This window comes from Streptomyces sp. Y2F8-2, assembly GCF_014905555.1.
Taxonomy (GTDB): domain Bacteria; phylum Actinomycetota; class Actinomycetes; order Streptomycetales; family Streptomycetaceae; genus Streptomyces; species Streptomyces cynarae.
Map to the genome: position 1 here is coordinate 57,672 of NZ_BNGS01000002.1, position 452,649 is coordinate 510,320.

Consider the following 452,649-nt stretch of genomic DNA (forward strand, 5'->3'; position numbering starts at 1 on the left):
GACGCCGGGCGCCCCTACCGGCTGAACCCCGCTGTGGCGCTGCGTCCCGAACCCTTCGGGGCGCTCGCCTACCACTTCGGCAACCGCCGGCTGTCGTTCCTGAAGGCTCCGGAACTCGTCGAGCTGGTCCGGGGCCTCGACCGGCACGCCAGCGTCGGGGACGCCCTCTCGGGCGTTCCCGACGCCCGCCGCAGTGCCTTCCTTCGGGCGCTGGCCGCCCTGGCCGCCGCCGACATGATCATTCCCCAACGCAGTGACATCGGAGCGCGGTGATGACCACCCTTCACGATCCCCCGCACACAGCCGGCCCTGTGCCCGCCCTCGTCGAGCAGTTCAAGGGCGGCCTGCGCGCCCCGATCTGCCTGACCTGGGAGTGGACGTACGCCTGCAACCTGTCCTGCGCGCACTGCCTCTCCTCGTCCGGGCGGCGCGACCCGTCGGAACTGTCCACGGACGAGATCAAGGGCGTCATCGACGAGCTCCAGCGGATGCAGGTGTTCTATGTCAACGTCGGCGGTGGCGAGCCGACCGTCCGCCCCGACTTCTGGGAGCTGCTGGACTACGCGATCGACCACCAGGTCGGCGTGAAGTTCTCGACCAACGGGCTGCGGATCACCCCCGACCGGGCGCGGCGGCTCGCGGCCACCGACTACGTGGACGTCCAGATCTCCCTGGACGGCGCCACGCGGGAGATCAACGACGCGGTACGCGGCCCGGGGTCGTACGACATGGCCGTACGGGCCATGGAGAACCTCGCCGCCGCGGGCTTCCGCGACTTCAAGATCTCAGTGGTGATGACCCGTCAGAATGTCTCGCAGCTCGACGACTTCGCAGCGATCGCCGACCGCTACGGCGCCCAGCTGCGGATCACCCGGCTGCGACCGTCCGGCCGGGGAGCCGACGTGTGGGACGAGCTGCACCCGACCGCCGAGCAGCAGCGCGAGATCTACGCCTGGCTGGTCGGCCACGGCGAGCGGGTGCTCACCGGGGACTCGTTCTTCCACCTCAACGCGCTCGGCTCGGAGCCGATCCCGGGACTCAACCTGTGCGGGGCAGGACGGGTGGTGTGCCTGATCGACCCGGTGGGTGACGTGTACGCCTGCCCGTTCGCCATCCACGACGCGTTCAAGGCGGGCAACGTCCGCTCCGCAGGCGGCTTCGAGCAGGTGTGGCGGGAGTCGGAGCTTTTCGCCGAGCTGCGCCGGCCCTCGACCGGAGGAGCCTGCTCGGGCTGCCCGGCGTACGACACCTGCCAGGGCGGCTGCATGGCCGCGAAGTTCTTCACGGGCCTCCCGCTGGACGGACCCGACCCCGAATGCGTCAAGGGCCACGGCGCCGCCGCGCTCTCGGCGGTGGACCGGGACGCGCTCCCGCGCCAGGGCAACGACCACTCGCACCGCACCGTGGCCCTGGGCATGCCCGCCGTACGCACCAGCCGCCCGGACCGCTTCTGCGACGAGAGTCCGCTGGCCGGGATGCCGTCGAGCCCGCCCGCGTGACGCCGAAGGCGACCCCCAACAGACAGAAGGAGAAGGTTGATGAGCGGGTGGTTCGAGACGGTGGCCGAGGCCCAGCGCAGGGCCGGCAAGCGGCTGCCGAAGTCCGTCTACAGTGCGCTGCTCGCCGGTTCCGAGAAGGGCACGTCCTACGACGACAACACCAAGGCGTTCGCGGAGCTGGGCTTCGCCCCGCACGTGGCCGGCCTGTCGGCCAAGCGGGACCAGTCGACGACGGTCCTGGGCCAGCAGATCTCACTGCCGGTGATCATCTCCCCGACCGGGGTGCAGGCAGTGCACCCCGACGGCGAGGTGGCCGTCGCCCGCGCCGCTGCGGCCCGGGGTACGGCGATGGGGCTCAGCTCGTTCGCGAGCAAGCCGCTCAAGGAGGTCGTGGCGGCCAATCCGCAGACGTTCTTCCAGATGTACTGGATGGGCTCGAAGGACGCGATGCTGCAACGCATCGAGCATGCGTACACCTACGGGGCGAAGGCGCTGATCGTCACCCTCGACTGGTCCTTCTCGCACGGCCGTGACTGGGGCAGCCCCAGGATTCCCGAACGGCTGAACCTCAAGGCGATGGCGCGCTTCGCACCGGAGGCGCTGGCTCGACCGCGCTGGCTGCTGGACTTCCTCAGGTCCCGCGGCCTCCCCGACCTCACGGCACCGAACCTCGCCGACCCGGGCGGGGACGCTCCGACCTTTTTCGGTGCCTACGGCGAGTGGATGCAGACCCCGCCCCCGTCCTGGGAGGACGTGCGCTGGCTGCGCGAGCAGTGGGACGGGCCGTTCCTGCTCAAGGGCATCTGCCGGGTGGACGACGCCAGGCGGGCCGTCGACTCCGGAGTCACCGCGATCTCGGTGTCCAACCACGGCGGCAACAACCTCGACGGCACCCCGGCACCGATCCGCGCGCTGCCGGCCGTTGCCGAAGCGGTCGGTGACCAGGTCGAGATCCTGCTGGACAGCGGCATCCGCCGGGGCAGCGACGTGGTCAAGGCACTCGCGCTGGGCGCGCGGGCCGTGATGATCGGCCGCGCCTATCTGTGGGGCCTGGCCGCGGGCGGGCAGACCGGTGTGGAGAACGTGCTCGACATCCTGCGCGGCGGCATCGACTCCGCCCTGCTGGGCCTCGGGCGCTCGTCCATCCACGAACTCACCCCCGACGACGTCGTGATCCCGCGCGGATTCACCCGCACTCTGGGCGCGGTCTGAGATGACGGCCGAGCCCGCTCCGGCCGCGAGGGCATGGTCGCGGCGCACGACGACGACCCGGCTCGTCGACCTGACCTGGCCGGACCTGACGGACCGCCGCCCCCTGGTGCTCCTGCCCCTGGGCTCCTGCGAGCAGCACGGCCCGCATCTCCCGCTGGACACCGACACCTCGGTGGCCTCCGCGGTCGCCGAGCGGGCCGCCGTCCGGCTGCGCGGCCACCTGGACGTGCTGGTCGCGCCCGCACAACCGTATGCGGCCAGCGGAGAGCACGAGGGGTTCCCCGGCACCGTGTCCGCCGGCCACACCGCGCTGCACCTGCTCGTCACGGAGATCGGCCGCTCGATGCTGCGCTGGGCCGGACGCCTGCTGGTGGTGAACGGGCACGGCGGCAACCTGGCCAGTCTGGCAGAGGCGGTCACCGGCCTGCGGGGCGAGCGACGGGACGTGGCCTGGTGGCCGTGCGTGCCGAAGAACTCCGACGCCCATGCCGGCCGTGCCGAGACCTCCATGATGCTGCGGCTGCGGCACGCGGCCGTGCGCAGCGAGCAGGCCGTGGCCGGGCCGACCGACCCCGTGCACCTGCTGATGGACCGGCTGGTCTCCGAGTCCGTCCGTGGGGTCAGCCCCTCCGGCGTCCTGGGTGATCCCGCCGGGGCCTGCGCGAGCGAGGGCGAACAGCTCCTCGACCGCATGGCCGAGCGCCTCGCCTCCGACGTGCGCGCCTGGCGGGTCTCCGGACAGGGCCGGCTCGGCCTGCCCGCGCAGCAGCCGGTCATCGCACGCGCGGGAGCCGGGCGATGACCGGCCGGCGGGTCGCCGTGGTCACCGGCGGAGCCCGGGGCATCGGGGCCGCGACCGTACGGCGTCTGGCCCGCGCCGGCTGGGCCGTGGTCGCCGTGGACCGCTGCGCCGACGACCCCGACGTGCCCTATCCGCTGGCCGAGCCGGGCGAGCTGGACGCCCTGGCGAGGGAGTTCCCCGACGTCCGTACCGTCCGCGCGGACGTCCGGGACGCGGCCGCGCTGCGGGCCGCCGTGGAGCTTGCCGAGCGCGAGTTCGGCGGGCTCGATGCCGCCGTGGCTGCGGCCGCCGTCATGCTCGGCGGCGGCCCGGTGTGGGAGCAGACCGAGGCACAGTGGCGCACGCTGCTCGACGTGGACGTGATGGGCGTGGCTCACCTCGCGCGCGCCGCCGTACCCGCCCTGCTGCGTCGGCCGCAGCCCCGCACCGGCCGGTTCGTCGCCCTCGCCTCGGCCGCCGCGCACCGCGGGCTGTGGGGACTCGGTGCCTACTGCGCCGCCAAGCACGCCGTGGTCGGCCTGGTCCGTGGCCTCGCCTGTGACCTGAGGGACACCGGCGTGAACGCGGTCGCCGTGTCCCCCGGCTCCACCCGCACGGACATGCTGCGGGCCACGGCCGACCTCTACCAGCTCGACGAGGTCGACAAGCTCGCCGAACAGCAGCTCACCGGACGCCCGCTGGAACCCGATGAGGTGGCCGCCGTGGTGGCCTGGGCCTGCTCGGCCGACTCCCTCGCCGTCACCGGATCCGTCCTCCACGCCGACGGGGGGTTCACGGCATGACACTCGTACGCTCGCGTCCGCCGTCCCCGCCCGGCATCAGGCTGCCCTCGCCGACGGACGTGACGCTGCCCAGCGGGTTCACGGTCGAACTGGCCGCCGGTACACATCGGTCACGGGACGGACGGCTGCTGGCCGGTGGTTCGCCGCTGAGGCTGGTGAGGCTGACTGCACGGGCGGCCCGGCTACTGGAGGGTGGCTGTTTCACCGTGTCGGACGCCATGAGCGCCACGCTCGCCCGGCGGCTCCTGGACGCCGGCGTCGTGCATCCGCGTCCGGCCCCGACACCGGTGCGCGACACGACGATCGTGATACCCACCCGTGACCGGGCCGACCAGTTGGAGCGGCTGCTGAGTGCCCTGCGCACCGATCCGCCGACCTCGAACCTGCCGGTGCTGGTCGTGGACGACGGCTCGGAGGACCAGGCATCGCTGGCCGAGGTGGCCTGCCGGTACGGGGCCCGGTTGCTGGTCCACCCGTACAACCGCGGCCCCGCGGCGGCCCGCAACACCGGACTGCGCCACGCCCGTACCGCGTACGTGGCGTTCTGCGACTCCGACGTGGTACCCGAACCCGGCTGGCTCGGACCCCTGCTGGCGCAGTTCTCCGACCCGGCCGTGGCGCTCGCCGCACCCCGTGTGGTCGCGCAGCCCGTCCGCGCGCCGGGGCTCCTGGACCGGTACGAGCAGGTCCGCTCGCCCTTGGACATGGGAGAGCGGGAGGGGCCGGTCGTGCCGGTGTCGGCGCTGTCGTACGTGCCCAGCGCAACCATCGTGGTGCGCCGGTCGGCCGTGGGCGCGGGCTTCGACGAAGGCATGCGAGTGGGCGAGGACGTCGACCTGTGCATGCGGCTGCACGAGGCCGGCTGGCGGCTGCGGTACGTTCCCTCCGCACGCGTCGGCCACCGACACCGCACGCGTCTGCGCAGCTGGCTCGCCCAACGGGCCGGCTACGGCACGGGCGCCGCCGACCTGGCGCTACGGCATCCAGGCCAGGTGCCGCCGCTCTACGCCGCGCCCTGGTCGCTGGCCGCCTGCGCCCTGCTGCTGCGCGCCAGGCCGGGCCCGGCGGCCCTGGCCGCAGTGCTCACCGGTGTGACCGCGGTACGCGTGGCGCGGCGCATGCCCGACGCCGACCACCCGGCCCGCGCCGGAGCCCTGCTCTCGCTCGCCGCGCTGCGCGGCACCGCCGAGCAGCTGCTGCGCTGCGCCACCCGGCACCACTGGCCCCTCGCGGTCACCGCGGCCGCCGTGAGCCGCCGTGCGCGGTACGCGCTGATCGTCGCGGCGCTCGCCGAGGGGCTCGCGGACCACCGCCGCTCGGGCACCTCGCTCCCGCCCCTCGCACACGTGGCCGTCCGGCGTCTGGACGACCTCGCCTACGGCTGGGGCGTCTGGCAGGGCGCCGTACGCCGCAGGACCGCCGCACCGCTCACACCCCGTCTCGCCCTGCGCGTGGTGAGCCGCTGGACGGGAGCGCGACCGTAGACCCCTCGTCGAACTCCCGCCCGCCAACCTCGCGCCAACCCTTCCCGGCCACCGTGTCCATCCGGTGACAGCCCCAGGATCGGCTGATCCGGCCCACACCCGCACCCACTGGAGGATCCCGTATGCCCCCGCGCTCTGACCACGACGCTCAGCCCGACCGCGAGGCGTTCTGGGAGGAACAGGCCCAGAGGCTGCACTGGGAGACGGGGTGGAGCCAGGTACTGGACTGGTCGGACGCACCGTTCGCCCGCTGGTTCGCCGGCGGACGGCTGAACGTGGCCTACAACTGCGTCGACCGGCACGTCGAGGCCGGCCACGGCGAGCAGGTCGCCTTCCACTGGGAGGGTGAACCCGGCGACACCCGCACCATCACCTACGCCGACCTCAGGCGCGAGGTCTGCAAGACGGCCAACGCCCTGCTCTCCCTCGGCCTGAGGGCCGGGGACCGGGTCGCGATCCAGCTGCCGATGATCCCCGAGGCGGTGTTCGCCATGCTGGCCTGCGCCCGGCTCGGGCTGCCGCACAGTGTGGTGTTCGGGGGGTTCTCCCCGGCCGCCCTGCAGTCGCGGATCGAGGACGCCGGCGCCAGGCTGCTGATCACCTCGGACGGCCAGTACCGCCGGGGCAGGGCGGAGCCGATGAAGGCCAACACCGATGAGGCGACCCGGAACACGCCCGGCATCGAACACGTCCTGGTGGTCCGCCGTACCGGCACCGACGTGCCCTGGACCGACGGCCGCGACCTGTGGTGGCACGAGCTGGTGGACCCACAGTCCGACCAGCACCGGCCGGAGGCCTTCGACTCCGAGCACCCGCTGTTCATCCTCTACACCTCGGGGACGACCGGGCGGCCGAAGGGCATCCTGCACACCTCCGGCGGCTACCTCGCCCAGGCCGCCTACACCCACCGCACCGTCTTCGGCCTCGACCCCGACACCGACGTCTACTGGTGCACCGCCGACATCGGCTGGATCACCGGACACTCCTACATCGTGTACGGGCCGCTCGCCAATCGCACCACGTCGGTGATGTACGAGGGAACGCCCAACACCCCCCACGAAGGACGGCACTTCGAGATCATCGAAAGGTACGGCGTCTCCGTCTACTACACCGCCCCCACGCTCATCCGCACCTTCATGAAGTGGGGAGAGCACATCCCCGCACGCTACGACCTGTCCTCGATCGGCGTGCTCGGCAGCGTCGGCGAACCGATCAATCCGGAGGCCTGGCGCTGGTACCGGGAACACATCGGGGGCAATCGGGCGCCCGTCGTCGACACCTGGTGGCAAACCGAGACCGGCGCAATCATGATCGCCCCACTGCCCGACGGATCGCCCGGCAAACCCGGCTCCGCCCAAAGGCCGCTGCCCGGAATCTCCGCCAAGGTGGTCGACGACCGGGGCGAGGAGGTCGGCAAGGGCGCAAGCGGCTACCTGGTGCTCGACCAGCCGTGGCCGTCCATGCTGCGCGGCGTCTGGGGCGACGAGGAACGGTACCGGGAGACGTACTGGGCCCGTTTCGCGGACCGCGGCTACTACTTCGCGGGCGACGGCGCCCGCTACGACGACGACGGCGACATCTGGCTCCTGGGCCGGGTCGACGACGTCATGAACGTCTCCGGGCACCGGATCTCCACCGCCGAGGTCGAGTCGGCCCTCGTCTCGCACCCGGCAGTGGCCGAGGCCGCCGTGGTCGGCGCGTCGGACGCGACGACCGGCCAGGCGATCGTCGCCTTCGTCATCCTGCGCGCCGAGGCCGGACCGGACCCGGACGGCGTCGTCACGGCACTGCGCGAACACGTGGCCCAGGAGATCGGCCCCATCGCCAAGCCCCGCCGGATTCTGGTCGTCCCCGAGCTGCCCAAGACCCGCTCCGGGAAGATCATGCGGCGGCTGCTGCGCGACGTCGCCGAGAACCGGGAGGTCGGAGACGTCACCACACTCGCCGACGCCTCCGTGATGGAACAGATCAACGCCGGATTCGGCGACGGATCCCGCCAGACCGGGTGACCGGATCAGAAAGCACGTCAGGGAAGGGGGACACCGGGATGGGACGCGAAAGCCTGCTGCCGGGCCGGGTCGTGCTCCTCACCGGGGAGGGACAACTCGCAGCGGCGATGGTGCGGTGTCTGCGGTCGCACGGTGCCACGGTGGCGCTGGCGGCCCCCGACGGCGAGCTCGCCCGCCTCGCGGAAACCCCGGAGCTCCCGGATCTCTCTGTGCCGTGGGGTCGGTACGACCTCGCCGCGCCCGGTCGGGCGGTCGACGCGGTCATCGACCGTTTCGGCCGACTCGACCACGTGGTGAGTGTGATCGGGGCCCGTCCCCACCCAGGGCCGCTGATGGAACTGGACCCCTTGGCGCTGCGCGGTGTGCTCGACAGGGCACTCGTGCTGCCGCTGGCCTGTGTGCAGCGTGCCTACTGGCGCTGGATGGCCGCACACGGCGGTTCGGTGGTCCACGTGGTCGTGCCCGAGGCAGGGCGCGGCGGCCCACAGGACGCGGCCCTGTCCGGCCTCACCGGACTGACCGAGTGGCTCGCCGCCGAACTGGCGCCCCGGGTCGATGTCCACACCGTCGTGCCGAGCCCGTCGCTGACCCCGGCCGACTATCAGGCGATGCTCGCCGACCTGCTCGGCGACCTGCTGACACGCCGGACGAACCCGGCGCACGGGCCCGTTCTGGTGTTGAACGAGGAATGCCCCTGCCCGCAACGGGCCGCCTGACGGCGTCCAGGACACCGGAAGGCACACGGCAGCCGCACGACGGCCTCCATATACGACAGCTTCCGTACGACGGCTTGATTCGACTGAAGGGAACACAGCCACTGATGCGACTCGTCCTCATCGGTCCTCCGGGAGCAGGCAAGGGCACCCAGGCGGCCATACTCAGCGAGAGGCTCGGCGTGCCTCACATCTCCACCGGAGACCTGTTCCGAGACCACGTGACGCGCCGCACGCCGCTCGGGACGGACGCCCAGCGGTACCTCGACACCGGCGAACTCGTGCCCGACCACGTCACCAGCGGGATGGTCCGGGAACGGCTCGCGCGCCCGGACGCCCGCAACGGATTCCTGCTCGACGGCTTCCCCCGCACCGTGCCCCAGGCCCGAGAACTCGCCGCCATGCTGGCGGCGGTCGACGCCACTTTGGACGCGGTGCTGGAGTTCACGGCGCCTGAACAGGTCGTGGTGGCACGGCTCCTGAAACGTGGCCGGCCGGACGACACCGAGGACGTCATCCGGCACCGCCAGAACGTCTACCGAAGGCAGACGGCGCCTCTCATGGCCCACTACGCGGACATCCTCCTGACGGTCCGCGCCACAGGACCGGTCGAGGACATCACGGCGCGGGCGATGGCACAGCTGTCGGACGTCGCGCGTGGCGCTGCGTGATCAACGGTCCACCACTCACCGCTGCCGAGGCTGACGACGCCGTCCAGGAGGCATCGCTGCGGCCGACCCGCACCGATGCGAACACCATCGGCTCCGTTGGCCCGGCTCCCCGTCGTCGTGGCCCGCGTCCGCCCGGACAGCCACGACTGGTCCCGGATCACAGGTTCACCGTGGCGTGACGTTTGACGGCCAGGGCGATGCCGGGGTGGGACTGCTCATTCACCAGCCCGCCTCACTCCCCCGGCCCATGGCTGTGAGCGTGTCCGTGCGGATGAGGGTGGCTGTGGCTGTGGCCGGATGTTCCGGTGGGAGCGGGCAGTGTGTCGCCGACGCGCAACGGGGCTGCTTCGTAGTTGCCTTCGTGAGCGACGATCGGCCGCCGGTCGCCGGCGAGTTCCGGGTGCTTGTCCTCCAGCTTCTGCCGGGCCTCGGCCGTTCGCCGCAGGGCGGTGATGTAGTCACGGTCGCCGTGGTAGGTCCCCTTCCAGGTCTGCGGCATCCGCTCCGGCGGCGGTGGCACGGTGGCGGCGCCGCCGATCGCGAAACTGCTGGGGATCTTGCGGGTCTCGCCGCCGCATTCCGGGCAGCTCGGCAGTGGCGCGGTGAACGACTGGATGACTTCGAAGCGGTGTCCGGTCGCGCAGGCGAGTTCGTAGATGGCCATCGTGCCTTCCTTAAGGTGCGGGGGGTGTCTCCCGTGTCGTGGCCCACACCGCCCATGCGGGCGGGAATGCCGTTGTCGCGCATCAGCTGCGCGATGGCGGTCTGCGGATGCCGGGCGGGGTTGCCGGGGACGCTCCATCTGCGGGGCGAGGAGCTCCTCGGCGGACCCGGGTCCGGCGGGAACGTCGGTGGTCACGCGCATCCCTCCTGGGGATCGGCTCGGTCCCGGCGGCGCAGCCGGACGCTGCTGGGACGCCGCCGGGCCGGCCCGGGCGATCAGACGTAGAAGCCGTTGGGGGCGAGCCGCATCGAGCGCAACTGCTCGGCGTCGTGGCCGAAGACGACGGTGGCGTCCGACTTCTCGGCGATGCCGCGGATCTTCTCCACCGATCCGTACCAGGCGGACAGGTCGTTGACGACGGCGGCGGGGACGGCCGGCGGGCCGTAGGAGTCGCCCATATAGACGGCGTCCGACGTGAAGAGCATCGTCCCGGTCTCCGGCAGGTCGACCTTCATGGCCATGGTGCCGGGGGTGTGCCCGGGGGCCTCGATGAGGGTGACACCGGGCAGGATCTCCGTGTCGCCGCTGACGGTGTCGAAGTCCCAGGCGGCGTAGTCCGCTTTGAGGTGTGCACCGTTGAAGGCGCCTTCGAAGCCGAAGGCGAACTCCTTCTCCCTCTCGTGGCACACCAGCCTCGCGCCGGTGCCGGCGAACATGCCGATGTTCCCGGCGTGGTCGAAGTGCAGGTGGGACAGGACCAGGTGGTCGATGTCCTGCGGCTCCACGCCGATCTGGCCGAGCCGCGCGTCGAGATACTCCTCGTCGCTCACCTGGTCGTAGGGGAAGAACTCCTGCAGGCCGGTGGGAGCCCAGCGGGTCTGCCAGTCTCGGGGACAGCTGGTGTCCCACAGCAGAGTCCCCTCGGGGGTCTCCACGAGCACGCAGTGGGTCGTGCAGGGGTACCACTCGGCGGGCCGCTCGCGCTCGGTGTGCGCACGCAGCGTACGGCCGGGCTTGAGCAGCAGCCACGTCAGGTCGCAGCTCATCGCTCCGCAGCTCAGTACGTGGACTCTGTTTGCGGTCATGGAGCTTCACCTCCGGTCCGGGACGGCCGCAGACCGAAGCCCGGCCAGTCATCGATGAATTCGTCGGTAGGGACTTGAAGGACTTCAAGGACTTCGTGGAGTGCCATGTCGTAGACCTTTTGGCACCGAATGTGCGTGGAAGAGAAGGTGGATGAGTGCATGGCGGTCAGCCGTCGGCGTCGTGATCGGAATGCAGGTCGCGCCCCCGGGTCTCCCGGACGATCAGCGCGCAGACCAACCCGACCAAGCCCGCTCCCGCCCAGATGGAGGCGATCGGCCAGGAGGCACCGTCGGCGGCACTGACCAGTGCACCCGCCGCGAGCGGCACGAACCCTGCCACGACACCGCCGAGCTGGTAGCCGATCGACGTGCCGGTGTACCGGACGTTCGCGGAGAACAGTTCGGCGTACAGCGCCGCTGTGGGCCCGTACATCCCCGCGTGCGCCACGGCAAGCGCGAGCAGTATGGCCAGCCAGGTGAGCCCCGTCTGCCCGGCCGCCAGCAGCCGGAAGAACGGGACGGCGAGCAGGGCCGTGAACCCGGTGGCGGCCAGGAACACGGGGCGCCGGCCCAGTCTGTCCGACAGCGCGCCGAAGCAGGGCACCGTCAGCCCCTCGACCACGGCCGCGATGAGCATCCCCGTCAGGAGCACGCTCCGCGACAGGCCGAGGTGGGAGGAGCCGTACGACAGCACGAAAACCGAGACGATGTAGAAGGGGACGCCGGCCGAGACGTACATGCCGACGGTGAGGGCGATCGCCCTCCAGTGGCGGCGGAACGCCTCCACAGCCGGCATCTTGCGTGCCCGCCCCGACTCCTTGACCCGGACGAACGTCTGTGTCTCGGTGATGCGCGACCGGAGGAACAGCCCCACCGCGATCAATACGACGCTGAGCAGGAACGGGACTCGCCAGCCCCAGGCAAGGAGGTCGTCGTCGGGCAGCGTGGAGACCACCGCGAACACGGTCGACGACAGCACCAGCCCCAGGGGTACACCCATCTGCGGCAGACTCCCATAGAGGCCTCGCCGGTTGACCGGCGCCGATTCCACGACCATGGTCACGGCGCCGCCCCACTCGCCGCCGACGGCGAAACCCTGGAGGAAGCGCAGCGTGACGAGCAGGATCGGCGCCCAGATCCCGATGACCTGGTAGCCCGGCAGCAGGCCGACGACTACGGTCGCCGCACCCATCAGGAACAGCGTGAGCATGAGCGCGTTCTTGCGCCCCACGCGGTCCCCGAAGTGACCGAAGATGACTCCGCCGAGCGGGCGGGCCACGAAGCCCACGGCGAAGGTCCCGAACGCGGCCAGAGTGCCGGCCGCCGGTGAGAACTTGGGAAAGAACTCCGTTCCGAAGACCAGGGCCGCAGCGAGGCCGTAGATGTAGAAGTCGTACCACTCGATCGTGGTGCCGATCATGCCGGCCAGCGCGGTTCTGCGGGTGGCGGCCAAGGGCGCCTCGGGGCGTCTTTCGGTTGCGTCGTCTGTGACGTGAAGATGGCTCATGCGGGTTCGTGGCTCTCGTCGTCGGGAGTCGGGTGAACCGTCTGACAGGGTCAGAGGGTTGGTACGAGGCCGCCGTCACACCGGACGGCGGTGCCCGTGATGTATGCGGCCCGGGTGCTGCACAGGAAGGCGGCGACGGCGCCGAACTCGTCGGGTTCCCCGTAGCGCCCGGCCGGGATCGCGGCCTTGGAGGCTGCCTCGGCCTCGCTCAGTGACTGGCCGGTGCGCCGGGCGGTGGCCTCGTCCACCTGCCGGGCCCGGGGGGTGGCGATGCGCCCGGGGAGCAGGGAGTTGACCGTCACGCCTTGTGCGGCGACCTCGGCGGCAAGGGTTTTCAGGTACCCGGCGAGCGCCGCCCGGCCGAGGTTGGACAGCGAAAGGTTCGGCAGGGGCGCCTGCACGCTCGTCGAGCTGATGCTCAGGATGCGGCCCCACCCCTTGTCGAGCATCGCCGGAAGGACGCCCTGCACCAGGATCTGCTGCGGTGTGACCAGCGTGGCGATGGCCTGCTCGATCCCGGCGGTGTCGATGGCGCGGGCCGGCCCCGGGGCGGGTCCCGGTCCGTTGAGGACGAGGATGTCGAGGTCACCGACGGCCTCGCGGGCAGCCGTGAGGAGTTGCTCCGCACCGCCGTCCGCCACCAGGTCGCAGCCCACGCCGATCGCGTTGGGCAGTTCACCGGCCACCTCCTTGGCCCGGTCGCCCGACCGTCCCGTGACCACGACGGTGACGCCTTCTTCCGCCAGGGCCCGGGCGGTCGCCCTGCCCAGCCCGGACGTGGACGCGCAGACGAGAGCGGTTTTCCCTGCCAGACCGAGTTGCACAGCACCCTCCATTGTCTGAAATTTAAGACGCTGTCTTAAATACGATCCAGATGGTGCCTGCGCCGCAAGCCGCACGTCAAGGCTTGACGCCCGCCGAGTCAGGAGTGAGACTCCGATTTCTCAGACAGCGTCCAATATCTCGTCGTTCGTCGAACAACTGACTCGTCGTTCACCGAACGGCCATCGGTACCCGCACATCGAGAGGCACGACAGTGACCGTCACCCAGTCCCCAGCGGCATCCGCAGCCCGGAAGCGTCCTCGCGTCGCACGACAGCGTCCCCGGTGGACAGAGCTCCGAGACGTCCTGCAGCTGCGCCGGCCGACCCTCAACCCGGTCGAGCGGCGGCTGGGAGCCGCGCTGAGCATCGACGATCTGCGCGAGGTGGCGGTACGCACGACTCCGCGTGCGGTGTTCGACTACGTCGACGGCGCGGCCGACGCGGAGGTGACCGCACGGCGGAACCGGGCGGCGTTCGCGGCGGTCGAGCTTGTGCCGGAGTACCTGTCGCCGGTCGACCACCCGGACCTGTCCACGCGCGTGTTCGGCCGGGAGATCTCGATGCCGCTGATCTTCGCGCCGACCGGCTACACACGGATGATGCACCACGAGGGCGAGACGGCGGTCGCTCGCGTGGCCGCCCGCCACGGGCTGCCCTACACCCTTTCCACGGTGGGAACGTCGACCGTCGAGGACATCGCCGCGGCGGCTCCTGACGGTGAGCACTGGTTCCAGCTCTACCTGACCCGCAACGAGCGCCTCAACGCGGAACTGCTCGACCGCGCCCAGGCGGCCGGGTTCACCACGGTGGTGCTGACCGTCGACACACCCGTGGCGGCCCGGCACCTCAAGGACATCCGCAACGGCCTCACGATCCCGCCCTCGCTCACCCTGCGGACTCTGTTCGGCATGGCCCGCTACCCGTCCTGGGCGCTGAACAAGCTGACCACGGCCCCGATCACCTTCGCGTCGCTGAGCAGCATGACCAGCGGCGCGATCGACGCGGTGCGGGTCGCCGACGTCGTGTTCGAACCGACGCTGAACTACGGGCATCTGGCCTGGCTGCGCGCCAACTGGCCACACCGGTTGCTGGTCAAGGGGATCCTCAGCGCGCGCGACGCCCGCCGCGCCGTCGAGGCGGGCGCGGACGGCGTGATCGTGTCCAACCACGGCGGACGGCAACTCGACCGCACGCCGGCCACCCTCACGGTGCTGCCCGAGATCCGCGAAGAGCTCGGTCCCGACGCCACGGTGATCCTCGACAGCGGCGTCAGGCACGGTCAGGACATCCTCACTGCGGTGGCACTCGGGGCGGATGCGGTCATGATCGGCCGTGCCTACCTCTACGGCCTGATGGCCGGCGGTGAGCGGGGCGTGGAACGCGCCGTGACGATCCTGCGCGAGGAGTACTCACGCAGCCTGCAACTGCTGGGCCTGAACTCGAGCGCCGCGATCGCGCGGCATCACGTACGCATGCGGTAGCGGTCCAGGGACGGGAAAGGGCCCGCTTCCCCAGGGGAAGCGGGCCCTTTGCCACGTGCGCGGCCCGGCCTCAGGATGCGCGCTGGGGAATCCCCAGTGGGTTCGCGTCGCGCAGGGCCGGCGGCAGCAGGTGCTGCGGCACGTTCTGATAGGCGACCGGCCGCAGGAACCGGGAGATGGCCTCGGTCCCCACCGAGGTCGTGGCCGGTGCCGTGGAGGCCGGGTAGGGGCCGCCGTGCTGCTGCGCACAGGTGACCGAGACACCGGTGGGCCACTGGTTCCACAGCACGCGTCCGGCCTTGGCGGCCAGGAGCCTGATCAACTCCGCCGCGATGGTGTCGTCGTCCTCACCCTGGACGGAGGCGGTCAGCTGACCGTCGATGACCTTCGCCACCGTCAGCAGTTCGCTCTCCTCCGCGTACTCGACGACCAGCGCGGCCGGCCCGAACACCTCCCGGACGAGCGACTCCGGGTCCCGGAGCAGCTCTGCCGAGGTCGTGCACAGCAGCGTCGGCGACGGATCGGCGGCGGTGTGATCCCCGCTCACCAGGACGCGCACCCCGGCTGTGTCCCGCAACTCCTGCACGGCACCGGCGTAGGAGGTGCGGATGCGATCGTTGAGCAGAGTCAACGGCTTGCTCGGGACAGCGTCGGGAAGCCGGTCCACGAGTTGGGCCGATGCCGGGACCAGCAGGATGCCGGGCTTCGTGCAGAACTGTCCGGCGCCGAGCGTGAACGACCCGACGAACTCCGAAACGATCGCGGGGCCGCGCCGCTCGGCGGCGGCCTTCGTCACGAAGACCGGGTTGACGCTGCCGAGCTCACCGAAGAACGGTATGGGCTCCGGACGGCCTGTGGCGAGGTCGAAAAGCGCTCGGCCCGCCTCGATCGAACCGGTGAACGCGCCTGCCTTCACCCGCGGGTCCGCTATGGCGGCCCGCCCGGCCTCGGTCCCGAAAATGACGTCGAAGAGGCCCTCGGGCGCGTCGGCGGACCGTAGCGCGTCGTGCACCACCTCTGCCGTGGCGGCCGACAGCCTGGGATGGCCGGAGTGGGCCTTGACCACGACCGAGCAGCCCGCTGCGAGCGCCGAGGCGGTGTCCCCGCCGGCCACGCTGAACGCGAACGGGAAGTTGCTCGCGGCGAAAACGACGACCGGACCGAGAGGCTCGAGCACCCGGCGCAGGTCGGGTCGCGGGCCCATCGGCCACGACGGGTCGGCATGGTCGATCGTCGCCCCGAGGTACTCCCCCCGCGTCACCACCTGGGCGAACAACCGCAGTTGGAACACGGTGCGGACCATCTCGTTGCGCAGCCGGGCCTGCCCGAGGGACGTCTCCTCGTCCGCGATCGCCACGAGCTTCGGCGCGGCCTCCTCGAGCGCGGACGCAATGGCCTGGAGAAGCGGGGCGCGGTCGGCCGACTGGAGGCGGCTCCACTGCTCGAACGCGCCTGCGGCAGCGTCGAGTTTGTGCGTCAGCGCCTGCGGTTGCGTGGCATCGGTCATCAAGCGCGCTCCTTGGTGTGTCTTAAATTTAAGACAGAGTCTTGTTGTCAAGACACCGTCGCACGCATCGGCGTCCCCGTCAACGTCCTTGACGGCGACTGAGACGGGCTCACATACTCAACCGGTAAGACAACGTCTGAAGTTTCGTACATAGTGAGGCGTGGCTCAATGAAGGCAGCAGTACTGCACCGGCCTGGTACGCCGTTGACCGTCGAGGAGGTTGGTCTCGACGACCCCGGACCGGGCGAAGTGACCATCCGCGTGCTCGCTGCCGGGGTGTGCCACAGCGACCTGCACTACATGAACGGCGACCTCAAAGCCCGCCTGCCCGCGGTGCTCGGACACGAAGGGGCCGGCATCGTCGAGCGTGTCGGGGAAGGCGTGACCCGGGTCCGCCCCGGCGACACCGTCATCACGTTGTGGCGCCCGCGGTGCGGCGACTGCCGGTTCTGCACGACCGGTCGCCCCGCGCTGTGCGCACTGGGCCGCGTACAGGCGGCCTCCGGCGGCCTGCTCGACGGGACGTCGCGGCTGAACCTGAACGGCGAGAAGATCCACCACCTCATGGGGGTCTCCTGCTTCGCCGAGCGATGCGTCGTCTCGGACCGGTCGGTGGTCGTGATCGATCCGGACACCCCGCCGGAGATCGCGGCGGTCACCGGATGCGCCGTGGTGACCGGCGCAGGCACAGCGCTGAACGTCATGAAGGACGCCACCGGAGAGGGCGTCGTGGTCATCGGCGCCGGTGGCGTCGGGCTGAGCGCGGTGATGGGCCTGCGGCTCATAGGCGCCGATCCGATCGTCGCGGTCGACACAGTGGACGCCAAGCTGGACAAGGCACGCGAACTCGGCGCCACCCATGCGGTCAACGTGCGCACGCACGACCTCGCCGAGGCGCTCACCAGGATCTCACCGAAGGCGATGACCTGGGCGCTGGACGCCGTCGGCGCGCCACAGACCCTCACGCAGGCGTTCGATGTCGTGGGCACCGGCGGGACCGTGGTGGCCGTCGGCCTCGGCAAGGTGGGCGCCACCGTCCCGGTGCCCGTCAATCCCCTGGTTCAGCAGGAGAAGCGACTGGTCGGCAGCCTCTACGGCTCGGCCAACACGCCGGTCGACATCCCGAAGCTGCTCGATCTGTTCAAGGCCGGGCGCCTGCCGCTCGACAGGCTGCTCGGCGAACAGTACGAACTGTCGGCGATCAACGAGGCGTACGCCGCGCTGTCGCAGGGTGCCACCGGCCGCGCGGTGATCGTCCCCAGTGGGAAGCGGTGAGAGTCCACCGCTTCACGCGGCGGCCGGCGCCCCCAGGAGGTGCGACATCTTCCTCGCCCCGTCCAGGACGAGCTCGATACAGCGCTGCTTCTGGGTATCGCTCCACCGCAGGATGGGCACCGAGATGCTCATGGCTGCCACGCACTTCCCGAGGCGGTCGTACACCGGAGCGGCGACGCAGGCCACATGGTCGTTGGACTCGCAGTTCTCCTCGGCCCAGCCGCGCTCGCGCGCCGCATCCAGGTCGGCCAGCAGCCGCTTGCGGGTGCTGATGCTGTTCGGCGTCATCTTCTGCAGTGCGGCGTTGTTCGGGAACAACGCTGCAAGCTCGGCTGTCGGCAGGGCGCTCAGGAGGACCTTCCCTCCTGCGGTGCAGGATGCCGGCAGCCGGCTGCCCACCTGCGACACGAGACGGATCGGGTGCGTGCTGTCGATGCGCACGATGAACACGGCGGAGGCGGCGTCGCGCACGACGACCTGGACGGTCTCGCCGCAGGCGGCCGCCACCTCGGCCGCGCACTCCCGGCCCACCGTGGCGAGGTCGAGACCGCGCTCGTACGCCGCCCCGAGCGGCAGGACCTTGACGCCCAGGGTGACGCGCCCGGTGTCCCCCGACAGGTCGAGGTAGCCGCGATCGACCAGTGTGTTGACGAGCTCGTGCGTGGTGGCGCGCGGCAGGCCGAGCCGCTGTGTGATCTCGGGGACCCGCAGCCCCTGATCCTCGTCGATGAGCAGTTCGAGGATGTCCAGGCCCCGGCGAAGAGCCGGAGCGGTCAGGCGCGCCATGAGTTCCTCCCGGAGCAAGTGTCGGACACCGTCCAAAGTATCGGACATCCTGCCATGAGGAGAGACAGGTGAAGAAAGAGATGATCCAGGAACTGGCCCAGCTATTGTGGCAAGCAGCACAGGGTGGCACACCGGCCGACCCCGCAACGGCCGATCAGCTCGATGACCTGGAACTGGCCTACACGGTCGAGAACGCCACCAGAGAGCTGGCGCTCGCGGCCGGTGACGAGGTGATCGGGTACAAGATCGGACTCACCTCGCAGCCCGCGCGGGATGCGTTCGGCGCCGGCCAACCGACCGCCGGCCACCTGCTCGCCAGCAGGCTGCTCGAGGACGGCCGGCCGCTCATCACCGCAGGGTTGTTCGAGCCCAAGGTGGAGGTGGAGATCGCCTTCATCCTGGGCGAGGCGCTGTCCGGCGTGGACGTGACCGCCCTGGACGTCTACAACGCCACCGCCGCGGTCGCCCCGGCCTTCGAGATCGTCGACAGCAGGTGGTGCGGCGGTGCACGGACGCTCCCCATGCTTGTCGCCGACAACACCAACGCGGCGCGTGCCGTGCTGGGGCCCCGGGTGACGCCGCCGCCGGCGGGCCTGTCGAAGATCACGGCCACGCTGCTGACCGGCTCCCGGACGGTGTCGGGCAGCGCAACCGCCGTCATGGGCGATCCGGCCGCAGCGGTCGCGTGGCTGGCAGGTCACCTGCTACGCAGGGGAGCGCGGCTGGAGGCCGGGGACATCATCCTGAGCGGCACCTTGTGCGCCCCGACAGCGATCAGTGCCGACGACCGCCTGGTTGCCGACCTCGGCGAGCTGGGCCGGGTCGCCGTTGACGTCGGCTGACCACCCATGCCTCAGCTGGCGCGTTCGGTGCTTCGGAAGCGGGCGGGACCGAGGGCTGCTCTTCGGGACGACCGTAGGGTCAGGACCTGGTGCTGCCCAGAGCGAACCTTGGTCGCGGAGGTGAACGGTTTGGTGCGCGGCGTGACGCAGGGCCCGAGGAGTCGAAGCCATCTGGTCGTGGTTGCCGGAGCCGCGCCGGGCCGGGACGACGGGCAGCGGGCGGAGCCTGCAAGGCCCCGCCCCGTGCGGCCGGTTGACGCGGTCGGGCCTCATCCGAGCCCGGACGGGGCCCTTGCGCATCCCGTGTCCGTGTTCACGCGTCGAGTGTCTTCTTCAGTGCGGCCAGCCCCTCGGTGTAGATGCCGTGGAACAGGGCGATCGCTTCCTCTTCGCTTGTCCCTGCCGGTGTGAAGGTGCCGGACCACTCGACTCGGGACTGGGAGTCGGCCACCTCGTGCACGGTGAGGGTGGAGCGGTAGCCGGTGACGGGGAAGGGGGCCTGCAGGATGGAGTAGGTGTAGCTGCGGGCGTCGTTGTCGAACTTCTCGAGGCGTTCGACGATGACGCCGCCCTCGTCGTTGGCGAGACTGCGGACGCGGCCGCCCTCGCCGAGCTCGCTCTTGGGGATGTAGGGCAGCCAGTCGGGCAGGGAGTCGAAGCCGCCGATCAGCTGCCAGACGCGCTCGGCGGGCACGGGAATGTCGATGGTTGCGGTCGTAGTTGCCACGGTCGTCTCCTTGAAGCGTGGGTGCAGGTCAGGCGCTGGGTACGGGGGCGTCCTGAGCGATCAGCCCTTCCGTGCGCAGAGCCGTCCAGAAGGCCGCCGGGATTTCCTCGCCGAGCGCGGCGACGTCCTCGGCGATGCGGCTCGGCCGTGAGGCGCCGGGGATGGCCGCAGCGACCGCGGGGTGAGCAAGGGAGAACTGCAGTGCTGCGGCCTTGATGCCGACGCCGTACTGCTCTGCGAGGGCCTTGATGCGCTCCACCTTGGCGATGACCTGGGCCGGGGCCTTCTGGTACTCGAAGTGCTGTCCTCCGGCCAGGACGCCGGAGCTGTATGGTCCCCCGACGACGACGTCGACATTCTGGGCCTTCGCGGCCGGCAGCAGCCGCTGCAGGGCGCGCTCGTGGTCGAGCAGTGTGTAGCGGCCGGCGAGGAGGAACGCGTCCGGCTTCGGCTCGTCGAGGTCCAGCGTCAGCTCCAGGGGCTCGACCCGGTTGACACCGAGGCCCCAGGCCTTGATGACGCCTTCGTCGCGCAGCCCCTGCAGAACCCGGAATGCGCCGGTGCGGGCCGTCTCGTAGGCGGCGAGCCACTCGTCGCCGTAGAAGTCCTGTGCGACGTCGTGTACCCACACGATGTCGAGGCGGTCTGTCTTCAGCCGCTTGAGGCTGTCCTCGATGGAGCGCAGCGTCGCGTCCGCCGAGTAGTCGTTGACGATCTTGTTGGGGCGTCCGTGTTCGAACAGTCCGCCCTTCTCGCCGAGGTCCCGGGCGGACGGATCCTCGATCTCGTCGAGGATGACGCGGCCGACCTTCGTGCTCAGGACGAACTCGTCGCGGGGGCGGTCTGCCAGCGCTTCTCCCAGCCGGATCTCGGACAGGCCCGCGCCGTAGAAGGGTGCGGTGTCGAAGTAGCGGATGCCGTTGTCCCAGGCGGCGTCCACGGTGGCCGCGGCCTCCTCGTCGGGTATGGCCCGGAACATGTTGCCCAGCGGTGCGGTGCCGAAGCCCAGGCGGCCGGGCAGGAAGGACTTGATGGACATGGTGAAGATCCTTCTGTACGAATGGCGACGGATGTGTTCTTCGCGCCTTTTGGTGCGGTCCGTCGGCCTGACGCGTTCGAGGCTAGGATCTAGACTTGAGACTGTCCAAGACTTACTTGGACATACTTGAGTCCTTAGAGGTCTTACATGCTTGACCTGCGGCAACTCCGCTACTTCGTGGCCGTCGCCGAGACGGAGCACGTCGGCCAAGCCGCCGAGCGGCTGCACATCTCCCAGTCGCCGCTGAGCCGGCAGATCGCTCAACTCGAGCAGAACCTCGGCCTCACCCTGTTCGAACGCGGCCAGCAAAGAATCCGGCTGACCCGGGACGGCAAGGTCTTCCTGGCCGAGGCCCGCGCACTGCTGCGGCATGCGGATCGCCTGGAGAACCTGGGCCGTCGGCTGGGCCGCGGAGAAGAGGGTGGCCTGTGCATCGGCTACGTGGCGGACGCCATGCACACCGGCATCCTGCCCGGCGCTCTACGCGCTGTGCACAGCGAACGCCCCGGCGTTCACATCGCTCTGTACAACCTTCCGCCGGCCGAGCAGTTCGAAGGCCTGCGGCAGCGCAGCCTTGACATCGCGCTCGTCCATGAACCTCCGTCCACGGATGACCCTGACCTACTGGCCGCGCCCCTGCTCCAGGACCCGCTGCTGCTCGTTCTGCCCGCCGGTCATCCACTGGCCGACCAGGAAACAGTGACCCCCGGAGACCTCGACGGTCAGCCGTGGATCGCCGTCGAGAACGCTCAGGACCCCGCCTGGCGCGACACGTTCGTCGCCTCGTGCACGGCGGCCGGCTTCACACCTGACATCCGCCTCGACGCCGCCGAGCCGCTGACCGCGCTCGGCCTGGTCGCTTCTGGGCTGGGACTCGCCCTCGTACAAAAGAGCATGGTCCGCGCCACCACCGAGGACGTCGCGGTGCGCGAGCTCCCCTGGCACGACACATGCGTCCAGTTGTGGGCCGCGTGGCACCGAGTCGACCTGCGGCCCCTGGTGACCTCGTTCCGCGCCATCGTCCTGCGCACAAGCAGCAGCGCCTGAACCGCCCTGCTGCGGCCATGGCCCTGCCCAGCCTCTCGTCGCGAGCGCGACGAGAGCTGCAGAGCATCCGGTACGCGATCCGCCTCGCCGAGGCGTGAGAGGAGCCCGACCGTGTCCGAGGACCTGAGCGCGGTTGCACGTTTCCTGTACGAGGCGGGAACGCTGAAGAACACCGCACGCACCGGGTGGTGGATGGTCGGCGTACAGCACCCCGAATCGGTCGCTGAACACTCGTGGCGCACGTGCGGCCGTTCGGCGGCGTGGCTCTGGCGGCGGCGCTGAGGCAGCTGCGGACGGTCGTCCGCACCGTCGGCGGAAGCGGCTTGGGCCCCTCGGCAGGCCACAGTCACCATGGCCGTTCATGGCGTACGGCTTTCAATGGCGGTCAGGACGCGGCGGCGTTCGCGGTGTGGCACGACTCGCAGGAGACGCGCACCGGGGACGTGAACCACCTCGGCAAGAAGTACCTCTATTGGCAGACCGTCCTGCCGCTGATCAGGCCGATCCTCGCGACGGTGGTCGTGTTCCGGACGCTGTCGAAGTGCGGCAACCGAGTGCCGGCCGCACGCGCCTACGCGGCGAGCAAGGGCGGGGTTGAGCAATCTTCTGCGGTCACGTTCGGGCTTCCATCTTGCGGATGACCGAGAGTGATTCAGTGGTCTGCCGGAGGCCTGTTCTCTGTCCTCCGGCAGACGATGACTCATGTCCTCAGCCGTCCAGGGCCCCGGTCACGGCGTCGACCATGGCAGAGGGCTGTTCCATGTGGACCATGTGCCCTGCATTGTCGACATAGGTGACCTGGGCGCGGCCTTCCAGTGCAGCTGCGTTGGCGGCCGGCAGTACCCGGTCCGCGCGGCCCCACACCACTGTTACCGGGCCCGCAAATTTCTGAAGCAGGCCGGCGGCGTCGATTCCCGGACGGTCGCCATCGAGAAGCGTGCCGAGCAGGCTGTCGAGCGCCTGCTGCACGCCGTCGAGCCGCTTGAACTTCATCAGGTCGTCGGCGAGCTGGCGAGTGACTTGCCCCGGGTCGGCGAACAGGTGGATCAGGTGCGGCTTGAGTTCCCGCCGTGACGAGGCGGAGGCGAATCCGCGCAGGTAGTCGGCGTTGATGGCGTCACCGTAGCCGGCAGGTGCGACGAGGGTCAGCGACGCGATCTTGCCGGGTTCGCGGGCGGCGGCGGCGGTTGCCACGGCACCGCCGAGTGAGTGCCCGACCAAGTGGACGTGTTCGATGCCCTGCTGTTCGAGGAAGCCGAGCAGCGCGCCGGCGAGGGTGTCGAGGGAACCGTCGCCGACGTCCTTGGTGGAGTCGCCGTGTCCGGGCAGGTCGATCGCGTGGACGGTCGCGCGGGTCGACAGCGGCTCCTGCACGAAGAGCCAGGAGTTCTTGTCGCCGCCGTAACCGTGTACGAGCAGCACGGTCTCCTCTGCGGTGCCGAGGGTCGCGTAGGAGAGGGTACGGCCGTCCACCTGCACTGTCCCGAGGGCGGGTCCGGCGACCTCGTCGACCGCGCCGGAGTCCAGTTCCTCCCGCGCAGCGCGGGCGGCCTCGTCGATCAGTTCCTCCGGCACGTCGGCCGGAGCGATCAGCGCGATCGTGCCGCCGACGGGAACGTCCTCGTTCGTCTCGGCGATGATCCGCCGCACGACACCCTCCCCCGACGACTCCAGCGCCCCGGTGATCTTGTCGGTGTCGATGTCGGCCAGGTCGTCGCCTTCGGCCACCTCGTCGCCCTCGGCCACGAACCAGGCGGTGATCTTGCCGCTTTTCATCGACAGGCCCCACTTGGGCATGGTGACCTTCGTGATGGTGTCTTCGGTGCTCACAGGATCCGTCACTTCTTCCAGTCCATGGTCTTCTTGACGGCGTTGGCCACCTTCTGCGCGTCCGGGATGTAGAGCTGCTCCAGGGTCTGCGCAAAGGGCACCGGAGTGTGCGGAGCGGTGACCATCTCGATCGGCGCCCGCAAGGCGCCGAACGCCTCTTGCGCCATCAGCGCCGAGATGTCGGTGGCCATGCTGCAACGTGGGTTGGCCTCGTCGACCACGACGAGCCGACCGGTGTTCTCGACGCTCTCGAGGATCGTGTCGCTGTCGAGGGGACTGGTGGTGCGCGGGTCGATGATCTCCGCCTGGACGCCCTGCCGGGCCAGCTCGGCCGCCGCCTCCTCGGCCACCGAGACCATGCGACCGAGGGCGACGATGGTGACGTCGTCGCCGTCGCGGACCACGTTGGCCTCGCCGAACGGGATGGTGTAACTGTCCTCGGGCACCTCGCCGGTCATGTCGTAGAGCGCCTTGTGCTCGCAGAAGATGACCGGGTCGTTGTCCCGGATGGCCTGGATGAGCAGGCCCTTGGCCTCGTACGGGCTGGAGGGCAGGACGACCTTGAGGCCCGGGATGTGGGTGAAGACCGGGTACAGGCACTGGGAGTGCTGTGCGGCGGCGTTGAGGCCGGCTCCGTACATGGTCCGCACCACCACCGGTGTGACGGCCTTGCCGCCGAACATGTAGCGGAACTTGGCGGCCTGGTTGAAGATCTGGTCGAAACAGACGCCCATGAAGTCGATGAACATCAGCTCGGCCACCGGGCGCAGGCCACGTGTCGCGGCGCCGACCGCGGCGCCCACGAACGCCGATTCCGAGATAGGCGTGTCCAGCACCCTTCCCGGGAACTGCTCGTACAGCCCCTTGGTCACGCCGAGGACACCGCCCCATGCGTCGTCCTCGCCGGGACTGCCTGCGCCGCCCGCGTTGTCCTCGCCCATGACGATGACGGACGGGTCGCGCTCCATCTCCTGCCTGAGCGCTTCGTTGACCGCCTCGCGATAGCTGATCGTGCGTGCCATGACCGTGCTCCTGGAAGTGTTCGGGGTCAGTAGGTGACGTAGACGTCGGTGGTGAGGTCTTCGGCGCTCGGCGTCGGGGCCTGCTTGGCCTCCGCCACCGCGGCCTCGATGAGACCGGCCACTTCCCCGTCGACACCGTCCAGTGCGGCCGCGTCGAGCTGACCGGAAGCAGTGACACGCTCACGGAACTGCTTGAGGCAGTCCAGTGACGCGCGAGCCCTCGCCACCTCGTCGGCGCGATAGGTCTGCTGGTCGCCCTCGAAGTGGCCGTAGTACCGGGTGAACTTGACCTCGATCAGGGTGGGCCCTCCGCCTTCGCGGGCCCGCTCGATCGCCTCACCCGCGGCCTCGTACACCGCGAAGAAGTCGAAGCCGTCCACGATCACGCCCGGCATGCCGAATCCGGCGGCGCGGTCGGCGATGTTGTCGCAGGCCACCGACCAGGTGGCCGCCGTGGCCTCTGCGTAGCCGTTGTTCTCCGCCACGAAGATCGCGGGCAGGTTCCACACCGAGGCGAGGTTGAGCGCTTCCAGGGTGGTCCCCTGATTGCTCGCCCCGTCACCGAAGAACGCCACGCCGACGCCACCGGTCCCCTGCTGCTTGGCTGCCAGAGCGGTGCCGCAGATCAGGGGCGGACCGCCGCCGACGATGCCGTTCGCGCCGAGCATGCCCTTGGACAGGTCAGCGATGTGCATCGAGCCGCCCTTGCCCCGGCAGGACCCCGTGACGCGACCGTAGATCTCGGCCATCATCTCCTTGACGTCCACGCCCTTGGCGATGCAGTGCCCGTGGCCGCGGTGCGTGCTGGCGATCGAGTCGCGCTCGTCGAGGTGGGCACACACCGCGGTGGCCGAGGCTTCCTCGCCCGCGTACAGGTGCACGAACCCCGGTATCTCGCCAGTGGCGAACTCGACGTGCAGCCGCTCCTCGAACTCGCGGATGGTGCGCATGGTGCGATACGCCTCCAGCAGTGCCTTCTCGTCGAGCCCCGACGTGGTGCGGGCCGGTTGAGTGGGTGTCATCGTTGACGGTCCTTTCTTCAAGGGCTCTTGTCGGTCTGGTCGTCCTCAGACCGCGGTGCGATCGCTACGGAAGAGGCCGGCTCGTGCCGCCTGGCTCATCACGGCGGTGACGTCGACACAGAGCGGCCCGTTCTCCCTGAGCCGCACCGTGGCACCCGTCGTGCCTGCCAGTTCCAGTTCGCGCTCGCCGTCGAAGGCCACCACGCCGCGGGTGGTGCCGATCTCCACCTGCTCGCCGGTGCGCAGGGGCCGCCAGGCAGTCACTCCGACGGGAAGCACCAGGCCCGGGGCGATCGGCGCGTTGACCACGGTGGGTGCTTGCTCCACCGGGCACAGACGCACCGCGACGCCCTCGGGCTTGTCCCGCGGGCTGGGGCAGAGCAGGCCCGCGATGGAGGACAGGCCGGTCGCGTCCGGCTCGGCGAAGGTGCAGTACAACTCGGTGAGGGCATCGGGATGCCATAGTGCGCGGGAGCCGACGTAGGGCGCTGTGGACACCACGACGTCGACCAGTCCAAGCTCGGTCCGCTCCCCGGTGCGTACCTCCAGTGCGTGAGCCCGGCCGGCGGCGATGCCTCGGTCGACGGCGCCGGTGGCCACCAGTCCGGCCGCCAGGCCGGCGACTGTGGCCTCACGCATCTGCGGGAAGGCGTTGTTGGTACCGGTGGACAGTGACAACAACGGCACGTCGCACCCGGGGCCGGCGAGCAATGCCGCAGTGGCCACGCGTGCGGTTCCGTCGCCACCGAGGCAGATGATCACCTTCGCACCGGCCTCGACCATGCGGCGGACCGCGTTGGCCGTGTCCTGGGCGCTGTCGGTGATGGCATCGTCATCGACGAAGCGGACCTGCGGCCATGGCGTCTTGTTCGCCGACCGGTTCCGCACGGCCCTCAATACGGCCGTGGAGATCCCTCCGAGATCGACGGATACCAGCACCGTCTCGACGCCGACCGCGCCCAGCGCCGTGAGCATGCGCTGCACCATGTTGGCCTTCTCAGATGTCGGGAAAACCGATGCGCCGGATACAAGCCGCCGGATGTCCCGGCCGGAGGCAGGGTTGGCCACAATGCCCACCGCAGTCATGCCGCAGGGCCCCTTCACGATCCGATGTGTGACCGGCGTCCTCCGGCCACGGGGGTCATGGGACTGCGAAAACGGCTCAGCGGGACAGGGTTGCAGGAAATTGCACGCAGCGGTGGATGCAACCGGGTGCAACGCCTTGTGCGTGCGGCGTGGTGATCGCACCTTGGGTCGATGACAAGTGTGCAACCGGACGGACGACGGCTCCTGCGGTTGGAAGTCCGCAACAGCGCCGTCCCGATCGAGCGGAAACCTTCCTGGATCAGGACCCGCATACGGACAGGGCCGGAATTCACTGAGCTGCAGGAGCTCGTGCGCCGCGAGAGACTGCATACCGTGTGCGAAGAGGCGGCCTGCCCGAACATCTTCGAGTGCTGGGAAGACCGGGAGGCCACCTTCCTGATCGGCGGGGACCGGTGCACCCGCCGGTGCGATTTCTGCCAGATCGACACGGGGAAGCCGGCCGAGCCGGACGCTGCGGAGCCGCTGCGCGTCGCCGAGTCGGTAAGCGTCATGAAACTCCGGTACGCCACCGTCACCGGCGTGGCGCGGGACGACCTGCCTGATGGCGGTGCGTGGTTGTACGCGGAGACGGTGCGGCAGATCCACCAACACAACCCGGGCACCGCGGTCGAGGTGCTGATCCCGGACTTCAACGGTGCGGCGGATCTCCTCGACGAGGTATTCGGCGCATGTCCGGAGGTCCTGGCGCACAACGTGGAGACGGTGCCGAGGATCTTCCGACGAATCCGTCCCGGTTTCGACTACCGGCGCTCGCTCGGCGTGCTGGCCCGGGCACGGGAGGCCGGGCTGATGACCAAATCGAACCTGATCCTGGGACTCGGTGAAACCGGCGAAGAGGTGGTGGAAACGCTGCTCGACCTTCACGCGGCGGGATGCCGGCTGCTGACCATCACCCAGTACCTGCGGCCGTCGGTGCGGCACCACCCGGTCGCGCGGTGGGTACCGCCGGAGGAGTTCGACCAACTCCGCGACCGTGCACGTGAGATCGGGTTCGCGGGGGTGATGGCCGGCCCGCTGGTGCGCTCCTCCTACCGGGCCGGACGGCTCTACCAGCAGGCGCAGGAAGCCAGACAAGGAGAAGCGAAGTGACCACTGCCGACCTGGTGATCCTCGGTGGCGGATCAGGCGGCTATGCCGCGGCCTTCCGGGCGGCGGAGCTGGGCCAGTCCGTGACACTCATCGAAAAGGAGAAGCTCGGCGGTACCTGCCTGCACCGCGGCTGCATCCCCACCAAGGCGCTCCTGCATGCGGCGGAGGTCGCCGACACCGCGCGCGCAGGAGGGCAGTTCGGCGTGAGGGCCGCCTTCGAAGGGATCGACCTCGCGAGAGTCCACGCATACAAGGACTCGGTCGTCTCCCGCCTCTACAAGGGTTTGCAGGGCTTGGCCGAGGCCCACGGGGTCACCGTGATCGAGGGGCGTGGCACCTTCGTCGGCGGCACCACCGTCGACGTCGAGGGCACCCGCTACACCGGCCGGAACCTCGTCCTCGCCACCGGCTCCTACTCCAAGTCCCTGCCCGACCTCGAGCTGGGCGGAAGGATCATCACCAGCGAGGACGCACTACGGCTGGACCACATCCCTGAGAAGGTCGTCGTGCTCGGCGGCGGCGTCATCGGCGTGGAATTCGCCAGCGTCTGGGCGTCCTTCGGTGCCGAAGTGACCATCGTCGAGGCGCTGCCGCGCCTCCTGCCCGCCGAGGACGAGTTCTGCTCCAAGCAACTGGAGCGCGCCTTGCGTCGCCGCAGGATTCGCTTCAAGACCGGGGTGAAGTTCACCGGCGCCCGACAGGACGAGCGCGGCGTGAGCGTCGCACTGGAATCCGGTGACACGCTCGAATCTGACGTTCTGCTGGTGGCTGTGGGCCGCGGCCCGAACACCGCCGGCCACGGCTACGAGGAGTCCGGGTTGAAACTGGAGCGCGGATTCGTCGCCACCGACGAACGCCTGCGAACCAACCTGCCTGACGTGTACGCCGTGGGTGACATTGTGGCGGGCCCCCAACTGGCACACCGCGGCTTCGCGCAAGGCGTGTTCGTGGCCGAAACGATCGCTGGGCTGAGCCCACCTCCCATCGACGAGGCCGGCATCCCGCGGGTGACGTTCTCGCATCCGGAGGTCGCCTCGGTGGGGCTGACCGAGGCGGCCGCCAACGAGAAGTACAAAACCGGTGTCGCGACCCTCACCTACGACCTCGCGGGCAACGGCAAGAGCCAAATCCTCAGGACTTCGGGGGCGGTCAAGCTGGTCAAAGCGCCCGACGGACGCGTGGTCGGCCTGCACATGGTCGGCGATCGTGTCGGGGAGCTGATCGGCGAGGCCCAGCTGATCTACAACCTGGAACTCCTGCCCGAACAGATCGCGCCGCTCATCCACGCGCACCCGACCCAGTCCGAGGCGCTGGGCGAAGCGCACCTCGCACTTGCCGGAAAGCCGCTGCACGCACACAGCTGACCGGTGGTCCACTTCTGCCGGGGAGAGAGGGGCCGGACGTCGCGTCCGGCCCCCGTTGCAACTGTCGCCGCCCCCGTCGTGGCTAGTTCAGCCGGCTCGTCCGGCCCCTCCCGAGAGGCGATGGGCTCGTGGCCGGCGCGGTCGCGTCCTCGCCGGTGAGCAGGTGGGAGCGATCCCGGGCGGCACGACTTGGGCAACAGCAGGCTGGTGGCAATCAGCGTGCGGACCGTGGACATGGCCGGCAGGTGCGCACCGTTCCAGCCGGTGGATGGGCGAGGATGCCGAGCCGTCGGCTACGAGCACCGTGGATCGGCGCGCAACGGCCGACCTGGCGGTGCGAGGCGGCGACCACATGCTCGATCGATATCACCGTGCTCGGGCTCCCGCTGCCCAGTGCCGGCTACAGCGCGTCAGTGTCCAAGTGCGGCTCGTCCCACCTGCCGCCGGGCGAGAAGTCCACCTGTCTCGTACGCCGCTGCACCACCCGCCCGCCGCGCGACCACAGGATCGAGCCGGATTGGCCGGCGATGGCGGCAACGCAGCCAGCGTCGTCGACCGTGGGCGCGCTGTCCTGAGCTGGGCGAGTGGTGCGCAGCGACCGCATCGGCAACTGGAGTCGCTATGCGCCGGCGTCCTCGGTGACGGTCAGCTGGACACCGTCGGCGAGGCGGTAGGGCCGGGTCGCCACAATCCCTCCAAGCTGGCGGCGAAGACGCGACACCTCGGCCCGCACCGAAACAAGGTGACCTGCATCGCCGAACAATGCCTGACTGAGAGCTTCCGCGGACATGCCGGCGGGACCCGCACGGTGCAGGAGCGCAAGTATTTCGGCATGCCGTTTCGTGATGAGCCGGCGCCATCCCGTGTCACCCGCGTGCACCTGGAGCAACGGGGAACTGGACAGGTCGAGTTCGAGCAGCACCTCCCGCCCGCGGGTGAATGGCCGGACGAGCCAGCCGTTCGGTAGACGCTCGGGCACGCATGCGCCGAAACCGGGCACAGCAAGGGCCTGTCTGGCAGCTGGTGCGGCAATCCGTGCGCCCACGGCGACGCCAGAGCTGTGTGCAACCCACCCATGGTCGTCGACCACAAGCGCCGGACCCGAAGTGGCGGCCAGAAGCGGTTCGGCCGACTGCCGAAGCCGCTCAAGACGCTCCTGGTGACACCGCCATACCTGAGCCTCCATGAGACGACGCCCGGTCTCGGCCAACGCGCCGATCGCCGGGTGCAGCGTGAGGGCAGGACCGCTGATATCGACGATGCCCAGCAGATCCCCGGTGCGAGGATCGTGGACCGGGCAGGCGGTGCAGTACCACGCGTGCTGGTCCTGCTCGAAGTGTTCACCGGAGAGCAGCTCCACCGGCGCGGCCTCGGCAAGCGCGGTGCCGATCGCATTGGTGCCCACCTGTGCCTCCGTCCAGACCGCGCCTTCGGTGAAACCGAGCGTGTCGGCACGGCGCCGCACCGATGACGCACCCGCTCGCCAGAGGATGACGCCGTCCGCGTCCGCGACCACCAGCAGCATGTGGGAGGCGTCCGGATTTGCTTCGAATATCTGTATGAATTCTTGGACAGCGCTCCGCATGGGTGATGCGTATCGCCGGCGCGCGATCTCTTCCTCCGTCACGGAAACGCGCGGGTTCCCGCCCCGCACCGCCAGTCCCATCCGCAGCATGCGCGTCCAGGACCGGGATACGAGGGGACGTGGCGCCAGTGGTGGGCGGCTTCCGCCGATGACAGCTTCATGCATCCGGACCAGGTCCCGGGCGTAATCGGGCAAGCTTCGGCCCGCAGGGATCGCACTGTGCACGCTCACGACCGCACCTCCCGCATCTTCGCGCCGCCCGGGAGCGTATCCCCACAGTGAACCGAGCGCTACTGACGTGCAACAAACTCCATGCAATGCCGTGCAACCCTGTCGAGCCCGTCCGGTGGAGTCGTGTAATCAGCGCGACTGCCCGGTGATCCGCGACTCTGCGAGGTCGCTCGCAGAGGATTCCGGTGGTCCCTGCAAGAAGGTGCGCTCCGCAGAGAGCACTGCACCCGCGCACTGTCTGCAGCGGGCGCAAGGGCTCTCCTTACTTCCTCGGGCGGGAATTTGCGGTGCGCCGGATTCTTCCTCCAGAGAAAGCTCGGTGCGACCCATGTCCGAGACGCTTCCCTCCAGACGAGCCGTGAGTTGGCTGATGCACGGCATCGGCAATCTGATCGTCGTGCTTGTTGTCACGTTCGGCGGCTGGTACCTGATCGCCGACCCGCGTGTGAGCCCGTTCGAGCTCTACCCGCTGCCCTTTGATGCCGCCTTGTTCTGGGCGTTGTTGTTCGTCGTCTGGTCCGGATTCAACCTCGAGTTCTTCGGATTCGACCGACTCCGCCAGCCGCTCAGGGGAGCAGTGATAACGGCATCAACCGCGGTGTTCGCGGTCGGGGTCACCTACGCGTTCCCAGTGGGTTACGGGCACCTCAATGCCGACTTCATGGCCTGGATCATTGTGGCTGTCATCGTGACCGGATTGACGATGGAGAACTGGCCCTGGCGCCAGGCGACCGGCCGCGGACGTACCGCGCTCGGCAATAAACCCACGAATCTCGGCCTCGCCGCCAACCTGACAGTGCGCGCCGTTGTCACCTTGACCCTGGGGATCTTGGCCTTTATCGCCTACTACAGGTTCGCGGCCGGCACGCTGCTGCACGAACCGGTTGTAGCCGGAAACCTGTACGGCAATGCGCTTGGGTTCATGGACTGGTTCGCCCTCGTAACCCTGCTGTACGTTGTCGGATTCGGCTCCTATGGCCTGCCGAAGCCGGCCGATAAAACGGCTGCCGAGCCAAAGGCCGCCCCCCGTCATGCCGCTGCAGAATCCACGCGCCAGCAAGGGAGCTGAGAATGAAGGCAGCACGTTTCTACGGTCCGGGCGATATCCGGATCGACGATGTCGCAGAACCAGCGACACGCCCGGGCACCGTCAAGGTCGAGGTCGAATGGTGCGGTATCTGCGGCACCGACCTCCACGAGTATCTCGAAGGGCCCATCTTCGCGCCGGCCAAAGGGGCGCCACACCCCCTCACGGGCGAGACCGTACCCATCACTCTCGGTCACGAGTTCGCGGGAGTGGTGCGGGAACTGGGTGACGGTGTCGATGACCTGCGCATAGGCGACCGGGTCGTCGTCGAGCCCTATCTCGTGTGCGGTCGGTGCGACCCCTGTCTGCGCGGCATGTACAACGTCTGCCAGTCGCTGGGATTCGTCGGCCTCTCCGGCGGAGGAGGCGGCTTCTCGCAATTCGTCGTCGCAGAGCGGCGCTGGATCCATCCGCTCGGCGACCTCGGCACGGACGTGGGGGCGCTCATCGAGCCACTCGCGGTCGCCTACCACGCCGTACGGCTGTCCGGCGCCAAGTCCGGCGACACTGCCATCGTGTTCGGTGCGGGACCGATCGGTCTGGTGACCACGGCTGTTCTGCGCGCGGTCGGCACCGAGTCGATCATCGTCGTGGAGCCGGCGGACGTACGCAAGGCCAAAGCAGTCGTGGCCGGCGCTGACCACATACTCGATCCGACCACTACGGACATCGCCACGGCGGTGTCGGAACTGACCAAGGGCCGCAACGCCGACGTGACCTTCGAATGCGCCGGCATCGACGCAGTACTGAAGTCCGCGATCCTTTCCACGCGCGCGGGCGGCACCTGCGTGAATGTCGCCATCTGGGGACACGAGGCCAAGGTCGCACTGAACGATCTGGTGTTCCGCGAGGTCAAGGTGCTCGGCAGCCTCGCTTACGCCAATGACCACCCGGCGACCATTGCGATGGTCGAGAGCGGCCGGGTAGACCCGTACCAGTTCATCACCGGCCGAATCGGTCTTGACGACATCGTCACGAGGGGCTTCGACGAACTGGTGAACAACAAGGAAGAGAACGTCAAGATCCTGGTGCGCCCGCAGTGAGGGCGCGCGGATCAGCGGGTTTGCCATGCACCTGCCATCGAGCTCTCTAGGGAGTGACCACGTTCATCGCCCTTCGCAGGCCGGCACAGCGGACGCGGACGGGTGGGGGCAGGTGGCCTCCCCGGCCAGAACTGGCCGGGGAGCCGCTATCCTCCCGTGGCACTTCTGAGTCCCGAAACGTATGCCGTGTCCAAGCAAACGGACTCCGAAAGAACCCGCGGGACAACCGGCGGAAGGAGCAGGTCAAGACCGCATGAGCCAAGGGGGCAGTCGACGCCTCCGAAGAGCTCCACATGAGCCCGACACAAACCCCTACGGCTTCTCGCTGTGAAGACGCAGGCCAGCGCGTTGCCTACCCGGAGCTCGCCATGACCCTCGGCGGGTCGCACGCGGCGACTGCAAGCAAAATGCCTGGTCAACGCACTGACCAGGCATTCCAAGGTGTGTGTCCGAGGGGCGAGTTGACGGCTGACGATACGAGCGTGGTGGCTCAAGGAAAGCTCAGGGTGCGTGATACGCCGAGTGGCCGCAGCCTGGCTCCGACAGCGAGCGCGGCAGAAGACCCGGGCGCCCGCTCGGCAAGGGCTTCCTGACGGGCCGCTTCTCCTCCTTCGACGACCTTCCGCAGGACGATTTCCGCCGCGGTCCAACTCGTCCTGCTCTCGCGGAGGGGTCATGGGCCGATGCGGCCACGGGCCACCGTCGCCCTGCGCACGGGCGAGGTCCGTCGACTGACCGCACCCGGCCTCGAAGCGCCTGACCCGGAGGACACGGAATGGCTCTCCGCGATCACCGACAGGTGAGGCCGTAGCCAGGAAAGGCAATGCGCCGCCGGAGATTCAGGTCGCATGGGCACAGTGTCTGAGCCGCCGCTGACGCGCATGCCGTGCTCGCCCTTTCGAGCGCCCGCAGACGGATCAGCCCTTCAGGGCGGCGCTGACAGCAGCACTTCGGGCCGGCAACGGCGCCCTCTGCGATCAGTTGATCTGTCTCCGTCCCAAGGCCGGTATCGGCGAGGACATCATCCTGCGCGTCTTCGACGCCATCGCCTGGACGCATCAAGGACAACGGCGTCAGACCTCGACGAGCTGAACCGTAGTGCCGTCCGGTCCTCTCGCGCGGCGGATCCGTGGGACCGGTGATCCCGCTGGGGCCCAGGCTCTGCTGGCGGATCGGGCGCAGGGGGGACATGTATCGGCATGGGGCCGGCCCCGCTCGGCTCGCTGCTCGACGGATTCCTCGTGGAGGCGTGGCGATTGCGCACCAGCCTGCTGGTGACGGCCGCGGGCACGAAGGTTGTCCCCAGTGCTGGTGGCCCTTTCCACACTCGCACGCCTGGGACGGGCACTTCGAAGCGAACTCAAGGACAACGGTTCGATTTCTGTACGCGCCAGGGGCTGACACCGGGGTCCTGGTGCGCGATAACGTGCGCGTTCGGCCCGATCATCGCACTGTCCGGGGACTGTTATGCCTGATCCTTCCATGTCGCCGGACGACCGGCCGACGTCGCCCGTGAACTCCCGTGTGACGGCCGAGTCGCGAGCCGGGGCCTTGAGGCGGCGTCTGGTGCTGTCGTCCGTGCTGCCGCCGGGCGTGGTCGCCGTGGCCGGTGCGGTGGCCACCGCCCTGGCCCGCGATGGCCACCTGGGCGGGGCGGACCAGGGCGTGGTGTTCGGCGGCGTGGTGCTCGTCGGCACCATGGCGGCCGGGATCGCCGGCATAAGGGCTTCGGCGGAGGCACGAGCAGTCACCAAACACTGGGCGGAGCTGTCCCGCGAGGCCGACCGGAACCGTGCCGAGCTGGCCGAGCTGACCCGTACCATTGCCGAGGGCAGGGCCGAACTGGAGTCGTTGTGCCGCCGGTTGCGGGACGGGGAGCGGCCCGCGCGGCGCCGGCCGGAACTGCCGCCGCAGACCGGCCCGGACGAGCTCTCCCGCCTCGGGTTCGAGATCGCCGCGGCCCGGCAGGACGCGGAGGCAGCCCTGTTGGAGACCGCCGCCGGCGCGGTCGGTGCGGAACACAACGCCCGGCTGGAGCAGTTCGAGGTGTTCGCCAACCTGGCACGCCGCCTGGAGTCCCTGGTGCACCGAGAGATCGGCCTGCTGGACGACCTGGAGAACGAGGTCGAGGACCCCGACCTGCTCAAAGGGCTGTTCCGGGTGGACCACCTGTCCACCCGGATCCGCCGCTACGCCGAGAACCTGGCCGTGCTCGGCGGCGCGAACACCCACCGCCAGTGGACCCGCCCCGTCGGCCTGACCGACGTGCTGCGTTCCGCCGTCGCCGAGATCGACCAGTACGCCCGGGTCAAGCTGGTCCCGCCCATCGATGGAACCGTCAGCGGCCACGCCGTGGTCGACGTCGTCCATCTGCTGGCCGAGCTGCTGGAGAACGCGACGGTCTTCTCGCCGCCCCAGACCACCGTGCACGTGCGGGTGGAGCCCGTCGCCGCGGGGGTGGCGATCGAGGTCGAGGACCGGGGTCTGGGCATGTCCCCGGCCGAGCGCAATCAGATGAACACCGTTTTGAGTGCACCCGACAAGGTCGCCCTCGGCGAGCTGCTGCAAGACGGCCGGATCGGCCTGTACGTGGTCTCCGTCCTGGCTCAGCGGCACGACATCGCCGTGCAATTGCTGAGCAACGTCTACGGGGGCACTCAGGCCGTCATGGTGCTGCCCAGCGCACTGCTCGGCTCGCAGTCGGCGGTTCCCGCGCCCGCGCACCACACCGTCCCGACCCCTGACGCGGGGCCGCACGACCCGGTGGAACCCGAGGCGGCGGACCTCCGGGCAACAGTGGAGGTCGTTGCGGATCCGCACGTGTCCGATTCCGAACCCCAGCCCGCCTCGGTGCCCTCCGACGGCGCGGACGACCGTCCGCAGCTGCCTCAGCGCCGCCGCCAGAGCCACGCCGCCGAACGGCCGCACGCGGCCCCCAGCACCGGTGTCTCCGAGGACATCGCACACGACCCGGGCCTGATGGCCGCGTTCCAGACCGGAATGCGCAGGGCCGAGGAAGCGGAGACGCCCTGACAGCCGAGCCGACCTGAAGGCCCGGGCCCCGTCCAGCAAGCTGTTTCCTTCCGTAGAAGAGGAGTTACACGATCGTGGCGAGCGAAGACCTTTCCTGGCTGTTGACGGGTCTGGTGAACCGGGTGCCGCACACCCGAAGCGCCCTGTTGCTGTCCTCGGACGGGCTGGTGAAGGCAGCGGAGGGGCTTGACGAGGACGCCGCGGACCGGTTGGCCGCCCTCGCCAGTGGGCTGTACTCGTTGGCGCGCAGCGCGGGCCGGCACTTCGACGACGGCGGGGACGTACGACAGATCGTGACGGAGCTCAGCACCTCGCTGCTGTTCGTCTCGTCCGCCGGGCACGGCGCGGTGCTGGCAGTGCTGGCCGGACGCGAGGCCGACGCGGCGGTGCTGGGCTACGAGATGGGGATGATGGTCAAGAGCGTGCGCCCTCACCTGGCCACACCGCCCCGGCACCCGGTGGGGTGACCGATGACGCCGGTCCTCCCGGACGGACCGCTGGTCGACGAAGCGGCCGGGCGGCTGGTCCGTCCCTACACGGTGAGCGACGGCCGGACCAGGGCCACGTCCCACTTCACGCTGGTGACCATGGTGCGGGCCACTGGCGCCCAGACACAGGGCGCCTTCGGCCTGGAGCATGCGCAGGTGCTGGCGCTGTGCGAGCGGCCGGTGAGCGTCGCCGAGGTCGCGGCCCGGATGCAGGTGCCCGCCGCCGTGGTCAAGGTGTTGCTTTCCGATCTGGCCGAGGGAGGCGCGGTGGTCGCAGGCGATGCGCACCCGGCGTCCCAGGGCCACGACGCACGACCTGATCGAGACCTCCTGGAAGCGGTACGCGATGGCCTCCTCAAACGACTGTGACCCGCTGCCGGCCGAAGTCCTGCCAGTGGGCATCAAGGTGCTGATCGCCGGCGGGTTCGGCGTGGGAAAGACCACCTTCGTCAACGCGCTCAGCGAGATCGAGCCGCTGAGCACCGAGGAGATGCTGACCGCCGTCAGCGCGGCCACGGACCGGCTGGACGGAGTGGAGAACAAGGCCACCACCACGGTGGCCCTGGACTTCGGCCGTATCACGCTCAGTCCGTCCCATGTCCTGTACTTGTTCGGCACGCCCGGACAGGAGCGCTTCTTGTTCATGTGGGACGAACTCTCCGAGGGAGCGCTCGGGGCGGTGGTTCTCGCCGACACCCGCAGGCTGGAGCACTCCTTCGCGGCGGTGGACTTCTTCGAGCGGCGCGGCATGCCCTTCGTCGTCGCCGTCAACGAGTTCGACGGGGCCCACCGCTACTGCGGGGAGGAAGTGCGGACCGCGCTCGACCTCAGTCAGGAGGTGCCGGTGGTGCTGTGCGACGCCCGCGTCCAGAGCTCGGGCATCCGCGTGCTGCTCGAACTGATTCAGCATCTGCTCACGACAAGGAGTTCCCATGGCACCGACACCGACCAACCCCTCCTCCGGGCCTGAGTCCGGGATCGCCCTGCGCCACCTGCTCCTCCCCCCGGAGGACCCACAGGTGCGTGCCCGATCCGAGCGGCTGCGCGAGCTGGGCATCGATGCCCGTCCCGATGCCGAACTCGACGCCTTCGCACGGGAACTGGCACACCGTACCGGCGGCTGCTACGCCGGGGTCAACTTCTTCCTCGACGCCGACCGCCAGTACTTCGCAGGCTTGTACAGCGCCGCGCAGGACACCACGGTCCACGTGGGACCGCCGTTGCTGGAGGATCCGGTGCCCGGCCGCGTCATGCCCCGCGACATCGACATGGGCATCTGCCCGCACGTGGTCAAGCGCCGCCGGGCACTGGTGCTGGAGGACATCCGGGACTTCCCGCGGTTCGCCGGTAACCCGGTGGTCGACGCGATCGGCGTCCAGTCCTACCTGGGCGCACCGCTGATAGACAGCACCGGCGTGGTGCTCGGCACGATCTGCGTGGTCGACCAGGACCCACAGCCGTGGGGGCGCAAGGGGCTGGAAACCATCAAGGCCATGGCTGCCGAACTCGTCGAGCGGCTGGAGGAGTCGGCGCACCGTCGCAGCTGACCGGCGCTGTCGGACTCGCACGCGGCCGCCCCGGAGTGTCCCCGGCGCGGCCGTCCAGCACCCGACCGCGGCTCCCGCACCCCGACTCTGCCCATGAGTCAGTCGCAGCAGCACGATCAATCATGCTCCCGCGGTTCTCGGCATTCACGGCAGAGCACCACTCCAGTGGACCGACGGCGAAGCCAGTCACTGTGTCGCTGCACGCCCTTGAGCACTCCGTCCGCGAGAGCGCCGACCGTCTCGGCATCGCGCCGGCGGCAGTACCTGTGGGCATGCCGGGTCGCAGAGGGCGAGTCCCGGCGCAGCCGGTGCCCGTCAGCCTTGGCCGACGTCCTCGGATGCCGCCCGGGCGATGGTGTCCGCCACCGTTGTGCATGCGAGTCGGGCCACGGAGCGCAGTTCGGCGTCCGAGGTGCCGGCACGGCTCAGTACGGCCAGCGACTGGTTGATGGCGACGACGAACGTGGCGAGCTCGTCGAGCGTCCGGCTGTCGGCCGAGGAGTCCGCCAGTGCCGCACGTACCCGTTGGCGCTGTACGTCGAGCAGGCCACGCACCTGCATGCCGTTCTCCTCCTTCAACGTCAGTAGCTGCGCGGCGGACTGGGCGATGAGGCACCCCACGGGGACCGACGGGTCGGCGATACGGTTGAGGACGACGTCGAAGAATGCCTCGACGGCCCGCACCGGGTCACCGGGGTGCGCCGCGAGTGCCTGCTCATACTGCGCGCCGTAGATCGACGCGTAGCGGTCCAGGCACTTGCCGAACAGGGCCTCCTTGTTGCCGAAGGTGCCGTAGAGGGACCCGCGCCCGAGGCCGGTGGCCGCACCGAGGGCATCGAGTGAGGCGTCCGGGTACCCGCGCTGCCAGAACACCCGCATGGCCTGGTCCAGGGCCGCGCTGATGTCGAACTGCTTCCGGCCGGACACAGCGTCCACCTCCTCCTGTGCGTCCCTGCTGTGATCCTACTCGCATCTTGGATCGATCGGTCAACGTATCTTTGACCGATCGATCCAAGATGGTTAGCGTGAAGGCCCTCGGTTTTCGCACCCGAAAGGCCGCACCATGACCGACCACATCGCGTCAGACGTCCGCGTACGGGCTGTTCCACCTGCCGGCGGGCGCCGATCGCGCGCCGGGTTCTGGCTCGTAGCCGCTGTGTACGCCGTGGTCATGCTGGGCGGGACGCTGCCGATTCCGCTGTATGTGCTCTGGGCGCCGCAGATGGGCTTCGGGCCCTCACCACCACGCTGGTCTTCGCCGTCTGCGCCGTGGGGACCGCGCTCGCGCTGATGGTGTTCGCGTCGCTGTCCGACCGTGTGGGCCGCCGTCCTCTCCTGGCCGCCGCTGTACTCGCCGCGGCCACGAGCACAGCGCTGTTCCTCCTGGCGCACGATGTCGGAACCCTGCTGGCAGCACGGTTCCTGTGCGGCCTGGGCACCGGTGTCTTCACCGCCACAGGGACCGCGGCACTGGGCGAGCTGGCCGGAGTCGAGCGCACCCGACTGGTGTCGACCGTCTCCACGGCGGCGAACATGGGCGGGCTGGGGCTGGGCACCATTGTCGCGGGCCTGTTCGCGCAATACGGGGCGAACCCCACGCACCTGGTGTTCTGGGCTTACCTCGCCGGCCTGGTCCCAGCGTTTGTGGCCGTCATCGTCACCCCGGAGACCGTCACGTCCCGGCAGCGGTCATTGCGACGACCCTCGCGAGCACACTCAGCCGCCCGGCCACCACCATCGCCTGAGCGGCCGCCGCACCGAGTGGCTCGGTGGCCCGCGCCCTCCATGACGGGCTCCGAATGGATACCCAGGGCGAGTCAATAATGGCGCTGAACATCACAAATATTCGATTTGCCCGGAACTCGTGCACACAGGCGCCGCTCTCGTCGTGTCCACCGCGCTCGCGGGCCCCACCCCGGCCGACATACCGAACCAGTACACCCGATATCGATGGAGGAAAACCATGACTGACACGGCAACCGCCGCCCGCGTCCCCGACAACCCGGTCCGCGACCTGCCCCTGCTCGACCTGGCCGGCTTCACCCACCGCTGGGTCGACGCGGGCGGTGTCCGCCTTCATGCGGTCGAGGGCGGTCAGCCGAACGGCCCAGCCGTCGTGCTGCTCGCTGGATTCCCGCAGACCTGGTGGGCGTGGCGAAAGGTGATGCCCGGCCTGGCCGACCGGTTCCACGTCATCGCGATCGACCTGCCGGGCCAAGGCCACTCCGAACGCCCGGACGGCAGCTACGACACGCACACGGTCGCCGCGTACGTCCACGCCGCGGTGCAAGCGCTCGGAGTGTCGACATACTGGCTGGCCGCCCACGACATCGGCGCCTGGGTCGCCTTCTCCCTCGCCCTCAACTTCGAGAGCCGGCTTCGCGGGGTCGCTCTGCTCGACGCCGGTATCCCGGGCATCACCCTCCCCGACACCATCCCGACTGACCCCGAGGTGGCGTGGAAGACGTGGCACTTCGCATTCCATCTCGTACCCGACCTGCCCGAAACACTGCTCACAGGCCGTGAACGCGAGTACGTCGGCTGGTTCCTGAAGGTCAAGACCCTCGCCTCCGACACCTTCGACGACGCCGAGATCGAGCAGTACGCCGCGGCCATCACCGCTGACGGCGGACTCCGCGCTTCCCTGGCCTACTACCGGGACGCCGCTGAATCGGCGCGGAAGAACCACGAGGCCCTTGAACAGCACCACCTGACGGTGCCGGTTCTCGGGATTTCCAGCAGCCACGGTTCCATCCCCGACATGGCAGCTTCCATCCGGCCATGGGCCGACAACACCACCGGGATCGTCGTGCCGGACGCAGGCCACTTCATCCCGGACGAACAACCCGACGCCGTCGCTGCCGCTCTGGCCGGCTTCATCGCTGAAAGCGATTGACCCCGGCCACACCCACCCGCCCGCCAGGCGACCGGCTTGTGCCGGCTCACAGCGTTGTTCCAGCTCACCGCGAACTCGCCGAACGCACCTCGCCTCCGTGGGCGACGACGCATCCGGCGTCGGCAAAGCGGACGAGATCCTGGTCCGCACCGGCCGGACGATGGTGCCCACCCCGCACGCCATGAAAATCCGCGCCCAGGTGCACGACCTCGTTCACCAGGCCAAGCAACTCCTGAGTCCGGAAAGGGAACTGGACCTGGCCACGCTGAGTCGGACCTTCACCCTCCGCTGGCACGACGCACTGGCCACGGCGTGCGGCCCCGCCCTGCTCGCCGCGGTCCACCGCCAGGCCCCGGGCGTACGGCTGCGCCTGATGGCCGAACCCGGCTCCGAAACCCCGAGTTGAGGCGCGGCGAGGTCGACCTGGTATCGAGCTCCACGCAGCCGGAGATGTCCGACCTCCGCCACCAGCTCATCGGCGAGGACCGCCTCGTCGCGGCGGTCCGCCCCTGCCACCCGCTGACCGACGGGCCCCTCGCCGCCCAGCGCTACGCCGCGGCCGAGCACATCACCGTCTCCCGGCGCGGCCGCCTGCGCGACCCCGTCGACGACGTCCTCACCGCCCTCGGACTCCAACGCCAGGTCATCGCCTCGGCACCGAGCTCGGCAATAGCCCTCCAACTCGTCCTCGACGCCGACCTCGTCGTCACCGTCCCCGAAGCCGCCACAACCCCCGCTCTGCTGCGGCTCGGTCTGCAGGCGCTCCCCCTCCCCTTCCCCATGCCACCGATTCCCCTGCACCTGAGCCGGCACCAGCGCCACGCCCACGACCCCGCCCACACCTGGCTGCGCACCCAGGCACATGCAGCACTGCAGACCGTGTTCCGTCAGCCGGACCCCGCCTTCTGATCGAGGCATAGGCATCAGGCACCGTACTTGGCCGGCCTCGAGGCCCCGCCCGTATCCGTATCCCGCGCGCACACCCTGGGGGATGAGGTGTCACCGCGATAGACGATGACGACTGCCGCCAGGCCGATGGCCAGGCCGAGAGTGGTCTGCGGACCGAACGGTTCGCCGAACATGAGGGCTCCCCAGACTGCGGTGACCGGAGCCATGTGGAACATGAGCGTATTGACCTTGGTAACGCCAGAGCGCCTGAGGATGAGCCAGTACAGCCCGTAGCCGCCGAGGGTCGACAACACTACGAGCCAGGTGATCGCGGCCCAGAACGAGAGCTCAGCGGGCGGCTTCGCGGCTCCGGCACTCACGGCAACGGCCGCGAAGATGACTGCACTGGTGGCGCAGTGGACGGTCATCGACACCGCGGGCGCGACCCGCGCGCGGGAGCGGCTTTCGAGGAAGGTCGCCGCTATCAGCGAGAACATGCCGAGGAAGGGGATGAGATAGGCCCACCAGGCCGCATCGGTGCCGGCCGCAGCATCGGCCATGGTGACGATGGCGACGCCGCTCGCCCCCAGGCACAAGCCGAGCCACTGCTTGCGCGAGACGTACTGACGCAACAACGGCCCGGCGAGTGCTCCGGCGACGAGGGGCTGGACGCCGTCGATCAGGGCCGTGGTGCCGCTGGAGACCCCGAGTTGGATCGCGTAGTAAACGGTGAGCAGATAGCCGCTCTGCGACAGCACGCCGATCACGGCCTGCCGGGCGACATCCCGCACCGCGAGGCCCCGCCATGGCGTTCTGGAGACGGCGGCAATGACGATCAGGACGACGGCCAGCGGCAGGAACCGCCACATCAGGATGGTGACCGCAGACGCACTGCCCGCGGCGAGCTTGGCCCCGATGAACCCGGAACTCCAGCAGAGCACGAAGGCGATCGAGAGCAGGAAGTTCACGCCCCACCTTCCACTAAACAGATCGGTATACTCACCCAGTCACTATACAGATCGGTATACTGTTGAGGTATGGGCACTACCGAGAGTCCGCGGCGGGTCACGATGACACCTGCCGCACGGCGCGTCCTGGACGCCGCCGCGAGGCTGTTCTACGAGCGCGGCATCCATGCCGTCGGGGTGGACCTGATCGCCGCCGCGGCCGGGGTGACGAAGAAGACCCTCTACGACCGGTTCGGCTCCAAGGAGCAAATCGTCGTGGAGTACCTCGCGGACCGTGATGAACGCTGGCGGGTCTTCCTCGCCCAGCGCCTCGACGCCGCACAGCCGGCCTCGGCAGCCCGCATCCTGGCCGTCTTCGATGCGTCACGCGCATGGTCGGCGAAGAACAGTTCAAGGGGGTGCAGCATGGTCAACGCTCACGCCGAGATCAGCGATCCGTCCCACCCGGCATACCCGATCATCACCGGGCAAAAGCTGTGGATGCTCGCCCTGTTCACCGACCTCGCCAGGGACATCACCCCGGAGGGGGCCTCCCAGCTGGGCCGGACACTCATGCTGCTTCACGAGGGAGCGCTCGTCGCCCACGGCCTGAACATCTTCGCGGACCCCATCACCCATGCCCGTGAACAGGCGCAAGCAATCCTGGCCGCCACTGGGGACTCCGCGGCGAAGCGGTGAAGCAACATCTCGCTTCTGCGAACCGGAAGTAGGGAGGATCTCTACGCTGATCGAGCTGAAAACTTTGAGTTCGCCATAGACCCACCAAGGCGTCCTGACGGCCGCAAGCCGATCGGATGCCAAAGGAGGTGGAGCGGGACGTCGCTGTCATGGCCGGCGAGCCGGCCGGGCGTCCAGGCCTGGCAAGCCGGAGACGCGGTGCGGGGGCTCATGCCCCACTTCGCCTTCGGTTTCCTCGCCGACTACGTCTCCGTCCCCCAGGAGCGGCCGGCCCGGGCGCCGAAAACCTGAGCCTCCTCGAAGCCGCAGCTCTTCCCGTGTCGGGCACCACCGCACTGACCGCGCTCACGGACAAGGCGCAACTCGCCCCGGTGAGCGTCCAGATCCATGGTGCGACCGGAGACGTCGGCAGCATCGCAGTACAGCTGGGCAAGGCTTACCGCCCGGCGGGCCTGAGCCGGGAGCGTCACCCAGGTCCGTCATTACCGTACGCAGGCACCTGTCCCTGCCGCCGTTGATATTGAGCCGGGTCGCCGGTTCACCCGGGATTGCTGCCGCGGCCGGGACCCCGCAACGAGATTCACCTTGCGACCACTTCCCTCAGCCACCTTGCCGAACGCGGACGGACCCCCGCCGACTGCACCCGAGCCGATGTCGATACCTGGTACGCGGGCGGCTACACATCCCGGCGCCTCACTCATGCCCTCCTGCGGTGGGCGATGCGGTCCAAGCACATGCCGAAGCAGCCCGAACCAGGGTTTTCACGCGGGACACCCTCGCGAGGCACTGGCGGCGGCCCTGCACGAACGTCTGCCGTTCGACGAGGCACGGCCCGCGGAATGCCGCGTGTATGTCGCTTTCGCCCCCGCGCCGCCCACTCGCCCGAACTCGCGGCCGTACAGCGGGAGACGCCGGCTTCGATCCGTTCGGAACTGCTGGAGGCGCTGACCACAGTTCGCTGCCTGCTTCACCAACTCGGAGCGGAACTGAACGCGACTCCGCAATAGCCCTATGCCCCGCACGGGTCGGCCGGCGTCGTTCCCTCAGGCCTGAGTGAGCGGTTCGGTCGGTGACACGGTACAGAGCGCGGCACGCCAGGTTCTTGTGACGGATTGGGCCCGCACTGCGTTACGGGCCAAAGCCCTCGTATCCGGACGCCCCCGGCACGGATCCAGCGCTCGCCGCCGGGCCAGCGATCCAATTGTGTGAACAAGCAACCGCACCGTAGGAACTTGAGACGACGCACTCAGGGTGAGTCGCTCCTGGCGCACCCGCAAATTAGCCACCAGTGCTTGGAGGCTGGTCAAAGTCCCCTCGTCACCACGCCCTGCGGCTCGCCGTTGACCGTTACGGCCGGATCGGCCTCCACCATCCGCACAGACATGTCGATCGGTGCGGGGCGGGCGTTGGCTGATTCGGCTGCCGAGAAGTGTCGGACGTTGGAGGAGCCGTCGGCGAACGGGCGGACGGTGTGGGCCAAGAGGCGGGTCAGTTCGTCGTCGAGGCCGTGCTGCAGAGGGGTGCCGTCGGGGCCGAAAGAATCGATCTCGCGCTCGGCGAGCTGCTTGCCGGTAGCCGCGTGGGTGGCGGTGAAGCGCAGGATGCCGCTTTCGTTGTAGCGGAACTTGATCTCGATCTGGTTCCGGCGGATGTCCTGTTCGCGGGTCGGGAGATCTACCTCGATGTTGGCCAGGGGGAAGGCACGGTCGCTGTCGGCCGGGTAGCCGACCTCGCCCTCGATCACCGGCACGCGCACAGAGGAAGCGCCCGGCGTGTCCGGGTAGAAGTTGGCCGAACCCTCCGCGGGCAGGGTGGCGTTGCGTCGGATGATGGCGCGGAAGCCCTTCTGTTCGCCCGCGCTCACGGCCGTGCCCAGGTCGTAGCTGGTCACCAGGGAGAAGTCGCTGTCGTCACCGAGTTCACCGTCGAGGGAGGCCGCGTAGATGGCTGCACCTCGGGCGACGGCGGTCATGGGCCGGCAGAGGCCGCTGTCGACGATGCGGTCGTGGCCGAGGAGCTCACCCAGGGCGTGACGCACCTGCGGGATCTGCGAGGTGCCGCCGATCATCAGGACGGAGTCGATGTCGTCCGGGGTGATGGCCAGGTCTTCCAGGGCCTGCTGGACCGGCTCCAGAGCGCGGGTGATGAGCGGGGTGATCGCCTCGGTGTACTCGGCCGCGGTGATCCTGACCTCACGCCTCGAGATCGAGGGTGCGAGGCCGACCGGGAGGTCGAAGAAGAGCGCGCCGTCCGTCGGCACGGATGACAGGGCGATCTTCGTCAGTTCGACCGACCGGCGCCACCGACGCCGTTCGGCTTTCGTGAGCTGGTCCGCAGTCAGGCCGATCTTCTGCTGGATCAGCCGGGCCAGAGCGTTGTCGAACTCCAGGCCTCCGAGAGCGGTGATGCCGCGCGAGGTCTGCTCCTCGAAGAGGCCGTCGTCGTATTCGAGGACGGTGACGTCGATGGTGCCGCCGCCCCAGTCGAAGACGAGGAAACGACCTGGGATCGGCACATCTCGGACGTACGAGATCGCAGCCGCGGTGGGCTCGTTGAGCAGGGCCCGGACCCTCACCCCGCCAAGTGCGGCCGCGGCACGAGTACGGTAGCGGGCGCCGCCCGTGGCTTTGGCGGGGACGGTGACAACCGCGTCGGAGAGGTCTAGCAGCTGAGCGGAGACGCCTTCCTTCATCCGGCTGAAGAGGGCGGCGGCCGCGACCGTGCTGTGGAACTTCTCCGATCCCACCCAGACGTGGTGTTCCTCGAGCTGGGCAGCGACCTCGAGGCCGTCGACGTCGCCGTCCTTCTCGGCACCGGAGCGGGTGCCGAGCATGCGCTTCACGGCGTCGAGCGGTTCGCTGGTGCCGGTCTTCGCCTCCCAGCCGAAGCAGAGGGTGCGCTGGAGGTCGCGGACGGACAGCACAGAGGGGAAGAGCTGCTCGAACTCCGACATCTGCCACTGGGCGGGCACGTTGTCGCCGTCGACCGGCAGCACTTCGGTGGTGTGCCCGTTCCAGTGGGCCACCACGGAGTTGCTGGTGCCGAAGTCGATACCGAAAGTCATCGCTTTCCCCTTTGCGTCATGCCAAGTCGCCCGCTCACCGCAGCACGCAACGTCTGCCTGTAGGTCAGCGCTGGAGCCGGGTCCTCCACGCCTGTCGCGGTACTGGGATCGGCAGTCCCCGGCGCAGGTGCTTCCTGCCCGGCAACGGCCCGCAGCCAGCCGCGTTCGACGAGCTTCCCGGACTCCTTGTCGACGTAGGCCGGCACGACGAATTCGAAGGCGACCGGACCTTGCTCCATCACACCGGGATGTTCCTCCACAACGTTGAAGAGTGATCGATCGCCGGCATCGTCAATGATCTGCAGTCCGGCCTTCGCCGCCTCGTGGCTGATGCGGGTCACCACTGCTGTCAGCTTCTTCGCCTCCAGCGCCTGCCGATGCAAGACGGCCAGCTGGGCCAAGTGCATCTGGCGCGTGCGGATGCTTTCCAGCACCCCCTTGCGTACCGCTTCGGTGAACTGGGGAAGCACTCGGCGCATCAGCTCGGCCCGGAAGGCCGAGATCAGATCGGCCTCGGTCTCCTTGTCGGCCAAAGCTGCGCCCAGTTTCTCCGTCGCCTCCTCCAACTCCTGCTCCACCACGGGCAGAAGCGTCTCGTTGACCGACTTCAGGATTGCGGCCGCGTCCAAAGTCCCCGCAGTGAACTCCGGGATGCCGCTGTCGGCGTGCCTCCAGGGCCTCTTCTCCGCGGCCCTGGCCTCGCCGAGGCTTCGTACGCTCCCGTCCGTCGATTCATGTTCCGACTTCCGCTGAACGTCGTCACGGCGGCCAGAACCGCTATCGCCTTTACCGGCTCCGTTGCTCACGATGTGCTGCTCTCTGAGTTTTCAAGGGCTGCTAGGTCTTCAGCAGCCGCGGAAAGGCGTTCTGTCGCCCTGGTGATTATTTCTCGGGCCGCCTCGGTACGGGACCACGCGCGGTCGCTGTCCGTGGGCGGCTCGGTGAGCCTCTGCAGAGGCTCGGGCGGGAGTTCCAGCCGGTGGCTCGTGCCGGTGGGGTCCCTCCAGCGGTGGGGGGCGAGCGGGACGGCGAGCCAGGGTATTTTCTGCTGCTCCCGCTCGGCCTTCTCGATCATGTCCTTGGCGCGGTTGATCCGGGCGCGGCCGCTGTCGTCGAGTTCCTTCCTCAGGGCCCGCCAGGCCTTCTTCCAGTCGTCCGCCCCGTCGGGCACGCCGAGCACCAGATAGGGGTTGAGCGGCTGGTCCCGTTCTCCAACGGCCCGGCCCTCCAGGAAACTGTGATTCCTCCGCAGCATGGCCATGGCGCCTCCGCCGAGCTGGTCCCGCACCGGGGGACGGCCTTCGGCGTCCTGCTCTAGGAGTTTGAGGGACTCCGTCATCTCCTGCCCGGCGCGCAGGTAGGCCTGGATGTTCTGGGCTTCCCAGCGCACCGGCTGCGAGTGGTGCCGGAGCCTTGCGGCCATGGTGAGAGCCGCCTTCCTCCGCTGCTCCGCCGTCTCGTCGTCCCCGCGGAAGAGGGCACGGTGCATCTGCCGCACGGCCCTGATCAGGGTCCGCACGCCGATCCAGCCGTTGAACTTCTTGTTGGTCGCGCTGCGCACGCTGGAGTGAATTCGCTCCAGGAGAACCCACAGTCGCTCGTCGGCGACGAGGTCGTCCGGGACCTCTCCGGTCCGCCGCACCTCGTGCAGGGCGTCAAGGAGCTTCTGTGTCGGCGGAAGGAGGTCGGTCCACTCCTCTGCGATGGCCTTGGCGTCGTTGGCCTGCAGCCTCACCAGCAGGCGCCAGTCCTGCGGCCAGTCACGGCCGGGTTCCGTTCCTGGGCCGGCCTCCCGGCGCTCCCGTTCCAGGGGCCAGGCCAACAGGTCCATCTCCTCGTCGGTGAGGGACGCAGGGTCCAGGCGGGCGCGGAAGTAGGCGGCACGGGAGGTGCCGTCGTGCTCGGGGACCGCGCCGATCCACTCCTCGTCGATGTAGTCGTCGAGAAGCGGCCGGGGAAGCTTCGCCAGGAGCGCCCTCTGCCGAGGGGCCGGCAGGTTGGTCTCCATCAGGCGACGGTCGTCCTGGTAGATCTGCCACATGCTGCCCGGCTCCCCCAGGAGCGGCAACGGCTTGTCCTCCAGCAGGGCGCGGGCGCGGTCATTGAGCCCGCCGTTGAAGATGTCCAGCCCGTGGTCCTGTGCCATGACGAGCAGGGAGACGCCCTTGACCGGGTCGTCCTGCCGGGACGCTGCATCGGCCGCGGCCCGGGCCAGCTTCTGCGCGGAGAGCGTTCCGGTCTCCGGCTTCAGCGCGTCGGGCAGCACGAGTTCGGCGAAGGAGCGAGCGCGCTCCCAGGCATGCCGGTCGGCAAATCCTTCGGGGACCGGCTGAGGCGTGACCGGTTCCGGCTCCGGCTGCTTCTGTGGCGGAACGGCCGGAGCAGGGCTGTCGGCGGCTTCCGCACCCTGCGTAGCTTTCCCAACGGTCCGGCCCTCGGCGCGGGCCTGACGGAGGGCGAGGCGGCGGGTGATCTCGCGCTGCCGCAGCTCCTCCAGGCGGACCTGCTCGTCCTGGCCCGCTCCCGGCGGGATTCCTGCCGTCATCAGAGCTCCTCCGCGAAGATGTGCACCTGCTCGATCACCGCTGCCGGGGTCCGGTCCAGGCTGTAGGAGTCGGCGAAGGCGATCCTGGTGGCCAGGCCATCGGCACGGACCTCGTTACGCAGGGCCCGCAGACGTTCGTTCCCGCACTCGTGGGTGGCGGACTCAAGGGGATGCTTGACGGCGACCGCGACGGGCTCGCCGGTGAAGTCCGAGGTGAAGAGCGCCACCGGCCCGGCGGCGGTCTCCTTGAGGCTGACGGTGGGCTCCTCGTCCGCCCAGCCCTTCAGCAGGATGGCGTGCTCGTTCGGATCGATCTGCAGTTTCCGGCCGCGCAGGGCGTCGGTCAGGTCGCGGGCGAGCCGCCAGTCGTACAGCGGGTGGAGGCGCATGTTGGAGTAGTCGCGCAGGCAGGCGTAGCAGGAGCTGCGGCAGTTCTGTGCATGATGGTCGGCCTCCAGGTCGTGCAGGTAGCGGTCGACCGCCTGGAGGAACTCCTCGATGTGTTCCTCCGAACCGAGGTAGGTGCTGAAGCCTGCGCCGTTGTCGAGGCTGTCGGCAAGGTAGGCCATGACGGGAGCGGCCACCGGCGCGTCCGAGCCGTGGATGCCGCTGAGGAGTTCCTCCGGCTGCACGTCCAGGTGCGGGGCGGCGGCACGGCGCAGCAGGGCCGCCAGCGAGTACCAGGCGGCGCGCCGGCCATGGTAGGCCTCGGGGAAGCCGTCGGTCTGCTGGGATTTCGAGATGTCGAAGCGGAGACCCCGGCTCGTGTCGAGGGCGCCCTTGGCCCCGATGAAGAGCATGTCGGTGTGCTGGGTGGCGCCGAGGGCGATCTCCAGGTCGGCTTCCGCCTTGGGGTGGTCCAGTGCGACGTATCCGCCCCACGGGCCGGTGTTCTTGACGAACCGGAAGAGCTTTCCGGCGTTGGTGTTGACGATGTAGCGGTCGCCGCTGCCGGTGTGGACGACCATCCAGTCGTCGGCGGCACGGTGGATGCGCGGGGCGGTCTTGCCCAGGTCGGTGGCGGTCCGTGCGCTGGTGGCGTTGGAGCCGAGCTCCCGGGAGCCGTCGTAGTCCCGTGCTTCGCGGGCGGCCCGAAAGCCTGCGGGCTCACGGAAGGGGACGGCCCTGTAGTACTTGCTCTCCGCGCCGCAGGCGGGGCAGGTGCCGGCGCTCCCGGTTTCCGGGTCGACGACGGCCTGCGGGTCCACGTGGGAGCAGATCCGGCACATGGCGACCAACTGTTCGGGGCCGAACGGGTCCTCGGCGGCTTGTACTCCGCGACCGCTCGGGACGAGGGAGACCACTCCCATGGAGCGGAGCAGACGGCCGTCCTGCGGGGTTTCGCTGCCCGGTGCGAACTTGCTGAGGGCGACGGCCAGGTCGCGGTTGACGGAGTCGGCCGGCGGCCAGGGGAAGGTCTTCTGCGGGATGCTCCGGTAGAGGAGGCGGGAGCGGGTGGGGAAGCCGAACATGGGCAGGAGACCCGCCTCTGCCAGACGCTGGCTGAGATCGGGGTGGCCGACCGTCCGGGCTGCCACCTCGTCGACCTGGCCGAGGAGTTCGTCGATGGCGGCCACCGGATCGATGGCGGCGATGCTCTCCGGTGTTCCGGCCTGGAGGGCGGCGGCAGCGGCTTTGATGCGGTCCGGGTGCTCGGCGATCCAGCGGTGGACGGCACCGCGATGCATCGGCCAGTCGGCGGCGAGGCCGAACTGTCCGTGGACGTTGGTCGTCATGTCCGGCCCCTTTCGGCGGTCCTGCGGCTGCTGGGGCTCGAAGGCCTGGCGCAGGACCTCTCCCAGCAGGACCCGCCGGAAGACGGAGACCATGCCGAGGACCAGGTAGGGCGGCGGAGTCGGGTCGTTGGTGATGGCTTCCGGGCGGGCGAAGTAGTGCTCGTCGTGACTGCGGCCGCGGCAGACGGTGAGGGCCACGGCGACCGGGCTGTTGCGTCGGCCCGCGCGCCCCACCCGTTGCTGGTAGTTGAAGCGGGTGGGCGGCATGTTGGCCATGATCACGGTATTGAGGGGACCGATGTCCACACCGGCCTCCATGGTCGTGGTCACGGAGAGCAGTTCCAGGCCGTCCGCCTGCGGGACGTCGTTGTCGCCGAGGAAGACGTCCTGGAAGAGGCTCTGCCGCCGCTGGGCCTCCAGCCGGTCCGTCTGGCCGGTCAGTTCCGCGGTGCGCAGGGGGAAGTCACCGGTGCGGTGGGCGGCCTTCCACGCGTAGTAGTCGTCTTCGAGGACTCCGCTGTACTGCTGGGGCACGGCGGGCAGCGGGGTCAGGCACTTGGTGCACAGCCCCGCGCCCGGGTGAAGGTGCGGCCGGTGGCAGGAGCGGCACGTCCAGGTCTTGTTCTCGCCGGGGCGGAGCGCCACCTTCTCCGGCTTGATGACGTAGTCGACGACGGCGTCCTTCCAGACGCCGAGCACCCGGTCCTGGATCGTCTGCGCATCGGTGCCCTGGCGTTCGGCGATCTGCTTCCAGAAACGCTTCAGAGGCGCAGGCGGCCTCTGCAGGGAGGCACGCATCCGGGTGAAGCGCCGCATCAGGCCGAGAATCCGCAGACTGGCACGTGCCACGGCCTGATCGCCGTCCGGGCCGGTCTCCAGAGGCGAGCGGTCGTCGCGCAGGCAGAGCCAGCCGAGTCCGAGCGACTCGAAGTCACGGCCGCCGCCGGAGAAGAGGCTGCCGATGGTCTCGAGGCGGAGGCGGGAGCGGATGCGGTTGAGCAGTTCCTCCTGTGCCTGGGTCTCCACCACCGCTTCGCGGTCCCGCTCCCAGTTGTAGAGCGCGGTCCAGGGCTGTCCGGCCGACGTCTGCTGGAGCGAGGCCGCGGGACCGGCGGGGTTGGTGCCGTACTTCAGCAGCATGTCTTCGAGGTCGGAGGCGAGGCCGTCCAGGGAGGGCAGTTCGGAGAACTTGCGCTCCAGGTCGGGCAGGAGTTCCGGTTCCGCGTCGAGGTCGTCGGCAAGGATCGCCTTCAGGCGCCCCCAGTCCGCCGGGTTGCGGTCCCGCAGTCGTTCCATGGCGGAACGGGCACCGGCACGGTCGACGGCTGCCCCGGCGTAGTGGGCCTTCACCAGCTGAAGGTCTCCGAACGGATCCCCCTGGCTCCCGACGGCCTCGGCGCTGAGCAGGCGGAGAAGGTCCTGGTAGTGGCGCAGGGCAAGACCGCTGGCGAGCTCGGAGGCGTCGTCACGGCTGTCGGAGAAGGCGATCGCCTTGCGCCGGCCGTCGGGAAGGTGGCCGAGGGCTTCGGTCACCAACACCTGGTTGATCTTGTAGAAACCGGTGCGCATCCGCCGGACCGGCGCGTTGCGCAGCCGGTCGGGAGACTCCAGCGGGATGAAACGGCCGTCCCTGTCGTACTTGATCTCCCAGTCGTCGCCGCAGGCGGGGCAGCGGGTGGGGAAGGCCTGCAGCCGGGCAGGGTCGTAGGCCGGCTTCTTGCCCTCCTTGTCCAGGGGCACGGAGATGTGGAACGACCATCCAGTGTGCTGGACGTCCCGGTTCTCCAGGCGGCCGGTGACGGGCTGGTAGGCGCTGCGGCGGAACTCGAACTCGACCTGCGGGCCGCCGTCGGACAGGCCCGCGTGCCAGCCGGGGTCGTCGAGGCCGAGGCCCTTGGTGCGCGGCCAGTACACGACGTAGTTCGCCGCCGTAGGTGCGCCACTGGCCTCGTCGGGGAGGAGGTCAAGATCCGGGAAGTCGGTGTGGAGGGCACCGGTGAACTTGCGCCGCTGGGTGTCCTTGGGGCTCGCGTATCCGCCGAGCATGAGGTCGCCGCAGGCCTGGCAGGACAGAAGCTCCAGTACGCGGGCGCCGCAGGTGCAGCGGGAGGTGGGCTCGGCGAAGAGCCGGCCGACCCGGCGTTCGAGGCCGTGCTCCACGGGAATGTCGGGGCAGTTCGGGTCGGAGCAGGCCCAGATGCCCTCGATGTTCCGGAAGAAGAAGTGGGCGCGGAGCTGGGGAAGTTCGGGGTCCTGTGCGGAGCCGAGTATGCGCAGCACCCCGTGGAGAGCGTCCTGGCGCTGTTCCTCGGCGACGTCCGGGAAGAGGTTCTTTGCCAGTTCGGGGGCGGGCAGAGCACGAGGCTTGCCGCCTGGAGTGAGTGCGCGCTGGAGCGTCGGGCCGAGGCCGGTCTCCCGGGCCAAGGCGATGGCTTCGTCCTGGGTGACGGGGGCTTTCGCGGCCTTCGCGAGGCGTTCGGCGTGTGCGGCCAGGTCGCCCGCTCCGTGGATCTCCTTCGCCTTTCCGAGAATGATCACGCGCCGGGAGCCGGGCAGGGCGAAGAACCCGTCGAGGAACTCGTCGTCCCGGCCGGCCTCCAGGGAGGCGGAGGCGGCGAGCACACGCAGCTTCTCGGGGCACTTGTCGAGGCCGAGACGGTGGCGGAGGTTGCGAAACAGGTAGGCCACCTCGGTGCCGGCCGTGCCGCGGTACATGTGGAGCTCGTCGAGGATCAGGGTGAAGCGGGCGTCCGGGGTCTCCTCCAGCCACTTCCTCGTGGCGCGGAAGATGTGCTCCTCCTGCTTCCGGAGCAGCATGATGTTCAGCATCGAGTAGTTGGTGACCATGATGTCCGGCGGCGCGGCCTGCATGTCCCAGCGGACGTGCATCTCCGCTCCGCCAAGGCGCGGGATGAAGGGCCGCAGTTCCTCGTCGAGCTTCGCGTCGGCCTTGCGCTGCCGTTCCTGGACCTCCCGCAGGTACTGCCGGAGACGGAAGTTGGCCGGCCCGGAATCGCGGCTGCCGGACACGGGGGTGGCTCCCGTGTACAAGCGCGTTCACGGAAGCGACGGCGGATACGACACCGGATGCGACGGGGCGAACGCCAATCGAGCGGTTTGTAGCGACATGGCCGGTGCCCCCACTATCTCTGCGTATGAGGATGGCGTCGAGACCGGACGCGGAGGGTTCAAACATGATGAAGCCCCGGTTCCTGGTGGGGAAGCGGGGCTTCATCTGCTGTCAGGGGACTTGAGGCGTCAGCCTCCGAACGGAATGCGATCGTCGAAGTCTACGTCGTCAGGGAAGTTCGGTGGCGTCCATCCTCGGGAATGGGCCAACTCCAGCAGTTCGTCAGGGACCTCTGCCTGATACTTCTCGACGTAGTAGGGGTATGAGCTTGGCCAGAACCACACGCCATCCGTCTGCAGGCTGAGTGCGCCGATCAGTGGCTTGTTCGGGTCGATCTCGTCGTACACTCCGCTTCCGGAGACGGCGATATGATGCGCGTCCCGGAGGTATTTGCTGATCTTTTCGGTGGACCCTGAGAATTTCCCGCGCGAGTCGGCGATTGTCGGCTGATCGGGTTCGCCGACCTCAGTATCGCTGTAGAAGCCGACCGGCTTGAGTTTTTCTGTCACTTATTTCCTCCCGGTTCAAAAATGCGCCACTCGCCGGTCTTTCCGTACTGCTTGTCGGAAACCCTGAGTCGACCATTGGGCCAAGCCCACACTTTCTCAGTGGGTGCCATAACCCTGACTCCCAGTGCGTTCGATAGGTTCTGTGCGGCTGTGGCGTCGCACGCGCCAGTGTTGCAGGAAAGAAGCCGGATGGCTCCACCATCCCAGTTGGGATCCTGCCTGACGAGATTGGCCAGCGTGCGGTGGCTGATGTTTGTCCCTTTCTCCCAGGCGTCGATGGTGGGGCCGAAGTCAGTCTTCGAGCCGTGAATGATCACATCGTAGTAACCCTCTTTGGATAGAGCTTTGGAGGCGTTCAGGCCGAACGTGTCACCGGTGGCAGTCAGGTTGACCCCCTTGCCGCCAGCTGCGGCGAGAGACGTCTGGCTTCCTGCCGCGCCGCCTGCGAGGACTTCCGCCGCTGCCTCGGAACAGGCGATTACTGCGGCGAGGCAGGAAGTGACGCCCTCAGCGGCTACAGGAGCGGCGGCGACAGCCGCAGCGACACCGACGACAACGCCCAGGACCACCTTTTGCCAGGTGGCGAGTTTGCCGTGGTCGGGCATGTCATGGGCGTCTGCGTCGTAGTTGGGGTTGGTTCCCATGGCCCAGCAGCTACGGCACGGGCCTTGCTCCTTCGGTTTGGGCTTGGGGCCTTGCTTGAAGACCACCCGTACCGTTTTTACTGAAGCGCCCCTAGAACTGACCGTGGTGACTGTGGTGGTCAACGTGCCGGAGCCGACGCCTTCGATGGTGGTGTCTGTTGTGTAGGTGGCGGTGGAGTGGTAGACCCACCCACTGGTGCTGGGGGTGAACCAGGCGCGGTAGCTGCCACCGTGGCCGTCGCTGCAGCCCTGTTCACAGTCGGTGAGGGGGCGCAGGCCGGTGGGGTCGCTCTTGGTGACCGGGGTGTTGTTGGCGTAGGCGTAGCCGTTGAGGGATTCGTGGTCGTCGGCGGCGAAGACCGGGTCGACGGAGAGGAATCGGCCGATGGTGGGGTCGTATTCCCGGGCGCCGATGTGTGTCAGCCCGGTGGTGGTGTCAGCGGGTTTGCCGAGGAATCCCTTGTCGTCGGGCCAAGCGGCCGGTGTGTTTCCGCGGGTTTCGCCGAATGGTTTGGTGTAGCGGCGGGTGATCTGCTGGGTTGCCGCGTCGACAACCATTGTGGCGGTGCCATGGCGGTCGTCCACGAGCCAGTACAGGCCGGTGTTCGTGCGCAGTGCTGTGCCGTCGCCAGCGCTGTAGTAGCGCTGTGCGGTGAACTTCTTGGCCGTCGGGTCGTAGTGGAGTTCCTGTCCTGGCAGGTACAGGACGGTTTCGGCGGGGCCTTGGCGGATGAGGAGGTCGCCGTTGGCGTCGTAGAGGTAGTTGGTGCTCTTGCCGGCCTCCGTGAGGGTGGCCAGGTCTCCTTCGGTGTTCCAGACGAGGGTCTGGTCGCCGGATGTGCCGGGGCGGCGGGTGGTGTTGCCGCGTTCGTCGTATCCGTAGCTGGTAGTCGTACCCCCGGTGGTGGCGGAGGTCAGTGTGTGCGGCTGGCCGCCGCCGTTTGCATCGACGGGCGGGTACTTGTAGCTGGTCTTCGTGTCGCCGCCGGCCGAGTGCGCTGTCTGCGTGTCCCGCATTCCTCCTGTGGTGTACGTCCAGGAGGTCCAGTACGGGGCCGGGCCGCCGAGGGCGGTGGCGGAGCGTGCGGCGGTGCAGTCACTGCTTGCAGGGGTCCAGGCGTCGGTCAGGCGCTGGTGGCCGTCGTAGGCGAAGCACTGGGTGTCGGGCGTGCCTGCCTTCTGCTTGATCGACAGCACGTTGCCGCCGTCGTCGTAGGTGTAGTCGACGTCGCTGGTGTAGCCGGTGTTCGTCTGGTCTAGCGTGTGGCTGTTGAGCAGGCGGCGAGTGCCGTCCTCATAGCGGCTTGACACTTGGAGCTGTTTGGCCGTTGTGGAAGTGCCCAGCGTGGTCAGCTGCGGCTCCCCGTACTGGGTGTAGCCGACGCTGCGGATGTAGTCGGTGTTGCCGCCCACGGTGTTGACCAGGCCGAGGTCGTTGTAGGTGTAGGCGACCGTTTCGACGGGCAGGCCGCCCGCTGCCGGCAGGACCCTGTTGTTGACCGTGCCGTCCAGGTTGTAGGCCGTGGTGGTGGTGAAGGTCTGTGGCGCTCCCGCCTGCACCAGCGGATCGGAGGCGGCCAGGACGGTCTTGCTGCCGGTGGGCTGGTAGAGGTTGTCGTACCCGGTGACCTGGCTGGCGTAGATGCGGCCCGTGGTACCGCCGACGTAGCGGATGGAAGCCGTGGGCTGGCCCTTGGCAAGGGTGTCGTAGGTGAACTTGGTCAGCTGGTGGGCGCTGTCCTTGACTCCGTCCCAGGTCCCGGTCTTCCGGCCGAGTTCGTCGTATTCGGTGATGAGGGTCTTGGACGTGCCGTCCTTCAGCTTGACGGTGCTGGTCAGCGGCTGGTCCGCGTCGTCATACGTGAGAGAGGTCGTGCCCTTGTCCGGATCGGTGCTCTCGATCTCGCGGCCGCGGATGTCGTACTTGTGGCTCCACACCGCACCGTCGGGTCCCGTCACGCTAGCGACCTGGCCGCCTGGGGTGTAGGTGTACGTGGTGCGGGTGTAGTCGCTTCCGGTCGGGTTCGGTCCGGCGTACTCGCGGCGTTCGGTGACTCGGCCGCGGGCGTCCTTGATGGTCAGCGTGCCGGAGCCGCCCTTGGCCGCCGTGACCGCAACCTGGTCGCCCTGGTCGTTGGTCTTGGTGCGCCACCGTTCCTGGCCGTAGACGCGGAAGATGGAGTCCGTGGCGCGGCCGGCGCCGTCGTAGACGGTCTCGGTCGATGCGGGCACGGAGCCGGGCAGGGTGTTGGCCAGTGCTCCGGTGGGGCTGTTGTTGTCGTAGACCTGCTCGTTCTTGAGGTAGGCCAGGCCCCGGTCGTCATACAGGGTCTCGGAGATCGTGCGGCCACCGCCTGGTGCCGGAACTTGCTTCTGCCGTTCCCGCAGCAGCGCGTCGTAGATCTCGTAGGACGTGTTGTACGTCTTGCCGTCGGCACGCAGTGTGTCGGTACGGACCCAGGGTGCCGCAGCCTTGGTGAGGCTGTAGGTGTAGACGAGGCTGGCCGGGTCGCTCAGGGCGCGTGAGCGGTTGGGTTTCCAGATCTTCGTGACCCGGCCGAGGGCGTCGAATTGCCACTCGGTGACCTTGCCGTTGGCGTCGGTCTGCTTGGTGACCTGGCCCCAGGCGGGATCCACGTCCTTGGTGACGGTGTAGCCCTTGGGATCGGTGACGACGCTCTGGGTGAGCGGGCCGTAGCCGGTGTCGTCCGGGACGTAGGTCGTCTTGGTCGACCGGTTCAGGGCATCCGTGGTGGTCGCAGGGCGGCCGAGGCCGTCGTAGGTGGAAGTGGAGACCTTCTGGTAGACGGGCTGGTTCTGGTTGTCGTAGCCGGAGATCCGGTAGGAGGAGGTGGTGTCGCCCTTGGTGGGGGCGGTGCCGACGGCCTGGTTGTCGTAGCCGGTGGTGACGTCGGAGATGGTGTCGTCCGGCAGCTTGGGCGTGCTCGAGCAGCCGACCGCGTAGGTCTCGACGCGGGAGGAGAACTGCACCAGCCAGTCCGTGGTGTTGCGGACATAGGTTTTTCTGACGCAGGTCTCGTCGCCGGTCTTGGCGGTGTCGCCCTGGTCGTCCACCGTCAGCGGCATGCCATAGGTGGTGTCGTAGGTCGTGGTGGTCTTGGTGCTGCGGGTGCCGATGGAGGTCTTGGTCCGGTTCGTGACCGTGGCCGGCTGCATGAACCACGACTCGGTGGTGCCCCAGTCGTACTTGTGGCTGCCGGTGCGATAGGACCACGGCGTGTTGATCGTGCCGCTGACCTCTTCCGCGCTGTTGTAGGCAGTGGTTTCGCGGACGAATCCTGCGTACTGGCGGTCGTCGTCGATGCTGGTGCCGGTGGAGTCGGTGACCTTCTCGACGCGGCGGGTGCCGTCCTTTTGCTTGTCGCCGTTCAGGCCCCGCATGTACAGGTTGACGATCTTGCTGATGGGGCCGGTGCCGTCACCGGTGGTGGTGGTGACCTTCGGATAGCCGCGCCACTGGTTCCACGTGCGGTACTTGGCTTTGGTCAGGCCGTCGTCGTCGGCGTAGCCCCAGCCGGCACCACCGGTGTAGTCGTAGCGGGTCTCCTTGGTGTCGCTGCCGTAGGGATCCTCCTCAAACACGGAGGTGACGAGGTACTTGTGGAACCAGTCGAGTTCCGGGGTCGCCCCGGACTGGGACCAGTAGACGGGGAAGCAGCGCAGCGTGTTGTCGTCCTCCGAGGACGGCATGGTAGTGCCGCGGATGCACTGAGGGTCGGAGTAGTTCACGGTGAGGACGGCACCGGCCTCGCTGGTGATCTTGCGGACGCGCCACTTGATGTAGCGGAGGCTGTCTCCGCCGCCTTCGACGTGGTTGGGCATCTGGATGCCGTCGAAGGTGACGGCATCCAGGCTGGCGTCGGTGCTGCCCGCTTTGCCGGTGTTCTGGATCGACTTAAGCCACAGGCTCGGCGAGGCGGCGTCCCCCGAGTCGGGGAAGCTGTGCTCGAGGTGCCAGTTGTCGACATTGCGGCGCGTGGTGCCCGAGCCGGTCCACACCGAGGTGGTGACGTCGGTCAGCATGTAGCGGGTGAAGAAGGACGGGCCGATCTTCCCGGTGCAGGCTTTGCCGTCGGCGCAGATCAGGTCGAACGGCACGTCCGGCCAGTTCTGCTTGGTGTCCGAGGTCAGGCTGGAGCAGTCGCTGGCGACGCAGCGCTGCGCGTAGTCGAAGGTGACCTGCTGGGCGGCGGGCTTGGTGTAGACGCTGGTGGCGCGCAGCCCATAGTCGATGCGCTTGAGGTAGCCGGCTCGGACGTAGCTGGTGGCGGGGTCGTCGACGCCGTTCTTGGCGTAGTTGTTGGTCTCTTTGCCGTACCAGTAGCTCATGGCGTTGCCGTGGGTGTCGACGACGTAGTCGAGGTTCCACTTCCATGCCTGGTTGCAGCTGGAGGAGGCGAAGGTGGTGTCGTGGCAGGGTTCGCCGGCGTCGTCACCGAAGACGGGTACGGTCCAGGTGGAGTTGGTGACGGGGTCGTCCGGGTCGGTGCCGTGGTCGCTCCAGCCGGGCAGGCGGTGTTTGCCGAAGTAGTACTGGGTGCCGTCGGTGGTGGTGACCTTCCAGTACTCGCCGTTGTCGTCGCCGTTGCTGGTGTTGCCGGTCAGGTGCTCGACCTTGGTGGCGTCGTCGTTTTTCAGCCGCCAGGTGCCTCCGGCCGCCTGGGACTTCTCGGCGCTGTCGCAGGCCGCTGTGGTGTCGCAGTCGTTGACGAGTTCGGCGGCTTTGCCGTTGAGGACGAGAGTGGCGTTGGCGTACTTCCAGCACAGGTCGCCCTTGCCGTCGTTGCCGTCGTCCTTGCAGGAGCCGTACTTGCGCTCGATGTAGGACTCGGTGAGGCCGAAGCCTTCACCGACGACGGAGGACTGGTTGTTCTCCGAGGAGGTGCGCCCGTCCACTGAGCCGGAGCTGTAGGAGACGGCCAGGTTCGGGGCCGGTCCGGCGGTGGCCGGCGGGACGCGCAGCGGGTAGCTCCAGCCGAACTCTCCGGTGCTGCCGCCTGCTTCCCAGGTTGCCGACGGGCCGAGGGGGCTGGCGCTGAAGTCGCCGCTGGGTCCGGAGGAGTCCGCGGTGGCGGCCAGCAGCATCGGCGTCTTGGTGCTCATGCCCGAGGTGGGCAAGGTGACGGTGACCGTCTTGGCGGCCGGGTCGTTGTGGGAGGCCAAGGGCGTCTGCTTACGGCAGGCCGCCTTGTTGGGCGTGGTCAGCGCGCACTGGGGAAGCTGCATGAAGCGCAGGCGGGATCCGTAGGAGCCGCCGTAGGCGTCTGCGAAGGACGCGTAGTTGAGGCTGAAGCGCCACTTGCCGCGGGGGGCCTCGTCCGGCGCCAGTGCGAGGATCGTCCCGGTGACCTTGGCCTTGTCGGCGGCTTGATGCCCATACACGTGCACCTGTACTGCGGTGCTGCTCTGCTCCTCAGCCTTCGTCACGGCGCGCTTGCCCGAGGTGTCCGGTGCGATGGTGACGGGCAGGCTGCCGACCTGTGCCGTTGCGGGCTTCCCGTCCGACAGGCTGAGACGTGTGCTGGCGGCCGCGGGCCAGTGCACCTTGGCCAGACGCTGCGTGGTGGTCTTGGCCGCTGCGGCAGCCTTGTCGGCCGTCGGGTGTTGCTTCGCCTTGAACGGCAGGACCTTGTTGACCTTCGGCTTCGGCGGCGCCGGAAACGTGTTACCGCTCGCCTGCGCTGTGGCGGGCAGGGCAGATCCCGAGGGGATCGCTATCTGCGGAATGAGGGCCAGGCTGACGGAGAGTGCTCCGCGGGCCAGCCAGCGGCGAAGGACAGCTCTGGGCCGCCTGCCGCGCGATGCGGGATTCACGGTAGTGGATTCCTTGCCTGATGGCGGATGGGACCCCTGCCACGGGCAGGGAGGCTTAAGGGGAGCAGCGGGCAGCCGGAATACGCTTGTTCCGGCTGCCCGGTGCTGTTGAGACGGCTACTGTTCGGAGCCGTACAGGTTGCCGATCTGGGTGGCGCTCATGGCGCCTGCCCACACCCGCACGTTCGCGATGTGGCCGGGGAAGTAGCGGGTCACGGCGCCGTCGATCTTGGCGCGGCCCACCTCGAACTGGCCGCTGCCCTGCCACGGAGCGGTGTAGGCGACCCCGTGATCGCCGTCGATCTGCTGGGTGTCGACGTACAGGAACAGGGCACCGCGCGGGCTGTCGTCCGTTGCGTCCCCGCCGGCCTGCTGGGCGTCGTAGACGACCGTCAACCGTACCCAGGTGTCCTTCGCCGCGACCTCGGACTGGGCGCGCGTCCAGGTGGCGCCGGAGGCATCCTTGTTCGGGCGTCCGAAGTGCCACTTACCCAGGGATGAGCCTGCGGGCTGCTCGTACCACACGCCCCACGAGGACTGCGTAGCGCCGGGCTGTCCGAACACCTGCACCTGGTAGCTCTTGGAGGTGTCCGCGAGCTTGCTGCCGTCCAGTCGGACCCAGGCGGTTGCGGTGAAGGAGCCGGTGTCATCGACTATCGGGCCCCCGGTGGAGGCGTATCCGCTGGTGCCGTTCAGAGCCATCACCTGGCGGGTGGGCAGGCCAAGGTCCGGATTGCCGAGGGTGTCCGGGTCAGTGGCCAGGGTGGCGCCGTTGAGCGTCATGGTGCGGCCGTAGCCGGAGTTGTCGCTGATCGTGGTGCCGGAGGCCTTGGTGGCGTCCCAGTCCCCCAGCATGGCCACCGTCGGGTCACCGGCGGTGCCGTCGCTGGAGTCCTCGTCCTCCAGTACCGCGTCCTGGATCACCTCGGTGTCCGCGAGGGCGCGCGACCAGACGTGGACTTCGTCGATGCGTCCGTTGAAGTATTCGCGGAAGGCGGCGATGTAGTGCAGCCGGCCGACCTGCAGTGCGCCGGTGGCATTCCACGGCGTGCTGAAGGGCACTGGGCTGCCCTGCGGACGTCCATTGACGTAGAGCTGGATGGTGCCCGCTGCCGCGTCATACACGCCAGCCAGGTGAGTCCACACATTCAGTGTGGGGGGCGTGGCCGAGATGGAACGGGTGATGGCCGGGTCGGCGACATCACTGTTGTGACGGTTGAAGATCCACGCTTTGTAGGCGGAGGAATAGTAGAGCTGGAAGCCGGATCCGTTCGTGCCGGCCTGCGACAGGATGGTGTAGTTGCGGGAGGCGTCCTCCAGGCGCACCCAGGCCGACACTGAGAAGCTCTTGGTGGTGTCGAGCACCGGACCGGATGTCGCAGCGTATCCGGTGGTGCCGTCCAGCTTCAGGGAATGTGTCCCGGCTCGCGCAAGGGGCGAGTACGAGAACGTGCCTGTGGGAGTGAGTGGGTGGGCTGTCGCCGTAGTGGTGTCGGCGCCGTTGCTGTCCAGGTGCCAGATGCCCGTGGGGAGCTCGGCTCCCTTGACGTTGAAGCTGTAGTAGCCGGTCAGTGAGCTGTGTCCCGCGTCGTCGAATCCCCAGACCTGGATCGTGTTCTCGCCCGCCTGGTTGGGAGTGATGGTCCGGTCCAGTGAGGCGCCCTTGGCGACCTTGATCGGATCGGAGATCTTGCCGCTGTTCAGCTTCCACTTGTACGACGTCACGTCCGACTGCAGACCGGCTGTCTTCGGATCGGCGTCGCCGGGCGTGAAGGTGAACACCCCGCTCTCCCCCACTCCCCCGGATGCCGGATTGCTGTCAGCAGGCTTGTACTTTCCGTCCTTGCTGGAAACCACCGGTGGCGGCGGGCTGTCCGTGTCGACACGGAAGTAGCACCAGGACGACCACGCCGACGTCAGTGTGCCCGTCGCGCCCCGATCCGTCTTGTAGTAGGCCTGGGTCCGGGCATGCATGCGGTAGTCGGTCTGCGCTGCCAGGGTGCCGGTGGTGGCGTCCCGCTTGGCGTTGTCGGCCACCCACTCGCTTGTGGGCGAGTCCGCGCTCCACACCTTGGCCGAGCCGTCGGCCTTCCATACCTCGAACTGGGCCCGCAACTGGGCATTGGCACCGTCGGCCGACCGCACGGTCGCGAACATCTTCGGTGTGGTGTCGCTGGTGGCGAACGGCTGAGTGGAGGCGTTGCAGACCGAACCCGTGGTGCCCTGCTGCACACCGACCGGCGTCGGAACGCTGGGCTGGGAGATGTAGGTGACCGACAGCTTGGCGTCGTCGCGGAAGCGCGCCCATGATGCGGTGGAGCTTTCGTCGTGGGCGGTCAGCGAGAACGTGATCTGCGACTTCTGCTTCTCCACGTAGTCCCGCACCGTGGGGGTCAGGTTCTCGTCGGTCTCCGAGCCGACGTTGTCACTGAAGCGCACCCAGTTCGCCGGCTGGGACGGACTGCACAGGGTACCGCGACCATAGGCGACATACCGGTCCCCCATGAGATCAACAGCCTTGGGCCTGGTAGACCACGTGGTGCTCGAGGAAATGTCCCTGTCCACGAGACTCAAGTCGTACGGGTGCGTGTCACAGGTGAACGTCCAGGTCTGGTAGGCCTCGAAGGTGACGTCCAGAACCTTCTTCCCATACAGCGACGTCAGCGGGTACTCGTAGTAGAGGCGCTGCGTGTAGGGCGAGTACGAGCACAGGTAACCGGCGTAGTTGGCGCAGTAGCCGGTGCCCTTGTCGCCGCTCCACTCCCAGAACCGGTCACCGTCCGACGACAGCGCCGTCCAGTCGTTGTGGACCACGCCCTTGACGGGAGGGTCGATGTAGACGGGGTAAGCGGTGTCCTTGCCACGCAGCAACTGCAGATCGGGGACGAGCTTGAGCTTGTCACCGGTGACGGCGACGTCGACATCGGCAATCTTGTCTCCGGCGCCGGGACCCCGGGACGGATCATCCGAGCCACCGTCATCGGCTCCGGAACCTTCTTGAGCACTCAAGGCGGCCTGCCGCACCACGCCGCCTTGAGCACTCACGCCCGCGCTGTCGCCGGTGGAGTCCCACATCTGCCCGCCGGGGCTCTCGAACACCTTGGCACCGTTGCCGTCCACGGCCGCCAGCCCGCCGTCCCGACCCGGCTCAATCCGCACGCCCTGCCCAGCCACGGCCATCTCAAGGTGTTCCAGCTCAGGATTGGAAGCAGCCTGCGCGTCCTTGACGATCAGCACCTGCGTGAAGCCGGTCCTAACCGCAGTCACCTTGAGGTCAACACCCGGAAGCACATCCGGGTAGGTGGCGGAACTCCCGGAGACTTCCGGCTTCGGCAGCACTGAAGGCCACGCCAAAGACAACGACTTGCCGTCCTTGGTGAGGGTCACCAGGTGCTTCTGGCCACCCCCGGAGAACGCAACATTCGTTGTCGTCGCCTTGGCATGGATACTGCCATCGGCCGATGGCTCCAACGTCGTGTCAATCGCCGTCCAGGAACCGTCATCCCGGCGAACACGTACCGGAACAGCGCTCGTTTCCTGGGTGAACGTTCCGTCAGGATTGGCGAACACCTGCGAGGTTTCAGTGCGCTGAGCCGCAACCTCCACCTGCTCGCCCGACGCCGCCGCAGCCGTTGACGCCTGAACTTCCGGACTCTCCGACTGCGCCCCCTCGGACGCGACCGTCTGCCGTGCTGCCGCCAGAGCCGGATCTGCGACAGACAGTCCTGTGGCAACTGACGCCAAAACCAAGACCGCACACCACCTGCGACGCAGACGGTGCCTCCCCCACCCCTTCACAAGCCCCCCAAGAAAAAACATGGTTTACCCATAGGTCGGTCAAGTGTTCTGGCGAGCACATGCCAAGTCAACTGTGATCGAGGTCACTTAACACAAAGATCGCTGCAGGCCAGACGCTATGAATCCCATAAGAATGTGGTGCAAATGACCTGGCTTTGCCGACCTGGCGCGACCGAAAGAAGTAGGGTTTTGTGCCAGTTGCTGCGGCCGGCCCCATGAGGCTCAGGCCCCGAGGCAGGCTCTCGAAGCCGTCCGGAGCGGGAATGGCGCGACCGGCCGCCGACCGAGCGGAAGATGCGCCAGCAGCACCTGGGGGAGGAGATCGAGGACATCTTCCGCCGCTTTGGGGGCACCTACGGCTCGCCGAAGGTGTTCATCGAGCTGGTGCGCCGGGGCTGGCGGATGTCGGTGAACACTGTCGCGAAACTGATGGCCGAACTCGGGCTGGCGGGCCGGAAGGTCAAGCGCCGCCGGTCGCTGACCGGGCCGGGCACGCGGCCGGCCGCCCCGGACTTCGTCCGCCGGGACTTCACCGCCGAGGAACCGGACCTCATCTGGACAGGCGACATGACCAGTCGGCTGCTCGGCTACGCGATGGGCGCACGGCACGACGCCGAGCTGGTGGTGGCCTCACTCAACATGGCCGCGGCCACCCGCGACGGCGACGTCCGCGGCGTGATCACGCTAACCGACAGGCGCAGCGAATACTGTTCCCGGAAGTACAAGCGGGCCTGCCGCAAGCTGGGCATCGTGCAGTCGATGGGCGGAGTCGGATCCTGCTTCGACGCCGCGAGCGAGGCGTTCAACAGCGTGCTCAAGGTCGAGTACGTCCACCGGCGCACCTTCCGCACCCGCACCGAAGCCCGCATCAAGATCGCCGCCTTGATCACCGACTTCTACAACACCAGGCGGCTACACAACGTGTGCGGGTTCAAGAGCCCGATCGACTACGAACGCGAGTACTGAGCCACCCTCGCCGAGGGACTGGCCGCATAGATCGTCTCCACGCCAGGAGGGGATTGACAGGTGATCGAACTCACGTCTATCGAACGGATCTTTGCTTCGGCTTTGCGTGACTCACAGTCGTCAATCACCAACCGACGGCTAGAGTCGAATGCCCGGGCAGTCGACGGAGGGGAAGACGCCAACTCATGGGCGGCAAGGACGAGATACTCGACATCAAGGTCGACGACATCAAGACGGCGGCGCCCGCCTTCCACCGCGAAAGCGTCGCCCTCGCACACGCGCTGACCACGCTGAAGCAGGGCCTGGCCGCGGCAGGCGCCCCATGGGGCGACGACGAGCAGGGACAGAAGTTCCACACGGCCTACGACCCGCACGTCACACGCATCGAGCACTCCACGCAGATCCTCGTCGACGGCCTGGCCAGTATTCACGCGGGCCTGGCCGACATGGCCGACAAACACATCGACAACGAGGAACGCATCCGGGGCATGTTCGGCCACCACGCCACGGGTGACGGCACGTGAGCGTCGCGGACAAGGCCCGCAAGGTCGTCCAGGACCTGACGGGCATGTGGTGGCCGGACGCCGACGAGGACGGACTGCGGGACGCGGCGCGGGCATGGCGGTCGTTCGCCGACGACGTCGAGGACATCACGGCTGCCGCGAACAAGGCCGCCCGTGGGCTGATCGAGGACAACAAGGGCGAGTCGATCGACGCCTTCGATGCGTTCTGGCGCCGCTACTACGACGGCGGCCGGGGCTGGCTCAAGGACCTGGCGGATGCCGCCCGGGACATGGCCAAGGCGCTGGACTCCTATGCGGATGCGGTGCACGGTGCGAAGAAGCACCTCGAGCACGAGCTGGAGATCGTCGGCGCGACGCTGGTTGCGGGCACCGCGCTGGCGGTCTTCACCGCCGGTATGTCCGAGGGCGCTGCGGTGGCTGCGGCGGCGGGCGTGACCGAACTCGCCGCCTCTTTGGGCGTGGCGGTGACCGAGGAGGTCGCCGCCATCGCCGGCACCACCCTGGCCACGGCCGCCTTCGGCGGGGTGGAGTCCATCACGGTGGACCTGGCCGTCGCCCAGCCCACCGCCATGGCCCTGGGTGAGCAGACGACCGGCATCAACCTTGACGAGGCCCGGCAAGCAGGGGTCTACGGCGCACTCCTGGGCGGCGCCCTCGGGGGAGGAGGATCAGCAGTCCGCGCCGCACGCGACGCAGGCGGCTGGACCGAACTGCTCGGCGGCGTCCGCATGCCCTCATTCGGTCCCGAGCTGGCGGTACCCGGAGGCACGCCTACGAGTCTCGAAGACCTCGGACTGCTCATCAAGGGCGACGGCGAGCCCAACGCCTGGCCGCGCAGCAAACGCAAGGGCCGCGTGAACCCCCGGTACCGGGCGGATCTGGCCGGCGACGAAGGAAAGGGAACCCCCAAGTCCCATTCCCACACGCTGGAGAGGCACGTCGAAAAGACCGACGAGGAGCTGCGAGCCCGCCTGCGGAAGGATAAGAAGATCTCCGGTAGCTCCAGCTTTGTCAGTCCGGAAGCAGCGCAGGACCTTACAGACCGAGCGATGATTGAGCGGCAGCATGATGTGAGGCGCTGGCTGGAGAACACGAAGAAGTCGGAGCTCGAGCTTGAGGTCGACTTCGGTGACGAAGTCACCGGCCGTAGGCTGTCCCGGGAAGATTTCATCCGAGGCACCGGGCCGCACGATGTACACAAGGTCTTCCTGCTCCTGCGTCGTGATCCCAACATGCCGAGCGGTTACCGTATCCACACCTCCTACCCCAAAGCCTGAGCGCAAGGACCAACCGTGACATACCCCGAGGGTTTCCTGGACAGGGAAGAGCGATTCCCTGCACTCCACGAACTGCTCAATTCCTACGCCGACGCGGGTTACTCCTTCACGGACACTCCGGAAAAGCCCGGCGTGGCGCTCCAGGCGTATGTACGGCAGGTGATGCGGACGTCTGGAACCTTGGATTCGGTCATCGCGGAGATCGACGATCTCTTGCAGGTCGGCCTGTTCAACGAGGAGATCGCCGACGACGTCGACCTACTCCCCCACATCAACCCCCCGGCCGGACACACGGTGGAGCAGTGCCTGGCAACCATCCGATCCCATCTCGACCGAATCAGGAACGGCGGCGCCTATGAGAAGTCGCCGGTTCCGCGGACGGGTTGGGAATGGAAGAAACAGTTCCCTGAGATCTGGATGCTGCTCGGCGCCCGCTTCAACCAGGAGTTCTCCCGCTTCTACGCGTCCCACCGCGAAGCGCTCGACGATCACTTGTCACTCAACGATGAAGAGTCGCTGACCGAACTCGTCAAGGAACTTGAATACGTTCTCTCTGCGATCGAATCCGATGCCGAGTTGGAGCAGGTGGCGGATATTCTCGGACTCCAGGTGTACCCCCCCGAGGGCCTAACACTGCGCCAGTGGCTTACCGAAATGCAGGGCATTATCAAGGACCGTATTCGCACTGACGCCTCGTGAGAAGAGACCGGTCAGCGCTCGGCACGTCTGCTCAGGAAATCTACTCGCCTCGGCACCTTGGCGGTTTCTTCTGTCACCTCGCGCCGCACACCTCGCGACAAGGTCACCTGAGCATCCCATGCCCGTAGTCGTGGATCAGCGGAACGCCATCCGCCCGGCTCCGACTGAACAACGCTCTACGGGACAGAATCGGGGGACGAGTTGGGTCTACCGCTTGTTTTGGGCCTGGGTCCTGGGGGCGATCAGGGCTCGAGTGGCGGGCTCGGGTGCCAGGCTGAGGTCGGCGAGGTGCCGCTCAAGGCGGGTGTAGGTGTGCCGGGCGGCGTCGTGGCGGCCTTCGGCTTGGTAGAGGCGGATGGCGTGCTGAGCAAGTCGTTCGTGGTCGGGATGAAGCGTGGCCAAGTGTTCGACAAGCTTCAGAACCTCATCTCGTTCCCGCTCCGTGGCACTGGCTCGTTCGGCCTGGCGAGCCAGGCGCAGGGTGGCGTCGGTCGCCTGGATGGCGAGGTGTTCACGGATGGTGTCGGCCCATAGGTAGTCGCTTCCTTGGGCGAAGGGTCCGCGGTAGTGGGCCAGGGCAGCGCGTACAGCGGACAGATCAACTTGCGTCTCAGACCTGCTGGAGGTGGAGAAGGCTACTTTCAGGCAGCGGGTGAAGTCGGCGAGGTCGGGGTGGAGTTTGTGGAGTTCTCCTTGGAGGAGGATGAATTCTTGGGCGGTGATTCCGGTGGCGGTGCGCAGGGCGCGGCGTACGGCGCGGCGTAGGTTTTTCAGCGCGTTTTGGTCGCTGCCTGAGGCCAGCTGGAGCTTGTCGGCGATGTCGGAGGCGAGGAGGCCGGTGGGGTGCGCGGCGAGCAGGGCGAGGAATTCGTGGACTTCGCTGCGCAGGTTGGTGCCGATGAGGTCGGGGTTGCCTCGGGCGTAGAGGGTGATGGGCCCCAGCGCGTGGAGCCGTACGGGCTTGCTCTGCGTCGGGCCGGACCTATCCACCCGGTGGGGCCGAGCGGGCAGGTCATCGGGTACGGGCTCCGCGGGCGGATCGGGGTGCTTGCTGTTGGCGGGCTGGCTGGGGATGGGAAGGATCCGCAGGCGGGGCCGCTGGCCGTGGGCGGTGAGCAGGACGTCGGTCATGCCAGCGGACTTCGGCCCGCCTCGGAGAGCCGACGCAGCCGACCAGCAAGTTCCTCTCGAACCGGCCCTTGGGTGCTCGCCGGACGCCGGTTGTGCTCGTGCACGGCGCGTTGCACCGCTTCCAACTCCTGCAGAATTTGCGCGGCCTCCGGCACCGTGCCCGCGTCCGCGCCGTGCAGCCGCTCGATCAGGCGGGACAGCGGATCCGTGTCGGCCATCGGCGCGCGCAAGCCGGTGATCAGGAACTTCTCGCGCACAAGCGCGCCGAGCAGTGTGCCGATGTTCTGCGGCTCGGTTCGGGGAAAGGAGGCGGCCAACTGCTCTGCAAGGGCGGCGAAGTGGACCGGCCCGCGCGCGAGGTCCTCGATCACGCGGACCGCGGTGGTGCGCCGGACGGTGGCGCCCATCGGTCCGCCATGCGGGACGTGCAGGCGTCCACCGCGGCGCGCAGCCAGGTTGTTCAGGACGACATCCAGGCGCTCCAGCAGCGCGGGACACGCCTCCAAGCGGACGATGACGTCGTCCAGCCACTCGGTGTCCACCCGCGCCACGGCCCGGTGTGCGACTCCCCATCTCGCGTACGGCGTGGAACCCACGCGGACCGGTGCCACCCCCGCGAAGAGGCCGAACGGGGTCGGTCGCCCGGTGGCACGCAGTACGTAGCGGACGGCGGCCATGGCCGCACGCCGGACCTGCTTGGGCCGAGCCGGCTGCCCGGCGCAGATCACGTCGACCCGCGCGGCAAGATCGCCGCTCGCCTGCCGAACGGCATCGGCGAACCGCGCGTCGGCCCACACCTGCTTCAGCCACCTGCCGCACCCGTCCGTGTCGGACGGATTAGGCCACCATCCAGGCAGACTCGTCAGCGGCATCGCGGCGGCCCGGAGCAGAGCCGCGCCCGTGTGCTGGTAGAGCGTACGGCGCTGCCGATTGCGGGATTGGAGTGTTCAGGCCGGTAGACCTTGGCGAAGTGGTAGCTCACTCGGCCCCCTGGCCGTCCAGCCAGCGATCCAGGTCGGCGGGGCGGCATCGAAGCGACTGCCCTACCTTCCGGAACGGGATCTGTTCGGCCTTCCAGTTCCCGTACACCCAGGAACGGGGCTTATTCAGATAGTCGGCCACGTCGTCCACGGTCATCAATCTACTCATTCACCACTTCCCTTTGGCCTGCGCGCTCTCCGTCGTAACTGTTCAGTCCTGCTCAGCCAGGAGTTCGGCGAAGCTGCGGATCTTCACTCCGTGCTCGGCCGCACGAGCCTCCATGCGGGCGGCGAGGAAGGCGAACAGATCATCGATCTCGAAGCAGTCGGTGATTGCCTGGCCGCTCGTGGTCTCGTCAGCGTGCATCGTTGCGCTCCCTTGTTCGCCGGTGGGCGGCGCTTCCGCCCGTTGCTGTCTGTCCTACTTCCAGAAGTACGCTCATCCACCCGCACTGTCAAACCTAGGTGTGACCACCCGGGGTGGTGTACGGTGTGGCCGTGACTGAACACATCGAGATCACGCAGGACGTAGGACCGTGGCGCGTGCTCATGCGCTGGGCCGCCAACGCCGACCCGGCCAGCGGACCCACACGCGTACTGATCACCCCACACCCGGACGCTGACCCCGCCACCACACAGGGCGGCCTCGCCTCCACGGTGCTGCGACAGATCGACTTCAAGAAGGCAGGAGACCAGTTCCGCGCCGCCCGGCCGGCCGCCCCTGAGCAGCAGGTCACGCAGGACACCGAAGCAGAGGCGCTGCGTTGGCTGCTCGGCACGGAAGGCATCTCGGATGCCTACCTGGCGTTCCTCGCCGAGTCCTACGTTCGGGCCGTTGCACGGGCCGTGCCCAACGTCACGGCGCACCTGGCCGAACTAACCCACAAGCGTCCCGAGACGATCCGAGGCCACCTGAAAGAGGCCCGGAAACGGGACCTGCTGACCACCGTGCCTGGCAAGGCCGGAGGGCAGCTCACCGCCAAGGCGAGGGAGATCACGACAGGCGAATACCTCGACAAGATCACCGATCACCTCATGGGTAACGACTAGGAAGGAATCGCACTCACGTGGCAAAGCGCGGTAACGGTCTCGGGGGGACTCCAGTGGAGATCCCGCGCAAGGGCAGACCGAACACCTGGGGTGTGCGCACCCCGCTCCACTTCGACAAGGCGCAGGGCAAGAAGATCCGTTACTGGATCGGTCGGGACTATCCGACCAAGACCGCAGCAGAGAAGGCGCTGCGGGAGTGGCACAGCAACTACGAGGCGGGCAAGATCGCGGCCCGCTCTGACATGAAGCTGGGTGACTGGCTCGACAAGTGGCTGTCGAATCTCAGGAAGGAGGGAACGACCGTGGCCGGATACGAGACGAAGATCCGTCTGCACATCAAGCCGCACATCGGCAGCGTCAAGCTGTGTGAGGTCACCGACGACACGCTTGATGATCTGTACCGGCTGCTGGAGACGACCCCGTGCCCGACCAACAAGGGCAAGCCGCTCGGCGCGAAGAGCGTCCGGCACATTCACAACATCCTGTCCGGCGCTCTCGGGGCTGCTGTGCCCAAGCTGATTCCCGCCAACCCGGCGGCATCGGCTCACCCGCCCACAGCGCGGGAGATACGGGCGCAGGAGCAGAAGTACGCCACCGTGGACGACGGTCAGACGGCCCGCTTCTTGGCAGCCGTATGGGAGCCGTGCGGGAACCGCGCCTGTGACGGTGGCCTGACCCATCACTGTCTTCGTGATGCTCCGCTGTGGACCGTCTACGCCGCAACCGGCGTGCGGCGCAGTGAGGCACTGGGGATGAAGTGGTCTCTGATCCACTGGGAAGAGGGAGCCATCGAACTGGGCTGGGTCGTGGTCGAAGAGGGCAACACCTACCGCCTCCGGAAGCTGACCAAGGACGGTGACGACAACGCGCTGATCTACGTGGACCAGAGCGTCATGAACGTTCTGAAGTGGCAGAAGGAGCGGCAGGACGCCGAGCGTGCACGTCTCGGCTCCGCCTGGGTCGATCATGACCTTGTGTTCGCCCGGGACGGCTTCAAGCTCTACCGGGGCGAGGCAGGGGGCCCGCAGGACCCGGAGAAGGTGTCTGCACGGTGGCGCACCCTGCACACCCGCCTGCACCTGCCGGAGGACTTCCGGATTCACGACTGGAGGCACAGCAAGGTCACGAACGATCCGGAGGCCGGAGAGAACCCGGTAGAGGTCTCCGCCAACGTCCGGCACCACTCGCCGGGCTACACCATGGCCCGGTACGGCCACTCTCGTAAGGACGGAGCGCGCCGACTGGCCGCCTCCGGTGCGGGCCGACTCGGCCTGTCATCCCTGGTCTGACCTGGGGAATCGACAGGCTGTTGGTCACGTGGTTGGTCACGCCACAGTCTGAGAAACAGAAAAACCCCAGATCAACTGGGGTCTCTGCTGGTGTCCGAGGGGGGACTTGAACCCCCACGCCCGATAAAGGGCACTAGCACCTCAAGCTAGCGCGTCTGCCATTCCGCCACCCGGACGAGGTGTCCGCCGCCTTACCGGAGCTGTTCCCCGCGGCGACAGGGACAACAATACCAAGGTTTCGGAGTGCCCTTCACCTGCGTTTCCCCGCGGCCGGCGTCGCCCGCTCCCCGTGCCGACGGCAACGGGTGCCGCGGTGGGAAGCTCGTCGCCGCCGGGATCAACCGCATCCGGCTCGATCTGCCGCTGTCCACCCGCAGGGTGTCGCCCACCGGCCGGCCGACGAGGTGATCGCCGGGTGGCGTCCGTCGCGTGCGGACGCCACCCGGGCGTCCGTCACGGCATGAGCTGGTACTCGGGGAAGTTGCCCGGCAGCCGCTCCCCCGCAGGGCCCTGGGTCACCGCGCGGACCAGGAGGTCGCCGCCCACGAACGCGCCGCGCCAGGACGCGCCGAAGCCGCCGAACAGCTCGTCGCGGTCACCGCGGGAGCGGGGCTTGCCGTGGCCGGTCTTGAAGGCGCGGATCTGCGGGGCCAGCCGGTCGAAGGTCGCCCGGTCGTCGGTGGAGAGCGTGGCGACCAGGGCGCCGTTGGACGCGTTCATCGCGGCCAGCAGCTCCGCCTCCGTGTCGACCAGGACGATCGTGTCGACCGGGCCGAACGGCTCCGCGTGGTGCAGCGGTGAGGAACGGGGCGGGTTGAGCAGCGTCACCGGCTGGACGTAGGCCGAGGTGTCCTGGCCGGGCAGGAAGCGCGCGTCGGCCGCCTCGCCGCGGTGCAGCGGGATCGCGCCGCGGTCGATCGCCTCGGCGACCTGGTCGGTCAGCTCCTTGGCCTTGGCGGCGTTGATCAAAGGGCCGAAGTCCAGCTCGGGGTAGGGGTCGCCGGGGTGCTCGACCGCGAGCGGGTGGCCGACCCGGAGTGTGCGGACGGCCGGCAAGTAGGCCGCGAGGAAGGAGTCGAACAGGTCACGCTGGACGACGAAGCGGGGGTACGCCGTGCAGCGCTGCTTGCCGTAGTCGAAGAGTTTGGGGATGACGGCCGTGAGCGCGTCCCAGTCCGAGTAGTTCCAGATGCCCCAGGTGTTGAGTCCCTCCTGTTCCAGGATGTGCCGCTTGCCGAGGTCGGCGACGGCCGTGGCCACCGCGGCGCCCGTGTCCCGGCCGCCGACGAAGGAGACGCAGCCGATCTCGGGCGCCCGCACCAGCGCCTCCGACAGCTCGCCCCCGCTGCCGCTGACGAGGGTGACGGGGAGCCCCTCACGCGCGGCGAGCGCGCAGGCCAGGGTGAGGCAGGCGACACCGCCGTCGGTCGGGGTCTTGGCGATGACCGCGTTGCCCGCCAGGGCCTGTACCAGCATCGCGTGGACGAGCACGCTCATCGGATAGTTCCAGCTCGCGATGTTGGAGACCGGGCCGTCCAGCGGAGCCCGGTCGTCGATCATCTCTTCGATTCCGTCGACGTACCAGCGCACGCCGTCGATGGCCCGGTCCACATCGGCCTGCGCGAGCCGCCACGGCTTGCCGATCTCCCAGACGAGGAGGAGGGCGAGCAGTTCCCGGTGTTCGGTCAGGGCGTCGAGGGTGGCGGCGATCCGGGCCCGGCGTTCGGGCAGGGGCGTGTGCCGCCAGGCGCGGTGCTGGTCCAGCGCCGCGCGCACGGCGCGCCGGGCGGTGTCCCGGCCGACGCGTGGCGGGCCCGCGATGGGACTGCCGTCGACGGGGCTGGTGGCGGGCAGGGCCCGGCCGTCCGGCTGCCAGGTGGAGTTCCAGAGGTTGAGGACACGGTCGTCCCGGAACGCCTCGGGGGCGACGGCGAGAGCGCGCCGCCAGGCGTCGGACCAGGACGTGCCGGATTTGAGGGTGAAGGTGGGTGCCATGAATGAGCTCCGCTCTCGGTGCACGGGCGAGAGGAACAGGGCGCGTCCCGCGCACGGCTCGCACTGCCGTGCGCGGGACGTGGTACGTCGTGCGTCCTTCGTCGTTCGGGGGAGCCGGTGACGCCGCGTGTCGCGCGACGGTCACCTTCCGTCCACTATGGGTGAGGTCACGCCTGGTCTGCCAGTGCGCCGAGTGCCAGTCGTGCCGTTTCGGCCGGTGTGCCGCCCACTTTCACGCCGACCGCCTCCAGCGCCTCCCGCTTCGCGCGGGCGGTGCCGGACGAGCCGGAGACGATGGCGCCGGCGTGTCCCATGGTCCTGCCCTCGGGCGCGGTGAAGCCGGCGACGTAGCCGACCACGGGCTTGGTGACGTGGTCGCGGATGTAGGCGGCGGCCCGCTCCTCCGCGTCGCCGCCGATCTCACCGATCATCACGATCAGCTCGGTGTCGGGGTCGGCCTCGAAGGCGGCCAGGCAGTCGATGTGGCTGGTGCCGACGACGGGGTCGCCGCCGATGCCGACGCATGTGGAGAAGCCGATGTCCCTCAGCTCGTACATGAGCTGGTAGGTGAGCGTGCCGGACTTGGAGACCAGGCCGATCCGGCCGGGCTTGGTGATGTCGGCGGGGATGATGCCCGCGTTGGACTGTCCCGGGGTGATCAGACCGGGGCAGTTGGGGCCGACGATCCGGGTGCCCCTGGACTTCGCGTACGAGGTGAAGGCGACGGAGTCGTGGACGGGGATGCCCTCGGTGATGACCACCGCGAGGCCGATGCCGGCGTCCGCGGCCTCCAGGACGGCCGCCTTGGCGAACGCGGGCGGGACGAAGACCACGGTGACGTCGGCCCCGGTGGCGTCCATGCCCGCGCGGACGGAGCCGAAGACGGGGACGGCACTGGGGGCACCTCCCAGGCCGTCAAGGCTCTGGGGGATGTCGAAGTCGACACTGTGGCCCGCCTTGCGCGGGTTGACGCCGCCGACGACGTTCGTGCCGGCCGCGAGCATGCGGCGGGTGTGCTTCATGCCCTCGCCGCCGGTCATGCCCTGGACGAGGACCTTGCTGTCCTTGGTCAGGAAGATCGCCATGTCCGGTCTCCTCAGGCTGTCCGGGCGAGTTGGGCGGCACGGCGGGCGGCGCCGTCCATGGTGGTGGCCTGCTGCACCAGGGGATGCGCGCGCTCGTCGAGGATCGCGCGGCCCCGAGCCGCGTTGTTGCCGTCGAGGCGCACGACCAGCGGCCTGGTCAGCTCCACCGTGTCCAGGGCCCGCACGATGCCCTCGGCGACCGTGTCGCATGCGGTGATCCCGCCGAAGACGTTGACGAGGACCGACTTGACGGCCGGGTCGGACAGGATGACGGACAGCCCGTCGGCCATGATCCGGGCGGAGGCTCCGCCGCCGATGTCGAGGAAGTCGGCGGGGCGCGCGCCGCAGCCGGCGACCACGTCGAGCGTCGACATGACGAGGCCCGCGCCGTTGCCGATGACGCCGACCTCGCCGCCCAGCTTGACGTAGTTCAGGCCCCGCGCCGCGGCGGCCGCCTCCAGGGGGTCGTGGTGCTCGGCCTTCTCGGAGCCCCAACGCTCCTGGCGGAAGCGGGCGTTGTCGTCGAGGGTGACCTTGCCGTCGAGAGCGACGATCCGGCCCTGCCGGGTACGCACGAGGGGGTTGACCTCGACGAGGAGGGCATCCTCACGGACGAGCACCTGCCAGAGCCGTACGAGGACGTCGACGCTCTGCTGCGGCAGCCCGGCCGCACGGGCGATCTCGGCCGCCTTCGCGGAGGTGACACCCTCGGCCGGGTCGACGGGCACGCGCACCACCGCCTCGGGCCTGGTCGCGGCGACCTCCTCGATCTCCGTGCCGCCTTCCGCGGAGGCGATGGCGAGGAAACGGCCGGCCGCGCGGTCGAGGACGTAGGAGACGTAGAACTCCGCCTCGACGTCGACGGGTTCGGCGAGCATCACGGCGCCCACCGTGTGTCCCTTGATGTCCGTGCCGAGGATCCGGCGTGCCGTCAGTTCCGCCTCCGCGGGGTCCGCAGCGAGCCTCACCCCGCCCGCCTTGCCGCGCCCGCCCGTCTTCACCTGCGCCTTGACGACGGCCCGTCCGCCCAGCCTGCGGGCGATCTCACGCGCCTCCTCGGGCGAGTCCGTGACCTCGGCCCTCGGCACCACGATGCCGTGGTCCTCGAAGAGTTGCCTTGCCTGGTGTTCGTACAGGTCCATCCCGGCTCCTGTCTGCCAAGTCGTCTGGAGGCGTCCCCCAGACCCCCGAAAAGTGCCGCACGCCCCCTGGACACCACCCATCGGATGCGGGATAACAAGCTTCATACAGTATTCGTCGACTGTATGCAATGTACCGCGTGAGCCGCTCCAAACCCCTACGAAGGGACAGGACTTCGCCATGCCCGACGACACCCAGGACGTCATCTCCGGTGGTCATCTCGTAGCCAAGGCGCTGAAGGCCGAGGGCGTCGACCGCATCTACACCCTGTGCGGCGGCCACATCATCGACATCTACGACGGCTGCGTCGACGAGGGCATAGAAGTCGTCGACGTACGCCACGAGCAGGTCGCCGCCCACGCGGCCGACGGCTACGCACGCATCACCGGAAAGCCCGGCTGCGCCGTCGTCACGGCGGGTCCCGGTACGACCGACGCCGTCACCGGTGTCGCCAACGCCTTCCGCGCCGAGTCACCGATGCTGCTGATCGGCGGTCAGGGAGCGCTGACGCAGCACAAGATGGGGTCCCTGCAGGACCTGCCGCACGTCGACATGATGGCGCCCATCACCAAGTTCGCGGCGACCGTCCCGGACACGGCGCGCGCTGCGGACATGGTGTCGATGGCGTTCCGCGAGTGCTACCACGGTGCGCCCGGCCCTTCCTTCCTGGAGATCCCGCGCGACGTCCTCGACGCCGAGGTCCCGCTCGGCAAGGCCCGCGTCCCGGAGGCAGGCCGCTACCGCGCCTCGACCCGCTCGGCCGGCGATCCGGAGGCGATCGAAAAACTCGCCGACCTGCTCGTGCACGCCGAGAAGCCGGCGATCCTGCTGGGCAGCCAGGTGTGGACGACCCGCGGCACCGAGGCCGCCGTCGAGCTGGTGCGCACCCTGAACATCCCCGCGTACATGAACGGCGCCGGCCGCGGCACCCTCCCGCCCGGCGACCCGCACCACTTCCAGCTCTCGCGGCGCTACGCCTTCTCGAACGCCGACGTCATCGTGATCGTCGGCACGCCGTTCGACTTCCGCATGGGCTACGGCAAGCGGCTCTCCCCCGACGCGACCGTCGTCCAGATCGACCTCGACTACCGGACCGTCGGCAAGAACCGCGACATCGACCTCGGCATCGTCGGCGACGCGGGACTGGTCCTGAAGTCGGTCACCGAGGCGGCGTCGGGGCACGCTTCTAATGGATACAGGAACGGCGGCGCCGCCCAGCGCAAGGCGTGGGTCGACGAGCTGCGTGCCGCCGAGCAGGCCGCGATCGAGAAGCGGCTGCCGCACCTGAAGTCGGACGCCTCGCCGATCCATCCGTACCGTCTGGTCAGCGAGATCAACGACTTCCTCACCGAGGACTCCGTCTACATCGGCGACGGCGGCGACATCGTCACCTTCTCCGGTCAGGTCGTCCAGCCCAAGTCGCCCGGGCACTGGATGGACCCGGGCCCGCTCGGCACGCTCGGCGTCGGCATCCCCTTCGTGCTCGCGGCCAAGCAGGCCCGGCCCGACAAGGAGGTCGTCGCCCTCTTCGGGGACGGCGCCTTCTCGCTGACCGGCTGGGACTTCGAGACCCTGGTCCGCTACGACCTTCCCTTCGTCGGCATCGTCGGCAACAACTCCTCGATGAACCAGATCCGTTACGGCCAGGCCGCCAAGTACGGCATGGAACGCGAACGGGTCGGCAACACGCTCGGCGACGTGCACTACGACAAGTTCGCCCAGATGCTGGGCGGTTACGGCGAGGAGGTCCGCGACCCCGCCGACATCGGCGCCGCGCTGCGGCGCGCCCGCGAGTCCGGGAAGCCCTCGCTGATCAACGTCTGGGTCGACCCGGACGCGTACGCCCCCGGAACCATGAACCAGACCATGTACAAGTGAGGAGCGCTTGGCATGACACACACCCCGACCAAGGCTCTCGACGGCATCCGCGTCCTGGACATGACGCACGTCCAGTCCGGGCCCTCCGCGACCCAGTTGCTCGCCTGGCTCGGAGCCGACGTGATCAAGCTGGAGGCGCCGACCGGTGACATCACGCGGGGGCAGCTGCGCGACATCCCGGACGTCGACTCCCTCTACTTCACGATGCTCAACTGCAACAAGCGAAGCATCACCCTCAACACCAAGACCGAACGCGGCAAGGAGATCCTCACCGAGCTGATCCGGCGCTCGGACGTCATGGTCGAGAACTTCGGACCGGGCGCGGTCGACCGGATGGGCTTCACCTGGGACCGCATCCAGGAGATCAATCCACGGATCGTCTATGCCTCCATCAAGGGGTTCGGCGACGGCCCCTACACCAACTTCAAGGCGTACGAGGTCGTCGCGCAGGCCATGGGCGGGTCGATGTCGACCACCGGCTTCGAGGACGGGCCGCCGCTCGCGACGGGGGCACAGATCGGGGACTCGGGGACGGGTGTGCACGCAGTGGCGGGGATTCTCGCGGCGCTGTTCCAGCGGGAGAAGACCGGGCGTGGGCAGCGGGTGAACGTGGCCATGCAGCACGCTGTGCTCAACCTCTGCCGGGTGAAGTTGCGCGACCAGCAGCGCCTGGCCCACGGCCCGCTCGCTGAATACCCCAACGAGGACTTCGGCACGGAAGTTCCCCGCTCGGGAAACGCGTCCGGCGGCGGCCAGCCCGGCTGGGCGGTCAAGTGCGCGCCGGGCGGCCCGAACGACTACGTGTACGTCATCGTGCAGCCCGTCGGCTGGAAGCCGATCAGCGAACTCATCGGTCGGCCGGAACTCGCGGACGACCCCGAGTGGGCGACGCCCCAGGCCCGGCTGCCGAAGCTGAACAAGATGTTCCAGCTGATCGAGGAGTGGTCCTCGACGCTGCCCAAATGGGAGGTCCTGGAGCGGCTGAACGCGCACAACATCCCGTGCGGGCCGATCCTGTCGACCAAGGAGATCATCGAGGACGAGTCGCTGGCCGCCAACGAGATGGTGGTGCGCGTCCCGCACCCGGAGCGCGGCGAGTTCGTGACCGTGGGCAGCCCGTTGAAGCTGTCCGACTCCCCCGTCGAGGTGAGCAGTTCACCACTGCTGGGCGAGCACAACGAAGAGGTCTACATCGGCGAACTGGGCCTCGGGGACGAGGAGCTGCGCCTGCTCAAGTCGAACGGAGTGATCTGACGTGATGGCCGAAGACCGGGCACTGAGGGTGCGGTCGCTCCTGGACGCCGTGCGGGCGGAGGGACGGACCGCGCTCACCGCACCCGAGGGCAAGGTGATCGCCGACGCGTACGGGATCGCCGTACCGGGCGAGGAACTGGCGAGGGACGTCGACGAGGCGGTGGCGTACGCGGCGCGCTTCGGCGGGCCCGTCGTGTTGAAGATCGTCTCGCCGGACATCCTGCACAAGACCGACGCCGGCGGTGTGGTCGTCGGCGTGGAGGGCGCGGCGGACGTACGCGCCGCCTTCCACCGGATCGTCGAGAACGCCCGCGCGTACGCCCCGGACGCCCGCATCGAGGGCGTACAGGTGCAGGAACTGCTCCCCGAGGGGCAGGAGGTGATCGTCGGGGCGGTCACCGATCCGACGTTCGGGAAGGTCGTGGCCTTCGGGCTCGGCGGGGTGCTCGTCGAGGTCCTCAAGGACGTCACGTTCCGGCTGGCGCCCGTGGACGGCGACGAGGCGCTGTCCATGCTCGACTCGATCCGCTCGGCGGAGATCCTGCGCGGGGTGCGCGGCCGGCCGGGCGTGGACCGGTGGGCGGTCGCCGAGCAGATCCGCCGGGTCTCCCGGCTCGTCGCGGACTTCCCGGAGATCGCCGAGGTGGACCTCAACCCGGTGATCGCCACCCCGGACGGCGCGGTGGCGGCGGACATCCGCGTGATCCTTTCGGACGCGCCCGTGAAGGAGCGCCGGCGCTACACCCGCGAGGAAATCCTCGCCTCCATGCGCCGGTTGATGCAGCCGTCCGCCGTCGCCGTGATCGGCGCCTCGAACGAGCACGGCAAGATCGGCAATTCGGTGATGCGCAACCTCGTCGACGGCGGCTTCTCCGGAGAGATCCACCCGGTGAACCCCAAGGCCGATGACATCCTGGGCCGCAAGGCGTACAAAAGTGTCGCCGACGTTCCCGGTGAGGTGGATGTGGCGGTCTTCGCGATCCCCGCCAAGTTGGTGGCCTCGGCCCTGGAGGAGGTGGGACGCAAGAGGATCCCCAACGCCGTACTGATCCCCTCCGGGTTCGCGGAGACCGGTGAGCACGTGCTCCAGGCCGAGATCGTGGCGATCGCCGAGCGGTACGGCATCCGGCTGCTCGGACCGAACATCTACGGCTACTACTCGACGTGGCAGGACCTGTGCGCCACGTTCTGCACGCCGTACGACGTCAAGGGCGGCGTCGCGCTGACCTCGCAGTCCGGTGGCATCGGGATGGCCATCCTGGGCTTCGCCCGCACCACCAGGACCGGTGTGTCCGCGATCGTGGGCCTCGGAAACAAGTCGGACCTCGACGAGGACGACCTGCTGACCTGGTTCGGCGAGGACCCGCACACCGAGTGCATCGCGATGCACCTGGAGGACCTCAAGGACGGGCGCGCCTTCGTGGAGGCGGCGCGGGCGACCGTCCCGAAGAAGCCGGTCGTGGTCCTGAAGGCGGGGCGCACGGCGGCCGGTGCCAGGGCCGCCGGCTCGCACACCGGGGCGCTGGCGGGCGACGACGCCGTGTACGACGACATCCTGCGGCAGGCCGGTGTCATCCGGGCGCCCGGGCTGAACGACATGCTGGAGTACGCGCGCGCGTTGCCGGTGCTGCCCACCCCCAAGGGCGACAACGTCGTGATCATCACGGGCGCCGGCGGCAGCGGCGTCCTGCTGTCCGACGCGGTCACCGACAACGGTCTGTCCCTGATGGAGATCCCGCCGGACCTGGACGAGGCCTTCAGGAAGTTCATCCCGCCCTTCGGTGCGGCGGGCAACCCGGTCGACATCACCGGCGGTGAGCCGCCGTCGACCTATGAGGCGACGATCCGGCTGGGGCTTGAAGACCCGCGGATCCACGCGCTGGTGCTGGGCTACTGGCACACCATCGTCACTCCCCCGATGGTCTTCGCGGAGCTCACCGCGCGCGTGGTGGCCGAATTCAGGGAGCGCGGCATCGACAAGCCGGTGGTGGCGTCGCTCGCCGGTGACGTCGAGGTCGAGGACGCCTGCCAGTACCTGTTCGAGCGCGGGGTCGTGGCGTACCCGTACACGACCGAGAAGCCGGTGGCCGTGCTCGGCGCGAAGTACCGGTGGGCGCGGGCGGCCGGACTGTTGGGGGGCGGTTCATGAGGTGAGTGAACCGCGGGGCGACCGACGGTGCGCGTCGGCCGCCCCGGGACCCGTGCGCGCACGAAAGGCATTGGACAGGGGGCGCTGGCCAGAACTTTCGACGCAAGAGGTGCACGAGATGACATCCACCCAACATCCGACGTCCGTCACCTGCAGGGAGGCGACGGACGGCAACAGCCGCGCAGACCGGATCGGCGCGTCGGACGCCGGCCTTCCGGAGCGGCAGGACTCTCCGGCGGCCCGGCGGTCCTTCGGGATCGCCCTCAAGGCGCTGCTGCGCACACACCGCTGCGGGCGCCGCGGCAGGCGGGTCACCGCCACCGCGATACCGGCCCGCTTCCTGAAGACACCGGGCAGGCCCAGCGTCCGGCGCATCGTCCCCAACCCGCACCCGCTCGGCGAGGAGATGGCGTGACATGACGGCAGACCCCATGGCAACGAACAGTTCGTCGGCCGGATCCGGCACCGCGCACCACCCCTACCGGGAGGTGACCGATGCGCATGGCCGGGTCTACCGTGTCGGCGAGACGGACCGGGACATACTCGGTCACTCGCGCAAGCTCATGGTGTACCTCCCGTGGATCTCCATGATGGCCATCAGCGTCTCCGAGTACGCGTACGGCTCCGCGGAGGACACCCTTTCCACAGCCCACGGCTGGACGCAGAGCAACACCTTCTGGATCCTCAGCGTCTGGGTCTTCTTCCAGGCGGGCATCGCCTTTCCGGCCGGCTGGCTGCGCGAACGGGGCCTCCTCACCGCCCGCAGGGCCATGTACACCGGCTCGGCGATGTGCCTCCTCGGCTTCCTGGCACTGTCGCACTTGGACGACGTGCTGCTGGCCGTCCTCGGCTTCGGCGTCGTGGGCGGCATCGGCTCCGGGCTGATCTACGCGACGTGCATCAACATGGTCGGCAAGTGGTTCCCGGAGCGGCGTGGCGCGAAGACGGGCTTCGTCAACGGTGGCTTCGCCTACGGCTCGCTGCCGTTCATCTTCATCTTCAACTACGCCTTCGACACCGGCAACTACAACGAGGTGCTGGACCTCATCGGCGTCTACGTGCTGATCGTGGTCGCCTGCTGTGCCTGGTTCTTCCAAGACCCACCGAAGAACTGGTGGCCGGCCGACGTCGACCCGCTGTCGCACTCCGGCAGCATCAGGAGCGCCACGAGCCTCGCCAAGAACCCCCCGGCGGTGCGTCAGTACACACCCAGGGAGGCCATCAGGACCGGCATGCTGCCGCTGATGTGGGTGACCGTCGTGATGACCGCCGGAGTCTCGATCTTCGGGATCTCCTTCCAGGTCGGCTTCGCCAAGGAGATCGGCTTCGGACCGCTGGTCGCGGCCTCGTCGATGGGCGTCATGGCCGTCATCAACGGTGTCGGCCGCGCGGTGGTGGGCTGGCTGTCCGACGTGTGGGGCCGCAAGACGTCCCTGGTCTTCGTGATCGTGGTGCTCGGGCTCGCCCAGTTCGGCGTCATCTGGGCCGGCGACACGAAGAACGAGTGGCTGTTCCTGTTCTTCGCCTTCCTCTCCGGCTTCGGTGGCGGCGCGTTCTACCCCATGTTCGCCGCCCTGACGCCGGACTACTTCGGCGAGAACTACAACGCCACCAACTACGGGCTCGTCTACAGCGGCAAGCTGGTCAGCGGCCTGTTCGGCGGCGGTCTCGGCTCGATGGTGGTGGGTGCCTGGGGCTACAACGGCGCCTATGCGCTGGCCGGCGGCGTCTCCATGGTCGCGGCGGCACTGGCGCTGTTGTTGCGGCAGCCCGGGCGAGGCGACACGGCCGCGGGCACTCCCGCACCACAGGCTGCGGGGTGACGGCACCGTCCAGGCCCGAAGTGGGGCGATGGGTTCGGACCCACCGCCCCACGTGCGGCGACCGGCGCCGTGGCCGGCCCGCACGCGCTGGTGCCGCAACGGGCCAGGTGTGGTGACCCGCAGGGTTGTTCACGCAGGTCAGGACACCTGGGTCTTGCGTAGGTCGCCCGTGTCCTTCGCGATCCCCGCGAAGAGTTCGGCCGCGTGCGCCATCAGCATGCGCTGCTCGCCGGCATCGAGGAGCGGATCGTTGCCCAGGGCCGCGACCTTGCGGGCGAACTCGGCGCGTGCCGAGAGCCCCTCCTCGGTCAGGGCCGTGCCGAACGCGGCGTTGCGGGCCAGCGCCAGGCTCCCCCGGTGGTCCGTGGTGCGCTGCCGGGGCCGGGGGAGGCCGCCGTTCGCTTCCTGGGAGGCGGCGCAGGCGGTGGTCGGCAGGATCACCGACAGGTAGTGGAAGACGGTCTGCAGATCCAGGTACTGCGGCCCGTCCGGAATGCCCTCCTCCAGGAGCCGCAGCAGGCTCCCGGTGAACCCGGTGTGCCGGTCCGTCAGGTCGTAGAGGGCGGGTGTCGTCCTGCCGGTCGCGCACAGGACGTGCACGTCGCCCGCGCTCGGGTCGTCCAGAGCTCGGCTGGCGAAGCAGCAGTCGAGCATGACGACGGCCTGCTTGGGCCGCAGGTAGCGCAGCCGGCTGAAGACGGCGCTGATCGGCAGCCCCGTGCGCACGGCTTCGTTTCGCTCGTCTATCGACCCGACCAGCGCCAGGAACAGCTCCGTGCGTCCGCTGCCGTCCCCGGCGAGGGACGCCTGCATGCCGTGTCCCACGAAGTAGAAGAGCACGACGTCCGGCTTCTCCCCCGCGATGCGGTCGAGCGCGCCGAGGACTTCATCGATGCTCTTGGGGTTGCCGACCGACAGCACGCGCTCCTCGGCGAACAGGCCCTGGGGTCCGGTCAGCGCCCGCCCGAGGTCCTCGATGCTGGACGCCGCCTGCGGAATCCCAGGCAGGTTGCTGGGATGCACCTGCTCGGACGTGCCCACCAGTACCGCCCACGAGTTCTCCCGGTCGATCAGACGCGTAGGCCACGACAGGCTCATCCGGTCTCTCCTCACATCGCGCAGTCCCGCAGGATCTTTGCCTTGATCCGCGGGACGTCCTGCTCGGACCGTGCCGTGGCGGTGATCTCGACCCCGTTGGGACACGTCACCTTGACCGGCACGCTCCGGCTCTTCACCCGGTACAGCAGCCAGTTGCAGTACGCGGTCAGGGCGGCAGCCAGCACCTGTCCGGACTCGGCGTAGACACGGAGCGCCTCGTCGAACGCTCCCTGGCGCCCCGGAACAGGCGGACGGGACAGCTTGGTGATCTCCGCGCGCGCCAGGTTCTCCGTGTCGTCGAACCAGGCCGCGAGGCTCTGTGTGTGTCCCGCCACCGTCTGCTCGTCCCCATCGAAGCCGAAGATCATATGAGACACCGTGGACCTCCCCCTGCGACCGGCTGAATCGTGACCCGCGTGGCACCTTTCCGACAGCGACACATCCAGACACATACCTCAACTGTGCCTGGACCGGCTCTAGTTGAGGCAATGTCGTCAAACGTCGACGGGACTCAGAGAGTAGCCTGCCCGCGGAGCGTTGACCATACGACGACGCTGGGGTGCGACGAACAGGGAGACCCTCCCCGTCCGGTTGCGGGAAGGGCCTCCTCGGGTGGTGCTACCTGCGGCGCAGGGCGGCCAGGTTTTCGTAGCCGATGCGTGCGTGCCGCAGCGACTGGGCGGGGTCGGTGGTGCTGGGGGCGTTGTCCTGCTCGACCATCGGGTTGTGGTAGTTGCGGTGGCCGACCCGGGAGAAGAACGTCGTGTAGTCGATGACGCCGGTGCCGAACGGGACCATGTCGTAGCCCATGCCGTTGCCGGTGTTGACGACGCCGTCCTTGGCGTGGAAGAGCGGGTAACGCTTGTTGTACCGCTCGACCAGGCCGGCCGGGTCGAAGATCCTCTCCTGCGTGGAGCCGTCGTGGGCGGTGTAGGTGCGGAACTTGTACTGGGCGACGTGCGCCCAGAAGACGTCCATCTCCAGCCAGATCAGCTGCGGGTCGGTGATGGTGAGGAAGTACTCGAGCTTGCGGATGCCGGAGCTGCGGGTGGGGCGGCCCTGGGCGTCGAGCGGACCGCCGTCGAGCAGGAAGCCGTAGGCGGCGTCGTGGTTGTGGGTGTACAGCTTGATGCCGGCGCTGCGGGCGATCTCACCGAGGGTGTGCCACTTGTCGGCGGCTACGTCCCAGTCGGCCTTGTAGGAGCTGCTGGTCGGGTCGCCGCCGGTGCCCATATGGGCCATGCCGAGGATGTTGGCGATCTCCAGGTGCTTCTTGAAGGTGTCGACGTCGGCGGTGGTCAGCGGCCAGGACGGGGGTATGAAACCGTGGTTGCCCTGGGCGCGCAGCCCGTAGTCGTCGAGCCAGCCGCGCAGCAGCTTGGCGCCCGCGACGGATTCAAGGCCGGCCCCGCCGGGGGCGTTGGCGTGCTGGCCGTAGCCGGCGAACTCGACCTGTCGGTAGCCGAAGCGGGCGAGCTGCTCGAACACGGCGCGGAAACCGGAGGGCAGGGGGGTCGAGAGGGGGTCGCGGCCGATGGCGTCGCGGACGGTGTAGAGGATGATGCCGCGTCTGTCGGCGGGGACGAGCGCATGCCCGGGGGCGGTGGCCTCGGCGGAGTCGGCATCCCCGGCGGCGTGCACGGGGGCCGCTCCGAAGACGGGGGCGGCGATCGCGCCCGCCGCGACGGCGGTGCAGGTGCTGAGGAAGCGGCGGCGGTCGATGCCGAGGGTGCGACGCAGGGCGTCGTCGGTGGTGTGGGTGTCGTTCACGGGTGCCTCTTTCCGGACTGGCCGTCATGGAGACCGGCGAGTGTCAGCAGCAGTGACTTCACATCGGTGGCCGCGACGCGGTCACCGACGGCACGGGGGGTGGAGCAGATGAGGAGCGGACCGTCGTCGTCGCTCGCGGGGAGGCGGCCGTGGCTGCCGCGAACAGGTGACGGGTCGAGGGGCACGACCGCCATGCGGTAGCGCATGCCGAGTTTCTTGCGCGCAAGGGCCGTGGCCGCTCTGACCTTGACGTAGGGGTCGAGGGGGTCCATGAAGAGTTCGGCCGGGTCGTAGCCGGGTTTGCGGTGGATGTCGACGAGCCGCGCGAAGTCGGGCGCACGGGCGTCGTCGAGCCAGTAGTAGTACGTGAACCAGGCGTCCGGCTCCGCGACGGCGACGAGTTCGCCGGAGCGCGGGTGGTCGAGGTGATGGGTCTTCTTGCCCTCGTCGTCCAGGAGTTGCTCGATGCCGGGCAGGCCGGTGAGGGCGGCCCGGGTGACGTCGAGGTCCTCGGGGCGGCGCACATAGACGTGGGCGATCTGGTGGTCGGCGACCGCGAACGCTCGTGAGGCCATCGGATCGAGGTACTCCATGCCGTCCTGCGTGTGCACCTCGAGCAGTCCGGCATGGCGCAGGGCGCGGTTGATGTCGACGGGACGGTTCACGCGGGTGATGCCGTACTCGGACAGCGCCACGACGGTACGGCCCTCGGCGCGGGCGTCGTCCAGCAGCGGCGCCAGCGCGGCGTCCAGGTCCGCGGCAGCCTTCGCCGAGCGCGGGTCGTCGGGGCCGAAGCGCTGCAGGTCGTAGTCGAGGTGCGGGAGGTAGCAGAGCGCCAGGTCGGGATGCCGGGTACGCAGGATGTGGCGGGTCGCGTCGATGATCCACTGGCTGGAGACCAGGTCGGCGCCCGGCCCCCAGAAGTGGAAGAGGGGGAACGTGCCCAGCTTCGCGGTGAGTTCGTCGTGCAGGGCCGGGGGCCTGGTGTAGCAGTCGGGTTCCTTGCGGCCGTCGGAGTAGTAGACGGGACGAGGCGTGACGGTGATGTCGGTGTCGGCGCCCATGGCGTACCACCAGCAGATATTGGCGACCGTGTAGCCGGGGTGGGCGCGGCGGGCGGCGTCCCACAGCCTGTCGCCGGCGACGAGGCCGTTGTGCTGTCGCCACAGCAGGACGTCGCCGAGTTCGCGGAAGTACCAGCCGTTGCCGACGATGCCGTGCTCGGACGGCAGGGCGCCGGTCAGGAAGGTGGACTGGGCGGCGCAGGTGACGGCGGGCAGGACGGTGCCGAGCGGTGCGCGGGAGCCGGACCGGGCGAGCGCCTGGAGGCGGGGCATGTGGTCGAGGAGACGGGGGGTGAGGCCGACGACGTCCAGGACGAGGAGTGGGGTGGGGCCGGTGCCGGTCGGGGCGCTCATGGAAGCTCCTTCAGGCCGAGGTCCGTCAGCAGGTCGCGGGCCAGCGTGAGTTCGGCGGCGATGCCGTCGGCGAGCTGGGCGCGGGCGCGGGGCCGCAGCTCCGGCGGGAGGGCCTGCCAGGTGTACGTCTCGACCTCGAGGTGGCGGGTGAGCGGGTGCGGTCCGCCGACGAGCCGGGTCAGGGCGGCACGGAGGACGGGGAGTGTGGAGGTGAGGGGCGCGGCGGGTGTCGCGTGCAGCGGGACGTGGAAGTGGGCGCGCCAGGGCGCGGTGTCGGGAAGGGTGTCGCCCTTCAGCGCCTGCGGGAGGTCGTCGGTGCCGCGCAGGCCCGCGGCGGTGAGGGTGCGGGTCTGGTGCAGGAAGCGGGGTTCGGCGAAGGCGGCGAGCGCCTCGCGGACCTCCGGCAGGTGGGGGTGTTCGGCGTGCAGTGCGGCTGAGAGTTGCGATTTGACGACGGGGACGCGGGCTCGGGTGAGCGTGTCCAGGGCGGTGTGCGGGTCTTCGAAGGAGGTGGCGAGGTGGCAGGTGTCGAGGCAGATGCCGATGCGGTCGTGGGCGATCGCGGTCAGGGGGGCGATGGCGTCGCCGGTGGTCTCGACGGTGCAGCCGGGTTCCGGCTCCAGGCCGACGCGGATGGAGCGGCCGGTCAGCTCCGCGAGGGCGTCGAGGCGTGCGGCGAGGGAGCGAAGGGCGGTGCGGGCCCCCTCGGCGCGCTCGGCGTCATGGGCGGTGCGCCAGGCGAGGGGCAGGGTGGAGATGCTGCCCTCGGTGACGTCGTCCGGGAGCAGGACGGCGAGGACGCGGGCCAGGGCGGTGGTGTGGTCGAGGCGTTCCGGGTCGGCCCAGTCCGGCTTGTAGACGCGGTACTTGACCTCCTCGGCGCCGAAGCCTTCATACGGGAAGCCGTTGAGGGTGACGACCTCGAGGCCACGGCGGTCGAGTTCGGCACGCAGGCCGCGCAGGGCGGACGGATCGGTGACGAGGGTGCGGGCGGCGTCCCCGGCGAGCCACAGGCCGATGCCGAGGCGGTCACGGCCGAGGCGGCGGCGCACGGGCTCGCAGTGGTCGCGGAGCTGGGCGATGACACCGTCGAGGGTTTCGGCCGGGTGGACGTTGGTGCAGTAGGCGAGGTGGACGGTGGAGCCGTCGGGGTGCCGGAAACGCATCGCTCACTCCCCGCCGCGCAGCACGGAGTTGCCCTCGTGCGTGGGCGCGGTGGCGGCCACGTCGAGGGTGAGGCGGCCGCTGAGCCCGTAGAACGCGACGGGGTTGCGCCACAGCACCAGGTCCACGTCGTCCTCGGTGAATCCCTCGGCGAGCATCGCGTCGGCGACCTTGCGGGTCTTCAGCGGGTCGCTCCTGCCCCAGTCGGCGGCGGAGTTCACCAGGACCCGCTCGGGCCCGTACGCGCGCAGGATCGCGACCATCCGCCGCTCGTCCATCTTGGTGTCGGGATAGACGGAGAACCCCAGCCAGCAGCCGCCGGCCTTGGCCTCCTTGACGGTGGTCTCGTTGAGGTGGTCGACCAGGACCCGGTCCGGCGGGAGCGCGGACTCCCGGACGACGTCGAGGGTGCGGCGCAGCCCGGCGAGCTTGTCACGGTGCGGGGTGTGGACGAGCGCCGGCAGTTCATGGTCGGCGGCGAGCTGGAGCTGGGCGGCGAGGGCGGTGTCCTCGGCGGGGGTCATGGAGTCGTAGCCGATCTCCCCGACGGCGACGACCTGGTCCTTGACGAGATACCGGGGCAGTTCGTCGAGGACGGGGAGGCAGCGGGGGTCGTTCGCCTCCTTGGGGTTGAGAGCGAGGGTGCAGTGGTGGGCGATGCCGTACTGGGCGGCGCGGAAGGGCTCCCAGCCGAGGAGGGAGTCGAAGTAGTCGAGGAAGGAGGCGGGAGAGGTGCGGGGCTGGCCGAGCCAGAAGGAGGGCTCGACGACGGCGCGGACGCCCGCGGCGTACATGGCCTCGTAGTCGTCGGTCGTCCTGGACGTCATGTGGATGTGGGGGTCGAAGATGCGCATCAGGACTCCTTGCCGTGGGGGGCGTCCGTGGAGTGCGGCGCGGGCGCCGGTTCGGTGAGGGCCAGCACGCGGTACAGGTCGTCGGGCACGGGACGGCCCGCGGCGGTGCGTTCCGCGGCGTAGTCGCCGAGCATGCGGGCCAGTTCGGTGTCGCCGCGGGCGCGCCCGGGCAGGCCGGCCACGCAGTCCACGCCGACCCCGGTGAACAGGCACTTCAGGACCGCCTGCCGCCACAGGTGGGGGCTGAGGTGCCGGGCGGCGTAGGGGCCGACGGCGGCGGCGAGGAGCCGGGTGTCGTTGGTGCGCAGCGCGTCCTCGACGAGTGGCAGTCCTTCCGGGCCCGGCAGGAGGTGGGGCAGAGCGTGCAGGACGGCGCGGCGTTCGTCGGCGGTGCCCTGGTGGTAGACGCGGGTGAGCCCGTCCGCGTCGGGGTGCGCCGCGTGCAGGATGAGGACGCGGGCGGCGTCGGCGTGGGCGGTGCCGCACCGGCGGCCGGCCTCGGCGAGGCGCAACTCCCACACGGAGATGGGCCCGTGGGTGCCGGGCTGGGCGGCCGCCTCGTCGAGGGCCTGGTCGAGCCAGGCGCGGGCCGCCGCGGGGAGCCGGGCGTCGAGGTGGGCGCGCAACTCGGCCGGTGGGGTGAGGGCGAGCCCGGTGCCGATCGTGGGGGTGGGCTGCGTGGCCTGCGGGTGGCTCATGCGGTGCTCCCTTCGGGGATGGCGGAGGGCTCGCCGGCAGGTGGTGCGGGGGGCGGGGCGTCCGGTGGGAGCCGCCGCCCGGTGGAGGAGGCCGCCGCGGTGCGGAGGAAGGGGAGGGAGATCGCGGCGAAGTGGGGTCCGGCGTGGGAATGACGGGGCAGTTCGACGACGGTCAGGCCCCGGTAGGCGGCGGCGGACAGAGCACCGAGGACGGCCGGGACGTCGAGGTCGCCCTCTCCGAAGGGCAGGTGTTCGTGGACGCCGCGGCGCATGTCCTCGATCTGGACGTGGCGCAGCCAGGGCGCGGCGGCGCGTACGCAGTCGGCGGGAGAGAGGGGTTCGAGGCACAGGCAGTGGCCGAGGTCGAGGGTGAGGCCGAGGTGTTCGGGGTCGCCGAGGGCGTGGCGCAGGCGGTGGAAGTCGGCGAGGGTGGCGAGGAGGTGTCCGGGTTCGGGTTCGACGGCGAGGGGGACACCGGCGGCGGTGGCGGCCTCCAGGACGGGGGTGAGGGCGGTGGCCAGCCGTGTCCACGCCGTGTCGTCGTCGGTTCCGGCGGGGGTGACGCCGCTGAAGCAGTGCACGGCGTGCGCGCCGAGGTCGGCCGCGACGCCGACGGCCCGGGTCAGCAGGTCGATGCGGCGGGCGCGGTCGTCCGGGTCCGGGTCCAGCAGAGAGGGGCCGTGTTTGCGGCGCGGGTCGAGCACATAGCGGGCGCCCGTCTCGACGGTGACCTCCAGGCCGAGCGCGTCCAGCCGGTGGGCGACCCGGCGGGTGCGGGCGGCGAGGTCGGGGGCGAGCGGGTCGAGGTGCATGTGGTCGAGGGTCAGTCCGACGCCGTCGTAGCCGAGGTCGGAGAGCAGGGCGAGTGCGTCGTCGAGGCGGAGGTCGGCGAGGCCGTTGGTGCCGTAGCCGAAGCGGAGCGGCGTGCCGCCGGGGGCCGCGGCGGACGCCGGGGTGCTCGGGGAGGGCAGCACGCTCATGTGACGCTCACCTTCCTCGCGAACCTGGCCGCCGACGGGGCCAGGGCCGCGGTCAGCAGGGCCGTGACCGGGGCGCCGGAGCGGGCGGACAGCGCGGCCTGGAGCGGGATCGTGGCGCGGATGCCGCCGCCGACGGCGCGTTGGGTGAGCGGGGGTGACGGGTTGAGGGCGGCGTGGAGGTAGGGGCGGGCGGCGGTCGCGGCGTAGACGGCGGCGAGCGCTCCCCGCAGGGTGTCGGCTGCGGTGCGGGAGTGGGCCGGGCGCGCGGCGGTGGCCGGCCGGGTGCGCCCCCGGGTCAGCGATCGGGCCAGAACCCCCGTCGTGGCCAGCGCGGCCAGAGCGGGCAAGGGCGAGCCGCCGCTGGTTTCCCGGCGGGACACGGTGGTGAGTGCCAGGGTGTGGCCGGCGAGGAGGGCGGCCGGGCGCAGGGCCGGGCGGATGCGGCCCGTGGTGGCCGCGGCGCCCAGGAGCAGGTCCAGGCCGCGGGCCGCCGCCATCGCGGCCGGGCCCGCCGGGGTGCGTTTCAGGGCCAGGTCGTACGCCCAGACGGTCGCCGCCAGGGGGGCCGCCACGGTGAGTGCGGGGCGGCCGGAGCGGGCCGCGAGGGCCAGCCCGGCCGTCGTGAAGGCGCAGGCCGCCGTGAGAGCGGCGGTGGGGCGGATCCGGCCGGAGGGCAGGGGGCGGTGCGGGCGTTCCACGGCGTCCTCGGCGCGGTCGGCCCAGTCGTTGAGGGCCATGCCCGCCTCGTAGAGGCACAGGGAGGAGCCGATGGCCAGCAGTGTGCTGCGGCTGGGACGGGCGCGGACGGCGGCCGCGCCGGCCAGCGCGTCACCGGGGACGGTGAACAGCGCGGGGAGGCGCAGCAGTTCGGCCCAGGCACGTGGGCCTCCGCGGTCCCCGGTGCTCCCGCTCATCGGGCCTCCCCCGCCCGCTGCCCAGCGGGTGCCTGCCGCAGTCGCCGCGCGAAGTCCGTCAGTGCCGCGTACTGCTCCCCGAGCGCCGACGGCCCGTCCCCGACCGGGTCCTTGAAGTAGAAGCCCAGGTCGGTGAGCGGGCCGGACAGGCCGGTCTCGTGGGCGCGCAGTGTCAGCCGGGCCAGGTCCAGGACCAGCGGGGCGGCCAGTGCCGAGTCGCAGCCCTGCCAGATGGTCTGCAGCACCATGCGCGCGCCGAGGAAGCCGTCGAAGGCGACGTGGTCCCAGGCGGTCTTCCAGTCGCCGAGGGCGGGCACGTCGTCGATGTGGACCTCGCCCTCGACCCCCGCGCCGAGGGTGTCGGCGAGGACCCGCTCCTTGCCGGCGTTCTTCGCGGCTGCCGCGGCCGGGTCGGCCAGGGACGCGCCGTCTCCGCCTCCGAGCAGGTTGGTCCCGGACCAGGCCCGCACCGTGAGGGCACGCTGCGCGAACATCGGGCCCAGCACCGACCGCAGCAGGGTCTGCCCCGTCTTGCCGTCCCGGCCCGCGTGGGGCAGACCGCTCGCCGCAGCCGGCGACGCCAGCGCCGGGTGGTGCAGGCCCGTGGACGGGGTGAAGTTCACATACGGGCAGCCCGCGCGCAGGGCCGCCGCCGCGTACAGCGAGCTGGGCGGAAGACGGTCGCCGGTGGCCGGAGGCTCGGTGGACGCCACGTTCACCACCACCGCACTCGCGAGCCCCCGGCGTCGTACGAAGTCCTGGATGTCGGCGGCGAAGGCGTCGATCTGCTGTTCCTCGTCCCGGGTGTCCCCGGGCAGGGGGCCGCCCGGTCTGATCTCCCGGTCGGCGGCGGCGAGTTCGGCCGCGACGGCGGAGGGCAGACCGGGTGGCAGTACGCCGCCCGCGGCGAGGGCTTCCGCGCGTTTGGGCAGGGGGCAGTCCACCGTGTCGTGACCGCCGAATACCAGGGACGACAGGGCCACAAGGCCGCTGTCCGCGAAGACGGGGGTCTCGGTGACCATGCCCGTGGGCGGGTGCAGGCCCGCGGTCACGGCGGCGCAACCCGCGACGACGGTCGTGGCGACGGAACCGCGGGCGCCGATCAGCCACACCCCGAGAGGGGCTCGGGCAGGGGATGCGGACATGGGCAGGCAGCCTCCTTGTCGTACGGGGAACCTCAACGGGGACGGGAGGAAAGCGGCGGGCGGGAGTCCGGCGTCCCCCGCCCGCCGCCGCTCACTTGCCCTTGACGGGCAGCTCCTTGATCCGGATGTCACGGAAGGACACCTGGTCGCCGGCACCGTGGTTCTGGATGCCGATGTGTCCGTCGGTGAGGCTCCGGGCCGGATCGGTGTTGGTGAAGTCGTTGATCTTCACGCCGTTGAGCCAGACGCGCAGGCGTTCGCCCTCCACGCGGATCTCGTACGTGTTCCACTCCCCCGGCGGGTTCAGCGCACGGTCGCGCTTCTTCAGGTCGGCGGACTGGAAGCCGTAGACGGACCCCGTGGTCTTCTCGGGCACGTCCGTGGCGTCGATCTGGACCTCGTAGCCGTTGTTCACGGCCGACCACGGGTCGTCCGAGGGCGGGAAGCCCACGAACACACCGGAGTTGTCGTCGCCGGCCGTCTTCCAGTCGAGCTTCAGCGAGTACGAGGAGAAGCCCGACGCGGCGTACCACAGCAGGCCCATGCCGCCCTGCGACGTCAGGGTGCCGTCGGCGTCCAGGGTGAAGGAGCCCGGGCCCGCTTGTTTCCAGCCTTCGAGCGAGGTGCCGTCGAAGAGCGGACGGTAGCCGTTCTCCGGGCGGCAGTCCGCCTGGGCGTCGCCCACGGCCCACCGGATGCCGCCCAGCAGGTGCCGGCGGAAGGCGGGGTCGGCGTAGGACTCCTTGGTGTGGCCGCCACCGGTGTAGAAGGCGCGGCCGCCCTGGTAGTTCTGGCACCAGGCGATCGGGTGGTCGCCGTTCATGGTGCCGCCGGTGTACGAGGACTCGTCGAGCGAGGCGAGGACGTGGGCCCTCTCCCGGGGATTCGAGCGGTAGTTGTACCACTCGTCGGTGCGTTGCCAGGTCCGGCCGAGCTCCGAGGTCGCCGGATGGGCGCGGTCCTCGACGTTCACCGTGGCCGGCTGGATCGCCGGGTGCGACTGGAAGTAGGCGCCGGCGAGGCCGCCGTAGAACGCCCAGTCGTACTCGGTGTCGGCGGCCGCGTGGATGCCCACATAGCCGCCGCCCCGGCGGATGTAGTCCTCGAAGGCGCTCTGCTGGGCGGAGTCCAGCACGTCCCCCGTCGTGGACAGGAACACGACGGCGTCGTACCGCCGCAGGTTCGACGGGGTGAAGGCGCCGGCGTCCTCCGTCGCGTCGACCGTGAAGCCGCCCGTCTCGCCGAGCTGCTTCACCGCCGCGATGCCGTCCGGGATCGAGTCGTGCCGGAAGCCGGCCGTCTTGGAGAAGACCAGCACCCGTGTGCCGTCCTCGGAGTGCGGGGCCGCGGGCTGGGTGACACCGCCGAGGAGCAGGGCGGCGCCCAGCGCGGCCGTCGTCAGCCGTCCGGTCGTGTGCATGCCGTCCTCCTCTCAGCCGGTCGTGAAGGTGAAGTCGTCCACGTCGAACAGGGCGCCGGAACCGGTGCTCCCCTTGAAGACCAGGTAGAGCGTGGTCGTGCCCCTCGGCGCGCGGGACAGGCCCGCGCTGACGTCCTGGAAGTTCTCCCAGCCGCCCGTGACCGGCACGGTCGCCTTGCCGAGCAGGGTGCCCGTCGCCGAGCCCGCGCGGACCTCGAGGGTGCCGCCCGCGCCACCGGAGGCGATGCGCGCCGTGATCTTCTTGGCGTCGCTCAGCACGTACGGCGTGAAGGAGATCCAGTCGCCGTTGTCGATGTCGCCGACCGTCCTGCCGCCGTGCGCGGTGTCCTTGGCGATCACCGAGACACCGGAAGAGGTGCTGAAGTGCTCGGCCTGGCGGTGCCGGGGCTGGGTGACGTTCCGGTCGTGCGAGGTGAGGGGGGCCTGGCCGCCGCCTCCGCCGTCGGTGTACTCGGCGTCGAAGACGCCGAAGATGTTGGCGTCGTCGTCATGGCCGCCGTCCGCGCTGGTCTGGATGGTGCCGGAGCAGCCGTTGGCCGAGGTGAGCGGGTGGCCGTGGGAGTCGTGGCCGAGGACGAAGGTGACCTTGACCTTCGAGCAGTCGACGGCCGCGCCGTCCTCCGGGTCGGTGACCTTCACCTTGAAGGGGATGGCGTCCCCGAAGCTGAACAGCTGTCCGTCCTGCGGGAGCTCGAGCACCACCTTGGGCGCGGTGTTGCCGACGACGATCTGCACGCTCGCGCTGCCGGTGCGCCCGGAGGGGTCCTTGGCGGTCAGCGTGGCCGTGTAGGTGCCGTTCTTCTTGTACTTGTGGGTCGGGTCGGCCGCCGTCGAGGTGGTCCCGTCGCCGAAGTCCCAGCTGTAGGTGAGCGCGTCGCCGTCCTGGTCGCCGGTGCCCGCGGAGGAGAACGTCACCTTCAGCGGCGCCTGCCCGGAGGTGCGGTCGGCCGCGGCCTGGGCGACCGGCGAGTGGCCGTCGGTGGCGTTCTCGATGCGGTACAGGGCCGAGTGCTCGTCGCCGCCGAACCAGGCGGTGCCGTAGTCGAGGACGTACAGGGCGCCGTCGGGCCCGAACGCCATGTCCATGATCTGGGTGCCGGACCAGGGGAAGGGGTTGATGGACTGCACGGTGCCGTCGGCGTCGGTCACGATCCGCTTGATCCAGCGGCGGCCGAACTCGCCCGCGAAGAAGTTGCCGTCATACGCCTGCGGGAACTTCACCGGCGAGTCGAGCGCCGGGTCGTAGTGGTAGACCGGGCCGCCCATCGGGGACTCGGAGCCGTCGCCGAACTCGGGCACGGACGGGCCGTTGTAGGGGATCCAGGCGGGCTGGGCCGGCGGCAGGTCGGTCAGGCCGGTGTTGTGCGGCGAAGTGTTCTTCGGTGCGGCGCAGTCGAAGCGCGCGCCCGACGCCTTCGTCGCGAAGTCGTAGTCCACATAGGCGTCGTTGGCGCCGGTGCAGTACGGCCAGCCGAAGTTGCCGGGGCCGGTGACGCGGGCGAACTCGACCTGGCCGGCGGGGCCGCGGTTCGGGTCGGCGGCTCCGGCGTCGGGGCCGTAGTCGCCGACGTAGAGGATGCCGGTCTGCTTGTCGACGCTGAAGCGGAACGGGTTGCGGAAGCCCATCGCGTAGATCTCGGGCCGTGTCCTGTCCGTGCCGGGCGGGAAGAGGTTGCCGTCGGGTATCGCGTACGAGCCGTCCGCGTTCACCTTGATGCGCAGGATCTTGCCGCGAAGGTCGTTGGTGTTGCCGGCCGAGCGCTGCGCGTCGAAGGCCGGGTTGCGGTCGGAGCGTTCGTCGATGGGGGTGAAGCCGTCCGACTGGAAGGGGTTGGTGTCGTCACCGGTCGACAGGTACAGGTTCCCGGCGGCGTCGAAGTCGATGTCACCGCCGACATGGCAGCAGATGCCGCGGGAGGCGGGCACGTCGAGAATCTTCTTCTCGCTCGCCGCATCCAGTGTCCCGTCGGTCTTCAGGACGAACCGGGAGAGCCGGTTGACGCCGTCGAAGGGCGCGAAGTCGGCCGGGGTGCCGGTCTCGGGTGCGTCGCCCGCCGGGGTGTTCAGCGGGGGCGCGTAGTAGAGGTAGATGAAGCGGTTGGTGGTGAAGTCCGGGTCGACGCCGACGCCTTGGAGGCCTTCCTCGTCGTGCGAGTAGACGTCGAGCTTGCCGGCCAGACGGGTGTTGCCCGCCGCGTCGGTGATGCGGAGTTCGCCGTCGCGGGAGGTGTGGAGGACGGAGCGGTCCGGGAGGACGGCGAGCGACATGGGCTCGCCGACCTCGGCCTCGCCCTTGGCGAGGGTGACCTGCTGGAAGTCCTCCGCCGCCGCGGTCCCCGTGTCGGAGACGGCTGCGCCGGCCTGGGGGGCGACGAAGGTGAGGGACACGCCTGCCAGCAGTGCGCCGCCGAGCAGGGCGACGGCTTTGCGCAGGGACGGGCGTCGTCTGTGGGCGGTGACTCTGCCGGTGCGGGTGGTGCGGTCGTTCCCGTGCACGAATGCCTCCAGAATGGGGCCGGTTGTACGGGCGGGTGCGGTACGCCGGGATGCGCCGTCATCCCGGAGAGCTTGATGGGAGCTGATCAGTTGCCGAACGCCGCGTCGAACGAGGCCGACGGCGGCTCGAAGTCGTACGCCTTCAGCCGGTTCAGGGCCTCGGGGGCGCCCTGGAGCCGGTCCATGCCGGCGTCCTCCCACTCCACGGAGACGGGCCCCTGGTAGTCGATGGAGCGCAGCATCCGGAAGACGTCCTCCCAGGGGACGTCGCCGTGCCCGGCGGAGACGAAGTCCCAGCCGCGGCGGGGGTCGCCCCAGGGCAGGTGGGAGCCGAGGCGGCCGTTGCGCCCGTCGAGGCGCTTGCGGGCCTCCTTGCAGTCGACGTGGTAGATCCGGTCGCGGAAGTCCCACAGGAAGCCGACCGGGTCGAGGTCCTGCCACACGAAGTGGGAGGGGTCGAAGTTCAGGCCGAAGGCCGGTCGGTGGTCGACGGCGGCCAGGGCGCGCTGGGTGGTCCAGTAGTCGTAGGCGATCTCGCTCGGGTGGACCTCGTGCGCGAACCGGACGCCCTCTGCGTCGAAGACGTCGAGGATCGGGTTCCACCGCTCGGCGAAGTCCTCGTAGCCGCGTTCGATCATCGACTCGGGGGCCGGCGGGAACATGGCGACCAGGTGCCAGATGGCGGAGCCGGTGAAGCCGATGACGGTGTCGACGCCGAAGGCGGCAGCGGCGCGCGCGGTGTCCGCGATCTCCGCGGCGGCCCGCCGGCGTACTCCCTCGGGCTCGCCGTCGCCCCAGATGCGGGCGGGCAGGATGGCCCGGTGCCGTTCGTCGATGATGGCGTCGCACACCGCCTGGCCGACGAGGTGGTTGGAGATCGCCCAGCACTTCAGGCCGTACTTGTCGAGGAGCTGGTGGCGGGAGTCGACGTACGACGGGTCGGCGAGGGCCTTGTCGACCTCGAAGTGGTCGCCCCAACATGCGAGTTCGAGTCCGTCGTAGCCGAAGTCGCGGGCGAGTCGGCAGACCTCCTCCAGGGGCAGGTCGGCCCACTGGCCGGTGAACAGGGTGAAGGTGCGCGGCATACGGCAGTCCCCCTCAGTCCGCTATGGGCGTGTAGACGGAGTTCTTCTCGGCGCTCTCCTCCACCGCGGCGAGGACCCGCTGGACCTGCAGCCCGTCGGTGAAGGAGGGGTCGGGCGTGGTGCCCTCGGCGATCGCGTGGACGAGGTCGCGGGCCTGGTGGACGAAGGTGTGCTCGTAGCCGAGGCCGTGGCCCGGCGGCCACCAGGCGTCCAGGTAGGGGTGGTCGGGTTCGGTGACCAGGATGCGGCGGAAGCCGGCGTGCGCCTCGGGTTCGGTGGCGTCGTGGTACGACAGTTCGTTGAGCCGCTCCAGGTCGAAGGCGAGGGAGCCGCGCTCGCCGTTGAGTTCGATGCGCAGGGCGTTCTTGCGGCCGGTGGCGTACCGGGTGGCCTCGAAGGAGGCGAGGGCGCCGGAGGCGAAGCGGCCGGTGAACAGGGCAGCGTCGTCCACGGTCACCTCGCCGGTGACGTCGGCCGATGCGGCGCTGAGCCCGCTGGTCGGGCCGTGGGGCAACGGCCGTTGCCGGACGAAGGTCTCGGTGAGCGCGGACACTCCGGCCAGGCGCTCCCCCGCGAGGTACTGGGCGAGGTCGACGATGTGCGCACCGAGGTCGCCGAGCGAGCCGGAGCCGGCCGATTCCTTGCGCAGCCGCCAGGTCAGCGGGAAGGAAGGGTCGACCAGCCAGTCCTGGAGGTACGACACCCGCACGTGCCGCAGGGTGCCGATCCGGCCCTCGGCGACCATGCGGCGGGCGAGCGCGGTGGCGGGGACGCGGCGGTAGTTGAAGCCGACCATCGCGCGCTGACCGCGTGCGTGGGCCGCTTCGGCCGCCGTGGCCATCGCCTCGGCCTCCTCGACGGTGTTCGCGAGGGGCTTCTCGCACAGCACGTGCTTGCCCGCCGCGAGCGCGGCCAGCGCGATCTCGGCGTGGCTGTCCCCCGGGGTGCAGATGTCGACGAGGTCGATGTCGTCCCGGGCGATCAGCGCCCGCCAGTCGGTCTCGGCCGCCGCCCAGCCGTGCCGGTCGGCCGCCGCGCGCACGGCGGCCGGGTCGCGGCCGCAGATCGCGGCCATCACCGGGCGCAGGGGAAGGTCGAAGACACGGCCCACGGTGCGCCAGCCCTGGGAGTGGGCGGCGCCCATGAAGGCGTAGCCGACCATGCCGACGCGCAGGGGCGGTTTCCCGGCGCCGGTTCCGGAAGGTGGCGGCGTCTCGCTCTCCGCGCCTTCTGACTGCTGCGGCTGTCCCATACGGAAGGTCCTCCTCGTCCTGGTGGTGGTGCGCCGTGGGGGGTGCGGGTGGAGCGTCACCTGAAGCCGGTGGGCATGTAGCGGTCGACGTTGTCCTTGTCGACGACGGCCGAGTAGAGCGTGATGGAGGCCGGGATCTCGTACTCGGCGAGGCCGCCGACGCCCTTGCCCTGGCCGAGGGCGCGGGCGAGGTCGATCGCGGACGCGGCCATGGTCGGCGGGTACAGGACGGTCGCCTTCAGCACGCTGTTGTCCTGCTTGATGGCCTGGAACGCGGACAGCGCCCCGGCGCCGCCGACCATCAGGAAGTCGTCGCGCCCGGCCTGCTGGATGGCGCGCAGGGCGCCCACGCCCTGGTCGTCGTCGTGATTCCAGAGAGCATCGAACTTCGGCTGCGCCTGGAGCAGTTGGGCCATCTTGGCCTGCCCCGACTCGACCGTGAAGTCGGCTGCCTGGCGGGCGACCTTCTTGATGTTCGGGTAGTTCTTCAGGGCGTCGTCGAAGCCCTGGGTGCGCTGTTTGGTCAGTTCCAGGTTGTCGAGTCCGGCGAGCTCGATGACGCGGGCGTTCGCCTTGCCCTTGAGCTTCTCGCCGATGTAGTGGCCGGCGTTGAGGCCCATGCCGTAGTTGTCACCGCCGATCCAGCAGCGGTAGGCCTGCGGGGTGTTGAAGACGCGGTCGAGGTTGACGACGGGGATGCCCGCGCGCATCGCCTTCAGCCCGACCTGGGTGAGTGCCTTGCCGTCGGCGGGCAGCACCACCAGCACGTCGACCTTCTTGTTGATCAGCGTCTCGATCTGGCCGATCTGCGCGGCCGTGTCGTTGGAGCCCTCGGTGATCTCCAGCGTCACATCGGAGTACTTCCCGGCGCGGCTCTTGGCGTTGTCGTTGATGGCGTTGAGCCAGCCGTGGTCGGCCTGCGGGCCGGCGAAGCCGATGGTGACGTGCTTGCCGGGCTTGTCGCCGGCGGCCGGCTGGTCGTTCGCGGCGGGCTTGTCGTCCTTGACCTCGTTACTCGTGCAACCTGCGAGGAAGGCACCGGCGGAGACGGCGGCGCTCCCGAAGAGCAGTCCTCTGCGACTGGTGAGTGGCGACATGGCGGTGAACCCTTTCCTCAGGTCGTGCTCGCGGTACGGCGCTGGACCAGCACGGCGGCGACGATGATCGCGCCCTTGGCGATCTGCTGGACGTCGCTCTGCAGGTTGTTCAGGGCGAAGATGTCGGTGATCGTGGTGAAGACCAGGACGCCGAGCACGGAGCCGGTGATGGTGCCCCGGCCGCCGGTGAGCAGGGTGCCGCCGATGATCGCGGCGGCGATGGCGTCGAGTTCGTACAGGTTGCCGTTGGTGTTCTGGCCCGAGCCGGACAGGATGACCAGCAGGAACGCGGCGATGCCGCAGCACAGCCCCGACAGCAGGTAGAGGTACAGCCGCTGGCGGCGTACGTCGATGCCGGCGAGGCGGGCCGCCTCCGCGTTGCCGCCGACGGCGACGGTGCGGCGGCCGAAGGTGGTGCGGTTGAGCAGCAGCCAGCCGATGACGGTGACGACCGCGAAGACCAGGACGAGCGGGGGGATGCCGAGCACGTAGGAGTCGCGTTCGCCGAGCTTGAGGATGCCGTCGACGGTGACGATCTGCGTCCTGCCGTCGGTGATCTGCAGGGCGAGGCCGCGTGCGGAGGCCAGCATGGCGAGCGTCGCGATGAACGGGACCATGCCGCCGTAGGCGATGAGCAGGCCGTTGACCAGTCCGCAGCCCACGCCGACGACGACCGCGGTGAAGAGGATGCCCGCGAAGCCGTACTCCTGGGTGGCGACTGTGGTCGCCCACACCGAGGCCAGCGCGACGATCGCGCCGACGGACAGGTCGATGCCGCCGGAGGTGATGACGAAGGTCATGCCGACGGTGACGACGCCGATCACGGAGGCCTGGGTGAGGACGAGCTGGAGGTTGCGGGTGTCGAGGAACTCGTCCGGTTTGGTGATCCCGCCGATGAGGACGAGTGCGGCGAGCACGCCGAGGAGGGACAGGGTGCGGACGTCGGTGCGGGCCACCAGAACGCGCCAGACCGGGAGTTCGGCCGCGGGCACCTTGTCGGCGGTGTCCCGAGGCGGGGAGACGGGCTGCGTCATGACACCGGGCTTCCTTCCATGACGAGGTCGAGTACGCGGTGTTCGTCCAGCTCACGGGCTGGCGCGGTATGGACGACGCGGCCCTCGCGCAGGACCAGGACGCGGTCGGCGAGGCCGAGCACCTCGGGCACCTCGCTGGAGACCAGCAGCACCGCGAGGCCCTCGTCGGCCAGGCGCCGGACGACCGCGTACAGCTCGGCGCGGGCGCCGACGTCGACGCCTCGGGTCGGTTCGTCGAGCAGCAGCACGCGGCAGCCGCGCAGCAGCCAGCGGGCGAGGACGGCTTTCTGCTGGTTCCCGCCGGAGAGGGTGCGGATCGGCACGGCCGGGTTGTCGGGCCGCAGGGACAGCTCGCGGGTCGTCGCGCGCGCCGCGCCCCGTTCCGCGCCCCGGTCGATCCAGCCGCCGCGCGAGAAGCGGGACAGGGAAGAGATCGAGACGTTGCGGGTGACGGACTCGAGCATCAGCAGGGCCTGCGCCTTGCGTTCCTCGGGTGCGAGGCCCAGCCCGGCGCGCACCGCGGCGCGCACGCTGCCCGGGCGCAACGGGCGCCCGTCGACGAGGACTTGTCCCGCGGTGGGCCTGCGGGCTCCGTAGAGGGTCTCCAGGATCTCGGAGCGCCCGGAACCGACGAGCCCGGCCAGGCCGACGATCTCCCCGGCGCGCACCTCGAGGTCGAGCGGCTCGAACTCGCCCTGCCGGGCCAGGCCCCGGACCTCCAGCACGGGTGTGCCGTGCGGCGGGGACGCGGGCCGCTCGGGGAAGACGTACTCGACGTTGCGTCCCGTCATCAGGGCGACGACGTCGTGGGTCGGTGTGGTCTTCGCCGGCAGTCCGCCCGCGACGGCCCGCCCGTCCTTGAGCACGGTCACCCGGTCGCCGATGCGGCGGATCTCCTCCAGGCGGTGCGAGATGTAGACGACGGCGACTCCGTCGGCGGTGAGATCGCCGACGATGCGGAACAGGTTGTCGACCTCGTCCGGGTCGAGCGCGGCGGACGGCTCGTCCATCACGATGAGCCGTACGTCGTGGGAGAGCGCCCGCGCCATGGACACGATCTGCTGCTGGGCCGCCGACAGCTCGCCCACGAGGCGGGAGGGGTCGATCTCCGGGTGCCCGAGTCGTCGCAGCAGCCGCGCCGTCGACGTCCGCGCTGTGTTTCGCCGTACGACGAAGCCGGCGGCCGTGGGTTCGTGGCCCAGGTGGACGTTCTCGGCCACCGACAGGTGCTCCACCAGGTCGAGTTCCTGGTAGATGGTGGCGATGCCCAGGCGCATGGCCGCGATCGGCGAGCGCAGCGTGACGGGTTCCCCGCGCCAGTGGATGGTGCCGGTGTCGGGCTGGTGGGCGCCGGCGAGGACCTTGATGAGGGTGGACTTCCCGGCCCCGTTCTGGCCGAGCAGGCAGTGCACTTCACCGGCCTGGACGTCGAGGTCGACGCCGTCGAGGGCCCGGACCCCGGGGAACGACTTGGTGATGCCGGACATGCTGAGCAGCGGTGGTTCTGGTGCCATGTGGGTTCCCCTCGGCGGGCGTGCGGGCCGGTGTCAGGGCGTGCCGCCTGCGCTGGGCAGGCGGTTTCAGGGCAGGGCAGGGCAGAGCAGGGCGCTGTGCTGGAGTTCCGTACGTGCGGCGGTTGCTTACGCGGGTGAGAACAGGTGGTCGCTGATGAGGCGGGCCGCGCCGATGACACCGGCGTTCTGGCCCAACTCGCCGAGGACGATGGGAAGATTGCCGGTCGCGAGCGGCAGCGACTGGCGGTAGACCTGGGTGCGGATCGCGGCGAGCAGGGTGTGGCCGAGGCCGGTCACCCCGCCGCCGATCACCACGAGGCCGGGGTTGAAGAAGCTGACCAGGCCGGCGATGACCTGGCCGGTACGGGTGCCGCCCTCCCGGATGAGGTCGAGGGAGGTGGCGTCGCCCGCGGCTGCCGCGGCGGCGACGTCGGCAGCGGTGAGCGTGCCGTTCGTCTCCAGGCGGGAGGCGAGTTCGGCCGAGAGTCCCTGGTGGGCGGCCTCCAGCGCGTCACGGGCGAGTGCCGCGCCGCTGAAGTGGGCCTCCAGGCAGCCCCGGTTGCCACAGGCGCACGGGCGTCCTTCGGGCACGGCCTGGATGTGCCCGATGTCCCCCGCGCTGCCCGTCGTGCCCCGGTAGACCTCACCGCCGACCACGATGCCGCAGCCGATGCCGGTGCCGATCTTGACGCAGAGGAAGTCGCCCACGGTGCGGGCGACGCCCGCGTGCTGCTCCCCCATCGCCATCAGGTTCACGTCGTTGTCGACCATGACCGGGCAGCCGAGTTCCTGGCTGAGGGCCTCCCGCACCGGGAAGCCGTCCCAGCCGGGCATGATCGGGGGTGCCACGGGGACGCCCTCGGGGAAGCGGACCGGTCCCGGGACGCCGATGCCGGCACCGTCGAAGCCCTCCGCCAGGCCGGATGTCTTCAACTTCGCGGCCATGGCAAGGACTTGCTCGAAGACCGCGACGGGGCCCTCGCGCACGTCCATGGGCTGGTTGAGGTGGCCGAGCACTTCCAGTTCGGCGTTGGTGACCGCGACGTCGACCGAGGTCGCGCCGATGTCGACGCCCAGGAAGCGGAGGTTCGGAGCGAGACGGACGTTGTGCGAGCGGCGGCCGCCCCGGGAGGCGGCGAGACCGTCGGCGACGACCAGTCCCGTCTCCAGGAGCCGGTCGACCTCAACGGCCAGCTTGGACCGCGAGAGGTCCACCTGGTCGCCGAGCTGAGCGCGGGAGTTGGGGCCGCCGTCGCGCAGCAGCTTCAGCAGCCGGGCCTGATGGGCGTTGGCGGGTCGAGCCGTCATCCGTCTCACGAGCCCCTCCCCGCCTCAATCGGCCTGTGCGCGCCGGTTTCCGGCCACTTCTGTGGCTTGCTTTCGGAGGGAACGTAGCAGCGACTGCCGGGACTGGGAAGAAGTTGCGCAGAGATTACCGCCAACTTTCTCCACTCGCAGGACAAAGACCCAGGATGCGCAGACGGCGCACTGGCGCCGTCGCGCACCGGCCCGCAGGATGAGCACGCACCACGTCGGGGCCGGGCCGTCCGTGGCCCGGCAAGGGAGAGGGGGACCGTGTGATTCTGGTGACGGGTGCCACGGGGAACGTGGGTGCCGAACTCGTCCGCGTCCTGGCGGAGTCGGGGCAGCCGGTGCGGGCACTGAGCCGCGCCGGCCGGTCGGAGGGCCTGCCGCCGGGGGTGACGGCCGTGGCAGGCGACCTGAACCGGCCGGAGACGGTGCGGGAAGCGCTCGACGGTGTACGGGCGATGTTCCTGATGCCGGGCTACGGGGGTCAGCGGCAGATCCTGGCGGATGCGCGGGCGGCAGGGGTGGAGCGGGTCGCCCTGCTGTCCGGGAGGTCGGCGGGCACGGGCGACACCGGCAACGCGGTTGCCGGCTACCTGATCCAGGCCGAGACGGCGGTGCGGGAGTCCGGGCTGGCGTGGACGTCGCTGCGGTGCACGAGCTTCATGTCCAACGCGTTGCAGCTGGCGGACCAGATCCGCAAGGGCGACACCGTGCGGGTGCCGTTCCCGGACACGTACACGACCGACATCGATCCGTACGACATCGCGCGGGTCGCCGCGCGCGCCCTGCTGTCGGACGAGTGGGCGGGCCGATCTCTCGAAGTGACGGGCCCCGAAGCGCTGTTGCCCGCCGATCGTGTGCGCATCCTGGGCGAGGCGCTCGGCCGGGACCTGCGGGCCGTCGGCCTCACGAACGAGGAGGCGCGCACCGAGCTGGAGTCCCGCATGCCCAAGCCGTACGTCGACGCCTTCTTCAGCTTCTTCGTGGACGGCACCCTGGACGAGTCACAGGTGCTGCCGACGGTGCGGGAGGTGACGGGCCGGGAGCCGCGCACGTTCCGGGAGTGGGCTCGGGCGCACGCGGACGCTTTCTGACGGGTGTTACTCGGTGGGGCGGACGACGCAGAGGCCGGCAGCGCCGGACTACGACCTCGGTCGCTCGTGGTACGACCGCCGCGTGTGCTCGGTGTGTTCGCGCATGAGGTGGGTGGCTCGCTGTTCGTCGCGGGCCGCGATCGCCGCGATCAGCTCGCGGTGTTCGATCCACGACTGCCGGCCGCGCTGCCGGGCGACCGGCGTGTAGTACCAGCGCACCCGGCGGTCGACCTGCCCCGCCAGTTCCGCGAGGACCGCGTTGCCCGCCAGCTCCATCACCTTCGCGTGGAAGCGGGCGTTGAGCGCGACCGCCCCGTCCACGTCGTCCTGCGCCACGGCCCGCTCGCCCTCGGCACACAGCTCCTCCAGAACCGCGACACCGGCGCTGTCCGCGTTCGCGGCGGCGAGCCGCGCGGCCTCCGCCTCCAGCAGCGTACGGACGGTGAGGAGCTGGTCGGCCTCCGCCTCCGTGGGCTCGTGCACGAACGCCCCCTGGGCGGGCCGCAGATCGACCCACCCCTCGGTGTTCAGCCGCTGCAGCGCCTCGCGCACCGGCTGCCGGGAGACCCCGAGGTGCCCGGCGAGCTCACTCTCGACGAGGTGCTGGCCCGGCTGGAGGGCACGCGTGGTGATGAGTTCGAGCAGCGCCTCGTAGACACGGTCGCGCAACGGGCCCGGCCGCTCCAGCCTGGGCACCGCTCCCTGCGGCAGTCCTGTCGACAACATCGCGGTCCCCCTCCAGGGCAACGGCGGCGCGGTAGCCGGAAAGCCAGTATGAATTGTCTTTCGTCTACAGTCTACCGGCACACAAGGGCCGGCCCCGCGGGAAGTCGGCTACGCCACACGGCCGTCCGGCTGACGGACGACGACCCACGAACGGCCGCTCACGGGCAGCGAATCACCTGTCCCGCGTACGAGAGGTTCCCGCCGAACCCGAACAGCAGCACGGGTTCACCGCTCGAGATCTCCCCGCGCTCCACGAGCTTCGACAGGGCGAGCGGGATGCTCGCCGCCGAGGTGTTCCCCGACTCTGTGACGTCGCGCGCGACGACCGCGTTCACGGCGCCCAGCTTCTCCGCGAGCGGTTCGATGATGCGCAGGTTGGCCTGGTGCAGCACGACCGCGGCGAGCTCCTCGGGCGCGATCCCGGCCCGCTCGCACACCCGGCGCGCGATGGGCGGCAGTTGGGTCGTCGCCCACCGGTACACGCTCTGCCCTTCCTGCGCGAACCGAGCGGGCGTGCCCTCGATCCGGACCGCGTGCCCCATCTCGGGCACCGAGCCCCACAGCACGGGCCCGATCCCGGGCTCCTCACCGGCGGGGCACGCCTCGACCACGGCGGCTCCCGCACCGTCCCCGACCAGCACGCATGTCGTACGGTCCGTCCAGTCCGTGACATCGGACATCTTCTCGGCGCCGATGACGAGTGCCCTGCTCGCCGCGCCCGCACGCACGGCGTGGTCGGCGGTGGCGAGCGCGTGGGTGAAACCGGCGCAGACGACGTTGACGTCCATCGCTGCGGGCTGCGGCATGCCGAGCCGGGCCGCGACGCGGGCCGCCGTGTTCGGCGAGCGGTCGACGGCGGTGCAGGTGGCGACCAGGACGAGGTCGATGTCGCCGGGCGCCAGGCCGGCCGCCGCCAGCGCCTTGGCGGCGGCGTGCGCGGCGAGCTCGTCGACGGGCTCGTCGGCTCCGGCGATGTGGCGCGTGCGGATGCCCACCCGGGTCCTGATCCACTCGTCGCTGGTGTCGACCATGCCCGCCAGGTCCTCGTTGGTGAGCACCTCGGCGGGCTGATAGTGGCCGACGGCGGTGATGCGTGAGCCGTTCATGGGTGGTTCCCCTCGTTGCCGTGGGTGTCGGGATCCACCAGTCTGATCAGTGACTCACGGGTAGGGCGGCAGGTGAAACGACAGGAATGGGGCGCCCGGCTTGTCGGCTTCCCGCAGTTCTTCGGACGCCCGAGGATGTGCCTCGCAGTGTCACCCGGTGAAGAGCTGCTTGGCCTTCAGGACGAGCTCGTACAGGCCGTAGCCCAGCGGCGCCCCCACCCACACCCAGGCGAGGGCGATCAGGGGGATGGGGGTCCCCCCGCTCGAGCGAAGCCGAGAGTGGGGGAGGTCAGGCGGGCTGCTCTCGGCGGCCATCGGCGGCCTCCTTCGGTACGGGGACGTGGTGGCGGGGGTGGACCGGCCGGACCAGCTCGTTGGCGGCGAAGCCGATGACGAGCAGCCCGATCATGATCATGAAGGACAGGCCGTAGAGGGACGACCCGTGCTTTCCGGCTTCCTTCTGGTGGTCGGCGATCCAGTTGACGATCAGCGGCCCGAGGACCCCTGCGGTCGACCATGCGGTGAGCAGCCGGCCGTGGATCGCACCGACCTGGTACGCGCCGAACAGGTCCTTCAGATAGGCGGGGACGGTCGCGAAGCCGCCGCCGTAGAAGGAGAGGATCACCAGCGCACAGAGAATGAACAGGGGCTTGGAGGAGTCGCCGAACAACGCGATGAGCAGGTACATGATCGCACCGGCGCCCAGGTAGACGCGGTAGACGTTCTTGCGTCCGATCAGGTCGGAGGCAGACGACCAGCCGATCCGGCCCGCCATGTTGGCCGCCGACAGCAGGGCGACGAAGCCGGCCGCCGCGGAGGCCGACACCGGGGTGGAGGTGTCCGCGAAGAAGTCCGTGATCATGGGCGCGGCCTTCTCGAGGATGCCGATGCCGGCGGTCACGTTCATGCAGAGCACGGTCCACAGGCACCAGAACTGCGGGGTGCGCACGGCGCTCCGGGCGGAGACCTGCACCCCTTCGAAGGCGCTCGGACCGGCGGCCGTGCCTCCGTGGTCCTCGCTGCGCGGCACCCGTACCAGCAGGACGCCGAGCGACATGAAGACGGCGTACGACAGCCCGTGCACCAGGAAGGCGAGCGCGATCCCGGAGTGGTCTGAGCCGAAGGACTGGAGCATCTGCGCCGACCAGGGCGAGGCGATGAGCGCGCCGCCGCCGAAGCCCATGATGGCGATGCCGGTGGCCATGCCGGGCCGGTCCGGGAACCACTTGATCAGGGTGGAGACGGGTGAGATGTAACCGATGCCGAGGCCGATGCCGCCGACGAACCCGTAGCCGAGGACGATCAGCCAGTACTGCTGTGTCTGCGCGCCCAGCGCGGAGATCAGGAAGCCGGTCGAGAAGCAGACCAGGGCGACGGTCATGGCCCAGCGCGGGCCGTTGCGTTCGACGAGCGTGCCGCCGAACGCGGCCGACAGCCCGAGCATCACGATGGCGAGCTGGAAGGGCAGCGCGCTCTGGGTGCCGCTGAGGTGCAGGGCGGATTCGAGCGGCGGCTTGAACACGCTCCAGGCGTAGGCCTGGCCGATGGACAGGTGGACGGAGAGGGCGGCGGGCGGCACCAGCCAGCGGCTCCATCCCGGGGGTGCGACAGGAGGGCTCATGATCCCGAACAGTAGGAAGGCGGACGGGAGTTGAGAACCCTGCGGGTCGACCGTATGCGGTGAGCGGTATCCAGGATGCGCCGAACGGTCGTGCCGCCCGGTTTCCGGGCTGCGCGGACCCTTGCCGAGCCAACTTCCATACTGTAGACAATATTTCGTCGACATCCCGTATCGACCCTCTTCGGCAGTTCCAGCCACCTCCGCGGTACCCCCTCGACCGAACGGAGTGTTCCTGTGAAAGTCGCAGTTCTCGGCGCCGGTGCCATCGGCGCCTACGTCGGCGCCGCGCTGCACCGTGCGGGCGCCGATGTGCACCTCATCGCCCGTGGACCGCATCTGGCGGCCATGAGGCGGCACGGAGTGCGGGTGCGCAGCCCGCGCGGCGACTTCACCGCGCACGCCCACGCCACCGACGACCCTGCCGAGATCGGCCCGGTCGACTATGTGTTCCTTGGGCTGAAGGCCAACTCGTACGCTGCGTGCGGGCCGCTGATCGAGCCTCTCCTGCACAGCACGACGGCGGTCGTGGCCGCCCAGAACGGAATCCCCTGGTGGTACTTCCACCGCCACGGCGGCCCCTACGACGGCCGTCGCCTCGAGAGCGTGGACCCCGACGGCGCGGTCAGTGCGGTGCTCGCGCCGGAACGGGCCATCGGCTGCGTGGTGTACGCGGCGACAGAGCTCGAAGGCCCCGGTGTCGTGCGGCACTTGGAAGGCACCCGGTTCTCCGTCGGCGAGCCGGACCGCGGCATCTCCGAGCGCTGTCTGGCCTTCGGTGAGGCGATGCGGGCGGGCGGCCTGAAGTGCCCGGTCGAGCCTGACCTGCGCAGCGACATCTGGGTCAAGCTGCTCGGCAACATCTCCTTCAACCCGATCAGCGCGCTGGCCCGCGCCACCATGCGGCAGATGTGCCTGCACGGCGGCACCCGCAGGGTCATCGAGATCATGATGCGGGAGACGCTCACGGTCGCCGAGGCCCTCGGCTGCACGGTCGGCGTCTCCATCGAACGGCGCCTCGCGGGCGCCGAACGGGTCGGCGACCACCGCACCTCCACGCTCCAGGACCTGGAGCGCGGCAAGCCGCTCGAACTCGACGTACTCCTCGCGGCCGTCGTCGAGCTGGCGGAGATCACCGGCGTCGAGGTGCCCACCCTGCGCACCGTGCACGCCATCTCGGACCTGCTCGCGCTGAGGAGCGCCGCATGAGGAAACGCGAACCGAAGACCTACACCCGGCTCACCCACCCGCTCGTCCGAGACTCCCGGGACGAGCCCTTCCGCCCGGCGACGTGGGAGGAGGCGCTGGACCGCACCGCCCGGGGCCTCACCCGCAACCGCGGCGCGTTCGGCATGTTCTCCTGCGCCCGTGCGACCAACGAGATGAACTACGTGGCGCAGAAGTTCGCCCGGGTGGTGATGGGCACCAACAACGTCGACTCCTGCAACCGCACCTGCCACGCCCCGAGCGTCGCGGGCCTGTCGGCGGCGTTCGGCTCGGGCGGCGGGACGTCGTCGTACGAGGAGGTCGAGCACACCGACGTCATCGTGATGTGGGGCTCCAACGCCCGCTTCGCGCACCCGATCTTCTTCCAGCACGTGCTGAAGGGCATCAGGAACGGCGCGCGCATGTACGCCGTCGACCCGCGCCGCACGTCCACCGCCGAGTGGGCGGAGAGCTGGCTCGGTCTCAACGTCGGCACGGACATCCCGATGGCGCACGCGATCGGCCGCGAGATCATCCACGCGGGCCTGGTCAACGAGGCGTTCGTGGAGCGGGCCACCACCGGCTTCGAGGAGTACAAGGCGCTGGTCGAGCCGTGGACGCTGTCGCTCGCCGAGAAGGTGACGGGCGTACCGTCCCGCGCCATCCGCGAGCTGGCCCACGCCTACGCCCGCGCCGAGCGCGCCCAGCTGTGCTGGACCCTCGGCATCACCGAGCACCACAACGGCACCGACAACGTCCGCGCCCTGATCAACCTGTCTCTGCTCACCGGTCACGTGGGCCGCTACGGCTCCGGGCTGCAACCCCTGCGCGGCCAGAACAACGTCCAGGGCGGCGGCGACATGGGGGCGATCCCGAACCGTCTGCCCGGCTTCCAGGACATCCTCGACCCCGAGGCGCGCCACCGGTTCGAGTCCGCCTGGGACACCGTCATCCAGCCGCACTACGGGCTGAACCTGACGGAGATGTTCGAGGCGATGGAGGAGGGCTCGCTCCGGGCGGTCTACTGCATCGGGGAGAACCCGGCGCAGTCGGAGGCGGACAGCGAACAGGCCGTGCGGCGGCTGCGGCAGCTCGACTTCCTCGTCGTGCAGGACATCTTCCTGACGAAGACCGCCGAGCTGGCGGACGTGGTGCTGCCGGCGACGGCCGGCTGGGCGGAGACCGAGGGCACGACGACCAACAGCGAGCGCCGGGTGCAGCGGGTACGGCGTGCGGTCACGCCGCCCGGTGAGGCGCGCGAGGACATCGACATCCTCTGCGACCTGGCGGCACGCCTGGGCCACGAGTGGAAGTACGCCGACGCGCAGGCCGTGTGGAACGAGCTGCGGTCGGTGTCGCCGGACCACTACGGGATGACGTACGCGCGCCTGGAGGAACACCAGGGCATCCAGTGGCCGTGTCCGAGCACGGACCGGCTCGAACCCACCTACCTGCACGGTCGGTTGTGGGAGACGGACCCGGAAAGGCGCGGCACGCCCGCCCCGTTCGGGATCGTCCGGCACGACCCGCCCGTCGACCTCACCGACGAGCAGTACCCGATCCGGCTGACCACCGGGCGGCGGCTCGACTCGTACAACACCGGGGTGCAGAGCGGCGGTTACGCCTCTCCGCTCCGGCGCGGCGAGTACGTGGAGCTGTGCCCGGAGGACGCCGAGCGCTACGGGGTCGTCGTCGGCGAGGAGGTGCGGGTGACCTCGCGGCGCGGGTCCGTGGTCGCCCCGGTGTGGGTCGACACCGGCCTCAGGCCCGGGCTCGCCTTCATGACGATGCACTTCCCCGACGAGGTGGACACCAACCAGCTGACGATCGAGGCGAACTGCCCGATCGCGGGCACGGCGGAGTTCAAGGCGTCGGCGATCCGGATCGAGAAGCTGCCCGTCGCGACCATCGTGAGGTGACGCAAGTGGACCTGCACTTCGGCGACAGCAAGCCGACGGACGAGGAACGGGCGGCCGTCGACGCCCTGTTGGGCCCGCCGGAGTCCTCGTGGGAGGGCGCCGACCGTACGGACGCCGACCTGAGGTGGGCCCGCGGCGGCCGCGCGGCCCGGGACCGCCGCGACCTGCTGTTGCCGGGGCTGCACGCGCTCAACGACCGGGTCGGCTGGATCAGCGAGGGCGGCCTCGACTACCTGTGCCGGCGGCTGACCGTGCCGCCGGCCGAGGCGTATGGCGTGGCGACGTTCTACGCGATGTTCTCGGTCGGGCCCCGCCCGGCGACCGTGCTGCACGTCTGCACGGACCTGGCCTGCACGGCTGCCGGGGCGGGCGAGGTGTGCGCCGGTGCCGAGGCTCGGCTCGGCCCGGGCAGCGGGGTGAGCGTCGAGCGCAGCCCGTGCCTGGGCCTGTGCGAACGCGCCCCGGCGGCACTCGCGATCAGGGCGGGCGACCCGGTGCGTACGGCGGTGTCGGCGCCGGGGACGGTGGAGGGGGCCGTCCTCGCCGCCACCGCGCCCGACTCGGCACCGGAGGAGCCGGAGGCGGCGATGGCGGTGCCCCAGGTCGGAGACCCGTCGTTGAGGCTGCTGCACCGGGTCGGCGTCGTCGATCCGTCCTCCCTGGACGACTATCGCGCCCACGGCGGCTACACGGCCCTGCGCCGGGCGTTCGAGCTCGGCCCGGCCGGGGTGATCCGCGAGGTCACCGATTCCGGTCTTCTGGGACGTGGCGGCGCCGCCTTCCCCACCGGCCGCAAGTGGCAGGCCACCGCATCCCAGCCCGACCACCCGCACTACCTGGTGTGCAACGCCGACGAATCCGAGCCGGGCACCTTCAAGGACCGCGTGCTGATGGAGGGCGACCCGTACGCGCTCGTCGAGGCGATGACGGTCGCGGGGTACGCGGTTGGAGCGCACCGGGGCTATCTGTATCTGCGCGGCGAGTACCCGCGGGCGCTGCGCCGCCTGGAGCACGCCCTGGCGCAGGCACGCGCGCGGGGCCTGCTCGGTGACGACGTCCTCGGCCAGGGATACGCCTTCGACATCGAGATCCGGCGGGGGGCGGGCGCCTACATCTGCGGGGAGGAGACGGCCCTGTTCAACTCCATCGAGGGGTACCGGGGCGAGCCGCGCTCCAAGCCGCCGTTCCCCGTGGAGAAGGGCCTGTTCGGCAAGCCGACGGTGGAGAACAACGTCGAGACCCTGGTCAATGTGCTGCCGATCCTCACGATGGGCGCGTCCGCGTACGCGGCGATCGGCACGGAGACGTCCACAGGGCCGAAGCTGTTCTGCGTGTCGGGCAGTGTGGAGCGGCCGGGCGTCTACGAGCTTCCGTTCGGCGCCACGCTCGGCGAACTGCTGACGCTCGCGGGTGCGCGGGAGCGGCTGCGCGCGGTGCTGCTGGGCGGTGCGGCCGGCGGTTTCGTACGCCCCGACGAGCTGGACATCCCGCTCACCTTCGAAGGCACGCGGGAGGCGGGCACGACGCTCGGCTCGGGCGTCGTCATGGCCTTCGACGCCACGGTTCCCCTTCCTCGGCTGCTGCTGCGCATCGCGCAGTTCTTCCGCGAGGAGTCGTGCGGGCAGTGCGTGCCGTGCCGGGTGGGGACCGTGCGCCAGCAGGAGGCGCTCCAGCGGATCGTGGAGCGTACGGGCGCCGACGCCGCCGACGACATCGCCCTGCTCCGGGAGGTGGGCCGCGCGATGCGGGACGCCTCGATCTGCGGTCTCGGGCAGACCGCGTGGAACGCCGTGGAATCCGCCATCGACCGTCTGGGGGCGTACGCATGACCGCGATACCGCTGGGGGTGCCGCGCAGGCTCGTCGAGTTCACCCTCGACGGGCAGGAGGTCAGGGTGCTCGAGGGCTCGACGATCCTGGACGCGTGCCGTGCCGCCGGGAAGGACGTGCCGACCCTCTGCCAGGGCGACACGCTCACCCCGAAGAACGCCTGCCGCGTCTGCGTGGTCGAGGTGGAGGGGTCGAGGACCCTCGTCCCGGCCTGCTCACGGAAGGCCGAGCCGGGCATGGAGGTGCGGACCGGCACCGAGCGCACCCGGCACAGCCGGAAGGTCGTGCTGGAACTGCTCGCGTCCTCGGTGGACCTGTCCACCACACCCGGGGCCGCCGAGTGGATCAAGGAGTACGAGGCGAAGCCGGACCGCTTCGGCCCGGACGCGGCCCGCGTGGACGAGCAGCCGAGGATCGACAACGACCTGTACGTGCGCGACTACGACAAGTGCATCCTCTGTTACAAGTGCGTCGACGCGTGCGGCGAGCAGTGGCAGAACACCTTCGCCATCTCCGTCGCCGGGCGCGGCTTCGACGCCCGGATCGCCGTGGAACACGACGCGCCGCTGACCGACTCGGCGTGCGTGTACTGCGGCAACTGCATCGAGGTGTGCCCGACGGGCGCGCTGTCGTTCAGGTCGGAGTTCGACATGCGCGCGGCGGGTACCTGGGACGAGTCGGCGCAGACCCGGACCACCACGGTCTGCGCCTACTGCGGTGTGGGCTGCAACCTCACGCTGCACGTGCAGGACAATGAGATCGTGAAGGTCACCTCCCCGCACGACAACCCGGTGACCCACGGCAACCTCTGCATCAAGGGCCGTTTCGGCTACCAGCACGTACAGAACCGGGGCTGATCAGGACATGGGACGAGTCACGGAACGACGCAAGGTGATCCGCATCCGCGACGGGGCGGTCTCGTCCCGCCCGGACACACTGGTGGCCGAGGAACCGCTGGAGATCCGGCTCAACGGGAAGCCGCTGGCGATCACCATGCGCACACCCGGCGACGACTTCGCGCTCGCCGCCGGGTTCCTGGTCAGCGAGGGCGTGCTGGGCGATCACCGTGACCTGCAGAACATCGTCTACTGCGCGGGCGCCACCGTGGACGGTTCCAACACCTACAACGTGGTGGACGTGAAGACCGCGCCCGGTGTCGCGATCCCGGACATCACGCTGGAACGCAACGTCTACACCACCTCCTCCTGCGGCCTGTGCGGCAAGGCCAGCCTGGACGCGGTCCGTACGACGGCGCGCTGGCCGATCGCGGACACGCCCCGGGTGCGGGTGGAGCCGGAACTGCTGGCGGGCCTCCCGGACCGGCTGCGCGCGGCCCAGCGGGTCTTCGACCGGACCGGGGGCCTGCACGCCGCGGCCCTGTTCGCCGAGGACGGCGAGCTGCTCGACGTACGGGAGGACGTGGGCCGGCACAACGCGGTGGACAAACTGGTCGGCCGCGCCCTGCAGAACGGGGACCTGCCGCTGTCCCGCGCGATCCTGCTGGTGTCGGGCCGGGCCTCCTTCGAGCTGGCGCAGAAGGCCGTGATGGCGGGCATCCCGGTCCTCGCCGCCGTGTCGGCGCCCTCCTCGCTGGCCGTGGACCTGGCCGCGGAGACCGGGCTGACCCTGGTGGGCTTCCTGCGGGGCAGCTCCATGAACGTGTACGCGGGCGAGGACCGCATCGCCCTGCGGGCCACGGCCGCCCAGGGCTGACCGCCTCCCCGCGACACGGCGGCGGGGACCCCGGCCGGCGGGGAGCGCCCCCTGCGCCGCCGGGGCCCGCTGTACCCTCGCTATCTGATGCGCTGCGGCTACAGCACGGGCTCGGTGGTGGTCGTGGACGGCGGCGGGCTGCTCGTCTGAGAGCCCGGGGCACCGGCTCCGACGTGTCAACCGGTCGTGAGCCGCACCTGCGAGGCGGCCACGACCGATCCCAGGCGCGGGAAGTCCAGCCCGACCGACGCCCGGTGCTCGGCGGCGGTGAAGGCGGCCATGGCGTCCTCGACGAAGAGGAGGTCGTAACCGAGGTCGGCGGCGGCGCGGGCGGTGGACTCCACGCCGAGGTTGGTGGCGATGCCGCCGAACACCAGGGTGGTGACGCCGCGTTCGCGCAGGCGCTCGTCCAGGCCCGTGCCCTGGAAGCCGCCGATCGTCCGCTTCACCACCTCGAGGTCGCCGTCCCGGAGCAGACCGGCCACCAGGCCGCTGCCGGGCGGCTGTTCGGCGACGCCGAGGCGCTCGACGCGGATGAGGACGACGGGAGCGCCGGCCGAGCGGAAGGCGTCCGCCAGCCCCTCGGCCGTGGCGAGGACGTCCGTGCCCTTGCGTGGCTCCAGAGGCAGGGCGACGATGCGGTCCATCAGGTCGACGAGCACGAGGGCCGTGCGCGCCGGATCGAGTGCGTCAGGTGCGGTCATGACGGAACGTTAGCCGTCGTCAGCCGTCCGTACCGGAAATACGGATCAACAGATCCATGAACCGATCGCGTTCGTTGGCGGAGAGCGGGGCGAGCAGTGTGTCGTTCGCCTCGCGGGCCGCCTTTTCGCAGCGCTTCAGCAGCCGGGCGCCCTCCTCGGTGAGCGACACCGCGTTCTTGCGGCGGTCCCTGGGGTCGGGCTCGCGGAGGACGAGACCCGCCGCCTGCAGGTCGTTGAGGATGCCGACCAGGTCCTTCGGGTCGAGCGCGATACCGCGGCCGAGGTCGGCCTGGGCGACCGGGGCGAGGTCGCGGACGGCGGAGAGCACCACGTGGTGCCACATCTTCATGCCCTCGGCGGCGAGGGCGTCGGCCACCAGGGCGCGACCGCGGGCGGCGGCACGGCCGAGGAGCCAGCTCGGCAGGGAGCGGATCGCGGGAAGGGGAGCCTCGGCCATGGCCGCAGCTTAGCGAAAAAATCGTTGGGAGTCCCCACGAGTTTGCGATACCGTTGGGACTCCCAACGATCCTGGAGGTGCGATGCGTCGCGTCCGGTACGAGTCCACCGGCGGCCCCCTGTTCCTGGAGGAGGCACCCGTCCCGGAGGCGGGCCCCGGCGAACTGCTCGTGCGCTGCGAGGCCGTCGGGGTCACGCTGCCCGTCGTGCGCAAGGTCACCGAGGCCGCCGAGCCGATTGCGCTCGGCGGTGAGATCGCCGGCGAGGTGGTCTCGGTGGGCGCGGGCGTCACCCGCTTCCGGGCCGGCGACCGGGTGACGGGACTGTGCTTCGGGCACGGTTATGCCGACTTCGCCGTCCTGCACGAGGCCATGGCCTCTCCGGTCCCCGGTACGGCGAGCGCCGTCGACGCCGTCGCGCTGGTCCGCAGCGGGCTGGTCGCGCTCGGCGCGCTGCAGGCGGCACGCCCCGAGCCGGGCGAGTCGGCCCTGGTCACGGCGGCGGCGAGCGGTGTCGGCCATCTCGCCGTGCAGTTGGCCCGGGTGCACGGGGCGTCCCGTGTCGTGGGCGCCGTGTCCGGCGCCGGCAAGGCGGAGCTCGTGCGTGCGCTCGGCGCCGACGAGGTGGTCGTCTACGACGCCCCGGAGTGGGGTGATCCCGTCGACTACGTCCTCGACGCGGTGGGCGGCGACCTGCTCGGCCCGGCCGTCGCCGCGCTCGCGCCGGGCGGCCGGCTCGTCGCGTACAGCTCGGGCGGCGGCACCGTTCAGGCGTACGACCTGCTGGTGGGCGCCAAGTCCGTGATCGGCTTCCAGATGGCGCGGATCGCCCGCGGGAAGCCGGAGCTGTACGAGCGGTGGCGGCAGGAGCTGTGGCGGCTGTTCGGCGAGGGCGCGCTGAAGCCCGTCGTGCACGCCGAGTTCCCGCTGGAGGAGGCGGCGAAGGCGCACGCGGTCATCGAGTCGCGCGGCAACCTCGGCAAGGTCGTGCTGCGCCCCTGAGCCGCCAACGGCCGTCCGACGGCGGTCCGGACGTCAGCCGGCCAGCCCCGGACCACCGCGTCCCGGGCACCAACGGCCTCACGACCACCGTGTCCCGGGCACCAAGGGCCTCACGACCACCGTGCCCCGGGCACCAACGGCCTCACCACGGTCCGCGCGGGCGAACCTCAGCCGGAACGTGTCCCCGTACGGACCGCGGTGCGTGACGCCGCGGCGGGCTCCGGGCCGACCGCCGGGCTGTCGGCGTCGTGGGCCCGGCGCTTGGCGATCACCGCGCAGACCATCAGCTGCATCTGGTGGAAGAGCATCAGCGGGAGCACGGCGAGGGAGGCCTGTGCGCCGAACAGGACGCTCGCCATGGGCAGCCCGGAGGCGAGGGACTTCTTCGACCCGGCGAACTGGATCGCGATCCGGTCCTCCCGGCCGAAGCCGAGGGCACGGCCGCCGTACCAGGTCAGCGCCAGCATCACGGCGAGCATCGCGGCCTCGACGACGAGCAGGCCGCCGAGCCGGAGCGGGCTCACCTGGTGCCAGATGCCGCGCACCATGCCCTCGCTGAACGCGGTGTAGACGACCAGCAGGATCGAGCCGCGGTCGACGAGCCCGAGCACCTTCTTGTGCCGGGTGACGAACCCGCCCTCCCGTCGCCCACCACCGAACTGCTCGACGCTCCCCCAGAGCTTGACGCCTGGGGGGACCCCCATCGCGCGGCCCCTTCTGACTCCGCAGCGCCGCAGGGCCTGTCCCGCGAGGAACGGCACCAGCAGCTGCAACACGATCTGGACGAGCGAGTCCGCCGAGAATCCGCCGCCGCTGTCGCCCAGCAGGGCCGCCGCGAGCAGCGGGGTGATGACGATGCCGACGAGGGAGGAGAAGGAGCCCGCGCAGATCGCGGCGGGCACGTTGCCGCGGGCGATCGAGGTGAAGGCGATCGACGACTGGATGGTCGAGGGGACGAGGGTGAGGAAGAGCAGCCCCGTGTAGAGGTTGTGCGTCAGGAACACCGGCACCAGGCCGCGGGCCGCCAGACCCAGCAGCGGGAAGATCACGAAGGTGCAGGCGAGCACGGTGACGTGGAGCCGCCAGTGCCGGAGCCCCTCCAGCGCCTCACGGGTGGAGAGCCGGGCCCCGTACAGGAAGAAGAGGAAGGCGATCGCGGCCGTGGAGGCACCGGAGGTGACGCTCGCGGCCGTGCCCCGCGCCGGAACGAGGGCGGCGAGCCCCACGGTCCCCAGCAACAGGAGGATGTACGGGTCGACGGGCATCCGACGCGGCCATCGCAGGCGTTTCACAGTGCTCCACTACTTCGCTGACGTCCGGTGCAGGGGCACGATCGTGCCCGGTGCGGGGGCACGGTCGTGCCCTCTCCATGGTCCTCCACCGCCTCGTGATCGGGAATCCCGCATACTGCTCTGACTGTCATCACGAATCACGATAAGCTGCGGGAGCCATGTACGACCCCTCCCACCTCCGTACCTTCCTCGCCGTGGCCCAGACGCTGAGTTTCACGCAGGCCGCCCGGCGGCTGGGGCTGCGCCAGTCCACGGTGAGCCAGCACGTGCGGCGGCTGGAGGACGCGACCGGGCGACCGCTCTTCCTGCGGGACACGCATTCCGTGGAGCTGACCGAGGACGGCGAGGCGATGCTGGGCTTCGCTCGGCGGATCCTGGAGGTGCACGAGCAGGCGACGGCGTTCTTCACCGGGACCCGGCCGCGCGGCCGGCTGCGGTTCGGCGCCTCCGAGGACTTCGTCCTCACCCGGCTGCCGGAGATCCTGGAGGGCTTCCGGTACGAGCACCCCGAGGTGGATCTGGAGCTGACGGTCGAGCTGTCGGGCACGCTGCACGAACGGCTGGCGGCGGGCCGGCTCGACCTGGTGCTGGCCAAGCGGCGCCCCGAGGACCCGCGCGGCGAACTGGTCCGCCACGACAAGCTGGTGTGGATCGGCGCGGAGCGGCTGCGTCTGGACCCCGACCGCCCGGTTCCGCTGATCGTCTACCCGCCGCCGGGCATCACCCGCGCCCGCGCACTTCAGGCCCTGGAGAAACAGGGCCGGCCCTGGCGCATCACATGCACCAGCGGCAGTCTCAACGGCCTGATCGCGGCGGCCCGCGCCGGCCTCGGCGTGATGGCCCACTCCCGGGGCCTCATCCCTCCGGGCCTGGTCAGGATCCCCGAGCGTGCGGGCCTGCCGGACCTGGGTGAGGTCGACTTCGTCCTGGTGCACCAAGAGCGACAAGGCCCCGCCCACAGCGCGGCCCAGGCGCTGGCGTCCACGATCCTGGCGGGCGGCGACCGGCTGCACCGGCGATAGTCACCGCACCGGCCGCGGATACGTGAGCTGCTTGACCCTGCGCAGGAACGGCGTCACCTCCACGTGCCGGACACCGTCGAGGTGCCCCAGGGGCCCGCTGAGATACGCATAGAGGTCCGCCGTGCTCCTCGCCAGGGCGCTCGCCACGATGTTCGAGGGGCCCGCCGTCGCGGAGGCGTGGGCGATCCGGTCGTGGCCGGCGAGCGCCTCGCCGACGGAGTGCAGGGCGGCGGGGGCGGTCGTGATCCACAGCATTGCGGCGACGGGGAACCCCAAGAGCTCGTTGTCGAACTCCGCGTCGATGTATACGGCGCCGGAGGCGATCAGGGACGTCAGGCGGCGCTTGACGGCGGACTCCGAGCGACCGGTGGCACGCTGCAGTTCCGGGTGGCCTGCGCGCCCGTCCCGCTCGAGGACGGCCAGCAGGGGCTCGTCCTCCGGGTCGATGCGGGCCGGTCCCGGGACGGGCACCGGACGGGGGCGGAGGGCGGCGATCTGGTCGGTGCTCAGGGCGCCGAACTTGCGCACCCAGCCGTGGACGCCGCCGTAGAACCGGTGGAGCACCTGGTGGGCGCGGATCTCCAGCACGCTGGGGGTGCGGGGCAGCTTGCCGAGCAGCAGGTCGTCGTGGTCGCCCTGGCTGCGCGGCCGGGTCAGACAGAGCACCTCGGTACCGCCGGAGATGAGCCCGACCCAGTTGGTGTCGGGGCGCTTGGCGAGCGCGTCGCCTATGGCCACCGCGCTGTCGGGCGTGCACCGGACCCGCAGCATCCACTGGTCGTGGCCGAGCCGGTGGGCGTCGCGGATCGCCACGACCCGCAGCCCGCCCTCCGCGCACAGCCGCCGGTAGCGGCGCGCGACGGTCTGGTCGGAGACGTCGAGGACGGCTGCGATCCGGCTGAAGGAGGCGCGGCCGTCGATCTCCAGCGCCGACAGCAATTGCAGATCGAGCGCATCGAAGGTGTCGGATTCCATCCGCATCATGGCTTCCCCCGTCGGATTCCGGCGCCCGGACGCCGATGACCCCGTGATCGGCCGCGCCCGCGCCCATCGTACGAACGTCTCGCACACATCGGACAGAAAGCAGGGGGACATGCGTACATGGGGGCCGCTCACGGCGGTGTGCCTGGGCACGTTCATGTTGTTGCTGGACGTGACGATCGTGGTCGTCGCGCTTCCGGACATGGCGCGGTCGTTGCACACGTCGCTGAGCGATCTGCAGTGGGTGGTCGACGGGTACGCGCTCGCGCTGGCCGCCCTTCTGCTGGGAATGGGGGCCGCCGCCGACCTTCTGGGACGTCGCCGGGTGCACGTCGTGGGTGTGGTGCTGTTCGCGGCCGCGTCGCTGCTGTGCGGGCTCGCCTCCGGGCCGGTGGCACTGGTGGCGGCGCGTGCGGTGCAGGGCGTGGGAGCGGCGGCGATGTTCGCGACGACCCTGCCGTTGCTCGGCTCGGTCTACCAGGGGCGGCAGCGGTCTGCGGCGCTCGGGGTGTGGGGCGCGGTCAGCGGTGCCGCAGCGGCGGTCGGGCCGGTGCTCGGCGGGGTGCTCACCGAGGGCCCGGGCTGGCGGTGGATCTTCTTCGTGAATCTGCCGGTGAGCGTGCTCGCGGTGGCGCTGACCCTGCGCGTGGTGCCGGAGTCGCGGGGTCCGCGCGGAATGAACGTCGACTGGGCGGGCACGGTCGCCTTCGCCGCCTTCGCGGGCGGCACCACGTACGCGGTGGTGCGGGCCGGGGAGGACGGCTGGACCTCCTCGCCGGCGCTCGGGGCGTTCGCGTCGGCCGCGCTGGCGCTGGTGTGCTTCGTGCTGGTGGAGCGGCGGGTGGCGCATCCGCTGCTCGACCTGTCGCTGCTGCGCAAGCCGGCGTTCGTGGGCGTGATGGTGGGGGCGTTCGCCTTCAACGGGGTGGCGTTCGGTGTGACGCCGTACGTCTCGATCTGGATGCAGACGCTGCTCGGGATGAGTCCGGTGCGCGGCGGGCTCACCCTGCTGCCGCTGACGGTCGCCGCCATGGTGGTCGCGGTCCTGGTCGGGCGGCTGCTGCACGGGGCGCCGGCGCGGCTGACCATCGGGGGCGGTCTGCTGCTGACGGCGGCGGGGTGTCTGTGCCAGGCCGTTCTGGACGCGGGCTCCGGCTGGACGGTGCTGGTGCCGGGGTTCGTCCTGGTGGGCGTGGGCACCGGGTTCGTCTCACCCACCGTCGCCGGGGCCGCGCTGGCCGCGGTGCCGCCCGAGCGCGCGGGCATGGCGGGGGGCGCGGTGAACACCGTCCGCCAGCTCGGGTACGCGCTGGGGGTCGCCGTCTTCGGTACCGTCCTGACCTCGCGGATGGGCGACACGCTGCCGCACGTCGCGGCCCACACCCTGGCGGGCGGCGGAGCCGGGGCTCTGCGCGGCACGTTCTCCGGACACGCCCTGCGCACCGCCTTCGCCTCCGGACTCGACGCGGCGCTGGTGACGGCCGGCGTGGTGGGGCTGGTCGCGGGGGCGGCCGTGCTGGTTCTGGTGCGGCAGCCGCAGGACCGAGTGACAGGATCCGCGCCGCGGACGCTGAAGAAGACAGTGGTACGGCAGGGGTGACCGCCGGGGGCGGTGGCCGGCGGAAGGCACCGGCCACCGCTCCGCCCTACTCACCGGTAGGGCGTGCGGCGCGGTAATCGCCCCGTACAGATTCCGTGGAGATTACGGCACCGGAACTTACGCCGCCGTAAGGGATTCTGTCCGCCCCTTCCCTTTGTGCTCGCATTTTCCACGGCTGACCTGTGCGTTTATGAGGAGTTCCGGGGTTCCCAGCCCTCTCCCGCCCGGCCCCGGGGTGGGGTAGCTTTCACGGCGCTGTGCGGAGCGCCACCAGTGAGCCTGACCGGCTGGAGCACCCCGCAGGCGAACCAAGGAGCCGGGAGCGGGGATTGCGCGAGTTCACCAACCCTCCGTTGGCGTCGGCGCCGCCGGTGGGCGGCCTGGCCGATGTCGTCTTCGAGTATGCCCAGGAAGATCCGCTCCGTGTCGCCCTCGGCCGCAAGGACGAGCAGGGCCGGTGGCGCGATGTGACCGCCGCGGAGTTCCGTGACGAGGTGATGGCGCTCGCCAAGGGGCTGCTGGCCCAGGGCGTCCGCTTCGGGGACCGCGTCGCGATCATGTGCCGCACGCGCTACGAGTGGACGCTCTTCGACTTCGCGCTGTGGACGATCGGCGCCCAGGTCGTCCCTGTCTATCCCACCTCGTCGGCCGAGCAGGTCTTCTGGATGCTGCACGACGCGCAGGTGGTGGCCGCGATGGTGGAGCACGAGGACCACGCGATGACCGTCGCCACGGTCATCGACCGGCTTCCGCAGCTGCGCCGGCTGTGGCAGCTCGACGCGGGCGCCGTGCAGGAGCTGTACGACGCGGGCGCGCCCATCGAGGACGAGGTGGTGCACCGGCATCGGCAGGCCGTCACACCGGAGACGGTGGCCACCGTCATCTACACCTCCGGCACCACCGGCCGCCCCAAGGGCTGTGTCCTCTCGCACGGCAACTTCATGTTCGAGGCCGACACGGTCATCGAGCGCTGGGAACCGGTGTTCCACTCCAAGCGGGGCGACGAGGCGGCGACCCTGCTGTTCCTGCCGCTGGCGCACGTCTTCGGGCGGATGGTGGAGGTCGCGGCCATCCGCGGCCGGGTCAAGTTCGGCCACCAGCCGCAGCTGAACGCGGCGGCGCTGCTGCCCGATCTCGCCGCGTTCAGACCGACGTTCTTCCTCGCCGTGCCGTACATCTTCGAGAAGGTGTTCAACGCGGCCCGCCGCAAGGCCGAGAAGGAAGGGCGCTCCGGGCCGTTCGAGAAGGCGGTCGAGGTCGCCGTGAAGTACGCGGACGCGATGGAGGCCAAGGCGTGGGGCACCGGCCCCGGTCCGTCGGCGGGCCTGCGCATGCAGCACCAGTTCTTCGACAAGGTCGTGTACGCCAAGATCCGCGCCGCGATGGGCGGCCGGGTACGGCACGCGATGTCCGGCGGCTCGGCGATGGACCGCCGGCTCGGCCTGTTCTTCGCGGGCGCCGGCGTGCACATCTACGAGGGCTACGGGTTGACGGAGTCGACGGCTGCGGCGACCGCCAACCCGCCCGAGCGCACCCGCTACGGCACGGTCGGCCAGGCGATCCCCGGCACCACCGTGCACATCGCGGACGACGGCGAGATCTGGCTGCGCGGCGCCCATGTCTTCCAGGGCTACCTCAACAACCCCAAGGCGACCGACCAGACCCTCCACGACGGCTGGCTCGCCACCGGCGACCTGGGCTCACTCGACGAGGACGGCTATCTCACGATCACGGGGCGCAAGAAGGAGATCCTGGTGACCTCCGGCGGCAAGAGCGTCTCCCCCGGGCTGCTCGAGGAGCGCGTACGGGACCACCCGCTGGTCGCGCAGTGCATCGTCGTCGGCAACGACCGCCCCTATGTCGCCGCGCTCGTCACACTGGACTCGGAGGCCGTGGAGCACTGGCTGCAGATGCAGGGCAAGCCGAAGCTGTCCCCGGCCCAGATGGTGCGGGACCCGGACCTGGAGACGGAGGTGCGGCGCGCGGTGGTCGCCGCGAACACGCTGGTCTCGCAGGCCGAGTCGATCCGTACGTTCCGCATCCTCGCCCACCAGTTCACCGAGGAGCACGGGCTCCTCACGCCGTCGCTGAAGCTCAAGCGCAAGGCCATCGAGAACGCGTACGCGAGCGAGGTCGAGGCCCTGTACCGGACCTGAACCCGGCGCAGCGCCCCTGCCCCTCGGGCCGGCTCGACCGTCCCCCCTTCGCGGGTGGCGTGTGGACGTTCCGATCCATGTCCGGCGGGGGTTCTCCAGGCCACCGCCGTCAAGCCAGTTGGTAGCCGCGGAGGTTGGTGAGCAGGAGGTAGGTGTCCCGCAGGGACCCGGAGGTGTCGCCCAGGGAGCGGTAGATGCCCCACTTGGGCCGCACCCGGTCGGCGAGGAAGGTGTCGACGCCTGTCTTCGACTTGTCGACGACAGTGGTCGAGCCGCTCTTGAGGATCCAGCGGACCGAGCCCGACGAGCCGTCGCCGACCTTGATCTGGAAGTCCACGTCGGTCCATTTGTCGTGCAGCGGCTCCAGGTCGGTCCGGCCGACCAGGATGTCGTCGATCGCCAGCTTGAGCTCGATGGTCTGCACGCCGTTCACGCGCCGCAGCGACTGCACGACGATCGGGGAGGTGCCGGTGCCGGGCTGCTTCATCTGCATGATGTGGGTGAAGGTGGTGGTCGCCTTCAGGGAGCTGGGGATGTACATCGAGTACGTGATCCGCCAGGTCTGTCTCTCGGTCCACTTGAGGTAACTGCTGCTGCTCGTGCGGAGCCCGGTGACCTCCTGGCGCTGCCGGTCGGTCGATGTGTCGCGGTCGGCCGTGTGCATGTTGAAGCGCCAGTTGTCGCCGGTGGCGAAGATGTGCGGGTGCCCGGCCGGGTGGGAGTCCGCGCGGTCGTCCTCGACGGTCTCGAAGGCGCCGAGGCCGTCGTCCCTCGCCGAGGGGGACCACTTCAACTGCCAGGAGGCCGCTCGCGCCGTGGCCGTCGGCAGACCGACCGCCGCGGCCGCCGTGCCGCCGAGGGCCGCGCTCAGCAGGGTTCTTCTGGTGGGGTTCATGACTGTTCACCTCGCTGCGAAGGGATGTGCCGTCCCGAGCTGCTCGTTCGTGATCGGAAGGCGCCCAGGCCGTGGAGGTCGTCGGTGGCCCGGGTGCGGGTGACGTGGTACGCGCGTGGTGGCGGTGCGAGTGCGGTACGGCTCGGCGGCCTCCCGGCCGCGGAGCCGTACCGTCCAACTCCCGTGCGGTTGCGCGGAGTTGTCCTTCGCGGGTCGCCGCGCCCTGGCGCCCCGGTCAGTCGAGGGCGCCTGCCGGGACCCTTTCCTCCGATGTCTCCCGAGAGCCTTGCCCCGGCGGACAGGCTCTGTACGCCTTCTCGTTCATGTGTGCGTACCTGCTTTCCAGCGAATGGGGGTCGGTGAGCCCAGGCAGGGCGGCCAGGCAGGCGCGTGGTTCACATGGATGTACCAGGTTCAGCACTGAGTTCGGTGCCGCGATACAGAGTTGCGGGATGGCGTGGCCCGGTCAATGGTCCGGACCGATGAGGTCGGATCCATTTCCGGCCAATGTGCGGTTGTCGTCGAGACGTGACGGGGAACCCGCCGGTCAGGAATGCACGTAAGGTGGTGATCGTTGACGATAGGAGCACCACCCGACGACTGAAGGATCGAGAGCTCGTGAGCAGCAAGGTCCCCCCGATCATCCTGAACAACGGCGTCGAGATGCCCCAGCTGGGCTTCGGCGTCTGGCAGGTGCCGGACGACGAGGCGGAGCGCGCGGTCACCACCGCCCTGGAGGCCGGATACCGCAGCATCGACACTGCGGCGATCTACGGCAACGAGGAGGGCGTCGGCAAGGCTGTCGCCGCGTCCGCCATCCCCCGCGAGGACCTCTTCGTCACCACCAAGCTCTGGAACAGCGACCAGGGGTACGACGCGACGCTGCGCGCCTTCGACACGTCGCTGGAGAAGCTCGGCCTGGAGTACGTGGACCTGTACCTGATCCACTGGCCGCTGCCGTCCCGGGGTACGTTCGTCGAGACGTACAAGGCCTTCGAGAAGCTCCACGCGGACGGTCGTGCCCGGGCGATCGGCGTCTCCAACTTCCTTCCGGAGCACCTCGAGACGCTGATCGAGGCCACCTCCGTCACCCCGGCGGTCAACCAGATCGAGCTGCACCCGCACCTGCAGCAGCACGCCGCCCGTGAGTACCACGCGGAGCAGGGCATCGCGACCGAGGCCTGGTCGCCGCTCGGCCAGGGCAAGGGCCTTCTCGAGGTGCCGGCGATCGTCGCCATCGCACAGAAGCACGGCCGCACCCCGGCCCAGATCGTGCTGCGTTGGCACGTGCAGCTCGGCAACATCGTGATTCCGAAGTCCGTGACCCCGGCCCGGATCAGGGAGAACATCGAGGTCTTCGACTTCTCGCTGGACACCGAGGACATGGCGGCGATCAGCGCGCTGAACGAGGACCGCCGCCTCGGCCCGAACCCGGCGACGTTCGACATGGGCTGACCGAAGGCTGGACGACGCGCCCCGGAGCCGCCGCGACGGCGACTCCGGGGCGCGTCGCTGTCTGCCGAAGGCAGTGAGGGCGAGAAGACAGGGGGCTTGACGCGGGCATGCCGACGGGTCCACCTTGTACCGCACCGGTAAGGAAACTTTCCTAACAGAAGGGTCCCCCACAGTGCGCACTCGACCACTGACCCTCGCCGCGGCCGCCGGCGCCGCACTCCTCGCCACCGCCGTCCTCCCCGCGAACGCCTCCGGAGCCACCCCCAAGTCCGCGGAGGAGGGCTCGGTCAGCGCGGCCGAGCTCCTCGCCAAGGTGACGTCCTGTTCGCAGATATCGAACGGCAAGTACAAGACCGACGACGAGACCTCGGCCACCGTCCCCGTGTGCGGCAAGAACGGCGCGGTGTTCTGGAAGGCCGACATGGACGTCGACTGCGACGGCCAGGTCACCGGCAAGTGCAACGGCGACACCGACCCCTGGTTCCAGGACGACACCGCGTTCCACCAGTCCGACGGCAAGCCGCTGCGCGCCGACTCGCTGCCGTACGTCGTCGTGCCGAGCGCCAGCAGCATCTGGAAGTACTCCAGCTCCGGCATCAAGGGCGGCGGCGTTGTCGCCGTGATCTACAACAACAAGGTCGAATACGCGGTCGTCGGCGACACCGGACCCACGAAGATCATCGGCGAGGCGTCCTACGCCACCGCGAAGGCGCTCGGCATCGACCCCGACCCGGCGACCGGTGGCGCCGACTCCGGCGTGACGTACATCCTGTTCAAGAACTCCCAGGTATCACCGATCGAGAGCCACAGCGCGGCGGTGTCCCTCGGTGAGTCGCTGGCCAAGCAGTTCATTCGCAACAACTGAGCCCGTGATGCCGGGCGCCCGCCACAGGGCGCCCGGCATACGTCCGTCGGGCCGGCCGATCGGTCGTGGAGCGCTCTGAGGGTCAAGCCTTGACGGCCGTGTGCATCGTGTGCGCCTGCAACACATAGACATCGGGGCGGTGGTACAGGCTCGACTTGTCGTCCGGGTCCAGGAGGCGGTCCAGGGTCGCGCGGTCCGTCGCGTCCAGGCCGTGCGCGAGCTTGTCGCGACGGCGCTGGAACTCGGCGACGACACAGCTGCGGGCCTCGTCGGAGAGCGGGGCGGACAGCTCGAACAGGAAGGTGCGGGTTGCCGGTACGCGCAGCCCGACGGAGGTCATGAGCGCGGCCCAGTCCTCGGTCTCCGCGACCGCGCCGGGCAGCTCCTCGCGCATCGCGGTGAACCGCTCGGTCTCCACCGCGTCCAGCCGGGCCTCCAGACCCGGGCGTCCGATGCCGATGTCACGGGGGAGCCAGCGCGGGGGCAGGCCGCCCTCCAGCAGGGCCAGGACCCCGCCGGGAGCGAGACGATCCGCGAAAGCGGCGAGTGCCGCGCGCTGGTCACCGAGGTGGTGCAGGCTGCGACTCGCCCACAGCAGGTCCGCCGGGTACTCCAACTCATCGAGGGCACCGGGGAGTTCACCGGCCAGAGTGGTGAAGCGGTCGGCCAGCCCCAGCCGGGCGGCCCGCATACGGGCGCGTTCCAGCAGCGGCTCGGAGCCGTCGGCCGCCACGACCCGGGCGTCCGGGAATGCCTCGGCGAGGACACAGGTGACGGCTCCCGGTCCGCTGCCGGCGTCGACGATCAGCCCCGGCCGGGCACCGCGCTCTCCCAGCCAGCCCGCGATCCGCCGGTACATGGGGGTGAGCAGTTCGGCCTGCGACTCCAGCAGCGGGGCCATCGTGGCCCAGTCCACGTCGGCGTGCTCGTGATGGTCGTGGTGCTCATGCGCCATGGTGGTCGCCCTCTCTTCTCGGTGCCGTCAGCCTGCGCCGACGCACCGTGAGGGGGCCACTTCTGTTGCCGGTACGGCAAAAACGGGGTGCGCCACCACCGGCCGGTCGCCGACGATGCCCCCATGGACGACCGGATGGTGCAGCGGTTCATCGAGGACGGGTTCGTCAAGATCGAGGGAGCCGCGTGTCCATGCTGGAGATCGCCCCACAGGTCGTCGAGGCCTCCGCGCACCGTCCGCTCGCTCACGCCACCGGCAGCCCCGGCGACGTCTACCTCTGCCACCCGTTCCTGGTGCACGCGGCCCAGCCGAACCACGGCACCCGTCCCCGCTTCATGGCCCAGCCGCCGCTGGTACCGGCCCTCCCCTACGAGCTTCAGCGGCCGGACGGCGACTACTCACCGGTCGAGTCCGCGATCCGCCGGGGCCTGGCCCGGGAGGGCTGACCCCGGCGGATCACCTGGGCGTCACCGCGTCACGGCAGAGGCGGGTAGGCGTTCTGCATCAGCTGCTGGAACTGGGCCGAGAACCAGTGCCCGGACAGCGGCGCGTTCGGCAGGGCGCCCGACATGTTGTTGTTGTTCCGCGGGTTGCCCGTGTACGTCGGGTCGCACATCCGGTCGAAGCCCTTGCCCTCGTCGTTCGGGATGGCGGAGCTGGAGCCGTCGGACTGGCCGGGCGGCTTGATCCACACGTAGGCGTCGATGCCGGCGGCCGGGGCCGCGGTGGGCCGCTGACCGAGTCCGGCGCCGCTCTGGTTGCACCAGTTGCCGACGTGGATGCGCCGGTCGATGCGGCCGCCGTTGACGTAGTCGTCGACGGAGGTCATCGGGCCGGGACCGGTGGGCCGGGCCGAGCCGCCCCAGCCGTTGCGCGAGGTGTCGATCAGCATGCCCAGACCGGAGTTGAACCCGGCTGCGACCAGCTTGTCCCGCAGCCCGAGCGCGTACGACTGCTCGTCCACGTACTGGTTCCAGTCGACCCACTTCGACTGGCGCACGGTCTGACCGTTCACCGTGTCGGTGACCTTGAAGTTCGGCTCCGTGGTGGGGCCGTAATTGGCGGTGTTGACGATGAACCCGGCCACGTCGTCCACACTGGCGCCGTTGGTCGTGGCGACCTTGGTGAACTCCTGCACGGCCGGGCCGAGGTTGCTGTCCCAGCCGAGCCAGCCGTGGTGGCCGGCGTCGATGTAGTTGTAGACGTTCGGGATGGCGCCCAGCTTGCCCAGGGCGTAGGAGACGCCCTTCTCGTAGTTGCCGTTGCTCTTCATGGTCACGCAGGCGTCGGTGGTGGTGTTGGTGCCGCCGGCGTTGGTGACCAGGTTGGGCAGCGAGTCGGGCTCGATGACGTTGACGATCCGCAGGCCCGCGTACTTCGGGTCGGAGAGGATCGAGGCGATCGGGTCGATGTACTGGGACTTGTACTTGTCGATGTCGTTCGGCCCGAGTTCGCCGTTGGAGGCAAGGGCGGCACAGTCACGGCCGGGCAGGTCGTAGATGACCAACTCGACGACCAACTCGCCGGAGCCCTTCTGCTTCAGAGCCTCGTCGAGGTGGGCGCGCAGGCCCATGCCGCCGCCCGTACCGTTGATCGTGGCGATCCGGTCCAGCCAGACGGCGGTGGGCTGGTTGGCGATACGGCTGCCGCCCGGCTCGGCGGCGGCGTGGGCCGACCATTCGGGGTCCACGTACCCCTTGGCCCCCACATAGGGGTTGTCCACGCGGCTGCCGGTGTTGCCGGTGCCTCCGCCACCGGTGCCGCCCCCGCCGCCCGAACCACTGCCGTCGTCGACGTTGCAGGTGACCCCGTCGAGCGTGAAGGTGGCCGGTACCGCGTTCGTGCCGCTGTAGGAGGCGTTGAAGCCGAAGCTGACCGAACCGCCGGTCCCCAGCGCGCCGTTGTAGCTCTCGTTGGCGGCGGTGACGGCGGCCCCGCTCTGGCTGATCTGCGCGTTCCAGCCGCTGGTGACCTTCTGGTTGCCGGCGTAGGACCACTTCACCGACCAACTCGACTTGGCCGCCGAGTTGTTGGTGATGGTGACCGCGGCCGTGAAGCCGGTGTCCCACTGGTTCTGCACCTTGTAGTCGACGGTGCAGGGGACCGCGGCGTGCGCGGGGGTGGAGACGACCGCGGTGCCGGTCGCGCCCGCGACGAGGGCCAGGGCGGCCAGTAACGATGTTCTGGTACGACTCATGAGTGCGGGTTCCTTCCGGGTGTGCGGAGTCACGGGTTGACGGCGCGCAGGTGGTCGCGCAGCCCGATGCCGTACGACGTGGGCGTTCCGTCGTAGTCGGAGATCAGGGACGGCCCCAAGGAGCAGTCCCAGGTGTTCCAGGTCCAGCCGAGGTAGGACAGGTCCCGGTCGTCGAACCACTTCATGACCCGGTCGACGAACCCGTGTGAGCAGGTGTTCTCCCCGATCTCCCCTGCCACCAGCGGCACCTGGGCCGCGACCGGGGCGAGCGTGGAGTTCCAGCAGCTCTCGCTCGCGCAGGTGTTGAAGTTGTAGACGTGGTAGGCCGCGACGAGATTGCCCGCCGGGTCGCTGGGCCTGTACGTCAGCCACTGGCTCAGGTCGTTGGAGTACGCGAGCCCGCCCGCCAGGATCACGTTCTTGGCGCCGGTGGAACGCACCGCGTCGACCAGATCCTGCATGCCGGCGACCTCGTAGGGGATACCGGGGCAGGTGCCGCCGTCCTTCCAGCACTTCCAGGCGTCCGTGACGCCGGAGGTCGCCCGGTCCGGATACGGCTCGTTGAACAGGTCGAACGCCACCGCCTGGTCGTCCTTGAACGTCCCGGCGACCGACGACCAGAAGGAGGGGGTGTACTGCGCGTCCGGCATCGGCTTCTGGCAGGTGGCGTGCACGTCGGAGCAGCCCGCCGAGTTGCCGGTGTACTGGCCGTGGGTCCAGTGCAGCTCGACGATCGGCGTCATGCCGTGCGCCTCGACGCGGGCCACCAGGTCCTTGACGGCCTTGATGTAGTCGGCGCCCGCGTACTCCGGCTTTACGTTGGAAAGACCCAGCCAGCACTCCTCGTTGAGCGGGATGCGGACCGCGTTCGCCTTCCAGTCGGCGATCGCCTTGATCGCCGCGTCGTCCACCGGGCCGTCGAAGATGCCGTAGCCCTGGACGCACATGAACTCGCCGCCGGACCGGTTCACGCCGAGCAGGCGACGGGCCTTGCCGGCGGCGTCCACGAGCTTGTTGCCCACGACGCGCAGGGCCGGGGCCGAGCCGCTCGCCGGGGGCTCGGTCGGGGGCGGCGTGGGCGTCGGTTCGGCGTCGACGTTGCAGGTCGTCCCGTTGAGCTTGAACACCGTCGGGACGGCGTTGCTCCCCGACCAGGAGGCGAGGAACCCGGCGCTGACGCTCGCGCCGGTGGCCGGCGAGCCGTTCCAGCTCTCGTTGGTCGCGGTCACCGTCGTACCGGACTGGGACCACTTGGCGTTCCAGCCCTGGCTGACCTTCTGACCGCCCGCGAAGTCGAAGGTGAGCGTCCAACCACTCACAGCCGCACGGTTGTTGGTGATCCTGACGGCACCTTGGAAGCCGCTGTCCCACTGGCTCGTGACGGAGTACTCCACCGTGCACGCGGGTGCGGCGCCCGAGGCCGTGACCACCGGGACGACCACGCTGCCGACGACGACCGCGCCGGCCACGAGTAAGAGCGCTGAACGAGGGGGGTGTCGCATGAGCGAGTCCTTGCAGCTCGGGCGCGCCCGTGACGGACGCGTCGACTGATGGAGTCGCTCCCACTGGTGCCGGTGAAGGTAGCGCCAAGTGACGGCAAAGAACAGAGGAGTCGCTGACTTTCCTTCAGCGGACCGTGTCGAATCTTTTCGACTCTTCAAGCACCTTGACCCCTCTTGACCCTCTCCCCAATATGGGAGCGCTCCCACTGGTTCAAGGCTTGTTGCTCCTCCCCCCCCCACCTCTGCTCCGAGCCGCAAGGAGGAACCAGCACATGGTCCAAAGACCGAGACGCCGCGTGGCGCGGCGGCTCTGGACCGCCGCCGGGGCGGCCCTCGCACTCCCCCTGACGATGCTCGCGAACGGCACGACTCCCGCCCATGCGGCGGCAGTCCAGTGCAGCATCGACTACAAGACCAACGACTGGGGCTCCGGCTTCACAGCGGACCTCACGATCACCAACCGGGGCACCGACGCCGTCAACGGCTGGACGCTGACGTACGACTACACAGGCAACCAGACGCTGAGCAACGGCTGGAGCGGCACCTGGTCCCAGTCCGGCAAGTCGATCACGGTGAAGAACGCCTCCTGGAACGGCACGATCGCCGCCGGGGCCGCCGTGAACACGGGCGCCCAGTTCACGTACAGCGGCACGAACGCCGCGCCGACGAACTTCGCCGTCAACGGCACCACCTGCGCGGGCGCGCACCAGCCGCCGGTCACCGTGCTGACCAGCCCGGCCGCCGGCGCGGTCTACACCCAGGGCGACGCGATTCCGCTCGCCGCGACGGCGGCCGCCGCCGACAACGCGACGATCAGCAAGGTCGAGTTCTACGACGACACGACGCTGCTGGGCACCGACACGAGCGCGCCCTACTCGCTCTCGGTCTCAAGCTTGACCGTGGGCAGTCATTCCTTGGTGGCGAAGGCGTACGACGGTCTCGGCGCGTCGGCGGAGTCCACGCCGGTCGGCATCACAGTCGCCTCGGGTCCCGCCGTGGTGGCCTCGCCGACCCAGCTCGGCGTCCAGCAGGGCAAGACGGGTGCCTTCGGCGTCACGCTGTCGAAGCAGCCGAGCGCGAACGTGACGGTGTCGGTCGCCCGCACGGACGGCAACACCGGCCTGTCCGTCACCGGCGGCTCCTCGCTCACCTTCACGCCGTCCAACTGGAACACGGCCCAGACGGTGACCGTCACGGCGGACGCCTCCGGTACCGGATCGGCCACCTTCACGGCCTCCGCGACCGGCTACACCAAGGCCACGGTGACCGTCACGGAGCTGGCGGCCACGAAGGCGTACGACGCCCGTTTCCTGGACCTCTACGGCAAGATCACCAACCCGGCGAACGGCTACTTCTCCCCCGAGGGCATCCCGTACCACTCGGTGGAGACGCTGATCGTCGAGGCGCCGGACCAGGGCCATGAGACGACGTCGGAGGCGTACAGCTATCTGCTGTGGCTGCAGGCCATGTACGGGAAGGTGACGGGCGACTGGTCGAAGTTCAACGGCGCCTGGGGTCTGATGGAGAAGTACATGATCCCGACCCACACCGACCAGCCGACCACCTCCTTCTACAACGCCTCCAAGCCCGCGACCTACGCGCCCGAGCTGGACACCCCGAACGAGTACCCGGCGAAGCTCGACACGTCCGTCCCGGTCGGCTCGGACCCGATCGCGGGCGAGCTGAAGAGCGCGTACGGCACGGACGACGTCTACGGCATGCACTGGCTGCAGGACGTCGACAACGTCTACGGGTACGGCAACGAGCCCGGCAAGTGCGAGGCGGGCCCGACGGCCACCGGACCGTCGTACATCAACACCTTCCAGCGCGGTCCGCAGGAGTCGGTGTGGGAGACGGTGCCGCAGCCGACCTGCGACTCATTCAAGTACGGCGGCAAGAACGGCTATCTGGACCTGTTCACCGGCGACTCGTCGTACGCCAAGCAGTGGAAGTTCACCGACGCTCCGGACGCCGACGCGCGCGCCGTGCAGGCTGCGTACTGGGCGGACGTGTGGGCCAAGCAGCAGGGCAAGGGCGGTGACGTCTCCGCGACCGTGGGCAAGGCCGCGAAGATGGGCGACTACCTGCGCTACGCGATGTACGACAAGTACTTCAAGAAGATCGGCAACTGCGTGGGCGCCTCGTCCTGCCCGGCGGGCACCGGCAAGGACGCCTCGCACTACCTGCTGTCCTGGTACTACGCCTGGGGCGGCGCCCTGGACACCTCCGCGGGCTGGGCCTGGCGCATCGGCTCCAGCCACGTCCACGGCGGCTACCAGAACCCGCTCGCCGCGTACGCGCTCAGCTCCTACGCCGACCTGAAGCCCAAGTCGGCGACGGGCGCCTCGGACTGGTCCAAGTCGCTGCAGCGGCAGCTGGAGTTCTACCAGTGGCTGCAGTCGTCCGAGGGTGCCATCGCGGGCGGCGCGACCAACAGCTGGCAGGGCCGGTACGCGACGCCGCCGGCCGACACCTCCACCTTCTACGGCATGTACTACGACTGGCAGCCGGTCTACCACGACCCGCCGTCCAACCAGTGGTTCGGCTTCCAGGCCTGGTCGATGGAGCGGGTCGCGGAGTACTACCAGCAGACGGGGAACACCACGGCGAAGGCGGTCCTCGACAAGTGGGTGAAGTGGGCGCTGTCCAAGACCACGGTCAACCCGGACGGCACCTACCGGATCCCCTCCACGCTCCAGTGGTCGGGCCGGCCCGACACCTGGAACCCGTCGAGCCCGGGCTCCAACTCCGGGCTGCACGTCACCGTCGCGGACTACACCGACGACGTGGGTGTGGCAGCCGCGTACGCGAAGACCCTGACGTACTACGCGGCCAAGTCCGGTGACGCGACGGCGAAGTCCACGGCCAAGGCGCTGCTGGACGGCATGTGGAGCAACTACCAGGACAGCCTGGGCATCGCCGTCCCGGAGACCCGCACGGACTACAGCCGGTTCGGCGACTCGGTGTACGTGCCGAACGGCTGGAGCGGCACGATGCCGAACGGCGACGCGATCAACTCCTCGTCCACTTTCACCTCGCTGAGGTCCTTCTACAAGAACGACCCGGCCTGGTCGAAGATCGAGGCCTACCTGAAGGGCGGTGCCGCGCCCTCGTTCACGTACCACCGGTTCTGGGCCCAGGCGGACATCGCCCTCGCCATGGGCTCGTACGCGGAGCTCCTCGAATAGCCCCGCCAAGCGCTCCGTGCGAAGGGCGGTGGTTCGGCTGCGGGCCGTCCGTGGCTGGTCGCGCCCCTGAAGGGGCGCGGCGGTTCACCGCGCTTCGCCGGAACCGCTTGGAAGCTCCGCGTGCGCGGCCTCGTCACCTGACGACGAGGCCACCCGGCCGGGCGGCCCTCACCCGCACTGGAGGCCGCCCGGCCTTCAAACCGGGTGACCAGGCCTGCACGGTGAGCTGATGGATGGGTGGGTGCGTGCCGGGCGCACGGCACGCACCCACCCACCCATCAGCGTGACCATGCGCACGCCGGACGGTTATGCCGGTCATGGAAGCTTCTCGTCCCCGCAGGTCCGCCGCCCTCGGCGCCGTCACCTCACTCCTGCTCCTCGTCGTCACCGTCCTGGCCGGGTCCCCCGCCACCGCCGCCCGTCACGCGGTCCCTTCGGCGGACCCCGCGGCGATCCGCGCATGGAACGCCATCGCCGCGGACACCATCGCCACCAACCTCGGCCCCACGCGCCCATCGGGGCAGGCGGTCGTCTGGCACGGGTTCGTCTCGGCCGCCGTCTACAACGCCGTGGTGGGCATCCAGGGCGACTACGCCCCGTACAAGTGGCAGGAACGCGGCCCCTCCACCGCATCGCCCGAGGCGGCGGCCGTGGCCGCGGCGCACCGCGTCCTGCTCACCTACTTCCCCGCGTCCCGGGCCGGGCTCGACGCCGCCTACGCCGACTGGCTCGCCGGGATTCCCGACGGCACGGCGAAGACACAGGGCGTGGACTTCGGAGAGCGCGCCGCCGACCGCCTCATCACCCTGCGCGAAGGCGACGGCCGCAACGCGCCCGTGCAGTTCACCACCCCGCCGGCGCCCGGTGTCTGGCGGCCCACCCCGCCCGGCCATCTGCCCTTCATCGACCCCTGGCTCGGCAGGCTGCGCCCGATGCTGCTGCTCTCCCCGGACCAGTTCCGTCCCGGTCCGCCCCCCGCCCTGCACTCGGCGCGCTATGCCCAGGACCTGAACGAGGTGAAGAGCATGGGCGCGAAGACCGGCTCGCCCCGCACCGCGCTCCAGACCGAGACGGCCCTGTTCTTCGGGGGCAGTCTGGTGACACAGATCCAGGCGGCGCTCAGGGACTACACCGACCGGCACCACCTGGGCATCGCCGAGACGGCGCGCGTGTTCGCCGCGGCGAACACGTCGGCGACCGATGCCGTCATCACCGCCTGGGACGCCAAGCTCCGGTACGGGCGCTGGCGGCCCATCACCGCCGTCCAACTGGCCGACACCGACGGCAACCCCGCGACCCAGGCCGACCCGCAGTGGCAGCCGCTGCTCCTCACGCCACCGCACCCGGACTACCTCAGCGGTCACACCACGGTCACCGGTGCGGTGACCCGGACCCTCAGCGGAATCCTCGGCACGACACGGCTGGACCTGAACATCCCGTCCGAGATCACCGGCACCACCCGGCACTACGCATACGCCGACCAGCTCGACCAGGACATGATCGACGCACGTGTGTGGGCCGGAATCCACTTCCGCTCGGCGGACGTGGCCGGGGCCCAGGCCGGCAAGCGGATCGGCACCTGGGCGCTGACCCACTATTTCCAGCCGCTGCGCCCATGACCCGGGGGGGCTCGTGCCGTACCAGCACGCGCCCCCGGAAGCGCCAGGGCACGCCGCCGAGGTCACAACCAGCCCCCGCACCCCGGCTTCTCCATCGGCAGCAGCATGCCCACTCCGCCCCGACCCACCGTCTACACACCCTGAGCCGGCGACGGCTCGTACCTCCGCACCAGCTCGGACACCGTCCGGGCGATCCGCCGGCGCAACTCCTCGGGTTCCAGGACCTCGATGTCCGCGCCCAGGCTCAGGAACTCGCCGTGCGCGTGCTCGACGGACTCGATCGGTACGGTGGCCAGAGTCCAACCGTCGGCCGTCTTCCGGCCGTTGGCTTCGACCGCCCTTGCCGCCGATCCGGTGAGCCGCGCACCCGGGGCCAGCCGGACGACCGCCTCGCCGCGGTACAGCCGGTCGTGGAAATCCCGTTGGTACGCCGCCCAGTAGGTGGCCAGATCGAAGTCGTCGGGGACGGTGAACTCCTCGTCGCTCGAACTGAGTTCGAGGATCTGGTCGACGCGGAAGGTGCGCGGTCCCGGCCCGGCGACCACGTACCAGCGCCCCGCCTTCAGCACGAGTCCGTACGGCTCCAGACGGCGCTCCACATCGGTGGGCTCGCGCCAGCGCCGGTACAGGACGTGCAGCACGCGGCTGTTCCAGACGGCGGCCGCGACGGCGGGCAGAAACGGGGCGTCGTCGGCGTCCGCGTACCAGCCGGGGGCGTCCAGGTGGAAGCGGCCGCTGATCCGGTCGGCGTGCACGCGCAGTTCGGGCGGCAGTGCGGCGCGGACCTTGAGCTGGGCTGCGGCGAGGACGGAGCCCAGTCCCAGTGCGGCGGCCGGCCCTGGGGCGCCGGACAGGAACAGGGCTTCGGCCTCGCCCGCGGTCAGTCCGGTGAGCCGGGTGCGGTAGCCGTCGAGCAGCCGGTAGCCGCCCGCGTGCCCGGCGTCGCCGTAGAGCGGGACGCCCGCGGCGTGCAGCGCCTCGACGTCCCGGTAGACGGTGCGCACCGAGACCTCCAGCTCCTCGGCGAGCTGGGCGGCGGTCATCCGGCCGCGGGTCTGGAGCAGCAGCAGGATGGAGACGAGCCGACTGGACTTCACTGACACAGTGTGTCACCGAAGACGAAAGAGGAACGGTCACCGCAGCAAGGGGCTGTGGGGCCGGTGACGCATCCATGCGCGGCACCGGCTCTCCGACGTGTTCGCCTGGTTCTGCGTATGGTCTTCACTGACACAAGATGTCAGGGAACCGGCCTTAGCGTCCCTGGCATGGCCTTCAGGGAGAAACTCCTCACCGTGCCGCCGCCGATCGAGGTGGCGGGCCGTTGGATCAAGCGCTACCACGTCACCGCCGACCCGGCCGGCATCGCGCCGGACGTCGAGAAGGCGGCGTACGCGATGCTGCCCCAGTTGCTGCCCGAGCCGGACGCCACGCCGCCCGCGACGTTCGTCGTGCTGCACCGGGGCGACGACGACGGCGCCTATCTGAACGCGTACAGCTGGGTGTGGGACAACGTCCTGCACTTCCGTGGCGCGGCGGCCGGCCAGCCTGTGCTCGGCTGCCCGGACCGGGACGCCGCTCACTTCGTCCTGACCGAGCGGCCGTGGATCGGCTGCGTCTGGGAACTGCCGCCGGTTCTGCACGAACGGGACGCCTGGGTACGGCATCTGCTCGCACCCGAGGTCCCCGACCTCAACGCCTACCTGACCGATTCGCTGCCCGAGGGCACGACAGGAGACCGCTGATGAGCAGCCCGCACGACTTCGACTTCCTCCACGGCGAGTGGCAGGTCCTCAACCGCCGCCGGACCGACTTCCTCGACCCCGGCAGCCACTGGGAGGAGTTCACGGCGACGAGCCGTTGCCGGCCGCTGTTCGACGGGGCGGCGAACATCGACGAGATCGACATGCCGCACCTGGGGTCGAAGGGGCTCACCCTGAGGCTGTTCGACCGGGAGACCGAGCAGTGGTCGCTGAACTGGTCCTCCAGCACCAGCGGAAAGCTGTTCCCGCCCGTGATCGGGCAGTTCGACGGCGACCGGGGCGAGTTCCACGGCGACGACACATACGACGGCAAGGACGTGCGGGTCCGGTTCGTGTGGTCGGGGATCTCGCCCACCGCCGCCCGCTGGGAGCAGGCGTTCTCGGTGGACGGCGGGGAGACCTGGGTGACCAACTGGGTCATGGAGTTCAGCAGGCCCGTCTGAGGCCACCAGGTCCCCTCGTTCAGACCCCGGCCTTGCGGAACGCCCGCAGGGTGAACACCGGGTCGGGACGCGGCCGGTCCTGGTCCGGGAGTGCCGCGAGTTCGCCGGCGATCCGTTCGGTGAGCGGGTCGCCGGGGGCCAGGGTGACGAACCAGCCGCGGCGCAGGTCCGCCAGGGTGCGGCGGGGGCTGCGGCCCTGGCCGGTCCCGGCGAAGCGGGCCCCGCCGGCCGGGACCAGGCCGCAGGCGGCGGCGTGCGCCGCGACCGCTTCGGCGGCGTCTTCCGCGGGCCGGCGCGGGCGGGGGGCGAGCACGGCGTCGATGTCGCTGCCCACATCGTGGGAGGCGGCCTTGTCGACGGTGGTGACATGGACACCGCCCGGCCGCAGCACCCGGGCGCACTCGGCCAGCACGCTTCGCACCGCGTCGGGACCGTCCAGGAGATGCAGCAGCCACACGCTGGTGACCGCGTCGAACGCCCCGTCCGCGAACGGCAGTCGGCGGCTGTCGGCGAGGACGACGGCACCGGGCAACCGGCCGGCGGCCCGGCACGCCATCCCGTACGCCAGGTCCGCGCCCACGACCCGCAGCCCGGGCCGCGCGGCCGCGAGCCGCCGCGTGACGATGCCCGTGCCGCAGGCCACGTCGAGCAGTCGGCCGGCGCCCTCGGGTACCAGTGAGAGCACGGCGTCGGCCGCCGCGGCGGCCCGGGGTTCGCCGCCGCGCAGGGCGTCGTACTCCGCGGCTTCCTTCTCGTAGTCCAGCACGTGCGGGGACCGCTCAGTGCGCGCCGTGACCGGGTGCCAGTTCCTCGACCCTGCGGGCCAGTTCGAAGTCCAGGTCGGTGACGGCGCCGCCCGCGCTGTGCGTGTTCACCGTCAGGGAGACGGTGTTGTAGCCGAGGGTGAGGTCGGAGTGGTGGTCCAGCTCCTCCTGCACCTGGGCGATGTGCACGACCATCGCGGTCGCCGCGAAGTGCGTGCCGAGCCGGTAGGAGCGGGCGATCCGGTCGCCCTCGAGGGACCAGCCGGGCAGCTCCGCCAGCCGGTCCTCGATCTCCTTCTGCGACAGTGGTTCGACGGGCATGACCTGGCTCCTTCCGTACGACCGACGCGGGGACGGCCCCACCCTGTCACATCCCCTTCGTCCGGCCCCGTACGCGCGGCCGTGGCCCTCAGGTGTGCCACGGGCTCTCAGCGTCCTGCGCACTCCGCGGCGAAGTCGTCCGCCAGGACCGTCGTCTCGGCCCGTCCCTCGACGCGCTCCAGCCACTCGTGCGGCAGCCCGTGGTCGCCGTGGCGGGCGCCGAGGAGATTGCCGCAGATCGCGCCGGTGGAGTCGCTGTCGCCGGAGTGGTTGACGGACAGCAGCAGGGCCTGCCGGACGTCGGGCTCGACGAGGGCGCAGTACACGGCGATGGCCAGGGCCTCCTCGCCGATCCAGCCCCCACCGAGCGTCTGCACCTTCTCCGCGGTCGGCGCGCCCTCGCCGGCCAGGTCGAGGGCGCGCCGCAGTGCGGCCGTGGTCTCCTCGTGGCCGGGGTGGCGGGCGAGCAGGCGCAGGGCGCGCAGTACGGAGCCCTCCAGGGAGTCGCCCTCCACCAGGTACGCGACCATCGCGGCGAAGGCGCCCGCGGAGTAGTAACCGGTGGGGTGGCCGTGGGTGGTCTGGGCGCACAACGCGGCCATCAGGAACGCGGTGTCGCCGGGCACCCGGGCGAGACCGAACGGCGCCGAGCGCATGACCGCGCCACAGCCCTTGGAGTCGGAGTTGACCGGGCCGGGGCGGCCCAGTGCGGCGCCGGGATCGGGCACGAAGTCCTGGGCGAGACCGGAGAGGCAGGCGTTGCCGGGGGCGCGGCGCGCGTACAGCCACCCCTGTGCGGCGAGTCCGGCGGCGCCGGCGGGCGGGCCGGGCAGGCGCTGGGTGTCGAGCCAGCGGCCGTAGGCGTCCCGTACCAGCCGGGGCCAGCCGCCGCCGATGCCCTTGTGGCGCTCGCGCTCGTGCGCCTGCCGCAGGCCCTCCACCGTGAACAGGGTCATCTGCGTGTCGTCGGTGACGCGGCCCACGGCACCCTGCCCGTCGGGTACGAGACCGGTGACGCCCTTCGCGCCGTGCGTGGCGCGGATTCGGTCCAGGGAGGCGAACTCGACCGGGTACCCGAGGGCGTCGCCGATCGCGCCGCCGAGGAGGGATCCTCGCACCCTGGCCCGGTAGATCGCGGTCGCCTCCCAGGACGGGGTCAGCCGGTCGTCCATGCACCACTCCTCGACTACGGTCATCGGTATGACCATTGTCGCGTCCTCACCCGCCGCCCCTTCCCCCGCCCCCTCGGAGCAGGGGATCGGTCCGCTGCTGCGCGGGTGGCGGGAGCGGCGGCGGGTCAGTCAGCTGGAACTGGCGCTGCGGGCGGGCTCGTCGGCGCGGCACATCAGCTTCGTCGAGACGGGCCGGTCGCGGCCCAGCGAGGAGATGGTGCTGCGGCTCGCCGAACATCTGGAGGTGCCGGTGCGGGAACGCAACGCGCTGCTGCTGGCGGCGGGTTACGCCCCGCACTACCCGGAGACACCGCTGGACGACCCGTCGATGGAGGCGCTGCGGGCGGGTGTGGAGCGGCTGTTGCAGGGCTACGAGCCCTATCCGGCGCTGGTGGTGGACGCGACGTACGAGGTGGTGGCGGCGAACCGGGGGATCGCGATGTTCCTGGAGGGCGTCCCGGACCACCTGCTCGCCCCGCCCTTGAACGCCATGCGTCTGACGCTGCATCCGGAGGGCCTGGCGCCGCGCATCCGCAACCTGGCCGAGTGGCGGGGCCACCTGCTCGCGCAGATGGAGCGCCAGATCGCGCTGCAGCGCTCGCCGACTCTGCGCGCGCTGTACGAGGAGGTGGCGGCGTACCCGGTCCCGGACCGGAGCGAGCCCGCGTCCGGACCGGGCGAGGAGGCCGAGGAGGTCCCGTACTTCGCGCTGCCGATGCGGATCGAACACGAGGGCCGCGTGCTGTCCTTCGTGTCGTCCATCTCCACCTTCAACACCCCGATGGACGTGACGGTCGCGGAACTGGCCATCGAGACGTTCCTGCCTGCGGATCCGGCGACGGTGAAGTACCTCCAGTCGCGAGGAACATGACGGCTCGTCGGTAAGCGGCGATACGCCGCCGTCTGTGCACTCGAGTGTTCTCCGACCCCGTGAGACTCGGGGAGAATCCGCCCCACCTGTGGGTGATCATGGACGAGACGGTGCTGCGGCGCCCGGTCAGCATCCGCTCCCAGGTGATGCGCGACCAGCTCGACCGCCTCCTGGAGGCCTCCGAGAACCCGGCGATCACGCTGCAGGTGGCCGAGTACGCCTCCGGCCCCCACCCGGGGACGTACACGCCGTTCGTGCTGTTCCGCTTCGCGGAGCCGGAGCTGCCCGACATGGTCTACAGCGAGTACCTGACCGGCGCCCTCTACCTCGACTCGCGCACCGAGGTGGCCCTGCACCTGGAGGTCCTGGACCACATGTCGGCGCAGGCGGCCTCCGTGACGCGCACGCGGGAGATCCTGCGGGAGTACCGCGACAGGTTCTGATCCGGCACCGCCCGAGGCGGCACCGCCCCGCCCGGCAGCCCGGTCACGGCAGTTCCTCCGCCCACATGTCCAGCAGGTCCGCGTCCGAGTCGGGCGCGGACCGCGCGGAGGTCCCGCCGGCTCCGGGGAGCGCCTGCTCGGCCCAGATGACCTTGCCCTGGGGCGTGTAGCGGGTGCCCCAGCGCTCGGCCATCCGCGACACCAGGAACAGGCCCCGGCCTCCCTCGTCGGTCGTCGCCGCGTACCGCAGGTGCGGTGAGGTGCTGCTGCCGTCGGCCACCTCGCAGACCAGCGTCCTGTCGTCGAGGATCAGCCGCACACGGATCGGCGGGGAGCCGTAGCGGATGGCGTTGGTGACGAGTTCGCTCAGGACGAGTTCCATGCCGAAGCCGAGTTCGGCAAGGCCCCACTCGTCGAGCTTGCGGGACAGGGCGACGCGCATCCCGGCGACGGCGGACGGGTCGGGCGGCACGTCCCAGTCGGCGATCCGGTCGGCCGGCAGCACCCGGGTACGGGCGATGAGCAGAGCGACGTCGTCCTTGGGCCGTCCGGGCAGCAGCTGGTCCAGCACGGCCTGGCAGCTCTCCTCGGGCGAGCGCCCGGGGTGGCCGGCGAGCACGGCGCCCAGCATCTCCATGCCCACGTCCAGGTCGCGGGTGCGGTCCTCGATGAGGCCGTCGGTGTAGAGCACGATCTGGGTGCCCTCGGGGAGTTCCAGCTCGGCCGTCTGGAAGGGCATGCTGCCGAGGCCGAGCGGCGGTCCGGCCGGCAGTTCGGGGAAGGTGACGCCACCGTCGGGGTGCACCAGCGCGGGCGCCAGGTGTCCGGCGCGTGCCATGGCGACGCGGCGCGCGACGGGGTCGTAGACGGCGTACAGGCAGGTGGCGCCCACGATGCCCGCGGCCGTCTCGCTGCCCGCCTCGTCCTGGTCGATGCGGCCGACCAGGTCGTCGAGATGGCTGAGCAGCTCGTCGGGCGGCAGGTCGAGGGAGGAGAAGTTGTGCACCGCGGTCCGCAGCCGTCCCATCGTCGCGGCGGCGTGCAGTCCGTGACCGACCACGTCGCCGACGACCAGCGCCACCCGGCTCCCGGGCAGCGGGATCACGTCGAACCAGTCTCCGCTCACGCCGGACTGGGCGGGCACGTAGCGGTAACCGACCTCGAGGGCGCTCTGCTCGGGCAGGGCCCTCGGCAGCAGGCTCCGCTGCAGGGTGACCGCCAGGGTGTGCTCGCGGGTGTAGCGGCGGGCGTTGTCGATGCTGACCGCGGCGCGGGCCACCAGCTCCTCCGCCAGTGACAGGTCCTCCTCGTCGAAGGGCTTCTGCTGGGTGGAGCGCCAGAAGTTGGCCATGCCGAGCACGACACCGCGCGCCCGGATCGGGGCGGCGATGAGGGAGTGGATGCCGTAGTCCACGACCTCCCTGGTGCGCTCCGGGTCCTGCGCGTGCCAGCCCGCGGCGGTCGCCAGGTCGGTCACCAGCTCTGCGCGGCCGGTGCCGAAGCCGCGTGCCTGGGGCGTGGAGGGCACGAAGTCGAGCAGTCGGCCCCTCTCGTAGAGCGGGTGGTCGTCCCGGACGCCGCGCACGGCGGTGCGGCGCAGGTCCGTGGCCGTGGTGCCGGGCTCCTCGCCGTGCAGCACGGCGTCGGCCAGGTCCACGGTGACGAAGTCGGCGAAGCGGGGGACGGCGACCTGGGCCAGCTCGTCGGCGGTGCGGACCACGTCGAGTGTGGTGCCGACGCCCAGTCCGGCGTCGTAGAGAAGCTTCAGCCGCTCCCGCGCGACCTCCGCCCTGCCGGACACCGCCTGAAGCTCGGTGGAGTCGCGCAGGGTCACCACCGTGCCCTTCGGGCCTCCGTCACGGTCCGTGGGCCGCTGGTTGACCGCCAGCAGCCGTTCCCCCGCGAAGACCACCTCGTCGGTCGCCTCGCGCCCGGAGACCAGCAGCGCCACCGTCGTGGGGTCGAGGGCCGCCAGGTCCGACACGCGCTGTCCCTCGGCGTCCAGGGGCAGCCCCAGCAGCCGCCTGGCCTCGTCATTGGCCAGCAGCAGCCGCCCGTCGCCCCCGATGATGAGGACTCCTTCGCGCACCGAGTGCAGCACCGCGTCGTGGTGCTCGTACATGCGGGTCATCTCGTCCGGGGCCAGGCTGTGGGTCTGCCGTCGCAGCCGCCTGCCGACCAGTGCCGTGCCCCCGGTGGTCACCAGGAGCGCGCCGGCTCCGGCGCCGAAGATGATCGGGAGTTGCCGGTCCACCTCGTTGGTCACGTTCTTGACCTTCAGACCGGCGGAGACGAGGGCCACCACCTTGCCCCGGGGATCGTCGACGGGAACGGTGGCCTGGACTTCCTCGCCGAGCGGGCCGTGGACGCTCTCGGTGTAGACCTTCCCGTCGAGCGACGGGCCGATCGTGCCCACGAACCGGTGGCCGATCCTGCTCGGCAGGGGGTGGGTGTAGCGGATGCCCTTGGTGTCCATGACCACGATGAAGTCGACACCGGCCGACTTGCGCCCCTTCTCGGTGAGGGGCTGGAGCACCTTCGTCGGATCGGGAGTGCGCAGCGCCTGCAGGATGCCCGGAGAGTGCGCGAAGGTCTGCGCGACGGCTATGGAGCGGCGCTTGGCCTCGGAGCCGGTGTCCCGCTTCGACTGCAGCACCAGGGCGACCACGGCGCAGACCACGAGCAGCACGACCAGCGCCACCTGCAGGACGAATACCTGTCCGGCGACGCTTCGTGGGCTTTTGCCGATCAAGGACCGCATCGATATGCGCCGAAATCGAGCGGTTCTGCTCGCCATGCGACATTTCTAGCACAGCGTTCCCTGCGGTCCGCCGGGCCGACGGGTTCGCGCCAGATCCTAGGCCGCCGTCCAGGGGCCGCGCGGCCCGGCCGCCGGGTGCCCCGTCGGGCTCGTAAGGCCGCGCCCACCTGTGCAAACGCCGGCCCGCCGGGAGATCTCCAGTGCTGTCGGGCCCTCCCCGGATCAGCGCGCGCTCCCCACGAAATCCCCACACCGGTCCGTCCGGAAGATCCTCGCCGCGGACCCGGCCGTACGGCACGGACGGCACGCGAAACCGCCGGTGCGGCAGGTCGCCGGGAGCCGGGCGGGGACTCTCAGGCAGCGCCCCCCTTGGTGTCCCTGTCCTCGTCGACGATCTCCGCGTCCACCACGCCCTCTTCGTCCTGCGGTGCCGTGTGCTGCCGGGTGCCTTCCGCCGACGTCTGCTGGGACTGGGCGTACATCGCCTGGCCCATCTTCTGGCTGACCGTGGCGAGCTTGTCCACTCCGGCCCGCAGTGCAGCCGTGTCGGCGCTCTCCTTGAGCAGGTCCTTCAGCTCGGCGACCGCCGCGGTCACCTCGCCCTTCGTGTCCGCCGGCACCCGCTCCCCGTTCTCCCGCAGGAAATTCTCGGTCTGGTAGACGAGCTGCTCCGCCTGGTTGCGCGCCTCCGCCGCCTCCCGGCGCCTGCGGTCCTCCTCGGCGTACTGCTCCGCGTCCCGCATCATCCGGTCGATCTCGTCCTTGGGGAGCGCCGAGCCGCCGGTCACCGTCATCTTCTGTTCCCGGCCCGTCGCCAGGTCCTTCGCGGAGACGTGCATGATCCCGTTGGCGTCGATGTCGAAGGTCACCTCGATCTGCGGCACCCCGCGCGGCGCCGGCGGCAGGCCGGTCAGGTCGAAGACGCCGAGCTTCTTGTTGTATGCGGCGATCTCCCGCTCACCCTGGTAGACCTGGATGCCGACCGAGGGCTGGTTGTCCTCGGCGGTGGAGAAGATCTCCGAACGCTTCGTGGGGATCGTCGTGTTGCGTTCGATCAGCTTCGTCATGATGCCGCCCTTGGTCTCGATGCCGAGGGACAGCGGGGTCACGTCGAGCAGCAGCACGTCCTTGACGTCGCCGCGCAGGACACCGGCCTGGAGGGCCGCGCCGACGGCCACGACCTCGTCCGGGTTGACGCCCTTGTGCGGGTCCTTGCCGGTGAGTTCCCGCACCAGGTCGGTGACCGCGGGCATCCGGGTGGAGCCGCCGACGAGGATCACATGGTCGATCGCGGAGAGCTCCACGCCCGCGTCCCGGACCGCCTGGTGGAAGGGCGTCCGGCAGCGGTCCAGCAGCTCGGCCGTCAGCTCCTGGAACTGGGCGCGGGTCAGCCTCTCCTCCAGGTGCAGCGGACCCTCGGCGGAGGCGGTGATGTAGGGCAGGTTGACGGTCGTCTCGGTGGAGCTGGACAGCTCGATCTTGGCCTTCTCCGCGGCCTCCCGCAGCCGCTGAAGCGCCATCTTGTCGGCGCCGAGGTCGATGCCGTACTGGCTCTTGAACCGCTGCACCAGATGGTCGACGACCCGCTGGTCCCAGTCGTCGCCGCCGAGGTGGGTGTCCCCGTTGGTGGCCTTGACCTCGATCACTCCGTCGCCGATCTCCAGCAGGGAGACGTCGAAGGTGCCGCCGCCGAGGTCGAAGACGAGGACGGTCTGCTCCTCGCCGCGGTCGAGCCCGTACGCGAGGGCCGCCGCCGTCGGCTCGTTGATGATCCGCAGGACCTTCAGCCCCGCGATCTCCCCGGCCTCCTTGGTGGCCTGCCGCTGGGCGTCGTCGAAGTAGGCGGGCACGGTGATCACGGCGTCCGTGACGTCCTCGCCCAGATACGCCTCGGCGTCCCGCTTCAGCTTCTGCAGGACGCGTGCGGACAGCTCCTGCGCCCGGAAGCGGGTGCCGTCCACGGAACCCTGCTCCGGGAAACGCCAGTGCGCGTCGCCCATGTGCCGCTTCACCGAGCGCGCGGTGCGCTCCACGTTCGTCACGGCCTGGCGCTTGGCGACCTCGCCGACGAGCACCTCGCCGTTCTTGGCGAAGGCCACCACCGACGGTGTGGTCCGCGCGCCCTCGGCGTTGCTGATGACGGTGGGCTCACCACCCTCGAGGACGGCCACCACCGAGTTCGTCGTCCCCAGATCGATCCCGACCGCACGTGTCATCGCCGTCCCCTTCCGCCCGGGCGCTTCCCGCTCTCCATCACAAATCTTGAGTGGCCCCGTGTCAACGTGCGCGACGGGGGGCTCCCGATGCGATGCCGGGTACCCGGAAACGACGGTGCCGCGCCCCCTCGGGGGGAAGCGCGGCACCTTCGGGAACGTGGGGCTCAGGCGAGCTTGGCGTCCAGCGTGATCGTCGTGCCGGCCAGCGCCTGGCTGACCGGGCAGTTCTTCTTGGCGTCCTCGGCGGCGGCGACGAACGCGTCGTTGTCGATACCGGGGACGGTGCCCTCGACGGTGAGGTGGATGCCCGTGATGCCCTCACCCGGCTGGAAGGTGACGTCGGCCTTCGTCTCGAGCTTGGTGGGCGGGGTGCCGGCGCCGGCCAGGCCGTGCGACAGCGCCATGGAGAAGCAGCTGGAGTGGGCGGCGGCGATCAGCTCCTCGGGGCTGGTCCTGCCGTTCGCGTCCTGGGAGCGCGAGGCCCACGTGACCGGCTGCTGGGCGATGCCGGAGGAGTCGAAGGTGACGACGCCGTTGCCCTCGAGCAGGTTGCCTTCCCAGACGGTGTGAGCGGTGCGCGTGGTTGCCACGGTTCTTCCTTTCGATGGGGTCCCGATGCCGGGTTCCGTGGCTCCCATCCGATCACACCCGGACGCGCCACACCCGACGGAGGGGCGGTGACGTGCCGCGTGGGGCATGTGAATCCCCTGACGGGGGTCAGCCCGAGGCCGTACAGTCCATGACATGCTCGAGCTCTTCCAAGTCCTCGGGGGAATCGCGGGATTTGGTGGGGTCGCACTCGGCGTCCTGTATCTGCTCTACCGGGACTTCGTGCGCGACATCATCCGCACCAAGATGTTCCGGACGCTCACCTCGGCACAGGCGACCGCACTCTTCGGAGCGGTCGTCGTCCTCGCGTTCGCGGTCGCGATCCTCGGGATCTTCGCCACGCTCGCCGAGAGCAAGGGGGTCCAGCAGTTCGTCGTGCTGGTGGGCATGCTCCTGCTGTTCCTGCTGGCCGTGTTGTTCGTCGGTGTGCGGATCATCACCGGCCCACGCTCCCGCCCCCGGCAGGATCGCGAGCCGACGCAGGCGGAACGCTCACTGGCGACGGTCCGCAGGTACGTGACGCTCAACGAGCCGGACAAGGCGGAGCAAGCCCTGGAGACCTCGCACGTGGACCAGGAGACCCCGGACTTCTGGTACTGGAAGTCCCGGATCGCCTTGGCCCGCTCGAACCTCGATGCCGCCACCGGCTACGTCGAAGAGGCGCTGAAGCTGGATCTCCGTGACCCCTACGCTCTCGCGCTCAAGATCGCGCTTCTGCTGCTCGCCAACGACCCGGCCAAGCGTGACCGGGCGGCGCTGCTGGCGGAGCGGAGCGGCGGGCTCGACCCTGAACTCGACGCGTGGCTGCGGCGGTTGCGGCCCGAGGGGATGTTCGACGAAGGAGTGCGGACACGGAGCCAGTTGGAGGCCCGGTGTCCGCTGCCCACACGGAGTACGGAGAATGCACATGCCGAGTGACCAGCGCAACGCGGCGTCCGGGCCGCCGGCCGTCGTCTACGTCGGTACGGCCGCCACCGGCGCCGGGGAAGGCGGCACGGGGGACCGGTTGGTGGCCGAGGCACACCGCCGGGCGCTCGACCTGGGCCTGTCCCCGCTGAAGCGGGTGGCGCGTACCGCGAGCGAGGCGGACGCGCTGCTCGCGGCGCATCCGGATGCCGTGATCGTGGCCCACCCCGGCGACGAACCGCTCTCGGCGCGGCCGGAAGCCGGTGGCGCGCTGTGGAACTTCCTGCACATCGGGGCCGTACTGCGCCCGTGCACGCCCGGAGGAGAGGACGGCTCGGAACCGGCGGCGTCGCCGCCTGTCCGCGGCAGGGAGGCGTTCCTGGTGGTCGAGCTGACGGGCCAGGTCGGCCCCGGCTCGGACCGCCTTCGGGTGCGCGAGGCGGAGTGCCGGGCCTTTGCGGAGGCGCTCGGTTTACGGGTCATGGATGTCCTCATGGGTGACCGTGTCGCACGGGCCGGGGGCAGAGCCGCTGTTGTCGGCCTGTACAGGGAACAACTGACCGTCATCGTCCACCCGGACGTCACCGTTCCCCGCTCTGACGCCCCGGACGCCTTGCTGATGAGGTGGTTGCGGCAGGGGCGGGTGATCCACTCGGGGCGGTGGGTCAACGGGTTTTCCCGGGGGCAGGCAGACGCCGTCGTGCACCACTTGCGCGCTGTCCGAAGGCACCAGGACACCGTAGGGGCGGCCGCACCGGCGAGCGACGGGCCTCACATCGACTTCACTGTCCGCGAAGAGATGGCGCTAGGTCTCGGTGACCTCTACGCGGCCGACTCCGGCTGGGCCGGCGTGGTGAGCGGGGTGGTCCAGGCGGGCTCCCACAACTCCGTGACCTGGGGCGGCGGCCGGGCGAACCCGCCCCGCCCTCCCCGCGACACCAGCCGCCCCCTCCCCCACGACGGCCTCTACATCCGCCGTAACAACGCTTTTGGCACCCGCTCCGCGCTCGGGGCGAAGGATCTCATCGAGCAGGGCGTCATCATCGGGCAGGACCAGATCCGGTTCGACGACTTCGTGGCCGCGCGGACCGATCAGGTGCCCGGCCCGCGCCCCGGGGAGGCCGTCGGTGTGAGCCATGGACTTGCCGCCGTCCACAGCGAGTTCAAGGCGAACGAGGCCACGACCCACTTCGTGGAGATCACGCTCAAAGCCGGCGAGACAGCTCCCGAGGACGCTCCGGTCGCCGAACCGCTCCCGGTGAACTTCGTCTTCGTCGTGGACACCAGTTACTCGATGCGAGGGCAGAAGCTGGACACGGTCAAGTCCGCCCTCCAGACGCTCTACGACACCCTGCGCCCCGCGGACTGCCTGGGCATCATCACCTTCGACCACAGCGTGCGCACCGTCCTGCCCGCCGCTGCCAAGAAGGACCTGAGCGCCGACCGTTTCGCGGAGGTGGTCTCGGGACTGACCGCCGACGGCGGGACCGACATCAACCTCGGCGTCCAGTACGGCATCGACGAAATCGGCCGGCACGCGCAGTCCGGGCGCACCCTCAACTGTCTCTACGTCTTCTCCGACGGCGACCCCACGTCCGGCGAACGGGACTGGATCCGGATCCGTGCGAACATCGCGGCCAAGCTGCGCGGCGACCTCACCCTCTCCTGCTTCGGTTTCGGCTCCGACGCACGCATGCCCGAACTGGCGGCGCTGGCGGGGCTGGCCGGCGGCCACTCGACGTTCGTGACGCGCCCGGAGCAGGTGGGTACCGATCTGCTCGGCGACCTGGCCAGACGCGACCATCTGGCCGCCATCGACATCCAGCTCAAGCTCGACATCGACCCCGAGGTGGAGATCCGGCACCTGTACGGACACGACCTCGTCACCGATCTCCGGGCACGCGCCGCCGTCCTCCGCGAGGCGGAGCAGGCGGGCGTGCGGGCACGCACGGACTACGGAACCGAAGCCCTGCCCGACATCATCACCGAGGAGAAGGGCATCCGGATCTTCGCACCCGACCTCGCCTTCGGTGAGACGTACTGGGTCGTCCTCGAGGTCAGGGTGCCGCCGGGCCGTGACCCGGAGGGACTGGGCACTGCCACCGTGCAGTACGTGGACACCGTGGCCCGCGCGAGCCGCCGCCACGAGATCGACCTGTCCAAGGCGCCGACGCTGGCGGAAGAGATCGTCACGGTGCATGCGATCGGCCTGTGGACGAGTGAGGTCACCTTCTACGCGCTGGACGACCTGTACGACCGGGACAGGGAGGCGGCGAAGAACCGGCTGACCCAGCACATCGAGATCCTCAAGGCAGCGCACAGCCGTCTGCCCGCCGATGAGTTCCGCGACGACCAGGTGACCCTGCAGAAACTGATCACGCTGGCCGGCACGCTCGGCACCATGGTTTCGTTCAGCGACGCCTCCCACGGCCCGCACTTCGCCACCACGGTACGGGCGATGAACGACTTCGGCAGGGTGCGGTCGGGGTTCTGGCAGCAGTACTGACCCGGTCAGGCCGCGCGTTCGTCCGTCTCCTCGGCGCCGGTCAGCGGCACTTGGGGGCCGTCGCACTCGTACAGCCAGCGGCGGAAGACCTGGTGGACCTGCTCGGCCCCGCCAAGTTCGGCGCCCTCCTCCGCCGGGGCGGACAGGTCCACCGGCCACAGCAGGAAGGGCCGGCCCTGGGCGCCGCCGAGCCCGCCGTGCGAACCGATCTGCTCCTCGAACGCCAGGACTTCGCCCTCGTCCGGGTCGTACCAGGAGTTGACCATGATGTCGGGGGCGTGCGGGAAGGAGTGCGTGCGGCGCACGGCGTCGGCGGCACCCGGCCCGAAGCCGGCGAGCGGGCCGGTCTCGTCGGCGAGCCGGTCCACCGGGATCTCGGCGCCGAACGCGCCCAGCACCACCCCGCCGTGCTCCTCGCTGCGGACCAGGAGGAAACCGACGCCGGGATGGTTGGCGAGCGTCGACAGCAGCGCGGGGTGCCGGCGGTCGATCTCCTCCTTGCTCATCCGGTGCGGCACGTCGGGGAAGGAGACGAGCCCGAGGTTCCCGGAGGCGAGCACGATGGGCTCCGAGTCCCGGCGGGCGGCCCCGTGGTGCTCGGCCTTCTCCTCGACGGGCCGGCGCAGCGCGGCGCGTACGGCGGCACGCGCCTCCGCCCCGCTGTGGGTGTGCTCCACCTTGCGCGGCACATGCAGCCCGCAGCCGGCCCGCACCAGGTCGGCGAGGCTGAGCCCGTACCGGGTGCGGAAGGTCTCGCCCGGGCTCTGTCCGTGGTCGGACAGGACGACGATCCGGTAGGGGCGCGGGGCGTGCTCGGCGACCTGGACGAGCAGCGCGAGGGAGCGGTCGAGCCGGTGCAGGACCTGCTCGGCGTCGCGGCTGTGCGGCCCCGAGTGGTGGGCCACCTCGTCGTAGGCCACCAGGTCCGCGTAGACGGCGCTGCGCCCGGCGAGCATGTCGCCGATCACCGCGGCGACGACCACGTCCCGTTCGACGACGGTGGCGAAGGCGCGCACGAAGGGGTACAGGCCGCCGCGGCCCACACGCGGCCGCTGTCGCCTCAGCCGGGCCCGGGTGGACTGGCCGATCTCGCGGGCGACCTCGGCGGCGAACGACATGGCGGTGCGGACGGCGTTGGCCGGGTCGCTGAAGTACGCGAAGTAGCCGGCGCGTGAGCGGTTCTCCCTGCCTCGCCGGGCGGACACGGACAGCACCAGGGCGAGCTGGTCGGCACCACCGCTGAACAGGTTGCCGCGGCTCGCGCCGTCGACGGTGAGCAGACCGCCGTCGCCGGTCCGCTCGACGGCGCGGCGCTGGAGTTCCGCGGCGCTCGTCGGACGGTTGCACACGACGACCTCGCGGGTCTCCTTCTCGTACCAGCGGAACGCGGGGACGTCGTGGTTGGAGCCGTGCAGGATGCCCAGCTGGCTGGCGCCGGTCTGGCTGGACCAGTCGGTGCGCCAGGCGGTGAGCCGGTGGCTGGGGCCGCCGTCGCGCGGGACGAGCCAGGAGGCGACGGTCGGCATCAGACCCTTGGCCACGGCCGCGCGCAGCACGTCGTGTCCGACGCCGTCGAGCTGGACGAAGACCACGCCCGGGGTGACACGGCCGGAGCGACCGTCGCCGCGTCTGCGGCGGCGGTCGGCGAGCCGGTACAGCCTTCTGCGGTACGCGTCGTCGTCCCGTACGGCGAGGGCGGCACCGGTGGCCGAGGCGACGGCGGACATCGCCGCGGCGACCACGACCGCGGTCTCGGGGGCGGCCTCGGCGTCGCCGGAGGGGTTGACGCGGAGGGCGACGAGCAGGAGGGAGCCGTTGAGGAAGAAGACGAGCAGGCCGAGGACGAGGGCGGGGACGAGCAGCAGGAGCCGTACCAGCAGGGGCCACACCAGGGACGACAGCAGACCGAAGACACCGGCGCCGACGGCGGCCGTGACGGCTATGCGGGTCGCGCTGTCGCCGCCGGGGGACTGCAGCCGGAAGTCGGGCAGGACGGCGGCGAGGACGAGCACGGTGCCGGTGGAGGCGGCCCACACGGCGACACTGCGCCCCACACCGCTGAGCAGCTTCCGCCAACGCCCGTGCCCCACGCCCAGCTCACCTCACGTCATGGCCCTGCCGCCCTCTCGGATGCGCCCCCACCTTGTCACAACGCCGGGAGCCCCCCGTCAGCGACCGTCGTACCCGGCCGTCGGCAGCGACAGGCGGCGGTGGATCCGGGCCTTCATCCCGGCGTCGTACGACGGTTCCGCGCGGCCGACCGTCTCGACGCGGACGCCTCGCCGGGCGCACTCCGCGGTGAACTCGTCCACCGAGGTCAGGGCACGCTCCAGGACACGGCGGCTGGGGGCCACGAACAGGTCGACCAGACCCGCCTCCACATCCGTCCACAACGCGCAGTGGTCGGGGCGCAGGCCGCGGACGAGGAGTTCCCGCGTCACCACGTAACCGCGCTCCGCCGCCCATCGCGCGCACATCGCGTGCTGGCTGCGGGAGTCGACGAGGAAGGGTTCCGCGTCCAGTTCCTCGAGCGGCGTCAGGCTGGCGATCGCCGTGACCCGGACCGTGCCCGGCCGGCCGCGGGCGTCGCGCGCGCCGGCGGTGCCGTGCGCCTCTCCCATGGGGTCCCCCCTCGCCTCAGGGTTTCCCCGCCGACCCTACCCCTGCCCGTAGGCTCGGGGGGAGTCGCGCGAAGGAGGCAATGGAGTGCCGGTGGAGGTCACGTGGTGGGGTCACGCCACCTGCACGGTCGAGGACTCCGGCGTACGGGTGCTCACCGATCCCCTGTTCGCGCGCCGCCTCGCGCATCTGCGGCGGCGCCGGGGCGCCCCGCCGCCGCCCGAGGCCGCGGTGGCGGACGTGACGCTGGTGTCGCATCTGCACGCCGACCATCTGCACGTGCCGTCGCTGGCCCGGCTGGCCCCGGGCACCCGGGTGCTGGTGCCGCGCGGCGCCGCCGCCCAGGTGCCGGGGCTGCGCAGGCTGGGCCGGCTGCGGCTCACGGAGGTGGCGCCCGGGGACCGGGTGCGGGTCGGTGACCTGGTCGTACGGGTGGTGCCCGCTCGGCACGACGGTCGGCGGCTGCCGGTGGGGCCGCACCGCTCCCCCGCGCTCGGGTTCGTCGTCGAGGGGGAGGCGCGGACGTACTTCGCCGGGGACACCGGTCTGTTCCCGTCGATGGCCGAAGAGGTCGGGCCGGTCGACGTGGCGCTGCTGCCGGTCGGCGGCTGGGGACCGTACCTCGGCGAGGGGCACCTGGACGCGGGGCGCGCGGCGCAGGCGCTGGCCCGGCTGATGCCGCGCAGCGCGGTGCCGGTGCACTACGGCACGTACTGGCCGATCGGGATGGACGCCGTGCGCCCCCACGAGTTCCACGCGCCGGGCGCCGAGTTCGCCCGCCTCGCCGCGCGGTACGCGCCGGACGTCAGGGTGCACCTGTTGTCCCACGGTGAGAGCGTCCGCCCGGAGGTCGCCCGGTGATGAACCTCGCCGCCGCGACCACCCTCGTGCCCACGGAGTCCACCCAACAGGCCGTCGGATACCCGTCGTTGTTCCTGCTGGTGCTGATCGGGGCGCTGGTGCCGGTCGTGCCGACAGGGGCGCTGGTCAGTTCCGCGGCGGTCGTGGCCTTCCACCGGACCGCGCCCTTCCCGCTCGCGCTGGTCTTCGGCGTCGCGGCGCTCGCGGCCTTCCTCGGGGACGTCGCGCTGTACTGGCTCGGGCGGCGCGGCATGCGGTCGAAGAACGGTTCCCGCTGGCTGGAGAACCTCCGCGGCCGCGCCCCCGAGGACCGGCTCGCCCAGGCGCAGGAGAAGCTGAACGAGCACGGGATCGCGGTGCTCACCCTCTCCCGGCTGGTCCCGGCGGGCCGCATTCCGGTGATGCTCGCCTGCCTGCTGGCCCGTATGCCGCTGCGGGATTTCGCCCGCGGCGACGCCCCGGCCTGCCTCGCCTGGACCGCGACGTACCAGCTGATCGGCATCGTCGGCGGCTCGCTGTTCCCGAAGCCGTGGGAGGGCGTGGTGGCGGCGATCGTGCTGACGGTCGTGATCAGCACGGCACCCGGCCTGTGGCGCCGGATGCGCAGGGCCGCCACCTCGTAAGTTCCGGGCTCCGGCTCACTGAAGGACCCGTGACGCCCCCACCGGCAGGTCCCACAGGTCCTCGCGGGCCAGCCCGGCCTTCTCCCAGGCCGCCCGCACCCGGGTCAGCGGTTCCAGGACCGGCTCCGCCGACAGCACGAACGTGGCCCAGTGCATGGGCGCCATCCGCCGTGCGCCCAGGTCGAGCGTCGCGCGGACCGCCTCCTCCGGGTCGCAGTGGACGTCGCTGAGCCACCAGCGCGGGTCGTAGGCGCCGATCGGCATGAGGGCCAGGTCGATCCCCGGATAGCGCTGCCCGATCCGCTCGAACCAGTGCCCGTACCCGGTGTCGCCCGCGAAGTAGACCCGCTGCCCGTCGGGCGCCGTCAGCACCCAGCCGCCCCACAGCGAACGGCACGTGTCGGTCAGGGTGCGCTTGGACCAGTGGTGGGCGGGCACGAAGTCGAAGCGGACGCCCTTGACCTCGGCGGCCTCCCACCAGTCCAGCTCGGTGACACAACGGAACCGCCGGCGGCGGAACCACGCGGCGAGCCCGGCCGGTACGAGCACCGGGGTGTCGCGCGGAAGGCGGCGCAGCGTCGGGGCGTCGAGGTGGTCGTAGTGGTTGTGGCTGATGACGACCGCGTCGACGCGCGGCAGGGCGTCCCAGTCGATGCCGACGGGCGTGATCCGGGCGGGTGTGCCGAGGATGCGCCGGGACCAGACGGGGTCGGTCAGGACCGTCAGCCCGCCGATCCGCACCACCCAACTGGCGTGGCCCGCCCAGGAGACGGCGACCGTGCGCGCGTCGACCCGCGGCAGCGGGCCCGGCTCGTACGGCAGCCGGGGAATGTCCTTCAGGCCCTCGGGGGCGGGCCGCACCGCACCCTCGCGGGCGAAGCGGGCCATGGCCTTCAGGCCGGGCAGCGGTGTGGTCAGCCGGTCGATGAAGGAGCGCGGCCAGATACGGCGCTCTCCGAGGGGGCGGGGCGCTGCGAGCGGCGGCGCCACCAGCGGCGGGGGGTCCTGACTCAGCAGGGGCGTGGACGCGGGCGCACCGGTGTCCCGGTGTGCCGCAACGGTGCTCGTGGTCGACTCGGACTGCTGCGTCATCGAGGAGGCTCCCATCGCTGAGCGTCGTCGCGGAGATCGGCGAAGACCGATCCCACATGGGTCAACGCGCGTTGTACGTGTGGCAGTTCCAGCGGCTCCGGTGAGGTGAGGCACTGCGCCCGTTCCGCGGCGGTCGCGCCGAGGAGGGGTCCGGTGGACAGACGGACGCGGAGCGCCGCCAGGTCGTCCCCGAAGCGGTGGCCGCCGGGCGCGGGCATGCCGAGCCCGGCGGTGAGGAGGTCCTCGAGTTCCTGCGCGTCGCCGACACCGCGCGCGTCGAGCGCGGAGCGAAGCGGCTCCAGGTCGGCGTAGAGGTGGCGGCCGGCCTGCGGGGGCAGGACGAGGGCGCCCGCCGCGACGACGGCCCGGCGCACGGCGTCGGCCACGCGCGCGTGGAGAGCGGTGCCGGCGGTGAGGCGCTGGGTGACGTCATCGGGCTCGTCGAGGGCGTACGCGGCCGCTGCGGCGACCGGGTCGGCGATCCGGGCGCCGAGCGCGGTGAGCACGTCCAGGGCGCGGGCGCGCAGTCCGGCGCCGTCGGGGGTGGCCGGGAAGCGGGCGACGGCCGCGGGCCAGCCGGGCGGCAGGAAGGGCCCGGCGAGGTCGGTGACGACGGTGACCCGGTCCGGCAGCATCTCGGCGGGGCTGAGCAGCACGGTGTCGTGCGGCCGGTGCACGGTGTCGCGCCAGGTCTCGTCGCTGACCAGGTGCAGCCCTTCCCCGGCGGCGGCCTCGACGGTCTCGTGCACGAGTTCGGGCGGGGCGACGGTGGCGGTGGGGTCGTCGGCGACGGCGAGCACGAGAAGGCGGGGGTCGCCGCCCTCCGCGCGGATCCTGCGGACGGTTTCCAGGAGGGCGTACGGGTCGGGGACGCCGCCGCACTCCATGGGTGTCGGCACATGGAACACGGACCGCCCCAGCGCCCGGACCTGGGGCGCCCACCAGGCCGGGCAGGGCCTCGGGACGAGGACGTCGCCGCCGAGCGCGGCGGTGACGGCGACGAAGATTGCGGGGGCGCCGGGGGCGGCGGCGACGTCGTCGGGCTCGGCGGGCAGTCCGCGCCGGGCGAAGTAGCCGCAGGCGGCGTCGAGGAGGGCAGGCAGACGGGAGGGGCCGGAGTCGTCGTGGTCGGCGGCCTCGGCGAGCGCCGCGGACAGGCCCGGCAGGAGGGGCAGTCCCTGCTCGGGGAGGGGCGGTCCGTAACGGACGGGGCCGTGCCCCTCCGGATCCGTCCGCCGCATGCGTGCCTCCGCGCAGTCCCTGGTGCCGTGGCCGGTCCCCCCTGCTCCGGCTCGCTGCACGCCCTCGACCCGTGGCCGCTGCCCGCTGTCGTACTCCTGTTCCTCTACGGTGTCGAAGACGCCCTCGGGCTCTGAGTACCCCGGGTTCGGGCCGGTCATGGGCGTCCGGCCGGGTTGCCCGGATCACAGGGTCAGACGTTCGGATCTCGGGTGCGGGTTCAGGCGTGGCCGGAGCGTCCGCGTCCCCAGAGCCGGTGGACCGCGGCACCGAGGGCGCCCGCGATCAGGAGGCCTCCGGCGGCCAGGGTGGGCACGGAGCCGGTGAAGGCGCCGCCTTCCCCGGCGTGCACGCCGTGCTGGGCGCCGACGGGAGGCTGTGCCGCGCTCTGCTTCCCCTGGTCGCCCTGCTGCTTGCCCGTGGCTTGCTTGCCCTGGCTGTCCCCCTGCGCCTTGCCCTGCCCGTCGCTCTGCTGCTTGCCCTGGCTGTCGCCTTGCTGCTTGCCGGACACCTGGGACTGGCCGTCCCCCTGTTGCTTGCCCTGACCGTCCCCCTGTTGCTTGGACTGGCCGTCCCCCTGCTGCTTGGACTGGCCGTCACTCAGCTTGCCCTGGCCCTCGTCCTGCTTGCCCTGGCCGTCGCCCTGTTGCTTGCTCTGACCGTCCCCTTGCTGCTTCGTGGACCCCTCGGACTGCCTGTCGCCCTGTTGCTTGCTCTGACCGTCGCAACCGTCGCCCTGCTGCTTGCCGGATCCCTGGGACTGCCCGTCCCCCTGCTGCTTGCCGGATCCCTGGGACTGACCGTCCCCCCGCTGCTTGCCCTGGCCCTCCCCTTGCTGCTTGGACTGCCCCTCCTCCCGCTGCTTTTCCGACTGCTGCGTCTGCCCCTCCCCCTGCTGCTTTTCCGACTGCTGCGTCTGCCCCTCCTCCTGCTGCTTGCCGCCCGGCGGGGCGTCACCGTCGTGGTGGTGGCCGTGGCCCTCCCGGTACACGGTGAACGAGACGGTCCACGGCCTTTCACGGCCGCCCGGGCCCCCCGGGCACCGTCCGTCGACACCCCACGACGCCTCGCGGCCGGCCAGGTGGGCGACGGCGTTCACGCTCCCGCCGACGGGGACGCGGGCCGTGCCGCGGTAGCGGACGCCACCCCGGCGCTCGGCCCAGTCATCGTCGTCGTCGCGGTGGACCCGGTGCAGCCGCACCCTGCCCCCCTCGAAGGCCTGGGAGGCGCCCTCGATGGCGTCGGGCAGTCCGGCGCCGACCGCGTCGCAGGACACCGAGACGGTGACGGTGTCCCCGGGCGCGACGGAGCGCGGGGTGATGTCGGCGGACGAATCGGCGGACGCGCTCGGGACGACGGCGCCCAGGGCGGCGCCGGCCACAGCGGCGGCGGACAGGACTCGGGCAGTGCAGCGCATGGGGCGGGCTCCTTCGGCCGGGTTCCTCCATGACAGCCCGGTCGGCCGTGGCCCGCGCGCGGCCGTGCCCCATTCGCGCGACCGGCACCGCCGTGCGGGTGACGTCAGGCCGCGCACGGAGGGCTCAGCCGGCCAGCGAGAGAAGCTCCCGCTCCAGGCCGCGGCCCCGCTTGTCCACGACGCCGGCGGCGACGTCGGCGAGTTTGCGGTTGGCGCCCTGGGAGATGCGGCGCAGTACCTGGAAGGCCGTCTCGGCGTCGCAGCCGAGGACGTGCATCACGATCCCGCACGCCTGGTCGACGACGGGCCGGGAGCGCAGGGCGGCGCCGAGCTGGTCGAGTTCCGTGAGGGCGGCACGGTAGGAGCGGTCGCGCACCAGACAGCCCACGGCGAGGTCGCCGAGCACCCGGGCGGGGCCGTGCGGGGCGCCCTTCAGGGTCCCGGGCCGGAAGCTGTAGAGGCTGAGCGTGACGACCAGCCCCGACCGCCGGAACGGGATCGTGACGCTGGACCGTACGCCTGCGTCCAGGGCGAGCGCGCGGTACTCCGGCCAGCGCTCCTCGCGCAGCAGGTCGAAGGCCTCGACGGGCTCGCCCGACTCCACGGCCGCGGGGATCGGCCCGTCGCCGCTGCGGAGCTGGACGGTGACGAGCGGGGCGAGATCGGGATGGGTGACGGCGGCGGACCGGTCCGTGCCGCCCTCGACACCGCCTTCCAGGACAGTGGTGCTGGCGCCGCAGCAGCCGGGGGTGCACCGAGCGACCTGTTCGACGAGGTCCGACAGCCGGCGCCCCGGGAGGGCGGACTCGGGGGATTCGGCCGCCAGGCGGTAACCCCCCGGGTGGTCATCGAGTTGTCCGGTCTCCGGCATACCTCACCTCCTCTTCGGGCGGCTGCCCGCTCACCCCGGTGGAAAACGGCGTCCGTGACGACGTGGCCGGTTCCGTGCGCGCGTCCTCGGGAAGCAGTCCGTACGGGTTAGGTTCGTCGCATGGCGCAGACGGACGAATTCGGTGAAGAGCTGGCGGATTTCGTCCGCCGGGTGGCGGAACTCAAGGCGGCCCGTGCCATACCCGCGGACGACCTGCCCTCGGTGCTCGACGCGGCGATCTTCGAACTCGACCATGTGGCGGGTCGGTTGTGGCCGTGGTACCAGCGGCTGTCCGCGGGCGCCGGGGCCGCCCCGGCCGGTTCCGGTGAGCGCCAGGAGCAGCAGCTGCTGAAGACCCTCTTCCAGCGGCTTCCGGTGCCGGTCGCGCTGGTGGACCGCGAGACGGTGGTGCGGCGGCTGAACTTCGCGGCCATCTCCTTCACCGGGGCCCGCGCGGGCTATGCGACGGGCCGCCCGCTGACCGGGCTTCTGGCGCATGCCGACCGGGCGGCGTTCCGTTCGCAGACGGCCGCGGTGGCGCGCGGCGAGGGCGACCGCAGCATGACGGTACGTCTGCCGCAGCATCCGTCGGTGCCGGTACGGGCGACGCTGGTCGCGGTGCGGCCGAGCGGTGAGCCGCGCACGGCGGTCATGGTGGTGCTGCAGCCCGCGGACACCCGGGTGCCGGCCGGTGAACACACCCCGCCCGGCGGCGTCCCGGACCTGACGGAGACCACGCGGCACGCGGCGCTGATGGACCTGCTGGACGCGATGACAAGTGCACTGCTCACCGCGCCGGCCGGGGCAGTCCTGGAGCGGGCGGCCCGGGTGTTGCACGGCCGTTTCGCGGACTGGGTGGTGGCGGACGCGGGAGACGGGCGCCTGACCCGTACGGCGGTACTGGGACCGCCCGGTGAGGACGTGGACGCGCTGGTCGCGCAGGACCCCGCCGGGTGCCCCCTCGTCGTCGAGGCGGCGCGTGGCGGGTCCTCGGTCCTGCGGGTGCGGCCGGAGGACCCGGAGGCGTTCGGGCGGGACGCCTCGGGTGCCCCCGTCCTCATCCGCGCGAACGTGACGTCCCTGCTGTGCGTGCCGCTCACCGACGGGGGCACCGTGCGGGGCGTGCTCACGCTGTTCCGCAGCGGGGCCCGGCCGGCGTTCTCGATGGCGGAGGCGCAGGCGATGGACATGATGTCCCGTCACATGGCGCTGGCCCTGCGGGCCGTCGGTTAGACGGCGTCCCGCATCACCTGCTCGCGCAGCCGGGAGCAGCAGCGGCTGATCAGGCGGGAGACGTGCATCTGGGAGATGCCGAGCTGCTCGGCGATGCTGCTCTGGGTCATGTCGTCGAAGAAGCGCATGTACAGGATGGCGCGTTCGCGCTCCGGGAGCGCCTTGAGACGGGGCTTGACGGCCTCGCGGTCCACGACGGTGTCGAGCGCGGGGTCGGGCGAGCCGAGCGAGTCGCCGAGCGAGTACCCGTCCTCGCTGCCGGGCAGTTCGGCGTCCAGGGAGAGCGCCGTGAAGCTCTCCAGGGCCTCGAGGCCGGCCAGGACGTCCTCCTCGCTCATGTTGGCGTGCTCGGCGATCTCGGCGACGGTGGGCCTGCGGCCCGAGACGGTCTGCGACAGGTCCTGGACGGCGAAGCGGACCCGGTTGCGCAGGTCCTGGACGCGGCGGGGCACGTGCAGGGTCCACATGTGGTCGCGGAAGTGCCGCTTGATCTCACCGGTGACGGTGGGGACGGCATAGCTCTCGAAGGCGTGCCCGCGCTCGGGGTCGTACCGGTCCACGGCCTTGACCAGGCCGAGGAACGCCACCTGGCGCAGGTCCTCGAAGCTCTCCCCGCGGCTGCGGAAGCGGCCCGCGAGCCGTTCGGCCATGGGCAGCCAGGCCTCGACGATCTCGTCGCGGAGCGCGTCGCGCTGGGGGCCCGGGGGGAGCGAAGCGAGCCTGCGGAAGGCCTCCGTGGTGTCGGGGGCGTCGTCATGGGGGTGGTGCTTCACGCTAGCTCGGTTCTGCATGGTGCGTCGCAACTCCCTTGCTGGTGCCTTGCTGGTGCCTTGGGTGGACGGTCACCGTGGGAGGGGGCGGCGGGTGCGACAGGGCACACCGTGGCGTGATCCACCGCTCCCACGGACGTGCCTCCTGTCCGAAGCACTGAGTCGCGCCTGCCCGGGCTCATTCGCCGCAAACACGGGTCTTCAGAAAGTCTTCGGCCCGGTCCCGGCGCTGCGGACGACGCATCACGCGGGAGCTCGTCGCCTCCGCCGGGCCAGGAGGCTCGCACGCCGGCGCCCCGTTCGGCTCGCAGGCGGGCCCCCGCCCCCGCGTCCCGACACCTCACGGGCGTCCCCATGGCCCGCGGGCTCACCGTTGGGCGGCAGGTTTTCCCCGCATCGGCCGGGTGACTCGACAGGTGCGATCCGTACGCACCCTCTTCCCATGGGAGGTTCCCGATGGCCACCAAGGTCGCCGACCACGTCCTGGCGCGCTTGCGCGAATGGGACGTGGAGCATGTCTTCGGCTACCCCGGCGACGGCATCAACGGGCTGCTCGCCGCCTGGGGCCGCGCCGAGGACCGGCCACGGTTCCTGCAGGCGCGGCACGAGGAGATGGCCGCGTTCGAGGCGGTCGGCTACGCCAAGTTCAGCGGCCGTCTCGGTGTGTGTGCGGCCACCTCGGGACCCGGCGCGATCCACCTGCTCAACGGCCTGTACGACGCCAAGCTCGACCACGTGCCCGTGCTCGCCTTGGTCGGCCAGACGCACCGCACGGCGATGGGCGGCTCCTACCAGCAGGAAGTCGACCTGCACACCCTCTTCAAGGACGTGGCATCGGACTTCGTGGAGACCGTGATGGTCCCCGAACAGCTGCCGAACGTCCTCGACCGCGCGATCCGCACCGCGTATGCGCGCCGCGCCCCCACGGCCCTGATCATCCCCGGTGACGTGCAGGAACTGGACTACTCGCCGCCGACGCACGAGTTCAAGATGGTCCCCTCGAGCCTCGGCCGCGGCGCCTGGACGGCGGTCCCCTCGCAGGAGTCCCTGGAGAGGGCCGCGGAGGTCCTCAACGCCGGCGACAAGGTGGCCATCCTGATCGGCCAGGGCGCGGCCGGCGCGGTGACCGAGGTGCAGCAGATCGCCGAGCTGCTGGGCGCCGGCGTGGCGAAGGCGCTGCTCGGCAAGGACGTGCTCAGCGACGAGCTGCCGTACGTCACCGGCTCGATCGGTCTGCTGGGCACCCGCCCGTCGTACGAGCTGATGCGCGACTGCGACACCCTGCTCACCATCGGCTCCTCGTTCCCGTACACGCAGTTCATGCCGGAATTCGGCAAGGCGCGGGCCGTGCAGATCGACATCGACCCGCACATGATCGGCATGCGCTACCCGTACGAGGTGAACCTCGTCGGCGACGCCAGGGCGACCCTGCAGCGCCTGATCCCGCTGCTGGACAAGGACCGCGGCCGCGAGTGGTTCGAGACCGTGTGCGCGAACGTGTCCCGCTGGCACGAGGTCATGCAGAAGCGGGCGGAGCTGTCCGCGGACCCGATCAACCCGGAGTACGTGGCCCGCGCCCTGGACCCGATGCTGCCGCACAACGCGATCATCACCTCCGACTCGGGTTCGGTTGCGAACTGGTATGCACGGCACCTGACGATGCGGCCCGGTATGCGCGGGTCGCTGTCCGGGACGCTGGCGACGATGGGCAGCGGGGTCCCGTACGCGATCGGCGCGAAATTCGCCCATCCGGACCGGCCGGTGATCGCGCTGGTCGGTGACGGCGCGATGCAGATGAACGGCCTCGCGGAGATGATCACGGCGGCGAAGTACAAGGACCGCTGGGAGGACCCGCGGCTGGTGGTGGGCGTGTGGAACAACCATGACCTCAACCAGGTGACGTGGGAGATGCGAGCGATGGAGGGCGCCCCCTCGTTCATGCCGTCACAGGAGATCCCCGACGTGCAGTACGCCGCCTTCGCGCGCTCCCTGGGTCTGACCGGCGTCCGGGTGGAGAAGCCGGAGGACGTGGAGGCGGGCTGGCGCGCGGGGCTGGAGGCGGACGGCCCGGCGGTCGTCGAGTTCCTGACCGACCCGGCGGTGCCGCCGATCCCGCCGCACGCCTCCTGGGAGCAGATGCAGGCAACGGCGGCCTCGATCCTGAAGGGCGACGCGGACCGCGCCGGGATGATCCGCCAGGGGTTCAAGGCGAAGGTGCAGGAGTTCCTGCCCGGACGCGGCAACAAGGAGTCGTGAGGAGCCGTATCGAGACCCGGACACGGCCGAAAGCGGACGATCGCCGGCGGGGCGGCCGTGTCGACCGGCGCCCCTCGGGTACGCGGGGGCCACGCGACATATGGAGGGACTCATGCAGCGAGGCAGCGACCGGCTGAACGTCCACCGGGACGACGAGATGAAGCACGAACTCCAGGGGCTGCTGCGCTCGGGCCACCCGACGCGGACCGAGGAGTGGCACGACCCCGAGCCGACCGCCGACGACGACCCGGCGGTGTGGGCCGGTCCGGTGATTCCGGGCGGCGCGCGGTCCGTGGCCGATGTGCGCTTCGAGCTGGCACGGATCCTGGGGCGTACGGCGTTCCCGGGCCGCCCGCCCGAGCTGATCGACGCCCTGCGCCGCCACCACGCCCCGGACGCGCTGGTCGCCCCCCTGGAGCGGCTGCCGCGCTCCTCGCGCTACGCCAACGCGCAGGAGCTCGCCGAGGCGATCGTGGGCGGCGAAGGGGCGGGCCGGAGCGCATAGGCGTCCGACGCGCGGGTACTGCGGGCGTCGTCCCGCCGACACACCCCACCCCTGCCGGCCGGGGGAAGCAGGAAAGGACAGCAGGCCATGGCTGATTTCGTCAGGGAGGTCATGACGCCGGGCGTCGTGGCGGTCCTCCCGGACGCCTCACTCGTGGAGGCGGCGCAGCTGATGCGTGCCGAGGACATCGGGGACGTCCTGGTCGCCGAGGACGGGCGCGTCGTCGGTGTGCTCACGGACCGTGACATCGCGCTGCGGGCCGTCGCGGACGGAGCGGACCCGCTGACCGTGAGCGCCCGTGCGGTGTGCACCCCCGACCCGGTGGTGGTCGGCCCCGACGATCCCGTGTCCACGGCCGTGGACCTGATGCGAGGGCACGCCGTCCGCCGGCTGCCGGTCGTCGAGGACGGCCGGCCGGTGGGCATGGTGAGCCTGGGCGACCTGGCCGTCGCGCAGGACCCGACGTCGGCGCTCGCGGACATCAGCCAGGCCGAGCCCGGAGGCGGGCGCGGCGGGGTGCCCGCGTGATCCGCCGACGCCGGGCCGACCGGGTCAGTGCGTACGGCGCCACCGTGGACGTCGGCGACGCGACGACCCGCTACCTGTTGTACGGGCTGCTGCCGTTCTGGTTCGCGCCGGGCCTGGCCGACTGGCTGATGCACCGGCGCACCGGGATCGAGGACACGTCCGGCACGAAGGAGTCGTTGATCCACGCGCTGATGATGACCGAGGTGGGCGTGCCCATCGCGCTCACGCTGCGCTACGAGGTCAACCCGCTGCTTCTGTGTGTGCAGTTGGCCGGGACCGCGGTGCACGAGGCGACCGCGCTGTGGGACGTCCGCACCGCCGAGGACAGCGACCGTGAGGTCAAGCCCGTGGAGCAGCACATCCACAGCTTCCTGGAGTCGCTGCCGTTCGCGGCGCTCGCCGCGCTCGGGTGTCTGCACGCCGACCAGGTGCGGTCGCTGCTGCGCGGCGGCCGGGGCGACCCGCGCGCCTGGCGGCTGGTGCGGCGGCGCCGGCCGCTGCCACGGGGCTATGTCATGGGCATCGCGGCGGCGATCGGCGCGTGTGTGGCGCTGCCCTACGGCGAGGAATTGCTGCGCTGTGTCCGGGCCGGACGGCGCCGGGCGCGCGACGGCAAGGCACAGGAGGAGGCGGGCGACGAGGCCGTGTGGCAGCCGCAGGACCAGGCCGTGTGACAGCACAGGCAGAGGAAGGACTTGGACATCATGCGTATCGCGTTCCTGACCGCGCCCGAGGGCGTGGAGCAGGTGGAACTCACCGAGCCGTGGCAGGCGGTGAAGGACGCCGGCCACCAGCCGGTCCTGGTGTCGACGAAGCCGGGACAGGTGCAGGCGTTCAACCACCTGGACAAGGCGGACACCTTCCCGGTGGAGGCGGTGGTCGGTGAGGTGCCGGCCGAGTCCTTCGACGGGCTGGTGCTGCCGGGTGGGGTGGCGAACCCCGACTTCCTGCGGATGGACGAGCAGGCGGTGGCGTTCGTCCGCGCGTTCTTCGACCAGGGGCGGCCGGTCGCCGCGATCTGCCACGGCCCGTGGACGCTGATCGATGCCGATGTCGTACGGGGCCGCACCCTGACGTCGTGGCCGAGCCTGAAGACGGACATCCGCAACGCGGGCGGCACCTGGGTCGACGAGCAGGTGCACATCGACCGCGACGGCAACCTGCTGATCACCAGCCGGAAGCCGGACGATCTGAAGGCGTTCGACGAGGCGATCGTGACGGAGTTCGCCGGCCAGAACACCTGAACGCTTGAACACCTGAACCACTGGAACAACCCATAACCATCGCCCGACCGGCGGTACACGCGGAAAGGACCCGCCCCGCAGCCCCGATGGGGGCCGCGGGGCGGGTCCTCGCGCAGGCGGTCAGCGGGTCGGTTCGGCTTCCTGGGGTTCTTCACAGGTGCCGCGCTCCCGGGCGCCGTCGCGGGTGCGGCCGGCCGCGGTCGGGCGGCGCGGGTGGCGGCGGAGGTATTCGCCCTCCAGTTGCGCCATCCGGTCGTTGTGCGCGCGCAGCGCGTCGTTCGAGCCGTAGAGCAGCGTGTCGTGGCGCGTGCGGTGGATCGTCTCCAGCTCTTTCATGAGCTGCTGGTCGGTCAGCCGGCCCGGGTCGACTCCGGTCATAGGTGGTACCCCGCTCGTCGTGTTCGTCGGTGCGGTCCGGGTACCCGCCCGGAAAAGCAATACCCCGAGCGGCATCCGGGAGGGAGCCATGGATCTCGCCTTTCTCCATCCACTGTACGAACATCCCGGTCCCTGGGCCTCCGTATACGTCGACACCTCGCGGCACACGGAGTCCACGCCTCACGAACGCTCCCTGACCGCTCAGTCCCTGTATCGGGAGCTCGTCGAGCAGGGCGCGGACGAGCCGACGTGCCGGGCCGTGCAGTCCGCGGTCGAGGACCTGGCCCACTCACCCGAGCCGCATGGCAGGGCCCTGTTCGCCCGTGCGGGCGAGGTGGCCCTCGATCCGCCGCTCGCCGCGCCGCCGCAGGGCTCCTCCGCGCTGTGGGCCACGCTGCCGCACACGGCGCCGCTGCTGGAGCTCGCGAACGAGGAACCGGTGTGCGTGGTGGCGTACATCGACCGCAAGGGCGCCGAGTTCGAGCTGCGGGGTGCCCTGGGCAGCCGGGAGGCCGGGTCGGTGACCGGGAAGCAGCATCCGCTGCACCGTACGAGCAGCGCCGACTGGTCGGTGCGCCACTTCCAGCTGCGCGTGGAGAACACCTGGGAGCACAACGCGGCGGAGATCGCGGACGCGCTCGCCGTGTGCCAGGAGGAGACCGGCGCCGACCTGGTGGTCCTGGTCGGCGAGGAGCGCGAACGGCGCGCGGTGCACGAGCGGCTGCCGCGCCGGCTCCAGGACCAGGTGGCCGAGACGACGCACGGCGCGGGCAGCCGGCTGCTGGACGAGGAGGTGGAGCGGATCCGCACCGAGCATGTGCAGCGCCGCGCCGAGCAGGAGCTGGAACGCTTCCTGGCCGCCCGGGCGCCGGACGAGGAGGGTCGTGCGGGCGCGGTCGAGGGCGTGCCGGCGGTGATCGAGGCGGCACGCGAACACCGTATCGACGAACTCCTGATCAATCCGGAGGGCCCGGACACCCGCCGAGAGGTGTGGATCGGCGAGGACCCGGACCAGGTCGCGGTCCGTCGCACGGACCTCAAGGCGGTGGGCGAGCGGCACGCCTGGCCGGCCCGCGCAGACGACGCGCTGCTGCGTTCCGCGGTGGAGACGGGCGCGGCGGCCGTCTCGCTGACGGCCGCCAGGAGCCAGGAGGGCCCGGTGGGCGGAGTGGGCGCACTGCTGCGCTGGGCGTAGCCGGCGCGCCTGGCGCAGGCCCGGGGCGCCGGGCCTGCGGCTAGCGTGCGCGCTCCACTCTGCGTTCGTCCCACACCGGCTCCGAGGTCTCCCGGACCCGGCCGTCCGCGCCGAAGACCAGGTAGCGGTCGAAGGAGCGGGCGAACCAGCGGTCGTGGGTGACGGCGAGGACCGTGCCCTCGAAGCTGTCGAGCCCCTCCTGGAGCGCCTCGGCGGACTCCAGGTCGAGGTTGTCGGTCGGCTCGTCGAGCAGCAGCGCGGTCGCCCCCTCGAGTTCCAGCAGCAGGATCTGGAACCGGGCCTGCTGGCCTCCGGAGAGCCGGTCGAAGTCCTGCTCGGCCTGGCCCGTCAGCTCGTAGCGCCGCAGCCGGGACATGGCGGCGCCGCGGTCCTGGGCGTGCTCCTTCCAGAGGATGTCGAGGAGCGTGCGGCCCTGGAGCTCCGGATGGGCGTGGGTCTGGGCGAAGTGGCCCGGTACGACCCGCGCGCCGAGCTTCCACTGCCCGGTGTGGGCGACGTCGTCACCGGCGAGGAGACGCAGGAAGTGCGACTTGCCGGAGCCGTTGGAGCCGAGGACGGCGACCCGTTCGCCGTAGAAGACCTCGAGGTCGAACGGTTTCATCAGCCCGGTCAGTTCGAGCCCCTGACAGGTCACGGCCCGTACGCCGGTACGGCCGCCCTTGAGCCGCATGGTGATGTTCTGTTCGCGCGGCGGCTCCGGCGGCGGGCCGGCCTCCTCGAACTTCCTCAGCCGGGTCTGGGCGGCCTGGTAACGGGACGCCAGCTCGTGGCTGACGGTGGCCGCCTGGCGGAGGTTCAGCACCAGCTTCTTCAGCTGGGCGTGCTTCTCGTCCCAGCGGCGGCGCAGCTCCTCGAAGCGGGCGAACCGCTCGCGGCGGGCCTCGTGGTAGGTGGCGAAGCTGCCGCCGTGCACCCAGGCGTCGGCGCCCGCCGGGCCGGGCTCCACGGTGACGATCTTCTCGGCGGCGCGGGCGAGGAGTTCGCGGTCGTGGGAGACGAACAGGACCGTCTTGCGGGTCTCGGCCAGCCGTTCCTCGAGCCACCGCTTGCCTGGTACGTCGAGGTAGTTGTCGGGCTCGTCGAGGAGCAGGACCTCGTCGCCGCCGCGCAGCAGGGCCTCCAGGACGAGCCGCTTCTGCTCGCCGCCGGAGAGGGTGCGCACCTGGCGCCACTGGGCCCTGTCGTAGGGGACGCCGAGTGCGGCGGTGGTGCAGATGTCCCACAGGGTCTCGGCGTCGTAGCCGCCGGCCTCGCCCCAGTCGGCGAGCGCCTGCGCGTAGCGGAGCTGGGCGGCCTCGTCGTCGACGGTCATGATGGCGTGCTCGGCGGCGTCGACGGCGCGGGCCGCTTCGCGGATGCGGGGCGGGGCGACCGAGACGAGGAGGTCGCGTACGGTCGTGTCGTCGCGGACGGAACCGACGAACTGCCGCATGACGCCGAGGCCGCCGGAGACGGTGACCGTGCCGGCGTGGGGTTTCAGCTCGCCGGAGAGCAGGCGCAACAAGGTGGTCTTGCCTGCGCCGTTGGGGCCGACGAGGGCGACGACGCTGCCGTCGCCGACGCGGAAGGACACGTCGCCGAGCAGGGTCCTCCCGTCGGGGAGGTGGTACTCGAGGTGCGCGGCTTCAAGGTGTCCCATGGGGCGCATTGTGAGCGGCCGCGCCGAAGCCGGGCAAAGGGTTTTCGCCCCCGCCGCCCCTACCCGTCCCGTCCCTGAGGGCTGCCGCCCCAGACCCCCGCTGTCGGCCGACGGCCTCGTCCTCGAACTCCCCCAAGCTCTTCGAGCAGGGGTACCCCGGGACGGGCTGAATGATGCCGACCCGGCGCTGACACAGCAGCCCCTCCGGCGGAAATCCAGCCCCTCCGGCGTTCGAGGAGCGGGCGGGCCGGGGGCCGGCCCGCGAAGGGGTCCAGGGGCGGAACCCCAGCCGGGCCCAGGGACCGAGCCCCAGCCGGGCCCACGGACCGAGCCCCAGCCGGGCCCAGGGACCGAGCCCCAGCCGGGCCCACGGACCGAGCCCCAGCCGGGCCCACGGACCGAGCCCCAGCCGGGTCCAGGGGCGGACCCCCTGGGGGTGAACGGGTAAGGGCGGCGGGGGCGAAAAGCGTTCGTCGGGGTACCCGCAGGGCCATGAGCGCTGATGTCGACCTCACCACCCAGCCACCCGGCCCCCACCCCCTCCGCGACCGCCTCCTCGGCCTCGACTGCCGGCTGTTCGAGTCCGTCGCCGCCCGCCACTGGCCCGGTGCCGACCCCCTGCTCCCCCGCCTGAGCCGGGCCGCCAACCACGGTGTGCTGTGGTTCGCCACCGCCGCCGCCCTCGCCGCCACCCGTAGCCCCCGGGCCCGCCGCGCGGCCGCCCGCGGTGTCGCCTCCCTCGCGCTCGCCTCCGCCACCATCAACACCCTCGGCAAGCGGTCGGTCCGCCGCCCCCGTCCCGTCCTCGATCCGGTCCCGGCCGTGCGCCGCCTCAAGCGGCAGCCGATCACGACCTCCTTCCCGTCCGGTCACTCCGCCTCGGCCGCCGCCTTCGCCACCGGTGTCGCCCTGGAGTCGCGTGGCTGGGGTGCCGCCGTGGCGCCGCTCGCCACCGCCGTCGCCGTCTCCCGTGTCTACACCGGCGTCCACTTCCCCAGCGACGTCCTCGCGGGCGCGGCCCTGGGTGTGGGCGCCGCCTACGCCGTACGGGGTCTCGTCCCGACCCGCGATCTGCTGCCGCCGCCCGACCGCCGGCGCTCCGTCGAGGCCGCCGCCTCGCCGGAACCCCTCGCGCCCGCGCTCGGCGACGGCACGGGGCTCGTGGTCGTCGTGAACAAGGGCGCGGCGACCTGGGACCGGGTACGGGCCCTCACGGACGCGCTCCCCGGCGCGGAGACCGTGGAGTGCGAACCGCCCGAGGTTCGCACCGAGTTGGAGAAGGCGGCCGCCCGTGCCCGCGTCCTCGGTGTGTGCGGCGGCGACGGCACCGTGAACACGGCGGCCGGCGTGGCCCTGCGCCACGGCCTCCCGCTCGCCGTGCTCCCCGGCGGCACCCTCAACCACTTCGCGCTGGACCTCGGCGTGGAGGACCCCCGTGACCTGGTGGGCGCTCTCACGCGGGGCGACGCCGTCCGGGTCGACGTGGGCCGGTTCACCTCGGGTGAGACCCAGGGCTGCTTCCTCAACACCTGCAGCCTCGGCGTGTACCCGGAGCTGGTGCGCGAGCGGGAACGCTGGTCCCCCCGGATCGGCGGCTGGCCGGCCGGTGTGCTCGCCGCCTGGCGCGTCCTGCGGGCCGACCGCCACCCCCTGGCCGTACGTGTCGGCGACCGAACCCACCCGCTGTGGCTGCTGTTCGCGGGCAACGGCACCTACCACCGCATGGGCCTGGTGCCCGGCCGCCGCCACGACCTGGCCGACGGGCTGCTCGACGTACGGGTCGTGCACGGCGGGCGCCGGCCCGCCGCCCGTCTGCTGGCGGCCGCGTTCGCGGGCCCGCTGTCGCACTCGCCGTTCCACGCTGCCCTACGGGTCCGGCGACTGCACCTGGACGGAGTCGCCCCCGGCACCCTCCTCGCCCACGACGGCGAGGTCACCGCCGTCCAGGGCGAGGTGACCCTGGAGGCCCTGCCCGAGGCGCTGACCGTCTACCGGCCGCTGCCCGCCGACTGACCCCTGTGCCGCCGGTGTTGAGGGCTCCCGGCGCCCACCGCGCCCTGCCACGGTCAGTCCACATCGTAAGATGGCTGTCTCATTATTCGGCGAGATCGCTTACCGTGACACGTACCGCCCGCGGCGACGCCCGGGTCCGTACGAGGGGAAGAGGATCGTCATGCCGAAGGAGACGGCCGTCTACACGCACGGCCACCACGAGTCCGTGCTGCGCTCGCACACCTGGCGGACCGCCGCCAACTCCGCGGCGTACCTCCTCGGGTCGCTGAAGCCGCACATGAGGATCCTGGACATCGGCTGCGGGCCGGGCACGATCACCGCGGACCTGGCCGCCCTGGTCCCCGACGGTCATGTCACCGGCGTCGACCGCGCCCCGGAGATCCTGGACCAGGCCCGGGCGACGGCCGACGCCCGCGGGGTCACCAACGTGGACTTCGCGGTCGCGGACGTGCATGCGCTGGACTACCCGGACGACACGTTCTGCGTGGTCCACGCCCACCAGGTGCTCCAGCATGTGGGTGACCCGGTGCAGGCACTGCGCGAGATGCACCGGGTCACCCGGCCGGGCGGTTTCATCGCCGCGCGCGACGCCGACTACGGCGCCATGACCTGGTACCCGGCGTCCAGGGGTCTGGAGGACTGGCTGGACCTGTACGAGCGGGTCGCCCGCGCCAACGGCGGCGAGCCCGACGCGGGGCGGCGCCTGAAGTCCTGGGCGCTGCGGGCGGGCATCAGGGACGTCACCGCCACCTCCGGCACCTGGACCTTCGCCACCGCCGAGGAGCGGGCCTGGTGGAGCGGACTGTGGGCGGACCGCACGCTCGCCTCGGCGTACGCCGACCGGGCGACGGATGGCGGCCATGCGACCGCTGAAGACCTGAGTGCCGTTTCGGCGGCCTGGCGGGAATGGGGCCGGCACGAGGACGGATGGTTCTCGGTGCTGCACGGAGAAATTCTCTGCCGAAAAGAGGCCTGATTCCCGCCGTTCGGGAAACTTGGACAGCAGGAGGTGTGACTATGGTTCCGATCCTGCTCGTTCTCCTTCTGGCCGTGATTCTCTTCGGCGTCGGATTCGCCGTGAAGGCACTGTGGTGGATCGCCCTCGCGGTGCTGGTCGTCTGGCTCGTGGGCTTCCTGGCCCGCGGCACTACGGCGGCCGGCGGACGCGGCCGATGGTATCGCTGGTGAATCGGCGGTGCCCGGGCGGTGATACGCCCGGGCACCCGATTCCCGTGATCCTTCGGCGATCACTCCCGCGGCAGCAACGATCCGAGCGGCCCGAGGTCCAGATTCAGGTCCTCGGGCCGCAGTCCGTAGCGCTCCCGGAGCTGAGCCATACGGTCCTCGAGCAGCATCAGGGTGAGCCCGATGCGCTCCTCCTGGTCCTCGGTGAGCTCGCCGGTGTCGAACCTGCGCAGCGCCTGCCGCTCCATGAGCTGGCGCAGCAGCTCCACGACGGTCAGCACGAGCTTGACCAGGTCACGCTCCACGGTGTCGGGTTCCAGGTCGAGTCGGTTGCGTCCGTCGCTCATGTCACCGCTCCTCCGGCCAGGGGGCCGGCACCTGGGCGCCGACCGAGCTGATCAGCGCGTTGAGGTCGATGCGGACGAGGTCGACGTCCGCGATGCGCAGGGTGAGGTCGCCGGTGATGACGACGCCCCCGGCCAGCAGCCGGTCGAGCAGGTCCACCAGGGCGACCTGACGGTGTTGAAGTCCGTCGACGGTCACGGCCCCTCCCGCCCTTCGACCCCGCTGAACGAGTACGCCGCCCAGGGGCCGGTGAGTTCGACCCGCACTCCGGTAATTCCGCTTTTCTCCTGCTCCACTTTTGTCACGAACGCCTCGGACCCGGAACGCGGCACAAGATAGGCGGCGTTGAGCACATTGCGACCGGAGGAACCGGAGAGCGCAGGATTCTGCGGGGCGTGCAGCCGGAAATCCTCGGCCCAGCCGGAAAGATTCTCGTGCAGTTGGCGCGCGAACCGTTCGGTGTTCTCCTGCATTTCCTGGTGGGCCTGCCGGCGCACACGGCGCTGGCGCAGGTAGTCGCGGCCGGAGACCGGTTTCCGCGGCGGCTGGGAGGCATTGCCCGCCCCTTCCGCCCCTCCCGGACTTTCCGTTCCCGGCGTCTGTCCTTGCGTCTGTCCCTGCGTTTGCGTGGGGTCCGTCTCCGCGTACACCTTGACTCCCCATTCGACCCGGCCGTCCAGACGGTCGAGGGCGCGGTGGAAGTCGTCCGCGCGCTCCTGGAGCATCGCGCGCACGCCGCTGTCGTCACGGAACACCGTGGCGAGCCGCAGCGGCAGGGGCGTGGTGGCGGCGGTGAGCGCGTCCACGACGCCCTGGTGGGCGCGGGCGGTGGCGGCCAGCCAGTCCAGGTCCTCCAGACGGGCGCGCAGCGGCTCCTCCGCGAAGTCCCGCTCCGGGACCGTGCTGACGACGGCGACCAGGCCGTCGTGCGCCAACTGCCTGGGCGGCACGCCCGCGACGCCCGCCGGGCCGTCCTCGAGCGCCGCGTGAAAGGGGCGGCAGACGGCGTACACGTACCGCAGTCCGTTCACGATGCCTCCTTCTCGCCGCGCGCGCCTTCCAGTTCGGCCAACCGGTCGCGCAGTTCGGCGTTCTCCCGGGCCAGTTCGTTCTGGCGGGCGCGGGACGAGAGCGCCGGGTCGGTCTCCCACCAGTCGATGCCCATCTCCTTCGCCCGGTCGACGGAGGCGACGACGAGGCGGAGCTTGATGGTGAGCAGTTCGATGTCGAGCAGGTTGATCCGGATGTCGCCGGCGATCACCACGCCCTTGTCGAGGACGCGTTCGAGGATGTCGGCGAGGTTGGCTCCGCTGCCGGCGCCGTACGGCTCGGGAAACCGGCCGGGCGTCGTCATCGACGGCCCCCGCGCGCGACGTCCCCGGGCTCCTCGTCCGCGTACTCGTCGCCCTCCGCGTCCTCGTACCCTTCCACGTCCGCGTCCTCGTAGGATCCTTCCTCCGGGTCCGCGTCCTCGTAGGATCCTTCCTCCGGGTCCGCGTCGGGTCCTTCTTCCTCCTCCGCGTACCCCTCCGGCTCCTCCTCGTCCGCGTAGGGCTCCTCGCCCTCTTCGTCCTCTCCGCCCTCCAACTCGGCGCTCTCGTCCTCGTCGCGGGGTTCCTCGTCGCGGGGTTCCTCGGCCTCCTCGTCCGCCACCGCGTCCTCGTGGCTGCGGACCACCTCGCCGTCACGGATCTCGCCGCGCCAGCCGTCCTCCGCCTCACCCTTCAAGGTGATGAACCGGGCGAAGTTCTTCAGATCCAGCCTGACCCGGCGGCCCTGCGCCCGCCACAGATTGCCGGTCTTCTCGAACAGGCCGCTCGGGTAGTACTCCATGACCAGCAGGACCCGGGTGAGGTTCTCGCCCAGGGGGTGGAAGGTCACGACGCCCTTCGCGGTGCCCTTGGCGCCCTCCGACGTCCACTGGATGCGCCGGTCGGCGAGCTGCTCGGTGGTGTGCGCCTTCCAGCTGCGGTTGGACCAGAAGATTTTCGCCTGCCAGTCGGAGTGGGTGTCGTCGGCGCTGTCGGCGCTCTTGACGCCCTTGGCGAAGGTGGAGAAGTCCTGGTACTGCGTCCACTGGTCGTAGGCGGTGCGCAGCGGCACGCCGACGTCGACGGATTCCATGATGACGGTGGGCTTCTTGCCGCCCCCGCCCTTCTTCCTGCCCTTGCCGCCCCCTAGGTTGCTGACGGCTTCCTTCACGTTGTCCTTGGCGCGGGAGGCGCCGAGTTCCAGGGCGGAGCGCAGCGGTCCCTTGCCCTCGGCCAGCTTGCGGCCGCCGTCGAGCGCCAGCTTGGCGAAGCCGGGGCTGTTGCCTTCGGCGATGTCGTTGAGCTTGACGGTGGTCTCGCCGAGCTTGCGGCCGAGGCCGGTGAGCAGCTTCGTGGCCCGCGCGGCGAGGTACTCCTGGGCCTCGGCCTTCAGCCGGTCCGCGGCCTCGCCGCGGGCGAGGTGCGTCAAGGGGTTGTCCGTGGCCGCGCCCGTGGCCTTGCCGGCCGCGGAGGTGGCCGATCCGAGGGTGTCGGTCATCGGTCGTCACCGCCCTTCGAGGAGCCCGCGCCGCGGGCGCCGGCGGTCTTCTTCGCGGCCGTCCTGCGGGCCGCGCCGGCCGAGCCGCCCACCGCCTTCTTCGCGGGGGCCGTCTTCTTCGCCGCGGCCTTCTTCGCCGGGGCCTTCTTCGCTGCGGTCTTCTTCGCCGCGGTCTTCTTCGCCGGGGCCTTCTCGGCCGCCTTCCTGCCGGACGGCTCCTCCCGCCGGCTCTCGCGGTCGCTCTCACCGCGCGGCGGGCGGTCGCCTCCGTCCCGTTCGGTGCGGTTGCCGTCCTCCCGCTCATCGCGGTCGTCGTCCCGCGCCGCGCGGTCGTCGTCCTCGTCCCGGTCCTCGCCGGAGCCGCCCTCGGGCAGCTCGTCGCGCATCCGGGCGGTACGGTCGTGCAGCCGGTCGGCGAGCGCGTTCATCTGCCGCTCGACCATGGCCCCGGTGGCGGCCTTGCCGACGCCTCGCAGTTCCTGGCGCAACTGGTCGCCGATCTCCTTGAACTGCGGAGCGTTCATGAGCTGCTGGTTCACCGCGTTCGCGAGCGTCCGCGGGCTGAGGTTGAGCTTCTTGCCCGCCACCAGGGAGCCGACCGCGAGCGCCATTTTCAGCTTCTTGGTGCGTCCCAGAAAGTATCCGGCCCCTACGGCGAGGCCCAGTGCGGTTCGGTTCATGTCACGTCCCGTTGCCTGTGGTGTCGCCGGAGCGCAGCGCGATCTCCAGCCGGTCGAGCAGTTCGTCCTCGCGCCGGTCGAACTCCTCCTCAGTGATCTCGCCCGCCCCCAGTTGCTCCTCGAGGCGGGCGAGTTCGGCCCTCACGGCGGCGGGGTCGTAGTAGATCCGTTCCGCCTCACGGAGCACCTGTCTGATGGCCCAGGCGCTGCCGCGCACGGGGGCGAACGGCAGCATCAGCACCTCACCGATCAGTCCCACGGTGTTCTCCTTCCGCTCGGGCCGAAGGCCCCGCTAATGAGCGCCGGCGTCGATGCCCGCGGTGGTCCCCGCCGGCTCGGCGGGCCCCGGCTCGACGAAGCTGTACGGCGGCAGCGGCCCGTTGACGCGCACGTCGAGGTGCGGGTGCGCCTTGCGGAGCTGTTCGACGGCGGCCAGGAACGAGTCCGCCGTCTCACGCGCCACCAGGAACGACACGTTGGCGAGCCAGCCGGTGGACTCGGGGCCCACGCTGACGGCCTCGGCGGCCGGCTCCAGGGCACGCTGGAGCTCCCTGGCGTCCTCGGCCTCGCGGCTCTGCACCGCGGCCGCCACCATCTCGCCGAGCTTGAGCTTCTCCTCGTAGCTTCCGCCGCCCGCCTTGCGGTTGGCTTCCGCCAGAGATCGGACCTCGGGGTTCTCGGCCATCACGTGGTGCAGGACAGCCTCCTCGTCGTGGCTGGCCTTGATGTTGTACTCGACCTTGCCGTCGAGGGTGCCGAGCCGCTCCCGGTAGTGTTCGGCGCGCTCTTCGAGGACGCCGGTGACGGCGTCGTCGTCCGGAGCGAGGCTGCCGAACCGCATGGGCAGGATCGGCCCGCCCGCGGCGGCCTCGCTCAGCACGTTCTGGTGGGCGAGCAGGTCACGGCGCTTCGGACGCAGCCCTTCGGGGGCGTCGCTGACGATCGCCGCCAGTTCGCCCCGCTTCAGGATGCGCACCGTCCGGGCCGGATCGCCGACGCCGCCCATGCCGTCGGGGAGCGAGGGGTGGTCGGCCGCGGCGATGCCGTAGACGTACGTGCTCACTCCTGCTCCTCCTTCTTCTCGCGCGAGGCCGTCGACTTACGGGTGCGCCGGCTCGGTTCGGCCTGGGCCTCCCCGCGGGCCTGCCGGAAGGCGTCGGATATGGTCTCGGCGGCGCCGGACAGCGCGCCCTTGGACTTGCCGCGCGCGCCGGACTCGGTCATCTCCCCGACCAGGTCGGGCAGTCCGGGGTCCTTGCGCGGACCGGCCTCCAGGTCGAGACGGTTGCACGCCTCGGCGAAGCGCAGATAGGTGTCGACGCTGGCGACGACGACCCTTACGTCGATCTTCAGGATCTCGATGCCGACGAGGGAGACGCGCACGAACGCGTCGATGACGAGCCCTCGGTCGAGGACGAGTTCCAGGACGTCGTACAGGCCGCTGGAGCCGCCTCCGGATGTCTGTTGTGCCGGGACAACGGTCATGCCGACCGGCCCTCCTTGTCTGTGTGTCGGTGCGTGCGGCGGGCTAGCTGCCGCCGCCCCTGCGTGTGTCGGCCCTCCCGCGCTCGTAGCGGCGAACCTTCCGGTATCCCGTGAGCTCGCCGTCGGCGGACACGTCCACCGAGTAGCTTGCGAGCAGACTCATGGTGTCGGGGACCCGGGCGAGTTCGAGGACCTCGATTTCGAGCGTCCAGCCGTCCTCGGTGGGTTCGAAGGACGACACCGACTCGGCGGCCAGTCCGGTGAGCTCCGTGAACTGGGCGCGCGCGTGGCGCAGCACCTCCATGGGGCTCGGCCGGCCGTTCGCCCGGTCGCTGTTCTCGGGGGAGTTCCGTGAATGTGTACGTGATGTGTTCGACATGGCCACCTCCACCACCGGGTGGCCACAAGGGCGTTGGCCAAACCTTCGGATGTCCGAGGGCTTCGACCGGGCTTCAACCGCGCAGGTCGTCGAGTCGCCGCCGGGCACGTGCGAGGGAACGCCCCCGGGGCGGCACGTCCGCCCAGGGGTCGGTGCGGGCCTGGTCCAGCGCGTCGGCGACGGTCCAGCGGCGGGCGTTCAGAGCCGGGTCGTCCAACTGGCCCCAGGACAGCGGCGTGGCGACCGGTGCGCCCGGCAGCGCCCGTACGGTGAAGGGGGCGACCGCGGTCTGCGCGTACGCGTTGCGCTGCACGTCGAGGTAGAGGCGGTCGCCGCGGTCCTTCTTGCGGGCGGCGGTGGTGAGCAGGTCGGGGTGGGCGGCGGCGAGGACGTCGGCGATGTCCCTCGCGAACCGCCGTGCCTCGTCGAAGTCGTGGTCGCCACTGATGGGGACGACGACGTGCAGGCCCCGCGAACCGGTGGTCATCAGGCCGGACGGCAGCCGCAGTTCGTCCAGCAGCTCCCCCACCAGCCGGGCGGCTGCGCGTACCTGGCCGAAGTCGCCGTCCGCCGGGTCGAGGTCGAGGATGATCCGGTCGGGCCGCTGGAGCCGGTCGGCGCGGGAGAGCCAGCGGTGCAGGGTGAGGCAGGCCTGGTCGGCGAGGTAGAGGAGGGTGGCGGTGTCGTCGCAGACGGTGTGGCAGACGGTGCCGCCCTCCTTGGGGAGTTCGACGCGGTGGATCCACTCCGGGTAGTGCTCCGGGGTGTTCTTCTGCATGAAGCGGGGCCCGTCCACGCCGTCCGGGTGCCGCTCCAGCATCAGGGGCCGGCCACGCAGGTGCGGCAGCATGAAGGGGGCGACGGAGCGGTAGTACGCCACGAGGTCGGCCTTGGTGTACTCCTTGCCGCCCCCATCCCCGTCCCCGGCGCCGGGGAAGAGCACCTTGTCCGGCCGGTGTACCTCGACCGTGCGGCGGCCGGCCCGCACGGTCCGCGTGCTGCTCATGTCGCTCCCCCCGCTCACGGCACCACGGCGTGCTCCACCAGCAGCCGGGCCGAGGCTGCGATCGACTCGGCGTCGATGCCGGCGGCGTGCAGCTGCTCCTCGGGGGTCGCCGAGCCCGGCATCGTACGGACGGCGAGGCGCACCAGACGCGGTACGGGCCGCCCGTCGAGGAAGGCGTCGAGGACCGCGTCGCCGAGGCCGCCCTCCTCGCGGTGGTCCTCCACGGTGAGCAGGCAACCGGTGCGGTCGGCGGCCTCGCGCAGAGTCTCGCGGTCGACGGGCTTGACCGAGTAGAGGTCGATGACCCGTACGCGGACGCCCTGGCGGGCGAGGGCGTCGGCGGCCTTCAGCGCCTCGTGGACGGTGACCCCGGCGGCGACGATGGTGAGCCGGTCCTCATGGGAGGCGCGCAGCACCTTGCTGCCGCCGATCGGGAACTCCTCGGTGGGCCCGTAGATGACCGGTGTCTTCCCGCGCGAGGTGCGCAGGTAGCGGATGCCCTCAAGGCCGGCCATCGAGGCGACGAGCCGGGCGGTCTGGTTGGCGTCGCACGGGTACAGCACGGTCGAGTCGTACACCGAGCGGAACATCGCCAGGTCTTCGAGACCCATCTGGGAGGGGCCGTCCTGGCCGATGGCGCAGCCGGCGTGTGAGCCGACGAGGTTGATGCCGGAGCCGCTGATCGAGGCCATGCGCACGAAGTCGTGGGCGCGGGTGAGGAACGCGGCGAACGTGGAGGCGTACGGCACCCAGCCGCGCGCGGCCATGCCGACGGCGGCGCCGACCATGAGCTGTTCGGCGATGTAGCACTCGAAGTAGCGCTCGGGGTGTTCCTTGCCGAAGTACTCGGACCGGGTGGAGTCGCCGACCTCGCCGTCGAGGGCGACGACGTCGCCGCGGGCGTTGCCGAGCGCGGCGAGCGCCTGGCCGTAGGCGTCGCGGGTGGCGACCTCGTCCCCGATGTCGTAGCGCGGCAGCTCGAGGTGGCCGCCCTGCACGGCGTGCAGCATGCGGGCGGCCGGGGGCGCCTGGACCTCGACGTGGAGGTCGCGGAGGCCGCCGAGTTCCGCGATCGCCTCGTCTGCGTCCGGCAGCGGCTTGCCGTGCTGGCCCTCGCGGTCCTGGACGGCGGTGACGCCCTTGCCCTTGAGCGTGCGGGCGAGGATCGCGGTGGGCTGCCCGGTGGTGGACTCGGCCTCGGCGAAGGCCCGGTCGATCGCCTCGACGTCGTGGCCGTCGACCTCGACGGTGTGCCAGTCGAAGGCCTTGAAGCGGCGTGCGTAGGCGTCCAGGTCGTGGCCGTGGCGGGTGGGTCCGCGCTGGCCGAGCCGGTTGACGTCGACGATGGTGATCAGGTTGTCGAGGTGCTCGTGTCCGGCGTGCTCGGCGGCCTCCCACACGGAGCCCTCGGCGAGTTCGCTGTCGCCGCACAGCACCCACACCCGGTAGCCGGTGCGGTCGAGGCGCTGCCCGGCGAGCGCGATGCCGACCCCCACGGGCAGGCCCTGGCCGAGCGAGCCGGTGGCGGTCTCCACCCAGGGCAGCCGGCGGGGCGTGGGGTGCCCCTCCAGACGGCTGCCCAGCTTGCGGAAGGTGAGCAGCTCTGTCTCGTTGATCGCGCCGGCGGCCTTGTAGGCGGCGTAGAGGAGGGGCGAGGCATGCCCCTTGGAGAGGATCAGCCGGTCGTTCCCGGCGTGGGCGGGCCGTTCGAAGTCGTAGCGCAGGTGGTGGGCCAGCAGGACGGCCATCAGGTCCGCCGCGGACATCGAGGAGGTGGGGTGCCCGGACCCGGCCGCGGCGGAGGCACGGACGCTGTCGACGCGGAGCTGCTGGGCGAGCTCGTGCAGATGACGGGGGTTCATGTCTGTTCCTCCTTGCCGGACGTGTTGTTGCCGCCCGGCACGCGGGCCAGTTCGGGCGAGGACGACTCCAGCGGCACGGACCACGAGCGCACCAGCCCCAGCTGGACGGCCTGGCGCGGCAGGAGGGCGTCCAGCAGCCAGTCAGCGGCGACCCGGATGCGGTTGCCGGGCATCGCGGCGAGGTGGTAGCCGTGCGTGACGGCGGAGGCGAGCGGCCCCGACAGCGGCACGCCGAGCGGGGCGGCGGCGGCCTGCGGGCCACCGAGGTCCACGACGAAGCCCAGGTCGCGGTGGCGGTAGGCGCGCCGGGAGCCGATGCCGAGGGAGGCGGCGACGTTGCGCGCGCAGACCTTGCCGTGCCGCCAGGCGTGCTGCGCCGTCATGGGCGTGTACTGGCCGGGGTTCTCCAGGTCGGGTACGGCGGCCGCGTCACCGCAGGCGAACACCTCGGGATGGCCGGGCACCTGCAGGTAGGGGTCGACGAGCAGCCGGCCGCGCTCCAGGGGCTTGCCGAGGCCCTCCACGAACGGGTCGGGGCGGACGCCGACGCACCACACCAGCGTGCGGGTGTCGACGAACTCCCCGTCGGTCAGCAGCACTCCGTCGTGCGTGGCCTCCTTCACGGAGGTTCCCATCCGCACGTCGACACCGCGCCGCCTGAGAACACGGTCCGCGGTGCGGGAGAGCCGCTCGTCCATCTCCGGCAGCACGCGCGGTGCGATGTCCAGCAGCATCCAGCGCGGCTTGATGCCCTGGCGCAGCGGCTGCTTGCGCACGAGCGCGTCGGTGTACCGCTTGCCCTGGGCGGCGACTTCGGTTCCGGTGTATCCCGCGCCGACCACCACGAAGGTGCAGCGCGCGGCGCAGGTCTTGGGGTCGTCGGACGTGGCGGCCAGCTCGATCTGGCGGGTCACGTGGTCGCGCAGGTACAGCGCCTCCGGCATGCCACGGAAGCCGTGCGCGTGCTCGGAGACGCCGGGGATCGGCAGCAGCTTGTTGACACTGCCGACGGCGAGGACGAGCCGGTCGTAGCCGAGGGTGCCGCCGTTGCCCTCCGGGTCGGTGTAGTGCACGGTGCGGGCGTCGAGGTCGACACCGTCGGCCTCGCCGAGCACCAGGCGGACGTTGCGCAGGGTGCCGGAGAGCGAGACGGCGACCCGGCGCGGTTCCAGGATGCCGGTGGCCACCTGTGGCAGCAGCGGCAGGTACAGAAAGTAGTCCGTCGGGTTGAGCAGAGTGATGTCGGCCCGGTGCCGGGTCAGCCGGGCCAGGGTGCGGGCGGTCCGGTACCCGGCGAATCCGGCACCGACGATCAGGATGCGGGGTCGACTCACGATGCGCCTCCGGCGTTCTCGCGCGTACGTCGTCTGCCTGGCGGACGCACGGATGCGCCACCCGTGCGAGACCTTCCGCGTCCCCCGGGTCAGGGCGCCCAAACGCCGCCGGGCGGGCGTTTCGTCCATGTCCCGCACGGTTACCCGGCCGGTGACCGACGCGGTACCCCCTCCCCGGAGGTTCACCCATGACCGAGTACGGCTACTTCCTCTCGTGCGAGGAGTTCGGCCCCGCGGATCTGATCGAACAGGCGAGGATGGCCGAGCAGGCCGGTTTCCAGCGACTGTGGATCTCGGACCACTACCACCCGTGGAACGACGCACAGGGCCAGAGCCCGTTCGTGTGGTCGGTGATCGGTGCGCTCTCGGAGGCGGTGTCGCTGCCCGTAGAGACCGCGGTGACCTGTCCGACCGTGCGGATGCACCCGGCGGTGGTGGCGCAGGCCGCCGCGACCAGCGCGGTGATGACCGGCGGGCGGTTCCGCCTCGGCGTGGGCACGGGTGAGGCGCTGAACGAGCACATCCTCGGCGATCCGTGGCCGCCCACGACCGTGCGCCTGGAGATGCTGGAAGAGGCGATCCAGATCATGCGCCGCCTGTTCACCGGCGAGCAGGTCACCCACTACGGCACCCACTACAAGGTGGAGAACGCCCGCCTGTACACGATCCCCGACGGGCCGATCCCGATCGACATCTCCGGTTTCGGGCCCGAGGCGACGGCCCTGGCGGCGCGCATCGGCGACGGCTACATCACGATGATGCCCGAGGAGTCGATGGTGACGCAGTTCCGCAAGGGCGGGGGCGGCACCAAGCCGGTGAGCGGAGGCGCCAAGGTCTGCTACGGCACGGACCGCGAGGAGTGCGTGCGGACGGTCCGCGAGCTGTGGTCCAACGAGCTGCTTCCCGGCGAGATGGGGCAGGTGCTGCCGACGCCGAGGCACTTCGAGCAGCTGATGCCGCTGGTCTCGGAGGACATGGTGCGGGAGAACCGCGTGTGCGGCGACGATGTGGACGAGCACGTGTCCGCCCTCACCGCGTTCGTGGACGCGGGCTTCGACGTGGTCTACGTCAACCAGATCGGCCCGGACCAGCGCGGCTTCTTCGACTTCTACCGGACGAAGGTGCTGCCGCAGCTGCCGCGGTGACGCGGTGGACACGAGCGAACCCCGGGGTACATACAGCCCCGGGGTTCGCTCGTGTCCATGCGCTCAGCCACGGCGGCGCAGGCCGGCCGCCGTGACCGCGGCACCCAGGCCCCCGGCAAGGACGCCCGCACCGATGCGCGTCCGGTTGCGGGACAGCCACTCCTCCACGCTGTCCGGGCGGGACTCCGCGTCGAAGCGGCCGTGGGCACCGTAGTCGTGGCCGTGGGGTCCGTCCGCCGGCGACCACAGGTTGCCCGCGGTGCCGTGCTGCCCCTCGTCGCGCTGCGAGTCGAACCCGGTACGGGCGAGGTAGCGGTCCAGCAGTCCCGGGAACACGGCGTTGGCGATGATCGTGGCCGCCGTGGACCCGCCCACCCAGTACTCCCGGCGCCGCGGGTGCCCGGCCGCGTGGACGATCGCGCGCGCGGCGACCTCCGGCTGGTAGACCGGCGCCACCGGCCGCGCCCGGCCCGGCATCCGGCTGAGCACCCAGTCGAACTGCGGGGTGTTGAGCGCCGGCATCTGCACCATCGTCGTGCGCACCTTCGAGCCGTCGTGCAGCAGTTCGCAGCGCAGCGACTCGTTGAAGCCCTGGATCGCGTGTTTGGCCCCGCAGTACGCCGACTGCAGCGGGATGCCCCGGTAGGCCAGCGCGGAGCCGACCTGGACGATCGTGCCGTGGTCCGCGGGCAGCATGTGACGCAGCGCGGCCCGGGTGCCGAACACATAGCCCAGGTACGTCACTTCGGTGACCCTGCGGAACTCGTCCGGAGCGACGTCCGTGAACCGCGCGAAGACACCGGCGAACGCGTTGTTGACCCAGACGTCGATCCGTCCGAACTCCTCTACGACCTGTTCCGCCGCGTCCTCGACCGCCCGTGCGTCCGACACGTCGACGGGGACGACGAGCGCCTCACCCCCGGCGCGCCGCACCTCGTCCGCGGCCGCGGCGAGGCCCTCGCGTCCCCGGGCGAGCAGAGCGACCCGGTCGCCCCGCTCGGCGAAGGCGACGGCCGTGGCTCGGCCCACGCCGCCGCTGGCCCCGGTCACCACGACTGCCCTGCGGCGCTTCGGCAGGGCTCCCGACCATGCCCTGGCCACGGCGGCTCACCGGGCCCGGTGCTGCGGCGTCCCGGGGTCCGCTCCAGGACCCGCGGTACCCGGCGCGGCCGGATCGGTGACGCCCGGCGTGGGCGGGGTGTGCGGCATCGGCGGGTACGGCGTCCCGAGCCCGCTCTGCGGGGCGGCGGGCGGCGTACCGCCAAGGCCGTGGGCGGCGTGGTGCGACGCGGCTCCGTGCCCGCCTGTGCGAGCGGCGCCGCGCAGCAGGTAGGCGGCCACGCCGAGCACCGCCGCCGTGATCAGCGCGGCGGCCCAGCCCGGCAGGGCCAGGGCCAGCGCCAGACCGAGGGCGAGCGCCACCCCGGCGCCCGCGTACAGTCCGGTGGCGCCCGAGGCCGCGTAGAGCGCGGCCGTGCGGCGCTGCTTGCGGGTCTGCTCGCGCAACTCCTCGCGCACGGCTTCCCGGGCCACCTGCGCCAGCTCGTCGACCAGATGCTTGTCCAGATGTTCCAGGTGATCCAAGCGGTTCATGTCCGCCGGGTACCCGTGCCCGCGCACGCGTAACGGCAGGTGCGCGCCCGGATCGGGGTGAAACGATCTCCCTCCCGGCCGGCCGCAACTAGGCTCGTCGGCATGGAGATTCTGGGAGCCACGCTGCGGATCTGCGTCGACGACCTGGAGGCTTCGGTCCCCTTCTACGAGAGACTGGCGGGCAGCCGCGCGCTCCGCTTCGAACGCGGCGGTGTCTCGGTCGCCGCGGTCGGCTGTTTCCTGCTGATGAGCGGGCCGGAGTCCGAGCTGGAGATCCTGCGCAAGGTGGCGGCGACGATCGCGGTGGAGGACGTCGAGGAGGCCCACCGGGTGCTGAGCGACCTCGGCGCGCGTATCATCGCCGGCCCGGTGCCGACGCCGGTCGGCCGCAACCTGATCGCCGTGCATCCGGACGGTTCCGTGTACGAGTACGTGGACCGCCGCCGGGCGGAATGACGCACTCCACTGTCGTAAAGGCATCGAAACGGCCGGGAAACAACGCGGCGGGACTCTTCCGTGCAACAGCACTGCCCCGCTCGTCGGGGAGGTGACGCGAGCTCGCGGAAGAGGGAAGGTTCATGACGGACATCGTCGACAGGCAGACGCCGCCGGACACCACGAGCCGGACGTACAACGGCTGGACGCGGAACGACACGCTCGAGGACTACTCGCTGCGGTACGCGCCGAAGTCCTTCCGCCGCTGGACGCCGTACGTGGTGGCCACCACGGCCCTGGGCGGCATCGCCTACCTCGCGGACTTCGCCATCGGCGGGTCGATCGCGATCTCCAACGGCTTCTCCAGCGCCATGGTGGCGATCCTGACCGCGGCGGTGGTCATCTTCCTCACCGGCATCCCGGTCTCGTACTACTCGGCGAAGTACTCCATCGACATGGACCTGCTGACCCGGGGCGCCGGCTTCGGCTATCTGGGCTCGACCCTGACCTCGGTCATCTACGCCAGCTTCACCTTCATCTTCTTCGCCCTCGAGGGCTCGATCATGGCGCAGGCCCTGGAACTCGGGCTGCACATACCGCTCGCGGTCGGCTACATCATCTGCTCCCTGGTCATCCTGCCGCTGGTGATCTACGGCATGACCGCGCTGTCGAAGATGCAGGTGTGGACCCAACCGATCTGGCTGGTGCTGATGGTCGCGCCGTTCGTGTCCATCGCGATCCAGGAGCCGGGGAAGTTCTCGGAGTTCACCCACTTCGCGGGCAACTCGCCCACCGGGTCGAGCATCAGCATGCTCGGTGTCGGCGCGGGCGCCGGCGTGGCGCTGTCGCTGATCGCGCAGATCGGTGAGCAGGTCGACTATCTGCGCTTCATGCCGGACAAGACGCCCGAGAACGCCAGGCAGTGGTGGGGCGCGGTGCTGTCCGCCGGTCCGGGCTGGGTGGTGCTGGGCGCGGCGAAGCAGATCGGCGGGGCGTTCCTGGCCTTCTACATCGCCGGCAGCGTGGGGCTCGCGAAGGCGAACGAGCCCATCCAGCAGTACGTGCACGGGTTCAGGACGTTCGCGGCGCCGGTCGCCCTGGGGCTGGCGACGTTCTTCGTGATCCTCTCCCAGATCAAGATCAACTCGACGAACGCGTACTCCGGTTCGCTGTCCTGGTCGAACTTCTTCTCCCGGCTGACCCATCGTCACCCCGGGCGCGTCGTCTACATCTTCCTCAACGTCGGCATCGCGCTCGCGCTGATGGAAGGCGGTGTGTTCGGGTTCCTCAACACGGTGCTGGGCTTCTACTCGAACGTCGCCATCGCGTGGATCGGCGCGGTCGTGGCCGACCTGGTGATCAACAAGCCGCTGGGGCTCAGCCCGTCGTACATCGAGTTCAAGCGGGCGCACCTGTACAACTTCAACCCGGTCGGCTTCGGCTCGATGCTGATCGCCTCCGCGGTGTCCATCGCCGCGTACTTCGAGGCGTTCGGCGCCTACGGCAAGGCGTACTCCCCGTTCATCGCCCTGTTCCTGGCCATGGTGCTCTCGCCGCTGTTCGCGGTGGCGACCAAGGGCAGGTACTACATCGCCCGCGTCGACGCCCTCGACGAGCCGCTGCTCGACGAGCGGGGGTTGCCCTCGGCGGCGACGCTGACCTGCTCGGTGTGCGCGGACACCTTCGAGCGCCCCGACATGGCGGGCTGCCCGTTCCACTCCGGCGCGGTCTGCTCGCTGTGCTGCAGCCTGGAGAAGGACTGCCACGACGCCTGCAAGAGCGGCAGGCGCAGCGGACCGGTGAGCATCGCTACGCCCACCGTACGCTCGGTGGACTGACGGCCGTACGGCGCGCGGGCCGAGGACGGCCGTACCGGGGCCGCACGGGGGCCGTCACCGCTCAGGCACCGCTCAGGTGCGGACCATCTCGGCGGTGACGGCCCAGCGCTCGTGGTCCCGCCACGCCCCGTCGACGAAGATCATGTCGGGTGAGAAGCCCTCCAGGCGGAAGCCACAGCGTCGGGCGAGGGAGATCGAGGCGGTGTTGCGGGGCTGCGCGTTGATCTCCAGGCGGTGCAGCCCCAGCGGCCCGAACGCGTACCGCACCACGAGGTTCAGCGCCTCCGTCATCAGCCCGCGCCCGGCGGCGTGCGCGAAGGCGCCGTAGCCGAGCGCCCCGCTCTGGAAGCCGCCCCGGACGATGTTGTTGATGTTGATGTACCCGGCGATGGCCCCGGTCTCCCTCTCGCACACCAGGAACCCCGCCCTCGTCGGGTCGTCGATCAGCCGCCCCGCGTAGGCGGCGTACGCCTCGGGGGTGGTCGGCGGGAACAACCACGGGTGGTGCAGTTCCCTGCTCTCCCGCGCCCGGGCGGTGAACTCGGCCGCGTCGTCGCGGGTGAAGGGGCGTATGCCCACGCGGGGGCCCTCGGCGAGGTATTCACGGGTGTCGGACACGGCGACACCGTACGTGATCCGCCGTCACCGGCGTCGGCTGACGAGAAGTGCGCCGCACAGTGCCCCGATTACCCCCGTACCGAGCAGCGCCAGCCACAGCGGCATCGTCACCAGCGGCACGAACAGCCGGATCCTGGTGCGCTGGGTGTTCTCGAAGACGAAGACCAGCACGAGCGCGGCCAGCACCAGGACGGCGACCGTGCGCGGTGTGAAGCCCTGCCGCCGGCGTGCCCCGCCGCTCGTCGTGGCTTCGCGGTGGGTCTTCGGGCTCATGCGCCCAGGATGGACGGCACGGCGTGACGCCGCCCGCCGGGTGGAGCGGACGGGTGACCCGAGGCGTGCCTCCCCGTCATGCCAGCGCCGGGACCTCCAGCGTGAGCGTCCCGGTGTCCGCGTCCAGTTCCGCGGCCACACCGAGCGGCATCGTCAGAGCTCCCTCGCCGTGACCGAACCCGAACCGCTCCACGACCGGTATCCCGAGCCCGCCGAGCCGGTCGGTGAGGACGGCACGCAACAGCTCGTACGGGCCGCACTCCTCCCAGGAGCCGAGCGCGATCCCGGTGACCTCCTCGAGCCGGCCCGAGCGCAGGAGCTGGGTGAGGAGCCGGTCGACGCGGTAGGCCTCCTCGCCGATGTCCTCGAGCAGCAGCAGCCCGCCCGTCTCGCCGGAGCGGGCGTGTGGCGTGCCCAGTTCGGCCGCGATCAGGGCCAGGCATCCGCCGGAGGTGACGCCGCGGGCGCGGCCGGGCACGAGCGCGGTGCCGGAGGAGGTGATGGTCGTCACGGACTCCGGCTCGAAGAGGGTGGCCCGCAGGTGGTCCTGCGTGCGCGTGTTCTTGAGGAAGCCGGCGGCCGCCACCATCGGCCCGTGCAGCGTCACCAGGCCGAGGCGGGCCGCGAACGCCTCGTGCAGCGCGGTGATGTCGCTGAAGCCGACCAGCACCTTCGGCCCGGCGGCGCGCAGCGCCTCCCAGTCGAGCAGGTCCATCATGCGCTGCGCCCCGTACCCGCCGCGGGCGCACAGCACCGCGGACACCTGCGGGTCGCACCAGGCGGCCTGGAAGTCGGCGGCGCGGTCGGCGTCCGTGCCCGCGAGGTAGGGGAACTCGGGGTGCCGGTCGAGCACGTGCGGGGCCACGACCGGGTCCAGGTCCCAGCCGCGCAGGATGTCGAGACCGGCGGCGAGCCGCTCCTCGATCACGGGCCCGCTGGGCGCGACGACGGCCACGCGGGCGCCGGGGGCGAGTCTGGGCGGCCTGATCAGGTGGGTCACTCGGTGAGCTCCAGGGTGGGGATGCCGGGCGGGTTCAGCCCGAAGACCTGCGCGTACAGGGACAGCTCGGCCTCCAGTGCACGCACCATGGTCTCAGCCCGCCGAAAGCCGTGCCCCTCGCCCTCGAAGGCTAGGTAGGCGTGCGGGATCCGCCGCCCCCGGAGCCGGGCCAGGAACCGCTCGCACTGCGCGGGCGGGCAGATCGGGTCCTCGAGCCCCTGCAGGAGCAGGAAGGGGACGGTGATCCGGTCGGCGTGCTCCACGGGCGACCGCTCGGTGTACCGCCCGGGCACCTCGGCATACGGCCCCACCAGCGTCTCAAGGTACTGCGACTCGAAGTCGTGGGTCCCCCCGGAGCCCCAGCTCGCCAGGTCCAGGACCGGGTAGACGATCGTGCCGCAGGCGTACACGTCGGTCGACGTCAGGGACGCGGCCGCCGTCCAGCCGCCGGCGCTGCCGCCGCGCACGGCGAGCCGGTTGCGGTCGGCGGTGCCCTCGTCGGCGAGGGCGAGCGCGACGGCCGCGCAGTCCTCGACGTCGACGACGCCCCACTGTCCGCGCAGCCGGTCGCGGTACGCGCGTCCGTAACCGGTGGAGCCGCCGTAGTTCACCTCGGCGACGCCGATGCCGCGCGAGGTGAAGTAGGCGATCTCCAGATCGAGGACGAGGGGGGCGCGGCTGGTCGGCCCGCCGTGCGCCCAGACGACGTACGGCGGCGGTGCGCCCTCGGGCGCGACGCACCCGGGGTGGCGCGGCGGATGGATGTGCGCGTGGACCTCGCGGCCTCCGGGTCCGGTGAAGGTGCGGATCCGGGGATCGGGGTAGAAGGCGGGGTCGACGGGGTCCTCGTGCGCGGCGCCGATCACGCGGGCGTGGCCGGTGGCGGCGTCCAGTTCGACGACCTCGTACGCGGTGCGCGGGCCGGCGCCGACGGCGACGACTCGGCTGCCGTGCACGGCGAGCGTGGCGGCGAACTCGGTCCAGGGGCCGGCCACGTCGACGACCTCGCCGCCGACCGGGTCGAGGATCCCGAGCCGGCCCGCTCCCCTGCCGTGCACCACGGCGATGGTCCCGTCGTCCAGGGGCGCGAACCACTGCAGTCCGACCTTCCACAGCGGCCCGCCGAACTCCTCCTCGCGGGGGCACAGCGGCGTGCCGTCCCGGTAGAGGTTCCACCAGCCGGTGCGGTCGCTCACGTACAGCAGGGAGCCGTCGGGTGCCCACTCGGCCTGGGCGATGGACTCCTCGGGGCCGCCGGCGACCGCACGCGGCTCCCGGAGCGTCCCCTCACCGGTGACCTCGGCGACGAGCAGCTCGGTGCCGTCCCAGGGCATGCGGGGATGGTCCCAGGCGAGCCAGGCCGCGCGGCGCCCGTCCGGCGAGAGTCGGGGGCCGGTGACGAACCGGTGGCGCGCGTCGGTGAGTTCGCGGACGCCGTCCCGGTCCTCGGCCGCCGAGCCGTCCAGCGGTACGGCGACCGGCATCCGCCGCACGTCGGTGGGCCCGTCACCGGTGAACTCCTCCAGCACACACCACACTTCGCCACGTTCCAGGTGCAGCCGGGGGTCGACCCAGCGCAGTCCGCCGCCCACCGGCGACAGCGGGGTGAGCGGACGCGGTCGGCTGCCCGGCGCCGTGGGCTCGTAGGCGTACAGCCGCTGGTCCGCGAAGTGCACGAACACCACCAGCGGCCCCTCGGGGCGCATCGCTCCGGCCCAGGGCCGGCCGCCGTACTCCATGACCCGGCTGCGCACGTTCCACGGCGGGGGCAGGACCGACACCTCCCGGCCGTCCGTCGTGCGCCTGACCAGGGTGCGCCGGCCGCCCTCGGCGGGGCGGGGCTCGGTCCACCACGCCTCCTCGCCCACGAAGCCCACCGCCTCCGGCTGCCCGCCGTGCGCGGCGGCGAGCGCCGCGTCGACGGGCGAGGGCCATGCCCCGTACGGCAGGGTCCGCACCATCTCCCCACCCCCCTAGGCCGTGCGCAGAAAGTGGTCGAGGACGCGGACGCCGAAGTGCAGCGCCTCCACGGGCACGCGTTCGTCGACGCCGTGGAACATCGCCTGGTAGTCGTAGCCCTCGGGAAGCTTCAGCGGCGTGAACCCGTAGCCGGTGATGCCAAGGCGCGAGAACTGCTTGGCGTCCGTGCCGCCCGGCATGCAGAAAGGCACGACGTGCCCCTCGGGCGCGAACTCCTCGACGGCGGCCCGCATCCGCGCGAACGTCGGCGAGTCCACGGGCGCCTGGAGGGCGACCTCCCGGTGGTGGAACTCCCAGTCCACGTCCGGCCCGGTGAGTTCGTCCAGCGTCGTACGGAACTCGTCCTCGGTGCCGGGCAGATAGCGTCCGTCGACGTGGGCGACGGCCTCGCCCGGGATCACATTGATCTTGTAACCGGCGCTCAGCATGGTCGGGTTGGTGCTGTTGCGGATCGTCGCCTCGACGAGCGCGGCGGCCGGGCCGAGCTTCTTCAGCAGGCCGTCCACGTCGTCGAGGTCGGTCTCGAGGCCGTACAGGGCGGCGAGTTCGGTGAGCGCGGCGCGCACCGTGGGGGTGAGCCGGAGCGGCCATTCGTGGGCGCCGATGCGGGTCACCGCGGCGGCGAGCCTGGTGACCGCGTTGCTGCGGTTGACCTTGGAGCCGTGGCCCGCCCGGCCGCGCGCGGTCAGCTTCAGCCATCCGGTGCCGCGCTCACCGGCCGCGATCGGGTAGATCTGCCGTCCGTCGCCGTCGTGGAAGGTGAACGCCCCCGACTCGCTGACGCCTTCCGTGCATCCCTCGAAGAGGTCCGGGTGCCGGTCCGCGAGGAATCCGGAGCCGTCCTCGGCGCTGGCCTCCTCGTCGGCGGTGAAGGCGATGACGAGGTCGCGCCGGGGCCTGGTGCCCGAGCGCGCCCAGTGCCGTACGACGGCGAGGATCATCGCGTCCATGTTCTTCATGTCGACCGCGCCCCGGCCCCACACGACGCCGTCGCGCACCTCGCCGGAGAACGGGTGCACGCTCCAGTCCGCAGCCTCGGCGGGCACCACGTCGAGATGGCCGTGGACGAGCAGGGCGTCGGCGGACGGGTCGGTGCCCTCGATGCGTGCGACGACGTTCGTCCGGCCCGAAGTGCGCTCCAGGAGCACGGGCTCCAGGCCGGCCTCGGCCAGGCGCTCGGCCGCGTACTCGGCGGCGGGCCGCTCACGGCAGTCGCCGCCGCCGCGGTTGGTGGTGTCGATGCGGATCAGGTCGGACGTGAACCGCACGACCTCGTCGAGTGCCTGCCGGTCAGCCATACTGTTCCTCCACCGCGGCCGAGACGATCGTGGTGACGGCCTTGAACGTCCGGATCCCCTCGTACATGGTCGCGCTCGTGTACGCCACCTTCCGCTCGCCGATGCGGTCCACTCCCGGTACTACGGTGGCGCCCATCGCCAGATGCTCGGCGTCGAACTCGAGCGCGATGGTGAACGGCCCTCGGTGCGCCGGCTCGTGACGCACCGCCAGGGCGGCCGCTTCCTTGGCCGCGGAGCGGATGTCGGCGGCGGTCCTGGCCGGGGTGCGGCACACCGCCGCGTACCGTGACACATGGTCCTTGACGGCCACCTTGAGCGCCTCGGGCGCGTACCCGAGCGCGTCCTCGCAGGCCACGTCGTCGCCGGTGACGAGGACGACGGGCACGCCGTACTCGGCGACGACGTGCGCGTTCAGCATGCCCTCGCTGGCGCGGACGTCGTTGAGCCACACGCCCGTGATGGAGTTGGCGAGGTAGGTGTGCGCCAGCACCCCCTCCATACCGGCCCCCGCGTGGTAGCCGACGAACGCGATGCCGTCCACGTCGCCGTGCTGCACGCCCTCCACCATCGAGAGGGACTTGTGCCGCCCGGTGAGCATCTGCGCCCTGTCGTCGAGCTGTTCGAGGAGTAGATTGCGCATGGTCGAGTGCGCCTCGTTGATGAGCACCTCGTCGGCGCCGCCGTCGAGGAAGCCGAGCACCGCGGCGTTCACGTCGGAGGTGAACATCGACCGGCACCGTTCCCACTGCGGCGTCCCGGGAATCACATCGGCCGGCCAGGTCACACCGGTGGCGCCTTCCATGTCGGCGCTGATGAGGATCTTCATGCCGAACCTTCCCGGCGCTGCTCGGAGGCTTGTCGTCCGGCTGATGACGGCAGTGTGGTCCGGCGCGCGGCAGTAACGGAGATCTCCATGCTCCGTCACGTTACGCGTCGGGGAGGAAGGGGGCTACGAAAGCGAGAGGACCGACTGAGCCGTTCGGCGCCCTCGTCCGTGCCCTCGAAGCCTCCGCCCCTGCGGGGACCTCGCGGAGTCGACGGGACCGGTCTGCTCCGATCCCTCGACGGGCCGGTCTGCTCCGGTCCTCCACGGGACCGGTCTGCTCCGGTCCTCCACGGGACCGGTCTGCTCCGGTCCTCGGCAGAACCGGAGCAGGCCGATCGCCACGACGAAAAGCGGGCGACCGGCGTGCCCACCACCGTTCGGTCCACGCCGCGAGCACGAGTCCCGGCAACAGGCCCCGCTGCCGCTCGGTCTCCAGGAACGGTTCGCACGACCCGCACAGTGACCAATGGCGCGTGACCGGTCCCCCGACCGGTCACGCGCCGACTCGACGATCCCGCGACGCCCGGCCGCTCAGCGGTAGAGCGCCGGACGCTCGATCAGTTGCACCTCCGTGCGGCGCCCCTCCGCCTGCGCGCGCACGCCCGCCTCGCAGACGGCTGCCGCCGCGTAGCCGTCCCAGACGCTCGGGCCGGTGACCTCGCCGCGCCGGGTGGCGTCGACCCAGGCCTGCACCTCACGGTCGTAGGCCTCGGCGAAGCGCTCCACGAAGTCCGGCGCGATGGTGCCGCCCCAGCGGCCCGCCATGTTGGTGACCATGGCGTGCCCGTCGCCGATCCGGGCGGTGCCCGACTCGCAGACCACCTCGGCCTGCACCTGGTAGCCGAAGCCGCAGTTGACGAAGATCTCGACGTCGACGAGCGCGCCGCCGTCGGTCTCGAAGACGACGAACTGCGGGTCCGACAGGCCCTCGGGGACGTTCCCCGACGGTGCCGGGCGCAGCACCGTCACCGCCGTGATCTCCTGACCGAGCAGCCAGCGGGTGACGTCCATCTCGTGCACGACGGAGTCGTTGATGAGCATGGCGTCGGTGAAGCCGGGCGGGCTGCCCGCGTTGCGGTGCCGGTTGTGCAGCATCAGCGGCCGGCCGAGCTGGCCGCTGTCCAGCAGCGCCTTCAGCTTGATGTACTCGGCGTCGTAGCGCCGCATGAAGCCGACCTGGACGCGCCGGTGACCCAGCTTCTGCTCGGCCTGCAGGATCCGCAGCGCGGAGGCCGCGTCGGGGGTGAGGGGCTTCTCGCACAGCACCGGCAGGTCGTGCTCGAAGGCGGTGAGCAGTGCGGCCTCGTGTGCGGGGCCGGGCGAGGCGATCAGTACGGCGTCGACGTCGGCGGCGGCCATCGCGGCGGCCGGTTCGGTGTAGGCGGTGCAGCCCTCGACGCCCGCGGCGACGGACTTGGCCCGTTCCGCGTCGACGTCGACGACGGCGGCCACCCGAGCCCCGCTGATCACCTCGTCGATGCGGCGGACGTGGTCGGCGCCCATCCGCCCGGTTCCGATGACGGCGACTCCGAGCGTTCCACGCTGAGTCATGGTGGTTGGTGGTCCCTTCGGAAGGTCAGGCGCCGCAGGAGCGGAGGAACTTGCGGGTGCGCACGGCGATGGGCAGCGGCTTGTCCGGCTCGCAGGGGTACATGTCCTGCTCGACGATGGCGAACAGGTCGACGCCCAGGCCCTGCGCGGCGGCCAGGACCGGCTCCAGCGCCGGCACGCCGGCCGGGGGCTCGCACATCACACCGCGCTGCACCGCGGGCCCGAACGGCACCCCGTTGCTGACGACGTCGGCGAGGATCTCCGGGTCCACCTGCTTGAGGTGCAGATAGCCGATGCGCTCGCCGTAGGTCTCGATCAGCTTGACGCTGTCGCCGCCGCAGTAGGCGTAGTGCCCGGTGTCCAGGCAGAGGTTGACGAGGTCGGAGTCGGTGGAGTCGAGGAAGCGCGCGACGTGCTCCTCGGTGTCGATGTGGGTGTCGGCGTGCGGGTGGACGACGATGTCGAGGCCGTAGGTCTCCTTGACCTCGTGGCCGAGCCGCTCCATGCCCTTGGTCAGGTGCGCCCACTGCTCGCCGGTGAGCTCGGAGGGCTCGAGGATCTCGGCGGTCTTGTCGTCCCGCCAGAAGGAGGGGATGACCACGAGGTGCTTCGCGCCCATGGCCTGGGTGAGGGCCGCGACCTGGCTGACGTGCTCCCAGGTGGACTCCCACACGGACGGTCCGCGGTGCAGGGAGGTGAAGACCGTGCCGGCCGACACCTTCAGGTTCCGCTTGTTCACCTCGTCGGTGAGCCGTGCCGGGTCGGTGGGCAGGTAGCCGTAGGGGCCGAGCTCGATCCAGGAGTAGCCGGCCTCGGACACCTCGTCCAGGAAGCGTTCCCAGGGCACCTGCTGCGGGTCGTCGGGGAACCAGACGCCCCAGGAGTCCGGGGCGGAGCCCACCCGGATGCGGTCCAGGGAGGGGACGGTGGTCATGTCAGGAGTTCCCTTCGGGTGATGCCGCCACGGGTGCCTGGAGGTCCTCCGCTTCCGGGAGCCCCTCGACGTCGACGCCGCTGACCTGCGCCAGCTCGTGCTTGAGTGCGGCCAGTTCGGCGCCACCGGCCATGTGGTTGGTGAGTTCCTCGAGGCTGACCTCGCTGCGCGAGGCCGAGAGTTCGAGGGTGCCCAGGCGCAGCACGCTGAAGTGATCGCCGACCATGTAGGCGTGGTGCGGGTTGTGGGTGATGAAGATGACGCCGAGGCCGCGGTCGCGGGCGGCTGCGACGTACTTCAGCACCACTCCGGACTGCTTGACGCCGAGTGCGGCGGTGGGCTCGTCCAGGATGAGGACGCGGGCGCCGAAGTAGACGGCGCGGGCGATGGCGACGCACTGGCGCTGACCGCCGGACAGGGTGCCGATGGGCTGCTCGAGGTCGTCCAGGACGATGCCCATGTTCCGCAGCTCTTCGTCCGCGGTCTTCTTCATACGGGCGATGTCGAGGCGGCGGAAGGGCCAGGGGCCCTTGGTCATCTCGGAGCCGAGGAAGAAGTTGCGCCACACCGGCATCAGCGGCACGGTCGCGAGGTCCTGGTAGACGGTGGCGATGCCCTTGTCGAGGGCGTCACGCGGGGTGGTGAACCTCACCGGCTCGCCGTCGACGAGGAACTCGCCCTCGGTGTGCTGGTGAAGCCCGGAGACGATCTTGATGAGGGTGGACTTGCCGGCGCCGTTGTCGCCGAGGACGCAGGTGACCCTGCCGGGGTGGACGGCGAGGTCGACGCCGTGCAGGGCCCGGATGTTGCCGTACGCCTTGCCGGCACCGCGCAGTTCCACGATGGGCGCCCGGTCCGCCGGGGTGGCCGTGCCGTTGTTCTGGTCGAGGTCAGCGGTCGTCATGGTGGTCACCTCCGGGTCGCGGACTTCTGGACCCACAGATTGATGAGCGTGGCGCCGAGGAGCATCACGCCGAGGAAGGCCTTGAACCAGTCAGGGTTCCAGCCGGCGTAGACGATGCCCTGGCTGACCATGCCGAACATGAAGGCACCGAAGACGGGACCGATCGCCGAACCGTAGCCGCCGGTGAGCAGGCAGCCGCCGATGACCGCCGCCGCGATGTAGATCAGCTCCTGGCCGACGCCCTCGCCGGACTGGACGGTGTTGAAGGCGAACAGCTGGTGCATGCCGACGAACCAGGCGCCGAAGCCGACCAGCATGAACAGCGAGATCTTGGTGAACTTCACCGGCACACCGACGGCCCGTGCGCTGTCCTTGTTGCCGCCGACCGCGAAGATCCAGTTGCCGTACTTGGTGCGCAGCAGCACCCAGGTCGCCAGGGCCGCGAAGAACAGCCACCACAGGACGGTGATCTTGAACTGGACGCCGCCGACGGTGAAGCTCGACGAGAAGACCGCCTTGGCCTGGTTGAAGCCGTCCATGTCGCTGATGTCGTCGGTCGCCACGTTGCCGGTGACGAGCTTGGTGACGGCCAGGTTGATGCCCTGCAGGCCGAGGAAGGTGCCGAGGGTGACCAGGAAGCTGGGCAGTCCGGTGCGCACCATCATCCAGCCGTTGAACGCGCCGATCGCGAGCGAGACCACGAGGGCGACGACCACGCCGACCCAGACGTTCATCGTGAGCTGGAAGCTGACCATGCTCGCGGTCAGCGCCGAGGTGATCACCGCGACACCGGCCGAGAGGTCGAACTCGCCGCCGATCATCAGCAGGGCCACGGGCAGCGCCATGATCCCGATGGTGGACGACTGGTAGAGGACGGTGGCCATGGCGCTGCCCGTGCGGAAGGTGGGGGCCATGGCGAAGAAGAAGACGAACACGGCGACGGCGCCGAGGAAGACGCCGACCTCCGGCCGGGCGAGCAGTCGCACCACGAGGGAGCGCTGCGCGGTCCGGCCGTCGCGTTCCTTGGGGCCGGAGGCCGGCGGTGAGGCCACCGCCGGCACAGCCTGCTGAGTCATGGGATCACCTCGTGCCGTTGGCGGCGAACGTCGCGATCGTGTCGACGTTGGACTTGTCGACGAAGGCCGGGCCGGTCAGCACCGGCTGCTCACCGCCGCCGCTGTAGTTGCCGTTGTTCTTGTAGAGCCACAGGGAGTCGATCGCCAGGTAGCCCTGCAGGTAGGGCTGCTGGTCGACGGCGAACTGGATGTCGCCCTTCTTGATGGCGTTGGTCAGGTCCTTGTTCAAGTCGAACGTGGCGACCTTCGCCTTGCTGCCGGCGTCGGAGACCGACTGCACGGCGGTCAGTGCGTACGGCGCGCCCAGCGTGGCCACGTAGTCGATGGAGCTGTCCTGCTTGAGCTTCGCGCTGATCGTCGACTTCACGGACGGCATGTCGGTGCCGTTGACGTACAGGATCTGCGTCTTGCCGGTGAACGTCTTCTTGAGCCCGTCACAGCGCTGGGTGAGACCGACGTTCCCCTGCTCCTGGATCACGCACACGGTGTTCTTGGCGCCCAGCTCGTTGAGCCGCTTGCCGAACGCCTCGCCCGCGACCGTCTCGTCCTGCCCGAAGAACTCCATCAGGCCCAGCTTCTTCCAGTCGCTCACACCGGAGTTCAGGCCGACCACGGGTATCTTCGCCTGGGTGGCCTTGCTGATGACGTCCTTCATCGCGTCCGGCTTGGCGAGGGTGACCGCGATGCCGTCGACCTTCTGGTCGATCGCGTTCTGCACCAGGTTGGCCTGGTTGCCCGCGTTGGGGTCGCTGGAGTAGACGAGCTTGATGTTGTCCTTGGCCGCCGCAGCCTCGGCTCCCTTGCGGACGATGTCCCAGAAGGTGTCGCCCGGCGCCTGGTGGGTCACCAGCGCTACCGTCATACGAGGAGTGCTGGCCTTGCCGGCGGAGACGTCGGAGCCGGCGTCCTCCGCCTTCTTCCCGCCCGAGCTGCTGGAGCAGCCGGCGACGAGCAGCGCGGAGGCGGCGGCCAGCGCGAGGACTGGGGCGACTCTGTGGGAGCGGCGAGGGTGAAACGTGCGGTCCATCTTTACCTGCACCTCACTGTGCGACCGGGGGAAGGGGAGGATCGGCGCCGCTCGGGACCCTGGCCGGGGCCCGGACGGACGTCCGGGGTCGTCTGCCGGTGAACCGGCGGTTTCGCTGGCACGGGATACAAACCCCTGTCGCACCCACCTGTCAATACTTTGTTAAGACATCATTTCAGAAGCAGGTCCGAATGTAAGTACAAAGTCTTGACAGGGACTCCTCCCGCGGCCTACACCTGTGAGGCACCCGGAGCCGGATGCCCACCTTCCCGGCGCCCGGTCGCCCGCACCCCCGCATGAGGAGCGTCGCACATGCCTGAGCCCGCCGAACATTTCGATCTCATCACCATGGGCCGCATCGGGGTCGATCTCTACCCGCTGCAGACCGGTGTGCCGCTCCCCCAGGTCGAGACCTTCGGAAAGTTCCTCGGCGGCTCGGCGGCGAACGTCGCGGTGGCCGCGGCGCGTCTCGGCCGCAACACGGCGGTGATCACCCGGACCGGGAACGACCCCTTCGGCACCTATCTGCACCAGCAGTTGAAGGAGTTCGGCGTCGACGACCGGTTCGTCACACCGGTGGACGCCTACCCGACCCCGATCACCTTCTGCGAGATCTTCCCGCCGGACGACTTCCCCCTGTACTTCTACCGCCGCCCCAAGGCCCCCGACCTGGAGATCCACACCGACGAGCTGGACTTCTTCGCCATCCGCTCGGCCCGGATCTTCTGGATCACCGGAACCGGCCTCAGCGAGGAGCCCAGCCGCTCGGCCACGCTCGCCGCCCTCAAGGCCCGCGACAAGGCCGGCATCACGGTGTTCGACCTGGACTGGCGCCCCATGTTCTGGCAGGACCCCGACACCGCGCGCCCGTACTACCGCGAAGCGCTGCGCCACGCCACCGTGGCCGTCGGCAACCTCGACGAGTGCGAGATCGCCACCGGCGTACGCGAACCGCGGGCCTGCGCCGAGGCGCTGCTGGAGGCAGGTGTGGAGCTCGCGGTCGTCAAACAGGGCCCCAAGGGCGTGCTCGCTGTGCACCGCGACGGGACGACGGCCGAGGTGCCGCCCGTGCCGGTGGAGGTCGTCAACGGACTCGGCGCCGGGGACGCCTTCGGCGGCTCCCTGTGCCACGGGCTGCTCGCCGCCTGGCCGCTGGAGAAGACCATGCGGTACGCCAACGCGGCCGGTGCGCTCGTCGCCTCCCGCCTCGCCTGCTCCTCCGCGATGCCGACCGAGTCGGAGGTCGCCGACCTCGTCGCCCGCGGCTGACCGCCGCCTCGAGGCCTCTCGCACGCGGCCCCACGGCCGCCACCCCTGAACGGAGCCTGTCTTGAGCATCAGCATCCCCGACCTCGCCACGGTGCGCGCCCGGCGCCCGGAGGCGATCGCCGAGGCCGCCGCCCGCCGTGTCCGCCGCCCGCTCATCGGCGACAGCGGCCGCCTCATGATCGTGGCCGCCGACCACCCGGCCCGTGGCGCCCTCGGCGTCGGCGATCGCCACCTGGCCATGGCCAACCGTGCCGACCTGCTGGAGCGCCTGTGCATCGCGCTGTCCCGGCCCGGCGTGGACGGGGTGCTGGCCACCGCGGACATCCTGGAGGACCTCCTGCTCCTCGGCGTCCTGGACGACAAGGTCGTGATGGGCTCCATGAACCGCGGCGGCCTCGCGGGCGCGTCCTTCGAGATGGACGACCGCTTCACCGGGCACCGCGCCGAGGACATCGAACGGCTCCGCTTCGACGCGGGCAAGCTGTTGCTGCGCATCGACTACGACGACCCGGGCTCCCTGAAGACCCTGGAGTCCACGGCCAGAGCCGTGGACGACATGGCCGCGCGCCGGCTGCCGCTGTTCATCGAGCCGTTCATATCCCGGCGTGTCGACGGCCGGGTGCGCAACGACCTGAGCGCCGAGGCCGTCACCCGGTCCATCGCCATCGCCTCCGGCCTCGGCGGCACCTCCGCCTACACCTGGCTGAAACTGCCCGTCACCGACGACCCCGACGACATGGCCGAGGCGCTGGAGGCCTCGACGCTGCCCGCCGTGCTCCTCGGCGGCGAGGTCGGCAAGGACCAGGAGGGCGCCTACGAGAAGTGGCGCAAGGCGCTGCGCCTGCCCACCGTGCAGGGGATGGTCGTCGGCCGGTCCCTGCTGTACCCCGCGGAGGGCAGCGTGGAGACCGCGGTGGACACCGCGGTCGGACTGCTGTGACACCGCCCCGAGCCCCCCGCCCGAACGCCACGACGCCATGAACGTCCCGACGCCATGAACGTCCCGAACGCCACGAAGAAGGGCATCATGACCACCGCGCACCACCTCCCCGCGGGCAGGGCCGCAAGCGGCGCCCACGCGGTCGACGTCACCCCCGAGTCGGCCGGCTGGGGCTACTCCAGCCTGAAGGTGCTCGAACTGCCGTCCGGCGGCTGGCACTCCTTCGACACCGGCGACAGCGAGTGGATCGTGCTCCCGCTGTCGGGCTCCTGCACCGTCGCCGTGGGCGGTGACACGTTTCGACTGCACGGCCGCGAGAGCGTGTTCAGCGGTGTCAGCGACTTCGCGTACGTGCCGCGCGACGCCCAGGTCTCGATCGCGTCCCGCGACGGCGGCCGCTTCGCGCTCACCGGTGCCCGCTGCGAGCGCCGGCTGCCCGCCCGCTACGCGCCCGCCTCCTCCGTCCCGGTCGAGCTGCGCGGCACCGGCAACTGCTCCCGCCAGGTCAACAACTTCGGCGCGGCCGGCGTGTTCGAGTGCGACAAGCTGATCGCCGTCGAGGTGATCACGCCGGGCGGCAACTGGTCGTCCTTCCCGCCGCACAAGCACGACGAGCACCGGCCCGGCGAGGAGTCCGAGCTGGAGGAGATCTACTACTTCGAGTTCGCCGCCCACGAGGGCACACCCGGACTCGGCTACCAGCGGGTCTCCCCCTCCGGCCACGGCACCGGCACGGACGTGCTGGCGGAGGTGCGCGACGGTGACGTCGTGCTCATCCCGGACGGCTGGCACGGACCGTCCATGGCCGTACCCGGCCACGACATGTACTACCTCAACGTCATGGCGGGCCCCGACCCCGGCCGCGCCTGGCTGATCTGCGACCACCCCGACCACGCGTGGATCCGCGACACCTGGCCGGCCCAGCCGGTCGACCCCCGTCTCCCCCTCTACACGGCACCGGAGAAGCCCTGATGAGCAGCACTACCCGCCGTCTGACCGTCGCCCAGGCGCTGGTGCGGTTCCTGTCCGCGCAGTACACCGAGCGCGACGGCGTACGTCACCGCCTGATCGCCGGCACCTGGGGCATCTTCGGCCACGGCAACGTCGCCGGCATCGGCCAGGCGCTGCTCGAGGCCGGCGAGGGCACCATGCCCTTCCACCAGGGCCGCAACGAACAGGCCATGGTGCACGCCGCCGTGGGCTACGCCCGCCAGCTCAACCGGCTCTCCGCGCAGGCGGTCACCACCTCCATCGGCCCGGGCGCCACCAACCTGGTCACCGGCGCCGCGCTGGCCACGATCAACCGCCTGCCGGTGCTGCTGCTGCCCGGCGACTACTTCGCCACCCGCGCCGCCGACCCGCTGCTCCAGCAGCTGGAGCACCCGGTGGAGGCCGATGTGTCGGTCAACGACACGCTGCGCCCGGTCTCCCGCTACTTCGACCGGATCACCCGCCCGGAGATGCTGATCCCGTCCGCGCTGAACGCCATGCGGATCCTCGCCGACCCGGCGGAGACCGGCGCGGTCACCCTGGCCATGCCGCAGGACGTGCAGGCGGAAGGCTTCGACTGGCCGGAGGAGTTCTTCGCCGAGCGCGTGTGGCACGTACGCCGCCCGGCCCCCGACCCGTCGGAGCTGGCGGAGGCGGTGCGCGCGATCCGTGAAGCCGAGCGCCCGCTGATCGTGGCGGGCGGCGGCGTCCACCACAGCGAGGCCGAGGAAGCCCTCAGGGCGCTGGTCGCCGCGACCGGCATCCCGGTCGCCTCCACCCAGGCCGGCAAGGGCTCACTGCGCCACGACCACCCCGCCGACCTGGGCGGGATCGGCCACACCGGCACGGCGGTCTGCGACGACATCGCCCGCACCGCCGATCTGGTCATCGGCGTGGGCACCCGCTACAGCGACTTCACCACCGCGTCGAACACGCTGTTCCAGAACCCCGGTGTGCGGTTCGTGAACCTCAACATCACGGCCTTCGACGCCCACAAGCTCTCGGCCCTCACCCTGGTCGCGGACGCCCGGGCGGGCCTCACCGCGCTCGCCGAGGGCCTGGCAGGCCACCGGGTGAGCGAGGCGTACGAGGCCGAGTACCGGGCGGGCAAGGAGCGCTGGGAGCAGGTCGTCGAGGCGGCCTACCGGGCGGACGACGAGAGCTCCGTGCCGACCCAGACCCAGGTCCTCGGTGCCCTGGATGCGGTCGTGGGCGACGACGACGTGGTGATCAACGCGGCCGGCTCGCTCCCCGGCGACCTGCACAAGCTGTGGCGGGCCCGCTCGCCGCGCCAGTACCACCTGGAGTACGGCTACTCCTGCATGGGCTACGAGATCCCGGCCGGCATCGGCGTCCAGCAGGCCGCGCCCGGCACGGCGGTGTGGTCGCTCGTCGGCGACGGCACCTACCTGATGATGCCGACGGAGATCGTCACCGCGGTCCAGGAGGGCCTGCCGGTCAACCTGGTCCTGATCCAGAACCACGGCTACGCCTCCATCGGTGGCCTGTCGGAGGAGACCGGCGGCGAGCGGTTCGGCACCGCCTACCGCTACCGGGCCGCCGACGGCACCTTCACCGGGGCCCCGCTCCCGGTGGACCTGGCCGCCAACGCCGCCAGCCTCGGCATGGACGTGCTGCGCGCCAAGACCGTACGGGAACTGCGCGACGCGCTGGCCGCGGCGCGCGCCTCCGACCGGCCGACCTGCGTGTACGTCGAGACCGACCCGACGCCCACCGCTCCGCCCGCCGAGGCCTGGTGGGACGTGCCGGTCGCCGAGGTCGCCACCCGCGAGGCCGCCGTGTCCGCCCGCGAGCGCTACGACCGGCACGCCGCCGACCGCCGACGCCACCTCTGACTCCCCGCTGAACGAAAGGTCCCACACCGCACCATGAAGACCATCACCCACTGGATCGGCGGCAAGCCCGTCGAGGGCACCTCGGGGCGCTTCGGCCCGGTCTACAACCCGGCCACCGGCGCCCAGGAGAAGCAGATCGCGTTCGCCACGGTCGATGAGGTCGACGCCGCGGTCGCCACCGCCAAGGCCGCGTTCGAGAGCTGGGGACAGAGCTCGCTCGCCAAGCGCACGGCGATCCTCTTCAAGTTCCGCGAGCTGCTGGACGCGCACCGCGACGAGGTCGCCGAGTTGATCACCGCGGAGCACGGCAAGGTCCACTCCGACGCGCTCGGCGAGGTCGCGCGCGGCATGGAGATCGTGGAGCTGGCCTGCGGCATCTCCGAGAAGCTGAAGGGCGAGCTGTCCACCCAGGTCTCCACCCGGGTCGACGTCGCCTCGATCCGCCAGCCGCTCGGCGTGGTCGCCGGCATCACGCCGTTCAACTTCCCGGCGATGGTCCCGATGTGGATGTTCCCGATCGCCATCGCGACCGGCAACACCTTCGTGCTCAAGCCGAGCGAGAAGGACCCGTCGGCCTCCTACCGCCTCGCCGAGCTGCTCGCCGAGGCGGGCCTGCCGGACGGCGTGTTCAACATCGTCCAGGGCGACAAGGTGGCCGTCGACCGGCTCCTGGAGCACCCGGACGTCGCCGCGGTCTCGTTCGTCGGCTCCACCCCGATCGCCAAGTACATCCAGCTCAAGGCGGTCGAGCACGACAAGCGCGTGCAGGCCCTCGGCGGCGCCAAGAACCACATGCTGGTCCTGCCGGACGCCGACCTGGACTTCGCCGCCGACCAGGCGATCAACGCGGCGTACGGCTCGGCGGGCGAGCGCTGCATGGCCGTGTCCGTGGTCGTGGCGGTGGGCGACACCGGTGACGAGCTGGTGGCGAAGATCGCCGAGCGCGCGAAGAACCTGCGCATCGGCCCCGGCAACGACCCGGCCTCGGAGATGGGACCGCTGATCACGCGCGAGCACCGCGACAAGGTGGCGTCGTATGTGACGAGCGCGGCTGAGCAGGGCGCCGAGGTCGTGGTCGACGGCACGGGCTACTCGGTCGAGGGCCACGAGAACGGCTTCTTCATCGGTGTCTCGCTGCTCGACAAGGTGCCGGCGACGGCGGACGCGTACAAGGACGAGATCTTCGGCCCCGTCCTGTGCGTGGTGCGTGCGGAGACGTACGACGACGCGATCAAGCTGGTCAACAGCTCCCGCTGGGGCAACGGCACCGCGATCTTCACCCGGGACGGCGGCGCGGCCCGCCGCTTCCAGCTTGAGGTGCAGGCGGGCATGGTCGGCGTCAATGTGCCGATCCCGGTGCCCGTCGGCTACCACTCCTTCGGAGGCTGGAAGGACTCGCTCTTCGGCGACCTCCACATCTACGGCAATGACGGCGTCGCCTTCTACACCCAGGGCAAGGTGATCACCACGCGCTGGCCCGACCCGGCCGACGGCGGCATCAACCTCGGGTTCCCCAGCAACTCCTGATGAGAGCGGCGGCCGGTGCGGGAGCGGGCGTGTGGCCTCCCGCACCGGCCGCGCTCTCCCTGATTGTCAGGACAAGATGATGACAAGTGTTCCGGTCAACCAGTCGGCCGCATATTCTCCCCCTGTGACCCCTTCCACGCCCGACGCCCTCGATTTCGCCCTGGACCGCAGCAGCCCGGTCCCGCTCTACTACCAGCTGGCGCAACAGCTGGAGGCGGCGATCGAGCACGGGGTGCTGGGCCCGGGCAGCCTGCTGGGCAACGAGATCGAGCTCGCCGGGCGGCTCGGCCTGTCCCGGCCCACGGTGCGCCAGGCCATCCAGTCGCTGGTCGACAAGGGCCTGCTGGTCCGCCGCCGGGGCGTGGGCACACAGGTGGTGCACAGCCAGGTCAAGCGCCCCCTGGAGCTGAGCAGCCTCTACGACGACCTGGAGTCCGCGGGACAGAAGCCGGCGACCCAGGTGCTGCGCAACGAGGTGGTGCGGGCATCCGCCGAGGTCGCGGCCGCGCTGGGGATCGCCGAGGGCGGCGAGGTGCACCACCTGGAGCGCCTGCGACTCGCCCACGGGGAGCCGATGGCGTTCCTGTCCAACTACGTGCCGGCGGGCCTGCTGGACCTCGACACCGAACGGCTCCAGGCCACGGGCCTGTACCGGATGCTGCGGGGCGTCGGCATCACCCTGCACAGCGCCCGGCAGACCGTCGGCGCCCGCTGCGCCACCGCCGAGGAGGCCGAGCGGCTGGGCGAACCGGAGGGCGCGGCCCTGCTGACCATGCAGCGCACGGCGTACGACGACACCGGCCGCGCCGTCGAGTACGGCACCCACATCTACCGCGCCTCGCGCTACTCCTTCGACTTCCAGCTGCTGGTGCGGCCCTGACCGGCCGGGCTCACGCCAGGTCCACCCAGCCGCGCCGCTCGGCCGAGCGGCTCATGGCGTCCAGGGCGGCGGCGCTGTGCACGGCGTCCTCGAGGGTCGGGCCGTGGGCGGTGCCTTCCGCGACGGAGCGCAGGAAGTGGTACGCCTCGATGACCTTGAGGTCGTCGTAGCCCATGCCGTTGGCCGAGCCGGGCTGGAAGGCGCCGTACTCGCCGTGCCCGGGGCCGACGTAGAGGGTGCTGACGGGCTGGTCCTGGTAGGCCGTACCGCGGCTGACGCCGAGTTCGCCCATGCGGCGGAAGTCCCAGAAGAGGGCGCCCTTGGTGCCGTGGACCTCGAAGCCGTAGTTGTTCTGTTCCCCGACCGAGACCCGGCTCGCCTCCAGGACGCCGCGGGCGCCGGAGGCGAAGCGCAGCAGGCAGCCCACGTAGTCCTCGTTCTCCACGGGGCCCGGCTCGCCGCCGGTCGCTCGGGTGTGGCCGGCGGTGGCTCCGGTGGGGCGGGCGCGTTCGGGGATGAAGACGGCCGTGTCGGCGGCCAGTGACTCGATCTCGCCGAGCAGGAAGCGCGCCAGGTCCACGCCGTGCGAGGCGAGGTCGCCGAGGACTCCGCTGCCACCGCGCTCCCGCTCGTACCGCCAGGTGAGGGCGCCCTCGGGGTGGGCGGCGTAGTCGCTGAAGAGGCGGATGCGGACGTGGGTCACGGTGCCGATCTCACCGGAGGCGATCAGTTCGCGGGCGGTGGCGACAGCGGGCGCGCCCCGGTAGTTGAAGCCGACCGTGCCCTGCACACCGGCCTTGGCGACGGCGCCCGCGACCGCGCGGGCGTCCTCGGCGGTCAGGCCGACCGGCTTCTCGATCCAGATGTGCTTGCCCGCCTCGGCCATGGCGACGCCGATCTCGCGGTGCAGGAAGTTCGGGGCGGCGATGCTCACCGCCCGCACCCGTGGATCGGCGGCGATCTCACGCCAGTCGCGGACCGCGGCGGCGAAGCCGTACTGAGCGGCGGCCTCCTCCGCCCGGCCTGGAACTTCGTCGGCGACGGCGACCAGTTCGGGGCGCAGGGGCAGCTGCGGGAAGTGGTGCGGCAGGCGGACGTACGCCTGGGTGTGCACCCGCCCCATCCAGCCGAATCCCACGACGGCGACGCCGAGCGTACTCACCATGACTGCCCCTCTTTGGACCGTTCCAGAACGTGCGCGGCCCACACTGGAGGGCAGGACCCCACTTGTCAATCCCTTTGACAAGCGCGTCCACCGTATGGAACGGTCCAGACATGAGACCGCCGACGATCCGCGATGTGGCCGAACGGGCCGGAGTGTCGAAGTCGCTGGTCTCCCTGGTGCTGCGCGGTTCCGACCAGGTGCGCCCGGAGAAGCGGCGGGCGGTGCTGGCCGCCGTCGAGGAGCTGGGGTACCGGCCCAACGCCGCCGCACGCAGCCTCAGCGAGCGCCGCACCCGCACGGTCGGCGTCCTGCTCAACGACATGCGCAACCCCTGGTTCGTGGAGCTTCTCGACGGCTTGAACTCCCGGCTGCACGACGCCGGTCTGCGCATGCTGCTGGCCGACGGCCACCTCAACCGGCGCCTCGGCGAGGACCTGACCCGCACCTTCACGGACCTGCGGGTCGACGGACTGATCGCCGTCGGCACCCTGCCGCCCTCCGAGGCACTGCGCCAGGCCGCCGCCCGGGTCCCCACCGTCGTCGCCGGGGCCCGCGAGCCGGAACTGCCCGCCGTCGACATCGTCGCGAACGACGACGAGCACGGCGCCCGCCTCGCCACCGAGCACCTCATCGGTCTCGGCCACCGTCGCATCGCCCACATCGCCGGGCAGGGAGTGGTCGGCGCACTGCGCCGACGCAGTTTCGAGACCGTGATGCGGGAGCACGGCCTCGAGGACTCGGCCATCGTGGAACAGGGCGACCTCACGGAGGAGGGCGGCTACCGGGCCGCGGTCCGCCTGCTCAGCGCCCGCCCACGGCCCACGGCCGTCTTCGCATTCAACGACATCGCCTGTGTCGGCGCCCTCTCGGCGGCGGAGGAGCTGGGGCTGCGGGTGCCACGCGACCTGTCCCTCGTCGGCTACGACAACACGTACCTCTCGCGCCTGCGGCACCTGTGGCTCACCACGGTGGACAACGGCAGCCACGACGTGGGCCGCCGCGCCGCCGGGCGCCTCCTGGAGCGCATCGCCGACCCTGCCCGCCCGGCGGAACTCGTCCTGACGACACCGGCGCTGGAGGTGAGGGGGACGACGAGCGGGCCATCGTCCTGACACATGGCTTGCGGACCGCGGCGGCCGGTCAGCGTCGCGCAGCGCGCGGCAGCGTCAGTTCGAACCAGACCGTCTTTCCCGCGCTCGTCCGGCTGGTCCCCCACTCGCGGGCCAGCGTGCTCACCACGCGCAGGCCGCGACCGGACTCGTCACCGGGTCCGGCGCTGAGCAGCGTGGGCAGGGTGTGGTCGTCGTCGTCCACCTCGCACAGCAGGGTGTCGCCGCGCACGAGCCGCAGTTCGACGGGGCGGCCGTGGGAGTGCCGTACGGCGTTGGTGACCAGTTCGCTGACCATCGACTCGGCGTTGTGGGCGAGCGCGTCGAGCCCCCACTCGTGGAGCTGTTCACGGACCACCGCGCGGGCCCGGCCCACCTCGACGGGGTCCAGGGAGAACCGCCATACGGCGACGTCCTCGGGTCCGATGCCGGCCAGCCGGGCCATGAGCAGCGCCACGTCGTCCTTGCGGCCGCCGCACGTGTTGAGGGCACGGATGATCGTGTCGCAGGCGTCGTCCATGGAGGCCGCCGGGTGCGCGGCGGACTCGCACAGCGTGGCGAGCCCGACACCGATGTCCTCGCCGCGCACCTCGACCAGTCCGTCGGTGCACATCACCAGCCGGTCGCCGGGCGACACCGGCACCCGTACCGACTCGAACGGCACCCCGCCGACGCCGATCGGCGCACCCGTGGGCAGGTCGAGCAGTTCACTGCGCCCGTCCTCCGCGCGGACGATCACCGGTGGGATGTGGCCGGCGTTGGCCAGGTGCAGTTCGCTTGCGATCGGGTCGTAGACGGCGTACAGGCAGGTCGCGAGGTAGGTGTCGCCGAGCCGCTGGGCGAGGTCGTCGAGGTTGCGCAGCAGTTGGGCGGGCGGCAGGTCGAGCGCGGCCATGGTCTGCACGGCCGTACGCAACTGGCCCATCATGGCTGCGGAGTTGAGCCCGTGGCCCATGACGTCGCCGACGACGAGGGCGGTGCGGGCGCCGGGCAGTTTCACGGAGTCGAACCAGTCGCCGCCGACGCGTCCGAGCAGGGTGCCCGGCAGGTAGCGGGTGGCGATGTCGCAGCCCGTCATGCGCGGTGCGATGTGCGGCAGCATGCTGTCCTGGAGGGTCTCCGCGACGTTCTCCTGGTACGTGTACATGCGCGCGTTGTCCAGCACGAGGGCCGCACGGGCGGCGAGTTCGGCACCCGTGACACGGTCCATGTCGTTGAACTCGGGACGCTCCGGATGGCGCATCAGCGCCATGAAACCGAGGACCACCTGGCGTGCTTTCAGGGGCACGATCAGCATGGAACGGTGAGTGATGAGGGGCCGGATGTCACGCTTGTCGAACTGGGAGGCGATGGCGTGCCCCATCTCCTCGCTGATGCGCGGGATGACGACGGGCTCTCCGGTGGTCATGCACTGGAAGAAGGGCGTCTGAGCCGGGAACGGCATGGCCTCGCCGACCGGCACGACGTCTTCCCAGCGGCCCGGCTCGTCGGTGTGTTCGAGGGCGACCCGGTGCCACATGGTGGTGGTGTCGGGCACGCCGTCGGGGAACCCCTCGCCGGCGACGACCTGTTCGCGCAGATACGTGCAGGCCACGTCCGTGAACCGGGGCACCACGGCCTTGCTGACCTCGATGATGGTCTGCGCCAGGTCGAGGGAGGTGCCGATCTTGCCGCTGACCTCGTTGAGGAACTCCAGCCGCTCGCGCACCGCGGCGTACTCGAGGTCCTCGCCCTCGTCCTGAACGTCCTGCGGCACCGGCCGCCCGGCCGCCACGGCGCGCGCCGCCCGCTCCCGGCGCGCCCTGCGCTCCGCGCGCCGGGGCACGCCCCAGTCAGGGGTTACGGGCACCCGGTCGTTCTGGCTGAACTCCAGGATCGGATAGCCCAGTTCGAGGACCTGCGAGACGATGCGGGCGCTGTCGCCCACGCTCATGCTGGGCAGGATCTCCGGCAGCCTGCGGGCGAGTTCCTCCGCGCCGGGGAAGTCGGTGTGCAGGGCGAAACCGGGCGCGATGCGCTCGACCGCCATGCCGTCGTCCTGGTGATGCAGCGCGCCCGCGTCTGCGGCCAGCACCAGCAGCCGTTCCGGGCCCGGACCCACCAGGGGGTACGCCCACCACAGCACGTCCACGCGCTCGGTGTCGGGCACGGAGAGCCGGGCGCGCCCCGCGGCCGGGTACGACAGCCGCCCGTCGAGCGAGGACTCCAGGCCGGGGCCGAGTCCGTCGTACGCCACGTAGGCCCCGTAGGGCCCGGTGTCCTCGCCTCCGGGCAGGGCGCCGGAGACGGGCAGCAGATCGACGGCGGGCCGGCCGAGCGCGTCCTCCCTGGGGATGCCGAACAACCTTCGCGCACCCCGGCTCCAGTGCGAGACCAGCCCCTCGCGGTCCACCACGATCACGGCCAGCGGGATACGGCCGGCCGTGGCGTACTCCACCGCGCCGTGCCCGGCCGAGGCGCCCGTCTCGGTGCCATGGTCCATGGCCCAGGCCCTTTCTCCGCGCTTGCAAGATCTGTGCCGCCACCAACACGGTAGGGCCCCGACTGGTTGGGATGTGCAGCATTACGCGAATTGGTCCCATGGGGGCGCGGAGGCGCGCCTGAAGGGGCGCGGAGCGGTGGCATTCTGCGCTCCGCCGCGCCGGCGCGACCAGCCACGAACAGCCCGCGGCCGACAGACCTGTGAGCCGCCGGCCCCTCAGTCCTCATGCCCCAACTGCAGGTCTCGCTCGGTCCGACCGCCCCCGGCGACCTGCAACACCGTGGCCACCGGCGGGTACCCGGCCGCGATCACCGTGTACTCCCCCGACGACAGATCGACGAATCGATAGGTCCCGTCGGCCCCGGTGGTCAGCGTGTCGACGACGTTGCCCGCGGCGTCCAGCAGTGTCACCCGCGCGTCCTCGACCGGCCGTCCGTCCCCCGCACGGACAGTGCCCCGCAGCACCGCGCCGCCCGCGAGTTCGACGTCCTGTCGGGTCTCGCGCGAGGCTTGCACGGTGACGGGGAGCGCGGCCGGGCGGAATGCGGGGGCGCTGGCGGCGAGGGTGTACTCACCGGCCACCAACTCGGTGATGACGTAGCTTCCCTCGCGCCCGCTGCGGGTGGTCGCGACCACCTCTCCGTGCACGTTGGTGAGCGTGACGGCGGCGTCGCGCACCGGGGTGCCGTCGGCCGTGACCACGCTGCCCGCCAGCCGGCCCGCGCCGCCGAGCACGACGTCCAGTTCGACCGGCCGCTCCCCGACGGTCACCGAGACGGCCTGCGGCTGGTGGCCGCCGGCCGCGGCGATGAGGACGTAGGACCCGGAGCCGGGTGTGGACAGCGCGTACCGCCCGTCCTCGCCGCTCGCGCCCCGCCCGATCTGCACGCCCGCGACGTCGATGAGGGTGAGCGCCGCGCGGGGGACGACGGTGCCGTCGGGGTGCTGGACCGTGCCGCACACGGGCACGCCGGCGGCGTACGGCGCGCGCGCCTGCGGGACCTGGGCGGAGGGCGGGCAGTCGGCTGGGGCGTTGTGGGACACCAGTGGTTTCTCCTTGAGGAAGAAGGCGATGAGCAGGCCGAGGACGATGACCGGGACGAGGTAGAGAAAGATCCGCGGCATGGCCTCGGCGTACGCCTCGATGTACACGTTCCGCAGCGTCGGCGGCAGTGCGTGGACGAGTTGCGGCGTGATGGACTCGGGGTCGGGCAGACGGGCGCCCGCGCTCGCCGGGAGGCGTTCGCGCAGGGCGTCCGAGAGCCGGTGGGCGAACAGGGTCCCGAAGACGGCGGCGCCGACGCTGCCGCCGATCTGCCGGAAGTAGTTGTTGGCGCTGGTCGCGGTGCCGAGGTCGGCCGGGCGGACGGAGTTCTGCACGGCGAGGATCAGCACCGGCATCACCAAGCCGATACCTGCGCCGAGGACGGCCATCCAGACGCTGTACTCCAGCCGGGGCGTGTCCACGTCGAGCCTGGACAGCAGCCACATGCCGATCGCGGCGAGGACGCTGCCGAGGAGCGGGAAGGCTTTGTAGCGGCCGGTGTGGCTGATGAGCTGGCCGCTGATGATCGAGGCGCCGACGATTCCGGCCATCATCGGCAGCATCAGCAGCCCGGACTCGGTGGCGCTCGCCCCGTCGACCATCTGCAGGAAGGTGGGCAGGTAGCTGGCGGCGCCGAACAGGGCGACGCCGATGACGAGACCCACGAGGGCGGTGACGTTGAAGACGGGGTCCCTCAGCAGCCGCAGCGGGATGAGGGGTTCGACGGCGAACCGCTCGACGACCAGGAAGAGGACGCACCCGAGGGCCGCACCCGCGCCGAGGCCCAGGATGACCCGCGAGCCCCAGGCGTACTCGGTGCCGCCCCAACTGGTCAGCAGCACCAGGCAGGTCGACGTCGCGGCCAGCAGCAGGGTGCCGAGGACGTCGAGGCGGGCCTTGACGGTGGGTCTCGGCAGTTTCAGCACGGCCGTGACGACGGCGAAGGTGACCAGGCCGAAGGGCACGTTGACGTAGAAGCACCAGCGCCACGAGAGATGGTCCGTGAAGTAGCCGCCCAGCAGGGGCCCGGCGACGGAGGCGAGACCGAAGGCGGCGCCGATGATGCCCATGTAGCGGCCGCGTTCGCGGGGCGGGACGATGTCCGCGATGATCGCCTGCACACCGATCATGAGGCCGCCGGCGCCGATGCCCTGGATCGCGCGGAAGGCGATCAGCTGGTCCATGGTCGACGCCCGGCCTGCGAGCGCCGAGCCGACGACGAAGACGCCGATCGCGAACTGGAAGACGCCCTTGCGGCCGAAGAGGTCACCGCACTTGCCGTAGACCGGAAGGCCGACGGTGGAGGTCAGCAGGTAGGCGGTGATCGCCCAGGACATCCGGTCCAGGCCGTGCAGCTCGCCGACGACCTTGGGGAGCGCGGTGGCCACGATCATCTGGTCGAGGGCGGCGAGCAGCAGTGCGAGCATGAGCCCGACGAACACCAGCCGGATCCGGCGGGGGCCGAGCTCCACGGGCGGTTCGGGCGGCTCGACGCCGACCGGCTCCCTGTGCGCGTCCGGGACCACGGACAGCACGGCCCGCTCGTCGTCCACGTCCACCGCAGTCGTCCCGCCCACCTGGCGCTCCCCTCGTCGCGTCCGCGCCGCCCATTTCTCGCATTGCGCGACAACAAGGATCAAGCGCGACGAGTCGCCCGTGAAACGGGCCGCGGAAGGTATGCGCCGGTCGGAGCGCTACGGCGCACCACCGCGCCCCGGGGAAAACCACTCGAAACGGTGAGCGCGAGAATCAGCCCGTCGACTGACGGCGCGCGCCCCGGGGAGCGGAACACCAGTTCCGAGCCCCCGGAGCGCACAGGGAGTCATGGCGGTGCGAACGGGCTCCCGCCGCTCGCGCCCGATGCCGTACGCCCCGTCACTTCTCCACGTCGGCGGCGAGCTTCGCGAGGATCGCGTCGTAGATCCGGGCGAGGCCCTTGGGCGCGAAGGTCTTCTCGAAGAAGCCGCCGATGCCGCCGGCACCCTTCCAGGTCGTGGTCACGACGACCCGGGACCTGCCCTCGCCGGCCGGGGTGACCCGCCAGGTGGTGACCATGGAGGAGTTGCGGTCCTTCTCGACGAGTTCGCCGTCGGTCGGCTCGCTGACCTCCAGCAGGCAGTCACGGACGCGCTTGCTGGTGGCCTGGAGCTTCCAGTGCACGAGGGTGCCCTCGCCGTCGCCGCCCTCGCGCACCTCGTACTCGCTGAACTGCTCGGGCAGCAGCCGCGCGCGGGTGCCGCTGTAGTCGGCGAGCGCGTCGAACACCGTCTCCGCGTCCGCCGCGATGGTCCGCTCCGTGGTGGCCTCGACCTGCGCCATGACCTTCCTCTTCCTGTACGTGTGATGGGGTGTGCGCCATCCCATCACACCCGGGGCGTCGCCCCGGACCGCACCCGTGCCGTCAACTGCCGCTCATCCTCTGCGGACACCGACAGGCGCTCTTCGAAGAACGCGAGCGCGCGCAGGTGGTACGCGCGCGCCGCCCAGCCCAGGCTGATGTTGTGGCCCGCCGCAGGCTGGCGTTCGACGCGGACCACCGGCGCCGCCGTGAGGCGCGCGGTGAGGTCGGCGAGGTCCCGTTCTCCGTGCAGCCACCACGCCTCGTGCTCGGCGAAGGTCAGCCTCACCGGGATCCGGACCCGCGGCGCCAGGTCCTCGAACAGCGCGGGCCAGTGGGCGACTTCGGCGGCCTCACGGGCCGGCATGGGTGCGATGAGCGAGCCGATCGAGCGGATCGTCCCCGGCGGATACAGCCACAGGGGACCCCAGTTGCGCCCCCGGTGCGCGCCGCGCCCGATCTCGAGCAGTTCGGCGGGCTCGACGCCGTAGCGGTGGCCGCAGCCGGATACGTCCAGTGCGAGCAGCCCGTCGGCGCGCGCGGCCGTCACGAGGGCGAGTTTGCCGCCGTAGGAGTGCGCGAGCAGGAAGAAGCCCGCTCCGGTGGCGTGCCGCGCCGCGAACGCCTCCAGGGCGGCCTGGAGCACCTCGGCCTGCTCGGCGAGGGTCTGCCCGTCGGGCAGCCGGCCGGCGGACAGCCCGTAGCCGGGCCGGTCCACCGCGAGCACCGTGAAGCCGAGGCGCGCTCCGAGGGTGAGGAGGGACAGGTCGGGGTGGGCCTGCCCGTCGAAGTAGCCCGCCGTCATGCCGCCGCCGTGCAGGGCGACCACGGTGGCGCGCGGCGCGCCGTCCGGCACCTCGGCGAGCAGGCAGGACAGCGTGATGCCCGCGGCTTCCAGGGTGAGATGACGTACGCCCTCGGAGGGGCTCCCCGGCGGTCTCGACTGCTGCATCCCTCTGTTATGACGCAGACAGGGCCGCGGGGGTGAGGGGCGCGCCGACATGGCACGCGCCGACGCGCGACTGCCCGCCCCGGAAAGCCGCAGGTCGGGGGCGACCTTCCCTTAATTCGAACCTGCGACCGAATCCACATCGCGATCAAGGGAACGTGTGTTCTATTCTGTGGCGCAGTGCTATCGAGGAGGCGCCCATGCGCTGGGATCATCTGGCCGAGAACCCCGCCGCGGCCCGGGGCGCCGCGCTGTTCGACGCCGACGCGGTGACCACCCGCACCTTCGACACCCCGGAATTCCGCGGCATCACCTTCCACGAGGTGCGGGGGCGTTCGATCGTGAACCGGGTGCCGGGCGCCTCCCGCATGCCCTTCGAGTGGACGGTCAACCCCTACCGGGGGTGCACACACGCGTGCGTGTACTGCTTCGCCCGCAAGACGCACAGCTACCTCGACCTCGACACGGGGCTCGGCTTCGACACCCAGATCGTGGTGAAGGTCAACGCCCCCGAACTGCTGCGCGCCCACCTCGGCTCCCCCCGCTGGCGCGGCGAGCACATCGCGATGGGAACCAACGTCGACTGCTACCAGCGGGCCGAGGGCCGCTACCGGTTGATGCCGGGCATCATCGCGGCACTACGCGACCACGCGAACCCCTTCTCCATCCTCACCAAGGGCACCCTGATCCTGCGCGACCTCGACCTGCTGAAGCAGGCCGCCGAGGTCACCGACGTCGGCATCTCCGTCTCCGTCGGCTTCACCGACCAGGAGCTGTGGCGCACCGTCGAACCGGGCACCCCCGCCCCGGAGCGCCGGCTGGACGTCGTGCGCACGCTCGGCGAGCACGGCATCGGCTGCGGTGTCCTGATGGCCCCCGTGATCCCCTTCCTCAGCGACCACCCGGCCCAGCTCCGCGCCACCGTACGGGCGATCGCCGCCTCCGGGGCGACCTCGGTGACCCCGCTGGTGCTGCATCTGCGTCCGGGCGCGCGCGAATGGTTCATGGCCTGGCTGGAGCGCCGGCATCCGTACCTCGTACGCCGTTACGAACGGCTGTACGCGGACGGCGCCTACGCCCCGAAGTGGTACCAGCGCCGGATCACCGGCCAGGTGCACGAACTGGCCCAGGAGTACGGCATCGGCCCGACGCGCCCCGGGATGCCACGCAGGATCCGCCGATCCGAGCCCGAACCCGTCGCGGCGGAACCCACGGCGACCGGACCGACACAGCTCTCGCTCCTGTGAGCGACGCGGATACGAGCGGCCCCTGTGGGTGCAGTGAGGCCGGCCACACCCAAGAGCGCTTTGTCGAGCTCACGTGGATCGACCAGCGCACCCTTCAGCGCATCGAGCGCGACGCGAGCGACCCCGGTGAGGCCACCTGCTCCACATCTTGACGCCCTCGGGATGCGCGTCTCCGTCCTCGTCGACTCGGGAAATCCCACCCGTCCACCACTGGCGAAGCGAACGGGCGGGGCCGTATACGGGAGCGCCATCGGCGAGCGTGGACCACCGGCGTGCCGATGTGACCCGGCTTGTGCGCATCGATCGTGCGGGCCTCAGCCGACGTGAACCCGGCCCGGGCGAGCAGACGTTCCCAGACGGCCGGCCGGTAGCAAGACGATGGTCTCGATCACCCTGCGAGGCCAAGGGCTCCTCCGCGCCGGGATGCGCAGAGGATCGAGACGGCCGTCTGCTCGCGGTCATCCGAGAACCTGACCCGAACTTGCGGGTCACCGTGCCCGCTTGACCTGCGCGGACCCGTGGGCCAGCTCTCCTCGAGCAGGCGTGCGCAGCGTCCGTATGCTCCGCGCATGAAATTCTTCCGGCCGCGCGGCCGAATCGACGCCGGGCAGAGGACGAGATCGCCCTTGGCACCGGTCATGGCCCTGTACGAAGCCGGGCGCTATGCCGAGGCGGAGGCCGAGGCCCGCGCCGTGGCCGCGGCCCGATCCCGGCCGCGCGACGACCCGCACGCGCCGCTGGCGCTGAGCATCGCCGCTCTCGCGGCGAGCGGCCAGGGCCACCACGCCGAGGCCCTCGCCACATACGACGCAGTTCTGCCGGTCTTCGGCAGGGTCTTCGGCGCCGAACACCCGCTGACCCTGAAACTGCGCTCGGACCGCGCCCAGACGGCGCTGAGCGCGCTTGACCAGCACGCCGAATGCGAGGCAGAGTGCGCGGCCGTTGCCCGGGCCGCGACCCGCGGCACGGGGCCGGAGATGCCGCTCATAGCGGCGGCCGCCCAGAACGGACTGATCTACGCCCTCAACGCACAGGGCCGCCACCCGGAGGCTGAAGCGCTCGCCCGCGAGGCGCTCACCGCCCCTCGCATACCGGACCGGTTCACCCTGGTCCTGCGGCTCGGCCTGGCCCGCAGCCTCAACGGGCAGGCCCGCCACGAGGAGGCTCTCGCCGAGGCGGAGCGCGCCGACGAGCTGCATCGCAGCCTGCCCGAGGGGCAGCGCCGGCCGGAAACCGGCGCCGTCGAACTGGCCGCGGCCACCGCCCTCCTGGGGCTGGGGCGCGGTACCGAGGCCCGCACCCGGGCCGCGGCTGCGCACGACGCCTGCCTGGCCGCCTTCGGCCGGGACCACCGCCGCACCGCGGAGGCGCGAGCGCTGCTCGACCGCATCATCAACGGCGCTTGACCGAACGCGCCACGCCGGCTCAGACGGAGCTGGGGGCGCGTTGGTAGGCGCCGCGGTCAGCGTCCGCCAGGTGTGCCAAGCACACAGTGTGGCCAGGGACATGGAGGCCACGGCAACCGAGCGGATCGGTGTCCGAAGGGTGCGCGCGCCACCCACGAGCAGATGACGGCGACGGTGGCCCTGGCGAGTTTTTCGGGGCCTGTTCCCGGCGCCGTGTGGCGCCGGGAACGGGCCCGTACGACGTGCGTCACGTCAGTGCAGGTTCTGCACCGCCGGGTCGGTGAAGCCGACGGCGAAGACCGTGCGCAGGGACGAGGTCGTCGAGCCGTTGTAGCCGTAGCAGGCGTCCAGCGTGCTCGTCGGCGTGTGCTCGTCGTACCTCGGGTCGCTCGGGCTGTAGCAGATGCCCTCGGTCAGCCCCCACAGCTCGTCGACCTGGGTCGCGTCGAGCTTCGGCCAGTAGCTCAGGGCCTGCGGCGGCCCGGCCGCCCAGTTGCCGCCGGCCGCGCAGGTCGTCCCGGCCCGGGTGTCGCCGATCCACGTGTGGGAGTACACGCCGGGCTGGGTGCCGCAGCCCTTGTGGAAGGCGAAGTTCAGCACGCCCTGGTCGTCGGTCCAGGTCATGCCGCCCTGCAGGCCCCGGTAGCGGGAGGCCGCGTAGGCGTCCTGGATGACGGTCTTGCCACTGGACATGTTGAGCAGCCCCGGGTAGGTCGAGGAGCTCGTCGGGTTGAGCTGGTAGCGCACCACGCGGCCGCCGTCGACGCCGCCGTACCACTCGCCGGTGACCAGCTTGTACGGGCTGCCGCCGGTCTTGTCGAGGGAGAGCCAGGAGTAGCAGAGGTGGTCGGGGTCAAGGGTGCCGGCGTTCGCGTCGGAGTCGCACGCGGTGGGTGTGCCCGACTGCTGGTAGTAGTGCACCTCGGGCAGCACGTACGGGTAGCCGCACGCGCTGGAGCGGCCGCCGTTGATGCCGTAGGTGCTGACGCCGGAGCCGTAGTCGTCGACCTTGGCGAGCTTGTTGATGTCGAACACCCGGATGCCGTGTGCGGTGTCCGTGACGTAGATGTAGTTCGAGTACCAGACGATGCCACCGCCATGGCCCGTGACGAACTTGAAGTTCGACGCGCTCGACGAGGTGCTGGTCGGCTCGGCGAGCAGGACGTGGCGGTACTTGCCGGTGTCGCGGTCGATGAAGGTGAGCTTCAGCAGGTTGTCCGTCTTGCAGCCGCTGGAGGTCTCCCCGGACAGCGTCTCGTAGTGCCAGGAGACCGCGGCGACGTGGTCTCCCTGGATCGCTCCGTCGCTGCCGTCGGCCGTACCGGTGGTGCTCAGGCCCTGCGGGTACCAGTGCTGGGTGGTGTCGTCGCCGTGCGCCGACGACCAGCACCAGGCGACCTTGGTGGTCACCGGCGGCAGCGCCTTGGTCTCGTTGCCCGAGCAGGTTCGCATCGAGCGCAGGTTCAGCCAGGAGTCGGTGGCACCCGACGAGTTCGTGGTGTAGTTCGTGGTGATGACGTCCGTCAGACTGGCGTGGTCCGTCAGGTAGTTGTTGTAGAGGTTGTTCGTCGCAGCGACGTAACTGGTGTCCGTCATCTTGAACTGGTCGCCGCTGAGCGTCAGCTGCGTCACCGTGGGTGTGTCCGCCGCCGTCGCGGGCTGTCCCGCCAGCCCGGCGAACAGGGCGGCCGCGGCCGCGACCACGGCCAGCCGCCTGAATCTTCCTATGGGCGCCACGCGCACCTTCCATGAAGCGAACCGAGGCATGTCTCGTCTGGGGCATGCCAACCTGCAGAGCGCATAGAGCATAGGCGAGGCGTGCGGAAGAGCACGGCACGCAGGGGGCGTTCGACCCGGAATCGGTGGTGGGCCACGGGGCCCCCGGTATGGCCTGTTTGACACTCGTTGCACTCACATCACTTCCCCTATACCTCGTCATGACCAATGACCAGAAGGGGGAACACTCATGAAATCGATCAATACGACTGGAAGAGTCGGCAGGATCCGCGCGGCGACGGCCGCACTGGCGGCGACGGGCGCACTGTTGGCGGGCGGAACCGTCACAGCTCGGGCAGCGGATCAGAGCGCCACAGCGACCTGCTCCTACCCCTACGTCTGCTTCATCAAGAACGGAACCGTCATCGGCCGGTTCAAGGACGTGACGTCGGGCTGGCAGGCCCTGCCGTCGAAGCCGAGTGCACCGCTCAGCGTGGTGAACACCCGGCACGACGACGTGGCGTACATCCGCTGGGTGGGCGGCACCACCGCGTGCCTCCCGCCGCAGAGCACGTTCAGCGTCTCCGGCGGACAGCTCGACGCCGTGCGCATTTCCAGCTCGGCGACCTGCTGACGGACGTGGGGCCCAGGGCAGCATGCCGTCTGCCCTGGGTCCTTGGCGGTCGGGTGAGCTGCCGGGTCGGCCCGAGCCTGTGCCGGGGGGACCCCACGGTGACCGGCCCGCTGCAGCTGTCGCTCCTGTGATCGACGCGCATACGAGCGGCTTGCACGGCCCAATCGGGTCAACCGCAGCCTGAACAGCGCTCTTCCGGACGGTCTTTCCGAGACGATGCGGCGAGGACCCGGCACTCGCGGTCCGAACCCCTCCGTCCTGGGAGGTCCGACATGACACACCGCGCAGCCGTGCTGTGCGGCGCCGCCCTGGTGGTGGCCGGGATGCTCACCACGGTCCCGGCCGACGCGAGCACACCGCGCACCACGGACACCGCACCGGCGGCGCCCCTCACCTGGAAGAAGTGCGGCACCACCAAGTATCCGACGCTCCAGTGCGCGACCGTCACGGTGCCGCTGGACCACGCCACCCCGCGCGGACAGCAGATCACACTGGCGCTGTCCCGCGTTCCGCACACCGCGAAGACGTATCAGGGACCGCTGCTGGTCAACCCCGGCGGGCCCGGAGGCAGCGGTCTGACCCTCGCCGGATACGTCGCCTCCTCGCTGCCCAAGACGGTGGCGGCGCAGTACGACGTCATCGGCTTCGACCCGCGGGGCGTGGGAAAGAGCAAGCCGGCCCTGAACTGCACGCCCGGCTACTTCACCCCGGTCCGCCCGGACGCGATTCCCCTCACCCCTTCCCGGGAGAAGGTGAACCTGGCCCGCGTCGCCTCCTTCGCCCGTGCGTGCGCCACCAAGTACGCGGACGTGCTGCCGTACATGGACACGGTGAGCACCGCGCGCGACCTGGACGCGATCCGGCAGGCCCTGGGGGCCGAGAAGATCAGCTACTTCGGCTACTCGTACGGGACCTACCTGGGCGCCGTCTACGCGAAGCTCTTCCCCCAGCGGGTGCGCCGTCTGGTGCTCGACTCCATTGTCGACCCCGAGGGGGTGTGGTACGAGAACAACATCCGGCAGGACTACGCCTTCAACGACCGTCACCGGGCGTTCCTGGCGTGGGTGGCGCGACACGACGCGGTGTACGGGCTCGGCACCGATCCGGTCGTCGTCGAGGTCAAGTGGAAGGCGATGCGGGCGGCGCTGGCCTTGAATCCGGCCGAGAAGAAGGTGGGTGCCTCGGAGTTGGAGGACACCTTCATGCCGGGCGGCTACTACAACGGCTACTGGCCGCACCTCGCCGAGGCGTTCGCGGCCTATGTGAACGACAAGGACCCCCGTCCGCTGGTCGAGGCGTACAAACGCTTCGGCGCGGTCAACGCCTCCGGGGACAACAACTACTCCGTCTACGCCGCGGTGCAGTGCCGTGACGCCTCCTGGCCGCGCGACTGGTCGCGGTGGGGCGCGGACACATGGGCGGTGTACGCCAAGGCGCCGTTCATGACCTGGAGCAACGCCTGGTACAACGCGCCGTGCGCGTTCTGGCCGACGGGATCGCTGCGGCCGGTGGACGTGTCCAACGACACGCTGCCGCCGGCGCTGCTGTTCCAGGCGACCGACGACGCCGCGACGCCGTACCAGGGCGGGATGACGGTGCATCACCTGCTGCACGACTCCAGCCTGGTGGTCGAACAGGGCGGCGGCAACCACGGCGTCACCCTGAGCGGGAACGCCTGCCTCGACAGATATCTGGCGGCTTACCTCGCCGACGGTACGGTGCCGCGCGGCACCGGCGACATCGACGCGGTGTGCCAGAAGCTCCCCGATCCCAAGCCGCTGACCGGCAAGTCCGCGTTCCCGGAGGCGTCCGGCGCGGGGCACGGTTCGACGCTGCACGGGCTGCTGGGCTTCCGCGGCTGAGCGGCCGGGGGGACGGCGCCCGTCGGGGACGTCGAAGGTCACTGTCACACCCGTGGTCCACCATGGGACCCATGAGCGAGCTGACCAGGATTCCCGCCCCCGACGGGGTCGCCCCCGCGGCCCCCTACTCCCACGTCGTCATGGGCACCGGCCGCTTCGTCGCGATCTCCGGCCAACTCGCCCTGGACGAGGGCGGCAAGCCCGTCGGCGAGGGCGACCCGGCGGCACAGGCCCGGCAGGTGTTCGAGAACCTGCGCCGCTGCCTGGCGGCCGCCGGAGCCACCTTCGACGACGTCGTCAAACTCACCTGTTTCGTCACCGACATGGCGTACATGCCTGCGATCCGCGAGGCCCGCGCCGCGCACATACCCGACGACCGGCTGCCCGCGTCGTCGGCGGTGCAGGTGGCGGCCCTGGTGCGCCCGGAGTTCCTGATGGAGATCGAGGCGTACGCGATCGTGCCGGATCGATCCGTGGCTCGGTGATCCCGCGCGGTGGTCACCGCCCGCCGGGGATGCGGGCCAGTGCGCGGACCGCCGCCTCCGCCAGGGCCGGATGGGCGAGCGCCTCGTTCAGAACGGGCCTGGCGCGGGGGTCGCCGAGTGCGCCCAGCCCCTCCACACAGGCGAGCGCCACCTTGCGGTAGGGATCGTGCGGGTGGAGCCGGCGCTGCAACGTGGTGATCAGCGCGGGCACGGCCTCGGGGGCGCCCAGTTCGACGAGCAGGCGTACGGGGTGGAGGGCGTAGGCGACGCGCAGCTCGTTGGTGGCGAGGGCGGCCGCCGCGCGGGCGGTGCGCGGGTCGCCGAGCCGGGCCAGGGCGTGGGCAGCCGAGGCGCAACGCTGCGGGTCGCGGTGGTTGAGCAGCAGGACCAGCGTCTCGAAGGACCGCCGGTCGCCCGCGACGCCGAGCCGGAAGGCGGCCAGTTCCCGGGCCCACAACGGCTGCCCCGGCTCGGTCAGCACGGCGGCCAGCTCGTCCTGATCACCGGTCGCCACCAGCCGCTCGCAGGCCGGGGACCCGCCGCTCTCGGCCCGCACACGCTCCGTGAGTGATCGCAACGCTTCGTCCATGCTCCCGAGCCTAGGGGCGCGGCCGGGGCGGCGGGACCCAGATCACAAACCTGAGGGCTGGCGCGCTCGTTACCCGCGGGTTAAGCTCAGACGAGCGAGTTACCCACTCGCGAGACTCGCGGCGGCCTGGTGACGCAGCCGTCGTGAGTGCTGGTCGGTTCGGTACATCACGTACCTCAGTACGACCCGGCTCCGGGACAGGGCCGGTCGGTATCGCCGTTGGCGGGCGTGTGCACGTCCGTGACACGGCTCCGGGCGTGTGCGCTCGTCAGCCCGGCAAGCACCCGCACTCTCCGCCCTGCGGTGCGCCCTCGGCGCACCCAGGCGCGCTCCCTCAGTCGTCACCCTCATCTGGAGTCCCGCGATGGCCACTCCCTTCTCCGACACCCCCCTGTCCCCGCTCAAGACCGTTGCCGTCGTCGGCCTCGGCACCATGGGCACCGGCATCGCCGAGGTGCTCACCCGGGCCGGCCGCGAGGTCGTCGGCATCGACATCGACGAGGCCGCAGCCTCGAAGGCCGTCGCCACCCTGGAGACCGCCACCGCCCGCGCCGTCAGCCGCGGCCGCATGACCGAGCGGGAACGCGAGGACGCCCTCACCCGCTTCCGCACCTTCACCGACCTGCGGGCCGCCGCCGACGCCGACCTGGTGATCGAGGTGGTCCCGGAGTCGTACGAGATCAAGCAGCAGGTCATCCGCGCCCTCGACGACATCGTGCGCCCGGACACCATCCTCGCCACCGGCACCAACGCCCTCTCCGTGACCCGGCTCGCCGCCGACTCGGCCCGCCCCGAGCGCGTCCTCGGGCTGCACTTCTTCAACCCGGCCCCGGCGATGCGGCTGGTGGAGATCGTCTCGTCCGTGCTGACCGCGCCCGCGGTCGTCACCGCGGTCACCAACCTCGCCCTCGACCTCGGCAAGGAGCCCGTCGCGGTGGGCGACCGGCCCGGTTTCGTCGCCGACGGCCTGCTGTTCGGCTACCTGAACCAGGCTGCCGCGATGTACGAGTCCAAGTACGCCTCGCGCGAGGACATCGACGCCGCGATGAAGCTGGGCTGCGGGCTGCCCATGGGCCCGCTCGCCCTGCTCGACCTGATCGGCATCGACACCGCCCGCACGGTCCTGGAGGCCATGTACGCCGCCTCCCACGACCGTCTGCACGCGCCCGCGCCGATCCTCAAGCAGCTCAGCGAGGCGGGCCTGACCGGCCGCAAGGCCGGACGCGGCTTCTACACCTACGAGGCGCCGAACAGCCCGGTCGTCGTCCGGGACGCGCTGACCCCGCTGGAGGGCGACTCACTCGTCCCGGGTCGCACGGTGCGCTCGGTCGGTGTCGCGGGCTCTGGCACCATGGCGTCCGGGATCGCCGAGGTCTTCGCCAAGGCCGGGTACGAGGTCGTGCTCGCGGCCCGCACCGAGGAGAAGGCCCAGGCCGCGAAGGCCCGCATCGGCAAGTCGCTGGCGCGCTCGGTCGACAAGGGCCGGATGACCACGGAGGCGGCCGCGCAGACGCTGGACCGGATCCGGCCGACGGGCTCCTACGACGACTTCGCGGACGTCGACCTGGCCCTGGAGGCCGTCGCCGAGGACCTGGAGGTCAAGCGGCAGCTGTTCGCCACGTTCGACAAGGTCTGCAAGCCGGGCGCGATCCTCGCCACCACCACCTCCTCGCTGCCCGTCGTCGCCTGCGCCCGCGCCACCTCGCGCCCGCAGGACGTGATCGGCATGCACTTCTTCAACCCGGCGCCGGCCATGAAGCTGGTCGAGGTCGTCCGCACGGTGCTGACGGCGGAAGACGTCCACGCGACAGTGCGCGCGCTGTGCGGCTCGATCAGGAAGCACCCCGTCGACTGCGGCGACCGCGCCGGATTCATCGTCAACGCGCTGCTGTTCCCGTATCTGAACAACGCCGTGAAGATGGTGCAGGAGCACTACGCGTCCCTCGACGACATCGACGCGGCGATGAAGCTGGGCGGCGGCTATCCGATGGGCCCGTTCGAACTGCTGGACGTGGTCGGACTGGACGTCTCGCTCGCCATCGAGAAGGTGCTGCACCGGGAGTTCCGCGACCCCGGCCTGGCCCCCGCGCCGCTTCTGGAACACCTGGTGGCCGCGGGCTGCCTCGGCCGCAAGACCGGCCGCGGCTTCCGCGAATATGCCAAGCGCTGACCGGCGCGGCGACCGGCTCCACGGCGGCGCCGACTGGGGCGGACTGCTCGACCCGACCGGTCACCCCCCGCCCGCGCGGGGCGGGGGGAACCCGGGGCATGCGCACCATCCTGCGCAGATGCAGTACGTTCGGGTCATGTCCCAGCCCGCCAAGTCCTCACGTACACCAGCTACGCCCGACGCGCCGGAGAGTGCCGCAGGCTCTCGCGCCGCCGCCCAGCGGCTCAAGATGCGCCGGGAACTGGCGGCCGCGGCGATGGAGCTGTTCGCCACCAAGGGGTACGAAGCGACCACCGTCGACGAGATCGCGGCAGCCGCGGGGGTCGCCCGGCGCACCTTCTTCCGCCACTTCCGCTCCAAGGAAGAGGCGATCTTCCCGGACCACGACGACACCCTGATCCGGGCGGAGGCGGTGCTCAACGCCGCGCCCGCGCACGAGCACCCGCTCGACACCGTGTGCCGCGGCATCAAGGAAGTCATGAAGATGTACGCGGCCCGGCCGGAGATCTCCGTGCAGCGCTACAAGCTGACGCGCGAGGTGCCGACGCTGCGCGAGGCGGAGATCGCCTCGGTCGCCCGCTACGAGCGCCTCTTCACCCGCTACCTCCTCGGCCACTTCGACGAGCACGCGCACGACGACGACGCGAACGACGACCCGCTGCTCGCCGAGGTCGCCGCCTCAGCGGTGGTCACCGCGCACAACCACGTCCTGCGGCGCTGGCTGCGGGCGGGCGGCCAGGGAGACGTGGAGGCGCAGCTGGACCACGCCTTCGCAATCGTCCGCAAGACGTTCGGAACGGGGATCGGGGCCGGGCGGGACACCGCGCCCCGGACGGCGAAGGCCTCGGCGACCACGCACGGGGAGGTGTTGGTCACGGTGGCCAGGACGGACGCGCCCCTGGACGAGGTCATGCGCACCATCGAGCAGGCGCTCAAGGAGCGCTCGTAACCCCAGCCCGGTCCATGGGTCGGCCGCGGCGCCCGACCGCGACGCCGGCCGCGGCGCGGGGAACGGCTCGGAGCGCAGCGGGCCACCGGCTCCGGGTCCGCTCCCCCGGTCACCGTCTGCACCACCGGGCGCCCTGTCGCCAAGAGGGCCCGGCACGTCGTGCCCTGCGGTGGACGTCAGGAGCCACTGGGCACGCGCCCATCCACTCCTTCTCCTTCCCGTCCCGCGGGCTGCCCCCCAGACCCCGGCAGTCCGCCTGGCGGCCTCGTCCTCGAACTGCGGGGCCCGGCCCCTGGGCTGCGTCCGGGCCGGGCCCCGCAAGCGGCGCACGGGCACGCAGTCCCCTCCGGGGCCCGGGGAGGCGCCGGCGATCCCAGCAGGCCCGGCTGCCTGGCCTGCTGGCCTGCTGGCCTGCCTGCTGCCTTCTGTGACAAGGGCCTCCGCAGCGTCTACTCAGCGGTAGCTTTGATCGATCATCGCTCATTTGTTACGTAAAGATTTCATCTGAGTGGACTTTCTGGCACCCAGTGCCTTGCGAGGTGACACGGGGTGCCATACGGTGATGGTGTCCGGGCGGCCGGCGTGCAGAGACCTTTCGTACGCCGGCTGTCCCCGCAAGCCCTTCGGCGAGCGCGCCCGGACGCCTGCGTCACAGGCAACTTCCGCGCCACAAAGCGCTGCCCAGCACCACCTCCGCCGAACCGACGGCACCCCTCTCACCAACAGCAGCACACCGACGTAACCCTCAGCGTCTCCCCTCAAGACGCCATTCGCCGGAGGCAACCGTGAAGGACATCCTGGACGCCATTCAGTCGGGGACCGCCACGTCCGCCGACTTCGCCGCCCTCCCCCTCCCCGAGTCCTACCGCGCGGTCACCGTGCACAAGGACGAGACGGAGATGTTCGCGGGCATGCCCACCCGCGACAAGGACCCCCGCAAGTCACTGCACGTGGACGAGGTCCCGCTGCCCGAGCTCGGCCCGGGCGAGGCCCTGGTGGCCGTCATGGCCTCCTCGGTCAACTACAACTCGGTGTGGACCTCGATCTTCGAGCCCCTGTCGACGTTCGGCTTCCTCGAGCGCTACGGCAAGCTCTCGCCGCTGACCAAGCGGCACGACCTGCCGTACCACATCATCGGCTCCGACCTCGCGGGCGTCGTCCTGCGCACCGGCCCCGGCGTGAACGCCTGGAAGCCCGGTGACGAGGTCGTCGCGCACTGCCTGAGCGTCGAGCTGGAGTCGCCCGACGGGCACGACGACACCATGCTCGACCCCGAGCAGCGCATCTGGGGCTTCGAGACGAACTTCGGCGGTCTGGCAGAGATCGCCCTGGTCAAGTCCAACCAGCTGATGCCGAAGCCGGACCACCTGAGCTGGGAGGAGGCCGCGGCCCCGGGCCTGGTGAACTCCACCGCCTACCGGCAGCTGGTCTCCCGCAACGGCGCCCAGATGAAGCAGGGCGACAACGTCCTGATCTGGGGCGCGAGCGGCGGCCTCGGCTCGTACGCCACGCAGTTCGCGCTCGCGGGCGGCGCCACCCCGATCTGCGTCGTCTCCTCGCCGCAGAAGGCGGAGATCTGCCGCAAGATGGGCGCCGAGCTGATCATCGACCGCAACGCCGAGGACTACCGGTTCTGGAAGGACGAGAACACCCAGGACCCCAAGGAGTGGAAGCGCTTCGGCAAGCGCATCCGTGAGCTGACCGGCGGCGAGGACGTCGACATCGTCTTCGAGCACCCCGGCCGCGAGACCTTCGGCGCCTCGGTGTACGTCACCCGCAAGGGCGGCACGATCGTCACCTGCGCCTCCACGTCCGGCTACATGCACCAGTACGACAACCGCTACCTGTGGATGTCGCTGAAGCGCATCGTCGGCTCGCACTTCGCGAACTACCGTGAGGCGTACGAGGCCAACCGGCTCATCGCCAAGGGCAAGATCCACCCGACGCTGTCGAAGGTGTACTCCCTGGAGGACACCGGTCAGGCCGCCTACGACGTGCACCGCAACCTCCACCAGGGCAAGGTCGGCGTCCTGTGCCTGGCGCCCGAGGAGGGCCTGGGCGTGCGCGACCACGAGATGCGCGCCAAGCACATCGACGCCATCAACCGCTTCCGGAACGTCTGAGGCGACGGAGGTCACAGATGACTGAGCGTCAGCCCTCCGGGACGGGGAGGGAGACCGCGCCTGCGACCACGGGCGTGGAGCGCCCTCTGCCGCAGGCGCAAAAAGAAAGGGACCGGCCGTGGCTCATGCGGACCTACGCCGGTCACTCCACGGCCGAGGCGTCCAACGAGCTGTACCGGCGCAACCTCGCCAAGGGGCAGACGGGTCTGTCGGTGGCGTTCGACCTGCCGACGCAGACCGGCTACGACCCCGACCACATCCTCGCCCGCGGCGAGGTCGGCCGGGTCGGGGTTCCCGTCTCGCACCTCGGTGACATGCGCCGGCTGTTCCAGGACATCCCCCTGGAGCAGATGAACACCTCGATGACCATCAACGCCACGGCCATGTGGCTGCTGGCGCTCTACCAGGTCGTCGCGGAGGAGCAGGGCGCGGACATCACCAAGCTCCAGGGGACGACCCAGAACGACATCGTCAAGGAGTACCTGTCCCGCGGGACGCACGTCTTCCCGCCGGGACCGTCCCTCCGCCTGACGACGGACATGATCGCGTACACGGTCTCCCACATCCCGAAGTGGAACCCGATCAACATCTGCAGCTACCACCTGCAGGAGGCGGGCGCCACGCCGGTCCAGGAGATCGCGTACGCGATGTCCACCGCGATCGCCGTCCTCGACGCGGTGCGCGACAGCGGTCAGGTGCCGCAGGAGCGCATGGGCGACGTCGTCGGCCGTATCTCCTTCTTCGTGAACGCGGGCGTCCGCTTCATCGAGGAGATGTGCAAGATGCGGGCGTTCGGCCGCATCTGGGACAGGATCACGCGCGAGCGGTACGGCATCGAGAACCCCAAGCACCGCCGCTTCCGCTACGGCGTCCAGGTCAACTCGCTCGGACTGACCGAGGCGCAGCCGGAGAACAACGTCCAGCGGATCGTGCTGGAGATGCTGGCCGTCACCCTCTCCAAGGACGCACGCGCGCGTGCCGTGCAGCTTCCCGCCTGGAACGAGGCGCTGGGCCTGCCCCGCCCCTGGGACCAGCAGTGGTCGCTGCGCATCCAGCAGGTGCTGGCGTACGAGAGCGACCTGCTGGAGTACGACGACATCTTCGAGGGCTCGAAGGTGATCGAGGCGAAGGTGGACGAGCTGGTCGAGGCGGCGCTCGCCGAGATCGAGCACATCCAGGAGATGGGCGGCGCGATGGCGGCCGTCGAGTCCGGTTACCTCAAGTCGCAGCTGGTCGCCTCGCACGCGGCACGCAGGGCCCGTATCGAGTCGGGCCAGGAGAAGATCGTCGGCGTCAACATATTCGAGGGGACCGAGCCGAACCCGCTGACGGCCGACCTGGACACCGCGATCCAGACGGTCGACCCGGCGGTGGAGGCCCGCGTCATCGAGTCCCTCCAGCGCTGGCGCGACACCCGCTACCAGCCGCCCTTCAACCACCCGCGCCCCTGCAAGGCGCTGGAGCGGCTGAAGGAGGCCGCCAAGGGCACCGAGAACCTCATGGAGGCCACCCTGGAGTGCGCCCGCGCCGGGGTCACGACCGGCGAGTGGGCCGGGGCCCTGCGCGAGGTGTTCGGCGAGTTCCGCGCCCCGACCGGCGTGTCGTCCGCGCCCGTCGCGGTGGCTCCCGAGGAGGGCACCAAGCTGGCGGAGGTCCGCCGCAGGGTGGACGCCACCGCCCGCGACCTGGGCGTCGGCAAGCTCCGCTTCCTGGTGGGCAAGCCGGGCCTGGACGGTCACTCCAACGGCGCCGAGCAGATCGCCGTGCGGGCCCGTGACGCCGGGTTCGAGGTGGTCTACCAGGGCATCCGGCTCACCCCCGAGCAGATCGTGGACGCGGCCCTCGCCGAGGACGTGCACGCGGTCGGCCTGTCCATCCTGTCCGGATCGCACGCCCAGCTGGTGCCCGACGTGCTGGAGCGGCTGCGCGAGGCCGGCGCGGCCGACATCCCGGTGATCGCCGGCGGGATCATCCCGAACGGCGACGCCGAGCAGCTCAGGGCCGCTGGAGTGGCCGCGGTCTTCACCCCGAAGGACTTCGACATCACCGGGATCATCGGCCGTATCGTCGACGAGATCCGGAAAGCGAACAAGCTCGACCCCCTGGAGGTCCCCGCATGACCACGCCCGCCCCGCAGGTCAACCGCCTTCGTCCGCGGCGCTCCTGCCTGGCCGTACCGGGCTCGAACCCCCGCTTCCTGGAGAAGGCGCAGGGCCTCCCCGCGGACCAGGTGTTCCTGGACCTGGAGGACGCGTGCGCGCCGCTCGCCAAGCCGGAGGCGCGGCACACCATCGTCAAGTTCCTCAACGAGGGCGACTGGACGGGTAAGACCAGGGTGGTCCGGGTCAACGACTGGACGACCGAGTGGACGTACCGTGACGTCGTGACCGTGGTCGAGGGCGCGGGGCCCAACCTCGACTGCATCATGCTGCCGAAGGTGCAGAACGCCGAGCAGGTCGTCGCCCTTGACCTGCTGCTGACGCAGATCGAGAAGACGATGGGCTTCGAGGTCGGCCGCATCGGCATCGAGGCGCAGATCGAGAACGCCCAGGGCCTCAACAACGTCAACGCGATCGCGCAGGCCTCCCCGCGTATCGAGACCATCATCTTCGGCCCGGCCGACTTCATGGCGTCGATCAACATGAAGTCGCTGGTCGTGGGCGAGCAGCCGCCCGGCTACCCGGCGGACGCCTACCACTACATCCTGATGAAGATCCTGATGGCCGCCCGCGCCAACAACCTCCAGGCGATCGACGGCCCCTACCTCCAGATCCGCAACGTCGACGGCTTCCGTGAGGTCGCCGGCCGCGCCGCCGCACTCGGCTTCGACGGCAAGTGGGTGCTCCACCCGGGTCAGGTGGACGCCGCCAACGAGGTGTTCTCGCCGTCCCAGGAGGACTACGACCACGCCGAGCTGATCCTGGACGCGTACGAGTACTACACGTCGGAGGCGGGCGGCAAGAAGGGCTCCGCGATGCTCGGCGACGAGATGATCGACGAGGCCAGCCGCAAGATGGCCCTGGTCGTCGCGGGCAAGGGACGCGCCGCCGGCATGCAGCGCACCAGCAAGTTCGAGATTCCGGAGGCGTGAGCGGCATGCAGTTCGGACGGACCTACGAGGAGTTCGAGGTCGGGGCGACGTACAAGCACTGGCCGGGCAAGACGGTCACGGAGTACGACGACCACCTGTTCTGTCTCCTCACCATGAACCACCACCCGCTCCACATGGACACGAACTATGCGGAGAAGACGACGGACTTCGGCAGGAACGTCGTCGTGGGCAACTACATCTACTCGCTGCTGCTCGGCATGTCCGTCCCGGACATCTCCGGCAAGGCGATCGCCAACCTGGAGATCGAGTCCCTCAAGCACGTGGCGCCGACCTTCCACGGCGACACGATCTACGGGGAGACGACCGTGCTCGACAAGTGGCCCTCGAAGTCGAAGAACGACCGCGGCATCGTGCACGTCGAGACCAAGGGCTACAAGCAGGACGGCACCCTCGTGTGCGTGTTCCGCCGCAAGGTGATGGTGCCGACCGAGACGTACCTCAAGGAGCGCGGCGGCGAGCAGCCGGGCCGCCCGGAACTGCTGGACATTTCAAAGCGTGAGCAGGAGAAGTAGGCCATGACCCGACTCGCCCAGACCGCCGGTCTGACGGACGTCCAGCAGGAGATCATCTCCACCGTCCGGGACTTTGTCGACAAAGAGATCATCCCGGTCGCGACCGAGCTGGAGCACCGCGACGAGTACCCGCAGCAGATCGTCGACGGCCTCAAGGAGCTGGGGCTGTTCGGTCTGATGATCCCCGAGGAGTACGGGGGTCTGGGCGAGTCGCTCCTGACCTACGCGCTGTGCGTGGAGGAGATCGCCCGCGGCTGGATGTCGGTGTCCGGCATCATCAACACGCACTTCATCGTGGCGTACATGCTCAAGCAGCACGGCACGCAGGAGCAGAAGGACTACTTCCTGCCGAAGATGGCGCTCGGCGAGATCCGGGGCGCCTTCTCCATGTCGGAGCCGGGGCTGGGCTCCGATGTGTCCGCGATCACGTCGAAGGCGGTGAAGGACGGCGACGAGTACGTCCTGACCGGCCAGAAGATGTGGCTGACCAACGGCGGCACCTCCTCGCTCGTCGCCGTCCTCGTGCGAAGTGACGAAGGACACCCCGAGGGAACCGCGCCCCACAAGTCGATGACGACCTTCCTGGTGGAGAAGGAGCCCGGCTTCGGCGAGGTCCGCCCCGGCCTCACCATCCCCGGGAAGATCGACAAGATGGGCTACAAGGGGGTCGACACCACCGAGCTCATCATGGACGGCCTGCGGATTCCGGCCAATCGGGTGCTCGGCGGGGTCACCGGCCGGGGCTTCTACCAGATGATGGACGGCGTCGAGGTCGGCCGGGTGAACGTCGCGGCCCGTGGCTGCGGGGTCGCTCAGCGTGCCTTCGAGCTCGGCGTGTCGTACGCCCAGCAGCGGCACACCTTCGGCAAGCCGATCGCCCAGCACCAGGCCATCCAGTTCAAACTGGCGGAAATGGCCACCAAGGTCGAGGCGGCGCATGCCATGATGGTGAACGCGGCACGCAAAAAGGACTCCGGTGAACGAAACGACCTCGAGGCAGGGATGGCGAAGTACCTCGCCTCCGAGTACTGCAAGGAGGTCGTGGAGGACGCCTTCCGGATCCACGGCGGCTACGGCTTCTCCAAGGAGTACGAGATCGAGCGCCTCTACCGCGAGGCCCCGATGCTGCTGATCGGTGAAGGTACCGCCGAAATCCAGAAAATGATCATCGGTCGCCGACTGCTCGAAGAGTATCGACTCCAGGGTTAGATATGCCGATACGGGGTGTTTTCTTCGCGAAGAAGATCACACCCCGTCAACACTCTTCGGCCGTCGACTCGGCCTTCTGGCTTGCCCAGTTGTGGTCCGCGACCGGTACGATCGGCCGGAAAGCCGCCGTCCCCCGTTGAAGCGCGGCATCACTCGCTACGAAGGTCATCCATGCCCCACAGCCAAACCTCTGCACCACGCGGCCGGGTCCGCCTCGCGCGCGGAGCATCGCCGTGGCTTCTCCCGACCGTTGCCACCGCAGCCCTCAGCCTGGCCCGCGCGCGCCGCTCCGGCGCCGCGAAGGCCGTGGCCGTGCCCGCCACCGCACTCGCGGCGGGCATGCTGTGGTTCTTCCGCGACCCGGAGCGCGAGATCACCCAGGGCCGGGTCATCTCGCCCGCCGACGGTGTGGTGCAGAGCATCATGCCGTGGAAGGACGGCCGCACCCGCGTCGCGATCTTCATGAGCCCCCTGAACGTCCACGTCAACCGTGCGCCGCTGGCCGGCACGGTGACGTCGGTCGAGCACATTCCGGGCGGTTTCGTTCCCGCTTTCAACAAGGAGAGCGAGAACAACGAGCGCGTCGTCTGGCACTTCGACACCGAACTCGGTGACATCGAGATGATCCAGATCGCCGGCGCGGTGGCCCGCCGCATCGTCCCCTACGTCCCCCAGGGCACGAAGGTGGAGCAGGGCGACCGTATCGGCCTGATCCGTTTCGGCTCGCGTGTCGACATCTACCTCCCCGAGGGTGTCGAGATCGCGGTGGAGGTCGGCCAGAAGACCGTGGCTGGGGTGACGCGCCTTGACCGTGATTGATCCCGATACCCAGTCCGGCTGGGTGCCGGAGGCCGCCGAGGTGGACGACGAGGAGGAGATGCCTCTCTCGCTCCGCCTCTCAATAGCGGACACGCTCACCCTCGGCAACGCCACGTGCGGGTTCATGGCGGTGTACTTCACCACCACCGGCATCCTCATCCCGCACCTGACGGGCAACGACGAGTCGGCGGGCATGGCGCGGCACAGCGCGGCCACGGCGGTCATCCTGATGCTGTGCGCGGCGGTCTTCGACCTGTTCGACGGCCTGGTGGCGAGGAAGCTGCGGTCGTCGCCGATGGGCGCCGAGCTGGACAACCTCTCGGACCTGATCAGCTTCGGCCTGGCGCCGGCGTACTTCGTGCTGGTCTACGGCATGGTGGCGGACGACGCGCACCAGAGGGTGGCGGCGGTCGGTGCGATCGTGGTGCTGCTGGCGGTGGTGCTCCGCCTTGCGCGCTTCTCGTGCGTGACGATGAAGGACGGGATGTTCCAGGGGATGCCGTCGCCGTTCGGCGCGCTGACGGTCGTCTCGATCGTCCTGCTGGAGCTGCCGTTCTTCGCCACGCTGCTGGCGATCCTGGGGACGGCGTGGCTGATGGTGAGCCGGGTGGAGTACCCGAAGCCGCGGGGTCGGCTCGCGGTGGCGATGCTGTCGTGGATCGTCCTGTCGATGGGGCTGCTGGCGGCGTGGGCCTTCGACGCGCCGAGCGGTCAGCTGCTGCTTCAGACGGGCTGCGCGCTGCAGCTGGTCATGGGCGCGGTGATCCCGCTGTTCGCCACGGCTCGCCGGGTGAACAACTTCCGTGGCAATCGCCGGGAGGCGCGGGCGGCGCAGTTGCCGTAGCGCGCGACGCTGCGCTGTGCTGCGCTTCGGCGGAGGGCCCCGAACCGGGTTGGGTTCGGGGCCCTCCGCTTTGCCCGGGGCGCACGTGGGGTTGTCTCGCCCCCGCCGCCCCTACCCTTCCCGTCCCTGGGGGCTGCCGCCCCCAGACCCCCGCTTCGGCCTTGACGGCCTCGTCCTCAAACGCCGGACGGGCTGAGAATTCAGCCCCTCCGGCGTTTGAGGAGCGGGGGCCCGGGGGCTGGCCCCCGGATGGGGTCTGGGGCGAAGCCCCAGCGGGATGCGGGGGCGGAGCCCGGCGAGGGGTGCAGGGGACGCAGTCCCGGCCGCGGCCCGAGGCAGGAGGCCCCGCCAGCGGTGCACGGGACGCAGTCCCCGCCGGGGCCCGAGGCAGGAGGCCCCGCCAGCGGTGCACGGGACGCAGTCCCCGCCGGGGCCCGAGGCCGGAGGCCCCGCCAGCGGTGCACGGGACGCAGTCCCCGCCGGGGCCCGGGGGCGGAGGCCCTGGTGGGGTTGAAGGGGCGGAGTCCCTGGAGGTGGGACGGGTAGGGGCGGCGGGGGCGAAACCCGCTCCGGCTCAGCCCAGGTGGTCCCGCGCGATCCGTTCCGCCACCCGCTCCAGGATGGGCCCCGCGTCCGCGATGCACCGCGCCACGTCCGGCTCCGCCTCCGTCAGCGGGTAGGCCCGCCCGATGCCCGCCCTCTTCAGCGCCTCCGGCGGCAGGGCCAGGCGGCCGCAGACCGCCACGACCTCCTTGCCCGCCGCGCGCGCCGCCGCCGCGACCCCGGCCGGGGCCTTCCCGTGCAGCGTCTGCTCGTCCAGCGAGCCCTCGCCCGTGATCACCAGCGAGGCCCGCTCGAGCGCCGGTGCGAAGCCCAGGACGTCCAGCATCACCTCGATGCCGGGGCGGAACCGCGCCCCGAGGAGCAGGGCCCCGTACCCGATGCCGCCCGCGGCCCCGGCCCCCGGCGCCACCGCGTACTCCGCGGCCCGCGCCCCGATCGCCTCCTCCAGCACCTTCGCGCAGTGCGCGAGCGCCGCGTCCAGCGTCTCCACGTCGTCCGGCGAAGCCCCCTTCTGCGGTCCGTACACCGCCGGGGCGCCCTTCGGCCCCGTCAGCGGGTTGTCCACATCGCTCGCGAGGATCAGGTCGACCGAGGCCAGCCGCGGGTCCAGGCCCGACAGGTCGGCACGGGCCAGCTCCGCCAGTCCCCCGCCCCCGGGCGCCACCGGCTCCCCCTCCGCGTCCAGGAACCGCGCCCCGAGCGCGGTCAGCATCCCCGCGCCCCCGTCCGTCGTCGCGCTCCCGCCGACCCCGAACACGATCGTCCGCGCCCCCGCGTCCAGCGCGGCCCGCAGCAGCTCACCGGACCCGTACGTCGACGCCGTCAGCGGCGCGAAGACCCCGGCGGGCAGCCGCTGCAGCCCGCTCGCCTCCGCCATCTCCACGACCGCCGTGTCGCCGCGCAGCGCGAACGCCGCCGTCACCTCGTGCCCGAGCGGCCCCGCGACCCGCACCTCACGTCGTTCGAACCCGGCCGCGACCGCCGCGGCCACCGTCCCGTCGCCCCCGTCGGCCACGGGCAGCGCCTCCACCTCGAGGTCCGGCACGACTCTGCGCAGCCCCGTGGCCACCCGCTCCGCGACCTGGACGGCCGTCAGCGACCCCTTGAACTTGTCCGCGGCGATGAGCACCCGCCGTGCCGTTCGCGTGTCGTTCACTGCAGCGTCCGCCACCTGCAATCCCCTCGCTCTCCGGGCCCCGCGCACATCGAACACGGCAGGGCAGTCGCGCCGCTGTGACCCTAACCGCACCGCACCTGCGCCGTCATGCCCCGTCCGGCCCCCGGAATCCGCGCGAGCGCCCCGGGAATCGGGTAGACCTTCAGCCATGACCGCCATGACCCCTGTGGGCACCGATCTCGCGGACCGCGTCCTCGGCGGCTGGCTGGGCCGGATCGCCGGCAACATGCTCGGCAAGCCGGTCGAGCGGGGCGATGTGTGGACGCGGGAGCGCATCGACCGCTATCTGCGGCAGGCCTCGGCGCTGCCGCTCACCGACTACCTGCCCGAGCCCGCCACCGAGAGCGACGCCTTCGACCTGCGCCCCGAGTGGCGTCAGTGCGTGCGCGGCCGCATCCACGGCAGCTGCCGCGACGACGACGTCGACTACGCCCTCCTGGGCCTGGACCTGCTGGAGACGCACGGCTTCGGCTTCAGCACCGAGCAGGTCGGCGACCAGTGGCTGCTCAGGCTGCCGTATCTGCAGACGTTCACGGCCGAGCGGGCCGCCTACCGCAATCTCGCGGGCGGCCTCAAACCCCCGCTGACGGCCACCTACGACAACCCCTACCAGGAGTGGATCGGCGCCCTGATCCGCGCCGACGTCTACGGCTGGACCTGCCCGGGCGTCCCGCGCCGCGCCGCCTCGCTGGCCCGCCGGGACGCGGTCCTGTCCCACACCGGGAACGGGGTGTACGGGGCGATGTGGGCGGCCGCGCTGATCTCGGCGGCGTTCACCGCGCCCACCGTCCGGCACGCGCTCGACACCGCGCTGACGGTGATCCCCGCGAGCAGCCGCCTCGCCCGCACCGTACGCCGGGTGATCTCGCTCCACGAGACCCGGCTGAGCTGGGAGGAGACGCTGGACGCGGTCTCGGAGGAGACCGCCGGGCTCGGCTGGATCCACACCGTTCCGAACGCGGGTGTCATCACGGCCGGGCTGTTGTACGGCGACGGCGACTTCACCCGCACGATCGCGCTGACCGTGCGCGGCGGCCTGGACACCGACTCCAACGGCGCGACCGCAGGCTCGGTCGCGGGCGTCCTCGCCGGCGCGGAAGCGATCCCCGCGCGGTGGAAGGACCCCCTGGAGGACACGGTCCACAGCGCCGTCTTCGGCTTCGACGGTGTCCGCATCAGCGAGCTGGCGGAACGGACCCTGCGGCTCGCGGAAGCCGAGGCGGCCTGAGCGAGCCGGAGCCCGTCCGAAAAATGTTCGACTTCCGCGCGACGGACGGCCCCTACCTCCCCGTAGAGCAGACGAAGGCACCACCCGTACCGCCCCGCACCACCGCCCTTCGTCCGACTCGCGAACCCTCGAGGTACTTGTGGCTCTCTTCTCCGTGCTCCGTCGTCACCGCCACCCGCGGTCGCGGTGGTCTGTCACCGTGGGGTTGATGGCTCTCGTGGCCGGCGCCCTGCCCGGTGTGTCGGCCGACGCCGCCACTCCAGCCGCCGGATCGGTCACCGACACCGCGCCCACCACCACATGGAGCGGCGGACCCTTCGCCGTCCCGAACGTCTCCGGCACCACGGGCACCGTCAGCTGCGGCGACCCGCAGCTGTGCGACGACTACGCGCTGAAGGTGACGGTGCCCACCGGCTACGACACCGGTCACAGCCTGCGCATCGACGTCAAGTGGCCCGACAGCGCCGCCGACTTCGACCTGTACGTCCTCGACCCGAACGGTCACGTCGTGGCCGCCTCGGCCTCCAGCAGCGACCCCGAGACCGTGCTGCTCCCGGCGGTGACGGCGTCGTACACCGTGCGCGTGGTGCCGTACGCACCGCTCGGCGACAGCTTCACCGGCACCGCGAGCCTGGTCACCGACCCGGCCGATCCGCCGCCGAGTACGGCGACCCCGCCGACGTACGCCGACTCCTCGGCACCGGACGGCATCGCGGACGCGCACAACGCCGGTGAACCCTCGATCGGTGTGGACCGCGCGACCGGGGCCGCGATGTTCCAGGCCTACACCTCGACACTCAAGGTCACCTACGACGGCGCGGGCACCGCCACCTGGCAGGACAAGAGCGCCGACGCGGCGGACGGCTGCCCCCAGGGCAGCCTCACCAGCCTCGACCCGATCCTGTTCACCGACCCGGCCACCCATCGCACCTTCGAGTCGCAGCTCGCCGGGAAGACCGCCCTGACCTGCTACACCGACGACGACGGCGAGACGTGGACACCGACGGGCGGCTCCGGCATCAACTCCGGGGTGGACCACCAGACCATCGGCGGCGGACCCTTCGCCGCGGGCGGTCCCGGCGCGCTCACGTCGTACCCCGACGCCGTCTACTACTGCTCCCAGGACATCGCCGACGCCTCCTGCGCGGTCAGCCGGGACGGCGGTCTGACGTACGGGCCGGCCGTCCCGATGTACTCACTGCTGGACTGCGGCGGACTGCACGGACACGTGAAGGTCGCCCCGGACGGCACGGTCTACGTGCCCAACAAGGGCTGCGGCGGCAACCAGGCCGTGGCCGTGTCCGAGGACAACGGGCTGACGTGGACCGTCCGCAAGAACCCCTCCAGCACCCCCGGTGACTCCGACCCGAGCGTGGGGGTCGGCGCCGGCGGGACCGTCTACATGGGCTACCAGAACAGCGACGGCACCGCGCGGATCGCCGTCAGCCACGACAAGGGCAGGACGTGGCTGTACGACCAGAACGTCGGCGCGGCCCTCGGCATCAAGAACATCGTCTTCCCGGCCGTGACCGCGGGTGACGACAACCGCGCCGCCTTCGCCTTCCTCGGCACCACGACCGGGGGGAACTACCAGGACTCCGCCGGCTTCAAGGGCGTCTGGCACCTGTACGTGGCCACCACCTATGACGGCGGCCGGTCCTGGGTCACCGCCGACGCCACCCCCACCGACCCGGTCCAGAAGGGGTCCATCTGCACCGGCGGCACCACCTGCGGCCAGGACCGCAACCTCCTGGACTTCATCGACGTCACCCTCGACGCCCAGGGCCGCGTCCTCGTCGCCTACGCCGACGGCTGCACCGGCGCCTGCGCCACCGGGGGCGCGCAGAACTACGACGCGCTGGCCTCCATCGCCCGCCAGTCCTCCGGCAACACGCTGTACGGCGTGTACGACGCCGTGGTCGCCGGCAAGCACAAGAAGACCAAGGGAGGCCGATAAGTGAAGCCGTTCCCGCCCACCGCCGCGCTGGCCGGCTGCGTCCTCGCTCTGGCGGCCGTCACCGGCTGCTCGGCTGCGAGTGAGCCATCAGAGCGGCCGGCCGTGGAGGCAGCCGCCGCATCGGCGCCCGGCGGCTGCCCCACCGCCGCCTCACTTCCGCTGCCCAAGGAGTTTCCCGCCGACCTGCCGGTGCCCGAGGGCGCGGTCGTGACCTCGGTGGAGCACCGCACCGGCGACCGGCTGGTCGTGTCCACCGTCGTCCGCGGCGGTTTCGACTCCGCACTCACCTTCCTGCAGAAGCGGCTCCCCAAGGCGGGATACGCGCTGAAGGAGGGCGAGGTGGAGGAGGACGACGCCGAGTCGAACTTCTCCTCCCGGACGGTGGAGGGCCGCTGGACTCTTCGGACGATGCCCGACTGTGCGGGAGGTGTGTACCTGACGTACCTGACGTCCGCCGTCTCCTGACCGGGCAGTGGTTACCCTTCCTGGATGACGACTCCGGACTTCGCCGCGTACATCGCCTCCCTCCCCCGTGTCCTGTCGGGCGCGGCCGCCCTCTTCCGCGACGCGGGGGGCCGGGTGCTGCTCGTCGAGCCCAACTACCGTGAGGGCTGGGCGCTCCCGGGCGGCACGATCGAGTCGGACGACGGCGAGACCCCGCGTCAGGGTGCACGCCGGGAGACGCTGGAGGAGATCGGTCTCGACCGCGAGCTGGGCCGGCTGCTCGCGGTCGACTGGGTGCACGGGACGGGACGCCCGCCCCTGGTCGCCTACCTGTACGACGGCGGGGTCCTCGGCGAGGACGACCTCAAGGCGATCCGGCTGCAGGAGGAGGAGCTGCTGTCCTGGCGCCTGGTGCCCCGCGAGGAGCTCACCGACTACCTGCCGGGCGCCCTCGGCCGCCGCGTGCTCGCCGCCCTCGACGTGCTGGCGGACGGCGCGGGCACGGCGGAGCTGGAGAACGGCCACCGGGTCGGCTGACCCGGCCCGAGCACAGACAGGGACATATTCATATAAAGATCACATTAAAGGATGATCCACCAAAAATAATGGCGTGTCCTACTTTCTGCTGATCTGCTCGACATTACGCTCCCGCTGGTGATCACCAACGTGGAGAGGAAATGCCGTGCCCCTTGATCCCGAGCACAGTCAGCGATCGGCGGCGAAGTCCGAGCCCGCGCGCTTGAAGTCCCCTGTCGGCAGGCGCCTGGGACGGCTGGGGACCGCCGTCGTGACCGGGTGCCTGCTCGCCGGGCTGAGCCCGGTGGCCGCCGGCGCACAGCCCGCGGCCACCGCGGCGCAGAACCATGACGACGACCCGACGCGGTACTGGGACAGCGTCCTGCTGCAGACCTTCCGTGACGCCCGGGGCATGGACGCCTCACCGGGAAGGCTCACCCGGGCCGCCGCGATGGTGCACGCGGCGATCTACAACGCGGAGAGCGCTTACCAGTACACGTACGGAACCATGAGGTACCAGCCGTACCTCAACCGGCCGCTCAGGTATGCGGATGGGCCGCGGCGGCGTCCGGACGAGGAGGAGCGGCTGATCGACCGCACGGCGTACCGGATGATCTCGCAGCTCTTCCCGGGCGACCAGGCCTACATCGACGCCCGGTTCACCGCCCGGACCGGCTCCGCGCCCGGCTCGTTCGACGTGCTCGACCGCCTTGTGGTCGACCCGGTGGTGAGGCAGATCGACGAAGCCCGCGCAGGCGACGGCTCGGAGAACACAGCGGTCTACAACGGCGACACCACCACGCCCGGAGCCTGGCGACCGACCGGTGGCAGCTGCCGGCAGGCGAGCGACGCGGTCACCCCCTACTGGGGCATGGTCAGGCCGTTCGTGCTCCGGCGGGGCTCGCAGTTCCGGCCTGCCGCCCTGGGTGCCACCTACGCCGATGTGCTGGCCCGCCCGGACTACCCGGCGCAGGTCGAGGAGGTACGACGGCTCGGTGCCGTGGACTCCACCGAGCGCACCCCCGACCAGACGGCCGCCGCCTGGTTCTGGGCCAACGACCTGGACGGCACCTACAAACCCCCGGGCCAGCTGCTCGAGCTGACCGGGATCGTCGCCGGAAAGCTCCGGCTCGGCACGTACGAGACCAGCCGCTTGTACGCGCTGGTGTCGCTGGCGATGGCGGATGCCATGATCGCGGTGTGGGACACCAAGTACGACACCCCGATCAGGCTGTGGCGGCCGGTGACCGCGATCCACGCCCTGGGTGGCGCGAACACGACCTGGCAGCCTCTCAGCGCCGACCGCTCGGGGGCGCCGTTCACGCCGTGCTTCCCCTCCTGGACGTCCGGGCACGCCGGCCTCGCGGCTGCGTGGGCGGGAGCCATGCGGCACTTCTTCGGCCGTGACAACGTCTCGTTCACCGCGCACACCGAGGACCCGCACGCACTCACGGTGAACCGCTCGTTCACCGGCTTCGGCCAGGCCGCCCGGGAGGAGGCGCTGAGCCGGCTCTGGCTGGGAGTGCACTACCGCTGGGACCTCACCGACGGGCTGGCGGTAGGTAGCGATGTCGCCGACTACCTGGTCACCCACACGATGCTGCCGACGAGCCCCGGCCGTCCGCCACGACGGTGAGCGGCACACACCCCTCTGCGCGAGAGCTTCGGATATCCGTTCGTCCGGAGCGGGTGGGCGCCCTACTCTCGGGTCCATGGACAAGCCCCTCGTCGCCGTCCTCAGCGGCGCCGGTATCTCCACAGACTCCGGTATCCCCGACTACCGCGGACCGAACGGGCTGTGGCGACGGGACCCCGAGGCCGAGAAGCTCGTGACGTACCAGTACTACATGGGCGATCCGGAGATCCGGCGGCGCTCGTGGCGGATGCGGCGGCAGAACCAGGCCCTGAACGCCGAGCCGAACGCCGCGCACCGGGCCGTGGCCGAGCTGGAGCGGTCCGGGGTGCCCGTGCGGGTGATCACGCAGAACGTGGACGGGCTGCACCAACTCGCCGGGATGCCCGCCCGCAAGGTGCTCGAACTGCACGGCACCGCCCGCAGCGTGGTCTGCACGCGGTGCCGCGCACGCGGCCCGATGGAGGACGCGCTGGCCCGGCTCGACGCCGGGGAGGACGACCCGCCGTGCCTGGAGTGCGGCGGGATCCTGAAGTCGGCGACCGTGATGTTCGGTGAGCGGCTGGACCCGGAGGTGCTGGGCGAGGCCGTCGCGATCACCAAGGCGTGCACGGTGTTCATCGCGGTCGGCAGCAGCCTCCAGGTGGAACCCGCCGCCGGCCTCGCGGGCCTGGCCGCCGACCACGGCGCACGGCTGATCATCGTCAACGCCGAGCCGACGCCGTACGACGACCGCGCCGACGAGGTCATCCGCGAGCCGATCGGCACCGCGCTCCCCAAGCTGCTGGGCTTGTTCAGTGAACAGTGGGGCGCCGCTCCGGAGTGAGGCTGCCGAGGGTGCCCCCCGGCTGCACCGTGGAGGGGTCGGTGCCGGTCTGCTCGCCGGTGGGCGGATCGGCTGCCGTGATCCGGTTGGTGCAGGGGGTGGGGGTTGCCGAGGAGGGTCGCGTCGGGACGGGGGTCAGGGGTGTGCAGACCGGGGTGGCGAGTCCGATGAGTTCCACCAGCCCTGTGCCGCCGGTGGGTGGGAGGATGTGCGACCAGTTGTTGGCCAGCCAGACGTTGCCGGACTGATCGATCTGCACTGCGGTGAGGTGCTGGATCGCCTTGTTCTTGAAGCCCTGCGGGGGTGACAGGATGGTGCCGGTGGTGCTGCCGGGCGGACAGGCACTGGTGGTGGCGCCGCACAGCGTCCACACCCCCGGGGTGAGGAAGCCGGCGACCCACACCCGGTCGGATCCGTCGACGGCCACCGACCAGGGAAGAGTCGTCTCGGGCAGTTTGTACACGCCTGCGACGCTCCCGTTCGGCGCGAGTTGGGTGACCGCGTTGCTCAAGTAGCTGTTGAGCCAGGCGTTGTTCTTGGAGTCGATGGCGATGCCCAGGGGCCACTTGAATGAGCCGCTCTCGATGGGCGAGTTCGCCGTGGGCTTGAAGTCAGGCCCGATCACGGTGACGCTGCCGCCGAACTTGCCGATGAGAGGCGCCAGGGGGGTGTTCACGAGCTGGGCGCCGCCGAGGCCGGCATTGCTGACCCAGGCCCGCCCGAAGCCGTCGATCTGAACGGCGAAGGGATGGTTGAGTCCGCCGCCGGTGACCTTGATCGCCTTGGACGGGTCACCGTGCGGGTAGACGACCACGTCGCCCAGGCCAGGGGCGGTTGCCAGGCCGTAGTTGTTCGCGATCCACACATTGCCCCGCTGGTCCACCGCGATTCCCTGCGGGTGGACGAGACCGCCGTTCCTCCAGCCCTCGGGAGGCGACAGCGGTGTGCCGGTGGCCGAGTAATGCGCCACCGAGTTGCCCCCATAGCTGCTCATCCAGACGGTGCCGTCGGGGGCGACGGCGGCACCCCAGTCACCGCCCTTCATGCCGCCCCCTTGGATCGGGCTGCCCAGGATCGGGCGACCCGTTGGGTCGAGCACGCTGACATAGGGGCTCGCCTTCCGGGTGCCGGGCAGCCAGTTGTTGGACGTCCAGACGTTGCCCTTGGCGTCGAAGGCGATGCGACCGGGGGCGTACAGGTCGGGCTGGGTGTAACGCAGCGCGAGTATCCAGGCCGTGGGCGGCGCGGTGAGCGCCGGGGCGTAGTGGTTCGAGGTACGCGCCAGGTCGTAGAGCCCCGCCGGGGACAGTGTGGGGTTGCGGACCAGGTTCAGCACCGCCTGTGCGGTGTCCCGGGGAGCAATGCCGCCGGGGGGTGTCGCCAGCCGGAGCAGGCTCTCGCACCGCGTCGTGTCCGACACGCAGAGGGAGACCAGGTTGGCGAGCGTGTTGAGAGTGGCGAGGGTTTCGTTGGTGGTGCCGTTGTCGGCGTCCGTGACCACCCCGCCGGGCTTGCCGGTGACCGGGTCGACGAGGTTGAACGTTGTCGCCGCGGCGTTCTGCAGCCCTGGGCTTGGCCCGTCGATACCGTGTGGCCCGGTGAACTGGGCCAGGGCGTAGGTGGCGGCGACGGTGGTGAGTTCGTTGACCCGTACCTGGCTCGCCGTCCGTGCGGGAGCCCCGCCGCCCTCCCCGACCGCTACCACGGAGCGCAGTCGCAGTCGCCGGGCATCGGCCGGTGTGGCCTCCACGTACAGCACCCCGGCAGCGGGCCGAGCGTACGGGATCTCGAAGGAACCGGCGGCGTCGGTCGTCGCACGGCCCAACTCCCTGACCCCTGAGCGGGAGCCGGCGAAGAGTGTGACCTGGGCGCCCTGAAGCGGCTTGCCCGCGCCTGTGACGGTGCCGTGCAGCGGGCCGGACCCGGCACTCGGCGCCGCTGCCGGGACGTTCGCCGCGCCCAGAACCATGGCCGCCGAGGCTGCTGCAGCGGCAGAAGCCCACAGCGCCTGCCCCTTCCTCCTTCGTCTCCGGAAGCGAGCAGCGGACGCCGACCTGCGGACGGACATGCCAGAAGAGCTCATCGCTGGTGAACCTTTCACTGGAGTGGTCGGCTCGGGTCACTGGAGTGGTCGGCTCGGGCGGCCGGGCGAGGGGCATGGCCACGTCCGCGAAGCTCCTCCCGAGGCCGCCTTCAAGGCCGGCCCTCCGCCACCTTCCGAGGCGGGCGCGGACACGTCGGGTACGGGGCGGGCCCACCGCTGCGGCTACCCGGCTGCGGTTTTCCCGGCCCTCGGAAGTGTGCGGTCGACCTCTGGCACCCTGAGAGCGAACCAGCCGACTCTGAGCCCGAACAGCCAGACCACACCGAGGTACAGTCCCTGGCCGACCTGGCGCATCTCGTCGCGTACCCCGCGGGCGACAAGGGACATTCTGGAGTAGTCGATGACGATGCACTCCTGCTCGTCCATCAGGCTCGGCCCCTTGTAGACCTGGGCCACGACGGCGAGCACATCGAACGGGGTCATCCGGTTACTCAGATAGCCCTCGGCGACGAAGACCTTGCCTCGCCACACGGCCGTGCGCACCAGCCAGGCGAGGGGACGTGCGAGCCAACTGCCTCCCCACCGCACGATGCCGGTGCCCTGCAACGGACCCTTGGGAATGTCACCCGCCGGGCTCGCACCGAACACTTCCACGAGGCGGTCGTCACCCGCGTCGAGCAGATCACTCTCAGTGAGTGCCACCATGATCCTCCTCGCGGTTGCAAGAACCGATGTGTGTGCCGAACCGTGCCGCATGCCCCAGGCGTGAAGCCGGTGTTCGTGCGGCGCAGGCTGCGGTGCACAGGTCCGGGTGAGGTCACGACAAGGCCGAGCCCGAGTCGGGATGCCGGTGGGCGACCCCACCGAGCTCTACGCCCACACACCGTGGGTTCGCTATACGAGCTTGGACGCAGTCGGCTGCGCACCACCATCGCTGCTAGGCCAACGGGGGTAGCGGATCTGCCGACGCCCTCGGCGTCCCGGCTGCAAGCAGGATGTGTCACCTCCAGGCCCAGCCCGCCGCCGCCCTCGCCGGCCTGGCCGCCGACCACGGCGCCCGGCTGGTCATCGTCAACGCCGAGCCGACGCCGTACGACGACCGGGCCGACGAGGTCGTACGGGAGCCGATCGGCACCGCGCTGCCCGCTCTGCTGCACCGTCTCCGGGAGGGGTAGGCAGCCCTAGAACAACGCCGATCCCCGTTCGAACTCCAGCAGTCGGCGCTTGCGGTCCAGTCCGCCGCCGTAGCCCGTCAGGCCGCCGCTCGCACCGATGACCCGGTGGCAGGGGACGATGATGCCGATGGGGTTCCTGCCGTTGGCCAGGCCCACCGCGCGGGAGGCACCGGGCTTGCCGAGGGCGTCGGCCAGTTGGCCGTAGGAGCGCGTCTCGCCGTAGGGGATGCGGCGCAGCTGCTCCCAGACGCCGCGCTGGAACGGGGTGCCGTTCAGGCGCAGTTCGAGGGTGAACTCCTTCAAGTCGCCCGCGAAGTAGGCCTCCAGCTGCTCCTCCGCCTCGGCGAAGGCGCCCTCCCCCCGCTCTCCGAAGGTCTCCTCCGATGGGCGATGGCGCTGGTCGGTCATGTAGAGGCCGCACAGGACGCCGTCGTCGGCGACCAGGGTGAGGGGGCCGTAGGGGCTGTCGATGATCGTGTGCTGCTTCACTGTGTGTCCTTATACCGGAAGGAAGTTGATCGGGTGGCTGTCCGTCGCCCACAGGTACTGGACCGCGTACGCCCGCCACGGCCGCCAGGCCGCCGCGCGTGCGGTGAGTGCCGCCGGGGTCGACGGCAGGCCGAGTTCCTGCGCGGCGCGCCTGATGCCGAGGTCGGTGGGCAGGAAGGCGTCGGGGTCGCCGAGGGCGCGCATGGCGATCACGTCGACCGTCCAGGGGCCGAAGCCGGGGAGTGCGAGCAGCCGGGCGCGGGTTTCCTCCCAGTCGCTCTCGACGCCCAGGTGGATGGATCGCTCGGCGAGTTGACGGACGAGGGTCGTGAAGGTCGTCCGGCGGGTGCGGGGCATCGCCAGCGACTCGGGGTCGAGTGCGGCGAGGGCCTCCGGCGCCGGGAAGAGGTGGGTGAGGCCGCCTTCGGGGTCCTCGACGGCCTCGCCGTGCGCGGTGACCAGGCGGGCCGCGTGGGTGCGTGCGGCCGCCGTGGAGACCTGCTGGCCGAGGACGGCCCGCAGGGCGAACTCGGCCTCGTCGACGGTGCGCGGCACCCGGCGGCCGGGGGCCTTGTCGACGAGGGGTGCCAGCACCGGGTCCGTGCGCAGCTGGTCGTCGACGGCGACCGGGTCGGCGTCCAGGTCGAGCATGCGGCGGCAGCGGCTGATGGCGACGGCCAGGTCGCGCATGTCGCTGAGGCTGAGGCGGCAGGCGATGTGGTCGGGCCGCGGGTTCAGCGCCACGATGCCGTGTCCGTACGGCAGCCGGAGCGTGCGCCGGTACGCGCCCTCGCGCCACTCCTCCACGCCGGGTACGGCGGTGGCGGCGAGGTGGCCGAAGAGGTTGTCGGGATTGAGCGGGGCGCGGAACGGCAGCCTGAGGCTGAGGACGCCCGGTGCGGCCACCGTCCGCCGGGGCAGACGGGCGCGCAGCTCGCTCGGGGAGAGCGCGAAGACCTCGCGGACGGTGTCGTTGAAGGTGCGGATCGAGGAGAACCCGGCCGCGAACGCGATGTCCGCCATCGGCAGCCCGGTCGTCTCGATGAGCAGCCGGGCGGTCTGGGCGCGCTGCGCCCGGGCGAGCGCGAGCGGGCCGGCGCCGAGCTCGGCGAGGAGCTGGCGCTCGATCTGGCGGGTGCTGTAGCCGAGGCGGGCGGCGAGGCCGGGCACGCCCTCGCGGTCCACGACGCCGTCGCCGATCAGCCGCATGGCGCGGGCGACGAGGTCGGCGCGCTGGTTCCACTCGGGGGATCCGGGGCTGGTGTCCGGGCGGCACCGCTTGCAGGCCCGGAACCCGGCCTGCTGGCAGGCGGCGGCGCTCGGGTAGAACGTCATGTTCTCCGGTTTGGGCGGTACCGCCGGGCAGCTGGGGCGGCAGTAGATCCGCGTGGTCAGGACCGCTGTGTAGAACCAGCCGTCGAAGCGCGCGTCCTTGGACTGGACGGCGCGCACACAGCGCTCCCGGTCGGTGTGCATCGCGTTCCGCATGCCTCAAGCATCGGGCACCGCAGTGCGCCGGGCTGGCGGAAATCCGACATGTGGTTGGAGCGACCTGCCGTTACCCCGATCGCCGGTGCCGTTGCTGCCGCCGCTGCCGCTTCCGCGATCGTGTCGAGGCCGCCCCGCAGAGCGCCGGCAGGAGGCTTTTGTGTCAGTGGGGGCGCTCGGGGTGGCGTCCGGGCGGCTGCGAAGGCTGCGGCAAGGGGGGCGAAGGTTTCACCGGACGGGTCTGCGCGGCGTCGCCGGCCACGGTCAGCGGCTCCCCGTAGTGCCTGATCCGGACCGATTCCCCCTTCACGAGCGTGTACGTGGCCCGGGAGTCGGTGATCTCCACCCGGAGGCACTGGCCGCGAACGTGGACCGAGAAGGCCAGCCGACTGAGACTGTCGGGCAGCCGGGGCGCGAAGTACAGGGTTCCGGAGTGGTGGCGCATGCCGCCGAAGCCGGCGACCAGCGCGATCCAGGAGCCCGCCAGGGCCGCGATGTGGAGGCCGTCGCGGGTGTTGTTCTCCAGGTCGTCCAAGTCCATCAGCGCCGCCTCGCCGAGGTAGTCGTAGGCCAGGCGCAGGTGGCCGACCTCGGCTGCGATGACGGCCTGCACGCTCGCCGACAAGGAGGAGTCACGGACGGTGAGCGGTTCGTAGTAGGCGAAGTTCCGTGCCTTCTCGCCCTCGTCGAAGGCGTCGCCGCGCAGGTACATCGCCAGCACGAGGTCCGCCTGTTTGACCACCTGCTTCCGGTAGAGCTGGAGGTACGGGTGGTGCAGCAGCAGCGGGTAGTCCTCCGGCCGGGTGCGGGAGAAGTCCCAGATCTGGTGGCGGGTGAAGTCCGCGGACTGCTCGTGGATGCCGAGGGCGCTGTTGTAGGGGACGGTCATCGCCTTGGCGGCGGTGCGCCATGCGGCCGTCTCGTCCTCGGTCACGCCGAGCGCGGCGGCCTGCTCGGGGTGGCGTTCGGCGGCATCGGCGGCGGCACGCAGGTTCTCCTGGGCCATGAGATTGGTGTAGGTGTTGTCGTCCGCGACCGCGCTGTACTCGTCGGGGCCGGTGACGCCGTCGATGTGGAAGCCGCCCTGGGAGTCGTGGTGACCGAGGGAGCGCCACAACCGGGCGGTCTCCACCAGGAGTTCCACACCGGTGTCTCGTTCGAAGTCCTCGTCGCCGGAGACCGAGACGTAGCGCAGGACGGCATGGGCGATGTCGGCGTTGATGTGGAAGGCCGCGGCGCCGGCCGGCCAGTAACCGGAACATTCCGCGCCGTCGATGGTGCGCCATGGGAAGGCCGCCCCCTCGAGGCCCAGTTGCCGGGCGCGGGCGCGGGCCGCGGGCAGGGTGTCCTGGCGCCAGCGCAGCGCCGCGGTGACGCTGCGCGGGTGGGCGAAGATGAGCACCGGCAGAACGTAGGTCTCCGTGTCCCAGAAGGCATGCCCGTCATAGCCGGAACCCGTCAGGCCCTTGGCGGGGATGGCCCGCTGCTCGGCCCGGGCGGCGGCCTGCAGCACATGGAAGAGCGCGAAGCGGACGGCCTGCTGGATCTCCGCGTCGCCGTCGACCTCCACGTCGGCGTGGGCCCAGAAGTCGTCCAGCACGGCGCGCTGCTCGTCGGCCAGGCCGTGCCAGCCCGTGCTGCGCGCCTCGGCGAGCGCGGCCTCCGCCTGGTCCCTCAGGGACGGCAGTGAGCGCAGCGAGGACCAGGCGTAGGAGACCAACTTCTCCAGGCGGAGTTTCTCGCCCGGTCTGAGGTCGGCGATGACGGTGAACCGGGCGACGTCGTGCGCGCTCTCTCCGGCCGTCTGCGTGGATGCCGGCCCTTGCACGAGGTGGTCGGCGGCGGCCGCGACCCGCAGTCCGCTGCGCTCGGTGCGGTGGATCAGGCGCAGCCGGGCCCCTTCGGCGTGGTGCTCCTCGGGCCGTAGCGGGGATTCCAGGGCGGCGGCGACCCGCGGATCGTCGCTGGGCTGCGGCATCGGCTCATTGGCGACGAGTTCGGACTGGATGACGACGCGCACCTCGTCGTCCAGCGGCTCCACCTCGTAGGCGATCGCGGCCACGGCCCGGTGGGTGAAGGACACCAGGCGGGTGGAGCGTACGCGGACGGCCTTTCCCACCGGCGAGACCCACTCGCAGACGCGGTGCAGTACGCCGGCCCGCAGATCGAGGACCCGTTCGTGCGAGAGGAGACGCCCGTAGCGCAGGTCGACCTGCTCGTCGTCGACGAGGAGGCGGATGAGCTTGCCGTCGGTGACGTTGATGACCGTCTGGCCGGACTCCGGGAAGCCGTATCCGGCCTCGGCGTAGGGCAGCGGGTGCACTTCGTGGACGCCGTTGAGGTAGCAGCCGGGCAGACCGTGCGGCTCCCCCTCCTCGAGGTTGCCTCGCCAGCCGATGTGTCCGTTGGACAGGGCGAAGACCGATTCGCTCTGTGCCAGGACGTCCAGGTCGAGCCCGCTCTCGCGGATGCACCAGGGATCGGTCCCATAAGCGGGATGGGTGATCACGGTGCACCCTCCGAGGGATGTGTCCGGAATGCCTCGTATGCCATGCTTTCTATCTGCCCGCTCAGGAGTCACTCCATCCCCAAGGGCCCCGGAAAGGACAGCGCGGCCTCGACGGGGCTCGCCCGGAACGAGCGGTCGATCAGGGGAGCTGCGCCGCGAACGCCTCGTACGCCCGCTCGTCGAAGAGGACGAACCTGACCTGCTCGACGGCCGTCTTCGTGGCCCTGACCGTCTCCACCGCGATGCGGGCGGCGTCGTCGATCGGCCACCCGTAGATGCCGGCGGACACGGCGGGGAACGCCACCGTGCGTGCGCCGAGTTCGTCGGCGACGCGCAGCGACTCCCGGTAGCAGGAGGCCAGCAGCTCCGACCGGTCCTCCTGGGGGTTGAAGCGGGGACCGACCGTGTGGATCACCCAGCGTGCGTCCAGTTCGCCCGCCGTGGTGGCGACCGCCTTGCCCGTGGCCAGTCCCTTGCCGTACCTCGAGGCGCGCAGTGCGCGGCACTCCTCGAGGATCGCGGGGCCACCCCGCCGGTGGATCGCGCCGTCCACCCCTCCCCCGCCGAGCAGCGACGAATTGGCCGCGTTGACGATCGCGTCGGCGCTCTGCCGGGTGATGTCGCCCTTGACCAGCGTGATGGCGGTCATCGCTGCCTCAGCCTCCGCCAGACCGCCTTCGCCGCGTTGTGTCCCGACATGCCGTGCACGCCCGGGCCCGGCGGGGTGGCCGAGGAGCAGATGAAGACGGCCGGGTGCGGGGTGCTGTACGGGGACAGGGACACCTTGGGGCGCAGCAGGAGCTGGAGGCCGGACGCCGCGCCGGAGGCGATGTCGCCGCCGACGTAGTTGGCGTTGCGTGCGGCCAGTTCGGGCGGGCCGGCGGTGGCGCGGGCGAGTACGCGGTCGCGGAACCCCGGGGCGTAGCGCTCCAGTTGGCGTTCCATGGCGTCGGTGAGGTCCCCGCGCCAGCCGTTGGGCACATGGCCGTAGACCCAGAAGACCTGCTTGCCCGCCGGGGCCCGGGTGGGGTCGGCGACGCCGGGCTGCACGGCGATGAGGAACGGCCGGTCCGGCGCGCGGCCCTCCCGGGACGCGGCGCGCAGGGCGGTGCCGATCTCCGCGCTGTCGGCGCCGATCTGCACGGTGCCGGCGACGCGCGGCTCCTTCGCGGTCCACGGGACCGGGCCGTCCAGCGCGTAGTCGATCTTGAAGACGCCGGCGCCGTAGCGGTAGCCGTCGTAGTAGCGTCCGAGGCCGGCGATACGGGCCAGCGCGGTGGGCGAGGTGTCGAAGACGTACGCGCGCGCCGGGGGCAGGTCGTCGAGGCGCTTGACCTCGTAGTCGGTGTGGACGGTGCCGCCCAGGTCCTTCAGGTACGCGGCGAGGGCGTCGGAGATCGACTGGGAGCCGCCGCGGGCGACCGGCCAGCCGCGGGCGTGCGCGGCGAGGGCGAAGACCAGTCCGATCGCGCCGGTGGCGAACCCGTCGAGCGGGGCGATCACGTGGGCGACGAGCCCGGCGAACAGGGTCTTCGCGCGCTCGTCGTGGAAGCGGCGCATCAGCCAGGTGGACGGGGGCAGCCCCACGATGCCGAAGCGGGCGAGGGTGACCGGGTCCCGGGGCAGCGCGGTCCGGGGCAGGGACATGAAGTCCCGGGCCAGGGTGTCCCAGCGGCTCAGGAACGGCGCGACGAGCCGTCGGTACGCTCCCGCGTCGCGCGGGCCGAACGAGGCGGCCGTCTCGGCCACGGACCGGGACAGCACGGCGGCCGTGCCGTCGGGGAAGGGGTGCGCCATCGGCAGTTCGGCGTGCAGCCACTGAAGGCCGTACCGCTCGAGGGGCATGGCACGGAACGCGGGCGAGTTGATGCCGAGGGGGTGAGCGGCCGAGCACGGGTCGTGCAGGAAACCGGGCAGCGTCAGCTCTTCGGTGCGGGCGCCGCCGCCGACGGTGTCGCGCGCCTCGAAGACGGCCACGGAGAAACCGCGACGCGCCAGCTCCACGGCAGCCGTCAGCCCATTGGGCCCCGCCCCCACCACGACCGCATCGAGCATCGACGGCACCTTCGGACTCCTTCGTCAGCCGACGGCCACAGGAGATCAGGATATGCCGGAGGTCTGACACGCCTCGGGTACATGGGAAGGTCAGGCGGCGCCGGACAGCAGCTCCACGACCCGGCGCGCCGTGGCCTCGTCCCGTGCCGCGGTGAACGGCAGCGCGTTGCCGCCGGTGATCCGGAACGGTTCGCCCGTCAGGGTGAGCGTTGCGCCGCCCGCCTCCTCGACCAGCAGCAGCCCGGCCGCGTGATCCCACGCCGCTTCCCAGGAGAAAGCGGTGCCGTCGAGGACACCCTGGGCGATGTTGAGGTACTCGAGGCCCGCCGAGCCGCACGGGCGCGGGCGGACGCCGTCCGTCCACAGTCCGAGCAGCGCGCGCTTCTCCTCGTCCGTGGTGTAGTCGGGGTGCGACGTGGCCACCTCCAGGTCGCGGCCCGCCGCGGGAGAGCCCGCTCGCAGGCGCTCGCCGTCGAGGAACGCGCCCTTCCCCCGCACCGCCGTGGCAAGCCGGTCCAGGGCCGGGGCGTACGTCCACGAGGCGCGTACGACACCGCCCTGGGCGAGCGCGACCAGCGTGCAGAACCCCGGGTCGCCGTGCACGAACTGGCGGGTGCCGTCGACCGGGTCGACGATCCAGACGGGGGCCTCGCCCCGGATGGCCTCGTACGTCACCGGGTTGGCGTGCACCGCCTCCTCGCCCACCACGACCGAGCCGGGCAGCAGCCTCGGGAGCACCTCGGTGAGGTGGGCCTCGGCGTTGCGGTCGGCGTCCGTGACCAGGTCGTGCGGTCCGGTCTTCTCGTCGATCTCGTGCGCGGCGAGCCGGCAGAAGCGGGGCATGATCTCGCCGGCGGCCGCCTTGCGCACGGCCTCCTCGACGTCTGCCGTGCCGTGTGCGAGAAACTCGTCGATGGTTTCGTAGTCGTCGATCATGCCCTCAATGAGAGCACGCGTCACTGACAATCCTCACCGGCCCGGTGTACTCCGGCTGGAATCGGTATGAATTCGGCGCTTCTCAGAATTTCGGCGCTTCACCCCTGGTCGGCCGGTTCAGCGACCCACCGCGTACCCCTGCATGCCCCGCGGATTGGCCGCGGCCGAGAGCACGCCTGTCTCCGGGTCCCGGGCGACCGCGCACAGCCGCCCCTCCGACCAGGCCTCGCCGACGGTGACGTCATGGCCGCGCCGGCGCAGCTCCGCGACGACCTCCGGGTCCATGCGGGACTCGACGGTGACGCTGCCGGGGCGCATGCCGCGCGGGTAGAAGGAGCCGGGGAAGCTGTCGTTGTGCCAGTTCGGGGCGTCGATGGCACCTTGCAGGTCGAGGCTGCCGCGGATGTGCGGGCGCAGGGCGGCCGCCAGGAAGAAGTGGAGCTGCCACTGGTCCTGCTGGTCGCCGCCGGGCGTGCCGAACGCCAGCACCGGCACCCCGTCGCGCAGGGCGATCGAGGGGGTGAGGGTGGTACGGGGGCGGCGCCCGGGCGTGAGGGAGTTCGGCAGGCCCTCGTCGAGCCAGGTCATCTGCAGCCGGGTGCCGAGCGGGAAGCCCAGCTCGGGCACGACCGGGTTGGACTGGAGCCAGCCGCCGCTGGGCGTGGCCGCGATCATGTTGCCCCAGCGGTCGACGACGTCGAGGTGGCAGGTGTCGCCACGGGTGGCGCCGTCGGCGGTGACGTCCGGCTCACCGGGCACGGGCGAGGTCGGGCGCTTCGCCACGGTCGGTTCGCCGACGCCCATGGGGTCGAAGCCCGGATCGTCGGCGGCCACCACGCGCGCGTACTCGCTCAGGCGCGGCCCGCGGCTTCCGGGGGCGCCGGGGCGCAGCTCGTACGACGCCTTGTCGCCGATCAGGGCGCGCCGCTCGGCGTTGTAGGCGTCCGACAGCAGGTCACCGAGCGGGACCTCGGCCGCGTCGCCGTACCAGGCCTCGCGGTCGGCCATGGCGAGCTTGCAGCCCTCGATCAGCAGGTGGACGTAGTCCGCGGAGCCGTACCGGGGCAGCTCGGGCGGGAGCAGGGCGAGCTGCTGGAGGAGGACGGGGCCCTGGCTCCAGGGGCCCGCCTTGCACACGGTCCAGCCGTTCCAGTCGTAGGTCGCCGGGGACTCGTAGGCGGCCGACCAGGAGGTCAGGTCGTCGGCCGTCAGGGTGCCGCGGTGGCGTTCGCCGCTGGTGTCCAGGGTGGGCCGCTCCGCCTGCCGCACCAGGGCCTCGGCGATGAACCCGGAGCGCCAGACCCCGCGGGCGGCCTCGATCTGCGCCTCCCGGTCGCCGGTCTTCGCCACCTCGGCGAGCAGCCGCTTCCAGGTGGCGGCCAGCGCGGGGTTGCGCAGCGGCTCGCCGGGGCGCGGCGGCCTCCCGCCGGGCAGGTACACCTCGGCCGAGGACGTCCACTCGGTCTCGAACAGCTTTCGCACGGTCTCGACCGTCTGGCCGACGCGCTCCACGGGTGGGTGCCCGTGCTCGGCGTAGCCGATGGCGTACTTCAGGACGTCGGCGAGAGACCTGGTGCCGTGGTCGCGCAGCAGCAGCATCCAGGCGTCGAAGGCTCCCGGGACGGCGGCGGCGAGGGGCCCGGTGCCGGGGACGAGATCCAGACCGAGTGCCCTGTAGTGCGCGATGGTGGCCCCGGCGGGCGCGACGCCCTGACCGCACAGCACCCGCACCTCCCCGCCCGCCGGGGCGAGCAGGATCGGGACCTCACCGGCGGGACCGTTGAGGTGCGGTTCCACGACGTGCAGCACGAACGCGCCCGCCACGGCCGCGTCGAACGCGTTGCCGCCGTCCTCCAGTACGGCCATCGCCGACTGGGAGGCCAGCCAGTGGGTGGAGGACACCATGCCGAACGTGCCCTGGAGGGTGGGGCGTGTGGTGAACATATGGCCTCTCAGCTTGCTGTCGATGCGCATCGGTCGGTCCCGTGAGCGCTCGGGACACTTACCCGCGGCCCACAGCGACCGACACATGGGGCCCCGCGAACCCGTGCTACGCGCGGCGACAGCAATCGGATTGCCCTCTCCGTTCTTCTTCTCCCAACAACAACGCCGCGGCCGACCCCACACCGGCACCGCAGGGCCGACCCGCCGCCCGGCGTGACGCGGCACGTCCCTGCCCCCTGTCGCAACGCCTCCACCGCGTTTCCCGGTGTGACCGACGGGGACCCGGTCGGCATGGTGTCCCTCGCGGCGGAGCAGCGCATCCACCTGCCGGCCTTGGAGGCAGGATGGCTGACGCAGACCTTCGTGCACTGGCCCTTCCGCCCCGACCAGGTGCAGCGCCTGTTGCCGGAGGGCCTGACCGTGGACGAGTACGAGGGCGCGGCCTGGGTCAGTTTCACGCCGTTCCTGATGGCCGACGTACGGCCTGCGGTCCTGCCCGGCGCGACGCCCGGCCTCCCCACGTTTCCGGAGACCAACCTGCGCACCTATGTCCGGGGCCCCGACGGGCGCGACGGGCTGTGGTTCCTGTCCATCGAGGTGGGCAACCCCCTCATGCTGGCGGCCCGCGCCGTGGGCGCACCGTACAACCCCGGCCGGCTGAGTCTGTCCCATGACGGAGACGTGGTGCGCTACTCGGGTGCACGCCGGGGCGGCTCACCCTCGTACGAGGTGGCCGTGCGGCCCGGCCGCCCGCTGACGCCGACGCAGCGGGACATCTGGCTGACCTCACGGTGGCGCGCGTACACACGACGGCTGGGGATGCTCTGGGAAACGCCCGTCGAGCACGAGCCCTGGCCACTGCGCGCCGCGGTCCTCGAGCACTTCGAGGAGACCGTGACCCGGGCCGCCGGACTTCCCCCACCCGAGGCCGAGCCAGTGGTGCACTTCTCCGAGGGGGTACGCCGGGTGCGCATGGGCGCCTCCCGCCCGCTGTCGCCCTCACGCCCGGCCCACTGACGCGGCCTTGCGGGTCCCGCCCACGGCAGCGGCCGCCCCGTTCGTCCGTTTGTGTCCGCGTGGAGCCCTGCCGGGCGGGTACTCGGCGGCCATGAACCAGATGAACCGGGACAGCGGAACAGGGGGGACGCGGAACCGTCAGTACGGTTCTTCCGACCCCGAGCCGTCGCAGACCCCCGGGGTGGAGCCGGGCGGGGTGCCTCCGGGAGAGACCCCGCCGGGTGAGAGCAGCACTGCGGAGGCCACTCATCGGGACGACTACGACCGGACGCGGGGCTGGGCGAAGGGACCGCTGATCGCCATCATCGCGCTGGTGGTGCTGGTGGCCGGGTTCTTCCTCGCGTACGCGATATCGCTGATGCGGTGAGCGCGCCCCCGGCGGCCGGGCGGTCCGGCGGTCCGGCGGTCCGGCGGTCGTTCGTAAGCGGGGACGGTGGCAATCCGGCCGCCCGGGGTCCCGTCTCGGGGGAGGACGTCCATCGGCAGCCGCGCGGTCCGGCCGGACCCGGCGCGGAGCCGGTACGGGCCCGCGCGGGTCCGCACGGCTCCGCAGCACGGGTCCGGCATCGGGTCCGGTAGGGGTCCCGCTTCGGGCATAAGGGGACACACGGTCCTGTCGGCGGTCAGCCTGCGTCACCCCGTGGGTACGGAGCGAGTTGGCCCCTTCCGCCTCACAGGCAGTCATGTGAAACTGTGGTCCCAGTCCGCAGTGTGGACCACCCTCCGCACCGTCCGTCCCCCACCGAGAAGTGCGCCCGTGCGTGATCTTCCCCTGCCGCTCGCCCTCACGGCGCGGCTGAGCCCGGTCCTCGTGCTCGCCTGTGCGGGCTGGGCGCTGACCTCCGGTCCGGCCGCCTCCTCGGCCACCGAGCACAAGTCGGCCCAGCGGAGCCAGGACGCCCAGAGCCCCCAGGACGCGGGGACCGCCTCCGCTCCCGGCCGGTCGGCCGCGGCGAAGACGTACACCACCGCACCCGCACCGTGCGCTGCTCTGGCCGGGAAGACGATCACGTCGCTGGTCCCGGGCGCCAAGACGGCGGGCAAGGAGATCCCCTCCACGGACCGGTCGGTCCGCCGCACCTGCTCCTGGAACGCGCTCAAGGGCTACGACTACCGCTGGCTCGACGTCACCTTCGAGATCATGGACTCGCAGGCGCAGGCGCAGAAGTCGTACACCGAGCGGACCACGGAGAAGAGCGGCGGCGGCGCGGTCCCCGGTCTCGGCGACGCCGCCTACTCGGTCGTGAACCTCACCACCGAGGACAAGCAGCAGACCCGTGAGGGCCTGGTCCTGGTCCGCGTGTCCAACGCGCTGGTCTCCGTGGACTACAACGGCAGCGACTTCGAGACGAAGAAGGCGCCCGGTACGGACGAGATCAACAAGGGGGCCATCAAGGCCGCCAGGGAGGCGGTGGCCGCGCTGGGGAACGGTCAGCAGAAGAGCTGACCGTCCCCCGTGGCCCGGCCGGTGGTCACACCGTGGCGTTGTCCCGGCCTCGCGCGAGCATCAGCAGCAGGTACAGCACCATCGACGTGCCGAGACCGACCGCCCAGCCGTAGTCGGCGAGCGGCTTCAGGGCGGGGACGGGGCGGCCGTCGATCAGCGGATGGAAGTCCGCGCCGCCGATCGCCAGCACCCCGCCGACGACGAAGGCCAGCACGGCCCGCCAGTTCCAGCCGCCCCCGTACCAGTAGCGGCCGCCTGAGCGGTACAGGTCGGTGAGGTCGAGCCGGGTGCGGCGCAGGATCCAGTAGTCGGCGATGAGGATGCCGGCCACCGTGCCGAGCAGGCCGCCGACCAGGCCGAGCCAGGTGAAGATGTAGCCCTGCGGGTCGGAGTACAGCTTCCACGGGAAGATCAGCACCGCGAGGACCGAGGTGATCAGCGCACCGGTGCGGAAACTCACCTTCCGCGGCGCGATGTTGGAGAAGTCGAACGCCGGGGAGACCAGGTTGGCCGCGATGTTCACCGACAGGGTCGCCACCAGTACGGTCACCAGGGCGTAGAGCAACCCGACCACGTTGTCCGTCTTCGCCGCCAGCTGCACCGGGTCCCAGACCGGCTTGCCGTACACCGCCTGCGAACCCGAGGTGACCAGCACCGACAGGAACGCGAACAGCGTCATGGTGGTCGGCAGGCCGAGCGTCTGGCCCCACGTCTGGGCCTTCTGGCTGCGGCCGTACCGGGTGAAGTCCGGGATGTTCAGCGACAGCGTGGACCAGAAGCCGATCATGCCCATGAGGGAGGGCGCGAACAGCTTCCAGAAGTCCGCTCCCCAGCCCAGCTTGGAGGGTTGGTCGAACAGCGGGCCGAAGCCGCCCGCCTTGCTGCTCATCCACCACAGCATCACCAGGGCGCCGACGATCACGAAGGGCGCCGCCCAGTTCTCGAAGCGGCGGATCGTCTCCATGCCCCGGTAGATGATGGCGACCTGGAGCGCCCAGAAGAGCGCGAACGACAGCCACATGGTCCAGGCGTAGCCGCCGACGTGGGAGGCGTTCGACCAGCTGTCGCCGATGAGCTTCCCGGCGAGGAAGTAGATCGCCTCGCCGCCGATCCAGGTCTGGATGCCGAACCAGCCGCACGCCACCAACGCTCGCACGACCGCGGGGAGGTTGGCGCCGCGCACGCCGAAGGAGGCCCGGGCGAAGACCGGGAAGGGGATGCCGTACTTGGGTCCCGCGTGCCCGGTGAGCAGCATCGGGACCAGCACGATCACATTGGCCAGGGCGATGGTGAACACCGCCTGCTTCCAGTCCATGCCGACCGCGATCAGGCCGGAGGCCAGGGTCCAGGACGCCGTGTTGTGGGCCATGCCGACCCACAGCGCGGAGAAGTTGTACGTGGTCCAGGTGCGCTTGGCGACGGGGACCGGCAGCAGGTCCTCGTTGGCGTACGCACCGCTCGGCTGCGGGGAGCCCGGGGCGATCTCCACGCGCCCGTCGGGGAGGGTGACTTGGGCGGACGGCGGTATGGCCGTGGGAGCGGTGTCGGTCATGGGGCAGGCCAATCAGGAGGTGGGACGGGAGAGGCCGTGCGGGTGCGGCGCCGATGGGGGGTGCGCCCGGTGGACGGATCGACCGGAGCGTCCTGGGCCCCCTTCCCGGGAGAGCGGGAAGGGGACGAGCGGGGAGAGGAAGGGTCCGGGGACCCGGTGGGGATCAGCCGTTGACGGCCGGGATGACCTGGCTCCCGTACGCGTCGATGACGGCTTCCTGTGCGTCGTGCATGTCGTAGACGGCGAACTGGTCGACGCCCAGCTCGCGCAGTGCCTTCAGCTTCTCGATGTGCTTCTCGACCGGGCCGATGACGCAGAACCGGTCGACGATCTCGTCGGGCACGAACTGGGTGTCGGGGTTTCCGCTGCGCCCGTGGTGGGCGTAGTCGTAACTTTGGCGGGCCTTGATGTAGTCGGTGAGCTCCTCGGGGACGGCGGAGGAGTGCTCGCCGTACTTGGCGACGAGGTCGGCTACGTGGTTGCCGACCATGCCGCCGAACCAGCGGCACTGCTCACGGGCGTGCGCCAGCGCCTCGGGCGAGTCGTCCTCGGTGACGTAGGCGGGGGCGGCGACGCAGATCCTCACCTCGGACGGGTCGCGCCCGGCGGCAGCGGCCGCGTCCTTGACCGCCTTGACCATGTACTCGGTCAGATACAGGTCGGCCAGCTGGAGGATGAACCCGTCGGCCTCCTCTCCGGTCATCTTGAGGGCCTTGGGGCCGTACGCCGCCATCCACACGGGAAGCCTGGCGCCCGGCTTGATCCAGGGGAACTTGACGACGGTGCCGCCGCCGAGGTCGGCCTCCTCTCCGCTGCCCAGCGCCCGGATGACCTTCATGGCCTCGCTGATGCGGGCCAGGGTGTTGGGTTTGCGGCCCGCGACGCGCATCGCCGAGTCGCCGCGGCCGATGCCGCAGATCGTGCGGTTGCCGAACATGTCGTTGAGGGTGGCGAACGTGGAGGCGGTGACCTCCCAGGTGCGGGTGCCCGGGTTCGTCACCATCGGGCCGACCGTCAGCTTCTGCGTATGGGCCAGGATCTGGCTGTAGATCACGAACGGCTCCTGCCACAGCACGGCGGAGTCGAAGGTCCAGCCGTAGCGGAAGCCGTTGCGCTCGGCTCTCTTCATCAGGCTGACGACCCGCGAGGCCGGCGGGTCGGTCTGCAGGACGAGTCCGAAGTCCATGGGGCGCCACTCCTAGTTGAGGTACTGACAGGTGGAGCGGGGGGTGTAGACGCCGTGTCCCGCGCGTCCGGTGAACTCCCGCTCGGTGATGACGGGTTCGCCGCGTGAGAGGACGGTCTCGACCCGGCCGGTGGTGCGCTTGCCCTCGTACGCCGAGTAGTCGACGTTCATGTGGTGCGTCTCGGCGGACATGACCTGCTCGGCGTGCGGGTCGTAGATCACGACGTCGGCGTCCGCGCCGGGGGCGATGGTGCCCTTCTTCGGGTAGAGGCCGAACATCCGGGCGGGGGTGGCGCAGGCGATCTCGATCCAGCGGCGGCGTGAGATGTGCCCGTCGACGACGGCCTGGTGCAGCAGGTCCATGCGGTTCTCGACGCCCGGGAGGCCGTTGGGGATCTTCGAGAAGTCGCCCCTGCCCAGCTCCTTCTGGCCCACGAAGCAGAAGGGGCAGTGGTCGGTGGAAACCACCTGGAGGTCGTTGGTGCGCAGACCCTTCCACAAGGCCGCCTGGTGCTCCTTGGGCCGCAGCGGGGTCGAGCACACGTACTTCGCGCCCTCGAAGTCGGGCTCGGCGAGGTTGTCCGTGGACAGGAACAGGTACTGCGGGCAGGTCTCGCCGAAGACGTTCAGTCCCTCGTCCCGGGCGCGGGCCAGCTCGGCGACCGCCTCCATAGCCGAGACGTGCACCACGTACAGCGGGGCCCCGGCGACCTGGGCGAGCTTGATGGCGCGGTGGGTGGCCTCGGCCTCCAGCAGGGCCTTGCGGACCTCGCCGTGGTACCTCGGATCCGTCTCGCCGCGGGCCAGCGCCTGCTCCACCAGCACGTCGATCGCGATGCCGTTCTCGGCGTGCATCATGATCAGCCCGCCGTTCTCGGCGGAGCGCTGCATGGCGCGCAGGATCTGGCCGTCGTCCGAGTAGAACACTCCTGGATAGGCCATGAACTGCTTGAACGAGGTCACGCCCTCCTCGACCAGGAGATCCATCTCCTTGAGCGTCTCCTGGTTCACATCGGAGACGATCATGTGGAAGCCGTAGTCGACGGCGCAGTTGCCCTCGGCCTTGGCGTGCCAGGCGTCGAGCCCCTCGCGCAGCGAGTGGCCCACGCTCTGCACCGCGAAGTCGATGATCGTGGTCGTTCCGCCCCAGGCGGCGGCCCGGGTGCCGGTCTCGAAGGTGTCGGAGGCGAAGGTGCCGCCGAACGGCAACTCCATGTGGGTGTGGGCGTCGACACCGCCCGGGATCACGTACTTGCCGGTGGCGTCGATGGTCTGCTCGGCCGTGAAGGCCTCGGCGGCCGGGGTGCCGGACGCGGCGAGGGCGGCGATGCGGCCGTCCTCGATCAGGACGTCGGCGTGGATCTCGTCGGACGCGGTGATGACGAGGCCACCGCGGATGACGGTACGAGTCATGCTCACCCTCCGGGCGTTGACGGCGGTCGTGAAAAGTGCCGGTTGTCTGTGGCTTGTCGCGCAGTTCCCCGCGCCCCTGAAAGGGGCGCGGGGTACCTGCCCCCCTTTACGGCGCCGTCAGCGGGCCGTACGCGTCGGGACGGCGGTCCCGGTAGAACTGCCAGCGGTCGCGGACTTCGCGCAGCTTGGCCAGGTCCAGGTCGCGGACGACCAGTTCGGTCTCCTTGTCGCTGGCCACCTCGCCGACGAACTGGGCCTCCGGGTCCACGAAGTACGAGGTCCCGTAGAAGTCGTTGTCGCCGAGCTCCTCGGTACCGACCCGGTTGATCGCGCCGACGAAGTACTCGTTGGCGACGGCCGCCGCCGGCTGCTCCAGCTGCCACAGGTAGGCGGACAGACCCCGCGAGGTGGCCGACGGGTTGAAGACGATCTCGGCGCCCTCCAGACCCAGCGCGCGCCAGCCCTCCGGGAAGTGGCGGTCGTAGCAGATGTAGACGCCGATCCTGCCGACGGCGGTCTCGAAGACCGGCCAGCCGACGTTCCCGGGACGGAAGTAGAACTTCTCCCAGAAGCCCTTGACCTGCGGGATGTGGTGCTTGCGGTACTTGCCGAGGTACGAGCCGTCCGCATCGATCACCGCTGCGGTGTTGTACAGGACCCCGGGCTGCTCCTCCTCGTACATGGGCAGGACGAGGACGATGCCCAGCTCCTCGGCGAGGGCCTGGAAGCGCTTGACGATCGGGCCGTCCGGGATCCGCTCGGCGTACTCGTAGAACGCGGGGTCCTGGACCTGGCAGAAGTACGGCCCGTAGAACAGCTCCTGGAAGCACAGGACCTGGGCACCTTGCGCGGCCGCGTCGCGGGCCGCCTGCTCGTGGACCTGGATCATCGATTCCTTGTCGCCCGTCCAGGCGGTCTGGAAGACGGCTGCACGGATCACTCTGCTCATCGGGACCTCCGGTCGCTCGGTGTGCTGAGAGCGTAGGAAGCCTGCGGGCCGGGTTTGAGTTGCACCGTGTCACGTCTGCGGGCGTCCGGCGTTGCACCGTGTCATACCGGCCCGTGCACACCTGTTTCCCGCTCATTTCCATGGCGTCTCACTCTTGTTGGGCGTCGTGCGCGAGGAGCGCGATGTGTACCGAGGCAGCCTGTTCGAAGTCGTCGAGGTCGACCCCGAGGCGGCCCTGTATGGCCTCCAGCCTGCGGTAGAGGGCAGGTCGGCTGACGTGGTGGAGCTGGGCGGTGCGGGACTTGTTGCGGCCGGTGGCGAGGTAGGTGCGCAGCACCGGCAGCAACTCCTGTTCGGCGTCGCGCCCGCACAGCAGCCCGTCCAGCTCCCGCTCGGCGAAGGCCTGCACGTGCGGGTCGTCGCGCAGCAGCCGGATCAGGCCGCGCAGATGGACGTCCCTGAGGCGTACGACGGGCGGGAGGTCCTGCGCGGCGGAGTGGCCGGCCACGGCGTCCGCGACGTGCTGGGCCTCGCGCAGTCCGGCGGGCACGTCCTCCCAGGCGGTGCGCGGGTCGGCGGCGGCGATGGCCGTCCCGCGCAGCGCCGGGGACTCCGTGCGCAGCCGGGTGGCGAAGTGCGCGGTCAGCGCTTCCGCGTCCTGGTCGCGGGCGAGGCTGAGCAGTACGGCGGTGGCCCCGTCGGCCAGCTCGGCGGCGAGCCCGGGCAGGCCCAGCAGCCGCAGGACGCGATCGAGCTGTGCGGGATCGCCGTCGCGTACGACCAGGGGGACGAAGGTGCGGCGGTTGACGGGCAGCCCGGCCGCCCGCGCCCGGGGCAGCAGCCGGCCGGCCGGGACGGCCCCGGAGACCAGGTCGGTCAGCAGGCTCTGCGCGGACTGCTCCTCCCAGGTGTGCACGGAGCCGTGGAGCATCCGGTGCAGGACCAGGGCCTCGGCGGCGCGCTCGGCGAGCAGGCGCCCGATGGGGCTGTCCCCGCGGTAGCCGCACAGCACGATCCGGCCCCAGCGCTCGCCGCGCCCGCCCAGCTCGGCGCGGACCCAGCCGTCGCCCTCGCTGCCGCCCGCCTGCCGTGCGATGCGCTCCCAGTCGCGCAGCACGTCGTCGACCGCGGGCCGCTCCCCCGCCGTGGCGAGCACACGGTGGGCGAGGTTGGTGAGGACGACGGGGCAGCCCGCGTGCACGGCGATCTCGTCGAGCAGCCGCTGCAGCGGGGCCCCCGTGGTGATGAGCCCGGTCAGGGCCGTGCGGACGGACTCCGACAGGCTCACCGCCGCGAACTTGCGCCGCACGAGGCGGGACTGGACCTCCTCGGTCAGTTCGGCGAACGGGAAGGGCCGGTGCAGGACCACCATGGGCAGCCCGCAGCGCTCGGCGGCCCGGCGCATCACGTCCGGGGGCGCCGGGAAGGCCCGGCCGAGTCCGAGGACGACGGCCGCGGCCTCCGCGCGGTGCAGGGACCGGATGTACTCGGCCTGCTTCTCCACGTCACCGGCGAGCAGCACCCCCGTGGTGAGGACCATCTCGCCGCCGCTGAGCATCACCCCGACGTCGGGCGCCTCCGCGACGTGCACCCAGCGCACCGGCCGGTCCAGGTGCCCGGCGCCGGCCACCACCTCGGGCTCTCCGGCGAGCACCCGGTCCAGGGTGAGGACCTGGCGTACCGACAGGGCGGGTTCCAAGGCGGTGCGCATGGCGTCACTTCCCCTTTTTTGTGGCTCGCTTCGCCTCCGGGGCGCTGGATGCCGGTGTCGAGAGACCGACCGCGCTCAGCCCTTCGGGCCTCCGCGCTCCCCCGAGCTCTCGGCTTCGCTCGGGTTAGGGGAACCCCCATGCCCTCTCGACACCGGCGCGCCCCTTCGGCTCACTCGCCCGTTCACTTGCTGCCTGCTACTGGACATCCCTCAGGGCCTGCTCGAGGATCGCGGCGCCCTCCTCGGCCTCCGCCACGGTGAGCGAGAGCGGCGGGGCGATGCGCAGCACGCTGGTGTTGTGCCCGCCGCCCTTGCCGATCAGCAGTCCGCCGTCGCGGGCCGCCTCGAGCACGGCGGCCGCGGCGTCCGGGTCGGCCTCGTCGGTGCCGGGCCGCACCAGCTCGACGCCGATCATCAGGCCGCGCCCGCGCACCTCCCGTACGCCCGGAAGCTGGGCGCCGACCGCCCGCAGCCGCTCCATGAGCAGTCCGCCGACGCGCCGGGCGTTGCCCTGGAGGTCGTGCTCCAGCAGGTACGTCAGGTTGGCGAGCCCGGCCGCCATCGTGATCTGCGTGCCGCCGAAGGTCGAGATGCTGTTGGCGTCGAGGCAGTTCATGATCTCGGCGCGGGCGACGACGCCGCCGATGGACATGCCGTTGCCGATGCCCTTGGCGAAGGTGAGGATGTCCGGCGGACCGCTCCGGCCGTGCGCCTGCCAGCCCCAGAAGTTGTCACCGGTGCGGCCCCAGCCGGTCTGCACCTCGTCCGCGATCCACAGGATGCCGTGCTCCTGGAGCACGTCGCGGAAGGCCGCGTAGAGCCCGTCGGGCGGCGAGGTGAAGCCGCCGACGCCCTGGATCGGCTCGGCGATCAGCGCGGCGGGCGGGCGGGTGTGCCCGAGGAGGTCCCTCAGGTCCTCGACGCAGGCCGCGATGAAGTCGGCGTCGCTCAGGTGGGCGAACGGGCCGCGGGTGCGGACCCCGCCGTGGACGTAGAGCGTCTGGAGCGGGGAGAGGGAGGTCGGGGACCAGCCGCGGTTGCCGGTGATGCCGATCGCGCTGAACGAGCGGCCGTGGTAGCTGTTGCGCATCGCCAGGATCTGGTTGCTGCGCCGGTACGTCGTGGCGAGCAGCAGCGCGGTGTCGTTGGCCTCGGTGCCGGAGGTGGTGAAGAAGACGCGGGCGTCCGGGATGCCGCTCAGCCGGGCGATGCGCTCGGCGAGTTCGACCATCGGCCGGTTGAGGTAGAGCGTGGACGAGTGGATGATCCGCCCGGCCTGCTCGCTGACCGCCTTGGTCACCTCGGGCAGCGCGTGCACGGTCATCGTGGTCAGGATGCCGCCGAAGAAGTCCAGGTACTTCTTCCCGTCGGCGTCCCAGACGTGCCGGCCCTCGCCGTGGGTGATCTCCAGGGGGTCCTTGTAGTAGAGGGCCAGCCACTCGGGCAGGACGGCCTTGTGGCGGTCGTACAGGTCACTCACGGCTTCACCAGTCCTTCGTACGCGTCGGGGCGGCGGTCGCGGTAGAACGCCCACTGCTGCCGCACTTCTTCGATGAGGTCGAAGTCGAGGTCCCGCACGACGAGCTCCTCCTCCTTGTCGCTCGCGACCTCGCCCACAAACTGCCCACGGGGATCGACGAAGTAGCTCGTCCCGTAGAAGTCGTTGTCGCCGTACTCCTCACGGCCCACCCGGTTGATCGCGGCGACGAAGTACTCGTTGGCGACGGCCGCCGCGGGCTGCTCGAGCTGCCAGAGGTAGGAGGACAGTCCGCGGTGGGTGGCGGAGGGGTTGTAGACGAGTTGGGCGCCGTTCAGGCCGAGCTGCCGCCAGCCCTCCGGGAAGTGGCGGTCGTAGCAGATGTAGACGCCGACCTTGCCGACCGCGGTGTCGAAGACGGGCCAGCCGAGGTTGCCGGGTTTGAAGTAGTACTTCTCCCAGAAGCCCTTGACCTGGGGGATGTGGTGCTTGCGGTACTTGCCGAGGTAGGTGCCGTCGGCGTCGATCACGGCGGCGGTGTTGTAGTAGAAGCCGGACTGCTCGACCTCGAACACGGGGGCGACGATCACCATGCCGGTCTCGCGCGCGAGGGTCTGCATACGGCGCACCGTCGGCCCGTCCGGCACCGGCTCGGCCCAGCGGTAGTGCTCGGGCTCCTGGACCTGGCAGAAGTAGGGGGCGTTGAAGACTTCCTGGAAGCCGATGACCTTCGCGCCCTGCCGGGCCGCCTCACGGGCGTGCTCCACATGCTTGGCGATCATGGATTCGGTGTCACCGGTCCAGGTCGCCTGGACCAGTGCGGCGCGTACGACGTGGGCCATGGTGCCGCTCCTTTGCCTGATGGTCCGCGAGGGACGTCAGAGAGCCTCTACGCCCGTAGAGCGGGGCTGTAGAGGGTCGAACGTAAGCCTCCGCGGCGGCCTTGCCAAGCCCATCGTCGTGAACCCGCTGAGTCGATCACGTTTCGCACTCCTGCGGGTGAGTGGTCGCACGGAAGCCGGGCCGGTCAGGCGGTGAATCCGGCGACCCGCAGAGCGTGGACGAGGTCCCAGTGCCGCTCGGCGGAGACACCCCGGGCGGCCTCCAGCAGCAACGGTACGAGCAGCTGGGGCTCGGCGGCGACACTGCGGGCGGCCTCCTGAGGCGTACGCACGCGTACGTACGCGTCGAGGAGGGCGCCGACCTCGCGGTGCCGGCCGTCGGCGTGGAGCCCGAGGACGGCCTCGCCGATCTCCTTCGCGGGCCGTGCGACGCCCTGCCGCAGCATCTCCTCGCCGTCCGTGCCGCGGCCGGCCGCGGTGAGGGCGTCCGCGGCGGCGACGAGGCGGTCGGCGGGCAGCGAGGCGGCCTCCCACAGCAGGGTGGCCCAGTCGGCGCCGAGGCCCGCACGGTGCAGTTCGGCGGCCAGCAGGGGGTAGCGGTCGGCGGGCCAGTGGGCGGCCTCGACGAGCAGCGCGTGCGCCTCGCCGCTGCGGCCCTCGGCGCGCAGCCGGACGAGCGCGGCGACGGTGTCGGCGGTGAGCTGCCGGCCGGCCTCGTCGAGGGGCTGGGTACGCGACTGAGGGGCCTCGGGCGTCTCGGCGCCGGCGGCCCCGGCGAACCGGGCGCCACGGGGGACCCGACGCCCCGGCGCGGGGGCCGCCACGGGCGGAACGGCACCTGTGGGCGGCTCCTGCACGTCCATCATTCCGGCGAAACGGGCACTGCCGCGCGGGCGGCGTTTGGAGCGCTGTTCGGCGGGGGCGGCCGCGGGGGCGGGCCCGGACTCGCGGGTCACGGGTTCCCGGGACGGGCCGACCGGCCCCTCGGAACCGGGTCCGGGGGCGTCCTGGCCCCGGACCCGGCGCCAGACGGAAGCGTCGTCGGCCGGTCCCGTGTCCGGGGTCTCCGAGCCGCCGTGCGGCCGTCCGGACGCCGGGTTCGGGCGGCCGCCGCGAGGCCGTTCGGACGGCGCGTCCGGGGCCTGCGGCCACCCCTCGCCGCGCGCCCGGGCCACCTCCGCCGGCCGGCTCTCCGCGTGGCCGCCCGGCGGGGCCGCTGTTCCCCCGCCGGCCGTCTCCTCGGACGCGCGGGCCTCCGTGGATGCTTCCCCCAGGCGGAACACGTCCCCCGCCCGGGCCGCCCCGGAAGATCGCGCACCCTGTGCGGGCAGGGCGCGGTGATCGAGGGCCTCCATCCGGCGACGCAGCTCCGCACAGCGGGCCGCGGCGCGGTCGTGGTCGTCCCGCGCCCAGGCCAGGTCGATCCGGAGCGACGCGGCCTCCTCCCGGGTGGCGGCGGACCCCAGCCTGCGCGTGAGGGCCGCCCTGCGCTCCGCCGCGAAGCGCTTCTCCCGCAGCATCATGTCCAGCCGGTCACCGAGCGCCTTCCGGGCGCCCGGCCGGGCGTCGTACGCGGCGAGTGAGGCACCGTGCAGCGCCCGCGCCCGCTCGGCCTCCGGCGCCGCGACCGCGGGCCCGTATGCGGCGGCGAGGTCCTGCAGCAGCGCCTCCACCACGTCCCAGGGCGGCACCTCCCGGCCCTCCAGGCAGGCCCGCATGCCGTCGGGGTCGCGCTGCCAGAAGACTCCGCACCAGCCGCCGCCCTGGTCGAGCCGCGCCAGCAGCCCGTTCAGGTAGCTCGCGTACTCCCGCACGGCTCCCGGGAGTTGATCCACCGCCATCGCCCAGCTCCCGCCCCGAGTGGAGTCCTCCGGTCCGGTAGAAAACACCAGTCGTGTTACGGAAGGGCTACAGGCGGTTTTCAGAGGGGACGCAGTGCGCTCCGCGGGGACCTTCGGACCCTGTGCGCGCCCCGCCGCGCCGACGCCGCACCCGAGGGTCGGCCACTCGCCCGCCCGAGGGCGTCCGTCCTGCTGAACATGCCCTGGAACAACGATCGTGCGATGGTGTTCTAAGCGTCAGGGCACGCACCGCACGTGCACGCACGCAGCGCAGACGGGAGCGCACGCAGCGCAGGTGCGCGCACGCACCACAGGTGCAAACGCACGCACCGCAGGTGTAACTCGGACAACCCCGGGCACCCGCGACGGACCGGCATGTACATCAGCGGAACGGAAGGCCATGACCAGCGGATTCACGGGTCCGCAGGGCTACGGCTCGGACCCCTTCGCAGAGTTCTTCGCACGTATCTTCGGTGGGCAGCGTCCCGGTCCCCGGCAGATCGACCTGGGGCGGCTCCTGAGCGAGCCGGCCCGTCAACTGGTCGCCGGTGCCGCGCGCTACGCCGCCGAGCACGGCAGTCGCGACCTGGACACCCAGCATCTGCTGCGCGCCGCGCTCGCCACCGAACCGACCCGGAGTCTGCTCAGCCGCGCCGGGGCGGACCCCGACTCGCTGGCCTCTGAGATCGACGAACGCTCCGGCCCGGTCCAGCAGAGTTCGGGCGACGCGCCGCCGCCCACCTCGCTCTCCCTGACGCCCGCCGTCAAGCGCGCCCTGCTGGACGCCCACGAACTGGCCCGGGCCAGCGGCACCGGCTACATCGGCCCCGAGCACGTGCTCAGCGCGCTCGCCGCGAACCCCGACTCGGCCGCCGGGCACATCCTCCACTCCCACCGCTTCACCCCCTCTCCCCTGCCCCCGGAGGCAGGGGACCACGTGGCGCAGCGCCCGGAACGGCCGCGCCCCACGTCGACGCCGACCCTGGACAAGTACGGTCGCGATCTCACCGACCTCGCGCGGCAGGGCCGTATCGACCCGGTGATCGGGCGGGAGGAGGAGATCGAGCAGACCATCGAGGTGCTCTCCCGCCGCGGCAAGAACAACCCGGTGCTCATCGGTGACGCGGGCGTCGGCAAGACCGCCATCGTCGAAGGGCTCGCGCAGCGCATCGCCGACGGCGACGTGCCCGACGTCCTGCTCAGCCGCCGGGTCATCTCCCTGGACCTGACCGGCGTGGTGGCCGGCACCCGCTACCGGGGCGACTTCGAGGAGCGGCTGAACAACATCGTCGGCGAGATCCGCGCGCACTCGGAAGAGCTGATCGTCTTCATCGACGAGCTGCACACCGTGGTCGGCGCCGGTGGCGGCGGTGCGGAGGGCGGCTCCATGGACGCGGGCAACATCCTCAAGCCCGCCCTGGCCCGCGGCGAACTGCACGTGGTGGGCGCCACCACGCTGGAGGAGTACCGCCGGATCGAGAAGGACGCGGCGCTGGCGCGCCGGTTCCAGCCGATCCTGGTGCCCGAGCCGTCCGTGCAGGACGCCATCGAGATCCTGCGCGGGCTGCGCGACCGCTACGAGGCCCACCACCAGGTCCGCTACACCGACGAGGCGCTGGTCGCCGCCGTGGAGCTGTCCGACCGCTATCTCACCGACCGGCACCTGCCGGACAAGGCGATCGACCTGATCGACCAGGCGGGCGCCCGGGTGCGGCTGCGGGCCAAGACCAAGGGCACGGACGTACGGGCCCTGGAACGGGAGGTCGAGCGGCTGACCCGGGACAAGGACCAGGCGGTGGCCGACGAACAGTACGAGCAGGCCACGCGGCTGCGCGACCGCATCGTCGAGCTGAAGCAGCGGATCGAGGAGGCGAGCGGCGAGTCCGAGGCCGACGAGGGGCAGCACCTGGAGGTCACCACGGAGGCCATTGCCGAGGTGGTGTCCCGGCAGACCGGCATCCCGGTGAGCCGGCTCACCGAGGAGGAGAAGGAACGGCTGCTCGGCCTCGAGGAGCACCTGCACCAGCGGGTCGTCGGGCAGGACGAGGCGGTCGCCGTGGTCGCCGACGCGGTGCTGCGCTCGCGGGCCGGGCTGTCCAGTCCCGACCGGCCGATCGGCAGCTTCCTGTTCCTCGGCCCCACCGGTGTCGGCAAGACGGAGCTGGCGCGGGCGCTCGCGGAGGCGCTGTTCGGCAGCGAGGAGCGCATGGTCCGGCTCGACATGAGCGAGTACCAGGAGCGGCACACCGTCAGCCGGCTGGTGGGCGCCCCGCCCGGGTACGTGGGCCACGAGGAGGCCGGGCAGCTCACCGAGGTCGTACGGCGCCACCCGTACTCGCTGCTGCTGCTCGACGAGGTGGAGAAGGCTCACCCGGACGTCTTCAACATCCTGCTGCAGGTCCTCGACGACGGGCGGCTGACCGACTCCCAGGGCCGGACCGTGGATTTCACGAACACGGTCATCGTGATGACGAGCAACCTGGGTTCGGAGGCGATCACCCGGCGCGGCGCGGGCATCGGGTTCGGTGCGGGCGGTACCGAGGCGGACGAGGACGCGCGGCGGGAGCAGATCCTGCGCCCGCTGCGCCAGCACTTCAGGCCGGAGTTCCTCAACCGCATCGACGAGATCGTCGTCTTCCGCCAGCTGACGCCCGAGCAACTGCGGCAGATCACCGACCTGCTGCTGGACAAGACGCGGCGGCAACTGCGCGCCCAGGACATCGACGTGGCGTTCAGCGAGCGGGCCGTGCAGTGGCTGGCGCAGCGCGGCTACCAGCCGGAGTACGGCGCACGCCCGCTGCGCCGCACGATCCAGCGGGAGCTGGACAACCGGCTCTCCCGTCTGCTCCTGGACGGCCGGATCGAACGCGGCAGCCGGGTCGAGGTCGACGTGGAGGACGACCGACTCGCCTTCCACCCGCGACCGCGGGCCTCGGCGCGGGCCTCCGCCGACGGGGATCCGGGCGGCGGTGCGGCCCGCGCCCCGGAAGGCGGGACCGCACTCTGGTGAGGGTGAACCTCGGGTGAACCTCCCGGCGGCCGTCAGGGCTCCGGGGTCACCACCATCGCCGAGCCGCCGCCGCGTCGCACCTTCTCGGCGGCGGCCAGCCACTTGCCCCCGGGCAGGCGCTGCACGCCCGTCGCCGCGCCGATCTCGGGGTTCAGCGTGAAGGAGTGCCCGATGGCCTCCAGTTGGGCACGCAGAGAGCTGTTGTAGAGGGCGGGTTCGAGTTCCGTCTTCGCCGCGTTGCGCTGGCTGGCGCGCGGCGCGGCGATCGCGTCGACCAGCGGCAGGTGCCGGTCCAGGAACTCGGTGAGGGTCTGCAGCACGGTCGTGATGATGGTCGCGCCGCCGGGCGAACCGAGCGCGACGACCGGGCGGCCCTGCTTGTCGAGCACGATGGTCGGGGAGATCGAGGAGCGCGGACGCTTGCCCGGGCCCGGCAGGTTCGGGTCGTGCACGGCCGGGTTGGCGGGCGTGAAGGAGAAGTCCGTGAGCTCGTTGTTGAGCAGGAAGCCGCGGTGCGGGACGGTGATGCCGCTGCCGCCGGTCTGCTCGATGGTGAGGGTGTAGGAGACGACGTTGCCCCACTTGTCGGCGACCGTGAGGTGCGTGGTGTTCTCGCCCTCGTACGTCGTCGGGGCCGCCGTACCGCCGGTCGTGCAGGGCGCCGGGTGGCGCGGGTCTCCCGGCGCGAGCGGGCTGGTGAGCACCGCGTCGTCCTTGATCAGGCATGCGCGAGAGTCGGCGTACTTCTGCGACAGCAGGTCCTTGGTCGGCACGTCCTCGAAGGCGGGGTCGCCGACCCAGCGACCGCGGTCGGCGAACGCGATACGGCTGGCCTCGATGAAGTGGTGCAGGTACTGCACCTCGCTCGCCTTCGAAAGGTCCGTCCTCTGAAGGATGTTGAGTGCCTCGCCGACGGTCGTGCCGCCGGAGGACGAGGGCGCGATGGAGTAGACGTCCAGGCCGCGGTAGGACGTCTTCGTGGGCGCCTGGAGCTTGGCGCCGTAGGCCGCGAGGTCCTTCTCGGACAGCTTGCCCGGGCGGGCGTTCCAGCCCGAGGCCGGGTCCACCGGGGGCTTGTCGACCGTGGCGACGATGTCCTTGCCGAGGTCGCCGTGGTAGATCGCGCCTATGCCCTTGCGGCCCAGCTCCTCGTAGGTGCGGGCGAGGTCGGGGTTCTTGAAGGTGGAGCCCACGACGGGGAGTCGGCCGCCCGGCAGGAACAGCTCGGCGGTGTCCGGGAAGTACCGGAAGCGGGTCTCGTTGGACGCCGTCTGGGAGCGGAAGGTGTCGTCGACGGTGAAGCCGTCGCGGGCGATCCGCTCGGCCGGCTTCAGCACCGTATCCAGCCGCTTGGTGCCCCACTCGTCCAGCGCCTTCTGCCAGGTGGCGGGCGTGCCGGGGGTGCCGACGCTCAGACCGCTGCTGACGGCGTCGGCGAAGGCGAGCGGCTTGCCGTTCTCCACGAACAGGTTGGAGTCGGCGGTCAGCGGTGCCGTCTCACGACCGTCGATGGTGTGCACCGTGCGGGACTTGGCGTCGTAGTAGACGAAGTAGCCGCCTCCGCCGACGCCCGCGGAGTACGGCTCGGTGACGCCGAGCGCGGCGGCGGTGGCGACGGCCGCGTCGACCGCGTTGCCGCCCTTCTTGAGGACCTCGATGCCGGCGGCGGACGCGTCGGCGTCCACACTGGCCACGGCTCCGCCATAGCCCACGGCCACGGGCACTTTCGCCGGGGTCGATTTCTCCGGCGCCGTGGCGGCGTGCGGTGGTGCTGCCGCTCCCACCGACACCAGGGCGGCCGAGACCGCCGAGACCGCCAGTTTCCGCGCGACAGGGCGACGCATTCGTACCTCCAGTGGCGTGCGTCCACGCAGGGTAACCACATTGCCATGGCCCCGTCAGCACCGCCTCGACCAGTGGTCCGAATGGGGGACTAACATGCGCGGCCATGAACGACGACGTGCGCAACATCGTCCTCGGGGTGATAGCCGCCGGTATCAGCGCCTCGCTCGGCTGGCTCGCCCGTACGTACCTGTGGAGGCGCAAGCTGCGGCGCAAGCAGGCGTTCTTCGGGCTGCCGGACCACTCCGAGTCGCTGCTGGTGGTCAACCGCGCGGCAGGTGGACCAGAGCTGTCGGTGAAGCGCTACGACGTGTTCGCCCTGCTCGAACTCTCCGCTCTGATCAAGGACTGCCACGCGCGCGCCCAGGTCTTGGCGCACGACGCCACTCAGCAGGGCTTCGGCGAACGGACGGAGTTCTGCGTCGGCGGCCCCTACTCCAACCGCCGGATGGCGGCCCACCTTTCGTCACTGCTACCGGGTGTGCGGGTCAACACGGACCCCGAACCGGCGGCGGAACGGGGCACGTTCAGGATCGGCGGGGAGCACTACCGCATGGAGCGCGGCCGCAGCGAGTACGTCCTGCTCGCCCGGCTCACCGCGGACGGGCAGGAGGACTCCCGCCCGGTGTTCCTCTTCTGCGGTCAGCGGGCCGTCGACAACCAGGCCGCCACCCGCTATCTCGCCCGTCACCACGAGCGGCTGCACCGCAAGTACGGCACCGGATCCTTCGTGCTGCTGCTGAGGGTGGTCAATTCCCAGGCGTACGGCCCGGATGTGGTCGAGCTGGTCGCGGACGTGACGCGGGCGGCACGGACGCCGCTGCCCGAGCCGGCCTCGGCCGACACGACCGCTTAGCCGTTCAACAAACGTTACTGGTACGTAACTTACCGACGGGTTACTTGCGGTAAGGGCGCGCGGTTACCGTCGGGTCACTTTGCACTGACACGAGTGAAGGAGTGACCCATGGGACACGGTCGCACCCGTCTGCGCACCGCCGCCGCAGGAGCCTTGTCGGCGGCGCTGGTCGCCGGCACCGTCGTCGGCCTCGCGCCCGCCGCCCAGGCCGGCAGCGTCCGCTTCGTCGACATCTCCGGCGACGGCGGCACCGTACTGAAGGCGAACGTCGTCACGCCGGCCGGCGCCGACGGCTCGCGCCGCTACCCGCTCATCGTGCTGCCCACGAGCTGGGGCCTGCCGCAGGTGGAGTACCTGACGCAGGCCCAGAAGCTCGCGGACACCGGCTATGTGGTGCTCACCTACAACGTGCGCGGCTTCTGGCAGTCCGGCGGACAGATAGAAGTGGCCGGTCCGCCGGACATAGCGGACGCCTCCAAGGTCATCGACTGGGCCCTCGCGCACACCCCGGCCGATCCGGCGCACATCGGCATGGCCGGGGTGTCGTACGGCGCCGGGATCAGCCTGCTGGCCGCCGCGCACGACAAGCGCATCAAGGCGGTGGCGGCCCTCAGCGGCTGGGCGGATCTCATCGACTCGATCTACTCGGGCCGCACCCAGCATGTGCAGGCGGCGGCCGTCCTGGACGGCGCGGCCACACTCACCGGCCGGGAGAGCCCCGAACTGCGCGAGATCTTCGACAATCTGTACTCCTCGAACCTGTCGAAGGAGCAGCAGATGATCGACTGGGGGCGGAAACGTTCCCCCGCGACCTATGTCGACCAGCTGAACAAGAACGGCGCGGCCGTCATGCTCGCCAACGCCTGGGGCGACACGGTCTTCCCGGTCAACCAGTACGCCGACTTCTACGAGAAGCTGACCGTGCCCAAGCGGCTCGAACTACGCCCCGGCGACCACGCGACCGCCGAACTGACCGGCCTGTTCGGGCTGCCCAACGACGTCTGGACGGACACCGAACGCTGGCTGGACCACTATCTCAAGGGCGTCGACAACGGCATCGACCGTGAGCAGCCGGTCCAGTTGGAGTCCCGTAGCGCGGGGGGATACGAGGGCTACCCGGACTGGAAGTCGATCGCCGCGACCCGCCGGAAGATCGCGCTCGCCGGCTCCACCACCATCCACGCCAACGTCGACTCCGGCGCCGACGGCGGGATCGTCTTCCTCTCCAGCATCCTCGACCAGGTGGGCCGGCTCCCGCCGGTCGCGTCGATCCCGCTGCTTCCGCGCCGCTGGGCCGCCGTGTGGCGGTCCGAGAAGTACACCAGCGCCCAGCACGTGCGCGGCACGGCGAAGCTGCACACCACGCTCACGCCCACCAAGGAGAGCGGAACCCTCGTCGCCTACCTGTACGACGTGGGCCCGCTCGGCCTCGGCAAGCTGGTCAGCAACGCGCCGTACACCTGGCACGGGCGAACGCCCGGCACGCCGTTCGGCGTCGACCTGGAGCTGTTCTCCACGGCCTACGACGTCCCGGCCGGGCACCGCCTCGCGCTGGTCGTCGACACGGTCGACCCGCTGTACATCGAGCACAACCCGTCCGGCGCACAGCTGACCTTCTCCTCGCCCGCGAACGACCCGTCCTACGTGTCGATTCCGCTGCGCGAGCAGTGATCTTCGGCTGCCGCCTTCCGGGCCCGGCCCTCTGAGCTGCTGCTCCCCTTCCCCTCGCGGTCGACGGACCGCGAGGGGATCCCCACGGCCGCCAACACCACGGGGATGAACGGCACATCGTAGTCGAGACCCGGGCCGGCGCATCCGGCAGGCATCAGAGTGGCACCCGGTGCCGGTCCACACCGTCACCGGTGTCGAACAGCCGGTCACCGCGACGAGGTGGCCCCCGCCGCGTTTGGCGCCCGGAGGGCCGGGAACTCCGGAATTAGGATTTATCGGGCGTAACTCAATGGGTCACGTCCCGACGGCAGCCAGCGTCGGGAGGCGTCATGGTCATCCTGGGGATCATTCTCCTCATCATCGGATTCGTCGCGCACATCGCCATCCTCTGGACGATCGGGATCATCCTCGTCGTCATCGGAGCCGTGCTGTGGCTGCTCGGCTCTCTCGGGCACGCGGTCTTCGGGCGAAGGCACTATTGGTAGCGCCGGTGTGTTGTCGGGGCGCCGCCACCACCGGTGGCATGCGGCAGGCCCCGCCGTCCGCACGGACGGCGGGGCCGCGTCGTCCGCACGGACGGCGGGGCCGCGTCGTCAGGGAGCGGCCCTGGTGCCGGACTGGGTCGGGCCGCCCTGCCGGGGAATCCTCGGCCGGGGTGCGACGGTCCGCGTGGGGTCGGCCGCCTCCCGCAGGACCTCCGACCGACCGCGCGCCCAGGCCAGCAGTCCCGGGTCCTCCAGCGTGTCCACCCACAGGTCGGCCAGGGCCACGGCCTCCCCGCCGGGCCTCCGCCCCACTCCGACGGCCCGCAGGCCCGCCGCGCCGGCGGCCCTCAGTCCGTTGACCGAGTCCTCGACGGCCAGGGCTCTGCCGCACTCCACGCCCAGGCGCCGCGCGGCCTCGGCGTAGGTGTCGGGGTGCGGTTTGGGGCGTACGCCCTCGCCCGGTACGACGATGTGCCGGAAGTGGTGCCGCAGTCCCACGGACTCCAGGGAGAACTCCACCACGTCTGCGGGGCAGTTGCTGGCCACGGCCAGCGGTAACGCCCGGCTCAGGTGCGTCACCAGGGCCCGCGCCCCGGGCATCGGCACGGGATCCCCGGCGACGAGAGCGCGGAACGCCGCCAGGAGTTGCCGGGTCATCTCCTCGGCTCTGTCGGGTCTGCCGACGAGGCGGGCCATGAGGGCGCCGCACTCGGTGTAGTGCAGGCCCTTGCTGCGGTGCGTGAACTCCGCGTCGGGTACGACGCCGTGGCCGCGCAGGACCGTCTCGCGCGCTTGCTGCCAGTGCCGTTCGGAGTCCACCAGGGTGCCGTCGCAATCGAAGACGACGGCCGCTGGAGTCCAGTCGAAAATACGATGGGTTGTCATGTGTGTGCCGTTCTTGGCGCAGGACGGAACGGCCGGAAGGCGGCACGATCCGCCGGTGGGAATGCCGGTGTGCGCCTGCTGCGCTTTCTTCGCTTTGGGAAAGCGTCGAGAAAGCGGGACACCGCAGGCCGAGATGACTGGTTCACGCATGCATGGGTCACACATCGCGGTCTGCGGTGGTCCTGACCACATCCGGAACCAGAAACATAATGAACGCTACGCTCTTTGGAGCAGTCGTGAAGATTTGCCACCGCAATACCCACGTGTGGGTGACGCCTCATCGATAACGCAGCACACCCTCGGCCGTACGCTCACCGCCCTGCCGAATACAGAAGAAGCCGGTACGGCCGTACGGGAAGCAGTGAATGACCGCGGGCGGGGCGTGTTCGGTGAACTTCAGGGCCGTCATACGACCGGAAACCGGGCGGAGCAGAAGTCCTCCGCTGTGCAGGGCGATGGCCTGTCGCGCCGCCTCCAGCAGGGCCATCCCGGGCACATGGTCGGTGCCGTGGTCGAAATAGTAGGGGTGGCGTGGATCGGCCGGGTCCACCAGGATGTCGCCCTCCTGACGGGAGATGAGGACGTCGGCCCTCGACTCGAGCCCGAGGACGGCCGGTTGCGGCCGGGGGCGCCCGCTCGGCGCCGGGGCCGCCGTAGCGGACTCGGAGCGGATTTCCGCGTACCGCCGGCGGCCGAGAATCCGTGCCCCGCCCGCCGCGTGTGCGAACGTGCGACCTCCGGCGAGGAATTCCGCCCGCATGCGCAGCGCCGTCAGCCCCTTCCCGCTGCGGCCGGTACGGAGGTCACCGACCGACACCCGGCAGGTGACCTCGCTGGCGCCGTGCGGTGCCGTGGGTTCCGCGGTCGTGTCGAGCCGGAAGGAGACGTCGTCGATCAGGAAGCGCGCCGTGACCGGCACGCCGAAGTGGCGCAGCGGAACGCAGATGCCGAGCTGGCGCAGGGTCTCGACGAGCATCCAGGGGCTGTGCCGGTCGTCACGACCGCGGGGGAACGTGGGGTGCGAGCGTGTCCACGCGGCGGCGGCGCAGAAGGTGAGCGGCCCGCATGAGCGGACGTCGGTCAGCAGCACCTCGGCCACCGAGATCCGGTGCACCGCCTCGCGTTCGACGGTCCTGGACCAGCTCAAGGACGAACAACAGAAGCGGGAATCCATGAAAAAAGCTAATAAGACTATTGCTGCTTTCGCATGCGCGGCTCTCCTGACTTTCCGGCGGGACGGCTACATTCCTCCTCGCGACCCATCGACGGACAGGGGCAACGGCGTGCAGGATCGGGCGGAAGAAACCCGCAAAGCCGTATTACTGGCCGCGGCTCACCTGTTCTTCGAACGTGGGTACGTGGCGACCAGTATCAGTGACATCAGCGAACGGTCCGGCCGCACCAGCGGAGCCATCTACTTCCACTACACCAACAAGGAACAACTCGCCCTTGCCGTGGTGAAGGCACACTTCGCGACCTGGCCGGCCATGATCGCGCGCCATGAGGCCGCCGCGGAACCAGCCCTGGAGAAGCTCGTCGGCCTCAGCTTCGCGGTCGCGCGGGCCTTCCGTGACGACGTCCTCGTCCGCGCGGGCGCCCGGCTGTGGGCCGAGCGGAAGTCCATCGACGTCGAGATGCCTCCGCCCTTCGTGGACTGGATCGCCACGGTCGAGCGGATGCTCACCCAGGCACGCGCCGACGGGGACCTCGCGCCCGGGGCGGATCCCAGCCGCGACGCCCCCACCCTGGTCGCCGCGTTCTTCGGGCTGCACACGCTCTCCGACGCCCTCGACGACCGCCTGCTGATCGAGGACCGCCTGAGAGACCTGTGGCTGCTGCTCCTTCCGGGCCTCCAGGCCGAGCCCGCGCCACGGACGCTGCTGGCCACGGTGGGCGCCCAGGCGGCCGCCGACGTCTCCGGTTAGGGCCTGCCCTTCGGATCAGGTCGGCCGCAAGGAGCAGTTCCTTTCCGCCCTAGAGCTCCGCCACCTCGGCATACACCTGGGACAGCTCTGGGGCGCCCGTGGATGCCCAGGTGTGGCCGTCGGTGACCACGTCGATCTCGCGGCCCGAGGCCAGCCGGACGACGGGGTGGCCGTTGGGCCAGATCTCCCACGCGGCACCGGGGACCGTGCGCACGATGACCGTGCCCAGGTAGAGCCCCGCGTCGTTCCCGAGCCAGGGCAGGACCTCCTCGTCGTCGCGCCAGCGTGGCAGGAGCTGGTCGAGCGCCTCCAACGAGGCGGTGGAGTCGTCGAGTTCGACGCCCGCCTGCTCGGCGTGGGAACGCAGCAGCTCGCATTCGGACAGGAGTCCGGTGACAGCGTCCGCGTCGGCGTCACCGTCGGAGAACACCGCGACGCCCAAGGCGGGACCGCGTTTCTTGCGCCAGTTGCCCAGGAAGGAGATGTTCATACGCCCAGCGTGACACCGGCGCGCTCCGAGACACCACAGGCGCGCAGAGGCCGCCGTCACGCCCCTGGCGGCTACGGCTCCAGGTCCACCACCACCGGCGCGTGGTCCGAGGCGCCCTTGCCCTTGCGCTCCTCGCGGTCCACATAGGCGTCCTTGACCGCCTTCGCGAACGGCTTGTTGCCGTACACCAGGTCGATGCGCATACCGCGGTTCTTGGGGAAGCACAGCTGGCGGTAGTCCCAGTACGTGAACGGGTGCTCGTACTTCAGCGGGCGCGGCACCACGTCCTCCAGGCCCGCCTCGCGCAGGGAGGCCAGGGCCGCGCGCTCGGCCGGGGTGACATGGGTCGAGCCCTCGAAGGCCGCGATGTCGTAGACGTCGTCGTCCGTCGGCGCCACGTTGTAGTCGCCGAGCACCGCGAACGGGCGGCTGCCCGCGGCGTCGCCCGCGACGGCCGCCTTCAGCGCCTCGAACCACTGCAGCTTGTACGCGTAGTGCGGGTGGTCCACCTCGCGGCCGTTCGGCACGTACACCGACCAGACCCGGACCGGGCCGCAGGTCGCGGAGACGGCACGGGGCTCCTCGACGCCGTCGTAGCCGGGGTCGCCGGGCAGGCCCTTGACCACGTCCTCCAGGCCGACGCGGGAGAGCACCGCGACGCCGTTCCACCGGCCGTCCGCATGGACCGCAGCCTCGTAGCCCAGCTCGCGCAGCTGGTCGTACGGGAACTGCTCCTCGGCGATCTTGGCTTCCTGGAGGCAGAGCACGTCCGTGCCGCTGCTCTCCAGCCAGGCCAGGAGCCTCGGGAGGCGGGCGGTGATCGAGTTCACGTTCCAGGTCGCGATGCGCATGCCTCACAACCTACCCGGCGGGTACGACAACCGGCCCCCGCCCTGTCTCCCGAGGCTTCCGCCCGCCTCAGACCTCCGCCGACGCGCCCGGCGTCAGCCTCAGGTGCTCGGCTCCGCCCAGGGCGCCGATCTGGTTGTCGTAGATCGGACGGGCCAGGTCGGTCAGGAGCGCGTCGTGGATGTCGTACGCGCGCTGCGGCTTGACCTCACGGACGTACTCGATCACCTCGGCGATCTTGTTCCAGGGCGCCATCACCGGGAGCATCAGCGTCTCGACGGGGTGGTCGGGGACGGTGAGGGCGTCGCCGGGGTGGAAGACCTGGCCGCCGTCGATCAGATAGCCGACGTTCGTGATGCGCGGGATGTCCGGGTGGATCACGGCGTGCAGTTCGCCGTGCACCTGGACGTCGAAGCCCGCGGCGGTGAAGGTGTCACCGTGGCCGACGGTGTGCACACGGCCCGGGAAGGCCGCCGAGATCTGCTCGGCGACCGACTTCAGGGTCCAGATCTCGGCGCCCGGGTTGGCCTCCATGCCGGCCCGCAGCCGGTCCTCGTTGAAGTGGTCGAGGTGCTCGTGCGTGACCAGGATGGCGTCCGCGCCGACCGCGGCGTCCTCCTCGCTGAACGTCCCGGGGTCGATGACGAGCGTCCGCCCGTCCTTCTCGAGACGGATGCAGGCGTGCGACTTCTTCGTGAGCTTCATGGTTCCATCCTGCCCTCGCCCCCGAGGGCGTGGGTCTGCGAAGGATGGTGTTCCTGGTACCCGGCTGGTGATCACTCCTGCGGGGTCGTCTCCTCCTGGATGACCTGCTGCGCCACCTTGAAGGCACTGTTCGCGGCCGGTACGCCGCAGTAGACCGCGGCCTGGAGCAGCACTTCCCCGATCTCGGCGGGGGTCAGGCCGTTGCGCAGGGCCGCCCGGGTGTGCGCGGCGAGCTCGTCCAGGTGGCCGCCCGCGACCAGCGCGGTGAGGGTGACACAGCTGCGGGTGCGCCGGTCGAGGCCGGGCCGGTTCCAGATCTCGCCCCACGCGTAGCGGGTGAGGAACTCCTGGAAGTCGCCGGAGAAGTCGTCCGCCGAGGCCAGGGCCCGGTCGACGTGCGCGTCGCCGAGCACCTCGCGGCGGATCTTGATCCCGGTGTCGTACGGATCGGGCCGGGCCGAGGGCTGGGGCGGGGCCGCGGCCGGGGCGATCTCGGCCACGGGGGCCACCGGCGGCGGCGCGACCGGCACCGGCTTCACCGGGGGCGTCGCGATCGCCGCCATCTGACCGGTGGTCGCGTCGAAGGCGGGCTGCCACGCGGTCACGAAGTGGTGGACGAGCAGGTCGGTGACCGCCGCGGGCTGTTCCACGGGCACCAGGTGGGAGGCGCCGGGGACGACCGCGAGCCGGGCGTCCGGGATCCCGGCGACCAGGGTGCGCGCCTCGGCGGGTCCGGTGACCTGGTCCTCGGATCCGACGAGGACGAGGGTGGGCACGCCGATACGGCCGAGCTCGGCGCGTACGTCGAAGGCGGCGAGCGCCTCGCAGGACGCGATGTAGCAGCCGGGGTCGGTGGTGCGGACCATCTGCACGGCCCACTCGGTGATCGCGGGCTGCGCTGCGGCGAACCCTCCGGTGAACCAGCGCTCCGGGGACGTGCGGGCGATCGGGTCGAGTCCGTTCGTCCGCACGATCACACCGCGCTGGCGGAACTCGTCCGCCGTGCCGAAACGGGGCGAGGCGGCGATCAGCACGAGCGAGGCGAGGCGCTCGGGGTGGCGCAGGGCCAGTTCGATGCCCACGGCGCCGCCGAGGGCGCAGCCCGCGTAGCCGAAGCGCTGCACACCCAGCGCGTCCAGGGTGGCGAGCAGGCGGGTGGTGAGGTCGGCGACGGAACCCGCCGGGTGGGCGGGTGCGCCGCCGTGACCGGGCAGGTCGAAGCGGAAGACGCGCCACTGCTTGGCGAGCTCCGGAACCTGCCGGTCCCACATGTGCCATGTGGTACCCAGTGAGGGACCCAAGATCAGGACCGGAGCGTCTTCTGGCCCGTCAAAGCGGTATTGCAGGGTGTTCGGGGGTGTCTCACTCACGCCCCAGACCCTCTCACGTCTCACGGACGCCCCTATAACGGGGGATCGATGGATACCGCTCTGACCAGGTTGAAGACCTCTCGGGCGGCATATCGCTTGAGGCATCGGATGATCTCGCGTCGGGTCTTGCCTTCCTGGGTGCGGCGTTCGTAGTACGCCTGGGTGCGGGGGTCGTGGCGCAGCCGGGTGAACACGATGCGGTGCAGGGCCGCGTTCGCCCGGCGGTCGCCGCCGTGGTTGAGCCGGCGCGTGCTCCGCCGGCCGGAGGAGTACTCGATGGGGCTGACTCCGCAAAGGGCAGCAAAGGACGCCTCAGTGTTCAGTCGCTCGGGATTGTCTCCCATGGTGATCAGGAGAGTGACGGCGCTGTCCGGGCCGATGCCCACTGGCGCGAGCAGTTGCGGGGCGTGGCGTTCGACGAGCCGGGTCAGGCGCTGGTTCAGCTCGTCGATCTGAGCGGTGAGCTGCTCGATGCGCTCGGCGAGCATGCGCAACGTCAGGTGGGTGGCTTGGGTCACCGCGTCCTCGTCTTCCCCACCGTCGGGTGGGCCGAGGCGTGCGCAGGTGCGGAACAGCTCGCGGTTGCCCAGGCTGGACAGTCGTTCCCGCAGGGCGGGATCGGCGATGACCAGGACGGCCTTGAGCTGGTTGATCGCCTGGGTACGGGCCTTGACCGCGGAGTCCTTGGCGAGCTTGAAGATCCGGGCGCTGTGCACCGGACCGTCGCCGGACTTGGCCCGGGCCCGGGTGCGGCCACTGAACACGGCCCGCGCGGCGGCCTGCGCGTCGAGCGAATCCGACTTCCCCAGCAGCCGGCGGGCCGAGCGGTCGGGGCGGTTCACTTCGTACACCTCGACCTGCTGCGCTAGCAGGTAGCGGGACAGGCCCGCGCCGAAGGTGCCGGTGCCCTCCACACCGGCCCGACGCACCGTCCCCCGCTTGCGGGCCCAGACGAGCAGCCGGCGGTAGCCGGCCGCCGTCGCCGGAAAGGACTCGGTACCCAGAACCTTCCCCAGCGAGGACACCACGGCGGCGACATGGACCTCGCCGTGCGTGTCCACGCCCAGGACGACCTCACCCCGAACAGGAGGATCCGCGCTGGAGGAGGTGCTGTGCTGTCTGGTCGTCATGGTGTTTGGCCTCCCGCGTGGTGACCTGCTGGGCGGATGGCACCGGCCCGCTCGGGCGGTCTGAACCGTGATGGCGCCTGGAACTCGGCAAGGCCCCTATTGGGACACGCCCTGTGGCTCGGTGACAGCAGAAGCCAGCCCGCAACGACGGTCGACAAGCCTGTGACTGGACACTTCGGTCAAAGATCTCAAGAGTCAGACCCCCGTCCGGGACGGCATCGCGCAACCGTCCCATCGATCCCGGCGTATCGGCACCTACCGACCACAGCCGGATGGCTTCGCCCGAACCAATGCCCAACCTGGCCGGAGCAGGCTGAGAATGAGTTGACTCCCCGCCCACTCGCGACCGGCAATGACGGACAGCCTGTGACCCGCCTTACTGGTCGCCCTCCATCAGCCATCGCACGAACGGCTTCGAGCCCTCATTCTGGTGCACGGTTGTCCGCAAGTCATGGAGCGGGCTGCCAAAGAGACGGCCTAGCAACTCGGCAAGAGCACCGGCGAGTGCTGGGCGGCGGCCAAGAGCGGCCGGTGTCGGCCGGTCAGTCGGGAACAGGCGCTGGATGCCCAGCGGCAGAACGTGGCGCCGTGCATCCACTGCGGACCGGATACGGAACTCGGCCTACTCGAGTAACGGGGAACCAGCAGCACCGCACGAAGGGGCGCCCGCGTGGAAGGCATGGCGCATGTGGGCGCTGCCGGACCCGATGCTCGCGGCCCCCGTCTCCGACCCGGCGCCGCCCGATGGGTGGGCCGCCGAGGAGAAGTGGGACGGTTCTCCAGACACCTCGTGATGTCTCATTCGCGTTGGCACCGTTCAGCTAGGTCACGACTGGTCCTTCGTGCGTGCGGCTGAGGCTTGCCCGGTGTCTGCGCCGGTGCTGACGTGCCGCTGGGTCTCCTGGGGGCCGTGCCAGTCCAGGCAGACGGCGGTGGCATCGTCTCCGAGCCGGCCGTCGGCGGCGTCCCGGACCGCGGACGTCAGCGACAGTGCGGTCTCCCTCGGGTGCAAATTCCGGGTGCGCGCCAGCAGGGCGGGCAGGTCGACCTTCTCTCCGTGACGTTCGAGCATGCCGTCGGTGAACATGAGCAGACGGTCACCGGGCCGCAGGTCGAGGTCCTGCACACGGTACGGGTGGGGAGTCAGCTCAGACAGCCCGAAGGGATGGTCCACCTCGCAGGTGATCGTCTCCACAGCCCCGTCGCGCATGCGCAGCGGCCAGGGATGACCGGCGTTGACGAATTGGGCCCGCCCGGTATGGAGATTGATGCGCAGGAGCTGCCCGGTGGCATGACCGTGGCCGTGTTCGATCAGTGCCTGGTCTGCCCGGTGGGCCTGTTCGCCCAGGCCAGTGCCCGCACGGCGGGCACCGCGCAGGGCGCCCACCAGGACCGTGGCGGCCAGGGCGGAATCCATGTCGTGGCCCATGGGATCGGTCACCGACACGTGCAAGGTGTCGCGGTCCACGGTGTAGTCGAAGGTGTCGCCGCTGAGGTCCTCGGAGGGCTCCAGGTTCCCGCACAGGGTGAACTGTGCGGCCTCGCACGACAGCGACAGGGGCAGCAGCTGGTACTGGATTTCAGCTGCCAGGGTGGCCGGCTTGGAGCGTTTGCCCCAGGTGTAGAGATCGGTGAAGCGGCCGTTGGCGATCACGATGTAGGCCAGGATGTGGGCGGCTTCCCCGACTGCGTCGAGCACGTCCTCGCCAGGGCCGGTCGGCAGGAGCAGTTCCAGCAGCCCGATCGCATCCCCGCGGTTGGTGACGGGCACGATCACCCGCTGTCCCTCGCCGGTCGCGTCCTGATACAGGCGCTGGGTACGGATCACCTCCTCGTAGACGCTGCCGAACAGGGGAATCCGCTCGGCCTGCCGCCCACCCTGAGTGGGAGCGGTGGACAGCCGAGCCACCGCCTTCCCCGTCAGGTCCACGATGAGGAAAGAGACCTTCGTGGCCTCGAAACGCCGCCGCAGGTCCTCCGCGATCACGTCGACGGCGTCCGCCGGCGCCGCTGTCTCCGCTGCCGTCAGCAATCGGGTGAGCCCACTCTGTCGACCACTCACGACCGCAGTCCCTTCCACAGCCCCCCACCAGCTTGGTAATCGCCGCAGTGAGCGTCAATCCGTGAACAATCACGCTCCGGCATTCGCCCGCGGACGCGGCCGCCACGGCTGCTCTGTACAAAAGCGGCTCGACGGGCCCATGTCTTAGGAGACACGCCAGAGTCTGGATAACGATGGCTGGAGAGCGCTGCTCTCTCTGGATGCCGGGCGTTTGGTGTTGCGCTCGCGCAGGGACAGGAACCTCGCACCCTCCTTCCCCGAGGTTCGTTCCGGGCACGGTCCAGCTGCCGACGCGACGGCCCTGGACGGCGAGCTGGTCGTACGGGAAATCCAGCAGGCTCGCCTTCGAGCGACTCCAGGGTCGCCTCCAGCGGCGCGGTGCCGGCGCTGCCCGGCTCGCCGAGCAGTGGCCCGCCCACTTCGTCGCCTTCGACTTGTTGCGCCCGGCGGGCACCGACACGACCAGATGGCCGTACGCGGGCGCCGCAGGGCTGCTCTGGAACGCCTCTTTGCCGAACAGAACCTCACCGCGCCGTGGGCGCTGTGCCCGTCGTTCCCGCTGACCTGGGGATTCACGAAACTGCGGACAGAGCCCTGAAAACGGCCAGGGCTACTTGTCGCCCGAGCCGGACGGGAGCCGACCCGCAGGTCCACCGCGGCCCGGTCCGTGAGGCGGGGAGCAAGGCTGCGGCTCAACCGGGCGAGGGCCTCGTCCACCTCCAGAGTCTGACCGAGCACGTCACGTCGGGACCAGCCGTCCGTCACCACGCAGGCACCTGTCGTCGTCCCCGCGTGCCGCACGCCTCTCGGCCGGCGCCCACAACAGCGGGCAGCGCTCCCGCGGGATGAGGGCACCTCCCGGGTCACGATGGCACAGATCGTGCGTGGAACTCCCCGTCGCCACCCGCCACACCAACGGCGGGGCCATGGGCGCCATCGCGGGGCGCCGTCACTGCGGTCACGTCAGCGGCTCCCCCGGCTCGTTGGCTGAACCGGAGGAGCCTGAGTCGAGCCGGCCCCATGGATGCGCTGCTGAACGCGGCCCACCTCCGGGTCCCCCTCCCGAGTCCCCCGCACCCGAATGCCTGCCGCGATGTCCGACAGGCGCTCAATCGGAGCCGCGACCGGTCGTGCGCAGAACCCCGGGAGGAGGGGATGCTCTGGGACGCCACGATCAGGACGTCTTTTTCCGGCTGCGGTTGATGCACTCCGAACGCACGGCCGTCCGCGTCGGCACCGGAGAGCCTCGAACCGACTCTGAAGACGGTCAGCCGAGCCAGGACGACACCACCCGGCCTCGTGATCCTGCCCCGGCGTCTGGTGGTCGAGCAGTCCTTCGCCCGATCAGGCGCGCCCGCAGGCACCGCGACCATGGACGGAACATCCCTCGATCCGAGCGGTACTGATCGTCGCAGGGCAGGGCCCACCGTCATGGCCGAGTTGAACCCTGAGTGAGCTCCGCTCCAACGGCCGCTGCGCGCCGTGGAACGGGATGCACGAAAACGGCAACCTGGGGTAATAGTCGAACTGTCGTCCTCGCAATTCCGTACGGCACCGGCGACCCGGACGGGAAACCCGAGGTCTGGGATGTGACCATGATGGAAGACTCTTCGAACGGCACCCCGATGCGGCTCGAGGGGCACTTGGTTCCGGCACGGACACCGCTCCTGAACAAGATCAGCGAGTTGCAGACGGAAATCGGTCAGCTGCAGGAGGCCGTCGTCTCCCACACCGTGGTGGACCAAGCGATCGGTGTGGTCATCACCCTCGGTGGCCTGCGTCCCGAGCAGGGCTTCCAACTGCTACGAGAGGTCTCACAGCACACCAATACAAAACTGCGGCAGGTCTCCGAACTGATCGTGGAGTGGGTACACAGCGAACAGCTGCCCGATGAGATCCGCACCTCCCTGGACAAGGCACTGGCCACCGCACGGTCCATCTGAACGCAGCACAGCTCTGCCGCCCGCGTTCCGAGCCGGACGGCAGGGCGGGCGGACGAGTTGAATGCCAGCTCACTTCCGAACCCGCACGCGACGCGACCTCCGCTCAACGCGTCCCGGAACCCATCTGACCAAAACGTCGCACGCCAGACTTACCGGCGGTCGCTGATGACGCACGCTCCGGAGCACTCGCCGGCGTGCCCGCAAGGGCCCCACGATCACGGAGTCTCCCCCGAGTCGCGCGAACGGTTGCGTGGTTGCCGTGTGCAGCGGATCGGACGCCTCCTGCGCGGCCGGCAGCCGCCCGGCCGACAACAGGAGCGGGCCGGCGCCGCGAAGCACCCGGGACAGCGGGCCCGTCGCCGTCTCCGGCACCGGCGGCAACGGTCCCGTCAGGCCGGTCAGGGCCGCGTCGGGGTCAAACAGACCCGCTCGGCGGCGCCGTCCTCGTCCACCAGACCGGCCGCGGACCAGTCGGCCAGTCCCGGCGCCAGCACGCGGCACACCCGTCTGAGCCCCTCGACCGCGTCCAGCGTGCTCGACAGCGCCGCCGCGCTCCGGGTGGCGAACGCCAGCCGGTCGAGCGCCGCTCGCAGCGCCGCGTCCGCGTCATCCTCGTCCATGGCGACCACCTGCCCGCCTGGGGGCTCTACGGCCGCTTCCGCCCTGGGAAACCAGCTTGCCGAACGACGGTTCGCGGGGCCTGTGCCCGCGCCGCCGCTCATGCCGCGTCGCGCCAGGCGGCGATACCGGTCACCGTGACCGCGACGGTGACCGGCTCCGCGGCACCGTGGGTGGCGAGGTGGGTGACGAGGGCGGCTGTCACCCGGGCGTGGACGATTCGGGCGATGTCCAGCGCCCGCCGACCCTCCGTCAGGACGCAGCGCACCTCGATGTGCCATCCCGAACCGTCCGGCGCCCGGTCGGCGCGTACGCCGGCCTCAGGTGGCGTGGTGTCCGCCCGGGTGGGCGCGGCGGCTGCCGCGAGGCGCCGGGCGAGGCGGGGCTGCAGGGCTGCCACGCCAGGAACCGCGAGGGCTGCCTCGGCCGCGACGCCGGGGAGCGCGGTGGTGCCGGTGGCGGTCATCATGCGCCACCGCCCGTCGGGAGGCGGGGACCGAGGGTCGGTCCCGGTTCCAGTACGTCGGCCACGGTGATGTCGACGGCTGTCACCGTGAGCCCCAGGTCCTGTCCGGCCGAGTGGAGGACCGATCGGCGTACCTGGTGGACCCGGTCGGGCAGCGGGCGGTCGAGGGCGGCGGCCAGGGTCATGGTCACCCGCACGTCGGTGCCGTTGCCCTCGGGTACGAGCCGGCAGGTCGCGGCCCTGGCACCGGGGACCGTGTCCGCGGCCCGCCTCAGCACCTTGGCCGCGGCGCTCTCGGCGATCCGCAGGTCCCGGTCGGGGTCGGCCAGGGGCAGCAGCCGCCCGAACCGGACCTCTGCCCTGACGACGTCCATGACCCGGTCGGCGAGTGCGTGCAGGCCCGGAGGGTCCTCGTCGCGCAGCGTCCGGGCGGCCGCGTTCACCGTGGCCAGTCCCTCGACCGCCTCTCGGCAGTATGGACAGGACACCGGGTGCGGGTCCGCGGCCGGTGGTGCGTCCCGCGCCTGTTCCCAGACCCGGCTGAGCAGGCGGCCGCAGGGCAGTACCTCATCGCCTGCGATCGGGGGCACGTCGGCGGCGGCCCAGCCGTTGCGGGGCCCGCCGGCTCCGGGCGGTTCGGGAGGCCGCGTGTGCGGGTCGTCTAGCGCCATGAGCCCATCGCCTCCTGCAGGGATCGGCGTGCCCTGAACAGTCTGCCGCGTACCGTCTGCTCGTCGGTACGCGTCACGTGCGCTATCTCCTTGTAGGGCAGGCCCTGCACCTCCCTCAGGATCCAGCAGACCCGCTGTCCGGCGTCCAGCTCGGCGAGCGCGCGGAACAGGGCGGCCATGGCCGCGTCCTCCTCGGCGGTCCGGGCGGGCTGGCTCCACGCGTCGCCCGCCGCGGGTTCGGCGACGGTGTCCAGGGAAAGAGGCGGCGGCCGTCGGTGGCACATGGTCTGGCAGCGGTTGACGGTGATCCGGTACATCCAGGTGTGGAACTCCGCCCTGTGGCGGTATTCCGGCAGGTGGCGCCAGGCGCTGACGAAGGCGTCCTGAACGGCCTCCTCGGCGTCCTGGGGGTTGCCCAGCATGCAACGGGCCAGGGTCAGCAGGGACCGGCTGTGCCGCTGGACGAGAACGGCGAAGGAGTCCTCGTCTCCCTCGGCCGCCCGTACCGCCAGCAGGCGGTCGGGCAGGTCGCACCCCAGTCGTGGGGAAGCAGTGCGTTCGATCATGACGCTCCCACGCAGGCTCGGAACGATCGTGTACCCCTGATACGAGTTGTGACGCACATCACATGCCAGACGCGTGAGGATTGTGCCGCCCGGTATGTCCAACGTTCGACGGGCACCATTCCGGTGTCCGGCCGACCGATCGAGGCGACCGCCATGACGGACAACATCACCAGCGTCGGCGGGGGCAGCCGGCCCGAAGCGGGCGTGAGCGCGCTCAAGGGCCGCACCGGGGCCGGGGCTCCGGCCGAGACACGGGGCAGGACCACCATCGCGGACGGTGTGGTGGCCAAGATCGCGGGCATGGCCGCCCGCGAGGTACCGGGCATCCACAGCCTGGGCGCGGGGATGGCCCGCGCCTTCGGCACCATGCGCGAACGCGTCCCCGGCGCAGGCGGAGGCGGAGCGGTCACCCGCGGCGTCAAGGTCGAGGTCGGGGAACGGCAGGCCGCGGTGGACCTGGACGTCGTCGTCGAGTACGGCGTCTCCATCGTCGACGTCGCGGGCGGCGTACGCACCAATGTCATCAGCGCCGTGGAGCGGATGACGGGCCTGGAGGTCGTCGAGGTGAACATCGCCGTCGACGACGTCCACCTGCCCGACGACGAGGAGGAACAGACCGGACCGGACGAGGGCCGCGTGAGGTGACCGCTGCCGGGAGCACCGCCGTGTCCTCGGGCACGAGCGGATGATCACGGCGGGAGGGACACTCGCGAGACGGGTGAGTGCGAGATGAACACAGCAACGACGGGACTCGCGGCCGGTATGGCCCTCGGCTTCGCCGGCTACTTCGGCGGCTTCTGGGCGTTTCTGCTGGTGCTGGTCCTGGGCGCGGCGGGGCTGATCGTCGGCCTCGTCGTACAGGGCGACCTGGACCTCCGGACACGGAGGCAGCGGTGAAGACCCGGCCCGGTTCCCCCGGTGAGGGGTCGGGCCCGCCGGCGCCGGCCGCCGGGCTGCCGCCCCCGGCCGAGCGGGGCGCCACCGTCATCCCGGACAGGGTGGTCGCCCGTATCGCCGCGCAGGCCGCGCGCGCGGCGCAGGCGCGGCGCGCCGCGGTACCGCCCGATCGGGGCGGACCTGCGGCACCCCACGCCTCCGCCGCCGTCCGTACCGGATCGGTGCGCCTGCATCTGACCATGGACCTGCCCTACCCCACCGACATCCCGCGTGTCTGCGAGCGGATCCAGCGGGACGTCGCCGAACGGGTCGCCCAGCTGACCGGGCTGCGAGTGGGAGAGGTCCTCCTCACCGTCCGGCGGCTGGTGACCGCCACCGACTCGAGCCGGGGGCGGGTCCGGTGAGCGGCCGGGCGGCCCGGGTCACCGGGCACGCCGTGCAGGAAGGGCGATCGTGATGACATCCGGTCCACGTCCCCCGGGCCGCGGCTCCGCGTCGTCCGGGCACCGTGCCGCAGTGCCGCTGACGAAGGAGCCCGATCCTCCCGAACGCGACATGTCCACCTCGGACCTCACAGCCGGTGAGCGCGAAGGAGGGCACCGAACCCGTCGCAAGTGGTCGGCGCGCAGCGTCACGGCGGCGCTGGTCGCCGCGGTGATCCTCGTGGCCGCGGTCGCGGCGCTCGTCGACGTCGTCGCCGTACGGGCGGGACGTCCGGCGGCGGCCTGGCGACGGCATCTGGCCGACGAACTGGCAACCCGCCCGGTGGACGACGTGTGGATGCTGACGGGAGCCGCCGTGGCCGCCGCCGTCGGCGTCTGGCTGATCGTCCTGGCCCTCACCCCCGGTCAGCGCCGTTGGCTGCCCCTGCGCTCACCCGCCGGCTGCCCGCGCTTGCGGGCCTTTGTGGACCGCGACGGAGCCGCCGTCCTGCTGCGCGACGCCGCCATGCGGGTCCCCGGAGTCGGCGCGGCGCACGTCCGGGTGGGCCGCCACCGCATCAAAGCCCGCGCGGAGGTCCGCTTCCGCGAGCCCCGACAGGTGAAGGACGACCTCACCGCCGTCCTCGACGAGGAGCGCGACCGGCTCGCCCTCGCCCGTCCTCCCCGCATCGCCGTACGGACGCGGCGACGCACCCGTTGACCCAAACCCGGAGCACCGGAGCCCGCCATGACGCCGCGATCCGCTCTCAACCGCACGCTGCTGGCCCTCGCCGGGCTGGTTTTCCTCGGCGGCGGACTGCTCATCCTGTTCGCCGGGCTCGATCTCTACCGGCGGCACGATCTGGCCCTGCCCGCCGGCTGGCCCCTGACCACCCCGGCCGACGTCCTGCTCGGCTCCGCCGACCGGGCCCGCTGGAGCAGCCAGGGCTGGTGGTGGTGGCCCGCGGTCATCGCCGCCCTCGTCCTCACCGCCCTGCTCGCCCTGTGGTGGCTGCTCGCCCAGCTGAGCCGACACCGCCCCGGCTCACTGCCCGTCGGCGGCACACCCCCGCAGGAAGGCGTCGAACTGCGCGACCGCGCACTCAGCGAAGCGATCGCGAACGAAGCCGGTGCCCTGCCAAGGGTAGGCCATGCGGCCGTAGTCATCACCGGCCGACCGGGCCGCCACCGCACCCGCATCGACCTGACCCTCACCCCCGAGGGCACGCCCGGCGCCACTCTCGGTGCGCTGTGCGAAGGCCCGCTCGGCACCGCGCGTCGGTCCACCGGCCTCATCGACATGCCCGCCGAGGTCCGGCTACAGGTCAGCCGCCACGGACCACACCGCGTGGAGTAAGGAGGAGATCGGCCGTTCCCGCCGACGCCCTTGCGGCCCACCGCGGTTCGCGGGCGCGCCGGCACCACTCCCCGAAGGAGACATCATGATCATCCTGGGCGTCATTCTGCTCGTCGTCGGCTTCCTCACCGGCCTGTCCATCCTGTGGACCATCGGGATCATCCTGCTGGTCGTCGGAGCCATCCTGTGGATCCTCGGCGCGATGGGACACGCCGTCGCCGGTCGACGCCACTACTGGTAGGCGGGATCATTGCCCTGCAGGGCAGTGATCCAGGCTGCGGGCAGGCCGGCAGACGGCGCGGACCCCACCAAGATGTTCGCGGCGGCGGACGACGACGGCGGAGAGGTCGAGCCGGCGGAGGCCGCCGCCGGTGCCGGCCAGCCGCCGCGGCTCGGACGCGGGGCGCCCGGTGGCCGTTGTGCCGGTCCTCGCCGCACGAGCGCACGGCCGACTCGTTGGGGAGTCGGTGGATCGGCCCCCACGGTCCGGGCGGAAGTTCCCCACCGCGTCGGCCGGTGAGTCTCCGTCGGGAGTTCGTATGCACGGCACCTTCGTGAGGATCCGCCCGAACGTCCCCCGGGGCCACGGCGATGACGGGTGGTGAGCGGCAAGGACCCGCGGAAGGCTCCACCCGGTCGGAGCACTTCGGGGAGGAGTTTCTGGGAGTCCTGCTGGACCAGGGGCACGAGTTGCCGCCGCACCAGCTCGGTCCGCTCGTCGCACGGCAGATCGGCATGCTCGACGGCCGCGAGACCTCGCTCTTCCTGCAGGACTACGGCCAGGTGTGGCTCGTCCCCCTGCCGGGCGACGGGCTGGCAGCCGGGGAACCGCAGCCGATCGACGGCTCCGACGCCGGACGCGCCTTCCGGGAAGCGCGTCCCGTCGAGGTTTCGCAGGCCGACGGTGTGCGGGTCTACCTTCCCCTGCTGGACGGTGGAGACCAGGTGGGAGTGATGGCCGTCACCCTGGACCACCTCCAGGACGACGAGCGACGGCTGCTGCGCAGGCTCGCCTCACTCGTGGCCGACATGCTGGTGACCAAGCACGGTTACACCGATCTGTTCTTCCGGCTGCGGCGCAGAGAACCGATGAGTGTGGCGGCGGAGATCCAGTGGTCGCTGCTGCCACCGCTGGCGATGTCCACGCCCCGGGTCGAGCTGGCCGGGATGCTGGAACCCGCCTACGACGTGGCCGGCGACAGCTTCGACTACGCCCTCAACGGCGATGTCCTGCATGTGGCCATGGTCGACGCGATGGGCCACGGACTGGACGCCGCCACGATGGCCACGGTGGTCATCGGAGCCTACCGGCATGCCCGGCGCATCAGCGTCGGCCTGTCGGAGATCTATACGTTCATGGACCGGGCCGTCGCCGAGCAGTTCGGCCCCGACCACTTCGTGACCGCTCAGATGATGCGGCTCAACACGGCCACGGGCAGGCTTCAGTGGGTCAACGCCGGACATCCCGCTCCTCTGTTGATCCGTGGACACCGTGTCGTACGACGGCTGCAGGGCCCGACGACGCTGCCCGTCGGCTTCGGCGGTCACGAGCCCCGGATCAGTGAAGTGGCTCTCATCCCCGGCGACCGGATCCTGTGCTTCACCGACGGACTGATAGAGGAGCGCGATGTCGGCGGTGAGGAATTCAGTGAGGAGCAGCTCATCGGGTGGGTGAACCGCCTTGAGCCCACGGCGCAGCAGATCCGGACGGTGGCGCGCTCCCTCTCCCACACGCTGCAACGGGCGCGGGGCGGGATCACGACGGACGATGCGACGCTCCTGCTGATCGAATGGCGCGGGAGCGCCACCGACGACCTCGCCCTCCCGGAGTGAGCCGGCCTCCCGCCCCCAGGGAAAGGCCGACGGCACGCAGCCTTTCCCCCACTGCCGATCTCTCACACTCCTGCTGCCGCGGTGGGCACGTGACGGGTGACCGGTCCGTCAGGAGTGCGTGAGGCGGGGGTGGGGGCGTCGTGTCCGCCTTCGGAGTCCCAGACCGCCTCCCGAAGCGAGTCCGAGTAGGCCGCTGCCTCTGCCGCGGCCCGGAAACGTTCGGCCTCACGGATCAGGCCGCTCGCCGGAAGGCTCCGCAACGGGTCGGTGGCCGTGGCCATGAGCCGGGCTGCGGTGGCCGGGGCTGTCTCCGGTGGGATCACCAGCAGGTCCCAGCGGCCGAAGGTGTGGGACAGCAGCAACAGCTTGTGCGGGTCCTGCCCGGCGTTGGACCAGCCGACGCGCACCATGTGGCCGTGCGCGGGCACTTCACCCGGGATGACCGGCCACAACGTGCGGCTCACCGCTATCCGGGTGATCCGCCCCCACAGCGGGTCGAGACATTCGACGAGCGCCGGGAGCTCCTCCGTCAGGTTGCGCGAACGGGGCCACCAGGCACCGTCGATCAGGGCCGGAGGGGCGCCGGCCCGCGCCAGCGTCAGTCGGAGCGGTGACGAAGAAGGGGCCCGGTCTCCGACTGCGGGTGTGAACGGAATGGTCGCGGTCATGACGCGGACCCAACCCCGGGCCGGTCACGGCCGGCCCGGTTGCCATGAATCGCCGAGAACGACCCGGCGTGGAAGCCGGTGTACGAGATGCTCTCGGTAATCACCAGGATACTCCTCGCCGAGGCCCGGCGGACTGGCGGGGAGTGACGGGCTGAACGGAACGACACACGTCACAGAGCCAGGGGAGTGCTGGGCCGGGGCATGCGGGCCGTCGGGCGTGAGACCGGTCCGGGAGCCGGCATACGAAGGGCCCCGGCGCCCTCGGCCCACTGCCGCCGGTATCGACAGCCGCTTCACCGAATGCGGCGGCGTCTCCACAACCGCCCCGGCGTGTGCGGAGTACCGTGGACAGCACCGAGGGCATTTCGCACACCGGCTTCCACGCCGGGTCGTTCTCGGCGAGAGACGAAACCCGGGGCGCCGCCAAGGCGGCCCGGAGACGGGTCCGCATCATGTCGGCGACCTTGCACCAACTCCTGCCACACCACGAGCCCGTCGCAGCCCCGGCCGCGCGTCTCGCGCTGAAGACCGACGGCCCGTCGCGCGGCCTCCTGGACGGTGCCTGGTGGCCCCGCTCCCGGGACCTGCTGAGCGAGCTGCCCGCGCTGACCGATGTGCTGGACCCTCTGTGGGGCCGCATCACCCGCATCGCCGTCAACCCGACGTACTGGCCGGTCATCCCGCACGAGATCCCCGTGGGCGGTCATGTCGTCAAGGCCGGATGGTTCACCCCGGAGATCGACCCGCACAAGCTGCTGCTGCTCTCCTACGGCACCGGCCGCTGGGACCTGCTGGTCATCCCGCCCGAGACCGAGACGGAGTCGGCGGCCCGCCTGATGGCGGCCGCGTCCGACTACGACGGCCCACCGCTGACCGCAAGCGCTCTCATCGCCGCGGACGAGACCCGGCACGCCGTCTCCGCCGCCGACCGGCCACTCGAACCGGACGAGGCAGGGAAGCACGAGGAGGACGGCCCCGCCTCAGCGGCCGTTCCGGCACGGACGGATCGCGCCAGTCGCCTGGTCATCGGCATGTGAGACGGCCGCCACGACCGGTGCCTTCACGGGTTTCGGACCTGCCTCACGAGCCGGCGCAGGCACATGCAGGGGTCTCGACCGGCGAGTCTCCGCCCCACGTGGTCCTCGTCCCGAGGAGCAGTACATGCAAGCCCTGATCGTTCTCATCGTCGTGATCGGTCTTCTGGCCGTCCTGGCCCTCGCCCTGTCCGTGAAGGTCGTCAAGCAGTACGAGAAGGGAGTGCTGTTCCGCTTCGGCCGACTCGCCGGAACACGCTCCCCGGGACTGCGGTTCATCATCCCGTTCGTCGACGCCCTGTACCGGGTGTCGCTGCGGGTCGTCACCATGCCGATCCAGTCCCAGGGCATCATCACCCGGGACAACGTGAGCGTGGACGTGTCGGCGGTCGCCTACTTCCGGGTCGTCGACGCCGTGAAGTCGGTCGTCGCCGTGGAGAACGTCAACGCGGCGATCAACCAGATCGCCCAGACCACCCTGCGGAAGGTCGTCGGCCGGCACACGCTCGACGAGACGCTGTCGGAGACGGACCGTATCAACCTGGACATCCGCCAGATCCTGGACGTCACCACCGTCGACTGGGGTGTGCAGGTCACCCTGGTCGAGCTCAAGGACATCCAGCTGCCCGACACCATGAAGCGCGCCATGGCCCGCCAGGCCGAGGCCGAGCGGGAGAAGCGAGCGAAGATCATCAACGCGGAGGGTGAGTCCCTGGCCGCAGCCGCGCTCGGCGACGCCTCGGACACCATGATGGCCCACCCCCTGGCGCTTCAACTGCGCAATCTCCAGAGCCTGGTGGAGATCGGTGTCGACCAGAACACCACCGTCGTCTTCCCGGCCCCCCTCATGAGCACGATCGGCGAGCTCGGCTCCTTCCTCGCCCGGGAAACCGCTGCCGCCGCACCCGCCGCGGCAGCGCCACCGGCCGGCACCGGCCGCACCCACACGTCCCTCAGCCCGGCAGGCAGCGCGCCCGGCACCGCGGCGTGAAGCCGACTACGGCCCGAGCGATCCGTGGCACCAGGGAGGATTCGTGACCGTCGCCTGTCGCGCGCATCCTCCGGGCACCGGCTGATGATGGGGGTACGGCCGAACACGCGGAGCTGATCATGACGGGTTGGCGGGTCAGGGACTACACCCAGGACGATCTCGAAGCGGTGATCCGTGTCGACATGCAGAGCGGCACGACCGAGGAGCCGCCGCTCTTCCCACTCTCGGACGCCGTGACGGCCCTCCAGACCCGCCACCCGGCCGTGGTGGCCACGGCCGACGACGTGCTGATCGGCGCCGCGGTAAGCAGGGTGGAGGGCGAACGGGCATGGATCCTGCGCATCTGCATGGCGCCCACCTGGCGGCAGCGCGGGCTGGGCAGTGCCCTGATCACCGCCCTTGAGCAACGCGTCTTCGCCGCCGGCGTCCGCGCGGTGCACGCCGCCCTGCCCGAGGGCGAGACCGGTGCCACCGCCCTGCGCAATTGCGACTTCGGCGCCCGCCCCGGGCTGGTCTTCTTCGAGAAACGCGGACCGGTGACCCCGCAGTCGGCCGGCACGCTGTCCTCGCTCGGAGCGGAGCTGCCGCCAGGGGGGCTCTGGCAGAAGGTCGCGGGCATGCAACGGGAGAAGCAGCTCATCGAGCGGCGCCTGGTCCTGCCGCTGGCCCATCCCGAACTGGCCGCCCAGCACGGAGTGGAACCGCCACGGGCGGTGATGCTGTTCGGCCCGCCCGGGACCGGCAAGAGCACGTTCGCGCACGCGATCGCCAGCCGCCTGGGATGGCCCTTCCTAGAGCTGTTCCCCGCCCGTCTGGCCGCCGAGTACGGCCTGGCGACCGGGCTGAACCGGCGCTTCGACGAGATCGCCCGGCTCGACCACGTCCTCGTCTTCATCGACGAGGTCGAGGAGGTCGCCGGCGAACGCGGCGGCGCGGACGCGACCGCCGTCGGCGTCGTCAACGAACTGCTCAAGGCGATCGTCCGGTTCCGAAGCCAGGACGGACGGCTGCTCGTCTGCGCCACGAACAACGTGACCACGCTCGACTCCGCGTTCCTGCGGCACGGCCGCTTCGACTACGTGCTGCCGATCGGCCCTCCCGACCACACCGCCAGGACCGCACTGTGGGAGAGCTACCTGGCCCGAGCGGGCACGCGGGCCGACAGCGCGGTACTCGCGTCCGCCAGTGAGGGGTTCACCCCCGCCGACATCGCCCACGCGGCGCGTACCGTCTCCCAGGCCCAGTTCGAGCGCACCTTCGACACCGGAACCCGGACCACCCCCACCACCGACGACTACCTGGACACGATCTGCGACACCAAGCCCACGGTCAGCGCTGCCATGGCCCGGGAATTCGCCCAGCAGACGGAGGAGTTCGCCCGCATCTAGCGTCCAGGCCGGGTGGGGAGTCGATCTGCGACGGACGTGTCAGGCCGGCGTAGGTGGCGTGTCGCTGCCCGTTTCGATGAGGATCTGCCTGGCCTCGGTGACGTTTTCGGCCCGTACGGCCCTGGCCATCGCGGCGCGTGCCGCGTCGGGCGACGTGTCCGGAGGAACCAGCAACAGAGAGAAAAGGTCCCCTTCGCCTCGGGTGATGAGGACGGTGTCGTCACCGACCGGGAAGGAGTCGATGTGCACGACCCGGTCGTCGACCATCACCCGGGTCGGCAGTTCGTCCCAGGCGCTGCCGTCCAGACCGACCCGGGTGACAGGCCCGAGATGCTCGGTCAACGCGGAGATCAGCGAGGGAAGCTCGGCACCGATGTCCCGGGACCGCGGCCACCATGCGCCGTCCAGGATTCCCTCGCGTGCGTGGGTGGTCTCCAGTCGCAGCAGGGCCGTTCCGGGTTTCACCGACCGGTGCACGGCGTCCGGCAGGAGCCTGGGGAAGTCGGGGGTGTCTGAGCCTGCCATGGTGTCCGCCCGTCCGCAGAGAGCAGTGCGACCGCACGGCGTGCGACCACGATACGACCCTGCTACCTCACGGTACTCCGCACGACGCGCCCGCGAGCGCTTCGCCGCAGGCGCGGTTGCGGAAACAGGCAACGGCTCCGGCGTATACCCGCCGGAGCCGCCCTTCCGGGTCATTGCACGTGAGCGTGCGCCGACCCGCTTTCCAGGTTACGTCAAAGGGACTAATCCGCCATAAGCAATCCTTGCGAGGGTTCACTTCGGTCCGAGAAGCCGACGCGGCGGTTCAGCCACGCCCTTCCTCTTCCGTCTCCATCTGCCGGATCCCCTGGTGCGTCAGCGTGATCATCCCGGGCGTGTTGCCCCTCTCCCAGTCCACGACGACCCAGCCTTCACCTGCCAGGTACATACAGGCAGCGGCCATGTCCTGCTCAGGGATACCCAGGTCCGTGCGGAGCTTCGCCCCATCGACACCCAGGAGGCGATTGCCCTCGGCGGCCTGGTACAGAGCCTGCATGATCCTCTCGCGGTACGTCTTCCGGTCCCGCAACATCGCCATGACGCGCCTTCCTCTACTGCCCACGGTCGGGCCGAAGCCGATGTCATCCGCGGTCGCCGTCGCGGTGGGGCGCGTCGGAACGGTCGCATCCACCGACCGACGGTGTCTCCGGGGCCGACGCCCGATCCCCGGCAGAACATCGCTGTAGTGGAAGGCAGCGATCCGTTCGGCGTGCTGGCCGTTGAGCCGGTGGATCAGAACGACTCCGACGGCGATCAGGACGAGCAGCACGGCCACGGCGATGACGAGCATGGGATCTCACCTCCGCCGACCGGCGGGCGAAGGCCCTGCCGAGCCGATGGGCCGGGGCAGGGACGACGGTCGACCTGCTCCGCCGTCGGCCTCCCAGGCTTCTTCCCTGTTTCGTGCATCGATCCTGTCTGCTGCTTGCTCCCGGGCCGAGGCATCGACGCCGTCGCCGACCATCAACTGCGCGGCGGCATCCGCACCGGTTTCCGGCGGAATCACCAGCACGTCCCGGCGGCCGTCAGCGGAGAAAAGAGTGAGTCTGTGGGGATCCTGCTCCTCGGTGGACCAGCCCACCTGCACGGTGCGCCCGGCGTAGGACACCCAGTGCGGCAGGACGGGCCAGTAGGCCGGGTGCACGGTGACACCCGTGATACGACCCCAGAGATCGCCCAATGCGGCCGTCAACGACGGCAGCTCACGGGTGAAGGCACGGGAGCGAGGCCACCACATACCGTCCAGCCCGCCCGGCGCGGGCGTCAGGGACAGCCGGGCCGGCTGCGGCGGCGCACATCTGATCGATGTCGTACGGTCAATGGTCACAGCCATGGCGCGGACCTGTCCCCGGGCTCGTGGGTGCGGCCCGGCGCTGTCGATCACCGGGAACGGCACCCGCGTCGGAGCCGGTGCGCGAAGAACTCCCGGTGTCTTCAACACTACTCCGCTAACCGGTCCGAAAAGCCCGGGATGACCAGGCAGTTTCCTACCTTCAGGACCTGGTCGCTGGTGCCGATGCCGGTCAGAGCCAGTCCTTGCGCTTGAACGTCAGATACAGCAATGCGGACAGGATCACGATGACTGCGGCGGAGGTGATGAATCCCGACTCGCGGCCGAAACCGGGATAGGGGAGGTTCTGGCCGTAGTAGCCGGTGATCGCGGTGGGTACGGCGATGATCGCGGCCCAGCTCGTCACCTTCTTCATGATCAGGTTCATGCGATTGGCCTGGACCGAGAGGTTCGTCTCCATGACCGAGGCCACCAGGTCCCGCAGCGATTCCGTCCACTCGGTGGCACGCAGCACGTGGTCGTAGACGTCCTGGTAGTACGGGGCGAGAGGGTCGTTGATCAGGTGCAGGCCGGGGCGCATGAGGGTGTTGACCACCTCACGCATCGGGAGCACGACGCGGCGCAGCTGGACGAGCGACTTACGCAGTGCGAAAACCCGGCGCTGCACGGCTTCGATCTCACGGCGCCCGGCCGCGAAGAGCAGACCCTCCAGCTCCTCGACGCTGTCGTCCAACTGCTGGACCGCGGCGAAGTGTCCGTCCACGAGATGGTCGAGCAGACCGTGCAGCAGGAATCCGACGCCGTGGTCGGCCAGGTCCGGGCTCTCGTCCCAGCGGGCGACGACGTCCTCGATGTCGAGGCCGTCGTCCTTGCGGACGGTGATCATGGCCTGACTGGTGAGGAATACGGCGATCTCGCTGTACGTCAGTTCCGCACCGTCCGGGCTGACGGTCACGGCGTAGGCGCTGAGGAACTCGTGGGTGCGATAGCGGTCGAGTTTCGGCCGCTGTCCATGGTGAGCGGCATCCTCCAGAGCCAGTTCGTGGATGCCGAACTCCTGACCGAGCATGGTGAGTTCAGCGGCTCCGGGCCGGTGCAGGTCCAGCCACAGGACCGACGCCGGATCAGCGAGATGCGCAGAGACGTCACTGGCGGGAAAGCCCTCCAGGACCAGAGTGCCGTCGTGATACAGCCGGGTACGCGTCACCATGGCCCGAGGCTAGTGTCTTATACCCCTGTCATGCCGCTTCGCCCCGATTGCCAGCGCGGCAGGTTCATCGACAGCAGCCACCCTCCGTGGGGGCCTTACGTCAAAGCCCGCGACATCCGGAGCTCCGACCGACGAGCATCGGGTGCCGGTCCGAAGGCAGGGATGTGGGTACCCGGCCGCCGCATCGCATCCGGCGTACACCGCACGACCGGATGCGGCCCGTCAGCCGGGAAGGACACTCCGAGACCATGACCACGCATACCCCGCGCCGTCGCCCGCCTCCCCCCGCAGGTGGCAGTGATTTCGCCCGCCTGTCGAAGAAGATCGCCGAGGCCGGCCTGATGAACCGGCGCCCCGGCCACTACACCGTCCGGTCCATCGTCGTGGCCGTCGCCTACGCCGGGGGCTGGAGCGCGTTCGTCGTCATCGGCGCCGGGTGGTGGACCCTGGCGCTCGCCGCGTTCCTCGCCGTGATGTTCGGGCAGGTGGCTCTGCTCGCCCACGACGTCGCGCACCGCCAGGTCTTCCGCCGGCGCCGGCCCAGCGAAACGGCCGGCCGCATCGCCGGGGCCGCGATCGGGATGGGCTACGGATGGTGGCAGGACAAACACACCCGCCACCACGCCAACCCCAACCACGAGGACCTCGACCCCGACATCGCCCCGGACCTGCTGGTGTGGTCCCAGGACCAGGCCCGCGCCGCGACCGGACTGCCGAGGATCATCGGCCGTCGGCAGGCGTTCCTCTTCTTTCCCCTGCTCCTGCTCGAAGGGGTCAACCTTCATGTCTCCAGCGCGCGAGCACTGGGCAACCGCGCCCTGAAGAACCGCGCCCTGGACGGCACGCTGCTCTACGGGCACACCGCCGCCTACCTGACCGCAGTGTTCATCGTCCTCCCACCCGGCATGGCGATCGCGTTCCTGGCCGTCCACCAGTGCCTGTTCGGCCTGTACCTCGGTTGTCTGTTCGCCCCCAACCACAAGGGCATGCCGATCCTGACCGGCAAGGACCGCCCCGACTTCCTGCGCCGCCAGGTCCTCACCGCACGCAACGTACGCGGCAGTTGGTTCACCGACCTCGCCCTGGGCGGCCTGAACCACCAGATCGAACACCACCTGTTCCCCAGCATGCCCAGCCCGCACCTGCGCAGGGCCCGGCCCATCGTCCGCCGCTACTGCCAGGACTTGGGAGTCGACTATCTGGAAACCGGACTGATCGCCTCCTACCGGCAAGCACTCGCCAGCCTCCACCGAGCAGGAGCGCCACTGCGGCGAGCCCGTATCAGCAGCGCCCGAGCATGACGCACCGGCGCCGACGGTAGATGATCTCGCCGCCCTGTCTGAACCAGGAGGCAGTCCCGTCGAACCGCTTGCGTGAGTCGGCAGCTGTAACGCATCCAGATGCCCTTGCCGTACTCCAGCGCCTTGTCCCGGTGCCCGGCTGAAGTGATCCGGTGAGACCCAGCGGCTGGAACAGCCCCGTCGGCTTCCCGGCGCGGCTGCGTCGTCTTACGGCTCCCCTCCCAGATGGGCGCAATCGCAAATCCAGCGTCCCGCGAGCATCGCAGGAGCGCGCACTGTGTGCGGAGCCGAACGCGGTCATGCGCGCAAGCACAGTCGAGATCACAGCGAAGCGCCGCCGGAGCGCTCCGGCGGGGCTTCGTCTCATGGCTCCGAGCAGAAGCCCCGTCGGGGGATGGTTCCCGGAAGGGCTTCACTGCTTCGCCCTCTCTCACGCCGCTGTCACGAACTGAGCGGACACCCGCGAACCATAGGGATCTGACCTGCAATTTTATGCGCGCCCCGGAGCGGCTGGACACCCATGGACGATCGTTACGACCTGTGCCAGGTGGTACCCAGTGAGGGTCCCAGGATCAGGACGGGAGCCTCTTCTGGCCCGTCAAAGCGGTATTGCAGGGTGTTCGACGGTGTCTCACTCACGCCCCAGACCCTCTCACGTCTCACGAAATCTCACACGGCCGGGGGAACCCGGCGGCTGCGGGCTCTCACAGCACGACACGCCGGCACCGCCGGAACCCTCGTGGGTCCGAGTACGAGTTCTCCCGCGCGTACGTGCGACCGATGCGAGAGGGCGTCCTCCTGGCTCCGCACCCTCCCCAGTCCCTGCGCCGCAGAGCTTGCGTCTTCGGCACGGCTTCGCGCTCACCGCAGGCACCCACGTGATCCTCGACAACGCGCACCACAAGATCCCTCGCCCGCTACGCGCTCAACCCCGAGGTCCCCACGCGCCTCGCCGCACAGGTCTTCGCCCACCTGACCGAACCGGACCTGGTGTTCTTCCTGGATATCGGCGCCCGCGAAGCCCTCGCCCGCAAGGGCTCCTTCACCTCCCTGGAAACCGGCCACTCCGGCGGCGGCGACGAGGACTAACGGCGGCCACGTACCCGACGCCCTGGCGGCGTACATGGCCCAGCCGCACTGGCCGTACCTGGGGTCACGCGTCGCCCAGGCGGCGCCGGTCCTCTTCGTCCCATTTCCGGGTGTCGCGGGGCTCGGTGTAGGGCTCGGTGTCGGTCGGCAGGCCGCCCGCGATGGCCCGTTGGCGTACGGTCTCCGCGTCGAACTCCAGGCCCAGCAGGACGGCGAGGTTGGTGATCCACAGCCACACGAGAAAGACGATGACGCCGGCCATGGTGCCGTAGGTCTTGTTGTAGGAGGCGAAATTGGCGACGTAGAACGCGAAGGCTCCGGAGGCGATCATCCAGATCACCAGGGCGAGGAAGCTGCCCGGGGTGATCCACCGAAACCCCTTCACCCTCGCGTTCGGGCTCGCCCAGTACAGGATCGCGATCATGACGGTGACCAGGACGACCAGGACGGGCCACTTGGCGATCGACCACACCGTGATCGCCGTGTGCCCAAGGCCCAGCACCGTGCCGGCCCGCTGGGCCAGGGGACCGCTGAACACCACCAGCAGCGCGCTGACCACGGCCAGCACCAGCAGCACAAGCGTCACCCCGACACGTATCGGAAGGATCTTCCACACCGGGCGGCCCTCCGGCATGTCGTAGACGGCGTTCGCCGCCCGGATGAACGCCGCCACATAGCCCGACGCGGACCACACCGCCAGCACGAGACCGACCAGCGCCATGATCGACCCGATGCCGGCGTGGTTCTGCAACTGCTGAACCGCGCCCGTGATGATGGTGCGCGCGGAACCGGGAGCGAGGTGCTTGAGGTTGGCCAGCACCGCGGACGTGGTCGACTTGCCGGTGATGCCCAGCAGTGACACCAGCACCAGCAGTGCCGGGAACAGCGCCAGCACGGCGTAGTACGTCAGGGCCGCCGCGCGGTCGGTCAGTTCGTCGTCCTTGAACTCCCGCAAAGCGCCCTTGAGTACAGCGCCCCAGGCCCGCTTGGGCAGCTTCGTCGGCGCGTCCGGTGCCCGACGCTCCACCTCGGGCCCGGGCCCGACCTCCTCGGGCGTCGGCGCCTCACGTCCCTGCGCCTCGCCGCTGCCGGGGTGCGCTTTCCGTCCTGGAAGATGCAGCCTCGCCATATACGCCGGGTAACCCTCACAGCCCCGCCTACGCACCAGACGCGCCTCAGTGCAGCGTCAGAGCACGGCGTGGCGGACGGCGGCGTAGCAGTCGATGATCTCGTCGCGGGCCGCGACCTGCATCGTGGCGCAGCAAAGGCGCGGCCATCCCGCGGTGGGAGGAATGCCCTGCTGCGCGGGCCGCGCTCCCGGGTCACCGCCCACTGGCGCGCCGACTTTCACGTGATCCTTACACGCGTCCGTGGGCGATGCGGTTGACGCGGGCACCCGGTGGGGGTCGCTTGCCGAGGAAGGGACGTGTCGTTGTGATCGTCATAGCGGTCTCGGTGCTGCCCACGCTGGGTTTGTTGCTGTTGGTCATGGATCGTGTCGAGGACTGGCTGTCCGGGCCATCCTCCATCCCGGGCCACGCCCGCAGGCGGCGCCATCTGCGGCTGATTCCTGGTGGGGCGCAGGAATCGGGCTCCCCGTCGAGGGCCGTTTCGAACGAGCGGCGGCCGGAGGCTGCCTGAAGCCGCGTGGACCGCGGAGGAGTCCCGCACCAGCGCGTACCACTCGGTGCTGTCGAAGACCACAGCCCCGCACAGGTCGCAGACCTCAGGTTCGGCTTGTTCGTCGCCGCCGGCCTCCGGCTCGCCGTTCTTCCTCACTGGCTGCCTGCCTCACCGGCCGCTGGTGGAAGGTGTTCTCCGGCCGCCTCGAGCACCATCGGTGCCACCATCGACGGGTCGCCGCCGGCCACCCACCGGAAGCGGGCCACCATCATCACCTCGTCGACGCTCGCCCGCACGAACCCGTCCACGATGCCCAGGCCGCCAGGGCGTTCGCGGAACACGGCCTCACTCATACACCCAGTGCCCCATGTCTTCCCTCCTGCGGGAACCAACGAGATCTGCGCTGATCAGTCAGGCATGAGGTTGTGGATACGCCCGAGTGGTGCAGTGGGGGCTGCATCAGAGCGCGGGCGCAGCCCCCACCTGGAGGAGAGGCAGGGCCTCGCCTCCTTCAACGATCACATCACCGGGATGAAACGGCAGCTTCAACCTGCTCCTACGGGCTGGCGCAGAACCGCGGGCGTGCGAGCGCGGGGTCGGCCGGGTCCGGCGGGCGCCGGGTGAGATGACGATCACCTATCGGGAAGGACAGCATCACGCGGATGCCGCACTACCGAAAGCTGACGGGCCGACCCCGCCAGGAACCATGCTGCTGCATCAATGAAGCTGTTGCAACTTCTTCGCAATAAGTGCGTAGGCTGTGCTCGAACGATCACCCGAGTGGAAAGGGGACGTGCCTGATGGGCACCTACGCGCTTCCCGACCTGCCCTACGACTACGCCGCGCTCGAGCCGGCCATCACCGGGCAGATCCTGGAGCTGCACCACGCCAGGCACCACGCCGCCTACGTCAAGGGAGCGAACGACACCCTGGAGCAGATCGCCGAGGCCCGCGAGAAGGACCAGCTCGCTCCCACGCAGCTGGTGGGGCTGGAGAAGACCTTCGCGTTCAACCTGTCCGGGCACGTGCTCCACTCGATCTTCTGGCAGAACCTCTCCCCGGACGGCGGCGACCGCCCCGACGGACCGCTGGCCGATGCGATCGACGAACACTTCGGCGGCTTCGAGCAGTTCAAGAAGCAGCTCACCACGGCGACCGCCTCCGTGCAGGGCTCGGGCTGGGGTGTGCTCGCGTGGGAGCCGCTCGGGCGTCGTCTGATCGTGGAGCAGGTCTACGACCACCACGGCAACGTCGGCCAGGGAACCACCCCGCTGCTGGTCTTCGACGCCTGGGAGCACGCCTACTACCTGCAGTACAAGAACGTCCGCCCCGACTACGTCACCAAGCTGTGGGACCTGGTCAACTGGGAAGACGTCGCTGCCCGTTACGCGGCAGCAACAGGCGCCTGACCGACACCGGCACCTTTCACCCGGCGGGCCGGGAAGCCATCGACGCTTCCCGGCCCGCCCGGTCGTTTCCGCAGCCGTCCAGCACCAACTCGATCGCGCAGATCAAGAGAGCTTCTGCCCGCGAAGCGAGCGCAGCGCGCGTCCGGCGGGGTGCGTCAGAAGCTGAGCGCGTCCCGCAGAGTGGGGCGGCAGTCGATGATCTCGTCGACGCCGACGATCTGCAGGGTGCGCAGGACGGCTGGGGCGGGTGCGGCCAGTCGCAGTCAGCCCCCTGCCGCGGTGACGGCTTGGTGGGCGGCGATGAGGATGTTGATGCCGCTGGAGTCCATGAAGGCAACTTGCCGCATGTCGGCCACGATGCGGGGCCGGACGATGCCGGAGACGTCCAGGGCCTTACGGAGCGCCTCGCCGGTATCGTGGTCGATTTCACCGGCCAGTGTCAGTACGCGGATGCCGTCGGTGGAGGTGGGCACGACCGACAGCTCGCCGGTCGACGGTGTTTCAGTGTCCGGTATTCGCCCTTCGCCCATGTGGGTGATACTGGCACACCAAGATTTTGGCCCGTAGTGCTGCCCTGCACGGTGGGGGCGATGCCCATGCGCTGGATGAGGGCCAGTACAGGGACGCGGGGCGTGCACCGTGCAGGTGCTGGTACGAGCGGGGGTGGCAACGGGTCTGGGCCAGTGCGGGTTGGATGTGCCGTCGGCACGAGTGGACGATCGAGTGGGGGCGTGTGTGACCCGCCGGCCCCGCCTGACATCGCCCCGCTCGGCTGCCCGCCCCGGTCACCTCCTGCGACCGAGGGCAGCGTGGACTTCGGCCAGGGTTGTCTCAGGCACATCGGCGCCCTGCGCCTGCTTGATGATCTGCTCAGCGATCGAGGACAGCTTGGTGTTGGTGTGCTGTGAGACCTCTCGCAGCACTGTGAATCCGTCCTCGGGACTGATCCTCGCCATCGTCACGAGGACCCCGATGGCCTGATCGACAACCGCGTGCGAGGCGACCGCTCGCTGCAGCTGCTCATTTTCCGCCCGCAGCCGCTCGACCTCCTGCACGAGGCTGTCGACGCGGGGGCCGGCGCTGGGATCTCGGCCAGGGAGCGCGGGAGAGGCCATGCGTATCACCGGAGGTGTCAGCGGAGCGGGGACGCATGTCCTTTTGCCCGGCCCCCTTCTCCACATACCTGTGCTGCACAGCACACGGCTGGAAAGAGCTGAGCTCTCCGAGCCGGGACTCGGAGAGCTCAGCGGGCCTTCCCCTTCCGCTCCTCACATGCGGCGGGTAGCCCCATGGCCAGCTGTCGCACCGCCGTGATCAGGCCGCGTCGAGGTATCGCGGTGACCGATCAGCCGGATTACGTGGCTGATTCGTGCCGTGGCCCGGACGCAGATGGGCCCGGGCGCGACGGGCCGCCCGCGGCCTGCCCGCCTGTCGCTACGGCGCAAGGCGGCGGAGTGCCAAGGGGTCGTCCAGGCGTCGGGGGCGTCGAGGAGGCGGATGCCGAATTTCGGGGCGCCGACGGGCTGGGGATGGATGGAGAGGCGTACCGCGCGGGGGTGGTGTTCGGCGATCAGGGTGCCCCAGGCGCGGGTGCGCTGGATGACGCCGTAAGCCCGTTGCCGACATGCGCGTTGGAGGGCGGAGCGGGTGCCGGTCCAGTCGGCGGTGTCCTCGACGAGGAAACGGGTGATGCCCCGGTAGAGGGCCAGGGCAGTCCCCTGCGGCCACCCACCGTTCCGTCCGTTCCGTCCGGACGCCGGAGTGCCGCAACCCCATCCCACGGAGGTGGATCAGCATGACCGACACCAGCGGGCTGGAACCCGTCGCCACGTTCTGCGGCAACTGCAACTGCGGCTGTCCCCAGCTGTTCGTGACTTGACCAAATCATCTGCCGACCGACCGCGTCACGCCCAGGTCTCGGCCGGCAAGAGGCGGCCGTGATCCGCTTGCCACCGGTGCGCAGTGAACAGCGAAGCTCCGGCACACGGTCATCACGATCTCCAGCACCGTCCCGGTCAGGGCCGTCGGGTCGTTGCGTCCAGGCGGACGACGACCATGGCGATGTCGTCGCCTGCGCCGCTGGTGAGGTCCAGGCCGGCCAGGAGGGCGTCCGCGAGGTGTTCCGGGCCGAACCCGGTGCAGGTGGCGAGCATAACGATCAGACGGGTCAGGCCGGCGTCGATGTCTTCACCGCGGCGTTCGATCAGGCCGTCGGTGTAGAGGATGAGGGTGTCGCCCGGGGTGTAGGTCTTGTTGGCCTGGGGGCGGGGGAGGTGTTCGGGGCGGGCGCCCAGTGGTGGGTCGGTGGCCTGGTCGAGCAGGTCGCAGGCGCCGTTGGGGTGCAGCAGGACGGGCGGGGGGTGGCCGGCGCTGCTGTAGATGAGCAGGTGGCTGTGGCAGTCGACGAGGACCTGGACGGCGGTGGCGGCCAGGGCTCCCTCGACCGAGCGGGCGTACAGGCCCAGGACCTCCAGGGCTTGGGCGGGGCCGTGGACGGTGCGGGTGGCGGCGCTCAGCGCGCTGCGGAGCCTGCCCATGACGGTGGCAGCCGTCAGCCCGTGGCCGACCACGTCGCCGACCGCGACGGCGAAGCGGTCGCGGGGCAGGTCGACCGTGTCGTACCAGTCGCCGCACACGTTCAGTGCTCCGACCGCGGGCAGGTAGCGCACGGCGATGTCCGGGTGCCGGGCCAGGTCCGGGGTGTGGAGCATGGTTTCCTGCAGGGCGACGGCGATGCGCCGTTCACGGGCGTGCGCCTGTTGCAGTTCCTCGTTGAGCTGTTGCAGCTGCCGTGCCCGGGCGTACAGCTCGGCTTCCATGGCCGCTTCCCGGCCGGGGCTGACCGATGGCAGATCCTCCGTGCGGCGGGCGCGGACGACGTCGGTCATGTCCTCGGACCGGTGGAGGATCCAGACGACCTTTGCGTCCGGGCCGAGGATGGGCACGTTGATCGCGGTCAACCACCGCTCCTTGAACACCTCGGGGTTGCCGACGACAGGGATGTCGTACCTCTGCAGCGCCATGTGATCGGTCTGGCCCGAGGCCAGAACCCGGTGCAGCGAGGCTTTCAGCGTCTCCATCCCGTCGGCCTCCGGGTCGGCGGGGTTGTCCGGGAAGACGTCGAAGAGGTACTGCCCGACCAGCTCGGCCCGACTCCGCCCGGTCCCCTCGCAGAAGGCCGGGTTGGCAGCGGCGATCACCAGGTCCGTGCCCAGCATCAGGCACGGGCTCGGAAGGACGGAGAACACCGCCGTGTAGTCGATCTCCGGTGCCGTCACACGTATGTCCCTGCGAGTTGCACCCCCTCCTCTTCAATCTACGAAAGGCCCAGTTGCCGCGCCTGCCGAGGCAGCGGGGGTGGCGGCTGCGGACCCCCGTCCGGCGTGCGCCGGACGGGGCCCTTCTCGCTGTGTGGTGTCCCTGGCCCAGCGGCCGTTGTGGGCCGAGCGGCTGCGCAGCGCACCGAGGAGGCCCACCGAGAGCGACACCGCGATGGGGTCCGGGAGTGCGGGCCGCGGAAGGAGCACAGGCCGCCATCCGTGGACCCGGCCGCGCGATTCAGCGCGGTCGGCCGTAGCCTTCCGCCATGACTGAGACCCTGACGCCGACTCCCGATGATGCCTTCGAGATGCTGCTGGCAGGCAACCACCGGTTCGTCACCGGCTCGCCCGAGCACCCCAACCAGGACGCCGCACGCCGCGCCGAGACCGCCCCGGCTCAGAATCCCTTCGCGGTGCTGTTCGGCTGCTCCGATTCCCGGCTGGCCGCCGAGATCATCTTCGACCGGGGGCTCGGGGATCTGTTCGTGGTGCGTAACGCCGGGCATGTCGTCGGCGCGGAGGCGTTGGGAAGTATCGAGTACGGCGTGAGTGTGCTGGACTGCCCGCTGGTCGTGGTGCTGGGGCATGACTCGTGCGGGGCCGTCGCAGCTGCCCGGGCCGCCGCCGACGGCGGCCGAGTGCCCGCCGGCTTCGTCCGTGACGTCGTCGAGCGGGTGACCCCGAGTGTGCTGGCGGCCCGTGCGGCCGGACGCGAGCAGCCCGAGGAGATCCTGGCCGAGCACGTAAGGCTCACCGTCGATCTGCTGCTGGAACGCTCCCGCGTGCTGGCCGAGCGAGTGGCCGCCGGCCGACTTGCCGTGGTGGGGCTGTCCTACCGCCTGGCCGACGGCAGTGCACAACTGGTCGCCTCCCACGGCCTGAGCAGGGCTGCCGCCCCCATGCGGTGAAACCCGCTGTCGGCCACCCCGGTGATCAGTGCTGCTGGAGGCCGGGGACCGAGGAGGGCCGGGGCCCCGCGGCGCGACGGAGCCGGTTGGCGATCGCCAGTCCCAGCCCTTCCTCCGCCGGCAGGGACGCGACGATGAGGTCGCACCCCTGCTGGTCGAGTTCGCGCAGGAACCCGTACAGGCTGCGCGCGTAGGCGGCCATGGAAGCGGGGACCGTCACCACGGCGTGCGCCTTCACCGGGGCGTGGGTGAAGGCGAGGGGAAGAAGAACGCCCACCTGGTGCCCCTGCTCCTGGGCGAGCTCCGCTTCGGCGACGACCTTCTCGGGCTCGACGAGGACGACCCGTGCACGCGGCGCGTAGTGCGACGGATGCTGGCCCGGCACCCGGACACGGCTCGTCGAGGGGACCGCGAGCGGGTGCCCGAGCACCGCTTCGAGATCCTCGCGTGTCACTCCGCCAGGCCGAAGGATGCTCGGAATCTCGCCCGTGGCGTCGACGATGGTCGACTCGACGCCGACCTTGCAGGGGCCGCCGTCCAGCACAAAGTCGACCGCCTCGCCGAGCTCCGCACGGACGTGGTCGGCGGTGGTGGGGCTGACCTGGCCGAAGCGGTTGGCGGACGGGGCCGTGACACCGCCGCCGAAGGCCGACAGCAGCGCGAGGGCAGCAGGGTGGTCGGGCACCCGCACGGCCACCGTCTCCAAGCCACCCGTCGCTTCGAGGGGCACCCGACGACCGCGCCGCAACACCAGCGTGAGCGGCCCCGGCCAGAAGCGTTCGGCCAGCAGCCGCGCCGCCGAGGGCACGCCCTGGACCCAGTCGTCCAGCTGCTCCGCGCCGCCGATGTGGACGATCAGCGGGTGGGAGGGCGGACGCCCTTTGACCTGGAAGATGCGCGCAACAGCGGAGGGGTCCTCGGCGTTGGCCCCCAGACCGTAGACGGTCTCGGTCGGGAGGGCTACCAGGCCGCCGGCGCGAAGCACCTCAGCCGCCTTCTCGATGTCACTGGTACTTGCCGTCACGCCGGCAATACTCCCACTGTTCCGCTCCCCCCATTTCCGTGGAGGCCACTCCACGCTCATGGAGCGACGCCCCATCGGGCGGCATCACGGGCAACGCGATCGGCGGCGTACTCCGTTCCGGCGACGAAGCACATCATGGGGCCGAACATCGGGGCGGCCAGCGCACCAGCGACGTACAGACCAGGCACGGATGTTTCGAACGTCCTGGTCAGCTGAGGGGCCTTGGAGCCGGGCACACAGACGACGCGCCGCCGTAGCGTGAGGGCGAGAAACGCAAGCGCGCCGATGTCGAGGCGGTGGGCATTCCGTAGGACAGCGCCACGCTCGCCTGCGAAAATTCCTCCAGGTCAGCCCGCTCACCCGGTCGAAGAGCGAACGGTGACGTGGCGCAATGAAGTCGACGTACTCCTGCACAGAGTCCATGCGACCCAAGTGGTCCTCCCGCGAACACCGCTGCTGCGGGCTCGGCCCCTCGAGCCCGACCGTCGCGGCTTCATGGCAGGGCAGGGCCGTGCGGCACCAGCGGCCTGCTCCCGACCGTCAGGCGGCTGACCAAGGCAGATGGAGAACGGGGACGGGAGTATCTAGGGTCGGCACGTGGCTTTCATCATGGTGTGCGAAGACGACGCGGCGGTCCGCGGCGTCCTCAAGCGCGCCCTGGAGCACGACGGCCACACCGTCTCCGTCGCCGCCACGGCCGACAGTCTGCTGCGGCAGCTCGCACCGGCGCCCCATCTGGTCGTCCTGGATCTCGGGCTCCCGGACGCCGACGGCCGCGACGTCTGCCTGGCCCTGCGGGCTCGCGGCGTCGACGCGCCGGTGTTGATGCTCACCGCCTTGGACGGCCTGCACCACAAGGTGGGCGGTTTCGAGGCCGGCGCCGACGACTACATGACCAAACCCTTCGACGTCCCGGAACTGCTGGTCCGCGTCCGGGCGCTGCTGCGCCGGGCCACCGTGGCGCCCGCACCGCGCGAGGTCGTCCTCGATCCGGCGAAGCACGTGGTGACCTACGATTCGGTGAGCATGAGCCTGACCCCGACCGAGTTCCGGCTGCTGGGCCGCCTGATCGCCTCGCAGGGCGACGCGGTACGCCGCCACGCCCTCATCGCTGCCGGCTGGCCGCACGGAGCGCAGGTCAGCGACAACACCCTCGACTCCTTCGTGCGCCGGCTGCGGACCAAGCTCGGTCCGCTGGGTGTGGCCGATCGTCTGGCGACTGTCCGCGGCGTGGGCTACCGATGGCAGTGACGGGGTTCCGCAAGCGGGTCGTCGCGCTTACTGTGCTGATCGCCACCGCCGTGGTCGCGATACTGGTCGTGGTCTCGCACGTGCTGCTGAGCCGGGTGACGGACGCCGACGCGCACGATCTGGCGCGTACCCGCGCCGAGGCGGTCACGGCGAACGTCACCGCCGTGGGCGGCCGTGTCGTGCTGACGGAGAACAGCAGCGAGGCGCTGGACGAGGTCGCCTGGGTGTACGCCGACGGCCGCCTGATCGATGGGAACGTGCCGGCAAACATGGTCGAGCGCGTCGAGGCGCTGGCAGGCTCACGGCGATCGCAGACCGTCGCCGTCGGCCACTACCTCCTGTACGCGCGGAAGGTCCCGCTCGACGGCCACCACGTCATGGTGATCGTCCGGGTGGACCTCACGCCGTATGAGACATCCGAGCAGCACAGCCTGACCTTGTCGCTGATACTGGGCGGCCTCACGATCCTCCTCGCCGGCGGTGTCGCGCACCTCGTGGTGCGCCGCGCGCTGCGGGTCGTGCACGAGATGGCCGCCCTCGCCGACGACTGGGGCCATCACGAACCCGGACGCCGCTTCGACCTCGGAGTCCCCCGCGACGAGTTCGGGGAACTGGGGCGGACCCTGGACCACCTCCTGGAGCGCGTCGACAACGCGCTGGCGGACGAGCGTCGGCTCACCGATGAGATCGCCCACGAGCTGCGGACACCGCTCACGGTCCTGCAAGGCGAGGCACAGCTGGCACAGCTGTCCGGCGAGCCGGTGGCGCCGGAGGCGGTGCTGAGCGAGGTCGAACGGCTCAACGCGGCGATCACGACGATTCTGCGCGCCGCGCGCGCACGGACAGACGCCGGGACCCGGTGCGATCTGCGCTCCGCCGCGCGGCAGGCGATCGCCGGCCGCGCGGTCGAGGTCGCCTTTCCCGCGAAGGTCGAGGTCGCCGTGGCGGCCGATGTCGCCGTGTCGCTGCTGTCGCCCCTACTGGAGAACGGGCTGCGGCATGCGCGGTCGCGTGTGTGGATCACCGCGCGCAACCAGGGCGAGGCCATCGTGGTCGATGTCCTGGACGACGGCCCCGGGTTCGATCCCGCGGAGGTCGACCGGGTCTTCGAAGCGGGTGTGACCGGCGGCGGCGGGTACGGACTGGGGCTGCCGGTGGTCCGGCGCATCGCCACCTCGGCCGGTGTGGAGGTCCGCGCGATCGCGGACGGCCGCGGTCACGTCGAGGTGACGCTCCCGGGCGCGCGTGCGGCCACGTAGTCAGGTTGTGTGCAGGTTCCCCGCGCAAACCTCCCCGCATGACAACGACAACCGAAACACGCACGCGCAACGGGCGGCTCCTGCTCAACAAGGTCCCCGAGGTCACCATCTGGTTCTGGGTGATCAAAGTCCTGTGCACGACGGTCGGTGAGAGCTTCGCCGACTGGATCAACATGAAGCTTGGCGTCGGCCTGGTGAACACTGCCTGGATCTTCACCGCGGTGTTCGTGGTGGTCCTGGCCGTCCAGCTGCGGCTGAAGCGGTACGTCCCCTTCCCCTACTGGCTGACCGTGGTCGTTGTCAGCGTCACGGGCACCTTGTACACCGACATCCTGACCGACCAGCTGAACGTGCCGCTGTGGATCAGTTCCGCGGTCTTCTCGGTGCTGCTCGCAGTGGTCTTCGGCGTGTGGTGGGCGCGTGAGCGCACGCTGTCGATCCACTCGGTCACGACGCTGCCGCGTGAGTCGTTCTACTGGCTCGCCGTTCTCGTCACCTTCGCGCTCGGCACCGCGACCGGCGACTGGACTCTGGAGCTGACCGGCTGGAGCCCGGGCATCTCCGTGTTGCTGCCGCTCGGCCTCATCGCGGCGATCACGGCGCTGTGGAGGTTCGGCGCGAACCCGGTGCTGTCCTTCTGGCTCGCCTACATCCTGACCCGCCCGCTGGGCGCGAACATCGGCGACTGGCTCGCCTCCCCCAAGGTCGCCCAGAACCCGGGCGACCCGACCGGTCTCGCGCTGGGCACGTTCACCACCAGCCTGATCTTCCTCGGCCTGATCCTGGCGACGGTGGTCTACCTGACGGTGACGCGCTCGGACGTGACCGAGACCCACGAGGCGACCCACGCCGCACCGGCCACCAGCAACCCGCGCAGGGAGCGCACCGCGCTGGCCGGCTTCGGACTGCTGGCCGTCGCCACCGCGGGCCTGCTGGTCTGGGCCCACGGCCAGCCCCACGTCGGCCCGGCGCCGGAGGAGGACAACACCTCCGCCGTCCGGATGGCTCCCGGCCAGGCGGTGAAGAAGTTCCCGCCCGCCAAGGTCGCCGCACTGAAGACCCTCGCCTCCACCTCGCTCAAGGACGCACGCTCGGGGAACGAGACCGGGGCACACGCGGCCGCCCAGTCGCTGCGTGACCTGTGGGACGCCGACCAGGCGTCGTTGCAGCCGCTGGACCAGACCGGCTGGACCTCCATCGACGCCCAGATGGACAAGGTGCTCAAGACGTTCGGCATCGATCACTCGAACCCGCCGATGTCTCCTGCGCAGCAGGAGAAGGAACTGAACGCCCTCCTGACGGACATGGGCTGACAGACCGCACAGCGCCCGGCCGGCCCACCCGGCCGACGGGCTCAGTGTGCCGAGGCGGCGCGGAGAACCGCGCTTCCTCGGCACACGCCGGCGATCCACGGACACCGCAATGCGGCCGGGGCCGCCTGCGACAGCCCGGGCATGTCCGCAGACTCCCGTGGGGCGGTCGCTGACCGGATGGCGTCGGCCGAATGAGTGCAGACCCTACTGCGGGCACGGGCGCGGGCCGGTCAACTCCTCGTCCCGGCCCCATCGCTCCGACCGGCCTCGGCAGGCCCAACGGCACTGGCGCCTTCTGACGGCGGCGCCCTTTGACCGACAGGGGCTGGGCCCGCGTCGCACTACTGCGGCGCGCCCAGCCCTTGTCTCGTCTCAGTCCCCCAGCCGATCGAAAACGACACGTTCCATGCCGTGCCCGGCCGACCGGCCGGATGCGCAACATGCTCAGCACACTGGCGTCGATCCCGGTGTCCGTCGGCTCCGCCCCGATGGCGTACTTCCAGTCGATCGCCTGCGTCGGCATCCCCGCGGCCTGCCAGTCGGTCCGCTCCTCGGCGAAATGCAGAAGAAGCGTGGCCTTGGCCAGCGCACCGTCCGTGAAGATTAGCGCGAGCATTCCCTCTCGTACGTTGCGATTCAGTCGAATGACAAATCGCCGTCCACGCTCCACGGCCGACATCACCTAGAAATCCGGCCGGGTCGGGCTCCGTGGTTCCGCTTCCGCGATCGAGTAGCTCGGCGCGGGCGAGTCGGCGCGCTGCCGGCAGGCTGGGCGCACCGTGTTCGCTAGCGTCGACCCATGTTGCATACGAGATTCACCGAAATGTTCGGTATCACCTACCCGGTGATGGTGGCCCCGATGGCACTGCACAGCGGCGGAACACTCGCCGCCGCTGTCTCTGCGGCCGGCGGGCTCGGCTCCTTCGGGGGTACACATCCCTGGAAAGGGCCGGACTGGATCCATGCGGAAATCGCAACCATCCGCGCTACGACCCACCTCCCTTTCGGAGTCGGCTTCATCACGCCGTTCCTCCCCTTCACCGAACCGCATTTCGAGGCCGCTCTGGAAGAGCGACCAGAGGTCATCGCGCTGTCGTTCGCGGACCCGCAGCCGTGGCTTGCTCGTGCCAAGGCCGTTGGAGCGCGGGTGATGTGCCAAGTACAGAACTACGATGACGCGCAGGCGGCCGTCGCCGCCGGTGCCGATGTCCTCGTGGCGCAGGGTACGGAGGCCGGTGGCCATACCGGGAGGATGGGCCTTCTGCCGTTCCTGGCCGGGATCGTGAGGCGTTACCCCGATGTTCCGGTGCTGGCCGCAGGAGGAATTGGCGATGGCCGAACACTGGCGGCCGTCCTCACCGCCGGGGCGGACGGCGCGTGGCTGGGCACGGCGTTTCTCGCCACGCCCGAAGCGATCGAGGTACACGATGCCCACAAGCGCCTGATCGTGGAGAGTGACGGCAGTGACACCGTATGGACACGGACCTACGACATCGTGTCGGGGCTGCCGTGGCCGGAGACCATCGGTGAACGAGTTCGCCGCAATCGGTTCACCGATGAATGGTCAGAGCGCGAGGCGGCTCTGCGGGACCGCAAGGAGGAATTCGCGCCTCCCAAGAATGTCAGTCCCGTGGAGGGCCCGCCCAACCCTGACACGAGCGCGATTCTCTATGGCCAGTCGGCGATCTTCGTCAATGCCGTCCGTCCCGCCGCAGAAGTGCTCCGGACGATCGGTGACGAGGCCGAGGCGATCCTGGCCTCACGGCCTCGATCTCTGCTGAGCTGACGAGCAACCCCGCTCGTGCTGGGACGCCGAAGCTCGAGGGCCCGTTCGTGAACGCCTGAGTCACCGTCGACAGGAAGGCGGTTCCGGATGGTCGCTGGGAGCTGCTGACGCCGGCTGCTCTGTCATTCTCGTGATGTTTCCGAGGCGTGCTCGGTGATGGCCTCGAAGAGGAGGAGGCCCTGATCCACCAGTTCCTCCCTGGAGATGCCCAGCTCTCCGTTGAACCAGCTCAGCAGCATCTCGCTGACGGCCCCCACGACGGCCACGGACAGGGTGGCGGGGTCCATCCGAGGATCGTGAAGCCCTTCCCTCAAGAGGGAGTCCACGAGGCCGCTCATGCGCTGCAGGCCCAGACGCCGTTCGTGTGCTGTGAGAGGACCGGCTCCCAGGGATTCCGTGAGTTTGACGCGCCCTTTTCTCGGTTCTTCCACAGAGAGCGCGACGATGGCGTCGATCACGTTTCGAGCCCGGTCGCGCAGCGGCTGGTCTGTGGCGATCACGCCGGCGCACCGGGTGATCTGCTCCTCGTAGATGTCCCTCATGAGCGCCGCCATGAGATCGTCGAGGGATGTGAAGCTCTCCGCGAAGTACCTGTCCTTCAGTCCGGCGTGGCGGAGTACCGCACGGATGGAGGTGTGGGCATATCCGCGGCTGGAGAAGAGTTCCAGACCGCTTTCCATGAGGCGCCGACGGCGGAGCGAAGCGCGCTCTTCCGCCGTGACTCCGCCATATGTCCTCACGATGTGCCACCTCCTTGAGGCGTACTGCTCATGGTGCGATGTCATGCACCGGGGGCCGGCCTGCCGCCACTATGCTCAGGGGCCTCCTGTGAGGTCTTGAGCCGGCTGCCTGACTTCCCCCATAGGCCGACGGCCATGTCTATGGCCATTTCGCCAATATTTTTCCCATCTGGTGACAGATTACCCCAGATGGGTGTAACGTCGAATTTATTCAGTTGTGAATCATGAAAGCGCTCCCCAAGGCCGGCACCAGGCGCAAGGGGCGTCGCAGACGTGGCCCACCCGCCGATTCGACGCGCCGGGCCACCGCGCAGGAAAACCATGACCGTCAGCGGCCTGCGTACCGCGCTGAGCACCCTCGTGCCCGCTGGTCATCCACCTGTCGAACACCACGGAGTGTCGTGGTCCCATGGCATGCCGTGGGGAGAGTTCACCATGGATCCCAACCATCTGTTCATCGGAGGACGCTGGGTGCACACGTCCAGCGACCGTGTCATCGACGTCGCATCCGCGAGCACCGGCGATCATCTCGGTGCCGTACCGGACGGTTCCCAGGACGACATCGACCGAGCGGTCGGAGCCGCTCGTGCCGCATTCGACGCACCGGCCGGCTGGGCCTCCTGGGGCCCTGAACATCGCGCGGCCGCCATGATCCGTCTCGCGGACGCGCTCGAGGCGAGGAAGGAGGCGACGTCCACCGCCGTCAGCGCGCAGAACGGCATGCCGATCACTGTCGCCCGGTCCTTCGAAGGTGTGGTGCCGTCAGCCCTGCTGCGCTACTACGCGGGTCTGGCCGACAGCATGACGTCCGAGGAACTGCGCACCGGACTGCCCCGTGGCACCACCCTGGTCCGCCGGGAACCCGCAGGCGTCGTAGCCGCCATCATGACCTGGAACTTCCCTCAGACCATCGCCTTCTTCAAGATGGCCCCGGCTCTGGCGGCCGGTTGCGCGCTCGTCCTCAAGCCGGCTCCGGAGACGGTCCTCGACTCGGTGCTGCTGGCGGAGGCCGTCGAGGAAGCGGGCATTCCCGACGGCGTGATCAACATCGTTCCGGGCGGCCGCGACATCGGCGCCTATCTGGTCTCCCATCCTGACATCGACAAGGTGTCGTTCACCGGATCCACCAGAGCGGGACGCCAAGTCGCCGCCGCATGCGCCGAATTGCTGCGACCGGTGACCCTGGAACTGGGAGGCAAGTCCGCCGCCGTCGTCCTCGACGACGCCGACCTCACCGCGACCGCAGAGCAGTTCTTCATGGCCAGTCTGCTGAACAACGGTCAGACCTGTTACGCCAGTACCAGGATCCTGGCCCCCCGCAGCAGGTATCGGGAAGTGGTCGAGTTCTGTACGGCGATGGCCCGTGACGCCGTCGTCGGTGACGCACTCGACCCCGGCACCCAGATCGGCCCGCTCGTCAGCCAGCGTCAGCGCGAACGGGTCCTGGGTTACATCAAGACCGGCCTCAACGAAGGGGCTCGGCTGACCACCGGAGGGGGCCGGCCACCCGGCCTCGATCGGGGCTGGTTCGTCGAACCCACCGTATTCACCGACGTCGAGAACTCGTCGACCATCGCGCAGGAGGAAATCTTCGGCCCGGTCCTCACGATCACGCCCTACGACGGCGAGGACGATGCGGTCCGCCTGGCGAACGAGTCGGCCTACGGCCTCGCCGGCACCGTCTGGACCACGGACCTGGACCACGGTGCCCAGGTGGCCCGCCGTCTGCGGACCGGCACCGTCGGGCTCAACGGTTATCTGCCCGACCTGACCTCCCCCTACGGAGGCAGGAAGGCCAGTGGCCTCGGCACCGAACTGGGGCCCGAGGGGCTTCACGCATACCAACAACTCCAGTCGATCTACCACCCCTGATGCGACAGCCGGCGCCCGTCGCCCAACTCGGGCGAGTCCAGCGACGGCCGCTCGCCGGGCGAGGGAATCAGCATGACTTCCACCGGAACCGAAGGATTCGACTACGTCATCGTGGGCGCCGGCAGCGCCGGTTGCGTACTCGCGGACCGCCTGAGCCGCGACGACCGCGTCCGCGTGCTGCTCCTCGAAGCGGGCGGCCCTGACACCGACGAACTCATCCACATCCCAGCCGCACTCGGAATGCTCTTCGGATCGCACACCGACTGGAGCTACCGGACGGTCGAGCAGCCCCAGCAGGGCCGCGCCTTCTCCTGGCCCCGGGGCAAGACACTGGGCGGCTCATCATCCACCAACGTCATGATCTACACCCGGGGCAACCGGCACGACTACGACAGCTGGCGTGACGAGCACGGTGCGAAAGGCTGGGGCTACGACGACGTCCTGCCCTATTTCGTGAAGTCCGAGTCCAACCGCCGCCTCGGCGAGCCCTACCACGGTTCGGACGGACCCCTGCACGTCGAGGACCGCACCTACACCCACGAACTCTCACAATCCTGGCTGGACGCCGCTGTGGAATGGGGGTTGGACCGCAACGACGACTTCGCGGGTGCATCCCCTGTCGGTGCCGGCCCGTACCAGGTGACATGCCATCACGGGCGGCGATGGTCCACGGCCGACGCCTATCTGCGCCCGGCCCTCGGCCGACCCAATCTCACGGTACGCACCAGCGCCCTGGCAACAAGGATCACACTCAACGGATCACGCGCGGCCGGCATCACCTATCTCCGGGACGGACAGGAGCGGACGGCCCACGCCGACAGGGAGATACTGCTCTGCGGTGGATCCATCAACTCGCCCCAGCTGCTGCTTCTGTCGGGCATGGGCGATCCCGATGAGCTGCACGATGTGGGGATAGATGTCCGAGTCCCCCTGCCCGGGGTCGGGCGTAACCTCCAGGACCATTTGATGGCTCCCATCGTGTGGGAGACCCAGAACTCCACCGATGTCGTGCGGGATTTGCTCACCCCGGACAACCTCGACCGGTGGCGCACGCACGGCGACGGGCCCTTCGCCTCCAACTACGGCGAGGTCGGCGCGTTCCTCAACGTCACGGGCGGCCGCAGCAGCCGTCCTGACGTCCAGTTGGTGGGAGGGGCCACGGCACTCATTCTCAGCGGTGAGGAAAGACCTGACCGGCCGGTGTTCACGATGAACTGCGTCCCCCTGCACCCGCGGACTCGCGGCACCGTCCGTCTCGCGTCGCCTGATCCGCAGACCCCTCCGCTGATCGATCCCCGGTACTTCGACGTGCCCGCGGATGCGTCGGTCATGGTCGCGGGACTCAGAGCGGTCATGGGCATCGCCCACCGCGCACCGTTCGCCGACTACCTGGGGCGGTCGTACCTGCCCGCCAGTGACGACCTCGACCGTCTGGACGACGCGGCTCTCGAAGAGCACGTCCGCAGATGGAGTGCCACGGCGTATCACCCGGTGGGAACCTGCGCCATGGGAACGGGAGACAACTCCGTCGTCAATTCGGATCTGGAGGTCCACGGAGTCGAGCGACTCCGAGTCGTCGACGCCTCCGTCATGCCGACTGTCATCAGTGGAAACACGAACGCACCCACGGTCATGATCGCCGAAAAGGCTGCCGAGCGGATCGGGCGGCGACCTCACTGAACTTGACGTATGAGGAGCCCCGGAGTCCGCCCGCGCCTTGGTGGACACACTGGTCACGGCACGCCCCTGAGCGGGCCCTCGATGTGATAGCGGCTCTGGGACACGACGGCTTGGCGGATCTTGGTGGTGAAGTCGGCGGTACGGGCGATCCGGTCCACGCCGCCGGCCTTGCGGTAGCCGGCCGCCGTGGCGGAAAACATGGTGGTTCGCCTCCCGCGTGGTGACGTCCTGGGTGGATGGCACCGGCCTGCTCGGGCGGTCTGGAACCGTGATGGCGCCTGATACTCGGCCAAGGCCCCTATCGCAACCTGGCTTTGACGCGCTGACACTGTGTTGACTACTCGCCCATTCGTGAGCGGCATTGACGAACGGCTAGTGGCCCTGCGGAGCATCACCGCGGGCGCGGGGTCGACTCGCCCGCCCCGACGCCTGGCTGCGTCGCGTCGGAATTTCCCCGACCTGAAATGAACAACGACCCTGGCCGACCGGAGTTCCACGAACCGCAAGGTAGTCCTCGGCCCGACTCCGCCACCGCGTTATCCCTGTCGACGGTCGAACCGCCGCAGTCCACCTCCGTCCGGAACAGCCCTGTCACCTGCCTGGCGCCGCCGTACCGGCAGTTCCGCGCACTGTTCCTGCCAATGGCTCGTTGGGACGCACGAGACACCGATCGGCTCTGGCCCGCTGACCACTGCGGCCGATGGTAAGGGCCCGGCGTCCCGAAGCCGGGATGCCGGGCCCTTACCGAGGCGCGCGATCAGGCGGGGCGGATGTTCTCCGCCTGCGGGCCCTTCTGGCCCTGTGTGACGTCGAATTCGACCTTCTGGCCCTCCTGCAGCTCGCGGTAGCCCTGGCTGGCGATGTTGGAGTAGTGGGCGAAGACGTCGGGGCCGCCGCCCTCCTGCTCGATGAAGCCGAAGCCCTTCTCGCTGTTGAACCACTTCACTGTGCCCTTGGCCATGACTGTCTCCTTTGAGGGAAACCGGGCACGCACCCTGCGCGCCCGGGAGGTGATCGCCCTGGTCCGGAGAGGCGCTGAACAGCAAGAACGCCCGTGATGGCGATCACGGGCGAACGGAACTTCGGAACCACGACTGCTGATCACAACGCTATAACGGCATGATGGAAGCCGCCAGCGGAAACGCGCCAACATCCGGCCCGGAACGAAGGGCCGGATCGCCCATGAGGCTCGGCCGATGGTGATCAAGCGGTTTCGCGCCCTTCTTCTGCACAAGGCGGCGAGGCATGGCCTCCCTGCCGCCGACTGTTTTCCGGGTGGGCCTCACCGATCATGCGTGACCGGCCCTTCCCCATACGAACGCGGATCAGGTCGCCTGGGCCATGCGCTGCCAGGCGGCGAGCTTGGCCACGTCGACACCTTCGCGCTCAAGGTGATCGAAGACAACCGCCGGCGTGATCCGATCATGCCGGGGCACCCACTGCGGGTGCCCCGGCTCCGTCGGGAAAAGGAGATCGCACAGGCAACGGATCACCCGTCCCGCTCTCCGGGTACCGTCAGGGTATGAGTCATCCGCACCCCGAACTGAAAGCCGCCCCGCCCCTTCCCGAAGGAGGGCTGCGGGTCATCGCCCTGGGCGGCCTGGGTGAGATCGGCCGCAACATGACCGTCTTCGAGCACGCGGGCAAGCTGCTCATCGTCGACTGCGGCGTGCTGTTCCCCGAGGAGACCCAGCCCGGTGTCGACGTGATCCTGCCGGACTTCACCTCGATCCGGGACCGGCTGGACGACGTCGTGGCCGTGGTACTCACCCACGGCCACGAGGACCACATCGGCGGCGTGCCGTACCTGCTGCGCGAGCGGTCCGACATTCCCGTCGTCGGCTCGAAGCTGACGCTGGCGTTCCTGGAGGCCAAGCTCAAGGAACACGGCATCCGGCCGCGCACGGTGCGGGTGCGGGAGGGCGACCGGCGCGGCCTTGGACCCTTCGACTGCGAGTTCGTGGCGGTCAACCACTCCATCCCCGACAGCCTCGCGGTCGCGATCCGCACCCGGGCCGGGATGGTGCTGCACACCGGCGACTTCAAGATGGACCAGTTCCCTCTCGACGACCGCATCACCGATCTGCGCGCCTTCGCCCGCCTCGGCGAGGAGGGCGTGGACCTGTTCCTCACCGACTCCACCAACGCCGAAGTACCCGGCTTCACCACCTCCGAGCGAGAGCTGAACCCGGCGATCGAGCAGGTGATGCGCACCGCGCCGCGCCGGGTCATCGTCTCCAGCTTCGCCAGCCACGTGCACCGCATCCAGCAGGTCCTGGACGCCGCGCACCAGCACGGCCGCAAGGTCGCTTTCGTCGGCCGGTCGATGGTCCGCAACATGGGCATCGCCCGTGACCTGGGCTATCTGAAGGTCCCCTCCGGTCTGGTCGTGAGCACGAAGGAGCTGGAGAAGCTCCCGGACCACAAGATCACTCTGGTGTGCACCGGGTCCCAGGGCGAACCGATGGCCGCGCTGTCACGGATGGCCAACCGCGACCACATGATCCGCATCGGCAAGGGCGACACCGTCCTGCTCGCCAGTTCCCTCATCCCCGGCAACGAGAACGCCATCTACCGGGTGATCAACGGACTCACCCGGTGGGGCGCCCACGTGGTCCACAAGGGCAACGCCAAGGTGCACGTCTCGGGGCATGCCAGCGCCGGCGAACTCGTCTACTGCTACAACATCGTCAAGCCCCGCAATGTCATGCCCGTGCACGGCGAATGGCGTCACCTGCGGGCCAACGCCGACCTCGCCATCCGTACCGGTGTCGACCCCGACCGGGTCGTCATCGCCGAGGACGGCGTCGTCGTCGACCTGATCGACGGACGCGCATCCATCACCGGCAAGGTCCCCGCCGGCAACGTCTACGTGGACGGCATGGAAGTCGGCGGCGCCACCGAAGCGTCCCTCAAGGACCGCCTCACCCTCGCCGCCGAAGGCGTGGTCACGGTCGTGGCGATCGTCGACGCGGACACCGGCGCCCTCGCCGAGGCCCCCGACTTCCTGGCCCGCGGCTTTGTCCACGACGACACCACCTTCGAGCCGGTCATCCCCGTCATCGAGAAGACCCTGGCCACCGCAGCCGAGGAAGGCGTCGGGGACGCGCACCAACTCGAACAACTCCTCGCCCGCGCCGTGGCGAACTGGGCGTTCCGCACCCACCGCCGCAAGCCCCTCATCATCCCCGTCATCATCGACGCCTGAGCCATTGCATCGGCAGCACCGTCCCCGCGCGCTGAGCCCGCCTGAGCTGCGAAACGGCGGTGCGGTCCCTCACGGCCTCGTCCGTCGGCAGTGCATCGGTTGCCTCGGGTTCGGGCGTTCTGATCAGGTTGATGTCTGCGGCTGAGGCTTGCCGCCCTCGGCGCGCAGTTGCTCGTTGATGCGCTGCGCCTCTTCGAGCTGGTCTTCGAGGATGACGATGCGGCAGGCGGCCTCTATGGCGGTGCCCTGGTCGACGAGTTCGCGGGCGCGGGCGGCGATGCGCAGCTGGTACCGGGAGTAGCGGCGATGGCCGCCATCCGAGCGCAGCGGAGTGATCAAGCGGTGTTCACCGAGAGCACGGAGGAAGGCAGGGGTGGTGCCGAGCATCTCGGCGGCCCGGCCCATGGTGTAGGCGGGGTAGTCGTCATCGTCGAGAGGGCCGACGGGACGGGAACCGGCAGGCGGCATAGACCTCTTCTTTCGGGGACGCGTCGGGGGGCCCGGGTGCCAGTACGGCACCCGGGCCCCGAGCTTTCAACACCATCTACCGGCGCACTGCGCCGGCCTTCTTTTTCCGCAGGTGCCGCCCGGGAGGGCGGGGTTGCGGGGATCGCGAATGCGTGACCGGGGACCACCTTCCAATCCGGGGTCTTGCGGTACCCGGGCGGACTCCCTCGCCCGGGCGATCCTGATGGCGTTCTGCTCCTTACCTTTCGATTACGCGGATACCGCGGGTACTGCTCACAGCCCTGCTGGGGCCGTGTCCTTCTGGTCTACCTGCACAGCAGTTCGTGTCTGCTGCGCCCACTTCGACTTCTGGGTACGACGACAACGCTAACCCTGTGACGGAGGAATGTCTACTGTTGCCATGACAGTTTTTCTCCATGGAGTGTGCGTCTGCTTCTACCGCAGGTACATCAGGAAGAGTGCTCACTCGAATGGCGGTCCCCGCTTCCCGTACAGCAGTCCTCGGTGGGACCGGCCCGGTTCTCGCCCACGCTGAACGGCGTGCCAAGCCGCGTACGTCCGCCGCCACGACCCCGCTCCGAGGCCCAGATCAGGACCGCTCTCCGACTGGAGATCCTGCGAGAGGGACGGTGCTGGACCTCGACGGCGTCACGATCGTGGGCTCCAGCGGCGTCAACACTCTCCTCATCACCCACCGAATCACGCGAAGCGCCGGGGGCCGGCTACGACCGGCAGCACCCAGTGCCTCCGTCGCACACCTCTTCCAGATCGTCGGCCTCGGGTGAGGGAGAGGCCGCCGGCGCAGGCGTTCCCCTGCCAGAGGGCAAAGACGACGGCACACACGGAGCGCCGCCATGCACGCGAAGCCGGTGTCCTGCGAACCGGCACACCGCGTCATTCCGAAGGAATGCGAAACTCGAATTCGGGACGGTCCCACAGGACGGCGGGCGGGTTCGCGAGCACGGTCCCGATCCGCACTGCACCGACGCGGTGGTAGAAGTCCTCGGCGGGGAGATGCGACACGACCTTGACGCGGTCGAGCCCGGCGGCACGGGCCTCGGATTGCATGTGCGCGACGAGCAGTCGTCCAATACCCCGCCCTTGCACTTCGTCGGCGACGAACAGCAGGTCGAGCTCCGGTGGAGCGAGGACGAGCGAGTAGAACCCGAGGACCCGGCCTCCATGCTCGTCGGCGCCGACGGCCACAAAGGCGCGGTGGGCCTCGATGTAATCAGGCCCGACCCGGTAGCCCGCGACTGCGGCTGCGTACTTACCCGCGTAGGCGCCTGAGCCACGCACGAGCCGCGTGAGCCGCTTGGCATCCCGCGCAACGGCCCTCCGTATCGTGATCGGCTGGCTGATCGGGGAAGTGCGTGAACTCATCGGGAGAGTATTTCGCACCGGGGCGTGCCGTCGTGCGGCGGGTCGGCTGCTCAGGCAGGATTCCTGCACCGCTCCCGGGAACCGCCTGCCCAGGCCCCGATCGACCAAGTCACTCTCACTGCAGCCGGATCGGCCGCCCGCCGACAGACAGCGACTGAGACGCCCGAACCGCTGCGGAGGAGCCGGAGAACGGGGTGGTACGCAGTGAGGGACCCAGCATCAGGACGGGAGCCTCTTCTGGCCCGTCGAAGCGGTATTGCAGGGTGTTCGACGGTGTCTCACTCACGCCTCAGACCCTCTCACGTATCACGACCGCGCCTGTGACGGGGGCATGACTCCATGGCCCTGACCAGGTGGAAGACCTCCCGGGCAGCGTAGCGTTCGGGGCATCGGACGCTGTGGCGGAGAGGCCGCCGCCACAGCGGGGGCTATGGCTTCGTGTCGTCGACCTTGAGCTTTTCTCCGGTGTTGGAGACGTAGACGACCAGGAGCCTGGCCCGTTCGGTCGGGCTGGTGTTCTCGGTGAGGACGTGGTGGGCGCCCGGCTGCTCGACCCAGTTCTCGCCCTGGTGGTAGGTGCTGACGGGCTTGCCCTCGAGCCGGCTGCGCAGGGTGCCTTCGAGGACGTAGGCGTAGACGAACGCCTGGCCGTGCCGGTGCGGCATCGCGCGAGCGTTGGGCGGGAAGTCGACGATCATCGAGGTGAACGTCTTGCCCTTCACATTCGGAAGTGCTTGCTGGAACAGCGGCTCGAGGGTTTCGGTGGGGCGCGTCGATGCCATGGCCGCTGGCGATGCCACGGCCGCGGTCGGCCTCTTGGCGTGGGCGGGCCGGTTCGAGGTCGAGCACGCCGTGGCCGCGGCCAGCGTGGCGACGGCCAGCAAGCCGCCGGCGATCCGCATTTCGATCATGATCGGGCTCCTGTTCGGTCTTCCGTGACGCGGATGATCGTCTTGCCCGGGGTGCGCTCGCCGGGGGCGAACGCGGCGGGTGCTTCGGCGAGCGGCCGCACAGCACCGACGACCGGCTTGAGCCGGCCGTCCCTCAACCGCGCGGCGAGATCGGTGAGCCGGGCGCGGTCGGGTTCGACGACGAAGAAGATGGCCCGCCCGTCCTTGGGCTGGACCGTGGGCGGCATGGTGATGGTGACGAGCGTGCCACCGGGGCGGACCAGGGCGGCCGAGCGGTCGAGGATGTCGCCGCCGATCACGTCGAACACGACGTCGGCCTCGCCGGCGTCCTCCAGCTTCTCGGTCTGCAGGTCGATGAAGGTGTCGACGCCCAGGGCGAGCGCCCTGTCCCGGGCGGCGGACCGGCCGGTGCCGATGACGCGGGCGCCGGCCTCGCGGGCGAGCTGCACCGCGATCGAGCCGACGCCGCCCGCGGCGCCGTGGATCAGGACGGTCTGGCCTGTGGCGAGACGGCCGTGGTCGAACAGGCCCTGCCAGGCGGTGAGCCCTGAGATCGGCAGTGCGGCTGCCACGGTGTGGTCGATGTCGGCCGGCAGCGGGGCCAGGTTGCGGGCCTCAACCGCGGTGTACTCGGCGAGGCTGCCGTTGCGGGTCCAGTCGGTCAGGCCGAACACCCGCTGTCCGACGCTCAGGCCGGTGGTGCCGTACCCCAGCTCCACGACGACACCCGAGAGCTCATGCCCGGGCACGCTCGGCGTCCGGTCGCGGCCGGCGCGATCGGTCCACGTGGCGGGCCAGTCCAGCTCTCCTGGAGTGAAGCCCGCGGCGTGCACCCGCACGATGACGTCGTTCTCGGCCGCATGGGGGTGGGGCATGTCCGTCAGGGACATCCCGCCGAGACCGGCGTTACGGTCTCGGACTGTGATGGCTTGCATACAGGTCCTTACTGGGAGGGGCGACTCGAGCGCGCAGCCCGTCACACACAGGGCTCACAGCAGCTCGTCATCGGGAAGACGCGGCAGGGAGATGTATGCCGTTTCGCATGATCGATTTCACCTGCTCGCGTATTCCTCCGTCGCCCGTGCGCGTTCTCGTCAGGGCGGCGAGGTAGCCCGTCCGGGTGTGACAGCTCGGAGGACGGTGCGTCCGTCTTCCACACTGCCGACCACCCGGTGTCCGGCGCCGCCTCGGTCCGGCCATGAGTCACCTGAATCCGGACAGACGGCCGGCAGGGGTGTGAGCACCCGCCCGTGGGCGAACGAGCACCCCGCCTCCTTCGAGGACCTCGCAAGCCACGGCGGCCAGGTCAGCGCCGCTTGGTTCGCCGTGAACGGCAGGCCGCTCCATCCCCGAGAAGGTCCTCGCCAGGATGGACCAGGACTACGCCCAGGGCACCGACTGATCCCAGGACGCCCTGTCAGCCCTCCCCCGGCGCCCCGAGTCCGGTCAGGGCGCCGACCGGGTCCGGGTCCGGGGTGCCCCGGGGCCACCAGTCGTCGCGGCCCGGTTCCGACTCGTACGCGTACCACAGGCCGTCCTGGCCGAGACGGAGCTGGACATGGCCGTCGGGGTGGGTGAGGCGGTTGCGCCACGGGCGGAAGGCGGGCAGGTCCGCGGCCAGGAGCAGGGGGCGGGCACGGTCGAAGCGGCCGGCCGGAGGGTCCCAGGGCTCCTCCAGTACGGCGAGGGCTTCCCTTCCGCCCTGGCGCCAGGCGGCGACCGCCCGCGCCAGGTCGGCCGGTGTCCGCCCGGTGGCGGCGGCCAGCGACGCGTACAGGGCCCGGCTTCCGGCGGTGAGGCCCGAGCCGGGGCGGGCGGCCGCGAGCCGTACCGCGTCCTGCCAGAGCGTCAGTTCCGCGACCGGGTCGTGCCCGGTGGTCAGCAGGGCGTGCGCGCGGGCGGCGGCGTCCGTGGCGAGTTGGTCCAGCGCGAACGAGTCGGGGCCGCCCGGGGCGTCCGGGTAGACCGGTGGCTGCTCGGGATGGGCGGGCGGGGGCAGGGGCGCGGGGAGCGGCGGCCGGGTGTGGCGGGCCAGGGCGTCCCGGGCACGTATGCCGGGGGCGGGGGCGGGCTTGCGGTCCCGGTCGGCCCGGGCCGCGCGGGCCGCGTTGCGCCGCGACAGGGCGTCGAGCAGGTCGCGCTCGCCACGGCCGCGCAGCAGGAGCAGGACGAAGGGGTCGCGGTCGAGCAGGTGTGCGGTCTGGTAGCAGACGGCGGCCGCGTGCTTGCAGGGGTGGCCGAAGTCGGGGCAGCTGCAGTGGGGTTCGAGATCGCCGGCGCCGGGGAGCAGGCGGACCCCGCACTCGGCGAGGGACTGCGGCATCTGCTTGTCCAGCAGCGCGGCGATGTGCGCGGGCCGCTCGGCGGCGGCGTCCAGGAAGAGGTCCCACTCCTCGTCGGAGAACGTCCTGAGCCGCACCTGCACGCGGTACGGCCGGGGCCGGCTGCCTTGCACGTATGCCACCACGAGCCCCGGGGTGACGGTGATGGCGTCGACGTTCCCCCGCCCCGCGTACGCCCTCCCCCGCGCCAGGCGTGCCGCGTCGAGTGCCCCTTCCTCCAGCGCGGACACCCAGGCGTTGCCCCACCACGTCTCGGCGAAGCGGTCGCGGTCACGCACCGCACGGGCGGGGAGCGCCTCGAACGTGCGCCGCAGCTCGCCGTCACGGCCGGGGGCGGCCATGGACCGGGGGTAGCGGGGGCTGACCGGGGGTTCGGCGGACAGCGCACCGGGGGGCCTCGCGGACGGTTCGGGTGTGCCCTGTCGCGGCCGTGTGGGCGGGCCGGGTGTCACGTGCGGGGACGGCGAGGGCGTCCCGCGCCGCTCGCCGGGCTCCCGCGCGACGGACGCGCTCCCGCTCCGCGGTGCCGCCGACGCCGGCAGTTCGAAGGCACCGGCGAGGAGCGCACGTACCTCCCGCGCCTGGCGGCCGCCCGCCGCAGGACGAGTGCTGCGGCGGCCCCTAGCACCCGTCGTCCTCGGTGCGGCGACGGCTCCTCGTGGGGCGGGGGTCTCCTCGGTGCCGGACGGCTCGGCGGCGCCCTCCCGGGAGTGGGCCGGCCCCGGGCTGCCGGATCGGCGCCCTGCCTCGGCCGCCGTGGCGCGGCTCTCCGTGCGTTCCCGTTCCGCCTCCTTCCGTGCCGTCCGCAACGCCTCGCGCGCGATGTCGCCGGGCCGTGTGGCGGACGCGGTCTCCCGCCCAGGGGCCGGTGGAGCTGCGGCCGGTGGCGCTGCGGCCGGTGACGCTGCGGCCTCCGGCGCTGCCGCCGGTTCTCCCTCCTTCGGCTGCTCCCCCGGCTCGTCCGCCCGCCGGGTACTCCGACGCTCCGCGTTCGCCCGCCGCAGCGCCGCGCGCGCCGCATCGCCCGGCCGGGGGGTCGCCGGCTTCGCCTCCGGCCCGGGGAGGGCGACGTCCGCTCCCCCGGCAGAAGGCTCGGCTCCGGCAGAACGCTCGGCCCCGGCGGGAGGCTCCGCGCCCTCCGCCTCACCGTCGAGCCGCTCGCGCTCCCGTGCCGCGCGCAGCGCACGGCGGGCCGCGTCGGCGGGGCGCGTCGCGTCGTCGCCGCTCGGTTCCCCGCCCGCCCAGGGGCGTTCCTGCGCCGCCCCGTTCATGCCGTCCTCCTCAGCGACACCAGGTCCGCGAGCTCGCGGTCCGTCAGTTCCGTGAGGGCCGACTCGCCCGAGCCCAGGATGGCGTCCGCCAGCGCGCGCTTGGCCTGGAGCATCTCCGCGATGCGGTCCTCGACGGTGCCCTCCGTGATCAGACGGTGGACCTGGACCGGCTGGGTCTGGCCGATGCGGTAGGCGCGGTCCGTGGCCTGTTCCTCCACCGCCGGGTTCCACCAGCGGTCGAAGTGGACGACATGGCCAGCGCGCGTGAGGTTCAGGCCGGTGCCCGCCGCCTTGAGGGAGAGCACCAGGACCGGGGTCGCGCCGCTCTGGAAGCGGTCCACCATCCGCTCGCGGTCGGGCACCGGCGTGCCTCCGTGCAGCAGGTCGACGGGCACCGCGCGGGAGGTCAGGTGCGTGGTGATCAGGCGGGCCATGCCCACGTACTGGGTGAAGACCAGCGCCGAGCCGTCCTCGGACAGCAGTGTGTCCACCAGTTCGTCCAGCAGGGCGAGTTTGCCGGATCTGGCGATGAGGCCCGTGGCGGTCCCCGCGTCCTCCTTCAAGTAGAGGGCGGGGTGGTTGCAGATCTGCTTGAGCGCGCTCAGGAGCTTGAGGACCAGGCCCCGCCGTGCGATGCCCTCCGCGGTCTCGATCGCCAGCATCGACTCCCGCACGACCGCCTCGTAGAGCGCGGCCTGCTCGCGGGTGAGCGGGACCGGGTGGTCCGTCTCGGTCTTCGGCGGAAGCTCGGGAACGATGCCGGGGTCGGACTTCTTGCGCCGCAGCAGGAAGGGGCGGACCAGGCGGGCCAGCCGCTCCACCGCCTGAGGGTCCTCACCGGTCTCCACCGCCCGCGCGTGCCGGGCGCGGAAGGACTTCAGGGGGCCGAGCAGTCCGGGGGTCGTCCAGTCCAGCAGGGCCCACAGTTCGGAGAGGTTGTTCTCCACAGGTGTGCCGGTGAGGGCGACGCGGGCCGGGGACGGGATGGTGCGCAGTGCCTTCGCCGTGGCGGAGTAAGGGTTCTTGACGTGCTGTGCCTCGTCGGCGACGACCAGGCCCCAGGTCTGTTCTGCCAGCCGGGGTGCCGCCGTCCGCATCGTGCCGTACGTGGTCAGGACGAATCCGCCGTCCATGTCGTCCAGGGTCCGCTCCGGGCCGTGGAAGCGGCGGACGGGGACTCCGGGCGCGAACCGGGTGATCTCCCGCTGCCAGTTGCCGAGCAGGGACGCCGGGCAGACCACCAGCGTGGGCTCGCGGCGCGCCCGGCGCAGATGCAGCGCGATGACGGTGACCGTCTTGCCGAGCCCCATGTCGTCGGCGAGGCAGCCGCCGAGGCCGAGGGAGGTCATGAGGTCCAGCCAGGCCAGGCCGCGCAGTTGGTAGTCCCGGAGCCGGGCGGTGAGGCCCGGGGGCGGATCCACCGGGCCGATTCCGGCCGTCAGCCGGTCCCGCAGGGCGGCCAGCGCGCCGGTCGGCACCGCTTCCACCGTCTCGCCGTCGACGTCCGCGGTGCCGGTGAGGGCGACGGCGAGCGCGTCCACCGGGTCGAGCAGACCCAACTCCCGCTTGCGGGCCTTGCGGACGAGCGCCGGGTCGACCAGCACCCACCGGTCGCGCAGCCGGACGACCGGGCGGTGGGCCTCCGCGAGGGCGTCCATCTCGGCCTCGCTGAGCGGATCAACGCCGAGCGCCAACTGCCAGCGGAACCGCAGCAGTTCCTCGCTCTCCATGAAGCCGGTGCCGTCGGTCGCCGAGCCGGGCGCCGGGCGTACGACCGCCGTCGCGGTCAGGTCGTGTGCCAGGTCCCGGGGCCAGTGCACCGCGACGCCGGCCGCGCCCAGCCGGGTGGCGGCGACGCCCAGCAGGTCGCTCACCTCGTCCTCGGACAACGCCAGGACGTTCGGCACCTCCTGTTCGGCGAGCCGGTCCAGCGGGGGCCAGACCCGGGCCGCGCGGCGGACCGCGAGGGCCGCGTCCACGCGCGCGCGGGGGCCGAAGGCGGCGTCCGCCTCACCGGCCCACAGTGCGGCGGCGTCCACGACCAGCGTCGGGTCGGCGAGGCTGTGCACCTGCACGACCGCCGCCCCGGCGCGGCCCGCTCCCTCGCCGCCGTCGAACAGGTCGTACGCCGACAGGTCCAGGCGCAGCGAGATCCGCACGCCCGCGTCCATGCCCGCGGCGACCTCGGCGGCCCACTCGTGTGCATCGGGCAGCGGCTGCGGCTCCTGGGCGGCGAACGGCCGGCCCGCGGTGTGGGCGGCGGCCGGGGTGCGCGGCAGGGTGTCCGCGACCGCGTCCAGGAAGGACCGGACGAGGGCCTCGGGCTCGGGCAGCAGCAGGGGGCCCTTGGCGGGGAGCGGGACGGCATGGCCTTCGTACGGCAGGGCGGCGGCAATGGCCCTGAGGTGGGTGATGTCGTCCGGCTCCAGGGGTCCGGCCCGCCACGCGTCGTGTCCGTCCGCGGTGAGCCCGGGCAGCAGCCGGCCGCGAGCGACGAGCCGCAGGGCGTGCAGGGCGGCCGCGCCCCAGCAGGCGGTCGCGGGGTGGGCGGCGGGGGCGCGGCGGGCTCGCGCGAGCAGCGGCAGGGCCTCGGTGAGGGGCAGGGGCACGGCGGGCACGGTGCTCCTGCGTGCTCCGGATCCGTGCGGCCGGACGACCGTCAGGTCCTCGGTGCCGTCCGACGGCAGCGGGCCGCCGTCCGGGTCCCAGAAGGCCACCCGGCTCCGGCGGGGCAGCGGCGCGGGCAGGAAGACCGCGGCCAGGCTCTCCCATGCGGGCGCCCGCCCGGGCGCGGCCGCCTCGGCCACCTGCTCCGCCATACGTCCGGTCACCTCCCGCCGCTCGTTCGTGTCAGTCGTCTTCGACTCTACGGGCGGGGTCCGACAATCGGCTCCGGCCGCGGACCGGGCCCTGCGGGGGCGTGCCCGTCAGGGGCCGTCGGTCCGGGACCGATCGGGGCATCGGCCGTCAGGGGATGGTGCGCGACACCACGTACACCGTCGGGTGCTGCGGCTGGGACGTGTTCACGACGACGTCCAGCGTGGGCGCCGGGTTCTTCTGCGCGTGGGTCAGGCCGTACCAGGGGCCCTGCCCGGTGAAGGACCAGCTGACGACGTGCTGGTCGCGCGTGCTGATGGCGATGTCGTTCGGCTTCAGCGAGGACCGGGTGGCCTTGAGGGTCGACAGGAACCGGTTCAGTCCGTCGTCGCTGGTGGTGAACTGCACGTACAGCCGGCTGGTCTTCCAGTTGTTCGTCTCGTACGACGCGATCTTCGTCGCGTCCGGCGGGATCCACACCTGGTAGAGGTGGCGCTGCAGCCACGAGGGCCGGCCGGGGACGAGGCCGGTCGCCGCGTACTTCGCCTCCTTGTCCTTGCCGCTGTTGCGGGACTGGTTGGCGGAGATGATCAGGTACCCGGCGGGCACGCCGATGAGCAGCACGATGATCAGGAGGGTCAGCGCCCGGCGGCGGATCGTGCGCCGACGGTCCTCCGGCGGGCGCGGCGGCTCACCCGGGGGCGAGGACTGGCGCGGCAGTGAGGCGGCGGCCGTCACAGCAGTCCCTTGGTGGTGCGGCGGGACTCCGCGTACCGCTCGTAGCGCTCGTACCGCTCCACCCGGCGCCGGTTGGCGCGCCGGAAGCGGCGGGCCACGAGCCGGGCGAGGTCGGCGGCGCCGACCATGCCGGCCTCGGGGCCGAGCTGGGCTCGGGCGATACGCGCCTCGGGGCGGTAGCCGCGGCCGGTGAGGTGGCGCTTGAAGGCGTCCCGGGCCGGGCCGATCAGCAGGTCGTCGGCCGCGCTGACGCCGCCGCCGATCACGAAGCAGGACGGGTCCAGGGCGGCCGCCAGGTTGGCGATGCCGACGCCGAGCCACTGGCCGATGTCCTGGAGCAGCTCGATGCACATCGCGTCGCCCTCGCGGGCCAGCTCGGTGATCATCGGGCCGGTGATGTCGGAGATGTTGCCCTTGACGTGCTCGATGATCCCGTACGCCACCGGGGAGTCGGCGGCGGCCAGCTCCCTGGCCTCGCGGACCAGGGCGTTGCCGGAGCTGTACTGCTCCCAGCAGCCGCGGTTGCCGCACGGGCAGCGGTGGCCGCCGGGCACGACCTGCATATGGCCGAACTCCCCTGCGACCCCGTACTTGCCGCGCTTGACCTGGCCGTCCTCGAGGATGGCGCCGCCGATGCCGGTGCCGAGGGTGATCATGACGAGGTGGTCCTCGCCCCGGCCGGCGCCGAAGCGCCACTCGGCCCAGGCGGCGGCGTTGGCGTCGTTGTCGACCAGGACGGGGACGGCGAGCCGTTCGGCGAGACGGTCGCGCAGGGGCTCGTTGCGCCAGGACAGGTGCGGGGCGAACAGGACGCGGTTGCGGTCCGCGTCCACCCACCCGGCCGCGCCGATGCCGACGGCGTGCACGTCGTGCCGGTCGGAGAGGTCCAGGACGAGCTCGACGATGGTGTCCTCGACGACCTTGGGGCTCTTGGACTTGTCGGGCGTCTCGGTGCGGAGCTTCTCCAGGATGTTGCCGTCGGCGTCGACGACGCCGGCCATCACCTTCGTGCCGCCGATGTCGATGCCGACCGTGGGGACGCGCGGCGCCGAAAGATGGGAACGGCGCTCGCGCGTGCCGACGGTCCGCAGGACGGTGGCCCGGGCGGAGCCGCGGTGGGTGAAGTCGCGGTAGGTGCTCACCGGCCCGATTCTGCCGCACGCACGCGTTGGCCTGCACCGTGGGCCCCTTCGCCGCGCTGGGGCCTTGGACGGTGTTCTGCAGGGGCGCCCCCTACCGGACGCGTTCCAGCTCGTGGCGCAGATCGTCCAGCTCCTCACCGCCCGCCATCTGGCGTGTCAGCTCCTCCAGGGTGATCTCCTCGCGGACGTGATGCGCGATCATCGTGCCGCGCTTGAGGAGGACGAACCGGTCCCCCACCAGGTACGCGTGGTGGGGGTTGTGGGTGATGAAAACAACACCTAGGCCCGCGTCCCGTGCAGCGGCCACGTATTTGAGGACCACACCTGACTGTTTGACGCCGAGTGCCGCGGTCGGCTCGTCCAGGACCAGGACCTTCGCGCCGAAGTACACCGCGCGTGCGATCGCCACGCACTGGCGTTCACCGCCCGACAGGGTCCCGATGGGCTGGTCGACGTCGCGCAGGTCGATGCCCATCCGCAGCAGTTCCTCGCGCGTCGTGCGGCGCATGAAGTCGACGTCCAGGCGTTTGAAGGGTCCCCTGCCCCTGCGGGGCTCGGAGCCGAGGAAGAAGTTCCGCCACACCGGCATCAGGCCCACGACGGCCAGGTCCTGGTAGACCGTGGCGATACCGCGGTCGAGGGCCTCGCGCGGGGAGGACAGACGGGTCTCCTCGCCGTCGATGCGCAGCACGCCGTCGTCGTGTTGGTGCAGCCCGGCGATGATCTTGATGAGGGTGGACTTGCCCGCACCGTTGTCCCCGAGGACGCAGGTGATCTCGCCGGGGTGGACCTCGAGCAAGACGCCTTCGAGGGCGCGGACGTTGCCGTAGCGCTTGCCGACGCCGGACAGCTCCACGAGTGCCGTACGTGTTGCGGTCCGCGTCATTTGGTGGCCTCCGCGCGCTTGCGGACCCAGGCGTTGAGCAGGGTCGCGAGGAGCAGCATCGCTCCGAGGAAGAACTTGAACCAGTCGGGGTTCCACTCCGCGAAGACGATGCCCTTGCTGGTCATGCCGAAGATGAACGCGCCGACCGCCGAGCCGGCCGCGGAACCGTGGCCGCCGGTGATCAGGCAGCCGCCGATGACGGCGGCGATGATGTAGATCAGCTCGTTGCCGACGCCCTCCCCGGACTGCACGACGTCGTACGAGAACAGCAGGTGCTGCCCGGAGATCCAGGCGCCGAGCGCCACGCCCATGTACAGGCCGGTCTTCGTCCTGGCGACCGGGACACCGACCGCGCGGGCCGCGTCCTTGTTGCCGCCGACCGCGAAGACCCAGTTGCCGGCGCGGGTGCGCAGCAGGATCCAGGAGGCGAGGGCGACCAGGGCCGACCACCACAGGATGGTGATCTTGAAGCCGACGCCGCCGAGGGTGAGCGTCGAGGCGAACACGGCCCGCGCAGAGGTGAAACCGTCCATGTCGGAGATCGACTTGGTGGAGACCGTACCGCTGATCAGCTTGGTGAAGCCGAGGTTCATGCCGGTCAGCATCAGGAACGTACCGAGCGTGACGATGAAGCTCGGCAGTCTCGTACGGCTGAGCATGATGCCGTTGAAGGCGCCGACCGCCAGGGTGACCAGCAGGGACACCCCGACGCCGACCCAGACGTTCGCGGTCATCTGGTAGCTGAACATCGACGAGACCAGCGCGGAGAACGTCACGAGGACGCCCGCGGACAGGTCGAACTCGCCGCCGATCATCAGCAGCGCGACCGGGACGGCCATGATGCCGATCGTCGAGGCCGCGTACAGGACCGTGCTGAGGCTGGAGGCGCGCAGGAAGCTGTCGGCGGCGATCGAGAAGAACAGGAAGACGGCGAGTGCGCCGACCACCGAGCCCAGCTCGGGCCGGCCGAGGAGCTTCTTCAGCGGTGAGGTCTTCAGGAGCCGTTCGTCCCGCGGCCGACCGGGGCGCTGTTCCGCGTCGCGGTCCGGCGCGGAGGCCGGTGCGGTGGCGGTCATCGGGTTCCCCGCTTGGTGTACTGCTCGAGGGCGGCGGCCTGGTCCTTCGTGACGATCTGCGGTCCGGTCAGGACCGGCTTGCCGCCGCCGAGAGCGTTCGCGTTGTACTTGTGGAGCCAGAGCTGGTCGACCGCCTCGTAGCCCTGGAGGTAGGGCTGCTGGTCGACGGCGAAGCCGAGGGTTCCGTCCTTCAGCTCGCCGGCCACCTTGGCGTTGAGGTCGAAGGTGTCGACCTCCGCCCGGCTGCCGGCGTCGGCCTTGGCCTTCACCGCGGTGTCGGCGTAGGGGGCGCCGAGGGTGACGACGGCGTCGACGGACGGGTCCGCCTGGAGCCGGGCGCCGACGGCGGACTGCACGTCGGGCATGTTCGTGCCGTTGACGTAGAGGTTCTCGACGGTGCCGTGGAAGGTCTTCCGGACGCCCGCGCAGCGCTGTTCGTGGCCCACGTTGCCCTGCTCGTGCAGCACGCACAGGACCTTCTTCCTGCCGCGCCTGTCGAGTTCGTCGCCGACGGCCTCGCCCGCGATGGTCTCGTCCTGGCCGATGTGGGTGAGCGCCCCGAACGCCTTGGACTCGGCGGACCCGGAGTTCACGGTCACCACCGGGATGCCGGCCTTCTCCGCCCGGGTTACGGCGGCCTTGAGCGCGTCGGGCTTGGCCAGCGTGACGATGATGCCATCCACCTTCTGGTCGACGGCTGCGTCGACGAGCTGCGCCTGCTGCTGCGCCTCGGCGCTGTGCGAGTACAGGAAGTCGATGTTGTCCTTGACGGCGGCCTGCTTGGCACCGCTCTGCACGATGTCCCAGAAGGTGTCGCCATCACCCGAGTGAGTGATCATCGCGAAGGTCCAACGGGGGGTGTTCACCGCTGCCCTGCCCTGGGCCGCGGCCTCGCGGGCGTCCTCGGCGCGCTTGCCGCCGTGGCTGCTGCACCCGGCTAGCGAGAGGCCGAGCGCTCCTGCGAGCGCGATGGTTGCCCAGGTTCTGGTCCGTGCCACGTGGCCGTGCCCTTCTTGCATGGTTCCTGCAGTTGCTTGGAATGACCAAGTATCGCCGACCGCTGATCGACGTCGCAGGTCAGGGCCCGGTAGGGGCGGGGACGGGGCATGAGGACGGACGGGGAGGGATGGGGACGGGTGGCAGGGCCGGCCACCGCGCGCCCCCGGCGGCTCAGGAGCGTACGAGCAGCTGGAACTCGAACGAGTAGCGCGAGGCGCGGTAGGTGTGGGTGCCGAACTCCACGGCGCGGCCCGTGTCGTCGAACGTGGTGCGCTGCATGGTGAGCAGCGGGGCGCCCTCCGGCTCGCCGAGTCGTTCGCCCTCGCCCCGGCCGGCGATTCGCGCTCCGATGGACTGCCGGGCGCTGTGCAGGGTGATGCCGGCGGCGCGCATCAGCCGGTAGAGGCCGGTGGCCTCCAGCTGGTCGCTGTCGAGGTCGAGCAGGCCGGTCGGCAGGTAGTTGCACAGATATGCCATCGGCTCGCCGTGCGCGAGGCGCAGCCGTTCGACCTGGTGCACCTCCATGCCCTCGGGGACGCCCAGCGCGGCGGCGACCTCGGCGGAGGCGGGCGCGAAGGTGTTGAGGAGGACCCGGGTCGCGGGGCGCTGCCCGGCCGCCTCCAGGTCGTCGTAGAGGCTGCTCAGCTCCAGGCCGCGCTTGACCTGGCTGTGCACGACCTGGGTGCCGACGCCGCGACGGCGCACGAGCAGGCCCTTGTCGACCAGGGACTGGATGGCCTGCCGGACCGTGGGGCGGGACAGGCCGAGCCGCCCGGCCAGTTCGATCTCGTTCCCCAGCAGGCTGCCCGGCGTCAGCTCGCCGTGCTCGATCGCGGCCTCCAGCTGCTGGGCCAGCTGGAAGTAGAGCGGCACCGGACTGCTCCGGTCGACGCTGAGCTGGAGCGGGACGGTGGGGTCCACATCTGGTTTCGGCACGGGGCGAGCGTAGCTCCGGCGCTTGTTGACGGGAAGTTGTGTAGTCCGGTTGTCCGGACAAAGCATTGACATAGTGGGGGGTACACCCCCACGTTGGTCACATGCGCATCGGATTGATCGGAGCGGGGCGTATTGGGACATACCACGCGGCTTCCCTCAGCCGTCACCATGAGGTGGGGTCGCTCATCATCACGGACGTCGACACCGTGCGGGCCCGTCGGCTCGCGGACCGGCTGGGCTCGACGGCGGCGCCGGGCGTGGACGAGATCTTCACCTGGGGCGTGGACGCGGTGGTCATCACCGCGGCGACCGCGGCGCACGCCGAACTGATCGGCCGGGCGGCGCGCTCCGGGCTCCCCGTGTTCTGCGAGAAGCCGATTGCGGTGGACCTGGCGGGCACGCTGGCAGCGCTCGCCGAGGTCGACGCCGCCGGGACGGTGTTGCAGATGGGCTTCCAGCGGCGGTTCGACGCGGGCTACACGGCGGCGCGGGAGGCCCTGCGCTCGGGTCGGCTCGGGCGGCTGCACACGGTCCGCGCGCTGACGGCCGACCAGGCACCGCCGCCGGCCGCGTATCTGCCGGTCTCCGGCGGCATCTTCCGGGACTGCCTCATCCACGACTTCGACATCCTGCGCTGGGTGACCGGACGGGAGGTGGCCGAGGTGTACGCGACCGGGTCCGACGCGGGCGGGGCGATGTACCGGGAGGCGAACGACCTCGACACGGCGGCGGTCGTGCTCACACTGGCGGACGGCACCCTCGCCACGGCCACGGCGACACGTACGAACGGCGCGGGCTACGACGTGCGCATGGAGCTGGCGGGCGAGCTGGACACGATCGCGGTGGGCCTGGACGACCGTACGCCGATCGCGTCCACGGAGCCCGCCGGTCCGCCGGCCGCGGACAAGCCCTGGACGGGGTTCCTGGAGCGGTTCGCACCCGCGTACGAGGCCGAGATCGCGGCGTTCGTCGAGGTGGTGCGCGGCGAGCGAGCCAACCCCTGCGACGGCGGCGAGGCACTGCAGGCCCTGCGCATCGCGGAGGCCTGCGAGCTCTCCCGCCGGGAGCGCCGCCCGGTGAAACTCGGGGAGATCCCGGGCGCCCGCCACTGACCGGCGGCCGGATCGGGTCGGCGGCCCGATCGGGTCCCGTCCGCGTGCGGTTTCAGGCCTGGCAACGGGGCCGGCGGCGTGCGCCTTCGACCGGCGGCTGCCGGCGGGCGAAGAGACCGGGTCGCGGGCCGCCACGCGCCGCACCGTGTCGACCGCCGCCGGGCATCCGGGCCTGCTCCCGGCCGCTGCCGCACTGATACCCGTAGGGCATCACAGCCGCCCGAACAGGTCTTGGACGCCTTCCTCGGGTCCGGCGCACGCTGAATGCGACGTTCTGGACCGTACGAAGGGCAAGGCGATGAAGGTTTTCCTCACCGGTGGTTCCGGTTACCTGGGCAAGGCGACGATCACCGCGCTGATCCGGCACGGACACGCCGTCGAGGCACTGGCCCGCAGCGAACGCTCCGCGGACGCGGTCCGCGCACGGGGTGCCCTCCCGGTGATGGGCGGGCTGGACGACCTGGAGGTGCTCAACGCCGCCGCGGCTCGGGCCGAGGCCGTCGTGCACCTGGCCCAGGCGGACAGCGGGGAGGCCGACAAGGCCGCCGCCGACGCCATGCAGGACGGCGTCGGCACGGGGACGTACGTGCACACGGGCGGCACCTGGGTCTACGGCGACACCGACGGGGTGGCCGACGAAACCGCGCCCTGGAACCCGCCCGCCCTGGTCGCCTGGCGGCGCCCCGTGGAGGAGGCCGTCCTCCAGCGGGCGGCGCGCGGCGGACGACCCGTGGTCGTCCGGCCCGGGCTGCTCTACGGCGGAGAGAACCGGCTGATCGACATGTTCTTCACCGCACCCGGCAGGCAGGCGGGCGCGATCCCCTACATCGGCGACGGCGCCAACCACTGGGCGCTGGTCCACGTCGACGACATCGCGGAGCTCTACGTCGCCGCCCTGAAGGCGAAGGCCGGTTCCGTCTACGTCGGCGTGGGCGGAGTGAATCCCACGGCCAAGGACGTGGCGCTGGCCATCAGCCGGTCGGCCGGCCTCGACGGGAAGACGGAGTCGATCTCCCTGAAGCAGGCGCGGGAGCAGATGGGCCCCATCGCGGACGCCTTCGCCCTCGACCAGCAGCTCACCCCGTCCCGCGCTCGCGCGGAGCTGGGGTGGACGCCCGGCCACACCGACCCGCTGGCGGTCCTTGCCCGCGGCTGACGACCCGCGGTCGATCCTCGGCGCCGGGTTGGCGGGCCCCGGTCTCGGCGGCGCGGCCGGCACGGTCGGAGGTAGATTCATCTGGAACGAAGACGGGCGGTGCGGAGCTGTGGACGTCGACCTGCGGAAGCTCAGGTACTTCGTGGCGGTGGCCGAGGAACTCCACTTCGGCCGCGCCGCCGAACGCCTGCACATCGCCCAGCCGGTTCTGTCCCGGCAGATCCGCGCCCTCGAGGAGGAGCTGCGGGCAGAGCTGTTCGTCCGTGACCGCCGCGGCACGATGCTCACCCCGGCGGGCGAGCAGTTGCGGGAGGACGCACCCCCGCTCCTCGCCGCGTCCGAGGCACTGCTCCGGCGGGTCACCTCCGCGGCCAGGGGCACGCCCACCTTCACGATCGGCTTCATGCCCGGCATCACCGTGACGCCCGCGGTGCGCACCCTGACCTCGCGCCGCCCGGGGCTCACCGTGCGGCTGCTGCGCACGAGCTGGGTCGACCAGGTGGAAGTGCTGCACGACGGCCGGGCGGACGTGAGCATCGTCCGTCTGCCGATCGACCGACAAGGCCTCCAGGTGGTGCCGTTGTTCCAGGAGCCCCGGGTCGTCGTCCTGCCCCTGGACCACCCCCTGGCCGGCAAGCAGTCGGTGGCCATCGCGGACCTGGCCGCCGATCACCTGTTGCAGGACCCGGACGCCGTGCCGGAGTGGCGCGACGTGGCCCTCGAGATGCGCGAGCGCGACCGGCCCGAGGTGCCCCAAATCCATCAGGTCGAGGAGAAGCTGGAGCTCGTGGCCTCCGGAGCCGGAGTCTGTGTGATCCCGCTGTCCACGGCCGGCTTCTACACGCGCCCGGACGTCGTTCCCGTACCGGTCGAGGACATCGGCCCCAACCACGTGTGCCTGGCGTGGATGGCCACCCGGCGTTCCCCGCTCATCCGCGAGTTCGCCGAGGCGGCTTCGAGCATCGCGCCTCCCCGGTCCGACGCGGTGCCGCAGTGACCGGGCCGCGGTCACGCCGTCACCCGGCGATCTCCTCCCGGAACCTGACCGCTGGACACCGTGAGCCCTAAGGGCCCCGCTCGTCCTGGACGTCTTCTCCGGCGCCCCGGAGAGCCGGGGGTCCGGCCGAGTGCGGACCGGACCCCCGGCTCGTGGTGACCGCTCGGTCAGCAGCCGAAGTCGATCAGGTCGAACGTCGCGTAGTGGTCTGAGGTGTAGTAGTCCTCCTGGTACTCCTCGCCCGTGACGACGCGGCGGGCGCCACGCGTGGAGGAGCCGGGGGTGATGACGGTGTACTCGTGGTAGTAGCCGTAGGACTGGCCGGGGAGTACGCCTTCGCGGTTGGAGAAGACGGTGCCGTCCTGCGAGTACGGGAAGGGGCCGCCCTGGTCGATCAGGTCGAGGGTGTCGTGGGCCTGGGACGGCAGGTCGCTGTAGCAGATGCTGCCGACCGAGGTGGCGGCGGCGTCCGCCGTGGTGGCGGAGACGGTGCCGCCCATGAGGAGGGCGGACAGGAGTGCGGCTGCGGCGCCGATCCGGGTGGCGCGTGTGGGGGTTCTCATGGCGGCATGATGACGCGCGTAGACAATGGCATGTCAATGACAATCGACGAGATTTTCACGTCAAGTGCCAAGTGTTTTCGGCGAGTTAACCTGCCGCCCGCCGCGGCCCCTGGGGCGGCGGGCGGTTGCGGACGCGCCGGGCGGTTGCGGACGCGGCGGGCGGCCGCCCGCCGGGAGCTCGGCGGCCGGGCTCACCCCGCGTGGGTCGAGAAGAGCCCGCCGGTCGGCCCCTGCTTGTCGCCCCCCTGCGCCTTCTTCAACGCGTTGGCGAGGCTCTCGATGGTCAGGGACTGAAGGATCACGCGGCCGTTGCCCTCCAGGGTGGCCAGGGACAGTCCCTCGCCGCCGAAGACCATGTTCATGATCCCCTGGCGGTTGAGGCCGCCGACGCGCTGGACGCCGTACTGGATGCCCTCCTCGAAGGCGACCACGCACCCGGTGTCCACCTCGATGCGACCGCCGAAGTCGGCGGGGTTGAGGTCGATGAAGTTGCCCGCGCCGGCGATGATCACGGTGCCGTGTCCGGTGAACTTCTCCAGGATGAAGCCCTCGCCGCCGCTCATGCCGGTGCGGCCGCCTGCGAAGGCGATGCCGAAGTCGACGGTCGACTCGGCGGCCACGAAGGCGTCCTTCTCCGCGAACCACGCGCGCGTGCCGTCGAGTTCCAGCGCCCGCATCTCGCCGGGCAGCACGCCCGCGAAGCCGACGGTGCCCTCGCCGCCCTGCGCGGTGAAGTACTGGAACGCCAGCGACTCGCCCGCGAGCGCGCGCTGGCCGACCTGCATGGCGGTGCCCATGGCCTGACGGAGGAAGCCGCCCATGCCGCCGCCACCGGCTCCGCCCTGGGACGGGCCGCCGCCGTTCGACGGACCGGACAGGCGGGTCTCCATGGTGACGTTCGTGGTCTTGAAGAGGAACTTGCCCGCCTCGCAGTACACGGTCTGGCCCGGGTGCAGGTTGACGACCGCCATCTGCATGGCGTTGCCGACGATTTCTTGCTGAAGAGTCACGGGAGGAGAACGCGACGGACGGGGCGAAGAGTTCCGGCCGTCCGAGGACGGTTCCCGTTCGCCGCCGTCCTGCCGACGCCCCGGCCGGGATCGCACAGGTGCACGTGGCGGTAGGACGCGGGCGCGCACCGGCGCGACCGGCCCGGCCGCGCCCCCGGCGCCCCGCCGGGCTGACACACGCCACGCGCGCGTGGCGTGTGTCAGCCGCCCAGTTCCTGGTGGCGTGCCGCCAGCCGGTTCGCCCCCTCCTGTGTCAGGGAGCCGTGCAGGCGCAGGCGGGAGATGCCGCCGTCCGGGTAGATGTCCACGCGCGCGTGGGTGCCGATCGCCGGGGCCGGGAGGGCGAAGCGGTGGTCGGTGTCGGGCTGGAGGCGGGTGCGCGGGAGGATCTCACGCCAGTCGCCGTCCTCACCGTCCTTGACGGAGACCGACGCCCAGCCCGCCGCATTGCCCTTCAGGTAGGCCGTGCCGATCTCGATCGCCCGGATCTGCGCCTGCTCCACCAGCCGGTAGCGGATCCAGTCGTGACCCCGGTCGCGACGGCGCCGTGTCTCCCAGCCGTCGTCCATCTTCCGGGAGCGGCCCGGCTGGATGGTGTTGGTGGCGGGCGAGTAGAAGAGGTCGGAGGCGTCCTCCACCCGGCCCCCGTTCTCCAGGGCCACCACGTCGAAGGTGCCGAGCACCTCCAGCCACGCCGGGTCCGGCACGACCTCGCCGTGGACGCGCAGGCGTGCGATGCCCCCGTCGGGGTGCTGGTTCAGCCTGAGGTGGGTGAAGCGCTGTTCCACGTCCACCTCGAAGCCGTTGGCGGCGTGGCCGCCGACCGGGGTGCGCGGCACCAGCATCGTCCACTTCACGTCGTCCCCGAGCAGTTCCTCCGGTGACGGGCAGCCGGCGACCGACGTGCCCTCGACGGACACCGCCTGCGGGTAGTTGCCCCGGAAGTGGGCCGTGTCGACGACGACGCCCCGTACGACGCCGGGCGCGCCGAGGCGTACCAGCGCCCAGTCGTGGTCGTCCTGTGCGGGCCACGGGTGCCCGGCCGAGGCGCCCCGGCGGCGGCGCGTCTCCCAGCCGTCCATGACCTTGCCCTTGTGACCGAAGTGCTCGGGGTCGAACTCGGCGCGCCCGGGCACCAGAAGGTTCTCGCGCTCGGCGAAGAACTCGTCGTTGGCGGCGATGACCCCGGCGCCGAGCCGGCGGTCGGCGAGGTCGGCGTACCGGGTGAAGGGGAAGTCGGCGGTGCGGTAGTCCGCGTAGGGGTCGCCGCCCCGGTAGGGGTTCGCGTCGCCCGTGAAACTCGGAATCGCCGTCACGATGATCAGTTCTTCCTTTCGGTGTCGCCCGCTGCGGGCGCGGGAGTCGATGCGGGCGGTTCAGTCGGTCCTGCCGAGCAGGCGTCCCTTCGGCCCGGTGAACTCGCCGTCGGCCACGATCCGTTCGCCGCGGAGCCAGGTGGACCTGACGACGCCGTGCAGGGTCCTCCCCGCGTACGCGGTGACCCGGTTGCGGTGCTGGAGGGCCGCCGGGTCCACGGTGAAGGTCTCCTCGGGCGCGAGCACGGCGAAGTCCGCGTCGTGGCCCGCCGCGATGGCACCCTTGCGGCCCTGGAGCCCCACCAGCCGGGCCGTACGCTCGGACATCCAGCGGACCACGTCCTGCAGGCCGTGCCCCCGTCTGCGCGCCTCGGTCCACACCGCGGCCAGGCTCAGTTGCAGGCCCGAAATGCCGCCCCAGGCGGTGGCGAAGTCGCCGGTCTTCAGGTCGGCGGTCGACGGGGAGTGGTCGGTGACGACGCAGTCGATCGTGCCGTCCGCCAGCGCCTGCCACAGCAGATCCTGGTTGGCGGCCTCGCGGATGGGCGGGCAGCACTTGAACTCGCTGGCCCCGTCGGGCACTTCCTCGGCGGTCAGGGTGAGGTAGTGCGGGCAGGTCTCCACCGTGATCCGTACGCCCTCCGCCTTGGCGGCGGCGATCAGCGGCAGCGCGTCGCTGGAGGAGAGGTGCAGCACGTGCACCCGCGCGTTGAACCGTTTCGCCTGGTCGATGAGGTGCGCGATGGCCGTGTCCTCCGCGTGCCGGGGCCGGGAGGCGAGGAAGTCCGCGTACCGGGGACCGCCCTGCTGCGGGGCGGCGGCGAGGTGACGCGGGTCCTCCGCATGCACGATCAGCAGCCCGTCGAACCCGGCGATCTCGGCCAGGGAGCGGGCCAGTTGCTCCTGGTCGAGGTGCGGGAACTCGTCCACGCCCGAGGGTGACAGGAACGCCTTGAAGCCGAAGACGCCCGCGTCGTGCAGCGGCCTGAGGTCCTTGACGTTGTCGGGCAGCGCGCCGCCCCAGAAGCCGACGTCGATGTGGGCCTTGCCGGCTGCGACGTCCTGCTTGGTGCGGAGGTGGGCGACCGTCGTGGTCGGGGGCACCGAGTTGAGCGGCATGTCGATCAACGTGGTGATGCCGCCTGCCGCCGCCGCGCGGGTGGCGGTCCAGAAGCCCTCCCACTCGGTGCGGCCCGGGTCGTTGACGTGCACGTGTGTGTCGACGAGGCCGGGCAGCAGGACGTCGTCGCCCAGGTCCTCCAGGCGGGCCCCGGCCGGTACGCCGGCGTCGTACGGCAGGACGGCCGTGATCGTGCCGCCGGCGACCGCGACCGACGCGGCGCGCGTGCCCTCGGGGGTGATCACGCGCGTGGAGCGCAGCACCAGTTCAGCGTCGGACACCCGGGCCCCTCTCTGCCGCCGTCCCGTTCCGGTCGACTTCCGGATGACGGGATTTACATCCGCGTAACGGAATTCAACGTTCTGTTGAAGGAGTCTTCCCTCCCGCACCCGCGTCGTCAAGGGCACAATTCCTCCTGACACCCGGGCTGTACCGACTCCGGCGAACCCTGGACGTTTCCGTGTAGCGGAATTAGAATTCCGAAACGCAGAACACAGCCGAAAGGAACGCGCCGTGCCGCCGTCGACGTCCAGCGCCAGCGACACCCCCGCCAAGTCCGCCGCGAGCGGTGGTGTCCAGTCCCTCGAGCGCGCCTTCGACCTGCTGGAGCGGATGGCGGACGCGGGCGGCGAGGTCGGCCTGAGCGAGCTGTCCGCGAGCAGCGGCCTGCCCCTGCCCACGATCCACCGCCTGATGCGCACCCTGGTGGCCTGCGGGTACGTACGCCAGCAGCCCAACCGCCGCTATGCGCTCGGCCCCCGGCTGATCCGGCTCGGCGAGTCGGCGTCCCGGCTGCTGGGCACCTGGGCCCGGCCGCATCTGGCGCGCCTGGTGGAGGAGACCGGAGAGACGGCGAACATGGCGCTGCTCGACGGGGACGAGATCGTGTACGTGGCGCAGGTGCCCTCCAAGCACTCGATGCGGATGTTCACCGAGGTGGGCCGGAGGGTGCTGCCGCACTCCACCGGCGTGGGCAAGGCCCTGCTGGCGAGCACGCCGGACGACGAGGTGCGCGCCCTGCTCGCCCGTACGGGCATGCCGGCCGCGACGGAGAAGACGATCACCACGCCGGACGCGTTCCTCGCCGCACTGGAGGAGGTGCGCCGGCTCGGTTACGCGGTCGACGACAACGAGCAGGAGATAGGGGTCCGGTGCCTCGCGGTGTCCGTGCCCGACTCCCCCACGGCCGCCGCGATCTCCATCTCGGGCCCGGCGGGGCGCGTCACCGAGGCGGCGACGGAACGGATCGTGCCGGTGCTCCAGCAGGTGGCGGCGGAACTGTCCCGGACTCTGGCGGCCTCGGGCGGCCCGGCCGCCTGAGGCCGCCCGCACCACCCACAGCCCTCGACCGGCCTGCCCCGAAGGGCGACCCCCTAGGCCCTGTCGTCTGATTCCCGCCTGCCGCGCGGCGGCTCCCCGAAGAGTTCGACCGCCTTGCGGACCTCCGTCAAACCCCTGGTCAATGCGCTGACCGAGCCGATCGCTCCCGCGATCAGCAGCAGGGAGCGGCGCAGGCGGGGAATCTCGGGAACGCCTCCCGTGGCCATCGCGGCGAGTGCGGCCAGTTCGTCCTCGGCTATCGCCCGGTCGGGGAACTCGGCCGGGTGTGCGGCGAGTTCACGGCGCAGCCGGGACACGGCGGTACGCAGTTCCGCCACTCTCGGATCCTCATCGCTGCCGGTCACTGGCCTCTGCCCCAAGCTCCGCACCACAGCCATCCCCCTCGAAACGCCGTTGTGCTCGTACGCCCCCGGTGCCCCGGGCGTGGTCGGGCGCCGGGGATGCGGGCCAGTAAACGCCACCGGGCGCGCCGGGCGCCACCGTGTGGACGGAAATTCAGCCCCTGGAAACCGTGCGGTCGGCACCGGGTCAGGTAAGCAGGACGTATGACAGACAACGAAGCGCGGATCGCCGGGCTGCTGCTCGCCGCAGGCGGGGGGCGGCGGCTCGGCGGGCGGCCCAAGGCGCTGCTCGCACACCGGGGGCGCCCACTGGTGGAGCACGCGGCGGGAGTGCTGCGCGCGGCCGGATGCGGCCGTGTCCACGTGGTGCTGGGGGCGGGGGCCGCCGCCGTACGGGAGCGTGCCGACCTCACCGGCTGCGTGCTGGTGGACAACCCGGACTGGGAGGAGGGCATGGGCTCCTCACTGCGGGCCGGGCTCGCATCGCTCGACGTGACGGGCGCGCGGGCGGCCCTGGTGCTGCTCGTCGACCAGCCCGGCATCGGGCCGGAGGCGGTGGCTCGGGTGCTCTGCGCCTTCCGGGACGAGGAGTCGCTGGCCTCGGCCGCGTACGAGGGGGTACGCGGGCATCCGGTCCTGCTCGGCTCGGCCCACTGGGCCGGTGTCGCCCGGACCGCGACCGGCGACCGTGGGGCACGCGCCTATCTGAAGGCGCACGACGACGCCATCACGCTCGTCGAGTGCGGGGACGTCGCACAGGCGTATGACATCGACACGGCGGCGGACCTGACCCACCTCGAGTGAGCGGAGCGGCACCGAGCGCCACCTTGCCTCGACCCGGAGAATCTCGATATCAACAAACCATTGAACTTCCACCATGAGGAAACTAGTATCCACTGATCAGAAGCGCTCGACCGCTCCCCAGGCGCCGCCGGCCGCGTACGGGCCCCTGGCACGCGGTGCCGCAACGCCCTCATGCCAGCTCGCCGAAGGAAGTGACAGCCTCATGTCCGCACCAGCGCCGTCCCCGGCGGCCATCGTCGACGCCGAGCCCCTGCCCCGGCAGGAGGAGGTCCTCACCGACGCGGCGCTCGCCTTCGTGGCCGAGCTGCACCGGCGGTTCACGCCGCGCCGCGACGAGCTGCTGGCCCGCCGCGCGGAGCGCCGCGCCGAGATCGCCCGCACCTCCACGCTGGACTTCCTGCCCGAGACCGCCGCGATCCGCGCGGACGACACCTGGAGGGTGGCGCCCGCGCCCGAAGCCCTCGACGACCGCCGGGTCGAGATCACCGGCCCCACCGACCGCAAGATGACCATCAACGCCCTCAACTCGGGCGCCAGGGTGTGGCTCGCGGACTTCGAGGACGCCTCCGCGCCCACATGGGAGAACGTGGTCCTCGGCCAGCTCAACCTGATCGACGCCTACACCCGCAGCATCGACTTCACCGACCCGGCGACCGGCAAGTCGTACGCCCTGCGCCCGAACGAGGAGCTGGCGACGGTCGTCATGCGCCCGCGCGGCTGGCACCTGAACGAGCGTCACCTCCAGGTCGACGGACAGCCGGTCCCGGGCGCCTTCGTCGACTTCGGCCTGTACTTCTTCCACAACGCCCAGCGACTGCTCGACCTCGGCAAGGGCCCGTACTTCTACCTCCCGAAGACCGAGTCGCACCTGGAGGCCCGCCTCTGGAACGACGTCTTCGTCTTCGCCCAGGACCACGTCGGCATCCCGCAGGGCACCGTCCGCGCCACGGTCCTGATCGAGACGATCACGGCGGCGTACGAGATGGAGGAGATCCTCTACGAACTCCGCGACCACGCCTCCGGGTTGAACGCGGGCCGCTGGGACTACCTGTTCTCCATCGTGAAGAACTTCCGTGACGGCGGGGCGAAGTTCGTCCTGCCGGACCGCAACGCCGTCACGATGACGGCCCCGTTCATGCGCGCGTACACCGAACTCCTCGTCCGCACCTGCCACAAGCGCGGCGCGCACGCCATCGGCGGCATGGCCGCGTTCATCCCCTCCCGCAGGGACCCCGAGGTCAACAAGGTCGCCTTCGAGAAGGTCCGCGCCGACAAGGACCGCGAGGCGAACGACGGCTTCGACGGCTCCTGGGTGGCCCACCCCGACCTGGTCCCGATCGCGATGGAGTCCTTCGACAAGGTCCTCGGCGACAGGCCGAACCAGAAGGACCGGCTGCGCGAGGACGTCGACGTCAAGGCGGCCGATCTGATCGCCATCGACTCCCTCGACGCCAAGCCGACGTACGCGGGCCTGGTCAACGCCGTCCAGGTCGGCATCCGTTACATCGAGGCCTGGCTGCGCGGCCTCGGTGCGGTCGCCATCTTCAACCTGATGGAGGACGCGGCCACCGCGGAGATCTCCCGCTCTCAGATCTGGCAGTGGATCAACGCCGGGGTGGTCCTCGACAACGGCGAGCGGGTCACCGCCGAGCTCGCCCGCGAGGTCGCCGCGCAGGAACTGCGGAACATCAAGGCGGAGCTCGGCGAGGAGGCCTTCACGGCCGGCAAGTGGCAGCAGGCCCACGACCTGCTGCTGAAGGTCGCGCTGGACGAGGACTACGCGGACTTCCTGACGCTTCCGGCCTACGAGCAGCTCGAAGGCTGAGGTCTCACTTCTCCGAGTGGCCCAGGGGCTTGCCCGGGGCCACTCGGTCACGTACGAGCTGCTTCACGGCCGTCGGCTCCGGGAACCCCTGCTCGCGCCGGTCCCACACCACCTCGTCGTTCACCCGGACGACGAACACGCCGCCGGTACCGGGCTTGAGCGACAGTTCGGTCAGTTCCGCCTCGAAGGTGGTCAGCAGTTCCTGCGCCAGCCAGGCCGCCCGGGGCAGCCAGCGGCACCGGGTGCAGTACTCGATCTGGACACGGTGGGTCATCCCAGGTGCACCGACCAATCCTGTTCCGCGGCCGGTTCGCCGTGCAGGTCCGGGACCCGCTTGAGCCAGTCCGGCCGGCCTTGCTGTGTCCGCGCCGCACGCTGGGCCTCCTCGGCGGCGCGCTCCTCCTGGGTGGGGAAGTCGGTGGGCAGCCATGCCTCGGACGCCTTGACCCGGGCCGTGAGGTAGTCCACGTAGGCGTCACGGACGTCGCCGGGCGTCGCGAAGCCCGGCTCGTCCGTCAGCCAGGCGTCCGGTACCTCCTCCGTGACCTCGCGCAGCAGCTCCTCGGTCACGAGCGGCGCCAGGGCGTCCTCGGCGGCCCGCATGTCCGGGGCGAAGTGGCCGAGGGCGTGGTGGCGGAAGTCGTAGGCCTTCTCGGGTGCTGAGGCGTCCCAGCGGTGGTGGAAGACGAGCGCGGCACCGTGGTCGATCAGCCACAGCCGCGGGGGTGCGATGCCGAAGGTGGGCCAGACCATGAGGTTGGAGCTGTGCACCGTGCGGTCCACGTTCACGGTCAGCGCGTCGAGCCAGATGACCCTGCCGGCCTCCACCGGGTCGACGGGGAAGACCTGGGCGACCTCGGGGGTGAAGTCCCGGGCGCCCGGCAGGTAGTCCATGCCGAGGTTGAGACCGGGGCTGGCGTTCAGCAGGTCCCGCACCTCCTGGTGCGGTTCGTGCGCGCCGATCGCGGGGTCGAAGTGGGCGAGGACCAGCTCGGGGACGCGCAGCCCGAGCCGGCGCGCCAGCTCCCCCACGATGACCTCGGCCACCAGGGCCTTCGTGCCCTGTGCGGAGCCGGTGAACTTCACGACGTAGGTGCCCAGGTCGTCGGCCTCGACGACTCCGGGGACGGAGCCGCCGGAGCGCAGCGGGGTCACGTATCGAACAGCAGTCACGTCGCGCAGCACACGGGCCACTGTAGGACAAAGGACCCTGATGGCCGTCGGCATATATGAGCGCCGAGCGGCGCTCAACGGCGGGCCAGCGGGTTCGGCAGCGGCAGATAGCGCGCGTCCGCGCCGTCCGCGCCCGTCCAGCGCAGCAGGAGGTTGGTCTTGCCGGGCAGGGTGGGCGAGGCGAGCAGGGCGGGGATCTCGGGGACGGGGTGGCGATACAGCTCGGCCCGGGCGGCGGGCCAGGGGTTCCAGCCGGGGTGGCGTTCGGACAGCAGGGCGGCCATCTCGACGAGGTTGTTGACGACCAGGCAGTACACCAGCCGCTCCCAGCCCTTCTCGCGGGACACGTCCGCCAGGAGCTTCACGCCCTCCGCGTCCCGGAACAGGGCCTGCACGGGCAGTCCCGTGGCGCCCACCGCGACCAGCGTGTTCTGCAGGTGCGCCTCGAGGACGACGCCGTGCCGTTCGAACGCCTCGAGGGCCGGGGGCACGACGTGGCGCAGATACGCCGTCCACCAGGCGGTGGGATCGGTGAGCGCGTCGAGCGGGCTGCCGTCGAACCCCTCCACCAGGGCGGCGGCGAGCAGCGGGGTGGCGCCGGGCAACAGGTGCGGGCGCAGCCCCTCGCGGACCAGTACCGCCAGTTCCTCGAAGGCGAAGGCGGCCGTGCGCCAGCCGCGGTCGCTCAGCCAGGCCGCCGGACCCCGGTGCGCCGCGAACGCGGCGGCCGCCGCCGCGTCGGTGCGGCGCAGCTTGAGCAGGTCGTGGCGCCACAGCCGGCGGATGTCGTTGGTGATCCGCACATCCAGGCTGAACTTGACGAAGAGGTCGTCCTCGGGGGCGTACACCGTGCGGATGGCGGCCGTGGGCCACACGGGCCGAGTGGTCTCGCCGAGCCGGATCAGACGCCCGTCCTCGAACGCCTCCGCGATGTCCGGGCGGGCGCCGACCAGGGCGAGCTGCCAGGGATGGGCGGGCAGCAGCCGGTAGCCGGGCGGGGCGGTGCCGAGCGCGTCCAGTGCCGCCGTGTCGCCCTCCTCGACGACCGAGTCCTCGCGTACGCCCAAAAGGGTGAGCGGGAAGCAGGCGTACGCCTCGGGGGCGTACGGCAGCCAGCTCGCGACGGGTCCGCCGCCTCGCGCCTTCGGGGCCGGGTGGTGGGGATGCCCGGTGACCAGGGACTGTTCGGAGCGTACGTACGGGTCGTCCGGGGCCGTCAGACGGGCGCGTGCGGCCAGGATCGCGGCCACCGCGTCCCGGCTGTCGAGCATCTCGCCGGGCAGTTCCGGGTTGGACAGGCCGGTGGCGCGGCGCAGCTCGTCGGCGGTGAGTTTGACCAGCTCGGCGTGGGTGAGCGGGTGCCAGGAGCCGCCCCTGTACAGCTCGGGGTCGCGCGGGCGGCGTGTGCCGCGCACGCGTAGCAGCCGGCCGCCGGCCCGCAGGCGGTGGACGCCCAGCTCGCCGGCGGGCTCGCCCGCCTCCCGGAGCAGGCAGTTCAGCAGCGGCGCCGCCGCGTGTGCGTCGGCGCGCGCGGGGACGTCGTCCCTGGGGTGCATGGGGTCCACGCGATCCATTCGTTCCGTACGGTGCACTGGCGATCAGTATGTCTGTCGTGGACCCGTGCCACGACGCATCGCCCCGTCCCCGAGGAGCTCCGACCGTGCCCCCTTCCCCTCCCGCCGAGGTTTCCGCAGAGGCCGCGCTCGCCGCCGAGCTGGACGGCGTGCGGCCCGATCTGTCGGCCTCCTACGCGGCGGCGCTCCCCGGCGCCCGGGCCGCCGTCCTCACGCGTCTGTGGCGGGCGCTGGCCCATGAGCCGCTGCCGTGGATCGCGCACCGGGAGCGGACGGCCGACGGGCTCACCCTGTGCCTGAGCGACGGACGGCGGCTGCACGGTCCACCCGCGGACCCGTACGCGACCGCCGCGTACGTCACCGAGGTACGGCTCGACGGGCGGCCCCACGACCGCGCGGCGGCGCTGGTCACGGCACTCGGCGTGCCGCACGGGGACGCCTTCGCCGCCGAACTCGGCCACAGCACCGCCTCGCTGGCGCTGTCGCGGTCCGGCCAGCCGCATGAGGCGCCCGTACCGGTGACGAGCTGGGCGTGGGAGCAGCGGGTGGTCGACGGGCACCCCTATCACCCGAACTGCCGTTCGCGCCCCGGCTTCTCGGTGGCCGAGCAGCTGGCGTACGGACCCGAGCACCGGCCGCTGGTACGGCTCGGGCTCGTCCCCGTGGGCGACGCCCTCGTACGGGGCGAGTGGCCCGAGTGGCTGCGGGACGGCGAGCGTGCGCTGATCCCGGTCCACCCCTGGCAGACGGCGCATGTCCTCGGCGTGGCGGCCGAGGACGGTCCGGTCGCTCGTCCGCTGATGTCCCTGCGGACCCTCGCGCTGCCCGACGGCGGTCCGCATGTGAAGACCGCGGTCAGCGCGCGGCTGACGTCCTCCGTGCGGGACATCTCGGTCTCCTCGATCGAGACGGCGCTCGCGGTGTCCGGCTTCCTGGAGTCGGCGGCCGCGCGCACGGACGGTCTGCTGCACGTCACCCGCACCCTGGGCGCGGCCGGCGCCCACTCCCCCGATCTCGCCGCCGTGCTGCGGGAGCCGCCGGAGACGTACGCGGACACGGCCGCCGGTGAGCGGGTCGTCCCGGTGGCCGCCCTGCCGCTCACCGGGCTGCCCTCCTCCCCCGCCTGGCTCGCCGGGTTCACGCGGCTCGCCCTCACCGTCGGCCTGCGGATGCTCGACCTGGGGGTGGCCCTGGAGGCGCACGGACAGAACCTCCTGGTGGTGCTGTCGCCCACGGGTGATCCGGTGCGGCTGGTCTACCGGGACCTGGCCGACATCCGGGTGAGCCCGGCCCGGCTGGCCCGGCACGGCGTCAAGGCCCCCGAGGTCGCCGACCGGATCGTCACGGACGACGAGACGACGCTGCGCCGCAAGCTGTTCGGCTCGCTCGTGGCGGGCGCGCTGGCCTCCACCGCGGGTTCGGCGCCCGCACTGGAGGCCGCGCTGGAGGCCGTCGTACGGGATCTGCCGGACACCGCCGATCTGACGGTTCTGCGCGAAGAGCCGCTGCCCACCAAGGCGTTGACGCTGATGCGGCTGTCCCCCGAACGGCCCGGGGACCTGTGGACACGGCTCCCGAACCCGCTCTCCGCACAGCCCGATCCGCTCGGTTCTTGATCGTTTTGAAGCGCGACCCCATTGATCAATAAGATCCGCCGATGATCACAAGACAACGGCTGGCGGCGGGAGTCTGCGCCCTGCTCGCCGCCCTGGCGGCCGGAATCACGATCCCGGCCGATGCCGTCGCCGACGAGACGACAGCCCAGGACGCGCCCAAGGTCGATCTCGTCCTCGACGTCAGCGGTTCGATGCGGGCGCGGGACATCGACGGCGGTTCGCGGATGGCCGCGGCGAAGCAGGCCTTCAACGAGGTCCTGGACGCGACGCCGGAGGAGGTGCAGCTCGGCATCCGGACGCTGGGCGCCAACTACCCGGGCAACGACCGCAAGACGGGCTGCAAGGACACCGCGCAGCTCTACCCGGTCGGCCCGCTGAACCGGACCGAGGCCAAGACCGCCGTGGCGACGCTGCAGCCCACCGGCTGGACGCCGATCGGCCCCGCCCTGCTGAAGGCGGCGGACGACCTGGGCGGCGGCAACGGCTCCAAGCGCATCGTCCTCATCAGCGACGGCGAGGACACCTGCGCGCCGCTGGACCCGTGCGAGGTGGCCCGGGAGATCGCCGCCAAGGGCATCGGGCTGACCATCGACACCCTGGGGCTGGTGCCGAACGCCAAGCTGAACCAGCAGCTCAGCTGTATCGCGGAGGCGACCGGCGGGACGTACACGTCGGTGCAGCACAAGGAGCAACTGTCCGACAAGGTCAACCAGTTGGTGGACCGCACGGCGAACCGCACGGTCACCCCGGTCGTCGTGGACGGCACCGGCCAGTGCGCGACGGCGCCCTCGCTGAAGTCCGGCCTCTACACCGACCGCGCGGAGTTCGGGCAGCACCGCTTCTACCGTGTGGACGTGAAGCCGGGCCAGGAGCTGCGCGCCTCCGTCAGCGTGTCCGACGACCGGCAGGTCGACCCCGACTACGGCGTGACGCTGCGGGCCCTCACGGTGCACGGGCGGGAGATCGTGCGCGGCGAGGCCACCGGGGCGGGACGCACGGACGTGCTGTCGACGGGTCTGCGCTATCCGAAGGCCGAGAGCGACGACGAGGACGCGCCCGCCGAGACGGTGTGTCTCCAGGTGGCCGACTCCTTCTCCCCGGCGGCCGGAGTGAAGACCACACCCGGGCTGCCGCTGGAGCTGACGGTCGACGTGGTCGACGGCCCCGGCACGGCGAGCGACGTGGCCGCCTTCGGCCTGGGGCGCGGCTGGTGGCTGCTCGGCGCCCTCGTCCTGACCGGCTTCCTGGCGGGTCTGCTGTGGGGCTGGCTGTCGCGCTGGCGGATCGCCGTCTGGAGGACCAACTGATGCGTATCGCACGAGTGCTGACCGTGGCGGCCCTGCTGCTGGGCGCCGCCGCCTCCCCGGCCGTGGCCGACTCCTCGCCCTCCGCGAGCCCGTCCGGCGACGGCGCCGCGCCCACCTCGGCCGGCACGTCGTTCCGCACGGCCACGGAGATCCAGCAGGGGCAGCAGGCCACGGCGAGCGCCTCCACGGGTGACTATCTGTACTGGCAGTTCCCGGCGGAGGAGCAGCAGCGGCCCACCGTGCGGGCGACCGTCAAGCTGCCGTCGTCGCCGCGGAGTTCGGCGCAGACGTGGCAGCTCGACGTGTACGACGGGCTGCGGCGCCGTCAGGCGTGCCAGTACGGGGCGCAGACCCGGACCGCCGACCGGGACGCGTCGTCGGTGAACCTGTCGTGCACGCTGCGCACGGTTCGCGCCTGGGCGGAGCCGTGGGCCGACGACCCGCTGCCGGGCACGTACTACATACGGCTCACCGTCGTGGGGGTCTCCACCGCCGACCTCGGGCAGCCGGTGAACGCCGAGGTCCGGGTGGATTCCAAGGACATCGGCGGCTCGGCGGCGGTGGACGGTTCGCTGGCGGAGCCGCTGGTGCCGGGGATAGCGACGCGGTCCGAGAAGTCCTCGGACTCGGACACGGACACGGCCGCACTCTCGAAGCTGAGGCCCGACGCCTCCGGCTGGTGGTCCGACCGCTGGGTGTGGACCGGAGTCGGCGGCATCCTCGCCGCACTCGCGGGCATCGGCGGCTATGCGCTGACCCGCGGCTCGGGCCGCCCGTCCCGGGTCCCGCCGGGCGCCTGAGAACCGCCTCCGGTCGGGGCCCGTCCCCGGCCCCCGTCAAGGCGAAGGCCCGCCGCGTCCCCTGGCGCGGCGGGCCCTTGTCCTGTCACCCCCGTCGCGCCGCCGTCACTCCCCGCGCAACGCCTTGGCAAGGGTGCCGTCCCCCGACACCTCCGCGCGCCCTTCAGCGACCGCCTGATGGAGGGTCAAATACCCCTCGCCGAGGAGGGTGCACGTCTGCGCGTCGAGGACCAGCCGGGCATCGGGCTCCTCCGGGGCGGCCCCTTCGCCGTAGACCGGGCCGTCCCCGGCCCCGAGCCACAGATGGAACTGCCCCTCTTCCAGCCGGACTTCCACCAGCCCCTCCCCCGCCACCTCGTTCTCCAGCGTGCGCAGCAGCGGCAGCGCGAACCAGTGGGCGCGCACCGCGTCCGTCGGCCGGCGCTCCCCCAGCGCGGGCCCGCCCCAGGTGCCGAGCGCCTGGAGCACGGGCAGCAACTCGCGTCCGCGAGACGTCAGTTCGTACACGTAGGCGGCACCGGGCGGTGGCAGCCGGCGCCGTGTGGTCAGCCCGTCGCGCTCCATGTCCCTCAGCCGGGAGGCCAGCACGTCCGTGCTCACGCCCGGCAGGTCCGCGTGCAGATCGGTGTAGCGGCGGGGACCGGCGAGCAGCTCGCGGACGATCAGGAGGGTCCAGCGGTCGCCGACGACGTCGAGCGCGCGGGCCGTGGAGCAGTACTGGTCGTAGCTTCGGCGAGGTGACATGCGACGCAGTCTAGACGTGTTGTTGGACTTTCCAAGCTGCCACTTGGTAAAACCAAGCAACACAAGTCACCGGAGGGGAAGCGGCCATGGAGTTCCGGCAGTCGAGCAAGCTCAGCGAGGTCTGTTACGAGATCCGCGGCCCGGTGATCGAGCACGCCGACGCGCTGGAGGCGGCGGGACACAGCGTGCTGCGCCTGAACACCGGCAACCCCGCGCTGTTCGGATTCGAGGCGCCGGAGGAGATCCTCCAGGACATGATCCGGATGCTGCCGCAGGCGCACGGCTACACGGACTCGCGCGGCGTCCTCTCCGCGCGCCGTGCGGTGGCGCAGCGCTACCAGGAGCGGGGCCTGGAGGTCGGCGTCGACGACGTCTTCCTCGGCAACGGCGTCTCGGAGCTGGTCTCGATGGCCGTACAGGCGCTGGTGGAGGACGGCGACGAAATCCTCATCCCCGCCCCCGACTTCCCCCTCTGGACGGCCGTCACCACCCTGGCGGGCGGCAAGGCGGTCCACTACCTCTGCGACGAACAGTCCGACTGGTACCCGGACCTGGACGACATGGCGTCGAAGATCACGGACCGCACCAAGGCCGTGGTCATCATCAACCCCAACAACCCGACCGGCGCGGTCTACCCGAAGGAGATCCTGCAGGGCATCCTCGACCTGGCCCGCCGCCACGGCCTGATGGTCTTCGCGGACGAGATCTACGACCAGATCCTGTACGACGACGCGGTCCACCACTCGACCGCCTCGCTCGCCCCCGACCTGGTGGTCCTCACCTTCTGCGGCCTGTCGAAGACCTACCGCGTGGCGGGCTTCCGCTCCGGCTGGCTGGTCGTGACGGGGCCCAAGCAGCACGCGAAGGACTACCTGGAGGGCCTGACGATGCTCGCCTCCATGCGCCTGTGCGCCAACGCGCCCGCACAGTACGCCATCCAGGCCGCGCTCGGCGGCCGCCAGTCCATCGACGAGCTGACCGCCCCGGGCGGCCGCCTGCACGAACAGCGGGACCGCGCCTGGGAGAAGCTGAACGAGATCCCCGGCGTCACATGCGTCAAGCCGAAGGGTGCGCTGTACGCGTTCCCGCGCCTCGACCCCAAGGTGCACAAGATCCACGACGACGAGAAGTTCGTCCTGGACCTGCTGTTGCGCGAGAAGATCCAGGTGGTCCAGGGCACGGGCTTCAACTGGCCGACCCCGGACCACTTCCGCATCCTGACCCTGCCGCACGCCGATGTCCTGGACACGGCGATCAGCAGGATCGGGCGGTTCCTCAGCGGCTATCGGCAGTAGCGCGGCCGGTCCTCCGGGCAGGGGGCTCCGGCTCTCGCGGCGGCGTCCGGGGGAGGCTGAGGGTGGGCATGCGCGCTACCGTCCCAAAATTCGCCGGCGAATGTCCATAGATTGGAACGGCCGCGCCCCGCGTCCGGTTCCTCACCGGACGCGGGGCATCGGTCACTCCGTCGGCGTCTCAGCTGCCGAGGGCCTGGCGCAGGGCCGTGGTGGCCTGCGCGACGGCGGACTTGGCGGCCTCCGTGTTCGCGAGGCCGTTGAGCATCACGAAGTCGTGGATCATCCGCGGGTAGTGGGTGGCGGTGACGGGGACGCCGGCGGCGCTCAGCTTGGCGGCGTACTGGCGGCCCTCGTCGGACAGCACGTCGCTGTCGGTGATGACCAGCGCCTTGGGCAGGCCGCTCAGCTCGGTGGCGGTGGCGCGCAGCGGGGAGGCGGTGGGTTGGCTTCGGACCGAGGTGTCGGGGGCGTACTGGTCCCAGAACCACTTCATGCCCGCGGCGGTCAGCCAGCATCCGGTGGCGAAGCGCCGGTAGGACTCGGTGCTGAAGTCGGCGTTGGTGACCGGGTAGAACAGCACCTGCTGGGCCAGCTTGGGGCCGCCGCGCTGCTTGGCCATCAGGGTGACGGCGGCGGTCATGTTGCCCCCGACGCTGTCGCCGGCCACGGCGAGCCGGGAGCCGTCGACGTTGATGTCGTCGCCGTGCTGGGCGACCCACTGGGTGGCGGCGTAGGCCTGCTCGTTCGCGACGGAGTACTTCGCCTCCGGTGACGGCGTGTAGTCGACGAAGATCACTGCGGCCTTGGCGCCGTCGGCGATCTGCCGTACCAGCCGGTCGTGGGTGGAGAAGTCACCGAGGACCCAGCCACCGCCGTGGAAGTACATGACGGCCGGCAGCCTGCCGGTCATCCCGTGCGGCCGCACGATGTGCAGGGAGACGGAACCGGTGGGACCGCCGGGGATGGTCGTCGTGGTGATGTCGGCGGGCAGCTTGGACACCGGGTAGGCGGCCTGGAGGTTCAGGAGCGACTGGCGGGCGGCGGCGGGCGTCTGGTTCTGGATCGGCGGGCCGTCCGCCGCGGCGAGCTTGTCGAGAAACGCCTGGGCGCCGGGTTCGAGGGTCACCTGCGGGTCGCCGCAGGGCGCTTTGGGGGTGGCGGCGGCGGCCGGGGCGGCCAGGACCGGGACGACCGCGAGAGCTGCGGTGGTGAGCAGCGCCGTGAGACCGGACAGGGGCTTCAGCGGGGACCGGGAGCGTCGGATGGCGCTCATGGGCGTCCTCCTTCCGAGGGTCACTTCGTCAGCGAGCCTCCCTGCGCTCCCCGCCGTTCGGCCTGCCGAGGTGGGCCGATGGGGTGGCGTCGTGCGGCCGCCCGGGTGACCGGCGGACCGGTGCGGTTTGCGGGCCGGCCGTTGTCAGGCGAGGGCGGCCGACGCAGTCGGTTGTGCGGGCGCCGCCCGCAGGTGTCACCGTACGAGGGGACGAAAGGGGGAGGGAAAGGGGACGGCGATGGGTGACCTCCTTCTGCTGCGGCACGGCGAGACCGAGTGGTCCCTGTCCGGCCGGCACACCGGGCGGACCGATGTCCCGCTGACCGAGCGCGGCCGGGAGCAGGCGCGCCGACTGGCTCCGCTGATCGCGCGGCATCATGTGGCCGCCGCGTTCGTCAGCCCGATGCAGCGCGCCCGCGAGACGGCACGGCTGGCCGGGATCGGCGGGGCGCGGGTCGACACGGACCTGTCGGAGTGGGACTACGGCGGATACGAGGGGGTCACGACCGTCGAGATCCACCGGACGCGGCCGGAGTGGTTCCTGTTCACGGACGGTGTCGCGCCCGGGCCGCCCGAGCATCCCGGGGAGAGCCCGGAGGAGATCGGGGCGCGGGCGGAGCGGATGCTCGCCAAGATCGACGCGGCGCTCGCGGAGTCGGAGGGCAGCGTGGTCGTCGTCTCGCACGGGCACTTCCTGCGGGTGCTGACCGCGCGGCGGCTCGGGCTGCCGGCCTCGGCGGGGGCGCTGTTCCAGCTCTCGACGGGGACGGTGAGCCGGTTGAGCACGGAGCACCGCCGCCATGTCGTGGCCGGGTGGAATGTCAGACCCGACGCGTACTGTTCCCACGGGTCCCTCTCCGCAGGGGAGGCGGGGCCGTCCGAGGATCACTGAGACGCTGAGGGAGGGGCCGTGATCCGACCGCCGACCGCCGCGCAGCGGCGCCTGATCGAGGCCGCCGATCCCGTGACCGGGCGGCTGGAGGGCACACAGGCCCAGCTTGCGGCGCTGGTGAAGCGGGGGCTGGCCTTCCGGCATCCGCGTCCACCGCACGACCACTTCCTGACCCCGGCAGGGCACCGCATACGGGAGACGCCCGCCGGGGAACCGGCGCCGGGCGCCCCGGCCGCGGCGGACTCGGGCGTGTTCGCGGCGCGGGTCGGCGGCGAGGAGGCCGAGGATGCGGGGTCCGCCCGGATGCGCGAGGTGCACAGCGCCTGGCAGGGGCTGCTGGAGCTGCGCCGGATGACCAATCCGGGCGGCGCCACGGACCGCCCGTGCGGCTGGGAGCGGACGCATCTGGTGCGGGCCGCCGCGCTCGCCCTGGAGGCAGCAGGGCACCGGCCCGCCACCGGCGACCGGGGAAGCGGCTACCGGGTGCGCGCGACCCCGCAGCCGGAGGCGGTCGCGGTGCACGAGCCGGACCTCACGGCGCTGCGCGCCTGCGCGGCCACGCTGGAGCAGGCCGGCTGGCAGGTGAGCGAGCACACCGAGCCGCGGACGCGGGAGCGGTACGTGCTGGCGTCACCGAGACGCGTGTGACGTGGATCAACCTCCGGCCGGCCGCTACAGCCGCGTCGGACAGGCCCCGGCTACTCCACGAACAGCCCCCGTGCCGCCGCCCGGGCGTCGAACTCCTCCAGGCGGGCCTGGGCGTCCGGCAGGTCGTCGCACATCGCCTCCAGCAGGACCCGGCCGAGCAGCATGGGCGCGCAGGCGGTGTCGAAGGCGAGGCCGGTGCCGACGGCAGCCGGCAGGGGGAGGTCGGAGACCTTGGCGACCGGTGCGAAGGCGGAGTCGGCCACGGTCACCACCGTCAGCCCGGCCTCCTTGGCGAAGGCGAGGCTGTCGACGACCTCGCGCGGATGCCGGGGCAGCGCGAAGCACAGCAGGGCGCTTGCGCCGGCCAGCACGGCGGCCTCGATGCGGTCCTGGATCATCGTGCCGCCCTCGTTGAGCAGCCGGACGTCCGGGTGGACCTTGGCGGCGAAGTAAGAGAAGCCGTACGCCTGGGAGGCGGCCGCGCGCAGCCCGAGTACCGGCAGCGGGCGGGAGGCCGCCAGCAGTCGCCCGGCCCTCTGCACGGGCCGCGGGTCGGCCAGCAGTTCGGCGAGGTGCCTGAGGTTCTCGATCTCGGCCTCGACGGCCTGCTGGTACGCGTTGTACGAACCCGGCCGGTCCGTCGGCTCGGCGGGCGCGACCTCGCGCAGGTGCTTGCGCAGGGCGGGGTAGCCGTCGAAGCCGAGGGCGACGGCGAAACGCGTCACCGACGGCTGGCTGACCCCGGCCAGTTCGGCCAGCTCCACGCTGGACAGGAACGGCACGTCGGTCGCTCGCCGCACCATGCTGTGCGCGATGCGCCGCTGGGTCGGCGTCAGCCGGTGCCCCTCGAAGAGCGCCTGCAGCCGCCCCGCGGGACTGTCCGACACGCCCGTCTCCCTCTCCGCGCCCATCACTCGCTCCCCCTCCAGATGTCCGTGAACCGGTCCAGCAGTGCGGCCGCCGCCGTCACGTCGTCCGTGAGCGGCCGGTCGGCCTGGTCCTCCTGCAGTACGGAGTCGGCGAGCCGGAGCGCTCGGCCCACCGGAAGGTCAGGATCGGGCCTGAGGTCGCGCTGGCGCAGCGCCCGTACGGCAGCGACGAGTTCGCAGCCGACGACGAGCCGGTACGCGCGGCAGGCGCGCACGGTCTGACGTGCGGCGAGCGAGGCGAAGCTGGCCTGTTCCTCGACGCCCCGGGAGAGTACGGCGTGCCCGAGCGATGCGGGAGCGGAGAACGCGCGCAGGTCCCCGAGGGCGGCCCCGGCGGCGTACTCGAGGATCATCACGCCGGAGGAGGCCGGCTCGTGGTCGGCGAGGAAGGGACGCAGACGGGTGTAGGCGGGCTCGTTGAGGGTGGACAGCCGGGAGGTCGACAGACGGGCCACCTGGGTGAGGGCGAGCCTGAAGTGGTCCAGGGCGAGGGCGAGTTGGGCCTGGTAGAAGCCTCCGTGGTGGTAGGCGGCCATGTCCTCGGGCGAGATGAGGGGGTTCTCGGCGGCCGCGTTGATCTCTATCGCCAGCACCTCCTCCAGGGCGTCGGCGGCGTCGTGCGCCGGGCCGTGGATCTGCGGCAGGCAGCGGAAGCCGTACGGGTCCTGGATACGGCCCAGCGGCGGGGTGGGCCGGTCGGCGGCGCCGATCAGCTCCCGCATGCGTCTCGCGACCCGAGCGCTCCCCCGGTGCGGGCGGGCGGCGTGCACGGGGGCGGCGTACGCCTCGTGCGAGCCGTCGACGGCGAGCAGGGACAGCGCGGCGACGACCTGCGTGGCCTCGATCAGCCCGCGCAGTTCGTGCAGGGCGAGCGCAGACTGCCCGAGGGTGAGGGCGTTGCTGCTGATGAAGGCCAACGCGTCGTTGTTGTCGAGGGCTTGCGGATCCGGGGCGCCGACAGCGGTGAACCCGGTGGCACCGACCGCAACGGACCCAGCGGCGCCGGCCGCAGCGGATCCATGGGCGTCGGTCGACCCGCCGAAGGCCCTCTCGCCGAGGCCGCCCGACGGCCCGCCCGCACCCGCGCCGGTCCCGCTCGCCCGCCACGGATGCTCCCCCGCGAGCGCCAGCCCGACCTGCGCCAGGGCCGCGATGTCCCCGGTGCCGACCGACCCGAACTCGTTGACGACCGGATACGCCCCGTTCTCCAGAGCCTCGCACAACGCCGTCACCACCGTCGGCCGCAGGCCCGCCCCGCCCGCGAGCAGCTGGTTGGCCCGTACGGCGAGCATGGCGCGCACCTGCCGGGACGGCAGCTCGTCACCGATCGCGCCGGCGTGGCTGCGCAGCAGCCGCAGCCCGTGTTCGGCGGCCGCCTCGGTGGGCACGTCCTCGTTCCGGTTGGCGCCGACGCCGGTCGAGCGGCCGTAGACGCGACCGGTCGCGGCGATCTGCCGGGCCGCGTCCCAGGATTCGGTCACCCGCTTCATCGCGTCGGCCCCGGGCACCGGCCGCGCGGTGCCGTCGGCGAGGCGCACGACGTCCGCGACGCCCAGCCCGATCCCGTCGAGGACCACCAGGCCCGTGTGCACAGCCTCCGGCGCGTCCACGATTCGAGACGACATCAAGCCCAAAACCTTCCCAATCCGGACATCTGATCTTGCTGTGCGGTCATCCGTTACCTCGGATTAACACCAAACCGTTGACAAGCTATTCAGCTACGAAGAACTCTGCATGACGTTATACAGCCGGGCAAGGGACAACTCATGATCCAGTTCGACGCGGTCCACAAGCGCTTCCCCAACGGCACGACAGCAGTGCACGACCTCTCCCTGGAGATGCCGGAAGGCGGCGTGACCGTCCTCGTCGGATCTTCCGGTTGCGGCAAGACGACCACCCTACGGATGATCAACCGAATGGTGGAGCCGACCTCCGGCACCATCCGGGTCGGCGGCCAGGACGTGACCCGGCAGGACGCCGCCGAGCTGCGCCGCTCCATCGGGTACGTCATCCAGCAGGCGGGCCTCTTCCCGCACCGCACGGTGCTGGACAACATCGCCACCGTGCCGCTCCTGCTCGGCTGGAACCGGAGGAAGGCCCGCGCCCGCGCCGCCGAACTCCTGGAGACCGTGGGGCTGGCCGCCGACGCCGGCAAGCGCTACCCGCACCAGCTCTCCGGCGGCCAGCAGCAGCGCGTCGGCGTCGCCCGCGCCCTGGCCGCCGACCCGCCGGTGCTGCTCATGGACGAGCCGTTCGGCGCCGTCGACCCAGTGGTGCGCACCCAGCTCCAGGACGAACTGCTCAGGCTGCAGAAGGAGTTGAGCAAGACCATCGTCTTCGTCACCCACGACGTGGACGAGGCCGTACGCCTCGGCGACCAGATTGCGATCTTCCGCACCGGCGGCCATCTGGTCCAGTGCGCCACCCCCGCCGAGCTTCTCGCCCGCCCCGCCGACGACTTCGTGGCCGGCTTCCTCGGCGCCGAGCGCGGTCTGAAGCTGCTGTCGCTGAAGACCCTCGCGGACATCCCGCAGGGCCCGGCACCGGAGGGCGGCACCTGGACCCTCGTCCTGGACGAGCAGCGCAAGCCCCGGCACTGGGCGTCGAAGGAGGCCGAACTCCCCGTACGGCCGCTGCGCGACACCGACTCCCTGCTGTCCGCGCTCGACGAGTCGCTCGCCTCCCCCACGGGCCTGGTCGCCCGCGTCGACGCGGACGGCGTGCTCACCGGGGTCTCCTCCCGCGACGACATCCACGAGCACGCGGGCCGGGCGCACACGGAAGCGCGGGTGGCCGCATGACCATCGACTGGTCGTGGATCGGCGACCACACCGACGACCTGACCTCCCTGACGCTCTCCCATCTGCAGGCCGCCATGACCGCCGTCTTCTTCGGCGTCCTGATCTCCCTGCCGCTCGCGGTGATCGCCCACCGGATCGGCCCCCTGCGCGGCTTCCTGCTCGGCGTCTCCAACGTCCTCTTCACGATCCCCTCGATCGCGATCTTCGTACTGCTGCTGCCGGTCAGCGGACTGACCCGCACCACCACCGTCATCGGCCTGACCGTCTACACCCTGGTCGTTCTGCTGCGGAACACCGTCGAGGGCCTCGACTCGGTCCCCGCGAAGACCAAGGAGGCGGCGAAGGCCATGGGCACGCGCCCCCTGCGCACGCTCCTCACGGTCGAGTTCCCGCTCGCCCTCCCCGTGATCATGGCGGGCGTCCGCATCGCCACGGTCATGTCGATCTCGCTGGTCTCGGTCGCCACCTACATCGGCGACGGCGGCCTCGGCCAGCTCTTCACCGACGGCTTCCAGCGCGACTTCCCGACCCCGGTGATCGTGGGCGTGGTCCTCACCATCCTGCTCGCCGTGGTCGCGGACGCCCTGCTGGTGGCGCTCCAGTACGTGCTGACCCCGTGGCGCAGGAGGCGGGCCTGAGATGTACGAGCTCTTCAAGAACCTCGGCAAGTGGCTCACCAGCGGCGCTAGCTGGTCCGGGTCCGACGGCATCGCCCACCGCCTCGCCGAGCACCTCCAGTACTCGCTGCTGGCGACCCTGATCGCCGCCGCGATCGGCCTCCCGCTCGGCCTGCTGATCGGCCATACCGGCAAGGGCGCCTTCGTCGCGATCAACCTCTCCTCCTTCGGCCGCGCGCTGCCGACCGTCGGCCTGGTCGTGCTGGTCTTCCTGGCCGGCGGGCTGTCGATGCTGCCGGTGTACGTCGCCCTGGTCGCCCTCGCGGTTCCCGCGATCGTCACCAACACCTACGCCGGGATGACGGCCGTCGACCCGGACGTGCGCGACGCCGCCCGCGGCCAGGGCATGCGCGGCCACCAGGTCCTGTTCCAGGTCGAGCTGCCTCTCGCGCTCCCCCTGATCATGACCGGCCTGCGGCTCGCGCTGATCCAGGTCGTCGCCACGGCCACCATCGCCGCGTACGTCTCCTTCGGCGGCCTCGGCCGCTATGTCTTCGACGGCCTCGCCCAGCGCGACCTCGTGCAGGTGCTGGGCGGCGCGGTGCTGGTCGCCGTGGTCGCCGTCGTCCTGGACCTGGCCCTCTCCGGCCTGCAGCGCTTCCTCTTCCTCCCCCACGCTCGACGACGCTCGCGCGGGGGGACCCCCATCCGCACCGCCTAGGGAACTCCCGATCATGAACCGACGCACCCTCCTCGGCGGCCTGTTCGCGGCCGCGTCCGTCCCGGCCCTGTCCGCCTGCGCGAGCGGCATCACCTCGCTCGACAGCCAGGGCTCCACGTCCGGCGGTGGCGGCTCCAGCAAGAGCGGCATCACCATCGGCACCGCCAACTTCACCGAGAACCAGGTCCTCGGCTACCTCTACGCGGCCGTGCTGAAGGCCGCCGGCGTCAAGGTCAAGGTCCGCCCCAACCTCGGCACCCGGGAGATCGTGATCCCCGCGCTGAAGGCCGGCGACATCGACCTGCTGCCCGAGTACCAGGGCGCTCTCCTCAACTACCTCGCGCCGAAGGACGACTCCTCGGACCCCGGCACCATGCAGAACGCGCTCACCCTCGCGCTCCCCGCCGGCCTCCAGGTGCTGCCGTACGGACAGGCGGCCGACTCCGACTGCTTCGTCGTCACCCGGGCCACCGCGCGCACGTACGGCCTGACCACCCTCGCCGACCTCGCCAAGCAGAACGGCAGGCTGGTCATCGGCGCCGCGCCCGAGGTGAAGAAGCGCCGGGTGGGGGCGGTGGGCCTGAAGGACGTCTACGGCGTGGAGTTCAAGGAGTTCAAGTCGCTGGACTCCGACGGTCCGCTGGTCAAGGGCGCCCTGAAGAAGGGAGACGTCGACGTGGCGAACCTCTTCACCACCGACACCGACATCGCCGCCAACGACTGGGTGGTGCTGGCCGACCCCAAGAACCTGATCCCCAGCCAGCACATCGTCCCGCTCATCGCCGACCGCAAGGCCGACGACACGGTCCGCAAGGCCCTGGCCAAGCTCGGCAACGTCCTCACCACCGAGCAGCTCACCCAGCTCAACAGCCGGGTCGACAACGACAAGAAGGACCCGGAGCAGGTGGCCGACGCGTACGCCAAGCAGCACGGGCTGGTCTGATCGCCGGTCCGCCCGACAAGCGCCGCCGGACAGCGTCCGCCGGCGGTGCCCTCCCGGCCTTCCCCAGCTCGAACAGGGGGGCCATCCCCAGTGCAGGCGATGCCACCGCTCCCTGAATAGGCCGGACCTTCCGTCAGTGGCCGCCGCTCGGGGGTTGGCAGTCGGTGCCGTCGGGATAGCCGGCGAAGGCGTCCGCCCGGGTGGCCTCACGGCTCATCGTGCCCTCCACACACAGCGGGTCGGCGTCGATGAGAAAGCCGACCCCCGTGGCGCCGTCGCCGTAGGACTGCACGTTCCGGTAGCCGAGACCGATGAGCGCTGTGCGGGTGCTCTCCGGGCGGAAGTCGCCGCGCCTGCGCAGCGGTTCGAGCGCGTGCTGGACGCGCGCGACGGCCGCGAGCCCTTGGCAGCGGCTGCGGCCGTGCAGCGGGATGGGAACCCTGAAACCGTGGTTCTCCGCGTAGTGGTCGGTCGGCGGCGCCGTCGGGCTCGACGTGTGCGCGGTCGTCGGTGGCGTCGACGTGGGACTCTCACCGGGGCACGGTGAGTCCACCGGCGCGCTCGGCGTCGCCGCTGCGGATCGGGAGGGACCGTCCGCCACGGCGACGTCCCCGGGCCGCTCGGTTCCGCATCCCGCCGCCAGCACGGCGAGTACCGCCATCGACAGCATCCCGAGTCTGCCCCCGGACTTTCTGATCACCGTCATGCGCCGATCCTCACCCGGCGTCACGGCAGGCGTCATGAGTTGTTCTACTCATACCGTCCCACGCCCGGGCGGGAGTTGACGATCGTGAACCGGCCACTGCCGTACATTCGTACATCTGTATGCCGTCCGATGCCGTCACCTGCGTCGCTGTGGAGGAAACACCGTGGCCGAGCACGTCACCGAACCGTTCTCCGTCCGCGTCACCGTTCGGGGCTATGAGACGGACGCCCTGGGGCACCTGAACCAGAGCGTCTACCTGCAGTACGCGGAGCACGCCCGGTGGTGCGTGCTCCAGGAGGCCGGGGTGGGCCAGTCCGAGTTGCTGTCCAAGGGGGTCGGTCCCGTCGTCCTGGAGACGACCATCCGCTATCAGCGGGAACTGCGCGCGGGCGAGGAGGTGGACGTGACGTGCGCCTTCGAGTGGGGCGCGGGCAAGACGTTCCGGGTCGTGCAGACGATACGGAAGGCGGACGGCACGGTCTCCGCCGACATCGCCTCGGTCGGCGGTCTGCTGGACCTCAGGGAGCGCAGGCTGGTGGCCGACCCGCAGGGTTACTTCCGGGCACTGGCGGGCAGGCCGGAGCTCTTCGGTCTGTGAGTACCGGGACCTACACGTCGAGCAACTCCGGTGCGTGCTCGGCGTCGTAGGCCGCGCGCGCCTCGGCGATCGTCACGCGGTGCCGCTCCGCCCATTGGGTGAGGGACAGCAGCGTCGCGTGCAACTCCCTTGCCATAGACGTCAGTTCGTACTCCACCCTCGGCGGCACGGTCGGGTGCACGGTTCGTGTGACGAGCCCGTCGCGCTCCAACTCCCTGAAGCGGATCGGTCCGTGCGCGGCGGCCACGAGGATCTGCACGCTGCATTTGTGTTCGCGGTGGGGGCGCTCGCGCTGGCGGCGGGGGTGCTGCGGCCGCGCGGGAAGTGAGTGGCCGGCGCATTCGCGGGGGGTCACCCTGCCTCTGCGCGGGCCCTCGGCAAACGCGCCACCGAACCTCCGCGCTACCCACATGGGCAAGGGCCGCCACCTGCGTGCGGTTGCGGCCGGCCCGGGCACGGCGCGCATGCCGCTCGGACGGGGACCGTCCGGGGCGCGCACGTCCCTGCGCGCCCCGGGGACGGTCGCCGTGGCCCCGTTCGGGGTCACGGCCACCGGCCGGGAGCCGTCCCTCCCGGCCGGAGTCTTCGACGGACGGTCAGCCCTGCTCGGCGATCCCCGCCAGGCGCCGGGCCTCGTCCCGCGTGGAGCGGGCGATGGCATCCTCGTCGGCGGTCAGCAGCCTGCCGTGCTCCACGATCTGGCGGCCGTTCACGAAGGACGCGGTGACCGGTGCCGCCGCCCCGAGGACCAGCGCCGTCACCGGGTCGGCGATCGAGGAGTGGGCGAGCGTGTCCATCCGCCACAGCACCAGGTCGGCCAGCTTGCCCGGCTCCAGGGAGCCGATCTCCCGCGCGCGGCCCAGCACCTGGGCGCCGCCGTAGGTGCCGAGGCGCAGCGCCTGGCGGGCGTTCAGGGCGGCTTCCCGGTGGGAGCCCAGGCGGTTGATGAGGAGCGCGTTGCGCAGTTCGGTGTGGAGTTCGCCGGACTCGTTGGACGCGGTGCCGTCCACGCCGAGGCCCACCGGGACGCCGGCGGCGAGCATGTCGGGTACGCGGGCGATACCGGCGGCCAGGCGGGCGTTGGAGGACGGGCAGTGGGCGACCCCCGTCCTGGTACGGGCGAAGGCGGCGATGTCGGAGTCGTTCATATGGACGCAGTGCGCCATCCACACGTCCTCGCCGAGCCAGCCGGTGGACTCGAAGTAGTCGGTCGGGCCCATGCCGAACAGCTCGTGGCAGAACTTCTCCTCCTCCACCGTCTCCGAGCCGTGGGTGTGCAGCCGTACGCCCTTCCTGCGTGCCAACTCCGCTCCCTGCCGCAGGAGTTCGGTCGACACCGAGAAGGGCGAGCAGGGGGCCACGGCCACCTGCGTCATGGCGTCGAAGGAGGCGTCGTGGTGCTCGTCGACGGTCGCCTCGGTGGCGGCCAGGGCGCCCTCCAGGGTCTCGACGGCGAAGTCCGGCGGCAGGCCGCCGTCGGACTCGCCCCGGTCCATCGAGCCTCGGGCGAGGGTGAAGCGGACTCCCATCTCGCGGGCGGCGCGGATGATCGCGCCGGACAGGTCGCCGGAGCCCCTCGGGAAGACGTAGTGGTGGTCCATGGCGGTGGTGACGCCGCCGCGGGCCATCATCGCGAGCGATCCCTGGGCCGCCGCGTACACCATCGGCTCGTCGATGCGCGCCCAGGTCGGGTACAGCGCGACGAGCCAGTCGAACAGGTTGTGGTCGGTGGCCAGGCCCCGGGTGATCCACTGGTAGAAGTGGTGATGGGTGTTGACCAGGCCCGGGGTGACGAGGTGGCCGGTCGCGTCGATGCGGCGCACGACGTTCTCCAGGCCCTCGGGGGCCGCATCCGGGCCGACCGCCTCGATGCGGTTGCCGGCGATGACGACGTGTCCGCTCGCGTACTCGGTGTCGTGCGCGTCGACGGTCGCGAGGGCGCAGTTCTCGATGACGATGCGCTGGGCTGTCATGGTTCGTGGTTCTCGCTTCCGTCACAGGTTGGTGAGGTCCACCGGGATCCGCGCCTCGCACCCGTCCCGCAGGACGGTGGCCTCGATCAGGCCGTAGGGGCGGTCGGCGGCGAAGTACACCTCGTTGTCGTTCTTCAGCCCGAACGGCTCCAGGTCCACCAGGAAGTGGTGCTTGTTCGGGAGCGAGAAGCGGACCTCGTCGATCTCGGAGCGATGCTCGATGATGCGGGCGCCCATCTGGTACAGCGTCTGCTGCAGGGAGAGGGAGTAGGTCTCGGCGAAGGCCCGGAGCAGGTGCTTCTTCGTCTCCTCGTAGGACGTCTCCCAGTCCGGCGCCTCCTGGGCGTCGTCGGTCCAGTTGAAGCGCCAGCGGCCGGTGACGGAGGTGGCCAGGATGCGGTCGTGGGCCTCGGGCAGCGTCGTGTACTCGTCCTTGACGTAGCCCCAGAACTCGGAGTCGGTGGAGTTCATCACCGTCAGGTCCTTCAGGCCGGAGACCACCTCCCAGGACGAGCCGTCGTAGGTGATCTGCGTCAGGCGGGTCTCCCGGCCTGTGCGGAGGAAGGAGTGCGCGCCCTTCCCCGAGTGCTCGATCCGGTCCCAGGCGTACTCCTCGATGCGGATGCGGGCCCGGTGGATCGGCTCCTGCGAGGTCACGAAGTGGCGCGCGAGGTGGATGCCGAACTGCTCGGCGGAGTCGATGCCGTGCTCCTTGGCGAACGCGTACACCGTGTTCTTGGTGGTGTCGGTCGGCAGCACGTTGGCGTTCGAGCCCGAGTAGTGGACCTCGTCCATGTCTCCGCTCAGCGACACCGAGACGTTGAGGTCCTTGATGTGGTGGGTGGCGCCGTCCCGCGTGATCCTGACGACCCGGTTCTCGGCCTTGCCGTACTGGTTCTGTCCCAGCACAGGGCGGGCCGGGCGGGAATTGACTGCTGCCATGTGTGCTAGCTCCCTCGGTAAACGGAGTAGCCGAACGGGGTGAGCAGCAGCGGTACGTGGTAGTGCTCCCCGGGCACGACGGCGAACGTGACCGTCACCTCCGGGAAGAACGCTCCCCGCGCACCGCTGTCCCGATTCGCGGGGGCGTCCTGCTGCGCATCGGCTTGCTTCTTGTCGGACCTCTCGAAATACGCCTCGACCGCGAAGTCGAGCCGTACGTGGGTCGTCCCCTCCGGCAGCGCCGGAAGGTCCTTGCACCGGCCGTCCGCATCGGTCGTGGAGCCGCCGAGCGCCTGCCAGTCCGCGTCCCGGCCGGGACGGGCGGCGAGGCGGACGGCGACGCCCGTCGCGGGGCGGCCGATGCCGGTGTCCAGGATGTGCGTGGACACGGAGGCGGTGGTGCGATTGCTCATGCGTGGTCGCTCTCTTCGACGATGCGTGCCAGCCGGATGCGGTTGATCTTGCCCAGCTCGGTGCGGACGATCTCCCGTTCCTGCTCCGGCGCGTTGCCGATCCGCTCCTTGACCGCGTCCCGCATCTGCTCGCCGGTCTTCCCGGTCGCGCAGATCAGGAAGACGTGGCCGAACCTCTCCTGGTACGCCAGGTTCAGCTCGAGCATCTCCGCCTTGAGCTCGTCGGAGGCGCCGGCCATGCCCCGCTGCTCACGTGCCGAGGCGGGATCGCCCGGCTTGGGCCGGCCGATCGGCGGGTGCCCGGCCATGGCCTCCTCGAGATCCGCGGTGGTCATCCCCGCCATGGCGGCGTCGTTCGCGGCGTACAGGTCATCGGCGGTGGCGTAGGGGCGCCCGGCGAGCAGCCGTGCGGCCCAGGCCGTGGACGTGCACACCTCGTGGAGGGCGGCGCGGGCGGCGGGTTCTTCCAGGGCGTTGAAGCGGGCGAGACCCGGCGGCGTGGGAGTGGACGTCACGGGTGCCTCCGTGGCCTTGGTCCTTGAGCGGGCTGCGAACAGCTAACGCCCTCCGCCCCCACGCGGTCAACAGTTTGTTGAAAATTCGGGGTGACAAGCCGCGGTGGGCCGCTCACCGGCGTGAGGGCCGAGCCGCTCACCGGCGCGAGAGCCCGTCAGGACTCCTTCTCGCGGTTGAGGTAGTTGTAGACGGTGAATCTGCTGACGCCGAGCGCGCTCGCGACGGTCTCCACTCCGTGGCGCACGGAGAACGCGCCGCGCGCCTCGAGGGTCCGTACGACCTCCTGCTTGGCCTTGCGGTCCAGTTCGGAGAGGGGCTTGCCGCGCTTGCGCTCCATGGCGGCCAGGATGTGATCCAGCGAGTCGGCGAGCTGCGGCAGGCGTACGGCGACGACGTCGGCGCCCTCCCAGACGAGCACCACGTCGTCGGGACCGGCCTGGTCCGGGGGCAGCATCTCACCCCCCATGGCGTCGACCAGCGGTTTCACGGCCGTGATGAACGGCTCGTCCCCGGTGCCGGTCACTTGTCCTCCCCGATCACGTTGACCTGCAGCGAGATCCGGGTGGCACCGGCCTGGAGGGTCTTGCGCAGCAGTGCGTCGACGGCGGTGAGCACGGCGTCGGCGCGGCCCTCCGCGGTGTTGCCGAACGGGCCGACGTCCACGGCGTCCAGATCGGCGGCCCCGATGACGTCGCGGGCCACCAGCGCGTGCGCGGGCGCCTCATCGAGGTCGAAGGGCTCGGTCGTGAACTCCACCCTCAAACGCATACTGCCCCCAACCACCGACTGACCTGCGCCTGACCTGCGCCTTCACCAGGACCGCCCGTTGCGGGGCACGCCTGGCAGCGACTCTAACGGAAGCGGCGCCGCCGTGAACGGCGGTCGCGGAGGGCGGTCAGGACAGGGGCTGTTCCAGGGACTGTTCGGTCCAGATGATCTTGCCGTCGGTGGTGTAGCGGGTTCCCCAGCGCTCGGTGAGCTGAGCGACGAGGAACAGTCCGCGCCCGCCCTCGTCCTCGTTCCGGGCACGCCGCAGCCGGGGCGAGGTGCTGCTGCCGTCGGAGACCTCGCAGATCAGCGCGCGGTCCCGAAGGAGGCGCAGCTGCACGGGGCCGGTGGCGTGCCGGATGGCGTTGGTGACCAGCTCGCTGGCGACCAGCTCGGTGGTGTAGCCGAGTTCGTCCAGGCCCCAGGCGGACATCTGGCCGATGACCGCCTCACGCGCGCGGGCGACGACTGCCGGGTCGCTGGGGAACTCCCACTCGGCGACCCGCTTCGGGCCGAGCGCGTGCGTCCGGGCCACGAGCAGGGCCACGTCGTCGCTCGGCCGGGTCGGGAGCAGGGCGTCGAGGACGGCCTCGCAGGTGTCCTCCGGCGCACGGCCGGGGCAGGCCAGGACGCTGCGGAGCTTGTCCAGGCCGGTGTCGATGTCCCGGACCCGGTCCTCGATCAGACCGTCGGTGTAGAGCACCAGTTGGCTGCCCTCGGCCAGCTCCAGCTCGACCGTCTCGAACGGCGTCCCGCCGAGCCCGAGCGGCGGGCCCGACGGCAGGTCGACGAAGTCCACGCCGCCGTCGGGGCCGACGACCGCGGGGACCGGGTGGCCGGCCCGGGTGAGGGTGCACCGCCGGGACACCGGGTCGTAGACGACGTACAGACAGGTGGCGCCGACGATCCCGGCATCCGGGTAGGTGGGCTCCACGGCCCAGCCCTCGCCCCGGTCCAGGCGTCCGACCAGGTCGTCGAGGTGGGTGAGGAGGTCGTCGGGCGGCAGGTCCAGGGAGCAGAAGTTGTGCACGGCGGTGCGCAGCCGGCCCATGGTGGCCGCGGCGTGCAGTCCGTGCCCGACGACGTCGCCGACCACCAGGGCCACCCGGGCGCCGGACAGCGGGATGACGTCGAACCAGTCGCCGCCGACCCCGGCCTGCGCGGGCAGGTAGCGGTAGGCGACCTCGACGGCGTTCTGCTCGGGCCGGCCCCGGGGCAGCAGACTGCGCTGCAGGGCGAGTGCGGTGTTGTGCTCGCGCGTGAAGCGGCGGGCGTTGTCGATGGAGATCGCCGCGCGGCCGGCCAGTTCCTGGGCGAGGGACAGGTCGTCGTCCTCGAAGGGGGTGGGCTTCTCGGAACGGTAGAAGCTCACCACGCCGAGGATCGTGCCGCGGGCCCGCAGGGGCACGGTGATCAGGGAGTGGATGCCCTCGGTCAGTGCCCGTCCGAACCGCGCCGGATCCTGGGCGATCCAGCCCTCGGCCTCGGACAGGACGGGTTCGAGCACGGACTGCCCGGTCTCCAGGCAGCGGACCTGCGGGGTGGACGGCACGTACTGGACGAGGTCGCCGATGCCGTACACGGGCAGTTCCTCGCGCACGCTGCCGAGCGCGACCCGGCGCAGCGGGGTGTGACCGCCGAGCGGCCCCGGCTCCTCTCCGAGCAGAACGGAGTCGGGAAGGTCGACGACTGCCAGGTCGGCGAACCGGGGGACGGTCACCTCCGCCAGTTCCTCCGCGGTGCGGGTGACGTCCAGAGTCGTGCCGATGCGCACGCTGGCGTCGTGCAGCAGTTCCAGGCGCTTGCGGGCCAGGACCGCCAGGCGGCCGACGCCGGGCTCACCGACGAGCAGCAGCCAGCCCTCGGCGCCGGTGCCGTTCTCGTTCTCGTCCTCGTCCGTACGGGGCTGCGGGCCCGCCTCGGTGGGGGCGGGCGGCGGTGGAGCGGTTTCCGTCGGCGGTGGGACGGTCGCCGTGGCCGTGGCCGCGGGCGCCGGGGTCACGGCGCGCAGGAGGACCGGAGGTGCTGCGCTCGCGTCCCCGGCACCGACGGGCGGGATGAACGCGGTCGGCGCGGGCGGGGTGAACGCGGCGGGGGCGGACGGGGTGAACGCGGTCGGGACGGGCGGGGTGATCCCGGTCGGGGCAGTGAACGGTGCCGGCTCCGACGGTGCGGAGAGTTCGACGTGGCGCAGGTGCGGGCCGCCGTGGACCCGGGCCTCGACGACCACTCCGCTCTCACCGGCCGCTCCCATGACCTGGCGGCGCAGCAGCGTGGCTACGCGTCCGCCGGAGAGGGCCACCTCGTCGAGGGTGCGCTGCGGCGAAGCGAGCAGCTCCTCGGCCTTCTCCCGCAGCACCGACATGTCGATCCGGCTGAGGGTGCCGCCGTCGGGGAACCCGTTCCCCACACCCTGGGGTTGCCGTGGCCAGCCGACGGCGCCGCCCATGTCGCGGCAGGCACGCCGGTACGCGGCGAGCAGGGCCTGTTCGCGTTCCGTGGCCTGCTCCAGCAGCCGTCCCTCGATGTCACGGGCGGCCTGACGCACCAGCCGCAGCATCGCGGGGTCGCCGTCCTCCCGCAGACAGGTGAGGTCGAGCACGGCCTCGATGCGCCCGCTGAACGGGTCGCGGATCGGTGCGCCCGCACAGGCGAAGGGCTGCAGGCAGTCGGCGAAGTGTTCACGGCCGACCACGTAGATCGGGCCACGCCCGGCCAGGGCGGTGCCGACGCCGTTGGTGCCGGCGGCCTGCTCCGAGGCGTCGAATCCCGGGGCGAAGTTCACCGCGTCGAGGCGCTCGCGCAACTGCCGGTCACCGCCGTGCCGCTGGATCATGCGGGCCCGCGCGTCGCTGAACGCGATCGCCATGTTCACGTTGGCGAGCGACGTGGTGAGGTCCTTCAGGACGGGGTCGGCCGCGCGCAGGAGACGGTCGTCCAGTGCCAGGTCCGCGGCGTAGGGCACCAGGAGGCGATGTGGCTGCACCCCCTCGAACCTGCACCGCTTCCAGGATTCGAGCACCGAACCCCGTACGTCCGTGTCGACTCGCGCGCCGGCAAGAAAACGCTCATGGGCATCGACGAGACCGCCGATGTCGTCCCAGGCGACGGACACCGCGCTCACTTCCCTCACGGAGGGCATGCTCCCAGCCCTTTACCGTAGCCCTATTATGCCGCGAATCACAACATCGAAAACATGGGAAGGAAAGGGGCACACGCAGGAGATATCGACTGCAGCACGGGCCCAGGACCCCTCCCGGGAGGCAATGATCATCTCTCCGCGCCTGCCGTGAACCAACCCCGCCAGTGCCACCCGGACTCGAAATCGCCGTTGCATATGGTGCGCCTCCGAGCGGGAATTTGCAAGAATTCCCGGAAATTCCGCGAATTACGCGGGGGGCGTTTTGTGCCTTGCGCCGCCGGTTACCACAACAGTGAGCTCGAATCCGACGCAAACAGGAGGTCGGGCCGATGACGACCGGAGCCGAGCAGGAACTGCCCGAGCTGTACGGGCAGAACAAGGCGACACTGGGTCGGCTCCTCGCCCACGGGGGCCTCGGGCGGGCCGAGGAAGGTTCCGACGGCCGTCTGCACGCCCACGTGCGGATTCCGCCCGACGAGCTGGTGTGGGAGCCCTCCATCGTCGTCATGCCCCATGGGGGCGACCTGGAGATCGAACTCCTCAACGACGACACGAACACACACTGCGCACTCCTGCCGAGCAACGGCGACAGCAAATGGATGTGGCTTCCGGTGTACTCGCGGGGGAAGACCGTGCTCAACCTGGACGGCCCCGGCTATTACTGGTTCGGTTCCAACGTCGGCAACGACGAGGGGCGCGGCCTCGTCGGCGTGATCGCCGTGATGGGGGACGTTCCGCAGGAGGCCCGCCTCGACCGCCCGGAACAGCCACGGCCGTAGAAGCCGCCCGGGAAAAGGCCGCCCGGTGACCGCCGGGCCGGCAAGGAGGATCCCATGGAGTACATTGACGCGCCGCCTGCCGTCAATTTCGCCGCATTGAGCACCATGGTCGGCACGGCGCCTCCGGTGGCTCAGGACGTGACCTACGAACGCATTCTCCGGGCGCGCTCGGAACCGCAGAACTGGCTGACCTACTACGGTGCCTACGACGGGCAGCGGTACAGTCCGCTGGACCAGATCAACACCGAGACCGTCCAGCGCCTCACTCCCGCCTGGGTGTTCCAGTTCGGCTCGTCCGGCTTCCACGCGGGCCAGTCGACCTACGCCTTCGAGGCCGCTCCGATCGTCGTGGACGGGGTCATGTACCTCTCCGGTTGGGACGGCTGGGTGTGGGCCGTCGACGCCCGGACGGGACGGCAACTGTGGCAGTACAAGCACGCGATCCCCTTCGACGTCTCCCTCTGCTGCGGCAACGTCAACCGCGGGGTCGCGGTCGCGCACGGGAAGGTCCTCGCCACCACGCTGAACGCCCATGTGATCGCCCTCGACGCCATCTCGGGCGAGCTCGTCTGGGACACGACGAACGGTGACGTTCGGGCGGCCGAGAGCGCCACGGTCGCTCCCCTCGTCGTGAAGGACAAGATCATCGTGGGCAGCTCGGGCGGCGAGTTCGGAGTGCGGGGTCACCTCGACGCCTACTACATCGAGACGGGCGAGCGCGCCTGGCGCACCTACACGGTGCCCAAGCCCGGCGAGCCGGGATCGGACACCTGGCCGGACGGCCCGGCCTGGGCGCGCGGCGGCGGCAACGCCTGGGTCACCGGCACCTACGACCCGGAGCTGAACCTCGTCTACTGGGGGACCGGCAATCCGGCACCCGACTTCGACGGGGCCGTGCGTGAGGGCGACAACCTCCACACCGACAGCATCATCGCCCTGAATCCCGACAACGGCGAGATCCGCTGGCACTACCAGTGCACCCCGCACGACGTGTGGGACTACGACAGCAACATGGAGTGCATCCTCTACGACCTGGACGGGCAGAAGCTGCTGGCCCACTTCGACAAGAACGGATACCTCTTCACGCTGGACCGCAGGAACGGTGAGCGGGTGCGGATCACGCCCTTCGGTGAGCGCATCACCTGGGGTGAGATCGACGGGGACGGCCGGGTGACGCCCAAGGTGGTCCCGGAGAAGGAGGGCGAGCCGGTCCACTTCTGGCCGGGTCCCGCCGGGGCCAAGGAGTGGACGCACGCGGCCTACAGCCCGCGCACGGAGATGTTCTACGTGCCGGTGCAGGACGTCGGCTCCGAAGTCACCCTGCGTCACAGGGAGTTCAAGGAGAGCATCCCCTACTGGGGCGCGAGCGTCACGGTGGACGCCGACGACATGCAGGGGTTCGTGAAGGCCATCTCCGCCGCCACGGGCGAGGAGGTGTGGAGGTGGCGCAACGAGACGCCGATGAGCGCGTCGGCGCTGGCGACGGCGGGAGACCTGGTGTTCGTCGGCAGGCCGTCCGGGGAGTTCACCGCGTTCCACGCGCGGACCGGGGAGCCGCTGTGGGAGTTCCAGACGGGCAGCGGGCACCACAGCAGTCCGACGACCTACAGCGTCGACGGAAGGCAGTTCATCGCCGTGCCGGTCGGCTGGGGCAGCTGGATCGAGGGGATCGTTCCCGCGATGCTCGGCGCCTCCCACGGCGACGCGGTGTTCGCCTTCGCACTCCCGCAGTAGCGCTGCGGCCCCGCTGTCCTGCCTGCGACCGAAGACGTCCGGGAAGCGCGAGACACAGGAGGAGGTGACAGCCGTGGACCGGGAGAGCGTCAACGACCAGGCGTGCCTGGACGAGTGGGAGACCCCTGTGTTCGAGGAGATCAGCGTGTCCGCCGAGGTGACCGCCTACATGGGCGTGTGGGAGCCCGACGGGGGATGACGGCGGTGCGACGCGCCGGGCACCGGGAGGACGGCGGATCGACGTGTGGGTGCGCGTGCTGGGTTCGGCGGCCGGGGGCGGTTTCCCGCAGTGGAACTGCGCCTGCCCGCCGTGTCGTGCTGTGCGGGACGGCTCCCGGCCGTGCCGTGCGCGCACCCAGTCGTCGATCGCCGTGAGCCCCGACGGGCGTGTCTGGTTCCTGTTCAACGCCTCTCCGGACGTCCGGGCGCAGATCGAGTCGTTCCCCGCTCTGCGCCCCACCGCGGCGCTGGTCGTCGTGCTCACCGACGCCGAGCTCGACCACACGCTCGGTCTGCTGTTGCTCCGGGAGGCGGAGGGCATCGAGCTGCACGCCACCAAGGCGGTGCACGACACGCTGTACGACGGGACCTCGCTGCTGCGGATGCTCCTCGTCTACTGCCCGGTCACCTGGCACCCGGTCGAGCCGGAGACCGACGTACCGCTCACAAAGGGGCTGTCGTACCGGGCGTTCGACGTGCCCACGAGGAAACGGGCTCGCTTCGGCTCCGACGACGGGGCCGGGCAGGGGCGGGTCGTCGGCTACCGCCTGACCGACGAGCACAGTGGCCGGGCCCTGGTGTACCTGCCCTGCGTGCAGGAGCTCACCCCGGAGGTGTGCGACCGACTCGCGGACTGCGCCTGTCTGTTGGTCGACGGCACGTGCTGGGACGACGACGAGCTGATCCGGCTCGGCAGGGGGCACCGGACCGCCCGGGAGATGGGCCACGTGCCCATCTCCGGCCCCGGCGGCAGCCTCCAGCAGCTGTCCCCGCTCCCCGTCGAGCGCACGATCTACACCCATCTGAACAACACGAACCCCGTCCTGCTCGAGGACTCGCCCGAGCGGCGCGCCGTCGAGCGACACGGCATGGAGGTCGCCGTGGACGGGCTGGACCTGTGGATCTGAGGGTCATGGCGACGGCGACGGAAACCGACGAATTCGTGGCGGCGCTGCGCGCGCAGTCCCGCCGCTACCACGACCGGCATCCCTTCCACCGGGCGATGAACGAGGGCGCGCTGACCCGTCGGCAGCTCCAGGCGTGGGCGGCGAACCGCTTCTACTACCAGGCGAACCTGCCCCGCAAAGACGCCGCGATCCTCGCCAACTGCCCCCACCGCGAGGTGCGCCGCCGCTGGATCCTGCGCATCGTCGACCAGGACGGCACCGCGGACGGCGAGGGCGGTATCGAGGCCTGGCTGCGCCTGGGCGAGGCGCTGGGGCTGACCCGGGAGGAGATGGGGGACGAGCGGCACGTCGTCCCCGGGGTGCGGTTCGCCGTCGACGCCTACGTCACCTTCGCCCGTACCCGGCCGTGGACCGAGGCGGTGGCGTCCTCCCTGACCGAGTTGTTCGCGCCGGACCTGATGGCCGAACGGCTCACCGCGTTCGAACGCCACTATCCGTGGATCGACCGCGCGGGGCTGGCCTACTTCCGGTCCCGCCTGACCCAGGCCCCGCGCGACGCCGAGCACGCCCTGGAGGTGGTGACGGCGTACTGCGACAGCCCGGCGGAGCGGGCGGGCGCCCTGGCCGCCCTGTCCTTCAAGTGCGACGTCCTGTGGAGCATGCTCGATGCCATCGAACGGTCCTGTGCGGACGGTCGGTGACACGGACCGTCCCCGCCTCGCGCCGCACGTCCGGCTGACCTACGACCCGGCGCGCGGGCGGCACGTCCTGCTCGCGCCGGAGGCGGTCTCCGTCCTGAACGGCACGGGCGCGGCGATCCTGGACCTGTGCGACGGCGAGCGGACGGTCACCCAGATCGTCGCTGAGCTGAGCGGGCGGTACGCCCATGTGGCCGGCGACGAGGTCCGGCTGTTCCTGGCCCGGCTCGCCGCCCGGCGATGCGTGGAGGTCGGTGATGGATAAACCTCTCGGGCTGCTGGCCGAACTCACCTACGCGTGCCCGCTGCACTGCCCGTACTGCTCCAACCCGCTGAACCTCGGTGACTTCGGGGACGAGCTGACGACCGAGGAGTGGCGGCGGGTGGTGACCGAGGCCGCCGGTCTCGGGGTGCTGCAGCTGCACCTGTCCGGTGGTGAGCCGCTGGTGCGCCGCGACCTCGTCGAGATCGTGCACCACGCCGGTGACCTCGGGCTGTACACCAACCTCATCACCGGTGCGGCCGGCCTGACGCCCCGCCGTGCCGAGCAGCTGCGCGCCGCGGGCCTGGACCATGTGCAGATCAGCATCCAGGCCGACGAGCCGGCGCTGTCCGACCGCATCGCCGGAACGCCGTCCTTCGCCCGCAAGACGGCGGCGGCCCGGCTGGTGAAGGACCTGGGCTGGCCCCTCACCGTCAACGTGGTCCTCCACCGGCACAACATCGACCGCATCGACCGCATCCTCGCCCTCGCCGAGGAACTGGCCGCCGATCGCGTCGAGCTGGCCAACACCCAGTACTACGGCTGGGCCTGGCGCAACAAGGAAGCGCTGCTGCCCAGCACGGCCCAGCTGGCGCGCGCCGAGCCGGTGGTGCGTGCGGCACGGATCCGCCTCAGGGACCGGATGGAGATCATCTACGTCGTCCCCGACTACCACGGCCGGTACCCGAAGCCCTGCATGGGCGGCTGGGGCCGGCGGCAGCTCACCGTGGTCCCGAACGGGGACGTGCTGCCCTGCCCGCCCGCGCACGCGCTGCCGCTGCCCCGCGCCAGTGTGCGCGAGCACTCCCTGGCATGGATCTGGGAGAGCTCACCGCTGTTCCAGCACTTCCGCGGCACGGACTGGATGCCGGAGCCCTGCCGGAGCTGTCCGCGCCGCGAGGTCGACTTCGGCGGGTGCCGCTGCCAGGCGTTCCTGCTCACCGGCGACGCCGCCCGCACCGACCCGGTGTGCCACCTGTCCCCCGACCACGGGATCGTCGCCGCGGCCGTGCGGGCCGCCGACGAGGCGGCCGGGCGGCGAGAGCACGTCCTTGCGCCCCGGCCGCATCCGGGCCGTCCGGTGTGAGTCCGCCGTGGCCTCGATCCTGCTGTTCGTCGCCGGGGCGGCCCTGCTGGTGTTCAGCGCCGAGCAGCTGATCCGGCGGCTCGTCGGGATCGCGAGCGGCTTCCACATCTCCCTGTTCCTGGTGTCCGTCGTCTTCACGGGCATCGAGTTCGACGACATCGTTCTCGGCGTCGCGCTGAACATCGAGGACCTCGGCGGAGTCGCACTGGGTGTGGTGATCGGGACCGCGCTGTCCATGACGGGAGTGGTGCTGGCCCTCGCGGCGATCCTCACGCCCACCCGCGTCACGATTCCGCGCGACTACGTCCTGATCTTCGCCTGCGCACCCCTCGTGATGGTCGTGTGCGCGCTGACCGCGCCGCTCACCGCTCTTGACGGCGTCGCGCTCCTCGGGCTGTTCGCGCTGTTCCTCGCCTATGTGGCGGTCCGGGAGTCGCGGGCCGACACACCGGTGTTCCGGGACGCGGAGCTGTACGAGGCGTACTCCCTCGCCCGGGGCTCCGGGAACGCCGCACCGGTCCGCCGGGAGGGGGACGCCTGCGCGATCACCGCGGAACGGACCCGCGCGGGAGCGCCGCCGGGTGACGGCCTGCTCGCCCAGGTGCGCGAACGGTCCGGCTGGACGGGGCTCGGCCTCGCGGTGCTCGCCCTGGCCGGCCTCGTCGCCGGTTCCGCCATCACCGGCATCGGCACCAAGGGCATCCTGCAGACGTACGGGCTTCAGGGAACCGTCTTCGGCGCGACCATCGTGACGGTGGTGCTGACGGTCGAGGACATCTTCCTGACCGTGGAACCGGCCCGGAAGGGGGCACCGGAGATCGGGGTCGGCAACGTCGTCGGCAGCGTCGTCTTCTCGGTCACGGGCAAGCTCGGCATCGTGCTGCTGGCAGGCAGCGTGGTCATCGACCGGAGCGTCCTGACCTGGCATCTGCCCGCGCTGCTCGTGGTCAACGGGCTCGGGGCGTACGTCATCTCCACCGGGCGGCTCAGGCGCCGGCACGGTTTCGCGCTGCTCGCGCTGTACGTCGTGTACTGGGTCGTGAGTTTCACCGGGTTCGGAATGGTTCCGGCCGATACGTCCTGACAGTGCCGGGTGCCGGCCCCGCCTCCCGCGACGGACGCGCCTCCCTGCCACGTAGAGCAGAGGAAGGGATCCGTACAGGGAGGGGAGTGCTCCGTGGCAGGGCGAGTGTTCAGGCATGCGTTCGGGGGTGCGTTCAAGGGAGTCAGGGGGACGGCGGTCGCGGCGGCGGCCATGGCGGCGCTCACCGCTTCGCAGGCGCCGGGCGCGGTGGCGGCACGGGCCTCCGAGCCCGCGCGGCCGGACGCCCCCGCCGAGCACGGGCCGAGCGTGTCGGGTGACACCCCTTACCGCACCGAACTGCCACCGCTGCGCACGGGAAAGCCGGACCAGGGCGGGCGGTCGCAGGGCGGGCGAGCGGCGACGGGCGGCGCGGGGGCGCTGCCCGCGACGGTGTTCGCCGCCTACCGGCACGCCGAGGCGGAACTGGCGCGCACCGCGCCCGGATGCCATCTGCGCTGGCAGTTGCTGGCCGCGATCGGTCAGGTGGAGTCCGGGCAGGCGTGGGGCGGCCGAGTGCGGGCGGACGGAACGACGGTGACACCGATCCTCGGACCGCGACTGACCGGCGGTCCCTACGCCGTCGTACGGGACACCGACGGGGGCGCCTACGACGGGGACACGGTATACGACCGCGCGGTCGGGCCGATGCAGTTCATCCCCTCCACCTGGGCCCACTGGGGCGCGGACGGCAACGGTGACGGACGGGACGACCCCGACAACGTCTTCGACGCGGCGCTCGCCGCGGGCCGCTACCTGTGCGCGGGCGGCCGGGACCTGTCGGACCCCGCGCAACTGGACCGGGCCGTCCTGGGCTACAACGCCTCGCAGGAGTACCTGCGGACGGTCAGGGCCTGGTACGCGTACTTCCTGGCAGGGCACCGCGTGGTGCCGGACCTGCCCGGGGGCGCCGCGGCGTCGCGGGGACCGAAGCCGCCCCGGCAGGGCGGCACGGCGCACCCCTCACCGAAGCCGTCGGGGCACCGCCCGGGCACGGCGCCGACCCCGGCTCCGTCGGCCACGCTCTCCGAGCCCTCCCCCGCCCCGTCCCCGTCCCGTACGGCCGGGGTGCCGCAGCAGACGGACGCCCCGCCGTCGCTGCCCGTGCCCACCCCGAGCATCGGGCTCCCCGGGGCCGGGGTGCTGCCCAGCGGGGGCCCGCTGACCAGCAACAGTGCGGACACGATGGGCTCCGCCCCCTCCCCAACCGCTGATACTGGGCGGTAATGTCGCCACCCGCCGGGTGCACAGGACCGGCGGGTGAGCGCAAAGGGGCCCTCATGGCGACGGACATGCCTGCTGAGACAGGGGCGGCCAGGGACGCGGAGACACACGCGGCCCACGACCGGTGGAAGCGCATGTGGAGCCACCGGGAGCACCTGCTCAAGGTGGCCCGGCGCCGGTCGATGAGCCTGGAGGACGCCGAGGACGCGGTGCACGAGGCGATGCTGCGCGCGGCGGAGCGCCCGGATCTCGACGACGAGCGGCTCGGCGCCTGGCTGACCACGGTGACCATGCGGCTGTGCGTGGACCGGTACCGGCAGGTCAACCGGGAGGCCGAGGTGCGCAGCAGCCCCACGCTCCTCACGCCGGGCCCGGTGCCCGTGGACGAGGCGGTGTGCGACCGGGCCGAGGCCCGCTGGCTCGCCGTGCGCAGCGGGGAGTTGCCGGCGCGCCAGGCGGAGGCCCTGCGGCTGAAGTCCGAGGACCTGGACGTGGGCCAGGTCGCCGTGCGGATGGGCCTGAGCTACCGCACCGTCGAGTCGTTGCTGGCCCGGGCCCGGCGGACGCTGCGCGCCTCGCTGGCCGGGACGCTGGGCGCCGTGCTCTTCCTGCTCGGGCGTGGACGGCCGAGCGGGGCCGGCAAGGCGCAGACGGTCGCGGTCACCTCGACGGCGGCGACGCTGGTGGTGGCCGGGTTCGTCCTGCCGCAGACGCTGGGCGGAGGCGGCGGCGCCACTGAGGCGCCGGTCCCGCGTCCGGCGGTGTCGCAGAGCGCCGAGCCGCTCCGGACGGGGAGCACGGGCAGCACGGACCGGCTTCATACGCCGCGGGCGCACACGGTCTCGCAGACGAAGCGTGCGCCGGCCGGCCGGGAGACGGCCCGCACACCGGGCACCGGCTCACCGCTGCCCCTGTCCGTGCCGTCCCTGCCGGAGGTGTCGTCGGCCCCGCTGCCGACGCTGTCGGCGCCCGGGGTCTCCGGCGTGCCCACGGTGCCGAAGCTGCCGGTCCCCTCCGCCGCCCCCTCGCTCCCGTCGGTCCCGACGGGGATTCCCTCCCTGCCCTCCGCCTCGCTGCCCGTGCCCACCCCGAGCACGCCTTCGGTGAAGCTGCCGTAGGACCCGTCGGCGACGCCGCCGCAGGCGGCTGCCGGCGCGTCCGAAAAAATTTCCGCTTCCTCGCGACGGACCCCCCGCCCCTCCCCGTAGAGCAGATGTCGGAGCTGCTCAGCGGGCGAAGGGTGGAGCACGGATGGGTGTCGAGATCTGTGTGGAAGGGCTGACCAAGTCCTTCGGACACCAGGTCATCTGGCAGGACGTCTCGCTGACGCTGCCCGCCGGGGAGGTCTCCGTGATGCTCGGTCCCTCCGGCACGGGCAAGTCCGTGTTCCTCAAGACACTCGTCGGGCTGCTCAGACCCGAGCGCGGCTCGGTGAAGGTCGCGGGACGGGACATCACCAGGTTGCGCGAGCACGAGCTGTACGAGGTGCGGAAGCTGTTCGGCGTGCTGTTCCAGGACGGCGCGCTGTTCGGCTCGATGAACCTGTACGACAACATCGCCTTCCCGCTGCGTGAGCACACCCGCAAGTCCGAGTCCGAGATCCGGCGGATCGTGCTGGAGAAGATGGACATGGTCGGCCTGCTCGGCGCCGAGGGAAAGCTGCCCGGTGAGATCTCCGGCGGTATGCGCAAGCGGGCCGGGCTCGCCCGGGCACTGGTGCTCGATCCGGAGATCGTCCTCTTCGACGAGCCGGACTCGGGCCTCGACCCGGTGCGCGTGGCCTATCTCAACCAGCTCATCGTCGACCTCAACGCACAGACCGGCGCCACCTTCCTGATCGTCACCCACGACATCGCCTCGGCCCGCCAGGTCCCCGACAACATCGGGCTGCTGTTCCGCCGCGAACTGGTGATGTTCGGGCCCCGCGAAAAGCTGCTGACCAGCGACGAGCCCGTGGTGCGCCAGTTCCTGAACGGCCGGATGCAGGGTCCCATCGGCATGGCGGAGGAGAAGGACGCCGCCCAGGTCGAGCAGGAGCTGGCACGTCTGGACGACAGCGCGCCCCAGGAGATGACTCCCCGGCTGCTGCCGGGCCCGGGCATCACCCGCCCGCCCCGCTGGGAGGCCATCGCCAGACGTGAGGCCGCACTGCACCGGAAGGAGGCCGCCGGCGCATGAGCCTGTCCCCCACCGCGCCCCTGCGCCACTCGGGCAACCTGTTCGCGCTGGCACTGGACGTCGTACGGACCCTGCCCCGACGGCCGTTCCAGGCGCGGGAGTTCATCCAGCAGGCGTGGTTCGTCGCAAGCGTCACCATCCTGCCCACGGCACTCGTGTCGATCCCCTTCGGGGCGGTCATCGCCCTGCAGATCGGCAGCCTGACACGGCAGTTGGGCGCGCAGTCCTTCTCCGGTGCCGCCTCCGTGCTGGCGGTGCTGCGCGAGGCGTCGCCGATCGTCACCGCGCTGCTGATCGCGGGCGCGGGCGGCACCGCGATCTGCGCGGACCTCGGGGCGCGCAAGATCCGTGAGGAGATCGACGCGATGCAGGTGCTCGGCATCGACCCGATCCACCGGCTCGTCGTCCCCCGCGTGCTGGCGTCCATGGTGGTGGCCGTCCTGCTCAACGGCCTGGTGTCCGTCGTCGGTGTGGCCGGCGGCTATTTCTTCAACGTCGTCCTCCAGAACGGCACGCCGGGCGCGTACCTGGCGTCCTTCACCACCCTCGCGCAGCTCTCCGACCTGTGGGCGGCCGAGATCAAGGCGCTGGTGTTCGGGGCGATCGCCGCGATCGTCGCCTCCTACAAGGGGCTCAACGCGAAAGGCGGCCCCAAGGGCGTCGGGGACGCCGTCAACCAGTCAGTGGTGATCACCTTCATGTTGCTGTTCGTGACGAACTTCGTGATGACCGCGGTGTACTTCCAGATCGTCCCGCAGAGGGGTTGAGCGATGCGACCTCCACGACCCCTGCGGCTCCTCGAGCGGCCGCTGCGCTCCCTGGAAGACCTGGGCGCCCAGCTCTCCTTCTACGGCCGTTCACTGGCGTGGACGGGCCGCACCCTGCGCCGCTACAAGAAAGAGATCCTGCGCCTGCTCGCCGAGGTCAGCTTCGGCCGGGGCGCGCTCGCCGTCGTCGGCGGCACGGTCGGCGTGATCGCCTTCATGTCGTTCTTCACCGGCACCGAGGTCGGCCTTCAGGGCTACGCCGCCCTCAACCAGCTCGGCACCTCCAACTTCGTGGCGTTCCTGTCGGCGTACTTCAACACCCGGGAGATCGCGCCGCTGGTGGCCGGGCTCGCCCTGTCCGCGACGGTCGGCGCCGGTTTCACGGCGCAGCTCGGCGCGATGCGGATCAGCGAGGAGACCGACGCGCTGGAGGTGATGGGCGTGCCCTCGCTGCCGTTCCTGGTGACGACGCGGATGATCGCCGGGTTCGTCGCCGTGATCCCGCTGTACGTGATCGGGCTGCTGTCGTCGTACCTGGCCGCCCGCACCATCACGACCGGCTACTACGGGCAGTCGACGGGCACGTACGACCACTACTTCCACCAGTACCTGCCGCCCGTCGACGTGCTGTGGTCCTTCGGCAAGGTGATCGTGTTCGCGGTCCTGATCATCCTGGTGCACTGCTACTACGGCTACCACGCGAGCGGGGGCCCGGCCGGGGTCGGCGTCGCGGTGGGCCGGGCGGTGCGCACCTCCATCGTGGCGATCAACGTCCTGGACTTCTTCCTCAGCCTCGCGATCTGGGGCGCCAACACGACCGTACGGATCGCGGGGTGAACCGGTGCGAGCACTGAGACTGAGGTTGTACGGCGTCGCGTTCATCGCCGTGCTGGCGCTGCTGCTGTCGCTCGCGGTGGCCGTCTACCAGCAGGCGTTCACCTCCGTGGTGCGCGTGACGCTCCAGGCCGACAGCCTGGGCAACCAGTTGGAGCCGCGGGCCGACGTCAAGCTGCGCGGGCTGCTGGTGGGCGAGGTGCGCGCGGTGCACGCGGACGGCACGAAGGCGACGCTCGACCTCGCCCTCAAGCCGCAGTACGTCACGTTCATCCCGTCGGACGTGCACGCCCGGCTGCTGCCCAAGACGCTGTTCGGCGAGAAGTACGTCGACCTGGTGCCGTCCGCCGACGACACCGCCCGGCACATCCGCGCCGGGGACGTCATCGCCCAGGACCGCACGAAGGCCGGCATCGAGCTGCAGCGGCTGATGAACGACCTGCTGCCGCTGCTGCGCACGGTCCAGCCCGGCGAACTCGACGCCACGCTCTCGGCGTTCGCCACGGCGCTGGAGGGCCGCGGCGACCGGATCGGCGACAACCTGACCCGGGTGGAGGCGTATCTGCGCCGTCTGAACCCGCATCTGCCGTCCCTGCAGGAGGACATCTCACGCTTCGCCGACGTCGCCCAGGTGTACGGGGACGCGGCACCCGATCTGATGGCGGTCCTGCGCAACACCGTCACCACCAGCCGCACCCTCGTCGAGAAGAAGGACGAACTGGCCGCCGCGCTCCGCGCCACCGCGGCCGTCGCGGACACCGGGCGGGACTTCTTCGACGAGAACGGCGACCGGCTGATCACCCTCGGCCGGGTGTCCCGCCCCACCCTGGAGCTGTTCGCCCGCTACTCCCCCGAGTACCCCTGTCTCCTGCAGGGTCTGGTCCACCAGGAGCAGGCGTCCGAGGACGCGTTCCGGGGCGGCGAGATGCGGATCACCCTCGAGGTCGTGCGTCCGCAGGGCGCGTACAAGCCCGGCGAGGAGCCGCGTTACGCGGACCGGTCGGGGCCCGACTGCCGGGGACTGCCCCATCCGGCGGTGCCCGGGCCGAAACCCAAGCTCAACGACGGTACGTCGTCCGGCGCTTCGGACGGCGGCGCTCTCCCCGGAGGTGTCGACGTGTCCGCCACCCGGGCCGAACAGCGGGCCGTCGGCTCGCTCGTGGCTCCCGTCATGGGCGTGCCCGCCGACCAGGTGCCGCCCGTCGCGACCCTGCTCTTCGGGCCGCTGGCCCGCGGAACGGCGGTGAGCGTCGCATGAGGACGGCAGGCGCCCGGCAGACCGCGGCACCGCTGATCAAGTTCGCCCTGTTCGCGCTGGTGACGATCGCGGCGACGGCCCTGCTCGCGGCCACCATCGTCAACGTCTCCTTCACCCCCAAGGACACCTACCACGCGGTGTTCAGCGACGTCACGGGACTGGAGAACGGCGACGACATCCGGGTGGCCGGGGTGCGGGTCGGCCAGGTCGAGGGCATCCGGATCAAGGACCGGACGCTGGCGGAGGTCACCTTCAGCGTGGAGGCGGACCGCCCGCTGCTCACCAGCACCCACGCGGTCCTCCGTTACCGGAACCTGGTCGGGCAGCGGTACATCGCGCTCACCGAGGGCGCGGGCGACGGCACCCGGCTGCGGCCCGGCGGCACCATCCCGCTGTCCCGGACCCAGCCGGCGCTGGACCTGAACGCGCTGCTGAACGGCTTCAAGCCGCTGTTCGCCGCACTCAGCCCGAACGACGTCAACCAGCTCGCCACCGAGATCATCCAGACCCTGCAGGGCGAGGGCTCCACCGTGAACAGCCTTCTCGCGCACACGGCGTCGCTCACCACGACTCTCGCCGACCGGGACCAGCTGATCGGCTCGGTGATCGACAACCTCAACACCGTGCTGGACACGCTCGACCGGCGCGGCGCGCGCTTCTCCGCGCTGATCACCCAACTGCGGCGGGTGATCTCCGGGCTGTCCGCCGACCGCAAGCCCATCGGGGACTCCCTGGTGAGCATCGGCGACCTGACCGAGGCCACCTCCGGGCTGCTACGGGACGCGCGTTCGCCGCTGAAGGACGACATCGCCGGGCTGAACCGGCTCACCGGAACGCTGAACAGGAACGAGAAGACCGTGGAGGGTGTGCTGCAGCGGCTGCCGAACAAGCTGAACGCGCTGACGGGGACCGCGTCGTACGGCTCGTGGTTCAACTTCTACCTGTGCGACTTCGACGGCCGGATCGTGCTGCCGAAGACGAAGCAGATCATCACCCCGGACTTCCATGTGGCGCAGGCGAGGTGCGGAGCATGAGGACGCCCGTCACGCCCGGCAGGACCCGGCGCCCCGAACCCCTGGTGAAGGTGCGGGTCCTGCCCCCGAAGCTGCCGGCGGTCCGCCTGCTGCCCCGCAGGCCGAGCCGTCCGGAGCCTCTCGTGAAAGTGCGGGTCCTCCCGCCGAAACTCCCGATGGCCCGCCCCCTGCCGCGCCGGACCCGGGGCCCGGAGCCCCTGGTGAAGGTGCACGTCCTGCCGCCGAAGCTGCCCGCGCTCCGGCTGCGCCGGCCGCGGCTGAAGCCGTTCCGCGAGCGCAATCCCGTCGTGGTCGGTGCCGTGGGCCTCCTGACTCTCGCCCTGCTGACCGTCGCCGCGTTCAACGCCGACAGCCTGCCGCTGATCGGCGACGGCGAGACGTACGACGCGGCCTTCTCCGAGGCGGGCGGACTCAAGCCGGGCGACGAGGTGCGGATCGCCGGCGTCAAGGTCGGCAAGGTCGAGGGCGTCGACCTCGACGGCGACCACGTGAAGGTGACGTTCAAGATCAAGGGCGACCCGGCGATGGGCACCGCGACGACCGCCGCGATCCGGGTGAAGACGATCCTGGGCGCCAAGTACCTGGCGCTGTACCCGAAGGGGCCCGGCCGGCTGAAGCCGGGCGGCGAGATCCCGATCGGGCGGACGGTGTCGGCGTACGACGTGGTGCAGGCGTTCAGCGATCTGACCACCACGACGGAGAAGGTGGACACCCAGCGGCTGGCGAAGGCCATGGACACCATCTCCACCACCTTCCAGGACTCGCCCGCCGAGGTGAAGGCCTCCATCCAGGGGCTGTCCCGGATCTCCCGGACGATCGCCTCGCGCGACCAGGCCCTGGGCGACCTCCTCAAGCACGCGAACGGGGTCACCGGGGTGCTGGCCGAGCACACGAAGGACTTCTCCGCCCTGGTGAAGGACGGCGACCAGCTCTTCCAGGAGATCAGCAAGCGGCGCGAGGCGATCCACACGCTGCTCAAGAGTTCGGCGGCGCTGGGCATCGAGCTGTCGGGCCTGGTCGACGACAACCAGAAGGAGATCGGGCCCGCGCTCCAGAACCTCAACACGTTCGTCCGGATGCTGGAGCGCAACCAGGCCAGCCTGGACCGCAGCGTCAGCCTGCTCGCTCCCTACGTCCGGCTGTTCACCAACACCCTCGGCAACGGCCGCTGGTTCGACTCCTACGTCCAGAACCTGGTGGCCGCCCCGGTGGTGCCGCGCACGGGAGGCTCCCAGTGAACAAACGCTTCCGGCAGGCCCTGGCCCTGCTCACCGTGCTCGCGGTGGTCGCAGTCCTCGCCGTCGTGCTGTGGCCCCACCCGCGTACGGTCCGCGTCACGGCGTACTTCCCGCGCACCGTCGGCATCTACCCCGGCTCCGACGTCCGCGTCCTCGGCGTCCGTATCGGCGAGGTCAAGAAGATCACGCCCCAGGGCGACCGGGTGCGGGTGGACCTGGAGTACGACGCGGGCCGGAAGGTGCCCGCGGACGCCCAGGCCGCGATCATCAACTCGTCGGTGGTCAGCGATCGTTACGTGCAGCTGCTGCCTGTCTACCGCAAGGGCCCGGTGCTGGCGGACGGCGCCGTCATCCCCGAGTCGCGCACGGCCGTGCCCGTCGAGCTGGACCGGATCTTCGACAGCCTGCACACCACGGCCGACGCGCTCGGCCCGAAGGGCGCCAACAAGGACGGCTCCCTGTCGCGGCTGCTCGGGGTGAGCGCGGACAACCTGAAGGGCCAGGGCACGAACCTCAACCAGTCCGTCGAGGATCTCTCCCAGGCGGTCACCACACTGTCCGACGGCCGGGGCGACCTGTTCGGCACCGTGCGCAACCTCCAGGTGTTCACGGCGGCGCTGGCGGCCGACGACCAGAGCGTGCGGTCGTTCAACGACAGTCTCGCCGAGGTGGCAGGGCAGCTCGCCGGGGAGCGCACGGACCTCGCCGCCGCGCTCAAGTACCTGGGGACGGCCCTCGCCGACGTCTCCGACTTCGTCAAGCACAACAAGACGGCACTGACCTCGGACGTCGAGGGCCTCAGCAAGGTCACCCAGGTCCTGGTCACGCAACGGGCCGCACTGGAGGAGCTGTTGGACGTCGCCCCGACCGGCCTGTCGAACCTGCAGAACGCCTACAACCCGTCCGCCGGCACCCTCGACACCCGCAACAACGCCCAGGCTCCGCAGGACCCGGCGTCCCTGCTGTGCTCCGTGCTGAAGACCACCGGGGACGCGGGCGGCAAGAACCCCGACTGCGCACAGCTGCGGAAGCTGTTCGACTCGCTGCCCGAGCTTCCCGCCGCTCCCACGGGCACGGGCACGGTCGACCGGACCCTCGGCGGAATCCTCGGGGGCGCGGCATGAGCGCGCGGCGCACGGGCCGGACGGTCGCGTGGACGGCGGCCGCTTCGCTGCTGCTGTCCGGGTGCGGGTTCAACGGCTGGTACGACATCCCGCTGCCCGGCGGGGCCGCCTCCGAGGGCCACGCCTACCACGTCACGGTGGAGTTCCGGGACGTCCTCGACCTGGTGCCGCAGTCCGCGGTCAGGGTCAACGACGTCACCGTGGGGGCCGTCGAGAAGGTCGAGCTGGACGGCTGGCACGCGCGGGTGCGGCTGAGGGTGGCCGACTCGGTGAAGCTGCCCGCCAACGCGGTCGCCGACCTCAGGCAGACGAGCATCCTGGGTGAGAAGTACGTGGCGCTGTCCGCACCGACCGGTACCGCTTCCGTGGGCCGGCTGCGCGACGGCGATGTGATCCCGCTGTCCCGCAGCGGCCGCAACCCGGAGATCGAGGAGGTGCTGTCCGCGCTGTCGGCGCTCCTCAACGGCGGCGGCGTGGCCCAGCTCAAGACCATCACCGTGGAGCTGAACAAGGCCCTGGACGGCCGCGAGACGAGGGTCCGGTCCCTGCTGAAGCAACTCGACACGTTCCTCGGCGGCCTGGACCGGCAGCGCTCGGAGATCGTCCGGGCGCTCGAGGGCATCGACCGGCTGGCGAAACGGCTCGGGACGGAGAAGGAGACGATCGCGCAGGCCGTCGACACGATCCCGCCCGCCCTGAAGGTACTGGCCGACCAGCGACGGGACCTGACGAAGATGCTCACCGCGCTGTCCAGGCTCGGCACGACCGGCACCCGGGTCGTCAGCGCCTCGCGCGAGGACACCGTCGCCAACCTGAAGGAACTCCAGCCCATCCTCCAACAGCTGAACAAGGCGGGCGACGACCTGCCGAACTCCCTCGAGCTGCTGACGACGTACCCGTTCCCCCGCAACGTGGTCGACGCCGTGAAGGGCGACTACGTCAACCTCAAGATCACCGCCGACCTCGACCTGGCGGACCTGTACGGCAATCTCGCCGACGCGCCCGGCAAGGGCGGCAAGAGCGGCGGATCCGGGAAGCAGCCGGTTCCGACGCCCTCCCTTCCCGGCCTGCCCAGCGTCCCGGTGCCGGTGCCCACCGCGCTGCCCAGCGCCCCGGGTCTGCCGAAGGTGCCGAAGCCGTCGGTCACCCCCTCCGCTCCCTCGGGCGGCGGCGGCCCGCTGTGCCCACCGGTGTGCACCGCGAGCTACGGCACGTCCGACGGGGCGCGCCGCCTGCCGCCGGGGATCGACCTCGCGCTCGCCGAGCTGATGCTGAGGGGGATGCAGCCGTGATCACCCGTATGGTCAAGGCCCAGCTGGTCGCCTTCGCCGCGGTCACCGCCGTCGGGGTGTCGTACGTCGGCGCCGAGTACACCGGCCTCGCGGACGACGTGCTCGGCCGGGGCTACACCGTCACCGCCGACTTCGCCGAGTCGGGCGGCATCTTCACCGGCGCCGAGGTCACCTACCGCGGGGTGCCGGTGGGCCGTGTGGGCGCCCTGCGCCTGAACGGCTCGGGGGTGTCGATCGCCCTGGACATCGAGGACGGCGCCCCGAAGATCCCGGCCGACACCCTCGCGGTGGTCGCGGACCGGTCGGCGGTGGGCGAGCAGTACGTCGATCTGCAACCGCGGCGCTCCGGCGGCCCGTATCTGATGGACGGCAGCCCGATCCCGCGCAGCCGCACCCGGACGCCGCTGCCCGTCACCGACCTCGTCCTCAGTCTGGACCGGCTGGTGAACTCCGTCGGCAAGGACGATCTGCGCACCACCGTCGACGAGTTGGGCAAGGCGTTCGCCGGCACCGGACCGAACCTGAGCCGCCTGGTGGACTCCGGCAACCAGCTCGTGGAGTCGGCGTCCGACTCGCTCCCGCAGACGGTGTCGCTGATCGAGGACTCGCGGAAGGTGCTCAAGACCCAGGCGGACAAGGGATCGGCGATCAAGTCGTTCTCCCGCGATCTGGCCGCGCTCAGCGCGCAGTTGAAGTCGAGCGACGCGGACCTTCGGCGGGTCGTCGGCAACGCGGCACCCGCCGCGCAGGAGGTCGACTCCCTGCTGAGGTCCACCCGGCCGACCCTGCCGGTCCTGCTGGCCAACCTGATCAGCGGCGGCCAGGTCACCGTGGCCCGGCTGCCCGGGGTGGAGCAGGCCCTTGTCACCCTCCCGGTGGTGGTCGCGGGCAGCTACACCGTCATCCCCGGCGACGGCACCACCCACTTCGGGCTCACCGTGAACGCGAACGACCCGCCCGCGTGCACACGGGGTTACGGAACCCGGCGGCGCGACCCCTCGGACACCGGAACCCGCGCAGCGAACACCGGCGCCCACTGCACGGCGCCGCGCGGCAGCGCGACCTCGGTGCGCGGCGCGCAGAACGCGCCCGGCGCGTCGGCCGGTTCGGGCGGCGCGGACCAGACCGCATACGTCACCCCGTACGACCCGGAGACCGGCACCGCCACCGGCCCGGACGGGACGCCCCTCGAGATCGGCTCGGCGGGCGGCGAACAGACCGTCTTCGGAAAGGAGTCCTGGCAATGGCTGCTGGTCGGACCGATGTCATGAGATGGGGACGCTCCCGGGTGCTCTCCGCCGGGCTCGTCGTCGCCACCGTGGCGACGACCGTGCTGTCCGTCTGGCTGGGCCTCCGGGTCGCCGACCGGCGCGCCGAGGAGCAGCGCCGGCAGGACATCCTGGCGGCGGCCCGGCAGTCGGCGCTGAACTTCACCTCGCTCGACTACCGGCACTACGACCGCGACAGCGGGAACGTGCTGAAGGGCGCGACGGGGGAGTTCAAGAAGGAGTTCGCCGCGCAGACCGCGGAGTTGACGAAGCTCGTCGCCCAGAACAAGTCGGTGTCGGAGGGGCAGGTCCTCGATGCGGGCATCGTCCGCTCCGACGCCGACTCGGCCCGGGTCCTGGTGGTCGCCGACAGCAAGGTGACCAACGCCGCCGCGCCCCAGGGACAGGCGCGCACCTACCGGCTGCAGCTCGACCTCGTGCGCGAGCACGGGCGGTGGCTGACGTCCGACGTCGAGTTCGTGGGCTGACCCACGCCACCACAGGTGAGGAGAGTGACCGTGGCGAACCAGACCACCAAGGTCCGCAGCGCCGGGACCCCCGCCCGACGCACCCTGACGGCTGCCGCACGGGCGGCGGCCAAGCGCTCCGCACGGTCGGAACGCGGGGGGCCCGGGGACCGCGAGGAGCTGCACTCCTCGCGCACCCTGCTGATCCAACGCCCGGACGGCTGGGACGACCCGCCTGAGCCGAGCGCCGAGGAGGAGCCGAAGCAGCTCACACCGGGGCCCGTACGCGGACGCAGGCTGCTGACCGCGGCGTTGTGCGTCGTGCTCGTGGCGGGCCTGGTCGCGGTCGCCGTCCTCGGGTGGCAGTACCGGGAGGGCCGGCGGGCGGACCAGGCGCGGAGTCAGGCGCTGACGGCCGCCAAGGAGGCCGCGCCCATCGTGCTGTCGTACGACTACCGGCATCTGGACCAGGACTTCGCCCGGGCCCGCGGCCGTCTGACCGGCGGCTTCCGTGACCAGTACCTGAAGACCACGAAGACGGTGGTCGGTCCCACGGCGGCGAAGTACCACGGTGTGGTGAAGGCGACGGTGGCGGCGGCCTCGGTGGTGTCGGCCGCGCCCGACAAGGCGGTCGTCCTGCTGTTCGTCAACCAGACCACGCAGAGCACCCAGGTGCCGGGATCGCGTCTGGATCTGAACCGGGTGCGCATGACGCTCACCCGAACGTCCACGGGCTGGAAGGTGAGCGCCGTCGACGCCCTCTGACCCACGCCTCCCCTGTGCCCCCGCGCGATCCGCGCGGGGGCACTTTTCGTGCGCGGTCTTGACAGTGTCCACCGCGCACCGGCAGACTTCCGTTAAGCAGAAAATATATTCCGCATTATGGAATCTCAGAGTCGTTCGATGAGAGCGCGATCCAGGGAGCGCCGCAGGATGGGATTCGCCGACCAGCGCTACACCGTCAACCTGTCGATCCTCTTCACGGAACTCCCGCTTCTGGACCGGCCCGCGGCCGCAGCGGCGGCGGGCTTCACCGCGATCGAGCTGTGGTGGCCCTGGGTCGACGCTCCCACACCCGAGCGGTCCGAGCCGGACGCCCTGAAGTGGGCGATCGAGGACGCCGGCGTGCGGCTCACGGGGCTGAACTTCTACGCCGGTCGGTTGCCGGGCCCGGACCGCGGCGCCCTGTCGGTCCCCGGCGAGGAGTCGGAGAAGTTCCGCGCCAACGTGGAGGCGGCGGCCGAGTTCGCCGAGTCGCTGGGCTGCAGGTCGCTCAACGCGCTGTACGGCAACCGCGTCGACGGCGTCGACCCGGCCGAGCAGGACGCGCTCGCACTGGAGAACCTGGCCCTCGCGGCGCGGGCGGCGGACCGGATCGGCGCAACGCTCCTGATCGAGGCCCTGAACGAGCCGGAGTCGCCGCTGTACCCGCTGGTGTCCGCTCCGGCCGCCGTGGAGGTGGTCGACAAGGTCAACCAGGCGACGGGACTGGGCAATGCGCGCTTCCTGATGGACCTGTACCACCTGTCGATGAACGGCGAGGACCTGCCGCAGGTGATCGAGCGGTACGCGGACCGGACGGGCCACGTCCAGATCGCCGACAACCCGGGCCGCGGCGCGCCGGGCACGGGGACGCTGCCGCTGGAGGACCTGCTCGACCAGTTGCGGAAGGCGGGCTACGAAGGCCGCGTCGGCCTGGAGTACAAGCCGGGCGACCGCCCGAGCGCGGAGACCTTCGACTGGCTGCCGGTCCAGGCCCGCGCCGCCCGCTGAACGGCAACTCCCAGACGTACCGCAGCAGCGAGAAAGGCACCCGCGATGAGCGCACTCCCCAAGATCGCCTGGATAGGCCTCGGCATCATGGGTTCCCCCATGTCCGAGAACCTGATCAAGGCGGGCTACGACGTCACCGGCCACACCCTGGAGCAGGAGAAGCTGGACCGCCTGGCCGCCGCCGGAGGCACCGTGGCCGGCTCGGTGGCCGAGGCCGTGCGGGACGCCGACGTGATCATCACGATGGTGCCGGCGTCTGAGCAGGTCGAGGCGGTGGCGTACGGCCCGGACGGCGTCCTGGAGAACGCCCGGCCCGGCGCCCTGCTGATCGACATGTCCTCGATCACCCCGCAGACCTCGATCGACCTGGCCGCGGCCGGGCGGGAGAAGGGCATCCGCGTGCTCGACGCGCCGGTGTCCGGCGGCGAGGCCGGTGCGGTCGAGGCGGTGCTGTCGATCATGGTCGGCGGCGACCAGGCCGACTTCGAGTACGCCCGGCCGATCTTCGAGACGCTGGGCCGGACCGTTGTGCGGTGCGGCCCGCACGGCTCGGGCCAGACCGTGAAGGCCGCCAACCAGCTCATCGTCGCCGTGAACATCCAGGCGTGCGCCGAGGCCGTGGTCTTCCTGGAGAAGTCGGGCGTGGACCTCAGGGCGGCCCTCGACGTCCTGGGCGGCGGACTCGCCGGCTCCACCGTGCTGACCCGCAAGAAGGACAACTTCCTCCGCCGGGACTTCAAGCCGGGCTTCCGTATCGACCTGCACCACAAGGACATGGGCATCGTCACGGACGCGGCCCGCGCGGTCGGCGCCGCCCTGCCGGTGGGCGCTGTGGTCGCCCAACTCGTCGCGAGTCTGCGCGCGCAGGGCGACGGCGGCCTTGACCACTCGGCCCTGCTGCGAGGCGTGGAGCGCCTGTCCGGCGCCCAGGTCTGACGCCCAGACCTCCGGGCCGCGTCGGCGCCGACACTTGTCCTGTCGCGCCCAGGCGCCGCCGCGGCCCGGACCCGTCCACCGGACCAGGAGGACGGCATCACGTTCGCGACCACCCGGTCCGCCACCGAGAACACCGATCGAGCCAGGGCTGCCGAGAGCCGTGCCGCGTCCGGAGGGCGTCCGCCCACGAAGTGGCCGACGTGCTAATCTGCGGCGGTCGGAAATCTGCATGGTCATGCAGGTTTTCGGCAGCGCGCCAGGCAGCGAAGCCGGTGACGCCCGCCTCACGCGGGCCAGTCCGGCGCTGTCCCGCAACTGTGAGGGCCGCCTCAACCGGGGCCCGAGCCAGGTCGCCTCCTGCCGCGCTACGACATCGACCCTCGTGGGAAGGGCGATCCGTCTCCGTCGGCGCGCGTTCGACGCGGCCAGTCGACGGATTGCTTCTTCCCGTCCTCACGGGAGGAAGTGCCGCGTGGCACACCAACCTGTCCGGCGTCGGCGCAAGCCGCTCGTCCGCGCCCTGTCGGCGGCGACCGCCGTGATCGCGGCCGTGGCCGTCGTCGCCGGCTGCAACTCCAAAAGCTCCGGCGGCGCCGCGTCGTCCGCTTCGGCATCCGGCTCCTCCGCCGCCGCTCCGTTCCCCGTCACGGTGACTCCCGCCAACGGCAGGATCACCGTCAAGAGCCGACCGCAGCGCATCGTGTCGCTCTCGCCGACCGCGACCGAGGACCTGTACGCGGTCGGCGCGGGCAAGCAGGTCGTCGCGGTGGACTCGAACTCCGACCATCCGGCCGGCGCGCCGGTCACCAGCCTCAGCGGACTGACCCCGAACATCGAGGCGATCGTGAAGTACGACCCGGACCTGGTCGTCGCCTCGCAGGATTCCGGTGGACTGGTCGCCGGACTGCGCAAGCTGGGCGTGCCGGTGCTGATCGAGCCCGCGGCGGCGACGGTCGACGACGCCTACACGCAGATCGAGCAGATCGGCCGGGCCACCGGTCACGCCGCCCAGGCCGCACGGACCGTTGCCGGTATGAAGTCCGCGATAGCCTCCACGGTCAAGCAGGCCGGCACCGACCACGCGAACCTGACCTATTACTGGGAGCTGGGCGCCAACCCCTACTACTCGGCGACCTCCTCGACGTTCGTCGGGCAGATGGCGTCCCTGTTCGGCCTGAAGAACATCGCCGACAAGGCGGACAAGGCCTCCGACGGCGGATATCCCCAGCTGGCCCAGGAGTACATCGTCTCGGCGCAGCCGCAGCTGATATTCCTCTCGGACAACGAGTCGTCCGACGGCGGGCAGAGCCCTGCGATCGTCGCTGCCCGGCCCGGCTGGTCGGGGATTCCGGCGGTGAAGAACAAACAGATCATCGGCCTGAACGACGACGTCGCCTCCCGCTGGGGCCCGCGTCTGCCCCAACTGGTCGCGCAGATCGCGCAGGCCGTCGAGAAGGCCTCCGACCGGTGACAGTTGGCGGGCTGTGGTCGTGAGCAGGGCCGGAATGCGCTCTCGCACCGTGGGCGTCTACGGAATCGCCGTGGCGTTCCTGGCCGTCGCGCTGCTTGTCGGTGCGATGGCCGGGGCGGCGGCCGTCAATCCGCTCGCGACGGCCGCCGCGTTGCTGGACCGGGTGCCGTTGGTACGTCTGCCGTCCGGGCTCAGCCCGCTGCAGAATGCCGTGCTCTTCCAGATCCGGCTGCCGCGCGTGGTGCTCGGAGCGGTGGTCGGCGGGGCGCTCTCGCTCGCCGGCGCGGGATACCAGGGCGTCTTCCGCAACCCCCTGGTCGACTCGTCGCTGCTGGGGGCGTCGGCGGGGGCAGGCCTGGGCGCGACGGTCGCCATCGTCTGGCTGGGCGGCTCGGCACCGGCGGCGGTGCCCGTGGCCGCGTTCATCGGGTCGCTGGCCGGGGTCACCATCGCCTACCTGGCCGGCGTGGCGGGCGGGCCGGGTACCTCGACACTGCTGCTGGCCGGGCTGGCGGTTTCGATGTTCCTGACCGCCGTTCAGACGTACGTCCTCCAGCGCTCCAGCCAGGACATCCAGCAGGTCTACTCCTGGCTGCTGGGCTCCCTGTCCGCCGCCACCTGGCACCAGACCACGGAGATCCTGCCCTATACGGCGGTCGCCGTCGTGGTCGTGCTGTTGCACGGCCGCCATCTCGACGTGCTGTCCGTCGGCGACGAGGAGAGCCGCTCCCTCGGCATGCACCCCAGCCGCATCAGGCTGGCCGTCGTGGCCGCCTGCGCGCTGGCCGCGGCGAGCGCCGTGGCGGTGAGCGGGCTCATCGGCTTCGTCGGGATCATCGTGCCGCATGCGGTGCGTCGGCTGGCCGGCGCCTCCTATCGGCTCGTCCTTCCGCTGTCACTGCTGTTCGGCGCGGGATTCCTGGTCCTCGCCGACGCCCTGGCCCGCACCATGGTGGCACCGGCCGAACTGCCCATCGGCGTCGTGACCGCACTGATCGGCTCACCGGCATTCATCTGGATCCTGCGCTCCACCCGGTCGGTGCGGACATGAACGCACTCGCCTCGGACGGGCTGGACGTGGCCGGGGTCGACGTCGACCTGGAGCGCGCCCCGGTCGTGCGCGCGGTGTCCTTCGCCGTTCCCCCGGGCGGCTGGCTGGCGCTGATCGGCCCCAACGGCGCGGGCAAGTCGACGCTGCTCCGCGCCATCGCCGGTCTGCTCCCCCATCGCGGCACGGTCGTCGTCGGCGGCACCGACGTCGGGCGCCTGCGCGCCCGGGAAAGGGCCCGGCTGATCGCCTACGTGCCGCAGGCACCCGTACTGCCACCGGACATGACGGTCCAGGAGTACGTGCTGCTGGGGCGCACGCCCCACCTCGGCTACCTGGCAAGCCCCGGTGAACGCGACCGCAAGGCCACGGCGCGCACGCTGGCCGCACTCGACCTCACCCGCTATGCCGCCCGCCGCCTGTCCGAGCTCTCCGGCGGCGAGCGCCAACGTGCCGCGCTCGCCCGGGCCCTGGCCCAGGAACCCCGGCTGCTGCTGCTCGACGAACCCACCTCCGCGCTCGACCTCGGACACCAGCAGCAGGTTCTCGACCTCGTGGACGAACTCCGCGGAACGCGGCGCCTGACGGTGGTCACCACCCTGCACGACCTGACGACCGCCGCCCAGTACGCGGACCGGCTGGTCCTCCTCGACAAGGGCCGCGTCGCGGCGGGCGGCACGCCCGCCGAGGTCATCACCGAGGACGTCATAGCCCGTGTGTACGCGGCGCGGGTGTCGGTGACCACGGACACCGAGGGCCGTCCCGTGGTCACCCCGCTGCGCGGCCCCGGCGTCGTCGGCCGATGACGCGGTTCGGCTCACCCTGAGGCGAGCCGCAAGGCCGCCTGTCGCCAGGTCCGGGGCTGCGCCGACGGCCCGGTCCACGGCTGCCGTCGCCGGGGGATCCTGCCCCGGGAGCACCAGAGCGTCCCCGAACGAAAGCAGCCTGCGCGACATCGCCGCGCCCCCCGACCACATGCGCACTCGACGTCACCATCGTGCCTGGCGGCACAGGCCGGCAGCCGATCGGGCGACTCACGGTACGGCCGTCACCCGGCGCGGCAGGGCCGGGTGAGGAACGCCCCGGTGCCGTCGCGTCCGCCGTGGCCCCGGGGTGCGGATCAGGCGCGGCCGCAGGACGCTGAACTCATGGAACAGTCACCGCAGCATCCGCACATCGTGGTGCACGCCCCGGCACTGGACGGATCCCGTCGGGTCACCGAGGGCGACGTGACCCTCGGCATCGCCTCCCACCTGGACGACGTCATCGAGATCCTGCGCCTGGCCGATCTGGACCGGATCGAGGTCGAGGAGAGCGACATCGTCGAGTGGCAGGGCGGCGGACCCGAGGACTGGCCGGGGCTGTCGGAGCACGAGATCGAGTGAGGGCGTCTACGCAAGCAGGCGTACCCCCTCTACGCAACCCTCAAATGAACCTCTGAACACCCGTCAGGGGGCTTCAACCACCCCTGGTCATGGGGAGATTCTCGACACACGGGGCCCGTCGGCACGGGGGCGGCGGGCCTCGCAGGGGGCCCGCCGACACGGGGGCGGCGGGCCTCGCAGGGGGGTGTCGGCCGGGGGGCCGCGGCCCGAGGGGGCGGGCCGCGGCGGTGCCGATCTCCGTACGGGGGGCGCCCGGGCAGGCGCGGTCCGGTGGGACGACCAGTCGGCGTGATGAGGTGGTCACCGGACCGGGAGGCGTGCGTCTCCCGGCATCGCAGACGGACCTACGGCCACCCGGGCGCCTATGCGGTGATGCAGACGGACGGCAACTTCGTCGTCTACACGAGCACCGGAGGTCCCGGCAAGGGCGGCGGGGCCACCGGCACCACGACCACGTCGCGGTGACCAGGTCCTGATCCAGGTCGCGTTCAGCACGGGGCCGCGGGCGACCGCGGCCCCGTCCGCGTTCGGAAGCGCTACTGGACGCTCTCCTCGAACTCCACGACCTCGCCGATGTCGTTGGTGGTCGACATGGAGATGTCGGTGACGCGCTCCAGGATCGCCTCGACGACCACGGGCACCCGGTATGCGGCGGCGAGCTTCTTGGCCTGTTCGAAGGCCGGGGCCAGGTCGTCGGGGTCCGTCACCCGGATCGCCTTGCAGCCCAGGCCCTCGGCGACCTTGACGTGGTCGACGCCGTAGACGCCCAGTTCGGGTGAGTTGATGTTCTCGAACTCCAGCCTGACCTGGAAGTCCATGTCGAAGGCCCGCTGTGCCTGGCGGATCAGGCCGAGGTAGGAGTTGTTCACGAGGACGTGGACGTACGGGATCCTGTGCTGGGCGCCGACCGCCAACTCCTCGATCATGAACTGGAAGTCGTAGTCGCCGGACAGCGCGACCACGGACGCCTCCGGGTCGGCCTTCGCCACGCCGAGCGCGGCGGGGATCGTCCAGCCGAGGGGGCCCGCCTGGCCGCAGTTGATCCAGTGCCGCGGGCGGTACACGCGCAGCATCTGGGCGCCGGCGATCTGGGAGAGGCCGATCGCCGTCACATACCGCGTCTCGGGGCCGAAGGCCTTGTTCATCTCCTCGTAGACGCGCTGCGGTTTGATGGGGATGTCGTCGAAGTGCGTACGGCGCTTCAGACGGGCCTTCTTCTCCCGCGCGGCGGCGGCCCAGGCGGAACGGTCGGGGAGCCGGCCGGCCCGCCTCAGCTCCTCGGCCACCTCGACGAACAGGCCCAAAGCCGCCTTCGCGTCGGAGGCGATGCCGTAGTCGGGGGCGAAGATCCTGCCGATCTGGGTGGGTTCGACATCCACGTGGACGAATGTCCGCCCGGCCGTGTAGACGTCGATGCGCCCGGTGTGACGGTTGGCCCAGCGGTTGCCGATGCCCAGGACGAAGTCGGACTCCAGGAACGTCGCGTTGCCGTACCGGTGTGAGGTCTGCAGGCCGACCATGCCGGCGTGCAGTTCGTGGTCGTCGGGGATGGCTCCCCAGCCCATCAGGGTCGGGACGACGGGAATGCCCGTCAATTCCGCGAAGCGCACGAGGAGTCCGGTCGCGTCGGCGTTGATGATCCCGCCTCCGGCGACGATCAGCGGGCGTTCGGAGGCGTTCAGCAGGGCGAGCGCCTTCTCGATCTGCGCGCGGGTCGCGGCGGGCCTGTAGACCGGCAGGGGCTCGTACGTCTCGGGGTCGAACTCGATCTCGGTGAGCTGGACGTCGACCGGCAGGTCGATCAGGACGGGGCCTGGGCGACCGGAGCGCATCAGGTGGAACGCCTGCTGGAAGACGCCCGGCACCTGCGCGGCCTCCAGCACGGTGACGGCCATCTTCGTCACCGGCGCGGCGATCGACGCGATGTCGACGGCCTGGAAGTCCTCTTTGTGGAGCACCGCGGTCGGGGCCTGGCCGGTGATGCAGAGGATCGGGATCGAGTCGCCGGTCGCCGAGTAGAGGCCGGTGATCATGTCGGTGCCGGCCGGGCCGGAGGTTCCGACGCACACGCCGATGTTGCCGGGGCGGGTACGGGTGTAGCCCTCCGCCATGTGGGACGCACCCTCGACATGGCGGGCCAGGGTGTGGTGGATGCCGCCGGATGCTTTCAGGGCGGCGTAGAAGGGGTTGATCGCGGCGCCCGGAACCCCGAACGCGTCCCGGACGCCCTCACGTTTGAGGATCTCGACTGCCGCGCGGGCAGCGGTCATACGAGCCATGGAGTACTCCTGCTTCGGCTGTCGGACTCGCGCTCCCGTCGCGCCCCGCGGTGAGCACCAATGGGCCTTTCGGCTTCCAGCTTCCGTATAGCGGAATATACTTTCTGCTATCTGGAAGCAATGTAGGCATGGCAAGCAGAGCCGTCAAGACACGGCCCATCAGGCGTGCCCGATCGCCGAAGTCGGGGACAAGTGGGCATCCGCGGAAGCACCATGGGAGCCATGCCCGAGAGCGTGCCGGTGTCCTGTCCGGTCTGCCGGCGCGAGCATGTGTACGCCGCGCCGTCGTATCCGTGCGTGTGCGGCGCGCCCGTCGCGCCGCCGCTGAACCGCCTCTCGTGGCCCTCCGTGGTCACCCGCCGCACCTGGGCCGACGGCTGGGTGGCGGTCCGCTGCGGGAGTTGTGGCCGCGAGGGCGAGTGGCCCTGCCCGGAGCTGGACTGCCCGTGCGGGACGATCCTCCGTGTCCCGGTGAGTGAGGCCCCGGTGAGCGGGGCGCCACGCGCGGATTCCGCCGGGGACGGCGCGGGCGGTCGGCGTGAACAGAGTCCCGTCTTCCAGCCCGTCACCATCCGCACGGCCGCCGACGCCATCGGCGCGGCCGCGCTCTGCCTGCGCCGGCTCGGCCACCACGACGTCCGGCGCGCCCAGGAGCGTCCGCCCAGCGGGGTCCTGCTCGCGGCGGAGGGGATGCGGGCGCTGGTGGAGCCGACGGTGCGTCCGGCGTCGCTGCGGGACGTGGAGTGCCTGTGGCTCACCGCCCTGTCGGAGTCCGCACGCTGCGTGTGCTTCTCGCTGGCGGGATACGCCGACGCCGCCCGTGCCGCCGCGGACCGCCTCGGCGTCCCGCTCTTCGTCCTCGACCTCACCGGCGCGCCCCAGCCGGTGAACAGGCAGGCCGACGATCTGGCCGCCGGCCTGGCCTGAACCGTCCCTCGTTCTAAGCCGGTTCCGCGAACCTCTCCCGCAGCTCGATCTTGCGGACCTTGCCCGAGACCGTCATCGGGAAGGCGTCCAGGGTCTGCAGCCGGCTCGGGATCTTGTAGTGGGCGAGCTGTCCCTCGCAGAAGGCCCGCAGCTCCTCGAGGGTCGGCGGGTCGGCCGGGTCGCGCGGGATCACGCAGGCCAGGACCTCCTCGCCGTACCGCTCGTCCGGGACCCCGACCACCTGCACGTCGGCGATCTTCGGATGCGCGTACAGGAACTCCTCGATCTCACGCGGGTAGATGTTCTCGCCCCCGCGGATGATCATGTCTTTGATGCGGCCGACGATCTCGACGTAACCGTCCTCCCGCATCATCGCGAGGTCGCCGGTGTGCATCCAGCGGCCGGGGTCGACGGCCTCCGCGGTCTTCTCGGGCTCGTTCCAGTAGCCCAGCATCACGCTGTAGCCGCGGGTGCACAGCTCCCCCGCCGCACCGCGCGGCACGGTCACCCCGGTCGCCGGATCGACGATCTTGACCTCGATGTGCGGGAGGACCCGGCCCACCGTGCCCGTGCGGTGCTCCAGGTCGTCGTCCATCCGGGTCTGCAGCGAGACCGGGGAGGTCTCCGTCATGCCGTAGCAGATGGACACCTGCTCCATGTGCATCTCGCCGACCACCCGCTTCATCACCTCGACCGGACATGGCGAGCCCGCCATGATGCCGGTCCTGAGGGACGACAGGTCGTAGTCCGCGAAGCCGGGCAGGTTCAGCTCGGCGATGAACATCGTCGGCACGCCGTACAGGGAGGTGCAGCGCTCCTGCTGGACGGCCTCCAGGGTGGCCCGGGGATCGAAGGACGGCGCCGGGATGACGATGCAGGCCCCGTGGGAGGTGGCGCCCAGGTTCCCCATGACCATGCCGAAGCAGTGGTAGAACGGCACCGGCAGACACACCCGGTCCTGCTCCGTGTAGCCGATCGTACGGCCCACCCAGTAGCCGTTGTTGAGGATGTTGTGGTGGGAGAGGGTGGCGCCCTTCGGGAAGCCGGTGGTGCCCGAGGTGTACTGGATGTTGACCGGGTCGTCGCAGCTCAACTCGCCCGCGAGGGACGCCAGCCGGTCGTACGGGACCGTCACCGCGCCCGCCGTGAAAGCGTCCCAGGTGGCATCGCCGATGTAGACGGTATCGCGCAACTCCGGGCAGCTGCCGCGCACTTGGTCGACCAGGGCCCGGTAGTCGCTCGTCTTGTGGGCGAGGGAGGCGACCAGGAGCGAGATCCCGGCCTGCTTCAGCACGTACTGAAGCTCGTGGGCGCGGTAGGCGGGGTTGATGTTCACCATGATGGCGCCGATCCGCGCGGTGGCGTACTGCACCAGCACCCACTCGGGGCAGTTGACCGCCCAGATCCCGACCCGGTCGCCCTTGCGCACGCCCTTGGCGAGCAGCCCGAGCGCCACCTCGTCGACCGCGGCGCCGAACTCGGCGTAGGTCCAGCGCCGTCCGGACTCCACGTCGACCAGGGCCTCCCGGTCGGGGTACGCGGCGATCGCGCGGTCGAGGTTGGCGCCGATGGTGTCGCCGAGGAGCGGCGTCGTGCCGGTCCCGTGCGTGTACGACAGCTCCGTCGGTTCCCTCACCGGAAGTCCTCCTCGCGGTACTCGTTCTGCGAGCCTGCGGCCGTGGCCTCGCGCAGCTCGATCCGGCGGATCTTGCCGGAGACGGTCTTGGGCAGGTCCCCGAACTCCAGGCGGCGGATGCGCTTGTAGGGGGCCAGCACGTCGCGGGAGTGCTCGAAGAGGACCTTCGCGGTGTCCGGGCCGGGCTCCCAGCCCGCGGCGAGCACCACGTACGCCTTCGGGACGGCGAGGCGCAGCTCGTCCGGCGCCGGTACGACGGCCGCCTCGGCCACCGCCTCGTGCTCCAGGAGCGCGCTCTCCAGCTCGAACGGGGAGATCTTGTAATCGGAGGCCTTGAAGACGTCGTCGGCCCGCCCGACGTAGGTGATGTAGCCGTCCGCGTCCCGGGAGCCGATGTCGCCGGTGCGGTAGTAGCCGCCCGCCATGGCCTCGGCCGTACGGTCGGGGTCGCCGTGGTAGCCGGTCATCACGCCGACCGGCCGTACGGACAGGTCGAGCGCGATCTCGCCCTCGTCCGCGCCCGGCGCGCCGCTCACCGGATCCAGCAGCTCCACGCGGAAGCCGGGGCTCGGCCGCCCCATGGAGCCCGTCTTCAGCGGCTGGCCGGGGCTGTTGGAGACCTGCACGGCCGTCTCGGTCTGCCCGAAGCCGTCCCTGATGGTCACCCCCCAGGCCCTGCGCACCTGCTCGATCACCTCGGGATTCAGCGGCTCCCCGGCGGCAACCGCCTCGCGTGGCGGGGTGGCGAGCTGGGTGAGGTCGGCCTGGATCAGCATGCGCCACACCGTCGGCGGCGCGCAGAACGTCGTCACGCCCGCGCGGTCCATCTCCGCCATCAGCCGGGGCGCGTCGAAGCGTGTGTAGTTGTGGATGAACACGGTCGCCTCCGCGTTCCACGGGGCGAACAGGTTGGACCAGGCGTGCTTGGCCCAGCCCGGCGAGGAGATGTTCAGGTGCACGTCCCCGGGCTTGAGGCCGATCCAGTACATCGTCGCAAGATGACCGATCGGGTACGACACATGGGTGTGCTCGACCAGTTTGGGCCGGGCGGTGGTGCCCGAGGTGAAGTAGAGCATCAGCGGGTCGTCGGCGTGGGTGGGACCGTCCGGCTCGAAGTCCGCGTCGGCCGCGTACGCGTCCTCGTACGCCCGCCAGCCTTCCGGCGCGCCGCCGACCGCGATCCGGGTGTAGCCGCCGGGCACCTCGGCGAACTTGCCCGTGTCCTCGGCTCGCACGATCACATGCCGGACCCTTCCTCGGTCGACACGGTCGCGCAGGTCCGCGGGGCCGAGCAGCGGGGTGGCCGGGATGACGACCGCTCGCAGCTTCATCGCCGCCAGCGCGGTCTCCCACAGCTCGGTCTGGTTGCCCAGCATGACCAGGATGCGGTCCTCCGCGCGCACGCCCTGCTCCCGGAGCCAGCCGGCGACCCGGTTCGAGCGCTCGGACATCTCGGCGAAGGTGAGGCGTTCCTCGGAGCCGTCCTCCTCCACGATGTGCAGTGCGGTGCGGTCGTTGCCGTCCGCGACGACGTCGAACCAGTCGAGCGCCCAGTTGAAGTACGCCGGCCGCGGCCAGCGGAAGCCCTCGTACGCCGTCGCGTAGTCCTCCCGGTGCGCCAGCAGGAAGTCCCGCGCGGTCCGGAACGCGTCCGTCGCGTCGGTGTTCGCCGTCATGTGTCCTCCTCATTGCCGGACAGCCGTCTCACATCGTGTAATCGGTGACGCAGGTCTCACCACCCCCGAACGGGGGGTGCGCCGCGACGGAGGGGCGAGCACGTGGCAGTTGACGCAGCCGAGACGGTTCAGGTGCGGAGCGCGCTGGTGCGGCTGCGGCGGGTCACGGGGCTGCCGGTCGCCTTCGGCGGACTGGTGGAGTCCGGGCGGCCGCAGATACGCATCAGCGAACTGAGCGGCACCGCGACGGCGGCGCTCAGCTCGCTCGCCGTCGTCTCCGGCAGCGGCCTGGGCGGCAAGGTGACGGCGCTGGCCCGGCCGTGCGCGGTGACCGACTACTCGGCGTCCCGGCAGATCAGCCACGAGTACGACGCGGCGGTGGCGACGGAGGGCCTGAGGTCCGTCCTCGCGGTGCCGGTCGTCGTACGGCGCCGGGTGCGCGGGGTGCTCTACGGCGCCCTGCGGACGGCGCAGCCGCTGGGCGACCGCACGCTGAGCGCGGCGGTGGAGGCGGCGCGGGACGTGGAGCAGGCGCTGGTCGCCCGGGACGAGGCGCGCAGCCTGCTGACGGCGGTGCGGGAGCCCTCCGGCCCGGCCGGGGCGGCCTGGGAGCAGGTGCGGGAGGCACACGGCGCGCTGCGGGCGCTCGCCCAGCGGGTGGAGGACGTGGCACTGCGGGCGGAGCTCCTCGATGTGTGCGGGCGGCTGGCCGGAGCGGCCTCCCCGGGACCGGCGGCGGGGAACGTGGGGCTGTCCCCGCGGGAGGTGGACGTCCTGGCGTGTGTGGCGATCGGGTCCACCAACGCGGCGGCCGCCGAGCGGCTGGGGCTGCGCCCGGAGACAGTGAAGGGGTACCTGCGCTCGGCGATGCGGAAGCTCGGCGCGCACAGCAGATGGGAGGCGGTGGTGGCGGCGCGGCGGGCCGGGTTGCTCCCGTAGACCTGTAGTTTCCGATTCATTCGGTACTCCGATGAAATTCCCTCGAGTCACCGCTTGTTGTTTCCCTCACCATGCCGCCGTCCGAATTTTCAATGACGGGACGCCTAATATTGGCCAGGACACGACACCCGGAGGGGAGCGGCACCGTGCGACGGGACTTCAAGGAGCCTGCGAGACCCCACCATGACCAGGTCATCGGCCGGGAGGAGCTGTGCACGGCGGCGCGCCGGCAGCTCGCCGACGGGGGAAGTGTGCTGCTGCACGGCCCCGCCGGAATAGGAAAGTCGACGGTCCTGCGGACGCTGGCCGCGGAATACGGCGAAACGGTGCGCACCGTGTTGCGCTGCTCGGCGACCGAGTCCGAATCCCACCTTCCCTTCCTGGCCCTCGCCGACCTGCTCGGGCTCGTCCTGGACGAGGTCGCCGACCGGCTGCCCGCCCCGCAGCGCACCGCCCTGGAGTCCGCGCTCACCGGCCGCGGCGAGTCCACGATGCAGCGGGACGGACTGGCGCTGCGGCTCGCCGTGCTCTCCACCCTCCGCGCGCTGGCCGCCCGCGGCCCCGTGCTGATCGTCGCCGACGACCTTCAGTGGCTGGACCCGGCCAGCACCGAACTCCTCGGCTTCGCCGCGCGGCGCCTCGGCGGCACACCGGTGCAGATGCTGTGCGCGGTGCGCACCCATGCCGAGCAGGGCCAGGAGTACGACCGCCATCTGGGCGCGTCCCCGCCGGACACCCTCGCCCTCCGGGTGGGCCCGCTGTCGCGCGCCCGGATCGCCACGCTTCTCGACCACCGCGGCTACACGGGACTGCCCCGCTCCACAGTGCGGGAGATCCACCGCACCAGCGGCGGCAACCCGCTGTTCGCTCTGGAGCTCGGCCGCGCCCTCGCCGAGAGCCCGACTCCGCCGAGGCCCGGTGAGCCGCTGCCCGTGCCGACCTCGCTGAGGACCCTGGTGCTCAACCGGCTGGAGGCGCTGTCCGACGAGGCCCGCCGCACCCTGCTCGTGGCGAGCGCGGGAGCCCGGCCCACACTGGCCCTGCTGCGCGCGGCCGGCCGGGACAACGCGGAGGCGGAGACCGCGCAGGCCGCCGCGCTCGGGCTGCTGGTGACGGAGCGGGACGCACCGGGCGTGCGGTTCGCGCATCCGCTGATATCGGCCGCGCTGTACGCGCAGGCGAGCGCCCAGGAGCGGCGCGCCGTGCACGCGGCGCTGTCGACGGCGGCCTCCGACCCGATCGAGCGGGCCCGGCACCTGGCGCTGGCGACCACCGGCACGGATCCGCGGGTCGCGCAGCGGCTCGCCGAGGCCGCGTCCGCCGCCCGGGACCGGGGCGCGCCCTCGGTGGCGGCGGGGCTCGGGCTGCTCGCCGCCCGGCACACCCCTGCGGACGCGGTGCCGGGCCCGGACGAGCGGCGGCTGCAGGCCGCCGAGGACGCGCTGACCGCCGGGGAGACCGACCTCGCCCGGGACATCGCCCGCGAGGTGCTGGCCCACGCGACGGAACCGGCGGACAGGGTGCGGGCGTGGATGGTGGTGATCGACGCCGCCGGGCACGCGATGGCCGAGGTCGACGCGGTCTTCCCGCAGGCGCTGGCGGACGCGGGCGACGACCCCCGGCTGCTCACCCTGGTGCACTACCAGCTCGCCTGGCGGGCACTGCTGGTGGAGGGCGACTTCGCCCGGGCCCGGCAGGAGGGCGCCCTCGCCGCGGAGCTGGCGGCGCGGGCCGGTGACCGGCGCAACGAGCTGCTGGCCCTCGCCTTCCAGGCGCAGGCCGAGACCCTGATGGGGCACCCGGACGCTCCGCGCACCATCAAGCGGGCGATGAGGGAACCGCAGGACGCGCGGGTGGCGTGCGACCACAACGGCGTCGGAGCCGTGCGGTTCCGCTGGCTGATCATGAGCGACCAGCTCTCCGAGGCGCGCACGACGGTCAGCGCGCTGCTGCGCGAGGTTCGGCGGCGCGGCATGGTGGAGGCCGAGGTGCACTTCCTGCGCGGCCTCGCCGAGACCGAACTGCGGGCCGGGCACTGCGGGCGGGCCCTCGACCTGGCGCGGGAGAGCCTCAGGCTGGCGCGGGACACCGGGATCGGGGAGGCCGCCAGCGCCATGCTCACCTCACTGGCGGAGGCGGCGGGCGGCGAGGCGGAGCGGGCGCTGACACTGGCCCAGGAGGCCGTGGGCCGGGCCGAGGAGGACGGCGACGTGATCTACCTGTCGCGGGCGCTGGCCGCGCTGGGGCACGCCCAGCTGGTGGCCGGGGACGCGGCGGGGAGCGTCCGGTCCCTGCGCCGGGTGAGGGAGCTGGAGGAGGGGCTCGGGGTCACCGATCCGGCTCGGGGTCGCTGGCACGGCGACCTCGCGGAGGCGCTCGTGCGCGTCGGGGAGCCGGCCGAGGCGCAGGACGTCATCGACGCCGCCCGCGCCCACGCGCTCAGGCTCCGGCGGGAGAGCGTGCTCGCGGTGCTGGACCGGGCGGAGGCCCTGGTCCGGGCGGCACGTGGCGAAGGGGACGCGGCAGAACGTCAGTTGACGGCGGCGCGGGACCGGCTCGCGAGGCTCGGCTACGGCCTCGAGGAGGCCCGGGCGGCCTATGCGCTGGCGGGGCTGCGCGCCGGGCGGTCGGGACCGGCGTCGTACGACGAGGCGACCCGTCTCTTCCGCCGCTGCCGGGCGATGCCGTGGCTGCGCCTGGTGGAGACGGCCACGGTCACGGACCCGGCGCGGTCGGAGCCTCGTCCGACGGGGCCGGCGCCGGTCGCTGCGGCCGCCCTCGACAGCCTGGCCGCGACGGAACGGCAGGTCGCCGCGCTGGTCATGGAGGGCGCGACGAACCGGGAGATCGCGGCCCGGCTGTTCATCAGCGTCAAGACCGTGGAGGCCACGCTGACCCGGGTCTACCGCAAGCTGGGCATCCGGTCACGGGTGGACATCGTGCGTCTGGCGGCCGGGCACCGCGCGAGCTGAACCAGCGCACACGACACGCCCCTGGCCGGTTCGCGCGCGTGGACCGAGGGTTTTCCCTGCCCAACTCGCCTAGGGCGTTCCCTCATTGGGAGCGGACCGCTCCGGCTTCTAGCGTAAAGGCGTGCCGCTCGCCGGGCACACCGGGGCCGGTCCCCACTCGCGCGACCCCCCACCGGCAACCCCACGAGGAGACCCATGTCCGGGCCGAAACGCGTCAGAAAGGCCGCCGCTGCCGCCGTGGCGACCGCTGCCGCCGCCACGGGCACGCTCACTTCCTCCGGCGACATGGACACCTGCCAGGGCGACAGCGGCGGTCCCCCGCTCACCGGGGGCGTCCTGGCAGGGATCACTTCCTGGGCGACGGCTGTACGGAGAGCGTGGTGACCGCGCAGGTCAACACGTAAGTCCCAGAAGGCTCCTGGGGTGACACCCCAGGTAGATACCAGGGGGCGTTGCGGGCCTCCACGAGCGGCCCGCAACGCCCCCTCTCCACGTCACTTCCATGGTCCTGCACTTCCCCGCCTGTTTGAATGGGCGACGGATGGGAGGGCCGCACATGGTGTCCACGGACCGCTTCCTGGCGTTCGCCGCGATGTCCCTGCTGGTGATCGTGATCCCCGGTCCCAGCGTGCTGTTCGTGATCGGCAGGGCGCTCGCGCACGGCCGCCGCACCGCCGTGGCTACCGCGCTCGGCAACGTCTTCGGCTCCTACCTGCTGGTGGTGGCGGTCGCGGTCGGCGTCGGCTCGCTGGTCGAGCGGTCGGTCGCCCTCTACATGGCGGTCAAGCTGGCGGGGGCGGCGTACCTGGTCCTCCTGGGCGTGCAGGCGTTCCGGCACCGGAAGGAGCTGAAGGCGTCGGCGATCAGGGCGGTGCCGACGGGCCCGGCGCGCGGCGATCTCCGTACGGTCCTGGACGGCGTCCTGGTGGGCGCGACCAACCCCAAGGGGGTGGTGTTCTTCGCCGCGGTACTCCCCCAGTTCGTGAACCACTCGGCGGGTCGTGTGCCGTTGCAGATGCTCCTGCTGGGCCTGGTCCCGATCGCGATCGGCCTGGTCACGGACACCCTGTGGGGGCTGACGGCGTCCGCCGCCCGCACGTGGTTCGCCCGATCCGACCGCCGCCTGTCGCTGATCGGCGGCGCGGGCGGGTTCACGATGATCGGGCTGGGGCTGACGGTGGCGGTGACCGGGCGGGCGGACTGAGGCGCCGCGGGACCGCGTCGCGCATCGGCGTCAGGGGCGTGGGGGGACGACGGTACCGAACCGGATGTCGTACGACGTGCCCTCGTGCATCGCCTTCAGCATCCGCGCCCCCTCCTCGGCCACCTCGTCCCGCTCGGCCCCGGTCAGCCCGCGGAACGGCTCGATGACGAGCGCGTCCTCCTCCAGCTTCCACACGCCCGCGAGGAAGCCGTCGACGAGCAGGGTGCGGTAGGCCTGGTTGCCCACCGCGTTGCGGCCCTTGAGGTCGGGGGGCACGACGCGGGAGCGGTCGGCGTGGGAGAGGAGCAGGTTGTCGTACTCGGGCAGGAAACGCGGCGGAGCCGGGGTGTCCGGGTCGGGGCGGGGGGCGTCGGGCAGGTCGAAGAGTTCGACGCCGTGCTCGTCGCGGAAGGTGACGAGCCGCGGGCGCAGCCGCTCGAAGGCGTCCCGCAGCCGCGTGAGCCCTGCCCAGGTCTGCATGTCCTTCACCGAGGCCGGGCCGAAGGCGGCGAGGTAGCGCAGGACGACCGAGTCGGGCGCCGGGGCGGACTCGGCGGGGCGCCCGAGCCAGTGCTCGGCGGTGGTGAGCGCGACCTGGCCGCTCAGCCCCCACAGGCCGCGTGGGGTGACCTGGACGAGGGGCAGCCGGCAGCGGGCGGCCAGTGCGAGGGCCTGCGGGTCGGCGTCCGGCCACTCGCCGAGCAGCGCGTCCCGCAGTTGCGCCATGGTGCGCGGTTCGGCCTCCACGAGGTCGCGGGCGAGGGCGGCGAGCCGGTCGAGGTCGACGCCGGCGAGACCCTTGCGGAAGGCGGTGAGTTCCCGGTCGCGTGCGGGCTGGACGAACGGCCGCAGGGTGAGGCAGTCGTCGGCGGTGTGGGTGTGGATGGTGGACCGCAGGGTGACGATTCGGACGACCTCGCGGTCGGCCATGAGCCGCGACAGATGCTCGGGGGCGAAGCCCTCCAGCCGTGCCGCGAGCGCGTAGTACGGCGGCTTGACGTTCTGCGCCTGGAGGCCGGCCAGGTGCGCGACGGCCGCCTTCGCGGACAGCGGCGAGCGGCGGAGCAGCAGCTGACGGGCGAGGGTGGCGCGGTTGAGGGCGCGGTGCGGGAGGAGGGGAGCGGTGGTTGTGGGCCGGTCGGCCTTCCGTGCCGCGGGGCTCGTCTTCGTCATGCCGGGACGGTAGCGGGGCTTGCGGACATCTGCTGTCCGCAACGGCCGAGCGGCGCCCCGCCGGGCTTCCGACGGGGCCGGTCCCTGCCGCTGGTGGCGGACGCCCGGGCGTCGCCGATCCGCTTCTACGGCGCTCCGCCTCCTTGCTTCTTCGCGTCCTCGATGGCCTTGAGGTAGTCGTCCGGCGACAGTTTCGCGCACTGGGGCAGGCCGTTGTCCGCGGTGTCGTCCTTCGCGGCGACGATCGCCTTGGTGCACGTGGCGATCCGCTCCGCGCGGGCGGCGTCGTCGGCCGCCCCGGCTGTCGCGGAGGGGCTCGGCGCCGAGGATTCGTCGCTGCCGGAGCCCAAGGCGGAGCATCCGGTCAGCATGAGCACGGCTGCGGCGAGTAGGGAGATGGTGTGGCGGCGCATGGATCTCCTTGGAGGCCGAGTGGTGGCCGAAATCATGCACCCGAACGCGCACTTTGAGTGATACTCGAGTGACGCTGTGTCCGTGTTGTGATCTGCGACTGGGGCCCTCCGTTGTCGCAGTGGCCGTCGACGGCGGATCCGATGCCGCGCTGCGTCCGTGGTGACAGGATCGACGCATGGACACCGAGACGGACTGGGTGTACAGGGTGCTCGAACCGCACGGCTCGGAGGGGTGGCGCCCCTACGGCAGCGACCCCGAACGGTGGCGGGGCATGATCACCACCGATGACTTGAGCGAGGGACCTCGATACGCCGTCTCTCTCGTCGTCGCCGACCTGATGACCGAGTGGCAGGCCCTCGGCCTCCCTCGGGCGAGGCACGTACGGGTCTTCCTCTGGCGCGACGAAGAGGGCGACGGAGCGGACGCGGACATCATCGTGGAGGTCCGGCCGAGCATCCACGCCGACTTACCGGCGAGCGACCGCGCTCGACGGCCCGGTGGTGCCGGGGCGGTGCAGGGCTGCTGGTGCGAAGTGAAGTGATGCGAGGTCAGGTTGAGCTGTGAGGGCAGAGTGGTGATGCTGTAGCGGTGCCCGCCATATCCGACAGCCCCTCAGCCGTCCACCCAGTCACGCTCGTCCACCGGATACGGGCGGGCGATCCGGCGCTGTGGGCCATCGTCACCGTGGTGTTCGCCCTGTACACGACGCTGTCCGTGGCCCGCTACCTGACCGGCAGCCCGGCCTCCTGGGACCTGGGCATCTTCACCGAGGCCGTGGCCCACTACGCCAAGGGCGACGCGCCCATGGTGGCGATCAAGGACATGGACCAGCGGGGCGACCATTACTCGCCCGTCCTCATGGTCCTCGCGCCGTTCTTCCGCGTGTTCCCGTCTGCGGTGACGCTGCTCGTCGCCCAAGCCGCGCTGGCCGCCGCTTCCGTGGTGCCGGTGTACCGGGCGGCCGAGCAGCTGCTGACGCGGAACGAGGCCCGGCTGATCGCCGCGGCCTACGGCCTGTCGTGGGGCCTGGCCAACATGGTGTGGTACGACTTCCACGAGATCGCCTTCGCCGTGCCGCTGCTGGCCTGCTCGATGTCCGCACTGGCCCGCCGCTGTCCGTGGGCGGCCTTCTGGTGGGCCGTCCCTCTGGTGTGGGTCAAAGAGGACCAGGGCTGGACACTCGCCACGATCGGCCTGATCGTGGCGCTGTTCTACCGGCAGAGGCTCGCAGGAGGACTGCTCGCCGTGTGGGGAGTCGGCTGGGCCCTGCTCGCCACCTACGTCCTCATACCGGCGATGAACCCGAGCGGCACCTACCCGTACTGGAAGGACAGCCCTCACCACCTTGGTGTCCTCGCGACCAGCTGGGAGGCGAAGGGCCCGCTGCTCGCGCTGCTCCTACTGCCTACGGCCGGCCTTGCCCTGCGTTCACCGCTGGCGCTCGCCGCCGTGCCCGCCGTGGCCCTTCGGCTGGTCTCCTCCAACCACGCCTACTGGGGCACCAGCTGGCATTACAGCGCGACCGCCATGCCGATCCTGTTCGTCGCGGCCATCGACGGTCTCCACCGTTTGCGCACCCGGCCGTCGTGGGCGCGGGGCAGCTTGTCGCCCTGGCTTGGCGCGCACGGACCGGCGCTGATGGTGGCCGTGGCCGCCGCCATGGTGTTCCAGTCGCCCCTGCATGAGCTGTGGCAGCCGGGCACCTACCGCACTCCCCAGCACATCGAAGCGGCGTCGCAGGCTGAGCGGATGATCCCGTCGGGACAGACGGTGGCCGCGACCATGGGCCAGCTGGCGTCGCTGGGCGCCCGGAACGACGTGTGCTGGAACCGATGCCCGGCACCACCTCAGTGGATCCTGCTGGACCAGGCCAAGGGCACCTGGTGGCAGTGGCAGGTGGAGCCCTCCGCGGTGACCGGCGACTATCGGCACGCCACGTACCGGACGGTGTTCCACACGGACCAGGTCTGGCTGCTCAAGAGGGTTCGTTGACGCCGGCGGCTACGACCGGCAGACGACCGGTCCCTCAATGACCTGCTCGCGCCGGCCCGGCCGCTCACGCGAACGACCGGGCCATACTCAACACCGCGTCAGGGCAGCTTCCACTCCCCGGTCTGATCCGCGAATCCCGAGTCCATCGTGAACTGCACTGTCGCCACCTTCGAGCCCTTCGGCACCTCGAACACGATCCAACCCAGCGCCTTCGCGCCCGGCTTGAGCTTCACGTCGGCGGACATGGACGGCCCGGCGGTGATGTCCGCGAACGTCGACTCGAACTGCTGCCCCTGCGTGTCAGCGACCTGCGCACCGTTTGAGGGACTGTCGCCGTACACAGCGGTGCCGGTGTTGACGAGCCGGAACTGCACGCCCACGTATCTCTTTCCGGCGTCGGGGGTCATGAACTCGTCGCTGGACTTGGCAGGGTCAGCGACCTTGACGACGGTCACATCCAGTCGGCTGCCGTCCTCCATGCCCTTCACCGTGATCGTGTCGCCGACCTTGGCAACCTCGGGCTTCTTCGCGGCCGGCTCCTCCGTGGCCTTCTTCTGACTGCCGCCCGCGCCTGCAGCGGCGGAGGCCTTCGCCTGCGGTTTGTCCGTGACGGTGCTGCCACCGCCACTACCGACGACCGCGCTGACGATGCCGATGACGACGGCGACGGCGACGACGCCGAGACAACCGAAGCCGATCACCTTGCCCGCGTTGGACTTCTTCGGCGGCTGCGGCTGGAACGGCGGCGGGGCGCCGTAGCCCGGCTGCTGCGGGCCGTTCCAGCCCGGCTGCTGCTGGTCGCCCCAGCCCGGCTGCTGCTGCGGATACTGCTGCTGGCTCATGATTCCCCCCAGGGTTTCGTGGTGTACGTGTGATGGACACGTAAAGGAACCGTATGGTTGCACGATTCACGTAAAAAAATGGAGGGGGTGAAGCAACCCGCGCCGCCGAACCTGCGTCCGTCGGCCAGCCACCTCCCTCGCAACGGGCGTGCTCCATTCGGTGGGATTTCGGTTACGTGCGGTGCGGTGGCGCGTTGGTGCTGCATGAGCAGAAGTCGCAGGCTGCGGGACCTGTCAGGGGCGCCGGCATTCGACCAGTTGAGGGCCGAGCTGGCTCGTGCTGCCGACTCGGTTGCCGGGGCACGGCCGCCTCGGCGAAAGGCGATCGACACATCGCTTCGCCCGGCGAGTGCGGAACCGGACGAGGACGGCGGCGAGACGGCGCCACCCGGCTCGGGCTGAGGTCACTCGCCCGCCTTCTCGAGCGGATAGCGGCGGCCTGCGTGCGGTGCAGGGGACCGCGCCTGTGCCGACTCGGAGAACCGGGGTGCCATGATCGCGGGATCAGCCGCAAACGCCCGACCGGCACCTCCGGAGGGCCGTAGGCTGCACCGTACGGGGTGTTCGCCACTGACGACGGCGCGGTGTTCCGACACCACGACATCGCCGAGTTGCACGCCGTGCTGTCCGGATTCGACCTGGTGGACGAGCGCCGGATCGACGTCGGCACGATGAACGGCCACCGGTCGCAGGCGGTGCAGCTTCTGGCCCGTAAGCCGTGAAACCTCACCGCCATCCGTTCGACGATCGACTGCGCGAACCCACTCCCCCGCGAGTCACATGCCCCTCGGGCCGCCCGTGGGCAGGTCATCCGCACGCTCGCCCGTGACCAGGTAGACCACGCGCCGGGCCACCGACACCGCATGGTCGGCGAACCGCTCGTAGTAACGGCCGACCAGTGTGACGTCCACGGCCGTCTCCACCCCGTGGTGCCACCGGTCGTCCATCAGGTGCTGGAAGATCGCACGGTGGAGCTCGTCCATGCGGTCGTCGTCCTGCTCCAGCTGGAGTGCTGCCTTGACGTCCTGGGTGAGGATCACTTCGGCCGCCTGCGCCATCAGGCGCTGCGCGAGCTGCCCCATCTCCAGGATCGTGCGGCGCAGATCGCGGGGCACGGCCCGTTCGGGATAGCGCATCCGGGCCAGCTTGGCCACATGCCGGGCCAGGTCTCCGGAGCGTTCCAGGTCCGCGCTCATACGCAGCGAGGTGACCACGGTCCGCAGGTCGGTCGCGACCGGCTGCTGCCGCGCCAGCACCGTGACCGCCCGGTTCTCCAGGTCGCGCTGCAGGTCATCGACCTTCTGGTCGGCTGAGATCACGCTCTCGGCAAGCTGCAGATCGGCGTCCAGGAGCGCGGTGGTGGCCAGACCGATGGCCGAGCCGACCAGGTTCGCCATCTCCACCAGTCCGTCACCGATCGAAGCCAGCTCTTCGTGATACGCCTCGCGCATCGCGTCCTCACCCCCAGTCGTGTGTCCGCCGGCCTTCGCCCCACTGCCAGGCTCGCACACATCACCCACGCCACCAGCGACGCCTCAGACCCTTGACCGGATTCGCCACACGAGCACGCGGCGCGCGATGATCTCGACCACGCCATACTGCACCGGGCGCCCTCACTCTGCCGGTACGTGAGCCACACGCGGACGCCGCCGTCACCGCACCGGAGCGTCAACCGCCGCGCATCGCGGCGGGCTCGGGGCCGGCCCCGAGCAATCCGAGGGCAAGCGGCTAGGCTGCGAAGCCGGAGCATCGGCGCCGGGCGGAGGGGCTGGTTCGATGGGTGCACGCAGGACGCGGGTCCGCGAGGTACGCCGTCGGCTCGCGCACGAGGGGCCTGCGTGGAGGCGGGACCGCGAGGCGGACTTCGAGACGGTCACGGTGCCCGAACGCGAGTGCGACCAACTGCGCGACCTATTGATCTCCGAGGGCGCGCAGACGGTTGTCGAGATCGGTCTCGCGTACGCCAGTTCCGCGCTCGCGATCGGCGAGGCGCTGATCACCGTGAACCCGCCGCACCCCCGGCACATCATCATCGACCCGTTCCAGGAACGTGACTGGTCCAACGTCGGCTGGGATCTGCTGTGCTCTGCCGGGCTGGATTCGATCGCCTCGCTCATGCCCACTCCTTCATCGATCGCGCTCCCACAACTCCTCGCCGAGGGGATCCGCGCCGACGCGGCGTTCGTGGACGGCAGTCACCGGTTCCACGAAGTCTTCGTCGATCTCTACTTCCTGCGAAAGATCGTTCGTCCCGGGGGGCTGATCGTGATCGACGACGACTGGGCGCCGTCCGTGCGAACCGCCGTGCGCTACTACGAGCGGAACCTGGGGTGGACGGCGATTCCGGACGCCTTCCCCGGCGAAGCCGTGACGACGGCCGGCGCCGCCTCTCCGTCCGAGCCGAGGAGTCGCTGCAAGGCCCTCCGCTTGCCCGACCCCTCGTTCGAACCGCCCTTCGAGGAGTTCCACGCGTTCTGAGGCACCCCCTCACCCCTGACCGGACCGGCTGCGGGAGGCTGCCGCACCGGCGGCGGCGTCGGTGCGGCAGCCTCCGGTCGCCCTCCCCCTCCGCGAGGGCGACCGGCGACTCCCGGTGACCTGGACGGCCAGGTACGGCACTCAGTCGAAGACCGGCTCAGAGGCCCAGATCGGCGGCCAGGCAGGAGAAGGACATCCATGACCCTTCGGGGTTGTAGGCGTTCCGCGCCGGGTCGTTCGGCGTCGCCTGCTTCTCTTCGACCATGTCCTCGAAGCGAATACGCTCCGGCAACGTGCCGAACCGTGCCTGACGTGCCGCAGCAGCACTGTCCACGGTGCTCTGGCTCTCCATGGCCAACTCCGCTCAGTCGGTGGCTTCTCGCCTTGCGGATGTCAGACTCACATCCCGCCGCGTCACCTGTCAAGACGGTGACGCAATACGGTCTCCGTCAGGCCCGCAGCGAGGCTCGTCGACCTTCTCGCCGGACACCCGCACCCTCGGGCGATCAACGGCGCCGCAGCGACGGGTCGAGGAGCGCGGGCGGAGTGTCGTGCTTCTCGTGCGGGGCCAGGTCGGTGCCGGGAGCGACGATCCCGTCGATCGCGTCGAGCACGTCGGCGGAGAGCACGGTGTCCGCGGCGGCGAGCTGCGCGTGCAGATGCTCCGGCGTGCGGGGGCCGATGAGCGCGCTGGTCACGGCGGGGTGCGCGGTCACGAAGCCGAGCGCGAGCTGGATCATCGTCAGTCCGGCCTCGTCGGCGACCTCGGCCAGCCGCTCGACGGCGTCGAGCCTGGCACGGTTGGCGGGGACGGCGGTGTCGAAGCGTTCCGGCATGAACGCCGAGCGGTGGGTGGTGACCTCCCGGCCCGCCCGGACCGCACCCGACAGCCAGCCCGAGGCCAGCGGGCTCCACACGAGCACGCCGAGTCCGTACTCCTCGGCCACCGGCAGGACGTGGCTCTCGACGCCGCGCTGCAGGATCGAGTAGCTGGGCTGCTCGGTGACGTAACGGCTCAGGCGGTTCTCCCGGGCGGCCCACTGCGCCTGCACGATCCGGTATGCGGGGAAGGTGGAGGAACCGAAGTAGCGGATCTTTCCCGCGCGTTGCAGATCGGTCAGGGCCGACAGCGTCTCCTCGTCGCTGGTGTTCGGGTCCCACCGGTGGATCTGGTAGAGGTCGACGTGGTCGACACCGAGGCGGCGCAGGCTGTCGTCCAGCGCGGTGACCAGCCAGCGGCGCGAAGCGCCCCGGTGGTTGCGCTCGGCGCCCATGGGCATGGCGGCCTTCGTGGCCAGCACGATGTCGTCGCGGCGGCCGGCGACGGCCTTGCCGACCATCTCCTCCGACTCGCCGTCGCCGTACATGTCGGCGGTGTCGATGACGTTGATCCCGGCCTCGAGGGCGGCGTCGACGATGGCAGTGGCCTCGTTCTGGGTGGTGCGCCCGATCCGGCCGAAGTTCATCGCGCCCAGCGCGAGGGAGCTGACCTGCACTCCGGTGCGGCCCAAGGTGCGGTACTGCATGGCTGTGTCCTCCATCGAGGGTGGGGCGGGGCGGCAGGGCATGACTTGGTGCCGGACCCCTGCTCTGACATCATGAACAAGTGGAACCTCGTTCCGGAACGATACGGAACACCGTTCCGCTTTTGCAAGGGTGGTCGTGGAGGGAGCGGCGTGGTGAGCGAGAGCGACGAGGGCGCAGGGCGGACGGCCGCGCCCAAACGGAAGGACGCCCGGCGCAACAAGGAGGCGCTGCTCGACGCGGCCGCCACGGTGTTCGTCCGGTCAGGCGTGGATGCGCCGGTACGCGACATCGCGGCCGAGGCCGGAGTCGGGCTCGGCACGATCTACCGCCACTTCCCGACCCGGGCGGACCTCATCATCGCCGTCTACCGGCACCAGGTCGACGCCTGCGCAGACGCCGGTCCGGCCCTGCTGGCGAGCAGCGCAACGCCGTACGCAGCACTGCGGGAATGGATCGACCTCTTCGTCGACTTCCTGGTCACCAAGCACGGGCTGGCCGCCGTACTGCAGTCCGACAACGCCGGCTTCGACACACTGCACGCCTACTTCCTCGACCGCCTCGTGCCCGTCTGCACCCAGCTGCTCGAAGCCGCGGCCGCCGCGGGCGAGATCGGTTCCGACATCGCGGGCTACGAACTCATGCGCGGCGTCGGCAACCTCTGCATCGGCGCGGACAACGACCCCCGCTACGACGCCCGCCGACTGGTCGAGCTCCTCGTCGGAGGACTGCGCCGGCCGCACTGAGCTCTGACCTCCTACGGCCTGATCTCGAAGCCGCCACGCCCGTCGAAGCGCACCTCCCGGACCGCGTCGAACCCGTCCGCCGGGGACGGCCTGCGCAGCCGCTTCAGGGTCGCGAACACGCCGACGTCCGGGACGCGCACACGGTCCTCTCGAGCAGCGTTGCGGCGGAGCGAGCCCGTGAGGTCCGGCGGGAACCAGTACGCCGTGACCGTCGCGCCGTGGGCGTGGCCCGCTTCCACCAGCGGGCCCCACTCCTGCGGTGAGGGGTTGGTGTTGTCCACCGCCACCGGCCGCCCCGCCGCGAGGGCCTCCTGCACCTGCCGCATCTGCCGCCGCTGCTTGTTGCGGGCGCGCCGGGGGAACAGGTCCTTGCTGACCAGCACGTACCGGCCGGACAGGTGCTGCGTGTAGAAGGTGGACTTCCCCGACGCCTGCAGCCCGACGAGCACCGCCATGTCCAGTCCTGTCCCCATACGGGCCACGATGACACGAGGCCGGCGGACGGGCGAAGCCCCGTGCGGCTCGGCGTTCCCGCGGACCGGGCGGACGATGGAGAGTGCGGAGGAGTCATCTCCGCTGGAGAGCGTCGTGACGAGAGCGGCGCGCGCCCGGCGGCCGCCCGGGCGGGATCGCGGCCGACGGGCCGGGCGCCGGGAAGGCGGGGCGTTCGGTGAAGGAGACACTGTCTCTCGGGCGCATCGCCGGCGTGCGCGTCGGCCTGCACTGGAGTGTGCTGGTCATCATCGTGCTGGTCGCCGTCGTCCTGGCCCGCGGGCGGCTTCCCGCGGCCCACCCCGGCCATCCGGCCTGGGCCTACTGGGTGGCGGCGCTGCTGACCTCACTGGTGTTCCTGGCGTCGCTGCTCGCACACGAACTCGCCCACGCGGTCGTCGCACGCCGCAACGGCGTGCAGGTCGAGGGCATCACACTGTGGATGCTGGGCGGTGCCGCCCGGCTGCGCACCGAGGCGCCGACGCCCGGTGTGGAACTGCGCATCGCCGTGGTGGGGCCGCTGACCAGTCTGATCGCGGGCGGGGTGTGCACCGGCCTGACCGTGGGGCTCGACGCCCTGCACGTCTCGGGTCTCGTGGTGGAGGCCGTCGCCTGGCTCGCCGCCATCAACATCGTGCTGGCCGTTTTCAACGCCCTGCCGGCGGCCCCGCTGGACGGCGGACGGCTGCTGCGGTCGTTCCTCTGGCACCGCACCGGTGACCGGGTGCGGGCGACCCGGGGCGCCTCGGCCGCGGGCCGCGTCCTCGGCTGGTTGCTGGTGGGCGGCGGGTTCGCGGCGGTGCTCTTCGCGGGCAACCTGTCGGGACTGTGGTCGGCGTTGATCGGCTGGTTCCTGATCAGCACGGCGACCGCGGAGGCCCGCCAGGCGGAGCTGCGCAGCGCCCTGCAGGGCGTCCCGGTGAGCCGGGTGATGACCTGGGACCCGGTCACCGTGCCCGCCGCTGAGACCATCGCCCGGTTCCTCGCGGACACGCCCTTCGACCGGTTCCGTCACTCCGCCTTCCCGGTCCTGGCGCCCGACGGAGGCGTGGCCGGGCTGGTCACCGCCGGCGCCGTCCGCGAGGTCCCGCCGCACGCCCGGCCGACCACCACGATCGGCCAGGTGATGCGCCCGCTCGCGGACATCGAGACGGCCGCACCCGGCGACATGGTCGTGGACCTGCTGCCCCGCCTCCAGGAGAGCCGGGAGCGTCGGGCACTCGTACTGGACGACGGGCGTCTGGTCGGCATCGTCACGCTCGCCGACATCAGCCGTGTCGTGACCTGGCTGACCGGCACACCCCGCCGGGAGGGTTGAGCCGTCCGCGCGACCGGGGCCAGGCCGCGGTGGTCAGATCGGCCCAGTGGATGGCGTGGCCGGTCTCGAGATGGTCGCCGTGGGCGGCGGCGACCCGGTCGACGATGTCCAGGCCGCGTCCGCGCTCCTCGTCGCCGCAACTGGCCGCCCACTCCCCTTCCGTGGCGGCGGGCCCTCCGTCGGTGACCTCCACCCGCACCCGGCCGGTGCCGGCATCCCGGCTCAGTCGCAGGGTGAGCGGCGGTCGGGCGTGCTCCACGGCGTTGGTCACGAGTTCGGACACCACCAGCAGCACCGGATCGGCGATCTCCGGCGCCACCTTCCAGCCCGCCAGGGTCCGTTCGGCCATCTTCCGCGCTTCTCCGGCGGCCTCGGGGCGGTGGGCCAGCATCCAGGTGCGAGGGAGACCGCGGGTGTCGACGATGGTCTCCATGCCGATCACGCCCTCTCACGGGGATCGGTTCCACAAGGAAGAACAAGGACTTCCCCGGCACCATTCCTCGACCCCCGGTGCCCGAGCGTCGTCCGGCCCACGGACCCGCTGCCCGCCGCAGCAGCACCCGCAGGCGCTCAGTTCAGCCCGGTTGCCTCTCCCGCCTCCCGGCCCCTCCCCTCCACCGCCGTCACGGCCATCGCCAGCGGACCGGGAGCCAGGAACGCCAGGGGCAGCAGCATCCACGCACACAGCGCCGCCGTCGCCAGGGCGAGCAGGATCAGGGCGCTGCCCGCCGCGTCCCGGGCGGCGGTGCGCGCCGCCGTACGCAGTGCCGTCGGCCAGTCGTTCAGTGACTCGGGGCGGGCACAGGCCCTCAGGCCCACCACCGCGGCGCACGCGCCGATCGCCGCGGCCACGGCCGTGAACGCCGGCGCCCCCGGCAGACCCGCGCCCGCCAGGGCCAGGTCCGCCGCCAGCAGCAGAACGCCCGCGAAGGCCACCGCCCCGGCCGCCAGGTCCCCGGCCCGCAGGCGGCCACGCAGCACCCGCAGGTACCGCCGCGCCGTTACCGGCCGGTCGTCCCGCACCCCGCGCAGGACCGCGCACGCCGTCGACAGGGCCGCGGGCGCGGTCAGCAGCGGCAGGGCCGCGACCGCCGTCGCCAGGCCCACGCTCAGCACGTCCGCGAACAGCGTCATCCGCGGGCCGAAGACCTCCCCGGGCTCCCGGGTCGTACGCCCGTTCATCCCTTGAGCCCCGAGCTCGCCATGCCCTCCACCAGGAACCGCTGGAAGGCGAGGAAGAACAGCACGATCGGCAGCAGCGCGATCACCGACATCGCGAACATGGGCCCGAACGCCGAGGTGCTGGAGGCGTCCACGAACGACCTCAGCGCCAGCGTCAGCGTGAACTTCTCGGGTGAGAACAGGTAGATCAGCTGGGTGAAGAAGTCGTTCCACGTCCAGATGAAGGTGAAGATCGCGGTGGTGATCAGGGCGGGGCGGGTCAGCGGCAGGATGACCAGGAAGAAGGAGCGGAACGGCCCGCAGCCGTCGATCCGCGCCGCCTCCTCCAGCTCGCGCGGCAGCCCCCGCATGAACTGCACGATGAGGAAGACGAAGAACGCCTCCGTGGCCAGGAACTTGGGCAGGATCAGCGGCCAGTACGTGTTCACCATGCCGAGCTTGTTGAAGATGATGTACTGCGGGATCAGCACCGCGTGGTGCGGCAGCATGATCGTGGCGATCATGAAGGCGAACAGCGGCCCGCGGAAGCGGAACCGCAACCGGGCGAAGGCGTACGCGGCCAGGGAGCAGGAGACGACGTTGCCGAGGACCGCGCCGCCCGCGATGAGCAGGGAGTTGCCGAGCAGCCGCCAGACCGGGACGCCGTTCACGCCGTCGAACGCCGTCTTGTAGTTCGACCACTCGAAGTGGCTGGGCAGCAGGTTCAGGCTGGCGATGACCTCGTTCGCGGGCTTCAGCGAGGTCGCGAGCAGCCACGCCAGCGGGTAGAGCATCACCAGCAGCGCGGCCAGACAGCCGGTGTGCAGGGCCACGCGGCGCCAGGCGACCGGCTTGCGCAAGGCGGAGGCGGTCGTACTCATCGGGCTCCCCCATCGGTGTCAGAGGCGTAGAAGACCCAGGACCGCGAGGTGCGGAACAGCACCGCGGTGACCGCGCCGATCGCCAGCAGCAGCACCCAGGCCATCGCGGAGGCGTAGCCCATGTGGGAGGCGACGAAGCCGCGGTCGTAGAGGTAGAGCGTGTAGAACAGGGTCGAGTCGGCGGGCCCGCCCTTGCCGGCGCTGACCGCGAAGGCGGGGGTGAAGACCTGGAAGGACTGGATGGTCTGGAGCACCAGGTTGAAGAAGATCACCGGGGACAGCATCGGCACGGTGATGGACAGGAACTGCCGCCACCGGCTCGCCCCGTCGACCTCGGCGGCCTCGTACAGCTCCCCCGGGATCTGCTGGAGTCCGGCGAGGAAGATGACCATCGGCGCGCCGAACTGCCACACCGTCAGCAGCGCCACCGCGAGCAGGGCCCAGCCGGGCCGGGTGACCCAGCCGCCGGTGCCGAGGAGGTGGTCGACCGTACCGCCGTCGTTGAAGATCGCCCGCCAGACGAGGGCGATCGACATGGAGGCGCCGAGCAGGGAGGGCGCGTAGAAGGCGGAGCGGTAGAAGCCCTTGGCGCGGCGCACGGACTTCAGCGCGAGGGCGACGACGAGGGCGAGCCCGAGTTGGAGCGGTACGGCGATGACGACGTACGTCAGCGTGGCGACGACCGAGCGCCAGTAGCGCGGATCCTCGGTGAACATCTGCGTGTAGTTGCGCAGGCCCACCCAGTGCGGCGGGTTGAACAGGTCGTAGTCGGTGAAGGAGAGGTAGAGCGAGACTGCCATCGGGAGCAGGGTGAGCACGGTCGCGCCGAGCACCCACGGGGACAGGAACACCCAGGCGGCACCCTCACGGCGGCGCTTCGGCCGGCTCGGGGTCGCGGGGCGCGTCCGGGGAACTCCCGTGGCCTGTACGTCGGTTGCCGTCATGACCTCAGCTCCGCCTTCGCCTCGGTGATGTAGTTCTTCGCCGCCTCGCGGGGCGACATCCGCTCGTACGACACCTGGTCGTAGTCGCGCTGGAAGGTGGTCTGCAGCGCGTTGTCGCCCGAGGGCGGCGCCTGCGGCGGAGCCTTGAGGTCGCCTTCGAGCGAGGACTGGTAGTCGGAGATGGTCCTGTCGAAGTCCTTGAGCGCGGGGGCGAGTTTGTCGCGCAGGGACTCGTTGACGGGAATGCCGCGGGCCGCGCCGAGGATCGCCCCGGCGTCGGGGTCGTCGATCATGAAGTCGATCAGCTCGGCGGCCTCCTGCGGGTGGGAGGTGTGCGCGGAGACGCCCATGAACATCGACGGTTTGAAGTACTGGCCCGGGGTGCCGTCCTCGCCCGACGGCATGGGCGCCAGCGCGATGCCGTCCGGTACGAGGGCGAGGAAACCGCTCGCGGGGGCGTCCCAGTTGACGTCGGACACCGCCCTGCCGCGGCCCAGCGGGGTGTTCTCCACCGAACCGTCGAGCTGGGTGGTCTGCTCGGCCGGCGAGACGGCGCCCTCACGGCGCAGCTTGTCGGTGAAGATCCACCAGCGGGTCAGGTCGTCGGCCGTGAAGCCGAGCCTCCGGTCCTTGGTGTAGAGGGACTTGCCCTGGCCGCGCAGCCACACCTCGAAGGCGTCCTCGCTCTGCCCCGGGTCGGTGCCGCCGGGCTTGCCGGTCCTCTTCGCCAACTGCCGCATGGCGTCGGCCCACTGGCTCCACGTCCAGCCCTCGCGGGGAAGGGCGACACCGGACGACTTCCACTCCTTGACGTCGTAGACCATCGTCTCGGTGCCCCGGCCCTGCGGGATCGCGTACTGCTTGCCGTTCACCCTGCCGGTGGCGAGGAGTCCGGCGTCGATCTCCGCGGTGCCCAGGGCCGCCTTCTGGGTGCCGAGGTCGAGGAGGACGCCGCCGGACGCGTACTGGTCGATCATGCGGTAGTCGAGTTGCATCACGTCGGGGGCGTCGCCGCCGGCGGCCTGGGTGGCCAGCTTCTGCTTGTAGGCGTCGTAGCCGGAGAACGACGTCTGCACCCGGATCCCGGGGTGCCGTTCCTCGAAGAGCGCGATGGCCTTCTCGGTTCTCGCAGCGCGGTCCGGGTTGCCCCACCAGGTGTAGCGGAGCACCACCTTGCCGCCTGAGCCGCCGTCATCCGTGCCCCCGCAGCCGGACAGCGCCGCGCACAGCGCCAGCACCACGGCCACTGAGCAGGACACCCTCGTCCTGTTTCCGGGCATGGGTCACCCCTCTCGCCAGAAAGCGCTTACACGCTTCAAGTGACCCTAGGTATGGTCCGGATGTCACAACAAGCCCTCTGCACCGCTTCCGTGGGACGGAGCCCCAGCATGTCTTCCGACACCGCACCTCGCCGCCGTGCCGCCGTCGTGGGTCTGGGCGCCCGCGCCCGGCTCTTCGTCGAGGCCCTCTCAGGGCCGTACGCCGACCGGATCGAACTGGCCGGCTTCTGCGACGTCAACGCCCACCGAATGGCCGTCCACAACGACTGGATCACCGCCGACCGCCCCGGCCGCCCGCCCGTACCGGCGTACGCCGCCGAGGACTTCGAGCTGATGCTGCGCCGTGAGCGCATCGACCTGGTGGTGGTGTGCAGTGTGGACCGCACGCACGACCACTACATCGTGGCCGCCCTGGAGGCGGGCTGCGACGTGGTCACCGAGAAGCCCATGACGACGGACGCCGGGCGGGCCCGCCGCATCCTGGACACGCGGCGCCGCACCGGCCGCGAGGTCCGGGTCGCCTTCAACTACCGCTACAACCCGGTGCATTCTGCGGTACGGGAGCTGCTGGCGGCGGGGGAGATCGGCGAGGTCGGCTCGGTGCACTTCGAGTGGCTGCTCGATCTGCGGCACGGCGCCGACTACTTCCGCCGCTGGCACCGGGAGAAGGCCAACTCCGGGGGGCTGATGGTGCACAAGGCGACGCACCACTTCGACCTGGTCAACTGGTGGCTGGACTCCCGGCCCGAGACCGTCTTCGCGCAGGGCGGCCTGTTCTTCTACGGCGACGAGGCCGGCCGGCGCCGGAACCTGGCCCGCCCCTACCGGCGCGCGCACGGCTCCCCGGCGGCCGACGGCGACCCCTTCGCGCTGCGCCTCGCGGACTCGCCGGTGCTCAGCGCGCTGTACCTGGACGCGGAGCGCGAGGACGGCTACCACCGGGACCAGAACGTGTTCGGGCCGGGTGTGACCATCGAGGACGACATGGCGGTACTGGTGCGGTACGCGTCCGGCGCGACCCTGACGTACCACCTCACCGCGTACGCACCCTGGGAGGGCTACCGCATCGCCTTCAACGGCAGCGAGGGGCGGCTGGAGCTGCTGGTCGAGGAGTCCACGTGGTCCCCCCGCCGGACGCGGGACGGCGCCACCGGCCCGGTGCTGCACGGGGCCGAGACCGACGTGCGGGCGGGGCGGACCGAGTTGCTGCTGCGCCGGTTCTGGGAGCGGCCGCGGGAGGTGAAGGTGGCGACCGGTGAGGGCGGGCACGGCGGCGGGGACGTGCGGATGCTGGCGGACCTGTTCGGCGAGCGCGCCGAGGATCCGCTGGGGCGGGCGGCGGACGCGACGGACGGGGCGCGCTCCCTGGTGACGGGGTTGGCCGCGAACCGGTCGTTCGAGACCGGACTGCCCGTACGGGCACGGGAGTTGCTTGACGTCTGAGCTAATCCGAGCCGGATGCCGACTATACATGCCTTCGACGGGGAAGACGAACAAACGTGCCGCCGGGTTGCGTGCGGCGGCGGTCCTGCTCGCCACCATGACTATCGGGCTCTCGGGCTGCACCACGCTGCACACCACCGCGCCCAGCACCGTCCGAGCGCGCGCCGCCCAGGGCGCGCCGGCCCGGTTCGGGACCGTGGACTGCCGCGAGTCCAAGTGCATCGCGCTGACCTTCGACGCCGGGCCGAGCGAGAACTCGGCGCGACTGCTCGACATCCTGAAGGAGAAGAAGGTCCCCGCGACGTTCTTCCTGCTCGGCGAGCGGCACATCGAGAAGTACCCGGAACTCGTCCAGCGGATGGCGGCCGAAGGACACGAGGTCGCCAGCCACACCTGGGACCACAAGATCCTCACCCAGATCTCGCCGCAGCAGATACGCGACGAACTGCAAAGGCCCGACGACGCGATAGAGAAGCTCACCGGGCACCGGCCCACCCTGATGCGTCCGCCGCAGGGCCGTACGAACGACACCGTGCACCGGATCTGCCGGGAACTGGGCCTCGCCGAGGTGCTGTGGAGCGTGACCGCCAAGGACTACATGACGGAGGACCCGGCTGTCATCGAGAAGCGGGTCCTGGACCAGGCGTCCCGGGACGGGATCATCCTGCTGCACGACCTCTACCCGGGCACCGTCCCCGCGGTGCCCGGGATCATCGACGCACTGAAGGAACGGGGATACGTGTTCGTCACCGTGCCGCAGCTGCTGGCGCCGGGGAAGGCGGAACCGGGCGAGGTCTACCGTTGACGGCCCGTCGGCTCAGCGCAGCCGGCACCGGGATCTTCTCGTAGCCGTACACGATGAACGACTCCACCTGCCGGACCTCGCCGTCCGGTCCCGGCTCGGGGAAACGGTCGAAGAGGGCGGGTAGCGCGACGGACGCCTCCAGGCGGGCCGACGGGGCGCCCACGCAGTAGTGGACGCCGCACCCGAAGGCAAGGTGGCGCAGGTTCGGCGAGGGAGCCGTCCGGGGCGAGCGCGCCCAGGTCACCCGTCCGTCCACGAGGAGCAGCGGCCGCGCGTGGCTCAGGTGAACGGCGGACCGCGCCTGCGTACGATCCCCCGGTGGTCCTCTTCCGGCTCGAACGCGTCGTTCCACTCTCCGTCGAGCAGGCCTGGCTCCGCCTCACGGACTGGCCGCGGCACGCCGACGTGGTGCCGCTGACCCGGATCACGGTGCGCACCCCGCCGCCGACGGGCGTCGGCACGGTGTTCGTGGCCCGCACCGGCGTCGGACCGCTCGGCTTCGACGACCCGATGGAGGTGGTCGAGTGGCGGCCGCCGACGCTGTGCCGCCTGGTCAAGCGGGGCGGTTTCGTCACCGGCTGGGCGGAGATCGAGGTGCTCGCGCACGGCGAGGGGCATGCAGCCGTGGTGTGGCGGGAGGAACTGGCCGTACGCCCGCTGCCGGCACTCTTCGACCGGCCGCTCGGACGGGCGGCCCGGTGGATGTTCGGGCGCGCGATGGACGGGCTGCTGAGGCCGGATCCGGACACCGGTGTCAGCGGCGGCCCCTAAAGTCCACCTCCATGACCGATGCTGCCGCATACCTCGAGACCACCAAGGCGTCCTACGACATCGTCGCCGCTGACTACGACCGGCTGCTCAGGAACGCCTTGGACGACAGCCCCTTCGACCGGGCCATGCTCGGGGTGTTCGCCGAGCGGGTGCTGGCCGACGGGGGCGGTCCCGTCGGGGATCTCGGATGCGGGACGGGACGGGTGACGGCTTATCTGCACAAACTCGGCCTCGACGCCTTCGGGGTCGACCTCTCCCATGGGATGGTGGCCGTGGCCCGGCAGGTGTACTCCGGGCTGCGGTTCGAGGTGGGGTCGATGACGGACCTCGACATCGCGGACGGCACGCTGGCCGGGGCCCTGGCCTGGTACTCCACGGTGCACACCCCGCCCCACGAACTCCCGGCGTACTTCGGTGAGTTCCACCGCGTCCTGGCGCCGGGCGGCCACCTCCTCACGGCCTTCAAAGTCGGCGACGAACGCGTCCACCTGGACCACGCGTACGGGCACGACCTCTCCCTGGAGGTCTACCGATTCCGTCCCGAGCAGGTCTCCGGACTGCTGGCGGAGGCGGGGTTCGAGGAAGTCGCCCGGCTCGTGCGCGCGGCGGACGGTTGGGAGGAGACCCCGCAGGGGTACCTCCTCGCCCGCAAGTGTGCCCAGTAGGACTCCGGTCAGGCTGGTGGCGCGTGGCCCCCACGATCCGGCGGGGATCCGGGCGCGGACCTGGGCCGAACGCGTCAAGTTCGGGTGGAAGCCGAGCAAGGCCGCCGGCGGGACGAGCCTCCGCCCGGCGCGGGCCGGTCCTCAGGCCACCGAGCCGATCCGCCGTGCCGTCGACGACGCCGTGTCGTGGTGGATCGGCGTGTGAGCCCCGGTGAGGGGCACCCCGCTGCCGCCGCGCCGGTTCGCGACGATCTCCGCCGCGATCGACAGGGCCGTCTCCTCGGGTGTGCGGGCGCCGAGGTCCAGGCCTATGGGGGACCTCAGGCGCGCCAGCTCGAGTTCGGTGACGCCGACCGCGCGCAGGCGCTCGTTGCGGTCCAGATGGGTGCGGCGGGAGCCCATCGCGCCGACGTACGCGACCGGGAGGCGCAGCGCCAGCTTCAGCAGCGGTACGTCGAACTTGGCGTCGTGGGTCAGGACGCACAGGACCGTGCGGGCGTCGATCTCCGTGCGCTCCAGGTACCGGTGCGGCCACTCGACGACGATCTCGTCGGCCTCGGGGAAGCGGGTGCGGGTGGCGAAGACGGGCCGGGCGTCGCACACGGTGACCCGGTAGCCGAGGAACTTGCCGATGCGGACCAGTGCGGAGGCGAAGTCGATCGCTCCGAACACGATCATCCGGGGCGGCGGAACGGACGACTCCACCAGGACCGTGAGCGGTGCTCCACAACGTGACCCCCGCTCTCCGATCTCCAGGGTGCCGGTGCGTCCGGCGTCCAGGAAGGCGCCCGCCTCGGCCGCCACCGTGCGGTCCAGTTCCGGGTGGGCGTCGAAGCCGCCCTCGTACCTGCCGTCGGGGTGGACGAGCAGCGCCTTGCCGAGCAGTTCCGCCGGGCCCGACGCGATCCGTGCCACCGCCGCCGCCCGCCCCTGCGCCGCTGCGGCCAGCGCGGCGGCGAGCACCGGGCGGGCGGGGTCGGCCGCCCGGAGGGGGGTGACCAGGACGTCGATGACGCCGCCGCAGGTCAGGCCCACGGCAAAGGCGTCCTCGTCGCTGTATCCGAAGCGCTCCAGGACGGTTCCGCCGTCCTCGAGCGCCTGCCGGCACAGCTCGTACACCGCGCCCTCCACGCAACCACCGGAGACCGAGCCGATCGCCGTGCCGTCGGCGTCCACCGCGAGGGCCGCGCCCGGCTGCCGGGGGGCGCTGCCGCCGACCGCCACCACGGTGGCCACGGCGAAGTCGCGGCCCTGCTCGACCCACCGGGTCAGCTCCTCGGCGATGTCCAACATCTCTCGGTCTCCTTGAACAGCGGTTGCGAAGAGGGTCCCTCGGGACAGCGGCTAGCGCACGCCCAGCCAGTTCTCGATCGGGTGGAGGGCGAAGTAGATCAGGAAGATCACCGTCAGGCCCCACATGAAGGCGCCGATCTCCCGCGCCCTGCCCTGGGCGGCCTTGATGGCGACGTACGAGACGACACCCGCGGCGACACCGGTGGTGATGGTGTACGTGAACGGCATCAGGACCACGGTCAGGAAGACCGGGATCGCGGTGGCGCGGTCGGCCCAGTCCACATGGCGGGCGTTCATCAGCATCATCGCGCCGATCACCACCAGGGCGGCGGAGGCCACCTCCTGGGGGACGATCGCCGTCAGCGGGGTGAAGAACAGGCACGCGGCGAAGAGCAGGCCGGTGACGACGGAGGCGAGGCCCGTGCGGGCGCCCTCCCCCACGCCCGTGGCGGACTCGATGAACACGGTCTGGCCCGAGCCGCCCGCCACGCCGCCGATCGCACCGCCCGCGCCGTCGATGAACAGCGCCTTGGACAGGCCCGGCATCCGGCCCCTGTCGTCGGCGAGCCCGGCCTCCGTGCCGACGCCGATGATGGTGGCCATCGCGTCGAAGAAACCGGCCAGCACGAGGGTGAAGACGATCATCCCCACCGTCATGGCGCCGACCTTGTCCCAGCCGCCGAACTCCACGTGCCCGAAGAGCGAGAAGTCGGGCATCGAGACCGCGCCGCCGTGCAGTTCGGGCGCTCCGCTCGCCCAGGCGTCGGCCTTGATGACGCCCGCCGCGTTCAGCACGGCCGCCACGACAGTGCCGCCGACGATGCCGATGAGGATGGCGCCGGGGACGCCCCGGGCCTGGAGCATGAAGACGAGGAGGAGGGTGCCGGCGAACAGCAGGACCGGCCAGCCGGTCAGCTGGCCCGCCGGGCCCAGGGTGACCGGGGTGGCTTTGCCCTGGTGGACGAAGCCGGACTTGTAGAAGCCGATCAGGGCGATGAACAGGCCGATCCCCATCGTGATCCCGTGCTTCAGCGCCAGCGGGATCGCGTTCATGATCATCTCACGGAGGCCGGTGACGACCAGGAGCATGATGACCACGCCGTAGATCACACACATGCCCATGGCCTGCGGCCAGGTCATCTGCGGGGCGACCTGGGAGGAGAGGACACCGGAGACGGAGAGGCCGGCGGCGAGGGCGAGCGGCACCTTGCCGACGAGACCCATCAGCAGCGTGGTGAGGGCCGCCGCGAACGCGGTCGCGGTGATCACGGCCTTCTGGCCGAGGGTGTCCCCCGCGGCGTCCTTGCCGGACAGGACGAGCGGGTTGAGCAGGAGGATGTACGCCATCGCCATGAAGGTGGTGATGCCGCCGCGGACCTCGCGGGCGAGCGTGGATCCCCGCGTCGATATGTGGAAGTACCGGTCGAGCCAGGGCCGGCTGCCGGACGGGGCGGGGGGTTCCGTGCCGGCGTCTTCGGCTGTGGGCCTGGGCTCGACTGAGGGGTGGGTCATGGGGCCGTCTCCCAAGTTTCATAGGGGGTTGGGATGTGCACGACCCGGGGGACGGCCCGAGACGAACGGGGGTGTTGCGGTGGTGCGACCGGCGCCGGAGTGGCCGTGGGTCGAGCTCTTGCCCGGCGCCGCAGTGGCCGTCGGTCGAGGGCTTGCCCGGCGCCGGGGTGCCTCCCCAAGCCCTTCGAACAGGGGGACCCCGGCGCCTACCCGTGCCGCCCTGCGGCACGACTGCCCGCAACGGCGGACGACCCGTGTTACGCCGTGCCCGTGAGGTGTTCGGGACGTACCGGCGTCCTGTTCAGCTCCAGCCCCGTCGCGTGGCGGATCGCCGCGAGCACGGCCGGAGTCGATGACAGCGTCGGAGCCTCGCCCACGCCGCGCAGCCCGTACGGGGCGTGGTCGTCGGCCAGTTCCAGGACGTCGACCGGGATCGTCGGCGTGTCCAGGATCGTGGGGATCAGGTAGTCCGTGAACGACGGGTTCTTCACCTTCGCCGTCTTCGGGTCGACGACGATCTCCTCCATGACCGCGATGCCCAGTCCCTGGGTCGTACCGCCCTGGATCTGACCGGTCACGGACAGCGGGTTGAGCGCCTTGCCGACGTCCTGGGCGCAGGCCAGTTCGATGACCTTGACCAGCCCCAACTCGGTGTCGACCTCGACCACGGCGCGGTGCGCGGCGAAGGAGTACTGGACGTGGCCGTTGCCCTGGCCGGTGCGCAGGTCGAAGGGCTCGGTCGGGCGGTGCCGCCACTCGCGCTCGATCTCCACGACCTCGTCGCCGAGCACGTCCACCAGGTCGGCGAGCACCTCTCCCCCGTCGGTGACGATCTTGCCGCCCTCCAGCAGCAGCTCCGCCGTCGCCCAGGCCGGGTGGTACGAGCCGAACTTGCGGCGCCCGATCTCCAGGACCTTCTCGCGGACCAACTCGCAGGCGTTCTTCACGGCGCCCCCGGTGACGTACGTCTGGCGGGACGCGGACGTCGAACCGGCCGACCCGACCTGCGTGTCCGCCGGGTTGATCGTCACCTGGGCGATGCCCAGCTCGGTGCGGGCGATCTGCGCGTGGACGGTGACGCCGCCCTGGCCGACCTCCGCCATCGCCGTGTGGACGGTGGCGACGGGTTCCCCCGCGACGACCTCCATGCGGACCTTGGCGGTGGAGTAGTCGTCGAAGCCCTCGGAGAAGCCGACGTTCTTGATGCCGACCGCGTAGCCCACACCGCGTACGACGCCTTCGCCGTGCGTGGTGTTGGACAGGCCGCCGGGCAGTTGCCGTACGTCCGCGCCCTCGGAGCTCTCCCACTGGCGCTCCGGCGGCAGGGGCATCGCCTTGACGCGGCGCAGGAGTTCGGCGACCGGTGCGGGGGAGTCGACCACCTGGCCGGTGGGCATGACCGCGCCCTGGGACATCGCGTTGCGCTGCCGGAACTCCACCGGGTCCATGCCGAGCCTCTTGGCGAGCTTGTCCATCTGCGCCTCGTAGGCGAAGCACGCCTGGACCGCGCCGAAGCCGCGCATGGCGCCACAGGGCGGGTTGTTGGTGTAGAGGGCAACGGCCTCGATGTCGACGTCGTCGACGACGTAGGGGCCGACCCCGAGCGAGGAGGCGTTGCCGACCACCGCCGGGGAGGAGGACGCGTACGCGCCGCCGTCGAGGACGATCCGGCACTTCACATGGGTGAGCTTGCCGTCCTTCGTCGCGCCGTGCTCGTAGTACAGCTTCGCCGGGTGGCGGTGGACGTGCCCGAAGAAGGACTCGAAGCGGTTGTAGACGATCTTGACCGGCTTGCCGGTGCGCAGGGCGAGCAGACAGGCGTGGATCTGCATCGACAGGTCCTCACGGCCGCCGAAGGCGCCGCCGACACCGGCCAGGGTCATCCGGACCTTGTCCTCGGGCAGGCCGAGGACGGGTGCGATCTGACGGAGGTCGGCGTGCAGCCACTGGGTGGCGATGTAGAGGTCCACGCCGCCGTCCTCGGCGGGGACGGCGAGACCGGACTCCGGGCCGAGGAAGGCCTGGTCCTGCATGCCGAAGTGGTATTCGCCCTCGACGACGACGTCGGCCCGCTCGCGTGCCGTCGTCACGTCGCCGCGGACGATGGGCTGGCGGTGGACGATGTTGGGGTGCGGGACGTGGGCGGCGTGGTGGTCCGTGCGGTTGTCGTGGACGAGGATCGCGTCCGGGGCGAGGGCGGACGCCTCGTCCGTGATGACCGGCAGTTCGCGGTAGTCCACCTTGATCTTCGCGGCGGCGCGGCGTGCGGTCTCCGGGTGGTCGGCGGCGACGATCGCGACGGGCTCACCGTGGTGGCGTACCTTGCCGTGGGCGAGGACGGGGGTGTCCTGGATCTCCAGGCCGTAGTTCCTCACGTCGGTCGGCAGGTCGTCGTACGTCATCACCGCGTACACGCCGGGCGTTGCGAGTGCCTCGCCGGTGTCGATCGACACGATCTCGGCGTGAGCGACCGGGGAGCGCAGGATGTGGCCCCAGAGCATGTCCTCGTGCCACATGTCGGACGAGTACGCGAACTCGCCGGTGACCTTGAGCGTGCCGTCGGGGCGGAGCGTGGACTCGCCGATGCCGCCCTTGGTCCGGGACCCTTGGGTGATCTTCGTGGGGAGGCCGATGGGGGCACCTCCCTGCTCGAACGTAGTTGAGAGCTTGGGGGACGCCATGGTCAGACCCCTTCGGACTGCCGGGCGGCCGCCAGGCGGACCGCGTCCATGATCTTCTCGTAGCCGGTGCAACGGCACAGGTTGCCCGACAGAGCCTCGCGGATGTCCGCGTCGGTCGGGTTCGGGTTGCGCTCCAGCATCTCGTCGGCGGCGACCAGCAGGCCGGGCGTGCAGAAGCCGCACTGGACGGCGCCGGCGTCGATGAACGCCTGCTGGACGGGGGCGAGGTCGGTTCCCTCGCCGGTCTGCGAGTCGGTGCCGTCGGCCTGACACCGTTCGGCTTCGTCGAGGGACGTGCCGCGGGAATCGGCCCCGCACGTGCGCTGCTTCGCGTAATCCGCCAGCCCCTCGACCGTGACCACCTCGCGCCCCTCCGCCTGCCCGGCCGCGACCAGACACGAACACACCGGCACGCCGTCCAGGCGGACCGTGCACGAGCCGCACTCGCCCTGTTCGCAGGCGTTCTTGGAGCCCGGAAGGCCGAGCCGTTCCCTCAGGACGTACAGCAGGGACTCGCCCTCCCAGACGTCGTCGGCCTCCTGCGGGCGTCCGTTGACCGTGAAGTTGACGCGCATCACGCAGCTCCCTTCGAGGTGCGGCGGGTGCCGCGGTACGACTCCCAGGTCCAGGTCAGCGTGCGGCGGGCCATGACCCCGACCGCGTGGCGGCGGTAGCTCGCGGTGCCCCGGACGTCGTCGATCGGGTTGCAGGCGGCGGCGCACAGCTGCGCGAACTGCCGGGCGACGGAAGGGGTGATGATCCTGCCGTCGTCCCAGAAGCCGCCCTCCTCCAGGGCCGCGTTCAGGAACTCCTCGGCGGCCTTGGCCCGGACGGGCGTGGGCGCGGCGGAGCCGATGCCGGTGCGGACCGTGCGGGACTCGGGGTGCAGGGCGAGCCCGAAGGCGCACACCGCGATCACCATCGCGTTGCGGGTGCCGACCTTCGAGTACTGCTGGGGGCCGTCGGCCTTCTTGATGTGGACGGCGCGGATCAGCTCGTCGGCGGCGAGCGCGTTGCGCTTGACGCCGGTGTAGAAGGCGTCGATCGGGATGAGGCGGGTGCCGCGGGCCGCGGACTCCACCTCGACCTCGGCGCCCGCCGCGAGCAGGGCCGGGTGGGCGTCGCCGGCCGGGGAGGCGGTGCCGAGGTTGCCGCCGACGCCGCCGCGGTTACGGATCTGCGGGGACGCCACCGTGTGGGAGGCGAGGGCCAGGCCCGGCAGCTCGGCCCGCAGGTTCTCCATGATCTTGGTGTAGGGCACCGAGGCGCCGAGCCGCACGCTGTCCTCACCGACCTCCCACTCGTAGAGATCGCCGATGCGAGTGAGGTCCATCAGATGCTCGGGCCGGCGGTGGTCGAAGTTGATCTCGACCATCACATCGGTGCCGCCCGCAATCGGTACGGCGCTGGGGTGCTCGGCCTTGGCGGCGAGCGCCTCCTCCCAGCTTGCGGGGCGAAGGAAGTCCATGACCGGCTCTCTTCTTCGTCTCGGGGGCGGTACGGATCGAGCCATGTCCGGTGCGGCGGCCCGGCTCGTTCAAGTGCTGTTCACGGGGAGTGGAGTCAGTACACCGCCGGGTACTCCAACGGGGTCAGTCACCGAAAACATGAAGGAGTTGGCTGGTGAGGGCGGCCATCTTGTAGATTCATATGAACGGAGGCCGTCCGTAACCTCTCCGGTTTCGCCTGGAAACACGACGCACCGGCGGCGGCGACCGTGAGCACGGCTTCCGAAAAGCCCAGGCCAACGCCCTGGCCGACCGACCATGGATTTCCGGACAAGAACGGCGGCAACGACACATGCGGCTGCGCGCACTGCTGAACACCGACGCGCTGGGGCTGCGGCTGCTCGGCGGCGAGGACGAGCTCGACCGTACCGTGCGCGGTGTGATGACCACGGACCTGAAGGACCCCAGCCGGTACCTCTCCGGCGGTGAACTGGTCCTCACGGGCCTGGCCTGGCGGCACGACCCCGCCGACTCCGAGCCCTTCGTGCGGATCCTGACGAGCGCCGGTGTGGCCGCGCTCGCCGCGGGTGAGGCGGAGCTGGGCGACGTCCCGGACGACCTCGTCGTGGCCTGCGCCCGGCACCGGCTGCCGCTGTTCGCCGTCCATGAGTCGGTGGCGTTCGCCACGATCACCGAGCACGTCGTACGGCAGGTCTCCGGCGAGCGGGCCGGGGACCTGGCGGCCGTGGTGGACCGGCACCGGCGGATGATGACCCCCGGCCCTGCGGGCGGCGGCCCGGACGTCGTCCTGGACCTGCTCCACTCCGACCTGGACCTGCGGGCCTGGGTGCTCTCCCCCACCGGCCTGCCCATCGCCGGGCCGACGCCGGGTCTCGCCGCCGACGTGTGCGCCAGGCTGGCGGCCGAGCATCTGGCGGCGACGCGCACCGGGCGCCGGGGACCGCACCGGGTGACGCTCGGCGCGACGACGTACTCCCTCTTCCCGATCCGCGGCTGGGGGCACCGCCCAGCGGTAGCTGGGGGAGGGCGGACCGGCGGCGCCTCCCGGGACGTGCGCGAGACGGTGCTGTCCGACTGGCTGCTCGCGGTCGAGGCGGACGCCGGGGACTGGGCCGAGGAGCGCCTCGACCTGCTGCACGGCGTCACCCAGCTGATCGCGGTCGAACGGGACCGGCGCGACGCGGCGCGCACCGTGCGGCGGCGGCTCGCGCAGGAGGTCCTCGAGCTGGTGCAGGCGGGGGCCGCCCCCGCCGAGATCGCGGCCCGGCTGCGGGTCGCCGCGCCCGTGCTGCTGCCGGGGCTCGGGTCGGCGCCGCACTGGCAGGTGGTGGTGGCCCGGGTCGAGTGGGACGGCGGGGAGGTCGAGAGCGGGCCGGTCGCCCAGGCGTTGCTGGAGGAGATCCTGGTCGACGCTCTCCCGGGCTCTTCGAACAAGGGCTACCCGGGGTCCACCGGCCCGGAGCACTCCGACCGCATCGCGGTGGCCCACACCGGGGACGAGGCGATCGCGCTCGTGCCGCTTCCGTCCGTGTCCTCCGAGCAGGACGCTTCCGAGCAGGGCGTCCTCGCCGACACCCTGCTTCAGGCCGTACGGGACCCGCTGTCCGCGGGCCTCGCCGACGACGGCCGGCTCACGCTGGGCGTCAGCGCCGCGGTGCACTCGGCGGAGGGGCTGCGCGGCGCCCTGGAGGAGGCGCGGCACGCCCGCCGGGTCGCCGCCGCCCGCCCGGGCCGGGTCTGTGCGGCCGGCCACCAGGAGCTGGCCTCGCACGTGCTGCTGCTGCCGTTCGTCCCGGACGACGTGCGCCGCGCCTTCACGGCCCGTCTGCTGGATCCGCTGCGCGACTACGACCGCCGGCACCGCGCCGAGCTGATCCCGACCCTGGAGGCGTTCCTCGAGTGCGACGGCTCCTGGACCCGTTGCGCGACCCGGCTCCACCTGCACGTCAACACGCTGCGATACCGGGTGGGGCGTATCGAGCAGTTGACGAGCCGTGACCTCTCGCGCCTGGAGGACAAGCTCGATTTCTTCCTCGCATTGCGTATGAGCTGAGGTCAGGGCGGTGGTGCACCGGTGGCCGCAACAGCCGCCGGTGTCCCACGACTTTGTGAAATCCTTCACCCAGCCTCTTGGCCTCGCGCCGCGGTTGGTGCTGGAATGCCGCCACCACCTAAAGCTCGATGGCGTGCTCGGGAGGGCAACGTGGCGCATACCGCCATGTCTGGTACCGGAACGACCGCAGCTGACGATCCACTCCAGACCGCGGTATGGCGGCTGCGCTCGCGCGCCTGCTGGGCCGATGCGGCGGCCCTCCTCCGGCCCGTGGCGGCCGAGGCGTCCCTCCAGCGGGCCGCGCTGCTGGTCGAGCGGTGCCTGTACACGGAGAAGGGCTGGGAGGAGGCCGAGGACGCGCTGCGCACGGCCGAGGCTCAGGCCCACAGCGACGAGGAGCGGGGCGCGGCCGCTTGTGAACGCGGGTACTTGGCGTACGCCGCCACCCTGCTAGGGGTCCGGGACCGGGCCGACGAGGCGCGGGCCGCGCTCGGCCGGGCGGCGGCGCTGATCCCTCCGGGGACGCCGGGGAGGGCCCTGCTGGACTTCCGGCGCGGTCTGGTGGCCCAGAACCTCGCCGACGCCCCGCAGGCCGCCCGTGCGGCCTACCGGCGCGCCCACGCGGGCGCCGTCGCGCACGGCGACGCGCTGCTGCTCTCCTTCACCTGGCGGCACCTGGCGGGGCTCGCCCTGCGGGACGGCGAGGTGGCGGAGGCGCGGCACGGCTTCGCCGAGTCGCTGCGGATCCGCGAGGAGCTCGGGTACCTCGTCGGTACGGCCCCGGCGCTGGCGTCGCTCGCGGACGCGGAGTCCGAACCGGAGGCGTCCCGGCTGCGCGCGGAGGCGGGGCGGCTGTTCCGGCTGCTGGGGGGCGTGCCGACGTGGCTGGCGCGGCAGCTGGCGCCGATGAAGCCGGCCGCATCGTAGGGGTTTGTCGGGGTACGCACCGTCTCGCCTTCAGAAGAAGCTGAGAAATTGCTGTGCCAGGCTGGCGCGCCGATCCCTTGGCCGCCCCCTTGGAGGAGCACCCCGATGACCCTCGTCAACGGCTTGCCCGCGCACGTGTTGTTGGTCCACTTCGTCGTCGTCCTGGTCCCGCTGAGCGCACTGGCGCTCGTCGTCAGCGCCGTGTGGCCGAAGGCCGCGCGACGGCTGGGGCTGATCCTGCCCGTGCTGGCCTTCGTCACGCTGGTGACCGTTCCGCTGACCTCCCACGCGGGTGAGTGGCTGGAGCGGCACGTCGCCGGCGACCCTCTGGTGCGCAAGCACGCCGAGCTCGGGGACGGTCTGCTGCCGTGGGCCCTGGGCCTGTTCCTGCTGGCGACGGCCGTGTGGTGGACGGCCCGCCGGACGCCGGCGCCGCAGGGCGGCACGGACGGGCCTCGCGGCGGTGCGGACGGGCCTCGCGGCGGTGCGGTCGTCCGGGTGGCGGCGGCCGTGCTGTCCCTGGTCATGGCCGTCGGCGCGGTGGTCGACGTGTACCGCATAGGCGACTCCGGTGCGAAGGCGGCCTGGCACGACGCCTTCTCGAAGACCGCCACCGGTCACGGGGACTGAGCCCCGCCGCTCACAGGCTCCGGACGAACGTCCACAGGGCGTCGTGGAACGCGGGGTCGCGGGCCAGGAGGACGACGGCGGTGAGGAGGATGGCGACGGCGGCGGGGCCGACGAACGCCGCCCGCCCGCCGAGGCCGTCCCGGCCCGCCCGCCGTGTCCGCCTGCCCGGCCGGTCCCGGTGAATCCGCGGCCGAGCCCGCTGCCCTGTTTCGAACATCACCATCGGTCACCCCCGTGGGACGGTCGCCCCCTCTCCGGCCGACACGCGGGGGAACGCCGGAGCGGTTCCCTCATTCTGCGACCACAGGGAGGGCCCCGTCAGCAGGACCCCGTGAAGTGCTCCCGCACGAGTGACTGCACCACCGCCAGGTCCTGGGCGGCCAGCGCGTCGAGCAGGGCCGTGTGCTCGGCGGCGTCGGCGAGCAGGTCGGCGCGACCGCGGAAGGAAGGGGCTTCGACCAGGGGCCACTGGGCGCGGCGGTGCAGGTCGTCGGCGATCCGCAGGAGTTGCTCGTTGCCGGCCAGGGCGAGGACCGCGCGGTGGAAGGCGCGGTCCGACTCGGCGTAGGTCGCCCGGCACCCGGAGGACGCGGCGCGGACGGTGGCCTCGGCCAGCGGGCGCAGTTCCGCCCAGCGCTCGGCGGGGACCGCGCGGGCGAGCCGCAGCATCACCGGGACCTCGATCAGGGCCCGGATCTCGGCGAGTTCGGCCAGTTCCCGGGCGCCGCGCACCACGACACGGAAGCCTCGGTTGGGCACGACCTCGACCGCGCCCTCCAGGGCCAGCTGCTGCATCGCCTCGCGCACCGGTGTGGCGGACACCCCGAACCGTTCGGCGAGCGCGGGCCCCGAGTACACCTCACCGGGCGCCAGCTCGCCCCTGACCAGCGCGGTGCGCAGGGCGTCGAGTATCTGCCCGCGGACGGAGGCCCGCTGGACGACGGGACGCCCGTCCTCCACGGGGCACCCGGCGGCCATGTCCTCCCGTACGCGGGGATGCGGGATCGGCGGCTCGCTGTGGGTGTGCTCACCGCGCGTGGCGCCCGCGGCGGCGGCCCGCTCGCGGACCTCGTCCCCCGGCCGCAGCTGGTGCGGAACCCGTGCGGCCTGCGCACGGGGTGCCGCGGCCCTCGTCTCGGTAGAGCCCTCCGCGCGGCGGGAACTGGCCTGCTCCACGGGCTCCTCCTCCGGTCCTGCGGCGTCCTGCCCTCTGTGATTTGTTTCACGACGGTTGTTTACCGCTCGTAAAGCACGTTAGGCACCTTACGCTCCGGTTCCCCCACAGACCACCTCCGATAAGGAGTGCCTTACCTCCCCACACCCGGTCCGGCGAGCGTTCCCGGGCCCGACGGTCACCGGCCTCGGCACGGGCGCGACGGCCCCCGGTGGCGGCCGGACATCCCTGCCGCCAGGGTCCCAGGGGCACCGCACGCCTGTGACGCCGACCGCGTCACCAAACCGACCAGCAACAGGGTCACTTGGGCGAGCTTCAAGGAGCCCCGGCGACCAACTACGGCTCCGATACCGTAAGATCCAGCCACGAATGAGGCCCCCGCGCGACCCACACGCGTTTCACAAGCTCCTCACCTGTCGCAGGAACTTTCCGTGGAACCACCGGTACGGGTAGTCTTGTTCGAACTCAACTCCCGCCCCTCAAGCGGCAGTTCGAGCAGAACGCCGTCCTGGGCATCCCCTTGCACATCCGTGGCGGCCTCTTGCCCCGAAACCCCCTGAGGGGCGGCGGGATTGGGCCACTATGGCGGGCGTTACGCCCTATCCCAATGCAAGGGACCCCAGATGAGACTGACCGACATATCGCTGAACTGGCTGCTTCCGGGCGCCGTACTGCTCCTGGGCATGCTGGTGGCGGTGGCGGTGCTCGCGCGTGGCAAGCGCTCCTCCGGGGCAAACGCGAGCGCGGACGACTCGTGGGAGCGCGCCGAGGAGCGCCGCAGGCGCAAGGAGACCATCTACGCCACGGCCTCCTACGTGCTCCTCTTCTGCTGTGCGGCCGTCGCCGCGGCACTCTCCTTCCACGGCCTGGTCGGCTTCGGCCAGCAGAACCTCGGCCTGACCGACGGCTGGGAGTACCTGGTCCCGTTCGGCCTGGACGGTGCGGCCATGTTCTGCTCCGTGCTCGCCGTCCGTGAGGCCAGCCACGGCGACGCGGCGCTCGGCTCCCGGATCCTGGTGTGGACGTTCGCGGCGGCGTCCGCCTGGTTCAACTGGGTGCACGCCCCCAGGGGCATCGATCACGCGGGCGCCCCGCAGTTCTTCGCCGGCATGTCGCTGTCCGCGGCGGTGCTCTTCGACCGCGCACTGAAGCAGACCCGCCGCGCCGCACTGCGCGAGCAGGGCCTGGTGCCGCGTCCGCTGCCGCAGATCCGTATCGTCCGCTGGCTGCGGGCGCCCATCGAGACGTACAAGGCCTGGTCGCTGATGCTCCTCGAGGGTGTGCGCAGCCTGGACGAGGCCGTGGAGGAAGTGCGCGAGGACCGGCGCCAGAAGCAGCTGAACAAGGCGCGGCGCCGCGAGCAGCAGCGGGCCGAGCGGGTGCAGTTGAAGGCGCTCAGCCGCGGCCACCGCGCGCTGACCGGCGGCAACGGCGGACGTCAGGTCGAGGTGCAGACCGTCGAGCGGGCCCCCGCACCGGTCTCCTCGGAGCCTGCCATACCCGCGGGGGAACTGCCCTCGCGTACCCGCCCCTCGCTCCAGCCCGTCCGGAATTCCACCGCTGACCCCATCACGGTCGACCTCACCGCCGAGGACGACACCATGGCGCTGCCGCGGCTCGACTCCCTGGAGCGCAAACTCAAGGACCTTGAACAGCAGTTCGGCTGAGACCGGACACCATCCCGGGAAGGGGGCGCGGCACGATGCCGCGCCCCCTTCCCGTTGTCGGCGGCTCCTGCGGCGCGCCCCTGCGGCAACCGCCTCAGGCGGCGTCCGCACCGAGGTCGAACCACACCGCCTTTCCCACACCGTGCGCCCGCACGCCCCACGCGTCCGCCAACGACTGGACGAGGATCAGTCCCCTGCCGTGCGTACCGTCGTCGTCGCTCGGTGCGTGCAGCCTCGGCCTGCGTCCCGCGAAGTCCCTTACCTCCACGTGGAGTCCGCGCGCTGAGACGGTCGCGGTCAGGACCGCGTCGCGGTCGGTGTGGATGAGCGCGTTGGTCACCAGCTCACTCGTGAGCAGCTCCGCTATCTCGGAGCATCCCGGCCTTCCCCAGTGCCGCAGCAACTCCCTGAGCGCCCTGCGCGCTTCGGGCACCGCCCGTAGGTCCGCCCGTCCCAGCCGGCGCCTGAGCTGGGGGGCCGCCGACCGGTCCGTCGGCGTGTCGGTCGCTTCCTCCGTCGTCTTCGCCGAGGAGGCCCCGATCACCACGGGACCGCCCCCTCGTGCTCGCCTCTTCATGACCCCCGCCCCGTAGGTGGATGCCGGTTCCCCTCTGCTCGAACACCTCCACGGACATGCATGCCCCGCCGACGAACCGGCAGTCATGGTGACGGCGTTTCTCCTCGACTTCGGGACACGGGGACGTTCCTTGGTGACGTGGTATCAGCCGTCATTAGGCCAAACGGATTGTTATTCATATTGTCGGTATGTCGGATATGAC

General features: G+C 70.9%; 401 protein-coding genes, 1 tRNA gene, 10 pseudogenes and 1 riboswitch (1 of these 413 cut by a window edge). Of the genes and pseudogenes, 199 read left to right on the forward strand and 213 right to left on the reverse strand.

All coding sequences use genetic code 11. From position 1 onward, the window contains the following. The 9 genes from mftB to SY2F82_RS05710 form a co-directional block, all read left to right on the forward strand. Window positions 1-273, forward strand: the 3' portion of a protein-coding gene (gene mftB, locus SY2F82_RS05670) for a mycofactocin biosynthesis chaperone MftB (protein WP_236041215.1). It extends 54 nt beyond the left edge of the window; 273 of the gene's 327 nt are visible here — the last part of the coding sequence; its start codon lies beyond the left edge, outside the window; the stop codon is at window positions 271-273. Beyond that, a complete protein-coding gene (mftC, locus tag SY2F82_RS05675; protein ID WP_200417857.1) occupies window positions 273-1,499 on the forward strand; it encodes a mycofactocin radical SAM maturase in 1,227 nt (408 codons plus the stop codon). Before mftB ends, mftC begins: the two co-directional genes overlap by 1 nt. A 39-nt stretch (window positions 1,500-1,538) precedes the next feature. Continuing rightward, window positions 1,539-2,711: a pre-mycofactocin synthase MftD gene (gene mftD / locus SY2F82_RS05680; protein ID WP_200417858.1), complete on the forward strand. Its 1,173-nt coding sequence runs from the start codon at window positions 1,539-1,541 to the stop codon at window positions 2,709-2,711. A 1-nt stretch (window position 2,712) separates the two neighbouring features. After that, entirely contained in the window at window positions 2,713-3,513 is an 801-nt protein-coding gene (mftE, locus tag SY2F82_RS05685; RefSeq protein ID WP_200417859.1) for a mycofactocin biosynthesis peptidyl-dipeptidase MftE, read from the forward strand. Continuing rightward, on the forward strand, window positions 3,510-4,295 hold the full coding sequence (locus tag SY2F82_RS05690; RefSeq protein ID WP_200417860.1) for a mycofactocin-coupled SDR family oxidoreductase: 786 nt from the start codon (window positions 3,510-3,512) through the stop codon (window positions 4,293-4,295). The genes mftE and SY2F82_RS05690 overlap by 4 nt, the downstream gene beginning before the upstream one ends. Continuing rightward, entirely contained in the window at window positions 4,292-5,779 is a 1,488-nt protein-coding gene (gene mftF / locus SY2F82_RS05695; RefSeq protein WP_200417861.1) for a mycofactocin biosynthesis glycosyltransferase MftF, read from the forward strand. Before SY2F82_RS05690 ends, mftF begins: the two co-directional genes overlap by 4 nt. Window positions 5,780-5,901: 122 nt before the next feature. After that, window positions 5,902-7,788 (forward strand): acetate--CoA ligase, encoded by a 1,887-nt coding sequence (gene acs / locus SY2F82_RS05700; RefSeq protein ID WP_200417862.1) that lies wholly within the window; start codon window positions 5,902-5,904, stop codon window positions 7,786-7,788. Between the two features lie 38 nt (window positions 7,789-7,826). Beyond that, entirely contained in the window at window positions 7,827-8,504 is a 678-nt protein-coding gene (locus SY2F82_RS05705) for an SDR family oxidoreductase (protein WP_200417863.1), read from the forward strand. A gap of 104 nt (window positions 8,505-8,608) precedes the next feature. Beyond that, the gene (locus tag SY2F82_RS05710; RefSeq protein WP_200417864.1) at window positions 8,609-9,172 is read left to right on the forward strand and encodes an adenylate kinase; all 564 of its coding nucleotides are present in this window, start codon (window positions 8,609-8,611) and stop codon (window positions 9,170-9,172) included. Between the two features lie 232 nt (window positions 9,173-9,404). Here SY2F82_RS05710 and SY2F82_RS05715 read toward each other — a convergent pair whose 3' ends face one another. The 4 genes from SY2F82_RS05715 to SY2F82_RS05730 all read right to left on the reverse strand — a co-directional run bounded on the left by SY2F82_RS05715 (window position 9,405) and on the right by SY2F82_RS05730 (window position 13,264). Continuing rightward, the gene (locus tag SY2F82_RS05715; RefSeq protein ID WP_200417865.1) at window positions 9,405-9,836 is read right to left on the reverse strand and encodes an FmdB family zinc ribbon protein; all 432 of its coding nucleotides are present in this window, start codon (window positions 9,834-9,836) and stop codon (window positions 9,405-9,407) included. A 275-nt stretch (window positions 9,837-10,111) separates the two neighbouring features. Next, window positions 10,112-10,921 carry an N-acyl homoserine lactonase family protein gene (locus tag SY2F82_RS05720; RefSeq protein ID WP_200417866.1) on the reverse strand — a complete coding sequence of 270 codons (810 nt, stop codon included), beginning with the start codon at window positions 10,919-10,921 and terminating at the stop codon, window positions 10,112-10,114. A gap of 166 nt (window positions 10,922-11,087) precedes the next feature. Further along, window positions 11,088-12,341 carry an MFS transporter gene (locus SY2F82_RS05725; RefSeq protein ID WP_236041216.1) on the reverse strand — a complete coding sequence of 418 codons (1,254 nt, stop codon included), beginning with the start codon at window positions 12,339-12,341 and terminating at the stop codon, window positions 11,088-11,090. A 137-nt stretch (window positions 12,342-12,478) separates the two neighbouring features. Next, entirely contained in the window at window positions 12,479-13,264 is a 786-nt protein-coding gene (locus tag SY2F82_RS05730) for an SDR family oxidoreductase (protein ID WP_236041221.1), read from the reverse strand. A gap of 371 nt (window positions 13,265-13,635) precedes the next feature. Between SY2F82_RS05730 and SY2F82_RS05735 the strand changes: the two genes are divergently transcribed. After that, a complete protein-coding gene (locus SY2F82_RS05735) occupies window positions 13,636-14,733 on the forward strand; it encodes an alpha-hydroxy acid oxidase (RefSeq protein ID WP_236041222.1) in 1,098 nt (365 codons plus the stop codon). A gap of 70 nt (window positions 14,734-14,803) precedes the next feature. Here SY2F82_RS05735 and SY2F82_RS05740 read toward each other — a convergent pair whose 3' ends face one another. Further along, window positions 14,804-16,240 carry an aldehyde dehydrogenase (NADP(+)) gene (locus SY2F82_RS05740; protein ID WP_200417869.1) on the reverse strand — a complete coding sequence of 479 codons (1,437 nt, stop codon included), beginning with the start codon at window positions 16,238-16,240 and terminating at the stop codon, window positions 14,804-14,806. A gap of 168 nt (window positions 16,241-16,408) precedes the next feature. Between SY2F82_RS05740 and SY2F82_RS05745 the strand changes: the two genes are divergently transcribed. Beyond that, window positions 16,409-17,515 carry a zinc-binding dehydrogenase gene (locus SY2F82_RS05745; protein ID WP_200417870.1) on the forward strand — a complete coding sequence of 369 codons (1,107 nt, stop codon included), beginning with the start codon at window positions 16,409-16,411 and terminating at the stop codon, window positions 17,513-17,515. Between the two features lie 12 nt (window positions 17,516-17,527). Here SY2F82_RS05745 and SY2F82_RS05750 read toward each other — a convergent pair whose 3' ends face one another. After that, on the reverse strand, window positions 17,528-18,301 hold the full coding sequence (locus tag SY2F82_RS05750) for an IclR family transcriptional regulator (protein WP_200417871.1): 774 nt from the start codon (window positions 18,299-18,301) through the stop codon (window positions 17,528-17,530). A 68-nt stretch (window positions 18,302-18,369) separates the two neighbouring features. Between SY2F82_RS05750 and SY2F82_RS05755 the strand changes: the two genes are divergently transcribed. Next, complete coding sequence (locus SY2F82_RS05755; protein ID WP_200417872.1) at window positions 18,370-19,143, forward strand: 2-keto-4-pentenoate hydratase; 774 nt, start codon at window positions 18,370-18,372, stop codon at window positions 19,141-19,143. A 313-nt stretch (window positions 19,144-19,456) separates the two neighbouring features. On the opposite strand, the gene SY2F82_RS05760 is transcribed toward SY2F82_RS05755, so the two are convergent. Next, window positions 19,457-19,870, reverse strand: a complete 414-nt coding sequence (locus tag SY2F82_RS05760) for an SRPBCC family protein (RefSeq protein ID WP_200417873.1) — start codon at window positions 19,868-19,870, stop codon at window positions 19,457-19,459. A gap of 28 nt (window positions 19,871-19,898) precedes the next feature. Beyond that, the gene (locus SY2F82_RS05765; RefSeq protein ID WP_200417874.1) at window positions 19,899-20,909 is read right to left on the reverse strand and encodes an aldo/keto reductase; all 1,011 of its coding nucleotides are present in this window, start codon (window positions 20,907-20,909) and stop codon (window positions 19,899-19,901) included. A 147-nt stretch (window positions 20,910-21,056) separates the two neighbouring features. Between SY2F82_RS05765 and SY2F82_RS05770 the strand changes: the two genes are divergently transcribed. Together SY2F82_RS05770 and SY2F82_RS39795 are read left to right on the forward strand one after the other, a co-directional pair. Beyond that, a complete protein-coding gene (locus SY2F82_RS05770; RefSeq protein ID WP_200417875.1) occupies window positions 21,057-21,956 on the forward strand; it encodes a LysR substrate-binding domain-containing protein in 900 nt (299 codons plus the stop codon). A gap of 111 nt (window positions 21,957-22,067) precedes the next feature. After that, window positions 22,068-22,423: pseudogene (locus tag SY2F82_RS39795) on the forward strand (HD domain-containing protein); the annotation flags it as partial. Between the two features lie 241 nt (window positions 22,424-22,664). On the opposite strand, the gene SY2F82_RS05785 reads toward SY2F82_RS39795, so the two are convergent. Genes SY2F82_RS05785 through SY2F82_RS05800 form a run of 4 tightly spaced genes read right to left on the reverse strand, consistent with a single transcriptional unit; the run spans window position 22,665 to window position 26,916 of the window. After that, on the reverse strand, window positions 22,665-23,786 hold the full coding sequence (locus tag SY2F82_RS05785; protein WP_200417876.1) for an acetoin dehydrogenase dihydrolipoyllysine-residue acetyltransferase subunit: 1,122 nt from the start codon (window positions 23,784-23,786) through the stop codon (window positions 22,665-22,667). Window positions 23,787-23,794: 8 nt separating this feature from the next. Continuing rightward, window positions 23,795-24,808 (reverse strand): alpha-ketoacid dehydrogenase subunit beta, encoded by a 1,014-nt coding sequence (locus tag SY2F82_RS05790; RefSeq protein ID WP_200417877.1) that lies wholly within the window; start codon window positions 24,806-24,808, stop codon window positions 23,795-23,797. 26 nt (window positions 24,809-24,834) lie between these two features. Continuing rightward, window positions 24,835-25,830, reverse strand: a complete 996-nt coding sequence (locus SY2F82_RS05795) for a thiamine pyrophosphate-dependent dehydrogenase E1 component subunit alpha (RefSeq protein WP_268980373.1) — start codon at window positions 25,828-25,830, stop codon at window positions 24,835-24,837. Between the two features lie 45 nt (window positions 25,831-25,875). Next, window positions 25,876-26,916 (reverse strand): ATP-NAD kinase family protein, encoded by a 1,041-nt coding sequence (locus SY2F82_RS05800; RefSeq protein WP_200418597.1) that lies wholly within the window; start codon window positions 26,914-26,916, stop codon window positions 25,876-25,878. 171 nt (window positions 26,917-27,087) lie between these two features. On the opposite strand from SY2F82_RS05800, the gene lipA reads away from it, so the two are divergent. After that, window positions 27,088-28,026 carry a lipoyl synthase gene (gene lipA, locus SY2F82_RS05805; RefSeq protein WP_200417878.1) on the forward strand — a complete coding sequence of 313 codons (939 nt, stop codon included), beginning with the start codon at window positions 27,088-27,090 and terminating at the stop codon, window positions 28,024-28,026. Continuing rightward, window positions 28,023-29,390 (forward strand): dihydrolipoyl dehydrogenase, encoded by a 1,368-nt coding sequence (gene lpdA / locus SY2F82_RS05810; RefSeq protein WP_200417879.1) that lies wholly within the window; start codon window positions 28,023-28,025, stop codon window positions 29,388-29,390. The genes lipA and lpdA overlap by 4 nt, the downstream gene beginning before the upstream one ends. A 619-nt stretch (window positions 29,391-30,009) precedes the next feature. Here the strand turns inward: lpdA and SY2F82_RS05815 are convergent. Continuing rightward, window positions 30,010-30,915, reverse strand: a complete 906-nt coding sequence (locus tag SY2F82_RS05815) for a transcriptional regulator (protein WP_236041223.1) — start codon at window positions 30,913-30,915, stop codon at window positions 30,010-30,012. A gap of 619 nt (window positions 30,916-31,534) precedes the next feature. On the opposite strand from SY2F82_RS05815, the gene SY2F82_RS05820 reads away from it, so the two are divergent. From SY2F82_RS05820 to SY2F82_RS05850, 8 genes and pseudogenes are all read left to right on the forward strand, one after another. Continuing rightward, window positions 31,535-32,275, forward strand: a complete 741-nt coding sequence (locus SY2F82_RS05820; RefSeq protein WP_200417881.1) for a hypothetical protein — start codon at window positions 31,535-31,537, stop codon at window positions 32,273-32,275. A 2-nt stretch (window positions 32,276-32,277) separates the two neighbouring features. Further along, window positions 32,278-33,336 (forward strand): 2,3-butanediol dehydrogenase, encoded by a 1,059-nt coding sequence (locus SY2F82_RS05825; protein WP_200417882.1) that lies wholly within the window; start codon window positions 32,278-32,280, stop codon window positions 33,334-33,336. 909 nt (window positions 33,337-34,245) lie between these two features. Beyond that, a pseudogene (locus SY2F82_RS38690) lies at window positions 34,246-34,428 on the forward strand (DUF6308 family protein); the annotation flags it as partial. A 375-nt stretch (window positions 34,429-34,803) separates the two neighbouring features. Further along, window positions 34,804-36,369: a sensor histidine kinase KdpD gene (locus tag SY2F82_RS05830; protein WP_200417883.1), complete on the forward strand. Its 1,566-nt coding sequence runs from the start codon at window positions 34,804-34,806 to the stop codon at window positions 36,367-36,369. 74 nt (window positions 36,370-36,443) lie between these two features. After that, window positions 36,444-36,836, forward strand: coding sequence for a roadblock/LC7 domain-containing protein (locus SY2F82_RS05835; protein WP_200417884.1), 393 nt, complete (start codon window positions 36,444-36,446; stop codon window positions 36,834-36,836). A 3-nt stretch (window positions 36,837-36,839) separates the two neighbouring features. After that, window positions 36,840-37,226 carry a DUF742 domain-containing protein gene (locus SY2F82_RS05840; RefSeq protein ID WP_200417885.1) on the forward strand — a complete coding sequence of 129 codons (387 nt, stop codon included), beginning with the start codon at window positions 36,840-36,842 and terminating at the stop codon, window positions 37,224-37,226. Next, window positions 37,204-37,827, forward strand: coding sequence for an ATP/GTP-binding protein (locus SY2F82_RS05845; RefSeq protein WP_200417886.1), 624 nt, complete (start codon window positions 37,204-37,206; stop codon window positions 37,825-37,827). The genes SY2F82_RS05840 and SY2F82_RS05845 overlap by 23 nt, the downstream gene beginning before the upstream one ends. Next, the gene (locus tag SY2F82_RS05850; protein ID WP_200417887.1) at window positions 37,790-38,404 is read left to right on the forward strand and encodes a GAF domain-containing protein; all 615 of its coding nucleotides are present in this window, start codon (window positions 37,790-37,792) and stop codon (window positions 38,402-38,404) included. Before SY2F82_RS05845 ends, SY2F82_RS05850 begins: the two co-directional genes overlap by 38 nt. A gap of 315 nt (window positions 38,405-38,719) precedes the next feature. On the opposite strand, the gene SY2F82_RS05855 is transcribed toward SY2F82_RS05850, so the two are convergent. Then, a complete protein-coding gene (locus tag SY2F82_RS05855) occupies window positions 38,720-39,331 on the reverse strand; it encodes a TetR/AcrR family transcriptional regulator (RefSeq protein WP_200418598.1) in 612 nt (203 codons plus the stop codon). A gap of 342 nt (window positions 39,332-39,673) precedes the next feature. Here SY2F82_RS05855 and SY2F82_RS05860 point away from each other — a divergent pair, with 342 nt between their 5' ends. From SY2F82_RS05860 to SY2F82_RS39665, 4 genes are all read left to right on the forward strand, one after another. Continuing rightward, complete coding sequence (locus SY2F82_RS05860; RefSeq protein WP_200417888.1) at window positions 39,674-40,228, forward strand: MFS transporter; 555 nt, start codon at window positions 39,674-39,676, stop codon at window positions 40,226-40,228. A gap of 139 nt (window positions 40,229-40,367) precedes the next feature. Further along, entirely contained in the window at window positions 40,368-41,300 is a 933-nt protein-coding gene (locus SY2F82_RS05865) for an alpha/beta fold hydrolase (RefSeq protein WP_200417889.1), read from the forward strand. Between the two features lie 97 nt (window positions 41,301-41,397). Then, the gene (locus SY2F82_RS39660) at window positions 41,398-41,706 is read left to right on the forward strand and encodes a hypothetical protein (RefSeq protein WP_308437748.1); all 309 of its coding nucleotides are present in this window, start codon (window positions 41,398-41,400) and stop codon (window positions 41,704-41,706) included. A gap of 44 nt (window positions 41,707-41,750) precedes the next feature. Then, window positions 41,751-42,209: a LysR substrate-binding domain-containing protein gene (locus SY2F82_RS39665; protein WP_308437749.1), complete on the forward strand. Its 459-nt coding sequence runs from the start codon at window positions 41,751-41,753 to the stop codon at window positions 42,207-42,209. 14 nt (window positions 42,210-42,223) lie between these two features. Here SY2F82_RS39665 and SY2F82_RS05875 read toward each other — a convergent pair whose 3' ends face one another. After that, the gene (locus tag SY2F82_RS05875; protein WP_200417890.1) at window positions 42,224-43,156 is read right to left on the reverse strand and encodes a DMT family transporter; all 933 of its coding nucleotides are present in this window, start codon (window positions 43,154-43,156) and stop codon (window positions 42,224-42,226) included. A gap of 69 nt (window positions 43,157-43,225) precedes the next feature. On the opposite strand from SY2F82_RS05875, the gene SY2F82_RS05880 reads away from it, so the two are divergent. Next, on the forward strand, window positions 43,226-43,834 hold the full coding sequence (locus tag SY2F82_RS05880; RefSeq protein ID WP_200417891.1) for a TetR/AcrR family transcriptional regulator: 609 nt from the start codon (window positions 43,226-43,228) through the stop codon (window positions 43,832-43,834). A 1,303-nt stretch (window positions 43,835-45,137) separates the two neighbouring features. On the opposite strand, the gene SY2F82_RS05885 is transcribed toward SY2F82_RS05880, so the two are convergent. The 7 genes from SY2F82_RS05885 to SY2F82_RS05915 form a co-directional block, all read right to left on the reverse strand. Then, window positions 45,138-46,898 (reverse strand): Hsp70 family protein, encoded by a 1,761-nt coding sequence (locus SY2F82_RS05885; protein ID WP_200417892.1) that lies wholly within the window; start codon window positions 46,896-46,898, stop codon window positions 45,138-45,140. Beyond that, entirely contained in the window at window positions 46,895-47,704 is an 810-nt protein-coding gene (locus SY2F82_RS05890; RefSeq protein ID WP_200417893.1) for a hypothetical protein, read from the reverse strand. The genes SY2F82_RS05885 and SY2F82_RS05890 overlap by 4 nt, the downstream gene beginning before the upstream one ends. Beyond that, complete coding sequence (locus SY2F82_RS05895; protein WP_200417894.1) at window positions 47,701-49,443, reverse strand: hypothetical protein; 1,743 nt, start codon at window positions 49,441-49,443, stop codon at window positions 47,701-47,703. The genes SY2F82_RS05890 and SY2F82_RS05895 overlap by 4 nt, the downstream gene beginning before the upstream one ends. Beyond that, window positions 49,443-54,209, reverse strand: coding sequence for a helicase-related protein (locus SY2F82_RS05900; protein ID WP_200417895.1), 4,767 nt, complete (start codon window positions 54,207-54,209; stop codon window positions 49,443-49,445). Before SY2F82_RS05900 ends, SY2F82_RS05895 begins: the two co-directional genes overlap by 1 nt. 228 nt (window positions 54,210-54,437) lie before the next feature. Then, window positions 54,438-54,818, reverse strand: a complete 381-nt coding sequence (locus tag SY2F82_RS05905; RefSeq protein WP_200417896.1) for a hypothetical protein — start codon at window positions 54,816-54,818, stop codon at window positions 54,438-54,440. Further along, the gene (locus SY2F82_RS05910) at window positions 54,815-61,297 is read right to left on the reverse strand and encodes an RHS repeat-associated core domain-containing protein (RefSeq protein WP_200417897.1); all 6,483 of its coding nucleotides are present in this window, start codon (window positions 61,295-61,297) and stop codon (window positions 54,815-54,817) included. Before SY2F82_RS05910 ends, SY2F82_RS05905 begins: the two co-directional genes overlap by 4 nt. Before the next feature lie 117 nt (window positions 61,298-61,414). Beyond that, on the reverse strand, window positions 61,415-65,041 hold the full coding sequence (locus tag SY2F82_RS05915; RefSeq protein ID WP_236041224.1) for a LamG domain-containing protein: 3,627 nt from the start codon (window positions 65,039-65,041) through the stop codon (window positions 61,415-61,417). 348 nt (window positions 65,042-65,389) lie between these two features. Between SY2F82_RS05915 and SY2F82_RS05920 the strand changes: the two genes are divergently transcribed. The 4 genes from SY2F82_RS05920 to SY2F82_RS05935 all read left to right on the forward strand — a co-directional run bounded on the left by SY2F82_RS05920 (window position 65,390) and on the right by SY2F82_RS05935 (window position 68,561). Next, window positions 65,390-66,061: an IS3 family transposase gene (locus SY2F82_RS05920; protein WP_200417899.1), complete on the forward strand. Its 672-nt coding sequence runs from the start codon at window positions 65,390-65,392 to the stop codon at window positions 66,059-66,061. 185 nt (window positions 66,062-66,246) lie between these two features. After that, entirely contained in the window at window positions 66,247-66,585 is a 339-nt protein-coding gene (locus SY2F82_RS05925) for a WXG100 family type VII secretion target (protein ID WP_200417900.1), read from the forward strand. A 44-nt stretch (window positions 66,586-66,629) separates the two neighbouring features. Further along, window positions 66,630-67,862, forward strand: a complete 1,233-nt coding sequence (locus tag SY2F82_RS05930) for an RNase A-like domain-containing protein (RefSeq protein WP_200417901.1) — start codon at window positions 66,630-66,632, stop codon at window positions 67,860-67,862. Between the two features lie 15 nt (window positions 67,863-67,877). Beyond that, on the forward strand, window positions 67,878-68,561 hold the full coding sequence (locus SY2F82_RS05935; RefSeq protein ID WP_200417902.1) for a contact-dependent growth inhibition system immunity protein: 684 nt from the start codon (window positions 67,878-67,880) through the stop codon (window positions 68,559-68,561). A gap of 207 nt (window positions 68,562-68,768) precedes the next feature. Here the strand turns inward: SY2F82_RS05935 and SY2F82_RS05940 are convergent, their stop codons facing one another. From SY2F82_RS05940 to SY2F82_RS05955, 4 genes are all read right to left on the reverse strand, one after another. Further along, window positions 68,769-69,692, reverse strand: coding sequence for a bacterial transcriptional activator domain-containing protein (locus tag SY2F82_RS05940; RefSeq protein ID WP_200417903.1), 924 nt, complete (start codon window positions 69,690-69,692; stop codon window positions 68,769-68,771). Beyond that, window positions 69,689-70,564: a lantibiotic dehydratase gene (locus tag SY2F82_RS05945; protein WP_236041225.1), complete on the reverse strand. Its 876-nt coding sequence runs from the start codon at window positions 70,562-70,564 to the stop codon at window positions 69,689-69,691. The genes SY2F82_RS05940 and SY2F82_RS05945 overlap by 4 nt, the downstream gene beginning before the upstream one ends. A 106-nt stretch (window positions 70,565-70,670) precedes the next feature. Then, the gene (locus SY2F82_RS05950) at window positions 70,671-70,829 is read right to left on the reverse strand and encodes a helix-turn-helix domain-containing protein (RefSeq protein ID WP_200417904.1); all 159 of its coding nucleotides are present in this window, start codon (window positions 70,827-70,829) and stop codon (window positions 70,671-70,673) included. A 54-nt stretch (window positions 70,830-70,883) separates the two neighbouring features. After that, complete coding sequence (locus tag SY2F82_RS05955) at window positions 70,884-71,039, reverse strand: hypothetical protein (RefSeq protein WP_200417905.1); 156 nt, start codon at window positions 71,037-71,039, stop codon at window positions 70,884-70,886. A gap of 131 nt (window positions 71,040-71,170) precedes the next feature. Here SY2F82_RS05955 and SY2F82_RS05960 point away from each other — a divergent pair, with 131 nt between their 5' ends. Together SY2F82_RS05960 and SY2F82_RS05965 are read left to right on the forward strand one after the other, a co-directional pair. After that, on the forward strand, window positions 71,171-71,722 hold the full coding sequence (locus tag SY2F82_RS05960; protein WP_200417906.1) for a hypothetical protein: 552 nt from the start codon (window positions 71,171-71,173) through the stop codon (window positions 71,720-71,722). A gap of 17 nt (window positions 71,723-71,739) precedes the next feature. Continuing rightward, window positions 71,740-73,011, forward strand: coding sequence for a tyrosine-type recombinase/integrase (locus tag SY2F82_RS05965; protein ID WP_200417907.1), 1,272 nt, complete (start codon window positions 71,740-71,742; stop codon window positions 73,009-73,011). Window positions 73,012-73,099: 88 nt separating this feature from the next. Here the strand turns inward: SY2F82_RS05965 and SY2F82_RS05970 are convergent. From SY2F82_RS05970 to sucC, 4 genes are all read right to left on the reverse strand, one after another. Continuing rightward, window positions 73,100-73,187: transfer RNA gene (locus SY2F82_RS05970), tRNA-Leu, on the reverse strand. A gap of 277 nt (window positions 73,188-73,464) precedes the next feature. Next, window positions 73,465-75,006 carry an aldehyde dehydrogenase family protein gene (locus tag SY2F82_RS05975; protein ID WP_200417908.1) on the reverse strand — a complete coding sequence of 514 codons (1,542 nt, stop codon included), beginning with the start codon at window positions 75,004-75,006 and terminating at the stop codon, window positions 73,465-73,467. A gap of 167 nt (window positions 75,007-75,173) precedes the next feature. Continuing rightward, the gene (sucD, locus tag SY2F82_RS05980) at window positions 75,174-76,091 is read right to left on the reverse strand and encodes a succinate--CoA ligase subunit alpha (RefSeq protein WP_200417909.1); all 918 of its coding nucleotides are present in this window, start codon (window positions 76,089-76,091) and stop codon (window positions 75,174-75,176) included. An 11-nt stretch (window positions 76,092-76,102) separates the two neighbouring features. Then, a complete protein-coding gene (gene sucC / locus SY2F82_RS05985) occupies window positions 76,103-77,233 on the reverse strand; it encodes an ADP-forming succinate--CoA ligase subunit beta (RefSeq protein ID WP_200417910.1) in 1,131 nt (376 codons plus the stop codon). 178 nt (window positions 77,234-77,411) lie between these two features. Here sucC and SY2F82_RS05990 point away from each other — a divergent pair, with 178 nt between their 5' ends. From SY2F82_RS05990 to SY2F82_RS06010, 5 genes are all read left to right on the forward strand, one after another. Then, window positions 77,412-79,109: a thiamine pyrophosphate-binding protein gene (locus SY2F82_RS05990; protein ID WP_200417911.1), complete on the forward strand. Its 1,698-nt coding sequence runs from the start codon at window positions 77,412-77,414 to the stop codon at window positions 79,107-79,109. A gap of 12 nt (window positions 79,110-79,121) precedes the next feature. Further along, entirely contained in the window at window positions 79,122-80,363 is a 1,242-nt protein-coding gene (gene frc / locus SY2F82_RS05995; RefSeq protein ID WP_200417912.1) for a formyl-CoA transferase, read from the forward strand. Between the two features lie 4 nt (window positions 80,364-80,367). Beyond that, a complete protein-coding gene (locus tag SY2F82_RS06000) occupies window positions 80,368-82,512 on the forward strand; it encodes an acetate--CoA ligase family protein (RefSeq protein ID WP_200418599.1) in 2,145 nt (714 codons plus the stop codon). A 118-nt stretch (window positions 82,513-82,630) separates the two neighbouring features. Then, a complete protein-coding gene (locus SY2F82_RS39800) occupies window positions 82,631-82,927 on the forward strand; it encodes a hypothetical protein (protein ID WP_374707129.1) in 297 nt (98 codons plus the stop codon). Window position 82,928: 1 nt separating this feature from the next. Next, on the forward strand, window positions 82,929-84,335 hold the full coding sequence (locus SY2F82_RS06010; RefSeq protein WP_200417913.1) for an OFA family MFS transporter: 1,407 nt from the start codon (window positions 82,929-82,931) through the stop codon (window positions 84,333-84,335). Window positions 84,336-84,473: 138 nt separating this feature from the next. On the opposite strand, the gene SY2F82_RS06015 is transcribed toward SY2F82_RS06010, so the two are convergent. The 18 genes from SY2F82_RS06015 to SY2F82_RS06100 form a co-directional block, all read right to left on the reverse strand. Further along, window positions 84,474-85,433 carry a caspase family protein gene (locus SY2F82_RS06015; RefSeq protein WP_200417914.1) on the reverse strand — a complete coding sequence of 320 codons (960 nt, stop codon included), beginning with the start codon at window positions 85,431-85,433 and terminating at the stop codon, window positions 84,474-84,476. Window positions 85,434-85,444: 11 nt separating this feature from the next. Beyond that, window positions 85,445-85,801: a hypothetical protein gene (locus tag SY2F82_RS06020; RefSeq protein ID WP_200417915.1), complete on the reverse strand. Its 357-nt coding sequence runs from the start codon at window positions 85,799-85,801 to the stop codon at window positions 85,445-85,447. A 250-nt stretch (window positions 85,802-86,051) separates the two neighbouring features. Beyond that, window positions 86,052-87,203 (reverse strand): sugar phosphate isomerase/epimerase, encoded by a 1,152-nt coding sequence (locus SY2F82_RS06025; RefSeq protein WP_200417916.1) that lies wholly within the window; start codon window positions 87,201-87,203, stop codon window positions 86,052-86,054. Next, window positions 87,200-88,621, reverse strand: a complete 1,422-nt coding sequence (locus SY2F82_RS06030; protein WP_200417917.1) for a nucleotide pyrophosphatase/phosphodiesterase family protein — start codon at window positions 88,619-88,621, stop codon at window positions 87,200-87,202. Before SY2F82_RS06030 ends, SY2F82_RS06025 begins: the two co-directional genes overlap by 4 nt. Then, entirely contained in the window at window positions 88,618-89,787 is a 1,170-nt protein-coding gene (gene eboE / locus SY2F82_RS06035; protein WP_200417918.1) for a metabolite traffic protein EboE, read from the reverse strand. Before eboE ends, SY2F82_RS06030 begins: the two co-directional genes overlap by 4 nt. A 3-nt stretch (window positions 89,788-89,790) precedes the next feature. Continuing rightward, complete coding sequence (locus SY2F82_RS06040; protein WP_200417919.1) at window positions 89,791-90,639, reverse strand: TatD family hydrolase; 849 nt, start codon at window positions 90,637-90,639, stop codon at window positions 89,791-89,793. After that, a complete protein-coding gene (locus SY2F82_RS06045; protein WP_200417920.1) occupies window positions 90,639-91,337 on the reverse strand; it encodes an EboA domain-containing protein in 699 nt (232 codons plus the stop codon). The genes SY2F82_RS06040 and SY2F82_RS06045 overlap by 1 nt, the downstream gene beginning before the upstream one ends. Continuing rightward, on the reverse strand, window positions 91,334-92,317 hold the full coding sequence (locus SY2F82_RS06050) for a sugar phosphate isomerase/epimerase (RefSeq protein WP_200417921.1): 984 nt from the start codon (window positions 92,315-92,317) through the stop codon (window positions 91,334-91,336). Before SY2F82_RS06050 ends, SY2F82_RS06045 begins: the two co-directional genes overlap by 4 nt. Further along, window positions 92,314-93,231: an SCO3242 family prenyltransferase gene (locus SY2F82_RS06055; RefSeq protein WP_200417922.1), complete on the reverse strand. Its 918-nt coding sequence runs from the start codon at window positions 93,229-93,231 to the stop codon at window positions 92,314-92,316. The genes SY2F82_RS06050 and SY2F82_RS06055 overlap by 4 nt, the downstream gene beginning before the upstream one ends. Continuing rightward, entirely contained in the window at window positions 93,228-94,376 is a 1,149-nt protein-coding gene (locus SY2F82_RS06060; protein ID WP_200417923.1) for an inositol-3-phosphate synthase, read from the reverse strand. The genes SY2F82_RS06055 and SY2F82_RS06060 overlap by 4 nt, the downstream gene beginning before the upstream one ends. A gap of 91 nt (window positions 94,377-94,467) precedes the next feature. After that, the gene (locus SY2F82_RS06065; protein ID WP_200417924.1) at window positions 94,468-95,796 is read right to left on the reverse strand and encodes a ThuA domain-containing protein; all 1,329 of its coding nucleotides are present in this window, start codon (window positions 95,794-95,796) and stop codon (window positions 94,468-94,470) included. Between the two features lie 12 nt (window positions 95,797-95,808). Further along, the gene (locus SY2F82_RS06070) at window positions 95,809-98,313 is read right to left on the reverse strand and encodes a PQQ-dependent sugar dehydrogenase (protein ID WP_200417925.1); all 2,505 of its coding nucleotides are present in this window, start codon (window positions 98,311-98,313) and stop codon (window positions 95,809-95,811) included. Between the two features lie 86 nt (window positions 98,314-98,399). Then, window positions 98,400-99,398 carry a sugar phosphate isomerase/epimerase gene (locus SY2F82_RS06075; protein WP_200417926.1) on the reverse strand — a complete coding sequence of 333 codons (999 nt, stop codon included), beginning with the start codon at window positions 99,396-99,398 and terminating at the stop codon, window positions 98,400-98,402. Between the two features lie 13 nt (window positions 99,399-99,411). Further along, window positions 99,412-100,650 carry a Gfo/Idh/MocA family protein gene (locus SY2F82_RS06080; protein ID WP_200417927.1) on the reverse strand — a complete coding sequence of 413 codons (1,239 nt, stop codon included), beginning with the start codon at window positions 100,648-100,650 and terminating at the stop codon, window positions 99,412-99,414. Window positions 100,651-100,706: 56 nt separating this feature from the next. Beyond that, a complete protein-coding gene (locus SY2F82_RS06085; RefSeq protein ID WP_200417928.1) occupies window positions 100,707-101,747 on the reverse strand; it encodes a substrate-binding domain-containing protein in 1,041 nt (346 codons plus the stop codon). Between the two features lie 17 nt (window positions 101,748-101,764). Continuing rightward, window positions 101,765-102,781 carry an ABC transporter permease gene (locus tag SY2F82_RS06090; protein WP_200417929.1) on the reverse strand — a complete coding sequence of 339 codons (1,017 nt, stop codon included), beginning with the start codon at window positions 102,779-102,781 and terminating at the stop codon, window positions 101,765-101,767. Then, the gene (locus SY2F82_RS06095; protein ID WP_200417930.1) at window positions 102,778-104,295 is read right to left on the reverse strand and encodes a sugar ABC transporter ATP-binding protein; all 1,518 of its coding nucleotides are present in this window, start codon (window positions 104,293-104,295) and stop codon (window positions 102,778-102,780) included. The genes SY2F82_RS06090 and SY2F82_RS06095 overlap by 4 nt, the downstream gene beginning before the upstream one ends. A gap of 126 nt (window positions 104,296-104,421) precedes the next feature. Beyond that, a complete protein-coding gene (locus tag SY2F82_RS06100; protein ID WP_200418600.1) occupies window positions 104,422-105,603 on the reverse strand; it encodes an ROK family transcriptional regulator in 1,182 nt (393 codons plus the stop codon). A gap of 269 nt (window positions 105,604-105,872) precedes the next feature. On the opposite strand from SY2F82_RS06100, the gene SY2F82_RS06105 reads away from it, so the two are divergent. Continuing rightward, complete coding sequence (locus tag SY2F82_RS06105) at window positions 105,873-106,700, forward strand: NAD(P)H-binding protein (RefSeq protein ID WP_200417931.1); 828 nt, start codon at window positions 105,873-105,875, stop codon at window positions 106,698-106,700. Window positions 106,701-106,748: 48 nt separating this feature from the next. On the opposite strand, the gene SY2F82_RS06110 is transcribed toward SY2F82_RS06105, so the two are convergent. The 4 genes from SY2F82_RS06110 to SY2F82_RS06125 form a co-directional block, all read right to left on the reverse strand. Then, window positions 106,749-107,426, reverse strand: a complete 678-nt coding sequence (locus tag SY2F82_RS06110; protein WP_200417932.1) for a GntR family transcriptional regulator — start codon at window positions 107,424-107,426, stop codon at window positions 106,749-106,751. 158 nt (window positions 107,427-107,584) lie between these two features. After that, a complete protein-coding gene (locus SY2F82_RS06115) occupies window positions 107,585-108,532 on the reverse strand; it encodes a beta-ketoacyl-ACP synthase III (protein WP_200417933.1) in 948 nt (315 codons plus the stop codon). Between the two features lie 150 nt (window positions 108,533-108,682). Then, window positions 108,683-108,847 carry a hypothetical protein gene (locus SY2F82_RS06120; protein WP_200417934.1) on the reverse strand — a complete coding sequence of 55 codons (165 nt, stop codon included), beginning with the start codon at window positions 108,845-108,847 and terminating at the stop codon, window positions 108,683-108,685. Continuing rightward, complete coding sequence (locus SY2F82_RS06125) at window positions 108,822-110,153, reverse strand: OFA family MFS transporter (RefSeq protein ID WP_200417935.1); 1,332 nt, start codon at window positions 110,151-110,153, stop codon at window positions 108,822-108,824. Before SY2F82_RS06125 ends, SY2F82_RS06120 begins: the two co-directional genes overlap by 26 nt. Before the next feature lie 234 nt (window positions 110,154-110,387). On the opposite strand from SY2F82_RS06125, the gene SY2F82_RS06130 reads away from it, so the two are divergent. The 5 genes from SY2F82_RS06130 to fdhD are packed head-to-tail and all read left to right on the forward strand — an operon-like array spanning window position 110,388 to window position 116,817. Then, entirely contained in the window at window positions 110,388-111,359 is a 972-nt protein-coding gene (locus SY2F82_RS06130; protein WP_200417936.1) for a 2-dehydropantoate 2-reductase, read from the forward strand. Further along, the gene (locus SY2F82_RS06135) at window positions 111,356-113,275 is read left to right on the forward strand and encodes a molybdopterin oxidoreductase family protein (RefSeq protein ID WP_200417937.1); all 1,920 of its coding nucleotides are present in this window, start codon (window positions 111,356-111,358) and stop codon (window positions 113,273-113,275) included. Before SY2F82_RS06130 ends, SY2F82_RS06135 begins: the two co-directional genes overlap by 4 nt. 5 nt (window positions 113,276-113,280) lie before the next feature. After that, window positions 113,281-115,104: an NADH-ubiquinone oxidoreductase-F iron-sulfur binding region domain-containing protein gene (locus SY2F82_RS06140; RefSeq protein ID WP_200418601.1), complete on the forward strand. Its 1,824-nt coding sequence runs from the start codon at window positions 113,281-113,283 to the stop codon at window positions 115,102-115,104. Next, window positions 115,101-115,961: a 2Fe-2S iron-sulfur cluster-binding protein gene (locus SY2F82_RS06145; protein ID WP_200417938.1), complete on the forward strand. Its 861-nt coding sequence runs from the start codon at window positions 115,101-115,103 to the stop codon at window positions 115,959-115,961. Before SY2F82_RS06140 ends, SY2F82_RS06145 begins: the two co-directional genes overlap by 4 nt. 7 nt (window positions 115,962-115,968) lie before the next feature. After that, entirely contained in the window at window positions 115,969-116,817 is an 849-nt protein-coding gene (fdhD, locus tag SY2F82_RS06150) for a formate dehydrogenase accessory sulfurtransferase FdhD (RefSeq protein ID WP_200417939.1), read from the forward strand. A 176-nt stretch (window positions 116,818-116,993) separates the two neighbouring features. Here fdhD and SY2F82_RS06155 read toward each other — a convergent pair whose 3' ends face one another. Together SY2F82_RS06155 and SY2F82_RS06160 are read right to left on the reverse strand one after the other, a co-directional pair. After that, complete coding sequence (locus SY2F82_RS06155) at window positions 116,994-117,521, reverse strand: isochorismatase family protein (protein WP_200417940.1); 528 nt, start codon at window positions 117,519-117,521, stop codon at window positions 116,994-116,996. A gap of 19 nt (window positions 117,522-117,540) precedes the next feature. After that, on the reverse strand, window positions 117,541-117,978 hold the full coding sequence (locus SY2F82_RS06160) for a MarR family winged helix-turn-helix transcriptional regulator (protein WP_200417941.1): 438 nt from the start codon (window positions 117,976-117,978) through the stop codon (window positions 117,541-117,543). An 82-nt stretch (window positions 117,979-118,060) separates the two neighbouring features. Here SY2F82_RS06160 and SY2F82_RS06165 point away from each other — a divergent pair, with 82 nt between their 5' ends. Further along, window positions 118,061-118,978, forward strand: coding sequence for a zinc-binding dehydrogenase (locus SY2F82_RS06165; RefSeq protein ID WP_200417942.1), 918 nt, complete (start codon window positions 118,061-118,063; stop codon window positions 118,976-118,978). A 167-nt stretch (window positions 118,979-119,145) separates the two neighbouring features. Here the strand turns inward: SY2F82_RS06165 and SY2F82_RS06170 are convergent, their stop codons facing one another. Then, entirely contained in the window at window positions 119,146-120,243 is a 1,098-nt protein-coding gene (locus SY2F82_RS06170; protein WP_200417943.1) for a bile acid:sodium symporter family protein, read from the reverse strand. A 185-nt stretch (window positions 120,244-120,428) separates the two neighbouring features. Here SY2F82_RS06170 and SY2F82_RS06175 point away from each other — a divergent pair, with 185 nt between their 5' ends. After that, the gene (locus SY2F82_RS06175; protein ID WP_200417944.1) at window positions 120,429-121,292 is read left to right on the forward strand and encodes a LysR substrate-binding domain-containing protein; all 864 of its coding nucleotides are present in this window, start codon (window positions 120,429-120,431) and stop codon (window positions 121,290-121,292) included. Here SY2F82_RS06175 and SY2F82_RS06180 read toward each other — a convergent pair whose 3' ends face one another. After that, window positions 121,293-122,273, reverse strand: coding sequence for an Lrp/AsnC family transcriptional regulator (locus SY2F82_RS06180; protein WP_200418602.1), 981 nt, complete (start codon window positions 122,271-122,273; stop codon window positions 121,293-121,295). It abuts the gene before it with no gap. Between the two features lie 112 nt (window positions 122,274-122,385). On the opposite strand from SY2F82_RS06180, the gene SY2F82_RS06185 reads away from it, so the two are divergent. Together SY2F82_RS06185 and SY2F82_RS06190 are read left to right on the forward strand one after the other, a co-directional pair. Beyond that, window positions 122,386-123,873 carry an MFS transporter gene (locus SY2F82_RS06185; RefSeq protein ID WP_200417945.1) on the forward strand — a complete coding sequence of 496 codons (1,488 nt, stop codon included), beginning with the start codon at window positions 122,386-122,388 and terminating at the stop codon, window positions 123,871-123,873. Between the two features lie 329 nt (window positions 123,874-124,202). After that, on the forward strand, window positions 124,203-126,029 hold the full coding sequence (locus tag SY2F82_RS06190) for a long-chain fatty acid--CoA ligase (protein ID WP_200417946.1): 1,827 nt from the start codon (window positions 124,203-124,205) through the stop codon (window positions 126,027-126,029). Window positions 126,030-126,138: 109 nt separating this feature from the next. Here SY2F82_RS06190 and SY2F82_RS06195 read toward each other — a convergent pair whose 3' ends face one another. Further along, a complete protein-coding gene (locus SY2F82_RS06195; RefSeq protein WP_200417947.1) occupies window positions 126,139-126,924 on the reverse strand; it encodes a Tat pathway signal sequence domain protein in 786 nt (261 codons plus the stop codon). Between the two features lie 618 nt (window positions 126,925-127,542). Between SY2F82_RS06195 and SY2F82_RS06200 the strand changes: the two genes are divergently transcribed. Beyond that, window positions 127,543-128,379 carry an aldo/keto reductase gene (locus SY2F82_RS06200; RefSeq protein ID WP_308437750.1) on the forward strand — a complete coding sequence of 279 codons (837 nt, stop codon included), beginning with the start codon at window positions 127,543-127,545 and terminating at the stop codon, window positions 128,377-128,379. Between the two features lie 172 nt (window positions 128,380-128,551). After that, window positions 128,552-129,244, forward strand: coding sequence for a glycoside hydrolase family 75 protein (locus SY2F82_RS06205; protein WP_200417948.1), 693 nt, complete (start codon window positions 128,552-128,554; stop codon window positions 129,242-129,244). Window positions 129,245-129,326: 82 nt separating this feature from the next. On the opposite strand, the gene SY2F82_RS06210 is transcribed toward SY2F82_RS06205, so the two are convergent. Further along, a complete protein-coding gene (locus SY2F82_RS06210; protein WP_200417949.1) occupies window positions 129,327-130,199 on the reverse strand; it encodes a trans-aconitate 2-methyltransferase in 873 nt (290 codons plus the stop codon). A 194-nt stretch (window positions 130,200-130,393) separates the two neighbouring features. On the opposite strand from SY2F82_RS06210, the pseudogene SY2F82_RS06215 reads away from it, so the two are divergent. Beyond that, window positions 130,394-130,645, forward strand: a pseudogene (locus SY2F82_RS06215) (phytanoyl-CoA dioxygenase); the annotation flags it as partial. 29 nt (window positions 130,646-130,674) lie between these two features. Here SY2F82_RS06215 and SY2F82_RS06220 read toward each other — a convergent pair. Then, a complete protein-coding gene (locus SY2F82_RS06220) occupies window positions 130,675-132,396 on the reverse strand; it encodes a glycoside hydrolase family 6 protein (RefSeq protein ID WP_200417950.1) in 1,722 nt (573 codons plus the stop codon). A 29-nt stretch (window positions 132,397-132,425) separates the two neighbouring features. Next, a complete protein-coding gene (locus SY2F82_RS06225) occupies window positions 132,426-133,898 on the reverse strand; it encodes a cellulase family glycosylhydrolase (protein ID WP_200417951.1) in 1,473 nt (490 codons plus the stop codon). A 272-nt stretch (window positions 133,899-134,170) separates the two neighbouring features. Between SY2F82_RS06225 and SY2F82_RS06230 the strand changes: the two genes are divergently transcribed. Continuing rightward, window positions 134,171-137,086, forward strand: coding sequence for a glycoside hydrolase family 48 protein (locus tag SY2F82_RS06230; RefSeq protein ID WP_200417952.1), 2,916 nt, complete (start codon window positions 134,171-134,173; stop codon window positions 137,084-137,086). A gap of 317 nt (window positions 137,087-137,403) precedes the next feature. Then, window positions 137,404-138,705, forward strand: coding sequence for a vanadium-dependent haloperoxidase (locus tag SY2F82_RS06235; RefSeq protein WP_200417953.1), 1,302 nt, complete (start codon window positions 137,404-137,406; stop codon window positions 138,703-138,705). Between the two features lie 131 nt (window positions 138,706-138,836). Here SY2F82_RS06235 and SY2F82_RS06240 read toward each other — a convergent pair whose 3' ends face one another. After that, the gene (locus SY2F82_RS06240) at window positions 138,837-139,802 is read right to left on the reverse strand and encodes a YafY family protein (protein ID WP_200417954.1); all 966 of its coding nucleotides are present in this window, start codon (window positions 139,800-139,802) and stop codon (window positions 138,837-138,839) included. 168 nt (window positions 139,803-139,970) lie between these two features. Here SY2F82_RS06240 and SY2F82_RS06245 point away from each other — a divergent pair, with 168 nt between their 5' ends. Then, window positions 139,971-140,447 carry a hypothetical protein gene (locus SY2F82_RS06245; RefSeq protein ID WP_200417955.1) on the forward strand — a complete coding sequence of 159 codons (477 nt, stop codon included), beginning with the start codon at window positions 139,971-139,973 and terminating at the stop codon, window positions 140,445-140,447. Further along, window positions 140,447-140,908, forward strand: coding sequence for a hypothetical protein (locus tag SY2F82_RS06250; RefSeq protein WP_200417956.1), 462 nt, complete (start codon window positions 140,447-140,449; stop codon window positions 140,906-140,908). Before SY2F82_RS06245 ends, SY2F82_RS06250 begins: the two co-directional genes overlap by 1 nt. Before the next feature lie 19 nt (window positions 140,909-140,927). Here SY2F82_RS06250 and SY2F82_RS06255 read toward each other — a convergent pair whose 3' ends face one another. The 3 genes from SY2F82_RS06255 to SY2F82_RS06265 all read right to left on the reverse strand — a co-directional run bounded on the left by SY2F82_RS06255 (window position 140,928) and on the right by SY2F82_RS06265 (window position 143,165). Then, the gene (locus tag SY2F82_RS06255; RefSeq protein WP_200417957.1) at window positions 140,928-141,674 is read right to left on the reverse strand and encodes a class I SAM-dependent methyltransferase; all 747 of its coding nucleotides are present in this window, start codon (window positions 141,672-141,674) and stop codon (window positions 140,928-140,930) included. A 13-nt stretch (window positions 141,675-141,687) separates the two neighbouring features. Beyond that, window positions 141,688-141,993, reverse strand: a complete 306-nt coding sequence (locus SY2F82_RS06260; protein WP_200417958.1) for a 4a-hydroxytetrahydrobiopterin dehydratase — start codon at window positions 141,991-141,993, stop codon at window positions 141,688-141,690. Between the two features lie 107 nt (window positions 141,994-142,100). Beyond that, entirely contained in the window at window positions 142,101-143,165 is a 1,065-nt protein-coding gene (locus SY2F82_RS06265) for an ADP-ribosylglycohydrolase family protein (protein ID WP_200418604.1), read from the reverse strand. 28 nt (window positions 143,166-143,193) lie between these two features. Here SY2F82_RS06265 and SY2F82_RS06270 point away from each other — a divergent pair, with 28 nt between their 5' ends. Together SY2F82_RS06270 and SY2F82_RS06275 are read left to right on the forward strand one after the other, a co-directional pair. Continuing rightward, window positions 143,194-144,036 carry a helix-turn-helix domain-containing protein gene (locus SY2F82_RS06270; protein WP_200417959.1) on the forward strand — a complete coding sequence of 281 codons (843 nt, stop codon included), beginning with the start codon at window positions 143,194-143,196 and terminating at the stop codon, window positions 144,034-144,036. 20 nt (window positions 144,037-144,056) lie between these two features. Next, window positions 144,057-144,479: pseudogene (locus tag SY2F82_RS06275) on the forward strand (DUF5753 domain-containing protein); the annotation flags it as partial. A 43-nt stretch (window positions 144,480-144,522) separates the two neighbouring features. On the opposite strand, the gene SY2F82_RS06280 reads toward SY2F82_RS06275, so the two are convergent. From SY2F82_RS06280 to SY2F82_RS06290, 3 genes are all read right to left on the reverse strand, one after another. Next, window positions 144,523-147,240, reverse strand: a complete 2,718-nt coding sequence (locus SY2F82_RS06280) for a SpoIIE family protein phosphatase/ATP-binding protein (RefSeq protein WP_236041310.1) — start codon at window positions 147,238-147,240, stop codon at window positions 144,523-144,525. A gap of 353 nt (window positions 147,241-147,593) precedes the next feature. Then, window positions 147,594-149,456, reverse strand: coding sequence for a molecular chaperone DnaK (gene dnaK / locus SY2F82_RS06285; protein ID WP_200417961.1), 1,863 nt, complete (start codon window positions 149,454-149,456; stop codon window positions 147,594-147,596). A gap of 164 nt (window positions 149,457-149,620) precedes the next feature. Further along, a complete protein-coding gene (locus SY2F82_RS06290; RefSeq protein ID WP_200417962.1) occupies window positions 149,621-150,046 on the reverse strand; it encodes an OsmC family protein in 426 nt (141 codons plus the stop codon). A 154-nt stretch (window positions 150,047-150,200) separates the two neighbouring features. Between SY2F82_RS06290 and SY2F82_RS06295 the strand changes: the two genes are divergently transcribed. Both SY2F82_RS06295 and SY2F82_RS06300 read left to right on the forward strand, forming a co-directional pair. Continuing rightward, on the forward strand, window positions 150,201-150,983 hold the full coding sequence (locus SY2F82_RS06295; protein WP_236041226.1) for a hypothetical protein: 783 nt from the start codon (window positions 150,201-150,203) through the stop codon (window positions 150,981-150,983). Next, window positions 150,973-153,477 (forward strand): VWA domain-containing protein, encoded by a 2,505-nt coding sequence (locus SY2F82_RS06300; protein ID WP_200417963.1) that lies wholly within the window; start codon window positions 150,973-150,975, stop codon window positions 153,475-153,477. Before SY2F82_RS06295 ends, SY2F82_RS06300 begins: the two co-directional genes overlap by 11 nt. Window positions 153,478-153,482: 5 nt before the next feature. Here the strand turns inward: SY2F82_RS06300 and SY2F82_RS06305 are convergent, their stop codons facing one another. Beyond that, window positions 153,483-155,567, reverse strand: coding sequence for an alkaline phosphatase family protein (locus SY2F82_RS06305; protein ID WP_200417964.1), 2,085 nt, complete (start codon window positions 155,565-155,567; stop codon window positions 153,483-153,485). 78 nt (window positions 155,568-155,645) lie between these two features. Then, complete coding sequence (locus SY2F82_RS06310; protein WP_200417965.1) at window positions 155,646-156,098, reverse strand: hypothetical protein; 453 nt, start codon at window positions 156,096-156,098, stop codon at window positions 155,646-155,648. An 85-nt stretch (window positions 156,099-156,183) separates the two neighbouring features. Between SY2F82_RS06310 and SY2F82_RS06315 the strand changes: the two genes are divergently transcribed. Both SY2F82_RS06315 and SY2F82_RS06320 read left to right on the forward strand, forming a co-directional pair. Further along, the gene (locus SY2F82_RS06315) at window positions 156,184-156,957 is read left to right on the forward strand and encodes an MBL fold metallo-hydrolase (protein ID WP_200417966.1); all 774 of its coding nucleotides are present in this window, start codon (window positions 156,184-156,186) and stop codon (window positions 156,955-156,957) included. Then, window positions 156,957-157,580 (forward strand): DedA family protein, encoded by a 624-nt coding sequence (locus SY2F82_RS06320; RefSeq protein WP_200417967.1) that lies wholly within the window; start codon window positions 156,957-156,959, stop codon window positions 157,578-157,580. The genes SY2F82_RS06315 and SY2F82_RS06320 overlap by 1 nt, the downstream gene beginning before the upstream one ends. A 15-nt stretch (window positions 157,581-157,595) precedes the next feature. Here the strand turns inward: SY2F82_RS06320 and SY2F82_RS06325 are convergent, their stop codons facing one another. From SY2F82_RS06325 to SY2F82_RS06340, 4 genes are all read right to left on the reverse strand, one after another. Then, entirely contained in the window at window positions 157,596-158,672 is a 1,077-nt protein-coding gene (locus tag SY2F82_RS06325; RefSeq protein WP_200417968.1) for an MBL fold metallo-hydrolase, read from the reverse strand. After that, entirely contained in the window at window positions 158,669-159,913 is a 1,245-nt protein-coding gene (locus tag SY2F82_RS06330) for an aminotransferase class I/II-fold pyridoxal phosphate-dependent enzyme (protein WP_200418606.1), read from the reverse strand. Before SY2F82_RS06330 ends, SY2F82_RS06325 begins: the two co-directional genes overlap by 4 nt. A 218-nt stretch (window positions 159,914-160,131) precedes the next feature. Further along, window positions 160,132-161,328 carry a hypothetical protein gene (locus SY2F82_RS06335; RefSeq protein WP_200418657.1) on the reverse strand — a complete coding sequence of 399 codons (1,197 nt, stop codon included), beginning with the start codon at window positions 161,326-161,328 and terminating at the stop codon, window positions 160,132-160,134. Window positions 161,329-161,452: 124 nt separating this feature from the next. Beyond that, window positions 161,453-162,199 carry an ANTAR domain-containing response regulator gene (locus SY2F82_RS06340; protein WP_200417969.1) on the reverse strand — a complete coding sequence of 249 codons (747 nt, stop codon included), beginning with the start codon at window positions 162,197-162,199 and terminating at the stop codon, window positions 161,453-161,455. A gap of 120 nt (window positions 162,200-162,319) precedes the next feature. Here SY2F82_RS06340 and SY2F82_RS06345 point away from each other — a divergent pair, with 120 nt between their 5' ends. After that, window positions 162,320-163,432, forward strand: coding sequence for a GAF domain-containing protein (locus SY2F82_RS06345; protein WP_200417970.1), 1,113 nt, complete (start codon window positions 162,320-162,322; stop codon window positions 163,430-163,432). On the opposite strand, the gene SY2F82_RS06350 is transcribed toward SY2F82_RS06345, so the two are convergent. Continuing rightward, window positions 163,429-164,223: an RNA polymerase sigma factor SigF gene (locus SY2F82_RS06350; protein ID WP_200417971.1), complete on the reverse strand. Its 795-nt coding sequence runs from the start codon at window positions 164,221-164,223 to the stop codon at window positions 163,429-163,431. The two genes, SY2F82_RS06345 and SY2F82_RS06350, sit on opposite strands and share 4 nt — an antisense overlap. A gap of 435 nt (window positions 164,224-164,658) precedes the next feature. Here SY2F82_RS06350 and SY2F82_RS06355 point away from each other — a divergent pair, with 435 nt between their 5' ends. From SY2F82_RS06355 to SY2F82_RS06375, 5 genes are all read left to right on the forward strand, one after another. Further along, entirely contained in the window at window positions 164,659-166,458 is a 1,800-nt protein-coding gene (locus tag SY2F82_RS06355; RefSeq protein WP_200417972.1) for a thiamine pyrophosphate-requiring protein, read from the forward strand. 112 nt (window positions 166,459-166,570) lie between these two features. Then, the gene (locus SY2F82_RS06360; protein WP_103843324.1) at window positions 166,571-166,963 is read left to right on the forward strand and encodes a DUF2795 domain-containing protein; all 393 of its coding nucleotides are present in this window, start codon (window positions 166,571-166,573) and stop codon (window positions 166,961-166,963) included. 87 nt (window positions 166,964-167,050) lie between these two features. Continuing rightward, a complete protein-coding gene (locus SY2F82_RS06365) occupies window positions 167,051-167,491 on the forward strand; it encodes a CBS domain-containing protein (protein ID WP_200417973.1) in 441 nt (146 codons plus the stop codon). Beyond that, window positions 167,488-168,165 carry a diguanylate cyclase gene (locus tag SY2F82_RS06370; RefSeq protein ID WP_374707130.1) on the forward strand — a complete coding sequence of 226 codons (678 nt, stop codon included), beginning with the start codon at window positions 167,488-167,490 and terminating at the stop codon, window positions 168,163-168,165. The genes SY2F82_RS06365 and SY2F82_RS06370 overlap by 4 nt, the downstream gene beginning before the upstream one ends. A gap of 30 nt (window positions 168,166-168,195) precedes the next feature. Then, window positions 168,196-168,735 (forward strand): type 1 glutamine amidotransferase domain-containing protein, encoded by a 540-nt coding sequence (locus tag SY2F82_RS06375; protein WP_200417974.1) that lies wholly within the window; start codon window positions 168,196-168,198, stop codon window positions 168,733-168,735. A 120-nt stretch (window positions 168,736-168,855) separates the two neighbouring features. On the opposite strand, the pseudogene SY2F82_RS06380 reads toward SY2F82_RS06375, so the two are convergent. After that, window positions 168,856-169,222: pseudogene (locus SY2F82_RS06380) on the reverse strand (DUF6158 family protein). Between SY2F82_RS06380 and SY2F82_RS06385 the strand changes: the two are divergent. Next, window positions 169,202-170,308 (forward strand): Vms1/Ankzf1 family peptidyl-tRNA hydrolase, encoded by a 1,107-nt coding sequence (locus SY2F82_RS06385; protein WP_200417976.1) that lies wholly within the window; start codon window positions 169,202-169,204, stop codon window positions 170,306-170,308. The pseudogene SY2F82_RS06380 and the gene SY2F82_RS06385 sit on opposite strands and share 21 nt — an antisense overlap. A gap of 40 nt (window positions 170,309-170,348) precedes the next feature. Here the strand turns inward: SY2F82_RS06385 and SY2F82_RS06390 are convergent, their stop codons facing one another. Then, complete coding sequence (locus SY2F82_RS06390; RefSeq protein WP_200417977.1) at window positions 170,349-171,968, reverse strand: ABC-F family ATP-binding cassette domain-containing protein; 1,620 nt, start codon at window positions 171,966-171,968, stop codon at window positions 170,349-170,351. A 492-nt stretch (window positions 171,969-172,460) separates the two neighbouring features. On the opposite strand from SY2F82_RS06390, the gene SY2F82_RS06395 reads away from it, so the two are divergent. The 3 genes from SY2F82_RS06395 to SY2F82_RS06405 all read left to right on the forward strand — a co-directional run bounded on the left by SY2F82_RS06395 (window position 172,461) and on the right by SY2F82_RS06405 (window position 175,169). Beyond that, entirely contained in the window at window positions 172,461-173,981 is a 1,521-nt protein-coding gene (locus SY2F82_RS06395; RefSeq protein WP_200417978.1) for a bifunctional phosphatase PAP2/diacylglycerol kinase family protein, read from the forward strand. Between the two features lie 160 nt (window positions 173,982-174,141). Next, a complete protein-coding gene (locus SY2F82_RS06400) occupies window positions 174,142-174,957 on the forward strand; it encodes a class I SAM-dependent methyltransferase (RefSeq protein ID WP_200417979.1) in 816 nt (271 codons plus the stop codon). A gap of 41 nt (window positions 174,958-174,998) precedes the next feature. Continuing rightward, window positions 174,999-175,169 (forward strand): hydrophobic protein, encoded by a 171-nt coding sequence (locus SY2F82_RS06405; RefSeq protein WP_200417980.1) that lies wholly within the window; start codon window positions 174,999-175,001, stop codon window positions 175,167-175,169. 59 nt (window positions 175,170-175,228) lie between these two features. On the opposite strand, the gene SY2F82_RS06410 is transcribed toward SY2F82_RS06405, so the two are convergent. The 13 genes from SY2F82_RS06410 to SY2F82_RS06470 form a co-directional block, all read right to left on the reverse strand. Beyond that, on the reverse strand, window positions 175,229-175,513 hold the full coding sequence (locus SY2F82_RS06410) for a gas vesicle protein K (protein WP_200417981.1): 285 nt from the start codon (window positions 175,511-175,513) through the stop codon (window positions 175,229-175,231). A gap of 1 nt (window position 175,514) precedes the next feature. Further along, complete coding sequence (locus tag SY2F82_RS06415) at window positions 175,515-175,709, reverse strand: gas vesicle protein (RefSeq protein WP_200417982.1); 195 nt, start codon at window positions 175,707-175,709, stop codon at window positions 175,515-175,517. After that, window positions 175,706-176,542 (reverse strand): GvpL/GvpF family gas vesicle protein, encoded by an 837-nt coding sequence (locus SY2F82_RS06420; protein ID WP_200417983.1) that lies wholly within the window; start codon window positions 176,540-176,542, stop codon window positions 175,706-175,708. Before SY2F82_RS06420 ends, SY2F82_RS06415 begins: the two co-directional genes overlap by 4 nt. Beyond that, entirely contained in the window at window positions 176,539-176,865 is a 327-nt protein-coding gene (locus SY2F82_RS06425) for a gas vesicle protein (protein WP_200417984.1), read from the reverse strand. The genes SY2F82_RS06420 and SY2F82_RS06425 overlap by 4 nt, the downstream gene beginning before the upstream one ends. Continuing rightward, window positions 176,862-178,040: an SRPBCC family protein gene (locus tag SY2F82_RS06430; protein WP_200417985.1), complete on the reverse strand. Its 1,179-nt coding sequence runs from the start codon at window positions 178,038-178,040 to the stop codon at window positions 176,862-176,864. The genes SY2F82_RS06425 and SY2F82_RS06430 overlap by 4 nt, the downstream gene beginning before the upstream one ends. Beyond that, window positions 178,037-178,720, reverse strand: a complete 684-nt coding sequence (locus SY2F82_RS06435; protein ID WP_200417986.1) for a DNA primase — start codon at window positions 178,718-178,720, stop codon at window positions 178,037-178,039. The genes SY2F82_RS06430 and SY2F82_RS06435 overlap by 4 nt, the downstream gene beginning before the upstream one ends. 1 nt (window position 178,721) lies before the next feature. After that, window positions 178,722-178,979, reverse strand: a complete 258-nt coding sequence (locus SY2F82_RS06440) for a gas vesicle protein GvpG (RefSeq protein WP_200417987.1) — start codon at window positions 178,977-178,979, stop codon at window positions 178,722-178,724. A gap of 33 nt (window positions 178,980-179,012) precedes the next feature. Further along, the gene (locus SY2F82_RS06445) at window positions 179,013-179,783 is read right to left on the reverse strand and encodes a GvpL/GvpF family gas vesicle protein (RefSeq protein WP_200417988.1); all 771 of its coding nucleotides are present in this window, start codon (window positions 179,781-179,783) and stop codon (window positions 179,013-179,015) included. Next, window positions 179,780-180,205, reverse strand: a complete 426-nt coding sequence (locus SY2F82_RS06450; protein ID WP_200417989.1) for a gas vesicle structural protein GvpA — start codon at window positions 180,203-180,205, stop codon at window positions 179,780-179,782. The genes SY2F82_RS06445 and SY2F82_RS06450 overlap by 4 nt, the downstream gene beginning before the upstream one ends. Window positions 180,206-180,248: 43 nt before the next feature. Then, a complete protein-coding gene (locus SY2F82_RS06455; protein WP_200417990.1) occupies window positions 180,249-180,584 on the reverse strand; it encodes a gas vesicle protein in 336 nt (111 codons plus the stop codon). A gap of 73 nt (window positions 180,585-180,657) precedes the next feature. Next, window positions 180,658-181,590: a non-homologous end-joining DNA ligase gene (ligD, locus tag SY2F82_RS06460; RefSeq protein WP_200417991.1), complete on the reverse strand. Its 933-nt coding sequence runs from the start codon at window positions 181,588-181,590 to the stop codon at window positions 180,658-180,660. 14 nt (window positions 181,591-181,604) lie between these two features. Next, on the reverse strand, window positions 181,605-183,452 hold the full coding sequence (locus SY2F82_RS06465; RefSeq protein WP_200417992.1) for a transketolase: 1,848 nt from the start codon (window positions 183,450-183,452) through the stop codon (window positions 181,605-181,607). Beyond that, window positions 183,449-184,786, reverse strand: coding sequence for an NAD(P)/FAD-dependent oxidoreductase (locus SY2F82_RS06470; protein WP_200417993.1), 1,338 nt, complete (start codon window positions 184,784-184,786; stop codon window positions 183,449-183,451). Before SY2F82_RS06470 ends, SY2F82_RS06465 begins: the two co-directional genes overlap by 4 nt. Before the next feature lie 188 nt (window positions 184,787-184,974). Between SY2F82_RS06470 and SY2F82_RS06475 the strand changes: the two genes are divergently transcribed. Next, entirely contained in the window at window positions 184,975-185,931 is a 957-nt protein-coding gene (locus SY2F82_RS06475; RefSeq protein ID WP_200417994.1) for an LLM class F420-dependent oxidoreductase, read from the forward strand. A gap of 63 nt (window positions 185,932-185,994) precedes the next feature. Here the strand turns inward: SY2F82_RS06475 and SY2F82_RS06480 are convergent, their stop codons facing one another. Then, window positions 185,995-187,032, reverse strand: a complete 1,038-nt coding sequence (locus SY2F82_RS06480) for an SDR family oxidoreductase (protein ID WP_236041227.1) — start codon at window positions 187,030-187,032, stop codon at window positions 185,995-185,997. 6 nt (window positions 187,033-187,038) lie between these two features. Continuing rightward, on the reverse strand, window positions 187,039-187,524 hold the full coding sequence (locus SY2F82_RS06485; RefSeq protein WP_200417995.1) for a phage holin family protein: 486 nt from the start codon (window positions 187,522-187,524) through the stop codon (window positions 187,039-187,041). 102 nt (window positions 187,525-187,626) lie between these two features. Here SY2F82_RS06485 and SY2F82_RS06490 point away from each other — a divergent pair, with 102 nt between their 5' ends. Together SY2F82_RS06490 and SY2F82_RS06495 are read left to right on the forward strand one after the other, a co-directional pair. Next, window positions 187,627-187,980, forward strand: coding sequence for a VOC family protein (locus SY2F82_RS06490; RefSeq protein ID WP_200417996.1), 354 nt, complete (start codon window positions 187,627-187,629; stop codon window positions 187,978-187,980). A 122-nt stretch (window positions 187,981-188,102) separates the two neighbouring features. After that, complete coding sequence (locus tag SY2F82_RS06495) at window positions 188,103-189,797, forward strand: cytosine permease (protein WP_200417997.1); 1,695 nt, start codon at window positions 188,103-188,105, stop codon at window positions 189,795-189,797. A gap of 72 nt (window positions 189,798-189,869) precedes the next feature. On the opposite strand, the gene SY2F82_RS06500 is transcribed toward SY2F82_RS06495, so the two are convergent. From SY2F82_RS06500 to SY2F82_RS06550, 11 genes are all read right to left on the reverse strand, one after another. Beyond that, entirely contained in the window at window positions 189,870-190,415 is a 546-nt protein-coding gene (locus SY2F82_RS06500) for a GNAT family N-acetyltransferase (RefSeq protein WP_200417998.1), read from the reverse strand. A gap of 24 nt (window positions 190,416-190,439) precedes the next feature. Beyond that, a complete protein-coding gene (locus SY2F82_RS06505) occupies window positions 190,440-190,688 on the reverse strand; it encodes a LapA family protein (RefSeq protein WP_200417999.1) in 249 nt (82 codons plus the stop codon). Window positions 190,689-190,764: 76 nt separating this feature from the next. Further along, window positions 190,765-191,688 carry an LD-carboxypeptidase gene (locus tag SY2F82_RS06510; RefSeq protein WP_200418000.1) on the reverse strand — a complete coding sequence of 308 codons (924 nt, stop codon included), beginning with the start codon at window positions 191,686-191,688 and terminating at the stop codon, window positions 190,765-190,767. Further along, complete coding sequence (locus tag SY2F82_RS06515; protein ID WP_200418001.1) at window positions 191,685-193,649, reverse strand: prolyl oligopeptidase family serine peptidase; 1,965 nt, start codon at window positions 193,647-193,649, stop codon at window positions 191,685-191,687. The genes SY2F82_RS06510 and SY2F82_RS06515 overlap by 4 nt, the downstream gene beginning before the upstream one ends. 12 nt (window positions 193,650-193,661) lie before the next feature. Next, window positions 193,662-194,966 carry a M20/M25/M40 family metallo-hydrolase gene (locus SY2F82_RS06520; RefSeq protein ID WP_200418002.1) on the reverse strand — a complete coding sequence of 435 codons (1,305 nt, stop codon included), beginning with the start codon at window positions 194,964-194,966 and terminating at the stop codon, window positions 193,662-193,664. Further along, window positions 194,959-195,792: a M55 family metallopeptidase gene (locus SY2F82_RS06525; RefSeq protein ID WP_200418003.1), complete on the reverse strand. Its 834-nt coding sequence runs from the start codon at window positions 195,790-195,792 to the stop codon at window positions 194,959-194,961. Before SY2F82_RS06525 ends, SY2F82_RS06520 begins: the two co-directional genes overlap by 8 nt. A 531-nt stretch (window positions 195,793-196,323) precedes the next feature. Further along, window positions 196,324-197,343, reverse strand: coding sequence for a Gfo/Idh/MocA family protein (locus SY2F82_RS06530; RefSeq protein ID WP_200418004.1), 1,020 nt, complete (start codon window positions 197,341-197,343; stop codon window positions 196,324-196,326). A 25-nt stretch (window positions 197,344-197,368) separates the two neighbouring features. Beyond that, entirely contained in the window at window positions 197,369-198,277 is a 909-nt protein-coding gene (locus tag SY2F82_RS06535) for a sugar phosphate isomerase/epimerase (RefSeq protein WP_200418005.1), read from the reverse strand. 1 nt (window position 198,278) lies between these two features. Then, window positions 198,279-199,181 (reverse strand): ATP-binding cassette domain-containing protein, encoded by a 903-nt coding sequence (locus SY2F82_RS06540; RefSeq protein WP_103843369.1) that lies wholly within the window; start codon window positions 199,179-199,181, stop codon window positions 198,279-198,281. A gap of 5 nt (window positions 199,182-199,186) precedes the next feature. Beyond that, complete coding sequence (locus SY2F82_RS06545) at window positions 199,187-200,257, reverse strand: ABC transporter permease (protein ID WP_200418006.1); 1,071 nt, start codon at window positions 200,255-200,257, stop codon at window positions 199,187-199,189. 4 nt (window positions 200,258-200,261) lie between these two features. Further along, window positions 200,262-201,284, reverse strand: a complete 1,023-nt coding sequence (locus SY2F82_RS06550; protein ID WP_200418007.1) for a sugar ABC transporter substrate-binding protein — start codon at window positions 201,282-201,284, stop codon at window positions 200,262-200,264. A 312-nt stretch (window positions 201,285-201,596) separates the two neighbouring features. Here SY2F82_RS06550 and iolC point away from each other — a divergent pair, with 312 nt between their 5' ends. The 6 genes from iolC (at window position 201,597) to SY2F82_RS06580 (ending at window position 208,746) form a co-directional block, all read left to right on the forward strand. Further along, on the forward strand, window positions 201,597-202,553 hold the full coding sequence (gene iolC / locus SY2F82_RS06555; protein ID WP_200418008.1) for a 5-dehydro-2-deoxygluconokinase: 957 nt from the start codon (window positions 201,597-201,599) through the stop codon (window positions 202,551-202,553). 61 nt (window positions 202,554-202,614) lie between these two features. Continuing rightward, window positions 202,615-203,493, forward strand: a complete 879-nt coding sequence (locus SY2F82_RS06560) for a deoxyribose-phosphate aldolase (RefSeq protein WP_200418009.1) — start codon at window positions 202,615-202,617, stop codon at window positions 203,491-203,493. An 87-nt stretch (window positions 203,494-203,580) separates the two neighbouring features. Beyond that, window positions 203,581-204,465, forward strand: a complete 885-nt coding sequence (gene iolB, locus SY2F82_RS06565) for a 5-deoxy-glucuronate isomerase (RefSeq protein ID WP_200418609.1) — start codon at window positions 203,581-203,583, stop codon at window positions 204,463-204,465. Next, the gene (gene iolD, locus SY2F82_RS06570) at window positions 204,465-206,339 is read left to right on the forward strand and encodes a 3D-(3,5/4)-trihydroxycyclohexane-1,2-dione acylhydrolase (decyclizing) (RefSeq protein WP_200418010.1); all 1,875 of its coding nucleotides are present in this window, start codon (window positions 204,465-204,467) and stop codon (window positions 206,337-206,339) included. Before iolB ends, iolD begins: the two co-directional genes overlap by 1 nt. Before the next feature lie 33 nt (window positions 206,340-206,372). After that, on the forward strand, window positions 206,373-207,866 hold the full coding sequence (locus SY2F82_RS06575) for a CoA-acylating methylmalonate-semialdehyde dehydrogenase (protein ID WP_200418011.1): 1,494 nt from the start codon (window positions 206,373-206,375) through the stop codon (window positions 207,864-207,866). Window positions 207,867-207,945: 79 nt separating this feature from the next. Beyond that, entirely contained in the window at window positions 207,946-208,746 is an 801-nt protein-coding gene (locus SY2F82_RS06580; RefSeq protein WP_200418610.1) for a GntR family transcriptional regulator, read from the forward strand. A gap of 10 nt (window positions 208,747-208,756) precedes the next feature. Here the strand turns inward: SY2F82_RS06580 and SY2F82_RS06585 are convergent, their stop codons facing one another. Further along, a complete protein-coding gene (locus SY2F82_RS06585) occupies window positions 208,757-209,911 on the reverse strand; it encodes a Gfo/Idh/MocA family protein (protein ID WP_200418012.1) in 1,155 nt (384 codons plus the stop codon). A gap of 110 nt (window positions 209,912-210,021) precedes the next feature. Between SY2F82_RS06585 and SY2F82_RS06590 the strand changes: the two genes are divergently transcribed. Next, entirely contained in the window at window positions 210,022-211,023 is a 1,002-nt protein-coding gene (locus SY2F82_RS06590; RefSeq protein ID WP_200418013.1) for a LacI family DNA-binding transcriptional regulator, read from the forward strand. 28 nt (window positions 211,024-211,051) lie between these two features. Here the strand turns inward: SY2F82_RS06590 and SY2F82_RS06595 are convergent, their stop codons facing one another. The 4 genes from SY2F82_RS06595 to SY2F82_RS06610 form a co-directional block, all read right to left on the reverse strand. Next, entirely contained in the window at window positions 211,052-213,502 is a 2,451-nt protein-coding gene (locus SY2F82_RS06595) for a SpoIIE family protein phosphatase (RefSeq protein ID WP_200418014.1), read from the reverse strand. 216 nt (window positions 213,503-213,718) lie between these two features. After that, window positions 213,719-216,124, reverse strand: a complete 2,406-nt coding sequence (locus tag SY2F82_RS06600; protein ID WP_374707131.1) for an MFS transporter — start codon at window positions 216,122-216,124, stop codon at window positions 213,719-213,721. Window positions 216,125-216,422: 298 nt separating this feature from the next. Further along, window positions 216,423-216,866 (reverse strand): SRPBCC family protein, encoded by a 444-nt coding sequence (locus tag SY2F82_RS06605; RefSeq protein ID WP_200418015.1) that lies wholly within the window; start codon window positions 216,864-216,866, stop codon window positions 216,423-216,425. A 44-nt stretch (window positions 216,867-216,910) separates the two neighbouring features. Further along, window positions 216,911-217,837: an alpha/beta hydrolase gene (locus SY2F82_RS06610; RefSeq protein WP_200418016.1), complete on the reverse strand. Its 927-nt coding sequence runs from the start codon at window positions 217,835-217,837 to the stop codon at window positions 216,911-216,913. Between the two features lie 197 nt (window positions 217,838-218,034). On the opposite strand from SY2F82_RS06610, the gene SY2F82_RS06615 reads away from it, so the two are divergent. Next, entirely contained in the window at window positions 218,035-219,081 is a 1,047-nt protein-coding gene (locus SY2F82_RS06615) for an Rv2578c family radical SAM protein (RefSeq protein WP_200418017.1), read from the forward strand. Between the two features lie 569 nt (window positions 219,082-219,650). Continuing rightward, on the forward strand, window positions 219,651-220,487 hold the full coding sequence (locus SY2F82_RS06620; RefSeq protein ID WP_200418018.1) for a tetratricopeptide repeat protein: 837 nt from the start codon (window positions 219,651-219,653) through the stop codon (window positions 220,485-220,487). Between the two features lie 252 nt (window positions 220,488-220,739). Here the strand turns inward: SY2F82_RS06620 and SY2F82_RS38705 are convergent, their stop codons facing one another. After that, entirely contained in the window at window positions 220,740-222,224 is a 1,485-nt protein-coding gene (locus SY2F82_RS38705) for a hypothetical protein (RefSeq protein WP_236041232.1), read from the reverse strand. 229 nt (window positions 222,225-222,453) lie between these two features. Between SY2F82_RS38705 and SY2F82_RS06630 the strand changes: the two genes are divergently transcribed. From SY2F82_RS06630 to SY2F82_RS06640, 3 genes are all read left to right on the forward strand, one after another. Continuing rightward, on the forward strand, window positions 222,454-222,837 hold the full coding sequence (locus tag SY2F82_RS06630; RefSeq protein ID WP_236041233.1) for a hypothetical protein: 384 nt from the start codon (window positions 222,454-222,456) through the stop codon (window positions 222,835-222,837). A 272-nt stretch (window positions 222,838-223,109) separates the two neighbouring features. After that, window positions 223,110-224,699, forward strand: a complete 1,590-nt coding sequence (locus SY2F82_RS06635) for an alpha/beta hydrolase (protein WP_200418019.1) — start codon at window positions 223,110-223,112, stop codon at window positions 224,697-224,699. A 71-nt stretch (window positions 224,700-224,770) separates the two neighbouring features. Beyond that, window positions 224,771-225,184: a RidA family protein gene (locus SY2F82_RS06640; RefSeq protein WP_200418020.1), complete on the forward strand. Its 414-nt coding sequence runs from the start codon at window positions 224,771-224,773 to the stop codon at window positions 225,182-225,184. 13 nt (window positions 225,185-225,197) lie between these two features. Here SY2F82_RS06640 and SY2F82_RS06645 read toward each other — a convergent pair whose 3' ends face one another. After that, complete coding sequence (locus SY2F82_RS06645; protein WP_200418021.1) at window positions 225,198-225,773, reverse strand: adenylosuccinate lyase; 576 nt, start codon at window positions 225,771-225,773, stop codon at window positions 225,198-225,200. Between the two features lie 364 nt (window positions 225,774-226,137). Between SY2F82_RS06645 and SY2F82_RS06650 the strand changes: the two genes are divergently transcribed. The 9 genes from SY2F82_RS06650 (at window position 226,138) to pssA (ending at window position 237,511) form a co-directional block, all read left to right on the forward strand. Next, on the forward strand, window positions 226,138-227,943 hold the full coding sequence (locus tag SY2F82_RS06650; RefSeq protein ID WP_200418022.1) for a 3-hydroxyacyl-CoA dehydrogenase family protein: 1,806 nt from the start codon (window positions 226,138-226,140) through the stop codon (window positions 227,941-227,943). A gap of 136 nt (window positions 227,944-228,079) precedes the next feature. Continuing rightward, on the forward strand, window positions 228,080-228,892 hold the full coding sequence (locus SY2F82_RS06655; RefSeq protein WP_200418023.1) for a TetR family transcriptional regulator: 813 nt from the start codon (window positions 228,080-228,082) through the stop codon (window positions 228,890-228,892). A gap of 785 nt (window positions 228,893-229,677) precedes the next feature. Further along, entirely contained in the window at window positions 229,678-231,015 is a 1,338-nt protein-coding gene (ccrA, locus tag SY2F82_RS06660; RefSeq protein ID WP_200418024.1) for a crotonyl-CoA carboxylase/reductase, read from the forward strand. A 17-nt stretch (window positions 231,016-231,032) separates the two neighbouring features. Then, the gene (locus tag SY2F82_RS06665) at window positions 231,033-233,135 is read left to right on the forward strand and encodes a protein meaA (protein ID WP_268980374.1); all 2,103 of its coding nucleotides are present in this window, start codon (window positions 231,033-231,035) and stop codon (window positions 233,133-233,135) included. Then, window positions 233,132-234,106: a CoA ester lyase gene (locus SY2F82_RS06670; protein ID WP_200418025.1), complete on the forward strand. Its 975-nt coding sequence runs from the start codon at window positions 233,132-233,134 to the stop codon at window positions 234,104-234,106. The genes SY2F82_RS06665 and SY2F82_RS06670 overlap by 4 nt, the downstream gene beginning before the upstream one ends. Window positions 234,107-234,111: 5 nt before the next feature. After that, entirely contained in the window at window positions 234,112-234,639 is a 528-nt protein-coding gene (locus SY2F82_RS06675; RefSeq protein ID WP_200418026.1) for a MaoC family dehydratase, read from the forward strand. A gap of 3 nt (window positions 234,640-234,642) precedes the next feature. Next, the gene (locus SY2F82_RS06680; RefSeq protein ID WP_200418027.1) at window positions 234,643-235,848 is read left to right on the forward strand and encodes an acyl-CoA dehydrogenase family protein; all 1,206 of its coding nucleotides are present in this window, start codon (window positions 234,643-234,645) and stop codon (window positions 235,846-235,848) included. Window positions 235,849-236,019: 171 nt separating this feature from the next. After that, window positions 236,020-236,667, forward strand: a complete 648-nt coding sequence (locus SY2F82_RS06685; protein WP_200418028.1) for a phosphatidylserine decarboxylase — start codon at window positions 236,020-236,022, stop codon at window positions 236,665-236,667. Between the two features lie 22 nt (window positions 236,668-236,689). After that, window positions 236,690-237,511, forward strand: coding sequence for a CDP-diacylglycerol--serine O-phosphatidyltransferase (pssA, locus tag SY2F82_RS06690; protein ID WP_200418615.1), 822 nt, complete (start codon window positions 236,690-236,692; stop codon window positions 237,509-237,511). Between the two features lie 574 nt (window positions 237,512-238,085). Here pssA and SY2F82_RS06695 read toward each other — a convergent pair. After that, window positions 238,086-239,204 (reverse strand): glycerate kinase, encoded by a 1,119-nt coding sequence (locus SY2F82_RS06695; protein WP_200418616.1) that lies wholly within the window; start codon window positions 239,202-239,204, stop codon window positions 238,086-238,088. A 205-nt stretch (window positions 239,205-239,409) separates the two neighbouring features. Between SY2F82_RS06695 and SY2F82_RS06700 the strand changes: the two genes are divergently transcribed. The 6 genes from SY2F82_RS06700 to SY2F82_RS06725 all read left to right on the forward strand — a co-directional run bounded on the left by SY2F82_RS06700 (window position 239,410) and on the right by SY2F82_RS06725 (window position 245,856). Continuing rightward, complete coding sequence (locus SY2F82_RS06700) at window positions 239,410-240,480, forward strand: ADP-ribosylglycohydrolase family protein (protein ID WP_200418617.1); 1,071 nt, start codon at window positions 239,410-239,412, stop codon at window positions 240,478-240,480. Between the two features lie 208 nt (window positions 240,481-240,688). Continuing rightward, window positions 240,689-242,437, forward strand: coding sequence for a sialidase family protein (locus SY2F82_RS06705; RefSeq protein WP_200418029.1), 1,749 nt, complete (start codon window positions 240,689-240,691; stop codon window positions 242,435-242,437). Next, window positions 242,438-242,902 carry a hypothetical protein gene (locus SY2F82_RS06710; protein WP_200418030.1) on the forward strand — a complete coding sequence of 155 codons (465 nt, stop codon included), beginning with the start codon at window positions 242,438-242,440 and terminating at the stop codon, window positions 242,900-242,902. 24 nt (window positions 242,903-242,926) lie between these two features. Beyond that, window positions 242,927-243,418 (forward strand): NUDIX hydrolase, encoded by a 492-nt coding sequence (locus SY2F82_RS06715; protein ID WP_200418031.1) that lies wholly within the window; start codon window positions 242,927-242,929, stop codon window positions 243,416-243,418. A gap of 202 nt (window positions 243,419-243,620) precedes the next feature. Continuing rightward, on the forward strand, window positions 243,621-245,033 hold the full coding sequence (locus tag SY2F82_RS06720) for a vanadium-dependent haloperoxidase (RefSeq protein WP_200418032.1): 1,413 nt from the start codon (window positions 243,621-243,623) through the stop codon (window positions 245,031-245,033). A 76-nt stretch (window positions 245,034-245,109) separates the two neighbouring features. Further along, window positions 245,110-245,856: a Sir2 family NAD-dependent protein deacetylase gene (locus SY2F82_RS06725; protein WP_200418033.1), complete on the forward strand. Its 747-nt coding sequence runs from the start codon at window positions 245,110-245,112 to the stop codon at window positions 245,854-245,856. On the opposite strand, the gene SY2F82_RS06730 is transcribed toward SY2F82_RS06725, so the two are convergent. Then, entirely contained in the window at window positions 245,825-247,825 is a 2,001-nt protein-coding gene (locus SY2F82_RS06730) for a hypothetical protein (RefSeq protein WP_200418034.1), read from the reverse strand. The two genes, SY2F82_RS06725 and SY2F82_RS06730, sit on opposite strands and share 32 nt — an antisense overlap. A 297-nt stretch (window positions 247,826-248,122) precedes the next feature. Beyond that, window positions 248,123-248,605 carry a hypothetical protein gene (locus SY2F82_RS06735; RefSeq protein WP_236041234.1) on the reverse strand — a complete coding sequence of 161 codons (483 nt, stop codon included), beginning with the start codon at window positions 248,603-248,605 and terminating at the stop codon, window positions 248,123-248,125. 299 nt (window positions 248,606-248,904) lie between these two features. On the opposite strand from SY2F82_RS06735, the pseudogene SY2F82_RS06740 reads away from it, so the two are divergent. Beyond that, a pseudogene (locus SY2F82_RS06740) lies at window positions 248,905-249,075 on the forward strand (NAD-dependent deacetylase); the annotation flags it as partial. A 6-nt stretch (window positions 249,076-249,081) separates the two neighbouring features. Here the strand turns inward: SY2F82_RS06740 and SY2F82_RS06745 are convergent. The 7 genes from SY2F82_RS06745 to SY2F82_RS06775 form a co-directional block, all read right to left on the reverse strand. After that, window positions 249,082-249,564, reverse strand: a complete 483-nt coding sequence (locus SY2F82_RS06745) for a methylated-DNA--[protein]-cysteine S-methyltransferase (protein ID WP_200418035.1) — start codon at window positions 249,562-249,564, stop codon at window positions 249,082-249,084. Window positions 249,565-249,573: 9 nt separating this feature from the next. Next, complete coding sequence (locus tag SY2F82_RS06750) at window positions 249,574-251,040, reverse strand: AlkA N-terminal domain-containing protein (RefSeq protein WP_200418619.1); 1,467 nt, start codon at window positions 251,038-251,040, stop codon at window positions 249,574-249,576. Between the two features lie 175 nt (window positions 251,041-251,215). After that, window positions 251,216-253,561, reverse strand: coding sequence for a glycoside hydrolase family 65 protein (locus SY2F82_RS06755; protein WP_200418036.1), 2,346 nt, complete (start codon window positions 253,559-253,561; stop codon window positions 251,216-251,218). Between the two features lie 139 nt (window positions 253,562-253,700). Next, the gene (locus SY2F82_RS06760; protein ID WP_200418037.1) at window positions 253,701-254,210 is read right to left on the reverse strand and encodes an O-acetyl-ADP-ribose deacetylase; all 510 of its coding nucleotides are present in this window, start codon (window positions 254,208-254,210) and stop codon (window positions 253,701-253,703) included. Next, window positions 254,207-255,616 carry an NAD(P)/FAD-dependent oxidoreductase gene (locus SY2F82_RS06765; RefSeq protein ID WP_200418038.1) on the reverse strand — a complete coding sequence of 470 codons (1,410 nt, stop codon included), beginning with the start codon at window positions 255,614-255,616 and terminating at the stop codon, window positions 254,207-254,209. Before SY2F82_RS06765 ends, SY2F82_RS06760 begins: the two co-directional genes overlap by 4 nt. 90 nt (window positions 255,617-255,706) lie before the next feature. After that, window positions 255,707-256,552, reverse strand: a complete 846-nt coding sequence (locus SY2F82_RS06770) for an inositol monophosphatase family protein (RefSeq protein ID WP_200418039.1) — start codon at window positions 256,550-256,552, stop codon at window positions 255,707-255,709. 117 nt (window positions 256,553-256,669) lie between these two features. Further along, complete coding sequence (locus tag SY2F82_RS06775; RefSeq protein WP_200418620.1) at window positions 256,670-258,496, reverse strand: gamma-glutamyltransferase family protein; 1,827 nt, start codon at window positions 258,494-258,496, stop codon at window positions 256,670-256,672. Window positions 258,497-258,787: 291 nt separating this feature from the next. Here SY2F82_RS06775 and SY2F82_RS06780 point away from each other — a divergent pair, with 291 nt between their 5' ends. The 3 genes from SY2F82_RS06780 (at window position 258,788) to SY2F82_RS06790 (ending at window position 260,960) form a co-directional block, all read left to right on the forward strand. Beyond that, entirely contained in the window at window positions 258,788-259,513 is a 726-nt protein-coding gene (locus SY2F82_RS06780) for a YqjF family protein (protein WP_200418621.1), read from the forward strand. 100 nt (window positions 259,514-259,613) lie between these two features. Next, window positions 259,614-259,880, forward strand: a complete 267-nt coding sequence (locus tag SY2F82_RS06785) for a DUF6480 family protein (protein ID WP_200418622.1) — start codon at window positions 259,614-259,616, stop codon at window positions 259,878-259,880. 390 nt (window positions 259,881-260,270) lie between these two features. Next, window positions 260,271-260,960: a hypothetical protein gene (locus tag SY2F82_RS06790; RefSeq protein ID WP_200418040.1), complete on the forward strand. Its 690-nt coding sequence runs from the start codon at window positions 260,271-260,273 to the stop codon at window positions 260,958-260,960. Between the two features lie 25 nt (window positions 260,961-260,985). On the opposite strand, the gene SY2F82_RS06795 is transcribed toward SY2F82_RS06790, so the two are convergent. The 8 genes from SY2F82_RS06795 to SY2F82_RS06830 all read right to left on the reverse strand — a co-directional run bounded on the left by SY2F82_RS06795 (window position 260,986) and on the right by SY2F82_RS06830 (window position 271,931). After that, window positions 260,986-262,512, reverse strand: coding sequence for an NCS1 family nucleobase:cation symporter-1 (locus tag SY2F82_RS06795; protein WP_200418041.1), 1,527 nt, complete (start codon window positions 262,510-262,512; stop codon window positions 260,986-260,988). 163 nt (window positions 262,513-262,675) lie between these two features. Beyond that, window positions 262,676-263,698 (reverse strand): TIGR03842 family LLM class F420-dependent oxidoreductase, encoded by a 1,023-nt coding sequence (locus SY2F82_RS06800; RefSeq protein WP_200418042.1) that lies wholly within the window; start codon window positions 263,696-263,698, stop codon window positions 262,676-262,678. Between the two features lie 12 nt (window positions 263,699-263,710). Then, on the reverse strand, window positions 263,711-265,111 hold the full coding sequence (gene hydA / locus SY2F82_RS06805; RefSeq protein ID WP_200418043.1) for a dihydropyrimidinase: 1,401 nt from the start codon (window positions 265,109-265,111) through the stop codon (window positions 263,711-263,713). 106 nt (window positions 265,112-265,217) lie between these two features. Beyond that, on the reverse strand, window positions 265,218-266,060 hold the full coding sequence (locus SY2F82_RS06810; RefSeq protein WP_200418044.1) for a nitrilase-related carbon-nitrogen hydrolase: 843 nt from the start codon (window positions 266,058-266,060) through the stop codon (window positions 265,218-265,220). 148 nt (window positions 266,061-266,208) lie between these two features. Further along, a complete protein-coding gene (locus SY2F82_RS06815) occupies window positions 266,209-267,771 on the reverse strand; it encodes a PucR family transcriptional regulator (protein WP_200418045.1) in 1,563 nt (520 codons plus the stop codon). A gap of 196 nt (window positions 267,772-267,967) precedes the next feature. Further along, on the reverse strand, window positions 267,968-269,251 hold the full coding sequence (locus SY2F82_RS06820; RefSeq protein WP_200418046.1) for an aspartate aminotransferase family protein: 1,284 nt from the start codon (window positions 269,249-269,251) through the stop codon (window positions 267,968-267,970). Continuing rightward, on the reverse strand, window positions 269,248-270,090 hold the full coding sequence (locus SY2F82_RS06825; RefSeq protein ID WP_200418047.1) for a nitrilase-related carbon-nitrogen hydrolase: 843 nt from the start codon (window positions 270,088-270,090) through the stop codon (window positions 269,248-269,250). The genes SY2F82_RS06820 and SY2F82_RS06825 overlap by 4 nt, the downstream gene beginning before the upstream one ends. A 185-nt stretch (window positions 270,091-270,275) precedes the next feature. Continuing rightward, on the reverse strand, window positions 270,276-271,931 hold the full coding sequence (locus SY2F82_RS06830; protein ID WP_200418048.1) for a hypothetical protein: 1,656 nt from the start codon (window positions 271,929-271,931) through the stop codon (window positions 270,276-270,278). Between the two features lie 400 nt (window positions 271,932-272,331). On the opposite strand from SY2F82_RS06830, the gene SY2F82_RS06835 reads away from it, so the two are divergent. Next, on the forward strand, window positions 272,332-274,941 hold the full coding sequence (locus SY2F82_RS06835; RefSeq protein WP_200418049.1) for an ATP-dependent Clp protease ATP-binding subunit: 2,610 nt from the start codon (window positions 272,332-272,334) through the stop codon (window positions 274,939-274,941). A gap of 32 nt (window positions 274,942-274,973) precedes the next feature. Here the strand turns inward: SY2F82_RS06835 and ggt are convergent, their stop codons facing one another. Next, window positions 274,974-276,785 (reverse strand): gamma-glutamyltransferase, encoded by a 1,812-nt coding sequence (ggt, locus tag SY2F82_RS06840; protein WP_200418050.1) that lies wholly within the window; start codon window positions 276,783-276,785, stop codon window positions 274,974-274,976. Between the two features lie 104 nt (window positions 276,786-276,889). On the opposite strand from ggt, the gene SY2F82_RS06845 reads away from it, so the two are divergent. The 3 genes from SY2F82_RS06845 to SY2F82_RS06855 all read left to right on the forward strand — a co-directional run bounded on the left by SY2F82_RS06845 (window position 276,890) and on the right by SY2F82_RS06855 (window position 279,795). After that, the gene (locus SY2F82_RS06845) at window positions 276,890-277,639 is read left to right on the forward strand and encodes a hypothetical protein (protein ID WP_200418051.1); all 750 of its coding nucleotides are present in this window, start codon (window positions 276,890-276,892) and stop codon (window positions 277,637-277,639) included. A gap of 108 nt (window positions 277,640-277,747) precedes the next feature. Then, window positions 277,748-279,310, forward strand: coding sequence for a CocE/NonD family hydrolase (locus tag SY2F82_RS06850; protein ID WP_200418052.1), 1,563 nt, complete (start codon window positions 277,748-277,750; stop codon window positions 279,308-279,310). A 329-nt stretch (window positions 279,311-279,639) separates the two neighbouring features. Next, window positions 279,640-279,795 (forward strand): DUF6131 family protein, encoded by a 156-nt coding sequence (locus SY2F82_RS06855; protein ID WP_200418053.1) that lies wholly within the window; start codon window positions 279,640-279,642, stop codon window positions 279,793-279,795. Window positions 279,796-279,903: 108 nt separating this feature from the next. On the opposite strand, the gene SY2F82_RS06860 is transcribed toward SY2F82_RS06855, so the two are convergent. Continuing rightward, window positions 279,904-280,680, reverse strand: a complete 777-nt coding sequence (locus tag SY2F82_RS06860) for an HAD family phosphatase (RefSeq protein ID WP_200418054.1) — start codon at window positions 280,678-280,680, stop codon at window positions 279,904-279,906. Window positions 280,681-280,957: 277 nt separating this feature from the next. Next, window positions 280,958-281,827 carry a ScbA/BarX family gamma-butyrolactone biosynthesis protein gene (locus tag SY2F82_RS06865; RefSeq protein ID WP_236041238.1) on the reverse strand — a complete coding sequence of 290 codons (870 nt, stop codon included), beginning with the start codon at window positions 281,825-281,827 and terminating at the stop codon, window positions 280,958-280,960. A 136-nt stretch (window positions 281,828-281,963) separates the two neighbouring features. Between SY2F82_RS06865 and SY2F82_RS06870 the strand changes: the two genes are divergently transcribed. Continuing rightward, window positions 281,964-282,605, forward strand: a complete 642-nt coding sequence (locus tag SY2F82_RS06870) for a ScbR family autoregulator-binding transcription factor (RefSeq protein ID WP_200418056.1) — start codon at window positions 281,964-281,966, stop codon at window positions 282,603-282,605. Between the two features lie 49 nt (window positions 282,606-282,654). Here SY2F82_RS06870 and SY2F82_RS06875 read toward each other — a convergent pair whose 3' ends face one another. The 5 genes from SY2F82_RS06875 to SY2F82_RS06895 form a co-directional block, all read right to left on the reverse strand. Then, a complete protein-coding gene (locus SY2F82_RS06875; RefSeq protein ID WP_200418057.1) occupies window positions 282,655-283,095 on the reverse strand; it encodes a DUF6278 family protein in 441 nt (146 codons plus the stop codon). Between the two features lie 71 nt (window positions 283,096-283,166). Then, a complete protein-coding gene (locus tag SY2F82_RS06880; RefSeq protein ID WP_200418058.1) occupies window positions 283,167-283,946 on the reverse strand; it encodes an exodeoxyribonuclease III in 780 nt (259 codons plus the stop codon). Window positions 283,947-284,013: 67 nt separating this feature from the next. Next, the gene (locus SY2F82_RS06885) at window positions 284,014-284,649 is read right to left on the reverse strand and encodes an MBL fold metallo-hydrolase (RefSeq protein WP_200418059.1); all 636 of its coding nucleotides are present in this window, start codon (window positions 284,647-284,649) and stop codon (window positions 284,014-284,016) included. Window positions 284,650-284,720: 71 nt separating this feature from the next. Next, a complete protein-coding gene (pcaC, locus tag SY2F82_RS06890) occupies window positions 284,721-286,019 on the reverse strand; it encodes a 4-carboxymuconolactone decarboxylase (RefSeq protein ID WP_200418060.1) in 1,299 nt (432 codons plus the stop codon). Between the two features lie 32 nt (window positions 286,020-286,051). Continuing rightward, window positions 286,052-287,149, reverse strand: coding sequence for an IS110 family transposase (locus SY2F82_RS06895; protein WP_055495440.1), 1,098 nt, complete (start codon window positions 287,147-287,149; stop codon window positions 286,052-286,054). A gap of 508 nt (window positions 287,150-287,657) precedes the next feature. Between SY2F82_RS06895 and SY2F82_RS39485 the strand changes: the two are divergent. Beyond that, window positions 287,658-287,783: pseudogene (locus tag SY2F82_RS39485) on the forward strand (DUF6233 domain-containing protein); the annotation flags it as partial. 192 nt (window positions 287,784-287,975) lie between these two features. Here SY2F82_RS39485 and SY2F82_RS06900 read toward each other — a convergent pair. After that, window positions 287,976-289,211: a PP2C family protein-serine/threonine phosphatase gene (locus SY2F82_RS06900; RefSeq protein ID WP_200418061.1), complete on the reverse strand. Its 1,236-nt coding sequence runs from the start codon at window positions 289,209-289,211 to the stop codon at window positions 287,976-287,978. A 1,595-nt stretch (window positions 289,212-290,806) separates the two neighbouring features. On the opposite strand from SY2F82_RS06900, the gene SY2F82_RS06905 reads away from it, so the two are divergent. Then, on the forward strand, window positions 290,807-291,154 hold the full coding sequence (locus SY2F82_RS06905) for an ANTAR domain-containing protein (protein WP_308437751.1): 348 nt from the start codon (window positions 290,807-290,809) through the stop codon (window positions 291,152-291,154). A gap of 398 nt (window positions 291,155-291,552) precedes the next feature. Here the strand turns inward: SY2F82_RS06905 and SY2F82_RS06910 are convergent, their stop codons facing one another. The 4 genes from SY2F82_RS06910 to SY2F82_RS06925 form a co-directional block, all read right to left on the reverse strand. Beyond that, window positions 291,553-291,774 (reverse strand): hypothetical protein, encoded by a 222-nt coding sequence (locus SY2F82_RS06910; protein ID WP_200418062.1) that lies wholly within the window; start codon window positions 291,772-291,774, stop codon window positions 291,553-291,555. A 98-nt stretch (window positions 291,775-291,872) separates the two neighbouring features. Next, the gene (locus SY2F82_RS06915; protein ID WP_236041240.1) at window positions 291,873-292,241 is read right to left on the reverse strand and encodes a hypothetical protein; all 369 of its coding nucleotides are present in this window, start codon (window positions 292,239-292,241) and stop codon (window positions 291,873-291,875) included. After that, window positions 292,238-292,909 (reverse strand): hypothetical protein, encoded by a 672-nt coding sequence (locus tag SY2F82_RS06920; protein ID WP_107461336.1) that lies wholly within the window; start codon window positions 292,907-292,909, stop codon window positions 292,238-292,240. Before SY2F82_RS06920 ends, SY2F82_RS06915 begins: the two co-directional genes overlap by 4 nt. Then, window positions 292,900-293,475 (reverse strand): RNA polymerase sigma factor, encoded by a 576-nt coding sequence (locus SY2F82_RS06925; protein ID WP_171151366.1) that lies wholly within the window; start codon window positions 293,473-293,475, stop codon window positions 292,900-292,902. The genes SY2F82_RS06920 and SY2F82_RS06925 overlap by 10 nt, the downstream gene beginning before the upstream one ends. A 153-nt stretch (window positions 293,476-293,628) precedes the next feature. Between SY2F82_RS06925 and SY2F82_RS06930 the strand changes: the two genes are divergently transcribed. From SY2F82_RS06930 to SY2F82_RS06960, 7 genes are all read left to right on the forward strand, one after another. After that, window positions 293,629-294,120: an Asp23/Gls24 family envelope stress response protein gene (locus SY2F82_RS06930; RefSeq protein ID WP_200418063.1), complete on the forward strand. Its 492-nt coding sequence runs from the start codon at window positions 293,629-293,631 to the stop codon at window positions 294,118-294,120. An 84-nt stretch (window positions 294,121-294,204) separates the two neighbouring features. Continuing rightward, window positions 294,205-294,372, forward strand: a complete 168-nt coding sequence (locus SY2F82_RS06935; RefSeq protein WP_030645371.1) for a hypothetical protein — start codon at window positions 294,205-294,207, stop codon at window positions 294,370-294,372. Then, window positions 294,369-294,776, forward strand: a complete 408-nt coding sequence (locus SY2F82_RS06940; RefSeq protein ID WP_030645373.1) for an Asp23/Gls24 family envelope stress response protein — start codon at window positions 294,369-294,371, stop codon at window positions 294,774-294,776. Before SY2F82_RS06935 ends, SY2F82_RS06940 begins: the two co-directional genes overlap by 4 nt. Window positions 294,777-294,888: 112 nt before the next feature. Further along, on the forward strand, window positions 294,889-295,515 hold the full coding sequence (locus SY2F82_RS06945; protein ID WP_236041241.1) for a DUF6286 domain-containing protein: 627 nt from the start codon (window positions 294,889-294,891) through the stop codon (window positions 295,513-295,515). A gap of 27 nt (window positions 295,516-295,542) precedes the next feature. Then, on the forward strand, window positions 295,543-296,151 hold the full coding sequence (locus tag SY2F82_RS06950; protein WP_200418065.1) for an alkaline shock response membrane anchor protein AmaP: 609 nt from the start codon (window positions 295,543-295,545) through the stop codon (window positions 296,149-296,151). 85 nt (window positions 296,152-296,236) lie between these two features. Next, window positions 296,237-296,392 (forward strand): DUF6131 family protein, encoded by a 156-nt coding sequence (locus tag SY2F82_RS06955; RefSeq protein ID WP_099054839.1) that lies wholly within the window; start codon window positions 296,237-296,239, stop codon window positions 296,390-296,392. A gap of 350 nt (window positions 296,393-296,742) precedes the next feature. Next, entirely contained in the window at window positions 296,743-297,984 is a 1,242-nt protein-coding gene (locus SY2F82_RS06960; RefSeq protein ID WP_200418066.1) for a PP2C family protein-serine/threonine phosphatase, read from the forward strand. Window positions 297,985-298,046: 62 nt separating this feature from the next. On the opposite strand, the gene SY2F82_RS06965 is transcribed toward SY2F82_RS06960, so the two are convergent. Further along, entirely contained in the window at window positions 298,047-298,652 is a 606-nt protein-coding gene (locus tag SY2F82_RS06965; RefSeq protein ID WP_200418067.1) for a DUF5994 family protein, read from the reverse strand. Between the two features lie 344 nt (window positions 298,653-298,996). Between SY2F82_RS06965 and SY2F82_RS06970 the strand changes: the two genes are divergently transcribed. The 3 genes from SY2F82_RS06970 to SY2F82_RS06980 all read left to right on the forward strand — a co-directional run bounded on the left by SY2F82_RS06970 (window position 298,997) and on the right by SY2F82_RS06980 (window position 302,065). After that, a complete protein-coding gene (locus SY2F82_RS06970) occupies window positions 298,997-299,689 on the forward strand; it encodes a DUF5994 family protein (protein WP_200418068.1) in 693 nt (230 codons plus the stop codon). A gap of 124 nt (window positions 299,690-299,813) precedes the next feature. Beyond that, the gene (locus SY2F82_RS06975; RefSeq protein ID WP_200418069.1) at window positions 299,814-300,677 is read left to right on the forward strand and encodes a slipin family protein; all 864 of its coding nucleotides are present in this window, start codon (window positions 299,814-299,816) and stop codon (window positions 300,675-300,677) included. A gap of 119 nt (window positions 300,678-300,796) precedes the next feature. Further along, window positions 300,797-302,065, forward strand: coding sequence for an ATP-binding protein (locus SY2F82_RS06980; protein WP_200418070.1), 1,269 nt, complete (start codon window positions 300,797-300,799; stop codon window positions 302,063-302,065). Between the two features lie 39 nt (window positions 302,066-302,104). On the opposite strand, the gene SY2F82_RS06985 is transcribed toward SY2F82_RS06980, so the two are convergent. The 4 genes from SY2F82_RS06985 to SY2F82_RS07000 form a co-directional block, all read right to left on the reverse strand. Beyond that, window positions 302,105-302,590: a DUF5994 family protein gene (locus SY2F82_RS06985; protein WP_069777876.1), complete on the reverse strand. Its 486-nt coding sequence runs from the start codon at window positions 302,588-302,590 to the stop codon at window positions 302,105-302,107. 283 nt (window positions 302,591-302,873) lie between these two features. Continuing rightward, on the reverse strand, window positions 302,874-303,398 hold the full coding sequence (locus SY2F82_RS39805; protein ID WP_373304000.1) for a hypothetical protein: 525 nt from the start codon (window positions 303,396-303,398) through the stop codon (window positions 302,874-302,876). Window positions 303,399-303,404: 6 nt separating this feature from the next. After that, the gene (locus tag SY2F82_RS06995) at window positions 303,405-303,941 is read right to left on the reverse strand and encodes a DUF5994 family protein (RefSeq protein ID WP_030645391.1); all 537 of its coding nucleotides are present in this window, start codon (window positions 303,939-303,941) and stop codon (window positions 303,405-303,407) included. A gap of 190 nt (window positions 303,942-304,131) precedes the next feature. Continuing rightward, on the reverse strand, window positions 304,132-305,109 hold the full coding sequence (locus SY2F82_RS07000) for a magnesium transporter CorA family protein (RefSeq protein ID WP_200418071.1): 978 nt from the start codon (window positions 305,107-305,109) through the stop codon (window positions 304,132-304,134). A 248-nt stretch (window positions 305,110-305,357) separates the two neighbouring features. Here SY2F82_RS07000 and SY2F82_RS07005 point away from each other — a divergent pair, with 248 nt between their 5' ends. Then, window positions 305,358-306,410: an acyl-CoA desaturase gene (locus tag SY2F82_RS07005; protein WP_200418072.1), complete on the forward strand. Its 1,053-nt coding sequence runs from the start codon at window positions 305,358-305,360 to the stop codon at window positions 306,408-306,410. Window positions 306,411-306,950: 540 nt separating this feature from the next. On the opposite strand, the pseudogene SY2F82_RS39810 reads toward SY2F82_RS07005, so the two are convergent. The 4 genes and pseudogenes from SY2F82_RS39810 to SY2F82_RS07025 form a co-directional block, all read right to left on the reverse strand. After that, window positions 306,951-307,049, reverse strand: a pseudogene (locus SY2F82_RS39810) (3-oxoadipate enol-lactone hydrolase); the annotation flags it as partial. Between the two features lie 514 nt (window positions 307,050-307,563). Next, on the reverse strand, window positions 307,564-308,628 hold the full coding sequence (locus SY2F82_RS07015) for a YihY/virulence factor BrkB family protein (protein ID WP_200418073.1): 1,065 nt from the start codon (window positions 308,626-308,628) through the stop codon (window positions 307,564-307,566). A 57-nt stretch (window positions 308,629-308,685) separates the two neighbouring features. Continuing rightward, window positions 308,686-308,850: a hypothetical protein gene (locus SY2F82_RS07020; RefSeq protein ID WP_200418074.1), complete on the reverse strand. Its 165-nt coding sequence runs from the start codon at window positions 308,848-308,850 to the stop codon at window positions 308,686-308,688. Window positions 308,851-309,274: 424 nt separating this feature from the next. Further along, window positions 309,275-309,475: a hypothetical protein gene (locus tag SY2F82_RS07025; RefSeq protein WP_200418075.1), complete on the reverse strand. Its 201-nt coding sequence runs from the start codon at window positions 309,473-309,475 to the stop codon at window positions 309,275-309,277. Window positions 309,476-309,922: 447 nt separating this feature from the next. Here SY2F82_RS07025 and SY2F82_RS07030 point away from each other — a divergent pair, with 447 nt between their 5' ends. Beyond that, complete coding sequence (locus tag SY2F82_RS07030; RefSeq protein WP_200418076.1) at window positions 309,923-310,531, forward strand: superoxide dismutase; 609 nt, start codon at window positions 309,923-309,925, stop codon at window positions 310,529-310,531. A gap of 263 nt (window positions 310,532-310,794) precedes the next feature. On the opposite strand, the gene SY2F82_RS07035 is transcribed toward SY2F82_RS07030, so the two are convergent. The 4 genes and pseudogenes from SY2F82_RS07035 to SY2F82_RS07050 all read right to left on the reverse strand — a co-directional run bounded on the left by SY2F82_RS07035 (window position 310,795) and on the right by SY2F82_RS07050 (window position 313,809). Then, window positions 310,795-311,061, reverse strand: a complete 267-nt coding sequence (locus SY2F82_RS07035) for an STAS domain-containing protein (protein WP_308437752.1) — start codon at window positions 311,059-311,061, stop codon at window positions 310,795-310,797. A gap of 255 nt (window positions 311,062-311,316) precedes the next feature. After that, a complete protein-coding gene (locus SY2F82_RS07040) occupies window positions 311,317-311,646 on the reverse strand; it encodes an ANTAR domain-containing protein (RefSeq protein WP_200418077.1) in 330 nt (109 codons plus the stop codon). 153 nt (window positions 311,647-311,799) lie between these two features. After that, window positions 311,800-312,246, reverse strand: a pseudogene (locus SY2F82_RS07045) (L-tyrosine/L-tryptophan isonitrile synthase family protein); the annotation flags it as partial. 300 nt (window positions 312,247-312,546) lie between these two features. Next, on the reverse strand, window positions 312,547-313,809 hold the full coding sequence (locus tag SY2F82_RS07050; protein WP_200418078.1) for a PP2C family protein-serine/threonine phosphatase: 1,263 nt from the start codon (window positions 313,807-313,809) through the stop codon (window positions 312,547-312,549). Window positions 313,810-314,117: 308 nt separating this feature from the next. On the opposite strand from SY2F82_RS07050, the gene SY2F82_RS07055 reads away from it, so the two are divergent. Then, entirely contained in the window at window positions 314,118-314,759 is a 642-nt protein-coding gene (locus SY2F82_RS07055) for a carbonic anhydrase (RefSeq protein ID WP_200418079.1), read from the forward strand. Window positions 314,760-314,784: 25 nt separating this feature from the next. Here the strand turns inward: SY2F82_RS07055 and SY2F82_RS07060 are convergent, their stop codons facing one another. After that, window positions 314,785-315,783: an L-threonylcarbamoyladenylate synthase gene (locus tag SY2F82_RS07060; protein ID WP_236041245.1), complete on the reverse strand. Its 999-nt coding sequence runs from the start codon at window positions 315,781-315,783 to the stop codon at window positions 314,785-314,787. A 597-nt stretch (window positions 315,784-316,380) separates the two neighbouring features. Between SY2F82_RS07060 and SY2F82_RS07065 the strand changes: the two genes are divergently transcribed. The 4 genes from SY2F82_RS07065 to SY2F82_RS07080 all read left to right on the forward strand — a co-directional run bounded on the left by SY2F82_RS07065 (window position 316,381) and on the right by SY2F82_RS07080 (window position 321,392). Further along, window positions 316,381-317,034: a response regulator transcription factor gene (locus SY2F82_RS07065; RefSeq protein WP_200418081.1), complete on the forward strand. Its 654-nt coding sequence runs from the start codon at window positions 316,381-316,383 to the stop codon at window positions 317,032-317,034. After that, entirely contained in the window at window positions 317,025-318,293 is a 1,269-nt protein-coding gene (locus SY2F82_RS07070) for a HAMP domain-containing sensor histidine kinase (RefSeq protein ID WP_200418082.1), read from the forward strand. Before SY2F82_RS07065 ends, SY2F82_RS07070 begins: the two co-directional genes overlap by 10 nt. Before the next feature lie 38 nt (window positions 318,294-318,331). After that, the gene (locus tag SY2F82_RS07075) at window positions 318,332-319,606 is read left to right on the forward strand and encodes a hypothetical protein (protein ID WP_200418083.1); all 1,275 of its coding nucleotides are present in this window, start codon (window positions 318,332-318,334) and stop codon (window positions 319,604-319,606) included. A 799-nt stretch (window positions 319,607-320,405) separates the two neighbouring features. Beyond that, window positions 320,406-321,392 (forward strand): nitronate monooxygenase family protein, encoded by a 987-nt coding sequence (locus SY2F82_RS07080; RefSeq protein WP_200418084.1) that lies wholly within the window; start codon window positions 320,406-320,408, stop codon window positions 321,390-321,392. Between the two features lie 122 nt (window positions 321,393-321,514). Here SY2F82_RS07080 and SY2F82_RS07085 read toward each other — a convergent pair whose 3' ends face one another. After that, window positions 321,515-322,132, reverse strand: coding sequence for a TetR/AcrR family transcriptional regulator (locus SY2F82_RS07085; protein WP_200418085.1), 618 nt, complete (start codon window positions 322,130-322,132; stop codon window positions 321,515-321,517). A 435-nt stretch (window positions 322,133-322,567) separates the two neighbouring features. Here SY2F82_RS07085 and SY2F82_RS07090 point away from each other — a divergent pair, with 435 nt between their 5' ends. Next, window positions 322,568-324,004 carry an aldehyde dehydrogenase gene (locus tag SY2F82_RS07090; RefSeq protein WP_200418086.1) on the forward strand — a complete coding sequence of 479 codons (1,437 nt, stop codon included), beginning with the start codon at window positions 322,568-322,570 and terminating at the stop codon, window positions 324,002-324,004. Between the two features lie 72 nt (window positions 324,005-324,076). Beyond that, on the forward strand, window positions 324,077-325,684 hold the full coding sequence (locus tag SY2F82_RS07095; RefSeq protein ID WP_200418087.1) for a GMC family oxidoreductase: 1,608 nt from the start codon (window positions 324,077-324,079) through the stop codon (window positions 325,682-325,684). A gap of 53 nt (window positions 325,685-325,737) precedes the next feature. Here the strand turns inward: SY2F82_RS07095 and SY2F82_RS07100 are convergent, their stop codons facing one another. Together SY2F82_RS07100 and SY2F82_RS07105 are read right to left on the reverse strand one after the other, a co-directional pair. Then, window positions 325,738-325,884: a hypothetical protein gene (locus tag SY2F82_RS07100; protein WP_200418658.1), complete on the reverse strand. Its 147-nt coding sequence runs from the start codon at window positions 325,882-325,884 to the stop codon at window positions 325,738-325,740. A gap of 557 nt (window positions 325,885-326,441) precedes the next feature. Beyond that, entirely contained in the window at window positions 326,442-326,645 is a 204-nt protein-coding gene (locus tag SY2F82_RS07105) for a cold-shock protein (RefSeq protein ID WP_014670069.1), read from the reverse strand. A gap of 561 nt (window positions 326,646-327,206) precedes the next feature. On the opposite strand from SY2F82_RS07105, the gene SY2F82_RS07110 reads away from it, so the two are divergent. After that, window positions 327,207-328,892, forward strand: a complete 1,686-nt coding sequence (locus SY2F82_RS07110) for a ribonuclease J (RefSeq protein ID WP_200418088.1) — start codon at window positions 327,207-327,209, stop codon at window positions 328,890-328,892. Window positions 328,893-329,015: 123 nt separating this feature from the next. Here SY2F82_RS07110 and SY2F82_RS07115 read toward each other — a convergent pair whose 3' ends face one another. Beyond that, window positions 329,016-329,360 (reverse strand): MerR family transcriptional regulator, encoded by a 345-nt coding sequence (locus tag SY2F82_RS07115; protein WP_200418089.1) that lies wholly within the window; start codon window positions 329,358-329,360, stop codon window positions 329,016-329,018. A gap of 470 nt (window positions 329,361-329,830) precedes the next feature. Between SY2F82_RS07115 and SY2F82_RS39815 the strand changes: the two genes are divergently transcribed. Beyond that, window positions 329,831-330,145: an STAS domain-containing protein gene (locus SY2F82_RS39815; protein WP_374707132.1), complete on the forward strand. Its 315-nt coding sequence runs from the start codon at window positions 329,831-329,833 to the stop codon at window positions 330,143-330,145. Window positions 330,146-330,254: 109 nt separating this feature from the next. Here the strand turns inward: SY2F82_RS39815 and SY2F82_RS07125 are convergent, their stop codons facing one another. The 11 genes from SY2F82_RS07125 to SY2F82_RS07175 form a co-directional block, all read right to left on the reverse strand. Beyond that, window positions 330,255-330,743: a GNAT family N-acetyltransferase gene (locus SY2F82_RS07125; protein WP_200418091.1), complete on the reverse strand. Its 489-nt coding sequence runs from the start codon at window positions 330,741-330,743 to the stop codon at window positions 330,255-330,257. A gap of 428 nt (window positions 330,744-331,171) precedes the next feature. Beyond that, a complete protein-coding gene (locus SY2F82_RS07130; protein ID WP_200418092.1) occupies window positions 331,172-331,654 on the reverse strand; it encodes a cupin domain-containing protein in 483 nt (160 codons plus the stop codon). Next, window positions 331,651-332,589, reverse strand: coding sequence for an NADP-dependent oxidoreductase (locus SY2F82_RS07135; RefSeq protein WP_200418093.1), 939 nt, complete (start codon window positions 332,587-332,589; stop codon window positions 331,651-331,653). The genes SY2F82_RS07130 and SY2F82_RS07135 overlap by 4 nt, the downstream gene beginning before the upstream one ends. A 482-nt stretch (window positions 332,590-333,071) precedes the next feature. Then, window positions 333,072-335,267: an SWIM zinc finger family protein gene (locus SY2F82_RS07140; protein WP_200418094.1), complete on the reverse strand. Its 2,196-nt coding sequence runs from the start codon at window positions 335,265-335,267 to the stop codon at window positions 333,072-333,074. Next, on the reverse strand, window positions 335,264-338,086 hold the full coding sequence (locus SY2F82_RS07145) for a DEAD/DEAH box helicase (RefSeq protein ID WP_200418095.1): 2,823 nt from the start codon (window positions 338,084-338,086) through the stop codon (window positions 335,264-335,266). Before SY2F82_RS07145 ends, SY2F82_RS07140 begins: the two co-directional genes overlap by 4 nt. A 148-nt stretch (window positions 338,087-338,234) precedes the next feature. After that, entirely contained in the window at window positions 338,235-338,822 is a 588-nt protein-coding gene (locus SY2F82_RS07150) for a sugar kinase (RefSeq protein WP_200418096.1), read from the reverse strand. Next, window positions 338,819-339,964: an ROK family glucokinase gene (locus SY2F82_RS07155; protein ID WP_200418097.1), complete on the reverse strand. Its 1,146-nt coding sequence runs from the start codon at window positions 339,962-339,964 to the stop codon at window positions 338,819-338,821. Before SY2F82_RS07155 ends, SY2F82_RS07150 begins: the two co-directional genes overlap by 4 nt. 91 nt (window positions 339,965-340,055) lie before the next feature. After that, on the reverse strand, window positions 340,056-340,850 hold the full coding sequence (locus SY2F82_RS07160; protein ID WP_200418098.1) for an ATP-binding cassette domain-containing protein: 795 nt from the start codon (window positions 340,848-340,850) through the stop codon (window positions 340,056-340,058). Then, the gene (locus SY2F82_RS07165) at window positions 340,847-341,926 is read right to left on the reverse strand and encodes an ABC transporter permease (RefSeq protein WP_200418099.1); all 1,080 of its coding nucleotides are present in this window, start codon (window positions 341,924-341,926) and stop codon (window positions 340,847-340,849) included. The genes SY2F82_RS07160 and SY2F82_RS07165 overlap by 4 nt, the downstream gene beginning before the upstream one ends. Beyond that, window positions 341,923-342,924, reverse strand: a complete 1,002-nt coding sequence (locus SY2F82_RS07170) for a sugar ABC transporter substrate-binding protein (protein ID WP_200418100.1) — start codon at window positions 342,922-342,924, stop codon at window positions 341,923-341,925. Before SY2F82_RS07170 ends, SY2F82_RS07165 begins: the two co-directional genes overlap by 4 nt. Before the next feature lie 172 nt (window positions 342,925-343,096). Beyond that, on the reverse strand, window positions 343,097-343,846 hold the full coding sequence (locus SY2F82_RS07175; protein WP_236041315.1) for a GntR family transcriptional regulator: 750 nt from the start codon (window positions 343,844-343,846) through the stop codon (window positions 343,097-343,099). Window positions 343,847-343,962: 116 nt separating this feature from the next. On the opposite strand from SY2F82_RS07175, the gene SY2F82_RS07180 reads away from it, so the two are divergent. From SY2F82_RS07180 to SY2F82_RS07190, 3 genes are all read left to right on the forward strand, one after another. Beyond that, complete coding sequence (locus tag SY2F82_RS07180) at window positions 343,963-344,973, forward strand: Gfo/Idh/MocA family oxidoreductase (RefSeq protein WP_200418102.1); 1,011 nt, start codon at window positions 343,963-343,965, stop codon at window positions 344,971-344,973. A gap of 298 nt (window positions 344,974-345,271) precedes the next feature. After that, a complete protein-coding gene (locus SY2F82_RS07185) occupies window positions 345,272-346,129 on the forward strand; it encodes an NAD-dependent epimerase/dehydratase family protein (RefSeq protein WP_200418103.1) in 858 nt (285 codons plus the stop codon). Between the two features lie 109 nt (window positions 346,130-346,238). Further along, a complete protein-coding gene (locus SY2F82_RS07190; RefSeq protein ID WP_200418104.1) occupies window positions 346,239-347,126 on the forward strand; it encodes a LysR family transcriptional regulator in 888 nt (295 codons plus the stop codon). Between the two features lie 167 nt (window positions 347,127-347,293). On the opposite strand, the gene SY2F82_RS07195 is transcribed toward SY2F82_RS07190, so the two are convergent. From SY2F82_RS07195 to allB, 4 genes are all read right to left on the reverse strand, one after another. After that, the gene (locus SY2F82_RS07195; RefSeq protein WP_200418105.1) at window positions 347,294-347,689 is read right to left on the reverse strand and encodes a ribonuclease domain-containing protein; all 396 of its coding nucleotides are present in this window, start codon (window positions 347,687-347,689) and stop codon (window positions 347,294-347,296) included. 191 nt (window positions 347,690-347,880) lie between these two features. After that, window positions 347,881-348,699 carry an AIM24 family protein gene (locus SY2F82_RS07200; RefSeq protein ID WP_200418106.1) on the reverse strand — a complete coding sequence of 273 codons (819 nt, stop codon included), beginning with the start codon at window positions 348,697-348,699 and terminating at the stop codon, window positions 347,881-347,883. Between the two features lie 200 nt (window positions 348,700-348,899). Then, window positions 348,900-350,015 (reverse strand): allantoicase, encoded by a 1,116-nt coding sequence (alc, locus tag SY2F82_RS07205; RefSeq protein ID WP_200418107.1) that lies wholly within the window; start codon window positions 350,013-350,015, stop codon window positions 348,900-348,902. 60 nt (window positions 350,016-350,075) lie between these two features. Continuing rightward, window positions 350,076-351,416 (reverse strand): allantoinase AllB, encoded by a 1,341-nt coding sequence (gene allB / locus SY2F82_RS07210; protein WP_200418108.1) that lies wholly within the window; start codon window positions 351,414-351,416, stop codon window positions 350,076-350,078. Window positions 351,417-351,648: 232 nt separating this feature from the next. Here allB and SY2F82_RS07215 point away from each other — a divergent pair, with 232 nt between their 5' ends. After that, window positions 351,649-352,455, forward strand: a complete 807-nt coding sequence (locus SY2F82_RS07215; protein WP_200418109.1) for an IclR family transcriptional regulator — start codon at window positions 351,649-351,651, stop codon at window positions 352,453-352,455. 53 nt (window positions 352,456-352,508) lie between these two features. Here SY2F82_RS07215 and SY2F82_RS07220 read toward each other — a convergent pair whose 3' ends face one another. Next, window positions 352,509-352,853: a DUF5955 family protein gene (locus tag SY2F82_RS07220; RefSeq protein WP_374707133.1), complete on the reverse strand. Its 345-nt coding sequence runs from the start codon at window positions 352,851-352,853 to the stop codon at window positions 352,509-352,511. 168 nt (window positions 352,854-353,021) lie between these two features. Between SY2F82_RS07220 and SY2F82_RS07225 the strand changes: the two genes are divergently transcribed. Both SY2F82_RS07225 and aceB read left to right on the forward strand, forming a co-directional pair. Next, a complete protein-coding gene (locus SY2F82_RS07225) occupies window positions 353,022-353,621 on the forward strand; it encodes an NTP transferase domain-containing protein (RefSeq protein ID WP_200418111.1) in 600 nt (199 codons plus the stop codon). A 202-nt stretch (window positions 353,622-353,823) separates the two neighbouring features. Beyond that, window positions 353,824-355,446 carry a malate synthase A gene (aceB, locus tag SY2F82_RS07230; RefSeq protein ID WP_200418112.1) on the forward strand — a complete coding sequence of 541 codons (1,623 nt, stop codon included), beginning with the start codon at window positions 353,824-353,826 and terminating at the stop codon, window positions 355,444-355,446. Window positions 355,447-355,450: 4 nt separating this feature from the next. Here the strand turns inward: aceB and SY2F82_RS07235 are convergent, their stop codons facing one another. From SY2F82_RS07235 to SY2F82_RS07245, 3 genes are all read right to left on the reverse strand, one after another. Further along, window positions 355,451-355,720, reverse strand: a complete 270-nt coding sequence (locus SY2F82_RS07235; protein WP_103841272.1) for a SelT/SelW/SelH family protein — start codon at window positions 355,718-355,720, stop codon at window positions 355,451-355,453. Beyond that, the gene (locus SY2F82_RS07240; protein ID WP_200418113.1) at window positions 355,717-356,631 is read right to left on the reverse strand and encodes a HipA family kinase; all 915 of its coding nucleotides are present in this window, start codon (window positions 356,629-356,631) and stop codon (window positions 355,717-355,719) included. Before SY2F82_RS07240 ends, SY2F82_RS07235 begins: the two co-directional genes overlap by 4 nt. Before the next feature lie 62 nt (window positions 356,632-356,693). After that, on the reverse strand, window positions 356,694-358,193 hold the full coding sequence (locus tag SY2F82_RS07245) for an IucA/IucC family protein (protein WP_200418114.1): 1,500 nt from the start codon (window positions 358,191-358,193) through the stop codon (window positions 356,694-356,696). Between the two features lie 29 nt (window positions 358,194-358,222). Here SY2F82_RS07245 and SY2F82_RS07250 point away from each other — a divergent pair, with 29 nt between their 5' ends. Genes SY2F82_RS07250 through SY2F82_RS07260 form a run of 3 tightly spaced genes read left to right on the forward strand, consistent with a single transcriptional unit; the run spans window position 358,223 to window position 361,916 of the window. Beyond that, window positions 358,223-359,809, forward strand: a complete 1,587-nt coding sequence (locus SY2F82_RS07250; RefSeq protein WP_200418115.1) for an IucA/IucC family siderophore biosynthesis protein — start codon at window positions 358,223-358,225, stop codon at window positions 359,807-359,809. A gap of 41 nt (window positions 359,810-359,850) precedes the next feature. Further along, a complete protein-coding gene (locus SY2F82_RS07255; RefSeq protein WP_200418116.1) occupies window positions 359,851-361,116 on the forward strand; it encodes a VWA domain-containing protein in 1,266 nt (421 codons plus the stop codon). Beyond that, a complete protein-coding gene (locus SY2F82_RS07260; RefSeq protein WP_200418117.1) occupies window positions 361,116-361,916 on the forward strand; it encodes a hypothetical protein in 801 nt (266 codons plus the stop codon). Before SY2F82_RS07255 ends, SY2F82_RS07260 begins: the two co-directional genes overlap by 1 nt. Window positions 361,917-362,021: 105 nt before the next feature. Here the strand turns inward: SY2F82_RS07260 and SY2F82_RS07265 are convergent, their stop codons facing one another. After that, the gene (locus SY2F82_RS07265) at window positions 362,022-362,660 is read right to left on the reverse strand and encodes a helix-turn-helix domain-containing protein (protein WP_200418118.1); all 639 of its coding nucleotides are present in this window, start codon (window positions 362,658-362,660) and stop codon (window positions 362,022-362,024) included. Between the two features lie 86 nt (window positions 362,661-362,746). Between SY2F82_RS07265 and SY2F82_RS07270 the strand changes: the two genes are divergently transcribed. After that, window positions 362,747-363,955 (forward strand): pyridoxal phosphate-dependent aminotransferase, encoded by a 1,209-nt coding sequence (locus tag SY2F82_RS07270; RefSeq protein ID WP_200418119.1) that lies wholly within the window; start codon window positions 362,747-362,749, stop codon window positions 363,953-363,955. Window positions 363,956-364,133: 178 nt separating this feature from the next. On the opposite strand, the gene SY2F82_RS07275 is transcribed toward SY2F82_RS07270, so the two are convergent. Further along, window positions 364,134-365,228, reverse strand: a complete 1,095-nt coding sequence (locus SY2F82_RS07275; RefSeq protein WP_200418120.1) for an alpha/beta hydrolase — start codon at window positions 365,226-365,228, stop codon at window positions 364,134-364,136. A 238-nt stretch (window positions 365,229-365,466) separates the two neighbouring features. On the opposite strand from SY2F82_RS07275, the gene SY2F82_RS07280 reads away from it, so the two are divergent. Further along, entirely contained in the window at window positions 365,467-366,120 is a 654-nt protein-coding gene (locus SY2F82_RS07280; protein ID WP_200418121.1) for a histidine phosphatase family protein, read from the forward strand. A gap of 18 nt (window positions 366,121-366,138) precedes the next feature. Then, on the forward strand, window positions 366,139-366,768 hold the full coding sequence (locus SY2F82_RS07285) for a hypothetical protein (protein WP_200418122.1): 630 nt from the start codon (window positions 366,139-366,141) through the stop codon (window positions 366,766-366,768). Window positions 366,769-366,818: 50 nt separating this feature from the next. Here SY2F82_RS07285 and SY2F82_RS07290 read toward each other — a convergent pair whose 3' ends face one another. After that, window positions 366,819-367,679, reverse strand: coding sequence for a MurR/RpiR family transcriptional regulator (locus SY2F82_RS07290; RefSeq protein WP_200418123.1), 861 nt, complete (start codon window positions 367,677-367,679; stop codon window positions 366,819-366,821). Then, window positions 367,679-369,322: an aromatic amino acid ammonia-lyase gene (locus SY2F82_RS07295; RefSeq protein WP_200418124.1), complete on the reverse strand. Its 1,644-nt coding sequence runs from the start codon at window positions 369,320-369,322 to the stop codon at window positions 367,679-367,681. Before SY2F82_RS07295 ends, SY2F82_RS07290 begins: the two co-directional genes overlap by 1 nt. 141 nt (window positions 369,323-369,463) lie before the next feature. On the opposite strand from SY2F82_RS07295, the gene SY2F82_RS07300 reads away from it, so the two are divergent. From SY2F82_RS07300 to SY2F82_RS07315, 4 genes are read left to right on the forward strand one after another with little or no spacing between them, the layout of a single operon-like run. Then, complete coding sequence (locus tag SY2F82_RS07300) at window positions 369,464-370,498, forward strand: ABC transporter ATP-binding protein (RefSeq protein WP_200418125.1); 1,035 nt, start codon at window positions 369,464-369,466, stop codon at window positions 370,496-370,498. After that, window positions 370,495-371,136, forward strand: coding sequence for an ABC transporter permease (locus tag SY2F82_RS07305; protein ID WP_200418126.1), 642 nt, complete (start codon window positions 370,495-370,497; stop codon window positions 371,134-371,136). Before SY2F82_RS07300 ends, SY2F82_RS07305 begins: the two co-directional genes overlap by 4 nt. 1 nt (window position 371,137) lies before the next feature. Further along, entirely contained in the window at window positions 371,138-371,836 is a 699-nt protein-coding gene (locus tag SY2F82_RS07310) for an ABC transporter permease (RefSeq protein ID WP_200418127.1), read from the forward strand. Window positions 371,837-371,849: 13 nt separating this feature from the next. Then, window positions 371,850-372,779 carry an ABC transporter substrate-binding protein gene (locus SY2F82_RS07315; protein WP_200418128.1) on the forward strand — a complete coding sequence of 310 codons (930 nt, stop codon included), beginning with the start codon at window positions 371,850-371,852 and terminating at the stop codon, window positions 372,777-372,779. Window positions 372,780-372,912: 133 nt separating this feature from the next. On the opposite strand, the gene SY2F82_RS07320 is transcribed toward SY2F82_RS07315, so the two are convergent. After that, complete coding sequence (locus SY2F82_RS07320) at window positions 372,913-373,485, reverse strand: hypothetical protein (protein WP_200418129.1); 573 nt, start codon at window positions 373,483-373,485, stop codon at window positions 372,913-372,915. A gap of 163 nt (window positions 373,486-373,648) precedes the next feature. On the opposite strand from SY2F82_RS07320, the gene SY2F82_RS07325 reads away from it, so the two are divergent. Next, window positions 373,649-374,083, forward strand: coding sequence for a thioesterase family protein (locus tag SY2F82_RS07325; protein WP_200418130.1), 435 nt, complete (start codon window positions 373,649-373,651; stop codon window positions 374,081-374,083). A gap of 10 nt (window positions 374,084-374,093) precedes the next feature. Here the strand turns inward: SY2F82_RS07325 and SY2F82_RS39820 are convergent, their stop codons facing one another. The 8 genes from SY2F82_RS39820 to SY2F82_RS07365 form a co-directional block, all read right to left on the reverse strand. Further along, entirely contained in the window at window positions 374,094-374,495 is a 402-nt protein-coding gene (locus SY2F82_RS39820; protein WP_200418624.1) for a winged helix-turn-helix transcriptional regulator, read from the reverse strand. A gap of 184 nt (window positions 374,496-374,679) precedes the next feature. Further along, window positions 374,680-376,056 carry an 8-oxoguanine deaminase gene (locus SY2F82_RS07335; protein ID WP_200418131.1) on the reverse strand — a complete coding sequence of 459 codons (1,377 nt, stop codon included), beginning with the start codon at window positions 376,054-376,056 and terminating at the stop codon, window positions 374,680-374,682. A gap of 21 nt (window positions 376,057-376,077) precedes the next feature. Continuing rightward, window positions 376,078-376,998, reverse strand: coding sequence for a factor-independent urate hydroxylase (gene pucL / locus SY2F82_RS07340; RefSeq protein ID WP_200418132.1), 921 nt, complete (start codon window positions 376,996-376,998; stop codon window positions 376,078-376,080). 5 nt (window positions 376,999-377,003) lie between these two features. Beyond that, window positions 377,004-377,411 (reverse strand): hydroxyisourate hydrolase, encoded by a 408-nt coding sequence (gene uraH / locus SY2F82_RS07345; RefSeq protein ID WP_200418133.1) that lies wholly within the window; start codon window positions 377,409-377,411, stop codon window positions 377,004-377,006. Continuing rightward, entirely contained in the window at window positions 377,408-377,926 is a 519-nt protein-coding gene (gene uraD, locus SY2F82_RS07350; RefSeq protein ID WP_200418134.1) for a 2-oxo-4-hydroxy-4-carboxy-5-ureidoimidazoline decarboxylase, read from the reverse strand. Before uraD ends, uraH begins: the two co-directional genes overlap by 4 nt. Before the next feature lie 155 nt (window positions 377,927-378,081). After that, entirely contained in the window at window positions 378,082-378,450 is a 369-nt protein-coding gene (locus SY2F82_RS07355; protein WP_200418135.1) for a helix-turn-helix domain-containing protein, read from the reverse strand. Beyond that, the gene (locus SY2F82_RS07360; RefSeq protein WP_200418136.1) at window positions 378,447-378,695 is read right to left on the reverse strand and encodes a hypothetical protein; all 249 of its coding nucleotides are present in this window, start codon (window positions 378,693-378,695) and stop codon (window positions 378,447-378,449) included. The genes SY2F82_RS07355 and SY2F82_RS07360 overlap by 4 nt, the downstream gene beginning before the upstream one ends. A gap of 127 nt (window positions 378,696-378,822) precedes the next feature. After that, complete coding sequence (locus SY2F82_RS07365; protein ID WP_200418137.1) at window positions 378,823-381,837, reverse strand: SpoIIE family protein phosphatase; 3,015 nt, start codon at window positions 381,835-381,837, stop codon at window positions 378,823-378,825. 329 nt (window positions 381,838-382,166) lie between these two features. Here SY2F82_RS07365 and SY2F82_RS07370 point away from each other — a divergent pair, with 329 nt between their 5' ends. From SY2F82_RS07370 to SY2F82_RS07505, 28 genes are all read left to right on the forward strand, one after another. After that, complete coding sequence (locus SY2F82_RS07370) at window positions 382,167-382,616, forward strand: MSMEG_3727 family PQQ-associated protein (protein WP_200418138.1); 450 nt, start codon at window positions 382,167-382,169, stop codon at window positions 382,614-382,616. Window positions 382,617-382,670: 54 nt separating this feature from the next. Continuing rightward, on the forward strand, window positions 382,671-384,350 hold the full coding sequence (locus SY2F82_RS07375) for a PQQ-dependent dehydrogenase, methanol/ethanol family (RefSeq protein ID WP_200418139.1): 1,680 nt from the start codon (window positions 382,671-382,673) through the stop codon (window positions 384,348-384,350). A 73-nt stretch (window positions 384,351-384,423) separates the two neighbouring features. Beyond that, the gene (gene pqqA, locus SY2F82_RS07380; protein ID WP_200418140.1) at window positions 384,424-384,549 is read left to right on the forward strand and encodes a pyrroloquinoline quinone precursor peptide PqqA; all 126 of its coding nucleotides are present in this window, start codon (window positions 384,424-384,426) and stop codon (window positions 384,547-384,549) included. A 43-nt stretch (window positions 384,550-384,592) separates the two neighbouring features. Further along, window positions 384,593-385,477 (forward strand): pyrroloquinoline quinone biosynthesis protein PqqB, encoded by an 885-nt coding sequence (gene pqqB / locus SY2F82_RS07385; RefSeq protein WP_200418141.1) that lies wholly within the window; start codon window positions 384,593-384,595, stop codon window positions 385,475-385,477. Window positions 385,478-385,482: 5 nt separating this feature from the next. Next, window positions 385,483-386,178 (forward strand): pyrroloquinoline-quinone synthase PqqC, encoded by a 696-nt coding sequence (pqqC, locus tag SY2F82_RS07390; protein WP_200418142.1) that lies wholly within the window; start codon window positions 385,483-385,485, stop codon window positions 386,176-386,178. Beyond that, window positions 386,144-386,440, forward strand: a complete 297-nt coding sequence (gene pqqD, locus SY2F82_RS07395; RefSeq protein WP_200418143.1) for a pyrroloquinoline quinone biosynthesis peptide chaperone PqqD — start codon at window positions 386,144-386,146, stop codon at window positions 386,438-386,440. Before pqqC ends, pqqD begins: the two co-directional genes overlap by 35 nt. After that, complete coding sequence (pqqE, locus tag SY2F82_RS07400) at window positions 386,433-387,524, forward strand: pyrroloquinoline quinone biosynthesis protein PqqE (RefSeq protein ID WP_200418144.1); 1,092 nt, start codon at window positions 386,433-386,435, stop codon at window positions 387,522-387,524. Before pqqD ends, pqqE begins: the two co-directional genes overlap by 8 nt. A gap of 7 nt (window positions 387,525-387,531) precedes the next feature. Beyond that, the gene (locus tag SY2F82_RS07405; protein WP_200418145.1) at window positions 387,532-388,608 is read left to right on the forward strand and encodes a sodium:calcium antiporter; all 1,077 of its coding nucleotides are present in this window, start codon (window positions 387,532-387,534) and stop codon (window positions 388,606-388,608) included. Between the two features lie 171 nt (window positions 388,609-388,779). Further along, the gene (locus tag SY2F82_RS07410) at window positions 388,780-389,832 is read left to right on the forward strand and encodes a lytic transglycosylase domain-containing protein (RefSeq protein WP_200418625.1); all 1,053 of its coding nucleotides are present in this window, start codon (window positions 388,780-388,782) and stop codon (window positions 389,830-389,832) included. A 65-nt stretch (window positions 389,833-389,897) separates the two neighbouring features. Beyond that, window positions 389,898-390,947 (forward strand): sigma-70 family RNA polymerase sigma factor, encoded by a 1,050-nt coding sequence (locus SY2F82_RS07415; protein ID WP_374707134.1) that lies wholly within the window; start codon window positions 389,898-389,900, stop codon window positions 390,945-390,947. A gap of 133 nt (window positions 390,948-391,080) precedes the next feature. Next, entirely contained in the window at window positions 391,081-392,007 is a 927-nt protein-coding gene (locus SY2F82_RS07420; RefSeq protein WP_200418147.1) for an ABC transporter ATP-binding protein, read from the forward strand. After that, window positions 392,004-392,774 carry an ABC transporter permease gene (locus SY2F82_RS07425; protein ID WP_200418148.1) on the forward strand — a complete coding sequence of 257 codons (771 nt, stop codon included), beginning with the start codon at window positions 392,004-392,006 and terminating at the stop codon, window positions 392,772-392,774. The genes SY2F82_RS07420 and SY2F82_RS07425 overlap by 4 nt, the downstream gene beginning before the upstream one ends. Before the next feature lie 3 nt (window positions 392,775-392,777). After that, complete coding sequence (locus SY2F82_RS07430; RefSeq protein ID WP_103842448.1) at window positions 392,778-393,611, forward strand: ABC transporter permease; 834 nt, start codon at window positions 392,778-392,780, stop codon at window positions 393,609-393,611. Window positions 393,612-393,615: 4 nt separating this feature from the next. Then, window positions 393,616-394,866, forward strand: a complete 1,251-nt coding sequence (locus tag SY2F82_RS07435; RefSeq protein ID WP_200418149.1) for an MCE family protein — start codon at window positions 393,616-393,618, stop codon at window positions 394,864-394,866. Next, a complete protein-coding gene (locus tag SY2F82_RS07440) occupies window positions 394,863-395,900 on the forward strand; it encodes an MCE family protein (RefSeq protein WP_200418150.1) in 1,038 nt (345 codons plus the stop codon). Before SY2F82_RS07435 ends, SY2F82_RS07440 begins: the two co-directional genes overlap by 4 nt. 257 nt (window positions 395,901-396,157) lie before the next feature. Beyond that, entirely contained in the window at window positions 396,158-397,138 is a 981-nt protein-coding gene (locus SY2F82_RS07445; RefSeq protein WP_236041319.1) for an MCE family protein, read from the forward strand. A 20-nt stretch (window positions 397,139-397,158) separates the two neighbouring features. Then, a complete protein-coding gene (locus SY2F82_RS07450; RefSeq protein ID WP_200418627.1) occupies window positions 397,159-398,262 on the forward strand; it encodes an MCE family protein in 1,104 nt (367 codons plus the stop codon). Next, complete coding sequence (locus SY2F82_RS07455) at window positions 398,259-399,554, forward strand: MCE family protein (RefSeq protein WP_200418151.1); 1,296 nt, start codon at window positions 398,259-398,261, stop codon at window positions 399,552-399,554. Before SY2F82_RS07450 ends, SY2F82_RS07455 begins: the two co-directional genes overlap by 4 nt. After that, on the forward strand, window positions 399,551-400,825 hold the full coding sequence (locus SY2F82_RS07460; RefSeq protein WP_200418152.1) for an MCE family protein: 1,275 nt from the start codon (window positions 399,551-399,553) through the stop codon (window positions 400,823-400,825). Before SY2F82_RS07455 ends, SY2F82_RS07460 begins: the two co-directional genes overlap by 4 nt. Further along, on the forward strand, window positions 400,798-401,310 hold the full coding sequence (locus tag SY2F82_RS07465) for a hypothetical protein (protein ID WP_200418153.1): 513 nt from the start codon (window positions 400,798-400,800) through the stop codon (window positions 401,308-401,310). Before SY2F82_RS07460 ends, SY2F82_RS07465 begins: the two co-directional genes overlap by 28 nt. A gap of 30 nt (window positions 401,311-401,340) precedes the next feature. Next, the gene (locus tag SY2F82_RS07470) at window positions 401,341-402,054 is read left to right on the forward strand and encodes a hypothetical protein (protein WP_200418154.1); all 714 of its coding nucleotides are present in this window, start codon (window positions 401,341-401,343) and stop codon (window positions 402,052-402,054) included. A 168-nt stretch (window positions 402,055-402,222) separates the two neighbouring features. Next, window positions 402,223-403,062: a TIM barrel protein gene (locus SY2F82_RS07475; RefSeq protein ID WP_200418155.1), complete on the forward strand. Its 840-nt coding sequence runs from the start codon at window positions 402,223-402,225 to the stop codon at window positions 403,060-403,062. Between the two features lie 45 nt (window positions 403,063-403,107). Further along, window positions 403,108-403,998 (forward strand): 2-hydroxy-3-oxopropionate reductase, encoded by an 891-nt coding sequence (locus tag SY2F82_RS07480; RefSeq protein ID WP_200418156.1) that lies wholly within the window; start codon window positions 403,108-403,110, stop codon window positions 403,996-403,998. A 222-nt stretch (window positions 403,999-404,220) separates the two neighbouring features. Next, a riboswitch (cobalamin riboswitch) is annotated at window positions 404,221-404,371 on the forward strand. A 99-nt stretch (window positions 404,372-404,470) separates the two neighbouring features. Then, entirely contained in the window at window positions 404,471-405,469 is a 999-nt protein-coding gene (locus SY2F82_RS07485; protein WP_200418157.1) for an ABC transporter substrate-binding protein, read from the forward strand. Between the two features lie 34 nt (window positions 405,470-405,503). Further along, window positions 405,504-406,520 (forward strand): iron ABC transporter permease, encoded by a 1,017-nt coding sequence (locus SY2F82_RS07490; RefSeq protein ID WP_200418158.1) that lies wholly within the window; start codon window positions 405,504-405,506, stop codon window positions 406,518-406,520. Beyond that, on the forward strand, window positions 406,517-407,323 hold the full coding sequence (locus SY2F82_RS07495; RefSeq protein WP_200418159.1) for an ABC transporter ATP-binding protein: 807 nt from the start codon (window positions 406,517-406,519) through the stop codon (window positions 407,321-407,323). The genes SY2F82_RS07490 and SY2F82_RS07495 overlap by 4 nt, the downstream gene beginning before the upstream one ends. A gap of 342 nt (window positions 407,324-407,665) precedes the next feature. After that, complete coding sequence (locus SY2F82_RS07500) at window positions 407,666-407,902, forward strand: hypothetical protein (RefSeq protein WP_200418160.1); 237 nt, start codon at window positions 407,666-407,668, stop codon at window positions 407,900-407,902. A 291-nt stretch (window positions 407,903-408,193) separates the two neighbouring features. Then, window positions 408,194-408,367 carry a hypothetical protein gene (locus tag SY2F82_RS07505; protein WP_200418161.1) on the forward strand — a complete coding sequence of 58 codons (174 nt, stop codon included), beginning with the start codon at window positions 408,194-408,196 and terminating at the stop codon, window positions 408,365-408,367. Window positions 408,368-408,438: 71 nt separating this feature from the next. On the opposite strand, the gene gcl is transcribed toward SY2F82_RS07505, so the two are convergent. Further along, on the reverse strand, window positions 408,439-410,181 hold the full coding sequence (gene gcl / locus SY2F82_RS07510; protein WP_200418162.1) for a glyoxylate carboligase: 1,743 nt from the start codon (window positions 410,179-410,181) through the stop codon (window positions 408,439-408,441). 213 nt (window positions 410,182-410,394) lie between these two features. Here gcl and SY2F82_RS07515 point away from each other — a divergent pair, with 213 nt between their 5' ends. After that, a complete protein-coding gene (locus tag SY2F82_RS07515; RefSeq protein ID WP_200418163.1) occupies window positions 410,395-411,108 on the forward strand; it encodes a hypothetical protein in 714 nt (237 codons plus the stop codon). A gap of 13 nt (window positions 411,109-411,121) precedes the next feature. Here SY2F82_RS07515 and SY2F82_RS07520 read toward each other — a convergent pair whose 3' ends face one another. Continuing rightward, window positions 411,122-412,744 carry an AMP-binding protein gene (locus SY2F82_RS07520; protein WP_200418164.1) on the reverse strand — a complete coding sequence of 541 codons (1,623 nt, stop codon included), beginning with the start codon at window positions 412,742-412,744 and terminating at the stop codon, window positions 411,122-411,124. Next, complete coding sequence (locus SY2F82_RS07525) at window positions 412,741-414,420, reverse strand: AMP-binding protein (RefSeq protein WP_200418165.1); 1,680 nt, start codon at window positions 414,418-414,420, stop codon at window positions 412,741-412,743. The genes SY2F82_RS07520 and SY2F82_RS07525 overlap by 4 nt, the downstream gene beginning before the upstream one ends. A 102-nt stretch (window positions 414,421-414,522) precedes the next feature. On the opposite strand from SY2F82_RS07525, the gene SY2F82_RS07530 reads away from it, so the two are divergent. The 4 genes and pseudogenes from SY2F82_RS07530 to SY2F82_RS07545 all read left to right on the forward strand — a co-directional run bounded on the left by SY2F82_RS07530 (window position 414,523) and on the right by SY2F82_RS07545 (window position 419,535). Beyond that, on the forward strand, window positions 414,523-415,359 hold the full coding sequence (locus SY2F82_RS07530) for a LuxR C-terminal-related transcriptional regulator (RefSeq protein WP_200418166.1): 837 nt from the start codon (window positions 414,523-414,525) through the stop codon (window positions 415,357-415,359). Between the two features lie 92 nt (window positions 415,360-415,451). After that, complete coding sequence (locus SY2F82_RS07535; RefSeq protein ID WP_200418167.1) at window positions 415,452-418,331, forward strand: AAA family ATPase; 2,880 nt, start codon at window positions 415,452-415,454, stop codon at window positions 418,329-418,331. A gap of 273 nt (window positions 418,332-418,604) precedes the next feature. Beyond that, a pseudogene (locus SY2F82_RS07540) lies at window positions 418,605-418,709 on the forward strand (trypsin-like serine protease); the annotation flags it as partial. A 178-nt stretch (window positions 418,710-418,887) separates the two neighbouring features. Then, on the forward strand, window positions 418,888-419,535 hold the full coding sequence (locus SY2F82_RS07545; protein WP_200418168.1) for a LysE family translocator: 648 nt from the start codon (window positions 418,888-418,890) through the stop codon (window positions 419,533-419,535). Between the two features lie 30 nt (window positions 419,536-419,565). Here SY2F82_RS07545 and SY2F82_RS07550 read toward each other — a convergent pair whose 3' ends face one another. Together SY2F82_RS07550 and SY2F82_RS07555 are read right to left on the reverse strand one after the other, a co-directional pair. After that, window positions 419,566-420,708: a winged helix DNA-binding domain-containing protein gene (locus SY2F82_RS07550; RefSeq protein ID WP_200418169.1), complete on the reverse strand. Its 1,143-nt coding sequence runs from the start codon at window positions 420,706-420,708 to the stop codon at window positions 419,566-419,568. A 125-nt stretch (window positions 420,709-420,833) separates the two neighbouring features. Then, window positions 420,834-421,121 (reverse strand): hypothetical protein, encoded by a 288-nt coding sequence (locus SY2F82_RS07555; RefSeq protein WP_200418170.1) that lies wholly within the window; start codon window positions 421,119-421,121, stop codon window positions 420,834-420,836. Window positions 421,122-421,297: 176 nt separating this feature from the next. Here SY2F82_RS07555 and SY2F82_RS07560 point away from each other — a divergent pair, with 176 nt between their 5' ends. Both SY2F82_RS07560 and SY2F82_RS07565 read left to right on the forward strand, forming a co-directional pair. Further along, complete coding sequence (locus tag SY2F82_RS07560; protein ID WP_200418171.1) at window positions 421,298-421,663, forward strand: hypothetical protein; 366 nt, start codon at window positions 421,298-421,300, stop codon at window positions 421,661-421,663. Window positions 421,664-421,710: 47 nt separating this feature from the next. After that, window positions 421,711-423,114, forward strand: a complete 1,404-nt coding sequence (locus tag SY2F82_RS07565; protein WP_200418172.1) for a DUF2079 domain-containing protein — start codon at window positions 421,711-421,713, stop codon at window positions 423,112-423,114. A 98-nt stretch (window positions 423,115-423,212) separates the two neighbouring features. On the opposite strand, the gene SY2F82_RS07570 is transcribed toward SY2F82_RS07565, so the two are convergent. Then, window positions 423,213-423,956, reverse strand: a complete 744-nt coding sequence (locus tag SY2F82_RS07570; protein ID WP_200418173.1) for a DUF4352 domain-containing protein — start codon at window positions 423,954-423,956, stop codon at window positions 423,213-423,215. 560 nt (window positions 423,957-424,516) lie between these two features. On the opposite strand from SY2F82_RS07570, the gene SY2F82_RS07575 reads away from it, so the two are divergent. Next, window positions 424,517-424,678 carry a hypothetical protein gene (locus SY2F82_RS07575; RefSeq protein ID WP_200418174.1) on the forward strand — a complete coding sequence of 54 codons (162 nt, stop codon included), beginning with the start codon at window positions 424,517-424,519 and terminating at the stop codon, window positions 424,676-424,678. A 54-nt stretch (window positions 424,679-424,732) separates the two neighbouring features. On the opposite strand, the gene phoU is transcribed toward SY2F82_RS07575, so the two are convergent. Then, window positions 424,733-425,407, reverse strand: a complete 675-nt coding sequence (gene phoU, locus SY2F82_RS07580; RefSeq protein ID WP_200418175.1) for a phosphate signaling complex protein PhoU — start codon at window positions 425,405-425,407, stop codon at window positions 424,733-424,735. A gap of 325 nt (window positions 425,408-425,732) precedes the next feature. Here phoU and SY2F82_RS07585 point away from each other — a divergent pair, with 325 nt between their 5' ends. Further along, window positions 425,733-426,434 carry a class I SAM-dependent methyltransferase gene (locus SY2F82_RS07585; RefSeq protein WP_200418176.1) on the forward strand — a complete coding sequence of 234 codons (702 nt, stop codon included), beginning with the start codon at window positions 425,733-425,735 and terminating at the stop codon, window positions 426,432-426,434. Between the two features lie 157 nt (window positions 426,435-426,591). Here the strand turns inward: SY2F82_RS07585 and SY2F82_RS07590 are convergent, their stop codons facing one another. Then, window positions 426,592-426,786: a hypothetical protein gene (locus SY2F82_RS07590; RefSeq protein ID WP_200418177.1), complete on the reverse strand. Its 195-nt coding sequence runs from the start codon at window positions 426,784-426,786 to the stop codon at window positions 426,592-426,594. Window positions 426,787-426,940: 154 nt separating this feature from the next. Continuing rightward, window positions 426,941-427,960: an aldo/keto reductase gene (locus tag SY2F82_RS07595; protein WP_200418178.1), complete on the reverse strand. Its 1,020-nt coding sequence runs from the start codon at window positions 427,958-427,960 to the stop codon at window positions 426,941-426,943. A 153-nt stretch (window positions 427,961-428,113) separates the two neighbouring features. On the opposite strand from SY2F82_RS07595, the gene SY2F82_RS07600 reads away from it, so the two are divergent. Then, the gene (locus SY2F82_RS07600) at window positions 428,114-428,704 is read left to right on the forward strand and encodes a TetR/AcrR family transcriptional regulator (protein WP_200418179.1); all 591 of its coding nucleotides are present in this window, start codon (window positions 428,114-428,116) and stop codon (window positions 428,702-428,704) included. An 11-nt stretch (window positions 428,705-428,715) separates the two neighbouring features. Here the strand turns inward: SY2F82_RS07600 and SY2F82_RS07605 are convergent, their stop codons facing one another. Further along, window positions 428,716-429,177: an ATP-binding protein gene (locus SY2F82_RS07605; protein ID WP_200418180.1), complete on the reverse strand. Its 462-nt coding sequence runs from the start codon at window positions 429,175-429,177 to the stop codon at window positions 428,716-428,718. A gap of 197 nt (window positions 429,178-429,374) precedes the next feature. Between SY2F82_RS07605 and SY2F82_RS07610 the strand changes: the two genes are divergently transcribed. After that, on the forward strand, window positions 429,375-430,514 hold the full coding sequence (locus tag SY2F82_RS07610) for a site-2 protease family protein (protein ID WP_200418181.1): 1,140 nt from the start codon (window positions 429,375-429,377) through the stop codon (window positions 430,512-430,514). Here the strand turns inward: SY2F82_RS07610 and SY2F82_RS07615 are convergent. The 5 genes from SY2F82_RS07615 to SY2F82_RS07635 form a co-directional block, all read right to left on the reverse strand. Further along, complete coding sequence (locus SY2F82_RS07615; protein WP_200418182.1) at window positions 430,465-430,947, reverse strand: ATP-binding protein; 483 nt, start codon at window positions 430,945-430,947, stop codon at window positions 430,465-430,467. The genes SY2F82_RS07610 and SY2F82_RS07615 overlap by 50 nt on opposite strands. Window positions 430,948-431,084: 137 nt before the next feature. Further along, window positions 431,085-431,696, reverse strand: coding sequence for a hypothetical protein (locus tag SY2F82_RS07620; RefSeq protein WP_200418183.1), 612 nt, complete (start codon window positions 431,694-431,696; stop codon window positions 431,085-431,087). Further along, window positions 431,693-432,556 (reverse strand): carbohydrate ABC transporter permease, encoded by an 864-nt coding sequence (locus SY2F82_RS07625; protein ID WP_200418184.1) that lies wholly within the window; start codon window positions 432,554-432,556, stop codon window positions 431,693-431,695. The genes SY2F82_RS07620 and SY2F82_RS07625 overlap by 4 nt, the downstream gene beginning before the upstream one ends. Next, on the reverse strand, window positions 432,553-433,500 hold the full coding sequence (locus SY2F82_RS07630; RefSeq protein WP_200418185.1) for a carbohydrate ABC transporter permease: 948 nt from the start codon (window positions 433,498-433,500) through the stop codon (window positions 432,553-432,555). The genes SY2F82_RS07625 and SY2F82_RS07630 overlap by 4 nt, the downstream gene beginning before the upstream one ends. Continuing rightward, on the reverse strand, window positions 433,497-434,780 hold the full coding sequence (locus tag SY2F82_RS07635) for an ABC transporter substrate-binding protein (protein WP_200418186.1): 1,284 nt from the start codon (window positions 434,778-434,780) through the stop codon (window positions 433,497-433,499). The genes SY2F82_RS07630 and SY2F82_RS07635 overlap by 4 nt, the downstream gene beginning before the upstream one ends. A gap of 108 nt (window positions 434,781-434,888) precedes the next feature. Here SY2F82_RS07635 and SY2F82_RS07640 point away from each other — a divergent pair, with 108 nt between their 5' ends. The 4 genes from SY2F82_RS07640 to SY2F82_RS07655 all read left to right on the forward strand — a co-directional run bounded on the left by SY2F82_RS07640 (window position 434,889) and on the right by SY2F82_RS07655 (window position 438,464). Next, a complete protein-coding gene (locus tag SY2F82_RS07640) occupies window positions 434,889-436,223 on the forward strand; it encodes a Gfo/Idh/MocA family protein (RefSeq protein WP_200418187.1) in 1,335 nt (444 codons plus the stop codon). A gap of 97 nt (window positions 436,224-436,320) precedes the next feature. After that, window positions 436,321-437,028, forward strand: a complete 708-nt coding sequence (locus SY2F82_RS07645) for a polysaccharide deacetylase family protein (protein ID WP_236041253.1) — start codon at window positions 436,321-436,323, stop codon at window positions 437,026-437,028. Window positions 437,029-437,346: 318 nt separating this feature from the next. Then, window positions 437,347-437,799 (forward strand): SRPBCC family protein, encoded by a 453-nt coding sequence (locus SY2F82_RS07650; RefSeq protein ID WP_200418189.1) that lies wholly within the window; start codon window positions 437,347-437,349, stop codon window positions 437,797-437,799. 11 nt (window positions 437,800-437,810) lie between these two features. Beyond that, the gene (locus SY2F82_RS07655) at window positions 437,811-438,464 is read left to right on the forward strand and encodes a class I SAM-dependent methyltransferase (protein ID WP_200418190.1); all 654 of its coding nucleotides are present in this window, start codon (window positions 437,811-437,813) and stop codon (window positions 438,462-438,464) included. 141 nt (window positions 438,465-438,605) lie between these two features. On the opposite strand, the gene SY2F82_RS07660 is transcribed toward SY2F82_RS07655, so the two are convergent. The 5 genes from SY2F82_RS07660 to SY2F82_RS07680 form a co-directional block, all read right to left on the reverse strand. Continuing rightward, the gene (locus SY2F82_RS07660) at window positions 438,606-439,757 is read right to left on the reverse strand and encodes an XdhC family protein (RefSeq protein ID WP_200418191.1); all 1,152 of its coding nucleotides are present in this window, start codon (window positions 439,755-439,757) and stop codon (window positions 438,606-438,608) included. Window positions 439,758-439,808: 51 nt separating this feature from the next. Then, window positions 439,809-441,269, reverse strand: coding sequence for an NCS2 family permease (locus SY2F82_RS07665; RefSeq protein ID WP_200418192.1), 1,461 nt, complete (start codon window positions 441,267-441,269; stop codon window positions 439,809-439,811). Window positions 441,270-441,526: 257 nt separating this feature from the next. Beyond that, on the reverse strand, window positions 441,527-443,950 hold the full coding sequence (gene pucD / locus SY2F82_RS07670; RefSeq protein ID WP_200418193.1) for a xanthine dehydrogenase subunit D: 2,424 nt from the start codon (window positions 443,948-443,950) through the stop codon (window positions 441,527-441,529). 2 nt (window positions 443,951-443,952) lie between these two features. Beyond that, entirely contained in the window at window positions 443,953-444,525 is a 573-nt protein-coding gene (locus SY2F82_RS07675) for a (2Fe-2S)-binding protein (RefSeq protein WP_200418194.1), read from the reverse strand. Further along, the gene (locus tag SY2F82_RS07680; RefSeq protein ID WP_200418195.1) at window positions 444,525-445,418 is read right to left on the reverse strand and encodes a xanthine dehydrogenase family protein subunit M; all 894 of its coding nucleotides are present in this window, start codon (window positions 445,416-445,418) and stop codon (window positions 444,525-444,527) included. Before SY2F82_RS07680 ends, SY2F82_RS07675 begins: the two co-directional genes overlap by 1 nt. Before the next feature lie 332 nt (window positions 445,419-445,750). Between SY2F82_RS07680 and SY2F82_RS07685 the strand changes: the two genes are divergently transcribed. The 3 genes from SY2F82_RS07685 to SY2F82_RS07695 all read left to right on the forward strand — a co-directional run bounded on the left by SY2F82_RS07685 (window position 445,751) and on the right by SY2F82_RS07695 (window position 449,029). Next, the gene (locus SY2F82_RS07685; RefSeq protein ID WP_200418196.1) at window positions 445,751-447,472 is read left to right on the forward strand and encodes a PucR family transcriptional regulator ligand-binding domain-containing protein; all 1,722 of its coding nucleotides are present in this window, start codon (window positions 445,751-445,753) and stop codon (window positions 447,470-447,472) included. Window positions 447,473-447,622: 150 nt separating this feature from the next. Further along, window positions 447,623-448,399: a hypothetical protein gene (locus SY2F82_RS07690; RefSeq protein WP_200418197.1), complete on the forward strand. Its 777-nt coding sequence runs from the start codon at window positions 447,623-447,625 to the stop codon at window positions 448,397-448,399. A gap of 105 nt (window positions 448,400-448,504) precedes the next feature. Further along, complete coding sequence (locus tag SY2F82_RS07695) at window positions 448,505-449,029, forward strand: DUF2231 domain-containing protein (protein WP_200418198.1); 525 nt, start codon at window positions 448,505-448,507, stop codon at window positions 449,027-449,029. 10 nt (window positions 449,030-449,039) lie between these two features. Here SY2F82_RS07695 and SY2F82_RS07700 read toward each other — a convergent pair whose 3' ends face one another. Both SY2F82_RS07700 and SY2F82_RS07705 read right to left on the reverse strand, forming a co-directional pair. Continuing rightward, entirely contained in the window at window positions 449,040-449,252 is a 213-nt protein-coding gene (locus tag SY2F82_RS07700) for a hypothetical protein (protein ID WP_200418199.1), read from the reverse strand. Window positions 449,253-449,347: 95 nt separating this feature from the next. After that, entirely contained in the window at window positions 449,348-450,205 is an 858-nt protein-coding gene (locus SY2F82_RS07705) for a GntR family transcriptional regulator (RefSeq protein WP_200418200.1), read from the reverse strand. A gap of 621 nt (window positions 450,206-450,826) precedes the next feature. Between SY2F82_RS07705 and SY2F82_RS07710 the strand changes: the two genes are divergently transcribed. Further along, the gene (locus tag SY2F82_RS07710) at window positions 450,827-451,870 is read left to right on the forward strand and encodes a DUF2637 domain-containing protein (protein ID WP_200418201.1); all 1,044 of its coding nucleotides are present in this window, start codon (window positions 450,827-450,829) and stop codon (window positions 451,868-451,870) included. A gap of 94 nt (window positions 451,871-451,964) precedes the next feature. On the opposite strand, the gene SY2F82_RS07715 is transcribed toward SY2F82_RS07710, so the two are convergent. Next, on the reverse strand, window positions 451,965-452,417 hold the full coding sequence (locus SY2F82_RS07715) for an ATP-binding protein (protein ID WP_236041255.1): 453 nt from the start codon (window positions 452,415-452,417) through the stop codon (window positions 451,965-451,967). Between the last annotated feature and the right edge of the window lie 232 nt (window positions 452,418-452,649).

Excerpts from the sequence above, each read along its gene's own strand:
- mftC (WP_200417857.1), top strand. The coding sequence starts at position 273 with ATGACCACCCTTCACGATCCCCCGCACACAGCCGGCCCTGTGCCCGCC.
- mftD (WP_200417858.1), top strand. The coding sequence starts at position 1,539 with ATGAGCGGGTGGTTCGAGACGGTGGCCGAGGCCCAGCGCAGGGCCGGC.
- mftE (WP_200417859.1), top strand. The coding sequence starts at position 2,713 with ATGACGGCCGAGCCCGCTCCGGCCGCGAGGGCATGGTCGCGGCGCACG.
- SY2F82_RS05690 (WP_200417860.1), top strand. The coding sequence starts at position 3,510 with ATGACCGGCCGGCGGGTCGCCGTGGTCACCGGCGGAGCCCGGGGCATC.
- mftF (WP_200417861.1), top strand. The coding sequence starts at position 4,292 with ATGACACTCGTACGCTCGCGTCCGCCGTCCCCGCCCGGCATCAGGCTG.
- acs (WP_200417862.1), top strand. The coding sequence starts at position 5,902 with ATGCCCCCGCGCTCTGACCACGACGCTCAGCCCGACCGCGAGGCGTTC.
- SY2F82_RS05705 (WP_200417863.1), top strand. The coding sequence starts at position 7,827 with ATGGGACGCGAAAGCCTGCTGCCGGGCCGGGTCGTGCTCCTCACCGGG.
- SY2F82_RS05710 (WP_200417864.1), top strand. The coding sequence starts at position 8,609 with ATGCGACTCGTCCTCATCGGTCCTCCGGGAGCAGGCAAGGGCACCCAG.
- SY2F82_RS05715 (WP_200417865.1), bottom strand. The coding sequence starts at position 9,836 with ATGGCCATCTACGAACTCGCCTGCGCGACCGGACACCGCTTCGAAGTC.
- SY2F82_RS05720 (WP_200417866.1), bottom strand. The coding sequence starts at position 10,921 with ATGACCGCAAACAGAGTCCACGTACTGAGCTGCGGAGCGATGAGCTGC.
- SY2F82_RS05725 (WP_236041216.1), bottom strand. The coding sequence starts at position 12,341 with ATGATCGGCACCACGATCGAGTGGTACGACTTCTACATCTACGGCCTC.
- SY2F82_RS05730 (WP_236041221.1), bottom strand. The coding sequence starts at position 13,264 with ATGGAGGGTGCTGTGCAACTCGGTCTGGCAGGGAAAACCGCTCTCGTC.
- SY2F82_RS05740 (WP_200417869.1), bottom strand. The coding sequence starts at position 16,240 with ATGACCGATGCCACGCAACCGCAGGCGCTGACGCACAAACTCGACGCT.
- SY2F82_RS05745 (WP_200417870.1), top strand. The coding sequence starts at position 16,409 with ATGAAGGCAGCAGTACTGCACCGGCCTGGTACGCCGTTGACCGTCGAG.
- SY2F82_RS05750 (WP_200417871.1), bottom strand. The coding sequence starts at position 18,301 with ATGGCGCGCCTGACCGCTCCGGCTCTTCGCCGGGGCCTGGACATCCTC.
- SY2F82_RS05765 (WP_200417874.1), bottom strand. The coding sequence starts at position 20,909 with ATGTCCATCAAGTCCTTCCTGCCCGGCCGCCTGGGCTTCGGCACCGCA.
- SY2F82_RS05770 (WP_200417875.1), top strand. The coding sequence starts at position 21,057 with ATGCTTGACCTGCGGCAACTCCGCTACTTCGTGGCCGTCGCCGAGACG.
- SY2F82_RS05790 (WP_200417877.1), bottom strand. The coding sequence starts at position 24,808 with ATGGCACGCACGATCAGCTATCGCGAGGCGGTCAACGAAGCGCTCAGG.
- SY2F82_RS05795 (WP_268980373.1), bottom strand. The coding sequence starts at position 25,830 with ATGACACCCACTCAACCGGCCCGCACCACGTCGGGGCTCGACGAGAAG.
- SY2F82_RS05800 (WP_200418597.1), bottom strand. The coding sequence starts at position 26,916 with ATGACTGCGGTGGGCATTGTGGCCAACCCTGCCTCCGGCCGGGACATC.
- lipA (WP_200417878.1), top strand. The coding sequence starts at position 27,088 with ATGACAAGTGTGCAACCGGACGGACGACGGCTCCTGCGGTTGGAAGTC.
- SY2F82_RS05815 (WP_236041223.1), bottom strand. The coding sequence starts at position 30,915 with ATGCTGCTGGTGGTCGCGGACGCGGACGGCGTCATCCTCTGGCGAGCG.
- SY2F82_RS05820 (WP_200417881.1), top strand. The coding sequence starts at position 31,535 with ATGTCCGAGACGCTTCCCTCCAGACGAGCCGTGAGTTGGCTGATGCAC.
- SY2F82_RS05825 (WP_200417882.1), top strand. The coding sequence starts at position 32,278 with ATGAAGGCAGCACGTTTCTACGGTCCGGGCGATATCCGGATCGACGAT.
- SY2F82_RS05830 (WP_200417883.1), top strand. The coding sequence starts at position 34,804 with ATGCCTGATCCTTCCATGTCGCCGGACGACCGGCCGACGTCGCCCGTG.
- SY2F82_RS05840 (WP_200417885.1), top strand. The coding sequence starts at position 36,840 with ATGACGCCGGTCCTCCCGGACGGACCGCTGGTCGACGAAGCGGCCGGG.
- SY2F82_RS05845 (WP_200417886.1), top strand. The coding sequence starts at position 37,204 with ATGGCCTCCTCAAACGACTGTGACCCGCTGCCGGCCGAAGTCCTGCCA.
- SY2F82_RS05850 (WP_200417887.1), top strand. The coding sequence starts at position 37,790 with ATGGCACCGACACCGACCAACCCCTCCTCCGGGCCTGAGTCCGGGATC.
- SY2F82_RS05865 (WP_200417889.1), top strand. The coding sequence starts at position 40,368 with ATGACTGACACGGCAACCGCCGCCCGCGTCCCCGACAACCCGGTCCGC.
- SY2F82_RS39665 (WP_308437749.1), top strand. The coding sequence starts at position 41,751 with ATGTCCGACCTCCGCCACCAGCTCATCGGCGAGGACCGCCTCGTCGCG.
- SY2F82_RS05880 (WP_200417891.1), top strand. The coding sequence starts at position 43,226 with ATGGGCACTACCGAGAGTCCGCGGCGGGTCACGATGACACCTGCCGCA.
- SY2F82_RS05885 (WP_200417892.1), bottom strand. The coding sequence starts at position 46,898 with ATGACTTTCGGTATCGACTTCGGCACCAGCAACTCCGTGGTGGCCCAC.
- SY2F82_RS05895 (WP_200417894.1), bottom strand. The coding sequence starts at position 49,443 with ATGACGGCAGGAATCCCGCCGGGAGCGGGCCAGGACGAGCAGGTCCGC.
- SY2F82_RS05920 (WP_200417899.1), top strand. The coding sequence starts at position 65,390 with ATGCGCCAGCAGCACCTGGGGGAGGAGATCGAGGACATCTTCCGCCGC.
- SY2F82_RS05925 (WP_200417900.1), top strand. The coding sequence starts at position 66,247 with ATGGGCGGCAAGGACGAGATACTCGACATCAAGGTCGACGACATCAAG.
- SY2F82_RS05930 (WP_200417901.1), top strand. The coding sequence starts at position 66,630 with ATGTGGTGGCCGGACGCCGACGAGGACGGACTGCGGGACGCGGCGCGG.
- SY2F82_RS05940 (WP_200417903.1), bottom strand. The coding sequence starts at position 69,692 with ATGACCGACGTCCTGCTCACCGCCCACGGCCAGCGGCCCCGCCTGCGG.
- SY2F82_RS05945 (WP_236041225.1), bottom strand. The coding sequence starts at position 70,564 with ATGCCGCTGACGAGTCTGCCTGGATGGTGGCCTAATCCGTCCGACACG.
- SY2F82_RS05950 (WP_200417904.1), bottom strand. The coding sequence starts at position 70,829 with ATGACCGTGGACGACGTGGCCGACTATCTGAATAAGCCCCGTTCCTGG.
- SY2F82_RS05955 (WP_200417905.1), bottom strand. The coding sequence starts at position 71,039 with ATGCACGCTGACGAGACCACGAGCGGCCAGGCAATCACCGACTGCTTC.
- SY2F82_RS05975 (WP_200417908.1), bottom strand. The coding sequence starts at position 75,006 with ATGGCACCCACCTTCACCCTCAAATCCGGCACGTCCTGGTCCGACGCC.
- sucD (WP_200417909.1), bottom strand. The coding sequence starts at position 76,091 with ATGGCGATCTTCCTGACCAAGGACAGCAAGGTCCTCGTCCAGGGCATG.
- sucC (WP_200417910.1), bottom strand. The coding sequence starts at position 77,233 with ATGGACCTGTACGAACACCAGGCAAGGCAACTCTTCGAGGACCACGGC.
- SY2F82_RS05990 (WP_200417911.1), top strand. The coding sequence starts at position 77,412 with ATGCCCGACGACACCCAGGACGTCATCTCCGGTGGTCATCTCGTAGCC.
- frc (WP_200417912.1), top strand. The coding sequence starts at position 79,122 with ATGACACACACCCCGACCAAGGCTCTCGACGGCATCCGCGTCCTGGAC.
- SY2F82_RS06000 (WP_200418599.1), top strand. The coding sequence starts at position 80,368 with ATGGCCGAAGACCGGGCACTGAGGGTGCGGTCGCTCCTGGACGCCGTG.
- SY2F82_RS39800 (WP_374707129.1), top strand. The coding sequence starts at position 82,631 with ATGACATCCACCCAACATCCGACGTCCGTCACCTGCAGGGAGGCGACG.
- SY2F82_RS06010 (WP_200417913.1), top strand. The coding sequence starts at position 82,929 with ATGACGGCAGACCCCATGGCAACGAACAGTTCGTCGGCCGGATCCGGC.
- SY2F82_RS06015 (WP_200417914.1), bottom strand. The coding sequence starts at position 85,433 with ATGAGCCTGTCGTGGCCTACGCGTCTGATCGACCGGGAGAACTCGTGG.
- SY2F82_RS06020 (WP_200417915.1), bottom strand. The coding sequence starts at position 85,801 with ATGATCTTCGGCTTCGATGGGGACGAGCAGACGGTGGCGGGACACACA.
- SY2F82_RS06030 (WP_200417917.1), bottom strand. The coding sequence starts at position 88,621 with ATGAGCGCCCCGACCGGCACCGGCCCCACCCCACTCCTCGTCCTGGAC.
- eboE (WP_200417918.1), bottom strand. The coding sequence starts at position 89,787 with ATGCGTTTCCGGCACCCCGACGGCTCCACCGTCCACCTCGCCTACTGC.
- SY2F82_RS06040 (WP_200417919.1), bottom strand. The coding sequence starts at position 90,639 with ATGCGCATCTTCGACCCCCACATCCACATGACGTCCAGGACGACCGAC.
- SY2F82_RS06045 (WP_200417920.1), bottom strand. The coding sequence starts at position 91,337 with ATGAGCCACCCGCAGGCCACGCAGCCCACCCCCACGATCGGCACCGGG.
- SY2F82_RS06050 (WP_200417921.1), bottom strand. The coding sequence starts at position 92,317 with ATGAGCGTGCTGCCCTCCCCGAGCACCCCGGCGTCCGCCGCGGCCCCC.
- SY2F82_RS06055 (WP_200417922.1), bottom strand. The coding sequence starts at position 93,231 with ATGAGCGGGAGCACCGGGGACCGCGGAGGCCCACGTGCCTGGGCCGAA.
- SY2F82_RS06060 (WP_200417923.1), bottom strand. The coding sequence starts at position 94,376 with ATGTCCGCATCCCCTGCCCGAGCCCCTCTCGGGGTGTGGCTGATCGGC.
- SY2F82_RS06065 (WP_200417924.1), bottom strand. The coding sequence starts at position 95,796 with ATGCACACGACCGGACGGCTGACGACGGCCGCGCTGGGCGCCGCCCTG.
- SY2F82_RS06075 (WP_200417926.1), bottom strand. The coding sequence starts at position 99,398 with ATGCCGCGCACCTTCACCCTGTTCACCGGCCAGTGGGCCGACCTGCCC.
- SY2F82_RS06080 (WP_200417927.1), bottom strand. The coding sequence starts at position 100,650 with ATGGGACAGCCGCAGCAGTCAGAAGGCGCGGAGAGCGAGACGCCGCCA.
- SY2F82_RS06085 (WP_200417928.1), bottom strand. The coding sequence starts at position 101,747 with ATGTCGCCACTCACCAGTCGCAGAGGACTGCTCTTCGGGAGCGCCGCC.
- SY2F82_RS06090 (WP_200417929.1), bottom strand. The coding sequence starts at position 102,781 with ATGACGCAGCCCGTCTCCCCGCCTCGGGACACCGCCGACAAGGTGCCC.
- SY2F82_RS06095 (WP_200417930.1), bottom strand. The coding sequence starts at position 104,295 with ATGGCACCAGAACCACCGCTGCTCAGCATGTCCGGCATCACCAAGTCG.
- SY2F82_RS06100 (WP_200418600.1), bottom strand. The coding sequence starts at position 105,603 with ATGACGGCTCGACCCGCCAACGCCCATCAGGCCCGGCTGCTGAAGCTG.
- SY2F82_RS06110 (WP_200417932.1), bottom strand. The coding sequence starts at position 107,426 with ATGTTGTCGACAGGACTGCCGCAGGGAGCGGTGCCCAGGCTGGAGCGG.
- SY2F82_RS06115 (WP_200417933.1), bottom strand. The coding sequence starts at position 108,532 with ATGAACGGCTCACGCATCACCGCCGTCGGCCACTATCAGCCCGCCGAG.
- SY2F82_RS06120 (WP_200417934.1), bottom strand. The coding sequence starts at position 108,847 with ATGGCCGCCGAGAGCAGCCCGCCTGACCTCCCCCACTCTCGGCTTCGC.
- SY2F82_RS06125 (WP_200417935.1), bottom strand. The coding sequence starts at position 110,153 with ATGAGCCCTCCTGTCGCACCCCCGGGATGGAGCCGCTGGCTGGTGCCG.
- SY2F82_RS06135 (WP_200417937.1), top strand. The coding sequence starts at position 111,356 with ATGAGGAAACGCGAACCGAAGACCTACACCCGGCTCACCCACCCGCTC.
- SY2F82_RS06145 (WP_200417938.1), top strand. The coding sequence starts at position 115,101 with ATGACCGCGATACCGCTGGGGGTGCCGCGCAGGCTCGTCGAGTTCACC.
- fdhD (WP_200417939.1), top strand. The coding sequence starts at position 115,969 with ATGGGACGAGTCACGGAACGACGCAAGGTGATCCGCATCCGCGACGGG.
- SY2F82_RS06155 (WP_200417940.1), bottom strand. The coding sequence starts at position 117,521 with ATGACCGCACCTGACGCACTCGATCCGGCGCGCACGGCCCTCGTGCTC.
- SY2F82_RS06160 (WP_200417941.1), bottom strand. The coding sequence starts at position 117,978 with ATGGCCGAGGCTCCCCTTCCCGCGATCCGCTCCCTGCCGAGCTGGCTC.
- SY2F82_RS06165 (WP_200417942.1), top strand. The coding sequence starts at position 118,061 with ATGCGTCGCGTCCGGTACGAGTCCACCGGCGGCCCCCTGTTCCTGGAG.
- SY2F82_RS06170 (WP_200417943.1), bottom strand. The coding sequence starts at position 120,243 with ATGCCCGTCGACCCGTACATCCTCCTGTTGCTGGGGACCGTGGGGCTC.
- SY2F82_RS06175 (WP_200417944.1), top strand. The coding sequence starts at position 120,429 with ATGTACGACCCCTCCCACCTCCGTACCTTCCTCGCCGTGGCCCAGACG.
- SY2F82_RS06180 (WP_200418602.1), bottom strand. The coding sequence starts at position 122,273 with ATGCGGATGGAATCCGACACCTTCGATGCGCTCGATCTGCAATTGCTG.
- SY2F82_RS06185 (WP_200417945.1), top strand. The coding sequence starts at position 122,386 with ATGCGTACATGGGGGCCGCTCACGGCGGTGTGCCTGGGCACGTTCATG.
- SY2F82_RS06195 (WP_200417947.1), bottom strand. The coding sequence starts at position 126,924 with ATGAACCCCACCAGAAGAACCCTGCTGAGCGCGGCCCTCGGCGGCACG.
- SY2F82_RS06210 (WP_200417949.1), bottom strand. The coding sequence starts at position 130,199 with ATGGCGCATGAGCACCACGACCATCACGAGCACGCCGACGTGGACTGG.
- SY2F82_RS06220 (WP_200417950.1), bottom strand. The coding sequence starts at position 132,396 with ATGAGTCGTACCAGAACATCGTTACTGGCCGCCCTGGCCCTCGTCGCG.
- SY2F82_RS06225 (WP_200417951.1), bottom strand. The coding sequence starts at position 133,898 with ATGCGACACCCCCCTCGTTCAGCGCTCTTACTCGTGGCCGGCGCGGTC.
- SY2F82_RS06230 (WP_200417952.1), top strand. The coding sequence starts at position 134,171 with ATGGTCCAAAGACCGAGACGCCGCGTGGCGCGGCGGCTCTGGACCGCC.
- SY2F82_RS06235 (WP_200417953.1), top strand. The coding sequence starts at position 137,404 with ATGGAAGCTTCTCGTCCCCGCAGGTCCGCCGCCCTCGGCGCCGTCACC.
- SY2F82_RS06245 (WP_200417955.1), top strand. The coding sequence starts at position 139,971 with ATGGCCTTCAGGGAGAAACTCCTCACCGTGCCGCCGCCGATCGAGGTG.
- SY2F82_RS06250 (WP_200417956.1), top strand. The coding sequence starts at position 140,447 with ATGAGCAGCCCGCACGACTTCGACTTCCTCCACGGCGAGTGGCAGGTC.
- SY2F82_RS06260 (WP_200417958.1), bottom strand. The coding sequence starts at position 141,993 with ATGCCCGTCGAACCACTGTCGCAGAAGGAGATCGAGGACCGGCTGGCG.
- SY2F82_RS06265 (WP_200418604.1), bottom strand. The coding sequence starts at position 143,165 with ATGGACGACCGGCTGACCCCGTCCTGGGAGGCGACCGCGATCTACCGG.
- SY2F82_RS06270 (WP_200417959.1), top strand. The coding sequence starts at position 143,194 with ATGACCATTGTCGCGTCCTCACCCGCCGCCCCTTCCCCCGCCCCCTCG.
- SY2F82_RS06280 (WP_236041310.1), bottom strand. The coding sequence starts at position 147,240 with ATGCGGTCCTTGATCGGCAAAAGCCCACGAAGCGTCGCCGGACAGGTA.
- dnaK (WP_200417961.1), bottom strand. The coding sequence starts at position 149,456 with ATGACACGTGCGGTCGGGATCGATCTGGGGACGACGAACTCGGTGGTG.
- SY2F82_RS06295 (WP_236041226.1), top strand. The coding sequence starts at position 150,201 with ATGCTCGAGCTCTTCCAAGTCCTCGGGGGAATCGCGGGATTTGGTGGG.
- SY2F82_RS06300 (WP_200417963.1), top strand. The coding sequence starts at position 150,973 with ATGCCGAGTGACCAGCGCAACGCGGCGTCCGGGCCGCCGGCCGTCGTC.
- SY2F82_RS06310 (WP_200417965.1), bottom strand. The coding sequence starts at position 156,098 with ATGGGAGAGGCGCACGGCACCGCCGGCGCGCGCGACGCCCGCGGCCGG.
- SY2F82_RS06320 (WP_200417967.1), top strand. The coding sequence starts at position 156,957 with ATGAACCTCGCCGCCGCGACCACCCTCGTGCCCACGGAGTCCACCCAA.
- SY2F82_RS06325 (WP_200417968.1), bottom strand. The coding sequence starts at position 158,672 with ATGACGCAGCAGTCCGAGTCGACCACGAGCACCGTTGCGGCACACCGG.
- SY2F82_RS06330 (WP_200418606.1), bottom strand. The coding sequence starts at position 159,913 with ATGCGGCGGACGGATCCGGAGGGGCACGGCCCCGTCCGTTACGGACCG.
- SY2F82_RS06335 (WP_200418657.1), bottom strand. The coding sequence starts at position 161,328 with ATGCGCTGCACTGCCCGAGTCCTGTCCGCCGCCGCTGTGGCCGGCGCC.
- SY2F82_RS06340 (WP_200417969.1), bottom strand. The coding sequence starts at position 162,199 with ATGCCGGAGACCGGACAACTCGATGACCACCCGGGGGGTTACCGCCTG.
- SY2F82_RS06345 (WP_200417970.1), top strand. The coding sequence starts at position 162,320 with ATGGCGCAGACGGACGAATTCGGTGAAGAGCTGGCGGATTTCGTCCGC.
- SY2F82_RS06350 (WP_200417971.1), bottom strand. The coding sequence starts at position 164,223 with ATGCAGAACCGAGCTAGCGTGAAGCACCACCCCCATGACGACGCCCCC.
- SY2F82_RS06355 (WP_200417972.1), top strand. The coding sequence starts at position 164,659 with ATGGCCACCAAGGTCGCCGACCACGTCCTGGCGCGCTTGCGCGAATGG.
- SY2F82_RS06360 (WP_103843324.1), top strand. The coding sequence starts at position 166,571 with ATGCAGCGAGGCAGCGACCGGCTGAACGTCCACCGGGACGACGAGATG.
- SY2F82_RS06365 (WP_200417973.1), top strand. The coding sequence starts at position 167,051 with ATGGCTGATTTCGTCAGGGAGGTCATGACGCCGGGCGTCGTGGCGGTC.
- SY2F82_RS06375 (WP_200417974.1), top strand. The coding sequence starts at position 168,196 with ATGCGTATCGCGTTCCTGACCGCGCCCGAGGGCGTGGAGCAGGTGGAA.
- SY2F82_RS06385 (WP_200417976.1), top strand. The coding sequence starts at position 169,202 with ATGGATCTCGCCTTTCTCCATCCACTGTACGAACATCCCGGTCCCTGG.
- SY2F82_RS06390 (WP_200417977.1), bottom strand. The coding sequence starts at position 171,968 with ATGGGACACCTTGAAGCCGCGCACCTCGAGTACCACCTCCCCGACGGG.
- SY2F82_RS06395 (WP_200417978.1), top strand. The coding sequence starts at position 172,461 with ATGAGCGCTGATGTCGACCTCACCACCCAGCCACCCGGCCCCCACCCC.
- SY2F82_RS06400 (WP_200417979.1), top strand. The coding sequence starts at position 174,142 with ATGCCGAAGGAGACGGCCGTCTACACGCACGGCCACCACGAGTCCGTG.
- SY2F82_RS06405 (WP_200417980.1), top strand. The coding sequence starts at position 174,999 with ATGGTTCCGATCCTGCTCGTTCTCCTTCTGGCCGTGATTCTCTTCGGC.
- SY2F82_RS06410 (WP_200417981.1), bottom strand. The coding sequence starts at position 175,513 with ATGAGCGACGGACGCAACCGACTCGACCTGGAACCCGACACCGTGGAG.
- SY2F82_RS06425 (WP_200417984.1), bottom strand. The coding sequence starts at position 176,865 with ATGACGACGCCCGGCCGGTTTCCCGAGCCGTACGGCGCCGGCAGCGGA.
- SY2F82_RS06430 (WP_200417985.1), bottom strand. The coding sequence starts at position 178,040 with ATGACCGACACCCTCGGATCGGCCACCTCCGCGGCCGGCAAGGCCACG.
- SY2F82_RS06435 (WP_200417986.1), bottom strand. The coding sequence starts at position 178,720 with ATGAACCGAACCGCACTGGGCCTCGCCGTAGGGGCCGGATACTTTCTG.
- SY2F82_RS06450 (WP_200417989.1), bottom strand. The coding sequence starts at position 180,205 with ATGACCGTTGTCCCGGCACAACAGACATCCGGAGGCGGCTCCAGCGGC.
- SY2F82_RS06455 (WP_200417990.1), bottom strand. The coding sequence starts at position 180,584 with ATGTCGAACACATCACGTACACATTCACGGAACTCCCCCGAGAACAGC.
- ligD (WP_200417991.1), bottom strand. The coding sequence starts at position 181,590 with ATGAGCAGCACGCGGACCGTGCGGGCCGGCCGCCGCACGGTCGAGGTA.
- SY2F82_RS06465 (WP_200417992.1), bottom strand. The coding sequence starts at position 183,452 with ATGAACCCCCGTCATCTGCACGAGCTCGCCCAGCAGCTCCGCGTCGAC.
- SY2F82_RS06475 (WP_200417994.1), top strand. The coding sequence starts at position 184,975 with ATGACCGAGTACGGCTACTTCCTCTCGTGCGAGGAGTTCGGCCCCGCG.
- SY2F82_RS06485 (WP_200417995.1), bottom strand. The coding sequence starts at position 187,524 with ATGAACCGCTTGGATCACCTGGAACATCTGGACAAGCATCTGGTCGAC.
- SY2F82_RS06490 (WP_200417996.1), top strand. The coding sequence starts at position 187,627 with ATGGAGATTCTGGGAGCCACGCTGCGGATCTGCGTCGACGACCTGGAG.
- SY2F82_RS06495 (WP_200417997.1), top strand. The coding sequence starts at position 188,103 with ATGACGGACATCGTCGACAGGCAGACGCCGCCGGACACCACGAGCCGG.
- SY2F82_RS06505 (WP_200417999.1), bottom strand. The coding sequence starts at position 190,688 with ATGAGCCCGAAGACCCACCGCGAAGCCACGACGAGCGGCGGGGCACGC.
- SY2F82_RS06515 (WP_200418001.1), bottom strand. The coding sequence starts at position 193,649 with ATGGTGCGGACCCTGCCGTACGGGGCATGGCCCTCGCCCGTCGACGCG.
- SY2F82_RS06520 (WP_200418002.1), bottom strand. The coding sequence starts at position 194,966 with ATGGCTGACCGGCAGGCACTCGACGAGGTCGTGCGGTTCACGTCCGAC.
- SY2F82_RS06525 (WP_200418003.1), bottom strand. The coding sequence starts at position 195,792 with ATGAAGATCCTCATCAGCGCCGACATGGAAGGCGCCACCGGTGTGACC.
- SY2F82_RS06530 (WP_200418004.1), bottom strand. The coding sequence starts at position 197,343 with ATGACTCAGCGTGGAACGCTCGGAGTCGCCGTCATCGGAACCGGGCGG.
- SY2F82_RS06535 (WP_200418005.1), bottom strand. The coding sequence starts at position 198,277 with ATGACCACCGTCCCCTCCCTGGACCGCATCCGGGTGGGCTCCGCCCCG.
- SY2F82_RS06540 (WP_103843369.1), bottom strand. The coding sequence starts at position 199,181 with ATGACGACCGCTGACCTCGACCAGAACAACGGCACGGCCACCCCGGCG.
- SY2F82_RS06545 (WP_200418006.1), bottom strand. The coding sequence starts at position 200,257 with ATGACTCAGCAGGCTGTGCCGGCGGTGGCCTCACCGCCGGCCTCCGGC.
- SY2F82_RS06550 (WP_200418007.1), bottom strand. The coding sequence starts at position 201,284 with ATGGACCGCACGTTTCACCCTCGCCGCTCCCACAGAGTCGCCCCAGTC.
- iolC (WP_200418008.1), top strand. The coding sequence starts at position 201,597 with ATGCCTGAGCCCGCCGAACATTTCGATCTCATCACCATGGGCCGCATC.
- iolB (WP_200418609.1), top strand. The coding sequence starts at position 203,581 with ATGACCACCGCGCACCACCTCCCCGCGGGCAGGGCCGCAAGCGGCGCC.
- iolD (WP_200418010.1), top strand. The coding sequence starts at position 204,465 with ATGAGCAGCACTACCCGCCGTCTGACCGTCGCCCAGGCGCTGGTGCGG.
- SY2F82_RS06575 (WP_200418011.1), top strand. The coding sequence starts at position 206,373 with ATGAAGACCATCACCCACTGGATCGGCGGCAAGCCCGTCGAGGGCACC.
- SY2F82_RS06580 (WP_200418610.1), top strand. The coding sequence starts at position 207,946 with ATGACAAGTGTTCCGGTCAACCAGTCGGCCGCATATTCTCCCCCTGTG.
- SY2F82_RS06585 (WP_200418012.1), bottom strand. The coding sequence starts at position 209,911 with ATGGTGAGTACGCTCGGCGTCGCCGTCGTGGGATTCGGCTGGATGGGG.
- SY2F82_RS06590 (WP_200418013.1), top strand. The coding sequence starts at position 210,022 with ATGAGACCGCCGACGATCCGCGATGTGGCCGAACGGGCCGGAGTGTCG.
- SY2F82_RS06595 (WP_200418014.1), bottom strand. The coding sequence starts at position 213,502 with ATGGACCATGGCACCGAGACGGGCGCCTCGGCCGGGCACGGCGCGGTG.
- SY2F82_RS06605 (WP_200418015.1), bottom strand. The coding sequence starts at position 216,866 with ATGGCGCAGGTCGAGGCCACCACGGAGCGGACCATCGCGGCGGACGCG.
- SY2F82_RS06610 (WP_200418016.1), bottom strand. The coding sequence starts at position 217,837 with ATGCAGCAGTCGAGACCGCCGGGGAGCCCCTCCGAGGGCGTACGTCAT.
- SY2F82_RS06615 (WP_200418017.1), top strand. The coding sequence starts at position 218,035 with ATGCGCTGGGATCATCTGGCCGAGAACCCCGCCGCGGCCCGGGGCGCC.
- SY2F82_RS06620 (WP_200418018.1), top strand. The coding sequence starts at position 219,651 with ATGAAATTCTTCCGGCCGCGCGGCCGAATCGACGCCGGGCAGAGGACG.
- SY2F82_RS06630 (WP_236041233.1), top strand. The coding sequence starts at position 222,454 with ATGAAATCGATCAATACGACTGGAAGAGTCGGCAGGATCCGCGCGGCG.
- SY2F82_RS06635 (WP_200418019.1), top strand. The coding sequence starts at position 223,110 with ATGACACACCGCGCAGCCGTGCTGTGCGGCGCCGCCCTGGTGGTGGCC.
- SY2F82_RS06640 (WP_200418020.1), top strand. The coding sequence starts at position 224,771 with ATGAGCGAGCTGACCAGGATTCCCGCCCCCGACGGGGTCGCCCCCGCG.
- SY2F82_RS06645 (WP_200418021.1), bottom strand. The coding sequence starts at position 225,773 with ATGGACGAAGCGTTGCGATCACTCACGGAGCGTGTGCGGGCCGAGAGC.
- SY2F82_RS06650 (WP_200418022.1), top strand. The coding sequence starts at position 226,138 with ATGGCCACTCCCTTCTCCGACACCCCCCTGTCCCCGCTCAAGACCGTT.
- SY2F82_RS06655 (WP_200418023.1), top strand. The coding sequence starts at position 228,080 with ATGTCCCAGCCCGCCAAGTCCTCACGTACACCAGCTACGCCCGACGCG.
- SY2F82_RS06665 (WP_268980374.1), top strand. The coding sequence starts at position 231,033 with ATGACTGAGCGTCAGCCCTCCGGGACGGGGAGGGAGACCGCGCCTGCG.
- SY2F82_RS06670 (WP_200418025.1), top strand. The coding sequence starts at position 233,132 with ATGACCACGCCCGCCCCGCAGGTCAACCGCCTTCGTCCGCGGCGCTCC.
- SY2F82_RS06675 (WP_200418026.1), top strand. The coding sequence starts at position 234,112 with ATGCAGTTCGGACGGACCTACGAGGAGTTCGAGGTCGGGGCGACGTAC.
- SY2F82_RS06680 (WP_200418027.1), top strand. The coding sequence starts at position 234,643 with ATGACCCGACTCGCCCAGACCGCCGGTCTGACGGACGTCCAGCAGGAG.
- SY2F82_RS06685 (WP_200418028.1), top strand. The coding sequence starts at position 236,020 with ATGCCCCACAGCCAAACCTCTGCACCACGCGGCCGGGTCCGCCTCGCG.
- SY2F82_RS06700 (WP_200418617.1), top strand. The coding sequence starts at position 239,410 with ATGACCCCTGTGGGCACCGATCTCGCGGACCGCGTCCTCGGCGGCTGG.
- SY2F82_RS06705 (WP_200418029.1), top strand. The coding sequence starts at position 240,689 with ATGGCTCTCGTGGCCGGCGCCCTGCCCGGTGTGTCGGCCGACGCCGCC.
- SY2F82_RS06715 (WP_200418031.1), top strand. The coding sequence starts at position 242,927 with ATGACGACTCCGGACTTCGCCGCGTACATCGCCTCCCTCCCCCGTGTC.
- SY2F82_RS06725 (WP_200418033.1), top strand. The coding sequence starts at position 245,110 with ATGGACAAGCCCCTCGTCGCCGTCCTCAGCGGCGCCGGTATCTCCACA.
- SY2F82_RS06730 (WP_200418034.1), bottom strand. The coding sequence starts at position 247,825 with ATGGTTCTGGGCGCGGCGAACGTCCCGGCAGCGGCGCCGAGTGCCGGG.
- SY2F82_RS06735 (WP_236041234.1), bottom strand. The coding sequence starts at position 248,605 with ATGGTGGCACTCACTGAGAGTGATCTGCTCGACGCGGGTGACGACCGC.
- SY2F82_RS06750 (WP_200418619.1), bottom strand. The coding sequence starts at position 251,040 with ATGCACACCGACCGGGAGCGCTGTGTGCGCGCCGTCCAGTCCAAGGAC.
- SY2F82_RS06760 (WP_200418037.1), bottom strand. The coding sequence starts at position 254,210 with ATGACCGCCATCACGCTGGTCAAGGGCGACATCACCCGGCAGAGCGCC.
- SY2F82_RS06765 (WP_200418038.1), bottom strand. The coding sequence starts at position 255,616 with ATGCTCGATGCGGTCGTGGTGGGGGCGGGGCCCAATGGGCTGACGGCT.
- SY2F82_RS06770 (WP_200418039.1), bottom strand. The coding sequence starts at position 256,552 with ATGATCGACGACTACGAAACCATCGACGAGTTTCTCGCACACGGCACG.
- SY2F82_RS06775 (WP_200418620.1), bottom strand. The coding sequence starts at position 258,496 with ATGTTCACCACACGCCCCACCCTCCAGGGCACGTTCGGCATGGTGTCC.
- SY2F82_RS06780 (WP_200418621.1), top strand. The coding sequence starts at position 258,788 with ATGGTGTCCCTCGCGGCGGAGCAGCGCATCCACCTGCCGGCCTTGGAG.
- SY2F82_RS06785 (WP_200418622.1), top strand. The coding sequence starts at position 259,614 with ATGAACCGGGACAGCGGAACAGGGGGGACGCGGAACCGTCAGTACGGT.
- SY2F82_RS06795 (WP_200418041.1), bottom strand. The coding sequence starts at position 262,512 with ATGACCGACACCGCTCCCACGGCCATACCGCCGTCCGCCCAAGTCACC.
- SY2F82_RS06800 (WP_200418042.1), bottom strand. The coding sequence starts at position 263,698 with ATGGACTTCGGACTCGTCCTGCAGACCGACCCGCCGGCCTCGCGGGTC.
- hydA (WP_200418043.1), bottom strand. The coding sequence starts at position 265,111 with ATGACTCGTACCGTCATCCGCGGTGGCCTCGTCATCACCGCGTCCGAC.
- SY2F82_RS06810 (WP_200418044.1), bottom strand. The coding sequence starts at position 266,060 with ATGAGCAGAGTGATCCGTGCAGCCGTCTTCCAGACCGCCTGGACGGGC.
- SY2F82_RS06815 (WP_200418045.1), bottom strand. The coding sequence starts at position 267,771 with ATGCGCACCGCCTTGGAACCCGCCCTGTCGGTACGCCAGGTCCTCACC.
- SY2F82_RS06825 (WP_200418047.1), bottom strand. The coding sequence starts at position 270,090 with ATGGCCCACGTCGTACGCGCCGCACTGGTCCAGGCGACCTGGACCGGT.
- SY2F82_RS06830 (WP_200418048.1), bottom strand. The coding sequence starts at position 271,931 with ATGGCGGTGGATCAACTCCCGGGAGCCGTGCGGGAGTACGCGAGCTAC.
- SY2F82_RS06835 (WP_200418049.1), top strand. The coding sequence starts at position 272,332 with ATGACCAGCGGATTCACGGGTCCGCAGGGCTACGGCTCGGACCCCTTC.
- ggt (WP_200418050.1), bottom strand. The coding sequence starts at position 276,785 with ATGCGTCGCCCTGTCGCGCGGAAACTGGCGGTCTCGGCGGTCTCGGCC.
- SY2F82_RS06845 (WP_200418051.1), top strand. The coding sequence starts at position 276,890 with ATGAACGACGACGTGCGCAACATCGTCCTCGGGGTGATAGCCGCCGGT.
- SY2F82_RS06850 (WP_200418052.1), top strand. The coding sequence starts at position 277,748 with ATGGGACACGGTCGCACCCGTCTGCGCACCGCCGCCGCAGGAGCCTTG.
- SY2F82_RS06855 (WP_200418053.1), top strand. The coding sequence starts at position 279,640 with ATGGTCATCCTGGGGATCATTCTCCTCATCATCGGATTCGTCGCGCAC.
- SY2F82_RS06860 (WP_200418054.1), bottom strand. The coding sequence starts at position 280,680 with ATGACAACCCATCGTATTTTCGACTGGACTCCAGCGGCCGTCGTCTTC.
- SY2F82_RS06875 (WP_200418057.1), bottom strand. The coding sequence starts at position 283,095 with ATGAACATCTCCTTCCTGGGCAACTGGCGCAAGAAACGCGGTCCCGCC.
- SY2F82_RS06880 (WP_200418058.1), bottom strand. The coding sequence starts at position 283,946 with ATGCGCATCGCGACCTGGAACGTGAACTCGATCACCGCCCGCCTCCCG.
- SY2F82_RS06885 (WP_200418059.1), bottom strand. The coding sequence starts at position 284,649 with ATGAAGCTCACGAAGAAGTCGCACGCCTGCATCCGTCTCGAGAAGGAC.
- SY2F82_RS06895 (WP_055495440.1), bottom strand. The coding sequence starts at position 287,149 with ATGACGACCAGACAGCACAGCACCTCCTCCAGCGCGGATCCTCCTGTT.
- SY2F82_RS06905 (WP_308437751.1), top strand. The coding sequence starts at position 290,807 with ATGATGGAAGACTCTTCGAACGGCACCCCGATGCGGCTCGAGGGGCAC.
- SY2F82_RS06910 (WP_200418062.1), bottom strand. The coding sequence starts at position 291,774 with ATGGACGAGGATGACGCGGACGCGGCGCTGCGAGCGGCGCTCGACCGG.
- SY2F82_RS06915 (WP_236041240.1), bottom strand. The coding sequence starts at position 292,241 with ATGATGACCGCCACCGGCACCACCGCGCTCCCCGGCGTCGCGGCCGAG.
- SY2F82_RS06920 (WP_107461336.1), bottom strand. The coding sequence starts at position 292,909 with ATGGCGCTAGACGACCCGCACACGCGGCCTCCCGAACCGCCCGGAGCC.
- SY2F82_RS06925 (WP_171151366.1), bottom strand. The coding sequence starts at position 293,475 with ATGATCGAACGCACTGCTTCCCCACGACTGGGGTGCGACCTGCCCGAC.
- SY2F82_RS06930 (WP_200418063.1), top strand. The coding sequence starts at position 293,629 with ATGACGGACAACATCACCAGCGTCGGCGGGGGCAGCCGGCCCGAAGCG.
- SY2F82_RS06935 (WP_030645371.1), top strand. The coding sequence starts at position 294,205 with ATGAACACAGCAACGACGGGACTCGCGGCCGGTATGGCCCTCGGCTTC.
- SY2F82_RS06950 (WP_200418065.1), top strand. The coding sequence starts at position 295,543 with ATGACGCCGCGATCCGCTCTCAACCGCACGCTGCTGGCCCTCGCCGGG.
- SY2F82_RS06955 (WP_099054839.1), top strand. The coding sequence starts at position 296,237 with ATGATCATCCTGGGCGTCATTCTGCTCGTCGTCGGCTTCCTCACCGGC.
- SY2F82_RS06960 (WP_200418066.1), top strand. The coding sequence starts at position 296,743 with ATGACGGGTGGTGAGCGGCAAGGACCCGCGGAAGGCTCCACCCGGTCG.
- SY2F82_RS06965 (WP_200418067.1), bottom strand. The coding sequence starts at position 298,652 with ATGACCGCGACCATTCCGTTCACACCCGCAGTCGGAGACCGGGCCCCT.
- SY2F82_RS06975 (WP_200418069.1), top strand. The coding sequence starts at position 299,814 with ATGCAAGCCCTGATCGTTCTCATCGTCGTGATCGGTCTTCTGGCCGTC.
- SY2F82_RS06980 (WP_200418070.1), top strand. The coding sequence starts at position 300,797 with ATGACGGGTTGGCGGGTCAGGGACTACACCCAGGACGATCTCGAAGCG.
- SY2F82_RS06985 (WP_069777876.1), bottom strand. The coding sequence starts at position 302,590 with ATGGCAGGCTCAGACACCCCCGACTTCCCCAGGCTCCTGCCGGACGCC.
- SY2F82_RS39805 (WP_373304000.1), bottom strand. The coding sequence starts at position 303,398 with ATGCTCGTCATCGCCGTGGCCGTGCTGCTCGTCCTGATCGCCGTCGGA.
- SY2F82_RS06995 (WP_030645391.1), bottom strand. The coding sequence starts at position 303,941 with ATGGCTGTGACCATTGACCGTACGACATCGATCAGATGTGCGCCGCCG.
- SY2F82_RS07000 (WP_200418071.1), bottom strand. The coding sequence starts at position 305,109 with ATGGTGACGCGTACCCGGCTGTATCACGACGGCACTCTGGTCCTGGAG.
- SY2F82_RS07005 (WP_200418072.1), top strand. The coding sequence starts at position 305,358 with ATGACCACGCATACCCCGCGCCGTCGCCCGCCTCCCCCCGCAGGTGGC.
- SY2F82_RS07015 (WP_200418073.1), bottom strand. The coding sequence starts at position 308,628 with ATGGCGAGGCTGCATCTTCCAGGACGGAAAGCGCACCCCGGCAGCGGC.
- SY2F82_RS07025 (WP_200418075.1), bottom strand. The coding sequence starts at position 309,475 with ATGAGTGAGGCCGTGTTCCGCGAACGCCCTGGCGGCCTGGGCATCGTG.
- SY2F82_RS07030 (WP_200418076.1), top strand. The coding sequence starts at position 309,923 with ATGGGCACCTACGCGCTTCCCGACCTGCCCTACGACTACGCCGCGCTC.
- SY2F82_RS07035 (WP_308437752.1), bottom strand. The coding sequence starts at position 311,061 with ATGGGCGAAGGGCGAATACCGGACACTGAAACACCGTCGACCGGCGAG.
- SY2F82_RS07040 (WP_200418077.1), bottom strand. The coding sequence starts at position 311,646 with ATGGCCTCTCCCGCGCTCCCTGGCCGAGATCCCAGCGCCGGCCCCCGC.
- SY2F82_RS07055 (WP_200418079.1), top strand. The coding sequence starts at position 314,118 with ATGACTGAGACCCTGACGCCGACTCCCGATGATGCCTTCGAGATGCTG.
- SY2F82_RS07070 (WP_200418082.1), top strand. The coding sequence starts at position 317,025 with ATGGCAGTGACGGGGTTCCGCAAGCGGGTCGTCGCGCTTACTGTGCTG.
- SY2F82_RS07075 (WP_200418083.1), top strand. The coding sequence starts at position 318,332 with ATGACAACGACAACCGAAACACGCACGCGCAACGGGCGGCTCCTGCTC.
- SY2F82_RS07080 (WP_200418084.1), top strand. The coding sequence starts at position 320,406 with ATGTTGCATACGAGATTCACCGAAATGTTCGGTATCACCTACCCGGTG.
- SY2F82_RS07090 (WP_200418086.1), top strand. The coding sequence starts at position 322,568 with ATGGATCCCAACCATCTGTTCATCGGAGGACGCTGGGTGCACACGTCC.
- SY2F82_RS07095 (WP_200418087.1), top strand. The coding sequence starts at position 324,077 with ATGACTTCCACCGGAACCGAAGGATTCGACTACGTCATCGTGGGCGCC.
- SY2F82_RS07100 (WP_200418658.1), bottom strand. The coding sequence starts at position 325,884 with ATGTTTTCCGCCACGGCGGCCGGCTACCGCAAGGCCGGCGGCGTGGAC.
- SY2F82_RS07105 (WP_014670069.1), bottom strand. The coding sequence starts at position 326,645 with ATGGCCAAGGGCACAGTGAAGTGGTTCAACAGCGAGAAGGGCTTCGGC.
- SY2F82_RS07110 (WP_200418088.1), top strand. The coding sequence starts at position 327,207 with ATGAGTCATCCGCACCCCGAACTGAAAGCCGCCCCGCCCCTTCCCGAA.
- SY2F82_RS07115 (WP_200418089.1), bottom strand. The coding sequence starts at position 329,360 with ATGCCGCCTGCCGGTTCCCGTCCCGTCGGCCCTCTCGACGATGACGAC.
- SY2F82_RS39815 (WP_374707132.1), top strand. The coding sequence starts at position 329,831 with ATGGCGGTCCCCGCTTCCCGTACAGCAGTCCTCGGTGGGACCGGCCCG.
- SY2F82_RS07125 (WP_200418091.1), bottom strand. The coding sequence starts at position 330,743 with ATGAGTTCACGCACTTCCCCGATCAGCCAGCCGATCACGATACGGAGG.
- SY2F82_RS07130 (WP_200418092.1), bottom strand. The coding sequence starts at position 331,654 with ATGATCGAAATGCGGATCGCCGGCGGCTTGCTGGCCGTCGCCACGCTG.
- SY2F82_RS07135 (WP_200418093.1), bottom strand. The coding sequence starts at position 332,589 with ATGCAAGCCATCACAGTCCGAGACCGTAACGCCGGTCTCGGCGGGATG.
- SY2F82_RS07140 (WP_200418094.1), bottom strand. The coding sequence starts at position 335,267 with ATGAACGGGGCGGCGCAGGAACGCCCCTGGGCGGGCGGGGAACCGAGC.
- SY2F82_RS07145 (WP_200418095.1), bottom strand. The coding sequence starts at position 338,086 with ATGGCGGAGCAGGTGGCCGAGGCGGCCGCGCCCGGGCGGGCGCCCGCA.
- SY2F82_RS07160 (WP_200418098.1), bottom strand. The coding sequence starts at position 340,850 with ATGACGCGGACCGCAACACGTACGGCACTCGTGGAGCTGTCCGGCGTC.
- SY2F82_RS07165 (WP_200418099.1), bottom strand. The coding sequence starts at position 341,926 with ATGACCGCCACCGCACCGGCCTCCGCGCCGGACCGCGACGCGGAACAG.
- SY2F82_RS07180 (WP_200418102.1), top strand. The coding sequence starts at position 343,963 with ATGCGCATCGGATTGATCGGAGCGGGGCGTATTGGGACATACCACGCG.
- SY2F82_RS07185 (WP_200418103.1), top strand. The coding sequence starts at position 345,272 with ATGAAGGTTTTCCTCACCGGTGGTTCCGGTTACCTGGGCAAGGCGACG.
- SY2F82_RS07195 (WP_200418105.1), bottom strand. The coding sequence starts at position 347,689 with ATGAGAACCCCCACACGCGCCACCCGGATCGGCGCCGCAGCCGCACTC.
- SY2F82_RS07220 (WP_374707133.1), bottom strand. The coding sequence starts at position 352,853 with ATGGCTGTGGTGCGGAGCTTGGGGCAGAGGCCAGTGACCGGCAGCGAT.
- SY2F82_RS07225 (WP_200418111.1), top strand. The coding sequence starts at position 353,022 with ATGACAGACAACGAAGCGCGGATCGCCGGGCTGCTGCTCGCCGCAGGC.
- aceB (WP_200418112.1), top strand. The coding sequence starts at position 353,824 with ATGTCCGCACCAGCGCCGTCCCCGGCGGCCATCGTCGACGCCGAGCCC.
- SY2F82_RS07235 (WP_103841272.1), bottom strand. The coding sequence starts at position 355,720 with ATGACCCACCGTGTCCAGATCGAGTACTGCACCCGGTGCCGCTGGCTG.
- SY2F82_RS07245 (WP_200418114.1), bottom strand. The coding sequence starts at position 358,193 with ATGGATCGCGTGGACCCCATGCACCCCAGGGACGACGTCCCCGCGCGC.
- SY2F82_RS07250 (WP_200418115.1), top strand. The coding sequence starts at position 358,223 with ATGTCTGTCGTGGACCCGTGCCACGACGCATCGCCCCGTCCCCGAGGA.
- SY2F82_RS07255 (WP_200418116.1), top strand. The coding sequence starts at position 359,851 with ATGATCACAAGACAACGGCTGGCGGCGGGAGTCTGCGCCCTGCTCGCC.
- SY2F82_RS07260 (WP_200418117.1), top strand. The coding sequence starts at position 361,116 with ATGCGTATCGCACGAGTGCTGACCGTGGCGGCCCTGCTGCTGGGCGCC.
- SY2F82_RS07265 (WP_200418118.1), bottom strand. The coding sequence starts at position 362,660 with ATGTCACCTCGCCGAAGCTACGACCAGTACTGCTCCACGGCCCGCGCG.
- SY2F82_RS07270 (WP_200418119.1), top strand. The coding sequence starts at position 362,747 with ATGGAGTTCCGGCAGTCGAGCAAGCTCAGCGAGGTCTGTTACGAGATC.
- SY2F82_RS07275 (WP_200418120.1), bottom strand. The coding sequence starts at position 365,228 with ATGAGCGCCATCCGACGCTCCCGGTCCCCGCTGAAGCCCCTGTCCGGT.
- SY2F82_RS07280 (WP_200418121.1), top strand. The coding sequence starts at position 365,467 with ATGGGTGACCTCCTTCTGCTGCGGCACGGCGAGACCGAGTGGTCCCTG.
- SY2F82_RS07290 (WP_200418123.1), bottom strand. The coding sequence starts at position 367,679 with ATGGGCGCGGAGAGGGAGACGGGCGTGTCGGACAGTCCCGCGGGGCGG.
- SY2F82_RS07295 (WP_200418124.1), bottom strand. The coding sequence starts at position 369,322 with ATGTCGTCTCGAATCGTGGACGCGCCGGAGGCTGTGCACACGGGCCTG.
- SY2F82_RS07300 (WP_200418125.1), top strand. The coding sequence starts at position 369,464 with ATGATCCAGTTCGACGCGGTCCACAAGCGCTTCCCCAACGGCACGACA.
- SY2F82_RS07305 (WP_200418126.1), top strand. The coding sequence starts at position 370,495 with ATGACCATCGACTGGTCGTGGATCGGCGACCACACCGACGACCTGACC.
- SY2F82_RS07310 (WP_200418127.1), top strand. The coding sequence starts at position 371,138 with ATGTACGAGCTCTTCAAGAACCTCGGCAAGTGGCTCACCAGCGGCGCT.
- SY2F82_RS07315 (WP_200418128.1), top strand. The coding sequence starts at position 371,850 with ATGAACCGACGCACCCTCCTCGGCGGCCTGTTCGCGGCCGCGTCCGTC.
- SY2F82_RS07320 (WP_200418129.1), bottom strand. The coding sequence starts at position 373,485 with ATGACGGTGATCAGAAAGTCCGGGGGCAGACTCGGGATGCTGTCGATG.
- SY2F82_RS39820 (WP_200418624.1), bottom strand. The coding sequence starts at position 374,495 with ATGTGGGTAGCGCGGAGGTTCGGTGGCGCGTTTGCCGAGGGCCCGCGC.
- SY2F82_RS07335 (WP_200418131.1), bottom strand. The coding sequence starts at position 376,056 with ATGACAGCCCAGCGCATCGTCATCGAGAACTGCGCCCTCGCGACCGTC.
- pucL (WP_200418132.1), bottom strand. The coding sequence starts at position 376,998 with ATGGCAGCAGTCAATTCCCGCCCGGCCCGCCCTGTGCTGGGACAGAAC.
- uraH (WP_200418133.1), bottom strand. The coding sequence starts at position 377,411 with ATGAGCAATCGCACCACCGCCTCCGTGTCCACGCACATCCTGGACACC.
- SY2F82_RS07360 (WP_200418136.1), bottom strand. The coding sequence starts at position 378,695 with ATGCGTTTGAGGGTGGAGTTCACGACCGAGCCCTTCGACCTCGATGAG.
- SY2F82_RS07365 (WP_200418137.1), bottom strand. The coding sequence starts at position 381,837 with ATGCCCTCCGTGAGGGAAGTGAGCGCGGTGTCCGTCGCCTGGGACGAC.
- SY2F82_RS07370 (WP_200418138.1), top strand. The coding sequence starts at position 382,167 with ATGACGACCGGAGCCGAGCAGGAACTGCCCGAGCTGTACGGGCAGAAC.
- SY2F82_RS07375 (WP_200418139.1), top strand. The coding sequence starts at position 382,671 with ATGGAGTACATTGACGCGCCGCCTGCCGTCAATTTCGCCGCATTGAGC.
- pqqC (WP_200418142.1), top strand. The coding sequence starts at position 385,483 with ATGGCGACGGCGACGGAAACCGACGAATTCGTGGCGGCGCTGCGCGCG.
- pqqD (WP_200418143.1), top strand. The coding sequence starts at position 386,144 with ATGCCATCGAACGGTCCTGTGCGGACGGTCGGTGACACGGACCGTCCC.
- pqqE (WP_200418144.1), top strand. The coding sequence starts at position 386,433 with ATGGATAAACCTCTCGGGCTGCTGGCCGAACTCACCTACGCGTGCCCG.
- SY2F82_RS07410 (WP_200418625.1), top strand. The coding sequence starts at position 388,780 with ATGGCGGCGCTCACCGCTTCGCAGGCGCCGGGCGCGGTGGCGGCACGG.
- SY2F82_RS07415 (WP_374707134.1), top strand. The coding sequence starts at position 389,898 with ATGCCTGCTGAGACAGGGGCGGCCAGGGACGCGGAGACACACGCGGCC.
- SY2F82_RS07420 (WP_200418147.1), top strand. The coding sequence starts at position 391,081 with ATGGGTGTCGAGATCTGTGTGGAAGGGCTGACCAAGTCCTTCGGACAC.
- SY2F82_RS07425 (WP_200418148.1), top strand. The coding sequence starts at position 392,004 with ATGAGCCTGTCCCCCACCGCGCCCCTGCGCCACTCGGGCAACCTGTTC.
- SY2F82_RS07430 (WP_103842448.1), top strand. The coding sequence starts at position 392,778 with ATGCGACCTCCACGACCCCTGCGGCTCCTCGAGCGGCCGCTGCGCTCC.
- SY2F82_RS07440 (WP_200418150.1), top strand. The coding sequence starts at position 394,863 with ATGAGGACGGCAGGCGCCCGGCAGACCGCGGCACCGCTGATCAAGTTC.
- SY2F82_RS07455 (WP_200418151.1), top strand. The coding sequence starts at position 398,259 with ATGAGCGCGCGGCGCACGGGCCGGACGGTCGCGTGGACGGCGGCCGCT.
- SY2F82_RS07465 (WP_200418153.1), top strand. The coding sequence starts at position 400,798 with ATGGCTGCTGGTCGGACCGATGTCATGAGATGGGGACGCTCCCGGGTG.
- SY2F82_RS07475 (WP_200418155.1), top strand. The coding sequence starts at position 402,223 with ATGGGATTCGCCGACCAGCGCTACACCGTCAACCTGTCGATCCTCTTC.
- SY2F82_RS07480 (WP_200418156.1), top strand. The coding sequence starts at position 403,108 with ATGAGCGCACTCCCCAAGATCGCCTGGATAGGCCTCGGCATCATGGGT.
- SY2F82_RS07490 (WP_200418158.1), top strand. The coding sequence starts at position 405,504 with ATGCGCTCTCGCACCGTGGGCGTCTACGGAATCGCCGTGGCGTTCCTG.
- SY2F82_RS07495 (WP_200418159.1), top strand. The coding sequence starts at position 406,517 with ATGAACGCACTCGCCTCGGACGGGCTGGACGTGGCCGGGGTCGACGTC.
- SY2F82_RS07500 (WP_200418160.1), top strand. The coding sequence starts at position 407,666 with ATGGAACAGTCACCGCAGCATCCGCACATCGTGGTGCACGCCCCGGCA.
- SY2F82_RS07505 (WP_200418161.1), top strand. The coding sequence starts at position 408,194 with ATGAGGTGGTCACCGGACCGGGAGGCGTGCGTCTCCCGGCATCGCAGA.
- gcl (WP_200418162.1), bottom strand. The coding sequence starts at position 410,181 with ATGGCTCGTATGACCGCTGCCCGCGCGGCAGTCGAGATCCTCAAACGT.
- SY2F82_RS07515 (WP_200418163.1), top strand. The coding sequence starts at position 410,395 with ATGGGAGCCATGCCCGAGAGCGTGCCGGTGTCCTGTCCGGTCTGCCGG.
- SY2F82_RS07525 (WP_200418165.1), bottom strand. The coding sequence starts at position 414,420 with ATGACGGCGAACACCGACGCGACGGACGCGTTCCGGACCGCGCGGGAC.
- SY2F82_RS07535 (WP_200418167.1), top strand. The coding sequence starts at position 415,452 with ATGACGGGACGCCTAATATTGGCCAGGACACGACACCCGGAGGGGAGC.
- SY2F82_RS07545 (WP_200418168.1), top strand. The coding sequence starts at position 418,888 with ATGGTGTCCACGGACCGCTTCCTGGCGTTCGCCGCGATGTCCCTGCTG.
- SY2F82_RS07550 (WP_200418169.1), bottom strand. The coding sequence starts at position 420,708 with ATGACGAAGACGAGCCCCGCGGCACGGAAGGCCGACCGGCCCACAACC.
- SY2F82_RS07555 (WP_200418170.1), bottom strand. The coding sequence starts at position 421,121 with ATGCGCCGCCACACCATCTCCCTACTCGCCGCAGCCGTGCTCATGCTG.
- SY2F82_RS07560 (WP_200418171.1), top strand. The coding sequence starts at position 421,298 with ATGGACACCGAGACGGACTGGGTGTACAGGGTGCTCGAACCGCACGGC.
- SY2F82_RS07570 (WP_200418173.1), bottom strand. The coding sequence starts at position 423,956 with ATGAGCCAGCAGCAGTATCCGCAGCAGCAGCCGGGCTGGGGCGACCAG.
- phoU (WP_200418175.1), bottom strand. The coding sequence starts at position 425,407 with ATGCGCGAGGCGTATCACGAAGAGCTGGCTTCGATCGGTGACGGACTG.
- SY2F82_RS07585 (WP_200418176.1), top strand. The coding sequence starts at position 425,733 with ATGGGTGCACGCAGGACGCGGGTCCGCGAGGTACGCCGTCGGCTCGCG.
- SY2F82_RS07590 (WP_200418177.1), bottom strand. The coding sequence starts at position 426,786 with ATGGAGAGCCAGAGCACCGTGGACAGTGCTGCTGCGGCACGTCAGGCA.
- SY2F82_RS07595 (WP_200418178.1), bottom strand. The coding sequence starts at position 427,960 with ATGCAGTACCGCACCTTGGGCCGCACCGGAGTGCAGGTCAGCTCCCTC.
- SY2F82_RS07605 (WP_200418180.1), bottom strand. The coding sequence starts at position 429,177 with ATGGGGACAGGACTGGACATGGCGGTGCTCGTCGGGCTGCAGGCGTCG.
- SY2F82_RS07615 (WP_200418182.1), bottom strand. The coding sequence starts at position 430,947 with ATGGAGACCATCGTCGACACCCGCGGTCTCCCTCGCACCTGGATGCTG.
- SY2F82_RS07620 (WP_200418183.1), bottom strand. The coding sequence starts at position 431,696 with ATGAACGGGCGTACGACCCGGGAGCCCGGGGAGGTCTTCGGCCCGCGG.
- SY2F82_RS07625 (WP_200418184.1), bottom strand. The coding sequence starts at position 432,556 with ATGAGTACGACCGCCTCCGCCTTGCGCAAGCCGGTCGCCTGGCGCCGC.
- SY2F82_RS07630 (WP_200418185.1), bottom strand. The coding sequence starts at position 433,500 with ATGACGGCAACCGACGTACAGGCCACGGGAGTTCCCCGGACGCGCCCC.
- SY2F82_RS07635 (WP_200418186.1), bottom strand. The coding sequence starts at position 434,780 with ATGCCCGGAAACAGGACGAGGGTGTCCTGCTCAGTGGCCGTGGTGCTG.
- SY2F82_RS07640 (WP_200418187.1), top strand. The coding sequence starts at position 434,889 with ATGTCTTCCGACACCGCACCTCGCCGCCGTGCCGCCGTCGTGGGTCTG.
- SY2F82_RS07645 (WP_236041253.1), top strand. The coding sequence starts at position 436,321 with ATGACTATCGGGCTCTCGGGCTGCACCACGCTGCACACCACCGCGCCC.
- SY2F82_RS07655 (WP_200418190.1), top strand. The coding sequence starts at position 437,811 with ATGACCGATGCTGCCGCATACCTCGAGACCACCAAGGCGTCCTACGAC.
- SY2F82_RS07660 (WP_200418191.1), bottom strand. The coding sequence starts at position 439,757 with ATGTTGGACATCGCCGAGGAGCTGACCCGGTGGGTCGAGCAGGGCCGC.
- SY2F82_RS07665 (WP_200418192.1), bottom strand. The coding sequence starts at position 441,269 with ATGACCCACCCCTCAGTCGAGCCCAGGCCCACAGCCGAAGACGCCGGC.
- pucD (WP_200418193.1), bottom strand. The coding sequence starts at position 443,950 with ATGGCGTCCCCCAAGCTCTCAACTACGTTCGAGCAGGGAGGTGCCCCC.
- SY2F82_RS07675 (WP_200418194.1), bottom strand. The coding sequence starts at position 444,525 with ATGCGCGTCAACTTCACGGTCAACGGACGCCCGCAGGAGGCCGACGAC.
- SY2F82_RS07680 (WP_200418195.1), bottom strand. The coding sequence starts at position 445,418 with ATGGACTTCCTTCGCCCCGCAAGCTGGGAGGAGGCGCTCGCCGCCAAG.
- SY2F82_RS07685 (WP_200418196.1), top strand. The coding sequence starts at position 445,751 with ATGCGGCTGCGCGCACTGCTGAACACCGACGCGCTGGGGCTGCGGCTG.
- SY2F82_RS07695 (WP_200418198.1), top strand. The coding sequence starts at position 448,505 with ATGACCCTCGTCAACGGCTTGCCCGCGCACGTGTTGTTGGTCCACTTC.
- SY2F82_RS07700 (WP_200418199.1), bottom strand. The coding sequence starts at position 449,252 with ATGGTGATGTTCGAAACAGGGCAGCGGGCTCGGCCGCGGATTCACCGG.
- SY2F82_RS07710 (WP_200418201.1), top strand. The coding sequence starts at position 450,827 with ATGAGACTGACCGACATATCGCTGAACTGGCTGCTTCCGGGCGCCGTA.